This window comes from Stenotrophomonas sp. LC732 (genome assembly GCF_052446685.1).
GTDB lineage: Bacteria > Pseudomonadota > Gammaproteobacteria > Xanthomonadales > Xanthomonadaceae > Stenotrophomonas > Stenotrophomonas muris.
In genome coordinates, this window is sequence record NZ_CP199214.1 from 613,361 (window position 1) to 1,059,702 (window position 446,342).

The 446,342-nt window shown below is 66.4% G+C and carries 413 protein-coding genes, 15 tRNA genes, 1 other RNA gene and 9 pseudogenes (2 of these 438 running past the window's edge); 185 read left to right on the forward strand and 253 right to left on the reverse strand.

From position 1 onward, the window contains the following. The 3 genes in view from ACT6SE_RS02915 to typA are tightly spaced (at most 41 nt apart) and all read right to left on the reverse strand, a layout consistent with a single transcriptional unit that may run on beyond the window. On the reverse strand, positions 1-1,340 hold the 5' portion of the coding sequence (locus ACT6SE_RS02915; protein WP_046429071.1) for an amidase. The gene continues 283 nt to the left of window position 1, outside the view; the window shows 1,340 of its 1,623 coding nt (coding positions 1-1,340); it begins with the start codon at positions 1,338-1,340; its stop codon lies off the left edge, out of view. 41 nt (positions 1,341-1,381) lie between these two features. After that, positions 1,382-1,849, reverse strand: coding sequence for a DUF2127 domain-containing protein (locus tag ACT6SE_RS02920; protein ID WP_046429074.1), 468 nt, complete (start codon positions 1,847-1,849; stop codon positions 1,382-1,384). Positions 1,850-1,860: 11 nt separating this feature from the next. Further along, positions 1,861-3,708 (reverse strand): translational GTPase TypA, encoded by a 1,848-nt coding sequence (typA, locus tag ACT6SE_RS02925; protein ID WP_046429077.1) that lies wholly within the window; start codon positions 3,706-3,708, stop codon positions 1,861-1,863. Between the two features lie 273 nt (positions 3,709-3,981). Between typA and ACT6SE_RS02930 the strand changes: the two genes are divergently transcribed. The 6 genes from ACT6SE_RS02930 (at position 3,982) to ACT6SE_RS02955 (ending at position 10,765) form a co-directional block, all read left to right on the forward strand. Then, positions 3,982-4,473, forward strand: coding sequence for a peptidylprolyl isomerase (locus ACT6SE_RS02930; protein WP_005408225.1), 492 nt, complete (start codon positions 3,982-3,984; stop codon positions 4,471-4,473). Between the two features lie 118 nt (positions 4,474-4,591). Next, entirely contained in the window at positions 4,592-5,578 is a 987-nt protein-coding gene (locus tag ACT6SE_RS02935) for a malate dehydrogenase (protein WP_004153634.1), read from the forward strand. Between the two features lie 158 nt (positions 5,579-5,736). Then, complete coding sequence (locus tag ACT6SE_RS02940; RefSeq protein WP_032955877.1) at positions 5,737-6,351, forward strand: RluA family pseudouridine synthase; 615 nt, start codon at positions 5,737-5,739, stop codon at positions 6,349-6,351. Between the two features lie 711 nt (positions 6,352-7,062). After that, positions 7,063-8,943, forward strand: a complete 1,881-nt coding sequence (gene prpE, locus ACT6SE_RS02945; protein WP_046429079.1) for a propionate--CoA ligase — start codon at positions 7,063-7,065, stop codon at positions 8,941-8,943. A gap of 216 nt (positions 8,944-9,159) precedes the next feature. Further along, positions 9,160-9,663, forward strand: a complete 504-nt coding sequence (locus ACT6SE_RS02950) for a hypothetical protein (protein ID WP_046429081.1) — start codon at positions 9,160-9,162, stop codon at positions 9,661-9,663. Between the two features lie 46 nt (positions 9,664-9,709). Then, complete coding sequence (locus tag ACT6SE_RS02955) at positions 9,710-10,765, forward strand: suppressor of fused domain protein (protein WP_046429085.1); 1,056 nt, start codon at positions 9,710-9,712, stop codon at positions 10,763-10,765. Positions 10,766-10,884: 119 nt separating this feature from the next. Here ACT6SE_RS02955 and ACT6SE_RS02960 read toward each other — a convergent pair whose 3' ends face one another. The 5 genes from ACT6SE_RS02960 to ACT6SE_RS02980 all read right to left on the reverse strand — a co-directional run bounded on the left by ACT6SE_RS02960 (position 10,885) and on the right by ACT6SE_RS02980 (position 16,618). Beyond that, positions 10,885-11,496 carry a glutathione S-transferase N-terminal domain-containing protein gene (locus ACT6SE_RS02960; protein WP_014646068.1) on the reverse strand — a complete coding sequence of 204 codons (612 nt, stop codon included), beginning with the start codon at positions 11,494-11,496 and terminating at the stop codon, positions 10,885-10,887. An 84-nt stretch (positions 11,497-11,580) separates the two neighbouring features. Beyond that, complete coding sequence (locus tag ACT6SE_RS02965; RefSeq protein WP_004154513.1) at positions 11,581-12,039, reverse strand: cell wall hydrolase; 459 nt, start codon at positions 12,037-12,039, stop codon at positions 11,581-11,583. Between the two features lie 296 nt (positions 12,040-12,335). Continuing rightward, a complete protein-coding gene (locus tag ACT6SE_RS02970) occupies positions 12,336-14,366 on the reverse strand; it encodes an NADPH-dependent 2,4-dienoyl-CoA reductase (RefSeq protein WP_046429087.1) in 2,031 nt (676 codons plus the stop codon). A 407-nt stretch (positions 14,367-14,773) separates the two neighbouring features. Beyond that, complete coding sequence (gene yczE, locus ACT6SE_RS02975) at positions 14,774-15,403, reverse strand: membrane protein YczE (RefSeq protein WP_014646070.1); 630 nt, start codon at positions 15,401-15,403, stop codon at positions 14,774-14,776. A gap of 195 nt (positions 15,404-15,598) precedes the next feature. Beyond that, positions 15,599-16,618, reverse strand: coding sequence for a zinc-binding alcohol dehydrogenase family protein (locus tag ACT6SE_RS02980; RefSeq protein WP_046429091.1), 1,020 nt, complete (start codon positions 16,616-16,618; stop codon positions 15,599-15,601). A 357-nt stretch (positions 16,619-16,975) separates the two neighbouring features. Between ACT6SE_RS02980 and ACT6SE_RS02985 the strand changes: the two genes are divergently transcribed. From ACT6SE_RS02985 to ACT6SE_RS03000, 4 genes are all read left to right on the forward strand, one after another. Next, the gene (locus ACT6SE_RS02985; protein WP_014646072.1) at positions 16,976-18,067 is read left to right on the forward strand and encodes an OmpA family protein; all 1,092 of its coding nucleotides are present in this window, start codon (positions 16,976-16,978) and stop codon (positions 18,065-18,067) included. Positions 18,068-18,285: 218 nt separating this feature from the next. Continuing rightward, positions 18,286-18,792, forward strand: a complete 507-nt coding sequence (locus ACT6SE_RS02990; RefSeq protein ID WP_014646073.1) for a hypothetical protein — start codon at positions 18,286-18,288, stop codon at positions 18,790-18,792. Between the two features lie 20 nt (positions 18,793-18,812). Then, on the forward strand, positions 18,813-19,619 hold the full coding sequence (locus ACT6SE_RS02995; protein ID WP_153643616.1) for a pseudouridine synthase: 807 nt from the start codon (positions 18,813-18,815) through the stop codon (positions 19,617-19,619). 85 nt (positions 19,620-19,704) lie between these two features. Next, on the forward strand, positions 19,705-20,040 hold the full coding sequence (locus tag ACT6SE_RS03000) for a hypothetical protein (protein WP_046429100.1): 336 nt from the start codon (positions 19,705-19,707) through the stop codon (positions 20,038-20,040). 161 nt (positions 20,041-20,201) lie between these two features. Here ACT6SE_RS03000 and kbl read toward each other — a convergent pair whose 3' ends face one another. Continuing rightward, positions 20,202-21,410 (reverse strand): glycine C-acetyltransferase, encoded by a 1,209-nt coding sequence (gene kbl / locus ACT6SE_RS03005; RefSeq protein ID WP_046429102.1) that lies wholly within the window; start codon positions 21,408-21,410, stop codon positions 20,202-20,204. Positions 21,411-21,611: 201 nt separating this feature from the next. Here kbl and ACT6SE_RS03010 point away from each other — a divergent pair, with 201 nt between their 5' ends. Next, positions 21,612-22,307: a TorF family putative porin gene (locus tag ACT6SE_RS03010; RefSeq protein ID WP_014646076.1), complete on the forward strand. Its 696-nt coding sequence runs from the start codon at positions 21,612-21,614 to the stop codon at positions 22,305-22,307. Positions 22,308-22,492: 185 nt separating this feature from the next. Here the strand turns inward: ACT6SE_RS03010 and tdh are convergent, their stop codons facing one another. Next, positions 22,493-23,515, reverse strand: coding sequence for an L-threonine 3-dehydrogenase (gene tdh / locus ACT6SE_RS03015; protein WP_032955954.1), 1,023 nt, complete (start codon positions 23,513-23,515; stop codon positions 22,493-22,495). A gap of 478 nt (positions 23,516-23,993) precedes the next feature. On the opposite strand from tdh, the gene ACT6SE_RS03020 reads away from it, so the two are divergent. The 7 genes from ACT6SE_RS03020 to ACT6SE_RS03050 all read left to right on the forward strand — a co-directional run bounded on the left by ACT6SE_RS03020 (position 23,994) and on the right by ACT6SE_RS03050 (position 32,597). Next, positions 23,994-26,159: a S46 family peptidase gene (locus ACT6SE_RS03020; RefSeq protein ID WP_046429104.1), complete on the forward strand. Its 2,166-nt coding sequence runs from the start codon at positions 23,994-23,996 to the stop codon at positions 26,157-26,159. A gap of 199 nt (positions 26,160-26,358) precedes the next feature. Continuing rightward, entirely contained in the window at positions 26,359-27,003 is a 645-nt protein-coding gene (locus ACT6SE_RS03025; RefSeq protein WP_014646078.1) for a histidine phosphatase family protein, read from the forward strand. A gap of 41 nt (positions 27,004-27,044) precedes the next feature. Continuing rightward, positions 27,045-28,316 carry a bifunctional tetrahydrofolate synthase/dihydrofolate synthase gene (gene folC, locus ACT6SE_RS03030; RefSeq protein WP_046429107.1) on the forward strand — a complete coding sequence of 424 codons (1,272 nt, stop codon included), beginning with the start codon at positions 27,045-27,047 and terminating at the stop codon, positions 28,314-28,316. Between the two features lie 80 nt (positions 28,317-28,396). Continuing rightward, the gene (locus ACT6SE_RS03035; RefSeq protein WP_046429109.1) at positions 28,397-29,440 is read left to right on the forward strand and encodes an SPOR domain-containing protein; all 1,044 of its coding nucleotides are present in this window, start codon (positions 28,397-28,399) and stop codon (positions 29,438-29,440) included. Positions 29,441-29,486: 46 nt separating this feature from the next. Next, a complete protein-coding gene (locus ACT6SE_RS03040; protein WP_014036126.1) occupies positions 29,487-30,266 on the forward strand; it encodes a CvpA family protein in 780 nt (259 codons plus the stop codon). Positions 30,267-30,296: 30 nt separating this feature from the next. Further along, a complete protein-coding gene (gene purF, locus ACT6SE_RS03045; RefSeq protein WP_005408246.1) occupies positions 30,297-31,763 on the forward strand; it encodes an amidophosphoribosyltransferase in 1,467 nt (488 codons plus the stop codon). Between the two features lie 9 nt (positions 31,764-31,772). After that, positions 31,773-32,597, forward strand: a complete 825-nt coding sequence (locus tag ACT6SE_RS03050) for a ferritin-like domain-containing protein (protein ID WP_046429113.1) — start codon at positions 31,773-31,775, stop codon at positions 32,595-32,597. Between the two features lie 67 nt (positions 32,598-32,664). Here the strand turns inward: ACT6SE_RS03050 and ACT6SE_RS03055 are convergent, their stop codons facing one another. After that, positions 32,665-34,122, reverse strand: coding sequence for a DUF2235 domain-containing protein (locus tag ACT6SE_RS03055; RefSeq protein ID WP_046429116.1), 1,458 nt, complete (start codon positions 34,120-34,122; stop codon positions 32,665-32,667). Between the two features lie 225 nt (positions 34,123-34,347). Here ACT6SE_RS03055 and ACT6SE_RS03060 point away from each other — a divergent pair, with 225 nt between their 5' ends. After that, complete coding sequence (locus ACT6SE_RS03060) at positions 34,348-35,601, forward strand: M12 family metallo-peptidase (protein ID WP_014646083.1); 1,254 nt, start codon at positions 34,348-34,350, stop codon at positions 35,599-35,601. An 89-nt stretch (positions 35,602-35,690) separates the two neighbouring features. Here ACT6SE_RS03060 and lpxH read toward each other — a convergent pair whose 3' ends face one another. The 9 genes from lpxH to ACT6SE_RS03105 form a co-directional block, all read right to left on the reverse strand. Then, complete coding sequence (lpxH, locus tag ACT6SE_RS03065) at positions 35,691-36,437, reverse strand: UDP-2,3-diacylglucosamine diphosphatase (RefSeq protein WP_046429117.1); 747 nt, start codon at positions 36,435-36,437, stop codon at positions 35,691-35,693. 93 nt (positions 36,438-36,530) lie between these two features. After that, entirely contained in the window at positions 36,531-37,070 is a 540-nt protein-coding gene (locus ACT6SE_RS03070) for a phosphatase PAP2 family protein (protein WP_032955935.1), read from the reverse strand. Then, positions 37,051-38,196, reverse strand: coding sequence for a glycosyltransferase family 4 protein (locus ACT6SE_RS03075; RefSeq protein WP_046429119.1), 1,146 nt, complete (start codon positions 38,194-38,196; stop codon positions 37,051-37,053). Before ACT6SE_RS03075 ends, ACT6SE_RS03070 begins: the two co-directional genes overlap by 20 nt. A 169-nt stretch (positions 38,197-38,365) precedes the next feature. Further along, positions 38,366-41,290: a TonB-dependent receptor domain-containing protein gene (locus tag ACT6SE_RS03080; protein ID WP_444811094.1), complete on the reverse strand. Its 2,925-nt coding sequence runs from the start codon at positions 41,288-41,290 to the stop codon at positions 38,366-38,368. Between the two features lie 317 nt (positions 41,291-41,607). Further along, on the reverse strand, positions 41,608-43,134 hold the full coding sequence (ppx, locus tag ACT6SE_RS03085) for an exopolyphosphatase (protein WP_032955928.1): 1,527 nt from the start codon (positions 43,132-43,134) through the stop codon (positions 41,608-41,610). Between the two features lie 175 nt (positions 43,135-43,309). Next, positions 43,310-45,397 (reverse strand): polyphosphate kinase 1, encoded by a 2,088-nt coding sequence (ppk1, locus tag ACT6SE_RS03090; protein ID WP_046429123.1) that lies wholly within the window; start codon positions 45,395-45,397, stop codon positions 43,310-43,312. Positions 45,398-45,401: 4 nt separating this feature from the next. Further along, the gene (gene phoR / locus ACT6SE_RS03095) at positions 45,402-46,733 is read right to left on the reverse strand and encodes a phosphate regulon sensor histidine kinase PhoR (protein ID WP_046429124.1); all 1,332 of its coding nucleotides are present in this window, start codon (positions 46,731-46,733) and stop codon (positions 45,402-45,404) included. A 106-nt stretch (positions 46,734-46,839) separates the two neighbouring features. Further along, positions 46,840-47,529 carry a phosphate regulon transcriptional regulator PhoB gene (gene phoB, locus ACT6SE_RS03100; protein WP_005408258.1) on the reverse strand — a complete coding sequence of 230 codons (690 nt, stop codon included), beginning with the start codon at positions 47,527-47,529 and terminating at the stop codon, positions 46,840-46,842. Positions 47,530-47,645: 116 nt separating this feature from the next. Next, positions 47,646-49,346, reverse strand: coding sequence for a M48 family metalloprotease (locus tag ACT6SE_RS03105; RefSeq protein ID WP_169410554.1), 1,701 nt, complete (start codon positions 49,344-49,346; stop codon positions 47,646-47,648). Positions 49,347-49,434: 88 nt separating this feature from the next. Here ACT6SE_RS03105 and grxC point away from each other — a divergent pair, with 88 nt between their 5' ends. From grxC to ACT6SE_RS03135, 6 genes are all read left to right on the forward strand, one after another. Next, a complete protein-coding gene (gene grxC, locus ACT6SE_RS03110) occupies positions 49,435-49,725 on the forward strand; it encodes a glutaredoxin 3 (protein WP_004154541.1) in 291 nt (96 codons plus the stop codon). Continuing rightward, positions 49,722-50,114: a carboxymuconolactone decarboxylase family protein gene (locus ACT6SE_RS03115; protein WP_004154542.1), complete on the forward strand. Its 393-nt coding sequence runs from the start codon at positions 49,722-49,724 to the stop codon at positions 50,112-50,114. The genes grxC and ACT6SE_RS03115 overlap by 4 nt, the downstream gene beginning before the upstream one ends. Positions 50,115-50,436: 322 nt before the next feature. Further along, complete coding sequence (locus tag ACT6SE_RS03120; RefSeq protein ID WP_014036138.1) at positions 50,437-51,441, forward strand: isocitrate dehydrogenase; 1,005 nt, start codon at positions 50,437-50,439, stop codon at positions 51,439-51,441. Positions 51,442-51,688: 247 nt separating this feature from the next. After that, complete coding sequence (locus tag ACT6SE_RS03125) at positions 51,689-52,432, forward strand: cysteine hydrolase family protein (protein ID WP_014646091.1); 744 nt, start codon at positions 51,689-51,691, stop codon at positions 52,430-52,432. A 53-nt stretch (positions 52,433-52,485) separates the two neighbouring features. Beyond that, entirely contained in the window at positions 52,486-53,394 is a 909-nt protein-coding gene (locus ACT6SE_RS03130) for a LysR family transcriptional regulator (protein ID WP_046429126.1), read from the forward strand. 25 nt (positions 53,395-53,419) lie between these two features. Then, entirely contained in the window at positions 53,420-54,172 is a 753-nt protein-coding gene (locus tag ACT6SE_RS03135; protein WP_444811161.1) for a sulfite exporter TauE/SafE family protein, read from the forward strand. Between the two features lie 11 nt (positions 54,173-54,183). Here the strand turns inward: ACT6SE_RS03135 and ACT6SE_RS03140 are convergent, their stop codons facing one another. Beyond that, positions 54,184-54,804, reverse strand: a complete 621-nt coding sequence (locus ACT6SE_RS03140; RefSeq protein ID WP_014646094.1) for a flavin reductase family protein — start codon at positions 54,802-54,804, stop codon at positions 54,184-54,186. Between the two features lie 89 nt (positions 54,805-54,893). Beyond that, complete coding sequence (locus ACT6SE_RS03145; RefSeq protein ID WP_014646095.1) at positions 54,894-55,652, reverse strand: Bax inhibitor-1/YccA family protein; 759 nt, start codon at positions 55,650-55,652, stop codon at positions 54,894-54,896. A 180-nt stretch (positions 55,653-55,832) separates the two neighbouring features. On the opposite strand from ACT6SE_RS03145, the gene ACT6SE_RS03150 reads away from it, so the two are divergent. The 3 genes from ACT6SE_RS03150 to ACT6SE_RS03160 all read left to right on the forward strand — a co-directional run bounded on the left by ACT6SE_RS03150 (position 55,833) and on the right by ACT6SE_RS03160 (position 56,276). After that, a tRNA-Pro gene (locus ACT6SE_RS03150) sits at positions 55,833-55,909 on the forward strand. Positions 55,910-55,948: 39 nt separating this feature from the next. After that, positions 55,949-56,025: transfer RNA gene (locus ACT6SE_RS03155), tRNA-Arg, on the forward strand. A 174-nt stretch (positions 56,026-56,199) separates the two neighbouring features. Then, positions 56,200-56,276: transfer RNA gene (locus ACT6SE_RS03160), tRNA-His, on the forward strand. A gap of 62 nt (positions 56,277-56,338) precedes the next feature. On the opposite strand, the gene ACT6SE_RS03165 is transcribed toward ACT6SE_RS03160, so the two are convergent. The 11 genes from ACT6SE_RS03165 to ACT6SE_RS03215 form a co-directional block, all read right to left on the reverse strand. Continuing rightward, positions 56,339-57,577, reverse strand: a complete 1,239-nt coding sequence (locus ACT6SE_RS03165; RefSeq protein WP_049397878.1) for a tyrosine-type recombinase/integrase — start codon at positions 57,575-57,577, stop codon at positions 56,339-56,341. Positions 57,578-57,642: 65 nt separating this feature from the next. After that, positions 57,643-58,017, reverse strand: a complete 375-nt coding sequence (locus tag ACT6SE_RS03170; RefSeq protein ID WP_005412378.1) for a hypothetical protein — start codon at positions 58,015-58,017, stop codon at positions 57,643-57,645. A 739-nt stretch (positions 58,018-58,756) separates the two neighbouring features. After that, on the reverse strand, positions 58,757-58,897 hold the full coding sequence (locus ACT6SE_RS03175; RefSeq protein ID WP_005412379.1) for a hypothetical protein: 141 nt from the start codon (positions 58,895-58,897) through the stop codon (positions 58,757-58,759). 241 nt (positions 58,898-59,138) lie between these two features. Continuing rightward, positions 59,139-59,759: an antirestriction protein ArdA gene (locus ACT6SE_RS03180; protein ID WP_049397877.1), complete on the reverse strand. Its 621-nt coding sequence runs from the start codon at positions 59,757-59,759 to the stop codon at positions 59,139-59,141. Between the two features lie 63 nt (positions 59,760-59,822). Next, complete coding sequence (locus tag ACT6SE_RS03185; protein ID WP_032961791.1) at positions 59,823-60,083, reverse strand: hypothetical protein; 261 nt, start codon at positions 60,081-60,083, stop codon at positions 59,823-59,825. Then, a complete protein-coding gene (locus ACT6SE_RS03190) occupies positions 60,080-60,238 on the reverse strand; it encodes a hypothetical protein (RefSeq protein ID WP_153643621.1) in 159 nt (52 codons plus the stop codon). Before ACT6SE_RS03190 ends, ACT6SE_RS03185 begins: the two co-directional genes overlap by 4 nt. Positions 60,239-60,258: 20 nt before the next feature. Beyond that, positions 60,259-60,684: a hypothetical protein gene (locus ACT6SE_RS03195; RefSeq protein WP_049397875.1), complete on the reverse strand. Its 426-nt coding sequence runs from the start codon at positions 60,682-60,684 to the stop codon at positions 60,259-60,261. Next, on the reverse strand, positions 60,684-61,007 hold the full coding sequence (locus ACT6SE_RS03200; protein ID WP_049397874.1) for a hypothetical protein: 324 nt from the start codon (positions 61,005-61,007) through the stop codon (positions 60,684-60,686). The genes ACT6SE_RS03195 and ACT6SE_RS03200 overlap by 1 nt, the downstream gene beginning before the upstream one ends. A 52-nt stretch (positions 61,008-61,059) precedes the next feature. Further along, on the reverse strand, positions 61,060-61,659 hold the full coding sequence (locus tag ACT6SE_RS03205; protein ID WP_049397873.1) for a DNA polymerase III subunit beta family protein: 600 nt from the start codon (positions 61,657-61,659) through the stop codon (positions 61,060-61,062). 64 nt (positions 61,660-61,723) lie between these two features. Next, the gene (locus ACT6SE_RS03210; protein ID WP_004154558.1) at positions 61,724-61,894 is read right to left on the reverse strand and encodes a hypothetical protein; all 171 of its coding nucleotides are present in this window, start codon (positions 61,892-61,894) and stop codon (positions 61,724-61,726) included. A gap of 68 nt (positions 61,895-61,962) precedes the next feature. Next, positions 61,963-62,124: a hypothetical protein gene (locus ACT6SE_RS03215; RefSeq protein ID WP_153643622.1), complete on the reverse strand. Its 162-nt coding sequence runs from the start codon at positions 62,122-62,124 to the stop codon at positions 61,963-61,965. A 945-nt stretch (positions 62,125-63,069) separates the two neighbouring features. Here ACT6SE_RS03215 and ACT6SE_RS03220 point away from each other — a divergent pair. Next, positions 63,070-63,497: pseudogene (locus tag ACT6SE_RS03220) on the forward strand (transposase); the annotation flags it as partial. 5 nt (positions 63,498-63,502) lie between these two features. On the opposite strand, the gene ACT6SE_RS03225 reads toward ACT6SE_RS03220, so the two are convergent. Further along, positions 63,503-64,659 (reverse strand): IS3-like element ISStma5 family transposase gene (locus ACT6SE_RS03225; RefSeq protein ID WP_087944427.1). Its coding sequence is split into 2 segments (ribosomal slippage): positions 63,503-64,419 and positions 64,419-64,659, totalling 1,158 coding nucleotides; the frame shifts between segments, so codons are not numbered across the junction. A 62-nt stretch (positions 64,660-64,721) separates the two neighbouring features. Here ACT6SE_RS03225 and ACT6SE_RS03230 point away from each other — a divergent pair. Then, positions 64,722-65,438: pseudogene (locus ACT6SE_RS03230) on the forward strand (IS3-like element ISStma9 family transposase); the annotation flags it as partial. A gap of 26 nt (positions 65,439-65,464) precedes the next feature. On the opposite strand, the gene ACT6SE_RS03235 reads toward ACT6SE_RS03230, so the two are convergent. The 21 genes from ACT6SE_RS03235 to ACT6SE_RS03335 all read right to left on the reverse strand — a co-directional run bounded on the left by ACT6SE_RS03235 (position 65,465) and on the right by ACT6SE_RS03335 (position 87,719). Further along, positions 65,465-65,875: a lysozyme gene (locus ACT6SE_RS03235; RefSeq protein WP_219627573.1), complete on the reverse strand. Its 411-nt coding sequence runs from the start codon at positions 65,873-65,875 to the stop codon at positions 65,465-65,467. A 32-nt stretch (positions 65,876-65,907) separates the two neighbouring features. Beyond that, on the reverse strand, positions 65,908-66,099 hold the full coding sequence (locus ACT6SE_RS03240) for an LPXTG cell wall anchor domain-containing protein (RefSeq protein ID WP_049434054.1): 192 nt from the start codon (positions 66,097-66,099) through the stop codon (positions 65,908-65,910). Between the two features lie 8 nt (positions 66,100-66,107). Next, positions 66,108-67,772 carry a phage terminase large subunit gene (gene terL, locus ACT6SE_RS03245; protein ID WP_223846474.1) on the reverse strand — a complete coding sequence of 555 codons (1,665 nt, stop codon included), beginning with the start codon at positions 67,770-67,772 and terminating at the stop codon, positions 66,108-66,110. 8 nt (positions 67,773-67,780) lie between these two features. Continuing rightward, positions 67,781-68,005, reverse strand: a complete 225-nt coding sequence (locus tag ACT6SE_RS03250) for a hypothetical protein (protein WP_005412392.1) — start codon at positions 68,003-68,005, stop codon at positions 67,781-67,783. Between the two features lie 16 nt (positions 68,006-68,021). Continuing rightward, positions 68,022-68,291 (reverse strand): hypothetical protein, encoded by a 270-nt coding sequence (locus ACT6SE_RS03255; RefSeq protein WP_005412393.1) that lies wholly within the window; start codon positions 68,289-68,291, stop codon positions 68,022-68,024. A 26-nt stretch (positions 68,292-68,317) separates the two neighbouring features. Beyond that, the gene (locus tag ACT6SE_RS03260) at positions 68,318-68,803 is read right to left on the reverse strand and encodes a hypothetical protein (protein WP_126411773.1); all 486 of its coding nucleotides are present in this window, start codon (positions 68,801-68,803) and stop codon (positions 68,318-68,320) included. Then, positions 68,803-71,616 carry a tail fiber domain-containing protein gene (locus tag ACT6SE_RS03265; protein ID WP_049434056.1) on the reverse strand — a complete coding sequence of 938 codons (2,814 nt, stop codon included), beginning with the start codon at positions 71,614-71,616 and terminating at the stop codon, positions 68,803-68,805. Before ACT6SE_RS03265 ends, ACT6SE_RS03260 begins: the two co-directional genes overlap by 1 nt. 25 nt (positions 71,617-71,641) lie before the next feature. Beyond that, positions 71,642-74,179 carry a phage tail fiber domain-containing protein gene (locus tag ACT6SE_RS03270; protein WP_053091846.1) on the reverse strand — a complete coding sequence of 846 codons (2,538 nt, stop codon included), beginning with the start codon at positions 74,177-74,179 and terminating at the stop codon, positions 71,642-71,644. A 39-nt stretch (positions 74,180-74,218) separates the two neighbouring features. Further along, positions 74,219-77,383, reverse strand: coding sequence for a hypothetical protein (locus tag ACT6SE_RS03275; protein ID WP_049434058.1), 3,165 nt, complete (start codon positions 77,381-77,383; stop codon positions 74,219-74,221). A 6-nt stretch (positions 77,384-77,389) separates the two neighbouring features. Beyond that, the gene (locus tag ACT6SE_RS03280) at positions 77,390-79,564 is read right to left on the reverse strand and encodes a hypothetical protein (protein ID WP_049434061.1); all 2,175 of its coding nucleotides are present in this window, start codon (positions 79,562-79,564) and stop codon (positions 77,390-77,392) included. Positions 79,565-79,567: 3 nt separating this feature from the next. Beyond that, entirely contained in the window at positions 79,568-79,966 is a 399-nt protein-coding gene (locus ACT6SE_RS03285; protein ID WP_049434063.1) for a virion core protein, T7 gp14 family, read from the reverse strand. A 32-nt stretch (positions 79,967-79,998) separates the two neighbouring features. Then, on the reverse strand, positions 79,999-80,472 hold the full coding sequence (locus tag ACT6SE_RS03290; protein WP_049434065.1) for a hypothetical protein: 474 nt from the start codon (positions 80,470-80,472) through the stop codon (positions 79,999-80,001). Continuing rightward, entirely contained in the window at positions 80,469-82,601 is a 2,133-nt protein-coding gene (locus ACT6SE_RS03295; RefSeq protein ID WP_049434066.1) for a phage nozzle protein, read from the reverse strand. The genes ACT6SE_RS03290 and ACT6SE_RS03295 overlap by 4 nt, the downstream gene beginning before the upstream one ends. Then, positions 82,601-83,191 (reverse strand): hypothetical protein, encoded by a 591-nt coding sequence (locus tag ACT6SE_RS03300; protein WP_005412402.1) that lies wholly within the window; start codon positions 83,189-83,191, stop codon positions 82,601-82,603. The genes ACT6SE_RS03295 and ACT6SE_RS03300 overlap by 1 nt, the downstream gene beginning before the upstream one ends. Before the next feature lie 99 nt (positions 83,192-83,290). After that, positions 83,291-84,244, reverse strand: a complete 954-nt coding sequence (locus ACT6SE_RS03305; RefSeq protein WP_049434069.1) for a hypothetical protein — start codon at positions 84,242-84,244, stop codon at positions 83,291-83,293. A gap of 26 nt (positions 84,245-84,270) precedes the next feature. Beyond that, positions 84,271-85,056, reverse strand: a complete 786-nt coding sequence (locus ACT6SE_RS03310) for a capsid assembly protein (protein WP_049434070.1) — start codon at positions 85,054-85,056, stop codon at positions 84,271-84,273. Beyond that, positions 85,056-85,199 (reverse strand): hypothetical protein, encoded by a 144-nt coding sequence (locus tag ACT6SE_RS03315; RefSeq protein ID WP_004154577.1) that lies wholly within the window; start codon positions 85,197-85,199, stop codon positions 85,056-85,058. The genes ACT6SE_RS03310 and ACT6SE_RS03315 overlap by 1 nt, the downstream gene beginning before the upstream one ends. Positions 85,200-85,216: 17 nt before the next feature. Next, the gene (locus tag ACT6SE_RS03320) at positions 85,217-86,773 is read right to left on the reverse strand and encodes a portal protein (RefSeq protein WP_444811095.1); all 1,557 of its coding nucleotides are present in this window, start codon (positions 86,771-86,773) and stop codon (positions 85,217-85,219) included. Beyond that, on the reverse strand, positions 86,766-86,918 hold the full coding sequence (locus ACT6SE_RS03325) for a hypothetical protein (protein ID WP_005412406.1): 153 nt from the start codon (positions 86,916-86,918) through the stop codon (positions 86,766-86,768). Before ACT6SE_RS03325 ends, ACT6SE_RS03320 begins: the two co-directional genes overlap by 8 nt. A gap of 20 nt (positions 86,919-86,938) precedes the next feature. Then, positions 86,939-87,118: a hypothetical protein gene (locus ACT6SE_RS03330; protein ID WP_049434071.1), complete on the reverse strand. Its 180-nt coding sequence runs from the start codon at positions 87,116-87,118 to the stop codon at positions 86,939-86,941. Between the two features lie 64 nt (positions 87,119-87,182). Next, positions 87,183-87,719: a deoxynucleotide monophosphate kinase family protein gene (locus ACT6SE_RS03335; RefSeq protein ID WP_049434072.1), complete on the reverse strand. Its 537-nt coding sequence runs from the start codon at positions 87,717-87,719 to the stop codon at positions 87,183-87,185. A gap of 95 nt (positions 87,720-87,814) precedes the next feature. Between ACT6SE_RS03335 and ACT6SE_RS03340 the strand changes: the two genes are divergently transcribed. Next, complete coding sequence (locus ACT6SE_RS03340; protein WP_150359514.1) at positions 87,815-88,132, forward strand: hypothetical protein; 318 nt, start codon at positions 87,815-87,817, stop codon at positions 88,130-88,132. A 3-nt stretch (positions 88,133-88,135) separates the two neighbouring features. Here the strand turns inward: ACT6SE_RS03340 and ACT6SE_RS03345 are convergent, their stop codons facing one another. From ACT6SE_RS03345 to ACT6SE_RS03445, 21 genes are all read right to left on the reverse strand, one after another. Next, the gene (locus tag ACT6SE_RS03345) at positions 88,136-88,342 is read right to left on the reverse strand and encodes a hypothetical protein (protein WP_049397854.1); all 207 of its coding nucleotides are present in this window, start codon (positions 88,340-88,342) and stop codon (positions 88,136-88,138) included. Beyond that, the gene (locus ACT6SE_RS03350) at positions 88,330-89,163 is read right to left on the reverse strand and encodes a hypothetical protein (protein ID WP_004154583.1); all 834 of its coding nucleotides are present in this window, start codon (positions 89,161-89,163) and stop codon (positions 88,330-88,332) included. Before ACT6SE_RS03350 ends, ACT6SE_RS03345 begins: the two co-directional genes overlap by 13 nt. Further along, a complete protein-coding gene (locus ACT6SE_RS03355; RefSeq protein WP_160314061.1) occupies positions 89,160-89,309 on the reverse strand; it encodes a hypothetical protein in 150 nt (49 codons plus the stop codon). Before ACT6SE_RS03355 ends, ACT6SE_RS03350 begins: the two co-directional genes overlap by 4 nt. Then, complete coding sequence (locus tag ACT6SE_RS03360) at positions 89,306-89,596, reverse strand: hypothetical protein (protein ID WP_049434075.1); 291 nt, start codon at positions 89,594-89,596, stop codon at positions 89,306-89,308. The genes ACT6SE_RS03355 and ACT6SE_RS03360 overlap by 4 nt, the downstream gene beginning before the upstream one ends. After that, a complete protein-coding gene (locus tag ACT6SE_RS03365) occupies positions 89,593-89,841 on the reverse strand; it encodes a hypothetical protein (protein ID WP_004154585.1) in 249 nt (82 codons plus the stop codon). The genes ACT6SE_RS03360 and ACT6SE_RS03365 overlap by 4 nt, the downstream gene beginning before the upstream one ends. Then, positions 89,838-89,963 (reverse strand): hypothetical protein, encoded by a 126-nt coding sequence (locus ACT6SE_RS03370; RefSeq protein ID WP_258013034.1) that lies wholly within the window; start codon positions 89,961-89,963, stop codon positions 89,838-89,840. Before ACT6SE_RS03370 ends, ACT6SE_RS03365 begins: the two co-directional genes overlap by 4 nt. A gap of 28 nt (positions 89,964-89,991) precedes the next feature. Next, positions 89,992-90,357 (reverse strand): hypothetical protein, encoded by a 366-nt coding sequence (locus ACT6SE_RS03375; protein WP_005412414.1) that lies wholly within the window; start codon positions 90,355-90,357, stop codon positions 89,992-89,994. Beyond that, positions 90,354-90,692: a hypothetical protein gene (locus ACT6SE_RS03380; protein ID WP_050483582.1), complete on the reverse strand. Its 339-nt coding sequence runs from the start codon at positions 90,690-90,692 to the stop codon at positions 90,354-90,356. The genes ACT6SE_RS03375 and ACT6SE_RS03380 overlap by 4 nt, the downstream gene beginning before the upstream one ends. Next, a complete protein-coding gene (locus ACT6SE_RS03385; protein WP_065428010.1) occupies positions 90,674-92,548 on the reverse strand; it encodes a DNA polymerase in 1,875 nt (624 codons plus the stop codon). The genes ACT6SE_RS03380 and ACT6SE_RS03385 overlap by 19 nt, the downstream gene beginning before the upstream one ends. Positions 92,549-92,560: 12 nt before the next feature. Further along, positions 92,561-93,211 carry a hypothetical protein gene (locus tag ACT6SE_RS03390; protein WP_049434078.1) on the reverse strand — a complete coding sequence of 217 codons (651 nt, stop codon included), beginning with the start codon at positions 93,209-93,211 and terminating at the stop codon, positions 92,561-92,563. 10 nt (positions 93,212-93,221) lie between these two features. Next, positions 93,222-93,470, reverse strand: coding sequence for a hypothetical protein (locus tag ACT6SE_RS03395; protein WP_005412417.1), 249 nt, complete (start codon positions 93,468-93,470; stop codon positions 93,222-93,224). A 165-nt stretch (positions 93,471-93,635) separates the two neighbouring features. Further along, a complete protein-coding gene (locus ACT6SE_RS03400) occupies positions 93,636-95,267 on the reverse strand; it encodes a toprim domain-containing protein (RefSeq protein WP_004154589.1) in 1,632 nt (543 codons plus the stop codon). Beyond that, positions 95,254-95,433, reverse strand: a complete 180-nt coding sequence (locus tag ACT6SE_RS03405; RefSeq protein ID WP_049434079.1) for a hypothetical protein — start codon at positions 95,431-95,433, stop codon at positions 95,254-95,256. The genes ACT6SE_RS03400 and ACT6SE_RS03405 overlap by 14 nt, the downstream gene beginning before the upstream one ends. Next, complete coding sequence (locus ACT6SE_RS03410) at positions 95,430-95,816, reverse strand: helix-turn-helix domain-containing protein (protein ID WP_004154592.1); 387 nt, start codon at positions 95,814-95,816, stop codon at positions 95,430-95,432. Before ACT6SE_RS03410 ends, ACT6SE_RS03405 begins: the two co-directional genes overlap by 4 nt. Positions 95,817-95,827: 11 nt before the next feature. Next, entirely contained in the window at positions 95,828-96,190 is a 363-nt protein-coding gene (locus ACT6SE_RS03415; protein ID WP_004154593.1) for an N-acetylmuramoyl-L-alanine amidase, read from the reverse strand. Beyond that, positions 96,191-96,628 carry a RusA family crossover junction endodeoxyribonuclease gene (locus tag ACT6SE_RS03420; RefSeq protein WP_160314062.1) on the reverse strand — a complete coding sequence of 146 codons (438 nt, stop codon included), beginning with the start codon at positions 96,626-96,628 and terminating at the stop codon, positions 96,191-96,193. Further along, a complete protein-coding gene (locus ACT6SE_RS03425) occupies positions 96,612-97,277 on the reverse strand; it encodes a hypothetical protein (protein ID WP_004154595.1) in 666 nt (221 codons plus the stop codon). The genes ACT6SE_RS03420 and ACT6SE_RS03425 overlap by 17 nt, the downstream gene beginning before the upstream one ends. Beyond that, entirely contained in the window at positions 97,277-97,435 is a 159-nt protein-coding gene (locus ACT6SE_RS03430; RefSeq protein WP_154267700.1) for a hypothetical protein, read from the reverse strand. The genes ACT6SE_RS03425 and ACT6SE_RS03430 overlap by 1 nt, the downstream gene beginning before the upstream one ends. After that, the gene (locus ACT6SE_RS03435; RefSeq protein ID WP_049397849.1) at positions 97,435-97,719 is read right to left on the reverse strand and encodes a hypothetical protein; all 285 of its coding nucleotides are present in this window, start codon (positions 97,717-97,719) and stop codon (positions 97,435-97,437) included. Before ACT6SE_RS03435 ends, ACT6SE_RS03430 begins: the two co-directional genes overlap by 1 nt. Beyond that, on the reverse strand, positions 97,712-97,855 hold the full coding sequence (locus tag ACT6SE_RS03440; protein WP_005412422.1) for a hypothetical protein: 144 nt from the start codon (positions 97,853-97,855) through the stop codon (positions 97,712-97,714). Before ACT6SE_RS03440 ends, ACT6SE_RS03435 begins: the two co-directional genes overlap by 8 nt. A gap of 44 nt (positions 97,856-97,899) precedes the next feature. Beyond that, positions 97,900-100,335, reverse strand: a complete 2,436-nt coding sequence (locus ACT6SE_RS03445; RefSeq protein ID WP_005412423.1) for a DNA-directed RNA polymerase — start codon at positions 100,333-100,335, stop codon at positions 97,900-97,902. Positions 100,336-100,779: 444 nt separating this feature from the next. Between ACT6SE_RS03445 and ACT6SE_RS03450 the strand changes: the two genes are divergently transcribed. From ACT6SE_RS03450 to ACT6SE_RS03520, 15 genes are all read left to right on the forward strand, one after another. Then, positions 100,780-100,855: transfer RNA gene (locus ACT6SE_RS03450), tRNA-Lys, on the forward strand. Positions 100,856-101,051: 196 nt separating this feature from the next. After that, positions 101,052-101,127: transfer RNA gene (locus ACT6SE_RS03455), tRNA-Lys, on the forward strand. 220 nt (positions 101,128-101,347) lie between these two features. After that, entirely contained in the window at positions 101,348-101,716 is a 369-nt protein-coding gene (locus ACT6SE_RS03460; RefSeq protein ID WP_046429270.1) for a hypothetical protein, read from the forward strand. A gap of 139 nt (positions 101,717-101,855) precedes the next feature. Then, positions 101,856-101,940: transfer RNA gene (locus tag ACT6SE_RS03465), tRNA-Leu, on the forward strand. 189 nt (positions 101,941-102,129) lie between these two features. Next, positions 102,130-103,425: a trigger factor gene (gene tig / locus ACT6SE_RS03470; protein ID WP_014646097.1), complete on the forward strand. Its 1,296-nt coding sequence runs from the start codon at positions 102,130-102,132 to the stop codon at positions 103,423-103,425. 74 nt (positions 103,426-103,499) lie between these two features. After that, positions 103,500-104,126: an ATP-dependent Clp endopeptidase proteolytic subunit ClpP gene (clpP, locus tag ACT6SE_RS03475; RefSeq protein ID WP_019659528.1), complete on the forward strand. Its 627-nt coding sequence runs from the start codon at positions 103,500-103,502 to the stop codon at positions 104,124-104,126. Positions 104,127-104,252: 126 nt separating this feature from the next. Next, the gene (gene clpX, locus ACT6SE_RS03480; RefSeq protein ID WP_014646099.1) at positions 104,253-105,542 is read left to right on the forward strand and encodes an ATP-dependent Clp protease ATP-binding subunit ClpX; all 1,290 of its coding nucleotides are present in this window, start codon (positions 104,253-104,255) and stop codon (positions 105,540-105,542) included. A gap of 143 nt (positions 105,543-105,685) precedes the next feature. Beyond that, entirely contained in the window at positions 105,686-108,133 is a 2,448-nt protein-coding gene (lon, locus tag ACT6SE_RS03485; RefSeq protein ID WP_014646100.1) for an endopeptidase La, read from the forward strand. Between the two features lie 219 nt (positions 108,134-108,352). Further along, on the forward strand, positions 108,353-108,625 hold the full coding sequence (locus ACT6SE_RS03490) for an HU family DNA-binding protein (RefSeq protein ID WP_004146343.1): 273 nt from the start codon (positions 108,353-108,355) through the stop codon (positions 108,623-108,625). A gap of 11 nt (positions 108,626-108,636) precedes the next feature. Beyond that, positions 108,637-108,711 (forward strand) — tRNA-Val (locus ACT6SE_RS03495). 26 nt (positions 108,712-108,737) lie between these two features. Continuing rightward, positions 108,738-108,814, forward strand: a tRNA-Asp gene (locus ACT6SE_RS03500). 82 nt (positions 108,815-108,896) lie between these two features. Continuing rightward, positions 108,897-108,973, forward strand: a tRNA-Asp gene (locus tag ACT6SE_RS03505). Between the two features lie 87 nt (positions 108,974-109,060). Beyond that, positions 109,061-109,137: transfer RNA gene (locus ACT6SE_RS03510), tRNA-Asp, on the forward strand. Positions 109,138-109,243: 106 nt separating this feature from the next. Then, positions 109,244-109,320, forward strand: a tRNA-Asp gene (locus ACT6SE_RS03515). 181 nt (positions 109,321-109,501) lie between these two features. After that, on the forward strand, positions 109,502-111,457 hold the full coding sequence (locus ACT6SE_RS03520; protein ID WP_046429130.1) for a peptidyl-prolyl cis-trans isomerase: 1,956 nt from the start codon (positions 109,502-109,504) through the stop codon (positions 111,455-111,457). Positions 111,458-111,638: 181 nt separating this feature from the next. Here ACT6SE_RS03520 and ACT6SE_RS03525 read toward each other — a convergent pair whose 3' ends face one another. After that, on the reverse strand, positions 111,639-112,841 hold the full coding sequence (locus ACT6SE_RS03525) for a lytic transglycosylase domain-containing protein (RefSeq protein ID WP_046429131.1): 1,203 nt from the start codon (positions 112,839-112,841) through the stop codon (positions 111,639-111,641). Further along, the gene (gloB, locus tag ACT6SE_RS03530; protein ID WP_014646155.1) at positions 112,838-113,602 is read right to left on the reverse strand and encodes a hydroxyacylglutathione hydrolase; all 765 of its coding nucleotides are present in this window, start codon (positions 113,600-113,602) and stop codon (positions 112,838-112,840) included. The genes ACT6SE_RS03525 and gloB overlap by 4 nt, the downstream gene beginning before the upstream one ends. A gap of 11 nt (positions 113,603-113,613) precedes the next feature. On the opposite strand from gloB, the gene ACT6SE_RS03535 reads away from it, so the two are divergent. The 3 genes from ACT6SE_RS03535 to dnaQ are packed head-to-tail and all read left to right on the forward strand — an operon-like array spanning position 113,614 to position 115,459. Beyond that, positions 113,614-114,258, forward strand: coding sequence for a methyltransferase domain-containing protein (locus ACT6SE_RS03535; protein ID WP_041863105.1), 645 nt, complete (start codon positions 113,614-113,616; stop codon positions 114,256-114,258). A gap of 12 nt (positions 114,259-114,270) precedes the next feature. Beyond that, positions 114,271-114,723: a ribonuclease HI gene (gene rnhA / locus ACT6SE_RS03540; RefSeq protein WP_014646157.1), complete on the forward strand. Its 453-nt coding sequence runs from the start codon at positions 114,271-114,273 to the stop codon at positions 114,721-114,723. Positions 114,724-114,727: 4 nt separating this feature from the next. Continuing rightward, complete coding sequence (gene dnaQ / locus ACT6SE_RS03545; protein WP_014036152.1) at positions 114,728-115,459, forward strand: DNA polymerase III subunit epsilon; 732 nt, start codon at positions 114,728-114,730, stop codon at positions 115,457-115,459. Positions 115,460-115,570: 111 nt separating this feature from the next. On the opposite strand, the gene ACT6SE_RS03550 is transcribed toward dnaQ, so the two are convergent. Continuing rightward, positions 115,571-116,275 carry a PP2C family protein-serine/threonine phosphatase gene (locus tag ACT6SE_RS03550; protein WP_014036153.1) on the reverse strand — a complete coding sequence of 235 codons (705 nt, stop codon included), beginning with the start codon at positions 116,273-116,275 and terminating at the stop codon, positions 115,571-115,573. Positions 116,276-116,440: 165 nt separating this feature from the next. On the opposite strand from ACT6SE_RS03550, the gene ACT6SE_RS03555 reads away from it, so the two are divergent. Beyond that, positions 116,441-116,531 (forward strand) — tRNA-Ser (locus tag ACT6SE_RS03555). Between the two features lie 712 nt (positions 116,532-117,243). Beyond that, positions 117,244-117,648 (forward strand): DUF6165 family protein, encoded by a 405-nt coding sequence (locus ACT6SE_RS03560; protein WP_014646159.1) that lies wholly within the window; start codon positions 117,244-117,246, stop codon positions 117,646-117,648. A gap of 18 nt (positions 117,649-117,666) precedes the next feature. Here the strand turns inward: ACT6SE_RS03560 and ACT6SE_RS03565 are convergent, their stop codons facing one another. After that, complete coding sequence (locus tag ACT6SE_RS03565; RefSeq protein WP_046429133.1) at positions 117,667-118,713, reverse strand: glycosyltransferase family 9 protein; 1,047 nt, start codon at positions 118,711-118,713, stop codon at positions 117,667-117,669. Between the two features lie 20 nt (positions 118,714-118,733). On the opposite strand from ACT6SE_RS03565, the gene ACT6SE_RS03570 reads away from it, so the two are divergent. From ACT6SE_RS03570 to ACT6SE_RS03580, 3 genes are read left to right on the forward strand one after another with little or no spacing between them, the layout of a single operon-like run. Then, positions 118,734-119,483, forward strand: a complete 750-nt coding sequence (locus tag ACT6SE_RS03570) for a 3-deoxy-D-manno-octulosonic acid kinase (protein WP_032958195.1) — start codon at positions 118,734-118,736, stop codon at positions 119,481-119,483. Further along, positions 119,483-120,250, forward strand: a complete 768-nt coding sequence (locus ACT6SE_RS03575; RefSeq protein WP_046429135.1) for an MBL fold metallo-hydrolase — start codon at positions 119,483-119,485, stop codon at positions 120,248-120,250. The genes ACT6SE_RS03570 and ACT6SE_RS03575 overlap by 1 nt, the downstream gene beginning before the upstream one ends. Continuing rightward, positions 120,247-120,636 (forward strand): nuclear transport factor 2 family protein, encoded by a 390-nt coding sequence (locus ACT6SE_RS03580; protein ID WP_046429137.1) that lies wholly within the window; start codon positions 120,247-120,249, stop codon positions 120,634-120,636. Before ACT6SE_RS03575 ends, ACT6SE_RS03580 begins: the two co-directional genes overlap by 4 nt. Before the next feature lie 90 nt (positions 120,637-120,726). Here the strand turns inward: ACT6SE_RS03580 and ffs are convergent. Continuing rightward, an RNA gene (gene ffs, locus ACT6SE_RS03585) (signal recognition particle sRNA small type) lies at positions 120,727-120,823 on the reverse strand. Positions 120,824-121,124: 301 nt separating this feature from the next. Here ffs and ACT6SE_RS03590 point away from each other — a divergent pair. Both ACT6SE_RS03590 and ACT6SE_RS03595 read left to right on the forward strand, forming a co-directional pair. Next, positions 121,125-121,442, forward strand: coding sequence for a DMT family transporter (locus ACT6SE_RS03590; protein WP_005415486.1), 318 nt, complete (start codon positions 121,125-121,127; stop codon positions 121,440-121,442). Positions 121,443-121,801: 359 nt separating this feature from the next. Next, a complete protein-coding gene (locus ACT6SE_RS03595) occupies positions 121,802-132,700 on the forward strand; it encodes an autotransporter-associated beta strand repeat-containing protein (RefSeq protein WP_444811096.1) in 10,899 nt (3,632 codons plus the stop codon). A gap of 100 nt (positions 132,701-132,800) precedes the next feature. Here the strand turns inward: ACT6SE_RS03595 and ACT6SE_RS03600 are convergent, their stop codons facing one another. The 16 genes from ACT6SE_RS03600 to ACT6SE_RS03675 form a co-directional block, all read right to left on the reverse strand. Continuing rightward, positions 132,801-133,427: a hypothetical protein gene (locus ACT6SE_RS03600; protein ID WP_014646165.1), complete on the reverse strand. Its 627-nt coding sequence runs from the start codon at positions 133,425-133,427 to the stop codon at positions 132,801-132,803. Between the two features lies 1 nt (position 133,428). Beyond that, entirely contained in the window at positions 133,429-134,115 is a 687-nt protein-coding gene (locus tag ACT6SE_RS03605) for a TadE/TadG family type IV pilus assembly protein (RefSeq protein WP_032958205.1), read from the reverse strand. Beyond that, positions 134,112-134,495 (reverse strand): DUF192 domain-containing protein, encoded by a 384-nt coding sequence (locus ACT6SE_RS03610; RefSeq protein WP_041863110.1) that lies wholly within the window; start codon positions 134,493-134,495, stop codon positions 134,112-134,114. Before ACT6SE_RS03610 ends, ACT6SE_RS03605 begins: the two co-directional genes overlap by 4 nt. A 10-nt stretch (positions 134,496-134,505) precedes the next feature. Continuing rightward, complete coding sequence (locus ACT6SE_RS03615) at positions 134,506-135,396, reverse strand: type II secretion system F family protein (protein ID WP_014646167.1); 891 nt, start codon at positions 135,394-135,396, stop codon at positions 134,506-134,508. Continuing rightward, the gene (locus ACT6SE_RS03620; RefSeq protein WP_014646168.1) at positions 135,393-136,247 is read right to left on the reverse strand and encodes a type II secretion system F family protein; all 855 of its coding nucleotides are present in this window, start codon (positions 136,245-136,247) and stop codon (positions 135,393-135,395) included. Before ACT6SE_RS03620 ends, ACT6SE_RS03615 begins: the two co-directional genes overlap by 4 nt. After that, on the reverse strand, positions 136,240-137,964 hold the full coding sequence (locus tag ACT6SE_RS03625) for an ATPase, T2SS/T4P/T4SS family (protein WP_080342718.1): 1,725 nt from the start codon (positions 137,962-137,964) through the stop codon (positions 136,240-136,242). Before ACT6SE_RS03625 ends, ACT6SE_RS03620 begins: the two co-directional genes overlap by 8 nt. 13 nt (positions 137,965-137,977) lie before the next feature. Continuing rightward, on the reverse strand, positions 137,978-139,474 hold the full coding sequence (locus tag ACT6SE_RS03630; RefSeq protein WP_014646170.1) for a type II and III secretion system protein family protein: 1,497 nt from the start codon (positions 139,472-139,474) through the stop codon (positions 137,978-137,980). After that, positions 139,461-140,255, reverse strand: a complete 795-nt coding sequence (cpaB, locus tag ACT6SE_RS03635; RefSeq protein ID WP_014036170.1) for a Flp pilus assembly protein CpaB — start codon at positions 140,253-140,255, stop codon at positions 139,461-139,463. The genes ACT6SE_RS03630 and cpaB overlap by 14 nt, the downstream gene beginning before the upstream one ends. Continuing rightward, positions 140,252-140,437, reverse strand: a complete 186-nt coding sequence (locus tag ACT6SE_RS03640) for a hypothetical protein (protein ID WP_014646171.1) — start codon at positions 140,435-140,437, stop codon at positions 140,252-140,254. Before ACT6SE_RS03640 ends, cpaB begins: the two co-directional genes overlap by 4 nt. Before the next feature lie 10 nt (positions 140,438-140,447). Beyond that, on the reverse strand, positions 140,448-141,116 hold the full coding sequence (locus ACT6SE_RS03645) for a hypothetical protein (protein WP_046429142.1): 669 nt from the start codon (positions 141,114-141,116) through the stop codon (positions 140,448-140,450). Continuing rightward, positions 141,100-141,915 carry a TadE/TadG family type IV pilus assembly protein gene (locus tag ACT6SE_RS03650; protein ID WP_444811097.1) on the reverse strand — a complete coding sequence of 272 codons (816 nt, stop codon included), beginning with the start codon at positions 141,913-141,915 and terminating at the stop codon, positions 141,100-141,102. The genes ACT6SE_RS03645 and ACT6SE_RS03650 overlap by 17 nt, the downstream gene beginning before the upstream one ends. A 15-nt stretch (positions 141,916-141,930) precedes the next feature. Then, positions 141,931-142,716, reverse strand: coding sequence for a hypothetical protein (locus ACT6SE_RS03655; RefSeq protein WP_014646173.1), 786 nt, complete (start codon positions 142,714-142,716; stop codon positions 141,931-141,933). Further along, on the reverse strand, positions 142,713-144,242 hold the full coding sequence (locus ACT6SE_RS03660) for a pilus assembly protein TadG-related protein (RefSeq protein WP_343200248.1): 1,530 nt from the start codon (positions 144,240-144,242) through the stop codon (positions 142,713-142,715). Before ACT6SE_RS03660 ends, ACT6SE_RS03655 begins: the two co-directional genes overlap by 4 nt. 112 nt (positions 144,243-144,354) lie before the next feature. Continuing rightward, a complete protein-coding gene (locus ACT6SE_RS03665; protein ID WP_014036176.1) occupies positions 144,355-144,627 on the reverse strand; it encodes a hypothetical protein in 273 nt (90 codons plus the stop codon). A 539-nt stretch (positions 144,628-145,166) separates the two neighbouring features. Continuing rightward, positions 145,167-146,198, reverse strand: coding sequence for an OmpA family protein (locus ACT6SE_RS03670; protein WP_032958215.1), 1,032 nt, complete (start codon positions 146,196-146,198; stop codon positions 145,167-145,169). Between the two features lie 20 nt (positions 146,199-146,218). Then, positions 146,219-146,548, reverse strand: a complete 330-nt coding sequence (locus ACT6SE_RS03675; RefSeq protein ID WP_126411778.1) for a hypothetical protein — start codon at positions 146,546-146,548, stop codon at positions 146,219-146,221. Between the two features lie 1,358 nt (positions 146,549-147,906). Here ACT6SE_RS03675 and ACT6SE_RS03680 point away from each other — a divergent pair. Beyond that, entirely contained in the window at positions 147,907-148,968 is a 1,062-nt protein-coding gene (locus ACT6SE_RS03680; protein WP_444811098.1) for a tyrosine-type recombinase/integrase, read from the forward strand. A gap of 41 nt (positions 148,969-149,009) precedes the next feature. Continuing rightward, positions 149,010-150,151 (forward strand): IS3-like element ISStma9 family transposase gene (locus ACT6SE_RS03685; RefSeq protein ID WP_087944428.1). Its coding sequence is split into 2 segments (ribosomal slippage): positions 149,010-149,247 and positions 149,247-150,151, totalling 1,143 coding nucleotides; the frame shifts between segments, so codons are not numbered across the junction. A gap of 761 nt (positions 150,152-150,912) precedes the next feature. On the opposite strand, the gene ACT6SE_RS03690 is transcribed toward ACT6SE_RS03685, so the two are convergent. Then, positions 150,913-151,005: transfer RNA gene (locus ACT6SE_RS03690), tRNA-Ser, on the reverse strand. A 143-nt stretch (positions 151,006-151,148) separates the two neighbouring features. Between ACT6SE_RS03690 and dnaX the strand changes: the two genes are divergently transcribed. The 4 genes from dnaX to ACT6SE_RS03710 all read left to right on the forward strand — a co-directional run bounded on the left by dnaX (position 151,149) and on the right by ACT6SE_RS03710 (position 154,651). Continuing rightward, positions 151,149-153,215, forward strand: a complete 2,067-nt coding sequence (gene dnaX, locus ACT6SE_RS03695) for a DNA polymerase III subunit gamma/tau (RefSeq protein ID WP_046429188.1) — start codon at positions 151,149-151,151, stop codon at positions 153,213-153,215. A 6-nt stretch (positions 153,216-153,221) separates the two neighbouring features. After that, a complete protein-coding gene (locus ACT6SE_RS03700; protein WP_005408298.1) occupies positions 153,222-153,542 on the forward strand; it encodes a YbaB/EbfC family nucleoid-associated protein in 321 nt (106 codons plus the stop codon). Positions 153,543-153,624: 82 nt separating this feature from the next. Then, on the forward strand, positions 153,625-154,224 hold the full coding sequence (recR, locus tag ACT6SE_RS03705; RefSeq protein WP_014646178.1) for a recombination mediator RecR: 600 nt from the start codon (positions 153,625-153,627) through the stop codon (positions 154,222-154,224). Positions 154,225-154,291: 67 nt separating this feature from the next. Then, the gene (locus ACT6SE_RS03710; RefSeq protein ID WP_014646179.1) at positions 154,292-154,651 is read left to right on the forward strand and encodes a histidine triad nucleotide-binding protein; all 360 of its coding nucleotides are present in this window, start codon (positions 154,292-154,294) and stop codon (positions 154,649-154,651) included. A gap of 103 nt (positions 154,652-154,754) precedes the next feature. Here ACT6SE_RS03710 and ACT6SE_RS03715 read toward each other — a convergent pair whose 3' ends face one another. The 4 genes from ACT6SE_RS03715 to ACT6SE_RS03730 are packed head-to-tail and all read right to left on the reverse strand — an operon-like array spanning position 154,755 to position 159,121. Then, positions 154,755-155,282 carry a Slp family lipoprotein gene (locus tag ACT6SE_RS03715; RefSeq protein ID WP_014036182.1) on the reverse strand — a complete coding sequence of 176 codons (528 nt, stop codon included), beginning with the start codon at positions 155,280-155,282 and terminating at the stop codon, positions 154,755-154,757. Further along, on the reverse strand, positions 155,279-157,228 hold the full coding sequence (locus tag ACT6SE_RS03720) for a transglutaminase TgpA family protein (RefSeq protein WP_046429192.1): 1,950 nt from the start codon (positions 157,226-157,228) through the stop codon (positions 155,279-155,281). Before ACT6SE_RS03720 ends, ACT6SE_RS03715 begins: the two co-directional genes overlap by 4 nt. After that, positions 157,221-158,144 (reverse strand): DUF58 domain-containing protein, encoded by a 924-nt coding sequence (locus ACT6SE_RS03725; protein ID WP_014646181.1) that lies wholly within the window; start codon positions 158,142-158,144, stop codon positions 157,221-157,223. Before ACT6SE_RS03725 ends, ACT6SE_RS03720 begins: the two co-directional genes overlap by 8 nt. A 23-nt stretch (positions 158,145-158,167) precedes the next feature. Continuing rightward, positions 158,168-159,121: an AAA family ATPase gene (locus tag ACT6SE_RS03730; RefSeq protein WP_032958559.1), complete on the reverse strand. Its 954-nt coding sequence runs from the start codon at positions 159,119-159,121 to the stop codon at positions 158,168-158,170. A 42-nt stretch (positions 159,122-159,163) separates the two neighbouring features. Here ACT6SE_RS03730 and ACT6SE_RS03735 point away from each other — a divergent pair, with 42 nt between their 5' ends. Continuing rightward, a complete protein-coding gene (locus ACT6SE_RS03735; RefSeq protein ID WP_046429196.1) occupies positions 159,164-160,999 on the forward strand; it encodes a glycosyltransferase family 39 protein in 1,836 nt (611 codons plus the stop codon). A 103-nt stretch (positions 161,000-161,102) separates the two neighbouring features. On the opposite strand, the gene ACT6SE_RS03740 is transcribed toward ACT6SE_RS03735, so the two are convergent. Next, the gene (locus ACT6SE_RS03740) at positions 161,103-161,672 is read right to left on the reverse strand and encodes a Maf family protein (RefSeq protein WP_046429198.1); all 570 of its coding nucleotides are present in this window, start codon (positions 161,670-161,672) and stop codon (positions 161,103-161,105) included. A 113-nt stretch (positions 161,673-161,785) separates the two neighbouring features. Here ACT6SE_RS03740 and ACT6SE_RS03745 point away from each other — a divergent pair, with 113 nt between their 5' ends. The 14 genes from ACT6SE_RS03745 (at position 161,786) to ACT6SE_RS03810 (ending at position 173,121) form a co-directional block, all read left to right on the forward strand. Then, positions 161,786-162,295, forward strand: a complete 510-nt coding sequence (locus ACT6SE_RS03745) for a YceD family protein (RefSeq protein ID WP_032958552.1) — start codon at positions 161,786-161,788, stop codon at positions 162,293-162,295. Between the two features lie 107 nt (positions 162,296-162,402). After that, entirely contained in the window at positions 162,403-162,597 is a 195-nt protein-coding gene (gene rpmF, locus ACT6SE_RS03750) for a 50S ribosomal protein L32 (protein WP_005408308.1), read from the forward strand. Positions 162,598-162,688: 91 nt separating this feature from the next. Then, positions 162,689-163,666, forward strand: coding sequence for a beta-ketoacyl-ACP synthase III (locus ACT6SE_RS03755; RefSeq protein WP_014646186.1), 978 nt, complete (start codon positions 162,689-162,691; stop codon positions 163,664-163,666). A 77-nt stretch (positions 163,667-163,743) separates the two neighbouring features. Further along, positions 163,744-164,526 carry a serine/threonine protein phosphatase gene (locus ACT6SE_RS03760; protein ID WP_046429200.1) on the forward strand — a complete coding sequence of 261 codons (783 nt, stop codon included), beginning with the start codon at positions 163,744-163,746 and terminating at the stop codon, positions 164,524-164,526. Positions 164,527-164,686: 160 nt separating this feature from the next. Continuing rightward, positions 164,687-165,631 carry an ACP S-malonyltransferase gene (gene fabD / locus ACT6SE_RS03765; RefSeq protein ID WP_046429203.1) on the forward strand — a complete coding sequence of 315 codons (945 nt, stop codon included), beginning with the start codon at positions 164,687-164,689 and terminating at the stop codon, positions 165,629-165,631. Between the two features lie 81 nt (positions 165,632-165,712). Beyond that, entirely contained in the window at positions 165,713-166,456 is a 744-nt protein-coding gene (gene fabG / locus ACT6SE_RS03770; RefSeq protein ID WP_005408312.1) for a 3-oxoacyl-ACP reductase FabG, read from the forward strand. A 152-nt stretch (positions 166,457-166,608) separates the two neighbouring features. Then, on the forward strand, positions 166,609-166,848 hold the full coding sequence (gene acpP, locus ACT6SE_RS03775; protein WP_005415509.1) for an acyl carrier protein: 240 nt from the start codon (positions 166,609-166,611) through the stop codon (positions 166,846-166,848). A 143-nt stretch (positions 166,849-166,991) separates the two neighbouring features. Beyond that, positions 166,992-168,254, forward strand: a complete 1,263-nt coding sequence (fabF, locus tag ACT6SE_RS03780) for a beta-ketoacyl-ACP synthase II (RefSeq protein WP_046429205.1) — start codon at positions 166,992-166,994, stop codon at positions 168,252-168,254. Positions 168,255-168,346: 92 nt separating this feature from the next. After that, complete coding sequence (locus ACT6SE_RS03785; protein ID WP_046429208.1) at positions 168,347-169,711, forward strand: aminodeoxychorismate synthase component I; 1,365 nt, start codon at positions 168,347-168,349, stop codon at positions 169,709-169,711. A gap of 192 nt (positions 169,712-169,903) precedes the next feature. Next, on the forward strand, positions 169,904-170,965 hold the full coding sequence (gene mltG / locus ACT6SE_RS03790; protein ID WP_046429210.1) for an endolytic transglycosylase MltG: 1,062 nt from the start codon (positions 169,904-169,906) through the stop codon (positions 170,963-170,965). Further along, on the forward strand, positions 170,962-171,627 hold the full coding sequence (tmk, locus tag ACT6SE_RS03795; protein WP_046429213.1) for a dTMP kinase: 666 nt from the start codon (positions 170,962-170,964) through the stop codon (positions 171,625-171,627). The genes mltG and tmk overlap by 4 nt, the downstream gene beginning before the upstream one ends. Beyond that, entirely contained in the window at positions 171,624-172,580 is a 957-nt protein-coding gene (locus tag ACT6SE_RS03800) for a DNA polymerase III subunit delta' (RefSeq protein ID WP_046429215.1), read from the forward strand. The genes tmk and ACT6SE_RS03800 overlap by 4 nt, the downstream gene beginning before the upstream one ends. Beyond that, entirely contained in the window at positions 172,577-172,930 is a 354-nt protein-coding gene (locus tag ACT6SE_RS03805; protein ID WP_005412452.1) for a PilZ domain-containing protein, read from the forward strand. Before ACT6SE_RS03800 ends, ACT6SE_RS03805 begins: the two co-directional genes overlap by 4 nt. Positions 172,931-173,046: 116 nt before the next feature. After that, positions 173,047-173,121 (forward strand) — tRNA-Val (locus ACT6SE_RS03810). Positions 173,122-173,217: 96 nt separating this feature from the next. Here ACT6SE_RS03810 and ACT6SE_RS03815 read toward each other — a convergent pair. Continuing rightward, entirely contained in the window at positions 173,218-176,934 is a 3,717-nt protein-coding gene (locus ACT6SE_RS03815) for a phage tail protein (RefSeq protein WP_180834228.1), read from the reverse strand. Between the two features lie 191 nt (positions 176,935-177,125). Continuing rightward, positions 177,126-178,556, reverse strand: coding sequence for a phage major capsid protein (locus tag ACT6SE_RS03820; protein ID WP_180834229.1), 1,431 nt, complete (start codon positions 178,554-178,556; stop codon positions 177,126-177,128). A 392-nt stretch (positions 178,557-178,948) separates the two neighbouring features. Between ACT6SE_RS03820 and ACT6SE_RS03825 the strand changes: the two genes are divergently transcribed. Further along, the gene (locus tag ACT6SE_RS03825) at positions 178,949-179,158 is read left to right on the forward strand and encodes a hypothetical protein (RefSeq protein ID WP_088375254.1); all 210 of its coding nucleotides are present in this window, start codon (positions 178,949-178,951) and stop codon (positions 179,156-179,158) included. Positions 179,159-179,189: 31 nt separating this feature from the next. On the opposite strand, the gene ACT6SE_RS03830 is transcribed toward ACT6SE_RS03825, so the two are convergent. The 5 genes from ACT6SE_RS03830 to ACT6SE_RS03850 all read right to left on the reverse strand — a co-directional run bounded on the left by ACT6SE_RS03830 (position 179,190) and on the right by ACT6SE_RS03850 (position 180,958). Then, positions 179,190-179,702, reverse strand: a complete 513-nt coding sequence (locus tag ACT6SE_RS03830) for a hypothetical protein (protein WP_049403318.1) — start codon at positions 179,700-179,702, stop codon at positions 179,190-179,192. Beyond that, the gene (locus ACT6SE_RS03835) at positions 179,695-179,895 is read right to left on the reverse strand and encodes a hypothetical protein (RefSeq protein WP_049403317.1); all 201 of its coding nucleotides are present in this window, start codon (positions 179,893-179,895) and stop codon (positions 179,695-179,697) included. Before ACT6SE_RS03835 ends, ACT6SE_RS03830 begins: the two co-directional genes overlap by 8 nt. After that, positions 179,892-180,155, reverse strand: a complete 264-nt coding sequence (locus tag ACT6SE_RS03840) for a hypothetical protein (RefSeq protein ID WP_088375255.1) — start codon at positions 180,153-180,155, stop codon at positions 179,892-179,894. The genes ACT6SE_RS03835 and ACT6SE_RS03840 overlap by 4 nt, the downstream gene beginning before the upstream one ends. 145 nt (positions 180,156-180,300) lie before the next feature. Then, on the reverse strand, positions 180,301-180,663 hold the full coding sequence (locus tag ACT6SE_RS03845) for a hypothetical protein (RefSeq protein WP_049433218.1): 363 nt from the start codon (positions 180,661-180,663) through the stop codon (positions 180,301-180,303). Between the two features lie 100 nt (positions 180,664-180,763). After that, a complete protein-coding gene (locus ACT6SE_RS03850; RefSeq protein WP_049433219.1) occupies positions 180,764-180,958 on the reverse strand; it encodes a helix-turn-helix domain-containing protein in 195 nt (64 codons plus the stop codon). A gap of 106 nt (positions 180,959-181,064) precedes the next feature. Here ACT6SE_RS03850 and ACT6SE_RS03855 point away from each other — a divergent pair, with 106 nt between their 5' ends. Further along, a complete protein-coding gene (locus tag ACT6SE_RS03855) occupies positions 181,065-181,613 on the forward strand; it encodes a hypothetical protein (RefSeq protein ID WP_049433220.1) in 549 nt (182 codons plus the stop codon). Positions 181,614-181,643: 30 nt separating this feature from the next. Here the strand turns inward: ACT6SE_RS03855 and ACT6SE_RS03860 are convergent, their stop codons facing one another. The 3 genes from ACT6SE_RS03860 to ACT6SE_RS03870 form a co-directional block, all read right to left on the reverse strand. Beyond that, complete coding sequence (locus tag ACT6SE_RS03860; RefSeq protein WP_161802005.1) at positions 181,644-182,828, reverse strand: integrase family protein; 1,185 nt, start codon at positions 182,826-182,828, stop codon at positions 181,644-181,646. Positions 182,829-183,590: 762 nt separating this feature from the next. Further along, positions 183,591-184,637, reverse strand: coding sequence for an RHS repeat-associated core domain-containing protein (locus ACT6SE_RS03865; protein WP_080281850.1), 1,047 nt, complete (start codon positions 184,635-184,637; stop codon positions 183,591-183,593). A 199-nt stretch (positions 184,638-184,836) separates the two neighbouring features. Then, positions 184,837-185,265 (reverse strand): hypothetical protein, encoded by a 429-nt coding sequence (locus ACT6SE_RS03870; RefSeq protein WP_014646194.1) that lies wholly within the window; start codon positions 185,263-185,265, stop codon positions 184,837-184,839. Positions 185,266-185,830: 565 nt separating this feature from the next. Between ACT6SE_RS03870 and ACT6SE_RS03875 the strand changes: the two genes are divergently transcribed. After that, positions 185,831-186,211, forward strand: coding sequence for a tautomerase family protein (locus tag ACT6SE_RS03875; protein WP_014646195.1), 381 nt, complete (start codon positions 185,831-185,833; stop codon positions 186,209-186,211). A gap of 34 nt (positions 186,212-186,245) precedes the next feature. Here the strand turns inward: ACT6SE_RS03875 and ACT6SE_RS03880 are convergent, their stop codons facing one another. Together ACT6SE_RS03880 and ACT6SE_RS03885 are read right to left on the reverse strand one after the other, a co-directional pair. Then, the gene (locus ACT6SE_RS03880; RefSeq protein WP_014646196.1) at positions 186,246-187,343 is read right to left on the reverse strand and encodes an XVIPCD domain-containing protein; all 1,098 of its coding nucleotides are present in this window, start codon (positions 187,341-187,343) and stop codon (positions 186,246-186,248) included. A gap of 32 nt (positions 187,344-187,375) precedes the next feature. Next, a complete protein-coding gene (locus ACT6SE_RS03885) occupies positions 187,376-187,954 on the reverse strand; it encodes a hypothetical protein (RefSeq protein WP_046429221.1) in 579 nt (192 codons plus the stop codon). 241 nt (positions 187,955-188,195) lie between these two features. Here ACT6SE_RS03885 and ACT6SE_RS03890 point away from each other — a divergent pair, with 241 nt between their 5' ends. The 3 genes from ACT6SE_RS03890 (at position 188,196) to ACT6SE_RS03900 (ending at position 192,376) form a co-directional block, all read left to right on the forward strand. After that, positions 188,196-188,591 (forward strand): DUF2946 family protein, encoded by a 396-nt coding sequence (locus tag ACT6SE_RS03890; protein ID WP_046429225.1) that lies wholly within the window; start codon positions 188,196-188,198, stop codon positions 188,589-188,591. A 129-nt stretch (positions 188,592-188,720) separates the two neighbouring features. Further along, complete coding sequence (locus ACT6SE_RS03895) at positions 188,721-190,859, forward strand: TonB-dependent receptor (protein WP_046429226.1); 2,139 nt, start codon at positions 188,721-188,723, stop codon at positions 190,857-190,859. An 11-nt stretch (positions 190,860-190,870) separates the two neighbouring features. Beyond that, positions 190,871-192,376 (forward strand): PepSY domain-containing protein, encoded by a 1,506-nt coding sequence (locus ACT6SE_RS03900; protein WP_046429228.1) that lies wholly within the window; start codon positions 190,871-190,873, stop codon positions 192,374-192,376. Positions 192,377-192,385: 9 nt separating this feature from the next. On the opposite strand, the gene ACT6SE_RS03905 is transcribed toward ACT6SE_RS03900, so the two are convergent. Together ACT6SE_RS03905 and ACT6SE_RS03910 are read right to left on the reverse strand one after the other, a co-directional pair. After that, positions 192,386-193,519, reverse strand: a complete 1,134-nt coding sequence (locus ACT6SE_RS03905) for an MFS transporter (RefSeq protein ID WP_014646201.1) — start codon at positions 193,517-193,519, stop codon at positions 192,386-192,388. An 11-nt stretch (positions 193,520-193,530) separates the two neighbouring features. Next, positions 193,531-194,307 carry a DeoR/GlpR family DNA-binding transcription regulator gene (locus ACT6SE_RS03910; protein WP_046429230.1) on the reverse strand — a complete coding sequence of 259 codons (777 nt, stop codon included), beginning with the start codon at positions 194,305-194,307 and terminating at the stop codon, positions 193,531-193,533. A 160-nt stretch (positions 194,308-194,467) separates the two neighbouring features. Here ACT6SE_RS03910 and smqnr point away from each other — a divergent pair, with 160 nt between their 5' ends. Beyond that, entirely contained in the window at positions 194,468-195,115 is a 648-nt protein-coding gene (smqnr, locus tag ACT6SE_RS03915; protein WP_014646203.1) for a SmQnr family pentapeptide repeat protein, read from the forward strand. A 3-nt stretch (positions 195,116-195,118) separates the two neighbouring features. Here smqnr and ACT6SE_RS03920 read toward each other — a convergent pair whose 3' ends face one another. Further along, positions 195,119-195,793, reverse strand: coding sequence for a class I SAM-dependent methyltransferase (locus tag ACT6SE_RS03920; protein WP_046429233.1), 675 nt, complete (start codon positions 195,791-195,793; stop codon positions 195,119-195,121). Positions 195,794-195,891: 98 nt separating this feature from the next. Beyond that, the gene (locus tag ACT6SE_RS03925) at positions 195,892-197,271 is read right to left on the reverse strand and encodes an aminotransferase-like domain-containing protein (RefSeq protein ID WP_046429235.1); all 1,380 of its coding nucleotides are present in this window, start codon (positions 197,269-197,271) and stop codon (positions 195,892-195,894) included. A 133-nt stretch (positions 197,272-197,404) separates the two neighbouring features. On the opposite strand from ACT6SE_RS03925, the gene ACT6SE_RS03930 reads away from it, so the two are divergent. Beyond that, positions 197,405-198,268: a DMT family transporter gene (locus tag ACT6SE_RS03930; RefSeq protein ID WP_032958514.1), complete on the forward strand. Its 864-nt coding sequence runs from the start codon at positions 197,405-197,407 to the stop codon at positions 198,266-198,268. Positions 198,269-198,317: 49 nt separating this feature from the next. Here the strand turns inward: ACT6SE_RS03930 and ACT6SE_RS03935 are convergent, their stop codons facing one another. Then, positions 198,318-199,241 carry a LysR substrate-binding domain-containing protein gene (locus ACT6SE_RS03935; protein WP_049420757.1) on the reverse strand — a complete coding sequence of 308 codons (924 nt, stop codon included), beginning with the start codon at positions 199,239-199,241 and terminating at the stop codon, positions 198,318-198,320. A gap of 106 nt (positions 199,242-199,347) precedes the next feature. Between ACT6SE_RS03935 and ACT6SE_RS03940 the strand changes: the two genes are divergently transcribed. After that, the gene (locus ACT6SE_RS03940) at positions 199,348-200,865 is read left to right on the forward strand and encodes an MFS transporter (RefSeq protein WP_046429284.1); all 1,518 of its coding nucleotides are present in this window, start codon (positions 199,348-199,350) and stop codon (positions 200,863-200,865) included. Positions 200,866-201,143: 278 nt separating this feature from the next. On the opposite strand, the gene ACT6SE_RS03945 is transcribed toward ACT6SE_RS03940, so the two are convergent. Beyond that, a complete protein-coding gene (locus tag ACT6SE_RS03945; RefSeq protein WP_014646209.1) occupies positions 201,144-201,548 on the reverse strand; it encodes a GFA family protein in 405 nt (134 codons plus the stop codon). A 171-nt stretch (positions 201,549-201,719) separates the two neighbouring features. Between ACT6SE_RS03945 and ACT6SE_RS03950 the strand changes: the two genes are divergently transcribed. Both ACT6SE_RS03950 and ACT6SE_RS03955 read left to right on the forward strand, forming a co-directional pair. After that, positions 201,720-202,694 carry an Lnb N-terminal periplasmic domain-containing protein gene (locus tag ACT6SE_RS03950; protein ID WP_046429239.1) on the forward strand — a complete coding sequence of 325 codons (975 nt, stop codon included), beginning with the start codon at positions 201,720-201,722 and terminating at the stop codon, positions 202,692-202,694. Then, a complete protein-coding gene (locus ACT6SE_RS03955; RefSeq protein WP_046429242.1) occupies positions 202,694-204,715 on the forward strand; it encodes an esterase/lipase family protein in 2,022 nt (673 codons plus the stop codon). The genes ACT6SE_RS03950 and ACT6SE_RS03955 overlap by 1 nt, the downstream gene beginning before the upstream one ends. 87 nt (positions 204,716-204,802) lie before the next feature. Here ACT6SE_RS03955 and ACT6SE_RS03960 read toward each other — a convergent pair whose 3' ends face one another. After that, the gene (locus ACT6SE_RS03960) at positions 204,803-206,224 is read right to left on the reverse strand and encodes an MFS transporter (RefSeq protein ID WP_014646212.1); all 1,422 of its coding nucleotides are present in this window, start codon (positions 206,222-206,224) and stop codon (positions 204,803-204,805) included. 29 nt (positions 206,225-206,253) lie between these two features. On the opposite strand from ACT6SE_RS03960, the gene soxR reads away from it, so the two are divergent. Continuing rightward, positions 206,254-206,688: a redox-sensitive transcriptional activator SoxR gene (gene soxR / locus ACT6SE_RS03965; protein ID WP_021202603.1), complete on the forward strand. Its 435-nt coding sequence runs from the start codon at positions 206,254-206,256 to the stop codon at positions 206,686-206,688. Between the two features lie 85 nt (positions 206,689-206,773). On the opposite strand, the pseudogene ACT6SE_RS03970 reads toward soxR, so the two are convergent. Continuing rightward, positions 206,774-207,403: pseudogene (locus ACT6SE_RS03970) on the reverse strand (short chain dehydrogenase); the annotation flags it as partial. A gap of 71 nt (positions 207,404-207,474) precedes the next feature. On the opposite strand from ACT6SE_RS03970, the gene ACT6SE_RS03975 reads away from it, so the two are divergent. Next, positions 207,475-208,350: a LysR family transcriptional regulator gene (locus ACT6SE_RS03975; RefSeq protein WP_046429246.1), complete on the forward strand. Its 876-nt coding sequence runs from the start codon at positions 207,475-207,477 to the stop codon at positions 208,348-208,350. 59 nt (positions 208,351-208,409) lie between these two features. Here ACT6SE_RS03975 and proC read toward each other — a convergent pair whose 3' ends face one another. Further along, positions 208,410-209,231: a pyrroline-5-carboxylate reductase gene (gene proC / locus ACT6SE_RS03980; RefSeq protein ID WP_014646216.1), complete on the reverse strand. Its 822-nt coding sequence runs from the start codon at positions 209,229-209,231 to the stop codon at positions 208,410-208,412. Between the two features lie 18 nt (positions 209,232-209,249). After that, positions 209,250-209,927: a YggS family pyridoxal phosphate-dependent enzyme gene (locus ACT6SE_RS03985; protein ID WP_046429249.1), complete on the reverse strand. Its 678-nt coding sequence runs from the start codon at positions 209,925-209,927 to the stop codon at positions 209,250-209,252. An 87-nt stretch (positions 209,928-210,014) separates the two neighbouring features. Between ACT6SE_RS03985 and ACT6SE_RS03990 the strand changes: the two genes are divergently transcribed. From ACT6SE_RS03990 to ACT6SE_RS04000, 3 genes are all read left to right on the forward strand, one after another. After that, a complete protein-coding gene (locus tag ACT6SE_RS03990) occupies positions 210,015-211,052 on the forward strand; it encodes a type IV pilus twitching motility protein PilT (protein ID WP_004147099.1) in 1,038 nt (345 codons plus the stop codon). Positions 211,053-211,130: 78 nt separating this feature from the next. Then, positions 211,131-212,294, forward strand: a complete 1,164-nt coding sequence (locus tag ACT6SE_RS03995) for a PilT/PilU family type 4a pilus ATPase (protein ID WP_042358565.1) — start codon at positions 211,131-211,133, stop codon at positions 212,292-212,294. A 121-nt stretch (positions 212,295-212,415) separates the two neighbouring features. Continuing rightward, positions 212,416-213,399, forward strand: a complete 984-nt coding sequence (locus ACT6SE_RS04000) for an aldo/keto reductase (RefSeq protein ID WP_014646218.1) — start codon at positions 212,416-212,418, stop codon at positions 213,397-213,399. An 81-nt stretch (positions 213,400-213,480) separates the two neighbouring features. Here ACT6SE_RS04000 and ACT6SE_RS04005 read toward each other — a convergent pair. Then, positions 213,481-214,374: pseudogene (locus ACT6SE_RS04005) on the reverse strand (LysR family transcriptional regulator); the annotation flags it as partial. A gap of 298 nt (positions 214,375-214,672) precedes the next feature. Here ACT6SE_RS04005 and ACT6SE_RS04010 point away from each other — a divergent pair. Together ACT6SE_RS04010 and ACT6SE_RS04015 are read left to right on the forward strand one after the other, a co-directional pair. Then, the gene (locus tag ACT6SE_RS04010) at positions 214,673-214,885 is read left to right on the forward strand and encodes a DUF4287 domain-containing protein (protein ID WP_046429254.1); all 213 of its coding nucleotides are present in this window, start codon (positions 214,673-214,675) and stop codon (positions 214,883-214,885) included. A 110-nt stretch (positions 214,886-214,995) separates the two neighbouring features. Then, positions 214,996-215,703, forward strand: coding sequence for a YitT family protein (locus ACT6SE_RS04015; RefSeq protein ID WP_014036228.1), 708 nt, complete (start codon positions 214,996-214,998; stop codon positions 215,701-215,703). 60 nt (positions 215,704-215,763) lie between these two features. Here the strand turns inward: ACT6SE_RS04015 and ACT6SE_RS04020 are convergent, their stop codons facing one another. Both ACT6SE_RS04020 and ACT6SE_RS04025 read right to left on the reverse strand, forming a co-directional pair. Further along, positions 215,764-216,309 carry a DNA-3-methyladenine glycosylase I gene (locus ACT6SE_RS04020; protein ID WP_046429255.1) on the reverse strand — a complete coding sequence of 182 codons (546 nt, stop codon included), beginning with the start codon at positions 216,307-216,309 and terminating at the stop codon, positions 215,764-215,766. Next, positions 216,306-218,093, reverse strand: a complete 1,788-nt coding sequence (locus tag ACT6SE_RS04025) for a DUF4153 domain-containing protein (protein ID WP_014646223.1) — start codon at positions 218,091-218,093, stop codon at positions 216,306-216,308. Before ACT6SE_RS04025 ends, ACT6SE_RS04020 begins: the two co-directional genes overlap by 4 nt. A 91-nt stretch (positions 218,094-218,184) precedes the next feature. On the opposite strand from ACT6SE_RS04025, the gene ACT6SE_RS04030 reads away from it, so the two are divergent. From ACT6SE_RS04030 to ACT6SE_RS04040, 3 genes are read left to right on the forward strand one after another with little or no spacing between them, the layout of a single operon-like run. After that, a complete protein-coding gene (locus ACT6SE_RS04030) occupies positions 218,185-218,751 on the forward strand; it encodes a YqgE/AlgH family protein (protein WP_014646224.1) in 567 nt (188 codons plus the stop codon). After that, the gene (ruvX, locus tag ACT6SE_RS04035; protein ID WP_046429259.1) at positions 218,744-219,238 is read left to right on the forward strand and encodes a Holliday junction resolvase RuvX; all 495 of its coding nucleotides are present in this window, start codon (positions 218,744-218,746) and stop codon (positions 219,236-219,238) included. The genes ACT6SE_RS04030 and ruvX overlap by 8 nt, the downstream gene beginning before the upstream one ends. A gap of 15 nt (positions 219,239-219,253) precedes the next feature. Continuing rightward, positions 219,254-220,204: an aspartate carbamoyltransferase catalytic subunit gene (locus tag ACT6SE_RS04040; RefSeq protein ID WP_014646226.1), complete on the forward strand. Its 951-nt coding sequence runs from the start codon at positions 219,254-219,256 to the stop codon at positions 220,202-220,204. 92 nt (positions 220,205-220,296) lie between these two features. Here the strand turns inward: ACT6SE_RS04040 and ACT6SE_RS04045 are convergent, their stop codons facing one another. The 21 genes from ACT6SE_RS04045 to ACT6SE_RS04145 form a co-directional block, all read right to left on the reverse strand. Next, positions 220,297-220,788, reverse strand: a complete 492-nt coding sequence (locus ACT6SE_RS04045) for an REP-associated tyrosine transposase (protein ID WP_014646227.1) — start codon at positions 220,786-220,788, stop codon at positions 220,297-220,299. A gap of 136 nt (positions 220,789-220,924) precedes the next feature. Continuing rightward, on the reverse strand, positions 220,925-221,725 hold the full coding sequence (locus tag ACT6SE_RS04050; RefSeq protein WP_080342720.1) for a prolyl oligopeptidase family serine peptidase: 801 nt from the start codon (positions 221,723-221,725) through the stop codon (positions 220,925-220,927). Positions 221,726-221,796: 71 nt separating this feature from the next. Further along, positions 221,797-222,063 (reverse strand): hypothetical protein, encoded by a 267-nt coding sequence (locus ACT6SE_RS04055; protein ID WP_032958486.1) that lies wholly within the window; start codon positions 222,061-222,063, stop codon positions 221,797-221,799. Between the two features lie 19 nt (positions 222,064-222,082). Beyond that, positions 222,083-223,168, reverse strand: a complete 1,086-nt coding sequence (locus tag ACT6SE_RS04060) for a hypothetical protein (protein WP_444811099.1) — start codon at positions 223,166-223,168, stop codon at positions 222,083-222,085. Next, positions 223,129-224,031 carry an AAA family ATPase gene (locus ACT6SE_RS04065; protein WP_444811100.1) on the reverse strand — a complete coding sequence of 301 codons (903 nt, stop codon included), beginning with the start codon at positions 224,029-224,031 and terminating at the stop codon, positions 223,129-223,131. Before ACT6SE_RS04065 ends, ACT6SE_RS04060 begins: the two co-directional genes overlap by 40 nt. A 260-nt stretch (positions 224,032-224,291) precedes the next feature. Continuing rightward, a protein-coding gene (locus tag ACT6SE_RS04070) for an IS3-like element ISStma9 family transposase (RefSeq protein ID WP_087944428.1) occupies positions 224,292-225,433 on the reverse strand; the annotation gives its coding sequence in 2 pieces (ribosomal slippage) (positions 224,292-225,196 and positions 225,196-225,433; 1,143 coding nt in all). A 60-nt stretch (positions 225,434-225,493) separates the two neighbouring features. Continuing rightward, positions 225,494-225,949 carry an AAA family ATPase gene (locus ACT6SE_RS04075; protein WP_444811101.1) on the reverse strand — a complete coding sequence of 152 codons (456 nt, stop codon included), beginning with the start codon at positions 225,947-225,949 and terminating at the stop codon, positions 225,494-225,496. A 51-nt stretch (positions 225,950-226,000) separates the two neighbouring features. Then, positions 226,001-227,362 (reverse strand): magnesium transporter, encoded by a 1,362-nt coding sequence (gene mgtE / locus ACT6SE_RS04080; protein ID WP_008266103.1) that lies wholly within the window; start codon positions 227,360-227,362, stop codon positions 226,001-226,003. A 228-nt stretch (positions 227,363-227,590) separates the two neighbouring features. Then, positions 227,591-229,360, reverse strand: a complete 1,770-nt coding sequence (gene ptsP, locus ACT6SE_RS04085) for a phosphoenolpyruvate--protein phosphotransferase (RefSeq protein WP_032958484.1) — start codon at positions 229,358-229,360, stop codon at positions 227,591-227,593. Positions 229,361-229,362: 2 nt separating this feature from the next. After that, positions 229,363-229,632, reverse strand: a complete 270-nt coding sequence (locus ACT6SE_RS04090; protein WP_005408385.1) for an HPr family phosphocarrier protein — start codon at positions 229,630-229,632, stop codon at positions 229,363-229,365. Beyond that, the gene (locus ACT6SE_RS04095) at positions 229,625-230,017 is read right to left on the reverse strand and encodes a PTS sugar transporter subunit IIA (protein WP_032958481.1); all 393 of its coding nucleotides are present in this window, start codon (positions 230,015-230,017) and stop codon (positions 229,625-229,627) included. Before ACT6SE_RS04095 ends, ACT6SE_RS04090 begins: the two co-directional genes overlap by 8 nt. 323 nt (positions 230,018-230,340) lie before the next feature. After that, the gene (rapZ, locus tag ACT6SE_RS04100; RefSeq protein WP_014646231.1) at positions 230,341-231,225 is read right to left on the reverse strand and encodes an RNase adapter RapZ; all 885 of its coding nucleotides are present in this window, start codon (positions 231,223-231,225) and stop codon (positions 230,341-230,343) included. A 27-nt stretch (positions 231,226-231,252) separates the two neighbouring features. Further along, complete coding sequence (gene hprK / locus ACT6SE_RS04105; protein ID WP_005408388.1) at positions 231,253-232,203, reverse strand: HPr(Ser) kinase/phosphatase; 951 nt, start codon at positions 232,201-232,203, stop codon at positions 231,253-231,255. Continuing rightward, positions 232,200-232,652 (reverse strand): PTS sugar transporter subunit IIA, encoded by a 453-nt coding sequence (locus ACT6SE_RS04110; protein WP_032130191.1) that lies wholly within the window; start codon positions 232,650-232,652, stop codon positions 232,200-232,202. Before ACT6SE_RS04110 ends, hprK begins: the two co-directional genes overlap by 4 nt. 21 nt (positions 232,653-232,673) lie before the next feature. Then, complete coding sequence (gene hpf, locus ACT6SE_RS04115; protein ID WP_005415556.1) at positions 232,674-232,991, reverse strand: ribosome hibernation-promoting factor, HPF/YfiA family; 318 nt, start codon at positions 232,989-232,991, stop codon at positions 232,674-232,676. 58 nt (positions 232,992-233,049) lie between these two features. Further along, on the reverse strand, positions 233,050-234,471 hold the full coding sequence (locus tag ACT6SE_RS04120; protein ID WP_014646233.1) for an RNA polymerase factor sigma-54: 1,422 nt from the start codon (positions 234,469-234,471) through the stop codon (positions 233,050-233,052). 40 nt (positions 234,472-234,511) lie between these two features. Further along, positions 234,512-235,231 (reverse strand): LPS export ABC transporter ATP-binding protein, encoded by a 720-nt coding sequence (gene lptB / locus ACT6SE_RS04125; RefSeq protein ID WP_005415558.1) that lies wholly within the window; start codon positions 235,229-235,231, stop codon positions 234,512-234,514. Next, entirely contained in the window at positions 235,231-235,797 is a 567-nt protein-coding gene (gene lptA / locus ACT6SE_RS04130) for a lipopolysaccharide transport periplasmic protein LptA (RefSeq protein WP_032959333.1), read from the reverse strand. The genes lptB and lptA overlap by 1 nt, the downstream gene beginning before the upstream one ends. Positions 235,798-235,898: 101 nt before the next feature. After that, positions 235,899-236,474, reverse strand: a complete 576-nt coding sequence (gene lptC, locus ACT6SE_RS04135) for an LPS export ABC transporter periplasmic protein LptC (RefSeq protein WP_014646235.1) — start codon at positions 236,472-236,474, stop codon at positions 235,899-235,901. Continuing rightward, a complete protein-coding gene (locus tag ACT6SE_RS04140) occupies positions 236,471-237,019 on the reverse strand; it encodes a KdsC family phosphatase (RefSeq protein WP_014036245.1) in 549 nt (182 codons plus the stop codon). The genes lptC and ACT6SE_RS04140 overlap by 4 nt, the downstream gene beginning before the upstream one ends. A 67-nt stretch (positions 237,020-237,086) precedes the next feature. Then, positions 237,087-238,088 (reverse strand): KpsF/GutQ family sugar-phosphate isomerase, encoded by a 1,002-nt coding sequence (locus ACT6SE_RS04145; RefSeq protein ID WP_014646236.1) that lies wholly within the window; start codon positions 238,086-238,088, stop codon positions 237,087-237,089. 54 nt (positions 238,089-238,142) lie between these two features. Between ACT6SE_RS04145 and ACT6SE_RS04150 the strand changes: the two genes are divergently transcribed. Genes ACT6SE_RS04150 through ACT6SE_RS04160 form a run of 3 tightly spaced genes read left to right on the forward strand, consistent with a single transcriptional unit; the run spans position 238,143 to position 239,980 of the window. Further along, positions 238,143-238,373 carry a BolA family protein gene (locus ACT6SE_RS04150; protein WP_005408396.1) on the forward strand — a complete coding sequence of 77 codons (231 nt, stop codon included), beginning with the start codon at positions 238,143-238,145 and terminating at the stop codon, positions 238,371-238,373. Positions 238,374-238,394: 21 nt separating this feature from the next. Beyond that, positions 238,395-239,666, forward strand: a complete 1,272-nt coding sequence (gene murA, locus ACT6SE_RS04155; protein ID WP_014646237.1) for a UDP-N-acetylglucosamine 1-carboxyvinyltransferase — start codon at positions 238,395-238,397, stop codon at positions 239,664-239,666. Continuing rightward, positions 239,663-239,980 carry a hypothetical protein gene (locus tag ACT6SE_RS04160; RefSeq protein ID WP_032957609.1) on the forward strand — a complete coding sequence of 106 codons (318 nt, stop codon included), beginning with the start codon at positions 239,663-239,665 and terminating at the stop codon, positions 239,978-239,980. The genes murA and ACT6SE_RS04160 overlap by 4 nt, the downstream gene beginning before the upstream one ends. Positions 239,981-240,119: 139 nt before the next feature. On the opposite strand, the gene ACT6SE_RS04165 is transcribed toward ACT6SE_RS04160, so the two are convergent. The 7 genes from ACT6SE_RS04165 to purM form a co-directional block, all read right to left on the reverse strand. Beyond that, positions 240,120-240,803: a DUF3108 domain-containing protein gene (locus ACT6SE_RS04165; RefSeq protein WP_014036249.1), complete on the reverse strand. Its 684-nt coding sequence runs from the start codon at positions 240,801-240,803 to the stop codon at positions 240,120-240,122. 2 nt (positions 240,804-240,805) lie between these two features. Continuing rightward, positions 240,806-241,630 carry a DUF3108 domain-containing protein gene (locus tag ACT6SE_RS04170; protein ID WP_046429311.1) on the reverse strand — a complete coding sequence of 275 codons (825 nt, stop codon included), beginning with the start codon at positions 241,628-241,630 and terminating at the stop codon, positions 240,806-240,808. A 68-nt stretch (positions 241,631-241,698) separates the two neighbouring features. Further along, positions 241,699-242,358, reverse strand: coding sequence for a phosphoribosylglycinamide formyltransferase (gene purN / locus ACT6SE_RS04175; protein ID WP_014646240.1), 660 nt, complete (start codon positions 242,356-242,358; stop codon positions 241,699-241,701). Then, positions 242,355-243,017 carry a DUF2238 domain-containing protein gene (locus ACT6SE_RS04180; protein ID WP_032957613.1) on the reverse strand — a complete coding sequence of 221 codons (663 nt, stop codon included), beginning with the start codon at positions 243,015-243,017 and terminating at the stop codon, positions 242,355-242,357. Before ACT6SE_RS04180 ends, purN begins: the two co-directional genes overlap by 4 nt. A 41-nt stretch (positions 243,018-243,058) precedes the next feature. Then, positions 243,059-243,481 (reverse strand): hypothetical protein, encoded by a 423-nt coding sequence (locus ACT6SE_RS04185; RefSeq protein ID WP_046429313.1) that lies wholly within the window; start codon positions 243,479-243,481, stop codon positions 243,059-243,061. Further along, positions 243,478-243,966 carry a hypothetical protein gene (locus tag ACT6SE_RS04190; RefSeq protein WP_032957615.1) on the reverse strand — a complete coding sequence of 163 codons (489 nt, stop codon included), beginning with the start codon at positions 243,964-243,966 and terminating at the stop codon, positions 243,478-243,480. Before ACT6SE_RS04190 ends, ACT6SE_RS04185 begins: the two co-directional genes overlap by 4 nt. 21 nt (positions 243,967-243,987) lie before the next feature. Further along, entirely contained in the window at positions 243,988-245,046 is a 1,059-nt protein-coding gene (purM, locus tag ACT6SE_RS04195) for a phosphoribosylformylglycinamidine cyclo-ligase (protein ID WP_014646244.1), read from the reverse strand. 99 nt (positions 245,047-245,145) lie between these two features. On the opposite strand from purM, the gene ACT6SE_RS04200 reads away from it, so the two are divergent. From ACT6SE_RS04200 to hda, 3 genes are read left to right on the forward strand one after another with little or no spacing between them, the layout of a single operon-like run. Further along, positions 245,146-246,285 (forward strand): DUF2066 domain-containing protein, encoded by a 1,140-nt coding sequence (locus tag ACT6SE_RS04200; RefSeq protein ID WP_014646245.1) that lies wholly within the window; start codon positions 245,146-245,148, stop codon positions 246,283-246,285. Further along, positions 246,282-247,451 carry an AI-2E family transporter gene (locus tag ACT6SE_RS04205; protein WP_014646246.1) on the forward strand — a complete coding sequence of 390 codons (1,170 nt, stop codon included), beginning with the start codon at positions 246,282-246,284 and terminating at the stop codon, positions 247,449-247,451. The genes ACT6SE_RS04200 and ACT6SE_RS04205 overlap by 4 nt, the downstream gene beginning before the upstream one ends. After that, complete coding sequence (hda, locus tag ACT6SE_RS04210; RefSeq protein ID WP_014646247.1) at positions 247,451-248,158, forward strand: DnaA regulatory inactivator Hda; 708 nt, start codon at positions 247,451-247,453, stop codon at positions 248,156-248,158. The genes ACT6SE_RS04205 and hda overlap by 1 nt, the downstream gene beginning before the upstream one ends. 505 nt (positions 248,159-248,663) lie before the next feature. On the opposite strand, the gene murU is transcribed toward hda, so the two are convergent. From murU to ACT6SE_RS04230, 4 genes are all read right to left on the reverse strand, one after another. Next, entirely contained in the window at positions 248,664-249,374 is a 711-nt protein-coding gene (gene murU, locus ACT6SE_RS04215; protein WP_046429329.1) for an N-acetylmuramate alpha-1-phosphate uridylyltransferase MurU, read from the reverse strand. Further along, a complete protein-coding gene (locus ACT6SE_RS04220) occupies positions 249,371-250,396 on the reverse strand; it encodes an aminoglycoside phosphotransferase family protein (RefSeq protein ID WP_046429330.1) in 1,026 nt (341 codons plus the stop codon). The genes murU and ACT6SE_RS04220 overlap by 4 nt, the downstream gene beginning before the upstream one ends. Positions 250,397-250,460: 64 nt before the next feature. Then, positions 250,461-250,730, reverse strand: a complete 270-nt coding sequence (locus ACT6SE_RS04225; RefSeq protein ID WP_005415577.1) for a GlsB/YeaQ/YmgE family stress response membrane protein — start codon at positions 250,728-250,730, stop codon at positions 250,461-250,463. A 69-nt stretch (positions 250,731-250,799) separates the two neighbouring features. Further along, positions 250,800-252,293: a M20 family metallopeptidase gene (locus tag ACT6SE_RS04230; RefSeq protein WP_014646250.1), complete on the reverse strand. Its 1,494-nt coding sequence runs from the start codon at positions 252,291-252,293 to the stop codon at positions 250,800-250,802. A 199-nt stretch (positions 252,294-252,492) separates the two neighbouring features. Here ACT6SE_RS04230 and ACT6SE_RS04235 point away from each other — a divergent pair, with 199 nt between their 5' ends. The 4 genes from ACT6SE_RS04235 to ACT6SE_RS04250 all read left to right on the forward strand — a co-directional run bounded on the left by ACT6SE_RS04235 (position 252,493) and on the right by ACT6SE_RS04250 (position 255,639). After that, entirely contained in the window at positions 252,493-252,819 is a 327-nt protein-coding gene (locus ACT6SE_RS04235; protein WP_014036262.1) for a ComEA family DNA-binding protein, read from the forward strand. Positions 252,820-253,170: 351 nt separating this feature from the next. Further along, the gene (locus ACT6SE_RS04240; protein ID WP_046429332.1) at positions 253,171-254,253 is read left to right on the forward strand and encodes a L,D-transpeptidase; all 1,083 of its coding nucleotides are present in this window, start codon (positions 253,171-253,173) and stop codon (positions 254,251-254,253) included. Positions 254,254-254,270: 17 nt separating this feature from the next. Continuing rightward, positions 254,271-254,996 carry a murein L,D-transpeptidase catalytic domain family protein gene (locus ACT6SE_RS04245; RefSeq protein WP_046429335.1) on the forward strand — a complete coding sequence of 242 codons (726 nt, stop codon included), beginning with the start codon at positions 254,271-254,273 and terminating at the stop codon, positions 254,994-254,996. Between the two features lie 34 nt (positions 254,997-255,030). Beyond that, positions 255,031-255,639, forward strand: coding sequence for a HutD/Ves family protein (locus tag ACT6SE_RS04250; RefSeq protein ID WP_046429337.1), 609 nt, complete (start codon positions 255,031-255,033; stop codon positions 255,637-255,639). Positions 255,640-255,786: 147 nt separating this feature from the next. Here ACT6SE_RS04250 and ACT6SE_RS04255 read toward each other — a convergent pair whose 3' ends face one another. The 13 genes from ACT6SE_RS04255 to ACT6SE_RS04315 all read right to left on the reverse strand — a co-directional run bounded on the left by ACT6SE_RS04255 (position 255,787) and on the right by ACT6SE_RS04315 (position 269,215). Then, positions 255,787-257,391 carry a sulfite reductase subunit alpha gene (locus ACT6SE_RS04255; RefSeq protein ID WP_046429339.1) on the reverse strand — a complete coding sequence of 535 codons (1,605 nt, stop codon included), beginning with the start codon at positions 257,389-257,391 and terminating at the stop codon, positions 255,787-255,789. After that, on the reverse strand, positions 257,388-258,359 hold the full coding sequence (locus ACT6SE_RS04260; RefSeq protein ID WP_046429359.1) for an FAD:protein FMN transferase: 972 nt from the start codon (positions 258,357-258,359) through the stop codon (positions 257,388-257,390). Before ACT6SE_RS04260 ends, ACT6SE_RS04255 begins: the two co-directional genes overlap by 4 nt. 52 nt (positions 258,360-258,411) lie before the next feature. Then, positions 258,412-259,215 carry a DUF4198 domain-containing protein gene (locus tag ACT6SE_RS04265; protein ID WP_046429341.1) on the reverse strand — a complete coding sequence of 268 codons (804 nt, stop codon included), beginning with the start codon at positions 259,213-259,215 and terminating at the stop codon, positions 258,412-258,414. 122 nt (positions 259,216-259,337) lie between these two features. Further along, positions 259,338-259,856 carry a DUF2271 domain-containing protein gene (locus ACT6SE_RS04270; RefSeq protein ID WP_005408420.1) on the reverse strand — a complete coding sequence of 173 codons (519 nt, stop codon included), beginning with the start codon at positions 259,854-259,856 and terminating at the stop codon, positions 259,338-259,340. Positions 259,857-259,882: 26 nt separating this feature from the next. Beyond that, on the reverse strand, positions 259,883-260,521 hold the full coding sequence (locus ACT6SE_RS04275) for a PepSY-associated TM helix domain-containing protein (protein ID WP_014646258.1): 639 nt from the start codon (positions 260,519-260,521) through the stop codon (positions 259,883-259,885). Between the two features lie 191 nt (positions 260,522-260,712). Then, positions 260,713-263,133, reverse strand: coding sequence for a TonB-dependent receptor domain-containing protein (locus ACT6SE_RS04280; RefSeq protein WP_046429344.1), 2,421 nt, complete (start codon positions 263,131-263,133; stop codon positions 260,713-260,715). A gap of 145 nt (positions 263,134-263,278) precedes the next feature. After that, positions 263,279-263,680 (reverse strand): hypothetical protein, encoded by a 402-nt coding sequence (locus ACT6SE_RS04285; protein ID WP_046429345.1) that lies wholly within the window; start codon positions 263,678-263,680, stop codon positions 263,279-263,281. 165 nt (positions 263,681-263,845) lie between these two features. Then, the gene (locus ACT6SE_RS04290) at positions 263,846-264,523 is read right to left on the reverse strand and encodes a Fe2+-dependent dioxygenase (protein WP_046429349.1); all 678 of its coding nucleotides are present in this window, start codon (positions 264,521-264,523) and stop codon (positions 263,846-263,848) included. Between the two features lie 10 nt (positions 264,524-264,533). Next, positions 264,534-265,253, reverse strand: a complete 720-nt coding sequence (locus ACT6SE_RS04295) for a tetratricopeptide repeat protein (RefSeq protein ID WP_046429351.1) — start codon at positions 265,251-265,253, stop codon at positions 264,534-264,536. A 68-nt stretch (positions 265,254-265,321) separates the two neighbouring features. Next, complete coding sequence (locus ACT6SE_RS04300) at positions 265,322-267,616, reverse strand: TonB-dependent receptor (protein WP_046429352.1); 2,295 nt, start codon at positions 267,614-267,616, stop codon at positions 265,322-265,324. 152 nt (positions 267,617-267,768) lie between these two features. After that, positions 267,769-268,170 (reverse strand): hypothetical protein, encoded by a 402-nt coding sequence (locus ACT6SE_RS04305; RefSeq protein ID WP_046429355.1) that lies wholly within the window; start codon positions 268,168-268,170, stop codon positions 267,769-267,771. Positions 268,171-268,346: 176 nt separating this feature from the next. Then, positions 268,347-268,679 (reverse strand): non-heme iron oxygenase ferredoxin subunit, encoded by a 333-nt coding sequence (locus tag ACT6SE_RS04310; protein WP_014646265.1) that lies wholly within the window; start codon positions 268,677-268,679, stop codon positions 268,347-268,349. Beyond that, the gene (locus tag ACT6SE_RS04315) at positions 268,676-269,215 is read right to left on the reverse strand and encodes a GNAT family N-acetyltransferase (protein WP_014646266.1); all 540 of its coding nucleotides are present in this window, start codon (positions 269,213-269,215) and stop codon (positions 268,676-268,678) included. Before ACT6SE_RS04315 ends, ACT6SE_RS04310 begins: the two co-directional genes overlap by 4 nt. Before the next feature lie 208 nt (positions 269,216-269,423). Between ACT6SE_RS04315 and ACT6SE_RS04320 the strand changes: the two genes are divergently transcribed. Next, positions 269,424-270,074: a transposase gene (locus ACT6SE_RS04320; protein ID WP_046429364.1), complete on the forward strand. Its 651-nt coding sequence runs from the start codon at positions 269,424-269,426 to the stop codon at positions 270,072-270,074. 16 nt (positions 270,075-270,090) lie between these two features. Here ACT6SE_RS04320 and ACT6SE_RS04325 read toward each other — a convergent pair whose 3' ends face one another. The 5 genes from ACT6SE_RS04325 to ACT6SE_RS04345 form a co-directional block, all read right to left on the reverse strand. Then, positions 270,091-271,347 (reverse strand): cysteine desulfurase, encoded by a 1,257-nt coding sequence (locus ACT6SE_RS04325; protein WP_046429365.1) that lies wholly within the window; start codon positions 271,345-271,347, stop codon positions 270,091-270,093. After that, complete coding sequence (gene sufD, locus ACT6SE_RS04330; RefSeq protein ID WP_046429367.1) at positions 271,344-272,606, reverse strand: Fe-S cluster assembly protein SufD; 1,263 nt, start codon at positions 272,604-272,606, stop codon at positions 271,344-271,346. Before sufD ends, ACT6SE_RS04325 begins: the two co-directional genes overlap by 4 nt. Next, positions 272,606-273,370, reverse strand: a complete 765-nt coding sequence (gene sufC / locus ACT6SE_RS04335; protein ID WP_032957818.1) for a Fe-S cluster assembly ATPase SufC — start codon at positions 273,368-273,370, stop codon at positions 272,606-272,608. Before sufC ends, sufD begins: the two co-directional genes overlap by 1 nt. Positions 273,371-273,444: 74 nt before the next feature. Beyond that, a complete protein-coding gene (gene sufB / locus ACT6SE_RS04340) occupies positions 273,445-274,920 on the reverse strand; it encodes a Fe-S cluster assembly protein SufB (RefSeq protein WP_014646271.1) in 1,476 nt (491 codons plus the stop codon). 16 nt (positions 274,921-274,936) lie between these two features. Then, positions 274,937-275,392, reverse strand: coding sequence for an SUF system Fe-S cluster assembly regulator (locus ACT6SE_RS04345; protein WP_005408436.1), 456 nt, complete (start codon positions 275,390-275,392; stop codon positions 274,937-274,939). Positions 275,393-275,601: 209 nt separating this feature from the next. Between ACT6SE_RS04345 and ACT6SE_RS04350 the strand changes: the two genes are divergently transcribed. Beyond that, on the forward strand, positions 275,602-276,069 hold the full coding sequence (locus ACT6SE_RS04350; protein ID WP_012479369.1) for an SET domain-containing protein: 468 nt from the start codon (positions 275,602-275,604) through the stop codon (positions 276,067-276,069). A gap of 162 nt (positions 276,070-276,231) precedes the next feature. Then, the gene (locus ACT6SE_RS04355) at positions 276,232-276,774 is read left to right on the forward strand and encodes a type 1 glutamine amidotransferase domain-containing protein (protein ID WP_032957815.1); all 543 of its coding nucleotides are present in this window, start codon (positions 276,232-276,234) and stop codon (positions 276,772-276,774) included. A gap of 72 nt (positions 276,775-276,846) precedes the next feature. On the opposite strand, the gene ACT6SE_RS04360 is transcribed toward ACT6SE_RS04355, so the two are convergent. The 4 genes from ACT6SE_RS04360 to ACT6SE_RS04375 all read right to left on the reverse strand — a co-directional run bounded on the left by ACT6SE_RS04360 (position 276,847) and on the right by ACT6SE_RS04375 (position 279,078). After that, complete coding sequence (locus tag ACT6SE_RS04360) at positions 276,847-277,443, reverse strand: DUF1439 domain-containing protein (RefSeq protein WP_014646273.1); 597 nt, start codon at positions 277,441-277,443, stop codon at positions 276,847-276,849. Between the two features lie 82 nt (positions 277,444-277,525). After that, positions 277,526-278,059: a hypothetical protein gene (locus ACT6SE_RS04365; RefSeq protein ID WP_032957813.1), complete on the reverse strand. Its 534-nt coding sequence runs from the start codon at positions 278,057-278,059 to the stop codon at positions 277,526-277,528. A 56-nt stretch (positions 278,060-278,115) separates the two neighbouring features. Continuing rightward, the gene (locus ACT6SE_RS04370) at positions 278,116-278,424 is read right to left on the reverse strand and encodes a DUF3861 family protein (protein WP_014646275.1); all 309 of its coding nucleotides are present in this window, start codon (positions 278,422-278,424) and stop codon (positions 278,116-278,118) included. Positions 278,425-278,679: 255 nt separating this feature from the next. After that, positions 278,680-279,078 (reverse strand): HU family DNA-binding protein, encoded by a 399-nt coding sequence (locus tag ACT6SE_RS04375; protein WP_010483539.1) that lies wholly within the window; start codon positions 279,076-279,078, stop codon positions 278,680-278,682. A gap of 371 nt (positions 279,079-279,449) precedes the next feature. Here ACT6SE_RS04375 and ACT6SE_RS04380 point away from each other — a divergent pair, with 371 nt between their 5' ends. After that, positions 279,450-279,881, forward strand: coding sequence for an OsmC family protein (locus ACT6SE_RS04380; protein WP_014646276.1), 432 nt, complete (start codon positions 279,450-279,452; stop codon positions 279,879-279,881). Between the two features lie 166 nt (positions 279,882-280,047). On the opposite strand, the gene ACT6SE_RS04385 is transcribed toward ACT6SE_RS04380, so the two are convergent. Both ACT6SE_RS04385 and ACT6SE_RS04390 read right to left on the reverse strand, forming a co-directional pair. After that, positions 280,048-280,926, reverse strand: a complete 879-nt coding sequence (locus ACT6SE_RS04385) for a PhzF family phenazine biosynthesis protein (RefSeq protein ID WP_032957811.1) — start codon at positions 280,924-280,926, stop codon at positions 280,048-280,050. Positions 280,927-281,056: 130 nt separating this feature from the next. Beyond that, on the reverse strand, positions 281,057-281,929 hold the full coding sequence (locus ACT6SE_RS04390) for a PhzF family phenazine biosynthesis protein (RefSeq protein ID WP_046429378.1): 873 nt from the start codon (positions 281,927-281,929) through the stop codon (positions 281,057-281,059). Between the two features lie 75 nt (positions 281,930-282,004). On the opposite strand from ACT6SE_RS04390, the gene ACT6SE_RS04395 reads away from it, so the two are divergent. The 3 genes from ACT6SE_RS04395 (at position 282,005) to murD (ending at position 287,418) form a co-directional block, all read left to right on the forward strand. Further along, entirely contained in the window at positions 282,005-284,599 is a 2,595-nt protein-coding gene (locus ACT6SE_RS04395) for a bifunctional aspartate kinase/diaminopimelate decarboxylase (protein ID WP_046429381.1), read from the forward strand. A gap of 76 nt (positions 284,600-284,675) precedes the next feature. After that, complete coding sequence (murL, locus tag ACT6SE_RS04400) at positions 284,676-286,028, forward strand: UDP-N-acetyl-alpha-D-muramoyl-L-alanyl-L-glutamate epimerase (RefSeq protein WP_032957807.1); 1,353 nt, start codon at positions 284,676-284,678, stop codon at positions 286,026-286,028. Next, the gene (gene murD, locus ACT6SE_RS04405) at positions 286,009-287,418 is read left to right on the forward strand and encodes a UDP-N-acetylmuramoyl-L-alanine--D-glutamate ligase (RefSeq protein WP_046429383.1); all 1,410 of its coding nucleotides are present in this window, start codon (positions 286,009-286,011) and stop codon (positions 287,416-287,418) included. The genes murL and murD overlap by 20 nt, the downstream gene beginning before the upstream one ends. 77 nt (positions 287,419-287,495) lie before the next feature. Here murD and ACT6SE_RS04410 read toward each other — a convergent pair whose 3' ends face one another. Then, positions 287,496-288,089, reverse strand: coding sequence for an SMI1/KNR4 family protein (locus tag ACT6SE_RS04410; protein ID WP_046429385.1), 594 nt, complete (start codon positions 288,087-288,089; stop codon positions 287,496-287,498). 133 nt (positions 288,090-288,222) lie between these two features. Between ACT6SE_RS04410 and ACT6SE_RS04415 the strand changes: the two genes are divergently transcribed. Then, positions 288,223-289,014, forward strand: a complete 792-nt coding sequence (locus ACT6SE_RS04415; protein WP_046429388.1) for a dienelactone hydrolase family protein — start codon at positions 288,223-288,225, stop codon at positions 289,012-289,014. Between the two features lie 173 nt (positions 289,015-289,187). Here the strand turns inward: ACT6SE_RS04415 and ACT6SE_RS04420 are convergent, their stop codons facing one another. After that, on the reverse strand, positions 289,188-290,186 hold the full coding sequence (locus ACT6SE_RS04420) for a polyprenyl synthetase family protein (RefSeq protein ID WP_005408451.1): 999 nt from the start codon (positions 290,184-290,186) through the stop codon (positions 289,188-289,190). A gap of 214 nt (positions 290,187-290,400) precedes the next feature. Between ACT6SE_RS04420 and ACT6SE_RS04425 the strand changes: the two genes are divergently transcribed. Then, the gene (locus tag ACT6SE_RS04425; RefSeq protein ID WP_046429389.1) at positions 290,401-292,014 is read left to right on the forward strand and encodes an alpha-glucosidase; all 1,614 of its coding nucleotides are present in this window, start codon (positions 290,401-290,403) and stop codon (positions 292,012-292,014) included. A gap of 211 nt (positions 292,015-292,225) precedes the next feature. Here the strand turns inward: ACT6SE_RS04425 and ACT6SE_RS04430 are convergent. From ACT6SE_RS04430 to ACT6SE_RS04445, 4 genes and pseudogenes are all read right to left on the reverse strand, one after another. Further along, positions 292,226-293,314 (reverse strand): annotated as a pseudogene (locus tag ACT6SE_RS04430) (TonB-dependent receptor); the annotation flags it as partial. Positions 293,315-293,318: 4 nt separating this feature from the next. After that, positions 293,319-294,475 (reverse strand): IS3-like element ISStma5 family transposase gene (locus ACT6SE_RS04435; RefSeq protein WP_087944427.1). Its coding sequence is split into 2 segments (ribosomal slippage): positions 293,319-294,235 and positions 294,235-294,475, totalling 1,158 coding nucleotides; the frame shifts between segments, so codons are not numbered across the junction. Positions 294,476-294,538: 63 nt separating this feature from the next. Then, positions 294,539-296,206: pseudogene (locus ACT6SE_RS04440) on the reverse strand (TonB-dependent receptor); the annotation flags it as partial. Between the two features lie 275 nt (positions 296,207-296,481). Next, positions 296,482-298,536 carry a glycoside hydrolase family 97 protein gene (locus ACT6SE_RS04445; protein WP_088375400.1) on the reverse strand — a complete coding sequence of 685 codons (2,055 nt, stop codon included), beginning with the start codon at positions 298,534-298,536 and terminating at the stop codon, positions 296,482-296,484. 237 nt (positions 298,537-298,773) lie between these two features. Between ACT6SE_RS04445 and ACT6SE_RS04450 the strand changes: the two genes are divergently transcribed. From ACT6SE_RS04450 to ACT6SE_RS04470, 5 genes are all read left to right on the forward strand, one after another. Continuing rightward, the gene (locus ACT6SE_RS04450) at positions 298,774-300,966 is read left to right on the forward strand and encodes a Six-hairpin glycosidase-like protein (protein ID WP_046429393.1); all 2,193 of its coding nucleotides are present in this window, start codon (positions 298,774-298,776) and stop codon (positions 300,964-300,966) included. Next, complete coding sequence (locus ACT6SE_RS04455; RefSeq protein ID WP_046429394.1) at positions 300,963-302,450, forward strand: MFS transporter; 1,488 nt, start codon at positions 300,963-300,965, stop codon at positions 302,448-302,450. Before ACT6SE_RS04450 ends, ACT6SE_RS04455 begins: the two co-directional genes overlap by 4 nt. Next, the gene (locus tag ACT6SE_RS04460) at positions 302,450-304,165 is read left to right on the forward strand and encodes an alpha-amylase family glycosyl hydrolase (RefSeq protein ID WP_046429396.1); all 1,716 of its coding nucleotides are present in this window, start codon (positions 302,450-302,452) and stop codon (positions 304,163-304,165) included. The genes ACT6SE_RS04455 and ACT6SE_RS04460 overlap by 1 nt, the downstream gene beginning before the upstream one ends. 121 nt (positions 304,166-304,286) lie before the next feature. Next, positions 304,287-304,673 carry an SseB family protein gene (locus ACT6SE_RS04465; RefSeq protein ID WP_032960680.1) on the forward strand — a complete coding sequence of 129 codons (387 nt, stop codon included), beginning with the start codon at positions 304,287-304,289 and terminating at the stop codon, positions 304,671-304,673. A gap of 161 nt (positions 304,674-304,834) precedes the next feature. Next, positions 304,835-305,152 carry a hypothetical protein gene (locus tag ACT6SE_RS04470; protein ID WP_032960678.1) on the forward strand — a complete coding sequence of 106 codons (318 nt, stop codon included), beginning with the start codon at positions 304,835-304,837 and terminating at the stop codon, positions 305,150-305,152. A 115-nt stretch (positions 305,153-305,267) separates the two neighbouring features. Here ACT6SE_RS04470 and ACT6SE_RS04475 read toward each other — a convergent pair whose 3' ends face one another. The 3 genes from ACT6SE_RS04475 to ACT6SE_RS04485 all read right to left on the reverse strand — a co-directional run bounded on the left by ACT6SE_RS04475 (position 305,268) and on the right by ACT6SE_RS04485 (position 310,929). After that, positions 305,268-308,852, reverse strand: coding sequence for a M1 family aminopeptidase (locus tag ACT6SE_RS04475; RefSeq protein WP_046429398.1), 3,585 nt, complete (start codon positions 308,850-308,852; stop codon positions 305,268-305,270). 12 nt (positions 308,853-308,864) lie between these two features. Next, positions 308,865-309,767, reverse strand: a complete 903-nt coding sequence (locus ACT6SE_RS04480; RefSeq protein ID WP_046429400.1) for an ABC transporter ATP-binding protein — start codon at positions 309,765-309,767, stop codon at positions 308,865-308,867. 130 nt (positions 309,768-309,897) lie between these two features. After that, positions 309,898-310,929, reverse strand: coding sequence for a LacI family DNA-binding transcriptional regulator (locus tag ACT6SE_RS04485; protein WP_014646297.1), 1,032 nt, complete (start codon positions 310,927-310,929; stop codon positions 309,898-309,900). A 291-nt stretch (positions 310,930-311,220) separates the two neighbouring features. Between ACT6SE_RS04485 and ACT6SE_RS04490 the strand changes: the two genes are divergently transcribed. From ACT6SE_RS04490 to ACT6SE_RS04520, 7 genes are all read left to right on the forward strand, one after another. Then, on the forward strand, positions 311,221-311,790 hold the full coding sequence (locus ACT6SE_RS04490; RefSeq protein ID WP_046429403.1) for a single-stranded DNA-binding protein: 570 nt from the start codon (positions 311,221-311,223) through the stop codon (positions 311,788-311,790). A gap of 399 nt (positions 311,791-312,189) precedes the next feature. After that, on the forward strand, positions 312,190-312,582 hold the full coding sequence (locus ACT6SE_RS04495; protein WP_046429405.1) for a tetratricopeptide repeat protein: 393 nt from the start codon (positions 312,190-312,192) through the stop codon (positions 312,580-312,582). 232 nt (positions 312,583-312,814) lie between these two features. Continuing rightward, positions 312,815-313,360, forward strand: a complete 546-nt coding sequence (locus tag ACT6SE_RS04500; RefSeq protein ID WP_160298663.1) for an Imm57 family immunity protein — start codon at positions 312,815-312,817, stop codon at positions 313,358-313,360. Positions 313,361-313,793: 433 nt separating this feature from the next. Beyond that, positions 313,794-314,693 carry a hydroxypyruvate isomerase family protein gene (locus ACT6SE_RS04505; RefSeq protein ID WP_046429407.1) on the forward strand — a complete coding sequence of 300 codons (900 nt, stop codon included), beginning with the start codon at positions 313,794-313,796 and terminating at the stop codon, positions 314,691-314,693. Between the two features lie 26 nt (positions 314,694-314,719). Next, positions 314,720-316,405 carry a GMC oxidoreductase gene (locus tag ACT6SE_RS04510; protein ID WP_444811102.1) on the forward strand — a complete coding sequence of 562 codons (1,686 nt, stop codon included), beginning with the start codon at positions 314,720-314,722 and terminating at the stop codon, positions 316,403-316,405. After that, positions 316,405-316,980, forward strand: a complete 576-nt coding sequence (locus ACT6SE_RS04515; protein ID WP_046429410.1) for a gluconate 2-dehydrogenase subunit 3 family protein — start codon at positions 316,405-316,407, stop codon at positions 316,978-316,980. The genes ACT6SE_RS04510 and ACT6SE_RS04515 overlap by 1 nt, the downstream gene beginning before the upstream one ends. Next, on the forward strand, positions 316,980-317,738 hold the full coding sequence (locus tag ACT6SE_RS04520; protein ID WP_046429464.1) for a 3-keto-disaccharide hydrolase: 759 nt from the start codon (positions 316,980-316,982) through the stop codon (positions 317,736-317,738). The genes ACT6SE_RS04515 and ACT6SE_RS04520 overlap by 1 nt, the downstream gene beginning before the upstream one ends. Before the next feature lie 30 nt (positions 317,739-317,768). On the opposite strand, the gene ACT6SE_RS04525 is transcribed toward ACT6SE_RS04520, so the two are convergent. Genes ACT6SE_RS04525 through ACT6SE_RS04545 form a run of 5 tightly spaced genes read right to left on the reverse strand, consistent with a single transcriptional unit; the run spans position 317,769 to position 322,401 of the window. After that, positions 317,769-318,065: a c-type cytochrome gene (locus ACT6SE_RS04525; protein WP_032961525.1), complete on the reverse strand. Its 297-nt coding sequence runs from the start codon at positions 318,063-318,065 to the stop codon at positions 317,769-317,771. 18 nt (positions 318,066-318,083) lie between these two features. Then, positions 318,084-318,947 (reverse strand): sugar phosphate isomerase/epimerase family protein, encoded by an 864-nt coding sequence (locus ACT6SE_RS04530; RefSeq protein ID WP_046429412.1) that lies wholly within the window; start codon positions 318,945-318,947, stop codon positions 318,084-318,086. A 19-nt stretch (positions 318,948-318,966) separates the two neighbouring features. Further along, positions 318,967-320,091 carry a Gfo/Idh/MocA family protein gene (locus ACT6SE_RS04535; protein WP_046429414.1) on the reverse strand — a complete coding sequence of 375 codons (1,125 nt, stop codon included), beginning with the start codon at positions 320,089-320,091 and terminating at the stop codon, positions 318,967-318,969. A gap of 12 nt (positions 320,092-320,103) precedes the next feature. Further along, entirely contained in the window at positions 320,104-321,321 is a 1,218-nt protein-coding gene (locus ACT6SE_RS04540; protein WP_014646305.1) for a nucleoside permease, read from the reverse strand. A gap of 27 nt (positions 321,322-321,348) precedes the next feature. Further along, entirely contained in the window at positions 321,349-322,401 is a 1,053-nt protein-coding gene (locus ACT6SE_RS04545) for a sugar phosphate isomerase/epimerase family protein (protein WP_046429415.1), read from the reverse strand. Between the two features lie 95 nt (positions 322,402-322,496). Between ACT6SE_RS04545 and ACT6SE_RS04550 the strand changes: the two genes are divergently transcribed. The 4 genes from ACT6SE_RS04550 to ACT6SE_RS04565 all read left to right on the forward strand — a co-directional run bounded on the left by ACT6SE_RS04550 (position 322,497) and on the right by ACT6SE_RS04565 (position 327,734). Continuing rightward, positions 322,497-323,504: a LacI family DNA-binding transcriptional regulator gene (locus tag ACT6SE_RS04550; RefSeq protein WP_046429416.1), complete on the forward strand. Its 1,008-nt coding sequence runs from the start codon at positions 322,497-322,499 to the stop codon at positions 323,502-323,504. A gap of 138 nt (positions 323,505-323,642) precedes the next feature. After that, positions 323,643-324,695 carry a sensor domain-containing diguanylate cyclase gene (locus tag ACT6SE_RS04555; protein WP_046429421.1) on the forward strand — a complete coding sequence of 351 codons (1,053 nt, stop codon included), beginning with the start codon at positions 323,643-323,645 and terminating at the stop codon, positions 324,693-324,695. Positions 324,696-324,801: 106 nt separating this feature from the next. Beyond that, positions 324,802-325,827 (forward strand): AI-2E family transporter, encoded by a 1,026-nt coding sequence (locus tag ACT6SE_RS04560; RefSeq protein WP_032961540.1) that lies wholly within the window; start codon positions 324,802-324,804, stop codon positions 325,825-325,827. A gap of 164 nt (positions 325,828-325,991) precedes the next feature. Beyond that, a complete protein-coding gene (locus tag ACT6SE_RS04565; RefSeq protein ID WP_014646310.1) occupies positions 325,992-327,734 on the forward strand; it encodes a GGDEF domain-containing protein in 1,743 nt (580 codons plus the stop codon). Positions 327,735-327,743: 9 nt separating this feature from the next. Here ACT6SE_RS04565 and ACT6SE_RS04570 read toward each other — a convergent pair whose 3' ends face one another. Then, positions 327,744-328,250: a PaaI family thioesterase gene (locus tag ACT6SE_RS04570; RefSeq protein ID WP_046429424.1), complete on the reverse strand. Its 507-nt coding sequence runs from the start codon at positions 328,248-328,250 to the stop codon at positions 327,744-327,746. 36 nt (positions 328,251-328,286) lie between these two features. Beyond that, complete coding sequence (locus ACT6SE_RS04575; protein ID WP_046429425.1) at positions 328,287-328,724, reverse strand: hypothetical protein; 438 nt, start codon at positions 328,722-328,724, stop codon at positions 328,287-328,289. Positions 328,725-329,009: 285 nt separating this feature from the next. Here ACT6SE_RS04575 and ACT6SE_RS04580 point away from each other — a divergent pair, with 285 nt between their 5' ends. Then, positions 329,010-329,441, forward strand: a complete 432-nt coding sequence (locus tag ACT6SE_RS04580) for a pyridoxamine 5'-phosphate oxidase family protein (protein ID WP_046429427.1) — start codon at positions 329,010-329,012, stop codon at positions 329,439-329,441. Positions 329,442-329,479: 38 nt separating this feature from the next. On the opposite strand, the gene ACT6SE_RS04585 is transcribed toward ACT6SE_RS04580, so the two are convergent. Together ACT6SE_RS04585 and ACT6SE_RS04590 are read right to left on the reverse strand one after the other, a co-directional pair. Further along, entirely contained in the window at positions 329,480-330,874 is a 1,395-nt protein-coding gene (locus ACT6SE_RS04585; RefSeq protein WP_046429429.1) for a DUF2867 domain-containing protein, read from the reverse strand. A 24-nt stretch (positions 330,875-330,898) separates the two neighbouring features. Beyond that, positions 330,899-331,210: a metalloregulator ArsR/SmtB family transcription factor gene (locus ACT6SE_RS04590; protein WP_004147836.1), complete on the reverse strand. Its 312-nt coding sequence runs from the start codon at positions 331,208-331,210 to the stop codon at positions 330,899-330,901. A gap of 129 nt (positions 331,211-331,339) precedes the next feature. Between ACT6SE_RS04590 and ACT6SE_RS04595 the strand changes: the two genes are divergently transcribed. The 5 genes from ACT6SE_RS04595 to ACT6SE_RS04615 all read left to right on the forward strand — a co-directional run bounded on the left by ACT6SE_RS04595 (position 331,340) and on the right by ACT6SE_RS04615 (position 335,664). Then, positions 331,340-331,921 (forward strand): NMCC_0638 family (lipo)protein, encoded by a 582-nt coding sequence (locus ACT6SE_RS04595; RefSeq protein WP_046429431.1) that lies wholly within the window; start codon positions 331,340-331,342, stop codon positions 331,919-331,921. 209 nt (positions 331,922-332,130) lie between these two features. Beyond that, the gene (locus tag ACT6SE_RS04600; RefSeq protein ID WP_041864087.1) at positions 332,131-332,598 is read left to right on the forward strand and encodes a DUF2975 domain-containing protein; all 468 of its coding nucleotides are present in this window, start codon (positions 332,131-332,133) and stop codon (positions 332,596-332,598) included. Beyond that, positions 332,598-332,822, forward strand: a complete 225-nt coding sequence (locus ACT6SE_RS04605; RefSeq protein WP_012479411.1) for a helix-turn-helix domain-containing protein — start codon at positions 332,598-332,600, stop codon at positions 332,820-332,822. Before ACT6SE_RS04600 ends, ACT6SE_RS04605 begins: the two co-directional genes overlap by 1 nt. Before the next feature lie 43 nt (positions 332,823-332,865). Then, the gene (locus tag ACT6SE_RS04610) at positions 332,866-334,407 is read left to right on the forward strand and encodes a TerC family protein (protein ID WP_046429432.1); all 1,542 of its coding nucleotides are present in this window, start codon (positions 332,866-332,868) and stop codon (positions 334,405-334,407) included. Between the two features lie 120 nt (positions 334,408-334,527). After that, the gene (locus ACT6SE_RS04615) at positions 334,528-335,664 is read left to right on the forward strand and encodes a metallophosphoesterase (RefSeq protein WP_046429435.1); all 1,137 of its coding nucleotides are present in this window, start codon (positions 334,528-334,530) and stop codon (positions 335,662-335,664) included. A 55-nt stretch (positions 335,665-335,719) separates the two neighbouring features. Here the strand turns inward: ACT6SE_RS04615 and ACT6SE_RS04620 are convergent, their stop codons facing one another. The 5 genes from ACT6SE_RS04620 to ACT6SE_RS04640 form a co-directional block, all read right to left on the reverse strand. Beyond that, positions 335,720-336,358 carry a ferric reductase-like transmembrane domain-containing protein gene (locus ACT6SE_RS04620; RefSeq protein ID WP_046429436.1) on the reverse strand — a complete coding sequence of 213 codons (639 nt, stop codon included), beginning with the start codon at positions 336,356-336,358 and terminating at the stop codon, positions 335,720-335,722. Between the two features lie 82 nt (positions 336,359-336,440). After that, entirely contained in the window at positions 336,441-337,175 is a 735-nt protein-coding gene (locus ACT6SE_RS04625) for an HvfC family RiPP maturation protein (protein WP_046429438.1), read from the reverse strand. Next, positions 337,168-338,013, reverse strand: coding sequence for an HvfB family MNIO-type RiPP peptide maturase (locus ACT6SE_RS04630; RefSeq protein WP_046429440.1), 846 nt, complete (start codon positions 338,011-338,013; stop codon positions 337,168-337,170). The genes ACT6SE_RS04625 and ACT6SE_RS04630 overlap by 8 nt, the downstream gene beginning before the upstream one ends. Positions 338,014-338,067: 54 nt before the next feature. Continuing rightward, a complete protein-coding gene (locus ACT6SE_RS04635; protein WP_014646322.1) occupies positions 338,068-338,544 on the reverse strand; it encodes an HvfA family oxazolone/thioamide-modified RiPP metallophore in 477 nt (158 codons plus the stop codon). Positions 338,545-338,639: 95 nt separating this feature from the next. Continuing rightward, entirely contained in the window at positions 338,640-339,284 is a 645-nt protein-coding gene (locus ACT6SE_RS04640) for an HvfX family Cu-binding RiPP maturation protein (protein WP_046429441.1), read from the reverse strand. A gap of 342 nt (positions 339,285-339,626) precedes the next feature. Between ACT6SE_RS04640 and ACT6SE_RS04645 the strand changes: the two genes are divergently transcribed. From ACT6SE_RS04645 to ACT6SE_RS04670, 6 genes are all read left to right on the forward strand, one after another. Beyond that, on the forward strand, positions 339,627-340,418 hold the full coding sequence (locus ACT6SE_RS04645) for an alpha/beta fold hydrolase (RefSeq protein WP_046429443.1): 792 nt from the start codon (positions 339,627-339,629) through the stop codon (positions 340,416-340,418). A 3-nt stretch (positions 340,419-340,421) separates the two neighbouring features. Beyond that, positions 340,422-340,967, forward strand: a complete 546-nt coding sequence (locus ACT6SE_RS04650; protein ID WP_046429445.1) for a redoxin family protein — start codon at positions 340,422-340,424, stop codon at positions 340,965-340,967. Positions 340,968-341,024: 57 nt separating this feature from the next. Continuing rightward, positions 341,025-341,765, forward strand: a complete 741-nt coding sequence (locus ACT6SE_RS04655; protein ID WP_032960784.1) for a response regulator — start codon at positions 341,025-341,027, stop codon at positions 341,763-341,765. After that, complete coding sequence (locus tag ACT6SE_RS04660) at positions 341,762-343,075, forward strand: sensor histidine kinase (protein WP_046429448.1); 1,314 nt, start codon at positions 341,762-341,764, stop codon at positions 343,073-343,075. The genes ACT6SE_RS04655 and ACT6SE_RS04660 overlap by 4 nt, the downstream gene beginning before the upstream one ends. 125 nt (positions 343,076-343,200) lie before the next feature. Then, the gene (locus tag ACT6SE_RS04665) at positions 343,201-344,214 is read left to right on the forward strand and encodes a hypothetical protein (RefSeq protein WP_046429450.1); all 1,014 of its coding nucleotides are present in this window, start codon (positions 343,201-343,203) and stop codon (positions 344,212-344,214) included. A 78-nt stretch (positions 344,215-344,292) separates the two neighbouring features. After that, positions 344,293-345,552 carry an MFS transporter gene (locus ACT6SE_RS04670; RefSeq protein ID WP_046429451.1) on the forward strand — a complete coding sequence of 420 codons (1,260 nt, stop codon included), beginning with the start codon at positions 344,293-344,295 and terminating at the stop codon, positions 345,550-345,552. Between the two features lie 4 nt (positions 345,553-345,556). On the opposite strand, the gene ACT6SE_RS04675 is transcribed toward ACT6SE_RS04670, so the two are convergent. Next, positions 345,557-346,504: a nucleoside hydrolase gene (locus ACT6SE_RS04675; RefSeq protein ID WP_046429470.1), complete on the reverse strand. Its 948-nt coding sequence runs from the start codon at positions 346,502-346,504 to the stop codon at positions 345,557-345,559. Positions 346,505-346,657: 153 nt separating this feature from the next. Here ACT6SE_RS04675 and ACT6SE_RS04680 point away from each other — a divergent pair, with 153 nt between their 5' ends. Further along, complete coding sequence (locus tag ACT6SE_RS04680; RefSeq protein ID WP_046429454.1) at positions 346,658-346,981, forward strand: hypothetical protein; 324 nt, start codon at positions 346,658-346,660, stop codon at positions 346,979-346,981. Between the two features lie 294 nt (positions 346,982-347,275). Here the strand turns inward: ACT6SE_RS04680 and ACT6SE_RS04685 are convergent, their stop codons facing one another. From ACT6SE_RS04685 to ACT6SE_RS04745, 13 genes are all read right to left on the reverse strand, one after another. Next, positions 347,276-347,995 (reverse strand): GntR family transcriptional regulator, encoded by a 720-nt coding sequence (locus ACT6SE_RS04685; RefSeq protein WP_014646332.1) that lies wholly within the window; start codon positions 347,993-347,995, stop codon positions 347,276-347,278. A 56-nt stretch (positions 347,996-348,051) separates the two neighbouring features. After that, a complete protein-coding gene (locus ACT6SE_RS04690; RefSeq protein ID WP_014646333.1) occupies positions 348,052-349,419 on the reverse strand; it encodes an SLC13 family permease in 1,368 nt (455 codons plus the stop codon). A 104-nt stretch (positions 349,420-349,523) separates the two neighbouring features. After that, positions 349,524-350,444 carry a malonate decarboxylase subunit epsilon gene (gene mdcH, locus ACT6SE_RS04695; RefSeq protein ID WP_014646334.1) on the reverse strand — a complete coding sequence of 307 codons (921 nt, stop codon included), beginning with the start codon at positions 350,442-350,444 and terminating at the stop codon, positions 349,524-349,526. Beyond that, on the reverse strand, positions 350,441-351,256 hold the full coding sequence (gene mdcB / locus ACT6SE_RS04700; protein WP_014646335.1) for a triphosphoribosyl-dephospho-CoA synthase MdcB: 816 nt from the start codon (positions 351,254-351,256) through the stop codon (positions 350,441-350,443). The genes mdcH and mdcB overlap by 4 nt, the downstream gene beginning before the upstream one ends. A gap of 35 nt (positions 351,257-351,291) precedes the next feature. After that, a complete protein-coding gene (gene mdcG / locus ACT6SE_RS04705; RefSeq protein WP_046429456.1) occupies positions 351,292-351,933 on the reverse strand; it encodes a malonate decarboxylase holo-[acyl-carrier-protein] synthase in 642 nt (213 codons plus the stop codon). Beyond that, positions 351,926-352,630, reverse strand: coding sequence for a biotin-independent malonate decarboxylase subunit gamma (mdcE, locus tag ACT6SE_RS04710; RefSeq protein WP_046429472.1), 705 nt, complete (start codon positions 352,628-352,630; stop codon positions 351,926-351,928). The genes mdcG and mdcE overlap by 8 nt, the downstream gene beginning before the upstream one ends. 2 nt (positions 352,631-352,632) lie before the next feature. Beyond that, positions 352,633-353,541: a biotin-independent malonate decarboxylase subunit beta gene (locus ACT6SE_RS04715; RefSeq protein ID WP_014646338.1), complete on the reverse strand. Its 909-nt coding sequence runs from the start codon at positions 353,539-353,541 to the stop codon at positions 352,633-352,635. After that, positions 353,538-353,858, reverse strand: a complete 321-nt coding sequence (gene mdcC, locus ACT6SE_RS04720) for a malonate decarboxylase acyl carrier protein (RefSeq protein WP_014646339.1) — start codon at positions 353,856-353,858, stop codon at positions 353,538-353,540. The genes ACT6SE_RS04715 and mdcC overlap by 4 nt, the downstream gene beginning before the upstream one ends. A 10-nt stretch (positions 353,859-353,868) precedes the next feature. After that, positions 353,869-355,512 carry a malonate decarboxylase subunit alpha gene (gene mdcA / locus ACT6SE_RS04725; RefSeq protein ID WP_046429459.1) on the reverse strand — a complete coding sequence of 548 codons (1,644 nt, stop codon included), beginning with the start codon at positions 355,510-355,512 and terminating at the stop codon, positions 353,869-353,871. A 181-nt stretch (positions 355,513-355,693) separates the two neighbouring features. Beyond that, positions 355,694-357,886, reverse strand: coding sequence for a TonB-dependent siderophore receptor (locus ACT6SE_RS04730; protein ID WP_014646341.1), 2,193 nt, complete (start codon positions 357,884-357,886; stop codon positions 355,694-355,696). A gap of 324 nt (positions 357,887-358,210) precedes the next feature. Continuing rightward, positions 358,211-359,899, reverse strand: a complete 1,689-nt coding sequence (mqo, locus tag ACT6SE_RS04735; RefSeq protein WP_444811103.1) for a malate dehydrogenase (quinone) — start codon at positions 359,897-359,899, stop codon at positions 358,211-358,213. A 191-nt stretch (positions 359,900-360,090) separates the two neighbouring features. Then, positions 360,091-360,537 (reverse strand): GNAT family N-acetyltransferase, encoded by a 447-nt coding sequence (locus ACT6SE_RS04740; protein ID WP_014646343.1) that lies wholly within the window; start codon positions 360,535-360,537, stop codon positions 360,091-360,093. A gap of 185 nt (positions 360,538-360,722) precedes the next feature. Continuing rightward, the gene (locus tag ACT6SE_RS04745; protein ID WP_049406408.1) at positions 360,723-361,628 is read right to left on the reverse strand and encodes a LysR family transcriptional regulator ArgP; all 906 of its coding nucleotides are present in this window, start codon (positions 361,626-361,628) and stop codon (positions 360,723-360,725) included. A gap of 137 nt (positions 361,629-361,765) precedes the next feature. On the opposite strand from ACT6SE_RS04745, the gene ACT6SE_RS04750 reads away from it, so the two are divergent. Continuing rightward, positions 361,766-362,401, forward strand: coding sequence for a LysE/ArgO family amino acid transporter (locus tag ACT6SE_RS04750; protein ID WP_046429485.1), 636 nt, complete (start codon positions 361,766-361,768; stop codon positions 362,399-362,401). 161 nt (positions 362,402-362,562) lie between these two features. Beyond that, a complete protein-coding gene (locus ACT6SE_RS04755; protein WP_046429487.1) occupies positions 362,563-364,551 on the forward strand; it encodes an alpha/beta hydrolase family protein in 1,989 nt (662 codons plus the stop codon). 54 nt (positions 364,552-364,605) lie between these two features. Here the strand turns inward: ACT6SE_RS04755 and ACT6SE_RS04760 are convergent, their stop codons facing one another. Further along, entirely contained in the window at positions 364,606-366,360 is a 1,755-nt protein-coding gene (locus ACT6SE_RS04760) for a peptide MFS transporter (RefSeq protein ID WP_046429489.1), read from the reverse strand. Between the two features lie 109 nt (positions 366,361-366,469). Then, entirely contained in the window at positions 366,470-367,618 is a 1,149-nt protein-coding gene (locus tag ACT6SE_RS04765) for a DUF1624 domain-containing protein (RefSeq protein ID WP_046429492.1), read from the reverse strand. Positions 367,619-367,818: 200 nt separating this feature from the next. Between ACT6SE_RS04765 and ACT6SE_RS04770 the strand changes: the two genes are divergently transcribed. From ACT6SE_RS04770 to ACT6SE_RS04780, 3 genes are all read left to right on the forward strand, one after another. After that, on the forward strand, positions 367,819-369,783 hold the full coding sequence (locus ACT6SE_RS04770) for an OPT family oligopeptide transporter (protein WP_014646348.1): 1,965 nt from the start codon (positions 367,819-367,821) through the stop codon (positions 369,781-369,783). A 241-nt stretch (positions 369,784-370,024) separates the two neighbouring features. Then, entirely contained in the window at positions 370,025-372,103 is a 2,079-nt protein-coding gene (locus ACT6SE_RS04775) for an alpha/beta hydrolase family protein (RefSeq protein WP_014646349.1), read from the forward strand. A 140-nt stretch (positions 372,104-372,243) separates the two neighbouring features. Continuing rightward, positions 372,244-373,488, forward strand: coding sequence for a DUF819 family protein (locus tag ACT6SE_RS04780; protein ID WP_046429580.1), 1,245 nt, complete (start codon positions 372,244-372,246; stop codon positions 373,486-373,488). A 71-nt stretch (positions 373,489-373,559) separates the two neighbouring features. On the opposite strand, the gene ACT6SE_RS04785 is transcribed toward ACT6SE_RS04780, so the two are convergent. Genes ACT6SE_RS04785 through ACT6SE_RS04805 form a run of 5 tightly spaced genes read right to left on the reverse strand, consistent with a single transcriptional unit; the run spans position 373,560 to position 376,583 of the window. Further along, positions 373,560-374,039: a hypothetical protein gene (locus ACT6SE_RS04785; protein WP_046429494.1), complete on the reverse strand. Its 480-nt coding sequence runs from the start codon at positions 374,037-374,039 to the stop codon at positions 373,560-373,562. 46 nt (positions 374,040-374,085) lie between these two features. Further along, positions 374,086-374,346, reverse strand: coding sequence for a cell division topological specificity factor MinE (gene minE / locus ACT6SE_RS04790; RefSeq protein ID WP_005408532.1), 261 nt, complete (start codon positions 374,344-374,346; stop codon positions 374,086-374,088). Positions 374,347-374,348: 2 nt separating this feature from the next. Then, positions 374,349-375,158, reverse strand: a complete 810-nt coding sequence (gene minD / locus ACT6SE_RS04795) for a septum site-determining protein MinD (protein ID WP_005415682.1) — start codon at positions 375,156-375,158, stop codon at positions 374,349-374,351. Positions 375,159-375,195: 37 nt separating this feature from the next. Then, positions 375,196-376,041: a septum site-determining protein MinC gene (minC, locus tag ACT6SE_RS04800; protein WP_046429497.1), complete on the reverse strand. Its 846-nt coding sequence runs from the start codon at positions 376,039-376,041 to the stop codon at positions 375,196-375,198. Next, on the reverse strand, positions 375,987-376,583 hold the full coding sequence (locus ACT6SE_RS04805; RefSeq protein WP_046429499.1) for a GNAT family N-acetyltransferase: 597 nt from the start codon (positions 376,581-376,583) through the stop codon (positions 375,987-375,989). The genes minC and ACT6SE_RS04805 overlap by 55 nt, the downstream gene beginning before the upstream one ends. Positions 376,584-376,733: 150 nt before the next feature. Between ACT6SE_RS04805 and ACT6SE_RS04810 the strand changes: the two genes are divergently transcribed. The 4 genes from ACT6SE_RS04810 (at position 376,734) to ACT6SE_RS04825 (ending at position 380,354) form a co-directional block, all read left to right on the forward strand. Further along, complete coding sequence (locus ACT6SE_RS04810) at positions 376,734-377,930, forward strand: sensor histidine kinase (RefSeq protein WP_014646354.1); 1,197 nt, start codon at positions 376,734-376,736, stop codon at positions 377,928-377,930. After that, positions 377,930-378,571: a response regulator gene (locus ACT6SE_RS04815; RefSeq protein ID WP_006424175.1), complete on the forward strand. Its 642-nt coding sequence runs from the start codon at positions 377,930-377,932 to the stop codon at positions 378,569-378,571. Before ACT6SE_RS04810 ends, ACT6SE_RS04815 begins: the two co-directional genes overlap by 1 nt. Before the next feature lie 234 nt (positions 378,572-378,805). Then, a complete protein-coding gene (locus ACT6SE_RS04820) occupies positions 378,806-379,879 on the forward strand; it encodes an SRPBCC family protein (RefSeq protein ID WP_014646355.1) in 1,074 nt (357 codons plus the stop codon). A gap of 103 nt (positions 379,880-379,982) precedes the next feature. Next, positions 379,983-380,354: a DUF423 domain-containing protein gene (locus ACT6SE_RS04825; protein ID WP_046429504.1), complete on the forward strand. Its 372-nt coding sequence runs from the start codon at positions 379,983-379,985 to the stop codon at positions 380,352-380,354. Between the two features lie 154 nt (positions 380,355-380,508). Here ACT6SE_RS04825 and ACT6SE_RS04830 read toward each other — a convergent pair whose 3' ends face one another. The 5 genes from ACT6SE_RS04830 to ACT6SE_RS04850 are packed head-to-tail and all read right to left on the reverse strand — an operon-like array spanning position 380,509 to position 383,207. Next, positions 380,509-381,318: a M15 family metallopeptidase gene (locus ACT6SE_RS04830; RefSeq protein WP_046429507.1), complete on the reverse strand. Its 810-nt coding sequence runs from the start codon at positions 381,316-381,318 to the stop codon at positions 380,509-380,511. A 9-nt stretch (positions 381,319-381,327) separates the two neighbouring features. Beyond that, positions 381,328-381,921, reverse strand: a complete 594-nt coding sequence (locus ACT6SE_RS04835) for a PH domain-containing protein (RefSeq protein ID WP_014646358.1) — start codon at positions 381,919-381,921, stop codon at positions 381,328-381,330. A 3-nt stretch (positions 381,922-381,924) separates the two neighbouring features. Next, positions 381,925-382,104 carry a DUF4177 domain-containing protein gene (locus ACT6SE_RS04840; RefSeq protein ID WP_014646359.1) on the reverse strand — a complete coding sequence of 60 codons (180 nt, stop codon included), beginning with the start codon at positions 382,102-382,104 and terminating at the stop codon, positions 381,925-381,927. After that, the gene (locus ACT6SE_RS04845; RefSeq protein WP_014646360.1) at positions 382,101-382,280 is read right to left on the reverse strand and encodes a hypothetical protein; all 180 of its coding nucleotides are present in this window, start codon (positions 382,278-382,280) and stop codon (positions 382,101-382,103) included. Before ACT6SE_RS04845 ends, ACT6SE_RS04840 begins: the two co-directional genes overlap by 4 nt. A gap of 45 nt (positions 382,281-382,325) precedes the next feature. Then, the gene (locus tag ACT6SE_RS04850) at positions 382,326-383,207 is read right to left on the reverse strand and encodes an SPFH domain-containing protein (RefSeq protein WP_444811104.1); all 882 of its coding nucleotides are present in this window, start codon (positions 383,205-383,207) and stop codon (positions 382,326-382,328) included. 137 nt (positions 383,208-383,344) lie between these two features. Between ACT6SE_RS04850 and purT the strand changes: the two genes are divergently transcribed. Next, on the forward strand, positions 383,345-384,532 hold the full coding sequence (gene purT / locus ACT6SE_RS04855) for a formate-dependent phosphoribosylglycinamide formyltransferase (protein ID WP_014646362.1): 1,188 nt from the start codon (positions 383,345-383,347) through the stop codon (positions 384,530-384,532). Between the two features lie 83 nt (positions 384,533-384,615). Here purT and ACT6SE_RS04860 read toward each other — a convergent pair whose 3' ends face one another. Together ACT6SE_RS04860 and ACT6SE_RS04865 are read right to left on the reverse strand one after the other, a co-directional pair. Further along, entirely contained in the window at positions 384,616-385,830 is a 1,215-nt protein-coding gene (locus ACT6SE_RS04860; protein ID WP_032961376.1) for an endonuclease/exonuclease/phosphatase family protein, read from the reverse strand. Between the two features lie 38 nt (positions 385,831-385,868). After that, positions 385,869-386,624, reverse strand: a complete 756-nt coding sequence (locus tag ACT6SE_RS04865) for an arginyltransferase (RefSeq protein ID WP_046429513.1) — start codon at positions 386,622-386,624, stop codon at positions 385,869-385,871. A gap of 156 nt (positions 386,625-386,780) precedes the next feature. Between ACT6SE_RS04865 and ACT6SE_RS04870 the strand changes: the two genes are divergently transcribed. Beyond that, positions 386,781-387,341: an EF-hand domain-containing protein gene (locus tag ACT6SE_RS04870; RefSeq protein ID WP_014646365.1), complete on the forward strand. Its 561-nt coding sequence runs from the start codon at positions 386,781-386,783 to the stop codon at positions 387,339-387,341. Between the two features lie 51 nt (positions 387,342-387,392). Here ACT6SE_RS04870 and ACT6SE_RS04875 read toward each other — a convergent pair whose 3' ends face one another. From ACT6SE_RS04875 to ACT6SE_RS04890, 4 genes are all read right to left on the reverse strand, one after another. After that, positions 387,393-388,604 (reverse strand): RNA polymerase sigma factor, encoded by a 1,212-nt coding sequence (locus tag ACT6SE_RS04875; RefSeq protein WP_046429515.1) that lies wholly within the window; start codon positions 388,602-388,604, stop codon positions 387,393-387,395. A 178-nt stretch (positions 388,605-388,782) separates the two neighbouring features. Continuing rightward, complete coding sequence (locus ACT6SE_RS04880; protein ID WP_046429517.1) at positions 388,783-389,292, reverse strand: pathogenicity-like protein; 510 nt, start codon at positions 389,290-389,292, stop codon at positions 388,783-388,785. A gap of 4 nt (positions 389,293-389,296) precedes the next feature. Beyond that, positions 389,297-390,217, reverse strand: a complete 921-nt coding sequence (tesB, locus tag ACT6SE_RS04885; RefSeq protein ID WP_005408551.1) for an acyl-CoA thioesterase II — start codon at positions 390,215-390,217, stop codon at positions 389,297-389,299. 87 nt (positions 390,218-390,304) lie between these two features. Then, positions 390,305-391,081, reverse strand: a complete 777-nt coding sequence (locus tag ACT6SE_RS04890; protein ID WP_014646368.1) for an enoyl-CoA hydratase/isomerase family protein — start codon at positions 391,079-391,081, stop codon at positions 390,305-390,307. A gap of 34 nt (positions 391,082-391,115) precedes the next feature. Here ACT6SE_RS04890 and ACT6SE_RS04895 point away from each other — a divergent pair, with 34 nt between their 5' ends. Continuing rightward, positions 391,116-391,562, forward strand: coding sequence for a copper chaperone PCu(A)C (locus ACT6SE_RS04895; protein ID WP_041863160.1), 447 nt, complete (start codon positions 391,116-391,118; stop codon positions 391,560-391,562). Between the two features lie 72 nt (positions 391,563-391,634). On the opposite strand, the gene ACT6SE_RS04900 is transcribed toward ACT6SE_RS04895, so the two are convergent. The 3 genes from ACT6SE_RS04900 to uvrA all read right to left on the reverse strand — a co-directional run bounded on the left by ACT6SE_RS04900 (position 391,635) and on the right by uvrA (position 395,858). Beyond that, positions 391,635-392,360, reverse strand: coding sequence for a hypothetical protein (locus ACT6SE_RS04900; protein ID WP_014646370.1), 726 nt, complete (start codon positions 392,358-392,360; stop codon positions 391,635-391,637). 97 nt (positions 392,361-392,457) lie between these two features. Then, positions 392,458-392,865 (reverse strand): acyl-CoA thioesterase, encoded by a 408-nt coding sequence (locus ACT6SE_RS04905; protein WP_032956469.1) that lies wholly within the window; start codon positions 392,863-392,865, stop codon positions 392,458-392,460. Beyond that, positions 392,865-395,858, reverse strand: coding sequence for an excinuclease ABC subunit UvrA (uvrA, locus tag ACT6SE_RS04910; RefSeq protein WP_046429521.1), 2,994 nt, complete (start codon positions 395,856-395,858; stop codon positions 392,865-392,867). Before uvrA ends, ACT6SE_RS04905 begins: the two co-directional genes overlap by 1 nt. A 318-nt stretch (positions 395,859-396,176) precedes the next feature. On the opposite strand from uvrA, the gene rplU reads away from it, so the two are divergent. The 3 genes from rplU to cgtA all read left to right on the forward strand — a co-directional run bounded on the left by rplU (position 396,177) and on the right by cgtA (position 398,013). After that, positions 396,177-396,485 (forward strand): 50S ribosomal protein L21, encoded by a 309-nt coding sequence (rplU, locus tag ACT6SE_RS04915; protein WP_005408557.1) that lies wholly within the window; start codon positions 396,177-396,179, stop codon positions 396,483-396,485. Between the two features lie 18 nt (positions 396,486-396,503). Further along, positions 396,504-396,767 (forward strand): 50S ribosomal protein L27, encoded by a 264-nt coding sequence (gene rpmA, locus ACT6SE_RS04920; protein WP_005408558.1) that lies wholly within the window; start codon positions 396,504-396,506, stop codon positions 396,765-396,767. A gap of 193 nt (positions 396,768-396,960) precedes the next feature. Then, positions 396,961-398,013, forward strand: a complete 1,053-nt coding sequence (gene cgtA / locus ACT6SE_RS04925) for an Obg family GTPase CgtA (protein WP_014646373.1) — start codon at positions 396,961-396,963, stop codon at positions 398,011-398,013. A gap of 166 nt (positions 398,014-398,179) precedes the next feature. Here cgtA and rpsT read toward each other — a convergent pair whose 3' ends face one another. Further along, positions 398,180-398,449, reverse strand: coding sequence for a 30S ribosomal protein S20 (gene rpsT / locus ACT6SE_RS04930; RefSeq protein WP_005408560.1), 270 nt, complete (start codon positions 398,447-398,449; stop codon positions 398,180-398,182). Positions 398,450-398,566: 117 nt separating this feature from the next. Between rpsT and murJ the strand changes: the two genes are divergently transcribed. From murJ to ACT6SE_RS04975, 9 genes are all read left to right on the forward strand, one after another. After that, positions 398,567-400,171 (forward strand): murein biosynthesis integral membrane protein MurJ, encoded by a 1,605-nt coding sequence (gene murJ / locus ACT6SE_RS04935; protein WP_032956397.1) that lies wholly within the window; start codon positions 398,567-398,569, stop codon positions 400,169-400,171. Positions 400,172-400,246: 75 nt separating this feature from the next. Then, complete coding sequence (locus ACT6SE_RS04940) at positions 400,247-401,194, forward strand: bifunctional riboflavin kinase/FAD synthetase (protein ID WP_032956395.1); 948 nt, start codon at positions 400,247-400,249, stop codon at positions 401,192-401,194. Beyond that, positions 401,191-404,022: an isoleucine--tRNA ligase gene (gene ileS / locus ACT6SE_RS04945; protein WP_014646376.1), complete on the forward strand. Its 2,832-nt coding sequence runs from the start codon at positions 401,191-401,193 to the stop codon at positions 404,020-404,022. The genes ACT6SE_RS04940 and ileS overlap by 4 nt, the downstream gene beginning before the upstream one ends. Next, a complete protein-coding gene (gene lspA, locus ACT6SE_RS04950) occupies positions 404,022-404,546 on the forward strand; it encodes a signal peptidase II (protein WP_014646377.1) in 525 nt (174 codons plus the stop codon). The genes ileS and lspA overlap by 1 nt, the downstream gene beginning before the upstream one ends. A 27-nt stretch (positions 404,547-404,573) precedes the next feature. Then, positions 404,574-405,524, forward strand: a complete 951-nt coding sequence (ispH, locus tag ACT6SE_RS04955) for a 4-hydroxy-3-methylbut-2-enyl diphosphate reductase (RefSeq protein ID WP_046429522.1) — start codon at positions 404,574-404,576, stop codon at positions 405,522-405,524. A 482-nt stretch (positions 405,525-406,006) separates the two neighbouring features. Then, a complete protein-coding gene (locus ACT6SE_RS04960; protein ID WP_141098669.1) occupies positions 406,007-406,603 on the forward strand; it encodes a hypothetical protein in 597 nt (198 codons plus the stop codon). Further along, a complete protein-coding gene (locus ACT6SE_RS04965) occupies positions 406,584-407,162 on the forward strand; it encodes a hypothetical protein (protein WP_046429524.1) in 579 nt (192 codons plus the stop codon). Before ACT6SE_RS04960 ends, ACT6SE_RS04965 begins: the two co-directional genes overlap by 20 nt. Before the next feature lie 161 nt (positions 407,163-407,323). Further along, the gene (locus ACT6SE_RS04970; protein ID WP_046429525.1) at positions 407,324-409,207 is read left to right on the forward strand and encodes a M61 family metallopeptidase; all 1,884 of its coding nucleotides are present in this window, start codon (positions 407,324-407,326) and stop codon (positions 409,205-409,207) included. Next, on the forward strand, positions 409,204-409,893 hold the full coding sequence (locus ACT6SE_RS04975; RefSeq protein ID WP_046429526.1) for a lysoplasmalogenase: 690 nt from the start codon (positions 409,204-409,206) through the stop codon (positions 409,891-409,893). Before ACT6SE_RS04970 ends, ACT6SE_RS04975 begins: the two co-directional genes overlap by 4 nt. A gap of 59 nt (positions 409,894-409,952) precedes the next feature. Here the strand turns inward: ACT6SE_RS04975 and ACT6SE_RS04980 are convergent, their stop codons facing one another. From ACT6SE_RS04980 to ACT6SE_RS05000, 5 genes are read right to left on the reverse strand one after another with little or no spacing between them, the layout of a single operon-like run. Beyond that, positions 409,953-410,660 carry a hypothetical protein gene (locus tag ACT6SE_RS04980; RefSeq protein ID WP_444811105.1) on the reverse strand — a complete coding sequence of 236 codons (708 nt, stop codon included), beginning with the start codon at positions 410,658-410,660 and terminating at the stop codon, positions 409,953-409,955. Then, positions 410,657-411,613 (reverse strand): hypothetical protein, encoded by a 957-nt coding sequence (locus ACT6SE_RS04985; protein WP_046429530.1) that lies wholly within the window; start codon positions 411,611-411,613, stop codon positions 410,657-410,659. The genes ACT6SE_RS04980 and ACT6SE_RS04985 overlap by 4 nt, the downstream gene beginning before the upstream one ends. A gap of 45 nt (positions 411,614-411,658) precedes the next feature. Further along, positions 411,659-414,457, reverse strand: a complete 2,799-nt coding sequence (locus ACT6SE_RS04990; protein ID WP_046429531.1) for a TonB-dependent receptor plug domain-containing protein — start codon at positions 414,455-414,457, stop codon at positions 411,659-411,661. A gap of 14 nt (positions 414,458-414,471) precedes the next feature. Continuing rightward, positions 414,472-415,440, reverse strand: coding sequence for a FecR family protein (locus tag ACT6SE_RS04995; protein ID WP_046429533.1), 969 nt, complete (start codon positions 415,438-415,440; stop codon positions 414,472-414,474). Continuing rightward, positions 415,437-415,970: an RNA polymerase sigma factor gene (locus ACT6SE_RS05000; RefSeq protein WP_075076110.1), complete on the reverse strand. Its 534-nt coding sequence runs from the start codon at positions 415,968-415,970 to the stop codon at positions 415,437-415,439. The genes ACT6SE_RS04995 and ACT6SE_RS05000 overlap by 4 nt, the downstream gene beginning before the upstream one ends. Positions 415,971-416,202: 232 nt before the next feature. Here ACT6SE_RS05000 and ACT6SE_RS05005 point away from each other — a divergent pair. The 3 genes and pseudogenes from ACT6SE_RS05005 (at position 416,203) to ACT6SE_RS05015 (ending at position 425,783) form a co-directional block, all read left to right on the forward strand. Further along, positions 416,203-419,076: pseudogene (locus tag ACT6SE_RS05005) on the forward strand (autotransporter domain-containing protein). Positions 419,077-419,173: 97 nt separating this feature from the next. Then, positions 419,174-420,175, forward strand: a complete 1,002-nt coding sequence (locus ACT6SE_RS05010) for a 2-hydroxyacid dehydrogenase (protein WP_046429538.1) — start codon at positions 419,174-419,176, stop codon at positions 420,173-420,175. Between the two features lie 220 nt (positions 420,176-420,395). Then, complete coding sequence (locus ACT6SE_RS05015; protein WP_049420823.1) at positions 420,396-425,783, forward strand: RHS repeat domain-containing protein; 5,388 nt, start codon at positions 420,396-420,398, stop codon at positions 425,781-425,783. 24 nt (positions 425,784-425,807) lie between these two features. Here ACT6SE_RS05015 and ACT6SE_RS05020 read toward each other — a convergent pair. Further along, positions 425,808-426,964 (reverse strand): IS3-like element ISStma5 family transposase gene (locus tag ACT6SE_RS05020; protein ID WP_087944427.1). Its coding sequence is split into 2 segments (ribosomal slippage): positions 425,808-426,724 and positions 426,724-426,964, totalling 1,158 coding nucleotides; the frame shifts between segments, so codons are not numbered across the junction. Between the two features lie 75 nt (positions 426,965-427,039). On the opposite strand from ACT6SE_RS05020, the gene ACT6SE_RS05025 reads away from it, so the two are divergent. From ACT6SE_RS05025 to ACT6SE_RS05035, 3 genes are all read left to right on the forward strand, one after another. Beyond that, positions 427,040-427,990: an RHS repeat domain-containing protein gene (locus tag ACT6SE_RS05025; RefSeq protein WP_227863666.1), complete on the forward strand. Its 951-nt coding sequence runs from the start codon at positions 427,040-427,042 to the stop codon at positions 427,988-427,990. Positions 427,991-428,280: 290 nt separating this feature from the next. Then, positions 428,281-429,437 (forward strand): IS3-like element ISStma5 family transposase gene (locus ACT6SE_RS05030; protein ID WP_087944427.1). Its coding sequence is split into 2 segments (ribosomal slippage): positions 428,281-428,521 and positions 428,521-429,437, totalling 1,158 coding nucleotides; the frame shifts between segments, so codons are not numbered across the junction. Between the two features lie 188 nt (positions 429,438-429,625). Further along, positions 429,626-429,701, forward strand: a tRNA-Thr gene (locus tag ACT6SE_RS05035). Between the two features lie 93 nt (positions 429,702-429,794). Here the strand turns inward: ACT6SE_RS05035 and ACT6SE_RS05040 are convergent. After that, positions 429,795-430,130, reverse strand: a complete 336-nt coding sequence (locus ACT6SE_RS05040) for a hypothetical protein (RefSeq protein ID WP_046429539.1) — start codon at positions 430,128-430,130, stop codon at positions 429,795-429,797. Positions 430,131-430,143: 13 nt separating this feature from the next. Then, positions 430,144-430,779, reverse strand: coding sequence for a GyrI-like domain-containing protein (locus ACT6SE_RS05045; RefSeq protein WP_046429540.1), 636 nt, complete (start codon positions 430,777-430,779; stop codon positions 430,144-430,146). Positions 430,780-431,134: 355 nt separating this feature from the next. On the opposite strand from ACT6SE_RS05045, the gene cyoA reads away from it, so the two are divergent. From cyoA to cyoD, 4 genes are read left to right on the forward strand one after another with little or no spacing between them, the layout of a single operon-like run. Next, positions 431,135-432,175 (forward strand): ubiquinol oxidase subunit II, encoded by a 1,041-nt coding sequence (gene cyoA / locus ACT6SE_RS05050; protein WP_014646391.1) that lies wholly within the window; start codon positions 431,135-431,137, stop codon positions 432,173-432,175. Positions 432,176-432,177: 2 nt separating this feature from the next. Continuing rightward, a complete protein-coding gene (gene cyoB, locus ACT6SE_RS05055; RefSeq protein WP_032956371.1) occupies positions 432,178-434,175 on the forward strand; it encodes a cytochrome o ubiquinol oxidase subunit I in 1,998 nt (665 codons plus the stop codon). Further along, positions 434,172-434,810 carry a cytochrome o ubiquinol oxidase subunit III gene (cyoC, locus tag ACT6SE_RS05060; protein ID WP_014646393.1) on the forward strand — a complete coding sequence of 213 codons (639 nt, stop codon included), beginning with the start codon at positions 434,172-434,174 and terminating at the stop codon, positions 434,808-434,810. The genes cyoB and cyoC overlap by 4 nt, the downstream gene beginning before the upstream one ends. Continuing rightward, on the forward strand, positions 434,810-435,151 hold the full coding sequence (cyoD, locus tag ACT6SE_RS05065) for a cytochrome o ubiquinol oxidase subunit IV (protein ID WP_005415725.1): 342 nt from the start codon (positions 434,810-434,812) through the stop codon (positions 435,149-435,151). Before cyoC ends, cyoD begins: the two co-directional genes overlap by 1 nt. Positions 435,152-435,478: 327 nt before the next feature. Here the strand turns inward: cyoD and ACT6SE_RS05070 are convergent. Next, positions 435,479-437,536 (reverse strand): annotated as a pseudogene (locus ACT6SE_RS05070) (putative bifunctional diguanylate cyclase/phosphodiesterase). 149 nt (positions 437,537-437,685) lie between these two features. Here ACT6SE_RS05070 and radA point away from each other — a divergent pair. The 4 genes and pseudogenes from radA to ACT6SE_RS05090 all read left to right on the forward strand — a co-directional run bounded on the left by radA (position 437,686) and on the right by ACT6SE_RS05090 (position 443,985). After that, the gene (gene radA, locus ACT6SE_RS05075) at positions 437,686-439,062 is read left to right on the forward strand and encodes a DNA repair protein RadA (protein WP_014646395.1); all 1,377 of its coding nucleotides are present in this window, start codon (positions 437,686-437,688) and stop codon (positions 439,060-439,062) included. 135 nt (positions 439,063-439,197) lie between these two features. Next, complete coding sequence (locus ACT6SE_RS05080; protein ID WP_014646396.1) at positions 439,198-441,057, forward strand: ATP-binding protein; 1,860 nt, start codon at positions 439,198-439,200, stop codon at positions 441,055-441,057. 48 nt (positions 441,058-441,105) lie between these two features. Then, positions 441,106-443,413 (forward strand): annotated as a pseudogene (locus tag ACT6SE_RS05085) (tetratricopeptide repeat protein). A 107-nt stretch (positions 443,414-443,520) separates the two neighbouring features. Further along, on the forward strand, positions 443,521-443,985 hold the full coding sequence (locus tag ACT6SE_RS05090; RefSeq protein WP_046429584.1) for a hypothetical protein: 465 nt from the start codon (positions 443,521-443,523) through the stop codon (positions 443,983-443,985). A gap of 99 nt (positions 443,986-444,084) precedes the next feature. Here the strand turns inward: ACT6SE_RS05090 and ACT6SE_RS05095 are convergent, their stop codons facing one another. After that, entirely contained in the window at positions 444,085-444,879 is a 795-nt protein-coding gene (locus ACT6SE_RS05095; RefSeq protein ID WP_014646399.1) for a cytochrome C assembly family protein, read from the reverse strand. 122 nt (positions 444,880-445,001) lie between these two features. Here ACT6SE_RS05095 and ffh point away from each other — a divergent pair, with 122 nt between their 5' ends. Further along, on the forward strand, positions 445,002-446,342 hold the 5' portion of the coding sequence (ffh, locus tag ACT6SE_RS05100) for a signal recognition particle protein (protein WP_014036403.1). It continues 36 nt past the right edge of the window; only the first 1,341 of its 1,377 coding nucleotides appear in the window; its start codon is at positions 445,002-445,004; its stop codon lies off the right edge, out of view.

The window sequence follows — 446,342 nt, forward strand, 5'->3', positions numbered from 1 at the left end:
AGCTGGTGGGCGGCGAGGGCGGCGTCGATGCCTTCCGCGCCGGCCAGCCGGCGCGCATCGCTGCGTGCACGGATATAGGCGGGGTCGGCCAGGCCGGCGGTAGCGTCGGCCGCCACCAGCAGTTCCTGGCCGAACAGGCCCAGCTCCTGCTTGCTGTGCGCCTGGTTGAAGGCGATCAGGTCGGCCAGGCTGCGTAGTGGCGCGCGATGGGTGCTGAAGTAGCGCTCCAGCCCGGCCTTGAATTCGTACAGCAGCACCGTGCGTTCCGCCTCGGCCCAGGCGCCCTGGTTGGGCAGCTCCACCGGCACCACGAAGGCACCCGCCCGGCGCAGCTCGGTGGCCGCCTGTTCGATCAGCGGCGGCATGCCGCGGTATTTCAGCAGCGGTGTCTGCAGCAGGCCGATGCGCTTGCCACGCAGGCCCTCCGGGTCCAGGCGCGCGGTGTAGTCGTACACCGCGCGGCCAGGCATGGTCGCCGTGGCCGGGTCGGCATCGTCGCGGCCGGCGATAGCGGTCAGCACGGCTGCAGCGTCGGCGACGCTGCGGGTCATCGGTCCTGCGGTGTCCTGGCTGAAGGAAATCGGGATGATGCCCTCGCGGCTGACCAGGCCGACGGTCGGCTTGAGGCCGACGATGCCATTGACCGCCGCAGGGCAGACGATGCTGCCGTCGGTTTCGGTGCCGATCGCCACGCTGGCCAGGTTGGCGGCGACCGCCACCGCGCTGCCGCTGCTGGAGCCGCAGGGCGAGTGGCTGAGGCGATAGGGATTGCGGGTCTGGCCGCCGCGTGCGCTCCAGCCGGACACCGAATCGTTGCCGCGGAAATTGGCCCACTCGCTGAGATTGGTCTTGCCCAGCACCACCGCGCCGGCGTCGCGCAGCCGGCGCACCAGGTAGGCGTCGTCCGGGCGGAACCCCTGCAGGGCCAGCGAGCCGGCGCTGGTGGCCATCGGGGCGGCGTTGATGTTGTCCTTCAGCAGTACCGGAATGCCGTGCAGCGGGCCGCGCAGGCGTCCATCACGGCGCTCGCGGTCGCGCGCAGCGGCTTCCCTCAGTGCATCCGGGTTGAGCTCGATCACCGCGCGCAGGCGCGGCCCGGTGCGGTCCAGGGTGGCGATGCGCTGCAGGTAGGCTTGGGTCAGGGTGGTGCTGTCCAGCTCACCGGCGCTCATCCGCGCCTGCAGGTCGGTGACATCGGTTTCGGCGTACGGGAACGGCACGTTGCGGCTCGCGGGTTCGGCCGCATGCGCGCTGGACGCGGCCGGGCTGCAGCCAGCCGAAAGCAGCGCAGGCAGCGCGGCAAGCAGGCAGGTCAGCAGAGGCGGCAAGGACGGGCGCATGGGGCGGCTTGGTCGGCTCCAATCCCCAGTGTAGCCGGTGCTCAGCGGTGGCGCTTGCGCAGGTCGCGGGCGAGGACGTAGACCACGATCAGGTTGATCGCCAGGATCGTCCACGATGGCCAGCCGGGATGGCGGATGATCGCGAAGATGTCGAAAGGCAGGTACAGGGAGGCGGTCAGGCAGCCCAGCCAGGAGGCCCAGGCCTTGGCCCGCCACAGGCCCCAGGCTTCGACCAGGTGCAGCAGGCCGTAGCCGATCATCCCCGCCGCGGCCAGGTGCACCGCGTCGGAGCTGATCATGTGCAGCAGCGAGGGCAGGGTGCCATGGTCCGGATCCAGGCTGAAACGCCGGATCAGGACCATGATGCCGTGCCGCAGCGGCTGCGGTCCGAGCACTTCCAGCCCGGTGGCGGCCAACAGCGCCAGCATCGCCTTGCTCGCTTCGAGCAGGGCGATGACGTGGAGGCCCGGATGCCGGTGCGGATCCGGGTTGTAGCCGCTCTGGTCCACGGGGTGCTGGCTCAGCCGCCGCGCGAAGCCTTCTTGCGGTCGCTTTCGGTCAGGAACTTCTTGCGCAGACGGATCTCCTTGGGGGTGATCTCGACCAGCTCGTCGTCTTCGATGAAGTCCAGGGCCTGTTCCAGCGAGTACTTGATCGCCGGGGTCAGCTGGATCGCGTCGTCCTTGCCCGAAGCGCGCATGTTGGTCAGCGGCTTGGTCTTGATCGCGTTGACGGTCAGATCGTTGTCCTTGGAGTGGATGCCGACCAGCTGGCCTTCATACACGTTGTCGCCTTCGGCAGCGAAGAGCTTGCCGCGCTCCTGCAGCGGACCCAGCGAGTAGGCGGGAGTGACGCCCGGCGCATTGGCGATCATCACGCCGTTGATGCGCTTGGCGATCGCACCCTGTTCCTTCGGACCGTAATGGTCGAACACGTGGAACAGCAGGCCCGAACCCTGGGTCAGGGTCTTGAACTCGTTCTGGAAACCGATCAGGCCACGGGCCGGGATCTGGTATTCCAGGCGCACACGGCCCTTGCCGTCCGGTTCCATGTTCTTCAGCTGGCCCTTGCGGGTACCCAGCTTTTCCATCACGCCGCCCTGGTGGATTTCTTCGATGTCCACCACCAGCTGCTCGATCGGCTCCATCATCTGGCCGTCGATTTCCTTGATGATCACTTCCGGGCGCGACACCGCCAGCTCGTAGCCTTCACGGCGCATGTTCTCGATCAGCACCGACAGGTGCAGTTCGCCGCGGCCGGAGACCAGGAACTTGTCGGCGTCTTCCAGCTGTTCGACCTTCAGTGCCACGTTGTGGACCTGCTCGCGGTCCAGGCGGTCCTTGATCTGGCGGCTGGTCAGGAACTTGCCACCGGACAGGTCCTTGTTGCCGGCGAACGGCGAGTTGTTGACCTGGAAGGTCATCGAGATGGTCGGCTCGTCGACGGTCAGCGCCGGCAGGGCTTCGGGGGTATCCGGGTGGCACAGGGTGTCGGAGATGGTCAGCTCCGGAATGCCGGAGATGGCCACGATGTCACCGGCCTCGGCCGTCTCCTGCTCGATGCGCTCCAGGCCCAGGAAGCCCAGCACCTGGGCGACCTTGCCGTTGCGCTTCTTGCCTTCACGGTCGATGACGGCGACCTGCATGTTCTTCTTCAGGGTGCCGCGCTGGATGCGGCCGATGCCGATCACGCCCACGAAGTTGTTGTAGTCCAGCTGGCTGATGCGCATCTGGAACGGGCCTTCCGGGTCCACTTCCGGACGCGGGGCGTGCTGCATGATCGCTTCGTACAGCGGGGTCATGTCGCCGTCGCGCACGGTGTCTTCCAGGCCGGCGTAGCCGTTCAGGGCCGAGGCGTAGACGATCGGGAAGTCCAGCTGCTCATTGGTGGCGCCGAGCTTGTCGAACAGGTCGAAGACCTGGTCGATCACCCATTCCGGACGCGCGCCCGGACGGTCGATCTTGTTGACCACGACGATCGGCTTGAAGCCCATCGCGAAGGCCTTCTGGGTGACGAAGCGGGTCTGCGGCATCGGGCCGTCCATCGCATCGACCAGGATCAGCACGGTGTCGACCATCGACAGCACGCGCTCGACCTCACCACCGAAGTCGGCGTGGCCGGGGGTGTCGACGATGTTGATCCGGTTCTTGATGCCGGTCTTCTTGTCTTCCCAGGTGATGGCGGTGTTCTTGGCCAGGATGGTGATGCCGCGTTCCTTTTCCTGGTCGTTGCTGTCCATCACGCGCTCGGCGAGGACGGTACGCTCGGACAGGGTGCCGGACTGCTTCAGCAGCTGGTCGACCAGGGTGGTCTTGCCATGGTCGACGTGGGCGACGATGGCGATGTTGCGAAGATTTTCGATGGACATACGAAAGGGGGCCAGTCGGCGCCGGATTTGGAAAAAGAAGTCCAACATTATACGTCGAACTTGACGATTCGCGAAAAGGTGGATTTCACGCCTGTCATGGGGCCCATTCAGCTGGGCATCCGCCGCCCCGGCCGGGGCCGCCAGGACCCGGCTGCGCGGCTCCCCGTCCGGGGGCTGAAGCGGGGCGCTTCACCAATGGTCGAAGCCGCCGCCGACACGAGGCGGGTGTAAACTAGGTGGCTAGACGCATTCCCCTTTGCATCAAGGATCTTCATGTCCCTCATCGCCACTTTCGACACCACCCAGGGCCCGATCAAGGTCGAGCTGTTCGCCGACAAGGCACCGCTGACCGTGGCCAACTTCGTGAACCTGGTCAAGCACGGCTTCTATGACGGCCTGATCTTCCACCGCGTTATCGCCGACTTCATGATCCAGGGCGGCTGCCCGCAGGGTCGTGGCACCGGCGGCCCGGGCTACAAGTTCGAAGACGAGAAGAATGGCGTGAAGCACGAGGTCGGCTCGCTGTCGATGGCCAACGCCGGCCCGAACACCAACGGCAGCCAGTTCTTCATCACCCACATCAAGACCGATTGGCTGGACGGCCGCCACACCGTCTTCGGCAAGGTCCTGGAAGGCCAGGCGATCGTCGATTCGGTCAAGCAGGGCGACGTGATCCATTCGATTACCCTGGAAGGCGACGTCGACGCCGTGCTGGCCGCCCAGGCCGACCGCGTCGCGGAGTGGAACAAGCACCTCGCCGCCTGATCCCCCTTCGAAACGGCCACCCACGGGTGGCCGTTTCCCTGTTCCCCGCCGCCCGCCAGGCCTGCGTGGCTCTGCCCGCGGCGTCCCATCAAACGCTTGCAAGCAAGAGGAAACCCCCATGAAAGCACCCGTTCGTGTTGCCGTGACCGGCGCCGCCGGCCAGATCGGTTATGCCCTGCTGTTCCGCATCGCCTCCGGCGAAATGCTGGGCAAGGACCAGCCGGTCATCCTGCAGCTGCTGGAACTGCCGGTCGACAAGGCCCAGGCCGCCCTGAAGGGCGTGATGATGGAGCTGGAAGACTGCGCCTTCCCGCTGCTGGCCGGCATGGTCGGCACCGATGATGCCGAAGTCGCGTTCAAGGACGCCGACATCGCCCTGCTGGTTGGCGCACGTCCGCGTGGCCCGGGCATGGAGCGCAAGGACCTGCTGCTGGAAAACGCCAAGATCTTCACCGCCCAGGGCGCGGCGCTGAACAAGGTCGCCAGCCGTGACGTGAAGGTGCTGGTGGTCGGCAACCCGGCCAACACCAATGCCTACATCGCCATGAAGTCGGCCCCGGACCTGAAGCCGGAAAACTTCACCGCCATGCTGCGCCTGGACCACAACCGCGCGCTGAGCCAGCTGTCGACCAAGCTCGGCAAGCCGGTCGGTGGCATGGAGAAGCTGGTCGTGTGGGGCAACCACAGCCCGACCATGTACCCGGACTACCGTTTCGCCACCGCCGATGGCGCGTCGATCGCCGATGCGATCAACGACCAGGAATGGAACGCCAACACCTTCATCCCGACCGTGGGCAAGCGCGGCGCGGCGATCATCGAAGCCCGTGGCTCGTCCTCGGCCGCTTCGGCCGCCAACGCTGCCATCGACCACGTGCGTGACTGGGTGCTGGGCAGCAACGGCAAGTGGGTCACCATGGGCGTGCCGTCCGACGGTTCCTACGGCATTCCGGAAGGCGTGATCTTCGGCTTCGCAGTGACCACCGAGAACGGCAAGTACACCCTGGTGAAGGATCTGCCGATCGACGACTTCAGCCAGAAGTACATCGACAAGACCCTGGCCGAGCTGGAAGAAGAGCGCGCCGGCGTTGCCCACCTGCTGGGCTGATGCAGGCGGTACCGGCTCGAGCCGGTACCTCTTTCATCAAGGTAGGTGTCGACCGCTGGTCGGTACATTCCCATCGAGGTAGGTACCGACCGTTGGTCGGTACGCAGAACGGGGAAGCTTCGGCTTCCCCGTTTCTGTTTGGACGGATACGGAGCCGCATGATCCACCTGCATTACATCGACGACGCGCTGCTGGTGGCCGAGAAGCCGGCCGGCCTGCTGTCCGTGCCCGGCCGCGGCGCCGAGAACCAGGATTGCGTGGTCGCGCGCCTGCAGGCGCTGTACCCGGATGCGTTGACCGTGCACCGCCTGGACCAGGTGACCTCCGGCCTGCTGCTGCATGCGCGCGGCAAGGACATGCAGGTGGCGTTGTCGATGCAGTTCGAGCAGCGCCAGGTCGGCAAGCGTTATGAAGCGATCGTGGAGGGGCTGCTTGAAGGCGATGCCGGCGATGTGGACCTGCCACTGATCGTGGACTGGCCAAACCGGCCGAAGCAGATGATCGATCACGAACGCGGCAAGCCGGCGCTGACGCGCTGGCGCGTAATGGCGCGTGATGCCGAAGCGCAGCGCACGCGCGTGGCGCTGGAGCCGGTCACTGGCCGCAGCCATCAACTGCGCCTGCACATGGCCAGTCTCGGCCATCCCATCGTTGGCGATGTGCTGTATGACGCCGCGCCTGCGCAGCGCGTGCATCTGCATGCGCGCAGCCTGCGGTTCACCCACCCGGTGACGGGCGAGGCGCTCGCGTTCGAGTCCGCCACTCCGTTCTAGGGGTTCGGCAGGGCTTGCAGCCCTGCACCTGCTACGAACCGGAGCAACGTCAAAGGCCAAGGCGGCTCTGGTCTTCTGCTTGCTGGGCGGGGCGGTGTGGGTTGGCAGGACACGCCGTAAACCCCCCTCCGGGGTCCGGCCCAGCCGCTGGCGGCTGTGCGTTCGGGCGCTTGCAAAGCAGTGCTTCGCAAGCAAAGCGCCCTCACCCAAGGGGGGCTCGATGGCGCCATCCATGGCGCCAACGGTCCTGCCAACCCACACCGCCCCACCCCCGACAGATTCCTGCGGCAGTTGGTAACGGCTGTCGCTGTTGGTGTTGGTAGGTGTCGACCTTGGTCGACACGATTTTTCTGTCAGATATCGAATTGAATATTGAATCTGGGGATCCGACCCCGTGCTCCGACAGATCGCGGAAGTCTGTCGAAGGCGGGGTGGGTCCGGTTGCGGGGGCGTGAGCCGCATGGATGCGGCGACCGAGCCTCCATGGACGGATTCACGGTGTCCCCCGCAACCGGACCCACCTCGCCATCCCACGGGAAACCCGCTGTTGCTTCGGCTGTTGCTTCTGAGGTTGCCGGCCAGCGGCCGGCACTACCGCGGGTGCAGGGCGCAGCCCTGCATGAAAACCCCACCCCCTACCAAGGTAGGGCGGCCCGCGCGGCAGCGCCGGACTATCCTCGAACCCATGACTTTGTCTGGGAGGGCTGCGTCATGAACTACGAGGAAACCTACCGTCGCTCGATCGACGAGCCGGAGGCCTTCTGGGGCGAGGAAGCCAAGCGCATCCATTGGCACAAACCGCCGCAGCAGGTACTCGACTACAGCAACCCGCCGTTCCGGCGCTGGTTTGTCGGCGGTGAAACCAATCTCTGCTACAACGCCGTCGACCGCCATCTGGCCGAGCGCGCCGACCAGCTCGCGCTGGTTGCCATTTCCACCGAGACCAGCAGCACCCGCGAGATCACCTATCGCCAGCTGTATCGGGAAGTGAACGACTTCGCTGCCGTGCTCAAGCACCTCGGCGTCGGTCACGGTGACCGTGTGGTGATCTACATGCCGAACATGGCCGAAGCCGTGTTCGCGATGCTGGCCTGCGCGCGCATCGGTGCGGTGCATTTGGTGGTGTTCGGTGGCTTCGCAGCGCACAACTTGGCGCTGCGCATCGACGATGCCAAGCCGAAGCTGCTGATCGCCGCCGATGCCGGCATGCGCGGTGGCAAGCTGATTCCGTACAAGCCGATGGTCGATGCAGCCTGCGCCGAAGCCACGTCGCCACCGCCGCACGTGCTGATCGTGTCGCGCGGACTGGATGCCGCCGAACCACGCGTGCCGGGCCGCGATGTGGAGTACGCCGCGCTGCGTGCGCAGATCGGTGAGGTCGACGTGCCGGTGCAGTGGCTGGAATCGAGCGAGCCGAGCTACCTGTTGTATACCTCGGGCACCACCGGCAAGCCGAAGGGCGTGCAGCGCGATGTCGGCGGCTACGCGGTGGCGATGGCACAGTCGATGGAAACCGTGTTCGACTGCAGGCCGGGGCAGGTGATGTTCTCCACTTCCGATGTCGGCTGGGCGGTAGGCCATTCCTACAATGTGTACGGCCCGCTGATCGGCGGCTGCACCTCGCTGCTGTACGAAGGGCTGCCGACCAACCCGGACCCGGGCATCTGGTGGGCGCTGTGCGAGCAGTACAACGTGCGCACGATGTTCTCGTCCCCCACTGCCATCCGCGTGCTGAAGAAGCACGATGCGGACTTCATCCATCGCCACGACCTGCGCGCGCTGAAATACCTGTTCCTGGCCGGCGAGCCACTGGACGAACCGACCGCGCACTGGATCAGCGAAGCGCTCGGCAAGCCGATCATCGACAACTACTGGCAGACCGAGACCGGCTGGCCGGCGCTGACCCTGCTGCCGGGCCTGGAGATGAAGCCGGTGCGCTTCGGTTCGCCGGGCTTCCCCAACCTCGGCTACCGGATGAAGGTGATCGACGAGAACACCGGCGAGGAAGTCGCACCGGGGCAGAAGGGGGTGCTGGTGGTGTCGCCACCGTTGCCGCCGGGCTGCATGAGCACGGTGTGGAACGACGACAACCGTTTCCTGCAGAGCTACTTCAGCCACTTCAAGGAACTGCTGTACAGCTCGCTGGACTGGGCAATCCGCGACGACGATGGCTACACCTTCATCCTCGGCCGTACCGATGATGTGATCAACGTGGCCGGGCACCGGCTGGGCACGCGCGAGATCGAAGAGGCCATTTCGAGCCACCCGCGCGTGGCCGAGGCTGCCGTGATCGGGGTCAAGGACGAATTGAAGGGGCAGGTGCCGCTGGTGTTCGTCACCCTCAAGCAGGGCCTGGATGGCGAGGATCCGGCGCAAGTGGTGGCCGAGATGATGGCCACGGTGACCACCTCGCTCGGCGCAGTGGCCCGCCCGGCGCACGTGCACGTGGTCAACGCGCTGCCCAAGACCCGTTCGGGCAAGCTGCTGCGGCGCTCGTTGCAGGCGCTGGCCGAGCAGCGCGACCCGGGTGACCTGTCGACGCTGGACGACCCCGGCGCGCTGGAGGAGATCCGCCGGGCGCTGGGCCGTTGATCCGGTCGTGCCGGCCACTGGCCGGCACCCCCATCCACCCCGAGGTTGCCGGCCAGCGGCCGGCACTACCCGCAGTACTTGCGCTAAGCTCGGCCTGTCATCGACCTGCAATACGCGGCTCGCGCCGGGGAACGCGCGTGCCGTCCGGAGATGGCAACACAGGGGGGCGTGCCCGCGAGGGCGCGCCGGCATTGCGCATCGAGCGAGGGGGAGGCAATGGCATTGCTGCACGCCAAGACGGCTGCTGGCCGTCAGGAAATCGAAGACCGTAGCCGGCGCCTGCCGGCGGCACTGCGTTCGATCCTGCTGATGGTCGATGGCCATCGCAACGACACCGAACTGCGTGGCCTGTTCGAAGGCCTGCGGGCACCACCGGACGCACTGGAGCAATTGTCAGCACAGGGCCTGATCGAAGTGATCGGCGGAAGCGCAGAGGTGGCGCCGGCGCGCGGCATCAGCACCGGGCGCGAACAGGACCCGGCGCTGTACCAGCAGTTGTACGACGCGATGAGCGAGGCGGTGCGCCGCCACCTGGGCCTGAAGGGCTACTTCATGCAGTTGAAGATCGAACGCTGCACCGATGCGCTGGCGCTGGAGCGCTTGTGCCCGGAGTTGCTGGCGGCGGTGGGCAAGGCGCGCAGCCCGGCATTGGCGCAGCGCTGGTGGCAGGAAACCCAGTCGGCGGTGCTGAACGCTGGCAGTGAGGTCGTGCAGGCCTGAGCCACCGCGTAAAGTGATCGGTTCACTTCCCTACAAGGAGTCCCGCGTGCAGGACGACCACGACGACACCGACACCCCAGGCTGGGACGCGATCAATGCGGCGCTGGCGCCGCTGTATGCCGGCCAGGAGCCGCGCCACTTCGGCACCGCGCTTCCGTACACGCTCGGTGGCCAGGATCCACTGGATGGCATCAGCGTGTACTGGGCGGATGCGCCGGTACCGCACTGGCATTACATCACCTACGGCTTCTCCGAGCTGTACGCCAAGGAGAGCAGTGATGCAGATGCCAGCGGTTATGGCTTCGAGCTGACCTTCCGTCTGGCTGCCGAGGCCGGTGAGAACGCCGGCAGCACCCCGCCGGTGTGGCCGATGAACCTGCTGCAGAACCTGGCGCGCTACGTGTTCGGCAGTGGCAACGTGTTCGAGGATGGCCATCACCTCAACGCCAACGGTCCGATCGCGCTGGAGACCGGCACGCGGCTGTGCCATCTGGCCTTCATTGCGGACCCGCAGTTGCCGGCGCGGGACACGGCCAACGGCCATCTGCAGTTCCTGCAGCTGGTCGGATTGACCGATGAGGAGATGGAGGCGGTCAAGCGCTGGTCGACGCGTGGCGTGCTGCAGGCGCTGCTGCCGGCGATGCCGCTGTGGATCAGCGATCTGCATCGCGGCAATCTGCTGGACGATCCGGCGCTGGCACAGCGGGTGCGGGCCGGCAGCGAACGCGAGGGTTCCAGCACCGGCATGCTGTTCATCGAGACCCTGGACTGGCGGCAGGAGGCGGGCGTCACCACGCTGGTGCTCGGCGCCGGTCAGGTCGCCAGCGTGTGCGAACTGTTGCCGCTGCGCCTGCGCCACGGCAAATCGCTGGAACTGGCCAGCCGCGAGCGGCAGTGGGAGTTCATCGCGCATGGGGGCGGTGAAGCGGCGGACGTATCCGCCGACAGCGTGCGCTGGTCACTGGACGAGGCGGGCCTGCAGGCCCTGGCAGGGGTGCGCGCCGAGCGCGGGGTTTACCCGGTGGCGGGGGCGCTGCGCATCGAAGTGGTGCCGACCTACCTGCGCGATGCCAAGGGGGAAGTGATCCGCCAGATCGGCTGATCGCGCGAATGATATCGAGGGGTCGGAGCCGCCTGCTGCGCAGACGGATCCGACCCCGTCTGGTGGCCGGTGGGGTCAGATCCGTCCGCCACGCGAACGGCTCTGACCCCTGACCAAGGTCAGGCCAGGCCTTCGGCCTTCAGCGCGGCCTGCACGCCGGCATCGGCATCCATGCGTGCCTTGTAGGCGGCCAGATTGTCCAGGCCCGACAGGTCGACCTTGGTGCCGGCGGCCCAGCGCAGGGTGATGTAGAAGTACGGGTCGGCGAAGCTGCGGAAGCCGGCCAGCCAGGGCTTGTCGGCCAGCTGCCTGTCGGCGGTCTCGAACAGGCCACGCAGGCGCTTGTGCGCGGCGGCGCGGATCGCGTCGTACTGGCCTTCGTCGGCAATGAACTTGCCCGGCGCGAACAGCGGCGAGAAGGCCGGGTGCACGTCGGAATTGACGAACGCCAGCCAGCGGGTGGCTTCGGCGCGCTGGCGCGGGCTGCCGTCACCGCCGAGGCCGGCCTGCGGGAAGCTGTCGGCGATGTAGCCCATGATCGCGGCGTTCTGCAGCAGCACGAAGTCGCCGTCGACCAGCGCGGGCACCGCACCGGCCGGATTGATCTTGAGGAATTCCGGACCCTTCAGGGTGTCCTTGTTCAGCAGTTCAACCTCGAACGGCTGGCCGGTCCACTGCAGGGCGATGTGGTCGGCGGTGGAACAGGCACCGGGCTTGCTGTACAGCTTCATGGGAACTCCAGGTGATGCGGGCGGGAAACGCCCACTATCCCAGAGCCTGCCGGCAGGCGGCAACGCTGCCGCCGGCACGGATCGTTACGACTGCCGCGGCTTGAGGTTCTGCACCTTATAGAAGGTGTGATCGCCGATGGTGGCCACCTGGTAGGCATTGCGCCAGTTCGGGCTGGCGATGGACAGCGCGGCGAAGTGGCTGGCACCGGGCACGATCTCGCGGCGCTCGCCGGCCGGCAGCGCCCAGTTGCGCTCGGCGTCGAAGGCCACGTTCATTGCCTCGCTCCAGGCCGCGTCGTTGCCCAACTGGGTGCCGGGGGAGACGATGGTCGGTGCGAACTGCTTGCGCGCGGTGACCACCTGGCACATCGAGTCGCCCCACAGGCCACTGTCGAGACGGCGCAGTGCGACCTCGGCGACGGCCTGCTGGCCGCGCAGAGTCTGGTCGCGGGCTTCCAGGTAAACGGTGGTGCTCAAACACAGTGAATCAGCGGCCGGCTGCGGCAACAACTGCGACAGCCAGAGAATCCAGGCCAGTTTCATATAACTCCTTGCTCCGTATGGGCCGCACTTTCCGGTTCCGGCCGCAGGGCGACAGGAGGCGGGGTACGACTTGGCGTCATGGGGAGGCGGCCATCGGGGCCGCCCCGTGGGCAGCCCCAAAAGAAACGACCAGTACCGATCGTGGGGCTGCGCCGGCTCACCGGAAACTGGCTGGTGAGCGGAAAGATGGCGCAAGGTAGGGGGGCGTAGCCGAACGCATCGTGAACCGCTCGGCTTGACATTCAGGTTCAATGAGGGTGACGGAAATCACATTCCGCCCCCCATTCAGGCGCTCATCAGAGCCCGGCGGCAACCCGGCTGCCCTGGTCGATGGCGCGCTTGGCGTCGAGTTCTGCGGCCACGTCGGCACCGCCGATCAGCTGCGCGTTGATGCCGGCCGCCTGCAGTTCGGCCTGCAGCGCGCGGTTGGGTTCCTGCCCGGCGCAGATCACCACATGGTCGACCGGCAGCAGCTGTTCGCTGCCGTCCACGCGGATGCGCAGGCCCGCGTCGTCCACGCCGAGGTACTCGACGCCACCGAGCATGCGCACGCCCTTGGCCTTCAGCGTGGCGCGATGGATCCAGCCGGTGGTCTTGCCCAGGCGCGCGCCGGGCTTGCCCGGGCTGCGCTGCAGCAGCCACAGCCGGCGCGGCGAGGTTTCAACCTCCGGCCTGGCCAGTGAGCCGCGGGCCTCGAAGGTGCTGTCCACGCCCCATTCGGCCATCCAGCGCTGCGGGTCGAGGGAGGGGGACTCGCCGGCGTGACTGAGGAATTCGCCGACATCGAAGCCGATGCCGCCGGCGCCGATGATCGCCGCACTGGCGCCCACTTCGACCCGGCCCAGCAGCACGTCCAGGTAGCTGACCACCCTGGCGTGATCGGCACCGGGGAAATCGACCTTGCGCGGGGTGATGCCGGTGGCCAGCACCACCTCGTCGAAGCCGGTCAGCTGGGCGGCTTCGGCGCGGGTGCCGAGGCGCAGCTGCACACCGGTTTCGGCCAGTTTGTGGCGGAAGTAGCGCAGGGTCTCGTGGAACTCTTCCTTGCCGGGGATGCGCTTGGCCACGTTGAACTGGCCGCCGATCTCATCATTGGCGTCGAACAGGGTGACCAGGTGGCCGCGCTGGGCAGCGACGGTGGCACAGGCCAGGCCGGCAGGGCCGGCACCGACCACGGCTACCTTCTTCGGCGTGGCGGTGGGGTGATAGACCAGCTCGGTCTCGTGCGCGGCGCGCGGATTGACCAGGCAGCTGGCCAGCTTGTTCTCGAACACGTGGTCCAGGCAGGCCTGGTTGCAGGCGATGCAGGTGTTGATCGCCTCGGCGCGGCCGGCACGGGCCTTGTTCGGCCACTGCGGGTCGGCCAGCAGCGGGCGTGCCAGCGACACCATGTCGGCGCCGCCATTGGCGAGGATGCGCTCGGCGACGTCGGGCATGTTGATGCGGTTGGTCGCCACCAGCGGCACCTTCACATGCGGCTTGAGCTTGGCGGTGACCCCGGCGAAGGCGGCACGCGGCACCGAGGTGGCGATGGTCGGAATGCGCGCTTCGTGCCAGCCGATGCCGGAATTGATGATCGTTGCGCCGGCCGCCTCGATGGCCTGCGCCTGCTGCACGATTTCTTCCCAGCTGCTGCCGTCGTCGACCAGATCCACCAGCGACAGGCGATAGATGATGATGAAGTCCGGGCCGCAGGCCTCGCGGATGCGGCGTACGATCTCGACCGCGAAGCGCATGCGTTGGCGCGCGTCGCCGCCCCAGGCATCGGTGCGCTTGTTGGTGCGCGGGGCGATGAATTCGTTGATGAGGTAGCCCTCCGAACCCATCACTTCCACGCCGTCGTAGCCGGCCTCGCGGGCCAGCTTCGCGCTGCGTGCGTAATCGGCGATATGCCGGTCGACGCCGCTGGCCGACAACGCGCGCGGGGTGAACGGGTTGATCGGTGCCTTCAGCTTCGACGGTGCCACCGACAAGGGGTGATAGGCGTAACGGCCTGCATGCAGCAGCTGCAGGCAGATCTTCGCGCCGTGCTGGTGCGCGGCGGCGGTGAGCTGGCGGTGCGGCCGCACTTCCCAGGGCCAGGACAGCTTGCCGCCGAACGGCTTCAGCCAGCCGACCACATTCGGTGCGAAGCCGCCGGTGACGATCAGGCCGACGCCGCCCTCGGCGCGCTCGGCGAAGTACGCCGCCAGCCGCGGGAAGTCGCGGGCGCGATCCTCCAGGCCGGTGTGCATCGAGCCCATCAATACGCGGTTGCGCAGTTGGGTGAAGCCCAGGTCCAGCGGGGCGAACAGATGGGGATAGGCGCTTTCGTTGGCTGGCGACATGGTCGATACGCTTGCGTACGGAAGCGCGAAGCGTGCCGCGAAACGGCGGCCGGGGCAAGGGCCGCTGGATGGCGCCGGCGCTGCCCCCGAACTCCGGGGGCGGTAGTGCCGGCCGCTGGCCGGGTACGCTCGGCACATGCGTGCTGTCGCTCCCGCGTTTCGCTGCGCGAATCGAGGGCCCCACTTACCGGCCTCCACCCCCCGCGCCTGCGGCGCTGCCCCCGAACTCCGGGGGCGGTAGTGCCGGCCGCTGGCCGGGTACGCTCGGCACATGCGTGCTGTCGCTCCCGCGTTTCGCTGCGCGAATCGCGGGCCCCACTTACCGGCCTCCACCCCCCCGCGCCTGCGGCGCTGCCCCCGAACTCCGGGGGCGGTAGTGCCGGCCGCTGGCCGGCATTCGGGGCAGCTCAGGGTGATTGCGGCTGCCGGGCAGCGGCGGGTACGACCGGGGGGCGGCCGATCCCAAACCAGCCCAGCGTGACGCCGCACAGCGGGCCGATCAGCAGGGCGAAGGCGAGGGTGCCGAGGCCGACATTGCCGCCCAGCCACCAGCCCAGCAGCAATACGCTGCCTTCGATCAGGCTGCGCACCTTCCAGATCGGCCAACCGGTGCGGGCATGCAAGCCAGTCATCAAGCCATCGCGCGGTCCCGGGCCGAGGCGGGCGCCGATGTACAGGCCGGTGGCCAGCGCGACCAGCAGCATGCCTGCACAGAACATCGCCAGCTGCCAGCCCACGCCGATGGCCGGTGGCAGCAGCCACAACCCGAACTGTGCGGAGGGACCGATCAGCATCACGTTGAGCACCGTGCCGACGCCCGGCTTCTGGCGCAGTGGCCACCACAGCAACAGCACCAGTGCGCCGATGACATTGGTCGCCAGCCCGAAGGACAGCGGCGTCTGTGCGGCGATGCCCTGCGACAGCACGTCCCAGGGCGCCACGCCGATGGCGGCACGGATCATCAGCGAGGCACCGAAGCCATACAGGAACAGGCCGGTGATCAGTTGCAGCAGGCGCAGGGGCAGGGCGGTAGGCATGGTGGGCTCGGGGGAGGGGAGATCTGTTTCCACCGTATCCCTGATTTCCTTGAGCCCATAGATACAGATCCCAGCCAATCCGCTAGTACAGGCAGCGCCGATCCTGCAGGCGGGCGGTTGAGCAGGGCCGCGCCCGTGCTCTGCTGGTGGCGGCAGGCGTAGCAGCCTGGCGTGGGCTCGGCCTACATCACGGCGTCAGTTGTCCCAGCCCACCAGCGCCAGCTTGCCCACCGTGTGCCCGCTGGCCAGGCGCTGATGCGCGATGTCCAGGTTGGCCGCATTGATCGTGCCCAGCGTTTCACTGAGCGTGCCACGCAGCTGGCCGGCATCGATCATGCTGGCGGCGCGGCTGAGGATGCGATGCTGTTCGATGCAGTCGGCGGTGGCGAAGCGCGAGCGCGCGAACATGAACTCCCAATGGATGCCGATGCATTTGGCCTTGTACGGATCGCCGATGCGCAGTGCGCCACGCGGCTCCACGATCAGGCCGACGTGGCCCTGTGGTGCCAGCAGCTGGCCCAGTTCGTCCCAGTAGTGATCGGTGTCGGCCAGGTTGAGCGCCACCTGCACTGCGTCGATGCCCAGTGCCTGCAGCTGGGGCTGCAGCGGCTGCCGATGGTCGATCACATGCGTGGCCCCCATCTGCCGGCACCAGTCGATCGAGGCCTCGCGCGAGGCGGTGGCGATCACCTCGAAGCCGGCATGGCGGGCCAGCTGGATCGCCATCGAGCCCACGCCTCCCGCACCGCCGATCACCAGCAGGTGCTGGCCGCCATGGCGGCGATCATCCAGGTGCAGCGGCATGCGCTGGAACAACAGCTCCCAGGCGGTCAGCGTGGTCAGGGGTAGTGCGGCGGCTTCGGCGAAATCGAGCGTGCTCGGCTTGCGGGCGACCAGGCGCTCGTCCACCCACTGGTACTGGGCGTTGCAGCCCGGCCGGGTAACGTCACCGGCGAAGTAGACCTCGTCACCGGAGGCGAACAGGCTGGCCTCGTCACCGATGGCTTCGACCACACCGGCGGCGTCCCAGCCGAGCACCCGGGGAACCTCAAGGGTGGCCGGATCGGTAGCGGCCCGCTGCTTGCCATCGACGGGGTTGACCGATACCGCTTCGATCCGCACCAGCAGATCGCGGCCGCGAGGAGGCAGCGGCGGCGGCAGCAGGACATCACGCAGGGCGGGTGCGTATTCACGACTCAGGGCGACGGCTTTCATCACGGCTCCGGCTGGGTTCGTGATCCCATCATAAGGTTCCTCACGTTTCCGCAAACCTGCTGAACCGTGCGATGCAATGTGCTGCGCAGTATGTCGGTTTTCGCGCTTAAACCCCGTCAAACCCTTGCAGCGTGTGGGTCTTGCGGATTTTCATCATCCTGTATAGGGTTTCAACGTCGGACCGGTCGACGGTCGGGCGCAACACTTCACATGTTACGGGACTGTTAACATGGCCTTCACCCGCCTGAGCATAATGTTCGCGGCGGTGGCGTGCTGAATCGGCTGTCGTACATCGACGCACTAGTGCTGGCCCATGCCTCTACCGGTTTCATACCCCCGAAATAGGAGCTGTACTCAATGAACAAGAAGATCCTTACTGCCGCGCTGCTGGGCGGCCTGGCTTTCGCCCAGGCAGCTTCGGCGCAGGAGTTCGATGACCGCTGGTACCTGACCGGTTCGGCCGGCTTCAACTTCCAGGACAGCGACCGTCTGACCAATGACGCTCCGTTCGTGACCCTGGGCCTGGGTAAGTTCATCAGCCCGAACTGGTCGCTGGACGGTGAACTGAACTACCAGAACCCGAACTTCGACAGCAACCAGGACCTGAACTGGTCGCAGTACGGCGTCTCGCTGGACCTGCGTCGCCACTTCATCAAGGAAGGCCGCGGCTGGAACCCGTACATCGTCGGTGGCCTGGGCTACCAGAAGTCGGAAGAAGAGTACGCTGCAATCGACAACAACGGTCCGCGCCAGCGTAAGGACGGCAACGTTGCCGCCAAGCTGGGCGTCGGCCTGCAGACCACCTTCGAGAAGCGTGTTGCTGTCCGCGCCGAAGTGGCCTACCGCGCTGACTTCGACGACCAGAGCATCGCCGCCAAGGACGAGAGCTGGTTCGGCGACGTGCTGGCTTCGGTCGGCGTCGTGATCCCGCTGGGCCCGGCTCCGGTCGCGGCTGCTCCGGCTCCGGCTCCGGTTGCCCCGAGCTGCGCCGACCTGGATGACGACGGTGACGGCGTCAACAACTGCGACGACAAGTGCCCGAACTCGCAGCCGGGTCAGACCATCGGTCCGGACGGTTGCCCGGTTCCGGTCTCCATCGACCTGAAGGGCGTCAACTTCGACTTCGACAAGTCGAACCTGCGTCCGGACGCCGTGGCGATCCTGAGCGAAGCCACCGAGATCCTGAAGCGTTACCCGGATCTGCGCGTTGAAGTTGCCGGTCACACCGACTCGAAGGGTACCGACGCTTACAACCAGAAGCTGTCGGAGCGTCGCGCCACCGCCGTGTACAACTACCTGACCAAGAACGGCGTCGACGCCGGTCGCCTGGTCGGCCCGATCGGCTACGGCGAGAGCCGTCCGATTGCTCCGAACACCAACCCGGATGGTTCGGACAACCCGGAAGGTCGCGCCAAGAACCGTCGTACCGAGCTGAACGTCCAGAACTAAGTTCTGACGCTCTGCCAGTAGGACACAGCAGGACCCGGCTTCGGCCGGGTCTTGTTGTTTCTGCGGTCCGGAACCCGGCGTTTCAGGCGCGGGAGTAACCGTTCGTCGGGATTTTGCCCATAAAACCAATGAGTTGCCGTATTCATTGAAAGTGGCGCTTGAAAGCTGTCGCGGCATTGCTAAACTCGCCGCGTCACTTCCTTTCCTGGATGCCCTTCATGCTGCGCTCTGCATCGGCCGCCTTCCTGGCGCTGGCCCTGGTTCCCGCCGCCCACGCTGCGGTCGATTGCTCGGTCAACACCAGCGCCTCGCCGCTGCCGTTGCCGGCCACGACCATCGCGCCGGTGGCCGACGAGCTCTACATCCGTGGCAACCAGCTGGGCATGCCGGCCGGCGTGCTGAGCAGCAACTACGATCCGTCGCAGTCGCTGGACCAGGTGCTGCAGCGCCTGCGCATCGATGGGTGCCAGAACATCGCCAAGGCCATTCCGAGCGCACCGGCGGTGAAGCCGAACGATCCGGCGGCCTACAAGCCGCAGACCGAATTCGACAACACGCCCTGGCGCTTCGACATGAGCCAGAACGGCAAGCGCATGACCGCCGAAGAGTTCGACGCCTGGATGAAGGCGCGTGGCGTGCGTGTGGTCAAGGCGCGTCCGGCTCCGGCCGCCACTCCGGCTGCGGCCGAAGCACCGGCTGAGACCAAGCCGGTCGACAAGAAGTAAGCGCGGCGGGGAGCAGAGGCTTGCGCACGCGCCGCCCACCTGCTGCCCCCGCTGCCCGCTCCCACGCATCGCGTGGGCGTGCGGTTCCGGATGTCTCCAATGGCGTGCGCCATGGCCTGGCGCGCGTGCTGTCCAAGGCCGGCGTGTGCTCACGCAGCGAGGCCGCGCGATGGATTTCCGATGGCCGCGTGCGCGTGTCCGGCCGCATCATCCGTGATCCCGAGTTCCCGATTGCCAGTCCGCACCCGCCGATCGAAGTCGATGGCCGGCCGATGGATGCGCCGCAGCGGCTGTACCTGGTGCTCAACAAGCCGCGCGGCGTGGTGACCACGGCGCAGGACGAGCGTGGTCGCGACACGGTGTATCGCTGCTTCGATGGTGCCGGCCTGCCGTGGATCGCGCCGGTCGGGCGCCTGGACAAGGCCAGCGAAGGGCTGTTGTTGTTCAGCAATGATCCGCAGTGGGCGGCGCGCCTGACCGATCCGGAGACCGGCCCACAGAAGACCTATCACGTGCAGGTGGATCGTCTTCCCGATGAGGACACCCTGGCCGCGCTGCGCGCCGGTGTCGAGGACGAGGGCGAGTTCCTCGTCGCCCAGGCCGTGCGCGTACTGCGCAGTGGCGACAAGACCGCATGGCTGGAGGTGGTCCTCGACGAGGGACGCAACCGCCATATCCGCCGCCTGTTGGCGGCCTTCGACCTGCAGGTGCTGCGCCTGGTCCGGGTCGCGATCGGTGGGCTGCTGCTCGGCGATCTCGGCAAGGGGCAATGGCGGGTGCTGGAGGTCAGCGACCAGCAGCGGCTGGGGGCCGCTGCACCGGGCTGATCATCGCCCGCGGCCGGCAGTTGCCGGCCACCGTTCCAGGCGTAGGGGGCGCCTGGTTGCTGAATTTCCCGAACGGAGCCTGCCCATGTACCACCCGACCCTCAACCAAACCCTGCGCTGCGCAGGCCTGCTGCTGCCGATGGTGCTGCTGGCCGCCTGTGGCGGCCATAAGAAGGTGGCCAAGGCGGAAACGCCTGTCGAGACCCCGGTGGTGGAAGTGAAGACCCCGGAGCTGGATGGTCGCGGCAGTTACCGCTTCCTGATGAGCAACGGCGACAAGAAGATGACCGCCGATGAGTTCGATGCCTGGATGAAGGCCAACGGCATCCGCGTTGCCAAGGGCAACGGCCAGGACGCCGCCGCCAAGCCGGTAGTGGTGGCCAGCAAGGAAGAGCCGAAGGGCAAGAAGAAAAAGAAGTGACGCCTGGCGGTGCCGACCCTGGCCGGCACGCCCTCAGGCCACGGCGGGTGCCGACCGTGGTCGGCAGCCATCCAGCCCGGTAGGTGCCGACCTTGGTCGGCACGCTTTGACCAGCGGGGTCAGGGCCTTTTCCGCAGGAAAGGGATCCGACCCCGGCATGATCAGCCCTTGACCACGCCCAGTTCGACACCAATGCGGGTGAACGCATCGATCGCGCGATCCAGGTGCTCGCGGCTGTGCGCGGCGCTGATCTGGGTCCGGATGCGGGCCTGGCCCTTGGGCACCACCGGGAAGAAGAAGCCGATCGCGTAGATGCCTTCTTCCAGCAGGCGCTCGGCGAATTTCTGCGCCAACGGTGCGTCATACAGCATTACCGGGCTGATCGGATGCACGCCCGGCTTCACGTCGAAACCGGCGGCGGCCATCTTCTCGCGGAAGTAGGCGGTGTTCTCGGCCAGCGTGCTGCGAAGGTCGTCAGCGGCAGCCAGCATTTCGAACGCCTTGATGCCGGCGGCCACCACATGCGGCGGCAGCGAGTTGGAGAACAGGTACGGGCGCGAGCGCTGGCGCAGCAGTTCGATCACCTCGGCGCTGGCGCAGGTGAAGCCGCCCAGCGCGCCGCCCATGGCCTTGCCCAGAGTGCCGGTGATGATGTCGATCTTCTCCAGCACGCCCTTGACCTCGGCCGAACCACGGCCGGTAGCGCCAAGGAAGCCGGTGGCGTGGCATTCGTCGATGTGTACCAGCGCGTTGTACTTCTTCGCCAGCGCGGTGATCTCGTCCAGCGGCGCGATGAAGCCGTCCATCGAGAATACGCCATCGGTGGTGATCAGCTTGGTCTTGCAGCCTGCGGCATCGGCGGCCTGCAGCTGCGCTTCCAGATCGGCCATGTCGCAGTTGGCGTAGCGGAAGCGCTTGGCCTTGCACAGGCGCACGCCGTCGATGATCGAAGCATGGTTCAGCGCGTCGGAAATGATCGCGTCGTTCTCGCCGAGCAGCGGCTCGAACAGGCCACCGTTGGCATCGAAGCAGGCCGCGTACAGGATGGTGTCCTGCTTGCCGAAGAAATCGGCGATCTGCTTCTCCAGCTGCTTGTGCAGGTCCTGGGTGCCGCAGATGAAGCGCACCGAGGCCATGCCGAAGCCGTGGGTATCCAGTGCGTCCTTGGCGGCCTGGATCAGGTCCGGATGGTCGGCCAGGCCCAGGTAGTTGTTGGCACAGAAGTTCAGCACCTTGCGGCCGTCGTCGAGGGTGATCTCGGCCGATTGCGGGCTGGTGATGATCCGCTCGGACTTGAACAGGCCCTGGGCGCGGATGGCGTCCAGTTCCTCGGCGTAGTGGCGGGTCAGGGCGGAGGAGACGTCGGTCATGGCGTGGGCACGGCTCTGAACGGGGAAACCGCTGATTCTACCGGGCATCGCCGGTCATCAACCGGGTTGGATGGGGCATCGCCATGGGCAGCGCATGTTGCATCGCAATAGCAAAGTGGTTAAGAATTCGTGAACCGGAGCTGTCGCGCTCCGGCCGCTCCCGCCTTCCACGCCACGCCACCGCCCCCACCGGAGACGCTCCTGAAGCACGCCCGTGCCTGCCTCGCCATTGCCGCTGCCCTGACCCTGGCCGCCCCGTTCGCCGCCAGCGCGCAGGAGAACGAATCGCCGTACAGCTGGAATGTCACCGCCGTTTCCGACTACCTGTTCCGTGGCGTGTCGCAGACCGACGAGAAGCCGACCCTGCAGGCGGGCTTCACCTACACCTCGCCGGTGGGCCTGTATGCCGGTGTCTGGGGTTCGGGCGTGGACTTCGGTCCGGGCGATCCGAACACCGAGATCGACTACCAGATCGGCTACGGCGTGGACGTCACTTCGCGCGTCAACTTCGACGTGCTGCTGAACCGCTACACCTACCTCGGTGCCAGCCACCAGAACTACAACGAGCTGGTGACCACCACCACGCTCGACGACACCTACAAGCTGACCGTGGCCTACACCAACGACCAGTGGAACAGCGGCACCGATGGCTGGTACTACGGCTTGGGCGGCAGCTGGGGCCTGCCGAAGGACTTCACGCTGAATGCCAACGTCGGTCGCAGCACTTTCGAGGACGGCATCGCCAAGGACTATACCGACTGGAACGTCGGCGTCAGCCGCCAGTTCGGCCTGTTCAACGTCGGCCTGGGCTACTACGGCACCGACGGCAATGGACGCGAGAACTCGGGCAAGCTGGCCCACAGCCGGGTGCTGCTGACCGTGGCCGTGGGCAAGTAACGCCGCAGGCGTTACGGTAGGTGCCAAGCTTGCCTGGCACGCATTGCGAAAAAGGCGCCCATCGGGCGCCTTTTTCAGTTCCGCGGTGTTCTTGATCCCATCTGGGGAAGAGCCCCCTTGTTGTTCAAGGGGGCGCGCCAAAGGCGCGGGGATAAGGAAACATGCGGGGGAATTGACCCTTCGGGTCAATTCCAGCTGAGCACGACCTTGCCGGCCTTGCCTTCTTCCATCAGGTCGAAGCCCTTCTGGAACTCGTCGATCGGCAGCTGGTGGGTCATCACCTTGCCGAGCGGGAAGCCGGACAGCACCAGCTGGGTCATCTTGTACCAGGTCTCGTACATCTTGCGGCCGTAGATGCCCTGCACGGTCAGGCCCTTGAAGATGATCTTGTCCCAGTCGCAGCCGGCGCCCTTGGGCATGATGCCGAGCATGGCGATCTTGCCGCCGTGGTACATGCAGTCGAGCATGTCGTTGAACGCGCGCGGGTTGCCGCTCATTTCCAGGCCCACGTCGAAGCCCTCCATGTGCAGCTCCTTCATCACGTCCTTCAGCGACTGGTTGGCGACGTTGACCACGCGGGTGGCGCCCATGTCGGCGGCCAGCTTCAGGCGGAAGTCGTTGACGTCGGTCACCACCACGTTGCGCGCACCGATGTGCTTGCAGATGCCGGCGGCGATGATGCCGATCGGACCGGCGCCGGTGATCAGCACGTCTTCGCCGATCACGTCGAATTCCAGCGCGCAGTGTGCGGCATTGCCGTACGGGTCGAAGAACGCGGCCAGTTCCGACGGGATCTGGTCCGGAATCGGCCACAGGTTGCTGGCCGGCATCACCATGTATTCGGCGAAGGCGCCGTTGACGTTGACGCCGATGCCGACGGTGTTCGGGCACAGGTGCGGGCGGCCGCCACGGCAGTTGCGGCAATGGCCGCAGACGATGTGACCTTCGGCCGAGACGCGCTGGCCGATCTCATAGCCGGTCACCGCCGAACCGAGCGCGGCAATGCGGCCGACGAACTCATGGCCGATGGTCAGGCCCGGCTTGATGGTGCGCTGGCTCCACTCGTCCCACAGGTAGATGTGCAGGTCGGTGCCGCAGATCGCGGTCTTTTCCAGCTTGATCAGGACCTCGTTCGGGCCTGGGGTCGGCACCGGAACTTCTTCCAGCCAGATGCCCTTGGCCGCTTCGCGCTTGACCAGGGCCTTCATCGTTTGCTGCGCCATCGGGGTGGAACTCATCAGGGGGAAAGCGCGGATTATAGGGTGCCGCGCGGATTTCCCATGTTGCGCTGCGGGTGCAATGGCGGAACGAAAGGCGTGCGCCGACGGGCGTTTCGAACGTGCTGCAAACAGCAGCGCCTCCTTGAGTCCTGGGGAGGGCGCGCGGTCACCCTGGCCGGGACACGCAAAAGCCCATCCATGGTGCTCGATGGCGCCTTGCTCGTGCGCGCTATCCTGCGCACACGGCAAGACCGGGGTTGGGCGTCCTGCCCAACCCGCCAGTCGCATGCGCCCGGCCCATGGCGCCAACGGTCCCGGCCAGGGTGACCACGCCCCCTCTGGACGATTCCATGTGCGCGGCCGATGTGCGCATGGCAGAGCAAGAAGTAGGCCCATGACTTCCGGGGTTCGGGCCGGGGCAGGGCGGCGGGCTACAATCGAGGGTTCCACTACCAGGGGCTGCTCCATGCGCTCGAACCTGCTTGCATTCTCCATCGTCGCCAGCCTCGGGCTGGCCCAGGTTGCCCATGCCGCTGAAGGCATGTGGGTGCCGCAGCAGCTGCCGGAAATCGCCGGTCCGTTGCAGAAGGCCGGCCTGAAGCTGTCCCCGGAGCAGCTGTCCAACCTCACCGGCGACCCGATGGGCGCGGTCGTCGCCCTCGGCGGCTGCACCGCCAGCTTCGTGTCGCCGCAGGGCCTGGTGGTCACCAACCACCACTGCGCCTACGGTGCGATCCAGCTGAATTCGACCGCCGAGAAGAACCTGATCAAGGACGGCTTCAACGCGCCGAAGCACAGCGATGAACTGAGCGCCGGCCCGAACGCCCGCGTCTACGTGCTCGACCAGATCACCGACGTCACCGCCCAGGCCAAGGCCGCCATTGCCGCCGCCGGCAACGACCCGCTGGCCCGCAGCCGTGCGCTGGACGCCTTCGACAAGGCCCAGGTCGCCGCGTGTGAAGCCGAGGACGGCTTCCGCTGCCGCCTGTACACCTTCTCCGGCGGCAACACCTACCGACTGTTCCGCAACATGGAAATCAAGGACGTGCGCCTGGTCTACGCGCCCCCGGGCAGCGTCGGCAAGTACGGCGGCGACGTCGACAACTGGATGTGGCCGCGCCACACCGGCGACTTCTCGTTCTACCGCGCCTACGTCGGCAAGGACGGCAAGCCGGCCGCATTCTCGGCCGACAACGTGCCGTACCAGCCCAAGCACTTCCTGAAGTTCACCGACCAGCCGCTGGGCGCCGGTGACTTCGTGATGGTGGCAGGCTATCCGGGCCGCACCAACCGCTACGCGCTGGCCGGTGAGTTCAACGAAACCGCCAGCTGGACCTACCCGACCATCGCCAGGCACTACAACGCAGTGTTGAAGATGATCGATGAGGCGGGCAAGGCCGACGCCGACGTCAAGGTGAAGTACGCCGCCACCGCGGCCAGCATGAACAACGTGGCCAAGAACTACGCCGGCCAGCTGGAAGGCTTCAAGCGCATCGACGCTGCTGGCCAGAAGCAGGCTGAAGAAGCCGCCGTGCTGGCCTGGCTGAAGAAGCAGGGCGCCGCCGGCAAGCCGGCCTTGGCAGCGCACGCGCAGCTGGTCAAGCACCTGGATACCAGCAAGGCGACCCGCGAGCGCGATCTGTTCGTCGGCCAGTTCAACAACACCTCGGCGGTCAACGCCGCCATCGGCCTGTACCGCCTGTCGATCGAGCGCACCAAGCCGGACGCCGAGCGCGAGGTCGGCTACCAGCAGCGCGACCTGCCGACCCTGGAAGGCGGCCTGAAGCAGATGGATCGCCGCTATGTGGCGAAGATGGACCAGCAGCTGCAGACCTACTGGCTGGACCAGTACGTCGCCCTGCCGGCCGCGCAGCGCAACAACGACGTGCTGAACACCTGGCTGGGCGGCAGCGATGCCAGCGCGGTCAAGGCACTGGTGAGCAAGCTGTCGGGCACTGAGCTGGGCAGCCTGGATGCACGCCTGAAGTGGTTCAAGGCCGACCGCGCCGCGTTCGAAGCCAGCACCGATCCGGCCATCCAGTACGCGGTGGCGATCATGCCGTCGCTGCTGAAGCAGGAAGAGCAGAAGAAGATCCGCGAAGGCGAGTCGCTGACCGCACGTCCGCTGTACCTGCAGGCACTGGCTGACTACAAGAAGAGCCAGGGCGAGTTCGTGTACCCGGATGCCAACCTGTCGCTGCGCATCACTTTCGGCAACGTGATGGGCTATGAGCCCAGGGACGGCGTGGCCTACACCCCGTTCACCACGCTGGAGGGCATCGTCGCCAAGGACACCGGCGTCGATCCGTTCGATGCGCCCAAGGCCCTGCTCGACGCGGTCAAGGCCAAGCGCTACGGCGGCCTGGAAGACAAGCGCGTGGGCTCGGTCCCGGTGAACTTCCTGTCCAACCTGGACATCACCGGTGGCAACTCGGGTTCACCGGTGCTGGACGCCAACGGCAAGCTGGTCGGCCTGGCCTTCGACGGCAACTGGGAATCGGTCAGCTCCAACTGGGTGTTCGACCCGGTGATGACCCGCATGATCGCGGTCGACAGCCGCTACATGCAGTGGATCATGCAGGAAGTGGCGCCGGCGCCGGCGCTGCTGAAGGAGCTGAACCTGGCGAAATAAACCCGTTGCGGTAGTGCCGGCCGCTGGCCGGCAACCCCGACCAGATAGCCGGAGTTTCCAAAACCCCGCGATCCACGTCGCGGGGTTTTTTCATGCCCGGCACGGCCCGGTGCGCCGAACGGGTATCATCCCTGTTCCGCGCACTTCACAGGATGTGAACGAAACGCGGAACCTCCTCCCCCCAGGACCCCTTGCACGCATGCGCATCCTGCTTGCCCGCCACGGCGAAACGCCGTGGAACGCCGAAGGCCGCTACCAGGGCCAGATCGACATCCCGCTTTCGCCGATCGGTGAAGCCCAGGCCCAAGCCCTGGGCGCCCGCTTGGCCTCGGTGGACATCACCCGTGCCGTCGCCTCGCCGCTGTCACGCGCGCAGCGCACCGCGCAGCTGGCACTCGGTGCCGCCCGTGCCGACATGTTGCTGACCGAGCCGGAGCTGCAGGAAATCGCCCACGGCGAGTGGGAAGGCCTGCTGGCCAGCGAAATCAACGAAAAGGACCCGTCGCGCCTGAAGGCGTGGCGCGAGGAGCCGGACACCGTGCTGATGCCCGGCGGTGAATCGCTGCGCCTGGTGCTGGAGCGCAGTTGGCGCGGCCTGGCCCGCGCCACCGAAGGCCTCGGCGAGCACGACACCCTGCTGGTGGTCGCCCATGATGCGGTCAACCGCGTGATCCTGTGCAAGGTGCTGGGCCTGCCGATCTCCCGCCTGTGGACCTTCCGCCAGGCGCCGACCACGCTCAACCTGCTCGAAGGCGCCGACCTGGACAGCCTGGAAGTGGTGCGCCTGAACGACTGTGCCCACCACACGCCGTTCTTCGGCGAAGCCAAGCACCGCGCACTCTGATCCATCCCCTCGCATCAACTGCTTCTGCTGGAACCGCTGCCGTGACGAACACCCCGACCACCCTGGCCGACTGGCTGGACTACATTGAACGCCAGCACCCGGCGACCATCGACATGGGCCTGGAGCGCGTGCGCGCCGTGGCTACGGCGATGGGCCTGGGGGCGCCGGCCCAGCGCACCATCGTGGTCGGTGGCACCAACGGCAAGGGCTCCACCGTGGCCTTCATCGAAGCCATCGCGCGTGCTGCCGGCTGGAAGGTCGGCGCGTACACCTCGCCGCACCTGCTGCGCTACAACGAGCGCGTGCGCATCGACGGCCACGATGTGGAGGATGCGGCGCTGGTCGCCGCCTTCAACACCATCGAGGCCGCGCGTGGCGATATCACGCTGACCTATTTCGAGTACGGCACGCTGGCCGCGCTGCAGCTGTTCGCCGACGCCGGGCTGGACCTGGCGGTGCTGGAAGTGGGCCTGGGCGGTCGCCTGGATGCGGTCAACATCGTCGACGCTGACGTGGCGGTGATCACCACCGTGGACATCGACCATGCCGAATGGCTGGGCGAGGACCGCGAAGCGATCGGCACCGAGAAGGCCGGCATCATCCGTGGCTGGAAGCCGGTGATCCTGGGCGAGACCGACCCGCCGTCGAGCGTGCTCGCACGTGCCTACCTGGTCGGCGCCAACGCGATCCGCGGCGGCAGCGATTATTTCTACGAACCAATCGATGCCCAGCGCTGGCGCTGGCGCGATGTCGGCCTGCGCATGGAACTGCCGACCCCGGCGCTGGCCGGCCCGATCCAGCTGGCCAACGCGGGTGCCGCCATCGCTGCGCTGCGCGCGCTGGACAAGCCGGTGCCGCGTGCGGCGTGGGCTGCTGGTGTCGCGGCGGCGCGCATCTCTGGCCGCCTGCAGGCGTTCGAGCGTGACGGCGTGCAGGTCCGTGTCGATGTCGGGCACAACCCGCAGGCGGCGGGCCAGCTGGCGCGCGCGCTGAAGGCCGAAGCGTCGGCCGGGCGCACCCTGGCGGTGTACGCCGCGCTGCAGGACAAGGACGCGGTGGGCGTTGTGCAGGCGCTGCAGGACGTGGTCGGCGAGTGGACCCTGGCCGGACTGGACGGCCCGCGCGGGCAGAGTGCTGCCCAGTTGCAGGCCCGCCTGGCCGGTACGGCGGCGGCCAAGGCTCAGCGCGCTGATACTGTCGAGCAGGCGCTGGCACAGGTACTGGCCCAGGCCGGGCGCGGTGATCGCGTACTGGTGTTCGGCTCCTTCCATACCGCCGCTGCCGCGCTGCAATGGTTGCAGGGCGCCGCCTGATCCGCGTTCAGCCAATGCCGACGCCGTCCGGTCCGGCACCCGTATAATCGACCGCAACCTCCGGACAGTTGCCGCCTCACGTGGATACGCCTCTGAAACAGCGTCTGATTGGTGCCATCGTGCTGGTGGCGCTGGCCGTGATTTTCCTGCCGATGCTGGTCAAGGGACCGGCGCCGGACAGCGGTGTGGCCTCGGTGCCGATCGCCGCGCCGGACGCACCGGCCGATGGCCAGTTCGAAACCCGTGAGCTGCCGCTGGTTGCTCCGGCCGGTGGAGCCACCGGCCTGCAGACCGGGCAGGCCAAGCCGCTGCAGGAGACGGCCGCGCCGGCTACGCCGCCGACCGTGGACACGTCTCCGGCGGTTGCCGCCGGCAACTTCGCCGTCACGTTTGGCGCCTACGGCAGCAAGGCCGACGCCGATGCGGTGATCGCCTACCTGCAGCGCTCGCAGCTGCCAGGCTTCGCCGAAACCACCACCATCAGCGGGCGCCAGGCGTGGCGTGTGCGTGTCGGGCCGTACGCCGACCGTGCCCAGGCCGAAGCCGCGCGCCTGCAGGCGGTCAAGATCCGCGCCGATGTGAAGGCAGAAGTCATCACCCTGGATGCGGCGGCAGGCAGCAGTGCGACGGTTGCCGCCACGCCGGCGCCGACCACCAGCACCCCGGCCGCGGCCACCACGCCGTCGGCCACCACGCCGTCGGCCACCAGCAACCCGGTGCGCAGCGAAAGCCTGCCGCCAAGCACGCCGACGGCGACCACCAAACCAGAGCCGCCCAAGCCGGCACCGAAGCCCGAGGCTCCGAAGCCGGACGCCAAGCCCGAGCCGAAGCCGGAGGCCGCCGCCAACAAGCCGGCGCCTGCCACGCCGACAGCACCGGCAGCCAGTGGCGTCGGCTTCGCCGTGCAGTTGGGCGCGTTCGGCCAGGCCAACGATGCCAACGCGCTGCGCGACAAGGTCCGCGCCGCCGGCTTCAGTGCTTTCGTCGAGCAGGTACGCACTGAAAAGGGCACGCTGCATCGCGTCCGCGTCGGACCGGTGGCCAACCGCGCTGACGCCGAGCAGCTGAAGGCGCAGGTCGCCGCCAAGGTCGGCGTGGCCGGCATGGTCCGACCGCACCCATGATCCACGCGCAGGCCCGTTGCCAGCGCCGCCGAAGGAGCGGGGCGCCATGATCGACGTGGTGCTGCTGATCGTGATCGCCGCCTCGACCCTGCTCGGGATGCTGCGTGGCTTTGTTGGAATCGTCATCGGCACGCTGTCGTGGCTGCTGGCCGCGTGGGCGGCCTTCGCCTTCGGCAACGATGCGGCACGCTGGTGGGCGGCCCCGGCCGCACCCGGCGGCGAGCATTTCGTTGGCGGCTACCTGGGCGTGGGCATTGGCGTGATGATCGTGGTCGCGGTGATCGGCATGGTCATCAAGGCGATGATCCATCGCAGCATGCTGACCAGCCTGGACCGGTTGCTGGGCGGCGTGCTGGGCGCCGTGCGTGGCGGCCTGATCGCGGCGATCCTGGTGCTGCTGGCCGGCTTCACCCCGCTGACCGCCGAACCGTCCTGGAAGCGCTCGGCGGTCCGCCCGGTGCTGAACCCGGCCGTGGCCTGGATGAACGGGAAGCTGCCGCACTGGCAGGTGCCCGGCGCCGATCTGCTGCCCAAGACCTTGCCGACCGACATGCTGTCCCCATCTGCATTGATGGAGCTGGGGAAGAGCGCAGGCGCCGATCTGGGAAAGCCGGGTGCGGCAGGCGATAATGGCATCCTCAACCAGGTAGTGGCGGGCAGCGGATGGCTGCGGCCCGCGAAAGCGGAACAGGGCGACGCATACGATCCGGCCGAAGTGCGCCCGGACGCCCCAGCACTGCCAGACAGTATCGAGCCGGGCGATCCGGCCAATGTCGACCGCAGGCGCGGCGACCACCGCGGCCAGGTACGGCCACCTTCCTTGTAACTGGGCACAGCCCAGCGGAGACTTCGCACCATGTGTGGCATCGTCGGAATCGTCGGCAACCAGAACGTCGCCGGGCAGTTGTATGACGGCTTGACCGTTCTCCAGCATCGCGGCCAGGATGCCGCGGGCATCGCCACGGCCAATGGCAGCCGCCTGCGGGTGCAGAAGGCCACCGGCCTGGTCCGCGATGTGTTCGATGCACGCACCATGTCCACCCTGGAAGGCAGCGTCGGCATCGCCCATGTGCGCTACCCGACGGCCGGCTCGGAAGGCATGGACGAGGCGCAGCCGTTCTACGTCAACTCGCCGTACGGCATCGCGCTGGCCCACAACGGCAACCTGATCAACACCGAGGCGCTGCGCCAGCAGGTGTTCGAGCAGGACCGCCGCAACGTCAACACCGATTCGGACAGCGAAGTGCTGTTGAACGTGTTCGCCTATGAGCTGGAACAGCAGCGCCAGCTGAGCCCGGAAGCCGCGATCCGCGCGGTGGCTGGCGTGCACCGCCGCTGCAAGGGCGGCTACGCGGTGGTCAGCGTGGTGCTGGGCCTGGGCCTGGTGGCCTTCCGCGACCCGCACGGCATCCGTCCGCTGGTGCTCGGCAAGCGCAGCCATGCCGAGGGCGACGAGTACATCGTGGCCTCCGAGTCGGCCGCGCTGGACGTGCTGGGCTTCCAGCGCGTGCGCGATGTGCAGCCGGGCGAAGCCCTGGTGATCACCGCCCGCGGCGAGCTGTTCTCGGAAATCTGCGCCGAGCCGGCCGAGCACACCCCGTGCATCTTCGAGTACGTGTACTTCGCGCGTCCGGATTCGATGATCGACAACGTCTCGGTGCACAAGGCGCGCATGCGCATGGGCATCAAGCTGGGCGAGAAGATCCTGCGCCTGCGCCCGGACCACGATATCGACACCATCATCCCGATCCCGGATACCTCGCGTGATGCCGCGCTGGAGATCTCCAACGTGCTTGGGGTGAAGTATCGCGAAGGCTTCATCAAGAACCGCTACATCGGCCGCACCTTCATCATGCCGGGCCAGGGCGAACGCGTGAAGTCGGTGCGCCGCAAGCTCAACCCGATCCACCTGGAGTTCCGCAACCGCGTGGTGCTGCTGGTGGACGACTCGATCGTGCGTGGCACCACCAGCCAGCAGATCGTGCAGATGGCCCGTGATGCGGGCGCGCGCAAGGTCTACCTGGCCAGCGCGGCACCGCCGGTGCGCTACCCGAACATCTACGGCATCGACATGCCGGCGGCCGAAGAGCTGGTCGCGCACAACCGCACCGTCGAAGAGATCGAGGCCCACCTGGGCTGCGACTGGCTGATCTACCAGGATCTGGAGGACATGGAAGCGGCGGTGAGCGAGGGCAACCCGGCGCTGCGCAACTTCGATTCGTCCTGCTTCAACGGCCACTACCCGACGGGTATCGAGCCGGGCTACTTCGAGCGCATCCAGCAGCTGCGTTCGGACGACGCCAAGCACAAGCGCCGCGCCTGAGGTCCAGGCGTGGTCGATGTACCCGACGTTGGTGGCGACCTGCTGCGCTCAGCGCAGCAGTGCCTGGCCGAAGCCGACCCGCTGCGCAAGGTCGCGTTGACCCAGGCGTATGCCGCCGCGTTCCGTGCCGGCCGCCTGAAGGTGGCTGCCGATGCGCCGCCGCCGGAACCGATCCGCATGCCTGGCCGGCCGGCACGGCTGGTGCTGGTGCATCCGCGCGAAGTGCCCCGGCGCGGGCTGGGCGGCGTGGAAGGACGCGCCGCCTTCATCCACGCCATCGCCCACATCGAACTCAACGCGATCGACCTGGCCTGGGATGCGGTGTACCGCTTCCGCGGCCTGCCGCCAGCGTTCCATGCCGACTGGGTCAGCTGTGCCGACGACGAATCGCGGCACTTCATGCTGCTGCGCGAGCGCCTGCAGGCGCATGGCCACGACTACGCCGATTTCCCCGCGCACAACGGCCTGTGGGAAATGTGCGAAAAGACCGCGCATGACGGCCTGGCGCGCATGGCCCTGGTACCGCGCGTGCTGGAAGCGCGCGGCCTGGACGTGACACCGGGCATGATCGAGAAGCTGCGCAATGTCGGTGATGGTGAAACCGCCGACGTACTGGAAGTGATCCTGCGCGAGGAAGTGGCGCACGTTGCCGCCGGTTCGCGCTGGTACCGCTGGTACTGCGATCGCGCCGGCGTCGAGCCGCGTGCGCGCTTCAAGGCGCTGCTGGTGGAATACGCCGGCGGCTACCTGCACGGGCCGTTCAACATCGAAGCGCGCCTGCTGGCCGGCTTCGACGCCGACGAGCTCGCCAACCTGGTCGAACAGGCCGGTTGAACAAAAGGGGACGGAGGGGATTAAGTCGTTTGTGCCACAAACGACTTAATCCCCTCCGTCCCCTTTTTCATGCGTTGGGCAGCACCACGCGCTTGCCATCCACGGTGGGCCGGTTGATGTAGAACAGGCCGGGACCGGGCCGGTAGGGCAGTTCGCTGACGCCGGCATCGGCGGCATAGGTCAGGGCGGTGTCGCCCAGCGCGTCGAAATTCCAGTGCGCCGACTGCATCAGGTAGCGTCGGCGCAGCAGCGCCTCCTGGGTCTGGGTCAACGCCTGCCCTGCCACCAGCCGCCGTGCGATCGGTTGCAGGGCCGACGGCAGTTCCCAGCCGGGAACCTCGGCAGCGCTGGCGCGCCAGGTCACGCCGGCATCGATGGCATGCTGCTGCATCACCTGCAGCGCGATCAACTGGTAGCGCCAGTCGATGCGCCGCCGCAGTACCACGGCGGCAGTCACGTACAGCACCGGGGACAGCAGCACGCTGCGGCTGCCGGCGCGGCGCTGCTGCTGCCACTGGTGCCAGACATCCACCCACACTTCCTTTTCGTCCACGCCCAGCTGCTGCCGCCAGCGTTCGGCATCGGCCTGCGTTTCAGCGTAGGCCGTGGTGGCCTGCAGCATCGCCAGCGGGGGAATCTGGTAGTCGGCAACGGCGGGGCGGCGCAGCTGCTGGCGACGTGGGCGGCTGAGCAGCTTGGGGCCTTCCTCCAGCTGGTTGTAGCCTCCGCCGATGTTGGCGTGCACGCCGGGCAAAGCGATCTCGGTGAACGGCGGTGCCACCGTGGTCAGCGGATAGTGCTGGCGATGCTCGTCGCGCGCGGTCAACTGCACCACGCGTGCAGCGATGCCACTGGACAGGGCAAGCTGCGGTTGTTCGTCGGCGCGGCCACCACTGACCGCAGCCACGGTATCGAACAGGCCCATGAATCGCAGCACCGGAAGGGCAGGGGCGAAGTCCGGCGTACAGACCAAGCCGGACGACTGCAGCAGTTGCCGCCAACGCGTGGTATCCCAGCCCTGCAGCTGGTTGGCGATATCACGTGCGGCGGCAGCGCCTCGAGAGAACCCGAACAGATCCAGCTGCACGCGACGCAGCGGTTGCCGCCAACGCGTGGACAGTTCTGCAAGCGCAGCCGGCAGCACCACCTGCAGCGCGCGCTGCACCTTTGCGCGGACGCCGCTGGCGCCGATACCGAACGCCAGTCCGATCAGGTCGTCGTCGGCGTCATCGCGGGTACCGACACCTTCCACGTAGATCGACAGCGAAGGCGTGGCCATCGCATCGCGGCGGCTGTCCGGGTACAGCTGCTGCAGGCGTGCGATGTTGGTCAGGCCGTTGTCGTAGCTGCTGGTCAGCCGGCTCTGGTAGGTCGAATCATCATCCGCACGCAGCTGCGCCGGGCGCGGTCGCGGCTGCTGTGGTCGACCACGCGCGAGGTTGTGCGCGTTGTTGCGGGTGCCATCGAAGAACAGGCCGATCCGCAGCAAGCCGACATCTTCGTCCGTGTCCTGCGATGGTGCCATGTGCATTCCCCGTCGTGGCTGCGTCACGGTAGCGCGAAAGCGGTGTATTGGCGAAGTGTAGTGACGCTTTTGACCTGACTGAACGCAGATGCGGTCGATCACAAATCCTGACTTTCATTCCACTCGCCTATTGAATTCACACGAGCCGCGCAGGCCATATGGCCAAACCCGGCAAACCGGGTCGTGCTGCATCCACGCTGTTCACATCATTCAAGGAGCGACGCAATGTTGTCCAGATCGATTGGCAAAGCGGCAGGTGGCCTGGTGTTGGGTTTGTCGGTGGCGGCGGCCGCGCATGCGGCACCGTTGTTCGAGCCGGTGACGGTCATCAGCCGCGCATCGGCAAACAGTGAGCCCGCGCTGGGCAAGCTGCTGGCCACCCCGTCCACCGCGACGGTACAGGAAGTGCGCGTTGATGCAGCCGCGACTGCACAGCCGCAGCTGGAATTCGAACTGCTCGGCCAGCGCGTGCAGGCCGTGCGCAGCAAGGTTGAAGCGCTGCCCGATGGCGGCAGCATCTGGTATGGCCAGTTCCGTTCGCCCTCGGACAAGCTGACCGCGGCCACCTCCAACGGCCAGGACGACCCCGGCAATTCGCTGATCCTGGTGCGCTCGGGCGATACCATCACCGGCTCGATCCGCAAGGATGGAAAGCTGTACCGCCTGCGCCCGCTGGGCAACCGCCACGTGCTTGTGGAAGTGGACGAGTCGCGGATGCCGGCCGACCATCCGGCCGATTACAACCAGCTGCCGAAGATCCCGATGGGCAACAACGATCGCCTCGGCATCGCGCAGGCGTCGTCCGGCACGCCGGCCACCATCCGCGTGCTGGTGGTGGCGACCAATGCCGCCGTCGCCGCCTATGGCGGCAACATGCAGTCACTGGTGCAGCTGGCCGTGGCCGAATCGAACCAGGGCTATGTCAACAGCAACGTCGGCATCACCATGGAACTGGCCCGCTACGAGACCACCAGCTACACCGAATCGGGCAGCTTCGATACCGACCTGGCGCGTTTCCGTGGCACCAGCGATGGCTACATGGACAGCATCCACACCAGCCGGAATACCTACACGGCTGATGTGGGCGTGCTGCTGATCAACAACACCGCCTACTGCGGCCTGGCCTCGGGCATCGGCTCGACGGCGTCGACCGCGTTCGCGGCCGTGTACTGGGATTGCGCGACCGGCTATTACTCGTTCGCGCACGAGATCGGCCATCTGCAGAGTGCGCGGCATGACATCGCCACCGACTCGAGCACCTCGCCCTATGCCTATGGCCACGGCTACCGCTACGAGCCGGCCACCGGCACCGGCTGGCGCACGATCATGGCCTACAACTGCACCCGCAGCTGCCCGCGCCTGAACTACTGGTCCAACCCCAACATCAGCTACAACGGCATCCCGATGGGCAACGCCAGCACCGCCGACAACCAACGCGTGCTGGTCAACACCAAGGCCACCATCGCAGCCTTCCGCTGACTGTCCAGGCGCCGACCAAGGCCGGCGTCTACCCGGGCGCATGCACCTGCTCTGGTAGATGCCAACCTTGGTTGGCACTTTGCGATCCGTTATTCGCGCGCCAGCGTATCCAGCGTCCAGCCGCTGGCATCCACGCGCAGCACCGAACCCTGTTCGTACCAGTCACCCAGCACGATGCGGGTGCGCTCGCGACCACCGGCCTGCAGCGTGTGGATCGCCGGCCGATGGGTATGGCCATGGATCATGGTGTCCACGCCATGGCGCACGAAGGTGGCATCGACTTCGGCAGGGGCCACGTCGGTCACCGACTCGAACTGCGCACGATCGTCCTGCTTCATCTCGGACTGGCGCGCCTGGCTGGCTTCGCGCGCCTTCTGCGCGAACGCGATGCGTGCGGCCAGCGGCTGCGACAGGAACTGCGCCTGGAATACCGGGTCGCGCGTCTGTGCACGGAACTGCTGGTAGGGAATGTCATCGGTGCACAGCAGGTCGCCGTGCTGCAGCAGCACCGGGCGGCCGTACAGTTCGATCATGCACGGGTCGGGCAGGATGCGCAGGCCGGCACGGCGCGCGTAGTCCTCACCGAGCAGGAAGTCGCGGTTGCCGCGGATGAAGTACACCGGCACGCCGCTGTCGGACAGCACCTTCAACGCATCGGCCACCGCATCGGCGGCGGGCGAGGGCGTGTCATCGCCGATCCAGGCCTCGAACAGGTCGCCGAGGATGTACAGCGCATCGGCGCCGGGCGCCTGCTCGCGCAGGAAGCGCAGGAACAGGTCGGTGATCTCCGGACGGCTGGGGTCCAGGTGCAGGTCGGAAATGAACAGCGTGGTCATGCCCGCATTCTAGGCCATCAATGATGATGGTGGCGCCGCCGGTATTGTGGGGGTCAGATCTCTTTTCCGAAGGAAAAGGATCTGACCCCGGGGTTACACCGGCAGCGGCAGCCAGGTCAGGCTGGCCGAAGCCAGCACGATGGCGATGGCGGTGGCTGCCAGCACATCGGAAGGATAGTGCAGGCCCAGGACCACCCGCGACAGTGCAACGCCACAGGTGAACGGCACCAGCAGCGGCGCCAGCCACGGGTAGTAGGCCAGTGCCACGATGGTGAACGACACCGCATGCAGGGTGTGTCCGGAGGGGAAACTGAACTCGTCCAGCGGCGCCACCCAGGCGCGGATGCGCAGGTCGGCCGCGTAGGGCCGCGGGCGCCGGGTCCAGCGCTTGAGGACCTTGTACAGCAGCAGCGCGGCCAGGCCCGTGGCGGCCATGTGCACCGAGGCGCGCAGGCCGTCGAAGCCGTCCAGCACCACCAGCGCGGCCATCAGCACGTACCAGAACACGCCATCGCCGAGCCGGCTGATGACCGCGAACAGGCGACGCACGCGGCGCCGCCGGCAGTAGTGGTTTGCGCGTCGGCACCAGCGTGCTTCGCGCCCGGCCAGCAGCTCAAGCGGCGTAGTGCGCATGGCCGTTCCTCCGCGACTGTGCCAGTTCGGCCAGCAGCGCATCGAACTCGGCCACCACCTGTTGTGGATGCAGGCGCTTCATCGCGCGTGCGGCATTGCCGCCCAGTTCGCGGCGCTGCGCGTCATCGGCGGCCAGTCGCACGGCGGCCTCGATGAACTGATCGTCGCTGTCCACGGCTGCGCCGTTCTCGCCACTGCGCAGGTACTCGCGCGCGGCGCCGTAGTCGAAGGCCACGGTGGCCACACCGCTGGCCATGCTTTCCAGGGTCACGTTGCCGAACGTCTCGCTGCGGCTGGGGAACAGGAACAGATCGCCGCTGGCGAAGTGCCGGGCCAGCGCATCGCCGCGCTGGATGCCACAGAAGATGAAGTCGGGGTTTTCATGTGCCAGCTTCTCGCGGGCCGGGCCATCTCCGACCCACACGAAGCGTGCCTTGGGCCGGATCTGCTGCAGCCGGCGGAATGCCTTCACTGCCAGGCCGAGGTTCTTTTCAGCAGCGATGCGGCCGACATAGATCGCCACCAGGCCGTTGCCATCCACGCCCCATTCCTCGCGCAGCGCGGGATCGCGCCGTCCCGGATCGAACTGCTGGCTGTCCACCGCGCGGGCCAGCAGGCGCACGCGCTCGAAGCCCTGTTCGCCGAGGAACTGCTGCAGCTCGCGGGTCGGCACCAGGGTGGCATCGGCCTGGTTGTGGAAACGGCGCATCCAGCGCATGGCTGCGGCCTGCAGCCACGCCACGCCGTAGTCGGGCAGGTACTCGTCGAAGCGGGTGTGGAAGCCGCTGGCGACCGGAATGCCGAGGCGGCGCGCAGTGCGCAGTGCCGACCAGCCGAGCGGACCTTCGGTGGCGATGTAGACCGCATCCGGGCGTTGTTTCTGCCAATGGCGGCCCAGCCGGATCGGCGCCGGCAGTCCGAAACGCAGGCCGGGGTAGCGGGGCAGGGCGGCGCCGGGAACCAGCAAGGTGCCGGGTGCCGAATCCAGCGCTTCGCTGGACTGGCGGGGGCGGACCAGGTCGATCTCGTGCCCGGCTGCGCGCAGACCTTGTTCCAGCCCCTGCACGGTGAGGGCGACGCCGTTCACTTCCGGTGGATAGGTCTCGGTGACGATGGCATAGCGCATGGCGGGCCTCCGGGTTTCCGGCATGCTCGGGCCTGGCGATGTAGCCGACATGACCGCTTTGCGACCATCAGATGACGGTGGCGCCGGCCAGCGCCTGGGCGCGGCGGCCAATAAAAAACCACGGCCCCGAAGGGCCGTGGTCGTCATGCTTCCGTCACAGCGCGATGGATCAGAAGCGCTGCTGGTACTTCATGTAGATGAAGCGGCCGATATCGTAACCACCGTAGTACGAGAAGGCCGAGTTCGGCTTGCTGTACATGACCGGGCCGGTCTTCTCGAACACGTTGTTGGCACCGACCGACACGGTGGCGTCCCACGGCAGCGAGTAACGCACCTGCACGTCGTGGAAGGTGACCGCGCCGCGCTCGTTGTAGTTGCGTGCGCCCTTGTACCACGGTGCGTACACACCCGGATCCGAGCACTCGTCCGGGTACAGCGCGATGTTCGAGCAGGTTTCCTTCACGCCCGAATAGTAACGCGCGGTCCAGCTCGCGCCGAAGTTGCCCCGCTCGTAGCCCAGCACCAGGTTGGAACGGACGCGGAAAGCGCTGCCGATGCCGTTGGTGACGATCGGGACGATCGAGCTGTCGTTGGAGGTGCGGTAGGTCGCACTGGACACGTAGGTGGTGGCCGAGTTCACGTTGAACTTGCCGAACCGGGTGTCCAGACGGTAGCTCACGTCCAGATCGTAGCCTTCGGTTTCCATGAAGCCCGCGTTGCGGTTGCCGAACTTCAGGTTGGTCACGATGCCGGTCACCGGGTCACGCTGGAAGCGCGAGCAGCGCGCGTCGATACCCGATTCGTAGCAGTCCTGCAGGATCTGGGTCGGCGTGTCGGCGATGATCGTGTTGTCGATGCGGATCTTCCACCAGTCCAGCGAGGCGTTGAAGCCCTGGATGAAGCTCGGGCTCCAGACCAGGCCCAGCGTCTTGCTGGTCGAGGTTTCCGGCGTCAGCAGCGGGTTCGACCCGGAGGTGAACGGCACCGGGGTCGCGTCCGTCGACGTGTTCACCGGGGTGCCACCCTGGCGCAGCTGGCGGAAGGTATTCGCATTGGCGATGTCGCGTGCGCAACGTGCACGGACTTCCGCGCTGGAGGCCGAGGAACCGAAGCGGGTGTCGCACGGATCGCTGAACTGCGCGAAGGTCTCCGAACCACCACCGAACAGGTCGCTGATGGTCGGTGCACGGAAGCCCTCGGCCCAGGTGCCACGCACCATCAGCGAGTCGATCGGCTTCCACTTGAAGCCGAACTTGCTGTTGAGCGTGTTGCCGAAGGTGTTGTAGTCCGAGAAGCGGGTTGCGCCATTAAAGGTCAGTTCCTTCGCGCCCGGCAGGTCGGCCAGCACCGGAACGTTCACTTCCAGGTAGGCCTCGTTGACGGTGTAGTCACCGCCGGTCGGGCCCGCGGCCAGGTTGGTGGTCGCGCCCGTCTGGGCCAGGGCATCCGGGGTGTACTTGCCTTCTTCCTTGCGGCTTTCCACGCCGAACGCGAAGCCCAGGTCGCCAGCCGGCAGGGTCACGATGCTGCCAGCGATGTTGGCAAAGAAGTTCTTGGAGGTGGTACGGCCCTTGGTGATCTCTTCCGGGAACAGCCACGCCTGCAGTTCTTCGTTGCCGTACAGGCCATCGGCAGCCGTCGTGCCGTACGGCACCAGCGGGTTCCACGGCTTGCACACGTCATAGGAGATCGGTGCAGCGGCGGTGCCGCACTGCACCTTGCCGGTGGCGGCGTTGTAGAACGACGGGCCGACGCCGCCGGCGACGCGACCCTTGTGCAGGTTGCCGGTCGCCACCGATTCCAGTTCATTGCGGTTGTACTGGTAACCCACTTCCCAGTCGAAGTAGCGGCTGCCGATCTCGAACGAACCGTCGAACGACGCCACCGCGCGGTAGGTCTTCAGCTCGCTGGTGGTCACGCGCGGCACTTCCCAGGTGCGGCGGTTCCATGCCACGGCGGTCGGGGTGGCATACCCGTGCTGGCGGCCGAACGGATTGAAGTAGCTGTTGATCGACATCGAGCCGACACCGGCGGTGCTCGACTGCAGCGGATAGCCCGCGATCTGGCGGGTGGACTCACGCTGGTTGTAGCCCAGCTCGGTGCGGAAGTTGACGTTGTCGGTGATCTTGAAGCGGCCGTCGAAATAGACCGAGTCGCGCTTGACCGGATACATCACGTGCATCTGGTCGTTGGCGTTGCTCACGTCACCGGTGAACGGCGTGCTATCGGTGAGGTGGTAATTGGCCGGGTTGGTGGGATCGGCGCCGCGGTTGAGGGAATAGCCGCAGCCCGCAGTGGCGGTACAGCCCGGGCCGCGCAGACCGGTGAACTGGCCGTACTGGCTGATCGTGGTCCAGTTGCTGCTGTCGTACGGATGGCGATCGGTCATGCCGTACTTGCTGAAGCCGCGATCGCGCGCCCACACGCCCTTCTCTTCGGCATGCTCGGCGGACAAGGTCAACGACACGCGATCGTTGCTCCAGCCGGCGACCACGTCGAAGCGGTCACGTGCGCCGTCGCCCTGGCTGTACTGGCCGTGATAGACGTTGGCGGTCACACCGGTGACATTGGAGCGGGTGATGATGTTCACCACGCCGGCCATGGCGTCGGAGCCATAGATCGCAGAGGCGCCGTCCTTCAGCACCTCGATGCGCTCCACGGCGGACACCGGCAGCGTGGAGATGTCCTGGTAGCCGGACGTGCTGATGCCCATGCGCTTGCCGTTGACCAGCACCAGCGTGCGCTGGGTGCCCAGGTTGCGCATGTCGATGTAGGTGCCACCCGCGTTTTCACCCGCGGTCAGCGCATTGGCGCGGCTGATGGTCGGGCTGCCCATCGCGGTGACGTTCTGCAGGATGTCGGCAACCGAGCTGAAGCCCTGCTTTTCGATGTCGTTGCGGCTGATCGCGAACACCGGCTGGGCGGTTTCCACGTCCACCTGGCGGATGCGCGAGCCGGTGATCTCGATGCGGTCGAGGTTGGTGGGCGTTGCGTTGCTGCCGTCCTGGGCAAACGCGGGCAGGGCGGCCAACGTTGCGGTGGTAGCCAGGACATAGCGGATGGCCTGCCCCAGTGCGGTGGTGCGTGAAGTCATGGCGAGCTCTCTCTCTCAGGTCGTGCACAAGACGCCAAAGTGGGCGTCGAAGGAGCCAGCTGGGTTGATGACCGAGCCGGTGACCCGATAGTAGTCTCGTTAGTTAATGCTCTGTAAAGAGTTCGTATCGATTTATGTCACGGGACACCCCCATCCTTCACAAAACGTGAACAAAAGCAGGCGCTTACGTGAGAGGTGCGATACGCGATACGGTGCCGTCGTGATGCGAAGCAGCACAAAAAACCGCCAGACTGCGCAAAGTGGGGGTGCGAAGTGCGTCACTCCTGCTGTCCTGTGGACAACAGGCGACGGCGTATTCAGGCTACGAACGGACGGAACTGGATGCCCAGCCCGGCGATCCCGTCGGTCTCGCCAATCAGGTCGGCGCGCAGCAGCGGACGGGCATCGATGAACGCCTGCGGCACGATCAGCGACAGCCGGTTGTCGTCGGCGGTCAGTTCCAGCGCCGGCAGCGGGTCGTCCTCATGCGCGCGGTTGAGCAGCACCGCCAGCCGCAGCAGGGCCGCCAACCGGCGCGCGGTCAGCAGCAGTCGCTCGGGCAGGGCGTCGAAGGCGGTCTTGGTCACGCTGCGGCGATGGCTGCGCACCAGCGCGGCCAGCATCTGCTGTTCCTGGCGGGAGAAGCCGGCGATGTCCGAGTGCTCCAGCACGTAGCTGCCATGCACGTGGTAGCCGCTGTGGGCAATCATCAGGCCCAGTTCGTGCAGGCGTGCGGCCCAGCCGAGCATGCGCGCATCATCGGCATCGAGCTTCCAGCGTTCCTGCACCTGCTCCAGCAGTGACAGAGCAGTGTCCTGCACGCGGTCGGCCTGTACCGTATCGATACCGTAGCGCTGGCTGAGCGCGGCCACCGATTCATCGCGCAGGTCGTTCTCGCCGGCACGGCCGACGATGTCGTAGAGGATGCCCTCGCGCATCGCGGCCTTGCTGACCAGCAGCTTCTGCAGGCCAAGTGCCTGGAACGCCGCTTCCAGCACCAGGATGCCGCCGGCGATGATCGGGCGGCGGTCGCTGGACAGGCCCGGCAACTGGATGTCGTCGATCTTCTTGGCCTTCAGCAGCTCATCGCGCAGTTGCGGCAGGGCCTCGGCGGTGATCGCACCCTTGCTCAGCTTCATCGTCGCGCAGATCTCGCTGATCGCCTTGTGCGTGCCCGAAGAGCCCAGCGCTTCCTGCCAGCCCAGCGCGCGATACTTGCTGGCGAAGGGCTGGAACTCGCGGCCGATCTCGGCCAGCGCGTCCTTCCAGCGCTTCTTGCTGAGCTTGCCGCCGGGGAAGAAGCGCCGGGTGCTGGCGATGCAACCGGCCTGCAGGCTTTCACGCTCCAGGGTCTGCATGCCCATGCCGATGATGAATTCAGTGGAGCCGCCACCGATGTCGATCACCAGCCGGCGCTGGCCGGGCTTGGGGGGTTGCGCGTGGGCCACGCCCAGGTAGATCAGGCGGGCTTCTTCGCGGCCGCTGACCACTTCGATGGCATGCCCCAGTGCGGTTTCGGCCGGGACCAGGAACGACTGGGGAGAACGCAGCTGGCGCACCGTGTTGGTGGCCAGCGCGCGCACCCGATGCGGCGGCACATTGCGGATGCGCTGGCCGAAACGGGCCAGGCATTCCAGCGCGCGCTGCCGTGCGGCGGAAGACAGTCCGCCTTTGCCATCCAGCCCGTCGGCCATGCGCACCGTCTCGCGCAGGCGGTCGATCACCCGCAGCTGGCCGAGCGTGTAGCGCGCGATGACCATGTGGAAACTGTTGGAGCCAAGGTCGATGGCGGCCAGCAGGTCGCCATCCTGCAATGCGGGCGGAGTCGTGGAGGTATGCGGCATGGGCGAATGTTAGCCGAAGCGGCGGTGTGCTCGTCACCGCGCGGCCTTCACATTCTGGAAGGAGGCGTGCAGCAGGATTGCAAGGGGTCAGATCCCTTTCCCGCAGGAAAGGGATCTGACCCCGGGCGACCGCTGATCGAATCCCGACCAGCGGTCGGGGTCCACCGGGGCAGGACTACAGCCCCTGCATCAATGCCATCTGCGCAGAATGCGGGGCTTCGTCGTGCGCCGGCGCACGCTTGTGGTAGAGGCCGTCGGCGTCCAGTTCCCAGGCGTTGAGGTTGTCGTCCAGGTAGTTCTGCAGGACCTCGCGGTACACCCGCTTGGCCAGTTCCGGATCGAGGATCGGGAAGCAGGTCTCGACCCGGCGCAGCAGGTTGCGTTCCAGCCAGTCGGCGCTGGCGCAGTACATCTCCGGCGCGCCGTCGTTGCCGAACCAGTAGACGCGGCTGTGCTCCAGGAAGCGGCCGACGATCGAGCGCACGCGGATGTTGTCCGAGACACCCGGAACGCCCGGACGCAGGGTGCAGGCGCCACGGATGATCAGGTCGATCTGCACGCCGGCCTGCGACGCGGCGTACAGCGCGCGCACCACCTGCGGTTCGTTCAACGCGTTCATCTTGGCGATGATCCGCGCTGGGCGGCCGGCGGCGGCGATGCGCGTCTCGCGCTCGATACGGCCGAGGATGCCGGTGTGCAGGGTGAAGGGCGACTGCAGCAGGCGCTTGAGCTTCATCTTCGAGGCCAGCCCGGACAGCTGCTGGAACAACAGGTGCACGTCATTGCCGATGTCCGGATCGGCGGTGATCAGGCTGATGTCGGTGTACGCGCGGGCAGTGCCGCTGTGGTAGTTGCCGGTGCCCAGGTGCACGTAGCGGCGCAGCTTGCGGCCTTCGCGGCGCACGATCAGCAGCATCTTGGCGTGGGTCTTGTAGCCGACCACGCCGTACACCACCTGCACCCCGGCCTCCTGCAGGCGATCGGCCAGGCCCAGGTTGGCCTCTTCGTCGAAGCGCGCACGCAGTTCGACCACTACAGTCACATCCTTGCCGTTGCGCGCGGCCTGGATCAGTGCGTCGACGATCAGCGAATCCTTGCCGGTGCGGTACAGCGTCTGCTTGATCGCCAGCACGTTGGGATCGATCGCCGCCTGCCGGATCAGGTCCAGCACCGCGGTGAAGGCATCGAACGGGTGGTGCAGCAGCAGGTCCTGGCGCGCCGTGGTCTCGAAGATGCCGTCGCTGTCGCGCAGCGTGCGCGGGGTCATCGGCGGGTACTTCAGGTCTGGCTGCGCGATCAGGTCGTACAGCTGAATGATGCGGTTGAGGTTGACCGGGCCGTCGATGCGGTACACCGCGTTCTCGGTCAGGCCGAAATTCTGCAGCAGCGTGCGCACGATCTCGCGCGGCATGTCGTGGGCGATCTCCAGGCGCACCGCCGGCCGGTAGCCGCGGTCGACCAGTTCGTCGCGCAGCGCCAGCGCCAGGTTCTCCACTTCCTCCTCGTCCACCACCAGCTCGGAGTTGCGGGTGACACGGAACTGGTAGGCACCCTGGACTTCCATGCCCGGGAACAGCTCATCGACGAAGGTCGACAGCACCGAGGACAGGAACACGAAGTTCTGCGATCCGCCGAGCTTCTCCGGCAGCTGGATGATGCGCGGCAGCGAGCGCGGCGCACGCACGATCGCCAGGTGGCCGGCGCGGCCGAACGCATCGGTGCCCTTCAGCACCACCACGATGTTCAGCGACTTGTTGAGGATCTTCGGGAACGGGTGCACCGGGTCCAGGCCCAGCGGCGACAGCACCGGCATGATCTCGTTGCGGAAGTAGGCGCGCAGCCAGCGCCTCTGGCGGTCGGTCCAGGAATGGCGACCGAGCACGCCGATGCCGGCCTCCATCAGCGCCGGGCGCAGCGTCTCGTTCCAGCAGCGGTACTGCTGGTCCACCAGCTCCGCAGCGCGGTCATGGATGGCGTTGAGGATGGCCTGCGGGCTCATGCCGTCCGGCGCCGGCGGCAGGCCGAATTCCTGCGCGTGGCGCACGGCGGCGGCACGGATCTCGAAGAACTCGTCGAGGTTGGTGCAGGAAATGCACATGAAGCGCAGGCGCTCCAGCAGCGGCACCTGCGGGTCCATGGCCTGCGCCAGCACGCGGAAGTTGAAATCCAGCTGCGACAGCTCGCGGTTGATGTACAGCGACGGGTCGCGCAACGGATCGTTGTCCGGGCTCACGGGGAGGGGGAGGGATCCGAGGCTGCTCATGGCGTCATTCTTCGATGGAGGTCAGGGGGGCGGACTCGCGCGGGCGCACGTGGTCGGCATCGAAATGGCAGGAGAACACCGAGCCCTTGCCGACTTCGCTTTCAATCTCCAGCCGTGCGTGGTGCAGGCCGAGGATGTGCTTGACGATGGACAGGCCCAGCCCGGTGCCGCCGCTCTCGCGCGAGCGGCTGCTGGACACACGGTAGAAACGTTCGGTCAGGCGCGGCAGGTGGGTGGCGGGAATGCCGTAGCCGGAATCGCGCACCGCCAGCACGGCGCCGTCGCCTTCGCGGCGGAACTCCACCGCAATGCGGCCCCCGGCCGGGGTATAGCGCACCGCGTTGGTGACCAGGTTGGAGAAGGCACTGTGCAGTTCCTTGTTCGAACCCTGCAGGTCGACACCGGCCAGATCATCGATGCTGATCTGGTGGCGGCCCTGGCTGTGCGCCTCGGCCTCGCGGCGCAGGGTCGCCAGCATCGGCTGCATGGCCACGGTCTCTTCCTCGCTGTGCTCCTGCGATTCCAGCCGCGACAGGGTCAGCAGGTCTTCCACCAGCTGGGCCATGCGCTGGCTCTGCTTGCGCATTTCTTCCAGCATCGGGCCGGTGCCGGGGAAGTCCTCCGGATCCATCATGTCCAGGTAGCCGTGGACCACGGTGAGCGGCGTGCGCAGCTCGTGTGAAACATTGGCCACGAAGTCGCGGCGCACCTGTTCCAGGCGCAGCAGCTTGCTGACGTCGCGGGCGATCAGCAGCCAGTAATCCGACGAATAGGGAATCAGGCGCAGGTTCAGGCGGATCGCCGGATCGACCGGCGAGGGCACGTCCAGGATCGGTTCGGCATTGCGGCCACCGGCCAGCCAGTGGGCCAGCGGCATCGGTTGCAAGCGTTCGACCAGGGCCTCGCCAAGGTCGCCGGGATGGTGCAGGCCGAGCAGGGCGGTGGCCGCTTCGTTGAACCACTGCACGCGCTGGCTGTTGCGGTCCAGCACCACCACTGCGTCGGGCAATGCGGCGGCGGCGGCGCGGTAGCTGCGCAGCATGTCCAGCAGGCGGCGCTTGCGCACGCGCATTTCCACCTGGTTGCGATACAGCAGGCGGTCCAGTTCGTTCCAGACGCCGGTGCCTTCTTCGGCGGTGTCCCAGCGCTGGCGTGCGGTCAGGCGGCGCAGCACGCTGCGCAGCCGCCAGTAATGCCAGGCCAGGGTGGCCAGCGCGCCCAGCGCGATGCACAACCACAGATGGCCCGTGAACCACCCCACCAGTCCGGCGAACAGCAGTACCGCGGCAACGGTGGCCAGGGTCTTCAACCAGGCAGAGCGGATGTGGCGGGGCATTGCGATCTCGTCGTTGAGGTGCGGCGGTTCACTGGGGTGAACCGAGGGTTATAGCAGAGTTGCCGGCACCGGCACCCGCAGGTGCGCGGTGCCGGCACGACGAGACTCAGGTGGCAGTGGAGAACCGGTAGCCGGCGCCGCGCACGGTCTGCACCATGTTCTCGGCGTTGAACGGTTCCAGCGTCTTGCGCAGGCGGCGGATATGCACGTCGATGGTGCGCTCCTCCACGTACACGCTGCCACCCCATACATGGTCCAGCAGCTGCGCGCGGGTGTAGACGCGCTCCGGATGGGTCATGAAGAAGTGCAGCAGGCGGTATTCGGTCGGGCCGATCGGCACCGGCTGGTCGTTGGCGAACACGCGATGGGCGGCGCCGTCGATGCGGATCGGGCCGACTGCCACGCTGCCGTCCTCGTCGTCCTCGCGGGCACGGCGCATCACCGCACGGATGCGCGCCAGCAGTTCGCGCGCCGAGAACGGCTTGACCACGTAGTCGTCGACGCCGGCTTCCAGGCCACCGACGCGGTCGTTCTCTTCGCCGCGGGCGGTCAGCATGATGATCGGCACTTCGCGGGTCAGCGTTTCCTTGCGCCAGCGACGGGCCAGGTCCAGGCCGCTGGTGCCGGGCAGCATCCAGTCCAGCAGGATCAGGTCCGGAACGCGGTCGGCGATCGCGGTCTGGGCCTCCCGGGCATCGCCGGCGTGGACCGGTTCGTAATCGCCCTTGCGAAGGGCGAAGGCGACCATTTCACGGATCGCGGGCTCGTCATCGACGATCAGGATGCGTTTCTGCACGAGGACACCGTAGGGCTCGGTTACTGGAGTGGTGCCAGTAGACTACGGTTTGATGACATGTTTGTGACTGCCCGGCCGGAACCGGCCTGGATTGCCATCGGCCGGTCATGCAGCGCTCAGCGCCGGTCCAGGTCCGGGTCCTGCACGCCCTGGCGGCGCAGCTCCAGCACGGTCGGGGTGATCGCTTCGATGCGGGCATCGACCCGCGCGCGGCCAATGTAATCCAGCGCCGGGTTGCGCTTGAGCGCCTGCAACTGCAGCAGCGCCTGTTCCGGCCGACCGCTGAGGAAGGCGGCCTCGGCATAGGCCTCGCTGGCACGCACGCTGTCGCCGGCCAGCTCGCTGGCGCGGGCAAAGCGCTGCTGGAAGACCGGATCGTTACCGCTTTGCGACAACAGGGGGCGCAGCATCGCCTGCGCGCGCTGGCCAGCCTCGCGGTTGCCCTGTTCGTTCAGGATCTCGGCATAGGTCAGCGCCACCGGGCGGCTGTTGGGGTGTTCGCGAAGCAGCTGCTCGAAGCGGCTGTTGGCCTGGGCCGCCTGGCCTGCCCGCGATTCCGCTTCGCCCAGGCCCAGCGCCAGCCACAGGTTGCCGGGATGGGTCTGGAGCAGGCCGGCCAGGGTCTGCCGGGCCTGGCCGGCGCCGGCACGGCCACCGCGCATGACCGCCAGCGCCTGGCCATAGCGCTGCGCATCGTTGAGACCGTCCTTCTGCCGCTTGGCCAGGTCGGCATACTCGCGTTCCAGCTCGGGGGTGGAATCCGCGCTGAGCACGCGCAGGCGCTCACGTGCCCAGTCGAAGTCGCCGCTGGCGCCACGGTTGAGCTGGCCGATCGGGAGGCGCAGCACACTGCTGGGCAGCAGCGGGTTGTTGCCGCGCAGCAGCGGCTCGCCCAGGCTGGGATCGGCCGGGTCCACCCGCTCCTTGCGCTCGCCGGTGGGGGTGCTGGTGGTCAGCAGCACCGTATCCTTCTTCATCTGCTCGGCGCGGGCCTTGGCTTCGCTGATGCGGGTGATGTTGACCGGGTGGGTGCGCAGGAACTCGGGCACGCTGTAGCCCCCTTCGTTGCCACGCATGGCCGCCGACATCCGTTCGAAGAAGCCGGCCATGGCATCCACGTCGTAGCCGCTGCGCGACAGGGTGCGGATGCCGAGGCGGTCGGCCTCGGACTCGTTGGAGCGGGTGTAGTTGATCTGCCGTTGCTGCATCAGGCCCATGCCCGAGCTGATCGCGGCCATCGTCGCGTTGCCGGACGACGTGCTGTTGCTGGCCTGGGCGGCCACCACCGCTGCCAGCATGCCCAGCAGGATCGGGATCTGGTCACGCTGGGCGCGCTCGACGCCGCGCAGCACATGCTGCTGGGTGACGTGGGCGATTTCGTGGGACAGCACCGCAGCGACCTCGTCCTCGCGCTCGGCGGTCAGCACCAGGCCGGCATTGACCCCGATGTAGCCGCCCAGCGTGGCGAACGCGTTGATCTGGCGGTCGTTCATCACGAAGAAGGTGTACGGCTGCCGCGGCTGGTCACTGTTGGAGCCGAGCCGGGTGCCCATGGTCTGCAGCCAGTCGTTGACCAGCGGATCTTCCAGCAGGTAGCCGTAGTTGCGCAGCTCGCGCAACATCATCGCGCCGTACTCGGCCTGGCGGGCCGGGGTCAGCAGCTCGCCGGCCGAGGAGCCGATGTCGGGCAGCTTCTCCTGGGCCTGGGCCAGCGGCATGGCCAGGGCCAGGGTGACGGCGGTAGTCAGCAGCAGGGCTCGCAAGCAGGAGTTCCTCGGGCGGGGCGCGCCAAGCGTGGCAGGGCGGGGGGCAACCATTCGTTAATCCACAGTGTTGCGGCCGTGGCGTGGAAATTCCAGCGCACCGGTACCATATGTAGACCGTCGATCCATCGTGGAGTTTCCCGTGACAGCCCAGACCGCCGGCGGTGCCCCCGCCATCACCATCTATTCCACCGCCGTCTGCCCGTACTGCGTGGCCGCCAAGAACTTCCTGAAGAGCAAGGGCCAGCAGTGGACCGAGGTCCGCATCGACCTGGACCCGGCCGAGCGCGAGAAGATGATGGCGCTGACCCGCCGCACCAGCGTGCCGCAGATCTTCGTCGGCGACGTCCATGTCGGCGGCTACGACGACATGATGGCCCTGCACCGTGAAGGCAAGCTCGAGCCGCTGCTGGCCGGGCAGGGCCAGGCATGAGCGCGGCCGACGACGGCAGCAAGGACCGCATCGCCGAGTTCACCGAGTTCCGCAAGCGCATGAACGAGCGGATCCTGGGTGAGCCGAACCAGGTGGTGCGCCGCTTCTTCGCGCTGGACACGCAGACCTACCAGGCCGGCGCGCTGGACGTGAAGACCAAGGAGCTGCTGGGCCTGGTGGCCTCGATGGTGCTGCGCTGCGACGACTGCATCAGCTATCACGTGGCCCAGTGCAAGGACGCCGGCGTGACCCGCGAGGAGTTCTTCGAGACCTTCTCGGTCGGCCTGGTGGTGGGCGGATCGATCGTGATCCCGCACCTGCGCCGCGCGGTCGACTTCCTCGACCAGCTTGAAGGTGGCGCCGCCGCCCCGGCAGCGCACGAGCACTGAGGGGCGTGCCGGCCGCTGGCCGGTATTCCCTGAATCCGGCATGGCCGGGGTTGCCGGCCAGCGGCCGGCACTACCGCACCCGCGAGGGGCCTTCCCACGATCCAACAGCCCAGGAGCCCCCTTGTTGTTCAAGGGGGCGCGCCGACAGGCGCGGGGATAAGGCGGAATGCGCGGGCAATTCTGCCTGGGCCGGGCACTGGGACCATGGTCTATTTGGGACCTCGGCCCCGGCTCAGGCATAATTGCCAGTGAAACTTCCTTTGCGCCGGCGTTTCCGGGCACGTCCGGACGGCGTTTTTCCCCCTGTTCGGAACATCGATCAATGACGCAGAAAATTACGGTCATCCGCGGCGACGGCATTGGCCCGGAAATCATGGACGCCACCCTGTTCGTGCTCGACCAGCTCAAGACTGGCCTGGAGTACGAAGACGCCGACGCCGGCCTGGTGGCCCTGGAAAAGCACGGCGACCTGATGCCGGCAGTGACCCTGGAATCGATCGCGCGCAACAAGGTCGCGCTGAAGAGCCCGCTGACCACCCCGGTCGGTGGTGGCTTCACCTCGATCAACGTCAGCCTGCGCCGCCACTTCGACCTGTACGCCAACGTGCGTCCGGCCCACACCTTCCCGAACACCAAGTCGCGTTTCGACAACGTCGACCTGATCACCGTCCGTGAGAACACCGAAGGTGCCTACCTGGCCGAAGGCCAGGAAGTGTCGGCCGACGGCGAAACCGCCTTCTCCGGCACCCGCATCACCCGCAAGGGCTCCGAGCGCATCGTGCGCTACGCCTTCGAGCTGGCCAAGAGCACTGGCCGCAAGAAGGTCACTGCCGTGCACAAGGCCAACATCATCAAGTCGACCTCGGGCCTGTTCCTGAACGTCGCCCGTGAAGTCGCCGCACAGTACCCGGAGATCGAGTTCCAGGAAATGATCGTCGATAACTGCTGCATGCAGCTGGTGATGCGTCCGGAACAGTTCGATGTGATCGTCACCACCAACCTGTTCGGCGACATCATCTCCGACCTGTGCGCCGGTCTCGTCGGCGGCCTGGGCCTGGCCCCGGGTGCCAACATCGGCAAGGACGCGGCGATCTTCGAAGCCGTGCACGGCACCGCGCCGGACATCGCCGGCCAGGGCAAGGCCAATCCGTGCGCGCTGCTGCTGGCAGCCGCGCAGATGCTGGACCATGTCGGCCAGCCGGAAAACGCCGAGCGCCTGCGCAAGGCCATCGTGGCGACCATGGAAGCCAAGGATTCGCTGACCGGCGACCTGGGCGGCACCGGCACCACCATGAGCTTTGCCCAGGCCATCGCCAGCCGCCTGTAAGCGGCCGGCCGACCTCGGTTGGATCCACATCGGGGCGCCTTCGGGCGCCCCGTTGCGTTGTGGGCCGGCCCGGTAGATCCACGCCGTGCGTGGATGACGGGGCCTTGGTCCGCAGCCACCCATGGGGTGGCTCTACAGGGGAATTGTCTGTGCGTATATTGCACAGATCATGTGCCGCTAGGCGGCTGGTTCGTGCGCCATGTGCTCCGCATCCTGTGCCCACTTCCCAACGCACTGGAGCTCGAACATGAACCTCACCGCCTTCGGCCTGGCCAGCCTGATCGGCATGGCCACCACCGCCCCGGTCGCCGCCGCCGAGCCGGCCCATCCCACCATCCGCCACATGGCTGGCGCGCCGGTCGCGACCTCGCTGGATGCGGCAAAGACCGCCGTGCTGGTCATCGACTTCCAGAATGAGTACTTCGATGCCACGGCCGCACCGGGCTTTGCCGGTGGCCGCATGGTCATTCCCGATGGCGTGGCCGCGCTGCGGCAGGCGAAGCGGGTGGTCGAATTCGCCGATGCTCATGGCATCCGCGTGATCCATGTGCAGCACGTGCTGCCGGCGGGTGCGCCGCTGTTCGCACAGGGCAGCGTCAATGCTGCCTTCCATCGCGACCTGCAGCCGCGCCAGGGCGAGACCGTGGTGCAGAAGGACAATGTCAGCGTGTTCGCCGGCGCGTCCTCCACCGTGCTCGACCCGCTGCTGAAGAACGCCGGCATCGACACCCTGATCGTCACCGGCCTGCAGACCCATGCCTGCGTGGCTGGTGCCGCGCGCGACGCGGCGGCCGCACCCCGTGGTTACCGGGTGATCGTCTCGTCCGATGCCAGCGCCAGCCGTGACCTGGACCTGGCTGGCGGCCGGCGCATCGGCCATCGCACGCTGCATGAAGCCGCTCTGGCCCAGATCGAGGACGCCTTCGGCGATGTCATGACGACTGACGCGATCCTGGCACTGCCGGTGCGCAAGGCCGGCGACGGCGCTTGATAAGCTGGCGGGGCCCGCATGCCGCGGGCTCCGCCACGTGGAGCTGCCCGCCGATGGATCACTTCGCTGCCCTGCGTGCACTGCGCGCCATCGTCGATGCGGGCAGCTTCACCGCGGCAGCCGAGCGCCTCGGTACCACCCACTCGGCGATGTCGCGGCAACTGCGGCAGCTGGAAGAACACCTGCAGGTGCGCCTGCTCGATCGCAACAGCCGCCGGCTGTCGTTGACCGAGGCCGGGCGCGACTACTACCGTGAGGCGGCAACGCTGCTGGACCGCCTGCAGGAAGCCGACGACCGTGCCCGTGCCGGGCAGGCGCAGCCCAGTGGAAGCGTGCGGATCAGCGTGCCGCAGGTGGTGGCCAGCCAGGAGCTGCCGCACTGGCTGCCGTCATTCCTGCAGCGTTACCCCCAGGTCACGCTGGACCTGTCGGCCGATGACCAGCTGGTCGATGTGGTCGGTGGTAGTTTCGACCTGGCCCTGCGCATCGCGGCTTCACTGCCGGACAGCCAGCTGGTCGCGCGCGAGCTGGCCAGCTGCCCGCGCATCCTGGTCGCCGCACCGGCCTACCTGGCACACCACGGACTGCCGCGGCAGGCAGCGGACCTGGCTCATCACACGCTACTGGGTTTCAGTCCCACGCCAGCACTGCCGCCCTGGCAGTTGCAGGGGCCGCGCGGCGCAACCGCGAGCATCGAAGCCGGGCAGCGCCTGCGCGTGGATGCCACGCCCGCACTGTACGCCGCCGCGCTGGCCGGCATGGGCATCAGCCTGTTCACCGCCTTCACCGTGCAGGAGGATCTGCGCGCCGGTCGTTTGATCCGCGTGCTGCCGGCCTGGCATGCGGGCCAGCGACGCTACTTCGCGCTGTACCCGCATGCACGTGCACTGGCGCCCAAGGTGCGTGCGCTGGTCGAGCATCTCGCGGCGCACTACGCTGCACAGGTGAGCGCGGCAGGGTAGTCGCGCGGTTGCAGCCGGGGTGATGATGGAGTCGGTGTATCTGCTGGTCGCGCTTGGCGCGATCGTCGCCGGATTCGTACAGGGCCTGTCCGGTTTCGCCTTCGGGATGGTAGCGATGTCGTTCTGGGCATGGGGGCTGGAGCCGCGACTGGCCGCTGCGCTGTCGGTGTTCGGCGCGCTGGTCGGTCAGCTGGTGGCCGTGTTCACCGTGCGGCGTGGCTTCAACCTGCGCCTGCTGCTGCCGTTCGTGCTGGGCGGCCTGGCGGGCATTCCGCTCGGCGTGATGGTACTGCCACACCTGGACATGGACTGGTTCAAGGCGCTGCTGGGCGGCTTCCTTGCGCTGTGGTGCCCGGTGATGCTGATGGCGCGATCATTGCCGCCGATCCGCGTGGGTGGTCGTATCGGTGACGCGATCGCCGGCATGGCAGGTGGGGTGCTCAGCGGCATCGGCGGTTTCGCCGGACCGGTGCCGACGGTGTGGAGCACGCTGCGTGGCTTCGGCAGGGACGAGCAGCGCGCGGTCATCCAGAACTTCAACCTGGCGATGCTGGCAGTGACCATGGCCACCTATGTCGGCAGCGGCCTGGTGAGCCGGCAGATGCTGCCGTACTTCGCCATCGTGGCGCCGGCGATGCTGGTGCCGACCCTGCTGGGTGCGCGCGTCTACATCGGCATCAGCGAGGCGCGCTTCCGGCAGATCGTACTGAGCCTGTTGACCGCGTCGGGCATCGCATTGCTGGCGTCGTCGATGCCGGCGCTGCTGGCGCGGTCGTAACCGGTTGAACGTCAGGTCGGGCGGAACATGCGGAAGCGCTGTCCGGCACCGATGCGGAAGTAGTCGGCAGGCCCGCCGCCGCGCAGGATCGGGGCCGCCGCAGCGGTGTCGTAGATGCCATCGACCAGCAGCCGTTCATCGATATGCACCGTCACCACTTCGCCCAGCACCAGCCAGCCGTTGGTGTCCTGGCCGGCGGCATCGCGCAGGCGGACGATCTGCGTGCAGCGGCATTCCATGCTTACCGGGCTCTGTGCCACGCGGGGCGGTGTGACCTGCGTTGAGGCCAGTGGCGTCAGGCCGGCAAGGACGAACTCGTCGACATCCGGCGCGACCGCACGGCAGCTTTCGTTCATCGCCTCGGCCAGGTCGAAGGTGGCCAGGTTCCACACGAATTCACCGGTGGCTTCAATGTTGCGCAGCGAGTCTTTGCGGCCCTGGCTGGAGAAGCCGATGATCGGCGGGGTGTAGTTGAAGGCGTTGAAGAAGCTGTAGGGCGCCAGGTTCAACGTGCCCTGTGCGTCGCGGCTGGAAATCCAGCCGATCGGGCGCGGGCCGATGATGGCGTTGAACGGGTCATGCGGCAGACGGTGGCCCTCTGCCGGGCGGTAGCTGTGGAAGGTGTCGGGCATGGGGGCAGGGGACGTGTGGGCTTGCTCGACTCTACAAAAAAGCCGCGACCCTTGCGGATCGCGGCTTGTCTCTCTCGGCGTGGCTGGACTCAGCGCTGCTGGATCTTCGACAGCAGGCGCAGGAACTCCACATACAGCCAGACCAGGGTCACCATCAGGCCGAATGCGCCATACCACTCCATGTACTTCGGCGCGCGCTGGGCCACGCCGGTTTCGATGAAGTCGAAATCCAGCACCAGGTTCAGCGCCGCCACGACCACCACGAACAGGCTGAAGGCGATGCCCAGCCAGCTGGAGTCGTGGATCACCGGCACGTTGATGTTGAAGAAGCCCAGCACGAACGAGGCCAGGTAGAGCAGGGCGATGCCGCCGGTGGCGGCGACCACGCCCAACTTGAAGTTCTCGGTGGCCTTGATCACGCCGCTGCGGTACGCGAACAGCAGCGCAAACAGGGTGCCGAAGGTCAGCAGCACGGCCTGGAACACGATGCCCGGGAACTTGGCGTTGAACAGGGCCGAGATGGCGCCGAGGAACACGCCTTCCACCAGCGCATACATCGGCGCGGTGACCGGCGACCATTCCTTCTTGAAGATGGTGATCAGCGCCAGCACCAGGCCGCCGATGGCGCCGCCCATGGCATACAACCTGGCTCCGGCCATGACCTGGCCGTAGTCGTCGATGGTCTGGTTCCAGGCGAAAGCGGCCGTCAGCACGGTCAACAGCAGCAGGAAACCGGTCTTGTTGACGGTGCCGTTGAGGGTCATTGCCTGGTCGGGGCTGGTCACCACCGAACCGCTGGCGAGGTCGAGGAAGGTCGACTCGGAAAGAGCCGGGTTGCCGCTGCGCATGCGTGTTCTCCGTGCGAATGAGGGTCAGGACGGCCATCCGGCCGATGGGCGTGAGCATAGCCGATGACTGCTTTCGGCGTTGTGGCAGGCCGCGGAACTGCGCGTCCTTCGTTGACAGTTCCCAACGCGCTTGGCGACAATGACCAACTCCCCGGGCCTGACCCGAGGGGATTGCAAGACCGGGGTATAGCGCAGTCTGGTAGCGCGCCTGCTTTGGGAGCAGGATGTCGGGGGTTCGAATCCCTCTACCCCGACCAATCCCACGTCACGTCGGATTGGACACCGTTCCGGTTCGGGCGCCCGTAGCTCAACTGGATAGAGCACCGGCCTTCTAAGCCGGCGGTTACAGGTTCGATTCCTGTCGGGCGCGCCATTGGCGGGACAGCGGGATCGCATCGGCGGATGTGAAGAAGTGCTTGCAAAAGCGTAAAGACTCCACCAGAATATCGGACTCGCTTCGGCGGACCGGAACTTCGGTGACAGTCTCCAGGCAAGGTTTCAAGGTTCCAGTGCTGGCGGTATCGGCGGTGGAGCGAAAGTTTCAGTGGTGGCTGTAGCTCAGTTGGTTAGAGTACCGGATTGTGATTCCGGTGGTCGGGGGTTCGAATCCCCTCAGCCACCCCACTGTTTTCTTACTACCGTCGCTAAGTTACTGAAAAGTAAGCTGGCGACGGTCAGTTTTGGTACTACAATCCCTCGTTGGCAATCAATCCCTGTCTCGGAACGTCACCTGTGGGCGTCACCTGCGGCGCAGCCCGCAATTGCTCCAGCGCAGACTTGCCGATGAGCGCCTGTTCGGCCAGCACCTTCGCGTAGGTCTCCGACGTGGTGCGGATGTCCCGATGCCCCAGCCACTCCTGCACGAGCTTGATGTTGCCGGTCGCCAGCAGCAGCCGGGTGGCGCAGGTGTGCCGCAGCGAGTGGATCACGCACTCCTTCTCCTTGGCGAGATGCGTCCCCTTTCGCGCACGATTCCAGAGCTTGTTGGCGCGGGTCTTGTTGAGCGTGGAGAAGGGGCCGGTCTGCTCCTTGCCTGCCGCCCTGCGCCGCCGCTGGACCACTTCCGAGGCGCGGGAGGTCAACGGGATGGTGCGCTGCCGGCCGCCTTTCAGTTCCCCGTGACGCCAGAAGCGAACGGCGGTCGGCGGGGTTCCCACCAGGTCGCTCCAGCGCAGGTTGAATGCCTGGCTCAGGCGGCAGCCCACGTCGGCCAGGAACACGAACAGGTCGTGGTAGTCCTTACCGTCGCGCGTCCGCGGCCGACCGCCGTACTCGGGGTCGGGCAGGATGTCCCACGCGAGCACGCGGGAGAGGATCAGCTCCTCGTCCTCAATGGTCAGGGTGAACTGGCGCGCGTTGTCGCGCTCGTCGCTCGGCCGGTACTCCGGGATGGCGGCCAGCATGCGCCCGGCCTTCGCCTCGCGGCGCAGGACGGCCATCAGGGCGTGCATCTTGCGGTTGATGGTCGCCGGAGCAGCTCCCTCGGCCTCCATCTTGGTCACCATCGCGTCCACTGCGGCCTGGGTGATGTCGTTGATGGGCGTGTCCTCGCCCAGGAAGCCCTGGACGATCTTGCAGTTGGTGCGGACGGTCTCGATGGACTTGAGCTTGCCCCAAAAGTTGCGGTCGTCCAGGGCGTCATCCATCGCGTCCTTGAGGGTGCGCTGCCGGGCCTTGGCTTTCGCCACGGCCATCTGCGCCGACCGGGACTTGCCCCGGATGAGTTCGCGCAGCACGTCCTCGGAAACGTCGGGGTCGTCGCGCAGGGCGTCGAGGACCGCCTGCTCCTTGCGCTCGGCTGCCACGCGGTCGCGGGTGCCGGTGGACAAGCGCACGCGCCGGTATCCCTCCTGCACGTCGAGCATGTAGTAGCGCTTATCGGGCGCACCCGGCTTGGGCGCGGTCCCTTTGAGGCGAAGGGCCATGTGTATCTCCAAAAATGAAAAGGCCCGCACTAGGCGGGCCTCGGGGCACAACGGGGTGTTGGGGGTTAGGCGGCTGCGACGCGCGCCGTCACCTTGCGGTTGACACGTTCTGCGAGCGAAGCCAGCCAGTGCAGCGCCTTGGTCGTCGGGAAGATCAGGTTGCGCTTGCGGTAGGCGGGATCAGGGCGCTGCTCCAGGAAGTCAGGCCCCGGCTCGCGGTTACGCTTGATAGACGACAGGTCGAGCACATTGCGGCTCACTGCGGAGGGAGAGAGTCCGCCGAGGACGCGCTCAAGGTCCACCTGCTGAATGCCCGGCTCGTCCACAACGGCGAGTAGGGTGAGGATGCGGGTGGCGGTGATGTCCTCGTCGATCTCTTCCCGGAAGGCTGACAGTGCGGTTGTGAGAATGGCCGTCAGTTCTTTCTGCGAGAGATTCATGGTGCGCTCATTTTCCGTAAGGGGATGGTTCCCCCTTGGGAAACCATCAGGGTCTATCTTGGAGCCGCAATGTAAGGATTACAAGGCCCAAGCCAATGTTGATGGCATTCTTGCCAATTTTGTCCATCCAGAAACCACGCTGCCAGGGCGTGGGGGAGGGGTCGATTCCGATCTCATATCCAAAGGCTTTCACGAACAGGTCCAGGTACTTCTGCCCTGCGAAGGGGCCGTCCTGTCCCCTGCTCACGGCGTTGTAATGCGCCGCCACCCCCGGCTGCGCTCCACAAAAAGGTCTTACGTTTCAGTGTTTTAAGAACGGTAGTGCCAGCATCGCCGCCAGGGTCACAATGGCCCCGACCACGGATGCAAAAAACAGTCCTTGCCCTACGCGGACTACCGCGCTGGCTATTGTCCGTCTCACCGTACTCATAGACTGAGAACGCCCCCCTGGTCGTCTGCGGATGCGCAGCCCGACAGCATGACGCTGCCGTCGGGCAGACTACAGGCCACAATGATGGCGCGTCCGTAGGAATCAAGTACCACGGGAGAGATTGATCCCGACTGGTGCAGTGAAGTCATGGCCGCGGGGTCTCCGTTGGGGCCGCGGGTGGGACCGGATACGACACCCGCCAGCCACAGTCCTCGGGGACGACCGAGAACTGGACGCGCTCGTTGAGTAGGCCGAGCATCGCGCGGAGAGCGCCGCGCTTCTCGTTATGGTCGAAATTGATGGTCCGAATCATTCGGGCACCTCGTAGGTCCGTTCATGCAGGACCAAAACCTCCCGCTCGAATACCAAGAACGGGCCGAACTGGTGGACGCGGAGGGCCACGTTGACGATCACCAGGGTCGAGTTTGCGGTGAAATCTGCGTTACGCATATGTAAGTCTCCTGTTATGCAAGTGCTACAAATGGAACAATGAGTGCCAAATATCGAGATTGGCCTTATGATTAGGGCTGAAGGGCGTGATCGCCACTCCCGACCCCAAGGACCATTCGATGATTGACCCCCGCGTAGAAGTCGCCATTACGGCCCTTCACCTAGTCGTATGGGTGTGGACTAGCTCGGTGCCGGCGCATCGCACATACCTGTATTGGCGCAGGGTCTTGCGGAAGCGGCGTTAGCGGCTCCAGAAGTAGAAGCCGCTCACCTCAAACGCGTCACCGTTGAGCCGAATGTCGCGGCCATAGCTCTCGTAGTCGAAGTAGCGGGAGAGGGCGTCGGGCACGTCGTGAAGAAGCCTCGATTCGTCCACATAGTTCTCGGCAAAGTCGGCCCAGCTATCGAACTGGCCCGCGTAGGCTTCGTGGAACTGCTCCACGGTCACATCGTCGAGGCCCTCGTGGTCGCAGAAGGCCGTGTAGGCGGCGCGTTCGGTGTCGTTGTGCAACTCGTCCAGCCGCTCTTGCAATGCGCACAGCTTGTCCAGGTCGGGGTGCTCGCCCCAGGTATCCCCGAACACGTCGTCGTAGTCGTGGACGGCCCACTCCTCGGCGCTGGCGACCTTGCCGCTTCCGCCACACGCCGTGCATTCCGCCCCGCCGAATACTCGGGGGACGTATGTGGTTCCAGTACCGCCGCAATCCGGGCAATCAACGGTCACGTTCGGGTGCGGCGACTCGCGCAGGATGCGGGCAATCTCATCGCGCACGTCGTCGGCGTCGCGTCCCTCCAAGTTGATCCACTCGCCGTGCAGGACGCCAGCGTTATATGAGGCAAGGCAGGCAACGTATATTTGCATGGTGTGCTCCAGAAATGCGAAGGCCCGCACTAGGCGGGCCTCGGGATCAGCGGTGGTTGTCGGTCAGTGCGCCCAATCGGGCTTGACGTTCAGCAGGTAGGCGGCGGCCACTGCGCGGGCGGTGTCTTCGTCGGCCACGTCGGCAATCCACCACCAGCGGTCCTTACCAGCCCAGCGGTAGACGCCCCAAAACTGCGCGGCCATCGGTGCGCAAGGCTCGACGCTTCCATCGAACTCTTGGCGGGGACCGTAGGAGACCGATCGGTCGCCCAGGGTGACCAGCTTGTCACCGGCAGGTACAGCCAGCTCGTTGTCGTTGCTCATTGCGACAGGCCCTTTGCGTGCTCAATGGCGCGATCCAGCGCGCCGGGGATGTTGTGAAAAATGCCGTGGCGTGTCGAGTGCGTGAGGCCGATTTTGTAGACCTCAAAATGGTTCGGCCCCTTGCGCAGCACCCACGCTTTTTCGGTCTCGAACATGATGTCCTCCTCGCGGTAGCTCATGCGAAGCGGCCCATCTCGGCTTGGATCATTTCGCGTGCCTGCCGCTCAGCATCGGCGAGTTCGCAGCGATTCTTGGGGCGTTCGGCAAGCCACGCACCCAACGGTTCCGCGATCTCGTAGCCAAAGACGCCGGGATAGCCGTCAGGGGTGCAAAGCTCCTCGAACAGCTTGTGAAGCATCCGGGCCACATTGGTCAGGAACTCGCCCACTTCGATGGTCACAGGCACGTCAGCCAACTGCCACCCTGCCGCAAGCAACGCAAGGTCGATGGGGTCGAAGTCGGTATCCCTGATTGCCCGGTTGACCACGGTGGCGAACTCCTCGGCTTGCTGCGGCGTCATCGCGGTCGCCGCCAGTTGTTCGTGATAGCGCCCCGGCTGTGCCAGGAACACGTTGCGGGTTCCGTAGGTGCGCAGTTCCATCACAGCACTCCCAGCCCGCGCAGCACCGGCATCACCAGCGCGTTGGTCTCGTCGTTGTCGCTCCAGTCGCTCGCGGCGTCGTTCCCGTTCTCCCAAATCAGGAGCACAAACCCCGCCTTTGTTGCGTCCGGGCGGTAGAACCGCAGGTGATCGTGGTCGGTAGAGGCGAGGGCCTCCAACACTTCTTGCCGGTCGCGGCTGTGCCGCACCGTGGTTTCTTCGCCGTCGTAGACGCCGAGCGAGTAACCAGCGGCGAGGGCGGCATCCACCAGCGCCACGGCTATGCGCTTCGCGCTCTCAGGGGCGTACTTGTCGAGGTTCATGGCTTTCTCCGGGCAACAAAAAAGCCGCCTAGCGGCGGCTAATGGGTTCGGGTTAAGCGCGGAGCGCGTCGCTGCACAGGGCTTCCGGGTATGACGAGTCGCGCATTGGCATGACGATCAAAGACGCGCACCTGATGCTCGGATCGGTGATGCCGCCAATACCGAACATGGCCGCCACGTCGCCGCCAGTCACCGGAATCAGTGAAGTGGCCTTGCCGCCGAATGCCTTGCGAATTACACCGGCCGCCTTCACTACGCCTTCGAGGACGGCAGGCGCGAATCCGGACAGCTTGAGTTCGTTCGGCTTGGACACCGCAGCACGCCAGTCCGGGTAGGTTCCATCAACGGCAGCAAACTCAATGGCCTGGCCTCCGCGCTCCGCCTTGAACCGGCTGGCATCGCCCACGGCGCTGAAATAGACATCGCCCTTCATCTTGGCGACCAGCTCGCACGCATTGCGCGGCACGATGATCTTGCCAATGTCCCACGGCAGGCTGGTACGCACCACAAGCATGCGGTGGCCGTCTGTAGCAACGATGATCGCACCATCGGCGTGCGACTCAATCAGCACGCCATTCAAGTAGAAGCGAACGTCATTCTTGGGTGCCACATGCAGAGCGGCGGCGATCAGGGCGGAAGGAATTTTGTTCATAGCTTTCTCCGGGCAACAAAAAAGCCGCCTTGCGGCGGCTTCGGTGGATTGGGATAGGGCGCTGTTAGAGGAACAGCTTGGTCAGCGTGACGATGCCAGCCACAAAGGCCGTGGCGACCACCAACGGATACCACCGGGTCTCCATCATCAGCTTGTCGCTCTCGCGGTTGATCTTGCGAATCTCAGCGGTGAGCTTGCGCACTTGCAAGTCCTCCAGTGGTCCATTGGTGCTCATGGTAGCTCCAAAAAAGACCCGCCGTCACACGTCGGCGGGGTGTGGAAAACCGGGTTGACGAAAGGGGATCAGATGACAACGGGGGAGGGACAAGGCGCAACTTGGGTGCGGTTCCTGTTCGCCTGGCGCTCCCGCTCGTTGAGTCGGGCGCGGTGCTCGCGGATGCCGCGGCGGATGCAACCGGCCACGTAGTAGTCGCGGGCGGTCATATCAAACGGGATCATCGTCATGGGTTGCTCTCCAGTGAATCGGACCATCAAAACGCCCCATCACAACGGTAGGGACGCTTTGGCGGTCAGACTCATGCTTGTAAGGCATGGAATCTGACCGTCGCCAGCTTCCGGGAGCGCCTCCAGCTCGCCTAGGAATCCCGTACAGATGGCCCCGCTCTTTCTGGCGGTGACCCGGTATCCGTGGCGGCCTTCATCGGCCCTTACACTTCCCGGCGCGGCTAGTGTTCCCAGCTCCCCGCGTTCTGCCGTGGGCGGCGCTCCTGCCTGCCCCTTTCCTACTGTCCCGACCGCACCCTGCGACCGTTGTTCGATGGTGGGCATTATGCCCGTTTGTTCCCGGTTTGTCAATCACTCCCGGTAGTGGGAGGATTGAGCCGGACGTTACCTGCGGTGCGCTCAGGGGCCTTTGGGGCTAGTCCTCAGTGCTGGCGGGATAAGCTCTAGGTGCTGTCGATCCATCGGTCGCACGTCTGTCGCCGCCTTTTCCGCTGCCGCCGTGCTGCTGGCGACGGGTATAGATTAGATCAATCCCCGCATGGCTGTCAATACCCCGATGGCAACGATTTTTGGATGGTCGCAGGGAGCGCCTAGCGCGCGCGTGGGGAGCTTCTATAGGCGGGGCGGTAGGGATGCCCGTGGCGGGCCTTGCGTGGGCCGTGGCGGCGCATTGGCTGGCCGTGGTGGGCGGCAGGTGGGCATAGGCTGGGGCAGGGTGCGCCGAGGTGGTAGGCAGGTGTGCCGAGGTGGTGCCGAGGTGGACGCGTGGCGGTCAGGGCAAAAAGACAGATAGGGACAGACAGAGGCGCGAACATTTGAGCGCGGATGTCCGCAGGTTGCCCAGGTATCGCATGGGATTGCCTAGGCACTGGATACCTAATCTGAATCGCCCAGGGTTCCGTAGACACCTCGCAGCCATAAACTATGGCTTAGGCGGAGGTGGTTATGAGCACGAAGCGGTACACCGATGAGTTCAAGATCGAGGCGGTCCGACAGATCGTTGAGTACGGCCGTCCGGTAGCGGAGGTTGCCGAGCGACTGGGCGTGTCGATCCATAGTCTTTACGGCTGGAAGCGGCAACAAGGCAAAGGCGATGTTGGCCGGCGTGTCGAGCAGGACCAGAACGCGGAAGTGCGCCGCCTCAAGGCTGAGCTACGCAGGGTCACTGAAGAGCGAGACATCCTAAAAAAAGCCGCCGCGTACTTTGCAAAGGGGTAAGAGCAAAGTACGCCTTCATGAAGCAACACGCAGATGAGTTCGGCCTCGCGGCGATGTGTCGGATGCTTGGCGTCCATCGCAGTGGCTACTACGCCTGGCTAAAAGAGCCGGCAAGCGCTCGCGACAAGGACGATCAGCGGTTGCTCGGCCTAATCGGGTTCTACCCCGAAATCACGGACGGTTGTAAAAGGGCTGAGAACTTCTGGTCTTGCCTGGCGACCCTTCGTCGCATCCTCGGGTTGTGGAACCGCTCGATGTATTCGAACACATCCGCCCTCGCGGCATCGAGCGTTGGGTAGGTCATGCGGTAGACCCGCTCGCGCTTGAGCAGGCCGAAGAAGCCTTCGCACGCGGCGTTGTCACCGCAGTGGCCCACCGCGCTCATCGAGCACACCAAGCCGTTGGCCGCCAGGTAACGCTGGTAGTCGCCGCTTCGGAACTGGCTGCCACGGTCGGAGTGCAGGATCAGTGGATGGCTGCCTTGGCGCTGCCAGACCGCCATCTGCACGGCCCTGATCACCATCTGACGATCCTGACGATGATGCATTGACCACCCCACCACCCGCTGGTCAAACAGGTCCAGCACGATGCACAGATACAGCTTGCCTTGCCGGGTCTTGAGCTCGGTGATGTCGGTGACCCACCTGGTCTCCGGCTCCAACGCGGTGAAGTCCCGCTCCAGCAGGTTGCGCACACCCGGCGGCGTCAGCGCCGGCTTGCCGCGCTGGCCTCGCCGCTTCGGTCGCGGCCAACCCTGCAGGCCATCGGTCGCCATCAGACGCGCCACCCGGTTCAGGCTCGCCGTCTCGCCTTCCTCGGCAAGGTCTTCATGCATCCGGCCGGCGCCCAATGTGCCCCGGCTGTCCTCATGCAACTCACGGATCCGGCCGAGCAAGCGCTGGTTGTCGCGCTCCCGGGCACTGGGCAAGCGCTTACTCCAGTCGTAGTAACCGCTGGCCGAGACCCGCAGGCAACGACACATCAGTCGCACTGGAAACTCATCGCGGCAACGTTCGATCACCTGATACCTCAGGATGATCCCTTGGCAAAGAACGTCGCCGCTTCTCGCAAAAAATCCCGCTCCTTCTTCACCCGGGCCAGCTCGCGCTTGAGCCGCGCCAGTTCCTCGTCCCGGGGCGTCCCGGTGCCACCGAAGGCCACCTGGCCCCGGCTCTGGGCCTCCCGCTTCCAGCGGGTCAGCAATGCATCCCGGATCCCCAGCTCCCGGGCCACCTGGGCACAGCTGACGCCCGGCTGGCTGGCCTGCTCAACCGCACCGCGCTTGAACTCGGTGCTGAACTTCCTTCGCTTCGACATGAACACTCCTCATGGCCTTGATCGGCCTTCTCGTAAGTGTCCGTGAAAACGGGGGTGAACCCATCAAGCACAGCTGGCTGGAAAGCGGCTCTGTGTATGGCCACCGCAAAGTGACCACAGATCTGCGCGAGCTTGGCGAGACGTGTAGTCGTCATCGCGTGGCACGCTTGATGAAGAGCGAGGGGCTGCGGGCAATGGTCGGCTACGGTCGGCGACCACGCCCATTGAGCGGCCCTGTTGGATCAGTCGCCAAGAACGTTCTGGCTCGCGGCTTCAAAGTCAGTGAGCCAAATCGCGCGTGGGTCACGGACATCACCTACATCCGCACGTACGACGGCTTCCTGTACTTGGCGGTAGTGCTTGATCTGTTTTCGCGTCAGGTCGTTGGATGGGCAACCCGACCAACTCAACATACGGACCTGGTTTTGCAGGCGCTATTGGCTGCAGTGTGGCGGCGCAAGCCAAGCCCCGGGCTTCTGCTTCACTCCGACCAGGGAACCCAGTTCACCAGCGAAGACTGGCAGAGCTTCCTGCGCGAGCACGACATCGTGTGCAGCATGAGTCGACGAGGAAACTGCCATGACAACGCAGCGATGGAGAGCTTCTTCCAGCTACTGAAGCGGGAGCGTATTAAGCGGAGGATCTACAGCAATCACGACGAGGCACGGGCCGACGTCTTCCAGTACATCGAGATGTTCTACAACCCAAAACGGCGGCACAGTTCCAACGACGGGCTGTCCCCGGTAGAGTTCGAGAAGCAGTACGCACTAAACGGCTGACGACTGTCTAGAAAACCCTGGGCGATTCACTTGGAGTTCCAGAGTTTGACTTCCGCCTCGCGGCGGTCGATGAGGCCGGGCAGGTCCGTCAGCACGCCCTTGACGCGACCCTTGGTCCATCGGCGGAGCTGTGCGGGCACCGCCGCGTAGTCGCCCGCGTTGAGCACGCGGAGCAGGGTGGAGCTGGCGAAGTTGCCCTCGCCGAGGTTGAACACGAAGTCGATCAGAGCGGCTTCCTGCGGCGCGCTGAGGGGCACGCGCACGTATCGACGGACGACCGTAGCGGCCTTGGAGAGGTCAGCCTCCAGCAGCTCCACAGCGCGTTCCTCGGTGATGCGGAGGCCGGGCTTCACGTCACTGCCGGTGTGGCCGTAGCCGATGGTCCACTTGTCTGCGGGGCACAGGTAGGCCACCAGGCGCAGACCCTCCGACTTCATCGTCAGAGGGCGCGCGAGCTGGACAGCCTGGCTCACACCGGGGCGTAAGGGTTCGACTGGCCGCCCTGGGTGTGGCAGCAGGGAGCGTGGTTGCAGTCGCACGGCGTTACCGGCGCGGGTGCGCTCGGGCCGTCGTTGTCGTCGTCGTTCTTGCGGCGCAGGAACAGGTACAGCAGGGCAGCGGCGGCGAGCGCCATCAGCCACGCAGCGAGCGTGTTGGACATTGGGTCTCCTACAGGATGTCGAGGTAGTTGTCGGGTGACGGCACGCGGCCGGTCACGGACTGGATGAAGGAGGCGTACTCGCGGTCGAGCAGCTCCTCCAGGTAGCGCTGCTCCTCCTTGGACACGTCTCGGGAGAGCTGGTCGGCCCAATACTTCACGGCCATCGCCAGCGCTTCGAGGCGGTCGTCGTGGCGCAGTGCGCCGCGGTCGCGCGTGATGCGCGTCAGCTGGTAGAACAGCTGGTACTTCTGCTCGGACTTCTGATCGGCGCGGATGATCGAGGCATCGACCACCAGGCGATGCTGGTTCAGTACCGGCTCCAGCACGTCGATGATTCGGTTCTCCTTCGAGGTGCCATAGTGCTTCACCTCCTCGATGGAGCACGGGTACACGCGCGCCAGGACGCCGGAGAGCATCTTGGCGAACATGCCGTCGCCGAAGTTGGCCTCAATGAGGACTGCGGAGACCTTCTCGGCGCGCGCGATGTGCGCCAGGGTCTCCAGCGTGTCGTCGTCGTAGCCGCCCTTGGTCGCACCAGCACGGCGCGCGTAGAGCATGCCGCGAAGCATGCCGACGACCGCGTAGCCGGTTTCGTCGCCGCCTCGGCCCGAGGGGTCGATGGCGAGCACCTTGCCGGTGAACTCCTCCATTTCCGAGGCGAGGTACATGGGCCGGTACAGGCGGTCGCCGGTGAAGCCCACGGACGGGATGTCGCTGACGATGTACTCCGGGCCGCTGCTGTAGACCACGCGGATCGGAGCGACCTCGCGGTCCACGTCCATCACGATCAGGTCGGACAGCTTGAGCGGGTACTTCTCGGCGTCGGACAGCGACGCATCGAGCATGAACTGGAGCATGAAGCCGGAGCGTCCGTAGGACGCCTCGCGCTCCATCAAGTCCTCATCGGAGAAGCGGACGCTCTCGCAGTTCTTCCAGGCGAGCTTGGGGTTCGCGTCGAACGCATCGGCGATCATCGGCGCGAGGCGGTCGCCGTACACCTGGCGGTGCTTGGTGTCCTTCGGGTAGCGCGCAGGCCAGATGCGGATGACGTAGCCGCGCTCGGGCAGCTTGTTGTAGAGCGACTCCTCGGTCTGCGGAGTGCCGAGGTAGATGATCTCGCCGCCCGGCTTGAGCACCGCATCGAACTCCTTGACCAGCTCGGCGAGCTTCTCGCGCTGCACGACGGTCATGGAGTTCTTCGGGACTTCGATGTCGTCCGCGATGATGGTGTCGGCGCGGGAGCCGGTGAGCTGGCCGTTGATACCGACCGACTTCACCGAGGGCGACTGATCGGGCTGCGCGGGGCCGACATCGAACGCCAGGTTCGAGTTGCGCTGGTCGGGACGCGGGCGCAGGTGTTGCAGCTCAGGCAGGGTTTCGATCAGGCGCTTGACGAACACCGAGAACGCATCGGCGCGTTCCTTCGATGCCGATACCACCATGATCTTGTGCTGGGGGTCTTTCCAGAGGAGCCAGCAGACGTAGGCGGCCGTCACCCAGGACTTGCCGACGCCGCGGTACGCCATGATGACGCGACGGCGCGGGCCGGTTTTCAGGAACTCGCAGATGTCGTACTGGATCGGAGTGGGGCTTGGTAGCCCCAGCTCCTTCCAGACGTACCAGGCGAAGTTGCGGAAGTCCTCGAAAGGGTGACGAACGTGGAGGCTCGTCATGCCCTCCATCAGTTCAGCCGCCCATCCTCAGCGGGATCGAACGGGAACTCGGACACCTTGTCGGCCAGCTTGCCCAGCGGTGAGCCGGGCGGCGTGGCCGCAACGTCGATGCCGTTGTCCTTGAGAAACTGCCGGGCCACGTTGAGGATCGAGGCCAGGCCCTTCGCGTCCGACTCCATCGAGTCGATGGTGTCGGCGAGCTTGTCCGCGACTGCGGCGTGCAGTCGCTCCAAGGCATCCTTGGGGCGGTCACTTGTTGACGACGCGGTTCAGTACGGTCTCCAGCGCGGACGTGCCGAGCGACGCCAGGATGCACGCGAGCGCGACCTGGGCGACGAAGGAGACGCCGGGGATGAAAATGACGATGGCACCAGCGGCAAGGCCGGTAGCGCCAGAGAGGATTGCGCGGCCGAGCGCCTGCTTCCAGGTGATCGGATCGTTCGACGTGAGCATCTTTGCGATGCCCACGATGAGGCCGACGCCCGCGAGAGCGCCGACCAGCTTCACTTCATCGTGCATTAGGTCTCTTGTAGGTGGTGGATGCGTTAGAGCGGACGACCGAAGCTGTACTCGTAGTTGCCGGTCAGGGTGATCTGCGTGACGCCATCGGTGACGACGACAGTGAACTGCCCCATGCGGGAGGTGTTCCGCCCCGAGGCGGTCACAGTGCCGCCGAGGCCGCTGCCGGAGATCGACGCGCCGCCTGTGACGGAGCGGGAGACCACGGAGTAGTTGCCGGTGCCGCCCGAGCAATAAACGCTGAACGACTCGCTGACCGTGCCGTTGGTGGACTGAGGCCAGTTACCCATCAGGTAGCTCGGCGACAGCGATGCTTGGAACGGCGTCGCCTTGACCGCGTTGTAGAACTGCGAGGCGTAGATCGGGCCGCTCGTGGGGACGCCGTAGTTGGCCGGAACGTCGGGCACCAATCCACGTCCTCGGTAATACTGGTCCGCGTAGATCGGGTAGCCGCCGCCAAACTCGGCGCGGATCATTTCCCAGGAGATAGGGCCGGAGCCGGGGAGGGCCATCAGGCACCTCCCCCAAGGTCCGCGACGCGCTTACGCAGCGCCTGCACCTCAGCGATCAGGAAGGGAACAGCCTTCTCCCACTGGATCGTCTTGATGCCGTTTGCGTGCGTGGCGACCATCAACGAGTAGACCTCCTCGGCCTCCTGCGCGATGCCGCCGACCTCATGCTCCGCACTCGGGTGGAACGTGGGATTCAACTCGGCGATAGCTTCGGCGTCCCAATCGAACTCGCGCACACGGAATCGGTCGAAGAAGTCGCCCACCTTGGAGGCCGAGGCGTCCACGATGTTCTTCTTGAGACGCGCATCGGACGCATAGGCGACGATGTTGCCCGTGGCGATCCAATTGTTGCTTGCGTCGCGGTAGGCGCACCACGCGAAGGCATTGTTGGCGAGGAAGCCGTGCTGGTTGTCGTTACAGTGTATCCAGTGCGTCGTGCCGGCGTCCGTGTCGTAGCAGGCGATGGTCGGCGAGTAGCTCTCCAGTCGGAGATCGCCGCCGCTTCCGCCCGGCCCCGAAAGGCACAGACCCTTGCCGTTGTAGTTGCGAATCCAGGTGTTATCGGCCATGTACCAGCCGCCACCGTGGACCTGGTGATACCAGCCCGTACCGGACGTGTTCGAGCGCATCCAGTTGTTGCAGTAGACCTCACCGACAGCGGTGATGTTCTGTGCGCTCACATGACTGGCGAAGTTCGCACTGTTATCCCCGTTGATACGGAACAGCCACACGTTGTTCGTCGCGTCCCAAATGCCGGTGTTCGGCGTAGCCGTCGCAGCGAAGCGGATGGACCGCCCGCCAGTCGGGTTGAGCTGCACCGACAGGTCACTCGCCCCGCCAATGTTGATGAGGTTGGTGAACTGAGCGCTCGTCGAGTTCGCCTTGGCGTCCAGTGCGCCTTGGAGGCCGCTGACGTTGGCGATGGTGTGCGTGTGGCCCGCGTCGGCCTTCCCTGCCGGGTTGAAGTTCGCCGAGGTCCAGACGGTGCCGCCAGCGTTGAGGGACGCGACGCCACCCGTACCGTCCGCAAACCGGAACTCAATCGAGTTGGCTGTCGGGGGGACGTAGACGTAGCGATCCAGCGAGCCGAGATAGACCACACCAGCCGCCGCATTGCCGCCGAAGCCCTGCGCACGAATCTGACCGGCCGCGAACGTCTTGATGCCGCCGATGCTCTGATCGTCGGTGACGTTGACGACGTTGGCGATGTCGGTGGAGTTGTGCGTGTGGCCGACAGCGGACTTGCCATCCAGGGCCGATTGTAGCCCCGTGACGTTGGCGATGGTGTGCGTGTGCGAGGACGCTGCCTTGCCGTCGAGCGCGGTCTGGAGACCGGTCACGTTGGCGATGGTGTGCGTATGCGACGCCGCAGCCTTGCCGTCGAGCGCAGCCTGCACCGCAGTGCTTACCGGCTTGTCCAGATCGGCGGTGTTGTCCACCTTGTCCAGACCCACCTGAGCCTTCGTGTGCGAGTGCGTGCTGGGCGGATAGGTCGTCGGCTTGCCGGTGACTTGGGTGTTGAAGTCCACGTCGCTGCGGGTTGCCAGCGCGCCCAGGCCGCCGATGTCACCAGCAACGAGCGACACGTCGCCCTGCTTTCCGGCGACGCTGGTTACCTGATCGGTGTTGTCGATCTTCTCCCAGGTAGCGCCGTAGAGCGCCTGGTCGCCGACTCGCCAGTGGATGTCACCGACAGTGCCTTCGCCGATCACCTTGTAGAAATGCCCCTTCACCGGGTTGGTCGGGAACGCACCCGTGCTGGCATCCCACGATCCCATGTAGACCAGCGAGCCGGTGACGGCAGCCTGCGCCTGGGCGGCCCAATGCTTCGCCGAGAACTCGCCCGGCGACACCTCGGTGCCCTGCGGGGCGTTCGCGTACAGGTTCGCCTTGTCGCGGGCAGCCTCGGCAGCGGTCTTGGCCGACGATGCGGTCTGCGCCGAGGTCGAGGCAGCCGACGCCGAGCCGGACGCAGCGGAGGCATGACCGGCCGCGGTGGTCGCCAAGCCAGCAGCCTCGCCAGCCTTGGTCGACGCAGCGGACGCCTGGGCTTCCGCCCGGTTGGCCTGGGTGGTTGCCTGGGTGACCGAGGTCGCTGCGGCGGTCGCGCTGTCGGCGGCTGCGGCAGCCGATGCGGCGGCAGCGGTGGCGTCAGCTTCCGCGCGGTCGGCCGCGTCGGTCGCATAGCCCAGGATAGTCTGCGCCTGATCCCGTGACGTGGCGGCAGCAGTCGCCGCTGCCTGCGCGTCCGAACGCGCCTGACCCGCTGCGGTGGCCGACGTGCCCGCCTGGCTTGCAGAGCCAGCCGAAGCCAGCGCCGAGGTGGCCGAGGCCGTCGCCGAAGCGGCGGCGTCCACTGCGGAGCTTGCCGCCTCGGTGGCGCTGTCGGCAGCCTCGGCCGCCTTGGCAGCAGCGAAGGTCGCCGCGTCGGCGGTGGCCTGCACGTCGTCGTCGATGCTCGCAGCGGATTCCGCAGCGCGCACGGCGGATGCTTCGGCAGCGTCGGCGAAGCCGGAGGCGTCATCTGCGGACGCCTGTGCGGCGTTCGCCATGCCGGTTGCCACGGACACCAGGTCGCGCACCTGCACGACCGAGCCGGTCAGCTCGTCGGTCAGCCCGGCCACGTCCTTCTGGAGCTGCGGGAACGAGGGGAGGGTGTGGTTGTTGCCCAGGCCGTCCGTCACGACGACGGTGCCTTCCTCCTGAGTCAGCAGCGCGATCATCTGATTCTCGCGCCGGTTCCAGCGGTCTACCAGCGTCGAGAGGCGCGAGGCCAGCTCGGCGTTGGAGACGTAGCCGGGGGTAGTGCTCATGCGGTGCTTGGATTCTCTCTGAGGGTTATCGGATGCCGAAGGCGAAGCCGCCAATCGACGTGATGAGGTAGTTCGGGTAGGCCGGGGCGTCGTAGCCGTGGACCTGCGGAGGCGGACTGGATGCGCGGCAACGCACGCGGAACGCGCGGGCACCGCCTGTCCATGCCCCGGACGCCGAGAGCGTCACCGACTGCTCGTAGGTGTAGAAATTGGACGCGGTGAAGGTGTTGCCGTCGCCGCCCATCTGCTGAATCAACGCGCGGTACATCGGCGGTTCGTGTGAGGCGATGACGACCCATACGGAGTCGCGCAGCTCCTCCAAGATGACGTGCAGCCCGTAGACGCGCGTGTTCGCGGTCACGGTCACCGACACGGAAGGCGTATGACCCTCGCCAGCCAGCACCGGAGCGCCGAGCCAGAACTCGTGGATCGCCACCCAATCGCCGAGCGGGATGAAGTTGTTGCCCGCCTGGTAGCAGAGGCTCGTTGCCCCGGTCCACCACACGCCGGTCGCCGACTGGAACTGCCCCACGATGTTGGGGGCATTGACGCGGCCTCGGAAGAACGCGCCGCCGTTGCGGTCCACGTAGAACACCGCGTTGTTGGCGTTCTTCGCGCCGGAGCCGACCCACAGGGGCCAGTCGCCGAGGTTGGAGATTTCCACGCGGAACTCGGCAGCGTTGACGATGTTGCCGTTGCCGTCGAGAGTGTGGGTCTTGAACGTGCCGCCGTTGATCGTGCCCGCGTTCGCCGTGAGTGCGGCTAGGGAGTTCACCCTGATCTTGTCCGCAGTGATCGTCCCGTCCACCACCAGCGCACCTTGGATACCCACGGTGGACTGGCCGCCGACTGTACCGATCACGAACGGATACTTGATGCTCGCCAGGGTGCCGCCCGAGGTGTACTGCGGGTGGACGAAGGCGAAGCGATCCGCGGTGACGATGAAGTCGCTGCCGGTCTGCGGGTTGGCGGAGAGGGCGATACCGGCGACCACGGGGACGCCGTTGATGGTGCCCGCGTTGATCTTGACCGAGTAGTTGGCCTGCCACTGACCGTACATGCCGGAGTGCTGCCCGGCGACCACATTGAACTCCTGCCGGATGGTGGCGAAGTCGCCGTCCTTGAACGCCTGGACCTGCGTGGCCGCGATGGCCTGTGCCTGCTCGGCGGTGATCTTGGTGGTGTTGAGCTGCTGCACCAGCGCGCCGGTCGGAGAGGTGACATCCAGGTCGGCCTTGCGCCAGCCGGTGCCATCCCAAATCTGCGTCAGGTACGCGCCCGTCTGCCCGGTCTTGACCCAAAAGGTCGGAACCTTGAAGCCGCCAGCGGGCGGGGAGGGCTGTGCGTCCGAGAAGATCGTCGGCGCGGTGCTGGTCTCAAGCGTGGACACCTGGGACGCCAGGGCTTCGCGTGCGGACGCTTCGGTGTCGATGCGCTGCTCGAAGGCAGCCGAAACAGCCGACACCTGGCCGTCGATCTCGTTGGCGATCCCCTGCGGCACGTTCGCGCCGTAGCTCGCCGCCATCTGCTGCCGGAATGCCGTGTTGGCACCCTCGGCATCCGTCAGGGCTTCCGTGGTCTCGGCCAGGCCAGCGATGTTCTCGCCGTGGCGAACCACTGCCGTCTCAACGTCGGACACGCGGGCCTTGGTCGCGTCAACCTCGGCCATGACTGCGGTGCGGACCTGCGCCGCGCTGTCCTCGATCTCTGCGCCGAGGCGTTGCTCGGTGGCCGCGCGCGCCGCTTCGGTGGTGCTCTCCACCTCGTCGATGCGCTGGTTGAGCGCTGCGGAGATTGTCTTGCCGTTCTCGACCACCTGGCCTTGCAGCTCGGTGATCGCCTCGACGCGCGCAGAGTGCTCGTCGGCGATGGCGCGATTGACCTCCAGGAACCGTGCTTGGTTACTCTGCTCGCCGTAGTCCACCCGCGCGAACAGGTCGATGATCTGCTGCGCGATGACCTTGTTGCCTTCGGTCAGCAGCCCGATCTCATGGGTGGCCGTGCTGATCTTGTCGCCGTAGTCGCGCTGCACGTCGAAGAACTCGTGCGAGCGCATGATCTCCTCCAGGATCGCCTCGGCGTTCACGTCGATGAGGTCGATGCGGGTCAGCAGGTCTTGCAGTGCTGGCGAGCGGAGGAGCTGCTCGATGATTGCATTGAGGTCCGGGTTGCCACCGGGGTTACCGGGGCCGCCACCGGGGAGGCCGCTGCCGCTACCGAACTCGGCGAGTTCCTGGTGTGCGTACAGTAGTTGGCGGAACGACTTGGACAAGTCGCGCGCCGGGAGGTTTGCGCCTTCCTTGTAGTTGACCAGGAGGGCGTCAATCGGCGTGAATCGCCGGATGGTCACAGTGTAGGGTGCGTCGAGCACGCCATCCTGCGACGGAATCTCGATGGTGCTGGCGTCCACCCACGACACGGAGACAGCGCGGGCCGCGTCCGGTTCACCGACGAACGCCCGGATGTGTTCGCGGGCGATGTACAGGAACGGCACGGTGAACCGCGTAGGGCCTCCCTCGTAGGTGTAGAGCACGAAGGAAAGGCCGCGCGATAGTTCGATCATGCGTCCTCAAAAAGGTGGAGGCCCCGAAGGGCCTCCTGGTTACGGTCGATCAGTCCCGTCCTTGCGGTCGGGGAACTGCTGTAGGGCTTGATCCGCGATGTTGCGGACGCCCGTCATGTTGTTGAACCACCAAATCTTCCAGAAGTCGCGCATCTGCTTCTCGGTGATCTCCTCGTCGTCGCGGATGGCCGAGCCGATCATCCGCGTGCTGCCGTAGACCTTGTTGAACAGGTCGATGGACGGGATGCCCATCACGCCGTTCTCCAGGCCGGTCGAGCGGTTGTTGGCGAATACCGGGTCGTTGCCCAAGGCGTCAGCCCACACTGCGTCGGTGACTGCGGGGATGACGTTCGACCAGCTCGATTGCGCGACAGCGTTCTTGTAGAAGTTAGCCTGCGTGAGCTGCTTCTTCCGCTGCTCGGGGTTGCCAGCGGTGTTGATGTACGTGCGAGCCGCCCAGCCCATCCCTGCTGCCGAGGTGGACAGCACGACCATCGCGTAGGTGCGCCAGTCGTCGTAGTGGTGGACCGAGTTCAGGAAGTGGCGGGTGAAGCTGTTGATCATGAAGCTGCGGAACTGCGTGACGATGCGGCCGGTGGTGGAGTGCATCAGCTCGATGCTGTCCGAGGCATCACCTTCGAGAACCTGGTGTCGCGTCACGCGGAACAGGAATGCCGCCATGCGCTCGCGCGTCTGGAACGGCAGCTTGTCCGGGTCGATCTGCTCGATCTGTCGCTTGCCTTTCAGGTAGCCGAACACGTCGGCCTGGGCCTTCTCGTCGAGGCCCCAGGTGCGCAGGCGGGCCACTTCGGCGTCCGACAGCTTCTTGGCGTTCGCCATGTCCAGCAGCCGCAGCAGCGTGGCGCGACCGGCGATGCGTTGGAGCATCGTGTTGATCGGGGCCATGCCGGATGCGACCGAGGTGACGTGCGTCGCCATGTTCATCGCGTTGTCGATCTTCTCGCCGTGCTTGACATTGAACGTCTGCGGCACGAGCGCGTCCTCGTCCAGGCGCAGGAACGGCGGGTTGCGCAGCCAGTCGGTGCCGGGTGCGAACAGTCGCTCCATCACGCGCGCCTCCTGCGAGGACAGCTTGCCGTCAGCACCGCGCACCAGGAAGTCGCGGGCGGCACCCACGGAGTTCCAGAAGTTGCGGAGACCAGCATGCGCGATGGTCGGGCCAAGCTCGGCGAACAGCGAGAAGCCTACCTGGTTCATCACGCGGGCGAAGTTCCAGTTGCGCAGGAACCGCGCGTAGCGTGCGCCACGGCTGGCGGGATCGAGTTCGGTGCTGCGACCGAAGGTGGACTTGAGGCCGATGTCGATCAGGCGCTCGATGTCCTTCACGTCGTCGCCGGACTTGCGGGCGTCGCTCTTGAGCTTCGACACGAAGCGGTCGAGCTGTGCGCGGTTCTTGATGCCAGCCTTCGACGATAGCGCCGACCAGCCGGTGATCTCGCGCATGTAGCGGGTCATCACCGAGTCCACGTCGTTGTCGAACAGGTCGGCCATCGAGACCTGCACGTCCTCGCCAGCCTCGTTGCGGATGGTGGTGGAGTAGGTCTCGTCGAGGTCGATGCGCTTCTTCGCGCGGTCGAGCTTGCCCGACTCGTAGGTCTTGCGCTCCAGCTTGGACAGCAGCTCTTGCGACCGCACGGGCGAGACGCCCGCCTCGGTCAGCATGTTGCCGATCTCCTCGACCGAATCGTTGTCCAGCGGGCGGACCAGCAGGTCCATCCCGTCGCCCTCGAAGTTCGCCTGAGCGCGCTTGAGGTAGGAGCGTGCAACCGCCCCGAGCAGCTCGTCGTCGATCTCGTCGCCTTCGTCGGCGGCGGCCTCCCATGCGCGACGCATGGCGGGCTTGATGAGCTGGTCGATCACGTCGTCCTGGTGGAGCTGCATTTCGCCGAACAGGCGCTTGAAGCCCTTGCCGCTCCAATAGCGCGGCAGGTAGTTGCCGTTCTGCGCCACGTTGGCGAAGCCGTCGAGGTTGCTGTCCTGCGCCAGCTTGAGCGCATCCCGCATCGCCTTGGCGACGCTTCCGGCAGCCTTGGCGGCTTCCGGTGACACGTCCGGCGCACCGCGCACGGCACGGCCGACCTCCTCGTTGAACTTGGCGCGCTCGGAGAAGTTCCACCAATGCGTGCCCGTCCGTTGCTTGTAGGCGTCCCACGCGGCGTTCACTCCGCTCCGCCATTCCGTCTCCATGACGGCCAGGTGGCGCTTGGCGAACTCGCTGGTGGACTCCTGGACCGCGACGGAGCGATCGGTGTAGCCGACGCCATCGCGGAACAGCAGGCGGCCCGCCTCGCGCACCAGCGGCGACTTGGCGCTACCCATGCGGGCAGCAAGATCGCGGCGGACGGTGGCGAAGTGGGGCGTGATGTGCGCGTTGACCAGCGCCTTGTCGGTGAACTCCTGCTCGAATGCGGTCTCATTGCGCAGCGGGAGGACGCCGGGCGTCGGGTCGGTGGTGGCGGTGCCAGCAACGCGGGCGGCCGACAGCGAGTCGTCACCAGCCAGCCGCTTCACCACGTCAGGCTTGACCTCGCCATCGAACAGGGCACCCCGGCGAGCGCCGAGGGCACCACCGAACGCGAACGACAGGGCGGCGCTCTGCACGCCATCCGCGAGCGTCTGCTCGGGGTCGTAGGTGGAGGTTGCGGCCGACATCAGCGCGGAGGTGCCCGCAGCCTGTAGACCGGAACGCACCGCGTTGGCGAGGCGTCCGGCCTTGGCTGCGTACCCCAGGCCGCCCGTGGCGAGATCGAGGCCGGTTGCCACCGGGTCGGTGAAGCCGAGGGCGATCTGTCCGCCCAGGCCAAACTGCGCCAGGTCGTCGTCCGCCATCTGATTCATGAAGGCCACGGATTCCAGATAGGAGAGGTGCTCGTCGGACGTGGCCCGGCCGAACAGCTCCCACTGCTCCGGGCGCAGGCCCATCGACTCCCAACGCTTGCGCGCGTCTGCGGGAATGCGATAGCCCTGCTGCGGCTCGTAGCCCAGCTCGGTGATGAAGCGGTCGATGAAGCCGATGCCGCCCTTTGCCTGGGCAGCGCCCCATCCGTCCCATACGGTCGTCTGATCCTTCCGGCGCTGCGCGGCCTCTCGCTGCTCCTTGCGCTCGCGCACGGCTTGCACGATGGGCTGCTGGGTTGCCGGCTTGACGATGTTCTCGTCTGCGCCGGGTAGGGATTCAAACATGCGGTCTTACTTCCTCGTCAGGTACTCCAGGAAGTCCTCGGGGACTGCCGGGGTGGTGGTGGTTTGCTTGGTGCCCGCGTTGGGGACCAGCGGCTTGGTGAGGTCGAACTTGGGCAGCTCGAAAGCGGCGGCCTCGGCGGCGCTGGCGTCGCGCTTGGCGATGGTCGCGGGGACTTCCGTTGTCGCCGACTGCGAGCGCAGGTCGCGGATGTTCCGGGACTGATCCGCCCAGGTGGTGCGCTGCTCGACCCGACGACGCGCCTGGGATTCCGCAAGGTCTCCCTTCCAGCGCTGGTGCTGTGCCGCGATGGCACGCGGGTCGAAACCGATGGCGCGGCCGGTGTCAGGGTCAGGGATCAGCCAGTTGTCGGGGCCGACGATCTGCCACTGCCCAGGATTGCGGGGATTGGGCAGGGCCGACAGCTCATCCGGGTCGCGGCCGAGCTTGCGCGCGACCGTCTGGATCAGCTCGTCTACCGCTGGCTCGGCACCCTGCGGCATGCCGATGTTCGGCACGCGGCGGCCGTTGACGGTCGTGCGCTGGGCGTCGATCTGACCGACCGCTGCACGGATGGCGGCTTCGCCGGACACGCCGCCACGAGAGGCGATGCGCTCGGCTTCCTGGCGGATGCGGTGCAGCTCACGCGGGTCGCGCGGCTTGCCGTCGATCTCCAGGTAGTCCTTGATGCCGGACTTCCAGGTGTCGTTGATGACCGAGCGGGCCTCCTCGACTTCGCGCTTCGGTTGCGTCAGGACGCGAGCGGCCTCCTGGTGCGACTGACCGCTGCGCCGGGTGTCGTAGAGGTACTGGTCCAGCATCGCGGCAGCCTCGCCGCCAGCGACCGTATCGGCGTACTTGGGCGAGACCTTGCGGAGCTGTTCGTACAGCGTCGCGGCGTTCTGGAAGTTCTCCTGGAACGCCGGGTCGGCGCGCTTGAGGATGCGTTCGAGCTGAGGGATGACGATGCCCTGCCGTGCCCACTTCTGGAGCACCTGGCCGCGTGTGGCCTGCGGGGTTTCCTCCCACTCCTTACCGGCCTGCTTCTTGAGGTCGGCGTCGCTGATCTCGTAGGGGTTGCCCCCGGCGACCAGCTTGCGGATGCGCTCCTCTCGGGCGCGCTCCTTCGCTTCCTGCTCCCAGCGGCGGAGAGTCTGCTCCTGCTGGTTGTTCCAGTAGCGCTTGAAGGACTGGAGGTCGCCGCCGCTCAGGCCGAACTTGCTGGCCCAGGTGTCGATGGTCTTGTGGGTGAGCTGGCCGCGATCCGCGAGGCCCTGGAGCGTCCACTCCGCCTCGGCCATCGCCTGCTTGCGTGCCTCGTCCTCGCGGTGTGCGATTACGCGGGCACCAGCGGCAGCCGCCGCGCGCAGCTCGTCGCCGTGCTCGGTGTTCATCAAGCCTGGCTGGCCGTCGCCGCGGTCCTTCTCCAGGAACGCCAGGATCGACTGAGGATCGCGGTTGCCCGCAGCCAGCTCCTCCTTGGCGGCCTCGACGTAGAGTTCGTCCACGTCGCGCTTGTTGAGGTAGGCGTACTCCTCCTGATCCAGCATCGCGTACAGGCCGTTCATGCCCTCGGAGGTGAGGAACGTGCCGCCCTTGATGCCGTCGCGGATGATCGCGGTCAGCGACTCCTTCTGCCGCACCAGCATTTCCCGCATCGAGTCGGCCTGCCACTGCTGGCGGACCTGCTGCGCGGCGCGCATGGCGACCGGCATCAGGGCCTTGCGGACCTGCGGGTCTTGGAACTCGGGGTTCTGCGTCAGCGCCGCCATCCGCTCCTTGATGAGCGGCTCGATGTCGGTGCCGGGTTCGGCCTTGGCGATCTCCTTGGCCGCTTCGATCTGCCAGTCGCGGACGCGGATGATGCCGTCAGCCTTGAGGTAGCCGCGACGCCATGACTCCGACTGCTGGGCAACGAAGTCCTCGGCCTGCCGGGGCGTACCCTCGGCGTCCTCCTGCATACGTTGGGTCGCCGCGGCGGTGTACTGCTCGCGGCTGTTGGAGATCATCTGCGAGTTGACGGAATCCGAGACGCGCGTCAGCACCGCAGCGGCGGTGCGAGAGAGGGCACCGGCACCAGCGGAGGACGCCTGGTCAGCCTGCACCGCCAGAACGGGGCGCTCGGCGAGACGCTGCGGCACCTGCGCGCGGCGGATGATCTCTTGGGGTTTCGTGCGAGCCACGGGTTACTCGTCTCCGGGGATGGAATAGCGCTTGTAGGTTTGGATGTTGCTGTAGGCGTTCGCGCCTGACTGCATCACGCCGCCCATCGCCTCGGCATTGCCGGTGCGGATACGAGCGCGTGCTTCGGAGCCGCTTTCGACGACTCCGTTCCTGCGGTTCTTCTCGATGAGGGCCACGTCACGGCCAGCCTGGGCCATGATGTCGTTCGCCAGCAGCTCGACCGAGTTGCCGGACACTGCCGCTTCTGCTGCGGAGGCGCGCATCGCGGATCGCAGTGCGCGGGCCTCCTCCATGCGCTGTTGGGTGCGCTCGGCGGCCTGGTCGTTGATCTGCTCCTGCTGACGCTCCGCGGCTTCCTCGATGGCCTTGTTGTTCTGATTCTGGCCGTACATGGTCGCCATCGCGCTGACTGCGGCGATACCGACCTGGACTGCTACGGGGTTGCACATGGGGTCTTGGTTACTCGGACGAAGGGTGTCTTGGCGAAGCCGTAGGCGGACTCGACGCCGCTCTCGCGGAAGCCAAGCCAGCCGAGCCATCGCCGCGTGGTGACGGCGTGGACATCGACGAAGTTGAAGATGGTGCCGAAGGTGGCCGCCCACTCGTCGCTGATCCGCCGAGCTTCTCGGAGGAACGTGCGGCGGAACGAGGGAGCCACCAGGGCGTCGGTGCCCAGCAGCCAAACCGAGGCGATACCCTCGGCGTGCTGGGTGAAGCCGAAGATGCACACGGGAGAACCGTCGTGCATCGCGGCGAAACTGCGGTCGCTCGCGGTCACTGCGTATGCGAGCGCCTGGAGCGGGGTGTGACCATGCGAAGCCGCCACCTCCAGGATGTCCTCCTGCCGCATGTTCTCGGCGACGTGGAGGATGTCGCTGGCGGTGGGGCTTCGATAGGTCAGGGTCATACTCGGCTGCGGGAGACGAACATGCCGCGCCACTGTGCTGACTGGAACCAGCACTGGAACGGCAGGCGGTTGACGAGGTGCATGCGGACGCTGTTGGCGTCACCCAGCACGGGGAACCGGCGAGAGCCGGAGTGGAACGTCGGGGCGCTGGTGCGGAACACCGAGTCGTTGAGGACGCGCGCGGTGTACGCACCGGAGTGCGACGCCACGTAGGTCTCGACTCGGCCGTTGCCGTGTTGCTCGACCTCCAGCTCGAAGTACGCGCCGTCCTTGTAGGCGACCTCGATGTCACGCACCTGCGTGCGGCCCACCAGCACGGCCTGGTTCTGCCCGCCGCGAACGATGGGCTTGGTCAGCGTGAGGCGGTGCTCGTAGTCCATGCCGACGACCACGCGGCCCTCGGTGTGGTTACCGGGGAGCGCGAGGCGGGTGCGGGCGTTGTCCCAGCGCGCCTTGGTGATGTCGAGGTACGCGCCGGGGTCTTGCCAGTCGTCCGTCTTGAGGACGGTGACCGTCATGCCATCGGGCACGATGTAGGGTAGGTCGATCCAGGTCTCGTTGCCGAACTGCTGATAGGTGGGCTGCACCACCAGCATGCGGTCGAGCAGGAAGTTGTAGTCGCCCGTGGCGTCCGCGTCGTGCTGGTTGAGCACCATGCGGAACTTGAGCAGCTCGCAGCCGCCTCCCGGCGCTTCCGCGACGGCGTACAGCACGTCGTTGATGGCGTGCATGTGGACGATGCGGCCGACGCCGGAGATTGACCAGCGCGTCCATGCGGACTGCTGCTTCTCGTCACCGATCCAGCGGACGAAGTAGACGTAGAGCTGCGCGTCGGTCGGCTCGTCAGGAGCGAAGAACACGCAGTCGGCACCACTTGCGCTCGCCATCGCTCGCATGCGGCCCGGCATCAGCTTGGGCACATGCGCGGTCACGTCGGCGGCGTCGCCGGTCACCGACAGGTCGTCGATGAAGTATTCGCGCACGCTTGCGTATGCGCCGCTGTCCTCGGTGAAGTACAGCGACTCGCCCATCAGCTTCGGCCGGATGTACGGCGAGCTGCTGTAGCTGTTGACCGGATCGCTCTTGACGTTCTTGGCGGCCAGGTACGGCTCGGCGGTCAGGAGGAACTGGCCGCCCGCAGCGGCAAGGAACAGGGCCGACTGGAACGGAACTGCGTGGTAGAGCGTGGTGACGCCGTTCGACCCGCTGACGCTTACGTCGATGGGGTCGGCGTCGAGCACCTGGGTCACCGAAGTGCGCCAGAGGTTGAACGGGTCGGAGACCTCGGACATCAGCACGTTCTCCCCGGCCAGTAAGCCCAGGCGGTCCCGGTGCTTGAACACCTCGCGGATGCGCTGGCCGTCGATGGACGGGAACGGGTTGCTTTGCTCGTCACCCGCGAGGCGAGCGGTCCACTCCGGTCCACCGAAGGAGAACCAAAAGCCGTCCGCATGCACCGGATCGGGGATGCGCTTGAGGATGTGCGGCATCGTCTTGGCATCGAAGCGGTGCTTGATGCCCGGCCGGGCGACCTCCAGGTAGACCGAGGAGGACTGCTTCTGGACGTAGTAGTCGTCGAACTGCGACTCGGACGAGCCGATGATGTTGTAGATCGCGCCGGTCGGCACAACGGCCGAGCCTTTGTCACCGGGCTTCGGCAGGTCGGACATCGTTTGCGCCGATCCGTACAGCGAACCGGGCGACAGCTCGTCGCTCTGCTTCACGTCTACCAGCCGGTTGACGATGAAGGTGGTGTCGGAGAACGTCGCCAGCGCGAAGCACGACCACGCACGCTGTCCCTGGGTGTCCAAGTAGTTGAGCGCGTCGCCCGTGGCATTGACGGTGTATTCCTTGCCGGTCTCGTGGTCGAACACGCGGATGCTGCGGTGACCCACGGCGACGATGTAGCGCTCGTTCTCATCGCGGACGATGGAGTGGAAGGCACAGTCGTGATCGAGGGTGACGCCAAGTCCAGCAACGAACTCGGCGGGCGGGCGCTTGCCCGCGCCCATTGCGGCATGCAGCCAGGCGTTGATCGCCTTGGTGAGCTGGTTCGGCGAGCGGACGGTATCGTCCTGCTGCGACTCGCCTCCCAGGAACGAGGGATAGTCCCCCGTGATTAGCGGCATCAGCGGTCCCAAATATCAGACACGTCCGTCGAGCCACTGAGGAAGTTGTGGCCGCGGGCGTAGGTGAAGTCAGCGTGCTCCTGCGCGAAGATGAGGTATGCCTCCTCCTCGTGCTTCTCGGTGAACACGTAGAGCTGGTCGCTACCCAGCACGCTCGTCTGGAACAAACGCGCAGCGCGCACGGCGATGTAGCGGCGGGCCGACTCGGGCAGCTCCTCGTAGGCGAGGAACCAGGTCACGAAGTCGGCGGTGGGTGCCGACGAGAACGTGTCGGCGAGGGTGAGCGGGTTGATGAGGCGCGTGCCTCGGATCACCAGCGGCTCGCTTCCGCGTGCGGGGACGAGCTTGAGGATCGACTGCGGCGGCAGCACCTTGCCTTCCGCGTTGAGCGTGAAGGTGAACGACTCGCTGGTGTTGAACCACCAGCCAGCGGTTTGGACCTCGCGGCTCACCGCGCGGAGGGTGTCGCGCGCCTGCGAGGCGTACAGGTTGCCGAGCGCTTCGAGGTCGCTGATCGGCGCTTCGCCGATAGCACCGAGCAGCACATTGACGGCTTCGAGTTCCGTGGTCGGAGTGAGTTCGAGGTTCATGGATTCGGGGCAAAAAAACGGGGGACACCCATGTGGATGTCCCCCGTAGATGGAGAGAGATTGAAGCGCCGCGGGATTTGCCCAACGGCGCTGTATTGCTTACGGAGCCTTCGACAGCTCGATGGCACCGCGCGGAGCCAGGATGCCGTGACCCAGCGCGTACTTCGCCAGCATCAGGGTGCCCTGCTTCTCGCCCTGGTACACGTCCTCCAGGGACAGGTCCAGCAGCTTGAGGGTGCCGACCGCCGAGCGGTGGAAGATCACGCCCACGGTGTCCGCAAAGTTGCCGCGGTACTTGGCAGGGATCGAGGCCAGGGCCGACTCATCGACACGCGGCATCGCGTTGATCTTCACCAGCGGGATGCGAGCGACCGAGGAAATGATCGCCTGGCCGTAGGAGCCGTTCGATTCCGCGTTGATGTCGCGGTCGATCAAGTCCTTGTTCTCGGTCAGCAGATACCACTGAGCCGGGGCCAGTGCGCCAGTGAACTCCTGCGGGTTGTCCGGCAGCAGCTTCTCGTCGAACAGCATGCGGGCGTTGCGGAACGCATCGGCCAGCACGGTCGGATCGGAGGCCATCGTGGCGGCCTTGATGATGGCACCACCCGGCTGGCCTTCGACCTTGCCTTCGGTGGTGCGAGCGGCCAGGATCGCGCAGCGCAGCTCGTTCTGCATACGCTTGAGCGCCAGCTCCGCACCCTGCTGACGGGTGTACTCGGAACGCACGTCGTAGTGGTTCATCGCCTCGTCGATGTTGGCGATGAAGGCGTGCGAGATCAGCATCGGATCGAGGGTGATGATGGTCTCGTTGTGCTCGACCACCATGCCCTTGATCTCGGTGCCGGGCACATGGTACTCGGAGCCGATGGTGCCGACGTTCGGGAACGAGGCGGACTTGCCGCTCTCGATGTTGCGCACCGACACGCGGCCGTCCAGCTTGTAGTTCTCGACGAAGCTGGTGATGGTTTCAGCAGTGTAGTTCTGCTTGAACAGCGCCCAGGCGTCGCCGTTGGCCTGGGCTTGACCCAGGCGGGAGGGGATTGCGTCCGACATTTAGTCCTTGCTTGAGGTTGAGTGGATTACTTGAACAGCGGCGACACGGCCAGGCGGGCGGAGACTTCCGCGCGGTAAGCCGGATCACGGTGGTAGCGCACATCGCGCATCGCTTCGACGACCTGCGCCTGCGACTGGAACGGCTTGGGACCGGCATCGGCGTTCGCCGCGGTCTTGCCGTTCAGAAGGCGGCCGTTGCCGCCACGGAGGGCGACGAGGCCCTGGACTGCCAGCGCTGCGCGTCCGGCGTCGCCGGACTGCACCGCTTCGTTGAACGCCCGCTTCTGCTCGGCGCTCAGGTTGGTCTTGGCCCACTGGACCAGGCCGTCGTAACCGGCCTTGCCGCCTGCAGGCGAGTAGACGGCGTTCTCGTAGGTCTGCACGCGAGCGCGCAGGCCATCGACGTACACGTCCACCAGCTCCTTCGGATAGCCCGCGTCCTGGAGCTTCTTGTAGCTCTCCTCGGACAGCGAGCCGTTCGAGTTGAACTCGGTGGCGAAGTCGTCCAGGTTCAGGCCAGCCCGCGCCAGGGCGTCACGCGCGTCATCCGCGGTGGCGTCGTCGATGGTCGCGGGGCCGCCCTTGCCACCCTTGTCGTCGGCTGGCGTGCTCAGTTCTGCGTAGGCGGCTTCCAGCTCCTCCACGGTCTTGTACTTGCCGCCGAACAGGCGCTCGCCATCGGTGCCACCCTGCGCGCCCGGTGCGGGCTGCTGGGTGTCCTGGGAGTTCTGCGGCGGCTGCTGACCTGGGGTCGGCTGGCCGTTGATGCCGTCAAGGCTGACGGTCACTTCGGACTTGCCCGGCTGCGACATTACTTGTCCTCGGGCTTGTAGTTGACGATGACCAGGCCGTTCGTCTTGCGGGTGATCTCGGCCTTGCCCTTACGCTCGACGCTCGGAGCCTTCGGGGCTTCCTTGGTCGGCTTGGCGGGCTTCTCGGTGGTTTCGTTCGACATTGCGTCCTTCTCGGGGGTTACGGGGTTTGGGTCATCGCTGAGGCGATATTCGGAGCGGCACGGACCATCGCCTCCTGCGCCGAGGCGTCCTGCTGCTCGGCAGCAAGCTCGTCGTCGGAGCGGATCAGGCCCTTGGTGGAAATGTCGGAAGCGGCGGCCAGTCGGGAGATCGCCTCGCCACTGTTGAGGCGGCGTGCCTTCTCCTCTGCGCCGACAAGCGCATCCACTGCCTGACCGAACTCGATCAGCTTGTTCAGGTCGTGGCCGCGGCCGAGGGCGGCGATGCCTACGGTGATGCGCGGCTTGATGAGTTCCTGCGGCAGCTCGGGCAGGCGACCCTGCTTCTGGAGCTTGTGCAGGCGGCGGCGGATCAGCGGCAGCAAGAGCTGCTCGCCCGACATCGCCATGAAGCCGCTGAGGGCGTCGTCGAGTTCCTGGGTGAGCACCCGGATTTCGTAGGCGGTCACACGCTCGCCGGGGCGCTGCACGGCGGACTTCACGCCAAAGATCAGCTCCAGCGAGTTCGCCAGCCCTTCGGCCTCCTGACGCACGAAGTTCAGGTCGTAGGCTTTCTGGAGCTGGAGCGTGGTCACGTCGCTGGCCTCGCCACGCAGCACCGCGCCGGACTCGGCCTCGGTGAGCTGGCGCTCGCGGATCGTCGAGGTCGGCTTGAGGAACATGATGATCTTCGCCAGGGCGGCGGCACCCTTACGGATCGCCTTGCGCAGCGCCTCCAGCGACTCGAACGCGCCCACGTAGTCGTAGACCAAGCCCTCGCCGTAGTCGTCCACGAGGGACGGCGGGGCGCACAGGGGAATCCACGGGCAGGCGTCGATGGGGTAGGTGCCCACGGTCTCGGGGACTTCGACGCCCTCGACCTCCTGGACCACTTCCCACTCCTTGCCATCTTCCGAGCGACGCACCCAGGTGTAGAGGTTCACGTCGTCGTTCTTGGTCTTTTCGTCGCGTTCCTGGGCGAGCTTCTGCATCACCGCCGCGCGGATCGAGTCCGGCAGCATGGCCGGGGCGATCTTGTCGAGCGTGATGATCTCCAGCACGTTGCCCAGGCCATCGCGGTCGGTCACGTAGGAGGTCAGCGGGTACAGCTTGGGCTTGCCCTCGTCGGGGTCGTAGAGCAGGAAGTTGCCGAGGACGATGGCGTGCTTGGCCGCCTCGCTGAGGACCGGGCGAACGCCGCTGGTCTCCAGGTCGTTGACGATGACCCGCTCCACGTCCACCAGCGCGGCCTCCAGTTCGGAGGTCTCCACGCCAGCCTGCTCGGCGATGTTCTCGGCGACGGCCTGGTCAGGCGCGAGCTTGAATACCGAGGCGTTCGGCGGGAGCCAGGCCAGCACGATCTTCGAGGCCAGGGCGTTGACGCACTTCGGGCCGGTGTCGATGTAGGCGGAACCGGGGGTGCGCGATTTCGCGCCCTCGTCCACCCACAGGCGGGGCAGGGTGACCTTGGCGCAGCGCTTGGCGCGCGTCTCGGCTTCTTTGCGGTTGGACTTGAGATCGCCGTAGCGCTTCGCGGCCGTCTGCTTCTGGGCCGAGGTCTGCTTGGCGTCAGCCATTCGGGATGGTCAGTCCTTGGTACTGCGTTGCGTTGTTCAGGTCCAGGCGGACCTTGGACTTACGCCGCTGATCGGCCGCGTGGCCGGTCGGCTGGGTGTCCTGGCGGGTCAGCAGGATCGGGTCTTTCTCCTGCTGGTCCGGCATGTTGGGCTTGCTGCACATGGTTAGCGGGCGCGGTGATCCATCTGCTCGACCTTCCGCAGCGCCTTGAGCCGCAGGATCAGGCGACGCTCGCCCTGCCGGAGCAGGAACTCCTCCTTCGGCTGGGCGGGGTCGTAGATCACTTCGGGGTGCAGTTCGTCCAGGAGGTCGATCAGGTCGTAGGAGTGCAGAGGGATTTGCATAGAACTCCTGGGTTATGAATAGGTGGGGAAACTGTCGTTTCCCCCGATGATGACCACTAAACCCTTAGAGTCGGGCCAGCGATTCCGCGACCATCCGCAGGCGGTGGATCGGGCCGTTGTTGTCGAGCACGGTGTCGATCAGGTCGCCGTGGACGCCTGCCTCGGAGGCATGCGCCGAGACCGGGGCCGCGCTGTCGCGGAGCACCTGGACCACCTGGCCGCCCCACTCACGGATGAACTGCGCTTCGTTGTCGAAGCGAACGTCCGACACCACGACGCCAGCAGCGCCGTCGCGGCGGGCCTGACGGATCTTCTGCGCGACCACCTTGACCCACAGGTCGCGGTCGATCATTTCGCGGCCCCACTCGGTGCCCACGGTCTGCATCAGGCGGCGCGGGGTCTGCCCGTTGAGCCAGTCGAGCGGCTCCTCCTTGAGCGGGCCGTCCTCCATCGCGGACACCGGCAGGCCGGTGATGTCCGCCACGAAGGCGCGGATCGGGGCCGCGAAGGACAGCTTCACGAAGCCGTGGTCGCTGACCAGGAACTCGGCCAGGGTGTCTTTGCCGCTACGGGCGCGGCCGGTAATTCCGATGATCTTCATGGGGACTCCAGAAAAGGAAAGGCCCGCACGAAGCGGGCCAGTTACCAACAGGGATGTTAATGCCGCATACTCAGCGGTCAGAAAAGGAGCCGCTTATGGACGGGATCGAGTACGCCGAATACGAACAAGTAACGCACACGCAACAGAACTACGCAGACAGGATTTACGGCTTCGTAGCCGCTGAGGCGAGTTACGAGCATTCCCCTCCCGCTAAGGCTCAGCAAGACCACGACAATCTCGTCAATAGGGTGCAGTCGCTGGTAAATCTCAAGGTGGTCGGCGGCGAGACCGCTGACGGCAAACCGACAGTCACAGTGTTTTTGCATGACAAGGTTGTGCGTCCGGTTGCAGCGGATCACGTCCGGGACGAATTAATTGCTGATTGGGAGAACGCTAGGGCCAAGCGGGGCTAATCGTCACGCGAGCGAGCGTGCGACCAGCCAAGCAACGCCGACAGCGCCGACAGCAGCGGGCCACAGCTTGATACTGGCGGCGTCGCGGTACATGGCACGTTCGAGGGTGTTGAGGCTGCGCCACCACAGCCAGGCAGCGCCGTAGGCGACGAAGGCGAACAGCACGGCCAGCACGGCGACGATGGTGATGAACAGGATCAGGGTTTCCACAGCTTCACTTCCTTGGTCTTGGGGTTGTAGTCGCCGTAGCGCAGGATTCGCGCGAGGCGTGCTTGGCGGATCGCATCGTGCTTCGACAGCGGCTCGGTGCCGCCGCGGGGGATGCGGGTGGTGTAGGTGGTGACGACGGTGTTCCACAGCGCGCCGAGGTGCTCCTCGACGGACGCATCGCGGTACGCCTCGTGGATTGGCATGAGCAGCTCGTCCGCGCCCTTGTGGCCGATGCCGGGGAAGCCGGGGTAGTTGTCCACCTGGTCGCCCGTGAGCACCTGCTTCATCCAGAACAGGTCAGCGTCGTGAGCCGAGATCGGCCGGACGCCCACGTCGGGACGGTTGGGGTTGTAGAGACGGATGCCGGGGATCGTCTGCATGTCCTTGTCGATGGACACGACGATGCGGCTACCTGGCGCGCGCTTCGGATTCGGGTGCGAGGCCAGCAGGCCCAGCACGTCGTCACCTTCCAGGTTCTCGATCTCCACGATCTTGTCGCCGAACTCGTCGTATACGAACTCGTCGAGCACGTACCACAGGGCAGGCTTGTCCTTGCTGGCGCGGTTGAGCTTGTAGGTCGGGTCGATGTCCTTGCGGAAGTTGTGCTTCTTGCAGGACAGGGCCAGCAGGTAATCACGCGCGCCGAACTTCTCGACGATCTCGTCGATGTAGTCCTCCAGCTTCGCCTTCGCGCGCTCGGGCTGGATCGCTTCGACCTTGTTGCCGTCGCCGTTCCAGTCGATGTTCGCGGTGTTCGAGAACGCGAGCTGGTAGCGCAGCACGTCGGCGTCGATCAGCAGCAGGGGGCCGCGCTTGTTCATGCGTCCACCCACTGCCATCCCAGGAACGCCAGCGCGAACCAGCGGTGCAGCCAGTTCGGACGCTCCTTGACCTGCACGAAGAAGTTGCCGCCGATGACCCAGGAACCGGCCGCATGCGGTGGCCGATAGGTCACGTAGGAAGTCATGGCCGCTTCTCCGGGTGACGCTCATACCACGCCTGTAGCTCGGCGGCGTAGCGCTTCATTCCGGCCTGGTACTCCGGGCCGTCGCCGAGCGGGTACTCGTACTCGTCGCAGACGTAATCGCTGGTGGGGATGTACGAGAATCCGCCATTGCTGTTTGGGATCAGCATCAGGCCACTCTCGGTGTGTCCTTTCAGGCACGAGCCGTAATCGGCGCGTGGCGGCCAAGGCTTCATGTCGCACGCAGCGAGGCCAGCGCACAGCGCCAGGATCAGAAGTGCGCGCTTCATGCCATGCTCTCGTGTACGGCGACCCAGCACTTCTCGCCAACGCGGCGGATGAAGTAGATCGCGGTGTTCCACTCCACGGGGCGCAGCATGCGCTCCGTGCAGCACGGGCACTTGGCGTTGTAGGCGTGAACCTCGGGCTGGTGTTCGAGCACAGCCACGCGGTAGGTAGTACACGGAGCGATCAAGCGGACATCGCCGTCAGCGGGGCCGCCAATGAAATGCACGCGAAGCTGATTCTCGTTCATCGGTTCGATTCCTTGAGGACTTCCAGGGCGCTCGCCTTGTCGGCGTTGCAGCGCAGGAGGCCGTCCTCGGCGTTGCCGCCGAAGCGGTAGAGGTCGTAGGTGGTGGTGGTCGGGTCAGCCATCACGGCGTCGAGTGAGGAGTGCGTGCCCTCAATGACGGTCGGCTGGAGGAACTGCTCCGGCACGACTTTCGAGGTGTGCGCGGCGCAGCTCGTCAGGAATGCGGCGAGACAGGTAATCGCCAGTTTCCGGGTCAGCATTTGCTGCAATCTCCACAGAGCGGTTGGTGGTGGCGCGGGCGTTCCGCAGCGCTGCATCGAAGGCAGAGCGGCGCACGGCTTCGCGGTTGAGGGTCTCGACGGTCTGCTTGAGGTCGGCCAGTTCCTTTGCCGACTCCTCCAGCTCCGTCACGCGCTGGGCCATTGCGGTGTACTTCCAGGCTGCGAAGCCGCCAGCCGCGAGCGCGGCAACGACCAGCAGCGCCGCGAGGGCGCGCAGGATGTTGGTTGGGTTCATCGGTTCTCTTGGACGTAACAGGCGACTCGCAGAAGCTCCGAGGGAGTCGCGTCGGACTTGATCTGATTCGCGCGTGCGGAGATCACGCGCACGTTGCCCCGGACGTAGCCGAGGTCAGGTTCGATGCGGTCGAGCGTGGGTGAGTTGGGGCCTTGGGCCTTGCGCCCGACAGCGCGGTACAGCGGGATGCCCAGCGCCGGGCAGAAGTCGGGGACCACGATGTCGTCCGACGTGAGGTCGAACGGCAGTCCCTTCCTTGCTGCCCGGCGTTTCGCTTGGCGCACCAGGGCGAGTGCAATGTCCCGCTTGCCGCGGGTCAGTGCGTCTCGGCCCAATTCCTTCCGATCTTGAACTCGCCATCGAGCGGACAGCGGAAGCCGAAGTATTCGCCAGCCTTGCGGATGGCAGCCTGTGCGGTCTTGCCCACGAACTCGGCCTTGTCCTCGTCCACTTCGATCTGCCACTCGTCATGGACGTTGGCGAGGAACTCGTAGTGGACGCCCGGCACCAACCTTGCGGCTTGCAGGTCGGCGTCGAGGATCACCAGGGCTTTCTTCATCACCAGCGCACCGGCCGACTGGAGCAGGGTGTTGAGCGCGGCGTGGTCGCTGCGGATGTGCAGCTTCCGGCCATCGAGACCGATCAGGTATCCCTTCTCGGCCGCGCGCTTCTTGACCCCGCGTACCAGCTTCTCCAGCGCAGGCAGCCCGGCCAGGAACTTCGAGCGGAGCTTCGCCCCGGCCTGGCGACCCTTACCCACGATGGAGCCGAGCTTCGCGTCGCCTGCCCCGTAGAGGAAGGCGTAGATGAAGGTCTTGGCGTTGTCGCGGGTGGGCAGTCCTGCCGCCGATTGGTTGACGGAGTGGATGTCGCCTTCGAGGATGACCTTGGCGTACTCGCCGCCGTCGTGCTTTGCCATGAAGTGCGCCAGGCAGCGCAGCTCCAATCCCGAGGCGTCCGCGCCGACCTGGAGCTTCCCTGTTGGGACGCAGAACAACGAGCGGCACTCGAATCCGTAGCCGCCTTCCTGGCCCTTGAGGATTCCCTTCTCCTTCGAGTGCTGGACCTTCGGCACCTGAGCGATGTTCGGCTTCGAGTGCGTCATGCGGCCGGTCACCGCTGCGTTCTGATTCACGCTGCCGTGGATGCGGCCGTCCTTCTTGATGGCCTTGAGCCACGCCTCGTCGCCTTCGGCGAGCTGGCCGAGGCGCTTGTTGACGATGAAGTGCTCCAGCAGGAGCGGGATGATCGGGAACTTGAGCGCGCCCAGGACTTCTTCGTCGATCTTCGGCTGGCCCTTCTCGGTGAACTCCTGGGGCTGCCAGCCGTACATTGCAGTCAAGCGGTCAGCGATGTGCTGGCGGCTTGCCGGGTTGAACACCACGTCCTTGTAGGTCGTGACCTCCACGCCCTTGACGTAACCGCGGCGCTTGTCGTCGCGCTTCGGTACGAACTTGCGCTTCACCACCTTCCACGGCGGAATGACCTTGCGCAGCTCGGCCTCCAGCGCAGTGCGCCGGGACACGAGGATGCACTCCAGCTCACGCGCCTTCTCCTGATCGAACAGGTAGCCGTAGCGCTGCTGACGCGAGAGGATCGGCGCGACGGCCTGCTCCAGCTCGATGGCCTCGGTGGGGAGGCCCTTGCTCATCAACAACGCGAACAGCGCTTGCGTGACCGCAACGTCCTGGTCGCAGTAGTCGTCCATTTCCTGAGACCACTGTGCCCAGGGGTCGAGGCCGCGTGCGGCCATCTGCGCCGCGTAGTCGCCTTTCCAGCGGCCGAGGCGGTAGCCCCACGCTTCGAGGGAGTGACGGCCGATCAGCTTGCCCGGCAACACCGGGTTCGCTCCCTGCTTCTTGCGGGCCTTGAAGTCGCGGTCCTTGAGGTCCGGGTAGACCAGCGTGGACATCAGCAGCGTGTCGAAGTACGCCTGGACCTTGAAGTCCGGGAACACCTTGGCGATAGCCGGAATGTCGAATCCGGCGATGTTGTGGCCGACAACGCGCTTGGCCTTCTTGAGCCTCTCGACGGCCTGACGGACTGTCATTTCGCCCGTGCCGTGATCGTTGGCGGACAGGATGGGACCGCGCGGTGCGCCGGTCTCATCTACCTCTTGGAGGGAAATGCAGTGGATCGTGTCAAGTTCGTCGAGGAGGCCATTGGTCTCGCAGTCGAATACGAGGATCAACGGCGGTCCTCCTTACGGGTAGCCGTGGTTGGTTACGGGGATTGCGCGGACGCGGCGGCGGGCGCGGAGGATGTACTCCGGCTCGGGGGCCTTCGGCGGCGTGTGGACGCCCTGCGGCGCGTGGCCGGAGAAGTCGTCGTCCTCGAACAGTTCGTCCTGCTCGGGCTGGTCGGGATGCAGCGTGTAGCCGTAGTCCTCGACGTAGTGCGTGATGCGGCGGATGGTGCGCTCGGTGCCGTTGTTGTTCAGCACGAACAGCAGCTTCTCCGATGCGTCGGCAACCGCGCCTTCGAGGGATACGACCACCACCTCGTCGGTGCTGGGTTCGTAGATGGCGACATGGGCGCAGCACCGCAGATCGAAGCGGGCGCAGTGCTCGTGCGGCGTGCCGAACTCGAAGCCGATCAGGCTCACGAGGTGACCCTCGGGCGAGCGGAAGTTGCGGATACCGTTCGGAGCGGCTTCGCTGGTCCAGTCGCTACGGCCGCTCAGGTACGCGGCCACGTAGGTGTAGCTCGCAAGTGACACGAAGAAGCAGTCGATGTCCTTGATTTCGGTCCCGTCGTAGAACGCGCGCAGGCTTCCGCCACCCAGGATGACCAGGTGGCGGACTTCGGCCGGCAACACGTCGAACAGGGACCGAGCGTGTTGCTCGGCAGTCATGGTTGGTCCCTTAGCGGATCAGGTTGGTGAAGCGCTCGGCGACGCGCAGTGCGCGCTCGGCTTCTTCCTCGTGCTCGTCGGCCTGCGAGTGCAGGACATCGGCCTTGTCGCGCAGCGTCGAGGCGGTGGCGATGCGGTCGGCGCTGATCTTGAACAGCTTGTCCACCTGGCCCTCCAGCACCTTCACCACGTCGGTCACGGTGTCCTTGCGGAACGGGGCGGTCAGCAGGTCGATTGCGATGGCGACGATCTCTTTCATTGGGGTAGTTCCTCGGCTTTGATGTGGATGACCACGCGCCGCCCTGGCTTGCCGTACATGACACGGCAGGCTTGGTCGGAGCGCGGGAGTTGGTAGGGGAGAACGAGGCTCTCAGCGAAGGAGAGCGGAGCATCAGCTGGGATGAAGCCGACGACCGAGCGGCCGTCAGTAGTCGGAGGTGGATACATCGGATGACTCGTCGGCGAAGTCGCCGTATTCGCCCGGAGCATCTGCATTGAGCAGACGGCCGGATGCGTGGTCGTAGCTGTAGTAGAGAACCTGGCCGTTCGACTGGCCGGTGAAGCGATCCTTGAGGACGCGGAAGGTCGTGCAGTTGCGCTCGGCCTCGTTCTCGGCCTGCGTGTTGCGCTCCAGGCCGAAGGCGAAGTGCGTCCAGAAGCCGATGGCGCGGCTGCCCTTGAAGTGACGGAGCATCACGCGCCCGCCTTCCTCGTGGGGCTTGCCTTCCGGCGTGGCGAGGTGCGAGACCAGGTAGATGCAGATGAGGTGGCGCTGCGCGAACTGCGCGATCTTCGCCATCGTGTCCTCCAGCATCTTCCGCTCGTCCTCGGCACCGGCCGCGAACGACGTGAGGTTGTCGAGGACGATGTGCTTGACGCCCTCGGCGACGACCATGTGGGCCATCTTGGCTTCGATCACGTCCCACTCGGACGAGCCGAAGTGGTCGTAGATGAACACCTGGCCCTTGTCGAGAATCTCGAACGCGGCTTCCAGTTCCTCCTGCGTCCAGCTCCCATCGGGAACGTGGAAGCGGCGGCCTGCAACCTTGCCTGCCATGCGCTTCGCCGTCTCGACCGGCTGCTGCTCTAGGAAGAACAGGCCAACACGGTCGCCGGTTTCCTGCGCGATGAAGGCTGCTTCCTCCATCAGCCAGTCGGTCTTGCCGATGCCGGTGCCTGCGCCGAAGGTGTAGACCTCGCCGTACCGCTTGCCGTAGGTCAGCGCGGTGAGGCGCGGGTCGTGCCAGGGCATGCCCATCGAGACCGGCTTGAGTGCCTTCTCCTTGAGGGAGCCGAACGTCACCACGCCATCGGGGCGCTTGGTCTGCGCTTCGTAGATGGCGCGAGTGATCGCCTCGGCGTCGCCACGCTGGAGCAGCTCGTTCGGGTCTTTCGCTGGGAGCTGTGCGATCTTGGCCTTGCCGGGAGTCAGCAGCAGCGCCACTTCCTGCGCGGCGGCCTGGCCCGGTTCGTCCATATCGAACATGAGCACAACCTCGTCGAAGCCGTTGACCCACTCCAGCTCGCGCTTGATGGACTTGGCTGCGCCTTGCGCCCCGTTCGGGACGGACACCACCGGCCAGCGGAGGCCGAGTGCCTGCGCCACGGAGAGCGCGTCGATCTCGCCTTCGGTGATGACGAGGCGTCGCCCCGGTTCGTAGAGGTGCTGGCCGAACAGCCCGCACGCCTTCGAGTCACCGATGAACGAGAACTTCTTGTCGGGGTAGCGGAGCTTCTGCGCGACGATGCCGCCATCGCGCTTGTAGTTGGCGATCTGCACGGTCTTGCCGTGCTTGTCCTTGCCGATCCAGTAGCCGTACTTACGGCATGCTTCCTCAGTGATACCGCGCTTCGCCAGGGCTTGCGGTTCACCCTTCGCAAAGTCGCTCATGGTTTTCCTGCTGGTGGGTTGAGAGACCTCCTCGCCTTCGGCTGGCTCGTAGTGACCGCAGCCGAAGCAGTAGCCGTGCCCGTCGCTGTAGCGCGCAAGGTTGTCCTTGCTGCCGCAGTTCGGGCACGGCTCTTTGTGGAGGTATTCGGAGTCAGCGCTTTGCACGCTCCACGGACCACATGCGCTTGCGGTAGGAAATGCCGAGGCGACGATTCAGCGCACCCTTGACGGTGCGGCCCAGGCCGCGGAAGGGCTTGTCGGCGCTCGCCCATGCGCGCTCGAAAGCCAGGCGCATCGCGGACGGAATGACGGTGGTGGCAGTGTTGGTCATGCGTTCTTCTCCAGCAGGAACTTGGTGAATGCGGCGACTTCTTCGGTCGCATCGTTGGCGTCGAGGCCCAGCTCGTCGGTGCAGTAGTTGCGATACAGCTGGAGCAGCGCATCGACGCGGTACTGCTTCGGAGCGCGGCGCGCTTCCAGGAGCGGAGCCTTGCTGCGGCGCTGACGGCGCGACAGGCGATAGCGCGTGTACCGCTGCCCCGAGGCGTCCTCGCAGGTCTGCGTTTCGATCTCGAAGCCAGCAGCGCGCAGCTCATCGACGCGCGAGGCAAGGCGGCGGATGCGGTAGACGCCTTCGGCCTGCCACGAGGTCAGGTGCGAGTGGCGACGCAGGTGATCCAGGACGACCTGGGTTTGCGGGGGCAGCGGTTTCACGTTGGGTTCTCCTATCGAGGGAAGTCAGGTGCCCACACGACGGGCTTGCCGTAGGCGGCGAGCAGGCGTCGCAGCGCGGCGTGTTGGGCTTCGGTGAAGTTGTCCTCGGGCTGCATGGCGTCGTTGACGCCGCCCAGGAGGCAGACTTGGTATGCGGATTGGTTGTGCTTACCGGCGAGAGCGCCGGGCTGATTCAGCGGGCGACCGTCGTAGATCGAGCCGTCACGTTCGATGACGAAGTGGACGGCGATCTTCGAGTAGCCCTGCGAGCGGTGCAGGCGTGCGAGTTCTTCGCCGGTCGTGACCTGCTCGGGGCGGGTCATGCTGGCGAGGACGAACAGCGCCTCTACCGATTCCAGAGGTTTGAGGCGCACTTAGAGTTTGTAGAGGTGGACTTCGGTGCGTGGTTCTTCGTCCGGCTGCGCCCAGCGCTTACCGGAGAGCAGCCACATGACTTGCTTGTCGTCGGCCCAATAGCCGGTGGCTTTGGTCACAACGTCCATCGGCCCCTTGGCGAGGTTGTCCACGTCGCCCTTGGGAAACGCGGCCTTCGAGGTCTTGGCGCGTTTGCATACCGCGATGATGACCACTAAAACCGGATCGGTCGGCGACAGGTCCAGGTCACCGGCTGGCAGATGCTTCTCTGCGGCTTCCTTCCAGGTCTTGTAGGTCTTGCCGTAGTAGACGCCCCAGCGCGAAACCTTCGGGCGCGAGGCGGGCACCGGGTCAAACGGGAACGTGAGGGAGGCCAAATGCTCGGCCCCCCTCGCGGTGTCCACGATGACCGACAGCGGATCAGTAGTCGCCGTCATCGCCCTCGTCGTCGGAGTCGCTGTCGTCGTCCGAGTCGTCATCGCTGTCGCTGAACGGCGCGCTGTCGGCGGCCTCGTAGCCGTCCTCCTCGCCGAAGCCGTAGTCCTTGGCGTTGCGCTGGCCGAACTCGACCAGCTCGATCACCTGGACGGCGACCATGTAGCAGGTCAGGTAGAACTTCTTGGCCGATTCGACGAACGAGCCGCCGATCTCGTAGGAGACCTTGAGTTCGCTGCCGCCGCCGATCTGCGGCGGGTTGTCGATCTTCTTGCCGCGGGCGTCGAAGATGTCCGGGCGCATGGTGAACTTCTTGCCGGTGCGCTTGCTGACGCCGCTGGCCTTCATCTTGAACTTCACCAGCACGCGGCCGGTGTCATCGCCGTTCTCGTCGGTTTCTTCGGTGAACACCGGGGCCACTTCGGCACCCTTCTTCTTCTTCGGGTTCTCGCTCAGGAACTCCTGGAACAGCTCGTCGCGCCGGGTTTCCAGCTTCTTCGCCAGCGCCTTGAAGTCCTTGTCGTTCGGGTCGAACGCCAGGCTCACGGTGTATTCGCCTTCCGGCTTGAACTTGGTGTCCGGTTCGTTCAGGCGCGGCCACACTGCGGTGCCCTTGGGGGAGACGAATCGTTCGCGCTTCTTGGTTGCCATCAGTTGTCGGTCTCGTAGTTGGTCGGGAGATAGATGCCCGCGCGCCACAGGTCAGCGGCGGCGGTCAGCGGGGTGTCGGCGGAAATGCCGAAGGCTTCGTCGATGTCGAAGCCGATGAGCGCCTCGTCGATGAAGGCGTCGGTGATCGGGTCACGCATCACGGGTAGTGCGGTTTCAGCTCGCGCTCCGCGTAGCGGCGCACGGCGTTGAGGGTGTTGACCTGCCGGTAGCGGCAGTCCTGCTCCATGCGCGAGACGACCCGCAGCACTTCCATCGGATCGAGGCTGAGCACTTCGCAGAAGTTCTTGAAGGCACACGCCAAGCCGATCACCTGATCGGCCGGGTGGCCGAGGGACTGCACGCTGTCGATCACGACGAAAGCGCCGCGTGCGGCGCTCTCGGCAGAACGTGAGTGCAGTCCGTCGATGACGCGATCACGCACCTGCGTGCAGCTCCGTCATGCGGTGCTTGAACTCCTCGACCGTGCCGTGTTCGGCCGGGTTGTAGATGCCGAGGACCACACCGAAGTGGTCCTGAGCAACGTAGGTGTTCAGTGCGTGCTGGTAGTTGATGCTCATGTGGATGTTCTCGTTTGGGGTATCAATTGCCAAAGGGGGATGGACTAGGCAAAGAAATAGCGCGACTCCAGCACCAGGCTGAGGTCCAGGTCGCCATGCGGCGGGAGGGGTGGGAGTTTCTCTGCCGCTTCTGGCGGGAGCTGCTCGACGAGTTGCTGTCGGAAGTCGGCCAGTACGTCGCCGCTGTACTGATCGACGAACGCCTGTCGGAGTGCGGCGGCGAGGATTGCTGCCTGGCCTGCGTGCGTACCGTAGGAGTCGTGGATCATTGCGAACGACTCGATGCCGTTCTCTGCCGCGAGGCAGGTGGTCAGCATCATGTGGCTGGCGTCGCAGGAGTGGACGAAGTTCGGGCTGATCCCGAGGGTCTGCCTGCGACGGTCGAGCTTAGTACCGCCGATGTTGACCACTAAATTCACCTCGCGGCCTCCGACGTGCGGCCGGATGCGGACGCCTTCCTCCTCGCGGTACTCCTGGAGGACCGGGAAGCCGGCAGGGGTCGTCCAGCTCACCGGCAGGTCGGCCGACGAGGCGACCTTGGAGGCGTCACGCAGCCAGTCCATCGCCGCGCGGGCTGCGATCACCACCTCGCCAATGCACTCCCACAGCAGGGTCGCCAGGTACTCGGCGGTCTCCCAATCGTCCTCCATGCCCAGCTTCTTGAACTTGGAGAGCACCTGGGCGCGCATGCCCGACTTCGTGACGCCGTAGGGCAGCGTCATCACCGGCTGCTTCACGATGTCACGGGTGAGCTGGCCGTCCAGCTTGATCGCCAGCGGGTCGCCGCTCTCGGCACGGGCGCGCAGCTTCTCCTGGGCCACGTCCTTCACGCGCGAATAGATGTCGGCGGGCTTCGGCTGCGGGATCAGGTTGGTGGCTGCGCCGCCCACGGAGTCGCGGAGCATGGCCGAGAAGTTCTGGAGGCCGTTGCAGGAGCCGTCGAGCGCGATGGGCAGATGGGAGACGTGATCGCGGCCGTTGAGGCTGTAGCCGAGCCACTCGAAGCACGCGGCCAGCGCGCAGAACGGGCTGTCGGCGTCCATCCAGAAGCGTTGGCCGTCCAGCGGATCGAGGGCGCTGTCGAGAATCTGCTCCTCGTGCTCGCGCACCCAGGCCACGCGCTCCTCGAACGACACCTTGTCCACGCCGAAGCAGTTGGCGACGTGGATGGCGAGCCAGTAGGCACCGTCCTCGCCGAGCGGCACGCCTTGGGCGAACGTCAGCAGGCCCTTGGCCGCATCATCACCCTGCGGGGTCAGCGTCGGGGGCAGGGGGTAGCACCGGCCGCGGAAGTCGAGGTTGTGCGGGAAGTAGATCGCGGGGTACTCGGCGAACTTCTCCGCAAGGGCGATCTTCTGCGCGGCGGCGAGGCGGGTGGACACGCTGCGCGCGTTGGCCTCGTAGACCTTGGCGCGGTCGCGCTTCCATTCCTTGAACTCGTCGGCGTGGTGCTCCTTGAAGTAGTCCGGGTCGGTCTCCAGCAGGGCAGGGCGGCTCGGCAGGTCCATCAGCTCGCGCTCCGGCAGCCCGGCGACACCGCCGCCTGCGTTCCACAGCTCGCGCATGACCTCCAGGACGGGCACGTTCACCTTCCAGGCGGTTGCCTGGATGGCGTTGAGGGCCTGGTAGACGTTGGGCATATCGACCAGCGCCAGCTCGCGCTTGTAGGCGCGGTTGCGGGTACGCACGAGGTCAGCCCGGCCGCCGATGTCGGTCAGGTAGCCGCCGTCGCGGGGCGTGGTCCACGGACGGGGCGGGACGACCATCGGCATCAGCACCGGCTGGTACAGGGCGGCGCTGTCGTGGGCCTTGGTCAGCCAGTCGAGCACCTTCTGATTCCCGGCGATGAGCAGGTGGCGCTTGCCACGCTCGGCCACGGTGACCAGCTCGACCAGCCCGGTCGCCTCGACGAACAGCTCGATGAGCTTCATGCCCACCAGCAGCGCGTCCTTGTCGGACAGGTAGAGGCGCTTGTCGTCCTCGGGGGCGAACTCGGCGTCGGCGATGACGTGCCGCATGACGGCGGTGGAGTGCCGGGCCGAGGTGGACTTCTTGAGCTGCTCCTGGACCACCCGGTACAGGCCGGGGTGCTTCTCGCGGAGCAGGGAGAAGTTGATCTCGTTGGCTACCTCGTGGCCCAGGGTGATCGCCACGGACACCGCCTTGCGGTGATCGGCGACCAGCGCGTTGACGCAGGTGAAGCTGGTCAGATAGGCGAGGGCGTGGGGGTTCAGGTGGCGGATGAACTTGAGGGCGGCGTGGCGCTTGCCCGGCTTGCCGGTGTCGGCTTCGGCCACGAACGCCATGATCGCGGCGGCGGTGGCGTCGATGCTCTCCATGACCAGCTTGCGGCCGGGGCCGGTCTCGGCCTCCTGGCGCTGCTCCCTGATCTTCTCGTAGCGGGCAATGCCCAGGCTGGTGCTTTCCTTCTCCAGTTCGAGCTGGGCGGCGTGCAGGTCGTTCTCTTGCCAAGTCGTCATCGTTTGCCCTCGGGGGATGCAAAAGTCAAAACGGGAGGACCGCACCGGGGGCTGCCCGGTACGGTCCTGAGTGGTTCGGTTGTTGGTCCTGGGTGGACCTATGTGGAACTGTAGTAGTCCTCGGTGGTGAACAGCAATGAGTAGTTCTGAATGGTTGTCCTAGGAGAGGTCCGCCGAAGATGACCACTTTATTCGGCGTCACCTCGCGTCACCTGTGACGGCACTAGGCGTCACCTAGTTGTCACCCGTGATGTCACCTGTTACGATGTGCGTCTCGTAAGTGCTTGCACTTGCTGGGGTTCAAGATCAGCGGAATCAGATTGTGATTCCGGTGGTCGGGGGTTCGAATCCCCTCAGCCACCCCACTGATTCAACCGCATCGGCGCAGCCGAAACGGTATTGCAATAAACAGAAAGCACGTTACAATGTGCGTCTGAGTTTCACGGGCCGTTAGCTCAGTTGGTAGAGCAGTTGACTCTTAATCAATAGGTCCAAGGTTCGAATCCTTGACGGCCCACCAAGACGGAAGCCACCTGGTACGCCAGGTGGCTTTTTTCTTATAGGTGTGACCCTTTCGTTTCAATGGGCCACACGTTGCAGGGCCCCGCCTGGCGTGGATCTGCAACGCATCGGGATCGCAGTGCTGGTTTCAACGATGTTGAAGAAAGTGCTTGCACCCACCGAGCGGATCGGGTCATAATTCGCGCCCCGATTTCGGGCTGTTAGCTCAGTTGGTAGAGCAGTTGACTCTTAATCAATAGGTCCAAGGTTCGAATCCTTGACAGCCCACCAGACGAAAGCCACTTGGTCATCCAGGTGGCTTTTTTCTTGCCCGCACGCCGGGTTGCGCTTCATCCACGCATGGCGTGGATCCACTGAAGCAGTGCTGAAATCAGGGGCATACGCGTCATCAGTGTTTTCAATGCTGTGCACTGCTTCTCACCGCATGGCGTCCTGCATCGCACCCAATAGATCTTCCGCGCCGATGGCGCATGCAGGAAGGAAGATGTTGATGGCTGAGATCACTCGATTGCACGGCACGGTGTGGATTCCCTTCGCGTTGATGGCACTGGCGGCCTGCACGCCGGGCAATGATCCCGCGCAGGCTGTCGAGCGTGATCCGGGCGCAGAGCGCATTCCGGCCCGCCAGATCGACGACGCCATGCAGTTGCGGCCGGCCCGGCCCGCGGAGGGGGAGGTCCTGCCCGGCGCGGTGGACGTACAGCGCAATGCGGACGGTTCGGTGGATGTGCGCAGGGCTGCGCCAGCGTCGGTGGCCCTGCGTCGCACCGACGATGGGGGCGTGGAGGTCCGGAAGGTGGATGCGGCCGTCGACCCGGGCACAGGCGCGGCGCCGGCCCGCACGGTACCGCAGCAGTAGGCTGCGGCCAGCCCGGCGGGTCGCGCACCCGCCGGAGTGGCTGCGATGCAGCGATGGCGCGGAGCGTAGTGGATTCAGCTTTGTGCAGGCCTTCCGATTCCAGTCGCCGCCTGCGACAATGAACACCTGTGCCGGCCACGCGAAAGTGGCGGAATTGGTAGACGCCCTGGATTTAGGTTCCAGTGCCGCAAGGCGTGGGGGTTCGAGTCCCCCCTTTCGCACCAGTGCCGGCCTGTCCCCGCCCTGATCGGGCCATCGGCGCCCCCTTGACCGGCACGCGCTGGCAGTGCAGGCCGAATTGGGCGAAACTAAAGGGCTGCGGCAAGCAGGCGCGTCCCAGACGTCGTGTCCTAACAACCGTTTCATCCCAATCATCGAGCCGGGGGCCTGGGCCACCGGTGGCAGGAGTCAACATGCAAGCTTCGATCGAATCCACCGGCAACCTGGAACGCCGCCTGAGCTTCTCGCTGCCGGAAGAGCGTCTGCAGAGCCACATCGCCGGCCGCCTGGGCGAAATCGCCCGTACCACCCGCATCAAGGGGTTCCGTCCGGGCAAGGTGCCGGCCAAGGTGATCGAGCAGCGCTTCGGCGCGCAGGTCCGTGGCGAGGCGCTGGACGGCCTGCTGCGCGAGACCTTCGACGCGGCCGTGCGCGAGCACGACCTGCGCGTCGTCGGCAGCCCGCGCATCGACAAGGGCGACGAGGGTGAGTTCTCCTTCGTGGCCACCGTGGAAGTGGTGCCGGACTTCGGCGACATCGACGTCAGCAAGCTGACCGTCGTGCGCCACACCGCCGAGATCACCGACGCCGACATCGACCAGATGATCGAGAACCTGCAGAACCAGCGTCGCACCTGGGCCCCGGTCAGCCGTGGCGCGCAGGACGGTGACCTGGTCGCGGTGGAAACCTGGTCGCAGGCCGGCGAAGAGCGCCTGCCGGCCGAGGGCACCGAGAAGGGTTCGATCGTGCTCGGCCAGGGCATGATGTTCGACACCATCGAAAAGGGCCTGGTCGGCCTGGCCAAGGGCGAAGAGAAGACCCTGGACGTCGAGTTCCCGGCTGACTGGCGCGTGCCGGTGCTGGCCGGCAAGACCGTGCAGGTCACCGTCAAGGTTGCCGACGTGTCCGAGCCGGTCGTGCCGGCGGTCGACGAAGCCTTCATCAAGAGCTTCGGCGTGAAGGGGGGCGACGTCGAGCAGTTCCGCAGCGACATCCGTGCCAACCTGGAGCGTGAGCTGAAGGGCGCGCTGATGAACCGCCTGCGCCGCGAAGTGGGCGAGCAGCTGATCGCGGCCTACTCGTCGGTGGAAATGCCGCCGCGCCTGGTCGAGAACGAAGCCCGCGCCATGCTGGCCCAGCAGGTCGAGCAGCTGCGCCGCAACGGCCAGAACGTCGGCGAGATCCCGGCCGATGCCCACGAAGGCTTCAAGGACGCCGCCGCCAAGCGCGTGCTGGTCGGCCTGCTGGTCGGTGAAGTGGCCCGCATCAACGACCTGCGCCTGGAAGCCAAGCGCCTGAACGAAACGATGCGTCTGATCGCCTCGACCTACGAAGAGCCGGAGCAGGTCATTGAGATGTACCGCAACGACCCCCAGCTGATGTCTGGCCTGCAGAACCGTGTGATGGAAGAGCAGGTGATCGACTGGATCGCCGAGCGTGCCCAGCACACCGAAGAGAAGCTGTCGTTCCAGGACGCGATCCGCCAGTAAGCCGGCGGATCACCGGATGCCCCGCGCCTTTGCCGGCGCGGGGTTGTTGCCCCCCAAGATAGGTACCTCACGTAATGGACAACCGAACCAAAGCCCTGAACCTGGTTCCGATGGTGGTCGAGCAGACCAGCCGCGGCGAGCGTGCCTACGACATCTATTCGCGCCTGTTGAAGGAGCGCCTGATCTTCCTCGTGGGCCCGATCGACGATCACATGGCCAACGTGGTGGTGGCGCAGTTGCTGTTCCTGGAATCGGAGAACCCGGAAAAGGACATCAACATCTACATCAACTCGCCGGGTGGCGTGGTCACCGCCGGCATGGCGATCTACGACACCATGCAGTACATCAAGCCGAATGTGAGCACCACCTGCATCGGCCAGGCCGCCTCGATGGGCGCCCTGCTGCTGGCCGCGGGCGAAGCCGGCAAGCGCTATGCGCTGCCGAACTCGCGCGTGATGATCCACCAGCCGCTGGGCGGCTACCAGGGCCAGGCCACCGACATCGACATCCACGCGCGTGAGATCCTGACCCTGCGTTCGCGCCTGAACGAGATCCTGGCCAAGCACACCGGCCAGTCGCTGGAGACGATCGCCCGCGACACCGAGCGCGACAACTTCAAGAGCGCCTTCGAGGCGCAGGCCTACGGTCTGGTCGACCAGGTCCTGGAGCGTCGTCCGGATGAGTCGATCCAGGCCGGTTGACCGGCCTTCACGGGGCCAGGGAGGCCCCGTTCCTGCAGGGTCGGGCGGGACTGGTGTCCCCTCGGCCCTGTGCTATTCTCGAATCGAACCCCCGTTCAGCGGGTGGGGTAACTGGGTAAGCGAAGCATGAGCGAAGACCGCCAAGGTCGTTCCACGGACACCGGCAAGATCCTCTACTGCTCTTTCTGCGGCAAGAGCCAGCATGAAGTGCGCAAGCTGATTGCGGGTCCGAGCGTATTCATCTGCGATGAGTGCGTGGAGCTGTGCAACGACATCATCCGTGAGGAACTTGAGGAAAAGGCGCAGTCGGCGCGCAGTTCGCTGCCCAAGCCGCGCGAGATCCTCGAGGTCCTGGACCAGTACGTGATCGGCCAGAACCGCGCCAAGCGCACCTTGGCCGTGGCCGTGTACAACCACTACAAGCGCATCGAGAGCCGGCAGAAGAACGACGACGTCGAACTGGCGAAGTCGAACATCCTGCTGGTCGGCCCGACCGGTTCGGGCAAGACGCTGCTGGCCGAAACCCTGGCCCGCCTGCTCAACGTGCCGTTCACCATGGCCGACGCCACCACGCTGACCGAAGCCGGTTACGTGGGCGAGGACGTGGAGAACATCATCCAGAAGCTGCTGCAGAAGTGCGACTACGACGTCGAGAAGGCACAGCAGGGCATCGTCTACATCGATGAAATCGACAAGATCTCGCGCAAGAGCGAGAACCCGTCGATCACCCGCGATGTGTCCGGCGAAGGCGTGCAGCAGGCCCTGCTGAAGCTGATCGAAGGCACCGTGGCCAGCGTTCCGCCGCAGGGCGGGCGCAAGCATCCGCAGCAGGAATTCCTGCAGGTGGACACCAAGAACATCCTGTTCATCTGCGGCGGCGCGTTCGCCGGGCTGGACAAGGTGATCCAGGCCCGTTCCACCGACGTCGGCAGCATCGGCTTCGGCGCCAAGGTGAAGAGCAGCGAGCGCAAGCAGGAAGTGGGCAAGGTGCTGGCCGAAGTCGAGCCGGAAGACCTGATCAAGTTCGGCCTGATTCCGGAGTTCGTCGGCCGCCTGCCGGTGGTGGCGACCCTGGAGGAGCTGGACGAGCCGGCCCTGATCAAGATCCTGACCGAGCCGAAGAACGCCATCACCAAGCAGTTCAAGAAGCTGTTCGAGATGGAGAACGTCGAGCTGGAGTTCCGTCCGGACGCGTTGTCGGCCATCGCCAGGAAGGCGCTCAAGCGCAAGACCGGTGCCCGTGGCCTGCGCACCATCGTCGAATCGGTCCTGCTGGACACCATGTACGACCTGCCGTCGCAGGAAAACGTCAGCAAGGTGGTGGTGGACGAATCGGTGATCGAGCACAAGTCCGAGCCGTACCTGATCTACCAGACCCCGGCGGTCCCTGAACAGAAGGCCGCAGGCGCCGAGTGATCCTTCCAGGTTGTTGATTGGAAAGGATTTTCAAGGAATGCCTTGCATCTGAAAGCCGATGGCCCCATAACGGGGCCATCGGCTTTTTTTGTCTCCGGAAGATGCCCTCCCGGAGGCGGTTTTCCCCCTTCCCTGGAGCCCCCATGGCCCGTTCCCCAAGTGAAACCCTCGACCTGCCGGTCCTGCCGCTGCGCGACGTAGTGGTGTTCCCGCACATGGTCATTCCGCTGTTCGTCGGCCGTGACAAGTCCATGCACGCGCTCGAACAGGCAATGGAGGCGGACAAGCGCATCCTGCTGCTGGCGCAGAAGTCGGCCGAAACCGACGACCCGCATGCGGCCGACCTCTACCAGGTCGGTACGCTGGCGCAGGTGCTGCAGCTGCTGAAGCTGCCCGACGGCACCATCAAGGTGCTGGTCGAAGGCCTGTCGCGCGTGCAGGTCACCCACGTTGACGAGCGCAACGGCTCGCTGCACGGCCAGGCCGTGGAGATCGACGCCAGCGACGAGCGCGAAGCGCGCGAGGTCGAGGCGATCGCCCGCTCGCTGATGTCGCTGTTCGAGCAGTACGTGAAGACCAACCGCAAGCTGCCGCCGGAACTGCTGCAGACGCTGTCGGGCATCGATGAGCCGGCGCGCCTGGCCGACACCATCGCCGCGCACATCAGCGTGCGCCTGGCCGACAAGCAGCGCCTGCTGGAAACGCTGGCCGTCGGTGACCGCCTGGAGATGCTGGTCGGCCTGGTCGACGGCGAGATCGACGTGCAGCAGATGGAGAAGCGCATCCGCGGCCGCGTGAAGTCGCAGATGGAGAAGAGCCAGCGCGAGTACTACCTCAACGAACAGATGAAGGCCATCCAGAAGGAACTGGGTGACCTGGACGATGCGCCTGGCGAGCTTGAAGAGCTGGCGCGCAAGATCGCCGAGGCCGGCATGCCGAAGGCCGTTGAGGCCAAGGCGCGCAACGAGCTGAACAAGCTCAAGCAGATGTCGCCGATGTCGGCCGAAGCGGCGGTCGTGCGCAACTACCTGGAGTGGTTGCTGGGCGTGCCGTGGAAGAAGCGCAGCAAGGTTCGCAAGGACCTGAAGGTGGCGCAGGACACCCTCGATGCCGATCACTACGGGCTGGAGAAGGTCAAGGAACGCATCCTTGAATACCTGGCGGTGCAGTCGCGCGTGAAGCAGATGAAGGGCCCGATCCTGTGCCTGGTCGGGCCGCCGGGCGTGGGCAAGACCTCGCTGGGACAGTCGATCGCCAAGGCCACCAACCGCAAGTTCGTGCGCATGTCGCTGGGCGGCGTGCGTGACGAGGCCGAGATCCGTGGCCACCGTCGCACCTACGTCGGTTCGATGCCGGGCCGCATCGTGCAGAACCTCAACAAGGTCGGCAGCAAGAACCCGCTGTTCGTGCTCGACGAGATCGACAAGATGTCGATGGATTTCCGCGGCGATCCGTCCTCGGCGTTGCTGGAAGTGCTCGACCCTGAGCAGAACAACGCGTTCAACGACCACTACCTGGAAGTGGACCTGGACCTGTCTGAAGTGATGTTCGTGGCCACCTCGAACTCGCTCAACATTCCCGGCCCGCTGCTGGACCGCATGGAAGTGATCCGCATCCCCGGCTACACCGAGGATGAGAAGCTCAACATCGCCACCCGTTACCTGGTGCCCAAGCAGGTCAAGGCCAACGGCCTGCAGCCCGAAGAGCTGGAGATCGGCAGTGACGCCATCCAGGACATCGTGCGCTACTACACGCGCGAGTCGGGCGTGCGCAACCTGGAACGCGAGATCGCCAAGATCTGCCGCAAGGTGGTGAAGGAGATCGCGCTGGCCGGCCCGCAGCCGGTGAAGGCGAAGAAGGGCGCGAAGAAGAAGGCGCTGGTGAGCGTGTCCAGCAAGAACCTGGACAAGTACCTGGGCGTGCGTCGCTTCGACTTCGGCCGTGCCGAGGAAGAGAACGAGATCGGCCTGGTCACCGGCCTGGCCTGGACCGAGGTGGGTGGCGATCTGCTGCAGATCGAATCGACGCTGGTGCCGGGCAAGGGCCAGCTGATCCTGACCGGCCAGCTCGGCAACGTGATGAAGGAATCGGCTTCAGCGGCGCTGTCGGTGGTGCGTTCGCGCGCCGTCGGCTTCGGCATCGACAGCGACTTCCTGCAGAAGCACGACGTGCACCTGCATGTGCCCGATGGCGCTACGCCGAAGGACGGCCCGAGTGCCGGCGCGGCGATGGTCACCTCGCTGGTATCGATGCTGACCAAGGTGCCGGTGCGTGCCGACGTGGCGATGACCGGCGAGATCACCCTGCGTGGTCGCGTCACGGCCATCGGTGGACTGAAGGAGAAGCTGCTGGCCGCACTGCGTGGCGGAATCCGCACGGTCATCATTCCCGAGGAGAACCGCAAGGACCTGGCCGACATCCCGGCCAACGTCACCCGCGATCTGGAGATCGTGCCGGTGAAGTACATCGAAGAAGTCCTGGACCTGGCGCTGGAGCGTCCGTTGGCACCGAAGAAGGCGCGCAAGAGTGCGCAACGTGTCACGGTGCGCAGCAAGGCCAAACCGAGTGGAAACGCGCGCGTCAAGCATTGACGCGCGCTGTCCAATGGCCCGAAACCCGCGTCGTTGCTGGCTTTCCAGCTTGCGTGGGGGTAGGGCCACTGGTATAAAAGCAGCACTCGCGAATGAGTGATCGCAGTCTGGCGATCGCTGAATTCGGCGAACCGTTTCCACATGGCGGCCGCATGCAGAGCGCGTGCGGTTGCTTCCCTGTCGAATAAGCGGAACCCACCGCCAAAGGAGTTGTAGAGAATGAACAAGACCGAATTGATCGATGCCGTTGCTGAAGCTGCAGACCTGACCAAGGCCGAGTCCAGCCGCGCTGTCGATGCCGTCGTTGCTGCCGTCACCAAGGCGCTGAAGGACGGCGATGCGGTCACCCTGGTTGGCTTCGGTACCTTCCAGGTCCGCGACCGTGCTGCCCGCACCGGCCGCAACCCGAAGACCGGCGACACCATCAAGATCGCTGCTTCGAAGAATCCGTCGTTCAAGGCTGGTAAGGCCCTGAAGGATGCTGTAAACTAAGCGGCTCGCTGGGGTGCTTAGCTCAGCGGTAGAGCGTCTCCTTTACACGGAGAGGGTCGGGGGTTCGAAACCCTCAGCACCCACCACAGCACCGCGGTAAAAGTTTGAGTGTGGAGCGGTAGTTCAGCTGGTTAGAATGCTGGCCTGTCACGCCGGAGGTCGCGGGTTCGAGTCCCGTCCGCTCCGCCATTCAACGAGGCCTCCGGCCAAAAGCTGGAGGCTTTGTTTTCTCCCGGTCCAGGCCGGCTGAAAGCAAAAAAGGTAACAACGCGGAGCGGTAGTTCAGCTGGTTAGAATGCTGGCCTGTCACGCCGGAGGTCGCGGGTTCGAGTCCCGTCCGCTCCGCCACTACATCGAGGCCCCCGGCCTGAAGCTGGGGGCCTTGTCTTCTCACCGACAGGTTCGGAAGGAAGGCGAAAAGGTTTTTGCAAGAACGGAGCGGTAGTTCAGCTGGTTAGAATGCTGGCCTGTCACGCCGGAGGTCGCGGGTTCGAGTCCCGTCCGCTCCGCCATTGCAGAATTCTTAAGTCCCTGTGAAAAAACTTTGAAAAAAGTGTTCATCGGGCTGGGTTTCCAGACAGTCTTCGGATATACTGGGCGCCTGCAAAGTTCAAGCGCGGAGCGGTAGTTCAGCTGGTTAGAATGCTGGCCTGTCACGCCGGAGGTCGCGGGTTCGAGTCCCGTCCGCTCCGCCAACTTCAAAAGCCCTCGGCGCAAGCCGGGGGCTTTTTCTTTGCGCCATGGTGGAAATGGCCGACACGCGGATGGCGCATGCCTGCCGATGTGGGCGCAGGCCGCGCTGGCGCTGCTTTTGGTCCCTGCGGCGAAGCGGGTTACACTGCCGGGCTCGCCAATAAGGCCTTGTGATTCCTCACCATGCTGCAGAAACTCCGCGACAAGACCTCAGGCTGGATCGTCACTGTGATCCTGGGGCTGCTGATGATTCCGTTCCTGTTCGTGATCGACAACAGCTACCTCGGTGGCGTTGGCGCACAGAACGTGGCCAAGGTTTCCGCGCCGCCGACCTGGTGGCGTTCGGCGCCGTCGTGGTGGCCGGTGCGCATGCTGTGGCAGCACCACGAGATCAGCTCGCAGGATTTCCGCACGCGTTTCGAGCAGGAGCGCATGCGTGAGCGCCAGCAGCAGGGCGACAACTTCGACCCGCGCGCGTTCGAGAGCACCGAGAACAAGATGGCCGTGCTCGACCAGCTGATCGACGAGCAGGTCGTGCGCCTGGTCGGTGAGCAGGCGGGCGTGGTGATCGGCGACGGCGCGGTGCGCGAGTACATCGCGACCATGCCCGCATTCCTCGATTCGAACGGCAAGTTCAACGAGAACAACTATCGCCTGGCCCTGGCCGGCGGCAACCCGCCGCGTACGCCGACCCAGTTCCAGGAGCTGGTGCGCGAGAGCCTGCAGCAGTCGGTGATTCCGTCGGGCCTGCAGAGCTCCGGCTTCGTCACCCAGGCAGAGACCGAGCGCCTGTTGAAGCTGCTGGGCGAAACCCGCGACGTCGAGCTGGCCGCGTTGCCGCCCGTACCGGCCGATACCGCGCCGGTCACCGATGAGCAGATCAAGCAGTGGTACGACAGCCACGGCAAGGATTTCCGCCAGGCCGAGAGCGTGTCGCTGGAATACGTCGAGATCAACGGCGCGAACCTTCCGGCACCGGCGGCGGCCGATGAAGCCACCCTGCGCAAGCGCTATGAAGACGAGAAGGCGAAGTTCACCTCGCCGGAGCAGCGCCAGGCCTCGCACATCCTGATCACCGGTGACGGTGCAGAAGCCAAGGCGAGCAAGATCGCTGCCGAAGCCAAGGCCGCTGGTGCCGATTTCGGCGCGCTGGCCAAGGCCAATTCGGAAGATCCGGGCTCCAAGGACCAGGGCGGGGACCTGGGTTGGGTCGAGCGCGGTGCGATGGTGAAGCCGTTCGAGGACGCGCTGTTTGCGGCCAAGGCCGGTGACGTGATCGGCCCGGTGAAGACCGAGTTCGGTTACCACATCATCAAGGTGGCCGCTGTGCGCGGTGGCCAGGGCAAGTCGTTCGAGGAAGTGCGTGACACGCTGGCCGCCGAACAGCTGAAGGCCGACGGTGAGCGCGGCTTCAACGAGCTGGCCGGTCGCCTGGTCGATGCCATCAACAAGAGCCCGAGCGATCTGGCCGCTGCCGCCAAGGAAGTGAACCTGCCGCTGCAGACGCTGGGCCCGATCACCCGCGCGACCGCCAGTGGCATCGCGGCTGACCCGGCCGTGCTGCGTGCGGCGTTCTCCGACGTGCTGGTGCAGGACGGTACCGCCAGTGACCCGATCGCCCTGGGGGGCGCGACCAACCACAGCGTGGTCATCCGCGTGGCTGCGCACACCCCGGAACAGGCCCTGCCGCTGGACAAGGCTCGTGACCAGGTGATCGCCGCGATCCGCGCTGACCGCCAGCGCCAGGCCAGCGACAAGGCGGCCGATGCGATCCTGGCCAAGCTGAAGGCGGGTGCCACCCTGCAGTCGCTGGCCGCCAGCGAGAAGCTGCAGCTGAGCCCGATGCCGGGCCTGCCGCGCAGCCAGCCGGTGCCGACCCCGGAAATCAACCGCGCGATCTTCAGTGCGCCGGTGCCGGCCGAAGGCAAGCCGAGCTATGGCAAGGTCGACGTCAATGGCCACGCGCTGCTGTTCGCGGTGAACAAGGTCAATCCGGGCGACATCAAGGAAGTGACTGCAGAGCAGCAGAAGCAGCTGAAGGAACAGCTGAGCCAGATCGATGGCATGGCCGCGGCCAAGGCCTACATCGAGGCGATGCGCAAGAAGTTCGTGATCCAGACCACCGAGGCGAACCTGTAAGCCTTGCGGCTGCATCCATGAGAAAGGCCCGGCACTGCCGGGCCTTTTTTTGTGCGGGCGCTGCTGGAAATCGAATTGTAGAGCCGAGCCCGTGCTCGGCTGGTCATGAACCCCGACAAGTCGCAGGCAAGAAAAAAGCCGAGCATGGGCTCGGCTCTACAGGAGGGCCCTGGCCTACGCGTCAGTCTTCGACGCGCAGCACGGCGCCCGGCTTCAGCACGCTGCTGCCGCTCAGGCCGTTCAGCGACAACAGGGCCTTGACCGGCATGCCGTAGCGGCGGGCGATGGTCCAGGCCGACTCGCCATCACGCACGGTGTGGCGGCGGCTGCGCGGACGATCAGCGATCGCGGCGACGGTCTTGGCCACCTGCGGCGTCGGTGCTGCGGTGGCGACCGGCGCAGCGCTGGCGACCAGGGCGGATGCGGTGTCCGCCACCGTCGCATTGGCAGCCGAGACAGGAGCCAGCACGCGGGTGGTACCCGACGAGGCGCGGCCACCGCCCGCCAGGGCGGGGTTGAGGCGGGCGATCCTGGCCGGGTCCAGGGCGCGCTGTGCGGCCCACTGCTGGACGCTGGTGCCGGCGGGCAGGGTGTGGTCCTTCAGCACCGGCACGGTGCGGTCCAGCGAGGCCATCACGCCCGGCTGGTCTTCCACGTCTTCCAGCACGCAGGCCAGGGCATGCAGCTTCTCGACGTAGGCATGGGTGACCGGCGACAGGCCGGGCAGCGCCGACGGCTTGGCGTTCTGCGCGTTCATGCCGGCCTTGCGCATGGACTGCAACACGCGGTACTCACCGGCGTTGTAGGCCATGGTGGCCAGGCGCCAGTCGCCGCCGAACATGCCGTGCAGGGTCTTCAGGTAGCGCACTGCGGCCTGGGTGGAATCGACCGCCGACAGGCGGCCGTCGTAGCCGTTGGCCATGGGCACGCGGTGGTTGCGCGCGGTGGTGGCGATGAACTGCCACAGGCCGGTCGGGCCGCTGCCATTGCGGGCATTGGGCCGGTAGCCGCTTTCCACGAACGGGATCAGTGCGAATTCGGTAGGCAGGTTGGCCTTGCGCAGCTCTTCAACCACGTAGCCGAACAGCACCAGCGCATCGTCATCCTGGTTGGCCAGGCGCGACGGGGCGTGGGCGAACTGCTTCTGCCAGCGCGGGCTGGTGGCCTCGGCATTGCAGGTGGGCTCGGCCAGGCCGTCGCGGAAGCTGGAGAAGATCTCCTGGCCATTGCGGACCGACGCGGCCGGCAACGCGGCCGGATCCAGCGGCAGGGCCGCCGCGGCGGCCAGGTTCTGGCCGATGCCCGCGCCCAGCGACTGGGCACCGGCGGTTCCGGCCAGCCCCAGGACCAGGCCCAGGGCCAGCGGCAGACTTCGGCGCATCATGCGCGGAAGCCGTCTTTCCAGTGCCGGAGACCGGCCATGACGTCGACGTCGTCAACGACGTCGCGGCCTAGGTGCGCCGACACTGCCGCGCGGATCGGCGCCGTGTGCACGCGCAGGAACGGATTGCAGTCGAATTCGTTGGCCAGGGTTACCGGCAGGGTGGAACGGTCATCGCGGCGCATGGCCAAAGCCTCCTCTTGGCGCTGCCACAGGGCAGCGTTGGCGGGGTCGACATGCCGCGCGAAGACGGCATTTGACACGGTGTACTCGTGGGCGCAACAAAGCAGCAGTTGCGCGGGCAAGGTACCCAGCTTGCGCATCGATGCCAGCAGCTGGGACGGCGTACCTTCGAACAGGCGTCCACAGCCCAGGCTGAACAACGAATCTCCGCTGAAAAGATGTTCAGCAGTGTGAAACGCGATGTGGCTGCGGGTATGCCCGGGCACGGATAGTACGTGGAACGTCCGGCCCAGTGCCTGAACGCGTTCACCTTCGCCGACCCGCTCGGTCGCTGCAGGGATGCGCTCCTCGACGGGCGCGATGACCCGTACACCGGGAAAACGTGCCTGCAACGCGGGCACGCCACCGATGTGGTCATCGTGGTGATGGGTGAGCAGGATCGTGTCCACGCGAAGGCCCTGATCGGCCAGCGCAAGCACCGGCGCGGCATCGCCGGGATCGACGACCACGGCGGCGCCAGCGTCGTCGATCAACGTCCAGATGTAGTTGTCCGCAAATGCGGGCAGGGCAGTCAGTCGCATAGAATTGGACCATGCCCGCGCTGCAGAGCACCCGTCAAGCGAGCCAGGCCCCGTGGTTCGACACTGAACCGGCGGGCTCCTTGCGCGTGCTGGAGCGGCAGTTGCTGCTGCCGCAGCTGTCTGTCCTGCCGACGCAGCCCTGGCTGTGGATCGCACCGAGTGCGGCCTGGCTGGAGGATGCACAGCTGGGCGGGCGCGGGCTGCGGCTGTTCCGGCAGGGCCAGGGCTATGCCGGCGACACCCGCTGTGCGCTGCCGCTGCCGCTGGCCAGCGAGAGCGTCAACGCGGTCGTGCTGCAGCATGTGACCGCGGGCGATGCGGAGCGACTGCTGGACGAGTGCGAGCGCGTGCTGATGCCGGGCGGCCACCTGTGGCTGAGCAGCCTCAACCCGTTCAGCCCTTACCGCACGCATTGGCGCCAGCACGGACTGGTGGTGCGCACGCCACAGCGGATCCGCCTGCTGCTCGGCCGCCACGGGCTGGAGTGCGACGATATGCGTTACCTCGGCCCGCTCTGGCGCGGTGCAGGCAGTCGCCGCACGGGCGGTTGGGCGCCGCTGCGCGCGGCCTGCCTGTTCCATGCTGAAAAGCGCACGCTGGCCCTGCCCGGGCCGAAACCGTTGCCGGTGCGTTGGCTCGGCACCGTTGCCACCTGATCTGGAGTTGTATTGAAAACCATCGAAATCCACACCGACGGTTCCTGCCTTGGCAATCCCGGCCCCGGCGGCTGGGCTGCGCTGCTGCGCTACAAGGGCCACGAGCGTGAACTGAGCGGCGGCGAAGCGCACACCACCAACAACCGGATGGAGCTGATGGCGGCCATTTCCGGGTTGGAGACGCTCACCGAGCCCTGCAACATCGTGCTCTATACCGATTCGCAGTACGTGCGGCAGGGCCTGACGCAGTGGCTGCCCGGCTGGATCCGCAAGAACTGGAAGACCGCCGGCGGCGACCCGGTGAAGAACCGCGAGCTGTGGGAGCGCCTGCATGCCGCGACGCTGCGGCATCAGATCGACTGGCGCTGGGTAAAGGGCCACTCCGGTGACCCGGACAACGAGCGGGTGGATACGCTGGCGCGCAACGCGGCCATCCAGATCCGCGACGCCAGCCCGGTAAACTGAGCCCATGCGTCAGATCATCCTCGATACCGAAACCACCGGCCTGGAATGGAAGAAGGGCAACCGCATCGTCGAAATCGGCTGCGTGGAACTGTTCAAGCGCCGCCCGACCGGCAACAACTACCACCAGTACATCAAGCCGGACTGCGAGTTCGAACAGGGCGCGCAGGAAGTCACCGGCCTGACCCTGGAGTTCCTGGCTGACAAGCCGGACTTCGCGCAGATCGCCGATGAGTTCCTGGCCTTCATCGATGGCGCCGAGCTGATCATCCACAACGCGGCGTTCGACCTGGGCTTCCTCGACAACGAGCTGTCGCTGCTGGGCCCGCAGTACGGGAAGATCACCGATCGCTGCACGGTGATCGATACCCTGGTGATGGCGCGCGAGCGCTTCCCGGGCCAGCGCAATTCGCTGGATGCGCTGTGCAAGCGACTGGGCGTTGACAACTCGCACCGTGCGCTGCACGGCGGCCTGCTCGATGCGCAGATCCTGGGTGACGTGTACATCGCGCTGACCTCGGGGCAGGAAGAGATCGGATTCGGCCTGGGGGATGACGATGGCGGTGGCGCCGGTGCGGCGCTGCAGGCCTTCGATACCAGCAAGCTGCTGCCGCGCCCGCGCGTAGTGGCCACGCCGTCGGAGCTGGAAGCGCATGCCGCGCGGCTGGAGCGGCTGCGCAAGAAGGCCGGCCACGCACTGTGGGATGGGCCGAAGGTGGAAGAGCCCGCCAGCGCGTAATGCCTGGAAGAGGTAGTGCCGGCCGCTGGCCGGCATCTGCGTGAACACGTTTCCCGGTGAGCCGGCCAGCGGCCGGCACTACCGCCTCCACGCATGGCGTGGATCTACGGGTTAATGGCAGCGCACCAGGATCACGCTGATGTTGTCGCGGCCACCGCCGTCGAGCGCGGCGGCGACCAGCGTGTCCACGCATTCCTGTGCGCTTGCATCCTCGAAGGCGAGGGTGCGGGCGATGCCGCGGTCGTCCACTTCCTCGGTCAGGCCGTCACTGCACAGCAGCAGCTGCATGCCAGGGCGCAGCTCGCCGCTGGTGGTGGCCACGTTCAGATGTGCCGGATCGGTGACGCCCAGCGCCTGGGTGACCACGTTGCGATGTGGATGCGCGCGTGCCTGTTCGGCCGTCAGGTTGCCCTGCGCGACCAGTTCCTGCACCACGCTGTGATCCTGGCTGAGCTGTGCCAGCTGGCCATCACGCCAGAGGTAGGCACGGCTGTCGCCGACCCATGCCACTTCATAGCGATTGCCCTGCACGCGTGCGGCGACCACGGTGGTACCCATCGGCAGGGTGTCGTTGCGCCGCCGCGAGGCGCGGATGATCTCTTCGTCGGCGGTGCGGATGGCCTGGGCCAGCGGCGCGCCACGGCGGATCTCGCGCACGATGGTTTCGCGCGCCAGCGCGCTGGCCACCTCGCCGCAGGCGTGGCCGCCCATGCCATCGGCCACCAGCCACAGGGCCAGCTCGCTGTCACCGTAGTAGGTGTCTTCGTTGAGCTCGCGGCGCAGGCCGGGGTGGGTGAGGTGTCCGAATTCGATCATGGTGTGCAGGGGCGGGGTATTGCTGGGGAGACAGGCATCATCGGGGGGCTGCGGGCATCCGGCAAGGCATGCATCCAGGAAATTTTCACTTCATTGACCGGAATGACTTGTCGTCGGCCTGACTTCCTCGTATGATGCGCGTCCCCGGTCCGCCGGGGACCACCCGGAGAGGTGGCAGAGTGGTTGAATGTACCTGACTCGAAATCAGGCAGGCGTTTATAGCGCCTCGGGGGTTCGAATCCCCCCCTCTCCGCCAGATAAAGAAAAAGGGCTGCCGAAAGGCAGCCCTTTTTCTTTATCTGGCGCGGGACGCGACGCGCTCTGCGCGTCGCCCCACACGTTGCTGTGCAACGTGTGGGCCCCTCCCTTTGCCGGCCTCTCCCCGCCCCTGTCGGGGCAGCCCCTCAACAGAGGGGCTTGGTCCTCCAGATGCATCACTGAGATCCGCGCGGTGCGTGGATGCGCGGCGGGAATCACGCCGTAGTGACCCTGTACTGATCTGGCGCGGGACGCGACGCGCTCTGCGCGTCGCCCCACACGTTGCTGCGCAACGCGTGGGCCCCTCCCTTTGCCGGCCTCTCCCCGCCCCTGTCGGGGCAGCCCCTCAACAGAGGGGCTTGGTCCTCCAGATGCATCACTGAGATCCGCGCGGTGCGTGGATGCGCGGCGGGCATCACGCCGTAGTGACCCTGTACTGATCTGGCGCGGGACGCGACGCGCTCTGCGCGTCGCCCCACACGTTGCTGCGCAACGCGTGGGCCCCTCCCTTTGCCGGCCTCTCCCCGCCCCTGTCGGGGCAGCCCCTCAACAGAGGGGCTTGGTCCTCCAGATGCATCACTGAGATCCGCGCGGTGCGTGGACGCTGTTCCTGCTGGCAGGCTCATCCACGCATGGCGTGGATCTACCGGGGATATCCGTGCGGACGCTGCGGGTTACCATGTACGCATCACCTGCTGGAGCTTTTCCCCATGACCGCTGAAATCCTCGTTCCCGTTTCTTTCGGCGAGCTGCTGGACAAGATTTCGATCCTGCAGATCAAGTCCGAGCGCATCAGCGACGAGGGCAAGCTGGCCAACGTGCGCAGGGAGCTGTCGGCGCTGGAGCAGACCTGGATGGCACACCCGGCGGCCGTGAAGGACATCGCCAGGCTGCGTGCCGAGCTGAAGGTGGTCAACGAGCAGCTGTGGGAGATCGAGGACGACATCCGGCTGAAGGAGAAGGCGCAGGCGTTCGACCAGGGCTTCATCGACCTGGCGCGCAGCGTGTACCTGCGCAATGACGAACGCGCGCGCATCAAGAAGGCGATCAACCTCGCACTGGGCTCGGCGTACGTGGAGGAGAAGTCCTATCAGGATTACGCGCAGCGCGTGTAATCCCGGGCGGCCTGCCGCTCACCCCAGGTGGTCGGCGACGTAGCGTTCGAAGGCAGCGATACCGTCTTCCACGGTGATCAGTTCCATCACATCGTCGAACTCGATCTTGGTGCCCCACTTCAGATCGGTGGCCTGCTTGGCGAGGTATTTGCGTGCCGCATCGTCGTAGCGGTCCACGCAATAGCGACGATCCGAGTACGGGCCGCTGCGGTTCGGATTGCTGGCCGCATGCAGGCCCAGCACCTTGGCGCCCATCGCGTTGGCGATGTGCATCGGGCCGGAATCGGGCGTCATCACCAGGTTGGCGCGGGCCAGCAGGGCGGGCAGCTGCTTCAGCGTGTCCTTGCCTACCAGGTCCAGCGCCGGCGTGTGCAGCTGTGCCTGGATGGCGTCGGCCATGCTGCGCTCAAGTTCGCTGCGGCCACCGCACAGCACCACCTGCCAGCCGCGCGTGACCGCGTGGTTGGCCACGGCGGCGTAGCGGTCGGCGTACCAGTTGCGGCGCACGTGGCTGGAGCACGGCGAGATCATCAGCACCGGGCGACCATCGTCGTGCCACTGCGCGGCGGCCCACTCATATGCCGACTGCGGCACGGCCAGGTCCCAGCTGACCTCGGTCTGGCGCAGGCCCAGCGGTTCGCAGAAGCTGCCGATGGCATCGAGCACATGGATGCCCGGACGGTCGGGAATGCGTTCGTTGATGAAAAGCCCATGCAGGTCCTTCGAGCGGCTGCGGTCGTAGCCGATGCGGCGCTCGGCCGGAATGAAGGCCGACAGCAGGTTGGCGCGGAACGCGACCTGCATCTGCAGCAGCGCTTCGAAGCGCCCCGGCGGCAGCTGCCTGCGCAGTTCCTTGACCCCGGCCATGCCGCTCTTCTTGTCGTAGGCATGGAAGGTGACGCCGGGCAGGCCGTCGAGCAGCTTGTGGCCGACCTTGTCGATGATCCAGTGGATCGGCGTGTCCGGGCGCGCGGCCTGCAGGGTACGCACCAGGGGCACCACGTGGGTGACATCGCCAAGTGCGGACAGGCGCAGGAGGCACAAGGAGGAGGACGCTGATGCCATGTGTTGTTAGACTCAATGAAATGGTCGCATTCGACGCCAATGAAGCGCTGACGCCATGCCGCGAGGGTCGCGGCATCGGGGCCATTCTGTTCGACCGCGAGCGGCTGCGGCAAGCCGAGATCGGCCTGTTCTCGCCCCAGCACTGGGGCAGCAGGGCCCGGCCGGTGGGCGAGGGCGGCCGCGGCAGCGCCTGGTTCGTCGATGCGCCGTTCGGTGCCAGCGTGCTGCGCCACTACCTGCGCGGCGGCATGGCGGCCCGTATAAGCCATGACCAGTACCTCTGGCGCGGCTCGGACCGGACCCGCAGCTTCGCCGAATTCCGCCTGATGCGCGCCCTGCGCGAGAAAAAGCTGCCGGTGCCACGGCCGATCGCCGCGTTCTACATGCGCGAGGGCCTGCGCTACCGGGCGGCGATCCTGATGGAGCGGATCGAGGGCGTGCGCTCGCTGGCCGACCGCGCACTGGTGGCCGGCCGGGGGGCCCCCTGGGAGGAGACCGGGCGCCTGATTGCCCGTTTCCATCGTGCCGGCCTGGACCATGCCGATCTCAACGCGCACAACATCCTGTTCGATGGCAGCGGTCATGGCTGGCTGATCGATTTCGACCGCGGCGTGATCCGCATCCCGGCGACCGCCTGGCGCGAGCGCAACCTCAAGCGCCTGCTGCGCTCGCTGATCAAGCTGCGCGGCGAGCGCAGCGTGGAAGACGTGCAGAAGGACTACGCGCGGCTGCGCCGTGCCTATGACATGGCCTGGAACCGGGGCACCTGATGGACTGGGCGTTGCGTTTCCTCGGCGTCGGCAACGCGTCGGCGGTCGAGCTGGGGTCGCCGATGTCGGTGATCGAGCGCGATGGGCGTCCATGGCTGACCATCGATTGTGGTGGCGAAGGACTGACCGCGTTCAAGGCGCACTACGGGCAGATGCCGCAGGCGCTGTTCGTCACCCATGTGCACCTGGACCACGTGGCCGGCTTCGAGCGCCTGTTCGTGGATACCTTCTTCAATGCGCACCGGCGCGGCAAGGTGCGCCTGTACGTGCCCGCCACGGTGGTGCCGCTGCTGCACAAGCGCATCGGGGATTACCCGAACGTGCTGGCCGAGGGCGGTGCGAACTTCTGGGATGCCTTCCAGCTGATCGTGGTGGGCGAGGCGTTCTGGCACGAGGGCGTGCGCCTGGAAGTGTTTCCGGTGCGCCACCACTGGCCGGAGACGGCCTATGGCCTGCGCCTGCAGGGCGCGCTGACCTGGAGCGGCGATACCCGGCCGATTCCGGAGATGCTGGCACGCTTTGCCAGTGACAACGAACTGATCGCTCACGATTGCGGCCTGCACGGCAATCCCTCGCATACCGGCGTGGACGATCTGGAGCGTGAGTACAGCGCCGAACTGCAGGCGCGGATGATGCTGTACCACTACGCCAGCGCGGCCGATGGTCTGGCGCTGGCTGCGCGTGGGCACCGCGTGGCGCAGCCGGGGCAGTGCGTGCCGCTGGCGAGCCCGACCGCCCCGCACGTGCTGGCCCAGGACCCGCCGTGAGGGGTACCGGCCAGCCCGCAGATGCGGCGTTGGCTGCCGGGCTGGAGGCGCTGGAGCGCGCACTGCATGCGCCGCAGGTGCGTGCCGACCGCGAGCAACTGGCCGCATTGCTGGATGAGGATTTCAGCGAGATCGGCAGCTCCGGCCAGTGCTACGGCCGTGCGGCCGCGCTGGTGGAGATTCCGCTGGAGCGTGCCCAGGTGCAGATCGAATCGGAGCAGTACGCCGTCTGGCTGCTGTCGCAGGACCTGGCCCAGGTGCGCTACCGCAGCCGCCATCACCTTGATGGGCAGCTGCAGCACTGGGTGCTGCGCAGTTCGCTGTGGCGCCGGCACGGGGACAGATGGCGCATGGTGTTCCACCAGGGCACGCCCGAGGCAGGGTAGCGCGGCGCCATGCCGGGCCAAGAATGCGAAGCCGGGGTCAGATCCCTTTGCCATGCAAGGGGATCTGAGCCCAGTGCGGAAAAGGCGGTGGCCCCGCCGGCTGACCTCGGCGCCCGCGTCGATCGATACCGTTGCTGCCTTCCGGCCCTGGCGGGGTTTTCGACCTAGCGTCGCGAGGGGCCGACGGAGCCACCATAGAGACGTTGGCCGCCCGGTGGGCGGCCAGTTCACGGATCAGGGGAAACAGCGCGCGGCGCGCCGGAGACCACAGCCGGACTGCACATCGGGCTGGCCGATGGCAGACGCGCATTCTAGCGCAGACGGGCCCATCGACGCCAGCTTCATGCACTGAATCGGCTGTAACCCGCTTCCGGCGGCAGCGGCCGGTACCCACCCCCGTTGCTAGAATGCCGGCCAGGAGGAACGACCTCCCCCACATCGGGAACCAATGACCAGGACGGCCTGGCCCTACCAAGAGGAGGGCCGTCATGGCCTGGATCTATCTGTTGTTTGCCGGCCTGCTGGAAATCGTCTGGGCCGTGTCCATGAAGCAGTCCGAAGGCTTCACCCGGCTCACCCCCACCGTGGTCACCATCATCGGCATGATCGCCAGCTTCTGGTTGCTGGCGGTGGCCATGCGCAGCCTGCCGCTGGGAACCGCCTATACGATCTGGACCGGCATCGGCGCGGTCGGGGCGTTCGTGGTTGGCATTGTGTTCCTGGGCGAGCAGGTCAGCCCGATGCGGATCGGTGCGGCGGTGTTGATCGTTTCCGGCCTGGTGCTGATGAAACTCTCCAGCAGCTGAATTTATTTACTCATGGCGGGGAATGGATTCTCCGCCACATGCAGCAATATGCATTTTCGGCAAAACCATTTTGTCCGCCCCTGTTATTTGACGCACGTCATAAAAATAGCGCGCGTGATTCACATGCCGCTGGCACCGTCGGTCGCACAGTGCCGCCATTCGTCGGGCGAAATCGGGGAGTTTTCGCCTTGACGGACGCGCTGGCGCACCTGTCCCCGGGTGCGATCGCGTGAAGATGTGAAGATTTTCAGGAGTTAATGCCTTCAGGCCTTGTTCCCGTTCGGGGAGCCGGGGTGGGCCGCATTGTCTCCAAAAAACCTGCCAGCTGTGCCGTCCGGTCTTTTCATGGAGATTTACCGATGAACCGCATTTACCGTCTGGTTTTCAATCGTGCCCTTGGGGTAATGCAGGTTGCTTCGGAGGTCGCCCAGAACCCCGGCGGAAGCGCGGTCAGCGCAGGGCGGGTGCCGCGATTGCGGGCGCACCAGCTGGCGGCGGCTTTGGCCGCCACACTGGCCAGCGGATCGGCATTCGCAGCGTGCACGGGCACCACAACCGTAAACTGCGACAGCACCACCAGCATCAACAACTACTCCAACGCGACCAACGGCCTCACGCTGAACATCGACGCGGGTGCATTGCTGCGTACGCCGCCGATCGTAGGTGGCGGCAACGCAGCCACGCTGACCGGCGACAACGTGACGGTCAACAACAATGGCACGATCGATCCGAGCTCGATCATCCTCGCCTCGCCCGGCCTGGTCATCGGCAATGGTTCTGCCAACAACAGCGCGATCGTCGTCAACAACAACGCCAGCGGACAGATCAAGGGTGTCGTCAACATCGCAACGCTGCTGGGCTTCGGTGGACAGGCGCTGGTGGCACAGAATGTCAACGGCACCACCACCATCAACAACGCCGGCCTGATCAGCACGTCGCTGATCGGTGCAGGCAGCGTTTCCGACGCGACCACGGTGGTGACTTATGGTGGTGCAGCCGCCAATGTGGCCAACACAGGCACCATCGACGGACGCGTCGGCCTGGGTGCTTCTGGCGGTAACACGTTCCTCAATGCGGGGGCGGTCAGTGGCAGCGTTCACCTGGGTGATTCAACCGGCGGCAACACCTTCACCGCAGTGTCGGGTTCCAGCGTTGTGAGCGGCGGCGGCAGCGCTCTTGCCGGCGTGATTACCGGTGTCACCGGGGTAAAGGTTGCAGCTGCGGGATCGGTCGACGCCGGTACCGGCAGTGGTGCGGCCAACAACACGCTGGTGTTGCAGAACGTCGTCAGCGGTCCGGGGTCCGGCACCGGCGGAGCGGTGACCACGCTGGGCTGGAACCAGTACCTCAACTTCCAGAAGCTCACCGTCAACAGCGGCACCTGGAACCTGCAGGGTGCGTGGGCGGGTGCGGGTACGACCACGCTCAATGATGGCCTGGTCAATTTCAACAATGCCGGTTCCTTCGGCACAGGGCTGTTCACCGCCAACGGCGGTGCCATCGCCTCTGCCACGGCCGGTCTGAACCTGGCCAACGCTTTCAGCCTTGGTGGCAATCTGTCCCTGGCAGGGACCAATGCGTTCAGCCTGGGGGGCTTGCTGTCCGGTACTGGCGGGCTGACGGTCAACAACACCGGCATCGTTACTCTCGGCGGCGCAAACCTGTTCTCCGGCGGCGTCAACCTCAATGCCGGCGGCCTGGTACTGGGCAATGCCGGTGCACTGGGCAGCGGCAACCTGACCGTGGGTGGCAGCGCTTCACTGGATACGACGGCGGGCTTCACCCTGGGCAACAATCTGGTGATCAATGGCGGGGGCTCGCTGAACCTGCTTGGCAGCAATGCGTTGTCATTGAACGGTTCGATCTCCGGTGCCGGCAACCTGACCAAGAGCGGCGCCGGCACCCTCACCTTGAACGGCGCCAATGCGCTGACCGGCAGTTTCAACCTGGCCGGAGGCGCGTTGGCGCTGGGCGCGGGCGGCAGCCTGTCACCCACCGGTGCGATCACGGTCGGCGTCGGTACCACCCTGGACCTGTCGGCGGCCGCCAACCAGACCATCGGTTCGCTGGCGGGCCTCGGCGGTTCGGTCAACCTGGGCAGCCACACGCTCACCCTCGCGGGGCTGGGCGATACCAGCTACAGCGGCACGTTCGCCGCAGGCACGGGTGGCCTGGTCAAGCTGGGCACCGGCGTGCAGACCTTGTCGGGCGTGAACAACCTCAGTGGCGGCGTGGCACTCAACGGCGGCGGCCTGCTGCTGGGCAATGCTGCTGCGCTGGGCAGCGGTGCGCTCAGTGTCGGCGGCAACGTAACGCTCGATGGAACCACGGGGGCGCTTGCACTGGCCAACGCGGTCAACCTCGGTTCGGGTGCCAGCCTCAATCTGCTCGGCAACCAGGCGTTGACGTTCAACGGCGTGATCGGTGGCGCCGGTGGCCTGGTCAAGAGCGGTGCGTCGTCGCTGACGCTCAATGGCGCCAACACCTTCGGCGGCGGCGTGGCGTTCAATGCCGGCAGCCTGGTGCTGGGCAACGCTGGAGCACTGGGAACCGGTGCGCTGAATGTTGGTGGCGTGGTGTCGCTCGACACCAGCGCGGCGCTTGCGGTCGGCAATGGCATCACGCTGGGCGCGGGTGGCTCGCTCAATGTGCTGGGCTCGAACGCATTGACGCTGGGCGGCGCCATCGGTGGCACCGGCAGCCTGGTCAAGAACGGTGCAGCCACGCTTACGCTGGGTGGCGCAAATACCTTCACCGGCGGCCTGGCGATCAATGCCGGCAAGGTTGCGGTGGGCAGCGGCGGAAGCTTGGCTGCCGGCGGTGCGGTCAGCCTGGCCGGCGTTGGCGCGGACCTGGACATCTCGCTCGGCGGCAACCAGACCATCGGCGCGCTGTCCGGTATTGCTGGCAGCACGGTGACGCTGGGCAGCAGCACGCTCACCTTCGGTGATGCCACCAACCAGACGTTCGCGGGCGTGATCGGTGGTACCGGCGGCCTGGTCAAGCAGGGCACGGGCATCCAGACGCTGAGCGGCGCCAACACCTTCAGTGGCGGCGTGAATCTGACGGCGGGCGGCCTGCTGCTGGGCGACAGCAGTGCGATCGGCAGCGGGGCGTTGACGGTCAGCGGCAACGGTTCGCTGGATACCACGGCAGCGTTGAACCTGGGCAATGCGATCAACCTCGGCGGGGCCCTGACCCTGCCGGGCAGCCAGAACCTGGCCCTGGCCGGCAACATCACGGGCACCGGCAGCCTGGTCAAGAACGGCGCGGCGACACTGACCTTGAACGGTACCAACACCTTCAGTGGTGGACTGAACGCAAACGCTGGCGCCCTGCTGCTGGGCAACAGCGGCGCACTCGGCACGGGGACGCTGGGCATCGGTGGCAACGTCTCGCTCGACGGCAGTGCGCCGCTGAACCTGGGCAACAACGTGGCACTGGGTGCAGGCGCCGCGTTGTCGCTGCCGGGTTCGCAGTCGATCACGCTGGGTGGGGTGGTGTCCGGTGCGGGCAGGCTGGTGAAGAACGGTGCCACCACCTTGACCCTCAATGGCGCCAACAGCTTCGGTGGCGGGCTGACCGCCAACGGCGGCGGCCTGCTGCTGGGCAATGCCGGCGCGCTGGGCACCGGTGCATTGTCGGTGGGGGCCAATACCACGCTGGACAGTTCGGTGGCGCTGGACCTGGCCAACAGCGTCAACCTCGGCGCCGGTGCGGTGCTGGATCTGCTGGGCAGCCAGAACGTGTCGCTGGGGGGCGTCATCAGCGGCACCGGCGGGCTGGTCAAGAACGGTGCGGCGACACTGGCGTTGAACGGCGCCAATACGTTCAGCGGGGGCGTCGGGCTCAACGCGGGCGTACTGCAGCTTGGCAACGCACAGGCGCTGGGTACCGGCCAGCTGGACGTGGGCGGCAACGCTTCGCTGGATGCCACTGCGGCGCTTTCGGTGGGCAACACCCTCGGCCTCGCCGCCGGCGCGAACCTCACCGTGCTGGGCAGCAATGACCTGACGCTGACCGGTCCGGTGTTCGGCGCCGGCGGGCTGATCAAGGATGGCGCGGCGCGCCTCACGCTGTCTGGCGCCAACACGTTCGGGGGGGGCACCACCGTCAACGCCGGCACGCTGGCGCTGGGGGCCGGTGGCAGCCTTGCCGCGGCCGGTGCGGTGGATCTTGCCGGCGCCGGTGCGACGCTGGACATCTCCGCAGCCGGTGCCGCGCAGACCATTGGCGCACTCAACGGCGTCGCAGGCAGCCAGCTGGCGCTGGGCGCGCAGTCGCTGACCTTTGGCGGCGCCGGCAACGGCAGCTTTGCCGGCGTGATCGGTGGCACTGGCGGCCTGGTCAAGACGGGTACCGGCGTGCAGACGCTGTCCGGTGCCAACACCTTCAGTGGCGGTGTTGCACTCAACGCGGGTGGCCTGATCCTCGGCAATGCCAGCGCGCTCGGCACCGGTGCGCTGGGCATCGGTGGCACCACCACGCTGGACAGCACGGTGGCGTTGAACCTGGCCAATGCAGTGAACTTCGGTGCGGGCACGCAGCTGACGCTGGGCGGCAGCAACGATGTCACGCTCGGTGGCGTGGTGGCCGGCAATGGCAGCCTGGTCAAGAACGGTACGGGCCTGCTGACCCTCAACAACACCAACACCTTCGGTGGCGGCCTGACCCTGAACGGTGGTGGCCTGGTCGTCGGTGCGGATGGTGCGCTTGGTACCGGCGCGCTGGCGGTGAATACCAGCACCACGCTGGATGCGGGCGCGGCAGTGACGCTCGGCAATGCGGTCACGCTGGGCTCGGGCGTTGCACTGACGGTGCCGGGCAGCAATGCGCTGACGCTGTCGGGCGTGGTCGGCGGCAATGGCAGCCTGATCAAGAACGGCGCTACCACGCTGACGCTGTCCGGTGCCAACACCTACACCGGCGGTACCACCATCAATGCCGGCACGCTGGCGCTGGGCACGGGCGGCAGCCTGGCCGCGGCGGGTGACGTCACGTTGGGCGCGGGCGCCGGCTTCGATATCTCCGGTGCCGGCAGCAGCCAGACCATCGGCGCACTCAATGGTCTGGGCGGCAGCACGCTGGCGCTGGGCGGAAACTCATTGACGTTCGGTACGGCCGGCAACGCAGCGTTCGACGGCGTGATCAGTGGCGGCGGGGGGCTGGTCAAGGTGGGCGCAGGCGTACAGACGCTGTCCGGTGCCAACACCTTTGGCGGCGGCGTGACCCTCAATGCAGGCGGGCTGGTACTCGGCAATGACGCGGCGCTGGGCACCGGTGCATTGACGGTCGGCGGTGCTGCCACGCTGGATACCACCGGCCTGGCAACGCTGGCCAACAACATCGCGCTCAACGCCGGGCTGACCGTGCTCGGGACCAACGCACTGACGCTCAACGGCGTCCTTTCCGGTGCCGGCAGCCTGACCAAGAACGGCAGCGCGACGCTGACCTTGAATGGCATCAACACCTATACCGGTGGCACCAACATCAACGCCGGCACGCTGGCGCTGGGGGCCGGTGCCAGCCTGGCGGCGAGCGGTACCGTGAACCTCGCCACAGGTGCCACGCTGGATCTGTCTGCCGGCAGCGGCACGCAGGTGTTCGGAACCCTGGTCGGCAACGGTACGGTGAACCTCGGCGCCAACTCGATCGAAGTCGGCGGCGCCACCAATGGCACCTTCAGTGGCTCGATCGCAGGCACGGGTGGCCTGACCAAGGTCGGTACGGGCATCGAGACGCTGACCGGTGCCAACACCTACACCGGCGGCACCTTCATCACTGCCGGTACGCTGGCGATTGGTCCGGGCGGCAGCCTTGCAGCCACCGGCGCGGTGACGCTGAGCGCTGCAGGCACCGGCTTCGATATCTCCACCGCAGGGGCCAACCAGACCATCGGCTCGTTGAACGGGGTGGCGGGCTCGACGGTGAGCCTGGGTGCACAGACGCTGACACTCGGTGGTGTGGGCAACAGCCTCTTCGATGGCGCGATTTCCGGCACCGGTGGCCTGGTCAAGAATGGCGCCGGCGTCCTCACACTGGGAGGCGCCAATCTGTTCAGTGGTGGCGTCGCACTCAACGGCGGTGGCCTGGTGGTCGGCAACAACGCTGCGCTCGGCAGCGGTGCGCTGGCAGTGGGCGGCAACGCGACGCTGGACGCATCGACAGGCGTCAACCTGGCCAACAACATCGGGCTCGCAGCGGGCGCGAACCTCGACCTGCTTGGCAGCCAGGCGCTGACACTGGGCGGTGTGATTTCCGGTACCGGCGGCCTGGTCAAGGACGGTGCGGCCACCGTGACCCTGAGCGGTGCCAACACCTACACCGGTGGTACCACCATCAACAACGGCACGCTGGCGATCGGCGCGGGTGGCAGCCTCGCCGCGACCGGCGCGGTGAACCTGGCCGGTGCCGGCACGTTCGACATTTCGGCGGGCAACCAGGCCATCGGCTCGCTGGCCGGCGTCGCCGGCAGCACGGTGGCGCTGGGTGGCAGCACGCTGACCCTGGGCGGCACCGTGGACAGCACCTTCAGCGGTGCGATCAGTGGCAACGGCGGCCTGGTCAAGAACGGTGCAGGCGTGCAGACGCTCAACGGCGGCAGCACCTTCAGCGGCGGCGTAACGCTCAACGCCGGCGGCCTGGTGGTCGGCAACAATGCTGCGCTGGGCACCGGTGCGGTGACGGTCGCGGGCGCTGCGACGCTCGATTCGAACACAGCGGTCACCCTCGCCAACAACTTCACCCTCAACAACGCGTTGACCGTCCTCGGCAGCAACAACCTCACCCTCAACGGCAACCTGAGCGGCACCGGCAGCCTGACCAAGGAGGGAGCCGCAACGCTGACCCTGAACGGCACCAACACCTACACCGGTGGCACCAACATCAACGCCGGTACATTGGCACTGGGCGCTGGCGCGAGCCTGCACGCCAGTGGCATCGTCAACCTGGCCTCGGGTGCGATCTTCGATCTGTCGGCGGGCAGCGGCACGCAGCAGTTCGGCACACTGGTCGGCAACGGTACGGTGAACCTGGGGGCCAACACGCTGACGATCGGTGATGCCAGCAATGGCACGTTCAGTGGTTCGTTGGCCGGCTCGGGTGGCCTGATCAAGGAAGGCTCGGGGACCCAGACGCTGACCGGCACCAACACCTTCACCGGGGGTACCACCATCAACGCCGGCACGCTGGCGATCGGCGCCGGTGGCAGCCTGGCGGCGACCGGTGCGGTGAACCTGGCCAATGCCGGTACCACCTTCGACATCAGCGCGGGTGGTGCGCAGGCGATCGGTTCGCTGGCAGGCGTGGCGGGTTCGACCGTTGCGCTGGGCGGCAGCACGCTGACCCTCAATGGCGTGGGCAATACCACGTTCGCCGGCACCATCGGAGGGGCCGGTGGCCTGGTAAAGAACGGCGCAGGCATCCAGGGCTTGACTGGCGTCAACGTCTTCACGGGCGGCGTGACCCTCAATGCCGGTGGCCTGCTGCTGGGCAACGACGGTTCGCTGGGCACCGGCGCGCTGACCGTGGGCGGCAACGCCAGCCTGGACGGCACCAGCGCGCTGACCCTGGCCAACACCGTGCAGCTGGCCAATGGCACGCTGACCCTGGCGGGCAGCAACGCGCTGACCTTGAATGGCCCGATCAGCGGCGCTGGCGGCCTGCTGAAAGATGGCGCGGCAACCGTCACCCTGGGCGGCGCCAGCACCTACACCGGTACCACCACCATCAACAGCGGCACGCTGGCGGTGGCGGCCGGTGGCAGCCTGTCCGGTGCCAGCACGGTGAACCTGTCCGGTGCCGGCACGTTGGACATCAGTGCCGGTGGCAGCCAGAGCATCGGTGGCCTGGCCGGCGTGACCGGATCCAGCGTGGTGCTGGGCGGTGCGACCCTGACCACCGGCGGCAACAACGGCAGCACCACCTTCGGCGGTGTGCTCAGCGGCACTGGTGGCCTGGTGCAGAGCGGCACCGGCACGCTGACCTTGAGCGGCGACAACGTCTATACCGGCGGCACCACCATCAATGGTGGCAGCACGCTGCAGATCGGCAATGGCGGCAGCACCGGCTCGGTGCTGGGCGACATCACCAACAATGGCAGCCTGGTCTACAACCTGGGCACGACGGCAACCGTGGGTGCGGTGGTCAGTGGCAGCGGCGGCCTGACCCAGGCCGGTAGTGGCACGCTGGTGCTGACCGGCAACAACACCTACACCGGCGGTACCACCATCAATGCCGGCGGCACGCTGCAGGTGGGCAATGGCGGTGCGACCGGCGCGATCGTCGGTGACATCACCAACAACGGTGCGCTGGTGTCCAACGTGGCCGGCAACACCTTGCTGGGCGGCACCATCAGCGGCACCGGTGGCCTGACCCAGGCCGGTGCCGGTACGCTGACCCTGACCGGCAACAACACCTATACCGGCGGTACCACCATCAATGCCGGTGGCACGCTGCAGGTGGGCAATGGCGGTGCCACCGGTGCGATCACCGGCAATGTCGCCAACAACGGCAGCCTGGTCTTCGACGTCGCGGGCAACACCACCGTCGGCGGCGCGATCAGTGGCAGTGGTGGCCTGACCCAGGCCGGCAGCGGGGTGCTGACCCTGGTCGGCAACAACACCTACAGCGGCGGTACCACCATCAATGCTGGCGGCACGCTGCAGGTGGGCAATGGCGGTACAACCGGCGCCATCGCCGGCGACATCACCAACAATGGTGCGTTGATTTCCAACGTGGCCGGCAACACCGCGCTGGGCGGCACCATCAGTGGCAGTGGCGGCCTGACCCAGGCCGGCAGCGGTACGCTGCTGCTGACCGGCACCAACACCTACACCGGCGGTACCACCATCAATGCCGGTGGCACGCTGCAGCTGGGCAATGGCGGTGCGACCGGTTCGATCGTCGGTGATGTCACCAACAATGGCACGCTGCTGTCCAACGTGGCCGGCAACACCACGCTGGGCGGCACCATCAGCGGCAGTGGCGGCCTGACCCAGGCCGGCAGCGGCACGCTGACCCTGACCGGCAACAACACCTATACCGGCCCGACCACCATCAACGCCGGTGGCACGCTGCAGGTTGGCAATGGCGGCGCGACCGGTGCGATCGGCGGCAGTGTCGTCAACAACGGCAGCCTGGTGTTCAACGTGGGTGGCAACAGCACCGTCGGCGGCGCCATCAGCGGCAGCGGCGGCCTGACCCAGGCCGGCACCGGCACCGTGGTCCTGGCCGGCAACAACACCTATACCGGCGGCACCACCATCAACACCGGCGGCACGCTGCAGGTCGGCAACGGTGGCGCGAGCGGTGCGATCACCGGCAACGTCAGCAACAACGGCAGCCTGGTGTTCAATGTGGGTGGCAACAGCACCGTCGGCGGCACCATCAGCGGCAGCGGCGGCCTGACCCAGGCCGGCACCGGCACCGTGATCCTGACCGGCAACAACACCTATACCGGTGGCACCACCATCAACGCCGGTGGCACGGTGCAGGTCGGCAACGGTGGGGCCAGCGGCGCGATCACCGGCAACATCACCAACAACGGTGGCCTGGTGATCAACACCGGTGGCACCACCACGCTGGGCGGCAGCATCAGCGGCGGCGGCAGCATCGTGCAGGCCGGCCCCGGTGGCCTGAACCTCGGCGGCAACAGTGGTGGCTTCAACGGTACCGGCCAGGTCACCGGCGGCGGCCTGAATGTCACCGGCACCATCGGCGGCCAGTGGACCATCGGCAGCGGTACCACGCTGTCCGGCACCGGCACCATTGGTGGCACCGGCGGTGGCGTGACGGTGTCCAGTGGTGGCGTGCTGTCGCCGGGTAATGGCCCGGGCAACGGCAGCGGCACAGGCAATGGCACCGGCACGATCACCGTGGGTGGCAACCTGACCCTGTCGCCGGGCAGCACGCTGGGCATCGATCTGGGTGCCAGCGGCAGCGATACGGTACAGGTGGGCGGCAGCGCCAACGTGGGTGGCAGCACCGTAAAGGTGAACACCATCTCGCCGAGCACCAGCTACCAGCAGGGCCAGCAGTACACGGTGATCAACGCGGGCGGTGGGGTGAGCGGGCAGTTCGCCTCGGCGAACTCGCCGTCGGCCTTCCTGACCATCACCCCGGTCTACACCGCCAACACCGCCAACCTGCAGATCGACGTGGCGCAGACGGCGGCGTTCACCACCGTGGCCAACACGCGCAACCAGTACAACACCGCTGCGGCGCTGGACAGCCTGCCGCAGAGTGGCGCGGCGCTGGGCCTGTACAACACGGTGCTGCTGTATGACGCCAGCACTGCGCGCAGCGCATTCGACCAGCTCTCCGGCGAAGTGCACGCGGCCAGCCGCGCGGTGCTGCTGTACGACAACTACCTGGAAGAGGGCATCCGCCAGCGCCTGGGCAGTGAGCTGCCGACCGTGCGTGGTGAGCGTGCCTCGGCCTGGCTGGCCGGTAGCGGCAAGGTGTTCAAGCAGGATGGCGATGGCGATGGCAATGGCGATGAGATCCGTTCCAACCGCAATGCGGTGATGGCGGGTGTGGACTGGCAGCTGGGTGAACACGTGGTGCTGGGTGCGGCGGCCGGCAACGAACGGCTGGATACGCGCCTGTACGATCGCAGTTCGCGCGCCCGCCTGCGCGGCAACACGTTCGGCCTGTATGCACAGGGACAGTGGAACAACGGCTTTGCGGTCGGTGGCAGCGTGTCGCGCGGTGACTACCGCACGCGCACCACGCGTGAAGTGCCTCTGCTGGGCCAGACCCTGTACAGCCGCCAGGATTCGGACGTGACCATCGCCCAGGTCGAAGGCAGCTGGACCTGGACCCATGGCAGGACCCAACTGCAGCCGTACGTGCAGTTCACCCGGCACTGGGTCGACAGTGATCGTGCGCTGGAGCAGGGTGGCAGTGCCGCACTGGTGCTGGAAGGCGGCAAGGACACGCTCAACGTCAGCACGGTGGGCGTGCGGGGCCGCTGGGACGTGGGTAGCGGCGCGCGCTTCCCGGCGCAGCTGACCGTCGGCCTGGGCTGGCAGCATGCATCGGGTGACACCGATGTGGCCAGCCGCAACCGCTTCGCGCTCGGTGGCGATGCCTTCGATGTCTACAGCGCGGTGATGGCACGCAATGCGCTGGTCAGCCAGCTCGGCGTGGCGGTCGGCCTGGGTCGCAACAGCCAGCTGTCGATGTTCGTGCAGGGCCAGCACGGTGATGGCCGCCGCGATGTCGGCGGGCAGATCAACCTGCGGGTAGGCTTCTAAGGGGGGCGGGCCAGCGGTAGATCCACGCGCTGCGTGGATCTACCGGCGCGGAGGGAGTGAGACCTCCCGCGCCACGGTGTCGGCACTGCAACCACCTCGCTCAGTTCGCCGCATCCTGCGTGCGTCGACGCAATCCGGCGGGCGGGTCGAACAGGCTCGACGGCACCTCATCGAAAGTGACCTCGGTAACCCGCAGGCCGCGTTCGGTACGCTGGTTGCCGGTGCGTCCGCGGTAACCCAGCAGCAGGCCCGTGCGGGTATCGATCCACAACGTGCCGGAGGTGGTGCCATCAGGGCCATGCGCATTGTCATAGCGCCAGCCAGCAGCGAGGCGCCCCAGGATGAACTCGCCGGGTGCGGGAGAGCAGCGCCCTCCGATCGTGTGGCATGGGGCGGCAGGATCGTACCAGTAGGGACCACTGGCGTCGGCGACCGGCAGCGTGTAGTTGCCGCGCTCGCTCACCAGCCATGCCCGGCCGCGCTGGCCCTGGGTGGTCAGCCATGCATCGGGCGCATTGTCGCCGCGGAAATCAATACGGATGGCAGGCCCGCGCAAACGGATCTCGACCTCGACCTCACCACCAGGCGAGCTTGGACCGAGTGGGCCCAGGCCATAAGCGCGTGCCAGCAATCGCGCCTGTGGAGGTTCGTTGTCAGCAGCGTCTGTGGATTGCGCGGCGGCGGCCCAGGTTGCTGCCATCAACAGGCTGGCCAGCAGCACCTGCATGTCAGCGCGCCAGGTTGTTGCTGTCATGCACGGGGCTCTGCATGCGGACGATCGCGTAGGACTCGATCGGCATGCGGCGATGGCCGGTGATCGGGTCCTCGATCAGCATCGAGGCCGGGCGGAAGCTGTCGCCTTCGCTGACCAGGTCTGAAAGACCGGCAATCACCCGGTCGGCAAAGGGAACGATCAGGGGCATCGGATAGGTGACCTTGATCTTGAGGATGTTGGCGTCCTGCACGCTGACGCGGCTGCTGCCGACACGTGCATCGCGGAAGGCAAGATTGTCGTTCGGCAGCGCATAGCGCCCATCGAACTGGCGCTCGCGGAACTCGTTGTACGCCGCGCGGCTGGGTGAAATGACCTCGATCTTCGGTGACAGCAACGGGTTCTTCCACAGCAGGGCGACCTTGGCGCGGGCGGCGACGGCACCGGCGGCATCCGGCGAGGTCGCGTACAGGGGAGCCATCGCCATTTCCAGTGCGCTGCGCATCTCGGAATGATTGACGCCACTGACCGCGCCGGCACGCGCGGCCTGCAGCGTGGCGAAATCCAGCAGCGACTTGGCGCGATAGATCAGGACGAACTGGAAGATGACCAGGATGAGGAAGACGAAGGCCGGAACCACGATGCAGAATTCAATCAGCGATTGGCCCCGCTGCTGGCGGATGGATGTGCGGATGTGCTTCATTGCAACGCCCTCGTGGATGGCGGTGCCGCAGGCGGAGAAGGGCACCATTGGAACGTCTCGCCCAGCACCGGGGCAATATGCCTGAGGCTGTCCACCGGCATTTCCAGCGTCGAGTAGGCGCCGCGGCACCAGGCGCCGCGCCATGGGCGCACGGCCTCGCGCCAGCCAACGGCGCGCTGATCGCGGTCCAGGAACAACAGGTCGAGTGGATACCCCATGGCCAGGGTGTGCACGCTCGAGCAGGGGGTTATCAGCAGGCCTTGCCCAGGCTGGAGTGGCGCGCGCAACAGCAGGCCGCGCAGCCGCTGGTGCCAGCGATCGGCATGCCAGACGCAGCTGAGCAACTGCTGGTGGTTGCGGATCAGGGCGCCGGTTCTCATGTGCGGGGACTCACAGGATGCCCTGCTGCTTCATCTGCAGGAAGATGAAGTAGGCCAGGACGACGAAGATCAGCGGGAAGAAGAACAGCACCAGCGGCAGCATCATCTTCACCGGCGCTTCCAGGGCCAGCTTCTCGGCGCGAAGGAAGCGCTCTTCGCGGCGCTGCATGGCCTGCGAGCGCAGTGTGTCACTCAGGCTGGCACCCACCCGGTCCGCCTGGATCAAAGCGCTGGTGAAGCTGGTCACCTGGGAAATGTCGGCGCGATCGGACATGCGCCGCAGCGCTTCGGCACGCGGAAGGCCGGCGCGCAGATCACGCAACATGCGCGAGAACTCCTGTGACAGCGGACCGGGTGGACCCTTGTCGACGGACTGTTCGATCGCACCGGTGATGTTCAGGCCCGCTTCGACGGCCATGGTGATGAAGTCGAGGAAGATAGGCAGGTCTCGGATCACATGCTTGGAGCGCGCTTTCCGCCGTTCGCCCAGCCACAGCGTGGGATACATCCACCCGAACGGTGCGCCGAATGCCAAGGCCATCAGCACGGAGCCGACTCCGAACCGGCCCAGCAGGATGATGGTGAGCAACAGGAAGGTACTGGCCACGGCGGCGGAGACGATGCGTGCGCCATACAGTTCTTCCGGTGACAGCACGAAGTCCTGGCCGGCCGACTGCAGGCTGCGATGCGCGCGCTCCAGCTGTGCCGAGGACAGGCGCGGCCCGGCCAGGCGCGTAGCGACCGTAATCAGCGGCCACAGGATGCGCAGCAGCAGCGGCAGCGGATCCTGGTAGTTGCGCTGGTCCACCTCGACCGACTGCACCAGTCCGCGCAGCGCGAATGCAAGCAGCCCAACAGCGGCAGCGGCAAGCAGTGCGACCAGGATGAGCAGGGCGTTCATATATCGATCGTCATGATTTTGCGGCACATGCGGTAGCCGAGGTATTCCAGTACCCCGATCAGGGCCATGACGCACCAGCCGATGAAGGTGTGGAACATGGGGTTCATCGTTTCTGGATAGAACAGCACGAGGAAGCCGACAAGGCCGGCTGGCAGCATCGCCATGACGATGCCCTGCAGGCGCCCCTGCGCGGTAAGTGCCTTGACCTTGCCTTCCATGATGAGCTTGCGCCGCAGCGTTTCGGCGAGCGTGGAGAGGCTCTCGGCGAGATTGCCACCAACCTCGCGCGAAATGCTGACGGCGGCCACGAACAGCTTCACGTCGGCAATGGGCACGCGGGCGGCGAAGTTGTCCAGCGCCTCCTCCGTGCGCACGCCCATGTGCTGCTCGCGCAGTACCAGTGCCAGCTCCTGGGCCAGTGGAGGCAGGCCGTCATGGGCCAGTGCTTCCAGCGCAGGATTGAAGCCGACGCCGGCCTTGAGGCTGCCGGCCAGCATCAGCAGCCCGTCGGGCAACTGCTGCTGGATCTGGTCGAGGCGGCGCTGCTTCAGCCACAGGTAGATCTTGCGTGGCGCTATGGCCAGCAGGATCAGGGCCAGGATCGGCAGCAGCAGGTTGCCGCCGGTGACGATCCACAGCAGCACGGGAATCGCCAGCAGCATCAGGACATTGGTCCTGAACAGCACGCGCGGGTCGACGAACAGGAACATGTCGGCCAGATTGACCCGCGCCTGGTCCATGAAGTTGGCGCGGTAACGGTCCATGAAGCCGGAGCTGGCACGCGCCAGCAACAGCACCGAGCCCGTCACGCAGGCAAAACACAGCAGGGCGATCAGCAGGATGTCACTCATTCCGCCGTCCCCCGGTACGGAAAATGTCCAGGTCAACGGCGACGCCGCGCTCGGCAAGCTCTTCATAGAACTCCGGCACTGCACCGGTCGCGACGAACTCGCCCACCACCTTGCCATCGCGTCCGGCAGTGGAGCGTGCCTTGAACAGGAACACATCCTGCAGCTGGATGGTTCCGCTTTCCATGCCCGTCAACTCAGTGATGTGGCTGACCTTGCGCGAACCGCAGGGGAAGCGCTTCTGGTGCACGATCAGGTCCACTGCCGACGAGATCTGTTCGCGCACCACCGTCATCGGCAGCTCCATGCCGGACATCATGACCATCACTTCCAGGCGCGACAGCGCCTCGCGCGGATTGTTGGCATGGGCGGTGGTCAGCGATCCTTCGTGGCCGGTGTTCATGGCCTGCAGCATGTCCAGTGCTTCGCCGCCGCGGCACTCGCCGACCACGATGCGGTCCGGGCGCATGCGCAGCGCGTTGCGCACCAGGTCGCGGATGGAAATATGGCCCTTGCCTTCCATGTTGGGAGGACGCGCTTCCAGGGCAACCAGGTTGGGCTGGACGAGCTTCAGTTCGGCCGCGTCCTCGATGGTGACGATGCGATCGGTATCGGGAATGAAGTTGGAAAGGATGTTGAGCAGGGTGGTCTTGCCGGAGCCGGTGCCGCCGGTGACGACGATGTTGCGCCGTTCGCGCACCGCAACGATCAGGAATTCCAGCATCGGCTGGCTGAGCGAACCGAAGGTGAGCAGGTCCTTTCCTTCCAGCTTGCGCTTGGCGAACTTTCGGATGCTGATGCTCGGGCCGCGCAGCGCCACCGGCGGAATGATGGCGTTGACGCGGGAGCCATCCTTCAGTCGCGCGTCGACCATCGGCGAGCTTTCGTCGATGCGGCGACCGAGGGGCGTCACGATGCGCTCGATGGCTGACAGCACCGCGCGGTCACTGGTGAAGACAATGGGGGACCGTTCGATCCGGCCCGCACGTTCAATGAAGATCTGGTCGTGCGCGTTGACCATGATTTCCGTCACCGTCGCATCGTCGATCAGGTCTTCCAGCGGGCCCAGGCCGATGGCCTCATCGAGCACCTCCTTGGCCAGCCTGCGTGGGTTGATCGTCTTGGGCAGCTCGGAGAACTCCCGTTGCATCACCTCATCGATCAGCTTGATCGTGGCGTTGCGCAGCGACTCATCGTCCATGCTGCGCACGTCAAGCCGGCGCAGGTCCATCTGCTTGACCAGCGAGGCATGCAGCTTTGCACGATAGACCGCCATGTCCGGCGGCAGCTGCTCCGGCCGCGCCAGCTGGCGTTCGCTGGATGGCTGCGCCGGTGCGGGTGCCGGTGCGGGCGTGGCGTCCACCGGTACATCGTTGGCCGCGCCCGCATTGAAACTTCCAGCATCGGCGGTGGGTTCGGCCGGCGGGTCGTCGTCCACCACCTGCAGCAGGTAGTCGCCGATCTGCACCCGGTCACGGCTGGTGAGCGGGCCACGGCTGCCTTTGACCTGTTCGCCATTCACCAGTACCGGCGAGCGGCCTCCCAGGCTCTCGATGAAGATGCCCTCGTCCTCGCGCTTCAGCGCCGCATGGCGTTGGGCGATGCTCCAGCCCTGCAGCACCACCAGGTTGCCGTCGCCACGGCCGATCCCGCATTCACGGTGCAGGCAGCGGACACGTCGCTGGTCGCGGTTGGGTGTGTCGATGAGGATGTTGAACATGCGACGGCTCCGGTCACTGCACGAAATCTTTGTTCCTGCGCGGCATGGCCTGCTGGCCGCGCTCCTGGATCTGTCGCGCACGCTCCAGGCCATCGAGGTTTTCCTGCGAGCCCGGCGTCACCACGCGCGGAGTAACGAACATCACCAGCTCGGTACGATTGCCACGGAAGCCATCGGAGCGGAACAGCTTTCCGAGGATCGGGATATCGCCCAGCAGCGGCAGGCGCTTGGCATCCTGCTGCGCGCTGGAGTCGATCAGCCCGGAGATGACGATGGTTTCCCCTGCGTGGACGTTGATTTCCGACTCGGTGCGGCGGGTGGTGAAGCCAGGCACGCCCTGCACGGTCACCGTCGGATCGACGCGGCTGACCTCAGCCAGGATGCGGGTGGAGATGTCCTGGTTGAAGTTGACCAGGGGCTCGATGTCGAGCTTGATGCCGTATTCCTTGTAGTCGACGGTGACCTGGCCGAAACCCTGCGGAACCGGGATCGGCACTTCGCCGCCGGCCAGGAACTTGGCCTGCCCGCCGCTGCGGGCGCTGAGTTGGGGCGAGGCCAGCAGGAACGCCTTGCCCTTGTTCATCATCAGGTTGATCGCCGAGCCGATCTGCGTGGCGATGCCAAAGAAGGCCTGGGTTCCCTGCAGCTTGTTCGGCAGCAGCACGCCGTTGGCCGGGCTCTGCTCGGGGTTGATGCGGTAGTAGTTGTTGTTGGTGAAATCCTTGACGATGCCCGCCACCGGGCCACGGATGACGTTGTCCCACTGGATGCCGAGTTCTTCCAGCGCATTGGTGTCGAATTCCATGATCTTCACGTCCATCTGCACCATCGGGCGCATGCCCACCGGGTCGGCAGTAGTGAAATTCAACACCGTCGGGTAGATCTTCTGGATCGCATCAATGCGGCTGCCGATGCCCGGGTTGATGTCCTGGCCGGTAATGACCACACGGTCGGCGACCGCATGCACATTGATCTTTTCCACGTCGGCCAGCAGGGTACGGATGGTCTCGGCCAGGCTGACGGCATCGTTCTCGGAGATGTCCACCTGCACCTGCAGCTGCTTGCCGTTCTGCAGCCACAGGTGAACCGTGGTGGAGCCGGGCTTCATGCCCATCATGATCAGGTCGCGCGGGCCGACGTTGGTGACCTCGAGCATCTCGCCACTACCGACGGCCACGCGCTTGAGCCCGCTGGGCAGCGTGTAGACGGCGGCCTGGCCGGCATAGATCCGGGCGCGGGTGGGCAGTGGCACCGCGGGCATGGCCGACGCGCTGGTGCGATAGGCGGGATCGGGAACCGGCGCCGGGAAGGCGCTCTGCCCACCGGGTACCGGTGCATGGTTGGTGTTGGGCTGCGGTTGCGCCTGGACAGCAGGGCGCGGTGCGGCCATGACCGGTACCGGGGTCAGCTGGGTGCCGGTGGTCTGTGCCACGGCCAGCAGTGGCGAGGTGACAACAGCGATGGCCGCAGTGGCGGCGATGAGGCTGCGGATTCCATTATTGCTGCGCATTCGTCGACCCTTTGCCCCCAATGATGAATTGCACGCCAGCACGACCCTGCGTGCCGTTGCCGAGCAGTTCCCTCTGCGTCATGCCACTGAGGCCGAACGCACCACGATCCTCCACCTGGCGAAGCATCACCCGCATCGAACCGGCCTTGGCGGCGACCGTGAGTCGCTGCGCCTGTGCCGGTGTCAGTTCCAGAGTGATGTTCGAATAGCCCTGCTGGTCTTCCGAGGCCGGCGTTTCGCCGACGCGGTTGCCGGTTGCCAGAACGTTGATGTCCTCAAGCAGCGGCAGCACCCGGGCACCGGTCTGTTCCTGCTCGACGGTGAGCAGGATGTCGACGTGATCCCCGGGAGCAATCATGCCGGAGATCGAGTTCGTCTCGTCCACCTGGAGGGTGTAGCCCACGTTGCCCTTGGCGATCACGCGCGAGAACTGGTCGTACAGCGGTACCAGTGCACTGGCACCCAGCGGTGCACCTTCGCGGATCGGCGCGCGCAGCATGCGGCCGCTGTACTCGGACACATTGTCCGGCGTGATCGCATCGGCAGGCGGCAGGTCGGCGGGGACTTCGCGCACTGCAAGGTCGGCAACGGTGACAATGCTGCCCGGCTCCATGTCGGTCTTGGGCACGGCTACCGGCACCATTTCCACCGGCGGAGCGGCACGCTCGTTCACTGCCTTCTGCACGTAGCGCACGGCGACCAGGGCCGCGAACAGGCCGAGCGCGAGGGCGATGATGATGAAGACGACGTTGCGGTTGGCTTTCAGCGGGAGCGCCTTCATACGACTCCCATCGACAGCATGTAGGTGAACCCCTGGTACGCCTTGCGCAGTGAATCGATCAGCTCGAGCACGATGTTCGGCTCGGCGACCAGGACCAGGACACCGACGGAAGCGACCACGGCGTACTCGATCAGTGCGGCCCCGCGCTGGCGGCGTAGGGACGGGGGAATGCGTTTTCTCATGGCGGTGGTCTCAGTGCTGCGACTGGTTGACGACAATCAAGGTTCCCTGCTCGTGCCGGTTGAAGGTCATGGTCATTTCCTGGCTGCCCTTGCTGTAGCGGACAACGCACTGCAGCGCGATCATCGAACAGCCCGCAGGGCCGGAACTTCGGCTCCAGCCGTCCGCAGGGAGGCGGCTGGCATAGAAGGCATCGGTCTGGAACGGAGACAGCGTGCTTTCCATGGACAGGCTGCGCCCGGGCGTGTCCAGGTAGGTGATGTCGTTGATCACCTGCGTCCCGGACGGTTTCGGGAAATCGGCGCCGGCCGCGGCATCGGGCTTGCGCTTGAGCAGGCGTGTAATGCCGATCTGTGACTGGCTGCCACTGCCCTTGGCCGATACCTCGATGGTCACGTAGTACTCGCCGTGTGCGTGGCCGATCACGGTCTTGCCGCCGACCTCGTTGATCACGGTCTGCCCGGGCCATTCGCGGTTGTAGTAGCTGACGATGGACGACACCGGCAATGCGGACGTGAAGCGCGAGATGCGCATGGGCAGGCCGTTGTAAAGCATGTCCTTGGCTACCCACTCGCTCTGCGCGCCCTCGGGCTCGGGAATGTCCGGCCAGGACGCGGCCAGCGCAGGCCAGGCGAACAGCAGCGCGGCCAGTGCCGCCAGCAGGTCAACGCGACGGCGCATAGGCAGGCAACTTGTCGACAGGCACCACGTCGGGCGCGATGTAACCGGGATCAAGCCTGCTCAGCGTCCCGATCATCGGGATGCCGGAGAGGCCGTCAAACGCCTTGGCGATGCCCGCCATGTGCTGGGATGGCACCAGTGGCTTGACCTGCGCGATCACCGAGCGTGACGAGTTGACCTTGAGCCCGGAACCGGCTGCATTCCAGGGGTCGGCCAGCACCACATGGGTGGCCTGCAGCTTCAGGCCCAGCGAATCGAAGGGTTCCAGATAGGCGGCAGCACTGCCGTTGGCACTTTTCAGATCCTGCACATCCAACCGCAGCTGGGCCTGGGTCAGGCCGTTGCGGTTGGGCGGGAACGAACCGAACATCGAGGTCACGTCGCCGATCTTCTTCATCATGCCGCCTGCCGACGTGCTGGTGTAGGAGACCAGGGCGAGGTCACCGCGCCGCACCAGCGGCTGGTTGGAGAAGGTATTCATCAGGACGTCGCCGACGGCGGCATCGCGTGCGCCGGTCTGCGCCTGGCTGACGATGGGATCGTTGGCACGCCCGAAATAGCGGTCGCCGGCAAGATCGCGCTGGCGGCCGCTGGCCGGCAGTTTGTAGTCCGGCGATACGGTGGCTTCCCAGGCGATCGCGCGCGCGGCCTGCTGGGTGGCCTGGCGGGCGTGGATGTACTTGGCCAGGATCGGGATCAGCAGGAAGATCGGCACCAGCACGGCGCAGAGCACGGCGACTTCGGTGAGACTCTGGCCGCGCTGGCGACGCGCGCCGCGGAATGGGCGTTCCCTGTCCATGGCTACCTCAGCAGGTCATCGTTGGGAGGACGGTTCGCGCGGTACCTCGAGGTCACCGCGTTCAAAGGGTTGGCCCACCGTCATGCGCTGCGTGGTCAGGCGGGTGCCATTGCCGTCGAGGGGTTCCTGCTCCAGGACAATGGCGTAGCGGCTCGGCCGGTAGTCGTTCAGCGCACCGGGGGTGAAGCCCCAGCTGGCACCAGCCGACCACACGCACTGGCTGAACCGTCCGTTCTCGTCCTTCCACACGTTGCACGGCTGGCCAGCGACCCTGCGGTTGCCCGCGCGCTGGAAGCCCGGCGAGGCGCTGCCTTCGTCGGCTTCGGCGGCAAAGCGGGTGAGCCCGTCGCTGTCGGCGGGGGACTGGCTACGCTCTCCCGTTGCCAGATCGACCTGCTCCACGCCGGAGGCGCTCTGGGTCTCCTGCAGGCCGGTGGCCTCCAGCCGGAACTGGCAGCTGGTCGCAGGGCCATCGTTGAGCAGGCGCCACTCGCGGGTACGGAACACTTCCTCTTTGCTGGAAAGCCAGGCTTCGTAACGGACGGTTCCCAGGCGGGCGACATCGGCGTCATCCAGTGCGCGGGTCGGCAATCCTGCCGCCTGGCAGTCGCTCAGTGCCTGCTGGTAGCTGGTGCGCGCCGCGTTGCGTCCATCCACCAGGGTTTCGGCAATCTGGTCAAGATGGATGCCCGGCATGTTCCTGGCAGCGGCGGGCTCGCCGTTGTCCGCCGCGCTGCCACAGCCGCTGATCAGCAGTGTGGCGATCGACAGGTGCAGGCGATTGAAAACAGCAAACGTCATGGCATCAAGGCTCCGGCTGCCGCCAGGGCAGCCTTGGTGGTGGCATCGGTCTTGACCAGTCGTGCCTGCCAGTAAGGGCTGAACAGGTTTCCGGTTTCACGCTTGCGGTCATCGCGGCTGAACATGCGCAGCTGCACCGGGCGGTCGAAGAACACCTGCGCGGAGGAAAGTGCGGCGATCTTGTTGTTGGCCATCCTGTCCGGCAGTTCCATCTGCGAGCCGGCCGGGGCGCCGATGCCGGCGCCGGACGTGGTGCGCGCGCTGGTGCCGGCGGTCTCGGCATAGATGGTGAAGACCGGGCCGACCTTGTCGCGATCACGATCATTCTCGGCGTAGGGCTGCAGTGCCTGCCCGGCCTTGACGTCGTGATAGTCGCGCAGGCCGTTGTAGCCGGTGAAGAAGGCCTTGCGATGCTGGCCATTGGCGAAGCGCACGTTGGCATCCTGGCTGCGGTCGACAATCCACGCCGCGCCACGATTGCGGCGCACCGCTTCGCCATACGGACGGTAGCGGCGGCGGTCCCAGTCCGAGTACCAGCCGTTGCCGTTGCCGAAGCCGTTGAGGAAGCGCTGGTTGCGATAGCTTTCCACGGCCTGCGCACCGCCCCAGCCGACTGGAATATCGATATCGGAAAGCGGCCATGGCAGCGGAAGCTCGACGGCCATGGTGTCCAGCGCTGCCCATCGGTTGTAGTCGACCATGTCGGTGCCGCCGGACTGCACCAGGAAGCCGAGGAAATCATCGCTGCGGCTCTTGCTGAAGCCATCACGCGACTGCATCACCACATTGCGGAAGCGGTCGGCGCCCTGGCGCTGCGTGGCCGAGCCACCGTTGGCGGTACGGGGAATGCTGTAGCGCTGCAGCAGCCGGTTCTCGGCCGTGGCCAGTTGCGTGCCGAGCACCGCGGTTCCGATGGTGCCCAGCTGTGCCTGCGGTGAGTTCCGCTGCAGCACATCCTTGGCGATGGTGTAGCTGTCCAGCCGCGATACGCCCTCGATGACGAGCTGCACCGAGGCGGCGAACATCATGTTGAGCTTGTCGATGGCGACGATGGCCGCCTGCGCGACAGGCTGGAACGCCTGGCGGGTGACCTTGAGAATGCGTTCGGCGACCTTGAAGGCGGTTGCCAATGCCTTGAACACCACGCCGATGTAGGGAATGGCGGAGAGCACATCCAGCGTGGTGCGGATGACGATGGAGGTGGTGTGCATCTGGTTCAGCCACGAATAGAGGCTGATCGTCTGTGCCACGGCCACTTCGTTGGCAACGCGGGCACGGTTCATGTAGGCCGCGTAGTTCAGTGCGCGTGCCTGCTGGATCGCAACGCTGTAGGCGGCGGCGTCAGCCGCATTGACCAGCTCCACCTTCTTGTTCACCACCTGCCCTGTGTTGAACAGCAGGACAATCCCGATGCATAGAACCAGAATCAGTGCCAGCCCGAGAACCATTGCTTGGCCGGCGACCGTTCGGTGGCTGGAAACGCCCCGGGCCGCACGGCTTCGTGCCAAAGCCAATGCGCTGCGCATAACGAATTCCTGGGCCGGAGGCCATGGCTGCCCGTCGCGCGCCGCGTGCGGTGCGCGCAGGGAGATTATGCTGGGAGGGCCCTGGCGGCTTCATGCCGCCAGGGCTGGGGTATTACTTGTTCTTGTACGCGTCCATGCCCTTGGTCTTGTCAGCTTCCTGCTGGGCGCTGTTGGCCTGGTTCTTGGCGCGGTTGATCGACTGCGTCGCGCTCTGGCCGGAAAGTTCTTTCGACATGCCTGCCACCTGGCTGCGAACCGTGCCTCCGAAGAAGGTGACGGCTCCGATCGCGGCGATGGCGATCAGCGCGGTGATGATGATGTACTCGGTCATGCCCTGACCGGCCTGCTTACGGGAAAAACGGATGTGACGACGGCTGCGTTCCATGTATTTCCTCCTTGATGGCAGGAATCCTCCCGGGTGTGCGGGATATTCGGCGTGTCCGCTGGGGGATCCTGATTAATGGCAGGGCGAGGTAAAGACAGGAAGCTCACACCCTGGTTCGTCGAAAATTTGTCGCTTGTTCGAGAACGGGGCCAAGCCTATCGACAGAAAATTGACGATACAAGTCAGGTTTTTCCGATATGCAATGAAATATTTGAAAATGTGATGCACATTGCAGATTAACAATTGTCTGCACATAATCACGTCAAATTTGAGCTAGATGCACCGCTTTTCGTTAAGGAAATTAACACTTAACTGACATATTTGTGTCACGCAGGCGGCTTGTGGTGCCGGAATATTGGCGCGCTACAGAGGGCGCGTGCACGGCCTGGTTCTTGTTCGAACGGGATGAGAGATCCGCGTGTTTTTATCTCGTTGCATCCGCGGCAAAACAAATGACCGTGCGGCGCGGAAAAGAAAAAAGCACATGCAGGGCATGTGCTTTTTCCGGAGTGCTTCAACGCAGTAACGTCGTGGTGATATCAGCGCTTGACCAGTTCCACGCGACGATTGGCGCGGCGCCCTTCTTCGGTTGCGTTGTCGGCGACCGGCTGGCTCTGCCCATAGCCTTTCGCGCTCAGGCGTTCGGCTGCGATTCCACCGCCGACAAGACGCGTGCGCACCGACTCCGCACGCGCCTGCGAGAGCGTCTGGTTGTGCGATTGGCTGCCGCTGTTGTCGGTGTGTCCTTCAACGGAAAGGCGAAGCTGTGGGTCGGCCTTCAACAGCTGGGTGACCTGTGCGATCTGCGGTTCCGAATCGGGCAGGATCTCGGCCGCGTCGGTTGCGAAGTTCACCTGGATGGATACCTTGCCACTGCTGTCCAGTGCCTGTTTCAGCGTGTCCGCTTCAATGACCTTGGCCGTGATCTGCACCGGTTTTGTCTCTGCGACGAGCAGGCCGCCGGAGTTTCCACCCGAGCCCAGGTGAATCCAGATATCGCGATCTTCGCGATGGATGACATAGGTTTCTGCGGGTTCGTTGTAGATGTCGCCGATGCCGCCGACATAGGTGGTCGCCGCCTTGCTGTTGCCGATGTCACGCGATGCATCGGCCGGTATGGTGCCGGAGAAAATGCGCTTGCCCCCCAGGGCCTCGACCAGGCTCTGTACATTGCGGCTGAGCTCCAGCTGCGAATAAGGGTGATCGCTGCTGCTCTGCAGGACCGAAGAATGAACCTTGCCTTCAATCCATTCCACGCGATCGCCGGTCCAGAACGGTACGCGATCGAATTCGCTGTCTACGACGTCCTGGCTGGTGTAGCCCTGCGGCAGTCCGAGATAAGGGAAGCTGCCGATCGTTGCCTGCGATACGGGCAGCTCGGCAACATTGAACGCTGCGGCCTTCTGGCTTCCATCCGTGGCCGCAGCCGCCTGCGGTGATGGTTCGGCTGCGGTGCTGGAAGGTGCGGCCGAGGAAGCGCCACCCTCTGCAGGCGCTTCGCCAGCGCGCTTGCAGGCACCCAGTGCCAGTACCAGGCTGGCGGCCAACAGGCTCGCGCGCACTGCGGACATCGTCGATCCGTGCTTCTGCGTCATGAACGCACCTGCTTCATCAGTTCGTTGCAGACTTCGCTGGTGGGCTTGTACTGGCCCTTCTTCCAGGCATCGGTGATCTTCTTCTGTGTCTGCGCTTCGGCCGTGTCATAGGCCTGGTCGAAGCCTGCTTCGGCGCCGAACACGGTTTTTGCCTGTGCCTTGTGGCTTGCGCGCAGCTTGGCGGCCTGTTCCGGGGTTGCGCCGCACGCCAGGGCATTGCCTGCATGCGTGCCTCCCAGTGCGCCGAACTGCGCCGCACCGCCGCCCTGTGCGACTGCGGTGCCGCTGCCGATCAGCAAGGCGGAGGTGATCACTAGCTTCGTCATGAAATACCGCATGTTGATGTTCCTCATCCGGCCCGATAGCGGGCATCAATCCCCTGTGGCCCGAGCATAGCAACAGGCAGTGAGTGCCAGCGTGTCGTTGCATCGCCACGGCACGGCCGGTGGTCAGGGCGTGGACAGGAAGCGCGGGGTGCCACGACGTGGGGCAGATCCTGTCGTTGGACGGCCATCGAACGTGGAAGCGGGACGGTCGACCAGGCATCCCCGCACGACGGAAACCCATTGATGGATCTGGAGCAACAAGCCCCTCTGTTGAGGGGCTGCCCCGACAGGGGCGGGGAGAGGCCGGCAAGGGGAGGGGCCCGAACGTTGCGCAGCAACGTCTGGGGCGAAGCGCGCGCAGCGCACTTCGCATCCCCCGCCAGTGGCTTCTGCGAGGTACAGCCGATCAGGCATCCCCGCACGGCGGAAACCCATTGATGGATCTGGAGCAACAAGCCCCTCTGTTGAGGGGCTGCCCCGACAGGGGCGGGGAGAGGCCGGCAAGGGGAGGGGCCCGAACGTTGCGCAGCAACGTCTGGGGTGAAGCGCGCGCAGCGCACTTCGCATCTCCCGCCAGCGGCTTCTGCGAGGTACAACCGATCAGGCATCCCCGCACGGCGGAAACCCATTGATGGATCTGGAGCAACAAGCCCCTCTGTTGAGGGGCTGCCCCGACAGGGGCGGGGAGAGGCCGGCAAGGGGAGGGGCCCGAACGTTGCGCAGCAACGTTTGGGGCGAAGCGCGCGCAGCGCACTTCGCATCCCCCGCCAGTGGCTTCTGCGAGGTACAGCCGACCAGGCATCCACGCACGGCGGAAACCCATTGATGGATCTGGAGCAACAAGCCCCTCTGTTGAGGGGCTGCCCCGACAGGGGCGGGGAGAGGCCGGCAAGGGGAGGGGCCCGAACGTTGCGCAGCAACGTTTGGGGCGAAGCGCGCGCAGCGCACTTCGCATCCCCCGCCAGATAACTGAAAAGGGCTGCCTTCGGGCAGCCTTTTTCAGTTATCTGGCGGAGAGAGGGGGATTGTCGGGTGCATCCATGCACCCGATCCCGGTGCGCGCTGCGCCCCGGGACCCGCCTTCGGCGGTCCGGTTCTGCTCCTGCAGAACCGTCGAACCCCGGCAGGGCTTCTCTCGCCCGATGCTCTCCGCCAGCCAAATAAAAAAGCCGCCCAGAGGGCGGCTTCTTCATTTGTCTGGCGGAGAGAGGGGCAGCCTCCGCCATGATTCACATTGCATCACATGGACTCAAGCGAGCATTGAGACCCAGTAAATTAAGGCTCTCGTCGCATCATGCGGCGTCACTGGCTAGCATCCTGTGGCATCATCTAATGTTGGGACAGATGTTGGGACTGCCATGCCAAAGAAGGCTGCCGACGGGCTAACAGCCATTCAGATTCCTGAGCTAGAGCCGGGCTTCCATCCGGAGGGCACTGTTACCGGGCTTTATTTACGCGCTACTCCCAAGGGAGCAAAGAGCTGGATTCTGCGAATCGTGATCAACGGCCGCCGCCGTGACATGGGTTTGGGCGGCTACCCTGCCGTAACCCTCGCAGACGTACGCAAAGCGGCCCGCAAGGTCCGCGAGGCTGTAGCAAGTGGCGCTGACCCTGTAGCGGACAAGCAAGCGCGCAGAATGGCGTACAAGGCCATTCCAACCTTCCAATGGTGTGCCGAGCAAACCATTGCTGCGAAGCGTCCGGAATGGAAGTCTGCCAAGCATGCCGCCCAGTGGACCAGCACGCTTGCCGCCGATGCCTATCCCGTCATCGGGAAAACTCCTGTAGATCAAATCGAGCTATCTCATTTGCTGGAAGTGCTGGTCCCCATCTGGACGGTTAAATGCGAGTCGGCCACACGCCTACGCGCCCGGCTGGAAGCAGTGTTGGCTTGGGCGACCGCCTCGGGCTACCGCAAAGGCGACAACCCCGCGCGCTGGAAGGGGAACCTAGACGCTGTCCTGGCGAAGCCCAGCAAGGTTGCAAAGGTGAGCCATTACAAGGCGCTACCAATTGATGAGATGCACACCTTTGTGGCTTCGCTCCGCTTGCAGCAAGGCATGGCGGCGCGCGCGCTGGAGTTCCTGATTTTGACCGCCACTCGGTCCGGTGAGGTTCGCGGGGCCACATGGCAGGAAGTTGACCTAGATGCCGCTGTGTGGACCGTTCCAGCGGAGCGCATGAAAGCTGGCAAAGAACATCGCGCCCCGCTCAGCGCGCGCGCAGTAGCGCTTCTCAAGGAGTTGCCGCGCATGGGAGGCACTGAGCTTGTCTTTCCCGCCCCAAGGGGTGGCAGGTTGTCGGATATGACCATCTCCGCCGTAATGCGCCGGATGCAGGTTGACGCTGTGCCGCATGGCTTTCGCTCTACATTCCGCGACTGGTGCAGCGAACGAACTGAATCGCCCAGGGTTCCGTAGACACCTCGCAGCCATAAACTATGGCTTAGGCGGAGGTGGTTATGAGCACGAAGCGGTACACCGATGAGTTCAAGATCGAGGCGGTCCGACAGATCGTTGAGTACGGCCGTCCGGTAGCGGAGGTTGCCGAGCGACTGGGCGTGTCGATCCATAGTCTTTACGGCTGGAAGCGGCAACAAGGCAAAGGCGATGTTGGCCGGCGTGTCGAGCAGGACCAGAACGCGGAAGTGCGCCGCCTCAAGGCTGAGCTACGCAGGGTCACTGAAGAGCGAGACATCCTAAAAAAAGCCGCCGCGTACTTTGCAAAGGGGTAAGAGCAAAGTACGCCTTCATGAAGCAACACGCAGATGAGTTCGGCCTCGCGGCGATGTGTCGGATGCTTGGCGTCCATCGCAGTGGCTACTACGCCTGGCTAAAAGAGCCGGCAAGCGCTCGCGACAAGGACGATCAGCGGTTGCTCGGCCTAATCAAGCACAGCTGGCTGGAAAGCGGCTCTGTGTATGGCCACCGCAAAGTGACCACAGATCTGCGCGAGCTTGGCGAGACGTGTAGTCGTCATCGCGTGGCACGCTTGATGAAGAGCGAGGGGCTGCGGGCAATGGTCGGCTACGGTCGGCGACCACGCCCATTGAGCGGCCCTGTTGGATCAGTCGCCAAGAACGTTCTGGCTCGCGGCTTCAAAGTCAGTGAGCCAAATCGCGCGTGGGTCACGGACATCACCTACATCCGCACGTACGACGGCTTCCTGTACTTGGCGGTAGTGCTTGATCTGTTTTCGCGTCAGGTCGTTGGATGGGCAACCCGACCAACTCAACATACGGACCTGGTTTTGCAGGCGCTATTGGCTGCAGTGTGGCGGCGCAAGCCAAGCCCCGGGCTTCTGCTTCACTCCGACCAGGGAACCCAGTTCACCAGCGAAGACTGGCAGAGCTTCCTGCGCGAGCACGACATCGTGTGCAGCATGAGTCGACGAGGAAACTGCCATGACAACGCAGCGATGGAGAGCTTCTTCCAGCTACTGAAGCGGGAGCGTATTAAGCGGAGGATCTACAGCAATCACGACGAGGCACGGGCCGACGTCTTCCAGTACATCGAGATGTTCTACAACCCAAAACGGCGGCACAGTTCCAACGACGGGCTGTCCCCGGTAGAGTTCGAGAAGCAGTACGCACTAAACGGCTGACGACTGTCTAGAAAACCCTGGGCGATTCAAGGCGACGGCTCCCGCATCGCGGCAATCAGGAGAAGTAAAACCAATAAGCCTGCACTCAAACCACAAATCAGGATTGCCCACCCAGCGCCAGTGAGCAAAGGAGGCCGCACATACGGCATGGGCGTCGGCGGAGGGGCTGCGCCACATGAAGGACAAGCCTTTGCAGTAGTGCTGATGTTGTGCCCACATTCGTGACAAGCTACTAAGGCCATCCTTGTACTCTCCTAGCAATTTGCCAGATTGTACCTGCATCACTCGGGCTACAGCCCCAGGCGGGGGGTATGGCTAGAAACGGTCGAGACAAGATCAAGGGACATGTATGCACTGGATGAAATCTTTCCACTGCAAGCGACCGCCCTCCCATAAGTCACCTAAGCGGCCAGATGTGCCGAAAGATCGAGAGGAATGATAGCTTCGCAACCGAAAGACGACGCGAAAGCCGCCGCTAAAGAGATCTATATCGCATCACTGGCCTACGCTGACGCTATCCGCAAAGCCTCTTCGAGGTCTGACCTAGACAATGGGAGCGCGCAGGCTGGGCTGAGCAGGGCGAAGGCCGCTTTCATCGTGGACTCCGGGCTTTGAGTGAGCCCGTACCACTTTTTAGCTTTTGCAGTCTCTAAAGCAGAGGCTGCGCGTAGCACACGCTTCTAGCTGTGTTGGGATAGATGTTGGGATGTTAGGCGATGGAAAAGAAAAAGCCCCTGAAATCAGGGGCTTAGTCTTTTATATGGCGGAGAGAGGGGGATTCGAACCCCCGAAGCGCGGTTTAGACGCTTACACACTTTCCAGGCGTGCTCCTTCAACCACTCGGACACCTCTCCGGATCCCTGCCATCGGCAAACGCCTCAGCAGGGGCGCAGATTCTAGCGGGCGGCGCGGCCGGACACAAGCACCCTGATCAGGGGCGCATCCAGCGGCATTGTTGGCGAGGGGGCTGGACAGGCATGGCACAATGGAACATCCGATGGAAAACGGTGGCCTGATGTCCTATCTCGTCCTTGCCCGCAAGTGGCGTCCGAAGCGTTTCGCCGAGCTGGTGGGCCAGGAACACGTGGTCCGTGCGCTCAGCAACGCGCTGGACAGCGGCCGGGTCCACCACGCGTTCCTGTTCACCGGCACCCGCGGCGTGGGCAAGACCACCATCGCGCGCATCTTCGCCAAGTCGCTGAACTGCGAGCAGGGTACCAGCGCCGACCCGTGCGGCCAGTGCGCGGCCTGCCTGGACATCGACGCCGGCCGCTACATCGACCTGCTGGAAATCGACGCCGCGTCCAACACCGGTGTGGATGACGTGCGCGAGGTGATCGAGAACGCGCAGTACATGCCCTCGCGCGGCAAGTACAAGGTCTACCTGATCGACGAAGTGCACATGCTGTCCAAGGCGGCGTTCAACGCGCTGCTGAAGACGCTGGAAGAACCGCCGGAGCACGTGAAGTTCCTGCTGGCGACCACCGATCCGCAGAAGCTGCCGGTCACCGTGCTCAGCCGCTGCCTGCAGTTCAACCTCAAGCGCCTGGATGAAGACCAGATCCAGGGCCAGATGACCCGCATCCTGGCGGCGGAAGCGATCGAGGCCGATGGAAGCGCCATCGTGCAGCTTGCCAAGGCCGCTGACGGCAGCCTGCGCGATGGCCTGTCACTGCTGGACCAGGCGATCGCCTATGCCGGCGGCGCGCTGCGTGAGGACGTGGTGCGCACCATGCTGGGTACCGTGGACCGCACCCAGGTGGCGGCGATGCTCGATGCGCTGGCCGACGGCGATGGCCCGCGCCTGCTGCAGGTGGTAGCCGCGCTGGCAGAGTTCTCGCCGGACTGGAGTGGTGTGCTGGAAGCGCTGGCCGAAGGGCTGCACCGCATCCAGGTGCAGCAGCTGGTGCCGGGCGCTGCCGCGGCGGAAGGCCTGGATGTCGCCGCATTCGCCGAGCGCCTGCGCCCGGAAGTGGTGCAGCTCTGGTACCAGATGGCCTTGAATGGCCGCCGCGACCTGCCGCTGGCACCCAGCCCGCGCGCGGGCTTTGAAATGGCCGTGCTGCGCATGCTGGCGTTCCGTCCAGCCGCAGCGGTACCGCCGGTGCCGAAGGCCGTCGACGGTGCGTTGGGCGGCACGCCGGGTGGCAACGCTGCCGGTGGTGGCGCCGGTACCGGTAGCCGCGATGCGACGCCGGCCGCTGCTGCCGCTTCGGGCAGCCCGGCGGTAGCGGCGCAGGCAGCCGCGCCGGTGCAGGCCGCGCCGCGCGAACCTGAACCCGAGCCCGAACCGGCCCCGCAACCGGAACCAGATCCGACGCCGGAGCCCGAGCCGGTTCCGGTGGAAGAGCCCGTGTCGCCGCCGCCGGTGAAGGCTGAGCCACAGGTGCCGGCGCCTGCCGTCACTGCAGAGGCAGGCGACGACCTGCCGCCGTGGGCCACTGACGAAGCCGAGGCGCGTGACGAGGCATTGGCGGCCGAGATGTCCGGCCCGGACGCCGCCATGGCTGCGCCCTGGCACGAACCGCCGGCTCCCGTCGCGGCTCCCAGCGAGCCTGCGCCGCCCGAGCGCCCGTTCCGCGCCGAAGGCATTGCCATTGCGCCGGCCGAACATGCCAAGCCGGCCCCGGCGCATGCCGCCGCGCCGCAGGAAGGTGTCAGCGAGCTGGCCACGGCCGAAGACTGGCTGGACCTGGTCGCCAACAGCGGCCTGAGCGGCCCCTCGCGACAGCTGGCCGCCAACGCCGCGTTCATCAGCTGCCAGCACGGGACCTTGAAACTGGGCCTTTCGCCCGGATTTGAATACCTGCGCTCGGAGCGCGCGCTGGCTGCCCTGGGCGAGATGCTGCAGAAGGCCCTTGGCCAGGCGCCGAAGATCGTGGTCGAGACCGTGGAAACCGAACACGTTCCGGCCGAGACCCTGCATCAGCGGGCCGACCGCCAGCGTGGCGAGCGGCAGCAGGTGGCAGAGGCCGTTTTCATGGACGACCCGGAAGTGCAGGTGCTGATCCAGCAGCACGGTGCCCGGGTTGTTTCCGATTCCATCCGTTCTTTTGACGAGTAAGACACCATGCGCGGAAACATCGCCCAACTGATGCAGCAGGCCCAGAAGATGCAGGAAAACCTGCAGAAGGCCCAGGAAGAAATCGCCAAGATCGAAGTGACCGGCAGTGCCGGCGGCGGCATGGTCAGCGTGACCCTGACCGGTGCCAAGGAATGCCGCAAGGTGCGCATCGACCCGTCGCTGACCAGCGACCCGGAGATGCTGGAAGACCTGATCGCCGCCGCCTTCAACGACGCTTCGAACAAGATCGACGCCGAGTCGAAGTCGAAGATGGGTTCGGCCACCGCCGGCATGCAGCTGCCGCCGGGCATGAAGCTGCCGTTCTGATTGCCAGCGTGGCACCCGTGCAAGCGGGTGCCACAGAATCTGTAGCTGTCGAGCCTGCTCGACGCCATGAAAGCATGCCGCCGTGTCCGCACCCCTGCTTGAACAATTGATCGACGCACTGCGGGTGCTGCCTGGCGTGGGCCAGAAGACCGCACAGCGCATGGCCTACCACCTGCTCGAGCGCGAGCGCGAAGGTGGCCAGCGACTGGCCGAAGCCCTGGCGCTGGCGGTGGAGCGCATCGGCCACTGCGCGCAGTGCCGCGACTTCAGCGAAACCGAGCTGTGCCCGACCTGTGCCAACAGCAGCCGCGAGCGCAGCCAGCTGTGCGTGGTCGAATCGCCGGCCGACCGCCTGGCCATCGAAAACGCCACCGGCTTCCGCGGTGTCTACTTCGTGCTGCAGGGCCGGCTGTCGCCGCTCGATGGCATCGGCCCGCGCGAGCTGGGCCTGGAGCAGCTGGAGCAGCGTCTGGCCGACGGTGAGGTGCAGGAGCTGATCATCGCCACCAGTGCCACCGTCGAAGGCGAAGCCACCGCGCACTACCTGGCGCAGCTGGCGCGCGCGCGCAAGGTGCAGCCCAGCCGGCTGGCACAGGGCCTGCCGCTCGGTGGCGAGCTTGAATACGTTGACCGCGGCACGCTGTCGCACGCGTTCGGAACGCGCAGCGAATTCCGCGATTGAGCGCCACCCGGGCATCGCCCGGCGCGGCCGGCCTACAATGCGGAAGATACTCCCGCCGAGGCCGACCATGAGCAACGAAACCCTCTTCAGCAAGATCATCCGTCGCGAGATCCCGGCCACCATCGTCTACGAGGACGACGAGGTGCTGGGCTTCAAGGACATCGCACCGCAGGCGCCGGTGCACGTACTGTTCATTCCGAAGAACGAGATCATCCCGACCCTGGACGACCTGCAGCCGTCGCAGGCGCACCTGATCGGGAAGCTTGCCCTGGCTGCCGCCGAATATGCGCGCCGCGAAGGGTTCGCGCAGGACGGCTACCGCATCGTGATGAACTGCCGCGAGGATGCCGGGCAGACCGTGTTCCACATCCACATGCACCTGCTGGCCGGTGCGCCGCTGGGGCATTTCGGTACGCCGGGGCGCTGAGCGCCCGGCATCCACCATTGCCCGCAGTGGATCCATGCGATGCGTGGATGAAAAAAAGGCCGCCCGAAGGCGGCCTTTTTCGATCACGCATGGCCGGTGGCGATCACCACCAGCCCCAACGGCCGTAACCACCCCAGTACGGGCCATACGGGCCCGGGCCCCACGGGCCATAGGGGTAGGGCACCACATCGACCTGGCGCTGTTCCGGCCACAGGTAGATCACATCGGCCGACAGCTTCGGCAGGCGATAGTCGTACTCCCCGATGCGGGTGTTCTGGTAGCCGTCGATCTTGCCGATGAAGGTCACGTCGCGGCCGGCTTCAAACACGGCCGGGTCGTAGAAGCCGGCGCGGCAGGCAATGAAGCGGCCGTCGCTGGCGTCGGACGAGGTGGTGTTCGGGCGGCCACTGGCGTTGAGGGGGCGCGAGATCATCTGGAAGCAGGTCTCGCCCTGGCCGGGCTTGGTCTCAATGATGCGACCACCCCATCGGACCGGCGTGCCGACCTGCTGGGTGGCGACCGAGTCGCGCGGGGAGACCAGGCTGAACTGTCCCTGCAGCGGCTTGGGGGCCGTGGCGCAGGCCGACAGGGCCAGCGTGGCCACAGCGGTGAGGAGGAACTTGGTGTTCATGGGGAGGCTCCGGAAGTCGGGCGATGCCTGCGCAGGTCCCGCAATAATGAAGCGAGGTCGGTGCAAGTTCCAGCGTAACGCGCGTCGGCGAAACGCTGGCTGAGTGCCAGCAGGGCGGGGTCGGGGCGCACGGCGTGTACCCGTCGTGACCAGTCGCATGCCGTCTCGTGGGGGGCGCGGGCCAGGCCAAGGCGCGCATAGCGCCGCCCCAGCCGGTGCCAGGCGCGCAGCAGCGGGTCGCGCTCGCGCTCGCCGCGGGCCAGCAGCCAGGCCATCCATGCCAATGCCAGCAGTGCGGCGACCACGAAGCCGGCCACCAGCTGCGCCGGCCCGAGATCATCCAGCCCGAACGGCCTGAGCAGCTGCTGCTGACGGCGTGCGTCGAAGGAAAGCACCAGGTCGTTCCAGCCACGGCGCAGCCAGTCACCCATCTGCCCCAGCTGCAGCCAGCGCTGCTGCAGCGGGGTGTCCGTGCCGGCCTGCAAGCGGTCGTCCAGCGTGTCCAGGATGCGTTCCGGTGCCACGGCCGCAGTCGGGTCCACCCGGACCCAGCCGCGCTGGGGCAGCCAGACTTCGGCCCAGGCGTGGGCGTCCATGCGCCGCACTACCCAGTAGTCCCCGATGCGGTTGCGGGTGCCACCTGCGAAGCCGGTCACCACCCGGGCCGGAATGCCGGCGTTGCGCATCAGCACCACGAAGGCCGAGCTGAAGTGCTGGCAGAAGCCGGCCTTGTAGTTGAACAGGAAATCGTCGACCGGATCGCGCCCGGCCACCGGGGTATCGAGCGTGTAGGAGAAGTCGCGGGTGATCCACTGCAGCGCTCGGCGGACGATGGCTTCGTCATCGTTGCCGGCCTCCTGCCGCCATTGCCGTGCCAGCTGGGCGGTGCGCGGATTGAAGCCGGGGGGAAGCTGCAGCGCGGCACGGCGCAGGTAGGGCGACAGATCGGTGTCGAACCGTTGCGGAGGCGCCGAATGCAACCGCCAGCGGCTGAGCGCGGACAGCGTGCGGTCGCTGCGCAGGCTCATGTCCGCATCGAAACTGCTGCCTTCCGGTGCGCGGCTGGGCAGGTCCAGGGCCACCAGCAGGCGACGGTCGGTGGGTTCGTAGTCGATCTGGTAGTCCCATCCCTGTGCGGCGGCTTCGACCACGGGGGCGGGGCGCCGGGCCGTCGCGCGATCGCGGCTCCAGCGGTGGCCATCGAAGGAAGTCAGCACCGGGCCGCGCCAATAGCGCTGCGCGGGCTCGGGCACCGCGCCGAAGAACTGCACGCGCAGCGCCGGGGTGTCGTCGGCCATCAGGTCCAGCCATTGGTCCGGCGCCATGCTGTCAGCCAGGCCGGGTGTACCCACCGCTCGTTCGGGTACGCCCCACAACGGCGTGGACAAGCGCGGGAACAGCCAGAAGCAGGCCAGTGCCAGCGGCAGGCCGATGCCAAGCAGGCGGCCGACGCCGCGCAGTTGACCGTGCAGTGGCAGGCGTGGGCTGCGGCCCTCGTCCTGGGCCAGGCGTTGCAGGGCCAGCAGTGCGGCAACCGCGGCCAGCGCAGCCAGTCCCGTGGTCAGCGGGCCCTGGTCGAGCAGGAAGGCCGCGAACGGCGAGAACAGCGCGAAACCGAGCAGGCTGCGCGCATCACGCAGGTTGCGCAGTTCGCTGGATTTGATGGCCAGCATCGCCGCCAGCAGCGCACAGCCGGTATCACGCCCCGGCCGCACCATGCCCATCTGCCAGACAATGGTGGCGAGCATGGCCAGCACCAGCAGCAGGCGCACCGGCATCGGCAGCACCCGCCGCCAGGAAAGCGCAGCGGTCAGCACGGCGGTGATCGCGATCACGACGGCCAGCACCGGCGGCAGCTGCAGCAGCAGTGGCAGCAGCGCCAGCGCTGCGCTGGCCAGGGTCCAGCTGCGGGCGTTGCGATCGAGCAGGACGGCAGGCTCAGTCATGGGGCATCAGCGCCAGTGCGCGCAGGCACAGGTGGTGGTGGCTGGCGCCCTGGCCGGGCCCGAACGGGGGATGGGCTGGAAGCAGCAGCGTGTAGCGCCGGCCTTCGCGCTCGGCCATGTCGACCCAGCGTGCCAACCGCGCGATGCGTGCTTCATGGCCCAGCGGCGCCAGCGTGCGCCAGTCCAGCACCACTTCGATGCCGATCGGCTTCTCGTATTCGCGTACCAGCAGGCTGTCGCGGCGCGCCGAGTGTTTCCAGGCAATGCTGCGCGGGGCGTCGCCGGCACGATAGGGTCGCAGCTGGTGCAGCTCTTCGCCACTGGCATGGGCGCGGGTGTGCAGTGGATCGCTGCCACTTTCCGGAAGGGGTGGTGCCAGTACCTCGGCCAGTGGATAGACCAGCAGCGGCTGCTCCGGCCACACCCACGACCATGCCCGCACCAGCCCCAGCGGCTGCGTGCTGGACAGGCGGATGCGCGGCAGTTCCAGCCAGCCGCGGCGCTCGCTGGGGACATCCAGCTCCACTTCGCCGCGACCGTGTGCAGGCAGTGCGACCCACGCCTCGCTTGCGCCCAGCTGCAGGTGCAGCCCGTGGCGCGCGCGCGGGTCGCGCAACGACAGGTCCACGCGCAGGCGCAGGGGGTGCCCGGCCGGAACCGGCTCGGCGGAGATTGCATCGATCTGTATGCCGGACAGCTGCAGGTGCGCGGCAATGGCGCTGGCGATCGCTGCTGCGGCCAGCAACAGGGCCAGCAGCAGGGCCGGGTTGTTGTTGTAGTTCAATGCGCCCAGCAGCATCGCCGACAGCAGGGTGGCGACGAACAGGCCGAAGCGCGTCGGTAGTACATAGATGCGATGGCGATCCAGTCGCTGCGGCAGGGCTTCGGGCCTGCGTGGGCGTGCCAGCAGCTGCATGCGTGCCCAGCGTGTGGCCACCTTCAGTCCACCGCGACGGTCTGCAGGATCGCCCGCGCCAGTGCCGGCCCGGAGCTGGATTCGGCCTCCGCCACCAGGCGATGGCCGGCCACTGCCACGAACAGGGTCTGCACGTCTTCGGGCACCACATGCCCGCGGCCGAGCAGCAGTGCATGCGCCCTGGCGGCACGCAGCAGGGCCAGCCCGGCGCGCGGTGACAGGCCCACGCGTACGCCGGCATGCTGGCGGCTGCGGGTCAACAGTGCCTGCACGTAGTCGATCAGCGCGTCGCTGGCGTGTACCTGGCCAACGGCTTCACGCAGCGCACGCACCTGGGTGTCATCCAGCTTCGGCACCGCGCGGGCGATCAGGTCGCGGCGATCGCTGCCACGCAGCAGCTCGCGCTCGGCCTGCACGCTCGGGTAGCCCATCGCCAGCCGCAGCAGGAAACGATCGAGCTGCGAATCCGGCAACGGGAAGGTGCCGGACAGGTCGACCGGGTTCTGCGTGGCGATCACGAAGAATGGATCGGGCAGTGGATGCGTCTGTCCATCCAGGGTGACCTGCTGCTCGGCCATCGCCTCCAGCAACGCACTCTGCGTGCGCGGCGGTGCGCGGTTGATCTCATCGGCCAGCAGCACGTGGGTGAACACCGGGCCGGGGTGGAACTGGAACTGGCGGCTGCCGGCCTCGTACACCGATACGCCCAGTACGTCCGCCGGCAACAGGTCGGAAGTGAACTGCACGCGCTGGAAGCTGAGGCCGAGGCTGCTGGCCAATGCATGCGCCAGCGTGGTCTTGCCCAGCCCGGGCAGATCTTCGATGAGCAGGTGGCCGCCGGAAAGCAGGGCGACAAAGGCCAGCCTGACTTCCGGCACCTTGCCCAGTACCAGTGCGTTCACCTGATCCTGTGCCTCCCGCAGGGCCTGGCGCAGTTGATCGGTTAGCATGCTGGGATTGGGGGACGAGGCTGGCATGATCGTCTCAGGTCTGGAATCCACTCGATTATCCATAGAGCAATGCAAGGCGAACAGCGCGCACGGGCAATATTTCTCTGGTTATGGACGCTGATCACAGCGGCCAAGCTGGTGGTGGCTGCACGCCTGCCGCTGTTCGTCGATGAGGCGTTCTATTGGCAGGAAGGCCAGCACCTGGCCGCCGCCTATTCCGACCTGCCGGGGTTGACAGCATGGCTTGCACGCCTGGGCGTGGAAATCGGTGGCCATCACGTGCTCGCATTGCGCCTGCCGTTCCTGGCCATCGGTGCGTTGCTGCCGTTGCTGGTGGTGCGCATCGCCACGCGCTGGTTTGGCAACGTCGCAGGGTGGCAGGCGGGCAGCCTGACCCTGCTGATGCCGCTGTCGGCCACGCTGGGCCTGCTGGCCGTGCCGGATGTGCCGATGGCGCTGGCGGCGGTGATCTGCCTGCACGCCGGTGCGCGCCTTCTGCACAACGTGGATGCGTCGTCGGCGATGAAGCTGGCGCTGGGCCTGCTGATCGGTGCGCTCAGCCACTACCGTTTCATTGGCGTCATCGGTGTCGGCTTCATTGCGCTGCTGGCGCTGCCGCAGGGCCGCCGCATGCTGGCCGACCCGCGCGTATGGGTGGCGCTGGCGGTGGGTGTACTGGCCTGGCTGCCGTTGCTGGCGTGGAATGCGGACAACCATGATGCCGGCCTGAAGTTCCAGGTGGTCGAGCGCCACCCGTGGACGTTCGAGTGGGAAGGGCTGTGGTTCCTGGTGATCCAGCCGATGCTGGTGACGCCGATCCTGTGCATCGCGATGTGGAAGGTCGCCCTGGCGGGTACCCGCAGCGGTGGTGGTGTGCGGGTGCAATGGCGCTATTTCGGCCTGGTGGGCGGGGTGTCGACGCTGGGCATCTTCCTGCTGGGCTTCTTCACCGATGTCGAGCGGATCAGTTTCCATTGGCCGTTGCCGGGCTACCTGGCGCTGCTGGTGGCCGTGCCGGTGGTCCTCAACGGCTGGCCACGCTGGCTGCGCCGCACCGGCTGGTGGCTGGCAGCTGCAGGCACCGTACTGGCTTTCGGCTACTACCTGATGGCGTCCACGCCGGCGCTGCGCGAGCAGATGGCCGGCAGCAAGTACTACCCGCGCAACTTTGCCGGCTGGCAGCCGCTGGCCGTGGCGGTGCGCGACGAACTGCGGCAGATGCCGCCGGGCACGCGTGTGCTGGCGGGCAACTTCAAGGTCGGTGCCGAACTGGGCTTCCAGCTGGGCAACGGTGATATCGAGGTGTTGCCGCACCCGCTCAACGACAAGCATGGGCGGACCGCACAGCTGGCACAGTGGGGCCTGCTGCACGAAGGCCCGCGCAGTGCGCCGATGCTGCTGGTGCTGTCACCCAGCGACCAGCGCTACCGCGATCTGCTGGCGCGCTATCACGCCATCTGCGAGCAGGTGGGGCCGTTGCCGGCGCCGCGCGTGGTCAGCAGCGATCATGGTTTCCAGCGCTTCCTGCTGTTCCAGCTGCCGGTGCAGCGCGCGCAGGGGCCCTGCGTGACGCCGGCAATGGCCTGGCTGGATGCGCCGTCCAACGGTGAGAAGGTCTCCGGAACGCTCGCCATCAAGGGCTGGGCATTCAAGGATGGCGTGGGGTTGGCGCGCATCGAAGTGCTGGTCGATGGCCATTCGATTGGCGATGCGCGCTACGGGCGCATGTTCGACATCCGCCACACCTGGCCGGACAGCACCGATCCGCAACATCCGGCGGTGGGCTTCGACGCATCGCTGGATACCACCACGCTGGCGCCGGGGCGGCATTGGCTTGGCCTGCGCCTGCACGGCCGCGACGGCAGCGTGGAGGCGTGGCAGGAGCAGCCGTTCGAAGTTCGTTGAGGTCCCCTGGTCCTGTAGAGCCGAGCCGATGCTCGGCTGCTTCTGCTACAGATGGCGGGCAGCCTAAAAAAAAGACGGCCGAGCAAGGGCTCGGCTCCACCGTTCACGGCACCGCGAATCCAGCCCTGCGCAGCAGGCCGCACAGCGCGATCAGTGGCAGGCCGACCAGCGCGGTCGGGTCGCGGTTGTCGATTGCCTCGAACAGGCTGATGCCCAGGCCCTCGCACTTGAAGCTGCCGGCGCAGTCCAGCGGCTGCTCGGCGGCGACGTAGCGGATGATTTCCTGCGGGTCCAGCACGCGGAAGCGTACTTCGGTCAGATCCAGGGTGGCGAGGGATTCTCCATCCCGCCTGAGACTGATTGCCGTGTGAAAACGCACCGTCTGTCCGGACATTGCCGCCAGCTGCGCACAGGCCGCCTCGACCGTGCCCGGCTTGCCCAGCGGCTGGCCGTTCAGGTCGGCCACCTGGTCCGAGCCGATCACCCAGGCGCCCGGATGGCGGGCGGCCACGTCGGCGGCCTTGGCGGCGGCCAGGCGCGTGGCCAGGGCCAGCGGGGTCTCGGCGCCCAGAGGGGTTTCATCCACGTCCGGGCGTGCGCAGTCGAAGGGCAGGCCCAGCCGTTCCAGCAGTTCGCGACGGTAGCGGGAGGTGGAGGCCAGGACCAGTGACATGTGACAATACCGGGGCAGGGCGCGGCAGTCTGGCCCCTCCACGGCGCCAGCGGCAAGTGCTGCAGGGCGGGCATTTGACAGCGGGCGGTGCGATCCTTAGTATTCAGCGGCTTATGTCCGCGAACGTGCCCGAAACGCTGGATGCCTGGCGGATGGTTGTAGCGCGAAGGCGCTTCGACGGTCAGGTCTCCCTGGCTGAATTGACCCGCCTGCAGGGGTTGGTCGCAGATACCGACGGCGAGTGTGTCTACTCGCTTGAATTCGGTCGCGACGACGTCTTGCGGGTATCCTATGTGGAACTGACCATCGACACCGCGCTGCCGCTGACCTGTCAGCGCAGCATGCAGCGATTCCTGTTGCCGGTGAAGGTGACCCAGAGGCTTGGCCTGATCCGCGACGAGGACGAGGAATCGTCCCTGCCGGAGGAATACGAGGCGTTGCTGGTGCCGGAAGACGGCCAGCTGCGTCCGCTGGATCTGGTCGAGGACGAATTGGTGCTGGCGGTGCCCGTGGTGCCGCTGTCGCCCGACGGTGAAGCGGTCGACAAGGACTGGGCACCGAGCGAAGAAGAAACGAGGAAGGCCAACCCGTTTGCGGCGTTGGCAGCACTGAAGAAACAATAGCAGCCGGATTGTCGTCGGCGGCTGCGGCGAAAGCGAAAGTGTGCTGGGCGCTGGCGTCCTGCGCGACGATACGACGAAGCAAAACGAACCGAGTTTGGAGCAATCCCATGGCTGTGCAGAAATCCCGTGTTACCCCGTCCCGCCGCGGCCAGCGCCGTTCGCATGACGCCCTGAGCGCCAAGCAGCTGTCGACCGACCCGACCACCGGCGAAGTGCATCTGCGTCACCACATCACTGCCGATGGTTTCTACCGCGGCAAGAAGGTCATCCAGACCAAGACCTCGGCTGTCGAAGAAGATTGATGTGCCGGGAAGGCCGCTGCCTCCGGGCAGCGGCCTTTGCCTTCTTTCCCGGGCGTGCCGGTGATCGGCGGCCCGCGCAACAGGAAACATGATGAGCAAGCGGATCTATTCGAGGATCGCGGGCACCGGTAGCTATTTGCCGGAAAAAGTCCTGACCAACGCCGACCTGGAAAAAATGGTCGAAACCTCGGATGAGTGGATCCAGTCGCGCACCGGCATTCGTGAACGGCACATCGCGGCCGAAGGCGAAACCACCAGCGACCTTGGCTACAACGCCGCCCTGCGCGCGCTTGAAGCCGCAGGCATCGATGCCTCGCAGCTCGACATGATCGTGGTCGGCACGACCACCCCTGATCTCATTTTCCCGTCCACCGCGTGCCTGATCCAGGCCAAGCTCGGTGTGGCCGGGTGCCCCGCCTTCGACGTCAACGCAGCCTGTTCCGGCTTCGTGTTCGCGCTGGGCGTGGCCGACAAGTTCATCCGCTCCGGCGACTGCAAGCACGTGCTGGTGATCGGCACCGAAACGTTGACCCGCATGGTCGACTGGAACGATCGCACCACCTGCGTGCTGTTCGGCGATGGCGCCGGCGCTGTCGTGCTCAAGGCCGACGAAGACACCGGCATCCTCAGCACCCACCTGCATGCCGATGGCAGCAAGAAGGAACTGCTGTGGAACCCGGTCGGCGTTTCGACCGGCTTCAAGGACGGCGCCAATGGTGGTGGCACCATCAACATGAAGGGCAACGACGTGTTCAAGTACGCCGTCAAGGCGCTGGACTCGGTCGTGGACGAGACCCTGGCCGCCAACGGCCTGGACAAGTCCGACCTGGACTGGCTGATCCCGCACCAGGCCAACCTTCGCATCATCGAAGCCACCGCCAAGCGGCTGGAGATGTCGATGGACCAGGTCGTGGTGACCGTCGACAAGCACGGCAACACCTCCTCCGGCTCGGTGCCGCTGGCGCTGGATGCCGCGGTGCGTTCGGGCAAGGTCGAGCGTGGCCAGTTGCTGCTGCTGGAGGCCTTCGGCGGCGGCTTCACCTGGGGTTCGGCCCTGCTGCGCTATTGATAGTGCAAGTTACGACAATGTGAAGTCTTGTCGTTACGGCCCCTCCGGGGCCGTAACGCGTTTAAGGAGGACCTGTCATGGTTGAGCCCATCGTCATCGAAGGGCAACGTGCCTGGCTGAAGCAGTACGGCAAGGGAAGCCGGGCAATGGCCTTGGGCCTGCTCAATTTTGTTGCGCGCCGTTTCCATCTGGATGCGCTGCGCCCGCCGCCGCACCGCGGTGGCGACGCCGCACGCGAAACCGAGGCCCGCCGCCTCGCGGAACTGCAGGCGCAGGGTGTGAACGTGCCGGACGTACTGGGCACCGGTCATGCCGCGCTGGTGATCGGCGACAACGGCAGCTCGTTCAATACCTGCCTGCGCGAAGCCGACGAAGCCGGTCGCGATCAGCTGGTGATGGCGGCGATGCTGGCCATTGCTGAAGCTCATGCCCGCGGCGCCTATTTCGGGCAGCCATTGCCGCGCAACCTCACATGGGATGGCGAGAAGGTCGGCTTCATCGATTTCGAGGAAGATCCGCTGGAAGTGATGGATCTGTCCGAAGCGCAGGCCCGCGACTGGCTGATGTTCGGCTACGGCGTGGCCAAGTACTACGCCGACCGCCCCGGGCACCTGCAGGCGATGATGGCCGAGGCGATGGGTGACGTTCAGGCACCGGTGCGCGAGCACGTGCATGCGGTCAGCGGCCGCCTGCGCAGCCTGGCCCGGGTCTGCATGAAGCTGGGCCGTTCGGCGCGCGCGCTGGCCCATTCCATCTTCATCGCCCACGGCGCCAGCACCGCCGGCGTGTTGATGCTGGTGGGCCTGTGCGTGGATTTCCTCGCCGACGGCGACTTGGACGTCCTGCAGCTGTTCTGCTGATGGCTGACAGGGGTCAGATCCCTTTTCCTGCGGAAAAGGGATCTGACCCCGTTGCGCTTGCCCGGCCGCGCTCCATACGCCTGCATACGCGCACGTACAGACGACACAGCGGATTCGCCCTTATCATGGCCCGCTTCGATTGCAACAAGCGGATGACCGCGTGACCGTATCCACCCTCGCTTTTGTCTTCCCCGGCCAGGGCTCGCAGTCTGTGGGCATGGTGGCCGAGCTGGCCGAACTGCACCCACAGGTGCGTGAAGCCTTCACCGAGGCATCCGATGGTGCCGGCGTCGACCTGTGGGCGCTGTCCCAGGGCGGCCCGGAGGAAATGCTCAACCGTACCGAATACACCCAGCCGGCCCTGCTGGCCGCGAGCATCGGCGTGTGGCGCGCCTGGAACGCCGTGGGCGGTCCGCGCCCGTCGGTATTGGCCGGCCACAGCCTGGGCGAGTACACCGCCCTGGTTGCCGCAGGCGCACTGAGCCTGCATGACGGTGCGCACCTGGTGCGCCTGCGCGGCCAGCTGATGCAGGAAGCCGCACCGGCCGGTGTCGGCGCCATGGCCGCCGTGCTCGGTGCCGAAGACCAGCTGGTGCTGGATGTCTGCGCCGAAGCCGCAGGCAGCCAGGTAGTGGTGCCGGCCAACTTCAATTCGCCGGGTCAGATCGTGATCGGTGGCGACGCCGATGCGGTCGACCGTGCGCTGGCGCTGCTGGCCGAGAAGGGCGTGCGCAAGGCGGTCAAGCTGGCCGTCAGCGTGCCCTCGCACACCCCGTTGATGCGCGAAGCCGCCAACCGCCTGGCCGAAGTGATGGCCGGCCTGTCCTGGCAGGCGCCGCAGCTGCCGGTGGTGCAGAACGTCGACGCCCAGGTGCACAGCGGCATCGACGCGATCCGTACCGCGCTGGTCCAGCAGCTGTACCAGCCGGTGCAGTGGACCGGGTGCGTGCAGGCGCTGGCCGCCCGCGGCATCACCCAGATCGCCGAGTGCGGCCCAGGCAAGGTGCTGACCGGCCTGGTCAAGCGCATCGACAAGGCCATCGACGGCCGTCCGCTGGCCACGCCGGGCGACTTCGAAGCCGCCCGCGAGGCATGGTCGGCCTGACCTTCCCTGTTCCTGCCGGCCGTACCGGTGGCCGCTGCAAGCGGCACGGTGCGGCGGCCGCTCCCGTCTGAGGAAAACATCATGAGCAAGCCCCTGCAGGGTGAAATCGCACTGGTCACCGGTGCCAGCCGTGGCATTGGCGCCGCCATCGCCGATCTGCTGGCCGCCCAGGGCGCCACCGTCATCGGTACCGCCACCACCGAATCCGGCGCCGCCGCGATCGGTGAGCGCCTGGCCGCTCACGGCGGTCACGGCCGCGCGCTGAACGTCACCGATGCCGCCGCGCTGGACAGCGTGCTCGATGGCATCGCCAAGGAATTCGGCCCGATCTCGATCCTGGTCAACAATGCCGGCATTACCCGCGACAACCTGCTCATGCGCATGAAGGACGAGGACTGGGCGTCGATCATCGACACCAACCTGACCAGCGTGTTCCGCACCAGCAAGGCGGTGATGCGCGGCATGATGAAGGCGCGCAAGGGCCGCATCATCAACATCGCATCGGTGGTGGGCGTGACCGGCAATGCCGGCCAGGCCAACTACGCCGCGGCCAAGGCCGGCATCATCGGCTTCAGCAAGTCGCTGGCCAAGGAAATCGGTTCGCGCGGCGTCACCGTCAATGTTGTCGCACCTGGCTTCATCGACACCGACATGACCAAGGCGTTGCCGGAAGAAGCGCGCACCGCGCTGATCAATGACATCGCCCTCGAACGCCTGGGGTCGCCGGAAGACATCGCCCATGCGGTGGCCTTCCTGGCCAGCCCGGCTGCCGGTTACATCACCGGCGAAACCCTCCATGTGAACGGCGGCATGTACATGCCGTAAGCAAGGGGCGCAGGGATTGCGCCGCAAGTGGTTGATCTGCTGAGGTTTTTGCTGCAATGCAAGGCCGCGCCGGTTTCCACTACACTATCCCACGGCCATCGCCTTTGATGGCGACCACTTTTGAACCACAACTCCATCTGGAGCGAGATCCCATGAGCACCATCGAAGAACGCGTCAAGAAAATCGTCGTCGAACAGCTTGGCGTCAAGGAAGAAGAAGTCACCAACAGCGCATCGTTCGTCGATGACCTGGGCGCTGACTCGCTGGACACCGTCGAGCTGGTGATGGCCCTGGAAGAAGAATTCGAGTGCGAGATCCCGGACGAAGAAGCCGAGAAGATCAGCACCGTGCAGGCCGCCATCGACTACATCAAGGCCCACGTCAAGGCCTGATGTCAGACGGCAGTGCGCGCGCGGGCCCACGCTCGCCGCGCACCGCACCCCATGGGGCCGCAGTTGCGGCCCCGTGTGTTTGAGCATCACACCGAAGCAAACCGAGTTGCCCGTTGAAATCAGCCGGGTCAGGAGAATCAGCAATGAAGCGTCGCGTCGTCGTAACCGGCCTGGGTATCGTCTCGCCGTTGGGCAATGATCTGGCCAGCAGCTGGGAAGGCATCACCCACGGTCGTTCGGGCATCGGTCCGCTGACCAACGTTGCGGATGCCTATCTGGATCGGTTCACCACCAAGATTGCAGGTGAGGTCAAGGGATTCGACATCACCGCCGACAATGAACTGTTCGGCAAGTTCCGGGTCAGCGGCAAGGATGCCAAGAAGATGGACCCGTTCATCCATTACGGCCTCGGTGCCTCGTTCATGGCCCTGCACGACTCGGGCCTGGAGATCACCGACGCCAATGCCGAGCGCATCGGCGCCATCGTCGGCGCCGGCATCGGCGGCCTGCTCGGCATCGAAGAGCAGACCATCGAGTTCCACGAGGGCAAGAAGATCTCGCCCTTCTACGTGCCAAAGACCATCATCAACATGCTGCCGGGCCAGCTGAGCATCATCACCGGCCTGAAGGGCCCGTCGTTCTCGGCGGTGTCGGCCTGCGCGACCTCGAACCATTCGATCGGTACCGCGATGCGCATGATCCAGTACGGCGACGCCGACGTGATGGTGGTTGGCGGTGCCGAGCGTGGCTCGTCGCCGACCGCGCTGGGCGGCTTCTGCGCGATGAAGGCCATGAGTACCCGCAACGACGCCCCGGAACAGGCCTCCCGCCCATGGGACAAGGACCGTGACGGCTTCGTGCTGGGCGACGGCGCCGGCATCCTGATCCTGGAAGAGTACGAGCACGCCAAGGCGCGTGGCGCGAAGATCTACTGTGAACTGGCCGGCTTCGGCGCCAGCTCCGACGCGTACCACATGACCGCACCGAGCGAGAACGGCGAAGGCGCCGCGCGCTGCATGGCCATGGCCATGAAGGACGCGGGCGTGACCCCGGAACAGGTGGGCTACCTCAACGCGCACGGTACCTCCACGCCGCTGGGCGACCTGGGCGAGACCATGGCGATGAAGACCGCCTTCGGCGACCACGCCTACAAGATGATGGTCAGCTCCACCAAGTCGATGACCGGCCACCTGCTGGGTGCTGCCGGCGGCGTGGAAGCGATCTTCTCGGTGATGGCACTGCAGGACAACGTCATCCCGCCGACCATCAACCTGCAGCAGCCGGGCGAAGGCTGCGACCTGGACTACGTGCCCAACGAAGCGCGCCAGGCCAAGGTCGACGTGGTGATGTCCAATGGCTTCGGCTTCGGCGGCACCAACGGCACGCTGGTCTTCAAGCGCGTCTGACCGAGTTGTAGCGTCGGGCCGTGCTCGACGCCGCGTTCTACGGAGCCGCCGCAAGGCGGCTTCCGTGCATCTGAACCCCAGAACTGGCTGCCATGACCCACGCACCGCTGATCCACCCGCTGCCGCACCCGATCGATCTGCTGGCCCTGCAGCAGCATGACCCGGCGCGCTTTCCGCTGCTGATGGAATCCACTGCCTCGGGCACCGCGCAGGGCCGCTGGAGCCTGCTGCTGGCCGCGCAGGGCGATGGCCTGCGACTGGATGCGGATGGCCAGGTGCGCGACCAGCACGACGCGGTGCACGCCGGCAGCTTCCTGCAGGTGCTGGACCGTGCCTGGCAGCGCGAACGCCTGCCGCATGACGGCAGCCACAGCCTGCCGTTCCGCGGCGGCTGGGCGTTGATGCTCGATTACGAAGTGGCCAGCCAGATCGAACCGGTGCTGCCGGCGCGTGCGCGCGAGGACGGCCGCCCGACCGCGCTGGCGCTGCGCTGCCCGGCCGCGGTGCTGCATGACCATCACAACGGCGCCAGCTTCGTCATCGCCGAGGCCGGCGAGCAGGCGTTGCTGGATGCGCTGGTGGCACTGGCCTCGGCCGCGCTGCCCGAGGCCGGGCAGGGCTGGCAGCCGCCGCAGGCGGTGGGCGAGGATGCGCCGCAGCGCTTCACCGACGGCGTGCGCCGGGTGATCGAGTACCTGCGTGCCGGCGACGTGTTCCAGGTGAACCTGTCGCGGCGCTGGAGCGCGCAGTTTGCCGCGCCGGTCAGCCCGCAGGCGCTGTACGCGCAGCTGCGCCGTGCCAATCCGGCACCGTTCGCCGGCCTGTTCAGCGCCCACGGCCGCCATGTGGTCAGTTCCTCGCCGGAGCGGCTGGTGTCGGTGCATGCCGGCCACGCGCAGACCCGTCCGATTGCCGGTACGCGTCCGCGCTTCGAGGGGGACGATGATGCCGCACGCATCCAGGAGCTGGTCGGCCACCCCAAGGAGCGTGCCGAGCACGTGATGCTGATCGACCTGGAGCGCAACGACCTGGGCCGCATCTGCCTGCCCGGCACCGTGGTGGTCGATGAGCTGATGACGGTGGAGAGCTACGCGCATGTGCACCACATCGTCAGCAACGTCAGCGGCCACCTGCGCCCGGAGGTCACGCCCGGCGAGGTGATCGCCGCCACGTTCCCGGGCGGCACCATCACCGGCTGCCCCAAGGTGCGCTGCATGCAGATCATCAGCGAGCTGGAGCAGGTGCCGCGTGGTGCCTACACCGGCGCGTTCGGCTGGCTGAACCGCGATGGCGACCTGGACCTGAACATCCTGATCCGCACCGCCGAAGTGGATGGCCACCAGGTCAGCTTCCGCACCGGCGCCGGCATCGTGGTCGATTCGGACCCGGACAAGGAACTGGACGAGACCCGCGCCAAGGCCCGCGGCCTGCTGCGCGCGCTGGGCCAGCAGGGCTGATCCGGTCGGGGTCGGATCCCTTGCGCACCGCGCGAGGGCTCTGACCCCCGCAGTCATGCCGCCGGGCGTTCATCCACGCATGGCGTGGATCTACTGATCGACCGTTGGCCGGCACGCAGGCGCCACCCCGGTCATGACCCCAATCCACCGGCACGGTATCCTGCACGACGGAATCGAGTTCAGAGGTAGTCCATGGCGGGAGCCAAGCGCGGGTGTCTGTTCGTGGTAACGCTGGTGGTGGTGCTGGCCGCCGTCGTGGCCGGCGCGGGCGCGTGGTTCTTCTACCAGCAGACCCGGTTCGCCGACGCCCCGATCACCCCGACCGCCGAGAGCGTGGTCATCGCCAGCGGCGATGGCATGAACAGCGTGCTGCGCAAGCTGCGCGACGCCGGCGTGGACGAGGGCCAGGACACCCAGTGGCAGCTGTTGGCGCGCCAGCTCGATGCGGCCGGCAAACTGAAGGTGGGCGAGTACGCGCTCAGTGGCGAGCTGACCCCGCGCGAGCTGCTGCTGCGCATGCGCGCCGGCAAGGTACTGCAGCACCGCGTCACCATTGTCGAGGGCTGGAACATCCGCCAGCTGCGTGCCGCACTCAAGCGCGCCGAGCCGCTGCTGCACACCACCGACAACCTGGATGACGCCGCGTTGATGCAGCGCCTTGGCTTCGGTGGCCAGCACCCGGAAGGCCGCTTCCTGCCGGAGACCTACGTTTACCAGCGCGGCGACAGTGATCTGGACGTGCTCAAGCGCGCCCACGCCGCAATGGAAAAGGCGCTGGACGAAGCCTGGGAAAGCCGCGCGCCGGACCTGCCGATCAACACGCCCTACGAACTGCTGACGCTGGCGTCGATCATCGAGAAGGAAACCGCGCTGGCCAGCGAACGCCCGCAGATCGCCGGCGTGTTCATGCGCCGCCTGAAGATCGGCATGCGCCTGCAGACCGACCCGACCGTGATCTACGGCATCGGTGCCGCGTATGACGGCAACATCCGCCGCCGCGACCTGACCACCGATACGCCGTACAACACCTATACCCGTGCGGGCCTGACCCCGACCCCGATCGCCATGCCCAGTCGCGACGCGCTGATGGCCGCGGCGCAGCCGGCCGCCGGTGATGCGCTGTACTTCGTCGCCGTGGGCGACGGCAGCGGCGCGCACGTGTTCTCGCCCAGCCTGGACCAGCACAACGCCGCCGTAGCCCGCTACCTGCAGCAGCTGCGCCAGCAACGTACCCAGGAGACCCCGGCGCAATGAGTCCCGCGCTGCTTCGCCACCCGCGTTTCGTCAGCCTGGAAGGCGGCGAGGGCGCAGGCAAGACCACCGCCATCAATGCCATCCGTGACTGCCTGCGCCGCCACGGCCACGAGGTGGTGCTGACCCGCGAGCCGGGCGGTACGCCGCTGGCCGAGCGCATCCGCGGCCTGGTGCTGAAGCCCGATGCCGAGATCGCCGCCGAACCGCTCAGCGCCGAAGCCGAGCTGCTGCTGGTATTCGCCGCGCGCGCGCAGCATGTGCGCCAGGTGATCCGGCCGGCGCTGCAGCGCGGTGCCTACGTGCTGAGCGACCGCTTCACCGATTCCAGCTACGCCTACCAGGGCGGTGGCCGCGGGCTTGACCCGCAGTGGATTGCCGACCTGGAGCGCCGCGCGGTCGGCCTGCTGCCAGGGCTGACCCTACTGCTGGACGTGGACGTGGCCGTCGGCCGCGCGCGCGCCAACGGCCGTGACCTGTGGCCGGACCGCATCGAGAGCGAGCAGGACGATTTCTTCCAGCGCGTGCGCGCCGTGTTCCGCAGCCGCGCACAGCAGGACCCGCAGCGCTTCGCGCTGATCGACGCCGGCCAGGTGCAGGAACGCGTGGCCGCCGATGTGGTCGCACATGTCGAGCGTTGGCTGCAGGACGGGGAGGGCGCATGAGCACGTTTTCGCCGTGGCAGCAGCGCGCGTTCGACCAGACCGTGGCCGCGCTCGACGCCGGTCGCCTCGGTCATGGCCTGCTGATCTGCGGCCCGGCCGGGCTGGGCAAGCGCGAGGTGGCGCTGGCGCTGGCCGACCACGTGCTGGCGCAGGGTGATGCAACGCACGCCACGCGCACGCGCCAGCTGATCGCCGCAGGCACCCATCCGGACCTGCAGCTGGTCAGCTTCATTCCGAACAAGAGCGGCGACAAGCTGCGTACCGAGATCGTCATCGAGCAGGTGCGCGAGATCACCGACAAGCTGGCGCTGACCCCGCAGTACGGCGTGGCGCAGGTGGTGATCGTCGATCCGGCCGATGCGATCAACCGTTCGGCCGCCAACGCGCTGCTGAAGACGCTGGAGGAGCCGCAGCCCGGCCGCTACCTGTGGCTGATCAGCAGCGATCCGGCACGCCTGCCGCAGACCATCCGCAGCCGTTGCCAGCGCCTGGAATTCAAGCTGCCGCCGCAGCACGAAGCACTGGCCTGGCTGCAGCAGCTGGGCCACAGTGAAGCATCGGCGCGCGAAGCGCTGGAGGCCGCCCGCGGCCATCCCGGCCAGGCCGACAACTGGCTGCGCGAAGACGGCCTGAGCCTGCGCCGCGAAGTCGGTCGAGATCTGGAACAGCTGGCCGCCGGCAAGACCGGCGCGGTGGAGCTGGCGCAGAAGTGGTGTGGTGATGACAACGCGGCGCTGCGCCTGCGCTTCGCTGCCGATCTGGCGCTGGCCCAGGCCAGTACCGACGCCTTGACCACGCCGGAGCGATTGCACAAGCTTGCAGCCTGGTTCGATGCGGCCAACCGCACCCGCGACCTGCTGCGCACCACGGTGCGTGCAGACCTTGCGGTGGTCGAGTTGCTGCTGGCCTGGAACAAGGTGAACGAGCGGCCTGCCGCAAGGGGAAATCGATGAGTGCCAGCAACGCCCGCCAGGGCATCCTGTCCCTGGCTGTGAAGGACAAAGCCGCGCTGTACAGCGCGTACATGCCGTTCGTGAAGAATGGCGGCATCTTCGTGCCCACGCCCAAGCGCTATTTCCTGGGCGACGAGGTGTTCCTGCTGCTGACCCTGCCCGATTCCAGCGAGCGCCTGCCGGTGGCCGGCAAGGTCATCTGGGTGACCCCGGCCGGCGCACAGGGCAACCGCACCGCCGGCATCGGCGTGCAGCTGGCCGACGGTGCCGAAGGCGAGGGCGTGCGGCACAAGATCGAGACCCTGCTGGCCGGGCTGACCGGCTCGGACAAGCCGACCCATACGATGTGATTCCGGTAGCGCCGGGCCATGCCCGGCTGCGTGCCCCGAAACGCCGTGAACACGACTGTGAAAAACTGTTGACGGCCTCTGAAAAGCCCCTATAATGAGCGGCTCAGCAACACACCGGGCGGTTAGCTCAGCGGTAGAGCATTGCCTTCACACGGCAAGGGTCACAGGTTCGATCCCTGTACCGCCCACCATTTAAAATCAGTGTGTTACAAGAAAACCGGCGAAAGCCGGTTTTTTGTTCTCCTGCAACGCTCCTGCAAAGCGCAATTCGCCGACTTCCCGGTGATTTACCGATTGAGCGACGCCCTCAGTGCACTGCTGCCAGATGCACGTACACCCTGCGTCGTGACGGCCTCCAGACGCTCCAACCGATCCACCACCTGAGCGAGCAGAGCATTGCTCTGCTGCACCGCCGCCGTGGTCGCGGCCTGCGCCTTGTTGTCCACCACCAGGTCAAACACCGCGCGTGCGAAATTGTCCGGCAGCGCCTCGATGGTGTCGGCCAGCTCGCCCATGCCGACGCCGCCCTTGTCCAGGTCACCCACCTTCATGCCGTCGATCAGGCCCGTCACCTGCCCGTAGAGGCTGTTGTAGTCCTGGCCGCTGGCGTAGAGGTTCCGACCGAAGCCCAGCGCCGCCTGTGCGGCCGCCTGCGCCGCGCTGCTGTCGCCGCCCGCTACCGCCCGCTCCAGCTCCTGCATGGTCTTCTGCAACTTCTCCTGATCGGTCAACGGCGACAGGTCGCTCACAGATAGGCCATAGCTAATGGCTTTCTTGTCCTTGTCGATCTGCGCTTGCAGCTTGCCCATGTTGGTGGCGCGCAGTGCCTCGATCTTGGCCAGGTCCTCAGCGCGCGCGCCGGACAGTCCCAGCGCCTTGGCGTAGTCGTTGGCAGACTTCATCTGTTGGCGGTAGGTGCGCTCGATGCTCAGGGCCTGCTGCTGGTAGGCGGTCAGGTCGCCAGTGAGCAGCTGCGTCGACACGTCGGCCATCAGGGTGGAGTAGTTGCCCAGCAGGCCCGACACCTTGCTGATCTGCGTGGCCAGGTCCGTACCGGCAACGCCGGCCAAGTCCTGGAAATAGTCCACCGCCTTGTTCACCTTTTCGATCTCCAGGCCGTTGAGTGCCCGGCCCAGCTCGTCGGCGTTGCCCACCGCCAGTTCGATGGATGCTCCCAGCGCCGCGAACACGTCCGCCGAGCCGAAGTAGCCATCCAACTGCCCACCGAAGCCCGCCGCCCGCACGGCCTCCGTGTAGAGCCGATCCTGCATGCCGGCGAGGTAGGACTCCAGCTGCTGCTGGGCCTCGGCCGAATCCGCCGACAACGACAGTTTGCCCAGGCTTACCTTGACCCCGGCCAGCTGCGTGCTCAGGTCCACGCCCAGCTGCTTGGCCAGGTCAGTGGTTGCGCCCCGGATCTGCCGAGCCGCCATGTCGAACGTGCGATCGATGCCCGGATCCAGCGCGCCATACTGGGTCCACTTCTTGTCAGAGCGGAACCAGCCGCCCTTTTGCTTCACGTCCGCGTAGCTCTGGCCGTCCAGTCCACCGAAGCCGTAATCGCCCGTGATGCCCTGACCGGTGATCTTGGGCGCACTGCGCCCGAACGCCTTGCCCATCAGCGAGCTGCCGGAGAAGATCGCCGCCGTCTTTCGGTTCATGCCCAGCGCGCGCCCGATCACGTCCAGCGACATGCTGTCGAGCATGACCGGCGTCAGCAGTCCACCGGATGCGAAGTGGCCGCGTTTCAGTAGGTCGAACTTGTCCTGGTTCTCCAGCCCGAAGCCTTCCTTGTAGGCGCTGCCGGCCATCTGCATACCCATCGCGATCAGGGCCGCATAGGGAGCAAACGCGGCCACAGCGCCGAGCGCACCGGTAGCCGCTCCTGCGGCACCGGCCCCACCGGCAGCGGCCGTGCCACCGCCCGTCAGTGCAGCTACGTTGTTGCCGAAGCCCATCATGGTGTTCGGGCCGAAGCCACCCGCCGCGGCTGCGGCGCCAGGGGTGAACCCGATAGCGCTCTGGCCCTTCGATAGCAGGCTGGCGATGTTGCCGGCGTTCTGGCCGCCTGCGGCAGTGCCGTTGCCGGCGAAGATCCCCAAGATGCTGTTGAGGCTCAACCCGTTGCCGCTGCCGAGCCCATTGATGCCGTCCATGATGCGGGTCTGAATCGGGATCACCAGCTTCCGCTCCAGCAGCTGGCGTGCAATGTCGCGCAACCCCTGCTTGGCAATGTCCTTCATGTCGTCCCACATGCCCGACCAATCGCGCAGGCCGCCCGCGACGAAGTTCGCCATAGCGTCGGCCGTGTCGCTGACCAGGTAAGTGCCCACGTCGGCCCACTGCTGGAGGCTGGCGGCGTACTTGTCCGCGTCGATGCTGGCCTGTGCCGCAGCGCGCGCCTGCGCCATGAGTGAGGCGCTGAGGTCGGCGGTGATGCCCGCGCCGGCCGCGTTCGCCTCGTTGATGGCCTCCTGCATGTCCCGCTGGTTCTGCATTTCACGGCGTGCGCGCTCCCGCGCTGGCCCGATGAGGCGCATCATGTCCAGTTCGCCGCTCATGGTGTCCAGCAACGCCTGCGGCGCCCGCTTGCGCTTGGCCAGCTCGGCGGTGGTCGTGGCCAGCTGCGCCGCTGATTCCTTCTCCAGCGCGTTGAAGGCAGCGCGCGTGATGTTGCCAGCGGCCAGTTCCTTGTTCAGTTCGGCCAGGCGCTGCTTGTGCTTTTGCTCGGCCTCGGCCAGCGGGCCGGCCATCGTTGCGGCGGCCATGTCTGCCTCGGCGGTGTAGCGGCGCAGCAGCTCGGCCTGGCGGTCGTACGCCGCGTTCCCGGTCTTCGCTACGCTTCCCTTGTTCTTTGGCTTGCGCGGCTCGTAGGCATCCGGCATGGCCGGCAGCAACGCCCATTCGGGCATGCGCTCCGACCCCTCCAACACAGTGACGCTCGGCCGCTTGGCGGTCTTGGGCTGCATCGCCTTCCAGCCGTTGTCGGCATAGGCAGTGCCTTGTGCGTACTCGTTCTTGAAGCCCTCCCAGCCGCCACCGCCGAACGCGTATTGACCGGTCGCCAGCTTGAACGCTGCATGGCCTTGCTTCTCCACGCCCACCAGGCCGCCCCGGATACGGTCGAAGAAGTCCACGACGGCGCCGCCGTCCCGCACCGCGTCGGTGACGCCCCGGATGGCACCGGAGAGAGCGTCGGCCGCTTCCTTGGCGAAGTTGCCGTTGACTGCCACCGCGTCGAGCTGGTCGGTGAAGTCCTGCAGGGCAGGCAGGATGCCCGCCACCACCTGCACCTTCATGCCTTGCAGAGACAGCTCTGCCCGGTTCGTCACATCACGCATGCCCAGCATTGCCTGGGTCAGCCGCACGTCGATGATGCTGCCTGCGGCCTCCGCCGCGTTGCCCATGCGGTTGAACTCGGCGCTGTTGTTGCGCAGCAGCGGGATCAGCATCGCCGAATCACTGGCGATGGCCTCCATGTAGCTGGTCAGCTCCGATTGCGAGAGGTTCGCCTTCTCCAGGCTCTTGAAATACAGGCCCAGGGCGTCGGGGCCAGACAGCTTGCGGAAGCTCTCGACGGTGAGGCCGCTGCCCTTGGCGATGTTGTCGAAGAAGTCTTTCATCTCGCCGCCGCCCGTTTGGGCGTAGTCGCCGATTTTCTCCTGCACGTCCTTGAAGATATCCGCCAGCTTCTCTTGGCTGATACCTACCGTGCGGGCGCCTGCGGCCATGCGCTGGAAGTCCTGCGACGTGGTGCCAGAGAGCTTGCCCAGGCGGTCGTACTCCACTGCCAGCTGCCCAACCTGCTTGGTCCAGGTGAACACGGCCGTGCCAACAGCAGCGGCAGCGGTGCCCAGCGCCGCGCCCGCCACGGTAGCGACGCGAGTCATGGAGGCGTGGATCTGCGTGGCTTTCTGGCTGGCCAGCCGCTCGGCCTTGGTCATGCCCGTTTCAAACGAACCCGTCTTCATCAGCAGGTCGACGGTGAGGGTATAGAGGCTCATGGGTATCCCGGCCTGAAATTTGAATTCTGTGGAAGCGCGAAGAAAAGGGGGCGCGCGTGTCGAGGGGGAAGGTCTTCCAAGTTTCGACCTCCCCCCTCCCGTTGCCTGGTCACGACGCTGAGGACGCGCATCGCGCTGGCGCCGCCCAGGCTGCCGGTGTTGTCAGGGGCACCGCCGGCTGGCCCCGCCCTTTACTCGGTGTCCGTCACGCCTTCGATGACGGTGAACGCCTTGGGGTAGGCCGATGCCACGTCCAGACGGGTGTGGCAGATGAAACCAACCTCGCCAGTCTCGGCATACAGCTCCTTCAGCAGCTGGATCGACACGGACTCGCGCATGTAGATGGTGAACATCTGGAAGCCGCCCACGTAGATGGCTGCCGCGTTGGTGGCGGTGCCCACATCCTCGTTGGTCGGGATCTGGCTGGTGGTGAGGAACTTCCAGTTGCTCAGGGCCTCCGGCCGTCGCAGTGGCTGGCCGGTGGTGTCCACAAGCAGGCTCATGGTTTCGTCCTCGCGCGGCGACAGGATCGCCACGTCCGGCACCGGGGCGTTGGCCTCGGTGATGAGGCGACGGGCGCGGATGAACTGGCGCCAGTCGGTGATCGGCCCCCCGTTGGTGCCCATCGGCAGCTTGTTGATACCCGGGATGTTGCGCAGGCCGCGAATCTCCGGCTCGGTGCCGCTGCCCATCAGGGATGCGCGGTCGATCTCCTTGGCGAACGCTTGGGCAATGGCCGTGCGCAGTGCAGCGTCCAGGCCGCCCAGCGAATCGGCCAGCAGCTCGCGGGAAATCTTGAAGCGGAAAGCCAGACTTTGCGGGGTCACCTTGACCGCGCGGAACGCCGGCTCGCTCTCAGCCACCTGGCCGTGTTCCTGGCGCCAGGCTGGGGTGGGGATGGTGTCCACTGCCGCGATGCTGAAGGAGCTGGCCGAGGTATCCAGCACGGCCACGTTGGCGCCTGCGCTGAGAACGGACGAGGCGGGCACCAGGGCGTTAAGGATGCCCGGCATCAGCACGGTCGGCACGGTGTAGCCGCCTGCGGTGTTCGTGCCCTCGCTGAGCGCAGCGCGCACGCCTTCGCTGGTGCGCATGTTGGCAACGCCCCGGATGAAGTCCGACAGGCTCACCTGGTCATCGCCATTGCTGAAGCCGCCGCCGTCCGGGCGCATCGCATTCAGGCGCCGGGCGATGGTTGCCTGGTTCTGCAGGTCCGATGCGGTGAGCAGCGTGCCGATCTGGCGGCCTTCGGTGTCGCGCAGGCGCTCGCCCTCGCTCATGGTGCCCAGCGCGTTGGCTGCGGTCAGGTCCATCTGTTCCTGATGATCCATGCCCGCGCTGATCAAGCTGATCGCGTTGTTGATGTACTCCAACGCATCCATTACGCCGTCGGTGAGGTTTTCGTCCTTCTCCCTGGCGTGGGTCGTCAGCGCATTGGACGCACGGCGCAAGCTGTTGCGATAGGCCAGTGCTTCAGCGCGCGGCAACTGGTCCAGCGGCTTGTCGGTGGTCGGTTCTTCGATGGTGACGCCGAGTTTGCCGAGCTCCGCGCGTGCCGAGAATGCGGCTTTGCGGTTGGCGTGGCGGTCGCGCATCTGCTGGAAATCGTTGTGGTGAGGCATTGGGTGGTCCCTATGTGGGGTCCAGAAACGCACAAGCGCGCCCGGACCATGGTGAAGTGGTCTCAGAGCGCGCTTTGGCGTTGCCTCTGCCGCAGTGTCGGCCCAGTGTCAGGTTTGCCCGTGGGGCAGTCTGTCTTGGACGCGCTCAGTTTATCGCTGTTGTTGCTTGGCAATGCCTGTTTCGTTACGCGGGCTTCAGCGCGCGCCGAATTCGATGTGCCTTCTGTCTGCACGCATCGGTGCAGTAGCGCCGTGGTCGGCCGGTCGCCTGGTCGCGGAGCGGTCCGCCACAGACCTCGCACCGAAATTCAAATTCTGCGGAAGCGCGAAGAAAAGGGGGCGCGCGTGTCGGGCTGGCAGGCGCTTCAACTTTCTGTCTCCCCCTACGGTCCATGTCGATCACCGTATGGCTGGTGGTGAACCTGGTGCATGGGGTGCAGCGGGCGCAGGTGGTGCACGACGTGCACGTGGTGCATCCCGTGCAGTACCTGCACCGCGTGCAGCAGGGGCGCGGTGTGCGCCAAACAACACACCGCCTGGTAGTAGTTATCTGTGTAGTGTCTGGCGCTACGGTTTTTGCCCATAAATCGCTCTATCCGTAGCGTCCAGCGCTACGCTTTGGTTAATTGATCGTTACGCGGCCTTGTCGCTGTAGCGCTCAGCGCTACGGTTTGTAGCGTCTGGCGCTACCGCGTTTTTTTGGCATTCGCTGGCGTATGGCTTCCAGCGCATGTAGGTCCGCTTCGCATCCACGTCATCGCCGGCTGGTCCGATGTTGGTCAGGAGGAAGGATCGAGCGCGCCCGGTGCCTGTCTTCTGATCGAAACTGCCGGCCTTGGCTTCCTCTATCCAGCCACGTTCCAGCAGCGCCTTGAAGGCGTTCTGCACGGGCCGCTGAGTGACTCCCACCCGCTGCATGGCTTCCCGAACGCTGAGGAACACCTCAGCGCCAGTGGATGGCCGATACAGCGCGCGCAGTTCGATCAGCAGTGCACGTGCAACCGGATCGAGGGTTCGGTATGCCTGGCACTCCAGCTCCCAGGAATAGATGCGAACGTGTGGCGAGACCGGGACATAGGGGCTGCTGCTGCGTCCCGTGGCCCGGGTGCGTCGTTTGGCCAGCTTGCGGGCTTCTCGCTCACTCATCTGCCTCCCCTACGATCACGATGGCCACCTTCTTTCCGTAGTAGTGCAAGGGAAGGGGGGTAAAGGGCAGGCAGGCGCCAACCTGGGAGCGATAGATCACGTCCACAGTCTTAGCGGAGTCCAGGTCCTGCAGCGCGCGCTTGGCTGCTGCGGAGTTGCTCTTCTCCAAGACTTCGAAAAGATCACCGTTCATCGGATGGCCTCCCCCAGCAGCTGGCCGACAGAGCGGCTCCACTCGGCTCCAGCGCGCGCCGCGCGCGTCATGATCCATTCGCGCACACGGGCCTCAGACGGGTTGCCCCTGTGCTGCAGGGCGCAGTCACCGCACAGCACGTAGGGCAGGGAGGCCCAGCCGAACTCCCGCTCCACACGATGGAACGTGCCGAACACCGGCAGCAGCGGCTTGCCGCAGCAGTCACATGCGATGGGTTCAACCACAGGACGGCGGCTCATGGCGCGCGCTCCTGCCGGCGGGGTGGGGCGCGATCGATGGCAGCTGCCAGGCGCTCGGCGAGTGCCTGTAGGCGAGCCTCAGACAGTGCGGAAAGCGGCGGAGTCCGCACGATGCGGTGTGCAGGGAAAGGAATGATGACGGCGTTCACCCGACCCTCCGCAGCGTGTTGGCGTAGGTGACAAGGCCCAGTACCCGCAGTGCAGCGCGCGGGATCAATGTTCCCTTGTAGATGCCCGACAGCACGTAGACGTACATGCCATCGCTGCCCCGGCTCTGGACGTAGCGGAGATGCTGCTTACCGTTGATTTCCACGGCATACATCGCGTCGTAGCGGAAGTCCGTCACTTCCAGGTCGATCACCAGCACGTCGCCGGGGACATACGTGGGCGCGTGCTCGCGGTTAGTCACGGCGACGGTGGCCCAGCGCGCAGTGTCGGAAAAGTCTGAATGCGCGTCAGGGGTTTGCCCGATTGCGGGCAGGGATGGTTGGTGTACGATGTGCGTCATGGTCTCGTTCCTTGCAAGGGTTCGAAGGCTTCTGCGGCTCAGCTGGGTGCGAACCAGCTGGGCCGTTTCTCTTTCTGGGCATCCGGTCATGGCTTGCCCCTTAGGCGGCGGCTTCTTTCTCGCGGGCTTCGATGTACTCGCGCAGCGCGCGGGCTGAGACCATGCGACGCTTCCCGACTTTGAAGGTGCTGAGCTGGCCAGCGGCCATCGCTCGATAGAGGGCGTTTCGGTTGAGGCCGGTTACGGCGCATGCCTCTTCAGTGGTGTAACTGAGGCGTTCGGCTTGGGGCTTCATTTCGTCTCCAGGTTGTGCAGGTTTCGCACACTGCGAAACCTGTGGAGACGCTATCACGCACAACTGCCCGTTGCAACAGGTTTTTCAACCTGCGAAACTCGGCGTCATGGCAACCAAGAATGCATCCGTGAAGAAGCGGCCGGGCCGCCCCCGCAAGGCGCCCGAGGAGAAGCTCGAGCAATTCAGTATCCGGCTCCCGCCCAAGCTGAAGTTGGGTCTGGAGTTGCTTGCCCGAGCTCAGCACCGCTCCCTGAGTCAGGCGGTCGAGTGGGCGCTCAATGCCGGCCTCTCCAAGTACCAGCTCAACAACAACAGCTACTACGCATCGCTGTCATCGTTGCTCGATGACGTGTGGGACTTCACGCCGGCCAAGGGCGCTCTCACCATGTTGCTACATGCCCCGGAGCTGATGACCTATCAGGATCGCATCGCGGCAGAGCTGGTTGAATACAGCGTGGAGATGCAGGCGCTGGAGCAGGGCAAAGACTGCGAGATCACCCATGAGGAGCTGTTTGAGATGGTCGAGAAGCACTGGCCCACAATCCTGCAAATGGCTGAGTACGTCATCAGCAATGGGGAATCGCCGCGCGGCATGTCCCTTCTTGCGCAAGACCGTAGAGGGTGGCCGGGCTTTGGAGTGACTGCAAATCCCTGATTTCATGGCAAACCTCAAAATTGAGTTTCGCTACAGGAACTGCACCTGTGCCAGCTTGTCGCGCGCTGCACCCTGCACCAGGTGGCCATAGTGCTTCTCGATCATCGCCAGCGACGTGCCGGCCAGCTTCGCCACGGTCAGTAGGTCCATGCCGCCCACGATGGCGTCGGTGATCCAGCAGTGGCGCAGCGTGTAGAGCGTCACGCCAGCGGGTAGCCCAGCGCGCGCTGCGGCATCCCGAACAAGCTCGCTCCAGTCGCTGGGCGTCCACACCTTCTTCCCGTCCTGGGTGAACAGGTGCGCCTTGGGTAGCTTCCCCTTGGCCAGGCGGTCGAACAGCGCAGTGGCAGCGGGCGAGAGGGGTATCTTGCGGTCGTGGTCCTTGCTGCGGAACCTCACGCTGGCCGTGCGGCCGTCATAGTCCGAGCGCAGGCATAGCGACGGATCGCCCGGCCTGCAGCCCGTGAGTGCCACACATTCGATCAGGTCGCGCACTGGCCCCTCAGCGGCTTCCAACAGCGCGCGCCGCTGCTCACGCTCCAGGTACAGCCCCCGGCGCTGCCCGGCGTCCTTGAGCGGCTTCACCGCGTTCCACTCGAACGCGAGATCAGGGGATACCTTGCGGCGGGCCACGGCGTGGTTCAGGGCGGCCACCAGCGTCGTACGGATGCGGTTGATGCTGGAACGTGCCAGGGGCTTCGCCACCGGTGGCCGGCCGCGCTTCACTGGCAGCGGCGGAAGGTCGCCTTTCTCCACGCGGTCGCGCCAGGCTTCGATGTGATCCTGGTGGAGATCCTTGAGGCGCACCTTGCCCAGCTTGTCGCCATAGAGGCAGCGCTCAAACCGGCGCTTTGCGTCATCCGACGCGGTCTTGCGTCCGTCCTTCTCCAGGGCGGTCACGTAGTCGCGGCAGGCATCGGCCACGGTGAGTTCGCTCTTGGGCGTCACCACGGCCAGCGGGGCGCCGTGCTTGTCGATCTCGGCGGAGAGGCGACGGGCGGCCTCGCGGGCACCTTCCAGCGTCGTAGCGGGGTAGTTGGCGAACGCCTTCTCCTGGCCACGGCCCCACACCATCGCCCACGACTTGGCGCCAGCGGCAGACACGCGCAGCACCAAGCCGGGAACCGTCGCGTCGCGCAGGCGATAGGCCCTGCCTGTGGCCTTCGCTGCGTCTACGGTTTTCCGTGTCAGCGCCTCTCTCGTAACCTTCGGCATCACCTTGCTCCTGCAAATCTCCTGCAAAAAGCAGTGTGCGGCCAAATTCATCGGGACGCAATGACACGGTAAATCAAGGGCTTTTCGGTGATCGCCTTGTGCCGCAAGGGCCTATGCCATCCTTCACACGGCAAGGGTCACAGGTTCGATCCCTGTACCGCCCACCAAATAGTAGACCTGACTTTTCAGGTGTTATGAAGAAGCCGGCTTTCAGCCGGCTTTTTCGTATGCGCAGAGTAAGTGCATGGAGGTCGTGTCGGCTCCAAGTAACCGGTGACTCGCCGTCAGATGGATATGGGACTCTACTAGCTTACCCTGGCCCGCTTTGACTTTTTCCCTAGCGAAAAGGCTTGTGCGTACATAGTCAAGCAGGTCTCTGCGTTCGATTACCCGCTCCACTATCACCTGTACGCTTTCGTACTCGAAACCCTTCGTGAACTCCACGATCCGTGTCCTTGCAAGTCGATGGTCGAAGTTCGAGGACGTCTGGATGACCGATTTTAGGTTCAGCGCTTTTCGATTCTCATTCGATTGTTGAGCGCAGCCCGACTTCAGAGGCCGATCATCGCCGATTGCGATACCGTCGTCGCTTTACTAGCTCAAATGCAGATATGGCAGCAAAGAAAACTGCATACGCCGCCCACAATCTGAATGATGCGCGAAAGGGATGCGGATTTCCTGATTGAATCGCAATGAAGTAGAGGGCGCCAAGAACGAGAATGCCCCCGGCTTGGTATGCGAGAAAGCCACGTAGTACTGGATTCACTTCTTCTTCTCCATCGTCTTTTGTGCCGCATCTACGGCGGCTCCGGCGGTGCTCTGCCCTAGCTGTGATGCTCCCGCTTGTGTGATCGACTGACGAGGAATTGCGACTCCTGTTGATGCGGTGGTGGAGGCGATGTTCGGGGCGCCGGGAGATGCGGAGCTGCTCAGCCTATTCAGAGCGCCTTTGGCGGCTGGTCCCGCGAAGTCGCCTGCTGCAGCTGCAACACCGGAACCTGCCAGACCACCAACAGCGCCTCCGGTCGCTGCCGTGAGCACTCCACCAGCGGAAATCGGCTCTCCCTTGAGGGCGCTCTCTGCGGCGGCACCGGCGCCGCCAGTGACGAAATTCGCCGCTGCTTGAATGGCAACGGCTCGGCCGACAGAAATCACTCCAGACTCCACGGCTGCGACAGCGATACCGCCCACGCCGCCTGAGACCGAACCCACCCCTGCTGCTATCAATGCCTGCGTCTGATCGATTGGTTTATCCGGATTCATCAGCTTCTGGATGGCAATATTGGACAGGCCCCCCGCTATCGCGCCATAGATGAATGGCAGGGCTGGATTTCGCCCATCTGGATCAGTGAATTTGTACGGATTCCCGTTGGCATACCGATAGCGATTGAACTGGCCTACAGGCTGGTCATACGCTGAGACCGGGTCCACTGAGAGGAAGACTCCCAGCTCCGGATCCATGTATCGCTGTTGCATGTAGCTCAAGCCCGTAGTCGAGTCGCTCACATGCCCTGTGTATCCGGGTCCGTCGGTGACCTGTCCTCCTACCAGGGTCCCATAGGGCTCGTAGTCATAACGCTTTATCACGTTGCCGTTGGCGTCGCTCTCAGCAACAAGGGAGCCAAGGGCGTCGGTATGAATGTAGGTAACCGTCTCCGGACCTGCAGCGTTCGCGGATGGAGGCAGGCCAAGCCCAATTGGCAGCGCAATGTGTAGCCAAGTACTTGCTGCAACCAGTGTTCGGAGACGAACTCCAACCCTTGATGCGCAGGCGGATTCATCGCCCGCGTTCCTTTTGAATGTATGCATCCTTTCTTTCCCCGAAAGCGCTGTCCAAGATGACTTGACTAGGCAGTATGACCGTGGCGTTCGTGCACCGATCCGAGTGGATCATATACCGCAATGGCCGCCTTCGCTGGGTAGAAGAGCCGCGTCCATCCCTGTGCCACCTACCATGTTGCAGAACAAAAAGGGCCTCCAGCAATGGGCCATCTTTGCTGCGCGTGCATCAGCCAGGTCTTCCTGCCGCGAATCCCATGGCATGGCCTAGCCCATCCTGTGCAGCGCGCGCGATCTGGCGTGCGGCAACGATCAATCCGTCCCGATGGAAGTCACCGAGTTGATCCTGCGGATCGCCATCCAGGCGCGCACGTTCGGCGGCATGCAGTAGATCCAGTACGGCATTCAAAGCGGCCAGCGAGCGGTCGAGCGAGCCGAAGCCTGTGGCGCTGAGTGTCTGCGGGGTACATGCGCGCCCGGCTTGGTCATCACCGGCGCGGATGGCATCGAGGCAGGAAAGGAACGTTGGGCGCGAAGGCGGCAGCAGTCGCTCCGCTAGAGCGCATTCGATCTCACGCGCAAGGTCTTCGGGCACGTCGGCTGCGACGTCGCCGATAAGCGCGTGCAGGCGGGGATGGATGGCGGTTCGGTTGGTCATGGCGAAACCCTCACTGGCGTAGGGCCACCTTCTGGAGTGAAGGTGGCGGACGGTGCGGGTTGGCGTGCCAAGGCAAACAAGCTTCAAGGGAGAAGAACGCCTGGCGGATCTTGCGATCCCCACGCACCGCCCGCCATTGAGGGCAGTCGGTGCATTCTCTCAACTGCGATTTCTCTCGCAGTCCTTGAAGCCTGTTCGTTTATTCGAGACGCCAATCCCGGCCAAGGCGTCTTGCCTCGGCGCGGCGATCTTCAAGCCGGGCCATCACATCAGTCTGTAAGGAAAGTTCTCAACTGGCCCTAGGCAGGCCAGACGTTTTCCGATGTGTGCCGTCGGACACCTGCGAGTAGTGCGGCCCATCACTGATGGCGCACATCGCCGCCCCTGCCGACCGTGCACGAGACGACTCCAGAGCGGCGCCGCCACGGCAATCGCGTCACCCTGCGCGGCGAGGCGGGACCATGCCACGCATGGAGCCAGAGGGTTCCATCCCTGCGCTGTCCCGCCGCCCCGGGCAGGCGTAGTCTCAGCCCGTTGCCGTGCCCATCCACTCTGGAGTGCCACCATGCCGCTCGCCCGCATCGATCTTCGCAAAGGTAAATCCGCCGACTACCTGCAACGCGTCGGCGAAACCATCTACCAGGCCATGCGCGCGGTGGGGGTGCCGGAAAATGATCGCTTCCAGATCTTCCAGGAACACGCGCCCGGCACGCTGATCCACGACCCCGGCTACCTGGGCGTGGATCGCACCGACGACTTCATCTGCATCCAGATCACCTGGAACGAAGGGCGCACGCTGGAGCAGAAGAAGGCGTTGTACCTGGGCATTGCCGATGGCCTGCATGCGGCGGTGGGTATCCGCCGCGAGGATGTGTTCATCAACCTGGTGGAGGTGAAGAAGGAGAACTGGTCGTTTGGCAATGGGCAGGCGCAGTACGTGAGTTGATGCGGGAACGGTGCCTGCGCCTCACGCGGTTTGGTCAGGCCATGCGCGGCGACGCCTGCTGTTGTGCCTGTTGCTCGTCCTGCGCCAGCCGGCTTGCGTCGCGGGATTGCTGCTGCACGTTGACCTGCTGATACAGCGTGTCCGCGTCGCCCTGCTGCGTATCGAGCAGGGACAGGCGCTGGCGATTGGCGGCAGGGTCCGGCGAGGCGGTGTCGCCGCTGCGATGCAGGAATACGTAGCCGGGTGCCTCGGCGGTGCTGTTCGAACTGAATGCCACCTGCAGCGTGTCCTTTTCGCTGAAGCCGGCCTGCACCGCCGCGTGGGTCAGATGGCCGGCCAGTCGTTCGTGCTCCTGTCCGGGGGGCAGTCCCTGCTGTTCGCTGGCCTGGGCGAGTGCGGTACGCACTTTCTGGTCCAAGGCATGAAGGCTGTGCCCCGGTGCGCGCGCGTCCGCAGCCAGACGCTCGCCCAAGGGGCCATCAATACCATCGGTTTCGCTGAGCAGACGCTGCTTCAAGCTGCGCTCGGGCAGGGGATGGGTGGTGGTGCGGTTGAGTTCGCTGTTGGGGAAGGGCGGTTCAATGCTGTCCACGCCATGGATGTTGCGCAGGGGGCGATAACCGTCCTTGCCCTGTGACTGGACGCCCAGCGGAATGCGGACGTCTGGCAGCAATTGGCCGACGGGGCCGCCGATGCTGTTCACGTCCAGGCTGTGCTTGCGCTGGATGCCGGCATGATTCAATGCGTCCCAGGTGAAGTCCACGCAGTTGTGACGCACGTCGGCGTAGTGCTTGCTGAAGCCGTGCGCCACTGGATCGTCGCCGAACGCCTTGAGCTTGTTGTACTGGGCTTCGGTGATTTCGATGGTACGGACATGGGCGGGGTCCTTATAGACTTTCACGTCGTCTCTGACGATGCGCCCGGGACCATTCATGCTGCCATGCTCGACGGGTGCGAAGCCGAAACTCTGCGCCGCTTTACCTGGAGCGTGCAGAACGTAGAACATGTGGCCAGGCCCGGAAGTATCAGGAGTGCCATCGGGCGTCAGCTGCTGCTTTCCCGAATCGGGATCGAGCAGTGGGGTGCCGGGTGCGGCAATGACAATGTCCAGGCTGTAGCGGGGCTTGTTCATGGAAACTCCTTCGTTCCTTCGAATGAATGGTGTCACTTCCCTGCAGGACGCGAGGCGTGCACGACTAGCCTTGCCGAATAGTCTTGCAGTCCTGATATGGCATGGACCGTTTGAATCTGCAGCCGGTATCCGCTGTCGAGCTCCAGCGGCAGCGCTGTCACGTTCAGGAGGTAGCTGCCGTCGCTGCCTGATGCGAGCGAGGCATAGCGCCAGCTCTCAGAGTGGTGCCACGAGGGGAGCGGCTCAACACCGTTGCGCGCGCGTGCCTGATAGCTGTCCTGTGTTGCAATCTCCTGCCAGGTAGTACCTTCCCGACGCTGCAGGGATACTTCGAATGGGATGTTGATACTTGCTATATCGGGCGTGCCCGTTGTAGCTGGACTTCGCCGCTGCAGTTCCAGTTCCACCGCATAAGTGCGGTAGCTGGCAAAATTGCGCGCCGTGGTTTCGAACTCGAACTGCACCTGCTGGCCCGGCGTGTCCACGGCGATGGGCTGTGAGAGTTCCAGCGGCTCTGGCGGTGGGGGCGGCCCCTTGTCGGCACAGGCGGCAAGCAACGCGGTCAGGCCGAGCAGGCTGATGCGCAGCCGGTGTGTGATGCGAGTGGTCATGCGGATCCCTCTGGCTCCTTGCCGTGGCCATCTGAACCCTAACGTTGGCGAGGCGGGGCCTGCAAGCGTAGGGACCGCGGTGCGGTGCATTCACATGTCGCCGCTGGAGGCGAGCCCCTGCGTCACCGTGTCGCAGGGGCCAAACCCTGAACGGGGTCCAAGGTTGGCTATGGCCCCGTAGAATGGCGGCGTGCGCCATTCTGTTCTCCACCGCCGGTTCCAGGCCCTGGCATGGCTTGCCATGCTGCTGGTGCTGCTCGCCCCGCTGGTGAGCCGCTGGCTGGCGCATGGTCACGTGGCTGCCGCTGCGCCGGTGGCGGCCATGGACCACGCAATGCACGCAGAGCACGCGCTGCACGCGATGGAAGGGCAGCACGACCATCACGCGATGGCGATGCTGCACGGCGAGGCCACGAAGAAGCCGCCCGCCGATCCACACGCCGATCATGAGATGGGCGTGGACTGCGATTACTGCCTGATCGCTGCACGGCTGATCACCCTGCTGGTGGCGGCCGTGCTGCTGTTGGCGCCGATTGCACCGGTGTGCCGCGCACTGCGCGGCGCGGTGCGGGCGTTGCCGCAACGGATCAGCGGCACATTGGGCGCGCGTGGGCCGCCAGCACTGATGGCTGCCTGAGCCGCACGCGCGCTGCATTGAACGTTCTTCCATGAGGTTGCCGGCCACGGCCGGTGCCCGCACGCGCGTGTCTGCCCCTTTCTGATTGCTGCCCTGCCATTGCGGGGTGGCCTTGCATGCCGTGAAAAAATGAAAACGAACCCCAACTCCGCGCGCCTGCGCCGGGCGACGCTGCCTGTCCTGTGCTCGCTGCTCTTGCATGCCGCGCCCCTGCTTGCCGCCGGCGCGGCACCCCCGACCACGCTGGAGACCGTACGCGTGGTCGATACCCGCAGCGGTGAACTGTCTTCCACCGCCAGCGCCGGCTCTGCGTTGGGCCTGAGCGTGTTGCAGACACCGGCCAGCCTGACGGTCATTTCGCGCGAGCAGCTGGAGCAGCGCGGCGACAGCAACCTCAACGATGCGATCAGCCGAGCGGGTGCGATCAGTGCCATGCCGCACCCGGGCAATGGCCTGAGTGCGCTGTCCAGCCGCGGCTTCACCGACGGTGCCTCGGTGATGCGGCTGTACGATGGGCTGCGCCAGTACGGCGGCGTGGGCATCACGTTCCCGTTCGATACCTGGTCGATCGAGCGCATCGAAGTGCTGCGCGGCCCGGCCTCGGTGGTCCATGGCGACGGGGCGATCGGCGGCGTGATCAACATCGTGCCGAAGAAGGCCACGCGCGGCGCCATCGAGAACCAGATCAGCATGACCGTGGGCAGCGAGGACACCGCGCGGCTGGGCTTCGGCAGTGGTGGCGCGCTGACGCCCGAGCTGGCCTACCGGCTGGATGTGAGCGGCAACTACAGCGGTGGCTGGGTTGATCGTGGACGCAACAGCGACGCGACATTCTCCGGTGCGTTGCTGTGGCAGCCACGTGCGGACCTGCAGCTGATGCTCACCCATGCGCAGGGCTACCAGAAACCCATGCGCTACTTCGGCACGCCGCTGGTCGAGGGCCGCCAGCTGGAGGCGCTGCGCCACCGCAACTACAACGTGGACGACAGCGAGATCCGCTTCCGCGACCGCTGGACCCAGCTCGACGCGCTGTGGACACCAAACGCGAACGTGGAATGGCGAACCCGCGTCTACCAGATCGACAGCCAGCGTGATTGGCGCAATGCCGAGGCCTATGTCTACAACCGCGCTACCGGCTTGATCGATCGCTCGGGCAATACCGAGATCACCCACAACCAGGACCAGACCGGACTGACCTCGACGCTGCGTGTGCAGGGAACGGCGGGTGGCCTGCAGAACAACTTCGCGGTGGGCCTGGACGCCAACCGCGCGCACTTCAAGCACACCAACAACACCTATGCCGGCAGCTCGGGCCCGGTCGATCCGTTCGATCCTGTCCCGGGCCAGTTCGCGAGCGACGCGCCGAACCTGCCGCGCTACCGCAACCGTGCCGAGCAGTACGCGCTGTTCGTGGAAGACCGGCTGGCGCTGAGCGAGCGCTGGTCGGTGCTGGGTGGCCTGCGCCACGACCGCGCGCGCATCGATCGCACCGATCTGATCAGTGGCCAGAATGCGTTCTCGAAGACCTACAGCAGCACAGGCTGGCGTGCGGGTACGGTACTCGCGCTGCAGCCGACGCTGAGCCTGTATGCGCAGTATTCGCAGGCGGCGGACCCGGTCAGTGGCCTGCTGATGATCAGCCCGGCCAACGGCGCCTTTGACCTGGCCAAGGGCCGGCAGATCGAGGTTGGCCTGAAGCAGGCCTTCGACGGTGGCGAGTGGACGCTGGCGGCGTATCGCATCCGCAAGACCGGGCTGCTCAGCCGCGATCCGCTGGTGCCGGATCGCCGGGTGCAGGTGGGCGCGCAGACCTCGCGCGGTATTGAAGCGTCGTTGAACTGGAACTTCGCGCCGCGCTGGTCGCTCGATGCCAACGCGACGGTGCTGAAGGCCGAATTCGAGGACTTCCTGGAAACCACGGGTTCGCCGGCGGTGTTGGTGTCGCGCGACGGCAACGTGCCGCCGAACGTGGCCGAGCGCCTGGCCAGTATGTGGTTGAGCTGGCAGTTCGCGCCGGACTGGAGCGCGGCGGGTGGCGTTCGCTATGTCGGCAAGCGCTACGCCGATAATGCCAACACGCTGGAGTTGCCCGGTTACAGCACCACCGACCTCGCCCTGACCTGGCAGGCGGCACCGCACACGCGGCTGTCCGCGCGATTGTTCAACGTGTTCGACAAGGGGTACTACGCCACCGCGTACTACACCAGTACGCAGTGGTTGCTGGGTGCGGACCGGCGCGTCGAATTCACCGTCGACCATCGCTTCTGAGGGCGCTGGCGATGACGATGCGTTCCACCGCCAAGCGCTGGACCTACCTGGTGCATCGCTGGCTGGGCATCGGCGGATGCCTGCTGATGCTGCTGTGGTTCGTCAGCGGCATGGTGATGCTGTTCATTGGTTACCCGAAGCTGACACCCGGCGAGCGGCTGGCGGCGTTGCCGTTGCTGGGTGATGCCCGCGACCTGCAGGGGCTGTCGGTACTGCCTGCCGCCGTGCAGGCCGAGCCGGAGGCTGTGGCGTTGACCACACTGCGTGGAGCGCCTGCCTATGTGGTGCGCAGTGGCAGCAATGTGGGCGCCTGGTCTGCCGTGACCGGCCAGGCGCTGCTGCCGGTGTCGGCACAGCGCGCCGAAGCATCCGCTGCGCAGTTCGCGGGCGGCCAGGCCTTCGTGGGTGCGATGCGCGTGAATGAGGATCGTTGGACGCATTCGCGTGCACTGGACGCGCATCGGCCGCTGTATCGGGTGGAGGTGGGCGGCGCGCAGCCGGGCGACCTGTATGTGTCCTCGCGTACCGGTGAAGTGGTGCTGGACGCCCCGCATGTGCAGCAGCGCTGGAACTATGTGGGCGCCTGGCTGCACTGGCTGTACTTCCTGCGCATGCAGTCGGTCGACCCGGTGTGGACGTGGGTGGTGATCGTGCTGTCCGCACTGTGCACGGTGGCGGCGATCAGCGGCATCGTGGTGGGCGTATGGCGCTGGCGTTTCCGTGGGCACTATCGTTCCGGTGCGAAGACGCCGTACGTGGAGTCGTGGATGCGCTGGCACCATCTGATCGGATTGTGTGCTGCGGCCTTCGTGTTCACCTGGATTTTCAGCGGGCTGATGTCGATGAACCCATTGGGTGTCTTCAGCAGTACGGGTGAAGCGATCGATGTTGAGCACTACCGTGGCGGCGCGGTGGCGGTGGATGGTGCGCTGGGTGATCCTGCGAAGCTTCTGGCGATGGCCGAAGCTGCGCGCTTCCAGCCGGTGGAGATCCAGTGGCGACGGATCGGTGGTGAGCTGTTCGCGGTGTTGCTGGACGGGCAGGGTGATACGCGCATCGTGTCCGGCGGCAATGGGCACCTGCATGTCGCACGGTGGCTGCCGACCGCGTGGTTGCAGCAGAGGGCACGTGCGCTGTCCGCTACACCCATGCAGGGTTTCGTGGTGCAGCATGCAGCGGATGCGTACTTCTACCCGCGTGCGCCCGAGGCCATGAATGGTGCAGCGGTACGTCGCTTCCCGGTGGCAGTGGTGGATTTCGGTGATGCCGAGGCGACACGCGTCTATCTCGATCTGGCGACCGGCGATCCGTTGCTGACGATGGGGCATCGTGAGCGGGTGGGGCGCTGGCTGTTCTACTTCCTGCATAGCTGGGACCTGCCGGCGATGCTGCGCCAGGAAGGTGCCCGGTTGGCGGTGTTGCTGCTGCTGAGCGCTGCCGGCACCGCGTTGTGTGCCACGGCGACGGTGATCGGCTATCGGCGATTGCGGATGAAGCTGCGGCGCAGGCGGCGCTGATGCCCTGGGCTACACCCGCAGCCAACGCGTGGACATCGCCACCAGCAACAAGGCCGTGGCCACGCCGATGAATGCAGCGATCAGGCCGAAGTGGTTGGCGGCAAAACCGATCAGTGCCGGGCCAGCAAGGATGCCGGCAAAGCCCAGCGTGGAAACGGCGGTGATGGCCAGCGCGCCGGGCATGCGGGTCTGGTGGCCAGCCAGCGAGAACAGCGCCGGTGCGATGTTGGCGCAGCCGAGGCCGACCAGCACATAGCCGATCAGCGACGCCTGCCACGGCGTGACCAGGGTCAGCACCAGCACGCCCGCGGCGGCAAGCAACGCGCCGAACACGATCGCGCGCTGGCGGCCCACGCGTGCCACCAGTGCATCACCGAACAGGCGTGCGACGGTCATGGTCAGGGTGAAGGTCACATAGCCGATGCCGGCGAGGCCGGCATCGACGCGGCGCACGTCGCTGAGAAACACCGCGCTCCAGTCGAGCATCGCACCTTCGCCGAGGAAGGCGACGAACGCCAGCACGCCGATGAACAGCACGATGCCGTGTGGCAGGGCCAGCATCGGTGTGTCATGCGGCATGCGTTCGCTGTGCCAGTACGACGCCGACAACAGCATCACCAGCAACATGGCGCCGACGCCGACCAGCACGGATGCCAAGGGCGGCAGCTGTGCGGACAGCAGCACGGTCATGGTGGCCGCGCCGAGGAAGCCGCCGATGCTGAAGAAGGCATGGAAGCCGGACATCATCACGCGCCGTGCTTCGCGCTCGACGATGACGGCCTGTACGTTCATCGTGCAGTCCATCGCGCCCACGGCGGCGCCGAACACGAACAGGACCAGCCCTAGTGTCCAGGCCGAACCGGCCAGCGCCAGGCCGGGCACGGTCAGGCAGATCAGCAGGCTGCTGGCCACCATCACCCGCCGGCAACCGAGGCGCGCGGCCAGCACGCCGGACAACGGCATTGCCAGCAGCGAACCGGCACCGAGGCAGAGCAGCACCAGCCCCAGCGTGGCGTCGTTGATCCCGGTGCGTGCCTTTGCGAACGGCACCAGGGTGGCCCACAGCGCGGTGGCGAAGCCGGGAATGAAGAACGCAGCGCGGGTCGCGTGCTGTTCGGCGCGCGCGCGGTTGGCAAGGGACATGAGCGGTACGGTCAGGGGGGAGTGGGGTGTACCGCGATGCCTGCGGCGCGGAAGCGTGCCGCCAATGCGGGCGGTGCGGTGGTGGTCAGCACCAGGTCGTCGATCTCGTCGAGGCTGGCAATCTGCCAGTTGCCGCGTGCACCCAGCTTTTCAGTCGTGGCGGCGACGATGACACGGCTGCTGCAGGCCACCATCGCGCGCTTCAGCGTGGCTTCTTCCGCATCCATTGCCCACACGCCGGTGTCGCCGTCCACCGCGCAGGGGCCGGGCAGGTACACATCGGCGCGCAGGCGCTGCACCTGGGCCAGTGCTTCGGCGCCGACCGCGCCGCCACCGCTGGCCAGGCGCCCGCCGATCAGCTGCACCGAGGTGCCTTCAAGCAGGCTGGCGGCCGTGGCGATCTGTGGCGCGTTGGTGATCACCGTCAAGCCGAGGGCGGCCGGCAACTGCTGGGCGATCGCCAGGTTGGTTGAACCGGCGTCGAGCAGTACGACCTGGCCGGGTTGCAGCAACGCGCAGACGCGGGCGGCCAGCTCGGCCTTGTCGCCGCGGTCGCGGGTCAGCCGCTCGCGCAGCGGGCGTTCCTTGGGCGGTGGCAGCACGGCGCCACCGTAGACGCGCTGGCACAGGCCCTGCGCGGCCAGCTCGCGCAGGTCGCGGCGGATCGAATCTTCGGACACGGCATAGCGGCGCGCCAGCTCGGCGGCAACCACGCGGCCCTGCTGGCGCAGTTCCTCCAGAATCTGCCGGGTGCGCTGGGCGGGGAGGGGGCCGGGATCGGAGCTCATGCTGCAAGTCTGCACGTTCGTGCATTAACGTGCAACAACATGCATGCTGCGTTGGGGGGACGCAGGGCGGCTGGACTGCCGGTGAATCCGCCCGTGCCCACGTCTATGGATCGCCCTCGCGGCCCGGCATGATGGCGGGGCACCTGGCATGGAATCCCTGATGTCCCCCACCGTTCACCGCAAGCTGCGCATCGGCGCGGACCAGTACACCGGCCAGAAAGTGGTCGACCAGCAGTTCCATGAGTGCGATTTTTCCGGTGCCGACCTGACCGCCACCGAGTTCATCAACTGCAGCTTCTACGATGCCGACAGCCGCAGCGGCTGCCGCTTCAATGGCGCCACATTGAAGGAGGCCAGCTTCCGCAGCTGCGACATCAGCATGTGCCACTTCAACTTCATCAAGGCGCTGGGCCTGGAGATCAGCGAGTGCCGCGCGCAGGGTGCGGATTTCAGCAACGCCAGCTTCATGAACCAGATCACCACGCGCAGCTGGTTCTGCAGCGCCTTCATCAAGAAGTCGAACCTGCGCTATGCCAATTTCTCGCGGGTCACGCTGGAGAAATGCGAACTGTGGGAGAACCGCTGGGACGGTGCAAACGTCAGCGGCGCCAGCTTTGCCGGCTCGGACCTGTCCGGTGGCCAGTTCGAGGGAATCGACTGGAACAGCGCCAACTTCACCGACTGCGACCTGACCAATTCCGATCTGGGCGAGCTGGACCTGCGCAGCACCAACCTGCGTGGCGCCACGCTGGATGTCCAGCAGGTGGCGCTGTTGATGCAGCGCATCGGCATCACCGTGGTGCCGTAGGCATCAGCCGGCGTACGCCACCCAGCCCTTGAAGCTGAAGCCTGCATAGAACAGCTCCACATCGCCGAAGCCGGCCTCCTGCAGCAGCGTCACTTCCTGTTCGGGGGCCAGCAGCGGCAGCCGCTCGGCAATGGCGTCGATCGCGCGCTGTGCATCGGCGTGGGCAACGCCGGAGGCTTCGGCGAACGCGGCGTAGCGCTGCAACCAGCGCAGCTTGCCGGCCGGATCCTGCGGCACGCTGTGGTGGGCCACCACCAGCGGCGCGCCGGGCTGCAGGCGCCTGTGCAGCTCCCGCAGCGTGTGCAGGCGCTGCGCGGCGTCGAGGAAGTGCAGGGTCAGCAGGCAGCTGGCACCATCGAAGCGCACGTCGGGGGCATCGTCGATGTAGCCTTCCAGCAACTGCACGCGCGACATCAGCGGGCCCAGTGTCTGTTCGGCCAGGGCCAGCATCGGTGCAGCCGGGTCCACGCCCAGCAGCTGCCAGCCCGGCTGCGCCTCGGCAAATGCCTTCAGCTCCAGCCCGCCACCGGCGCCCAGCACCAGCACGCGGCCCTGCGCAGGAACGTGTTCGGCCAGCAGCAGGCGACTCATCTGCTGCAACGCGAGGAAGCCCGGCACCTGGCGCAGCGGGCCCTCGGCATAGCGGGCAACGGCCTGCGGATCGGAGAACGAAGACATGCGTGCATTCCTGCAACAGGGACATACCACTGTACCGTGGCATGCAAGTGCCTTTGCCGCGGGTCGCTCCTGCCTGCGCGGACCGGCTTGCATCCAGCTCAGCGCAACGCCCGCGCCAGCACCTGCCAGATCCTCGGGTCCTGGCACTGCGAGACGTTGAAGCGCAGATAGTCGGCCGCGCGCTGCGACTGGCTGAACGCGTTGCCCGGCGCCAGCACGATGCCCTCGCGCAGGCATTGCCGCGCCAGTGCGGCGGCGTCGCGGCCGTCGGGCAGCTGGCACCACAGGAACAGGCCGGCTTCCGGCTGCAGCCACGGCGTGATGCCCAGCGCCTGCAGTTTCCGCAGTGTGTGCCGGCGTGCATCGGCCAGGCGCGAACGTATCGACTGCATGTGGCGGCGGTAACCGCTATCGGTCAGCGCGATGTGCATCAACTGCGCGGCCAGATGGCCGCCGCCAAAGCTGGTCGCCAGCTTCAGGTCGGTCAGTGCTTCTATCCAGTCGTGGCGCGCAGCGATGTAGCCGCAGCGCGACGCTGCCGACAGCGTCTTGGAGAAACTGCCGACGTGGATCACCCGTGACAGTCCATCGAGCGCGGCCAGCCGCGGTGCCGGCTGCAGTTCGAAGTCGGCGAAGATGTCGTCCTCGACGATGATCAACTCGCTGCGTTCGGCCAGGCCCAGCAGGCGGTGCGCGGTGTTGGCCGAAAGCACCGCGCCGGTCGGGTTGTGCAGGCCGGAATTGGTGATGTACAGCCGCGGCGAATGCGCCTGCAGGGCTTGCGCGAACGCCTCCAGGTCCGGGCCGCTGTGCGTGTACGGCACGCCGATGGCCTGCACCTGGTGCGCCTTGAGCAGCGCGTGGTAATTGAAGTAGCTCGGGTCATCGACCAGCACGCAGTCGCCGGGCTTGAGCAGGAAACGGCAGAGCAGATCGACTGCGTGCGTACCGGATTCGGTCAGCAGGATCTGCTCCATCGGTGCATCGATGCCAAGCGTGGCGCTGCGCCTTTGCAGCAGCTGGCGCAACGCGGGCAGCCCGAGCGGACCGGCGTAGTCCACCAGTTGCATGGCATCGGCACGCGCCAGCCGGCGCAGGCCGCGGCGCACGCCATCGTGATACAGCCAGTCACTGGGCATCCAGCCGCACGCTGGCTTGAGATCGCCCGCGGGCGTTTCCAGCGATTGCCGTGATACCCACAGCGGATCCACCGCGCGATCCAGCCGCGGCTCCATTTCAGCCAGCGCCAGCGGTGCGGCCGGGCCACTGACGTAGAAGCCCGAGCCTGCGCGCGCACTGATCAGGCCTTCGGCCGCCAGGCGCTCGTAGGCCTCGACCACGGTGGAGACTGAAACCCCCATGGTCGCCGCCTGCGCACGTACCGAAGGCAGGCGGGAGCCGGGGCCATCCACCCGTGCACTGATGCGGGTGCGGACGGTCTGGATGACCGATTCGATGCGGGTGAGCGGGCGCGGCATGGTGGAACCGTAGTGGAAGTGTGGGCAGTACAGTTACTTGCGGCTGTACTGGATTGTAGCTGGGGTCGTTCCGCGCCGGATGCTTCCATACAGGTGCAGCCGGGCATCGTCCGGCACCTTCAGGAGTACAGGCGTGGAACGGTCGGCGAGTGGTTGGATCAATGGCTTCATCGGTGTGGTGATCTTCGCCGGCTCATTGCCGGCCACCCGCCTGGCGGTGCTGCAGCTGGATGCCGGGTTCGTCACCGCTGCACGCGCCACCATCGCCGCGGTGCTCGGTCTGGGGCTGCTGCTTCTGCTGCGCCAGCCATGGCCGCGGCGCGGCGACCTGCCGGGGCTGGTGGTGGTCAGCCTCGGCGTTGTGGTCGGCTTCCCGCTGCTGACCGCGCTCGCGCTGCGTCACGCGTCGTCGGCGCACACCATCGTGTTCCTTGGCCTGCTGCCGTTGAGTACAGCGGTGTTCGGCGTGCTGCGCGGTGGCGATCGGCCGCGCCCGGCGTTCTGGCTGTTCTCGTTGCTGGGCAGTGCCTGCGTGGTCGGCTATGCCGCGCGCAACGGAATCGAAGCCTCGTTGCAGGCCGACCTGCTGATGCTGGCGGCGATCGTAGTGTGCGGGCTGGGCTACGCGGAAGGTGGTCGGCTCGCCCGTCATCTGGGCGGCTGGCAGGTGATCAGCTGGGCACTGCTGCTGGCGTTGCCGGTGATGCTGCCGCTGACGGTGCTGATGCGCCCGGCCTCGTTCACCGCGGTCGGTGCCTCGGCGTGGTGGGCACTGGGCTACGTCGCAGTGTTCAGCATGCTGATCGGCTTCCTGTTCTGGTACCGCGGGCTGGCCCAGGGCGGCATCGCTGCCGTCGGTCAGCTGCAGCTGCTGCAGCCGTTCTTCGGCCTGGCCCTGGCCGCGCTGCTGCTGCACGAATCGGTCAGCCTCAGCATGGTGCTGGTGACTCTGGTCGCGGTGATCTGCGTCGCCGGCGCGCGCCGCTTCAGCCGCTAGGAAAAAGGGGACGGAGGGGATTAAGTCGTTTCAGGCACAGCAGGACCAATTACGACTTAATCCCCTCCGTCCCCTTTTCCGGGGTGCTGCGGAAAAGGTGCGCAACGGCGTAGTCGATGAACACCCGCAGGCGTGCACTGGGATGGCGCCCGCCGGGCCACAGCAGCGAGAACTGCCCCCGGTGCGTGGGCAGTGTGGGCAGCACCTGTTGCAGGCGGCCATCGGCCAGCGCGTCAGCGGCGAGGAAGTCAGGCATCCAGGCCAGGCCCATGCATCCGATCGCAGCGGCCAGCACGGCTTCCATGTTGTTGCAGGTCATCGCCGTGGGAAGGCGCGCCCCGGCGTCGCCTTCGATGCCCGGCAGCTGCCACGGATGCAGCTTTCCCGTGGTGGGGTAACGGAAGCGCAGCGCGGTATGCATGCGCAGGTCGCCCACATCGCCGGGCGTTCCATGCATCTGCAGATAGCCCGGCGCCGCACAGAGGATGAAACGAAAACCCCCCAGCCGCCGTGCGGTCAGGCTGGAATCGGCCAGTTCGCCACTGCGTATCACTGCATCCAGGCCTTCGCTGACCACATCGACGATGCGGTCGTTGAAGTCCAGTTCCAGCTGCACCTGCGGATAGCGTTGCTGGAAGCCGGGCAGCACCGGCAGCAGGAAGCGGTAGCCGATGGTAGGCAGGCCGATGCGCAGCAGTCCGCTGGGGGCGTGCTGTCGCTGCGCCAGGTCCGCCTGCGCTTCGGAAAGCTCATCCAGCGCACGCCGGCAGCGTTGCAGCAGCAGTTCGCCTTCGTCGGTGAGATGCACGCGGCGGGTGGTGCGCTGGAACAGGCGCGTGCCGAGTTCCTGTTCAAGCCGGGCGATGCGCTTGCCGACGGCCGAGGCTGACAGGCCGAGTACGCGGGCGGCACCGACAATGCTGCCGGCCTCCGCGGTGCGGACGAAGGCGAGCAGGGCGGAGATGGAGTCCATGCTTGGATGATTGCGGAACATCTGGCCGCAATCAACATCCACCGAGCCTGTTTTTCTGGAATAGCGGCCTGTCCATCATCAATGCCCCTGATGGATGGAGGCCCGCATGGCCCCGGATTCGATGCTCCCTGTACCTGTCCGCGCGCAGCAGCGCTGGGCGCTGCTTGCGGTCTGCCTGGCCGCGCTGGCGTTGCCGTTGTCCTTCTCTGCCGGTGCAGTCGCGGTGCCGGCGCTGGCCCGTTCCGCGGCGGCATCGCCCACCGCGCTGGCCTGGGTGACCAACGCCTTCATGCTCACCTTCGGCAGTCTGTTGCTCGCTGCGGGCGGCTTGGCCGATCGATATGGCCGTCGGCGGCTGTTCCTGCTGGGCACGGCGGGCTTCACCACCGCCACCGCCGCCGTCTGCCTTGCTCGCACGCTGCTATGGCTGGATCTGGCGCGCGGGTTGCAGGGCGTTGCCGCGGCGGCGGCGCTGGCATCCGGCACGGCGCTGCTGGCACAGGCCTGGCAGGGGCCGGCGCGTGCCCGTGTCTTCGCCCTGCTGGGCACCACGTTCGGCATGGGGCTGGCGTTGGGGCCCCTGCTCGCGGGCCTGCTGCTGCAGACATTGGGATGGCGCAGCGTGTTCGCCGCGGGCGGTGTGCTCACGTTGGTGGCCTTCGGCCTGGGGGCACGCGCGTTGCCTGAAAGTCATGGCGAGCGCCGACCACTGGATATCGGCGGCATGCTGAGTTTCAGCCTGACGCTGGCGACGTTGACCCTGGCGCTACTGTGGCTGGGCGAGTTCGGCCTGCATGCCGCGCGCGTGCGGCTGGCGCTGCTGGTGACGCTGCTGTTGGGCGGGGTGTTCGTCTTCATCGAACGACGGCACCCCTCACCGTTGCTGGACCTCTCACTGCTCTCGCAACCGGCGTTCATCGGTGTCCAGCTGCTGCCGGTGGCGACCTGCTTCGGCTACGTGGTGCTGCTGGTCGCGTTACCTCTGCAACTGCTGGGCGTGCATGGCCAGAGCGCGACGCTGGTGGGACTGCAGATGCTGGCGCTGTCCGCGCCGATGCTGGTCCTGCCGATGCTGGCCGCGCGTTGGGCGGAGCGCGTGGGAAGTGCGCGGTTGTGCACGCTGGGTCTGCTGGTGTGTGCCGCCGGCCTGTACCTGTTGTCGCGGCAGGCGTCGCACCCGTCGCCCGCGCAGTGGGTGCCGCTGCTGATGCTGGTCGGCGCAGGCACGGCTTTGCCGTGGGGGCTGATGGATGGACTGTCGGTGAGCGTGGTACCGGTGCAACGTGCCGGCATGGCCGCAGGCATATTCGGAACCGTGCGGGTGGCCGGCGAAGGCATCGCGTTGGCCGCAGTCACTGCCTTGCTTGCGCTGCTGATCGGCCATCAGCTGCAGGGCGCGTCGCCGGCATCGCTGGTGCGTGCCGGTGCCTATCTGACCACGGGGGCGCGGGAACAGGCGCAGGCACTGCTACCGACGATGAGCCGCATGCAGCTGCAGCACGCCAGTAGTGAGGCGCTGGCGACACTGCTGCGTGTACTGGCGCTGCTGACCGCCGCCTGTGCCGCCGTGTTGCGCCTGTTGCTGCGGAAACGCACAGGTGCCTTGGTCGGGGACATGGTGTAGCAGGCTCATCGCCGCCTCCGCCGTCATCCCGCTGTCGTGTCCCGCTCACGCCGCCTATGCCCACCCGGGCCTAGTGTTGATCGTCCCCGTCCCCCACGGAGACCCGCCATGTGGCTGCTCGACCATCTCTGGCCCAGCCGTCGACCCCTTCCTCCCCCGGTCGAGGACGCGCCACAGGCACCGTCACGCCGGCCCTGGCTGAAACGCCCGGCGCGGGCCGGGCGCAGCGGCATGGCGCCCTGGCAGAAGGTGGCCACGCCACCGCGGCGCACGCGCCACTAGCCGGTGCGGTCTGATGGGTGGTTGACCCCGTCGCTGACCGGGATCACCCCCAGCGCGAACGGGTCGATGCCCTCCAGGCAGGCCACGTTGTAGCCGTACTGGTCGGGGTTGGAGCGGCGCCGGTGATGGGTGTAGATGCCGCACACCCCGCAGAAGTAGTGCTCGGCCACATGGGTGTTGAACTGGTACTTCTGCAGGTGATGCTGCCCGCGCACCACCTGCAGGCCCTGGCGGGGGACGCTGGCGGCGATGGCACCCCGGCGCCGGCACATCGAGCAGTCGCAGCGGCGCGGGTCAACGATGCCGTCCGGGAGGTCCAGCAGCAGCTCGACCGTGCCGCAGTGGCAGGTGGCGCGGTGCTGGGGTTGGACCGGAACGCCGGCCACGGAAGTGATGCCCATCGTTGCTCCTGTGAGGTGAACCTGGCCGCATGGACCGCCGCAGACGGTGCGCCGCGGTCCCTGAACGGGCCGTAGATGCCACGGCGAACCCGCTTGTGGCTAACTATGCGGCTTCGGGACCGCGACAGGATGCCAGTGAGAGCCGCAGGACGTTGGATGACAGGAAGTGCCATGGCGCTGGCAGCGTTGTGGGTGACCGGGCTGCTGGCCTATCAGATGCCGGGGCCGGACTGGCTGGCCAATGGCATTGCGGTGCTGTGGCTGCTGGTTGCGCTGTGGGCGTCGTGGCAGGTCGCGCGTGGCCGTGGCCATCGTCGCCTGGGCATGGCGTTCGGCGCGTCGCTGGCGCTAGCCGGCCTGTGGTGGCTGCTGCTCACCCCGCGCCAGGACCGCGTCTGGGCCGATGACGTGGCCCAGCGCCTGCACGTGGTGTCCTTCGACGGGCGCCACGTGGTGCTCGACAACGTGCGTGATTTCACCTGGCGCAGCGAGACCGACTACGACGCGCACTGGGTGCGCCGCGCGTACGACCTGGACCAACTCCGCTCGGCCGATCTGGTGCTGTCGTACTGGATGGGCCCGGCGATCGCCCACACCCTGATCTCGTTCGGTTTCGAGGATGGGCGCCACGTGGTGTTCTCGCTGGAGATCCGCAAGGAACGCGGCGAATCGTTCTCGGCGCTGGGCGGCTTCTTCCGCAAATTCGAGATGACCCTGGTGGCCGCGGAGGAGACCGACATCATCCGCACCCGCACCAACGCGCGTGGCGAGGATGTCTACCTGTACCGCCTGCACGGCATGGACCAGGCGCAACTGAAGCAACTGTTCGCCGCGTACATCGCGCAGGCGCGCGAACTGGATGCGAAGCCGGGCTTCTACAACACGCTCACCAGCAACTGCACCACCATCGTCTTCGATCTGGCCCGCCACATCGCGCCGCGCCTGCCGCTGGACTACCGCCTGCTGCTGTCCGGCTACCTGGCCGAATACGCACAGGAGGTCGGCGCGCTCACGCCGGGCGTGCCTTATGCCGAACTGCATGACAAGGGCCGCATCACCCAGCGTGCGCTGGACCTGGGCAGCGGCGACCACTTCTCCACCGTGATCCGCCAGGGCGTGCCCGGCACCGAGCAGGACCCGCAGTAATGACCCGACTCTTCCTGATCCGCTGGCAGCGCGTGCTGCCGGTGTTGTTCGCCGCCTTCCTGCTGCTGGGCAGCAGCGGCTGCGCGATGGTGACTGTCAAGCAGGTGAAGTCCAGCGATTCGCTGGTGAACAAGCGCGCCGATGTGCTCAACACCGGCAAGCTCAGCCCGGCCGCGCGCGAGACGCTCAGCGCGGCGGGCCTGGATGAGTCGCAGTGCGAAAAGGACTTCCTGGTCTGCCGCAGCACGTTGTTGATGACCGATGACCTCAACGTCGAGCAGCGGCTGTCGGCGCTGTCCGAACTGTGGGTGAAGGCCGCACTGGCGCTGACGCCGAAGAAGACCGCCGCCGGCGATCCGCCGATGAGCGATGCGGCGCTGGATGCCTGGCTGGAAGCCGCGCGCTATGCCTATGCCTACCTGTTCTACAGCGGCCGCTCGCCGTCCGACCGCGCCTTCGAGGACCGGCAGACGCAGGTGCGCGACTACTACAACTACGCCGCCGAGAAGGCGGCGGTGGTGCTGTTCGTGCGCGCGCGTGCAGCGGCACTGGCCGGCGAGGACTATACGAAGCCGATCTCGGTCGGCAGCTGGTCGCTGGCCTCCAACTACCAGCAGTTGAACCTGAAGAGCATTCCGGCGCAGCTGGTGCCGGCCGGCACGGTCAGCTTCGTCGGCCTGCGCAGCACCTATCGCCGCGATGGCTTCGGTGCCGAGCTGGTGATGGTGATGGACCCGCCCAAGCTGGTCGCGCCGGTGATCGCGGGCGATGGGCCGAAGGCGGAAACAGCGGCGGATGATGCCGACGACGAGCGCCGTGGCCGCCGCCATCGGCATGACGATTCGGTGCCGGAATTCAGCGAGATGTCCTCGATCAACGTCACCGCGCTGCTGCGTTTCGAAGGCAGCAGCCTGGAAGACGTGATGCGCACGCGCCGGGTTGAACTGGACGCCTATTCGCCGGAGGCCACTGAACGCATCACCCTGCACGGCGAACAGGTGCCGCTGGCCGGCAATTTCACCGCTGCCTACGGCCTGTGGCTGGCGCAGAGTGGCTTCGCCCGGCAGTCACTGCGCACCCTGTTCGGCATGAGTGAGGGCATCGGCGAACCGCACATCTACCTGATGCAGCCCTGGGACCCGAACCGCCGCATCATCTTCATGCTGCACGGCCTGGCCAGCAGCCCGGAAGCCTGGGTGAACCTGGCCAACGAGATCATGGGCGACCCCGAGCTGCGCCAGCAGTTCCAGGTGTGGCAGGTCTACTACCCGACCAATGCACCGATCGCGCTGAACCGCTACGAGATCGCCAACGCGTTCAATGACACGCTCAAGCACTTCGACCCCAACGGCAGCACACGCGCATCGAAGGACATGGTCTATATCGGCCACAGCATGGGCGGCGTGCTCGCGCGGCTGTTGGTGAGCGACTCGGGTGATGTGCTGTGGGATGACCTGCTGGCCAACTATGACCTGAAGGGCGAGCGGCTGAAGCGCGTGCAGGCCAAGCTGGGGCCACTGCTGCATTTCAAGGCGCAGCCGAACGTGGAACGCGCGATCTTCATCGCCGCGCCGCACCAGGGCACGGATATCGCAGGCAACAAGGTCGGGCGGCTGATCGGGCGCCTGGTACGCCTGCCGCTGACCATTCTCGGCAAGTTCGAGGACGTGTTCATGGCGCTGGCACAGGCCGAGCAGCAGGTCGACGGCACCGCCAAGCCGAAGATTCCCAACAGCATCGACAACCTCAAGGCCAGCGATCCGTTCGTGAAGGCCGCCGCACAGCTGCCGATCGAAGCGGGCCTGAAGTACCACTCGATCATCGCCCAGCGCAAGCCGGAGCTGCCGGTGGAGAAGTCCGATGACGGGCTGGTGCCGTACTGGAGCGCGCATCTGCCGGGCGCGCTGTCGGAGAAGGTGATCATTTCCGGCCACAGCGTGCAGGAGACCCCGCAGGCCGTGCTGGAAGTGCGCCGCATCCTGCATCGGGATATCGATGATGTGGGAGCCGGTACACGGTAATGCCGGCCTCTGGCCGTCGCCATCATGGGATTCCCGCGTGCGCGGAGGTTGCCGGCCAGCGGCCGGCACTACCGGAATCCGGCGGCGCTACACCCGCCGCGCGATCACTGCGGCCAGCACCGCCAGACCGAAGGTGATGGCCAGGCACAGCAGGTAGCCGGTGTGCGGCGCGCTTTCCACGAACATGGCGAACAACGCGCCGGACACCGCCAGCGCGGTGGTCACCGACAACGCCTCGCTCAGCTGCAGCGCCGAGGTATTGGCACCCTGCTCATGCGGTGCTGACAGCGACAGGGTCAGCACCGACAGGCTGGCGTAGATCATGCCCATGCCGAAGCCGGTGACGGCCCAGCCGACCAGCGCGACCGGCAGCGGCATCGGGTTGAACAGCACCGACAGCGTTGCGGCGATGCCGAACGTCATCATCACCGTGCCAACGCGCAGCAGCTGCTGGCGTGACCAGCCACGCTGCTGGTGGCCCTGCAGCCATGAACCGGCGAACCAGCCCAGCGCACCGAGGCTGAGCACGGCGCCTGCCCAGCTGGGCGAGAGCCCGCGTTCGCGCTGCAGCAGCAGGGGCAGATAGGCCTCGCAGGCGAAGAACGCCGCTGCAGCAATGCCGCGCAACGCGATCACGCTGGGCAGGCCGCGGCGCAGGATCAGGGTTCCGGCCGGCAGCAGCCGATGCACGCAGAACAGCAGCGCCAGCATCGCCACGCCGATGCAGAGCAGGGCGGCCATGCCCTGTTGCTGGCCGCCGACGTAGAGCAGTAGTGCGGCCAGTGAGGCGCCAGAGGCCCAGCGCACCACGTTGCTGCGTTCGCCATCGTTGCAGACCGCAACGGGAGGTTGCATGCGCGCCAGTGCCGGGCGCAGCAGCAGTGCGGCCGGTATCGCCAGCAGTGGCACTGCCAGGAATACCCAGCGCCAGCCCAGGTGCTGCACCATCAGGCCACTCAACGCCGGGCCGACCATCGAGGGCACCACCCAGCCTGCGGAGAACGCCGCGAACACCTTCGGCCGCAGGTGTTCGGGGTAGCTGCGGCCGACCATCACGTACAGCGAGACCGAAATCGCGCCCGCGCCCAGGCCCTGCATCAGGCGCCCGGCCACCAGCATGCCCATGCGCGTCGCAAAGCCGGCCAGCAGCAGGCCCAGCACGAAGCAGCCCAGGCCGTACCAGAGTGGCCGCGCGGGGCCGTGGCGATCGGCCCAGCGCCCGGCCAGGGTCATGCCGATCACACTGGTGGCCAGGGTGCCGCCAAAGGCCAGCGCGTACAGGCGCAGTCCATCGAGTGCTTCGGCCACGGTGGGCATCGCGGCCGCGACGGCCAGTGCTTCGAAGGCGTGCAGCGCGACCAGTGCGACCATGCCGATGGTCGTGGCGCGGTAGCGCGCGGACAGGATCGAGCTGTCAGCCGGCAGGTGGGTGTCGGCGGGAGAGAGGGTCGGGGTCATACGGGTCAGGTGCAGGCCGCGCTTGTCAACGGGCGGCGAAGATAGCAGCATGCCACCTCAACTGTAGTTGAGGTCAAGCAATGGCATCCCAGGAACTCAGCGTTGGCGAGGTCTCCCAGCGCAGTGGCGTGGCCGTTTCCGCACTGCATTTCTACGAGCGCAAGGGGCTGATCAGCAGCCTGCGCACCTCGGGCAACCAACGTCGTTACAGCCGGGACGTGCTGCGCCGGTTGGCGGTGATCCGCGTGGCGCAGCGGGTGGGCATGCCGCTGGAAGCAGTCGGCCGTGCCTTCGAAAGCCTGCCTGACGGACGCGCACCGACCAAAGCGGATTGGGCCAGGCTGTCTGCGCGCTGGCGCACCGAGCTGGAAGAGCGCATCCACATGCTGCAGCTGCTGCGCGACGAACTGACCGGCTGCATCGGTTGTGGCTGCCTGTCGCTGCAGCATTGCCGCCTGGCCAATCCCGGCGACGTCCTCGGCGAACGCGGCGACGGCCCGATGCGCTGGGAGTGAGCGACAAAAAGGGGACGCAAAAAGGGGACGGAGGGGATTATGTCGTTTGTGCACTTGCGACTTAATCCCCTCCGTCCCCTTTTTCTTACCAGACCGTGATGGTTTCGCCGCTCTGGATGCCTTCCACCGCGCGCTGGAAGGCCAGTGCCGCGCGCTGTGCGCTTACCGCCTCGAAGCCCGGGAAGTAGGGGCCGTAGGCGGCCATCGATTCGATCAGTACGTTCGGGCTGACCACGTTGATGCGCAGGCCGCGCGGCAGCAGCTCCAGTGCGGCTGCGCGCACGAAGCCTTCCAGTGCGGCATTCACCGAGGTGGCGTTGACGCCGTCGCGGATCGGTTGTGCGCTGACGATGCCGCTGGTCAGGGTGATCGAGCCGCCGCTGTTGAGATGATGCTGCGCGGCCAGTGCCAGCCTCACCTGGCCCAGCAGTTTGTCCTGCAGGCCGAGGTTGAACTGCGCCGGCGTCATCTGCTGCAGCGGGCCGAAGTGCAGCTTGCCGGCGGTGGAAATCACCGCATCGACCGGGCCGGTACGTGCGAACAGTTCGGCGACGCTGGCGTCATCGGTCAGGTCCACGCGCAGTTCGCCGCTGCTGCGGCCGGCGGCGAGAATCTGATGCTGTTGGCCGAGCTGGCGGGCGACTGCCTGGCCGAGGGTGCCGCTGGCACCAACGAGGAGGATCTTCATGGCCGTTCCTTGCGTAAGGGAGTGAGCGCAGTCTGCGCCCTCACAATGGGGTTAGGTAAGCGGCGTATGATTCGCATATTCCTAACTAAGGATTAGTAATGGATACCCTTCGATGCATGCAGGCCTTCGTTGCCGTGGCCGAGCGTGGCAGCTTCGCCGGCGCCGCCGAACAGCTGCAGGTCTCGGCGGTGATGGTGGGCAAGTACATCCAGCAGCTGGAGGCGCATCTGGGTACCGCGCTGCTGCAACGGAACACCCGCCGCCAGCGCCTGACCGAAGCCGGCAGCGCCTATCTGGCCGGATGCCGGCAAGTGCTGGAGCAGGTGCAGCAGGCCGAGGCCGATGTGGCCGGTCTGCAGGTACAGCCGCGTGGCCTGCTGCGGGTCAGTGCGCCGACCACCTGGGGCAGCTGCGTGCTGGCGCCGCAGCTGGCCGGCCTGCTGCGCGCGCAGCCGCAGTTGAACATCGAACTGGATCTGAGCAACCGCCGTGTGGACCTGATCGAGGACGGCTTCGACGTGGCGATCCGGGTCGGGCCGTTGCCATCGCTGGAGGTGGTGGCGCGGCCGCTGCCGCCGTATGCGATGAGCCTGTGCGCGGCGCCGTCTTACCTGCGCAGGCGCGGCACGCCACGCACGCCGGCGGACCTGCAGGGGCATGACTGCCTGAGCCATCTTGCCTGGCGTGGTGGCCATGGCTGGCAGTTGGCCAACGGTGAACAGGTGGATTGGGAGGCGCGGCTGACCTGCAACGACGGGTTCGCGCTGCGCGAAGCCGCCGTGGCCGGGGCCGGGTTGGTGTTGCAGCCCACCGCGCTGTTGGCGGGGGAGATTGCAGCAGGGCGCCTGAAGCCGCTGCTGCGCGACTACCTGCCCGAACCGCGACCGATGCACCTGATCTACCTGCCCGATCGACGCCCGCGCCCGCGCCTGCAGTGCTTCGTGGATTTCGTCATGTCCACGTTGGGGCAATGAGCATCCACGCCATGCGTGGATGATGGTAGGTGCCGACCGTTGGTCGGCACACATCGGGATCAATCATTCGCCGCAGACAATTCCTGCCCGCGCACCTGCGCAGCACGCAGCGCGTTGTCCACCAGCACTTCGAAACCTCCGGCCTGGAAGCTCTCGATCGCGGCCTGGGTGGTGCCGTTCGGCGAGGTCACACGGCGGCGAAGCTCGGCCGGGCTTTCGCCGGCTTCATCGAGCATGCGCGAGGCGCCCAGCAGGGTCTGCACCACCAGCGTGCGCGCGGCGTCGGCCGGCAGGCCCTGGGCAATGCCCGCCGCTTCCATCGCTTCGGCCAGCAGGAACACGTAGGCCGGCCCGCTGCCGGACACGGCAGTGACCGAATCCATCAGCGCCTCGCGCTCGATCCACACGGTACGGCCGGCACTGGCCAATACCTGTTCGGCCTGCGAGCGCTGCTGTGCATCCACCGACGGCGTGGCATACAGGCCGGTCACGCCGGCGCCGAGCAGGGCCGGCGTGTTGGGCATTGCACGCACCACCGGCAGGTTGCCACCCAGCCAGCGTTCCAGCTGCGCGCTGGTGATGCCGGCGGCGATCGACACCACCAGTGGCCGGCTTGCCTGGGCCAGTGCCTGCAGCGACTGGCAGACCTCGCGCAGCACCTGTGGCTTCACCGCCAGCAGCCAGGTGCGGCCCTGTGCGGCGGCATCGGCGGCATTGTCGTGCACCTGCACGCCGAAATCGGTGGCCAGCGACTCGCGCAGTGCTGCAACCGGTTCGGCCACGTGGATGTGTGCGGCGGGCACGCCCTGGCGGATCAGGCCGGCGATCAGGCTGCGCGCCATGTTGCCGCCGCCGATGAAGGTGATGGAATCAGCTGTCATGAAACTCTCCTTGCAAGATCAGGCCGGGCGAGGACGCGCGCCGAACAGGGCGGTGCCGATGCGCACCAAAGTGGCGCCCTCGGCGATGGCGTCGGCGTAGTCGCTGCTCATGCCCATCGACAGCGTGTCGACCTGCGCGTGCTGGGCGGCCAGCGACTGGAAAAGTGTGCGCATGCGCACGAACGCATCCCGACGGCGTTCCGCCTCGGGCCATGGCGCGGGAATCGCCATCAGGCCACGCAGGCGCAGGGTGGGCTCGGCGGCAATCGCAGCGGCCAGCATCTCGACATCCTCCGGCGCACAGCCGTGCTTGCTGGATTCATCGTCGATGTTGACCTGGATCAGCACATTCAGCGGACCACGCGCTGCCGGGCGATGGCGCGCCAGCGCCGTCACCAGCTTGGGCCGGTCCACGCTCTGCACCCAATCGAAGTGGGTGGCCACGGCCTCGGCCTTGTTCGACTGCAGGTGGCCGATCAGGTGCCACTCCAGCGCCAGGTGCTGCAGCGCCTGCATCTTGGCCAGCGCTTCCTGCACATAGTTCTCGCCGAAGGCCTGCTGGCCCTGCGCGGCCAGCGCAGCCACGGCCTCGGCCGGTTGGGTCTTGGAAACGGCCAGCAGGCGCGGATCGGGCCGGCCGGCCGCCTCGGCGGCGGCATGCAGGTTGCTCAGGATCTGGGGCAGGGGAGTGGCCACGTAACGCGTTCCGTTGAATCAGGAGGCTATACTGCCGCCCGGGGAAAGATCCTTCCAGTCGAAGCCGTTATTGGGGAGTAGCCGCTCATGGATATCGCCGAACTGCTGGCGTTTTCCGTAAAGAACAAAGCGTCCGACCTGCACCTGTCCGCAGGCCTGCCGCCAATGATCCGCGTGGACGGCGACGTTCGCCGGATCAACATCCCGGCCCTGGACCACAAGCAGGTCCATGCGCTGGTGTACGACATCATGTCCGACAAGCAGCGGCGCGATTACGAGGAATTCCTCGAAGTGGACTTCTCCTTCGAGATCCCGTCGCTGGCGCGCTTCCGTGTGAACGCGTTCAACCAGAACCGTGGCGCCGGTGCGGTGTTCCGTACCATTCCGTCCGAGGTGCTCACCCTCGAGGACCTGGCCTGCCCGCCGCTGTTCCGCGAGGTGATCCAGCAACCGCAGGGCCTGATCCTGGTGACCGGTCCCACCGGTTCGGGCAAGTCGACCACGCTGGCGGCGATGATCGACTACATCAACAAGAACGAATACGGCCACATCCTCACCGTCGAGGATCCGATCGAATTCGTGCACACCTCGCAGAAGTGCCTGATCAACCAGCGCGAAGTGCACCGCGATACGCATGGCTTCAACGAAGCGCTGCGCTCGGCACTGCGTGAGGACCCGGACATCATCCTGGTGGGCGAACTTCGCGACCTGGAAACCATCCGCCTGGCACTGACCGCCGCGGAAACCGGCCACCTGGTGTTCGGAACCCTGCACACCAGCTCGGCGGCCAAGACCATCGACCGCATCATCGACGTGTTCCCGGCCGGCGAAAAGCCGATGGTGCGTTCGATGCTGTCCGAGTCGCTGCGTGCGGTAATCTCGCAGGCGCTGCTGAAGAAGGTTGGCGGCGGTCGTACCGCAGCGTGGGAAATCATGGTCGGCACCCCGGCCATCCGCAACCTGATCCGCGAAGACAAGGTGGCGCAGATGTACTCGGCCATCCAGACCGGCCAGCAGTACGGCATGATGACCCTGGACCAGCACCTGCAGGACCTGGTCAAGCGCAGCCTGATCACCCGCAACCAGGCCCGCGAGTACGCCAAGGACAAGCGCCTGTTCGAGTAAGGCGGGACAACCACGGGCGGCGTGCACCAGTGCGGCGCCGTCCCCGTGCCGTTTCCTCCACCGACCGTTTCCTGGTACATGCCCTCTTGGGAGCCCGCCGTGAACAGCACCGCGACCACCATCGATTTCACTTCGTTCCTCAAGCTGATGGCGCACCAGCGCGCCTCGGACCTGTTCATCACGGCCGGCATGCCGCCGGCGATGAAGGTCAACGGCAAGATCTCGCCGATCACCCAGACCCCGCTCACGCCGCAGCAGAGCCGCGACCTGGTCCTCAACGTGATGACCCCGGCGCAGCGCGAGGAATTCGAGAAGACGCACGAATGCAACTTCGCCATCGGCCTGTCCGGCGTCGGCCGCTTCCGCGTCAGCTGCTTCTACCAGCGCAACCAGGTCGGCATGGTGCTGCGTCGCATCGAGACGCGCATTCCGACCGTGGAAGAACTGAGCCTGCCGCCGATCATCAAGACGCTGGCAATGACCAAGCGCGGCATCATCCTGTTCGTCGGCGCCACCGGTACCGGTAAATCGACCTCGCTGGCAGCGATGATCGGTTACCGCAACCAGAACTCGACCGGCCACATCATCACCATCGAAGACCCGATCGAGTTCGTGCACAAGCACGAGGGCTGCATCATCACCCAGCGCGAAGTCGGCATCGATACCGACAGCTGGGAAGCCGCGCTGAAGAACACCCTGCGCCAGGCGCCGGACGTGATCATGATCGGTGAGGTGCGTACCCGCGAAGGCATGGATCACGCCATCGCGTTCGCCGAAACCGGCCACCTGGTGCTGTGCACCCTGCATGCGAACAACGCCAACCAGGCGATGGACCGCATCGTCAACTTCTTCCCGGAAGACCGCCGCAACCAGCTGCTGATGGACCTGTCGCTGAATCTCAAGGGCGTGGTCGCGCAACAGCTGGTGCCATCGCCCGATGGCCGCTCGCGCAAGGTGGCGATGGAGATCCTGCTGGGCACGCCGCTGGTGCAGGACTACATCCGCGACGGCGAGATCCACAAGCTGAAGGAAGTGATGAAGGACTCGGTCCAGCTGGGCATGAAGACCTTCGACCAGAGCCTGTTCGAGCTGTACCAGGCCGGCGAGATCAGCTACGAGGACGCGCTGCGCTACGCCGATTCGCAGAACGAGGTGCGCCTGCGCATCAAGCTCAGCCAGGGCGGCGACGCACGTACCCTGTCGCAGGGGCTGGACGGCGTGGAGATCTCCGAGATCCGTTGACCTGGCCGGCATCGGTCGTGGCTGGATTGATGAATTCCGGTCATGACCGACTGCGGCCGGGCTGGCTCAATCCAGCGCCACCACAGGCGTATCGTCATCACTCCCCCTCTGGAGCACGACGATGCAGACACGCGAACTGGGCCGCAGTGGCCTGAAGGTTTCCGCCCTCGGCCTGGGCTGCATGGGCCTGACCCATGCCTACGGTCAGCCGGTGGAGCAGGGCCAGGGCATCGCCCTGCTGCAGGCCGCCGTCGAGCGCGGCGTGACCTTCTTCGACACCGCCGAGGTGTATGGTCCGTACACCAACGAAGACCTGCTCGGCCGGGCGCTGGCGCCCTACCGCGACAGGCTGGTGATTGCCACCAAGTTCGGATTCAAGGGCGCGCGCACCGATGACGGCCTGGACAGCCGCCCCGAGAATATCCGTGCCGTTGCCGAAGCCAGCCTCAAGCGCCTGCGCACCGACCATATCGACCTGTTCTACCAGCACCGCGTCGACCCGAACGTGCCGATCGAGGATGTGGCTGGCACCGTGCGCGACCTGATCGCAGAAGGCAAGGTCGGCCACTTCGGGCTGTCCGAGGCGAGCGCTGCCACCGTGCGTCGCGCGCATGCGGTGCAGCCGGTTGCCGCCGTGCAGAGTGAGTACTCGCTGTGGTGGCGCGAACCGGAGCGCGAACTGCTGCCGACGCTGCAGGAACTGGGCATCGGCTTCGTGCCATTCAGCCCGCTTGGCCGCGGCTTCCTCACCGGTACGATCAACGCCGACACCACCTTCGACGCCAACGACTTCCGCAATACCGTGCCGCGCTTCGAAGTGGAGGCGCGCCGCGCCAACCAGGCGCTGGTGGATCGCATCAGTACGATTGCCGCAGCACGGGGCGCGACGCCGGCGCAGGTGGCGCTGGCCTGGCTGCTGGCACAGGCGCCGTGGATCGTGCCGATCCCAGGCACCACCAAGATCCATCGCCTGGAAGAAAACCTGGGCGCGGCCGACCTGCAGCTGGCACCGGAGGAGCTGCAACGCATCGCACAGGCGCTGGACGAAGTGTCGATCGTCGGCGAGCGCTACAACGCGCAGCGCGCCGCCCAGGCCAAGGGCTGATCACCAGCTGGGTGCGGACCGTTGGTGGGTGCGCACCGTTGGTGGTGGGTGCGGACCGTTGGTCCGCACGCCTTGCCCCTCACCCCAGCGGCCCGCAAGCGCATCAAGCACCGTGCGCATCGCCACGGTGACGTGGCGGCGCGACGGGTAGTACGCGTAGTAGCCATCGAAGTGCGGGCACCAGTCGTCCAGCACCGACTGCAGGCGGCCATCGTCCAGCATCGGCTGCACCTGGTCTTCCGGCAGCCAGGCCAGTCCGCTGCCGGCCAGCGCAGCGGCGCGGGTCATGCCCATGGTGTTGAACGTCCATTGCCCGCCAACGCGCACACTCAGTTCGTTGCCATCCTGGCCGAAATCCCACGGCATCAGTCCCCCATGCGTAGGCAGGCGCAGGGTCACGCAGTTGTGCTTGGCCAGGTCGTCCGGATGCTGCGGCACCACGTGCTGGCGGAAGTAGCTGGGTGCACCGACCACGCGCATGCGCAGCGGCGGGCTGATCGGCACCGCGACCATGTCGCGCGCCAGGCGCTCGCCGAGGCGGATGCCGATGTCGTAGCGCTCGGCGACGATGTCGGCCAGGCCGTAGTCGGTGGTCAGTTCCACCTTCAGGTCCGGATAACGCTGCAACAACGGCGCCAGCCGCGGCCAGGCGATGTACTCGGCGGCATGGCCGGTGGCATTGATGCGGATGGTGCCGGCCGGGCGTTCGCGGTACTCGGCCAGTGCGGCCAGCCCGTCCTCGATCTCGGCCAGGCGTGGGCCCAGGGTGTCGAGCAGGCGGGCACCGGCTTCGGTGGTCGATACGCTGCGGGTGGTACGGGTCAGCAGGCGCACGCCCAGGCGCTGTTCCAGGCCGCGCATGGCATGGCTGAGCGCGGACTGGGACACGCCCAGCTGGGCGGCGGCCCGGGTGAAGCTGCCCTCGCGGGCAACGTGGACGAAGGCCTGCAGGTCGTTGAGGTTTTCGCGGGGCATGCTGGAATGATACGGCCGGGCTGCGCCCGGCACCTGCCGAAGCAACGTCAACGGCCACGTCAACTTCAAAAACTGGCTATCCGTGAGATGGCGGGGTGGGCCCGGTTTAGGGGGACGCCGTAAACCCATCCATGGGGGCTTGGTCGCGGCATCCATGCCGCTCACACCCCCTCAACCGGACCCACCCCGCCTTCGACAGTTGGCTGCGGCCTGTCGGGCGAGGCGGGGTCGGACGTTTGGGTGTGTCGATTTCTGCGTCTGTGGTTCGTCGAATGAATGACTTCAACGGGAGCTGCACATGAGCACTGACACCAAGCCGAAAGGCCCGGCCTCGTATTTCCCCTCCATCGAGAAGACCTACGGGCAGCCGGTGGCGCACTGGTTCGGATTGCTGGCCGGGAAGAAGGGCCTGAAACACATGGAACTGGTCAGCTTCCTGAAGAGCGAGCATGGGTTGGGCCATGGCCATGCCAACGCGCTGGTGGCGCACCATCTGGCCGGCAGGGGCTGAGCAGCGGCGGGCCCGAGGCAGGGCGGGGCCCATTCAGCTGAACGATTTCATCTGCAACTGTCATGCAGATCGTGTCTAATACCGCTCCCCACCTGCTGTTCCCCCACCGCATGTCCCTTCCTTCCCATGGCCCCGCGCCGTGCGACGACGCTGACGGCCACCTGGTCACCGCCGGTCCGCTGACCCCGCCGCCCGACAGCGCCGGCACCACCGCCGACGAAAAAGCGCTGCGTCACTCGATCGCCGAGGACGTGCAGGGCATGGTGCTGGCCACGATGGTGGCCTCGCTGGGCCTGGCCATCTTCGCCAAGGGCGGGCTGATGATCGGCGGCATGGCGGGCATGGCCTTCCTGCTGCACTACGCGATGGGCTGGAACTTCGGCCTGGTGTTCGTGCTGGTCAACCTGCCGTTCTACTGGGTGGCGCTGCGGCGCATGGGCTGGGAATTCACCCTGAAGACCTTCGCTGCGGTCACCGCCTGTGGCGTGCTGACCGACCTGCTGCCGCGCTGGATCGACTTCTCGCACATCAACCCGCTGTATTCGGCGATCGTCGGTGGTGCGCTGTCAGGCCTGGGCATCCTGTTCTTCATCCGCCACCGCGCCAGCCTTGGCGGCATCGGCATCCTGGCGGTGTACCTGCAGCGCACCCGAGGCTGGAGCGCCGGCAAGGTGCAGATGTCCTACGACGCCTGCCTGATGGTAGCCGCGTTCTTCGTGCTGTCGCCATCGAAGGTGCTGTACTCGGCCATCGGCGCGGTGGTGCTCAGCCTGGTGCTGATGTTCAACCACCGCCCCGGCCGTTACATGGGCGTGTGACCGTTCAACGGGGTTGCCGGCCAGCGGCCGGCACTACCGGCACCCACGCGCGGAGATCCCTCAGCGGGCGGCGGCCTGCAACCACGGCGGCGACAGCTTCAGCAGCCGCGCATGCACCGGGCAATCCTCGGCGTGCGCGCCGGGCAGGTAGCCCAGGCTCATCAGGAACTCGCCGGTGATCTCGCCACCGGTGAAGCGGAAGGTCTTCTTGAACAGCTTCACCCAGTCGGCCTTGCTGCGCGGATGATGGGCATCCAGCCACGCCGCGAAGCTGCCATGACTGGCCCGCAGCTGCTGGATCACCTGCGCGTTGTGGATGGCGGCCAGTACCTTCAGCCGGTTGCGGATGATGCCCGCGTCCGATAGCAGGCGCTCGATGTCCTGCTCGGCATAGGCCGCCACGCGGTCGACATCGAAGCCGTCATAGGCCGCGCGGAAGCCCTCGCGCTTTTTCAGGATCGTTTCCCAGCTCAGCCCGGCCTGGTTGATTTCCAGCACCAGCCGCTCGAACAGCTCGCGCTCGTCACGCTGCGGGTAGCCGTATTCATTGGCGTGGTAGTAGTCGTGCACCGGATGGCCCGGGGCGATGAGGCAGTAGCCGCTCATGGGGAAGACTCGCTGGATTCGGGTTCGGGATCGATGGCCACTGCGGGGCGCCCACCAATGGACAGCATCGGCCAGCGCGGCGGTTCAAGAGTGAGTTTGCCATCACGCAGCGCCTGGTTGATCGCCTCGGCCTGGCCGCTGGCGGTGCCGAACAGCGAACCGGCCCGGCGCCAGTGGGTGTCCCTGCCACGTGCGTACAGCACGCAGTCCGGCCCACGGATGGTGTACAGCTCGCACAGCAGCACTTCGCCGGTACCATCGCCGTCGAGGTCGCGATGCACGATCAGGCAGTCGCGCTCGCTCTGGGCGCAGGATTCGCCATCGATCGCGCGCGTGGCCAGTGCCTGCCACCAGTCGTCCGGTGGCGAGCTGGATCCCTTGGCCAGCTTCAACGCGCGCTGCAGGGCGACGACGTCCTGCGGCCCCTTGTCGAGGCGCTGGCCGTCATCCCAGCGCGAGGTACGTGCCAGCGCGGCAGCGATCACCTGTGGCGCGTTGGCATCGGCGGTGATGGCTGGATCACGCTGCAGCTCGCGCAGCGCCCGCACGCCGCGGTGGCCAAGATCGAAGCGCAGCACGTTGACGTCACTGCTGGTGATCGCGGGCGGGTCCGCACGCAGGCGCGCCAGCTGGCTGGACAGGGTCAGCCGCACCGGGTCCAGCAGCGGCGAGTTGCCCAGCAATGCCAGTGCCAGCACCGCCCAGCACATCCAGCGGTTGACCGGCTCCAGCATCTGCAACCAGCGGCGCTGCCGGCGCAGCACCGCCAGCGCGTAGCCCACGGCATAGCCGGCCACGGCCACTGCGACGAGTACCGCCCAGAACCGGTCCACGGTCCAGCCGTACTGCACCACGCGCAGCCCCAGTGCGTACAGCGCCAGTGCGGCGTAGACCGGCAGCGCCAGCAGGCTGGCTTCAACCAGACGGCGCAGCACGACGGGGTAGGGCGCGGTGTCGTCCCCCTGCTGGTAGACCGCATTGGTGAACGTCACCAGCAACAGCGACAGCACCAGCAGCAGGCTGGCGGCCGAGCGGGTCTTCCACAGCGGTTCCAGCCCGGTAAGCGGCAGGCTCAGCACGAACAATACGGCGATGAACGAGAGCAGCGGCAGCAGTCCGCGGCAGATCGCGAACAGCACCTGGCGGGTGATCTGGATCGCGCGGTGCTGGGTGCGCCCGATCAGCACGCCGAACCCGGCCAGGCTGCCGGTAGCCAGCGCAATGAAGGCATCCTGGCGGAACAGGTCGCGGAAGACGGTGACCTCCAGCAGCTGGAACAGCGCCGCCCACAGCCACAGCAGCAGCCAGGTCAGCCCGGTGAACAGTGCCGCCAGGGCGAGGGTCAAACCGTTCTGCCAGGCGCGCTCGAACAGCTCGGGGTAGCTGGCGCGCCAATGCCCGTGCTGCAGCTGGAACTGCCACCAGGGCAGGGCCACGAACACCGCCACGGCGATGCCCAGGGTCAGTGGAAACTGCAGCGCGCTCGACTCCAGCGCGGTCTCGCCAGTGAGGTTCCAGCCGATCCAGGCGGCCAGCGCCAGCACCACCGCCGAGCCGAGCACGGCCTGCAGCCACAGGCGGCGCTGGCCCAGGTCGACCAGGCTCAGCGCCACCGCGCTGGGAATGGCCAGCACCCAGGCGTACCAGCAGTAGCGCCAGCCGATATCGCGGAACGGCCACGCATCGGACAGTTCCTGCGCGGCATACAGCATCAGACCCTGCAGCAGGGCAATCAGGACGATGGCGCTGCGTGCCGGCAGGGTCAGGGGCGATGAAGACTGCATCGATGACCTTCCATGGCAAAGCCCCATCCTAGCCCATCGCGGTTCGCCGCCATTGCGCGACCATCCCGCCCCCAGCAGGTAGAATGGGACCATGCCTGTAACGCCGACCTCCCTCGCCGATCACCTCCTCGTCGCGCTGCCGTCGCTGCTCGACGCGACCTTTGCCCGCAGCGTCGCGCTGATCTGCCAGCACGACGAGAACGGGGCGATGGGCGTGCTGGTCAACCAGCCTTCCGAGTACACGCTGGGTGAAGTGCTTGCACAGATGGACATCACCACCGGTGACGGCGACCTGCAGGCGCGCATGGTGCTCAACGGCGGCCCGGTGCATCCCGAGCGCGGCTTCGTCATCCATGACGACGCGCGGGCGTGGGATTCCAGCCTGATCGTGGGTGACGGCCTGTACCTGACCACTTCGCGCGACATCCTTGAAGCGATGGCGCGTGGCGAAGGCCCGGCCAATGCCGTGGTCACCCTCGGCTGTGCCGGTTGGGGCGCAGGGCAGCTGGAAAGCGAGCTGTCCGAGAACAGCTGGCTGACCGTGCCGGCCGATGCCGAGCTGGTGTTCCAGCTGCCACTGGAGCAGCGCTGGCAGGGTGCGGCCTCGCGCATCGGCGTGGACCTGTTCCGGCTGACCGACTACAGCGGCCATGTCTGAGCCGGCCACGCCCGTACCGGCTCCTGCTGTCCCGGCGATCCGCCGTGACGGCACCGTTCTGGGTTTCGACGTCGGCTCGCGGCGGATCGGCGTGGCCATCGGCAGTGCCTTCGCTGCGCATGCGCGCGCGGTGGCGGTGGTCGATGTGCACGGCAATGGCCCGGACTGGACCGCGATCGAACGCCTGCTCAAGGAATGGAAGCCCGACGGCCTGGTGGTCGGCGACCCGCTGACCCTGGACGGCCAGGACCAACCCAACCGCAAGCGCGCGCAGGGCTTCGCCCGCCAGCTGCGGGAACGTTTCAAACTGCCGGTGGTGATGATCGACGAGCGTTCCAGCTCGGTCGAGGCCGCCCGCCGCTTCGCCGTCGAGCGCGCCGAAGGGCGCAAGCGCCGCCGTGATGCGGCCGCCCTCGATGCCGTGGCCGCGGCGGTGATCATCGACCGCTGGCTGTCGTCCCCCGACGACGCCACCCCGATTCCCTGACTGCCCGACACCGCCATGACCGCCCAGCAAATCGATGCCTCCGGACGCCTGCGCCACCTGCTGACCCTGGAGGGCCTGCCGCGCGGGACCCTGCTGCAGCTGCTTGACCGGGCAGGTCAGATCCGCGATGCCGCAGTCGGCCGCGTCGGCAACAAGCGCCACGTGCTGGCCGGTTCGGCGGTGTGCACGCTGTTCTTCGAGCCGTCCACGCGCACCCGCAGCTCGTTCCAGCTGGCCGCGCAGCGCCTGGGCGCCGATGTGCTCAACTTCGATGCCTCGACCTCGTCCACCCGCAAGGGCGAAACCGCCTGCGATACGCTGCGCAACCTGGAAGCGATGGGCGTGCGCGGCTTCGTGGTGCGCCACCCGGAGGATGGCGCGGTAGCCGCACTGGCAGAAGCGGCGGGCGAGGGCACCGCACTGATCAACGCCGGTGACGGTCGCAGCGCGCACCCGACCCAGGGCCTGCTGGACATGCTGACCCTGCGCCAGGCCAAGGGTCCGGATTTCTCGAAGATGAAAGTGGTGATCGTCGGCGACGTGAAGCACTCGCGCGTGGCCCGCACCGACCTGCATGCGCTGCGCACGCTGGGCGTGGGTGAGATCCGCGTGTGCGGCCCGCAGTCGCTGCTGCCGGACGATGAGACCCTGAAGGGCTGCGTGGTCGGCGATGATTTCGACGCGATGCTGGAAGGCGTCGACGCGCTGATGATGCTGCGCCTGCAGCGCGAGCGCATGGAAGAAGGCCTGGTGCCGTCGCTGGAGCAGTACCACGCCCAGTACGGCCTGACCCGCGAGCGCCTGGCGCGCGCCGGCAAGGATGCCGCGGTGCTGCACCCGGGCCCGATCAACCGCGGCGTGGAAGTGACCGACGACGTGGCCGACGGCCCGCAGTCGTGGGTGCTGCGCCAGGTCGCCAACGGCGTCGCCGTGCGCATGGCCGTGCTGGAAACCCTACTGGGCTGACCACGCGCTCTGGTAGGTGTCAACCTTGGTTGACACACTTGCCGCGCGGCTTGTCCGCGCACCGCTCTGGTAGATGCCAACCTTGGTTGGCACTATCCATCCGCGCCCAAGTTGTCGAGCGGATCACACGAAGCCCCAAGCTCCCATTCGCACCATGCATGGGGATATTGCCCAAGCCGCGTCGCCAGTCCGGCCCTGATCGGATTTCCCATCAGGTACATCGCACGCCGGTGCAACGATTCGTCAGAGCGGATCGCATGATCGTGATAGCAGGCCTGCCAGAAGCGCCCGACTCGCCCCAGCAACCGGTTTGCCTGCTGGGCTGTGCGCGACTTGAAACGCTTCATGACGGTTTCCAGCGTTCCCGCACGTAGTTCGACCAGCCAGTGGATGTGGTCGGGCATGACCACGTACGCAATCGAGCGGGTGAAGCCTTCCTGATCCAGTCGCTGGAATTCGCGGACTGCCAAGGCGGCCGCTGCGGCGTTGGTGAAGAGCGGCGCGCGGTCATGGACGACGGCGGTGAGGATATAGCTGAGGCCGATGCTGGAGCGACGACCGAGCAGGAGACGTGTGTTCTGCATGGAGCAAGCATGGACGGGCCTGCTTCCAGTGAACATCGGGGAATGGGTTGGTTTCAGGTAGGCCAGTGCCAACCAAGGTTGGCAACTACCAGGGCAGTCAATGCCAACCAAGGTTGGCAACTACTGAAGCTGCGGCTCAGCGCTTCTGCGCGAACAGCCATGCCCACATCGCCGGGTCGGCGTAGGTGGCGTCCCAGGCATTGTGGTTGCCGTCCGGGTACTCGGTGTAGCGCACGTCGCGTGTAGCGGCGCTCCGGAATGCGGCGTGCAGTCTGCGATCGTCGTCCGGTGGCACCACATCATCCAGCGCACCGTGGAAGATCCAGATCGGCGTGCCTCTCAGGCGCTGGGCGATGGCCGCATACGGATCGGTTTCCTGGGCGACCTGCTCGACGAACAGGGTCGGGCGCACCGCGCGCGGCGCCAGCACCGCGCCGCACACGGGCACGATCGCGGCGAAGCGCCCGGGGTCATCCAGCGCGATGTTCCAGCTCCCATAGCCGCCCATCGACATCCCGGTCAGGTACTGCCGTGAGGGATCGGCACCGAACTCGGCGATGGTGGCGTCCAGGGCGGCCAGCGCAACGCGGTTGTTGCGCCCGCTCCATTCCTGGTGGCCCGGCACCTGGGGGAATACGGCCAATGCGGGGAAGTCGGCCGCGTGCCTGCGCAGGTGCGGCCCCAGCCCCGCATGGGTCTGCTTGACACCGTCGCCGCCACGCTCGCCGGAGCCGTGCAGGAACAGGATGACCGGGAGTCTGGTGGGAGCGGTGGCCTGAACGCCGGCCGGAATGAACACCTGGTAGTAGGCGGTCTCGCCGTCCACCTTCACTGCGCGGCCCTCGAAGCGGCCGCGCGCGCTGTCCGGCAGCGAAGTGCAACCGCTCATCATCAGAAAGGCCAGCAGCGGCAGCCAGCGCGACATCGATCGGACCATGGGATTTCCCGGGGCGGCAGGGTCAGCTGCATCCTAGCCCGCCGCAGGTCAACGCGGCATCGTGCGGCGCGTCACTCCGGTCGCGGGAAACTGGCAATGATGTCCAGCTGCTCCTGCGCTTCGGCATTGCCCTCGGCGGCGGCGGCCTGCACCTGCGCGATGTCCGGATGCAGCACCACCAGCAGCGGGTTCTCGCAGACCGGGCAGGCGTACTCGGTGGCGTCCTCGTCCAGCTCCATCTCCATGGCACGCGAGCTGCCCTTCCATTCGCAGGCCGGGCAGGTGTGCTGCTGGTCGCGCCAGCCGGGCTGGAAATAGTTTTCGATCGTTGTTGCCATGGGTGCAAAGGATCTTATTTTAGGCCCTAAAGGGTTGTGTGGCCAAACCTGTGAAGGCTACCTTTCTAACTAAATCAGTTAGCTCGTCTCTCCAAAGATCAGGGTTGGAAGTGAATGCACCTGATTCCATCTCGGTTGCGGCCCATCCGAGTAGACCTGTGCCAAAGCCTGGAGACTCTCGACACTGTCCATCGCAGATGCAGGTTCCGCAAGGAATAATTGGGGGCATGGGACCTCCGCTACACTGGGTTGCCTTCGATAGCCTCTTTAGTTGCCGCTTCGAAATTAGTGACGAGATTAGTCTGCACATGCTGTCTCCAGCCTTCATGCAGAAATAGTCAACATAAAATTTATTCGTCTCTTGGATCGCCTTTGTGACGTCTGACAAGTGTGGTGCATATTTGTCTACGCAGTGCTGGAGAAGGTCATGGGGAATTAGATTCTCCAGCTCCCTTTGGTTGATCAAATGAAAATTTGCGCGCCATTTCTGTTTCACTTTCTTGTAAGCGGCTTGCCCCGCTTTTGCAGTCCCGCCTGTCGCAGCGCCTTCGTGTTTTCTGTCGGAGTCAACGATGCAAATTGTACATCCGGAAGGGGAGTCCATTATTGATTTTAATGTTCTTCCGATAGTGCTGCCGCCGCCGTTGTTGTGCCGAATAGATATTCTATTGCCACGAAGGGTGTGGGCAATGTACGTCTTGGCTAGCGCAACAATAGTGGCTGCGTCGTCGGGGTTTTCAGTTAAAATTTGTGATTTTTCACAGTAGTCTGGGTTTTGGAAAAGATGAGGATGTGGAATGCTTCGCGATGTGTTGGATGCGTCAATGTCGAGCCTCCATGGGGACCCGTTAAGGAGTGCTCCCTGCTGCGTCATTCTCTGGCATGATGCTCGAATTAGAGCGGATGTCCTTCTTTCCAGTCCTGGAGTTTCTGATATTCTTGTTAGTAGTTCTCGACTTCCCATTAGAATGTGGTTGCCCGCGCCACATTGATAGGCGATATTATCTAGGGCTTCGATGTTGATTTTGTCCGGGGTGAATTTGGATTCTTCCGTGATGTTTATTATCATCTGTTGAATTCCGGTACAAAAAATCCACTGGGCCATTTGGCGTCAAGGAATCCGTCCTTATCGAAACTGACGCGTGTTACAGAGGATAAGCCGGTTTCATCTTGGTCAACTACGAGCACTTGAACCGCGTCTCTATCAAGGCGGCCCATGCCGACGAGTTCGCCCAAGCGGTTGATTAAGTGTTCGCTGTGGGTTTCCAGAAATATTGAAGGCCCCTCTTCGTCGGCTTGAGCAACGCCGGCAATAACGTCCGCCATTTGGGCTTGAAACTGCGGATGTAGGTGAAGCTCAGGCTGTTCAATCGCTATAATCGGCCGACTTCTCCCAGTTATTGCATTCCGTGAATATTGCGCTCGCCATATCTGAAGTATGATTGGTAAGAGTTGTGAGTAGCCAAAGCCCAAGTCTGCGATATTTTTATCATTTCCTTCGCTGTCATTAATGAATACTTGTACATGGCCGCTTTCGGAAGTGACGTGGGCGTGAAATCCAAGGCTCTTCCTCATCCATTGTCGTAGTCTTAATGTTTCAATGTATGACAGTGAATTCAAGAACATCGCAGTGTTCTCGCCTCTTGAGTCGATTTCGTCTACAGCAAGATCCTGTAGTCGATAATATCGCTCTGCAGTTGCTCTGAGTGGTTCTATATACCTGACATTTCCAGCGAAGCTTGCGATTTCATTGTCAATTCTATTTAGGATTCCTGAAATGTTTGAGAGTAATGTGAGTTCCCGTAGGGATGATATGAATGCGTCTCCTGGTTTGTAGTCTTTAATTATTCTGCTTAGATCTGGCGAGAATTTCAGTAGTTTAACGATTTGTTTGTAGAAGCCCTCTTTGCTTGCATAAAGCAATCTATCTAGAAGCTCGCCTGGCTTTTCTGAGCGGAGTCCTTCCATCAGGAGAATAGATGCCTTCTCCGCCAATTCTTCTGAGAATGGGCGTTGATCTTTGACGTGATATACGTGCCGTTTCCCGTTAGTCTCGAAATGCGATTCTTTCAATAGAACGGGTATCGGTATGATTTTCCCAGGACGTCTTGCCCATCGTTTTGTTTCAGGGAGGGAGATCAATCGTCCGTTAAGGACTACTGTAGTGTTCTCTCCGTGTCCGCTTTCCCCGAAGTGGACTGAATCGCCCAGGGTTTTCTAGACAGTCGTCAGCCGTTTAGTGCGTACTGCTTCTCGAACTCTACCGGGGACAGCCCGTCGTTGGAACTGTGCCGCCGTTTTGGGTTGTAGAACATCTCGATGTACTGGAAGACGTCGGCCCGTGCCTCGTCGTGATTGCTGTAGATCCTCCGCTTAATACGCTCCCGCTTCAGTAGCTGGAAGAAGCTCTCCATCGCTGCGTTGTCATGGCAGTTTCCTCGTCGACTCATGCTGCACACGATGTCGTGCTCGCGCAGGAAGCTCTGCCAGTCTTCGCTGGTGAACTGGGTTCCCTGGTCGGAGTGAAGCAGAAGCCCGGGGCTTGGCTTGCGCCGCCACACTGCAGCCAATAGCGCCTGCAAAACCAGGTCCGTATGTTGAGTTGGTCGGGTTGCCCATCCAACGACCTGACGCGAAAACAGATCAAGCACTACCGCCAAGTACAGGAAGCCGTCGTACGTGCGGATGTAGGTGATGTCCGTGACCCACGCGCGATTTGGCTCACTGACTTTGAAGCCGCGAGCCAGAACGTTCTTGGCGACTGATCCAACAGGGCCGCTCAATGGGCGTGGTCGCCGACCGTAGCCGACCATTGCCCGCAGCCCCTCGCTCTTCATCAAGCGTGCCACGCGATGACGACTACACGTCTCGCCAAGCTCGCGCAGATCTGTGGTCACTTTGCGGTGGCCATACACAGAGCCGCTTTCCAGCCAGCTGTGCTTGATTAGGCCGAGCAACCGCTGATCGTCCTTGTCGCGAGCGCTTGCCGGCTCTTTTAGCCAGGCGTAGTAGCCACTGCGATGGACGCCAAGCATCCGACACATCGCCGCGAGGCCGAACTCATCTGCGTGTTGCTTCATGAAGGCGTACTTTGCTCTTACCCCTTTGCAAAGTACGCGGCGGCTTTTTTTAGGATGTCTCGCTCTTCAGTGACCCTGCGTAGCTCAGCCTTGAGGCGGCGCACTTCCGCGTTCTGGTCCTGCTCGACACGCCGGCCAACATCGCCTTTGCCTTGTTGCCGCTTCCAGCCGTAAAGACTATGGATCGACACGCCCAGTCGCTCGGCAACCTCCGCTACCGGACGGCCGTACTCAACGATCTGTCGGACCGCCTCGATCTTGAACTCATCGGTGTACCGCTTCGTGCTCATAACCACCTCCGCCTAAGCCATAGTTTATGGCTGCGAGGTGTCTACGGAACCCTGGGCGATTCAGACTGTCAGGTCGTCGCTGCCAGTATTTAGAGTAATGCTGCGTGCTTTTCCACTTTCGTCAGCTTCATTTTGGCCGATGGTAAGTCGAATCCTTACGTCGTTGAGGTCAGAATAGAAGCTGGTTGATTCAATAATGTCAAAATAGTCCAGCTCATCTGTGTTCTTCTTTCCAATGTTTCCATCTATGGAGAGCTGGAACTCGATTGTTACTCCATCCTTTGGGTTGTGTACGTTGACTGCGTTCTTGAAAGTTCCGAAGTCAACGAACTGTCCGTACCAAAGAAGTGGTCCTTTAGTGGGGCGTTCTGAACTCTGGCGTATCAATGGTAGCACTCTGAGAAGAGTGCTCTTCCCTGCGCTGTTTTTCCCGACAAGGACCGTGATTTTTGCGAGTTCAATGTCGGAGGAGTCGCGAATCGATCTTAAATTTCTAACTCTGAACGATGTGATCATATTGAAATTCCGTTTCAGTGAGTATTTGGCTTCTACGCCATTATTGTGAGGTCAGTGCAGCAGCACCAGCGTGGCCAGGCCGAGGAAGGTGAAGAAGCCCATCGAGTCGGTCACGGCGGTCAGGAAGATGCCGCTGGCCAGCGCCGGGTCGAAGCCGAAGCGTTTCAGGGTCAGTGGCACCAGCACGCCGGCCAGTGCGGCGAACAGCAGGTTGCAGGTCAGCGCGATGGCGATCACCGCCGACAGTCCGGGCGAGTGGAACCAGGCCAGCACGATCAGCCCCAGCACGGAACCCAGCATCACGCCGTTCAACAAGGCGACCCGCACCTCCTTCCACAGCAGCGTGCGCGCGTTGGACGCGCCTACCTGGCCCAGTGCCAGGCCGCGCACCATCAGCGCCAGCACCTGGGTACCGGCATTGCCGCCCAGGCCCGCCACGATCGGCATCAGCACGGCCAGCGCCACCAGCTTGTCGATGGTGCCTTCGAAGTGGCCGACCACGCTGGAGGCCAGGAAGGCGGTGCACAGGTTCACCGACAGCCACATCAAGCGCCGGCGCATGGCGCGCCAGACCGGGCTGAACAGGTCTTCGTCCTCGTCCAGGCCGGCGGCGCCCAGTGCCTGGTGCTCGGCCTGGCCACGGATGATGTCGACCACGTCATCGATGGTGATGCGGCCGATCAGGATGTTGTTGTCGTCCACCACCGGCGCGGAGATCCAGTCATGGTCGGAGAACTGGCGGGCGACCTCCTGGTCGCTCTCGCCGACGTCAATGGCCGGCTGCTCGTCGTCGATCAGGCGGTTGATCGGGGTGGTGTCCTCGTGGGTCACCAGTGCCGCCAGCGACACCCGGCCGAGGTACTGATGGCGCCGGCTGACCACGAACAGGTGATCGGTATGGTCCGGCAGTTCGCCGCGCAGGCGCAGGTAGCGCAGCACCACGTCGACATTGACGTCGGCGCGCACGGTCACCACGTCCGGGTTCATCAGGCGGCCGGCGCTGTCCTCGGGATAGGACAGCACCTGCTCCAGGCGCTCGCGGTTCTCGCGGTCCATCGACTTGAGGACCTCGTCGATGACCGTATCGGGCAGGTCTTCGACCAGGTCGGCCAGGTCGTCGATGTCCAGGTCTTCGACCGCGGCGATGATCTCGTCCGGGTCCATGTCCGCGAGCAGGCTCTCGCGCACGTCTTCGCCGACGTGGACCAGCACCTCGCCGTCATCTTCCGGATCAACCAGGCCCCACACCACCTCGCGCTTGCCCGGCGGCAGCGATTCAAGCAGGTTGCCGATCTCGGCCGGGGCCAGGGTGTTGACCAGCCGACGTACCGGGCCCAGCCGGCCGCTGTCCAGGGCATCGGACAACATCCGCAGTTGGCGCGCAGTCTTGTCGTGGCGTACAGCTTCAGCCATCGCAGCTCCCGCGGGATAAGAAAAGCCGCGATCCCGGCAAGGATGCGGCAACAGGGGTGTTCAGCGCGTCATTATCGCAAGGGGATGTTTCAACGCATAGCCGCCGGGTGGCGGTAGTGCCGGCCGCTGGCCGGCAACCTCTTGGCCTTCAACGAGACGGGGCCAGATCCCTTTTCCCGCGGAAAAGGGATCTGACCCCAGGCGTGCATGCCCGGCGAGCGGGTGGTGTCAGGGCGTATCGGCCACCAGCGCCAGCCAGCGTTCGATGGCGCGGCGGTCGCGCGCGGCCAGCAGCTTCGGGGCACGGGCGCGCAGCGCACCCAGATCGGCTTCGCGGATGGCGCGGCGCACCTCCAGCAACGTACCGGGATGCAGGCTGAACTCGCTCAGGCCCAGCGCCAGCAGCAACGGGGTCATCCGCGCATCACCGGCCATCTCGCCACAGACCGCCACCGGAATGCGGTGGCGTGCGCCGGTCTCGATCACCATCTGCAACAGCCGCAGCACCGCCGGGTGCAACGGTGAATACAACTCACCCAGCGCCTCGTTGTTGCGGTCGGCGGCCAGCAGGTACTGCACCAGGTCGTTGGTGCCGATCGACAGGAAATCGACCAGATCGATGAAACTCTCCAGCGCCAATGCCGCCGCCGGGACTTCGATCATCGCGCCCAGCGGCACGTGCTCGGACACCATATGGCCTTCGCTGCGCAGCTGTTCGCTCAGCTTGAGCATGCGCCGGCGCACCGCCAGCAGTTCCTCGCGGGTGCTGACCATCGGCACCAGCACGCGCAGCTTGCCGTAGGCCGAGGCGCGCAGGATCGCGCGCAGCTGGGTGTCGGCCACCTTGGGCCGTGCCAGCGACAGGCGCACGCCGCGCAGGCCCAGTGCCGGGTTCTCTTCGTTGCTCAGGGTCAGGCCGGTACGATCGGCCTTGTCCGCACCCAGGTCGAGCGTGCGGATGGTTACCGGCCGGCCGCTCATGCCCAGTGCGGCATCACGGTAGGTCTGGAACTGTTCTTCTTCGTCCGGCAGCTCGTTGCGCTGCAGGAACAGGAATTCGGTGCGGTACAGGCCCAGCCCCTGCGCGCCCAGCGCATGCGCCTGGGTGACGTCCTCCAGCGATTCGGCATTGGCCAGCAAGGCAATGTCGACCTGGTCGCGGGTACGGCTGGGCTTGCTGCGCAGGCGGCCAAGCTCGCGCTGCTCGCGCGCGTGTTCCTTCAGGCGTGCGCGGTAGTCACGCAGGTTGTCGGCCAGCGGGTTGACGGTGATGCTGCCGTCGGCACCGTCGATGATCAGCACGTCGCCGTCGGCGACGCGGCTGAGCAGTTGCGGCACATTGACGATCAGGGGCAGGTGCAGGCTGCGCGCCAGGATCGCGCTGTGCGACAGCGCGCTGCCGGCGGCGGTGACGATGCCGACCACCCCCTGCGCCTGCAGCTGCGCCAGTTCGGATGGGGCGATGTTGTCGCAGACCAGGATCTCGCCGGCCAGGCCCTTCATCACCGGCGGGCGTTCGGGTTGCAGGAAGGCGTGGATGCGGCCGATCACATGGTCGAGATCGTCCATGCGGCTCTTCAGGTAGGCATCGTCCATGCCATCGAAGACCTTGGCCAGGCGGTCACGCTGCAGGCGCAGCGCGTAGCCGGCACTGTACGGGCCGCTGCGGATCAGTTCGTCCAGGCCATACAGCAGCTCGGGGTCGTCCAGCAGCAACGCGTGCAGGTCGAGGAACTCGCCCACTTCCTGGTTCAGTGCGCCATGCAGGCGCTGACGCAGTTCGTGCATTTCCGTACGCGCGGCATCCAGCGCACGGTGCAGGCGGGCCAGTTCGGCCTCGACCTGGTGGGCGGCCACGCGTTGCTCGGCCACTTCCAGTGCATGCGGCAGCCGCACGCGCGCCCGGCCCATCGCCGTTCCGCGCGCCGCGCCATGGCCGGCCAACAGCTGTACCGGCCGTTGGCCGGAAGGGAGCTGGCCGGCGCGTGCGCGTGGCACGCTCAGCTGTCCTCGTCGAAGCGGCGTTCGAACAGGCCCACCACCGCCTCCATCGCGGCGGCTTCATCTTCGCCGTTGATGCGCACGGTGACCGGAGTGCCCTGGCCGGCGGCCAGCAGCATCACGCCCATGATGCTCTTGGCGTTGATCTCACGGCCCTTGGCGGCCATGGTCACGTTGCAGCGGAACGGCGCCAGGGTCTGCACCAGCTTGGCGGTGGCCCGGGCATGCAGGCCCAGGCGGTTGCTGACGGTGAGTTCTCGTTCAAGCATCGTCGACTATCGCTCCATTACGGGTACCCGCCGCGGCTGTGGCGGGCAGTTGATCCAGTCCCTGTTCCGGATAATTCATCACCCGCAGCAACATCGGCAGGCTCAGTGCCGACACCCGGCGAACCGGGGTCCCCAGCCGGGCCAGCTGCCCTGCAAGGTTGGCGGGGCTGGCGCCGTACAGGTCGGTCAGGATCAGCACGCCCTCACCACTGTCGACCCGCCGCAGGGCGGCCGAGGCGAGCGGGAGCAGGGCGTCCATGTCTGCGTCGAACGGTACTTCGAAAGCTTCGGTTTTCAGCGGCAATTGCCGCAGGAGCCGGGTCGCCACGTCAAGCAGGGCGGTCCCGACCCCAGGATGTGTTACGAGGAGAATGCCACAGGTCATTACTGCACGTTAACAGGTCAAGGTGAATCGGCGATAGCAGCAGATGAGGGGCACTGTGTCCCGTATTCAGCGTTATCGGGGTCAGAGCCCTTTTCCCCTGGAAAAGGGATCCGACCCCATGCGTTTTTCGATGCCTGGCAGCGATTCATCCACGCATGGTGTGGATCCATCGTGTCGACCAAGGTCGACACCTACCCACACCGCCCCGCCATCCCACGGAATGCCGCTTTTGCTGTTGCTGTTGCTGTTGCTGTTGCTGTTGCTGTTGCCGGTCAGCGGCCGGCACTACCGACGGGTGTCGGGCGCAGCCCGGCCGGCCACCCTCAATCCTGTTCGCGGTGGTACGTCGCCACGTCCTGCCAGCCCATCTCGCGGGCATGCCGGGCCATGCGCTCGGCCAGGAACACCGAGCGGTGCTTGCCGCCGGTGCAGCCGAACGCCACGGTCACGTAGCTGCGGGTGCCATCACCCAGTTTCGGCAGCCAGGTATCGAGGAAATCCATCAGCTGGGCCAGGTAGCGCTGCACGTCCGGTTGCGCTTCCAGGTAGTCGCGTACACCCGGTTCGCGGCCGCTGAGCGCACGCAGGTCCGGGTCCCAGTGTGGATTGGGCAGCACCCGCGCATCGAACACGAAGTCCGCCTCGGCGGGTACACCGCGCTTGTAGGCGAATGATTCGAACAGCAGCGACAGGCCGGTGGCATGGTCCATCGCGAACTCGGTGATGATCCGCCGCCGCAGTTGGTGCACGTTGAGGTTGCTGGTATCGATCACCGCATCGGCCTCGCGGCGCAATGGCGCGGTCAGCTCGCGCTCGCGGGCGATCGCCTCGGGCAATGACAGGCCCAGCTGGCTCAGCGGATGGCGGCGGCGGGTGTCGGCATAGCGCTTGAGCACCGTTTCGTCGCTGGCCTCGAAGAACAGCACCTTCACTTCCACGCCGGCGTCGGTGGCCAGCTGCCGCCAGTCGCCCAGCTGGCTCAGGTCGGCCTGGCCGCGCACGTCGATGCCCACCGCCAGCCGGCGCGGCGCGCTGCCGTCGTGGTTGGCCAGCAGGCTGCGCACGAAGTCCGGCAGCAGGTGGATCGGCAGGTTGTCCGAGCAGTAGTAGTCCTGATCCTCGAAGGTCTTCAGGGCGACGGATTTACCCGAGCCGGACAGGCCGCTGACGATGATCAGGGTCGGGGCGGAGGGGGTGGCGGTGCTCATGGACAGGCTCTTCGAGGGGCAGGGGAATCAGGGTGTTCGCCGTTCCAGCAGATTGCTGTGGCGGGCGATGAACATCGCTGCCGGATCAATGCCCTTGGTGCGCAGGATGTGCAGGCGGGTGGCGGCTTCGGTCAGCACGGCCAGGTTGCGGCCGGGCATCACCGGCAGGGTGATCAGCGGAACGTCGAGGTCCAGCACATGGCGGGTGCCCGAGTCGCCGGTCAGGCGCTCGTAGCCATGCGGGGTGGGTTCGGTCATCGGCTTGGTCAGGTGGACGATCAGCCGAAGGTACTTGTTCTTCTTTACAGCCGTGTCGCCGAACATCTCGCGCACATTCAGCACGCCCAGGCCGCGCACTTCCAGCAGGTCCTGCAGCAGTTCGGGGCAGGTGCCGTCGAGCACGTCCGGGGCGATCTGGGTGAATTCGGGCGCATCGTCGGCTACCAGGCGATGGCCGCGGCTTAGCAGCTCCAGCGCCAGCTCGCTCTTGCCCGACCCGGCCTCACCGGTGATCAGCACGCCGATGGAATAGATCTCCATGAACACGCCATGCAGGATCACCCGCGGCGCCAGCGTGCGCGCCAGGTGGTAGGACAGGTGGTTGAGCAGTTCGTGGCCGCGCTTGGGCGACAGCCACAGCGGTGTGCCGGATTCATCGGCGGCCGCGCGCAGGTCTTCCGGGCACGCCTGGTTGCGGGTCAGCACCAGCGCCAGCGGATGCGACTGCATGATCTTCTCGATGGTCTCCCAACGCTGGCGGGGTTCCAGCGCGTCCAGCCAGGACAGTTCCTCGGTGCCCAGGATCTGCACCTTGTTGGGATAGATCGCATTGAGGTAGCCGGCCAGCGACGGACGCCGCGAGACCGTGTTGCCGGCCTCCAGCTCGCGTTTCTCACCGGATTTGCCAGCGGCCCAGCGCAGCCCCAGCCGCTCGCGCTGCTGTTCGAACAGTTCACGGGCGGTGATGCTGGTATTCATGCGGCACTCGCAGGTGGGGTCATGTCCAGCGCCTCGCGCAGCGCCCGGGCATCGCCGGCTTCGCGCAGAGCCTGGCGGATGTCCGGTGCGGAAAACAGCTCGGCCAGCTCGGACAGCAGCATCAGGTGCTGGTGGGTGTAGTGGGCGGGGACGGCCATCGCGAACACCAGGTCCACCGGTTCGTCGCCGCCGAAATCGACCGGGGTCGCCAGTCGCAGCAGGGCGCCACGGGGGCGGTCCAGGGTCGGCGCGCGGCCGTGGGGGATGGCGATGCCGTGGCCGATCGCGGTGCTGCCCAGGGCTTCGCGCTGGCACAGGTTCAGATAGATCTGTTCGGCGTTGGCCTGGCGGCAGGCCAGCAACCCGGCGGCGGCCTGCAGGACGCTGTCACGGTCGGTGGCCGTGCAGAGCTGGGTCTGCACGGCCGCCAGGAGGTCAGTCAGGGGCATGTCTGCGGGGAACGGTGGCGATCAGCCACCATTGTCGCCCACCGGCAGCGGTGCGTGCTGCTGTTTTTTCTCCTTGTGCTTGATGACCAGGCGGTCAAGCTTGTCCGCAAGCAGGTCGATCGCGGCATACATGGTCTGGCCGCCGGCCTCGGCGTGCAGGGTCTGCCCCGGAATGTTGAGGCTGGCGTCGACGTGGTGTTCGGTCTTCTGCAGCTTGAGGGTCACCCGCGCTTCGCAGTGCTGGTCGAAGTGTTTTCCGATCCGGGCCAGCTTCTCCTCTACATAGGACTGCAGGGCCGGGGTGACTTCGACGTCTTTGCCAAACGTTTCGATGCGCATCGGGTTTCTCCTGTGTTCGGATGTGCCAATGAACCTCTCCGCCGGGCGCGGCGGCGCGTCAAGCGATTCTGACCCTTTCGTGCGAGGCGGAAATGTTCATGGCTTCACGATACTTCGCCACGGTGCGTCGCGCTACTGGAATTCCCGACGATTTGAGCAGGTCAGCCAGCTTGGCGTCAGAAAGCGGCTTGCGCGGGTTCTCGTCGTCGATCAGGCGGCGGATCATCGCCTGGATGGCCGTGCTGGACGCCTCGCCACCGCCTTCGGTATCGATGCCCGAGGCGAAGAAGGCGCGCAGCGGCAGGGTGCCGCGCGGCGTGCGCACGTGCTTGCGGGCGATCGCGCGCGACACCGTGGATTCGTGCAGGCCCAGCTCGGCGGCGATCTCGCGCAGGGTCAGCGGGCGCAGCGCCTGCTCGCCGAATTCGAGGAAGCCGGCCTGTTGCAGGATCAGGCTGCGCACCACCCGCAGCAGGGTTTCGCCGCGCTGCTGCAGGCCCTTCAGCAGCCAGCGCGCCTCCTGCAGCTGGCCGCGCAGGTAGCCGGCGTCGGCCTCGCCACAGCGGCGGATCAGCTGTTCGTAGCCACGGTGGATCACCACCTTCGGCCCGGCATGGGCCGCCAGCGCTGCGCGCCAGATGCCGTTCTGCCGCCACACCACCACGTCGGGCACCACATAGGTGTCCTGCGACAGCGGCGCGATCTGCGTGCCCGGACGCGGGTCCAGCGAGCGCAGCAGCGCGACCGCCGTCTCGACCTCGTCCAGCGGCTGTTTCAGTTCATGCGCCAGCCCGGAGACGCCACTGCGCGGCAGCCGTTCCAGCGGGCCTGCGGCAATCTGTCGCGCCAGCGCCAGCCCCGGCGTGTCGGCAGGCAACACGTCCAGCTGCAGCTGCAGGCACTCGCCGAGCGTGCGCGCGGCAACGCCGACCGGGTCGAAACGCTGGATGCGATGCAGCACCGCGAGGATTTCATCCTCACCGGCATGGACCGCCGGCAGCAGGGTTTCGGCGATGGTGGCCAGCGGTTCGCGCAGGTAACCATCGTCGTCCAGCGCATCGATCAGTGCAGCGCCGATGCTGCGGTCATGCGTGGAAAGATGCGACAGGTGCAGCTGCCACAGCAGGTGGTCGGCCAGCGTTTCGGTTTCCGCCACGCGCTCGGCGGCACTGCCGGTGTCATCGTCATCGTCGAAGCTGCCACCACTGCCGGCGGCACTCCAGTCGAGTTCGGCCGGCGCCCAGTCGTCGCCGTTGTCGGTGCGTTCGGCGGGCGCGTCGGCATCGGTGCTGTCGCTGGCCTCATTGGCGGCACTGCTGTCGTTGCTGTCGGCCCAGTCCAGCAGCGGATTGCTCTCCACGGCCTGGGCGATTTCAAGCTCCAGCTCGGTCGTGGACATCTGCAGCAGCTTGATCGCCTGCTGCAGCTGGGGCGTGAGCACCAGCTGTTGTCCCAACGATGTCTGCAGCCGAGTCTTCATGCCTGTGCCGAACGGAAGGAAAGGGACCCGGCGCCTGCGGTCACAGCTTGAAGGAATCCCCAAGGTAGACGCGACGTACGTCGGCGTTGTCCAGGATCGCCTCCGGCGAGCCCTGGGCCAGCACGGTGCCCTCGGCGAGGATATACGCGCGGTCGCAGATTCCCAAGGTCTCGCGCACGTTGTGGTCGGTGATCAGCACGCCGATGCCACGCTGCTTGAGATGGGTGACGATGCGCTGGATTTCACCCACCGAGATCGGGTCGACACCGGCAAACGGTTCGTCGAGCAGGATCAGGCGCGGCTGCGCGGCCAGTGCGCGGGCGATCTCGCAGCGACGACGTTCGCCACCGGACAGGCTGGCGCCGAGCTGGTCGGCCACATGGCCCAGCTGCAATTCGTCGAGCAGGCTGTTCAATTCGCGTTCGCGGCCGGCCGAATCCAGGTCTTCGCGAAGCTCCAGTACCAGGCGGAGGTTGTCGGCCACCGTCAGCTTGCGGAACACCGACGGCTCCTGCGGCAGGTAGCCCACGCCCTGCTTGGCACGGGTGTACATCGGATCGCTGGTGATGTCCTTGCCGTCGAGCACGATGCTGCCGGCATCGGCGGCGACCAGGCCGACGATCATGTAGAAGCAGGTGGTCTTGCCGGCACCGTTGGGGCCGAGCAGGCCCACCACTTCACCGGCGTCGAGGGTCAGCCCGAAGTCCTTGACGACTTCGCGCTGCTTGTAGCGCTTGCGCAGGCCCTTGGCGACGAGCATTACTTCTTGCTCCCGGCCGGCTTGGCCGACGTGCTGGCCGGCGCCGCCGCCTTGGGCGTGGCCGCCGGCTGTGCCGCCGCGTTCTTGTTCTTCGGCGGAATGACGGTGCGCACGCGGCTGCCATCGCCACCGGAATTCATTTCGCCGCTACGGGTGTTGTAGACCATGCGCTGGCCGGCATTGGTGCCGCGCGCGCTGGTGACCTTGTAGTTGCCGGTCAGGGTGATGATCTCGGTCTTGATGTCGTAGTCGATGCGATCAGCCACCGCGTCCATCCAGGTGCCATCGTCGAGCTGCTGCTTCATCGTGGCCTGCTTGCCGGTGAACACCGCACGCACGGCCTCGCCGTCCTTCAGGTAGATCTCGGCTTCGGACGAGCGGATGTCCAGCGAGCCCTGGGTGACGGTCACGCCCTGCGAGAGCACGGTCTTGCCATCGCCGGTGAGCACGCCCGACTGCGCGCCGGAGTCGATGTTCATGTTCTCGTTGCGGTCGGTGGACTTGGCAAAGGCAGCGCTGGGAACAAGGAGACCGAGCGCGAGTACGGCTGCAAAGGGAATCTTCATCGGGGTCCGTTCTACCGGTGGGGCCGCCCGGGAAACCGGGGGCGGATGGGTGGGCTGCCTGCCTTGCGCCTGTCCGGGGACGTCGCAGGAGGGCGGCGGAATCAGCGTCGGGGCGTGTAACGGCCCTTGGACTGGCTGAGGAAATGATACGTGTTGTTCTTCGAATCCACCTCGAAGCCAACGCCGGACTGTTCCATGCCGGGGCGGGTCATGGTGACCAGCGCATCGGTGCGGGCACGGTTCTCCTTCGGGAACACGTCCAGGTGGTCGGTGCGGAAGGTGGTCGGCACCACGCCCGGATCGGCCGGGCTGTCGCCGGCGACATTGCCGCGCAGCTTCATCTGGTCGCCCTTGGCGCTGAGCCAGCCCGTCTCGGCACGCAGGGTCCAGTGCTTGCCATCCTTGTCCGGCATCTCGAACAGCGGCGTGGCGATGTTGATGGTCTGGTCGCCACGCTGGCGCTCCAGCAACGGTGCGCGCAGGGTGGTCGATTCCTTGCCGTGCTCATCCAGGGCGACGACCTGGAAGTCGTGCAGGACGTAGTCCACGCCGACATCCTGGCCGGCAGTGGCCGGACCCTTGTCGCGGTTGCGCAGGGCCGCCCAGCTGCTGAGCAGGGCCGCCAGCAGCAGGCCGATGCCGAGCAGGGTGCGCCAGTTCAGGCTCGGCAGGTTCATGCGCCGAACCTCGCCAAGACCGCGTCCACATGACCCTGCGCGGCCAGCAGGATGTCACACAGCTCACGGGCTGCACCACGTCCGCCGTCGGCGCGGGTCTGCCAATGCACGCGCTCGGCGATCCACGGGTGGGCGTTGGCCGGCGCCACCGCCAGGCCGACCGCGCCCAGCGGTGCCAGGTCCGGCAGGTCGTCGCCCATGAAGGCCACCTGCTCCAGACCGATGCCGTGCTGCGCACACAGCGCCTGCACGCTGGCCAGCTTGTCGCCCACGGCGATCTGGGTATCGATGCCGAGGTCGGCGCCGCGCCTGAGCGCGGACTGGCTGTTGCGCGCGGTGATCAGCACGGGGTGGATGCCGTGCTGCTGCAGCAGTTTCAGGCCCAGGCCATCCTGCACGAAGTACGCCTTGCTCTCGTTGCCGTCCTTGTCGTAGTACAGCCGACCGTCGGTGAGGGTGCCGTCCACGTCGAAGCAGGCCAGGCGGACGCGGGCCGCGGCGGCATGCAGGTGGGCGGGGAAGGCGGGCAGGGGGGACCAGGGCATCAGGGTGGCAGGCTCGGTGGATTCGGGTTGGGACGGTACAGACTGAATGGGGTCTACGGACTGTCGGTTAAACCACCCGGGCCCGCAACAGGTCATGAATGTTCAGGGCACCGACCGCCCGGCCCTGGTCGTCAACCACGATCAGGCCCGTGATCTTGTGGGTCTCCATCAGCCGGGCAGCCTCCACCGCCAGCTGGTCGGCGCCGATGGTACGTGGGTTGCGGGTCATCACATCGGCGATCTTCGCGGTGCGCACGTCCAGCGCGCTGTCCAGCGCCCGGCGCAGGTCACCGTCGGTGAACAGGCCGATCAGCACACCGTCGGCATCGACCACGGCGGTCATGCCCAGCCGCTTGCGGCTCATTTCGACCAGCGCCTCGCTGAGGCTGGCGTCGGCCCCCACGCTGGGCAGGTCCTCCCCGGTGTGCATGACGTCGGTGATGTGCAGCAGCAGGCGGCGGCCGAGGCTGCCGGCCGGGTGCGAGCGGGCGAAATCGTCGGCGGTGAAGCCGCGTGCGTCGAGCAGGGCCACGGCCAGCGCATCGCCCATCGCCAGCGAGGCGGTGGTGCTGGAGGTCGGCGCCAGCGCCAGCGGGCAGGCCTCGGCCGGCACGCTGACGTCCAGGTGGATATCGGCGGCGGTGGCCAGGCTGGACTGCGGGCGGCCGGTCATGGAAATCAGCACGTTGCCCTGGCGCTTGAGCACCGGCAGCAGCATCAGCACTTCGTCCGATTCGCCCGAATAGGACAGGGCCAGCACCACGTCGGCCTCGGTGATCATGCCCAGGTCACCATGGCCGGCTTCGCCCGGATGCACGTAGAACGCGGGAGTGCCGGTGGAGGCCAGCGTAGCGGCGATCTTGCGGGCGATGTGCCCGGACTTGCCCATGCCGGTGGCGACCACCCGGCCGCGGCTGGCCAGGATCGCCTGGCAAGCCTGCTGGAAGGCCTCGCCGAGGCGGTCGGCCACGGCATCCAGCGCCTGCCGCTCGATCTCGAAGACGCGGCGGCCGCTGGCGACCAGGCCGGCAGGGTCGACGGAACGGGGGGGCAACAGGGATTCGGCCATGCGGACGCCACGCAGCGGAAGTAGAATGGAGGCACATTTTATTAGGAAAGCCCGTTGGACGCCGACACCATCCGCAACCTGATCGAAACCGGCCTGCCCGGCGCCCGCGCCGACGTGCAGGGCGACGATGGCGTGCATTTCGAAGCGACCGTGGTCTGCGAGGCCTTTGCCGGCAAGATGCCGCTGGCCCGCCACCGGATGGTCTATGCCACCCTGGGCGACCTGATGGGCGGCGCGATCCACGCGCTGGCGCTGAAAACCGTGACCCCGGCCGAAGCCGGCTGAACCGCAGAAGATCCCGAATACATGGCCAAGATCGTTGTGACCGGCGGCGCTGCGCTGCACGGTGAAGTGAGCATCTCCGGCGCCAAGAACGCCGTCCTCCCCATTCTCTGCGCGACCCTGCTGGCCGATGCGCCGGTGGAGATCACCAACGTGCCGCACCTGCACGATGTGGTCACCACGGTGAAGCTGCTGGGTGAACTGGGTGCCAAGGTCACCATCGACCAGGGCACGCTGTCGCGCGGCAGTGCGATCGTGGTCGACCCGCGTCCGGTCAACCAGCATGTCGCCCCGTACGAGCTGGTCAAGACCATGCGCGCCTCGATCCTGGTGCTGGGCCCGCTGCTGGCCCGCTTCGGCGCGGCGGAAGTGTCGCTGCCCGGCGGCTGCGCGATCGGCTCGCGTCCGGTCGACCAGCACATCAAGGGCCTGCAGGCGCTGGGCGCCGAGATCGTGGTCGAGAACGGCTTCATCAAGGCCACGGCCAAGCGCCTGAAGGGCGGCCATTTCACCTTCGACATGGTCAGCGTTACCGGCACCGAGAACGTGCTGATGGGCGCGGTGCTGGCCGAAGGCACCACCATCCTCGACAACTGTGCGATGGAACCGGAAGTGACCGATCTGGCGCATTGCCTGATCGCGCTGGGCGCGAAGATCGAAGGCCTGGGCACTGCCCGCCTGGTCATCGAAGGCGTCGAGCGCCTGTCCGGCGGCCGCCATGAAGTGCTGCCCGACCGCATCGAGACCGGCACCTTCCTGGTGGCTGCGGCGATGACCGGCGGCAAGGTCACGGTCAACCGTGCGCGCCCGAACACCATGGACGCGGTGCTGTCCAAGCTGGTCGAAGCCGGTGCGAAGATCGAGACCACCGACGACACCATCACCCTGGACATGCAGGGCAAGCGGCCGAAGGCGGTCAACCTGACCACCGCACCGTACCCGGCGTTCCCGACCGACATGCAGGCGCAGTTCATGGCGCTCAACTGCGTGGCCGACGGCGTCGGCGTGATCAACGAAACGATCTTCGAAAACCGTTTCATGCACGTCAACGAGTTGCTGCGCCTGGGCGCGGACATCCAGGTCGAAGGCCACACCGCCATCGTGCGGGGCAGCGAGCACCTGAGTGGCGCACCGGTGATGGCCACCGACCTGCGTGCCTCGGCCTCGCTGATCCTGGCCGGCCTGATGGCCAGCGGCGAGACCACCATCGACCGCATCTACCACCTTGACCGTGGCTACGAGAACATCGAAGAGAAGCTGTCTTCGCTCGGTGCCACCATCCGGCGCGTGCCATGATCCTGCGCGGCAAGTTCAGCCCGCGTCGCAAGGCGCTGCTGGCGCTGGTGCTGATCGTGCTGGCGTGGCTGGGCTACGCCTGGTACGCCAACATCGCCATCACCCAGGGCATCGAGCAGAAGGACATGGACTGGAATGGCGATGGCACGGTCTCGCGCGACGAGATCATCGAGTCGTTCTATGCGGTTGCGGTGAATGACAGCCAGGACGGCAACCGCCATTGCCGCACCTTCGTCTGGCGCAGCACCGGCGAGCAGATCCGCGTGGACTGCCGTACCGAGTTCAAGCCGGCGGCGGCCGAAGAAAAGAAGTAAGAAAAACGCCCGCGAAAGCGGGCGTTTTCTTTTCGCGGGGCCCGGGGTCGGACCCCTTTCCATCGGAAAGGGCTCCGACCCCAGCCACACAACCGGGGTCAGAGCCCATCCCCGAGGGGATGGGATCCGACCCCGGCACTCAGTTCATCGCCTTGATGGTCAGGTCCAGTGCATCGCGGTCGTTCTCCCGCTGCAGCATGCGCGCCGGCACCGGGAACTCCGGCACGATCCAGGCGATCAGCTCCTTGTTGCCGTCGGCACGCGAGACCTTGGTCGCTTCGTAGCTCTTGCCGCCCACGGTGATCGACTCCTTGCCGATGACGCGGTAGGTCATGTTCTTGATGCGGCCTTCGTCGACCATGCGATAGGTCAGCGGCTTGCCGGCGGCGAGGTCACGGGCGATCGCCAGGTTGATCAGCAGCGCGTCCATGTCACCGGATTTCAGTGCGATAGGTCCAGCGCGGTCCGGCTTGATGTCGCCGGTCCAGGTGGCCTGGTTGCTGGTCCAGTTGTAGTTGGCCTGCACGTTGCGCTTCTTCACCAGCAGCGCCGAACGGTCCTGGCTGCTGAGCGGGCGCAGCTGGCCGCGCACTTCTTCGAACACGGTGCTCTGGCTCAGGTCGGCCAGCTGGTTCTTCACCTGCAGCGTGTAGCGCCACTTGTTGGCACCCTCGCTGCTCAGCGTCATGCTGCCATTGGCCTGCATGCCCATGTAGCTGGCCAGGTAATCGGCCTTGAACGGCTGCAGGGCCATGGCCGGCAGGCTGGCCACCGACAGCGCGGCTGCAGCGATCCAGGTGAGGGGGCGGGTCAGGGTGCTCATGCTCAGACTCCTTGGTATTCGATCAGGCGCAGATCGACGCGGTCTTCGCCGTCTTCGCGTTGCAGGATGCGCACCGGGGTGGGGACACCGTTGGCGATCCAGAGGATGGTTTCGTTGTTGCCGCCGTTGGTCCGGTAGACCCGCAGCGCGTTGTAGGACAGGTCGCCGACCTCGACGTTCTCGGTTTGCGGCGCGGCCTGGTAGTCGTGCTGGCGGACCTTGCCCATGTCCACGTAGCGGTAGTGCATGGTGGCACCCGGACGGGCATCCCGCATGATCGCCAGGTTGATCAGCAGGGCGCTCTGGTCGCCCGGCTGCAGCGGAATCGGCTGCGCACGCTTCTTCTCGACGTCGCCGGTCCACTGCGCGGTACCGGCCTGCCAGTTGTACGTGCCGACCGCCTTCTTGCCCAGGAACAGGCCCTTGCGCACCGTGCTCTGGCTCAGCGGTGCATAGGCGCCGGCGCGCTCCTCGAACACCGTGCTCTGCTCGATGTTCAGGCCCAGCACGCTGGCAAAGCCGCGGCGGCCGACCACCTGCATGTCGACCCGCCACTGGTTGCCGCCGGTATGGGTGACCTGCATGCTGGCGTCGCCGGCCTCCTTGCCTTTGTAGAAGGCCTGGTAGGTGGCGCTGAACGGCTGCAGCGGCGGCGGTTCCCACGCCAAGGCCGGCAGGGCCGGGGCCGCCGCTTCGGCCGGCGGTTGCACCGCTGGCACCGGCGCCGGAGCCGGCGAGGCAGGCGCCTGCGCCTGGCCCCAACCCACGCCGGGGAGCACGACAAGCGACAGCAGCAGCGAAGTGGACAGCAGGGTCGTGGTCTTCATGGAAGAGAGGAGCCGCAGGAGGTGGGCAGGATGCCAGCCCCGCAGTCAGCGGGGCGTGTGCGTGGGCGTTACCGGTTCAGGTTCCCGGCGGAATCTAGGGCCAGCGGGCTAAACAGGGGGTGACCGTCCAGTTGCGGCTGGCCCTCCCGTTCAGTCAGGCGGCCGGCGCACAGCAGCTGCAGCGTGGCGATCAGCAGGGGATGCTCCACCGCCAGCACACGCGCGGCCAGCGTGTCGGCGTCATCGCCGGGCAGCACCGGTACCCGCACCTGGGCCAGCACGGCGCCGGCGTCCAGCTCGGGTACGACCAGGTGCACGCTGGCACCGTGCTCGGCATCGCCTGCATCCAGTGCCCGCGCATGCGTGTCCAGCCCCTTGTGCAGCGGCAGCAGCGACGGGTGGATGTTGACCAGGCGGCCATTGAAGCGCTGCACGAAGGCGGCGCCGAGTATGCGCATGTAGCCGGCGCAGACGATCCAGTCCGGTGCGACCGCGGCCAGTGCGTCGCCCAGTGCCTGCTCGTAGGCGGCGCGGTCCTGGAATTCCTTCGGCGCATGCGCCCAGCGCAGGTTGGCGCTGACCCGCTGCAGCGCGGCGGCGGCCGGGCGGTCGGAAAATACGCCGACGACCTCGGCGCGCAGGCGTCCCGCAGCGATGGCATCGAGGATGGCCTGCAGGTTGCTGCCGCGGCCGGAGGCAAGCACGGCAATGCGGGTGGGCGCGGTCATTGCGGGGTACTCCGGCGGATCAGCGGCCAGGTCAGCAGGCTGCCCACGGTGGCCATCAGCATGTCGGCATGGGCGTCCCACATGTCGCCCTGCTGCCCGTTGTAGGCCTCGGCGGCGTCCGGCGACAGGGCGAGCGCGATGGCCCATTCGAACCACTCGTAGACCAGGCTGGCGCACATCACCGTCATCACCGCCAGGGTGAAGGCCTGGCCGCGGCGCAGCGCCGGCCAGGCGTGACGTGCCAGCTGCAGCAGTGCCGGCGTGAAACAGACGCCGAACAGGAAGTGGATGAGGCGGTCGAAATGATTGCGCTGCCAGCCGAACGCCGCATTCGGCGACCAGCCGATCAGCGCCTGCGTCCACGCGTCGTAGGGAACGTTCGAGTACAGCCAGCGGGCGGCCACACAGTGCAGCGCGATGAAGCCGCAGATCGCGATGAAGGCACCGTTGCCCAGCCAGCCACCCCGGCGGTCGACCCACAGCAGGGCGCCCAGGCCGATCACGGTCAGCGTGCTGTGCAGCGCCTGCTCGGTGGGCCACAGCGGCTGGATCCAGCTGACCGCGAATACCGCCAGTACGGCAGCGAAGGCCAGCTTCTTGGGGCGCGAGAAACGGAAGGCGCTGGGCGAAGCGGTCGTGGGGAGGGCAGGCGCGGACATGGGAAGTCGATCAGGAAAGGGCGGGGCGTCTGCCGGCAAGTTCAGACGCGGAGATGGTCGCCGCAGTCGAACAGGGCGGCCATGTCAGGCTTGGACAGGAACACCCAGGCATAGGCGGTCAGGGCCATGCCCAGCGGGCCGGCCAGCACCGCCAGCCAGGCCGCGCGCTGGCACCAGGCCAGCCCGGTGCGGCGCGACAGCAGGCGCGCGGTGTGCAGCTGCACGAAGCCCAGCGCGGCAGCCAGCGCTGAAACGACGCCGTACACGGTGGCCAGTACCGCGCCATCGTTCAGCCCGCGCGAGCTGGCAACCAGGCCGATGAAACCGAGGAAGGCCAGCGCGGCCATCCAGTGGAAAACCGCCAGCGCGTAGAACAGCACCTTCAGCGTCTGCAGGTGGCTGCCCAGCTGAAGGTGCGCCAGGGTCTGCTGCGGCAGCGGCGGCGGTGCGCCCGGGCTCGTCATGCCGCCGTGCCCGCTGTGTCGAACGCGGCCTTGACCTGCGGACGCAGCAGCGTGATCAGGCTGAGTACTCCCAGCACGGTACCGATCGGCGTGAACAGACAGGCCAGCCCGGCCACGATCAGGCACAGCAGGTAGCGGCGGCGGCGGGCCAGGCAACGGCCGGCGTAGGCCACGAACGCGCCCAGGGTGACGCCACCGAACACGATGACACAGCCGATCACGACGAACATCCAGCCGAACACGCGCTGTTCGGCCGGCGACGAGGGCTGGCCGCCGGAGTTCATCGGCAGGTTGCCGGTGAGCGCGGTGACGCCGAGCACGATGTGGACGATGAAGATCAGCGAGAACAGCGCGATCAGGCCGCCGACCACGTAGTGCGCGATTGACAGCATGCGCAGGTGGTCGGCGTCCTGGGGGCTGAACGCCGGTACCGCCGTCGTTGGCGGCGGCACGGGGGTAGGGGGCAGCGGGGGCATTGCGTCCATGCGGGCTCCTCGGGGCCGGGTTCAGCCGATGTGGACGCGCTCGGCGCCTTCAGCAGTGACCACCTGGCCGATGGTCCAGTGGTCCAGGCCCTGCGCCTTGACCGCCTCGGACACGGCGGCGACCTGGTCGGCTGCCACGATCAGCACGAAGCCGATGCCGCAGTTGAAGGTGCGCCACATCTCGCTGTCGGCCACGGCGCCTTCCTTCTGCAGCCACTGGAACACCGGCGGCAGGGTCCAGGACGATGCCTGGATGTCCAGGCCGAGGCCGTCGGGCACCACGCGGATGATGTTCTCGGTCAGGCCGCCACCGGTGATGTGGGCCATGCCGTGGATGGCCTCGCCGTGCGACTTCAGCAGTGCCAGGATCGGCTTCACGTACAGGCGGGTCGGTGCCATCAGCGCGTCGACCAGCTTCACGCCGCCCTCCAGCTCCAGGTCGGCCGGGCGGCCGGCGCGGTCGTAGATGCGGCGCACCAGCGAGTAGCCGTTGGAGTGCGGGCCGGACGAGGCGATGCCGATCAGCACGTCGCCGGCGGCCACGCTGGCGCCGTCCTTCAGCTCGCTCTTCTCGACCGCGGCGACCGTGAAGCCGGCCAGGTCGTACTCGCCCGGGGCATACATGTCGGGCATCTCAGCGGTTTCGCCGCCGATCAGCGCGCAGCCGGCCTCGGTGCAGCCGTTGGCGATGCCGCCCACGACCGCTGCGGCGGTGTCGATGTCCAGCTTGCCGGTGGCGAAGTAGTCCAGGAAGAAAAGCGGCTCGGCACCCTGCACCAGCACGTCGTTCACGCACATGGCGACCAGGTCGATGCCGATCGTATCGTGGCGGTTCAGCTGGTGGGCCAGCTTCAGCTTGGTGCCCACACCATCGGTACCCGACACCAGCACCGGCTCGCGGTACTTGTTGGACAGGTCGAACAGGGCGCCGAAGCCGCCCAGGCCGCCCATCACTTCCGGGCGGAAGCTGCGCTTGACCAGGGGCTTGATCCGCTCGACCAGCGCGTTGCCGGCGTCGATGTCGACCCCCGCGTCACGGTAGGTGAGGGGGGAAGGGGCGGAAGACGGGGTGTTGGTCACGGGCGTCGGCGCTGGCAGGGGTTGAATGAGCGATTTTAACAGGCCGCATTGGCGCAAAGGCCGTATTCGGGCAACAATTCCCCCGGATTCGTCGAGCCAATGGATGTCCTGATGCGCCGCAGCCTGATTCTGACCCTGCTCCTTGCACTGAGCCTGCCGGTGGCCACGATGGCCCAGAGCGGCCTGCGCACCGAGGGAGATGTCGCCACCGCTTCGGGGGCCTACGAGGCCGAAGTGCCCGTCAACAGCCAGGCCGAGGCCGATCGCAACGGTGCCCTGGCCCGTGCCCTGAGCGTGGTGCTGGGCAAGCTGTCCGGCGACCGCAACGTGATGTCACGCCCCGGCGTGGTGCAGGCGCTGCGCAATGCCAAGGACTACGTGGCCAGCTACGACTACAAGCAGGACCAGAGCGTGGGTGCCAGCGGCGCACCGAGCTTCCGGACCCTGCTGGTGGCCCGCTTCCGCGAGGATGACGTCGATTCGCTGGTCTCGGCGCTGGGCCTGCCGCTGTGGCCGCAGCCGCGACCGAAGCCGGTGCTGTGGCTGGCCGTCGACGACGGCAGTGGCCCGCGCCTGGTCAGCGTGCAGCAGGCCAATGCCGCCCGCCCGCTGCTGAACCGCGCCATCGAGCGGGGTTACAAGCTGGGCCTGCCCAGCGGCGGTGCTGCCGAACAGGCCCTGGCCGGTGCCATCTGGCGCCAGGACAGCGCCGCCGTGGCCCGTGCCTCCTCGCGCTACTCGCCGCCGATGCAGCTGATCGGCAAGCTTTACCGCGCCAACGGTGGCTGGCAGGCGGACTGGGTGTTCGTCGACAACGGCCGCGAACTGAACAAGTGGACCAGCAAGGACGCCAACGCCATGCGCGCGATGGCCGCCGGTGCCGACGGTGCCGCCGATGCGCTGGTCAAGCGCTATGCCAAGGCCGGCGTGGCCGTCGGCCAGGCCGGCACCTACCGCCTGGTGGTGACCGGCATCAACAGCGCCGATGACTACCTGCGGCTGGCCGCTGGCCTGCGCGAGGTGCCGGTGGTGCGCAGCGTCACCCCGCTGCACGCCTCGGCCGGCCAACTGGAGCTGAGCGTGGAGATGACCACCGGCCTGGCCGGCTTCAACCGCATGCTTGGCGACAATGGCGTGCTGGTGCCAAGCGCGCCGCTGCCGGCCCTGCCGACCCCGATCGATGACACCACCGGTGCCCCGGTGGCCGCGCCGGTCAGCAACGAGTACCGCCTGCGATGATCCTGAGCCCGGAAGCTGAAATCGCGCAGTTCCTGCGCCGGCTGAAGTACATCCTGTTCGCCGGCCTGATCGGCTGGGTGGTGTGGCTGCTGGCGCCGATCCTGACCCCGTTCGTGCTGGCACTGGCGCTGGCCTGGCTGGGTGACCCGCTGGTGGACCGCATCGAGGCCACCGGCCGCTCGCGCATGACCGGCGTGGTGCTGGTGTTCGCAGCGATGGTGCTGGTGATCGTGGCACTGCTGCTGGTGCTGGTGCCGATGATCGAGCGCCAGATCACCACCCTGATCGCGGCCGCGCCGCAGGCGCAGGCGTGGCTGATGCAGACCGGCATCCCCTGGTTCGAGCACAAGACCGGCCTGGAAGTGATGCAGTGGCTGGATCCGGACCGCCTGATCGAATGGGTGCGCAGCCATTGGCAGCAGGCCGGCGGCTTCGCCACCACGTTCATGGGCTACGTCTCGCGTTCGGGCTTTGCGATGGTGACCTGGGTGGTCAACATCCTGCTGCTGCCGATCCTGGCGTTCTACTTCCTGCGCGACTGGGACAAGCTGGTCGAGCGGGTGGCCTCGGTGATTCCGCGCAACCAGATCGGCACCATCAGCGCGCTGGCGCGTGAATCCAACGAGGTGCTGGGTGCGTTCATCCGTGGCCAGTTCCTGGTGATGCTGGCGCTGGGCGTGATCTACGCCGGTGGCCTGTCGCTGGTCGGCCTCAAGCTGGGCCTGCTGATCGGCCTGATTGCCGGCCTGATCAGCTTCATCCCGTACCTGGGCGCGACCACCGGCGTGCTGATGGCGGTGATCGCCGCGCTGGTGCAGGCGCAGGGCTTCGACCTGAAGCTGCTGATCCTGGTCGGCGTGGTGTTCACCGTGGGCCAGCTGCTGGAAAGCTACGTGCTGACCCCGCGCATCGTCGGCGACAAGATCGGCCTGCACCCGGTGGCGGTGATCTTCGCGGTGATGGCCGGCGGCCAGCTGTTCGGCTTCCTCGGCATGCTGCTGGCGCTGCCGGTAGCGGCGGTGACCAACGTGCTGCTGCGCTATGCCCACCAGCGCTATCGGCAGAGCGAACTGTACGTGGGCGAGAAGCCGGCGATCGTGCTTGATGGCGTGGTCGACGCGCCCCATATCATCGTTCCGGACGACAAGGGCCCCGACCTGAAGTGATGGGTGTGCCGCAACTGCCGCTGGCCCTGCATTACCCGCGGGACCAGCGCCTGGAGACCTTCATCGGCGCGCCGGATGGCGCGCTGGCGCAGCTGCGCGCGATCGCGGTTGGCGCCAGCCACGACTGGGTCTACCTGGAAGGTGCGGCGGGAACCGGCAAGACCCACCAGGCGCTGGCGATGTGCTCCAGCGCCGAGCAGGCCGGACGGTTGCCGACGTACGTGCCGCTGGCCAGCGCCGCCGGCCGTGTCCGTGCGGCGCTTGATGGGCTGGAAGCGCGCGAACTGGTGGCGCTGGACGGCCTGGACGAGGTTGCCGGCAACCGCGAGGATGAGATCGCGCTGTTCGATTTCCACAACCGTGCACGCGCTGCGGGCGTGACCGTGCTGTACACGGCACAGAAGGCGCCGGGCGAACTGGGCCTGGTGCTGCCGGACCTGCGCTCGCGGCTGGGCCAGTGCGTGCGCGTGCTGCTGCAGCCGCTGGATGAGGAAGGACGGGCGGCGGTGCTGCGCGAGCGTGCACTGCGACGCGGCCTGGCCATCGACGAAGCGGCCATCGAGTGGCTGCTGTCGCACACCGGCCGTGAGCTGGGTGGATTGATCACCCTGCTGGACTGGCTGGACCGCGAATCGCTGGCGGCGAAGCGGCGGATCACCGTGCCGTTCCTGCGCCAGGTGCTGGAAGAAGGCCGGCCTCGTTACTGAGGGATGTTGTTCGGCAGGGCTGCGCCCTGCACCCGCAGAAGCAACGTCAACGTCAAAAGCTGGCTTCCTGAGGGGAGGCGGGGCGCTGTGGGCTTGCGGGGCCGCCGTAAACCCGTCCCTGGGGGCTTGGTCGCCGCATCCATGCGGCTCACACCCCGCAAGCCCACAGCGCCCCGCCTTCGACAGGTTCCCGCGATCTGCCTGGTCTCTGTACTGCACTGCTGTTGGTGGGTGTCGACCTTGGTCGATACGTGTCTTGCTTGTGGTGGGTGACGACCGTTGGTCGTCACCAGAGCGAAGCGACCCGCTTCTGCTTTTCTTTCTTTCTTCCGTGGCTGGACGCGCACGGAAACTGTCAGAGGCCGGGCGGGGTGGGTTCGCGGGGGTGTCCGCGGCATGGATGCCGCGGCCAAGCCCCCAGGGACGGGTTCACGGCGTCCCCCGCGAATCCACCCCGCCCGGCCAAGCAAGGCTACTGCTCTCAAAACGTCCAACCACGAGGGGCTCAGCCGTTCGCCGCCAACTCCGCATCCAGCGCGCGCAGGCGATCCACCGTGCCGACGTCGGTCCAGCGCCCGCGATGGTGCTGCCCGGTCATCAACCCCTGCGCCATGAAGTGCTTCTGCAGCGGCACCACCGAGAACTTCGGTGGCAGCCGCTCGCTGCCCGGCGCATCGCCGATCACCGCGCGCCAGTCGGCCACGATCGAAGGACGGTACACGCCGATGCCGGCATAGGTCAGGCATGGTCCTTCGCGGTCATGGTGCAGGAACCCCTGTGCATCCAGGCGGTAGTCACCATTCGGGTGCTGAACCGGATTGTCGACCAGCACCAGGTGCGCCTGGCCCTGCGGCTCGCGCGGCAGCGTGGCGAAATCGAAATCGGTCCAGATGTCGCCGTTCACTACCAGGAACGGGGCATCGCCCAGCACCGGCAGGGCGTTGAGGATGCCGCCGCCGGTTTCCAGCGGGGTCTGCCCTTCGTACAGGAAATGCAGGCGCAGGCCCCATCGGCTGCCATCGCCCAGCGTCGCCGGGAACTGTTCGGCCAGCCATGCGGTGTTGACCACCACCTCGCGCACGCCGAGTGCGGCCAGGCGTTCCAGGTGCCAGACGATCAACGGCTTGCCAGCCACTTCCAGCAGCGGCTTGGGCGTGTGCAGGGTCAGCGGGCGCATGCGCTCGCCGAGGCCGGCGGCAAAGACCAGCGCCTTCATCGGGCCACGCGCATCGGCGCGCCCAGCTCGGCCAGCGCCGGCTTGATGCGGTCGTCCAGCAGCTGCTGCAGCGGTGCCAGCTCGCGGTAGCGCGGCAGCACTTCATCCAGATAGGTGACGAAGCGCGGTGCGTCGTCGAGGTAATGGCCCTTGTTGTCGCGGTAACGCAGCCGGCAGAACAGGCCCAGGATCTTCACGTGGCGCTGGATGCCCATCCAGTCGGCATCGCGCAGGAAGGTGGCGCGGTCGGGCACCGGCAGGCCGGTGTCGCGGGCGCGCTCGTGATACTGCGCCAGCCATTCGTCCACGCGTTGCAGTGGCCAGCTCAGGAAGGCGTCCTTGAACAGGCTCACCGCATCGTAGGCGATCGGGCCGCGCACCAGGTCCTGGAAATCCAGGACCGCGGGGCCATCGTCGACCGGCATCAGGTTGCGCGGCATGTAGTCGCGATGGGTCATCAGCTGGGCCTGGCCCAGCGCGTTGTCCATCAGGCGGCGATGCACCAGCTGCAGGCCTTCGATCTCGCCGCAGTCCAGTTCAAGGTTCAGGTGGCGCTGCAGGAACCATTCGTCGAACAGGCCGGCATCGCGCTGCAGCAGTGCTTCGCCGAACTGGCCGAAGTCGGCCGGCACCGGGATCGCCTGCAGGCGCAGCAGCTGCTCGATCGAACGACCGAACCATTCGTCAGCGTTGCGCTCGTCGAGGATCCTGGCCAGGGTCGGGCCGCCGAGATCTTCCAGCAGCAGGAAGCCGGCATCCAGGTCCTGCGCGAGCAGCATGGGCACGCGCAGACCGTTGTCGTGCAGCAGGCCGCGCATGCGCAGCCACGGCCGCGGATCTTCCAGCCCCGGCGGGGCGTCCATCACGATGTGGCTGCCGCGCGTGCTGGTGGTGCGCCAGTAGCTGCGCATGCCGGCGTCAACCGAAGCGCGTTCGACCACCGCGTTGGCATCATCGAGCTGGGTACGGGCCCACTGCAGGCGCTGCGCGCTGCGCTGGGGATCGGAGGCGGGTTCGGTCATGCGGGCATATCCGGGCGCGCCGGGCGCGCCAACGTCGGCAACAGGAAGGGAAGGGGGAGCGGCGTCAGCGGCGACCGCTGAACAGGCGCAGGACGGCCAGCACGGCCACCGCGCCCACCACCGCGCCGAGGAAACCGGCCGGTTCGCCGGGGGCGTACCAGCCCATGTACTGGCCGAACCAACCGGCCAGCAGGGCACCAAGGATGCCCAGCACGATGGTCAGCAGGCAGCCCATGCGGTTGTTGCCGGGCATGAAGAAACGCCCGAGCAGGCCGACGAAGAAGCCGACCAGCAGGATGTACAGCCAGCTGCTGCTGCCGAACAGACCATTCATGCGCGCGGATTCCGCTTGAGTGTGGACGCAGCCTAGCAAGGCCAGGCTGCGTCCGTCACGAGTGCCGGATCAGCAGCAGCCGTGGTCGCCGTGGCGGGTGCCGCTGTCGGCAGCCACCGGCGAGCCGCTGGTCTCGCCGCGCAGGCTGGCGGCGTAGTGCTCGCTGATCACCTTGGACACGCAGGCGGTGACCTTCTTGCCCATCGGGATGTGCAGGAACTCGTTCGGGCCATGCGCATTGGAGTGCGGGCCGAGCACGCCGGTGATCATGAACTGCGCGCCCGGGAACTTCTCGCCCAGCATGCCCATGAACGGGATCGAGCCGCCCTCGCCCATGTACATCGCCGGCTTGCCGAAGAAGGCCTGGCTGGCGTCGTCGATGGCCTGGGTCAGCCACGGCGCCATCGCCGGGGCATTCCAGCCGGTGGAGGCCTTTTCCAGGTCCAGGGTGACCTGCGCGCCGTTCGGCGGGTCGCGCAGCAGTGCTTCCTTCAGCAGCTCGCCGCAGGTCTTGCCATCGGCGGTCGGCGGCAGGCGCAGCGACAGCTTCACCGAGGTCTGCGGACGCAGCACGTTGCCGGCCGATTCCAGCGGCGGCATGCCACCGACGCCGGTGACCGACAGCGCCGGGCGCCAGGTGCGGTTGAGCACCAGCTCGGTCAGGTCCTCGTTCATGGGGCGCAGGCCGTCGACCATCGGGAACTTCTCGAAGATCTCGGTATCCACCACTTCGGCGGCACGCTTGGCCTGTTCCAGGCGCTCGGCCGGGATCTCCACGGTCATGCCGTCGATCAGGATGCGGCCGGTGTCCTGGTCCTCGATGCGCGAAAGGATCTGGCGCAGCAGGCGGAAGCTGGACGGGATCACGCCGGAGGCATCGCCGGAATGCACGCCTTCGTTGAGCACCTTCACGGTGAAATTGCCGCCGGTCAGGCCGCGCAGCGAGGTGGTGCACCACAGCTGGTCGTAGTTGGCGCAGCCCGAATCCAGGCAGACCACCAGCGACGGCTTGCCGATGCGGTCGGCCAGGTGGTCGACGTAGGCCGGCAGGTCATAGCTGCCGGACTCTTCACACGCTTCGATCAGCACCACGCAGCGGGCGTGCGGCAGGCCCTGGGCCTGCAGTGCCAGTACCGCAGCCAGTGAGCCGAAGATCGCGTAGCCGTCGTCCGCACCGCCGCGGCCATACAGCTTGTCGCCGCGCAGGACCGGGGTCCACGGGCCGAGGTCGTCGTCCCAGCCGGTCATTTCCGGCTGCTTGTCCAGGTGGCCATAGAGCAGGATGGTGTCGTCGCCGGTTTCGGCGCCGGTAGCAGGAATTTCCAGGAAGATCAGCGGGGTACGGCCTTCCAGGCGCACCACCTCAACCTTCAGGCCGGGCAGCTGCTGGGCCTTGGCCCAGTTCTCCATCAGGGTGACCGCCTGTTCCATGTAGCCGTTCTGCACCCAATTGGCGTCGAACATCGGCGACTTGTTGGGAATGCGGATGTAGTCGACCAACTGCGGGACGATTTCGCTGTCCCACTTGTCATTGACGAATTGGCCGAGCTTGGCGCTGTCCATCTGAAACTCCGGTTGCATGGGCTGATCCGGCCATTCTACGCCTGTGCCGCGGGTAGGGTTTTTCCTACATCACGTCGGGTATTTGGCTGGCTTACGGAAATCCGGGAAACCGATAGGCTGTGCACATGTGGTGACGGACACTGTTCCTGCCGACGGGATTGCCGGTCGGGGCGGCCAGAATCACAGGGAGATACACGTCGTGCCTTGGTTTGTCGTGTTGAGGGCGCTGGTGCTGGTAGTGGGGATCGCTGGGGCGCATGCCGCCGAACCGATCGACATCAACCGTGCCGATGCCCAGGCGCTGCAGCAGGGATTGACGATGGTCGGAGCCGCCAAGGCCGAGGCGATCGTCGAGCACCGGCGCAGACACGGCCCGTTTCATCGCGTCGAGGACCTGACGCAGGTGAAGGGAATAGGGAAAGCGATCGTCGAACGGAATCGACAGCGGATCACCGTAGGCAACAGGTTGTTGCCGGCGGATCCGGTACCCGGATCGGTACCGGTGCGGACCGTACCCAGGCGCTGACAGCAGGAATCGTCGGAACCGGCAGGAGGCTGGTTCACCGGTCACGGACAGGAAGGCCGTGACCACCGACCGCCGCAGGACGCGGCACCAATCACCAGGATGGTGGCATCACAGACCTGTGGAAGGGGCTGAGATACAAACAGGACAGACGCGGCCGCGTGCAGGATGCAACGCTACCCCCACAGCGCAGGATGCGAGGGGGCGGCAGCAGGCCGACAAGGACGTAACGATTGCCCGGTACGACACATGGCTGTGTCGCCGGGCAATTTCATTTCCGGCGCCTGGTTTTGCCGCGGCCACCACGGGCCGATGGTGTACGGTGGCCGCTCCGCATGGAAAGGACCCCGCTGGATGCTTGTGCACCGCCCCACGACCCTGATGCTCGCCCTGGCACTGACCCTGCCACTGCTGGCCCATGCCGCTGCGCCGACGCCGACAGCCAAGCCTGCGGCCGAAGCCAGCACCGCTGAAGTGCGCGGACCGACCGACCTGAAGCCGGGCGAGTACCTGTGGCATCCGGAAATCTCACCGACCGGCCCGATCGTGCTGGTGGTCAGCCTCGATGAGCAGCGCGCCTACGTGTACCGCAACGGCATCGCCATCGGCCTGACCACGATCAGCTCGGGCAAGGCCGGGCACGAGACGCCGACCGGCGTGTTCACCATCCTGCAGAAGGACAAGGACCACAGGTCCAACCTCTACAACAGCGCGCCGATGCCCTACATGCAGCGGCTGACCTGGGATGGCATCGCCCTGCATGGCGGCAGCCTGCCCGGGCATCCGGCCTCGCATGGCTGCGTGCGCCTGCCGCAGGCGTTCGCGCAGAAGCTGTTCAGCGAAACCCAGCGCGGCGATACGGTGGTGGTGGCCGACGCCAAGAGTTCGCCGATGACCCTGGCCTATCCTTCGGTGCTGGCACCGGTCAACGCGCGCGGCCAGGCTTTGCCGGAAACCGAGGGCGGGGCCCCGGCGCAGGCCTGGTGGGACGACAGCGCAGCCCCGGCCGGGCAGGTCGGCATCCTGGTCAGCCTGCATGACCAGCGCCTGTACGTGCTGCGCGACGGCGTGATGATCGGCGAGTCGCCGCTGAAGGCCGACGCCCTGCCCGCATTCCAGGGCACCACGCTGTTCGTGATGGGGCAGGGCTACAGCGATACGCCCAGCCCGCTGGACGTGAACCAGCGCCTGCACCAGTGGACGGCCTATCCGCTGCTGGGCCAGGATCGTGCCCAGGCCACCCCGGACCTGCTGGCCACGCCCTCGTTGCCAATGGCGCTGCCGGCCGATTTTGCCCGCCAGCTGTACCAGGTGCTGGTGCCGGGCACGACCCTGCTGGTGACCTCGTTGCCGGCGGTCCGCCCAAGCCCGGCTGAATCCGGAATGCAGCCGGTCTTGGAATCCGAGCCGCCAGGGTCCACCCTCAAGGGCAACTGAGTCCCCTCGTTGTGCCCATGACTGCATCCCGCCTGTGCCGGCTGGCCGCGTTCGGCCTGCTGGCGACCTCGGCCAGCGCCCCGGCGCTGGCACAGACGCCCGCCCTTGCCACCAGCGCTGATGATCTGGCTGCCTTGCTGTCGCGCAGTGCGCCCAAGGCTGACCGCCACGTGTTGCAGCTGGCGGCGCACGCCATGCGCTGTGCGTTGCAGCGTCCGGAGCTGGGCATCAACGGTGATCGTCTCAGCGTGATCGATTATTCGCGGCCGTCCACCGAGCCGCGCCTGTGGGTGTTCGACCTGGCCCACCAGCGCCTGCTGTTCGAGGAATGGGTGGCGCATGGCCGCAACAGCGGCGAGAACCGCACCCAGCACTTCTCCAACCGCGATGGGAGTTTCATGTCCAGCCTCGGCGCGTTCACCGCGCAGGAGACCTACATGGGCGGTAATGGATATTCGCTGCGCCTGGCCGGGCTGGAGCCGGGCTTCAACGACCGTGCGCGCGAACGCGCGATCGTCATCCACGGTGCGCCGTACGTGAACCCGGCCACCGCGCAGCTGCAGGGGCGCTTGGGTCGCAGCCTGGGTTGCCCGGCGGTGCGCCTTTCGGTGGCCAAGCCGCTGATCGATGCGTTGCGTGGCGGCACGATGCTGTTTGCTTACTACCCTGACCAGGATTGGCTGAAGCACTCGCAGCTGCTGGCCGGCGGATGCGGTGGCCAGGGCACGCTCGCTACGCGGTGATGCATGATGGCGCGTGGCGTGATGCAATGCGCCGATGAACGTCGACTCCCTGTTGCACACTCCGAGCCAGGTCATTTCCAGCCTGGACTATCGTCGCGAACGCTGGCGGAATGGACTTGGCTGGACCCGCGAGATCCTGCGCCTGCCCGCACAGGGTGATGACTGGGCGCTGCGCCTGTCGGTGGCCGAGATCGAGCAGGACGCTGCGTTCTCCACCTTCCCCGGCGTGGAGCGCGAACTGGTGCTGCTGCAGGGCAATGGCGTGCGCCTGCGTTTCGAGGATGGCCGCGTGGCCCAGGTGCTGCCGCCACACGGGCGGGCGCGCTTTGCCGGTGAGGAAACGCTGCACGGTGAACTGGTCGATGGCACCACCCACGACTTCAACCTGATGTGGAAGCGCGAGCTGCTGCAGGCCGAACTGCTGCACCGGCCGCTGGTGGGGTCGATGTTCTTCTTCTGCGAACCGGGCGTTGCGTGGGCGCTGCATCTGCTGGCCGGACAGGCGCAGTTCGGTGCCGATAGTGGCCTGCCGGCGCTGCAGGCGGGAGACACCGCGTGGTTGGCGGGGGGCGAGAGGCAACGGCATGCGCTCAGCGGTGGTGGCGAGTTGTTGGCGATACGGGTGAGCGCGGCGGGGGCATGATTCCTGGGCGCCGGTGGGCGCCATCCACGCATGGCGTGGATCTACTGCCGTGCGGTTGCCACCATGCCTGGACACGCCGTAATGGTGCGGCTGTGGTTGGGGTCAGAGCCATTTCCTGCGGAAAGGGAATCGACCCCGATGGTTCGTTCAATACACATCGCGCCGGTAACGACCGGCCAGCAGCAGCGCTTCCCTGCCTGCGGTACCCAGCACCCGCTCGATCACTGCATCCACGCCCGGGGCCATGCCCTGCAGGCTGCCGCAGACCAGGATCGTCGCGCCTTCATCGACCCACTGCCGCAGCGTCGCCGCTTCGGCCTGCAGCCGGTCCTGCACATAGCGATGCGCGCCGCCGTCGCGGCTGAACACTGCATCCAGCCGTGCCAGCGTGCCGCTGGCCAGCATCGCCTGCAGTTCTTCGCCGAAATGGAAGTCGTGCGCGGCGGTGCGCTCGCCGAACAGCAGCCAGGTGCGGCGCGCGCCACGCTGGGCACGTTCGTGCAGGTGCGCGCGCAGGCCGGCGATGCCGGTGCCGTTGCCGATCAGCAGCAGCGGTACATCGGCGGGCACGCCATGGAAATTGTCGTTGCGGCGCAGCCGCAGTTGCACCGGTTCGCCGATGGCCGCGTGGTCGCACAGCCAGCCGCTGCCGATGCCGGGTGTACCGTCGGCGCGCAGTTGGCGGCGCACCAGCAGCTCCACCGCGCCGTCGGCCATCACCGAGGCGATCGAGTACTCGCGATGCGGCAGCGGTTGCAGGGTTGCCAGCAGTGCGGGCAGATCACCCGGGGGAACCAGCGAGGGCAGATGCGAGCGCTCGATACGGGCCAGTAACGCCTGCCCGTCATCCAGCACGGTGTCTGCATTGAAGCCCTGTGCATCGAGCCAGGCGCGCGCGCTGTGGCGTGGGTGCTGCGGGCCGATCTCGGCGATGTCGCCGGCCTGCCACTGCACATCGACGCCAGGCGGTGGCTGCAGGCGCACCCGGTACACCGGGCCGCCGGGGCTGCCCGGATTCAGATGCTGGCGTTGCAGCAACGTCCACGGCTGATACTCGGCCGGGCTCCAGTCGGGCAGTTCAGTGGCGCCTCCGCCAAGTTGTCCCAGCAGCTGCTGCCAATGTCGCAGCGCCGCCGGATCGGCATTGTCGACCTCGATCGCATCGAACAGCGGGTGCGCGCCGTGCTGGCGCAGCCACTGGTCCAGCTGGTGGCCGAATCCGCAGAAGTGGCCATAGCTGCGGTCGCCCAGCGCTAGCACGCCGTACTGCAGATGCTGCAACGGAGGCGGCGTGGCCATCACCCCGCGCAGGAACGGCAGGGCGTGGTCGGGCGGATCGCCTTCGCCGGTGGTGCTGGCAATGAACAGCGCGCGCTGGCTGTCGGCCAGCAATGCGGCGTCGACCTCATGCAGCCCGCGCACACGCACCGGCACGCCGGCACCACGCAGGGCCTCGGCACTGCGTTCGGCCAGTTCGCGGGCAAAGCCGGTCTGGCTGGACCAGACCAGCAGGAGCGGTGCGGTATCGGCGGACGCCGCATCTTCGCGCGGACGAGTGCGCCACCACAGGGCTGCGCAGGCCAGCGCGTACAGCGCGGTGGCGATGATGGCGATCTCCGATTGCCGTGCCGGCGGTGCGCCCTGCCACCAGGCGTCGCCGAGGTGCAGGCGCAGCAGCGCCCAAGCGATCAGCGCCAGTACGATCAGTACAAGTGTGTTGCCGAGCCACGCACGCGATGGCCGAGTGCTCATGCGTCCTGCCCGTCGAGCAGGCGCTGGAAGGCGCTGCTGAGAAATTCCTGCGGGGCGTCTGCGGTGCGTTGCAGGTAGCGCGCGGCCAGTCCTTCGCGCTCGGCCAGCGCCATGCCCTGTTCGCGACCCAGCACGGTCAGTGCGGTAGCCCAGGCATCGGCGTGCATGGCGTCGTCGGCCACGACGGTGACCGCTGCGGCGACCTGCTGCACCGGCCTGCCCGTACGCGGGTCGAGGCTGTGGCTGTAGGCCTCGCCATCGGCCTGGTACTGGTGCCAGCGATCGCCCGAAGTGGCCACCGCCTTGCCGTCCAGCGCCAGCACCCGTGGCGGGGTTTCGGTGTGCACATCCTCTTCCGGTGCGGATTCCACCAGCACGCGCCACGGTTGGCCGTCCGGTTTTCTGCCGTAGCCGGCCAGTTCGCCACCCACTTCGATCAGCGCCGCCGCGATCCCTTGCCTACGCAGCCAGGCGGCGACGTGGTCGACGCCGAAGCCCTTGGCGATCGCAGAGAGATCCAGTTCCAGCCGGCCCGGTTGCAGCAGCGCATCATCCTGCCACTGCAGGCGCTGCCAACCGCAACGCTCACGGGTGGCCTGCAGGGTAGCGGCGTCGGGCTGGCGGCGTTCACCGGCATGTGCACCGAAGCCCCACAGTGCAACCAGCGGACCGATGGTGGGATCGAAGGCGCCGTCACTGGCGGCAGCGATGGCCTGTGCGCAGGTCACAACGTGGCGGGTCTCCGCCGGCAGCACGCACCATTGGCCAGCGTCGGCGCGGTTGTAGCGGCTCAGATCCGAGCCGGGCTCCCAGGTGCTCATCTGCGCGACCACGTCGTCCAACCGCGCCTGGATGCCGGCGTGCAGCGGGTGCAGGTCGCGCTGGCGCGACGCGACCAGCGACACGCTCCAGGTGGTGCCCATGGTGGTGCCACCGAGGCGGGCGATGTCGAGATGGGAATCGGTCATGGTGATGCGTTGCGGTGGCGATGCCGGGGAATGCCCGGCATCGCGGTCCACATTACTGCGGCAGCACTTCCAGCGTGGCGACGTAGCTCAGGCGGCGCTTGGCGGCCTGCTTCACCGACGTCTTGTTGTCCTCGGTGCCGGTCTCCAGCCAGTACATGCCGGCTTCCGGCCAGGTTACCTTGATCTCGCCCTTGGCATCGCTGGTCAGCTTCAGCTCGTCCTGCGCGTTGCGGTAGCGGGTGGCGCCACGCACGATCTCGAACTGCAGGCCGGCGGTCGGCTTGCCATCGACCAGCACGCGGAAGGTGGCTTCCTCGCCGGCGAACAGGTCATTCGGGTGGCCGACGGCGACCAGCTCGATGCCACGGTTGGTCGGCTTCAGCGCGGTGTCGTTCGGCGCACCGTTGGTGACAAAGGTCTCCACGCGGCCGATCGACTGGCTCACTTCCAGCTTCTTCGCGTCCTTCGGCAATTCACCGAAGGTAGCCGCGCTGCCGCGCCAGCGCTTGCGCTCGCCGTTCTGCTCGTACGTGGCGAACAGGCCGTCATTGACCGACGCGATGCGGTAAGTGCCCGGCTGCTTCAGTTCGATGTCGAACACGCTGCGGTACTTGCCGGTCGACGCGTTCTGCGGCTGCACGGTGCTGCCGTCCGGCGCGGTGATCACCAGCGATTCCAGGCGCAGCGGCACGTGGTTGAAGTAGAACAGATCGTTGGAGACCGCACCGTCGACGGTGATCCACGGCGCGTTGCCGGCGATCACGGTCTGCGAGGGCAGCAGCCAGGCCTTGTGGGCCAGGGCGGAGAAGGGAAGGGCAGCGGCCAGGGCGGCGGCGAGGACGAGCGTGCGCTTCATGCGGAAGACTCCAGTTGGAAGGGGTCGGATCCCTTTCCAGCGGAAAGGGCTCTGACCCCGAGGGATAGGGCGATGGGGTCAGAGCCCTTCCTGCGGAAGGGATCCGACCCCGGCTCAGGCGGTTATGGTTTGACGGCGAGGGTGACCTGGCCCAGTTCGGTGGCGCCCTGCGCCTTGCCGTTCTGCGCGGCGGTGGCCGGCCAGGTGAAGGGGATCTTCAGCAGTTCGCGGCCACCGACTTCGCGCACCGCTTCCACCACCAGGGTGTAGTTGCCCGGGGCCAGTTGCTTCAGTGCCGGCTGCCTGTCGTTGAACGACAGCGCGTGCTTGCCGGCCGGGCGGGTCGGGCCGGTCACGCCGTCCACCGGCACCTGCAGGGTGCGGCCGCTCTTGCGCCACCACTGGCGCAGGTCCGGCAGCCATTTGGTGCCGTGGCCTTCGCTGTTGCTGGTCTGCTGGTACCAGACCGACAGGTTGGCCGCGACCTTCTGGTCGGCGCCTTCCAGCCACACCGCCACGTACGGGCGGTGGTACTCGGCCACGTTGAGCTTGGGCACTTCGACGTTGATGTCGAGGGTGGTGGCGTACGCCGGCGAGGTGGCCAGCAGGCCGCTGAGGGCGATGGTCAGGGTGACGCGCATGGGGCGGCTCCGGAAACGAAGGAAAGTCAGTGGATCAGCAGCAGGGCGATCAGCAGCGGAATCATCAGGCCGAGGCCGACCAGCGGCCAGGTCATGCGCCGCTGGCGTGCATGCAGGTGCAGCAGGAACAGGCCGGTGATGCAGAACACCAGGCAGGCCACGGCGAACAGGTCCAGGAACCAGCCCCACGCCGGGCCCGCGTTGCGGCCCTTGTGCAGGTCGTTGAGGTAGGACACCGCGCCGCGCGAGGTTGATTCGTACTCCACCGCGCCGGTCCCGCGATCGATGCTCAGCCAAGCGTCGCCGCCGGGGCGCGGCAGCGACAGGTAGATCTCCTCGGCCGACCACTCTGCCGGGCGCCCGCCGATGGCGATGCCCAGCTGCGTGTCCAGCCAGTGCCGGGCCGGGCGCGGGATCGGTGCATTGCCGTTTTCGCGCGTGCCGAGCTGGCCGAGCAGATCGGCCGGCAGTTCCAGATGCTGGTTCTGCACCTGGGGTTTGGCTTCGATCTTCGCGGCGTGGTTGAGGGTCAGGCCGGTCACCGCGAACAGCAGCATGCCGATCAGGCACACCGCCGAGCTGATCCAGTGCCACTGGTGCAGCGTCCGCAGCCAGAAGCCACGGTTCTGTTGCTGCGCCACGGTGGAAGAGGCAGGACGGCTCACGGCACGGTTCGAGGCGGACGGGGACTGCCCATTACATCATTGATGAGAATAGCTCGCAATTGCGTGTCGTTCTGTATCGCTGGAGGGCGATTGCCGGCCAGCGGCCGGCACTACTGATCGGTAGATCCACGCCACGCGTGGATGAAGCGGTGCCGACCAAGGTCGGCACCCACCGGGGCCGGGCGCGGCGATCAGAACTTCGCGTTCAACGAGATCCAGTAGCTGCGGCGCTGGTCCTTGGTCGCGTAGTCGTCCACGCAGTTGAACTCGCTCTGGCTGATCAGCAGGCACGACTGCGAAACGAAGTCCTTGTCGAACAGGTTGTTGACCCGTGCGTTCACCGTCAGCCATGGCGTGGCCTTCCAGCTGCCACCGAGATGGAAGATGGTGTAGTCCTCGTAGTAGCGGGTGTGGCTGGCGCCGTTGGCGTCCGGCAGCGTGTCGCGGTAGCGGTCGTAGCGGCCTTCGCCGATCAGCGACAGGCTGATCGCTTCGTTGACCTGCCAGTTGAGGCTTGCATTGGCCATGTGCCTGGCCGGCATCGTGCCGCTGATCGGCAGGCCCTTCTGCGCGCCGCTGATCTGCTCGCTCCTGGTCCAGGTGTAGTTGCCGCGCAGCTGCAGGGTGTCGAGCAGGTCGACATGCGCGGCCAGTTCGGCACCGCGGGTCTCGGCCTTGTCGATGTTCACGCTCTGGGTGAACGTGCTGTAGCCCAGTGCCGCCCAGCCCGGGCCGATGTCCACGCAGTAGCCGCTGCCGGCGCGGGCCACTTCGCAGTTCGCAAAGGTGCCGCCGCTGGCGATCTTGTCTTCGAACGTGTTGAAGAAGCCGGTGACGTTGAAGCCCCAGCGCTGGCCTTCATAGTAGGCGGCCAGTTCGTAGTTGGTGCTGGTTTCAGGCTTGAGGTTCGGCGAACCGACCAGTGGCAGCACGCCCTGGCCACCGAAGCCGGTGATGCCCGGGAACAGCTGGTCCGGCCGCGGGGTCTTGTAGCCGGTGCTGACGCCGCCCTTGAAGGTCCACGCATCGCTGGCATTCCACACCAGGTAGCCACGCGGACTGACATGGCTGCCGAATACGTTGTGGTCGTCGTAGCGCAGGCCGAAGGTGGCGGTGAGGGTGTCGGTCAGCGCCCAGTTGTCCTCGGCGAACAGCGCCCACATGCGGTGCGTCTGCTTGACGTTGCTGCGGTAGCCGGCGCCATCCATGCCGAACACACCGTCGACCATGTCAGTGTCGTTGTACTGGCCGCCCACGGTCAGCGTGTGCGCGCCGAAGTCCAGGTCGAGCATCGTGTCGAGCACGTAGCCTTCCAGTTCCATGGTGCGCAGCGGGCGCGGCAGGAACGCCTGCAGGCGCGCCATCTCGCTCGGGTTGAGGGCAACCAGGGCGTTGCCGCGGCCGGCCGCACAGTTGTTGGCAGCACCGGTGCGGCGGCAGACGTCATTCCAAAGCGTCTGCAGGTTGGCGCGCTCTTCCAGGGTCAGCGGCAGCGAACGGCCCAGGTTGCTGCTCTTGCTGTGGGTCAGCGAGGTCTGCCAGGTACCGAAGCTGTAGCGGCCCTGATGGGTCAGCGACAACTGGTCGCGTTCGTAGCGCTGGTAGGCGGTGTAGCCCACGCGCGGCTGCACCACGCGACGGGTGACGGTACCGCTGCCGTTCGGGTTGGGAATGACGGCATTGCCGACGCGCCACAGGCTGGCCAGGCTGTCGAGGGTGCCGGTCTGGCCTTCGCTGTTGTCGAACTTCTGCCGCGACACGTCGTAGTCCAGCCACAGTTCGTGATCGTCGTTGATGCGGACGTCCAACCGCACGCCGCTGTTCCAGTTGGTGTTGGCCACCGACTTGCCACCACCGCCGAAGCCGATGCTGCGCTCCCACAGGGTGCCGTCGGGCAGGGACAACGCATCCCATTCCGGGTTGGAAGCCTTCGCGTCGTAGTAGCTGCCGCGTACTGCCAGGCTGAGGCGCTCCTTCAGCAAAGGGCCGCTGAGGTAGAGGTCGGTGGTGCGTGCATCGCCGAACTGGTCGTCCTGCTGCACGGTGAAGCCCTGGCTGACCGAACCGTGCCAGCTGTCCTGGTTGCGGCGGGTGATGATGTTGATGACACCGCCCATCGCGTCCGAACCGTACAGCGTGGACATCGGCCCGCGCACGACTTCGATGCGTTCGATCGCGTCCAGCGGGGGCAGGTAGGCGAACTGGCCGCCACCGAAGTTGTTCGGATAGATCTGGCCGACATTGCTCTGGCGGCGGCCGTCGATCAGCACCAGGGTGTACTCGGACGGCAGGCCGCGCATCGACACGGTGGCGCGGCCGTTCTTGTCGGTCGCTTCCAGGCCGACGTCGATGCCTTCGACGTCGCGCAGCGCATCGACCAGGCTGGTGTACGGGCGCTTGCTCAGTTCCTCGCGGCTGACCACGCTGATGCTGGCCGGGGCATCGATCACCTTCTGCTCGAAGCCGGCGGCGGTGACCACCACCTTGTCCAGCGTCTGCGGCGCGCCTGCGGCGTCACCGTGGGCGAAGGCGGGGCTGGCGAAAGCCGCCAGCACGGCGCTGGTCAGCAGGGTACGGGACAGGGACGAACGGACACGATGGCGCTGGGCCATGGCAGTTACCTCGAAGGATGCAGGGTGGCGCGGTGCCGTGCGCGAAGGGCGCGGCAGGCACGGAAGGGCCGGTCAGGGGCGGCAGGGATGAAGCAGGCAGCGGCGTGCAGGCGCGACCGCGCAGGCGGTCACGTCGGGCCGTGGATCAGGCGAGCGGCGGCGCCTGGCCGCGTTGCTGACGGCGCCCGGGCGCATCGGCCCAGGGCGTGTCCGGAGCGGCCAGCGGCCAGTCCGGGCGCACGCCGGGCATGGCCGGCATGGCGGGTACGAGGTCGAGCTCAGTGCGCAGCCAGTGGCTGGCCAGCAGCAACGGTGGGCGTGACTTCTCGGCCGACTTCACCGGAGCGCAGGCGCAGCGGCGCAGCTTGGCCGGCGCCTCTTCCTGCAGGGGCGCTTCGCCTCCGCGCTCCTCCAACGGCACCTGCACGGCCATGCTGGCGTGGGCCTGTGGCAGCAGCGGCAGGGTGCCCAGCAGCAACGCCAGCATTGCCACCCACGCCAGCAGGCTGGCCAGCGCAGGACGCTGGCTGCGCATGGCGGTGCCCATCTTGCGATGGATGAGTGGGCGAGGGCGAAGCGGGCGCAGCAAGCGGGGATCCCCTGGGGCTGCCGGCAGCGGCCGGCATCAACGGGGCGTGATTGTAATGAGAGCTGTTAGCTGTTGCAAATGAGAATGATTGCCAAAAAATGTCGCAGGCCGGCCCGGCAAGGCTCAGACTTCGCTCCAGCGCCGCAGCAGGTTGTGGTACACGCCGGTCAGCTGCAGGATCGGCTCGGCGTCGCCGCCGGTCTGCCGCAGGCGCTCGATCGCGCCATCCATTTCCCACAGCAGGCGGCGCTGCACATCGTCGCGGATCATGCTCTGCACCCAGAAGAACGAGGCCACGCGCGCGCCGCGGGTGACCGGCCGCACCTGGTGCAGGCTGCTGGACGGGTACACGATCAGGTCGCCGGCCGGCAGCTTCACTTCGTGCTCGCCGTAGGTGTCGCTGATGATCAGCTCGCCGCCTTCGTACTCCTCGGGCGCGGACAGGAACAGGGTGCAGGAGATGTCCGAGCGCAGCTGCTCGCCATTGGCCAGGTTCATCACCGCGCCATCGACGTGGTAGCCATAGGTGCCGCCACCGCTGTAGCGGTTGAAGCGTGGTGGCAGGTACTTCAGCGGCAGCGCGGCACTGAAAAACAGCGGATGCCGGGCCAGCGCGACGAGGATGATCTCGCCCAGTTCGCGGCGCAGCGGCGAAGCCTCGGGCAGCTGCTGGTTGTGCTTGGCCTGTGCGCCCAGATGCCCCACGGTTTCGCGGCCATCGGTCCAGTCGGCGGCGTCGAGGCGGCGGCGGAAGTCGGCGACCTGGTCGGCGCTGAGAATGTCGGGGATGTGCAGCAGCATGCGGGACTCCTCAGAGGGACGGCGGTGCGACCAGGGCGCGCACCTGTGGATGCGGTGACGCGGCCAGCTCCGGCACGATGTGCGCCATGAATGCCGGGCTGCCGTGCGCCAGTGCGAGCCGCAGCCAGTGCACGGCCTGCTCGACCTGGCCGGCCTGCAGCAGGATCGAGGCGTAGTTGGCCTGGCCGCGGAAATCACCGGCCTCGGCCGCGCGCTGGTACCAGGCCAGCGCCGCCTGCGGATCGGGTGCGGTATCCAGCCCGTCTTCGAGGTGGCGGGCCAGCAGGTTCATCGATTTGGCGTGGCCCAGGTGCGCGGCACAGGTGTACAGGGCCAGTGCCTGCGCGCGGTCCTGCGCAATGCCGCGGCCGGTGGCCAGCAGGTTGGCCAGGTTGTACAGGCCCCAGTCCAGGCCGGTATCGGCCGCGCGCCGGTACCACACCGCCGCCAGCGCCAGGTTGACCGCCGTGCCGTGGCCCAGCTCATGGCAGCGGCCGAGCATGTTCATCGCCATCGGCGCGCCGTTGTTGGCGGCGGTTTCGTACCAGAGCAGCGCCGCCGAGGCGTCCTGTGCGGTGCCTTTGCCTTCCATGTGCATCTGCGCGAGCAGCAGCTGTGCCTCGACCTGTCCGGCCTGCGCAGCGTCGCGCACGCGTGCGAACGCGGCCTGCGGATCGTGCTGCAGCAGCTCGGCCAGGGCGTCGCTGTCGATGGGGGTACGGGTTGCCATGGGGTGAGTATCGCCGGAAACAAAAACGGCGGCAGGAGAGCCTGCCGCCGTGGTGGAGCGAAGCTACATCAGAACTTCACGTTCAGTGCCAGGGTGGTCGAGCGACCCGGGGCGATGCTCGCGTAGTGCGAGGCATAGGCCTTGGTGAAGTAGGTCTTGTCGGTCAGGTTCTGCACGTTGAGCTGCAGGCTGATGTTGTCCTGGATCGCGTAGCTGGCCATCGCGTCGAAGCGGGTGTAGCTGGCGATCCACTTGGTGTTGGCGACATCACCGTACTGCTTGTCCGAGTAGAACGCACCGGCACCGACGGTCAGGCCGATGGGGAAGCGGTAGGTGGTCCACAGGTTGGCGCTGTGCTTGGCGGTGTTCGGGAATACGTTGCCGTTGTACGGCGAGGGCACGTAGACGTTGGACGGGCAGGTGCGGCCGACCGGTGCACCACAGACGAAGCCGTTGTCCTTCAGTTCCGAGTCCAGGTAGGTGTAGCCGCCGTACAGGCTCCAGGCGTCGGTCAGCTGGCCGGTGAAGCCCAGCTCGAAGCCGTTGATTTCCTTCTTGCCGGCATTCTGGCTGGTGCCGTTGTCGACCGTCACGCGCGCGTTGTTCATCACCGTGTGGAAGATCGCCGCGGTGAGGTTCAGGCGCTGGTCGAACAGGTCCCACTTGGTGCCCAGCTCGAGGTTCTTCGTATCCTGCGGCTTGAGGTCGGCCACGGCGGCGCTCAGGCCGTCCGAACCATCACCACCGTCCATGCCCGGCGGAGTCGAGGAGGTGCCCCACGACAGGTAGATGCTGCCGTTGGCGGCCGGCTTGAACACCACGCCGGCCTGGTAGTTCAGGAAGTCGTTGCTGTTGCGCACGCGGGTCGGTGCCTTGCCGGCCACCGGGGTGGTCAGGGTGGTGCGGAAGTCGTCGTAGCGCAGGCCGAGGTTGATCATCCACTGCTCATTGAGCTCGATGGTGTCGAACACGTAGGCCGAGGTGGTCCTGGTGCGCTGCTCTACGTCCAGTGCCTTGTCGCTGCGGTACACCGAATGGGTGGCCGCCCACGGATCGCGCGGGTTCGGATTGGCGAAATCGGTGCAGTTGTAGCCGGTGGCCGCGCCGGTGGTCGGGCACTTGCTGTTGCCGGTGAGCGGGTTGCTGGTGCCCGGGGTCATCAGATAGCTGCCGCGGGTCATCTTCTCGTCGCTGTATTCCACGCCCGCGCTGTAGCTGTGCTTGAGCGCACCGGTCTGGAAGGCACCGGTCAGGCCCAGCTGGTCGGCGAAGCTCTTGACGTCGACGGCACGGCTGTTGGTCCGGCGCCACAGGGTGCCGTAGTTGTTCGGGTTGCCCTGGCTGTCGTCCGGCTGGGTCCACAGGTAGTCGTTGCTGGTGTTGCCCAGGCGCGCGATGTTGCGCAGCTTGTGGCCGCCGAAGTCGTAGCTGGCATCCAGGGTGCTGATGTCGGCGCGGGTACGCTGGAAGTCACGGTCGACCAGGCCGTAGTAGTTGTTGCGGTCCGGCACCATCGGGCGGCCGTCGACCCACTTCGAGGCCGGCGCACCGTTCGGGTTGCCATACGGGAAGCCACCCGCGTCCGGCAGGTCATCGCTCTGCATGTGGTAGTGGCTGGCGATCAGCTGGGCCGGGCCGTTCAGGCCGAACGCGATCGACGGCGCGATACCCCAGCGGCTGACATTGGCGGCGTCACGGCCAGCGATGTCCGATTCGTGCTTCATCAGGTTCAGGCGCGCGGCGATGCCATCGCCCAGCACGTAGTTGGCGTCCACGGTGCCGCGCGCGTAGCTGTCGGTGCCGATGCCCATGCTGGCGCTGGTCTCGTTCTTCAGCTTCGGCGTCTTGCTCACAAGGTTCAGGCTGCCACCGCCGGAATCACGGCCGCCGTAGGCCGAGCTCGGGCCCTTGACTACTTCCACCTGCTCCAGGTCGAAGATCTCGCGGGTCTGCGAGCCGACGTCGCGCAGGCCATCGACGAAGACGTTGCTCTGCGAATCGAAGCCACGGATGAAGGGGCGATCACCGGTCGGATTGCCGCCTTCGCCGGCACCGAAGGTGATGCCCGGCACCATGCGCAGCGCATCCTGCAGGTTGGTCGCACCGGTTTCGGCGATCAGCTTTTCCGAGACGATCGACACCGACTTCGGGGTGTCCAGCAGCTCGGCGGTGAACTTCGGTGAGGACGGATTGAACCAGCTGCCGCGCACCTGCACCTTGTCCAGGTCGGTGGCCTTGCGGGAGGAGGCTGCGTCAGCGCTGTCGGCCGCCTGTGCAGCCAACGGCGCGAAGCCGGCGGCCAGGGTGGCGGTGGCGAGCAGGGAAACGCGCGGGGCGCGCTTGCGGGACGTGATGTGGGTCATGGCTTGGGTGGTAGTGGCTGGGATCGGAAAGGGGCGAGGGCCGAAGCGCAGACAGCGCGACGGCATGTAGAGGGCGTCTTCTGTAGAGCCGAGCCGATGCTCGGCTGGGCGGCGGACGACTCCAGGCGCACGGCAATGGCCGCAGGGCGCCCTCAGCTGGCGTGCGGTGCGGGCGGTGCGTGGCCGGGGTTCAACCGCAGTGCGGGATCGTGCAGCTGCCAGTGCAGGGCATCGGAGCGCCACAGCGGAACATGCGCGACCAGGGCGGCGCGCGGGGGAGCCAGTCCGGTACAGGGCGTTGTGCCCTCGCCATCCAGCGGCGGCTCCGGTACTGGCACCGCATGGCGCGGGCACTCGTCCGCCGGCGGGGCCGGCATCGGCATGGCCTGCTGAAGATCTTCAGCGTGTGCCTGCCAGCCGTAGGTGGCGGGTCCATCGCGCCCTTCGTGCAGGGCCGACCAGCCCAGCAGCAGCGTCAGCAGCAGGGCCACAGCCAACGGCCACCCATGGCGGGCAAGCTGGCACAGCGTGGCGGCGGGCGCGGGCAAAGCCATGGCGCAGGGGACGGAGTCGTTACGAAGATGTTACGTAGGATAACATCAACGATAATGATTCGCATATGCGCGGGCGAACGAGCGGTCTGGAGGCCCGGGGAGGCCCCTGAACGCCTCTCAGCGCGCTCCGCTGGCTTCCACCCCCTGCGCGGAGTCGCCGGCGGCCAGGGGGCGCTTCAATCGCGGTCGTCGCGGGTCCAGACGGCGTCGTGTTCGCGCTTCACCGGGAACTTGGGTACCGGCGTATAGGCCGGGGCGCACAGGGCGCGGCCATCGCGCACGTCGAAGCGCGCGCCGTGCAGCACGCATTCCACGCTGCCTTCGTCGGTGTTGAACTCGCCCGAGGACAGCTCGAACTCCTCATGCGTGCACTGGTCTTCCAGCGCGTACAGCTCGCCGTCGAGGTTGAACACCACGATCGGCGTGCCGGTCACTTCGTCGAACACGCTCTTCATTTCACCGGGCAGCAGCTCGTTGCCGGCACACACGAAGGTCCAGGTATCGCTCACGCGGCGGCTCCGGCCAGTGGCTTTTCCAGGACCTCGAAGCGCAGGTCGTCGCGCTTGGGGATTCCGAAGCGTTCGTCGCCATACGGGAACGGCTTCTTGATGCCGGTACGCTGGTAGCCGCGGCGCTCGTAGAAGGCGATCAGTTCGTCGCGTACGTCGATCACCGTCATCTGCATCACCGGCACCTTCCATTCGCGTGCGGCGTGCGCTTCGGCGGCGTCCATCAGCTGCTTGCCGACGCCGCCGCCCTGCTGGGCCGGATCGACCGAGAACATGCCGAAGTAGCCGTTGCCGTCGACGTCGGCAACGTGGGCGCAGGCCACCAGCTGGCCCTCGCGCTCGGCCAGCAGGATCGTGGAGCGCGGGCGGTCGAGGTCGGCCTGGATGCCTTCGGCGTCGATGCGGGCGCCATCCAGCAGGTCGGCTTCGGTGGTCCAGCCAACGCGGCTGGCGTCGCCACGGTAGGCCGAGGTGACGAGGGCGATCAGGGCGGGGATGTCGGCCGGCGTGGCGGCGCGGAAGGTCAGGGTGCTCATGGCCCCATTCTAGGTGGGGCGTGGGCGGGCGCAAATGGGGGAGTGGGGTCAGATCCCTTTCGCAACGCGAAAGGGATCTGACCCCGGCATCTACTGACTCAACGGCAGGCCATGGACCGACTGGCACGGGCCCGGAATCGGCAGATGCTCGGGGTCAGATCCCTTTGCGCAGCGAAGGGCCCTGACCCCCTGCTACCAGGAGCAGCCCATGCCAAGGCCACGGCGCATCGATGCGCCCGGATATCCGCAACATGTCGTCCAGCGCGGCAACAATCGTCAGCGCGTGTTCTTTGCGGATGGCGACCGCGTCGCCTACCTGCGCCTGCTGTGTCATCACGCAGGTCAGCAGCAGTGCCGGGTCCACGCCTATGTGCTGATGGACAATCACGTCCATCTTCTGGCAACGCCTGATCTCTGCGGCGGGCTGTCGCGGATGATGCAGGCCGTGAACCGGACCTACGTACGTCGGGTGAATGATCGGCAGGGCCGCACCGGCACGTTATGGGAAGGGCGCTTCCACTCCACGGTGGTGGATACGGATCGCTATCTGCTGGCCTGCCAGCGCTACATCGAGCTCAATCCGGTGCGGGCGGGAAGGGTGGCGCATCCCGGCGACTATCGCTGGTCCAGCTATCGGGCCAATGCGCGGGGAACGTGCAACGCGCTGCTTACACCACACCCGGCGTTCGATTTGATGGCCTTCGATGTGGAAGAGCGGCGAAGGCGGTATGTGGAGTTCATTGCGCAGGGCATTCCTGCGGGTGATCTGGTCGCGATCCGGGCAGCGTTGCAGTCACAGCGCCGGTTGGTGGGGACGTTGCTGGGGTCAGAGCCCATTCGCGATGCGAAAGGGATCTGACCCCGGTCTTCCGGGGTTACCCCAGCAGCTTCCGTACCTTGGTCAGCGCGGTCATGAAGCGCTCGATCTCGGCGTGCGTGTTGTAGAACGCCAGCGAGGCACGGCAGGTGGCGGCGACGCCGAAGTACTGCAGCAGCGGGTGTGCGCAGTGCTGCCCCGAGCGCACGGCCACCCCTTCCAGGTCGAGCAGGGTGGCCAGATCGTGCGCATGCGCGCCATCGATCAGGAACGAGACCACGGCGGCCTTCTCCGGCGCTTCGCCGATGATGCGCAGGCCGTCGACGCGGCGCAGCTCCTCGGTGAAGTGCGCCAGCAGTTCGGCTTCGCGGGCTTCCACGTTCTCCTGGCCGAGCTGCTGCAGGTAGTCGGCGGCCACGCCCAGGCCGATGAAACCGGCGATGTTCGGCGTGCCGGCTTCGAACTTGTGCGGGGCATCGTTGAACACGGTGCCGTCGAAGCTGACTTCCTTGATCATCTCGCCGCCGCCGAGGAACGGCGGCATCGCGTCCAGGTGCTCGCGGCGCGCCCACAGCGCACCAGTGCCGGTCGGACCGCACATCTTGTGGCCGGTGATGGCGTAGAAGTCGCAGCCGATCGCGGCGACGTCGACCTTGCGGTGCGGCACCGCCTGCGAGCCATCGACCACGGTGATGATGCCGCGCTTGCGCGCTTCACGGCAGATCTCGCGCACCGGATTGACCGTGCCCAGCACGTTGGAGACATGGGTGACCGCCAGCAGCCTGACCTCCGGGGTCATCGCCGCGCGCAGCGCATCCAGGTCCAGCGCGCCATCGGGCGTGATCTCGGCCACGCGGATGGTGGCGCCGGTACGTTGCGCGACCAGCTGCCACGGCACGATGTTGGCATGGTGTTCCATGCGCGTGATCAGGATCACGTCGCCGGCCTTCAATCGCGGCAGCGCCCACGAGTAGGCCACCAGGTTGATGGCGAAGGTGGTGCCGCTGCACAGCACCAGGTCGCTGGCGCGCACGTTGAGGAAGCGTGCCAGCTTGTTGCGTGCGCCTTCGTAGGCGTCGGTCGCTTCGCTGCCCAGTGCATGCACCGCGCGGCTGACGTTGGCGTTGTAGCGGCGGTAGAACTCATCCACCGCGCCGATCACCTGTACCGGCTTCTGGCCGGTGTTGGCGTTGTCGAAATAGACCAGCGGCTTGCCGTGCACTTCACGCATCAGCAGCGGGAAGTCGAGGCGGACGCGATCCCAGTCCGGGGCGCCGGTGCGTTCTTCGATCGGGCGTGGCGTGGACAGGTTCATGCCACACCCGCCTCGGCCAGGGCCTTGTCCAGGCGGCGTGCCAGCTGCTCGCGCAACGCGTCCGGCAGGATCTTCAGCGGTTCATGGCAGAACGCAGCGCTCAGCAGTGCCTGCGCCTGGACCTGGGGCAGGCCACGCGAGCGCAGGTAGAACAGCGCATTGGCATCGAGCTGGCCGACGGTCGCGCCGTGCGCGGCCTTCACTTCATCGGCGTCGATCACCAGCGTCGGCTGGGTATCGATCTCGGCATCGGCCGACAGCAGCAGGTTCTTGTTGGACAGGTTCGCGTCGGTGCCGTCGGCGCCTTCGCGGATCTGGATGCCGCCATGGAACACCACGCGGCTGCGGTTGGCGGCAACGCCGCGCCACAGCAGCTCGCAGGCGGTATCGCGCGCGATGTGGTCGATGCCCAGGCGGGTCTCGACGTGGCGGCGGCCATTGCCGAGCAGCACGCCGTTGGCGGTCAGCCGGGCGTTGTCGCCTTCCAGGCGCACGTTCAGTTCGTGGCGGCTGAGCGCGGCGCCCAGTTCCAGGTCCACGCGGTGGTACTGCGCGTCGCGGGCCAGCACCGCGTCGGTACGCAGGAAGCTGGTCTGGCGGGCGCTGCCGGCCTGCACGCGGGCGTGCTTGAGTACGCCGTCGCGGGCGACGTGGGCATGCAGCACGGTGTTGTCCAGGTGGGCGGAGTCACCCACGCTGAAGCGGTGCTCGACCACGCCGAGGCTGGCGCCGGCGCGCAGTTCGATCAGGTGGCGATGGTGCCAGGCCAGGTCGGCTTCGCCGGCGACGCTGGCGAATACCAGCTGCAGCGGCGTTTCGACCTGCACGCCTTCATCCACGCGCAGCACCACGCCTTCATCGGCCAGCGCGGCGTTGAGCCGGGCGAAGATCTCTTCGCTGCGCTCGTAGCGACGGCCAAGGAAACGCAAGGCGTCTTCGCCAGCGGCCAGCGCGGCCGACAGCGGCTGCAGCTGCACGCCGGACGGCAGGGCCTGCACATCGCTCAGCGTGGCATCCAGGCGGCCGTTGACGAATACCAGGCGCGGCGCCGGGATGTCGTCCAGCAGCGCGGCGTCCAGCGCCGGGCCCTGCAGCGGCGCTGCAGCGAACGCACGGCGTTCCAGCTGGCGCAGCGAGGTGTACTTCCAGGCTTCATTGCGGGCGGCGGGCAGGCCGTCGCGCAGGGCCGCATCCAGCACTTCGCGGCGCGCATCGCTGCCACAGAAGGCCTGGGCCATGGAATCAAGCAGGGCGCTCATCAGACCGCCGCCTCGGGCACGACCCGGTCCTTCAGGAAATCATAGCCGTGCGCTTCCAGCTCCAGCGCCAGCTCGGGGCCGCCGCTCTTGACGATGCGACCATCGGCCAGCACGTGCACGACGTCCGGCTTGATGTAGTCCAGCAGGCGCTGGTAGTGGGTGATGACCAGGAACGAACGGTCGGCGCCGCGCAGTGCGTTGACGCCGTCGGCCACGCTCTTCAGCGCGTCGATGTCCAGGCCCGAGTCGGTCTCGTCCAGGATCGCCAGCTTCGGTTCCAGCACGGCCAGCTGGAAGATCTCGTTGCGCTTCTTCTCGCCGCCGGAGAAGCCTTCGTTGACGCCACGGTGCAGCAGTTCGTCCTTCAGGTGCAGCACGGCCAGCTTCTGCCGCACCAGCTTGAGGAACTGCATGGAATCGAGTTCTTCTTCGCCGCGCGCCTTGCGCTGGGCGTTCAGTGCCGCGCGCAGGAAGTAGGTGTTGTTCACGCCCGGGATTTCCACCGGGTACTGAAACGCCAGGAACAGGCCCGCGGCGGCACGTGCTTCCGGGTCCTGCTCCAGCAGGTCGACGCCGTCGAACTGCACGCTGCCTTCGGTCACTTCGTAGCCGTCGCGGCCGGCCAGGACGTTGCCCAGGGTGGACTTGCCGGCGCCGTTCGGGCCCATGATGGCGTGCACCTGGCCGGGCTTCACATCCAGCGACAGGCCCTTGAGGATTTCCTTGTCGCCGATGCGGGCGTGGAGGTTTTCGATCTTCAGCATGGTGGGGGGTTCCGTGGGGCGGGCCAGGGCCCGCCGGTAAAGAGAATGCGTTTGCGAGGGGCAGGGGCGGGCGGTCAGCCCACCGAACCTTCCAGCGAGACTTCCAGCAGCTTCTTGGCTTCCACCGCGAACTCCATCGGCAGTTCGCGGAACACCTGCTTGCAGAAGCCGTCGACGATCATCGACACCGCGTCTTCCTGGCTGATGCCACGGGCGCGGCAGTAGAACAGCTGGTCATCGGAGATCTTGGAAGTGGTCGCCTCGTGCTCGACGGTGGCGCCCGGGTTCTTCACCTCGATGTAGGGGAAGGTGTGCGCGCCGCACTGCTTGCCGATCAGCAGCGAGTCGCACTGGGTGTAGTTGCGCGCGCCCTCGGCGTTGCGGTCCACCCGCACCAGGCCGCGGTAGGTGTTCTGGCCACGGCCGGCGCTGATGCCCTTGCTGACGATCTTGCTCTTGGTGCGCTTGCCGACATGGATCATCTTGGTGCCGGTGTCGGCCTGCTGGCGGTGATGGGTCAGCGCGACCGAGTGGAACTCACCGACCGAATCGTCGCCCAGCAGCACGCAGGACGGGTACTTCCAGGTGATCGCCGAGCCGGTCTCGACCTGGGTCCAGGTGACCTTGCTGCGCGCGCCACGGCATTCGGCACGCTTGGTCACGAAGTTGTAGATGCCACCGACGCCGTTCTCGTCGCCCGGGTACCAGTTCTGCACCGTGGAGTACTTGATCTCCGCATCTTCCAGCGCGACCAGCTCGACCACCGCGGCGTGCAGCTGGTTCTCATCGCGCATCGGCGCGGTGCAGCCTTCCAGGTAGGAGACATAGGCCTTGTCCTCGCACACGATCAGGGTGCGCTCGAACTGGCCGGTGTGGCCGGCGTTGATGCGGAAATAGGTGCTCAGTTCCATCGGGCAGCGCACGCCCTTGGGAATGAACACGAAGCTGCCATCGGAGAACACCGCCGAGTTGAGCGCGGCGAAGTAGTTGTCACCGACCGGCACCACGGTGCCCAGGTACTGGCGCACCAGCGCCGGGTGTTCCTTGATGGCCTCGGACATCGAGCAGAAGATCACGCCCTTCTCGGCCAGTTCCTTGCGGAAGGTGGTGCCCACGGATACCGAGTCGAACACCGCATCCACCGCCACGCCGGCCAGCTTGGCGCGCTCGTGCAGCGGCACGCCCAGCTTGTCGTAGGTGTCGAGCAGTTCCTTCGGCACATCATCCAGCGAGGCGTACTTCGGGCCCTTCGGCGCGGAGTAGTAGCTGAGCGCCTGCAGGTCGATCGGCGCGATCTCCAGCTTGGCCCAGTCCGGCATCGGCAGGGTCAGGAAGTGGCGGTAGGCATCCAGGCGCCACTGCGTCATCCACTCCGGCTCGTCCTTCTTGGCCGACAGGGCACGGATGGTGTCCTCGTCCAGGCCCGGCGGCAGGGAGTCCGACTCGATCTCGGTGATGAAGCCGGCCGAATACTTGCGGCCGAGCTGCTCGTGGATCTCGCGGTTGGGGGTGTCGTCGTGGGCGACGTTTTCGATGGTTTCGGTGGCCATGGGGGCTGCCTACGGATCAGGAGACGACGTCGACAGCGATGGTGCGGCGCTGTTCGTCATCGGCAAGGGGGAGAGGGGGCAGGATCTGCGCGAGGGTGACATCGCGCAGGGCCTCGGAGACCACGTCGTTGATCAGCCGCCAGCTGCTGCGCGCGCCGCACTTGGGCGCCATGCCGCACTGGTGGTGGTCGTGGCTGCATTCGGTCAGGGCCAGTGGCCCTTCCATCGCTTCGACCACTTCGAACAGCGAGATCTCGATGGCCGGGCGGGTCAGGCGGTAGCCGCCACGGACGCCACGCAGGCCTTCGACCAGGCCGGCCTGGGCCAGTGGCTTGAGCACCTTGCTGACGGTGGGCGGCTCCAGACCGGTGAATTCGGCCAGCTCGGTGGCACTGAGCACTTCGCCCGGACGGGCGGCGAGCACGGTCAGCACGACGGTGGCGTAATCGGTGAGTTTGGTGACGCGCAACATGGGGATGCGAGTGGTTCTTAAAGCGGACTGAAATTGTACGCTTTTATTCGCCACCATCCAACCCGGGCATTCAGCCGGCGCTTGGGCCAGGCCGGGAGGACACACCGCGGCCGTTGCCGGGGCGCAATGCTGCGCCAACGGGGTGATTTTCGCAATCACCCGGAATGGGCGAGAATCCCCATTCCATTCGCTGCAAACAGCCCGCGCCGATGCCGAAGAAGATCCAAGCCCGCAAGTCCGCCATCCATGGCAACGGCGTGTTCGCCGTGGCCCCGATCAAGCAGGGCGAGCGCGTGATCCAGTACAAGGGCCTGCTGCGCAGCCACGGCGACGTTGATGCCGATGACAGCGGCGACGTCGAAAGTGGCCATACCTTCCTGTTCACCCTCAACGATGACTGGGTGATCGACGCCAACTACAAGGGCAACGACGCGCGCTGGATAAACCACAGCTGCGACCCGAACTGCGAGGCGGTGATCGAGGAGGACGAGGACGGCGACAGCCGGGGCGACAAGGTGTTCATCGAGGCACTGCGTGATATCAAGGCCGGCGAGGAGCTGACCTACAACTACGGCATCACCCTGGCCGAGCGCCACACCGCCAAGCTGAAGAAGATCTGGGAGTGCCGTTGCGGCTCGCCCAAGTGCACCGGCACGATGCTGCAGCCCAAGCGCTGATCGGTACCGGGTAGTGCCGGCCGCTGGCCGGCAAGGCGCAATCCAGGTGCCGGCCAGCGGCCGGCACCACCCGGCGGCTCTCCACCTGCCGTGCACGACAGGGTCGCCGCCGCGCAAGGGCCGTTCTTCCATTCTGTGGGCTCCCCCAACCGGAGTGCCTCCATGGCAGAGCGATTGAAGGGCAAGCAGATTGCCATCCTTGCCACCCACGGCTTCGAACAGTCCGAACTGATCGAACCCAAGCGTTTGCTGGAAGCGGAAGGGGCGCGCGTCAGCGTGGTCTCGCCCGCAAAGGAAGCGACGATCAAGGGCTGGAAGGAGAAGAACTGGGGCGACGCCGTCGCGGTGGATATCCCGTTGGATGAGGCGGATCCTGCACGCTTCGATGCGGTGGTTCTGCCCGGCGGGGTCATCAATCCGGACACACTGCGCACCGATGATGCCGTACTGGCCTTCATCCGTTCAGTGGATGAAGCCGGCAAGCCCGTGGCAGCGATCTGCCATGGCCCGTGGCTGCTGATCAACAGCGGCCTGGCCGATGGCCGCGAGCTGACCTCCTGGCCTTCCCTGCAGCAGGATCTGGCGAACGCGGGTGCGACATGGCGCGATGCCGAGGTGGTGGTCGACGGCAACGTCATCACCAGCCGCAAGCCGGATGACATTCCGGCTTTCAGCGAGGCGGTGGTAAAAGCGCTTGCCGCCTGATGCGCTACCGGTAGTGCCGGCCGCTGGCCGGCAGATGCAGTGACGTGCTGCCGGCCAGCGGCCGGCACCACCTCATTTGCCCAGCAGGCCTGCCGGTACCAGGTTGCCCAGGTTCTGGTTGAAAGTGACCACCAGCTTGCCGTTCTTCACCTGTGCCGACTGCACCTGCAGGGCGCCGAGCACCCCGGCCACGGCCGGGTCCAGCTTGTAGATCGGTTCGCGCTGGGCGTAGTCGCTCAGCCACGCATTGAGCAGGCCACGGGTGCGCGAGTCGAGGCGGCCGCCCTGGTTGGCCGGGGTGAAGTCATCCACGCTCGGCTGCTGCAGGTGAAAGCCCTGGGTCTGCGCGTCGTAGCGCAGGCCGCTGCTGAGCTTCACCGTGCCCAGTCGGGCCGGGTTGCCGCCGGCGGTGGCCAGCGCGACGTCCATGCCCAGGTTCAACCGTTCGCCGGCCGGAAGGCTCAGCTGCGGATGGCTCATGGTCAGGGCGATCAGGCCGCCGAGGGCGTCCTGGGTGCGCGGGAAGCTGCCATCGAGGTACTGCTGCACGTCGCTGGCGCCCACCGACAGTTCGCGGCCGGAAATGGAGGGAGCCGCCTGAGCACCGATCGCAGCGGCGATCAGCACGGTGGAGGCCGCGAGGCGGGTCATCAGGGAACGCAGGCGCATGTCGGTGACCGGTGGGAAGCAGATGGATGGATCAAAGAGTAGCCGCGCAGGCTGAATCGCGCGTGCATGCCGCTGCAACGGTTCAGTCCAGCGTTGGACGCAGCTGTGCCGACTGGATCTGCCAGGCGCTGCCGTCACTGCTGGGCTGCACGCGGTACCAGCCGCCGAAGCGGAACGTGCCATTGGCGGTGACCGCACGGATCTGCACAGGGACTTCAAGCAGCCGCGGTGGCTGCCGGTCATCTCGGGCGATCGGGGTATCGCTGTGCAGGCGCAGCGTGCGCAGGTCCTGCAGCTGCCGCAGCGCGGCGTCGTCTGCATGCCGCGGGTCGCCGGGTGGGATCGTCCAGGCAGCATCGCTGGCGGCGCGGTCGCGGTTGAGCAGTGCGGCGACGTAGCGGTTGAGCATCGTCGACGGCGGCTCTGCGCCGTCGTCGACGGCGGACAGCAGCGTCATATCGCTCGCCTGCAATGCTGCGGGACCGGGGCCGGTACCGGTGTCCGCTGCTGCGGCGACGGGAGCGGACGCTGCCGTGATGTGATCATTCGTCTGTGCCGCCGGGCGTGAACAACCCAGCAGCACCAGTGGTGCGATCAGGAACAGGATCCTGCGCATGCCCGCCTCCTCCCCGAGGCAACCTGGAGGGCGGCAGTGTATCGGTTGCGCCGCTATCAGCGGGAGGAGGGCAGCTGCTCCAGCGCGTCCAGCGCCGGCAGGACCTGACCGGCGATGGCGGCCAGTGCGTGGCCGTCGGTCTCGGCGTGGCGTTGCACGATGTCGCGCAGCAGCTGGGTGGCGATCACCAGGGTCGCGCGCTCGTCGCCACTGATGCCGGCGGTACGCGGGGCCGCTTCCAGCAGGCGCATCAGGTCGCGGCCGGCGCGGTGTTCCAGTTCGATGGTGCAGCGCCCGGTGCACTGCAGCCCGTCCTTTTCGATCGGGGTTACCGAGATCCGGTAGCGGGTGGAGGGGCTGGCCATGAGGGTGTGCTCGCCGTAGCTGTGGAGGATGGGCCCACCATAGGCAAGGCCACGGCTGGCGGCGACGGCCGGCGCTGCACGCAGTGTTCCACCCGGTACGTTCCGCGCCCTTTGCGGAGCACCGGCAGCCAATGCTGGCGGGCCTGTACGGGGATTGCCGGGGCCGCGGCAACGCTGTGTTGCGGGGTGTGGTGCGGACAAAAAAAAACGGGACGGCCAGAGCCGTCCCGTCGGAATCCGCGTTGGGGCGCGCGCTTACAGCGCGGCGTCCTTCAGCTTCTTCAGCGGACGCACCTTCAGCTTGGTGGTGGCCGGCTTGGCAGCGAACCACTGCTCTTCCTTGGTGAACGGGTTGATGCCCTTGCGCTTCGGCTTGGCCGGCACATTGACGGTGGTGATCTTCAGCAGGCCCGGCAGGGTGAACGAGCCAGCGCCCTTCTTGTGCACCGAGGAGGCGACGGCGCTTTCCAGCGAGGCCAGCACAGCGCGGACGTCCTTGGCGATGACGCCGGAGGCTTCAGCGATGTGTGCAACCAGGCCGGACTTGGTCAGCACTTCCTTGATCGGCTTCGGAGCGGCCGGCTTGGCGGCTGCCTTCGTCGCGACTTTCTTCACTGCCTTCTTCGGGGCAGCCTTCTTAGCGGTCTTTGCCATGGTTTCCTGTTCCGTGAACGGTTGGTTGTGTGGTCGGCGCCGAACCCCGTCGGCAAGCGCAATGTAGGGCAACTCTCGGGCGCCGCCAATAGCCCGAAGCGCGGAAAGTGCATGTTTTTTCATATCCAGGCCGATTCAGTACATGGCCGGCGGTGGGGGACGGGGGCGCTGCAGCGTGCGCGATGGCTGCTTCCTGCCCGTTGCTGGAATGTGCGAAACCACTGAAAACAAGGGAAAAGTCCACGTCGGTCTGGCGAAGAAGTGACCAGCTGTCCGATGTCCGGCGGACGTGCGGCATGCGGCGGAGCGACGCAGGGCTAACGCGTCCCGTGCGAGAGTGGCCGTTCATCACCGCCACGCAGGAGCAGCACATGGGAATCTCGCGACACGCCACCGCGCACTGGGAAGGCGATCTGAAGTCGGGCAAGGGACAGCTGAGCACGCCGCAGAGCGGGCTGCTGGACAAGACCCGCTACGGTTTCAACAGCCGCTTCGGCGACGAGAAGGGCACCAATCCGGAGGAGCTGATCGCCGCCGCGCACGCCGGCTGTTTCACCATGGCGCTGTCGGCCAAGCTTGGTGAGGCCGGCTTCACCCCGACCTCGCTGGACACCGAGGCCAAGGTCGATCTGTCCCTGGAGGGCGGGCCGCAGCTGTCGCAGATCCGGCTGAAGGTGAAGGCCGTGGTGCCGGGTATCGACGCCGCACAGTTCCGTGCCATTGCCGATGACGCCAAGCAGAACTGCCCGGTGTCCAAGGCGCTGAGCGCGGTGCCGATCAGCCTGGAAGCCGAACTGGGCTGAGCCACGGTAGTGCCGGCCGCGGGCCGGCAACCGCATGATGCCGGGGTCCATGTAGCAGCCGGCCAGCGTTATGGCGGCCTTCCTGGTCCCCACCCTCCGGGCCGTCGCGTCCGACGTTGGCAGCGGCTCCTGCCGCTGCCTTCGGCTCTACCATCCGCCAGCGCGATCACCAATCAAGGGTGCCGGTAATCACCGTCTGCACCTGCCCGCCCGACCAGACCTCGCCGTCTTCATCGACGCGCAGGGTCAGGCGCGCGTCGTGGCCGACTTCGCGGCCCTGGCTGACTTCGAACGATTCACGGCCCCGCGGCAGCGCATCGCGCAGGTCCAGCCATGCGGCCAGCACCGCATTGGCAGCACCGGAGGCGGCGTCCTCGAAGCGGCGGCCATTGCCGACAAAGGCGCGCACCGCCAGATCGAAGCCTTCGCCGCCATCGCTGAAGGCGTAGGCAAACACGCCCATGCTGTCGGTGGATTCGGCCAGAGCCGCGACCGCGTCCCAGTCCGGGCGCAGTGCGCGCAGTGCCGCTTCATCGGCCACCTGCACCACCCACCAGCTGCGCCCGCCCTGCATGCGCGCCGGCGGCAGCGAGCCCAGCGGCCAATCCTTCAGCGCCGCCTGCAGGCGCGGGTCGGTGGCCTCGGCGATCTCCGCCAGCTGCGCGCGCGGGGTGCGGATGGCAATGCGCTGCTGCGCGCCCTCGCCGCTCACGCGCAGCGGCAGCGCACCGGCGATGCCGTCCTGCACGAGCACGCCGTCGACTGGCGCGGCCAGGCCCGCCTGCAGCACCGCATGCGCGGTGCCGACGCTGGGATGGCCGGCGAACGGGACCTCCTTCTGCGGGCTGAACATGCGCAGCCGGTAGCTGGCGCCTGCGACCTGCGGCGGGAACACGAAGGTGGTCTCGGGTAGGCGCGTCCAGCGCGCAATGGCCTGCATGCTGGCATCGTCCAGGCCTTCGGCATCAAGCACCACGGCCAGCGGATTGCCGGCACCGGCGCGCGGGGAGAACACATCCAGCTGCAGGAAACGGCGGGTGGACATCAGGCAGGACTCCAGTAAACAGGCGGCATAGCGTAGCGCGGGGCACAAAAAAGGGGACGGAGGGAATTAAGTCGCTTGTGCCCCAAGTGCCATAAGCGACTTAATTCCCTCCGTCCCCTTTTTTCGTGCGCTACCAGCGAAGGTGGCCGTCGATGACCGGCTGCACCTGGCCGCCGATCCAGACCGTGCCCTGCGCATCCACCTCGACGTGTACGCGGCCATCGCGGCCGACTTCGCGGCCCTGGCTGGCAATGTAACGGCCCTCGACGCCGGGCAGGGCATTGCGCTGACGCAGCCAGGCGCCGATCAGCGCGTTGGCGCTGCCGGTGACCGGATCTTCCGGCACGCTGGCCGCATCGGCGGGGCAGAATGCGCGCACCACACGGGTGTGGTCGGTACCGGCTTCGTCGGCGAATACGGCCACGCCGGTGGCCTCGGTGGCAAGGCTCCAGTCGCGCAGGGCGGCCATGTCCGGCGCCAGGCCGCGCACAGCGGCGGCATCGCGCAGCGGCAGCAGCCACCAGCGCGCGCCGTTGTCCCAGAGTTCGGGCACGTGCCCGTTGGCGGCGAGGGCCAGCAGTGTTTCGGGTGCCGCATCTGCGCCAGTCGCCAGTTGCCGCGCCGGTGGGCTGGCCAGCTGGATCTGGAGTGCCTCGGCCGGGCCGCTCACCCGCACGGGCAGCACCCCCGCCGCGCACTGCTGCAGCAGGGCGCCGTCGCGAGGCTGGGCCAGGCCGCAGCTCACCGCCGCCCAGGCCGCGCCGACGCTCGGGTGGCCGGCGAACGCCAGCTCTCGGGTCGGGGTGAAGATGCGGATGTGGTAGTCGGCGCCGGGCGCGCTGGGGCGCAGGAAGAACACCGTCTCGGACAGGTTCAGCCAGGCGGCCAGGGCCTGCATCTGCTCGCCGGAGAGCGCATCGGCGTCCAGCAGGGCACCCAGTGGATTCCCGGTTCCGGGGCGGGAGGCGAAGACATCGAGCTGCAGGTAACGGAGGAGGGCCATCTACGGGGATATTGCGCTTAGAATCAAAGGTTCCGCCCCCGAGGGCGGCTTCCCCACATTCTACATAGCCAATCCATGTCAGCTTCCCCCCTTGTCGATCGTTGGATCGTACTGAAGTTCGGCGGCACCTCGGTGTCGCGTCGTCACCGCTGGGACACGATCGGGAAGCTGGCGAAAAAACGCGCGGAAGAGACCGGCTCGCGCGTGCTGGTGGTGGTGTCGGCGCTGTCCGGGGTCACCAACGAGCTGACCGCGATCGCCGATGGCGCGCCGGACAGCCGTGATCGCGTGGCCGCGCTGGTCGAACGCCATGAAGGCTTCCTGGCCGAACTGGGCCTGGGCCGCGAAGTACTGGCCGAGCGCCTGGCGGCACTGCAGGGCCTGCTCGACGACCCGCGTGCGGCCACCCGTCCGCTGCAGTGGCAGGCCGAAGTGCTGGGCCAGGGCGAACTGTTGTCGTCCACGCTGGGCGCGGCCTACCTGCACGCCTCGGGCCTGGACATGGGCTGGATGGATGCCCGCCAGTGGCTGGACGCGATGCCGCCGCAGCCGAACCAGAGCGACTGGTCACAGCGCCTGTCGGTGAACTGCCAGTGGCGTGCCGACGCGGAGTGGATGCAGCGCTTCCGCGCGCAGCCGACCCGCCTGCTGATCACCCAGGGTTTCATCTCGCGGCATGCCGATGGCGGTACCGCCATCCTCGGCCGTGGTGGCTCGGATACCTCGGCGGCGTACTTCGGCGCGCTGCTCGGCGCCAGCCGCGTGGAAATCTGGACCGATGTGCCGGGCATGTTCAGTGCCAACCCGAAGGATGTGCCGGACGCGCGCCTGCTGACCCGCCTGGACTACTACGAGGCGCAGGAAATCGCCACCACTGGTGCCAAGGTGCTGCATCCGCGCTCGATCAAGCCGTGCCGCGATGCAGGCGTGCCGATGGCCATCCTCGATACCGAGCGTCCGGAACTGCCGGGCACCAGCATTGACGGCAGTGCTGCACCGGTACCAGGCGTCAAGGCGATCAGCCGCCGCAACGGCATCGTGCTGGTGTCGATGGAAGGCATCGGCATGTGGCAGCAGGTCGGCTTCCTGGCCGATGTGTTCAACCTGTTCAAGAAGCATGGCCTGTCGGTGGACCTGATCGGTTCGGCCGAGACCAACGTCACCGTGTCGCTGGACCCGTCCGAGAACCTGGTCAACACCGATGTGCTGGCCGCGCTGTCGGCCGACCTGTCGCAGATCTGCAAGGTGAAGGTGATCGTGCCGTGCGCGGCGATCACCCTGGTCGGCCGTGGCATGCGTTCTCTGCTGCACAAGCTGTCGGACGTGTGGGCCACCTTCGGCCGCGAGCGCGTGCACATGATTTCGCAGTCGTCCAACGACCTGAACCTGACCTTCGTCATCGACGAGGCCGATGCCGATGGCCTGCTGCCGATCCTGCATGCCGAGCTGATCGACAGCGGTGCGATGCCGGTGGAAGAAACCGAAGTGTTCGGCCCGCGCTGGCGCGAGATTGCCGGCACCGTGCGCCCGCGCGGCACGCCGTGGTGGCGCGGCCAGCGTGCGCACCTGCTGCAGCTGGCCGATGCCGGTACGCCGCGCTATGTCTACCACCTGCCGACGGTGCGCGCCCGCGCCCGCGCGCTGGCCGCGATCAAGCCGATCGACCAGCGTTACTACGCGATCAAGGCCAACAGCCACCCGGCCATCCTGCAGCTGCTGGAAGCCGAGGGCTTCGGGCTGGAGTGCGTCTCGTACGGCGAGCTGAAGCATGTGTTCCAGCACCTGCCGGAGCTGTCGCCGCGGCGCGTGCTGTTCACTCCCAGCTTCTGCCCGCGCAGCGAGTACGAGGCGGCGTTCGCCCTTGGCGTGACCGTCACCGTCGACAACGTCGAAGCGCTGCAGCGCTGGCCGGACCTGTTCCGCAACCGCGAGCTGTGGCTGCGCGTCGACCTGGGGCGTGGCGAAGGCCACCATGCCAAGGTCCGCACCGGCGGCAAGGAGTCCAAGTTCGGCCTGCCGATCGCCCGCGTGGACGAGTTCGTGCGCGCGGCCACCGAGCTGGGCAGCCGCGTGGTCGGCCTGCATGCGCACCTGGGCAGTGGCGTGGAAACCGCGCAGCACTGGCGCCTGATGTGCGATGAGCTGGCCGGCTTCGCCCGCCGCATCGGCAGCGTGCACACCATCGACATCGGTGGCGGCCTGCCGATTCCGTACAGCGACGAAGACGAGCCGTTCGACCTGGACGCCTGGGCCGAGGGCCTGGCCGAGGTCAAGGCGCTGCACCCGGCTTTCCGCCTGGCGATCGAGCCGGGCCGCTACCTGGTGGCCGAATCGGGCGTGCTGCTGACCCATGCCACCCAGGTGGTGGAAAAGGACGGCGTGCGCCGCGTGGGCCTGGATGCCGGCATGAACACGCTGATGCGCCCGGCGCTGTACGACGCCTGGCACGACATCGAGAACCTCAGCCGCCAGGGCGGTTATGCCGAAGCGGCGTTCGATGTGGTCGGGCCGATCTGCGAATCCAGCGATGTGTTCGGCAAGCGCCGCAAGCTGCCGGTGTCGACCGCGCCGGACGACGTGATGCTGATTGCCGACGCCGGCGCGTACGGCTATGTGATGGCCAACACCTACAACCAGCGGATGCTGCCGCGCGAAGACGTGATCGAATGACCACCGCGCGCGCCCTGCAATCGCCCACCGACACGCCCCGCGCCATCGCGCGGGCCCGTGCCTGACCGGATACACCATGACTGCTTTCGACAAACACCAGGTTTCCCGCTTCCGCTTCGTCCGCTGCGAATTCGCCGCGGATACCGGCGTGGCCAAGCTGGTCTACGCCTTTGATGACGGCCCGGAGATGGTGGAAACCATCACCGTGCCGGGCGCCCCGTTCGTGCTGGACGAAGCGCGTAGCGCCGCCGTGCAGCGCGCGCTGCAGCTGCTGCACCTGATCGCCGGTGTCAGCTACTACAAGGCCGGCGTACCGGATACGGTCAGCATCGACAGCTACAGCATCGATGCCGATACCGCCGCGCTGGTGGAGACCATTTACCTCAACGGCCTGGGCGAATTCGCCTACCGCAACGGCCTGAACCTGCGCGGCCGCTTCCGGTTGCCGGTGCAGGGCGAGGCCGTGCAGGCGCCGGCGCTGGGCCTGCAGCCGCATGCGCTGGTGGCCATCGGCGGCGGCAAGGATTCGCTGGTCAGCATCGAAGCGCTGCGCCGTGCCGGCGTGGATGAGACCGTGACCTGGATCGGTGGCTCGCAGCTGATCCGTGCGTGCGCCGAGCGCACTGGCCTGCCGACCTTGAACCTGGGCCGCACGCTGGCACCGGAACTGTTCGAGTTGAACCGCCAGGGCGCCTGGAACGGCCATATCCCGGTGACGGTGGTGAACTCGGCGATCATGGTGCTGGCCGCGTTGCTGCACGGCGTGGACCAGGTCGTGTTCTCCAACGAGCGCTCGGCCAGCTACGGCAGCCAGATTCCAGGCACCGGCGAAGTGAACCACCAGTGGTCCAAGGGGTGGGCCTGCGAGCAGGCCTTCGGTAGCCATGTGCAGAAGTACGTGGCGGCGGACCTGCAGTACTACTCGCTGCTGCGCCCGATGTCCGAGCTGGCGGTGGCCCGCCAGTTCGCCAAGAGTGACTTCTACGACGCGCATTTCTCCAGTTGCAACCGCAACTTCCACATCCTCGGCGAGCGCCCGGTGAACCGCTGGTGCGGCGTCTGCCCGAAATGCCATTTCGTGTTCCTGGCGCTGGCCCCGTTCATGCCCAAGACGCGCCTGGTGCGCATCTTCGGCCGCAACCTGCTGGACGATGCCGAGCAGGCCGGTGGCTTCGATGCGCTGCTGGAATTCCAGGACCACAAGCCGTTCGAGTGCGTGGGCGAAGGCCGCGAATCGCGTGCGGCGATGGCGACCCTGGCACAGCGCCCGGAGTGGAAGGAAGACGTGCTGGTGAAGCGCTTCTGCAACGAGATCCAGCCGCAGCTGGATGCCGCCGAACTGGAACTGGCACCGCTGCTGCAGCTGCAGGGCGAGCACCGTGTTCCAGCTGCGCTGTGGGAACGGGTGCGTGAAGATTTCGAAGCTTGAAGGAAAGCGCGTCGCGCTGTGGGGCTGGGGCCGTGAGGGCCGCGCCGCGTTTGCGGTGCTGCGCGCGCGCCTGCCCACGCTGGCATTGAGCCTGTTCTGCCCGGCGTCCGAGGTCGAGGCGGCGCGTGCGGAAACGAAGGGCGCGCTGGACGTGCGTGGCGAGCCTTCCGCTGAAGCGCTGGCCGCGTTCGACGTGGTGATCAAATCGCCCGGCATCAGCCCCTACCAGCCGATCGCGATGGCGGCTGCAGGGCAGGGCACCAGCTTCATCGGTGGCACCGCGCTGTGGTTCGCCGAACACGCGGCCGACGATGGCATCGTGCACGACACCGTGTGCGTGACCGGTACCAAGGGCAAGAGCACCACCACCGCCTTGGTCGCGCATCTATTGCGCGCGGCCGGCCATCGCACCGGCCTGGTCGGCAACATCGGCCTGCCGCTGCTGGAAGTGCTGGATCCGCAGCCCGCGCCCGAGTACTGGGCGGTGGAACTGTCCAGCTACCAGACCGGTGAGGTGGCACGCAGTGGCGCCCGCCCGCAGGTGGCGGTGGTGCTTAACCTGTTCCCGGAACACCTGGACTGGCACGGCAGCGAACAGCGTTACATCGAAGACAAGCTGCGGCTGGTGACTGAAGCCGCACCGCGCATCGCTGTGCTCAACGCCGCCGATCCGCACCTGGCCGCGCTGTCGCTGCCCGACAGCGAAGTGGTCTGGTTCAACCAGCCGCAGGGCTGGCACATGCGCGGCGACATCGTGCATCGCGGTGAGCAGGCCGTGTTTGATACCTGCAACACGCCGCTGCCAGGCCGCCACAACCGCGGCAACCTGTGCGCGGTGCTGGCCGCGCTGGAAGCGCTGGGGCTGGATGCCGTAGCGCTGGCACCGGCGGTGCAGGACTTCCGTCCGCTGCCGAACCGCCTGCAGCGCATCGGCGTGGCCGATGGCCTGACCTACGTCAACGATTCGATCAGCACCACGCCGCATGCCAGCCTGGCCGCGCTGGAGTGCTTCGCCGGGCAGCGCATCGCGCTGCTGGTGGGGGGGCATGACCGTGGCCTGGACTGGACCGATTTCATGCAGCACATGGCGCACGATGTGCCGCCGGTGGAGATCGTGACCATGGGCAGCAACGGCCCGCGCATCCACGCGATGCTGCAGCCGTTGGCCGACGCCGGTCGCTTCGGCCTGCATGCGGCGGGCGATCTCGCCGAGGCGATGGCCTTGGCGCGCGCCGCGCTGGGCGAACAGGGCGGGGTGGTGCTGCTGTCGCCGGGTGCACCGAGCTTTGGTGCGTACCGCGACTACGTGGCGCGTGGCCGTCATTTCGCCGCGCTGGCCGGGTTCGATCCGGACAGCATCAGCGCGATTCCCGGGCTGGGTATCGGGTGAGGGGTCGGATCCCTTTCCGCAGGAAAGGGCTCTGACCCCGGCGGGATCCTGTGCAGCTATCCACGCATGGCGTGGATCTACAGATCTTCGTCGATGAACGCGTAATCGACGTCAATCAGCTGCTGCAGGTAGGCGTCGAAGCTGGGGGCGATCACCGCGTAGCTGTCCGGATCGTGCAGGTAGCGCACCACCTGGCCGACCGTGCCGCCCGGCGCGGGATCGAAATCCAGGTACAGCATCGAGGTGCCGCCGTTGTTCATGCAGTGCGAGAAGCACAGGCGGCGGTTCATCGGCAGATCGGCGTCGATGCCCTCACCCAGGATCTCCGGTTCGTCATCCAGCCACTCTTCGTAGATCGAACGGATGCTGTCGTCCCACTGCTGCTGGTCTTCGAAGATCTGTGCGACCGAGCGCAGGTAGTACGGATAGCCGCCGTCCTCAACGTCCGAGCCGAGCATCAGCACGCACACCTCGCCGCCTGGATACTCGCGGAAATGGGTGCCATCCACGCGCGACAGCAGTTCGACCAGGCTGTCCGGCACCTGCGGCCACTGCACACGCAGGCGCTGCAGGTCTTCGGCGCTGGCGCCCTGGACGTGGATCCATTGCGAGGCGTCATCAGCAGGCAGGCGCGGGTTCAGGCCAGACAGAAAGCGGTCAACAACGTTCATACGGAAAAAGGGGACGGAGGGGATTAAGTCGTATCCAACCACACCTGCGTCACGTCGCCAATGCAGAATGCGACGCGGGAGGGGCAAATGCGGCTTAATCCCCTCCGTCCCCTTTTTCTTGCGGAGCAGGCGCATGAATCGTTGGCGATGCGGTGTGGCGGTGATCCTGGGGCTGGCGGCGATGCCGGCGTGGGCGGCGATGAAGACCCAGGCGGTGGAATGGAAACACCAGGGGACGACCTTCAGTGGCGTGCTGGTCTATGACGACGGCGACAACGACAAGCGCCCGGGCCTGGTGATGGTGCCGAACTGGAAGGGCGTGAACGAATCGGCGGTCGAAAAGGCCAAGCAGCTGGCCGGCGATGATTACGTGGTGCTGGTGGCCGATGTCTACGGAAAGGGCGTGCGGCCGAAGACCGATGCCGAGGCCGGGCCGGTGGCAACCAAGCTGCGCAATGACAGGCCGCTGCTGCGCGCACGTGCGCTGGAGGCGGTGAACGTGCTCAGGGCGCAGGCGGGCAAGGTGCCGCTCGATGCCGGCCGGATTGGCGCGGTGGGCTTCTGTTTCGGCGGCACCACGGTGCTGGAACTGGCCCGTGCCGGTGCGCCGCTGGCCGGTGTGGTCAGCCTGCACGGTGGGTTGGGTTCACCGCTGCCGGCGCAGGCCGGTGGCAGCCATCCGTCGGTGCTGGTGCTCAACGGCGCAGACGACAGGAGCGTGACTGCCGAGGACATCGCTGGCTTCCAGAAGGAAATGGACGCGGCCAAGGTCGATTGGGAGTTCACCAACTACAGCGGTGCGGTGCACTGCTTCGCCGAGCGCGATGCCAACAGTCCGCCGGGGTGCCAGTACAACGCGCGGGCGGCGAAGCGCGCGTGGAAGGCGCTGGATGAGTTCTTCGAGGAACGCTTCGAGAAACGTTGATTCGTGCAGTGGTAGTGCCGGCCGCTGGCCGGCAACCTCATGATGCTGCGGATGTCATCGGGAATGCCGGCCAGCGGCCGGCACTACCGATGCTTCAGTGCCGAACAACGGTCGGCACACACCGGAATGCCGGTTTGGTGGGTGCCGACCGTTGGTCGGCACACCTCAGCCGGTCAATGCGAGCGCTGCACCGCGTAGCGGGCCAGGCCGCGCAGGGCGGCAACGGCATCGTTGTCGCCCAGGCCATCGAGCGCGCGCTCGGCGGCTTCGGCATATTCCTCTGCACGCGCGCGGCTGTACTCCAGGCCGCCGGTGGCGCGGATCGCGGCCAGCACTTCCGGCATGGCCGAGGCGTCACCGTCCTGCACGATGGTGCGCAGGCGCTCGCGGGTGGCGTCGTCGGAGTGGGCCATCGCGTGGATCAGCGGCAGCGTGGCCTTGCCCTCGGCCAGGTCGTCGCCCAGGTTCTTGCCCAGCTCCTCGGCGTTGGCCGAGTAGTCCAGCACGTCGTCGGCGATCTGGAACGCGTAGCCCAGGTGCATGCCGTAGTCGAACAGGGCCTGCTGGGTCGCTTCATCCACGCCGCTGGCCAGCGCGCCCAGGCGGGTGCCGGCGGCGAACAGCACCGCGGTCTTGCGCTCGATCACGCGCAGGTAGGCGGCTTCGTCGGTGTCCGGGTTGTGCACGTGCAGCAGCTGCAGCACTTCACCCTCGGCGATGCGGTTGGTGGCGTCGGCCAGGATCTGCATCACCGGCATGCGCTCCAGCTCGACCATCAGCTGGAAGCTGCGCGAGTACAGGAAGTCGCCGACCAGCACGCTGGGCGCGTTGCCCCACAGTGCGTTGGCGGTGCTGCGGCCACGGCGCAGGCTGGATTCGTCCACCACGTCGTCGTGCAGCAGGGTGGAGGTGTGGATGAACTCGATGATCGCCGCCAGCTGGTGGTGCTCCGGGCCGGCCTGGCCGACTGCATGGCCGGCCAGCATCACCAGCATCGGGCGCAGGCGTTTGCCGCCGGCGGAAATGATGTGGTCAGCGATCTGGTTGATCAGCACGACGTCCGAGGACAGCCGGCGCCGGATCAGGGCGTCGACGGCGGCCATGTCGGCCGCGGCAAGCGACTGGATCTGGGGCAGGCCCAGGGCGGGACGGGTGTCTTCGGTGATGGTCATGCGATCAGGCTTTCAGGCTCACCACCGATTATAGGCGCTGGCCGTGAATTCGGGCGCAAACCGGCCAGAGCGGCAATTCCAGCCCGGCCTGCGCGGCCCTCCGCGTGAATACGTATGCAGGTTGCGCCATGCCTGGGAGCCCGCCGCTAAGCTTGCCGGATCAGGATTTCGGCCCGCTGCCGGCGGGTCCCGCATGCCCGGAGGGGGGCTGTCGATGTCGCACTATCCATGGTGGCGCGGAGCCGTCATCTACCAGATCTACCCGCGCAGTTACCTCGATGCCAACGGCGATGGCGTGGGCGATCTGCCCGGCATCATCCAGCGCCTGGACCACATTGCCGCGCTGGGCGTGGATGCGATCTGGATCTCGCCGTTCTTCAGGTCGCCGATGGCCGACTTCGGCTACGACATCGCCGATTACCGCGATGTCGACCCGCTGTTCGGCAGCCTGGACGACTTTGACCGCCTGTTGGCCAAGGCCCACGGCCTGGGCCTGAAGGTGATGATCGACCAGGTGCTGAGCCACACTTCGATCGAGCATGCGTGGTTCCGTGAGAGCCGCCAGGACCGCAGCAATCCGAAGGCCGACTGGTACGTCTGGGCCGACCCGCGCGAGGATGGCACCCCGCCCAACAACTGGCTGTCGCTGTTCGGCGGCTGCGCCTGGCAGTGGGAGCCGCGCCGTGAGCAGTACTACCTGCACAACTTCCTGGTCGACCAGCCGGACCTGAATTTCCATCACCCGGACGTGCAGCAGGCGACCCTGGACAACGTGCGCTTCTGGCTCGACCGCGGCGTGGATGGCTTCCGCCTGGATGCGATCAACTTCTGCTTCCACGACGCACAGTTGCGTGACAACCCGGCCAAGCCCGCCGACAAGCGGGTGGGGCGCGGCTTCAGCCCGGACAACCCGTACGCCTACCAGTACCACTACTACAACAACACGCAGCCGGAGAACCTGCCGTTCCTGGAGCGCCTGCGCGCGCTGCTGGACGACTACCCGGGGGCGGTCAGCCTGGGCGAGATCTCTTCGGAAGACTCGCTGGCCACCACGGCCGAGTACACCCGCGATGGCCGCCTGCACATGGGCTACAGCTTCGAGCTGCTGGTGGACGACTACAGTGCGGCCTACATCCGCGATACGGTCTCGCGCCTGGAAGCAGCGATGACCGAAGGCTGGCCGTGCTGGGCGGTGTCCAACCACGATGTGGAGCGCGCGGTCAGCCGCTGGGGCGGCCACCCCGCCGACCCGCGCCTGGCGCGGATGCTGGTGGCGATGCTGTGCTCGCTGCGCGGTTCGGTCTGCCTGTACCAGGGCGAGGAGCTGGGCCTGGCCGAGGCCGAGGTGCCGTTCGAGGCCCTGCAGGACCCCTATGGCATCACCTTCTGGCCGAATTTCAAGGGCCGTGACGGCTGCCGTACCCCGCTGCCGTGGACCGATGCACCGCTGGCCGGCTTCACCACTGGCCAGCCCTGGCTGCCGATCCCGGCCGAACACCGGGCCGCGGCGGTCGCCGTGCAGGAGCGCGACCCGCATTCGGTGCTGGCGGCGTTCCGCGCGTTTCTGGCCTGGCGGCATACCCAGCCGGCCCTCCTGCATGGCAGCATCGGATTTCTTGAAAGCGCCGAGCCCGTGCTGCTGTTCGAGCGTATGCTTGCAGATGAAACCCTCCTGCTGGCCTTCAACCTGTCGGCCGAAGCGGTGAGCCATCCGCTGCCGCCGGGCAACTGGCAGCAGGTGGTGGTACCGGGCCCGGATGCGGGCACGGTGCAGGGCAATGAACTCCAGCTGCCGCCACGCGCGGTGTATTGCGCCCGACGCAGCTGACCGTTTTCTCCGGTGGCGGTACTTGCGGGGACGGGGCCGAAGCGCCCCGTCCCTTTTTTGTGGCTGGGCCTTGCCGACCAGCGGCCGGCATCCGCGCAAAGGAAAACCCGCTGCCTGCGCAGCGGGTTTCCGGTCCTGCTCCCTGTTTTCTGTTGCCGGCCAGCGGCCGGCACTACCGGGTCCGGGCTGCCGGGCAGGGCCCGGCGCTGCCTCAGAACTTGTAGTTCACGCCCAGCATGTAGGTGCGGCCCCATTCGATGTACTCCAGCGGGCGGTCCTTGCTGCCGGCGTAGGTGCGGTACGGCTCGTTGGTCAGGTTGCTGCCCTGCAGCAGCAGGGTCAGGCCACGCAGGGCGCTGCTGTCGCTGAAGGTGTAGCTGACCTGCGCATCGGTCACGTTTTCGCCGACGACATAGCGCAGGCTGCGGTTGCCGTTGAAGTTGCCGATCTCACCGATGAAGTCCGACCGGCGGCGCTGGCTGACGCGTGCTTCAAAACCGCTGCGCTCGTAATAGGCAGTGAAGTTGTACACGCGCTTGGACAGGCCCGGCAGGCTGATCGGTTCACTGCCCACGCTGGAGGCGCTCTCCGGATCCAGGATGGTGATGTCGCTCTTGTTGAAGGTCGCGCTGGCCTGCAGGCCGAAGCCACGCAGGCTGTCGGTCAGCATGTCCAGCGGGAACGATGCGGTCAGTTCCAGGCCCTTCAGCGTGCCGCCCTTGCCGTTCTGCGGCGCGGAGAAGGTGCCGGTGGTCAGCACCGGCGCATCACCTGGTTGAGAAACCCAGTTGGCCACTTGGTCGCTGAAATCATAACCATCAATTGTCTGCGTATAGACGTAACTCTTCAGGTCCTTGTAGAAGATCGCCGCCGCTACGTAGGCCTTCTCGCCGAAGTACTTCTCGTAAGACAAGTCGACCGCGGTTGCACGCCAGGGATCCAGCAGGGGGTTGCCGCCGCTGGCCCCGGGCTTGCCGGTTTCTCGGGCAACACCAAAATCCAGACCGGCGCGCATCTGATCCACGCGCGGGCGTGCGACCTGCTTGGCGACGGCGAAGCGAAGGGTCTGCTGGTGCGGGAACAGGAAGGCCAGGTTCAGGCTCGGCAACCAATCGTTATAAGTTTTCCCGCTGGCGATAGGAAGAACGTTCTCGCCCGCTGGGCGGGAGCGGTCAAAGTAGCGCGAATCCGAGCTCTGGTCGGTGTGCTGCATCTGCACGCCGATGTTGCCGCGCACGCCCACTTCACCGATGTCGGTGTTGATGTTCAGGCGCGCCCAGGCGGTGGTGATCTTCTCTTGGGTTCTACCCCGAAATCACGGACGGTTGTAAAAGGGCTGAGAACTTCTGGTCTTGCCTGGCGACCCTTCGTCGCATCCTCGGGTTGTGGAACCGCTCGATGTATTCGAACACATCCGCCCTCGCGGCATCGAGCGTTGGGTAGGTCATGCGGTAGACCCGCTCGCGCTTGAGCAGGCCGAAGAAGCCTTCGCACGCGGCGTTGTCACCGCAGTGGCCCACCGCGCTCATCGAGCACACCAAGCCGTTGGCCGCCAGGTAACGCTGGTAGTCGCCGCTTCGGAACTGGCTGCCACGGTCGGAGTGCAGGATCAGTGGATGGCTGCCTTGGCGCTGCCAGACCGCCATCTGCACGGCCCTGATCACCATCTGACGATCCTGACGATGATGCATTGACCACCCCACCACCCGCTGGTCAAACAGGTCCAGCACGATGCACAGATACAGCTTGCCTTGCCGGGTCTTGAGCTCGGTGATGTCGGTGACCCACCTGGTCTCCGGCTCCAACGCGGTGAAGTCCCGCTCCAGCAGGTTGCGCACACCCGGCGGCGTCAGCGCCGGCTTGCCGCGCTGGCCTCGCCGCTTCGGTCGCGGCCAACCCTGCAGGCCATCGGTCGCCATCAGACGCGCCACCCGGTTCAGGCTCGCCGTCTCGCCTTCCTCGGCAAGGTCTTCATGCATCCGGCCGGCGCCCAATGTGCCCCGGCTGTCCTCATGCAACTCACGGATCCGGCCGAGCAAGCGCTGGTTGTCGCGCTCCCGGGCACTGGGCAAGCGCTTACTCCAGTCGTAGTAACCGCTGGCCGAGACCCGCAGGCAACGACACATCAGTCGCACTGGAAACTCATCGCGGCAACGTTCGATCACCTGATACCTCAGGATGATCCCTTGGCAAAGAACGTCGCCGCTTCTCGCAAAAAATCCCGCTCCTTCTTCACCCGGGCCAGCTCGCGCTTGAGCCGCGCCAGTTCCTCGTCCCGGGGCGTCCCGGTGCCACCGAAGGCCACCTGGCCCCGGCTCTGGGCCTCCCGCTTCCAGCGGGTCAGCAATGCATCCCGGATCCCCAGCTCCCGGGCCACCTGGGCACAGCTGACGCCCGGCTGGCTGGCCTGCTCAACCGCACCGCGCTTGAACTCGGTGCTGAACTTCCTTCGCTTCGACATGAACACTCCTCATGGCCTTGATCGGCCTTCTCGTAAGTGTCCGTGAAAACGGGGGTGAACCCCTTCGACCGTCCACGACTTGGGGATCAGGTAGTCCAGGTTGTCGACCGGGTTGAAGGTCATGTAACGACCCACAGCGGCCGGTACGTTCCAGGCCGGGATGGTGCCGAGGCCGGCGAAGCCCAGGTCCACCGGACGGTACTGCAGGTCCGAGGCGATGTTGGCATCGCCCTGTGCGCCGAGCAGGATGTTGCCTTCGGACTGGGTCTTCACCTTGCGGCGGTCGGCATAGTTCACGCCGATGTCGATGTCCGGTGCCCACGAGGCGATGGCATCAGGAAGGGCGATGGTGGCAGCCAGCTTGCCGCCCTTCAGGCGGTCTTCCACCTGCGGCACCTTGCCGTAGCCGGAGCCGTAGATCGTGTTGGTCAGGAACAGCGCATCGGGGTTGGAGTAGTTCAGGCCCGGGGTGATCTGCGAGAAGCCGTCCTGGCGGATCGACACGCCGACCGTGTCCAGCTGCGGCATCGGGGTCAGCTGCAGGTTGTTTTCCAGGTTCAGCTCGTCGCGCGTGGCCTTGGAGTAGTTCAGGTCGGCGACCAGCTTGACGCCGCCGAAGTTGAACTCGTTGTTCCAGCCGAACGCATCGATCTTGTCCTTGCGCTTGTTGTACATGCCGCGCACCAGCGGATACACGCCGCTGGCGGTGCCGCCGGTGAACGAGCCGTTGGCGTTGACCTGCGGGTTGCTGACCAGCAGGCCCGGGGTGTAGTTGCCGTTGTAGTTGCTGAGGTTCAGCTCGAACTGGTTGGCGGTGTCGATCTGCTCGGCTTCGGTGTGGAAGGCATCGAAGGTGCTGGTCCAGCTGTTGTTCGGGCGGAACTGGATCGTGGCCATCACGCCGTCGCGCTTGTTGTTGCCGGTGCGGCGCAGCGCCTTGATGCCATCGGAGAAGTAGGTGCCGGCACCCACGCCCGGGCGGTCGCCCTTGTCGGTGTGCTCGGTGGTCCACGGCTCGTACAGGCCGACCTGGTTCTCCTGGATCGGCATGTCGCTGTGCGCGTAGCCGATGGCGATGCCCAGGGTCTTGTCCAGGAACTGGTCGATGTAGCTGGCGCTGAAGCGGTTGCCGTACGGATCGACATTGGCGGCGCGGCCCAGCGAACTCTTCTGGTAGCGGCCACTGACCGCGATCACGCGCTCGCCGAAGCTGAGCGGGCGCGCGGTCTGCATGTCGATGGTGCCCGACAGGCCCTGGCCGACCAGCGCCGCGTCCGGGGTCTTGTACACCGTCACGCCGTTGACCAGCTCGGACGGGTACTGGTCGAACTCGACGCCGCGGTTGTCGCCGGTGCTGACCACTTCGCGGGCATTGAGCAGGGTGGTGGCGAAGTCCGGCGACAGGCCGCGCACGCTGATCACCTGCGCACGCCCGGCCACGCGCTGGGCGGCCAGGCCGGGCAGGCGCGAGATGGATTCGGCGATGCTGACGTCGGGCAGCTTGCCGATGTCTTCAGCGGAGATTGCCTCGACCACCGAGGTGGCGTCCTGCTTGACCGCGATCGCGCTCTCGATGCCGCGGCGGATGCCGGTGACCTGCACCGTATCCAGGTTGGTGGCGGCGGTGCCGGCCGGCGTGGTGGTGTTCTGCGTGGACTGTGCCGACGCCAGCGTCGGCGCCAGGACAACGGCCAGCGCGATGCTCAGCGCGCTGCGCTTGTGGTTCAACATTTTCCCCTCCCAGGCAATGTTGCAGATCGATTTGTGAGCGTTCCGGCGGGGCCGTGAACGTGCGACGCGGTGGCCGCTGTCGTCGCCGCTATGGTAGGCAGCGCGTTCTTCGCGGGAATCACCCTGCATGCGTATTCAATGGCGTCTGCAGGGTTGTAATCGCTTTCAGGTGCCTTGTTCGGTAGAGCCGAGCCCATGCTCGGCTGCGTTTCGGTGCTACGCACCGCCGCCCGAGCATGGGCTCGGGCGCTACGGGAGCGCAGGTAGGAAAACGTTCAGTGGATGGGCGTGAAGCGAATGGCCTGCCCACCGCCCGGTGCCAGCACCAGCGTCAGTGCATCGGCACTGGTCACCTCGCGGGTTTCGCGTGCGAACGCGAACGGGTTGCTGCGGAAATCAGCGCCTTCACCATCGCGGTAGATCTCGGCGCGATAGCGCAGACCTGGCTCCAGGAAGCCCAGCGGTACCGGCAGCACGCGGCCGTGTTCGTCGGTGATGCTGCCGAGGAACCAGTCGCGGCTGTTGCGGTCGCGGCGCACGATCGTCACGTAGTCACCCACTTCGCCATCGAGCACGCGGCTCTGCTCCCAGTCCACCGCCACGTCCTCGATGAAACGGAACGCCTCGCGATGCTGCAGGTAGTGTTCGGGCAGGTCCGCGGCCATCTGGATCGGGCTGTACAGCACCACGTACAGGGCAAGCTGGCGGGCCAGCGTGCTGGGAATGGCCTGGCCGTGGCGGCCCTTCAGGCTGAGGATGCCGGGGGTGTAATCCATCGGCCCGGCCAGCATGCGGGTGAACACCAGGTTGACCTCGTGCTCGGGCGGGTTCGGTGGCTGGCCCCAGGCGTTGTACTCCATGCCGCGCGCGCCTTCGCGTGAGATCCAGTTGGGATAGGTGCGGCGCAGGCCGGTATCCTTTATCGGCTCATGCGGGTTGACCGACAGGTGCCGGCGCGCGGCTTCCTGCACCACCTTCAGGTGGTGGCGGGCCATGAACTGCCCGTCGTGCCACTCGCGCCACAGTGGGCCCCCGGCCGGATTGCGGCGGTCGACCTGGCCGTCGTCGCAGACGTAGCCGGTCTTGAACTGGTCCACGCCCAGCCGTACGTACAGCTCCAGCGCGGCGCCCAGCTGGTCCTCGTAGTGCTCGATGGCGCAGCCGGTTTCATGGTGGCCGATCAGGTGCACACCCTTTGTCAGGCCGTACGCCGACAGCGCTTCGATATCGAAATCGGGCGTGGCACGGGTGAAATCGAAGTCGTAGCCATTGCCCACCCAGTTGCCGTCCCAGCCCGGGTTCCAGCCTTCCACCAGCACGCCACGGAAGCCATGCGCGGCGGCGAAGTCGATCACCTTCCTGGTCTTGGCGGTGGTGGCCGCGTGCTTCGGTCCGGTTGCCCAGCTCTCGTTGTCCAGGTGCATCGACCACCACACGCCCAGGTACTTGGCCGGCTTCACCCAGCTCACATCGCCCAGCGCGTTGGGTTCATTGAGGTTGAGGATCAGGTCCGATTCGACCAGGCCACCGGCACGATCGGCGATCTGCAGCGTGCGCCACGGCGTGGCGAAGGGCAGGGTGCGGCGTACCTTCCAGCCTTCGGCCGAGGGCGACAGCTGCGCGCGCAGGCGCTGCCCGTCGGTGCGCCGCAGCCACATGCCGGCATAGTCCACCAGCGCTGCCTCGTGGATCGCCAGATGCAGGCCATCGCGGCTGCGCAGGGTCATCGGCGTATGCACCAGCGGCACTTCGCGCAGCGGCGTGCGCTGATACAGGTATTCGTAGTGGATCGGTTCGCCGGCGGGAATCCACCAGGCGGTTGATTCGGGCGCGATGGCGAACTCGGTCAGTTCGTCATCGATGATGGCTTCGCGCAGGTTCGGTTGTTCAGGGAACACATAGCGGAAGCCAAGGCCATCATCGTAGACGCGGAACACCACATCCAGCCGCCGCTTGCGGCCGGTGGTTTCAGCCAACTGCACGGTCAGCTCGTTGAAGTGGTTGCGGGTGAGCCGGCGCTCGCCCCACGGCTGCTCCCAGGTGTCATCGACGCTGCGCCGCTGCTGGCCAAGCAGGGCGAAATCGCGGTCCAGGCGGCCGTCGCGCAGGGCGAAGCCGAGCTTCGAATCCTCCACCACGGTGTCGCCCAGGCGCTCGACACGGTAGCGGGCGGTGCCGCTATCCAGCAGCAGACTGACCTTCAATACCTTGCCCGGCGATTCGACGCTGGCCACCTGTGGCGCGGCCTGTACCAGCGTGGCCCACCCGATCAGGGCCAGGCCGAGCATGTGCGCGAACACCGCGCGTACAGCAGTGGATGACATCGGCAATTCCCCTCCCAAGGCGCCGTTGGCAGACCCGGACCATAAGCCAGCGCGGCGGGCGCGCCACCGCGCGATGCCATGAATACGTATGCAACTGGACGCAGCCGACAGCCCCGCGTCTACCATGGGGCCCAGGCACCTTGAGGGAGGGGCCGCGCCCGCCCGTCGGCAACGACGGTGCGGACCTACAACGCGTGCAGAGAGGGAGGGAGGCCGACGGGCGCAAGCCGGTCCGCCGCTTCGATGCTGAAGATCATTTGCCTGACCGCTGCCCTGGGGGCAGCGCTGGGATCGACCGCGCAGGCGGCCGACCTGCAATTCGACGGTCGCCATGCGCGTGCCGAAGCCGCTGCCAAGGGCAGCTTCGTGCTGCATGCGCCGAAGGGCGCAGTGCAGATCGCAGCCGCACCGATGCGCAGCCAGACCGGCAGCGTGATGTTCGATGCCCTGTTCGCGCTGGCCCAGCAGGAGATGTCCCAGGACCGCGTGGACGCGATTCGCGATCCGGCGTTCGACGAGGGTCGGCCGGTCCCGTGCGAGTGCTTCCAGACCGGTGCACGCTGGCCCTATGTGTGGACCCGTGATGTCAGCTTCGCCGCCGACCTGGCGCTGGCGCGGCTGGACCCCCAGCGTACCCGGCAGTCGCTGCAGTTCAAGCTGTCGGCGGCGCGCGATGGCCACACGCCCGGCCTGTTCGTGGCGCAGGACACCGGTTCCGGCGGCAGCTGGCCGATCAGCAGTGATCGCGTGGTGTGGTTCCTGGCGGCACGCCACCTGCTGGAGGACCGAGCGTTTGCCGATCAGGTCTGGCAGGCGCTGCAGGGCACGCTGGCGCAGGACCGCGCGATGGTGTTCGACGCGCAGATGGGCCTGTACCGCGGCGAGACCTCCTTCCTGGACTGGCGCGAGCAGACCTATCCAGACTGGACCCGCGAGGACGTGCGTTTCATCGGTGATTCCTACGCACTGTCCACCAACGTGCTGCACTACCAGGCACTGCGCCTGGCCGAACGCCTGGCCGGGCAGCACGGCGATGCCCGCGCGGCCGACTACAAGGCCTGGGCCGATGCATTGGCCCAGCAGATCGATGCGCGCTTCTGGCGCGAGGATATCGGCCAGTACATGAGCTACATCGGCGAAGCCGCGCACCCGGTGCCGTACGCCAAGGTCGATCTGCTTGGCCTGTCGCTGGGCATCCTGGCCGAGGTGCTGCCACCCGAGCGCGCGCGGCGTGCGCTGGCGGCGTATCCGATGGGCCCGGCCGGCAGTCCGGTGGTGTGGCCGCAGGAGGCGCAGCAGCCGATCTACCACAACCGCGCGATCTGGCCATTCGTCAGTGCCTATTCGCTGCGCGCGGCGCGCCAGCTGGACGATGCACCGCGCATCGCCGCCGAGATCCGCTCGCTGATGCAGGGCGCCGCGCTGGCCGGTTCCAACATGGAGAACTACGAGCTGGTCAGCCAGGCGGTGCATGTTGACGAGGGCGTGCTGAGCGGCCCGGTGGTCAACTCCGAACGCCAGCTGTGGTCGGTGGCCGGCTATCTGTCGATGGTGGTCGAGGGCGTATTCGGCGTGCAGGACGATGGCCGCGTGCAGCCCAAGCTGCCGGCCGTGCTGGTGCCCGAACTGTTCGGCAATCAGCGCCGCATCTCCCTGGAGGCCGATGGCAGGCGTTATGTGCTGGAGCGACCGAAGCAGGTGGGTGATGGCCTGCTGGTGGCGGGCAAGGTGAAGACCCGTGGCGCCACCACCACCGTGCAGCTGGTGCCCGCCGCAGCGGCGCCACGCAGCGCGGCGACGACGGCCGACGCAGATGCGCGCGCACCAGCCACGCCGGCCGCACCGCAGGTGCAACGCAAGGGCAGGGGCTGGAATGTCGTGGTCGCTGCAGGCCAGGTGCTGTGGCAGGACGGCCGGGCGCTCGCCGCCAGCAATGGCCTGGCACGCATCGGTGACGATGGCCTGCAGCATTGCCTCAGCCTGACCCGGCGCGACGGTGCAATTGAATCGCTGCACAGCCCGATGGTCTGCGTCGGTCCGCAGCAGCGACTGAAGGGTACGCAGCGCTGGCAGTTCACCTCCGCCAGGGCCGGGCAGGTGCGCCTGCGCCTGCAGTACCGCAATCCGAACGGGCCGATCAACACCGGTGTCACCGCTGCGGTGAAGCAGCTGGTGCTGCAGTGCCCGGGCCAGCCGTTGCAGCGGCACACCGTCACCCTGCCGCACAGCGTGGCCGTGCAGGACTCGACCTCGGCGACATTCACGGTGCCCAAGGGCCGATGCACGGTCACGCTTGAAGAAGGCTTCAACATGAGCGCGCTGCAGCACTTCGCGCACTACACCGGGGGCAAGGGCGGACGCGATGGCGTGCTCAACCAGGCCCAGGTGCAGGCGCTGATGGTGGCGCCGGTGGCCGCGGCAGAGGGCGCACGATGAATCGTACCGCCAAGCCGCAGCTGTCGTTCTGGCAGATCTGGAACATGTGTTTCGGCTTCCTGGGCATCCAGTTCGGCTTCGCCCTGCAGAACGCCAATGCCAGCCGCATCTTCGAGACGCTGGGCGCGGACATCGACGCGGTGCCCGGGCTGTGGATCGCCGCGCCGCTGACCGGCCTGCTGGTGCAGCCGGTGATCGGTTACCTGTCCGACCGCACCTGGACGCGCTGGGGGCGCCGCCGTCCTTATTTCATGATCGGAGCGGTGCTGACCACGCTGGCGCTGCTGGTGATGCCGAACTCGCCGACGTTGTGGATCGCCGCCGGCACGCTGTGGGTACTCGATGCCTCGATCAACGTGTCGATGGAGCCGTTCCGCGCCTTCGTCGGCGACCAGCTGGCGCCGCGCCAGCGTCCGGCCGGCTATGCCATGCAGAGCTTCTTCATCGGCGTGGGCGCCATCGTCGCCAGCTTCCTGCCGTTCATCCTGGCCCACTTCGGGGTCGCCAATACGGCCGCCGCGGGTGAGGTGCCTGATACCGTGCGCTATGCGTTCTACTTCGGCGCGGTGGTGCTGCTGGCGGCAATCACCTGGACGGTGGTCAGCACCCGCGAATACTCACCGGCGGAGCTGGCCGGTTTCGATGACGCCGAACCTCCGGCACATCACGCAGCGGCGCCGATCAGCGGCCCGGCGCCCTGGGTGCAGGTGGCTGCATGGCTGGGGCTGGGCGTACTGCTGGCGCTGCTGATCACCTGGCGGCAGGGCGACCGGATGCTGTACGTGCTGGCCGGCCTGTGTGCCGGCTATGGCCTGCTGCTGGCGCTCGCGCGTACGCTGCCGGCCACGCACATGCTGGCCGCCATCGTCGGCGACCTGCGCGCGATGCCGGTCACCATGCGTCGCCTGGCGTGGGTACAGTTCTTCTCGTGGTTCGCGCTGTTTGCGATGTGGATCTACACCACCGCCGCGGTGGCTGGCGCCCATTTCGGTTCGACTGAACCAGAGTCGGCGGCCTACAACGAGGGCGCCAACTGGGTGGGCGTGCTGTTTGGCGCCTACAACGGGTTCGCTGCGTTGGCGGCGGTGCTGATTCCACTCATGGTGCGTGCGATCGGCCTGCGCTGGAGCCACCTGGTCAACCTGTGGCTGGGCGGTACCGGCCTGGTCTCGCTGATGTTCATCCGCGACCCGCACTGGCTGCTGCTGTCGATGGTCGGCGTCGGTTTTGCCTGGGCGTCCATCCTCTCGCTGCCGTATGCACTGCTGTCCGACAGCGTGCCGGCATCGAAGATGGGCGTGTACATGGGCATCTTCAACTTCTTCATCGTGATCCCGCAGCTGGTGGCGGCCAGTGCACTCGGCTTCGCCCTGCGCACGTTGCTGGGCGGCCAGCCGATGCATGTGCTGGTGCTGGGCGGCTGCAGCCTGTTCATTGCCGGCCTGTGCGTGTTGTGGGTTCCGTCCCGTCCGGAGGTGGTGTGATGCGTGCTGCGTTGTCTGTTGCTGTTTCCTTGATGCTGCTGGCCGGCCATGCGGCGGCCGCGCCGCGCCCGGACTATGTGGGCACCACCGAACCGTTCGCCAGCGATGCGGTGTACTTCGTGGTCACCGACCGCTTCGTCAACGGTGATCCGTCCAACGATCACCGTGACCAGGGCGGCGTGCACCGCACCTTCGATATTCCGGTGCCATGCCCGGACAAGGTGGACGGCAACATCGGCTATCTCGGCGGCGACTTCCGCGGCGTGCTCGACAATGCGCAGTACATCCGCAACCTCGGCTTCGGCGCGGTGTGGATCACGCCCATCGTCGACAATCCGGACGAGGCCTTCACCGGCAGCAAGCCGATCAGCTGCACCAGCACGCTGACCGACCGCGGCAAGACCGGCTACCACGGGTACTGGGGCATCAACTTCTACAAGCTCGATGAGCACCTGCCCAGCAAGGACCTGGATTTCGCCGGGCTGACCAAGGGCCTGCACGGTGCCGGCTTGAAGGTGGTGCTGGACATCGTAGGCAACCACGGTTCGCCGGCCTGGACCATGCCGACACGGCAGCCGCAGTTCGGGCAGATCTTCGACAAGGACGGAAAACTGATCGCCGACCACCAGAACCTGCCGCCGCAGGAACTGGATCCGAAGCACAACCCGCTGCACGCGTTCTACAACAGCATTGGACCGGTCGACAGCAAGGACGGCTCGATCTTCGATGGCAACCTTGCCGAGCTGTCCGACTTCAACCAGGACAATCCGGCGGTGATGGACTACCTGGTCGGTGCTTACCTGCAATGGGCCGCTCAGGGCGTGGATGCGCTGCGCATCGACACCATCGGCTGGTTGCCGCACCCGTGGTGGCATGCCTTCGTCAAGCGTATCCGCGCCGAGCACCCGGGCATGTTCATGTTCGGCGAAGCGTTCGATTACGATGCCGCGCGCATTGCAGAGCACACCTGGCCGGCCAACGCCAACGTCAGCGTGCTCGACTTCCCGTTGCGCGGTGCACTGGAGCAGACCTTCGGCACCGCCGGCAAGGGTTTCGAGACCCTGGCCGAGCCGCTGCATCTGAGCGGTGGGCCGTATGCCAACCCGTATGAGCTGATGAGCTTCTACGACAACCACGACATGCCACGACTGCAGGCCAGCGACAGTGGCTTCATCGATGCACACAACTGGCTGTTCACCGCGCGCGGCATTCCGGTGGTCTATTACGGCTCGGAGACGGGCTTCATGCGTGGCCGTGCCGAGCATGCCGGCAATCGCGCTTACTTCGGCCAGCCGCGTGTGGATGCTGCGCCGAAGAGTCCGATCTTCGCGCCGCTGCAGCGTATCGCCCGGCTGCGCGCAGCCACTCCGGCGCTGCAGCGCGGCCTGCAGGTGAACGAGCGCCTGCAGGGTGATGAGGCGGTGTTCTTCCGCGTGCTGCAGCATGGCGAGGTGGCGCAGACCGCGCTGGTGCTGCTGAACAAGGGCGACAGTGCGAAGACCTTCACCGTGGCGCGGTACGTCCAGGCGGGCCGCTGGCGTGATGCGCTGGACGGCGGTTCGTTGCAGGTGGATGCTTCCCTGAAGGCCGAAGTGCCGGCGCACGGGGTGAAGGTGTACGTGCTCGATGCCGCCGTGCAGCAGCCGGCGCTGCAGGCCGAGCTGGACAAGGCGATGGCCGACCAGCGGGCGCGGGACGTGCGTCTGGGGCGGTAGTGCCGGCCGCTGGCCGGCAACCCATGAATCCATTGCACCTTCAGGTGCCGGCCAGCGGCCGGCACTACCGGGGTGACCATATCCGGCACAATAGGCCCCCCTCACGCCCCGCCGTATCGCCATGACCGACCTCGCCCCGCAGACCCCGATCGAAACCCTGCTGAAGGCGGCGATGGACGGGTCGGTGCCGATCCGCGCCTTCATGGAGGCCTTCGTCGCCTCCGAGGTGGTACTGCTGACCGGCAGCCTGGTGACCCCCGATGGCAGCGGCTTCGACCCGCTGCTGTTCGACAAGCAGGGCACCCTGCACGTGGCCGTGTTCACCGATCCGTCGCGGGTGGGCATCTACAGCCAGCAGGCCGAACACCAGATCCGCTGGCGGATGCTGGACGTGCTGCGCCGCGTGCCGGGTGGCTACGGCGTGGTGATCAACCCGGGCACTTCGCTGGGCTTCGAGATCTCGCCCAGTGGCGTCGGCGAGATCCTGAAGGACTTCGCCCAGGGTTGATTGTCATGTAGAGCCAAGCCCATGCTCGGCTGCCGTTCGCGCAATGCCGGATCAGTCGAGCACGGCTCGATACTACAGAGTAGCTTCCCTACTACAGAGAGCTTCCCTTCGGGCACCGTACGTGATCCCCTTTGGACTACATCGGGATCGAGGCACTCTCCATGGAATTCAGCGAATCACCCGCCGACGCACCGGCACGATCACGCCATTCCCGCTCCGCACTGGTCTTCCTGTTCGCGGCCATCGTCGCCGCACTGGTGTCCATGCCTGTTCTGCGTGCGGTGGGCATGGTGCTGTGGCCGGTGTTCGCCATTGCCTGGCTGATCAACCTGGGGGCGGCCTGGCATCTGGGCCAGTGGGCGCGCCAGCAGGGTCGTCCGGCGTGGGCATTCGGGTTGCCGGCGGTGCTTGGCACCGTCGCCTCGATCGTGGTCTTCGTGCTGCTGGCGTTGCTGGGGCCGAAGGCCCCGGTGCGCTGAACTTTCGCGGTTGTCGTGGACGGTGTGCGGGGCAGGGCTCGGCACTACAGCAAGGCCAAGCCAAGCCCGCACGCGTCGCGCGGAGCACCGGCACATCGGCCGGCGCCCCGTTGCTTCACATCGTCACCTTGCGCCGGTTGTCATCGCTCACCCGGTCGATCAGCTTGTTGTAGGGATCGAAGCCTGCTTCGTCCGGCTTTTCATCCACCGTCACCGTGATCTTCGGCGCGGCGCTGGTGATGTGGTGGCGCTGCAGGTACAGCACCTTCTGGTCGCGCTCCTTGCCCGACGGTCCGGTGGCGAACACGCCGATCTCGACCCAGTCATCCATCTTCGCGTCGCTCTCCCTGCCCTTGCCATCGGCGTACTGCTTGGCGGCATGCAGGTCCAGGGTCACGTCGTAGCGGCCGTCAGCACGTTTGCGGGCGCTGGCGGCCATCACCCGGTTGTCGTAGAAGCTGATCTTCTCGAACAGGTCGGTGACCAGCTGCTGGCGGTCGGCCGGGGTCTCGGCGCGGATGTAGCCCAGCAGCTCGCGTGAGGTGGTGTACGGCGGCTGCTGGTAGCCCTTGTCCTGCAGGAAGCGCTTCAACGCACGGTTCAGCGCCTGCTCGCCGATTTCCTCGCGCAGGCGGTAGAACACCAGCGAACCCTTCTGGTAGTGGATGTACTGCTGGTTTTCCACGCGTTCCAGCGGCTGTTCCTCGATGGCTTCGCCACCGCGGCCGGACAGGTAGCCGTCCAGTTCGCGCTTGAGGAACTGGCGCATGTGCTGGCGGCCGTATTCCTGCTCCATCACCATCAAGGCCGAGTACTGCGACAGCGATTCGGACAGCACGGTCGCACCCTGCACGTTGGCGCCGATCACCTGGTGCGCCCACCACTGGTGCGCGATCTCGTGCGCGGTCACGTAGAACACGTAGTCCACCTTGTCCGGGTCGCGCAGGTCGGCGATGAAACCGATGGCCTCGGAATAGGGGATGGTGTTGGCGAAGGACTGCGCGAAGCGGGCATAGCCCGGGAATTCGATGATGCGTACCTGGCGGTGCTGGTACGGTGTGAAGTTCGCCTCGTAATAGGCCAGCGACTTCTGCACCGCCTCGATCATCCGGTCCACGTTGTAGCCGTGCGCCGGGTCGAAGTAGACCTCGATCGGGATGTCCTTGTACTTCGCCTTGCGCACCTCCCAGCGTGCCGATAGATAGGCATAGAAATTCAGCATCGGCCGGTCCATGGCGTAGCTGAAACAGCGCCGGCCGTTGACCGTGGTCTCGCGCTGCAGGTAGCCCGGGGCCAGCGCCACCTGGTCTGGTGCGGTGCAGACCGTGGTGCGGAAGTCGAGCCAGTCGGCATCATTGGCAATGTACGTGTTGACGCGCGCCGCTTCGTCCTCCAGCCTGGGCATGCGCCGCGGCTCACCCAGGCCGCGCTTGCGCCGCTCGTTGCGGTCGCTGATCTCGGCGCCCTCGTTGTAGCCGAACGAGGGCAGCACGCGGCTGTTGAAGAAGGTGCCGTTGTCCACGATGTTGCTCGGCGCCGGCCCGGCGGTGATGCCGTTGGGTTTCTGCACCACCCGGAAATGCACGCTGCGGGTTTCGCCCGGCTGCAGCGGCTTCTGCAGGTGGTAGATGCGGTAGCCGAGATCGGCGTCGTGCAACGACAGCGTCTGCCCACCCAGGTCGACGTCGACCAGCTGCTTGTCATCGCCCATCGAGACATGCACGTCCTGGATCGGCGTGGCATGGGTATTGCGCACCGTCCAGTTCGCATCGATCACCATCGACTGCGATTCCGGGAACAGGTCCACGCGGTTGTCCACCGCCACGATGCGCGGCTGCGGCAGGGTGCGGTACTTCGACAGCTCGCGCTCGTAGCGGGCCTGCAGGTCCAGCTGCTGGTCGGGCGAGATGAACTCGTTGCGGATATTGGTGCTCCAGTACAGCCAGCTGCCCACGCCGGCGAAGGCCAATGCCGCAAGTCCGGCGAAGACGCCGGTCGGGCCGCGCAGGCGGCGGCCGGCCAGGGCCAGGCGCTGGCGCAGGCCCTGGCTGACACCGCGCACCCAGAGCGCCGATGCCAGGCACATCAGGGTCAGCAGGAACAGCGCCCAGTAGCCCTGGAATGCCAGCTGCCCCGGCAGGAAGTGGCCGTAGCCGTTCATGTCCGAATAGGGAGCGTTGGGCCAGCCACCGAAGGTGTACAGGTTCTGCGTGTAGTCCAGCATGCCGAGCACGCCCTGGCCGATCATCACCACGATCAGCAGCGCGTAACCGACGAACTTGTTGTTGGTGAGCACCTGCAGCACCAGTGCCAGGCCCCCCATCAGGATGTAGATCACCGAATCCAGCGCCAGGCTGCGCAGGTACAGCAGCGGCTCCAGGTGGGTGTAGCCCTTGACCAGCTGCACGCCCATCGCCGCCAGTGCACCGGCGGCCTGGAAGCAGATGATCACTGCCAGCAGTGCGGTGAACTTGGCCAGCAGCGGTACCCAGTTCGGCACCGGCATGGCATCGGTCACTTCGTTGATGCGCGCGCTGCGTTCCTTCCACACCAGCTCACCGGCGAAGAACAGCACGATGATCACCAGCAGCCAGCTGAAGGCCCCCTGCAGGCCCATGATCATCTGCGAGGTGACCGGCCAGATCGAGGTGCCGTACAGGGTCTGCCGGAACAGCGCGTTGGGCAGGAAATTGGCCAGGCCCAGCACCAGCAGCACGATGAACGGCACGCTGCGCAGGACGCCGCGCGTGTCGAAGCGCACCTGGCGCAGGAACTGTTGCCACGCGGTGGTCGCGCTGAATGCCGGTACCACGCGCGGCAACGGGTTGCGGTTGGGCCGGAGGGCGGCGGCGTCGGCAACCGGCTGCGCCTGCCGGCGGCCCCAGCGACGACGGCCGCTGCCGCTGCGCTCGGTGCGGAACAGGGCGAACGTGGCGGCGAACAGCAGCGCCGTCACGCCCAGCCACAGGGCACGGTTGGCCAGCAGGTAGCCCGCCAGGCCGGGAACGCCGCTGTTGTGCTCGGCGGTGGACCAGTAGCGGATGGTGCGCGACAGGGCGCGCATGCCCAAAGGCTCGCTGAGCACCGCCAGCCAGGTGTTGTCGATGTCGCGCAGCACCGCCGCGCTGGCGCCGAACAGGACCAGGTAGGCCACCAGCCCGATGTAGACCCACAGGATTGAACGCGTGACCGCTGCCAGCAATGACAGCAGCGCGGTGGTGAACAACAGGTTGGGAATGACGATGACCGCAAAACTCCAGGCATAGCCCTGCCAGCTGATCGGCCCCATGCGCTCGGCGTCCACCCAGGGCATGAACGGTGCCAGCCAGAGCCCGAAAGCGACCAGCAGGTAGAACAGCAGGCCGGTAGCCAGGGCGGCGGCGATGCGGCCGGCCAGGTAATCGCGGCGTTTCACCGGGCTGGCGAAGATCAGCTCGGCGGTGCCCAGTTCGAAGTCACGCAGCAGCGCATTGCTGACGAACAGGGCGGTGACCAGCATGCCGAGCAGGGTGAAGATGCCCAGCATCTGCGCGATCACGGTGGGCGCGTTGCTGTGCACGTTGCCGCTGCCACCACCGATCTGTACGGCGTCGCTGGACGCAGCGGCGAAGGCGAGCAGGGCGAACAGCCCGGCCAGCAGCCACAGCAATGGGGAACGCAGCTGCTCGCGCAGCTCGAATCGGAAGAAGTTGAGGATCATGGCGTGCTCCGCTCAGGCTGCCGCGCGAGCACGGGCCTGCAGGCGCAGGCGCTGGAAGTACACGTCTTCGAGGTCGGGAGCCACGGCCGCAAAGCCGTCGCCGGGGTCGTTGGCGCTGTGCACATGGATCACCGGGCGGCCACCGACCAGACGGGTCGACAGCACCACGTAGCGCGCTTCATGGTCGGCCAGCTCCGAAGGATCGACCTGCTTGCGCCAGACCTGGTGCTGCAGGGCGTTGATCGCTTCGCTGGGGCGGCCGGTCAGCAGCACCTGGCCCTTGTTCATGATCGCCATCGTCGGGCACAGGTCGGTCACGTCCTCGACGATGTGGGTGGACAGGATCACCGCTACGTTCTCGCCGATCGCCGCCAGCAGGTTGAGGAAGCGGTTGCGTTCCTCCGGGTCGAGGCCGGCGGTGGGCTCGTCGACGATCACCAGCCGCGGGTCGCCCAGCAGCGCCTGGGCAATGCCGAAGCGCTGGCGCATGCCGCCGGAGTAGGTGCCCAGCTTGCGCTTGCGGGCATCCCACAGGTTCACCTGCTGCAGCAGCCCATCGACCACCTCGCGGCGCTGCGCGCGTTGGGTCAGGCCCTTGAGTACCGCGAAATGCTCCAGCAGGTCCAGCGCGCTGACTTTCGGGTACACGCCGAAATCCTGCGGCAGGTAGCCCAGCCGACGGCGCACGGCGTCCTTGTCGCGCAGCACGTCGATCGGCGCCTCGCCCGGAATGCTGAGCGTCACCGTGCCGCTGTCGGCCTCCTGCAGGGTGGACAGCGTGCGCATCAGCGAGGACTTGCCGGCGCCGTTCGGGCCGAGCAGGCCGAACATGCCCCGCGGGATGTCCAGGGTGACGTTGTTGAGGGCATGCACGCCGTTGGCGTACGTCTTGGACAGCGAATCGATCTTCAGCATGCGACGTACACCTTTCCATGGGCAATGTCTGCGCGTTATCCGCGCAACCGCCTCCGTGCGCATCCGCCGTTGGTCATGGGGGGAGAATCCCGCCGTCGTGCGTTGGCCAGCGCGCCGGCCCAGCGGCGCCTTACCCGCGCAGGGATGATTCGCGCACCACCAGCTTCACCGGGATGCTCTGGCTGTCCACCGGCTGCCGGCCGATCAGCGCCAGCAGGCGTTCCACCAGCAGCTGGCCGGCCTGCTTGGTGTCCTGCTGCACCGTGGTCAGCGCGGGGGACACCGAAGCGGCCAGCGGGATGTCGTCGAAGCCGGTCACCGCCACGTCCTGCGGCACCCGCAGCCCGGCCTCGCGCAGGGCGCGCATCGCACCGATGGCGATCAGGTCGCTGGCCGCGCAGATCGCATCGATCGGCTCGCCGCGCGCCAACAGGGCCTGGCAGGCTTCCTGGCCGGAGGCTTCAGTGGTGATCGCGTCGTGCTGCAGCGCCGGTTCGGCGGCCAGGCCGTGGTCCTGCAGGGCCGCGACGTGGCCGCGGTAGCGCTCCTGGAATTCGGGGTAGTGGCTGGAGGCATGGCCGAGGAAGGCGATGCGGCGGCAGCCCTGCTGCAGCAGGTGGGTGGTGATGTCATGCCCGCCCTGGAAGTTGTCGCTGCCGATCGAGACACCGGGCTGGCCGGGCAGGGCGGCGCCCCAGCGCACGAAGTGCGTGCCCTGTTCGACCAGCCGCTGCAGGCGGTCGCGCGATTCGTGATAGTCGCCGTAGCCGAGCAGGATGATGCCGTCGGCCTTGTTGCTGTCCTCGTAATCGGCCTGCCAGTCGGTGGACAGCTGCTGGAACGAGACCAGCAGGTCCTGCCCGTGCAGGGCGCAGGCGCGGGTGATCGAGCCCAGCATCGAATGGAAGAACGGGTTGATCAGCGAGTCGTCGTTGGTCGGGTCCTCGAAGAACAGCAGGGCCAGCGTGCCGGCATTGCGCAGGCGCAGGCTGGAGGCATTCTTGTCGACCTTGTAGTTCAGCTCGCGGGCAATGCGCAGGATGCGCTCACGGGTCTCGGCGTTGACCATCGGGCTGCCACGCAGGGCCCGCGACACGGTCGGCTGGGAGACCCCGGCCAGGTGGGCGATGTCCAGGGAGGTGGCTTTGCCTTTGATCGTCATGTGTGGGCGGAGCGGGCATGTGGGAGGTGCCCGGGCATGATGCCATGCGCAGACGCGAATGCCCCTCCGGGCGTCGGCCTGGGCGCAGGTAAGTTATTGCCGGACAAGGAAATCAGCCTGATCCTTCGGTGCGGTCGGGGTCTCCTGACCGGGCGGAAGGCGGCGGCAATGGTAAGATGCGTCGTTCTCGCATTCCCCCAAATTTCACCAGGGGCGGCTCAGCGTACTGCACCCCGCCCGGGGCTGTGCTATCACTGGCGGTCTGCCCCTGGACAACGGACGAAGGTACCTATGGCGCGCGGCATCAACAAAGTCATCCTGGTCGGCAATCTCGGCAACGACCCGGACGTGAAGTACACCCAGGGCGGCATGGCGATCACCCGCATCAGCCTGGCCACCACCAGCGTCCGCAAGGACAAGGATGGCAACCAGCAGGAGCGCACCGAATGGCACCGCGTGGTGTTCTTCGGCAAGCTCGGCGAGATCGCCGGCGAGTACCTGCGCAAGGGCAGCTCGGTCTACGTCGAAGGCAGCCTGCGCTACGACAAGTACACCGGCCAGGACGGCGTGGAGAAGTACTCCACCGACATCATCGCCGATGAAATGCAGATGCTGGGCGGCCGCGGTGAAGGCGGCGGTGGCGGTGGCAACTACGGCGGCGATCGTCCGCAGCGCCAGCAGGCGCCGCGCCAGGAGTATGGCGGTGGCGGCGGTGGCCAGCGTGGTGGCCAGGGCGGTGGCTATGGCAACCAGGGCGGCAACCAGGGCGGGGGTTACGGCAACCAGGGCGGCAACCAGCGCCCGCAGCCGCAGCAGGCGCCGCCGATGGACGACTTCGCTGACGACGATATTCCGTTCTGATTCCTACTTGACGGTTTTAGTGTTGATAGAGGCCCTCATCGTTGTGGATGGGGGCCTTTTTTTCGTTAGGCAGAATCCAGCCGTGATCTAACCTTCTACTTGCGGCAGGGTGTTGATGGATGACTGGCGACACACCATAGCGAATCAGAATGGAGAGCGGCACGGGAAAGCCGTCTGCTCGAGCCCATCGCTGGTGCATGGCTTCGTCGGGTCTTGATACGGCGTGCGAAGGACAGGCATAAGCCTAACGAGCTGGCGCGTGGCTGTTGCACACCGTGTGGACATGGTTACCGCGGGCCTATGCTCGATTGCGGGGCGTCTGGGGTGGGAACTTGGCGCGCTGCATGCTTGGGTGCGTTCCCTATCGGTGTCAGAAGTTAATGAAGCAGAGCGATCTTGATGGATATTAATGAAATTACCAAGATGCTTGAGGCGGGTGACGACAATGGCGCGCGTTACCACCTTTTGAATCTTGTAAAGCGCGATCCTGCTTGTGACGCCGCGTGGTTGTTTCTTGTTGGGATTGGGTTTCGGAGCGATGATGCTGAGTTGTCCCTGCGGGCACTTCGTGGGCTTGAGAAGCTTCGTCCTCACGATGTGTTGGTCGCGTCTGGATTGGTGGATTGCTTGCTTCGGTTGGAGCGATACGAGGAAGTTAAGGAGGTCATTCATGCCTTCTCTAAGGTTGCTCGTCCTGGAATGCCCGCTCACGACACGGTCCTTGAAGAGCACCGCAAGGCACTTCAGTTCATTAACGATAGACTTGAGGCTGCAGGTGACGAAGACGAATAGCTGAAGCGTTCGCTAATCGCGAAGCCTTGGATTGATCGGTTACTTTCGCTCGACGTCACGAGTTCTACGCCTTGGTTCGGTTGCTCTCCGAGCCGTGCCTGGCTGGCAGCGTTGTCTTCGATGAGTTTCTCAAGTTTTTGCGCGAGAGTGCTGTTCTTGATTCGCCCCCGAGCAGGCGTGGAGAGTTAAGATGTGCCAGTTTACGCGCCTTTCCGACGTTTCTGGTGAGTCGATGAAAACCACCGCACTGATTTCGTGCTTCGTCTTTTGTGCTCAATTTGGGTCCTCGCTAGCCGCCCGTCCGCTGTCAGAGAGACTCGCGGCGGACATCGAGATGGCCGAACACTCTATTCTTGCCTCGCTGGTGGTGCACAAAAGTTCCGAGAGCAAGTCGCTGTGCTCTCAGACGCCATATGCTTGTGTAGGAGCAGATGGTGCTGAGCTTGGTCTCGCCTTGATAGGGGGCAGCAGGAGTGCTGCCGCTCCTCGGCACTTGGTTGAGCTGTCGCGATTCCGTATGGATGGAGCGCTTTCCGAGGACTACAAGTGCTACCTCGCCGCGCATGGAAATTCAGTGGCTCAGGCTGCGCCGAAGCTGGATGCCAAGAAGCTGGCAGGGCAATGCATGTCCGAATTTGCTGCTTTCAAACGTCGGGCCGGCGCCGCGAAGTTCGACGTGGCGCCCGAGAATATCTGCAACTCAGTGGCGGACATCCAGCGATCCCTGCGTGAAGCTGTCCGACTAGCCAATGCAGGCGGTGAATGTGACGGCTTCTGAGTCGGTCGTCGGAAAGAGCTGATGCGTACGTGATTCGCGAAGCCTTGGCTTGGTTGACTACTGTCGCTCGACGTCACGAGCTATGCAGCTCTTCAATCCGCCGGCTCCGAGGCGGTGCTGGGCCCTGGCGGCAGGGTGCACCCGGATGCATAGGGCCAATGCCTTGGCTCGGGGCATCGAAGTTCTACTGACTTTGCTCGCTCGCTTGAGGAAAAAGCCAGTAGATTTCATCTCAGGCGACGGATCTGGTTAGAAAGGAAAGCCCCGCTAATGCGGGGCTTTTCTTTCTGCGCGATGTCGTTGGCATTGTGCTTCGCAGCATCAATTTTCGTGCACCGCAACTTGCAAGCATCCAGTTTCCTCCCCTATGGTGCAATCGATTGCATTGCTGTGAATCGTTGCGTTTGATACCGGTTGGGAGGCCGGGAGGTGGATGTCCATCCATACGATCAGACCGGTCCCGGCAGGTGGGCTGACACGACGTGATGCGCTTCGTATCGCTGTCGCTGGAAGCGTGGCCCTGGGTACCACAGTGGGCGCGCGGACTGCATTCGCCGCCACTGCACCGCTGAAGGGCAACCTGAAGCACTCCGTGGCACGCTGGACCTTCCCGCAGCTGTCGGTCGCCCAGCTCTGCACGACGGTGAAGGACATCGGCTTCGCCGCCATCGACCTGGTCGGCCCGGAAGACTGGCCCACGCTGAAGGCGAATGGCGTCTACAGCTCGATGTGCAATGGCGCGGAGCTGGGCCTGACCAAGGGCTTTGCCGGCCGCGAATTCCACGACCCGCTGGTGGAGCGCTACACGCGGCACATCGACCTGGTCGCCGATGCCGGTTACCGCAACCTCATCTGCTTCTCCGGCAATCGCAATGGCATGGACCCCCATGACGGCATGGCCAATGCCGAAGCCGGCCTCAAGCGCATCCTCGGGCATGCCGAGAAGCGCGGCGTCGTGCTGGTGATGGAGCTGCTGAACTCCAGGGTCGATCACCACGACTACCTGTGCGATCACTCGGCCTGGGGCGTGGAGCTGTGCCAGCGGCTCGGCTCGGACAGTTTCGGCCTGCTCTACGACATCTACCACATGCAGATCATGGAGGGCGACATCATCGCCACCATCGGCAAGCATCACGCCTGCTTCAAGCATTACCACACTGCAGGCGTGCCGGGCCGGAACGAGATTGGAGACCAGCAGGAGCTCCACTATCCGGCCATCTGTCGCGCGATCCGCGACACCGGTTTCAAGGGGTATCTGGCGCAGGAATTCACGCCTGCAGCGCCCGATCCCGTTGCCTCATTGCGCGAGGCGATCCGCCTCTGCGACGTCTGAAACGATATCCACCCAGGTGAGAGACCATGGCAGATAATCACTACGACGCCATTGTTGTTGGCTCGGGAATCAGTGGCGGTTGGGCAGCGAAGGAGCTGACCGAGAAGGGCCTGAAGGTCCTGATGCTGGAACGCGGGCGCAACATCGAGCACGTCAAGGACTACGTCAATGCGATGAAGGAAGCGTGGGACTTCCCGCATCGCAACCGGCCGACGCAGGCGATGAAGGCCGCCTTCCCGGTGCTGATGCGCGACTACGGCCTGGCCGAGAACCTGGAAGGAATGTGGGCCAACGAGCAGGACTCACCCTACATCGAAACCAAGCGCTTCGACTGGTTCCGTGGCTACCACGTGGGCGGGCGCTCGCTGATGTGGGGCCGGCAGAGCTATCGGTTTTCCGACCTGGACTTCGAAGCGAACCTCAAGGATGGCATCGCCACCGACTGGCCGATCCGCTATGCCGACATCGCGCCGTGGTACGACCATGTAGAGAGGTTCGCCGGCATCGCGGGCACGCGCGAAGGACTGGACGTGCTGCCGGACGGCGAGTTCCTGCCGCCGATCCCGTTGAACATCGTCGAGAAGGACGTGGCCGCGCGGATCAAGAAGGCCTTTGGCGGAACGCGGCACATGATCCACTCGCGCACCGCCAACATCACCCAGCCGATGCCCGAGCAGGGGCGCGTGAACTGCCAGTACCGCAACAAGTGCATCCTGGGCTGTCCCTTCGGTGCCTATTTCTCGACCCAGGCGGCGACGCTGCCAGCGGCGATGAAGACCGGCAACCTGACCTTGCGGCCGTTCTCGATCGTCAAGGAAGTGCTCTACGACAAGGATCGCAAGCGTGCGCGCGGCGTGGAGGTGATCGATGCCGAGACCGGGCAGACCTACCAGTACACCGCCAAGGTCATCTTCCTCAATGCATCGTCGTTCAATTCGACCTGGCTGCTGATGAACTCGGCGACCGATGTGTGGGAGGGGGGACTGGGTTCTTCGTCGGGCGAGCTGGGGCACAACGTGATGGACCATCATTTCGGTGGGGGCGCCTCGGGCCGGGTCGAGGGCTACGAAGACAAGTACTACTTCGGCCGCCGTCCGTGCGGTTTCTACATTCCGCGCTTCCGCAACGTCGCGGCCGACAAGCGCGGCTACCTGCGCGGGTTCGGTTACCAGGGCGGTGCCAGCCGCACCGGCTGGTCGCGCGAGATCGCCGAGCTCAACATCGGTGCCGACCTGAAGGAGGCGCTGACCGTACCGGGCGACTGGCGCATCGGCATGACCGGGTTCGGTGAAATGCTGCCGCACCACGACAATACGATCCGCCTGGACCACGACCGCAAGGACAAATGGGGGCTGCCGGTGCTGGCGATGGACGTGTCCATGCGCGCCAACGAACTGGCGATGCGCAAGGACATGGCCGCCGATGCTGCCGAGATGCTGGAGGCGGCTGGCGTCAAGGACGTGAAGATGCACGACCACGACTATGCCCCGGGCAAGGGCATCCACGAGATGGGGACCGCACGCATGGGACGTGACCGGAAGAGCTCGGTATTGAACGCGCACAACCAGGTCTGGGATGCGCCCAACGTCTATGTGACCGACGGTGCCTGCATGACCTCCAGCGCCTGCGTGAATCCTTCGCTGACCTATATGGCGCTGACCGCGCGCGCGGCCGACCACGCGGTACGCGAACTGAAAGCGGGGAACCTCTGATGGATCGCCGCGAACTGTTGAAGATGATCGTTGCCGCCACCGGCGCGGCCATGGTCGGCCTGCCTGCGCTCGCGCAGGGAAACGCCGCCGCGGCACCGGTGAAGGCCCTGTTCTCCGATGCCGACATCGGCACGCTGGACGAGATCGCCGAGACCATCCTGCCGCGGACCCGGACGCCAGGGGCGAAGGATGCCGGCGCTGGCCTGTTCATGGCGACCTTCGTCAGCGATTGCTACACCGCCCGGCAGCAGGCAACGTTCCGGGCAGGCCTGGTCGATATCGACAAGCGCGCCGGCGGCCGGTTTGTGGCGCTTGCGCCGGAAGCCCGCACCCAGTTGCTGCGAACGCTGGACGCCGAAGCCAAGGCGCGCTCTGCCGACGTGACCGAGACCGGTACGCCTGAAGAGGGCGAGGCGATGCCGCATTACTTCACGATGATCAAGCAGCTGGCCATCTTCGGCTTCTTCACCTCCAAGGTCGGGGCGACCGGCGTGCTGCAGTACGTCGCGGTGCCCGGCCGCTACGACGGCGACCTCGCCTATGTCCCCGGTACGCCCGCGTGGGGGACCAGCTGATGGACACCACCCTGATGATCCGCCCTGCGTTGATCACTGTTGGCCTGCTGGCCGCTGCATCTGCATTCGCGCAGGACAGTGCCGACGCTGCGCGCGACCCGAAGAAGACCGAAGTGTGGACCCCCGTGCCCGCTGTCGTGGCCACGCCGCCAGGCAAAGCCCCCTCCGACGCGATCGTGCTGTTCGATGGCAAGGATGTCTCCGCGTGGGAATCGGAGCAGGGCGGACGCGTGCCCTGGAAGGTTGCCGGGGGCGCCATGACCGTCGTTCCGGGCAGCAAGGGCATCCGCACCCGGCAACGCTTCTGCGATGTCCAGCTGCATGTGGAGTGGCGCACGCCCACTGACACGAAGGGCTTCGACGGCCAGAACCGGGGCAACAGCGGGATCTTCCTGCAGGAACTGTATGAACTGCAGGTGCTCGACAGCTACAACAACCCGACCTATGCCAATGGCCAGGCGGGCTCCATCTACAAGCAGGCCATGCCGCGGGTGAATGCCTCGCGCGCGCCGGGCCAGTGGCAGGCCTACGACATCATCTGGAAGGCACCGCGCTTCTCGGTGGGCGGTGGGCTTGTGTCGCCCGCGCGCATCACGGTGCTGCACAACGGCGTGCTGGTGCAGGATGACACCGTGCTGGCAGGCAAGACTGAGTACATCGGGGCGCCCTCGTATTCGCCCCATGCGTGTGCGCCGCTCTATCTGCAGGAGCATGACTCCAGGGTCAGTTACCGCAACATCTGGGTGCGCGAGCTGTAGTGGCATGCGGCTGGCGTGGCCGCCGGCCGCTTACTTCGCCAGGTAGCTGGCGATATCGTCTATCTCCTGCTGTGACAGCTGGGAGAAGGGCGGCATCAGGCCGCCGCCCTTGCTGATCTTTTCCTTGATCTGTGCAGGTGCCATGCGCTTGCCGATGTCGGTGAGTGCCGGGAACGCGCCCGGCATGCCCGCGCGATCGGCGCCGTGGCAGGCCACGCAGTTCGCGGTGTAGAGCTTTGCTCCCGCAGCCGGGTCGCCCTTGCACCAGGCGGCTGTCGCAACACTCATGCCACCCAGGGCCACCGCCATTGCCAGGATCATTTTCATGTGGGGCTCCTTGATGCGTCAGCGCCGCGCACGGGCAGGCGTATTGGTGGTCAGGTGTTCACGCAGATAGTCGGCGCCGGCCTGGACGACCTTGGCCGGCTCGCGTGGCTGGTCGTGCTCGATGATGTACCAATGCACGCCGGCGCCCCTCGCAGCAGGCAGGATCGTGTTCCAGTCCAGTACGCCCTGGCCGACCGCAGCGAATCCGCCTTCGTCTTCGGCCTGGCCCTTGGGCGCATTGTCCTTGGCGTGTACCGCGAATACGTGGCCGCGGAACTTTCCCAGCATCACCGCCGGGTCCAGGCCCGCACGCGCGACCCAGGCCAGGTCCAGCTCGGTCTGCAGGTCGGGGCCGGCGGCGGCGAACAGCAGTTCCAGCCCGGTCCTGCCATCGAAGTCGACCAGCTCGAAGTCGTGGTTGTGGTAGGCCAGGCGCATGCCCTTGCCGCGCACCTGTTTCGCGATCCGGCCCAGTTCCTGTCCCAGGGCAGTCCAGCCGGCGGCATCGCTCGGGCGTTCCTTCCTGTCCAGGTACGGCACCACCAGCGTAGTGTTGCCGATCGACCGGTTGAAGGTCACCACCCCATCCAGGTTGCTGCGCAGCTCGGCCAGCGGCACATGCGATGAAATGGCCTTGATCGAATACCGGTCCAGCAGCTGCTTCAGTTCCGCGGCACTGACGTTCTGCGTGCCGACGGTTTCCACCGCGTGCACACCGGCATCGTGGACGATCTTCAACTGTTGCTCGAGCGAGCCGGCATTGCGCAGGGTGTACATCTGCACCGCGATCGGCTTCTGCGCGCTGGCGGCTTCGACTGCGAAGGCGGGCAGCGCCGCGAGCAGCAGGACGAGGCTTGCACTTCGACGGACAAGGGCTTTCATCAACAGATCCTCCCGGGATTCAACCGATGGTGGTCCAGGCGCGTGACCTGGCCGATGCAATGACACGATCAACGATCCGCGCCGAACGCATGCCGTCCTCGAAGGTGGGCAGGCCGTCCGGTTGCTCGCCGTCGATGGCGCGATAGGTGTCGGCGACAAACGCCTCGAAGCACTGGGCGTAGCCCTGCGCGTGCCCGGCCGGCAGCACCGACAGCCGGCGCTGTTCGGCAGTGCCCGCGCCGGGCCCGCGCACGAAGATTTCCTCGCGCTGGTCGGGCAGGCCGATCCACAGCCGCTCGGCGTCCTCCTGGTCGAAGGCGATGCTGGCGTTGGCGCCGTCGATCTCGAACCAGAGGCGGTTGCGGCGTCCGGCCGAAACCTGGCTCACCGTCAACGACGCCAGCGTACCGGCGCCGGTCCTGAACATCGCCGTTGCCACGTCCTCGCTCGCGACCGCCTGCGTCGCGCCGTTCGCTGCCGGTGTGCTGAAGCTCTGGCCGGTGACGGCGCTGCGTTCGGCGATCACCGTGGCAAACGCCGCGTTCACTTCGGTGAAGCGCTCGCCACTGACCCATTCGACCAGGTCGCACCAGTGCGAACCAATGTCGGCGAACACGCGCGAGGTGCCGCCCAGCGCCGGGTCCACGCGCCAGTTGTTGCTGGCCGGGTCCAGCAGCCAATCCTGCAGGTAACTGCCATGGATCAGGTGCAGCGGCCCCAGGTCACCCTGGGCGATGCGTGCACGCGCCTCGCGCACCACCGGGTGGTAGCGGTAGACGAAGGGGACGGTGGCAACCAATCCGGTCGAGGCGGCCAGTACCGCCAGCGCCTGCGCATCGTCCAGCGTCGTCGCCAGCGGCTTCTCGCAGATCACGTGCTTGCCGGCTTCCAGCGCAGCCTGTGCCATGGCGCGGTGCAGATGGTTGGGCGTGCACACGTGCACCACCTGTACCTGCGGATCGGCGATCACCTCCTCGATATCCAGGTAGGCGCGCGGGACATTCCAGGAGTGCGCTGCCTCATGCGCGCGCTGCGGTGACGAGGCGGCCACGCCGCGTACCTCGGCGCCGGCGAGCAAGGCCGCGCGGCGGTGCACGGCGCCGATCATGCCGGTGCCGACGATGGCGATTCCAAGCTTGGGCATCGACGGGGATCCTCAGGGTGTGGAGGGCGCGGCCGCAGCCGCCGGCCGGTCGCGGAACAGCAGCAGGAAGGCGACCAGCACCACCAGCGCAACAGCGGCCGGGAACAGCCAGATCTGCTGCCAGTCGGGACCGGCCTCGGTGGTGAAGTGCTCCACCACCGCGCCGGACAGGAAGGTGCCGATCAACATGCCCACGCCATAGGTGGCCAGGGTGATGAACCCCTGTGCGCTGCTGCGCGCGGCAGGGCCGGCATGTGCATCGGTGTAGATCTGGCCGGTGACGAAGAAGAAGTCGTAGCAGATGCCGTGCAGCACGATGCCGATCACCAGCAGCGGGAAGCCGCCACCTGCATCGCCGAAGGCGAACAGCGCGTAGCGCACCACCCAGGCGGCCATGCCGACCGCCAGCATGGTTTTCACCCCCAGCCGAACGAACAGGAACGGCATGGCCAGCATCAGCAGCACTTCGGAAACCTGGCCCAGCGACTGCAGGCCTGCCGCGCCGCGCACGCCGAGGTCGTTGAGATAGGGATTGGTGAAGTTGTAGTAGAACGACAGCGGGATGCAGATGGCGATGGAGGCCAGGAAGAACACCAGGTAGGCGCGCGACTTCAGCAGCCGCAGCGAATCCAGCCCCAGGATCTGCCCCAGCCCGGCATCGCGCTGCTGCGCCAGTGGCGGTGTGTGCGGCAGGGTGAACGCATACAGCCCGAGCACCAGCGACGCCGCCGCCGCCATCCGGAACGTCAGCTCAAGCCGATGCGCCTGTTCCCAGCCCAGCCAGCCGATCAGCACGCCCGCCACGATCCAGCCGATGCTGCCGGCCACGCGGACCAGCGGGAACTGCTTCTCGGGTGATTGCATGTGCCGCATGGCCACGCTGTTGGCCAGTGCCAGGGTCGGCATGAACAGCAACATGTAGCCCATGACGCACGCAGAGAACATGCTGAAGCTGGTTGCCGTGGACGCCAGCCACATCAGCGCGGCACCGGCCAGATGCAGTACCGCAAGAATGCGCTGCGCCGCGAAGTAGCGATCCGCGATCAGCCCGACCAGGAACGGCGCCACGATGGCACCGATCGACTGGCTGAGGAACGCGGTCGCCACCTGGCTCGCGCTGGCCTGCAGCGGGCCCTGCACCAGGTAGGTGCCCAGGGTGACGAACCACGCCCCCCAGATGAAGAACTGCAGAAACATCATCGCGCCCAGGCGCGACATGGCGTGCGTCATGGCTTGCCCTCCCGGGGCGGTCTTGGCTCAGATTCCCAGCATGCGGTGCAGTGATGCGGCGTCGGTGCCACTGTCGGCGAAGTCATCGAAGGCGCGTTCGGTCACGCGGATGAGGTGGTCGCGGATGAAGGCGGCACCCTCGCGCGCGCCGTCTTCCGGGTGCTTCAGGCAGCACTCCCATTCCAGTACCGCCCAGCCGGGGAAGTCGTACTGCGCGAACTTCGAGAAGATCGCCTTGAAGTCGATCTGGCCGTCACCGGGTGAACGGAACCGGCCCGGACGGTCGATCCAGTCCTGGTAGCCGCCGTACACGCCGCTGCTTGCGCTGGGGCGATGTTCCGCGTCCTTGACGTGGAAGATGCCGATGCGCGCGTGGTAGCGGTCGATGAAACCGAGGTAATCCATCTGCTGCAGCAGCAGGTGGCTGGGGTCGTACAGGATCTTCGCGCGGGGATGGTGGTCGACCTCATCGAGGAAGCGCTCGAAGGTCGCACCATCGTGCAGGTCCTCGCCCGGGTGGATCTCGAAGCACAGGTCAACGCCGCAGGCATCGAACGCATCCAGGATCGGGCGCCAGCGACGGCCGAGTTCGGCGAAGGCTTCTTCCACCAGTCCCGGCGGGCGCTGCGGCCAGGGGTAGACGTAGGGCCAGGCCAATGCACCGGAGAACGTGGCATGCGCGGTCAGCCCCAGGCGCTGGCTGGCCTGCGCCGCCAGCCGCAGCTGCTCCACCGCCCAGGCCTGGCGGGCGGCCGGGTTGCCGCGCTTGTCCGGTGGCGCGAATCCGTCGAACAGGCTGTCGTAGGCAGGATGGACGGCAACCAACTGCCCCTGCAGGTGGGTCGACAGTTCGGTGATCTGCAGGCCGTGCCCGGCCAGCATGCCGGCAATGTCGTCGCAGTACGCCTGGCTGCGCGCCGCCTCCGCCAGGTCGAACAGGTGGGGCGCGGAGGTGGGGACTTGTACGCCAGAATAGCCCAGACCCGCGGCCCATCCGGCCAGCGTGTCCAGCCGATCAAAAGGAGCTGTGTCGCCGATGAACTGCGCCAGGAACAGCGCTGGACCCTTGAGCGTCTTCAACGTGATTCGCCCTCGATGCAATCGATTGCATTATCCTAGCAGGGGCTTACGCAGGACCTGTTGTGCAGTGCACAGCGGGCAGGAGGACTAACGCCATGGCCACCATCTACGACATCGCAAAACACGTCGGCGTGTCCGCCGGTACGGTGTCGCGCGCGCTTTCCCGGCCGGACAAGGTGCTGCCGGCCACCCGCGCGCGCATCGAGCAGGCCGCCGCCGCACTGGGCTATGTGCCCAACACGGTGGCGCGCACGCTCAAGACCCAGCGCAGCGGCAAGATCCTCGTCACCGTCCCGGACATCGCCAATCCGTTCTTCGCGCAGATCCTGCAGGGGGCGGAGGAGGCCGCGCAGGCGGTGGGCTATGCGGTCCTGCTGGGCGATACCCAGCATCAACCTGATCGTGAGGAGCGCTACGCGCAGATGCTCCGGCGCAACGAGGCCGACGGCATGATCGTGCTGGGCCATCGCCTGCCACCGACCGCGCGCGAGATCGTCGAGCAGCGCGGCGCCGCCGCACCGGTGGTCAACGGCTGCGAGTTCGACCCCGCGCTGGGCATCCCCAGCGTCCACATCGACAACGCCGCCGCCGCACGCGCGGTGATGGAGCATCTGTACGGGCTGGGACACGAACGGATTGCGGTGGTCGGCGGGCCGCCTGACAATCCCCTGCACCAGCAACGGCTGGAAGGGGTCCGCGCGGCCGGCAAGGCGCGTGGCCGCCTGCGCCAGCTGAGCATCGTGCCGGGTGACTTTTCCGTGGAATCCGGCCATGCAGCGGCGATGGCGCTGCTGGATGGCACGGCCGCGCCGACCGCGGTGTTCTGCTTCAGTGACCAGATGGCACTGGGTACCCTGGCCGCTTGCCGGGACCTGGGCATCCGCGTGCCGGACGAGCTGTCCGTGGTCGGCTTCGATGATCTGGCGTCCTCCCGCTACCTCACGCCCCCGCTGACGACCATCCGGCAGCCGATGCGGGAGATTGGCGAGCGTGCGGTCAACCTGCTGCTCGCCATCATCGAGCACGTCGATGTGCCGCTTCAGCAGACGCTGGAGTTCAGCTTCAAGCTGCGTGGCTCGACGGCTGCGCCCCGCCCCGGGTAACCACGGGGAGCGGGAGGGGCAGCGGCCCGCGCGATATCGCGCAACCTTGATCCCGAATTGACGCAAAGCTGTCAGACTCATCGCAGGCAGCCCGGCAAGGGCCGTAGCACCAGGTGCGATCGCGCAAGGGGGTCGGCAATGCCATTCTTCACCGATTCGGCGGAAGGCGCGGTCGAAGGCATTGGCGCGGCACGTCGCATCGGCTGGATGCGTTTCGTCGGCAATGGGCTGGGGGCGATCCCCATCGCTTCGATCATGCTTGAACGCCATGACGGCGGGCTGGCCTGGGTCCTGCTGCTGCTCAACGCGCTGGCGTGGCCGGCACTGGCACTGCGGCTGACCCAGCGCTCGCGCCAGCCGGCGGTCGTCCAGTTCCGCTGCATGGTGGCCGACTCCTTCTTCGGCGGTGGCTGGATCGCCTTCATGGCGTTGAGCGCGGTGCCCAGTGCACTGTTCGCCGCACTGCTGGTGGCCGACAAGATCGCTGCCGGTGGCGTGCGCCTGGCGATGCGCGCCACCCTGGCCCTGCTGCTGGGTTTCGCTCTCGCCTGGTGGCTGCTCGGCTTCCCTTTCCAGCCGGTCACCTCGCAGCGCACGATCATGCTGAGTGTCCCGTTCCTGTTCGTGTATGGCATCGGCCTCAGCATTCTCAGCTGGCAGCTGGCGCGCCGGGTCAAATCGCAGAACCGTCAGCTGCAGCGGCTCAGCCGGATGGACCCGCTGGTCGAGCTGGCCAACCGTGGCTTCCTGATCCTGCGTGCGCAGCAGGCGCTGGACCGGGCACAGGGCCAGGGCGGTTTTGCCTGCCTGCTGATGCTCGATGTGGATGATTTCAAGCGCATCAATGACTCGCATGGCCACCGCGCCGGTGACGAGGTACTGCGGCATATCGCGGCGACATTGCGCACCTTTGCCCGGCCCGGTGATACGCCCGCGCGGCTGGGGGGCGATGAGTTCGTGGTGCTGCTGCGCGACTGCGCGCCCGTCGATGCGATGCACGTGGCCGAGCGGGTGCGCCTGCACCTGCTGGAGGCCGCGCAGCAGGCCACGCCGGGCGTGGAGTTCAGCGTCAGTATCGGCATTGCCGCCACACCGCGTGGCGGCAGTGTCGAGGACTGGTTGGCACTGGCCGACCGCGCGCTGTACCACGCCAAGCGGCAGGGCAAGAACACGGCCAGCTACGGCGAGTGAGTGCGGCACCGCCGCCGCCGAACGAGGGTGAAATGCCGGTTCATCCTGCACGCGGAATCGGCATGCCAATCCTCTACCATGGGCCACCCCGCCCGGACGCGCTCCCATGCAAGACGCTCTCGTTGCCCAGCCCAAACCCCCCATTCCAAGGATCGCGGCGTGGCTGATGATGCTGCTGGGCATGTGGCTGGCGCTGAAGCTCGGCCTGGTGGTGACCCTGCTGTCCGGCCTGCTGGTGTTCCAGCTGACGCACGTGCTGGCCTCCACCGTGGAGGGCAAGCTGCCGCCGGGGCGGGCACGGGCGATCGCAGTGATCGTGCTGTCGGCGATCATCATCAGCGGGCTGGTACTGGCCGGCATCGGCGTGGCCTCGTTCTTCCGCAACGAGACCGGCGGCCCGGACGCATTGCTGGCGCGCCTGATGGAGATCCTCAACACTTCGCGGCACCAGGTGCCGGCGCTGCTGCAACCCTACATTCCCGAAGACATGCCGGCGTTGCGCGCGGCGCTGAACGACTGGGCTGCCGAGCACCAGCGGCAGCTGGGCGTGGCCGGTACCTCGGTGGTACAGGTCGGTGTGCGCGTACTGATCGGAATGGTGCTGGGCGCGATGATCGCGCTGTATGACGAACTGCCGCTGCCGAAGATGGGCCCGCTGGCGCAGGAGCTGGTCGGGCGCACCAGCCGCCTGGCCACCGCGTTCCGCCAGGTGGTGTTCGCGCAGGTGAAGATCTCGCTGCTCAACACCGTGTTCACCGCCATCTTCCTGCTGGGCGTGCTGCCGTTGTTCGGCGTGCACCTGCCGCTGTCCAAGACCCTGGTGCTGATCACCTTCCTGGCCGGCCTGCTGCCGGTGGTGGGCAACATCATTTCCAACACGATCATCGCCATCGTCGCGCTGTCGGTCTCGTTCTATGTGGCGGTGGCGGCGCTGCTGTACCTGATCGTGATCCACAAGCTGGAGTACTTCCTCAACGCGCGCATCGTCGGTGGCGAGATCCAGGCGCGTGCCTGGGAGCTGCTGCTGGCCATGCTGGTGATGGAGGCGGCCTTCGGCCTGCCGGGCCTGGTCGCCGCACCGGTGTTCTATGCCTACGTGAAGCGCGAACTGGTCGACCAGCGCTGGATCTGACGCGGCGGGGCATGACGTAATTTGCCCCGATTCGACAACCCGTGCGGCCTTTGTCGGTGCGTTCGCGGCGGGCGCGGTATACCCATGGCAACGATTGATCCGGTAGCGGCTTGGCGCCTGTGCAGGCGGCCGCTACAGTGTTGTGCACTACAGGGGAAATGTGCATGGCCCGCAAGGCGTCGCCCATCGGATTGCGGACCTGGGTCTGGATCCTGGCCGGGCTGTTCGTAGTCTGTACGCTGCCATTGATGGCCATCGCGCTGGTGCAGGGCACGCTGCGCTTCACTGCCGCCGAGGACAACCTGGTCAGCCTGCGCCAGCTGCGGCAGACCTTCGACCTGGCCAACCTGGTGTCGGCCGAGCGCGGCCCCGCCAACAGCCTGCTCGGGGCCGACACGGCCGATGCGGGCGAACAGGCCCGGCTGGCGGCGGAGCTGGCAGTCGCGCGCAAGCGGGTCGATACCGCCCTGCAACGCCTGGACACCGTGTTCAACGCTGACCCGGGCGTGGTCGACGAACACGGGCTGCTGGCCGATGCGCAACGTCGCCTGCAATCGGCGCGGGCCGCGGTGGACCGGGTGGCGGCACAGCCGCATGGCGCGCGCCAGGTGGAGGACGTGGAGCGCGCGATCAGCAGCATGTTCGCCGTGGTTGATCGCCTGCACGTGCTGAGCTCGGCGCAGATCAACGTGCTGGTCAGCGCCGACCGCGAAGCGGCGATTCCGGCGATGCAGGGCCAGGTGCTGATCGACCTGCGCGAGCATGGCGGCCGCCTGGCCTCGAACGTGATGGCGCCGGTGGCGGTACCGGGGGCCTGGCGTGACGAACAGGTGCGGGCGGCATTGCAGACCGAAGGCCGCCTGCTGGAGCTGTGGCGGCTGGCAGGCAGCCATGAAGCGGTGTTCCGCAGTGATCCGGCGCTGTCCTGGCATTGGGACATGGCGCGCCGGCAGTTCTTCGGCGAGTCGCTGCCGATGATCGAACAGTTGATCGAGGATGGCCGGCGCGGCGTGCCGCCGCCGTGGACCACCGCCGAACTCACCACCCGCTACGTGCCGACCCTGCGGTCGCTGGAAGCGCTGCGGGACGACTACCTGAGCGTGTCCATCGCCCGTTTCGAACGCACCCGCAATCGCGAAGCGACGCGCCTGGTGGTGCTGGTGGCGACGGTGCTGGGCACGCTGGTGGTGCTGGGCGTGGCGCTGCGCATCGCGCATCTTCAGATCCTGCGGCCGCTGCTGCAGGCGCAGAAGCAGGTCATCCAGATCGCCTCGGAAGCGCCCGGCCCGGAGCAGCATGTGACCCACCCGCTGGCCGAGATGCAGCGCCTGTTCGATGCCATCGAAGTGCTGCGCGAGAAGTCGCGCGAGCGCTCGGCATTGACCAGCGAGCTGCGCCAGCTGGCCGGCACCGATGAGCTGACCGGGCTGTTGAACCGGCGCGCGCTGGACGAGTTGGTGCAGCAGCGTCATGCCGACGGTGGCAACAGCGCGGTGGTGATCCTGCTGGACGTGGACCGCTTCAAGGCGATCAACGATGGCCACGGGCATGACGCCGGTGACGAGGTGCTGGTGCAGGTGGCGCAGCTGCTGCAGCGCCACCTGCGCCGCAGCGACAGCATTGCCCGCTATGGTGGCGAGGAGTTTCTCGTGTTGCTGGCCGACGGGGATCTGGCCGGTGGCCGCCAGCTGGCCGAGTCGCTGCGGGTGGCGCTGCAGCGGCTGGACATCGCCCTGGTCGGTGGCAAGGTGCTGCGCGTCACCGCCAGCTTCGGTGTGGCCGAGGGCGGCACCGACGCGCTGGGCTGGCGCACCCTGCTGCGTGCCGCCGACGCGGCCATGTACCAGGCCAAGGCGCAGGGCCGCGACCGCGTGCGCGTGGCTGGCGGCGGCCGCAACGCACGTTGACGGCACCCATCAGCCGATCTGCGCATGCACGCGCCGCAGCGTGCGCGCAATCATCCGGCGCGCGATGGGACGCGGCACCGAGAGTCCACGCCAGCGCAGCGCACCCACGCGGAAGGTGGCGCTGGCAGTGGCCAGCACCTTGCCGGCCGGGTCGGTCAGCCAGCCGCGGGTGAAGGCGATGCTGCCCTTGCTGTGCTCGACTTCGCCCCAGCCGATGATCCGCCCGGGCCGTGCGGGGCTGACGAAACTGGTCTTGGATTCGACCGTGACCGCGATGCGGTTGGCAGGCAGGGTGGCGTAGATCGCTGGCCCCATGCAGTCGTCCAGCATCGCTGACAGGAAACCGCCCTGCACGTTGCCCATCGGGTTGGTGAGCACCGGCCCGGCCTCGAACTCGACCTGGATGCGGCGCAGTGCATCGTCGTAACCGACGAAGCGCCAGCCGAGCAGGGTGCCGGCCTGGGAGCGTGGAAGATCACCGTTGACCACGCTGTAGAAGATCGATTCGGGATTCATCGTGGAGCCTCGCGGGGGAGAGGGGAGAAAAAGAACTCACTGCGGTAGCGACAACAGGGCCAGCACGAATCCGATGACCGACAGCAGCACCACCGCGGCGCCGGCGGGCACCGGTGTACGCGCACCGGTGCGTCGCCGCACGCCGGAAGCGACCAGGACCGGCGGCAGGGTGGCGACCAGGCAGAACAGCTGGAACGCCAGCAGCTGCGGCAGTGCGAAGTGACCTCCGAAGAAGATCAACCAGGCCAGCATCACGCCGGCACCGGCCAGTGCGATCCAGGCAGCGCCGACCACGCGGATGAGTGCCATCAGCAGCACCTGCATGCGGGGGTCGATCTGTGCCCACGGCCTGTCCACGGCCTGGCCGTGGTAGGGCATGAAGTCGGAGCGTTTCAGATAGGCCGCAGCAAACAGGCAGACAATGAAGAACGCCAACAGGTAGCAGCCGAACGCGAGCCAGGCGGACAGGTCCATGTGGAGGCCATGCGGTTGCGGAGGAAAGGCCGCGTTTGTACCGGCAGCCATGCCGGTCGCGCCACGGGGTTGCGCGATTCTGGGGCAGCACGCCGTTAGGGGCGTGTCGCGGCTTGCAGGGCCGTTCCTCCATCTGCCGTTAACGCCAGTGTGGTGGTGAGGAATGCGTCACGTACGCGCCATGCGCTCTATCTCGTTTCCTGTGAAGAGGCCGCAACTACCCCTCCACGCCCAGGTCACCGCGCTGCGCAGACGCTGGGATTCCATTCCATGAAGGACGACGCCATGACCCAGCTCACCCTGCCCGAACTGGCCAGGAAAATGGCCGGCATTGATTTCAGCCTGCTGCAGACCCACGCCGGTGGAGAGATTGCCGGCCGTCCGATGAGCAACAATGGCGACGTGGACTATGACGGTGACAGCTGGTTCTTCACCACCGAAGACACCGACATGGTGCGCGAGATTGAAGCTGACCCCGCCGTTGCGCTGGGTTTTTCCGGCAGCAAGTCGCTGCTGGGCAAGCCGCCGCTGTTCGTGCACGTGCAGGGCAGGGCTGTGCTGGTGCGCGACCGGGCCACGATGAGCCAGCACTGGGTGAAGGACCTGGAGCGCTGGTTCGAACAGGGCGTGGATACACCGGGACTGGTGCTGATTCACGTGCGCGCCAGCCGCATCCACTACTGGGATGGCGAGGACGAGGGCGAGATCGTGATCTGACCGGAACCGCGCAGCGCCCGGCGCATCGCGTTCCAGGGTCAGCAGTGCGCAGGGTGTGCTGCCGGATCCTCAAGGTTGGCCAGTTCCGGTGCCAAGGCGTGCTCCACCGCGCGCCGCAGCAGTGCCGGTGCGACATAGTGCCGGTGCCCGGCGTCGATCAGGGCCATGTACATGCCGCCGAACGCATTGAGGGTCTGCACGCGTGAGCCCAGGCTGATCTCGACATGTCCATCGCGATGCCGCTGCACGCGCACGCTGCTGCGGAAACGCAGGTGCCGATCGTCGGCGCCGAGCAGGACTTCGGCGTCGTTGTCCTGCGTATCGATGTGCGAATCCAGCACCGGGAATCGACCAGCGAACAACCGGCTGCGATCGGTCGACAGCAATGACGACACCGGGCATCCCAGCGGCGACGTGCGCAACCGCAACGGTGCCACCAGTCGGTTTCGCAGCGCCATCAGCTGGCCTACGCCGCTGGGGGGATTGCGCAGGAAGCCCTCCAGTACGTCGGCCAGCAGCGCCGACGCGGAACGGTGGAGCACCTGCGAGGGTTCCAGGCACAGGGTGGTCAGGTCCTGGTAGTGGCTGTGCGGCAGCGCTGTGGTCAGCAGGCCATCGGTGGGCGCGGGCCGTGAATGGATGGGATAGGCCGGTGTGGCACGTTCGACGAACCCGCGCAGCGGCCGCATGGGGATGCGGCGCAGCGGGCCGAGCAGGGCACGGGTACGCGCGCACAGGTGTGCGCACACGCTGGGAGGTGCCGCCTGCAGCGACAGCTGCAACAGCGGTGCCGCCGCAAGCGAGGTGCACGAAGGCCAGTACGATTCCGGAAGCACCTCGGTCAGGCTGGGGATATCGGCGGCATTGCGCTCCACCTGCGCACGGGTCTGCTCGCTCATTCGGCCTGCCAGTTCATCGCTGTGGCAGGACAGCGCAAACAGCGCCGGATGTGCAGGATGGTTCGACGCGAACTGGTGCCAGGTGCCGCCGCCGAAGCGCACCGTAAACAGGCAGTCCGGTGGGATGCGGACGCGCCGAAGCGTGCGCGCGAAGGCACCAGGACCTGCTGCCAGCTGCGCGTCGGAGGCGGTAGCGAAACGCAGCTCGGCTCCCGCGCTGCCGGCGATGGCGGTGAACATGCGCGGGCCTGCATGGCGATGAAACGGGTGGCCACCGGCACCGACGGTGAAGCTGTACAGCGAGGAGGCATCCCCGTGCTGCAGGTGCATGCCACCCAGTCGCGCCGAAGGTTCATCCAACGCATCGATGAAGGCCGGGTGGTGGCGCTGACGCTGGCCGGCGTCACTCACCAGCGCGTCGCCGGCACCGATGCCGAGCTGCGCGATCAGGGTGACTTCGGTCGGACTGCCGCCGTCCTGTGCCGGAAGCTGCACTGCTGGAAACGAACGGCGATCGCGGGTCGAACCAGGCATGGTCATGCTCCTTGGCGGGGCGGATCAGCGGGCGGGGGACTTGCGGCGGGCGCGGGCTTCACGCTTGAGCGGGCCGCCGACCGGGCAGACTTCGGCCGCCCACGAGAACAACGTGTTGGCCAAACGGTCGGGTACCTGCCTGAAGTACACGAACTGGCCGCGTTTCTCGCGTTCGATCAGTCCGGCTTCCTCGAGGATGCGCAGGTGGCTGGACAACGCCGGCTTGCTGAAGTCGAAGCGCTCGGCCAGCTCGCCCGCGCTGAGCTCGCCGGCGCTGAGATAGGCCAGGATCTGCCGGCGGGCGGTGGAGGCAAGGGCTTCGAAGATGCGGTCCATGGAGAGCTAGTTAACTAATTCGTTAATTCATGTTGCTCCCGCAGCTTAGGACTGTCAAGCCATGACCCATTGCGCGGCGCGCCCGGGCTTTGCCATCCTCCCTGCTGTTTTCCGTAGCGTGGAATCCCGATGCGTCCTGCGTTCTGGCTGGCTTTGGCCCTGCTGCCCACCCTGGCGGTGGCGCAACCCGCGCGTACTCCCAAGGCCAAGGCCCCGGCGCAGGATCCCTTCAGCGAGTTGTTCGATACCGCCTGCATGCAGCACATCGGTGCGCCGGCGCGGTTGCAGTCGCTGATGGAATCCAACGGGCTGTCACCGCTGCAGCCTGCCGAAGCGGCAACGTTGCTGCAGGGGCAGTCGGGCGTGGCCTGGATGGTGCCGCTGGCCAGCGGCCGTTATGCGGTCAGCTGGGCCGACGACGGCACCTGCTCGGTGTATGCGGAAAAGGCCGATGCGGCGGTGGTGCAGAAGGGCTTCGCACGGCTGGTGCAGGCGGCACCGAAGCCATTGCAGGCGCGCTCGCTGCCGGGCCGTGGTCCGCTGTCGGCCGACCAGGTGGCGATCCAATACGGCTGGGCCACGCCGGGGCAGGCCAAGCTGCAGGTGCGCTTCCGGCTGGTGACGCGGCAGGCGGCCGAGGCCGGCGTACAGGCGATGGCCTCGGTGACGCCGGGGGACGCGATGCTCGAACCCGCGGCTCCCACCCCGTAACGCCTGCCGGGGCCCGCGCCCAGCCGGTGGACCATGCCCGCGATTCAGCCTTTCACGCAGGATGTGTTATATCGTTTATCGATAAATCCACCCTGGGGCGGCGAGGCCACCCCAATGCCGGAGGCCGCTTGACCGCTCGTCCCGCCCGCGCCAGACCCGCGCGAGGCTTGTTCACCCTGGCCCAGGCCGCCGTACAGGCCGTCCGGGCGATGTGCTGGCTGGGCATCCTGGCCGCACTGCTGGCGGTGCCCCTGGTCGCCCATGACCGCCGCTGGCTGCTCGACAGCGTGCATGACGCCGAGGCCGCCGCCGCGCATGGCAACGACCTGTTCCTGCACTTCTGCCTGGGCCTGGGCGCGATCGTCGCGCTGCTGGTGCTGTGCCTGCTGTTCCTGCGCCATCTGCTGAGGCTGCTGAAGTCGGCGGCGCGCGAGCGGCCGTTCACCCATGCCAATGCACAGCGCCTGCAGCGCATGGCCTGGCTGATGCTGGCAATGGAACTGCTGTCGATCCTGATCGGTGCCTACGCGGCCTGGATGGGCCCGGATTTCACCTGGATGGAGGTGGGCGGCGGCATGTCGATCACCGGGCTGGTGGCGGTGCTGATGCTGTTCGTGCTCGCACGCGTGTTCGCCGTGGGCGCGGCGATGCGCGATGACCTTGATGGTGTCATCTGATGGCGATCGTCATCACCCTGGACCGCATGCTGCAGGCACGGGGCATGACCCTGTCCGAGCTGGCGGGGCGCATCGACATCACCCTGGCGAACCTGTCGATCCTGAAGACCGGCAAGGCGCGAGCCATCCGCTTTTCCACGCTGGATGCGATCTGCCGCGAGCTGCAGTGCACGCCCGGCGACCTGCTTGGGCATGACCCGGCGCAGGCGCAGGATGCCGACTGAGTGGACGCCCTCTTCCCTTACCCACTGACGAAACGGACCTGAAATGGAATGGTTGGCTGACCCCTCGATATGGATGGGCCTTGCAACCCTGGTCGTGCTGGAGATCGTTCTCGGCATCGACAACCTGGTGTTCATTGCGATCCTTGCCGACAAGCTGCCGCCGCACCAGCGCGACCGCGCGCGGGTGATCGGCCTGGCGCTGGCACTGCTGATGCGGCTGGTGCTGCTGGCGGCGCTGGCCTGGATCATGAAGTTGACCGAGCCGCTGGTGACCTTGTTCGACCACAGCTTCTCCGGGCGCGACCTGATCCTGCTGGGCGGTGGCCTGTTCCTGCTGTTCAAGGGCACCATGGAACTGCACGAACGGCTGGAAGGCCGCGAGCATCACGAGGATGGCAAGAAGGTCTATGCCAGCTTCGCGATGGTGGTGGCACAGATCGTGGTGCTCGACGCGGTGTTCTCGCTGGACTCGGTGATCACCGCCGTCGGCATGGTCGACAACCTGGGCGTGATGTATGCGGCCGTGACCATCGCCATGGCGCTGATGCTGCTGGCCAGCAAGCCGCTGACCCGCTTCGTCAACAAGCATCCCACCGTGGTGGTGCTGTGCCTGGGCTTCCTGCTGATGATCGGCTTCAGCCTGGTGGCTGAAGGCCTGGGCTACAAGATCCCGAAGGGCTACCTGTACGCAGCGATCGCTTTCTCGATCCTGGTCGAGGCGTTCAACCAGTGGGTGCGTTTCAACCGTGAGCGCAACGAGCGCCGCCAGCCGTTCCGCCAGCGCACCGCCGATGCCGTGCTGAGGATGCTGGGCGCGCGTCCAGCGAACGGCCACGACGACGAAGGCGTGGACGAGCAGGTGGACGCCGACGAGCGCCTGCAGCCGGCGGAGCACGAAATGATCCGCAGCGTGCTGGGCCTGGCCGATCGTCCGGTGTCCAGCGTGATGACTGTGCGTGCCGACGTGCAATGGATCGACCTGGCGCGTGGTCAGGAGGATGTGGTGGCGCGCCTGGTGGCCTCGCCGCATACGCGCCTGCTGGTCGGCGACGGTGACCTGGACAGCCTGCGTGGCGTGGTGCAGAGCCGGGACGTGCTGGCCGACCTGCTGCAGGGCAAGCCACTGCAGCTGGAGGGCAACCTGCGCGAACCGCAGTACGTTCTGTCCACTGCCAGTGCGCTGCAGGCGCTGGAACTGATCCGCCAGCATCCGGTGCCGCTGGCGGTGGCGGTGGACGAGTACGGCAGCGTGGAGGGCCTGGTGACAGCCAACGACCTGCTGGCGGCGATTGCCGGTGACCTGGTCGATACCCAGGACGAGCGCTATGGCGTGGTGGCGCAGGGCGAGGATCAATGGGAGGCCGATGGTGCGCTGACCCTGGACGACCTGCAGCGTTTGGCGGGCGTGTCGCTGCCCCGCAGTGCCGACTACATGACCATCTCGGGTCTAGTGCTGGAGCAGCTGGGCCGCCTGCCGGACGTCGGCGACGCGGTGGAGGTGGCCGGCGTGCGCATCACCGTGCTGGCAATGGAGAAGCGCCGTATCGCCCGCCTGCGGGTGGAGCGCCTCGACGGAATGGCCTGACCGCCTGTTGTTGTAGAGCCGGGCCCATGCCCGGCTGCGTGTCGAGAAGCCGAGCATGGGCCCGGCTCTACACAACACGACCCGCAGCCGTCACCATGGCGGGCCCGCTTTCTGTCATGGATGGTTGCAGTGCTGAGTACGATCGGTTTGTTGATGGGCCTGTATGTGGCCTGGCGCCTGTTCTGGCCGCTGCGCATGCCCATCGGGTTGAAGGTCGTGCTGTCGCTGCTGGTGGTGGCCATGGCCGTGCAGCTGCGCATCGTGGCCACCTTCTGGGGCACGATGGCATCGCCGGAAATCCCGAAGATGGCCATCGCGGTCCTGGCCACCGGCTCCACGGCGGTGCTGCTGCTGGCGTTGCTGATGCTGGTGCTGGATGTGGGCCTGCTGCTTTCGCGCCTGCTGCGTTGGCCGCGCATCGTATCGGCCCTGCGCGCCTCGAAGCTGCGGCCGTTGGCCGGCCTGCTGGCGCTGCTTGTGAGTGGCTATGGCGTCAGCCAGGGCATGGCCGTGCCCCAGCCCAGGCAGATCGACGTGGCGATCAAGGATCTGCCTGCTGCGTTCGACGGCTATCGCGTGCTGCAGCTGACCGACATCCACGCCAGCCGCCTGCTGACCGGCGACTGGGTGCGCAGGGTGGTGGACGAGAGCAACGCGCTGAAGCCGGACCTGATCGTGATCACTGGCGACCTGATCGACGGCAGCGTCGAGGCCCGCCGTGACGACGCGCGTCCTCTGGCCGATCTGCGAGCGCCGGACGGTGTCATCGCCATCACCGGCAACCACGAGTACTACGCGCAGTACCAGGACTGGATGCAGGCATTCCGCGCACTGCGCATGCAGGTGCTTGAGAACAGCCACATGCAGGTGCGGCGCGGCGACGCGGCGCTGACCATCGCCGGTGTCACCGATCCGGTGGCGGCGCGCTATGGCCTGCCGTTGCCGGATCTGGATGCTGCGCTGGCCGGTGCCGATCCGTCCGCACCGGTGATCCTGCTCGACCATCGCCCGCGCAATGCACGCGAGGCGGCGGCGCGTGGGGTGAAGCTGCAGCTGTCCGGGCATACCCACGGCGGGCAGATCATCGGCATGGACCAGCTGGTGAAGCGGGCCAATGGCGGTTTCGTGTCCGGCCGCTACGACGTGGAGGGGATGACGCTGTACGTGGGCAACGGCGCGGGCCTCTGGGCCGGTTTCCCGGCGCGCATCGGCGTGCCTTCGGAGATCACCCTGATCACGCTGCGCCGCGCGCCTTGACCTGATGTGGGGTCAGATCCCTTTGCCTTTGGCAAAGGGATCTGACCCCGGCCCGTCAGGCCGCCCGCAGCGGCGGCCGCGCATGCGCACTTCGACGCAGGGCCTGCGCACGCTTGGCGATCCAGCGCACCACGAAGGCGGTGAACAGCAGCGCCGACGGCACCGCATACCAGAAGTTGCCGGGCACGCGCTTGAAGTACGAGTAGGTGAACACCGCCGCGATGATCCACATGCCGGTGACGTGCAGGCGACGCCAGGCGGTGGGTCCCATGCGCCGGGCGAGCCCCCGGTGCGAGGTGATGGCCAGCGCCAGGATGGCGATGTAGCCCACCGTGCCCGGGAGGTTGGCCAGCGCGGAGCGTGCTGGCCAGAACGCCGGGTTGAGGATGCCGAAACCGGTGATGGCGACTGCGTGCAGCAGGTGCGAGAACGCGAAGGACAGGCCGATGATGCGCCGTTCGCGCAGCAGGAACCGGGTGAACGGGCCGGGCAGCAGGGTGGCGAAGGAGGATGCCGTGAATGCCGCCAGGAACAGCAGGAACGATGTGCGGGCGGTGAGCCGGATCGCCGCGCGGCTGCCTTCGGCTGCATCGGGATAAAGGGCGAAGGCGGTCAGTGCGAACGCGATCAGGACCACGGCGATGGCTACGAACAGGCGCCAGCCGTGCAGGAAGGAAATGTTGGAAGCAGCCATGATGAGACCTCGAAGTAGGGGGCGGGTAGTGCCGGCCGCTTGCCGGTCAATGAACGGGTAGTGCCGGCCGCTGGCCGGCACCTCAGAAAGCAGGCAATGCAACCAGCACCCCCGCCGTGCACAGCTCGCCAAGAACGGGCACGCAGGCAGCACGCAATGCGTCCGTTGCCACGTCATGTGTTTCGGACAGCGCCTGCAGTGCCTCATCCACACGCGCGCCGTCGTCACCGAAGACCGAAAGCAGCGTGTAGGCCAGCGGTGACGGTTGCTCGACCTTCAGGCTGAAATCGGCGCGGCGCTGGATCACCAGCAGCGTGGGAGCTGCGCCCAACACCGGTTCCAGCCCCTCGTCCCCATGCACCGGCCACCGGTACCCAAGCACCCGCACCAGCGGCGAAACCGCCAGCACATCACTGTCCTCGGGTACGCGCTGCAGCAGACACCCAGCGCCACGCGCTTCAATGTGCAGCGACTGCTGCGTGCTCTCGTAGTGCGCCAGTTCCGCCGCCCAGCCCGGCAGTGCCAGCGTGTCCTGTACTGCCAGCCAGGCCGCGAACTCGCCGGCGATCCGCGGGAACAACGGGGTCTGGCAGGCGTGGTGGGCGTAGTAGTGCGCCACGGTGTCGCGCCAGCGCGACGTGCCCAACTGCTGTTGCAGTCGCGGCAGGCTGCCGGCCAGCAGGGTGTCCAGGCTGTCGATGCACAGGCGGCGGTATACCGCCAGCCTGCGCGCCTCCACGCCATCGGGTGCGGTCTTTGCAGGGTCCCGCACATGATCGGCCCAGCGCCGTTGCAGGGTAGCCAGCGGCTCAGCCATGGGCCACCTCCGGCCAACGTGCCTCAGCCTGTGCCTGGCGGATCTGCGCGACCTCGGCCAGCAACCCGGCCAGCGGCGGGAAGTTGAAGTCGCGCTCGAGCAGCGTGGGACGCACGCCCACCCGCATGTAGGCCTCGCGCAACAGCGCCCAGACCACGCCTTTCACCGGCGCACCATGGGTATCGATCTTGAAGCCGTCGTCTTCATCGAAGTGGCCCGCTACGTGCAGCGAGGCGACACGGTGGGACGGCACGTGGGCCAGGAATTCGAAGGCGTCGTAACCGTTGTTGCAGGCATTGACGAAGACGTTGTTGACGTCCAGCAGCAGGTCGCAGTCGGCTTCGGCGAGCACGGCGTTGATGAAGTCGATCTCGCTCATGTCCGCGCCGGCAACGGCGTAGTAGGAAATGTTCTCCACGGCGATGCGCCGGCCCAGCATGTCCTGCACCTGGGCGATACGGCCGGCGACATGGTGAACGGCCTCGGCGGTGAACGGCAGTGGCAGCAGGTCGTAGACATGGCCACCGGCGGCGCAGTAGCTCAGGTGTTCGCTGTACAGCTGCACCTGGTGCAGGTCGAGGAAGGCACGGGTCTGTGCCAGCAGGGTGCGGTCCAGCGGATCAGGACCGCCCAGCGACAGCGACAGGCCGTGGCAGGTCAAGGGGTGGCGCTCGCTGAGTTGGCGCAGCGCGTTGCCGTGTGCACCGCCGACGCCGATCCAGTTGTCGGGGGAGACTTCGAGGAAGTCGATGGCACCGGCCGGCATGGCCAGCAGTTCGTCGATCAGGCCACGGCGCAGGCCAAGACCGGCGGCATGGGTGGGCAGGGGCAGGGACATGGCGGATGCTCCACAGAGAGCGCCGCCTTGAAGGCGGCGCCGGGTGAACGTCGATCAATCGGCAACGCGGGAGAACAGGCCCTTCGGCATCGGCTTGCCGTTGGCGGTGTAGACGCTGCGCAGGTAGTCGTGCGCTTCCTGCTCGCTGATGTAACCGTCGTGGTCGGTGTCGATGCGGTCGAACTCGGCGGCACGCTTGGCGGCCACAGCGTTGAATTCGGCACGCGAGACCTTGCCGTCGTGGTCGCGATCAGTGCGGGCAAACGAGGCGTCGCCGCACTTGCCTTCGCCACACTGGCCCTCGGCCACCTTGGCCTTGCCGGCGGGCTTGCCGGTGGTGGCCTTGTTGGCCCCGCACTTGCCTTCACCGCACTTGCCTTCGGCGGCGGCGCTCATGGCCACCGCGCTGATCGCCAGCGGCTGGATCGCCGCGGCCTGGCCGGCCAGCAGCAGGCCACCGGCCAGGGCGATGCCGATGGCACCGATGCGCGGCAGGCGGGAGGAAGAGGTGTTCTTGGTCGAGATGGACATGGTGGTGACTCCTTGGGAAAGCACGCGGGGCGTGCGGGATGGACGCCGCCGAAGAGGCGACGGAAAGCGAAACGCGCGGGAACAGGGGAGTCGGCTCAGGCGGCGCGGCGACAGCGCAGCAGATGGCCCAGCAGCAGCACACCGCCGAGCAGGGCACCGCCGAAGCCGATGCCGGGCAACAGCGCGGCAACCGGCAGCAGCAGGGCGATCAGGCTGACGCCCCAACCCAGGCCGTCATTGCGTGCCGTGGCACGGCCGGACCCGGCCAGCAGCCGGTCCACGCTGAGTGCGCCACCGCCGTTGAGGATCAGTGGCAGCAGCATGGCCAGGAACAGCAACGGCAGCTTGAAGTTGCCGTAGCCCTGGTCGGTGATCGCATAGCCCTGCCAGAGTTCACCCAGGCCGTTCCATTGGTCGGGCCAGTGCACGGCGGCGATGGCAACGATGGTGAGTACCCAGAAGACGTAGGCCACCGAGCGCGTGGCCAGGCCGAGCAGCAGCATCACCGCGCCCACCAGTTCCAGCCACGTGGCCAGCTGCCAGTTCAGCGACGCGGGCAGTGTGGAGAACGGGAACGGGAAGCGGCCTTCCAGGTCGGCGAACCAGTTCTGGCCGCCCAGCTTCTCGCGGCCGGATTCAAAGAACTCCCAGGCCAGCAGGGTGCGCAGCGCCAACGGCGAGAGCCAGCGGCCGACGGCGTCCAGGCGGGGCGTATACACGGAAGAAGCGGTGCTGATCATGGTGGTGTCCTGCGGGCCAGTGGTCGATGGAAGCCATTCCAGGCGGCGCAGGTATCGGCAACGTGTGCCGTTGCCCGGGGTTTTGTCAGCGACTGTGGCCGCGGCCGGGGTTTCGTACAGTCAGATACAAAGACGATGCGCTGATGCGCATCGGGGCGTTGCGCGCCCGCGTGCGGGCAGCGATATCCACCCGAAAGCGCCCGGCCAGGACCGGCGCGCGAATGTATCCCACTGTAGAAACCCGCCTGCGCCCTACAGTCCGGTACAACTCCGCGCTGCGGAGAAACAGCGCCGATACACCGGCAGGCGGAAATGGCCACTCCCAACTCCGGAGTGCCCCCCATGATCCGTACCTGCTTGCTGGCCGCCGCTCTCGCCCTTGCCGCCGCCGCCCCTGCCTTCGCTGCCCGGGCCGATACCGCTGCACCGCCCACCGTCATCCTGGTGCACGGCGCGTTCGCTGATGGCTCCAGCTGGAGCAAGGTCATCAGGACCCTGCATGACTGGAAGCTGCCGGCGGTGGCCGTGCAGAATCCGCTCACCTCGTTGGCCGACGACGTCGCCGCCACCCGTCGTGCGATTGCCGCTGCGCCTGGCAAGGTGGTGCTGGTCGGCCACAGCTGGGGTGGCACGGTCATCACCGAAGCGGGCAATGACCCGAAGGTGCAGGCGCTGGTGTATGTGGCGGCGTTCGCACCGGATGCAGGGCAATCATCGGCGCAACAGGGCGAAGGCTTCCCGGTCGGTCCGGGCCTGGCCCGCCTGCAGGAAAGGGACGGCTACCTGACGTTGCCGGCTGACGCTGTCGCCCAGGACTTCGCGCCGGACGTGATGAAGAAGTCGGCCGCACTGCTGTACAGCACGCAGGTCCCGTTGAAGGCCAGCGCGCTGGGCGAAGTAGTGAACGTTGCGGCGTGGCGCAGCAAGCCGAGCTGGTACGTGCTCAGCCGTGACGATCGCATGCTGTCGCCGCAGCTGCAGGCCGCCACCGCAAAGCGCATTGGCGCGCAGCTGCAATCGATCGGCAGCAGCCATGTGTCGCTGCTTTCGCATCCGGCGCAGGTGGCCGACAGTATCCTGGAAGCGGCGGGGGTGAAGCCGGCGGAACTGCCACTGGCCGAGCAGGGGGGCTGAGCGATGGCCGGCCTGCGTGCGTACGTGCTGCCGTTGCTGATGGGCGTGCTGGGTGGGGCTGCTCTGTTGATGGCCTGGCCCAGCCCGGAGGCCGATGCGCAGCCGGCACAGGCCGTTCCCGCCGCCGGGTTCGACGGTGGCGGGCCCTGGCACAACAGCCCGCCGCTCACACTGGAGCAGTTGCGGGGGAAGGTGGTGCTGGTCGAGTTCTGGACCTACACCTGCAGCAACTGCCTCAACGTGGCGCCGTATGTCCACCAGTGGCATGCGCGCTACGCGTCGCAGGGCCTGAGGGTGATCGGCGTGCATACGCCGGAGTTCGCCTATGAAGGGCTGCCTGGCAACGTGCGCAAGGCCATCGCACGGTTGGACATCGCCTGGCCGGTGGTGCAGGACAACCAGTACCGGATCTGGAACGCCTGGGGCAACCGCTTCTGGCCCGCACTGTACCTGCTCGACCGGCAGGGGCGGGTGGTCTACCGCCATTACGGCGAGGGCGACTACGCACGTACCGAAAGCGAGATCCAGCGCCTGCTGGGCAACCCCTGAGCCGCGCTACCATGGCCGCACCGCGCGGCCTTGACCTTCGTCCTCATCGAGAACGCAATGAACCACGTACCGCACATCCTGGTCGTCGACGATGACAGCGAGATCCGCCAGATGCTGGCCGATTACCTGCAACGCAACGGCCTGCGCGTGAGCCAGGCCGACGGTGGCCGGGCCATGCGCGCGCTGATGGATACCCATGCCGTGGATCTGGTCGTGCTGGACGTGATGATGCCGGGCGAGGACGGACTGAGCCTGTGCCGCAACCTGCGCGCCGGCAAGCATCGTGCGGTGCCGGTGGTGCTGCTGACCGCCCGCGACGACGAAACCGACCGCATCATCGGCCTGGAAATGGGCGCTGATGACTACGTGACCAAGCCCTTCTCTTCGCGCGAACTGCTGGCACGCATCAATGCGGTGATCCGCCGTACCCGGATGTTGCCGCCGAATCTGCAGGTGAGCGAAGCCGGTCGCCAGCTGGCCTTCGGCGAGTGGCGCCTGGACACCACCGCACGCCATCTGCTGGATGCACAGGACACCGCGTATCCACTCAGTGGCGCCGAATTCCGCCTGTTGCGCGTATTCCTCGATCACGCCAATCGGGTGCTCAGCCGCGACCAGCTGCTCAGCCTCACGCAGGGCCGCGATGCCGAACTGTTTGACCGCTCGATCGACCTGCTGGTCAGCCGCGTGCGGCAGCGCCTGGGTGACGACGCACGCGAGCCGACCTACATCAAGACCGTGCGCAGCGAAGGCTATGTGTTCAGCGTGCCGGTGCAGTTGCTGGGGCCGGACGAATGAACGCCACCGCACGCCGCCCACGCTGGCCGCGCACGCTGTCGGCGCGGCTGCTGCTGGTGCTGCTGGGCGGACTGGCGTTGGCCCACGCACTGTCCTTCGGCCTGCTGTTCTTCGAACGCTACCAGTCCACCCGCAGCATGATGCTGCGCAACCTGGACGAAGACGTGGCCGTGAGTGTCGCGCTGCTGGAGCACCTGCCCGCGGACCAGCGCGATGCCTGGGTGCCGCGGCTGGAGCGGCGCACCTACCGTTACCTGCTGCGCCCGGCCGCGGCCGGACCGGGGCTGCAGACCGATCGTGCACGCCAGGTCACGGCGATCATCGATGACAGCCTGCAGCACCGCTATCCGTTGCAGGCGCGCCAGGTGGCTCGCCTGCCGGAGCGGTTCGAGGTGGAACTGCGCCTGCACGACGGCACTCCCTTGACCATTGAAGTCACCCCGTCGGGCCTGCCGCTGGCGCGCTGGCTGCCCGCCGTGCTGCTGGTGCAGCTGGCGCTGCTGCTGGTGTGCGCGTGGCTGGCGGTGCGCCTGGCCATGCGCCCGCTGCAGCAGTTGTCGCATGCGGTGGAGCATCTGCAGCCGGGCAAGGACGGGCCTGCACTGCCTGAAGATGGCCCGGCGGAAGTGGGCGGCGCAGCAGCCGCACTCAACGCACTGCAGGCACGCATTCGTGGCCATGTCAGTGAACGCCTGCAGATCCTGGCCGCGATCTCGCATGACCTGCAGACCCCCATCACGCGCATGAAGCTCCGGGTGGAGACCCTGCCTGAAGACAGCACCCAGCAGCGGCTGCTGGCCGACCTCGATCACCTTGGGCAACTGGTGCGCGAGGGTGTGGCCTATGCGCGCAGCAGCCACGTCGCCAGTGGCGCGCCGGTGTTGATGGACCTGGGCGCGTTCCTGGCCAGTGTGGTCGGCGATTACGAGGACATGGGCAAGCCGGTCAGTGGCGGTGCGCCCGCTGGACTGGTCGTGCAGACCTGGCCGCAGCTGCTGCGACGGGTGGTCGGCAATCTGGTCGACAATGCACTCCGCTACGCCGGCGCTGCCGAGATCGAGGCCGGCCGTGACGAGGCCGGAAGGGTATGGATCGGAATTTCCGACCGTGGCCCGGGCATCCCCGAGGACCAGCTGCAGGCAGTGCTGGCGCCGTTCCATCGGCTGGAAAGCTCGCGCAATCGCGATACCGGTGGCACTGGCCTGGGCCTGGCCATCGCGGTGCAGCTGGCGCAGTCGCTGGGCGGCTCGCTGCGGTTGCGCAACCGCGAGGGTGGCGGGCTGAGGGCTGAGCTGCAGCTGCCGGGGTAACGGGCGGGGTCGGATCCCTTTGCGGGAGCGAAGGGCTCTGACCCCGATGTGGGATCTGTGACGTTCCTGCACGGCCTTGGGATCGGCGATCATCTGCAGGGAGTGTCGAAACCAGGAAGCACGCAATGCAGGGAACGCAGCATTCAATCCAGCGCCCGCGCCACGTCGCGCTGCTGGTCGGTCTGCTCGCGCTGGCGGCCTGCCAGCGCACACCGGACGCACCGACCGACGCACTCGCAGCGGGCACACCGCCTGCCGCCCCGGCCACCGCAACAGATCTCTCTCCGCTGCTCGACGCCTTGCCGACCTGCGCGCTGGACGGCTGGTACATCGATCAGCAGACCGGGCGCCCGGCCCATCCCTGGTTGGCGGCGAACGCGCCGAAGCCCTGCAAGGAAGACGTGGAGAACGAGATCGCCACGTTCTGCGTGCAGGGGCAGTGGAAGGGGCTGCCGGTGGAAGAGGTGATCCTGCCGACGATGACATTCGTTTCGTTCCGTGGGGCCAGGATCGGCCTGCCGCTGGAGAAGGCACGTCCCATCGTCCGCCAGCGTTTCGGCCAGGACTTCCCGGGTGGTGCGGCTTACGAGGCGGGCCGCGAGCCGAAGCTGATGGCCGATCCCGAAGATGCGCAGCGTTCGTGGCTGCTGTGCAGCACCCCGGAACTGGGCCACGACGTGGACAGCGAGGGAAGCATCAGCTATTCCGGCATGAACCTGCCCTACGACCACGACGGTTGCAGTTACCGCTACAGCCCGGTCGACTTCTGCGATGCGCGGCACCGCGCAGCCATCGAAGATGCCCTCCAGCATCAGAAACCCAATTTCAACCGGCACTACCTGCTGGTACAGGTCGATGATCGTCCGGAGTATTTCCAGCGCACGCTGGTGCTGGTCGATACCCGCACGGGCAGGGCGACGCCACTGCCGTTCGATGCGTTCACCGGGCCGGCGGGAATGGGCGGTGATGCTACCGGCTACGGGACACTGGAGACGGGCGTGGACCGGCAGCAGTTCTGCCTCGATGGCGCGTTGCTGGTCTACCGCGTGTTCGAGGAAGGGCGCTTCTGCTTCGGTTTTGACGGTGAGCGCTTCACCGGCCATGAAACCCAGTACATGCAGGCAGCGGATGGCCGATGACCGGTATTTCACCCGGGCCATGACATCCTGCCCCGAACCTGCGCAACCGGGACCGAGGCTGTTGAAGGCGAACACGCAATGACCGCGGCGCGGCAGCGCTCGATGTGGGTGGCGGGCCTGTCCACGGTAGTGGAGTGGTACGACTTCACCCTGTACCTGTATTTCGCCACGGTGCTGTCGCGGGTGTTCTTCGGCGGCGGCGAACAGGCGCTGCTGGTCACGCTGGCAGGCTTCGCGGTGTCCTACCTGATGCGCCCGCTGGGCGCGCTGTGCTTCGGCCACCTGGGCGACCGCCTGGGCCGGCGCTGGATGCTGCTGGCTTCGATGGCGTTGATGGCGGCGGCGATGCTGGCCACTGCGTTGCTGCCGACCGCGGCCACCGCAGGTACCACGGCGGGCGTGCTACTGCTGGTATTGCGCTGCGTGATGGCGTTTTCGGTGGGCGGTGAGTACACCGGCGTGGTGGCGTACCTGCTGGAAAGCGCACCGGCGCGGCGGCGTGGCCTGGTGACCTCGCTGGCCTCGGCCGCCAGTGAAGTAGGCGCACTGCTGGCGGTAGCGATCTCGGCGGTCACCGTGGCGCTGCTCGCGCCCGCGCAGCTGGACAGCTGGGGCTGGCGTATTCCGTTCTTCGTCGGCGCTGCGCTGGCACTGGTGATCCTGGTCGCGCGCTCGGGCATGCACGAATCGCCTGAGTTCGAACGCCAGCGCCGCGAAGGCAGCATTCCTGCCACGCCGCTGCGGCATGTGCTGCAGCACCACCCGCTGGCGGTGGCGCGCACCTTCGCGATCTCGGCCTTGGGATCGATCACCTACTACGTGGGCATCACCTATGTGCCCGCATTCCTGCACGCGCAGGGCCACGATGAGGGCGATGCACTGTGGCTTTCGACAATTGCGGCGGTGGCAGTGATTGCGATTACGCCGCTGTGCGGCGCACTGTCCGACCGCGTCGGGCGGCGGCCGATGCTGCTGGGCCTGACGGTGCTGGCAGCGCTGTTGCCACTGTCCCTGTTTGCGTGGATGGCGCAGGCGACGGCGCTGGGCATCGCGCTGGCGGCGGTGCTGCTGGCCTGCGTGGCCGGTGGTGTAAGCGCGGTGGCGGCCCCGGCCACGGCCGAACAGTTCCCCGGCGAAGGCCGGGTCAGCGGGCTGGCACTGGGGGTGACAATGGCCACTGCCTTCTTCGGCGGGGCAACGCCGTGGCTGGCGCAATGGTGGGTAGAGCGCAGCGGCTGGGCGGCGGCGCCGGGCGCGATGATCGCGCTGGTGGCGGTGCTGGTGCTGCCGGTGCTGTGGACCCTGCCCGAGACGGTCCCGGGCAGGGCCAAGCGCTAGCGGGTCAGACCTTGAGGGTCTGCTCGATGTCGGCCAGTACCGCGGCCGCATCAACGCCGATGGCGATCGACTGCAACACGTGGCCGTCCCACACGCTGGGGCCGAATGCCAGGCCTTCCGGCTTGGGGATGGTCATGCCGCGGGCAACACCGTCGGTGGCCACGCGCACGCTGGCGCGCTCGAACTGGAACAGTTCCGGACGGGTCAGCGCGATGCACGCGCAGCAGTCATGCACGACCATGCCCTTGTGGCCGGCCTGCAGGTAGAAGTCCACGTAATCCTGCGACAGCGCACGCACCAGCTCGGCGTCGGTACCGCCGATCGCAGCCAGCTTATCCAGGCCGTCACGGTCCATTTCCACGCGGGTGGTCACGTCCAGGCCGATGGCAGTCACCGGCCAGCTGGCGGTGAACACCACGTCGGCCGCTTCGGCATCGCCCCAGATGTTGGCCTCGGCGGCCGGGGTGATGTTGCCGTTGACGTGGAACGCGCCGCCCATGATCACCACGCCGCGCACCAGGCCGGCGATGTCCGGGGCCTGCTGCAGGGCCAGCGCGAGGTTGGTCATGCGGCCGACCGCGACCAGGGTCACTTCGCCCGGATGGGCGCGGACCAGGTCGATGATCAGCTGGTGAGCGGGGCGCGCGTCGGCGGCCACGTCCAGTTCGGTCGGCACCGGGTGGTTGCCCAGGCCGTTGTGGCCGTGGATGTGCACCGGCCAGGCTTCCGGGGTGGCTTCCGGCTGCAGCGGGCCACCGGCACCGCGCGCGACCGGGGCGGCGAAGCCCCAGGCCTGCTTCAGGTACAGCGCGTTGTGCGTGGTCGACTCCACCGAGGCATTGCCGAAGGTGGTGGTGACGCCGATCAGGTCAATCTGGGCGTGCTTGTGCAGGTACAGCAGGGCCAGGGCGTCGTCGACGCCCGGGTCGGTATCGAAAATGACTTTCAGCATGTTGTTGTTCTTCTTCTTCCGTGTGGTGCGGGGGGCGCCGGCGGCCCGGAAGCAGGCAGGCGCGCCCTGCATTGTCCCATCTTCATGACGGGCAGGGCCATTGCCGGGCTGGCAGGCCCATAATGCCCTCCAGTCCAGGCATGGAGCCGCCGAATGTTGATCGTTGCCCTTCTGCTGGTCCTGCTGGTGCTGGGCCTGAACGTGGCGGCTACCGTGGTGATCGTCAGGCGTGATGGCCTGTCGGCGGGTGGCCGCGCGGTGCAGCTGCTGCTGGTCTGGCTGCTGCCGCTGGTCGGCGCCATCCTGTGCCTGGCAGTGGCCACGGCCGATAGCTCAGGCAGCCGGGGGGATGGCGGCGCAAGCCATGACACCTCCGTTGGCTATTCCGGTGACAGCCACAGCCATCACAGCTACAGCAGCTCCGACTGCAGCAGTGATGGTGGTGGGGGGGACGGCGGCAGCTGCGGTGGCGATTGATCAGACGTTTCGGGATGCCGGCCAGCGGCCGGCACTAACCCGCCGAGGTCACGTCCCGGTAGTGCCGGCCACTGGCCGGCAACCTCTTCCCCTCAGCCGCCGCCTTCGGCGGGCAAGCGGCCACGGCACGTTCAGCAGCCCAACCAAGGTCACGTCCCGGTAGTGCCGGCCGCTGGCCGGCAACCAAATCCGCTCAGCCGCCGCCTTCGGCGGGCAAGCGCCCACGGCACGTTCAACAGTCCAACCAAGGGCACGTCCCGGTAGTGCCGGCCGCTGGCCGGCAACCACATCCGCTCAGCCGCCGCCTTCGGTCGGCAAGGGCGCCGGCACGTTCAACAGCCCGCCTGCCGCCACATAGGCGGCCAGGGCCTGGCCCTGGCTGAGCAGATGGCGTTCCATGGTGCGTTCGGCGGCCTGCGCGTCGCGGCGGCGGAAGCACTCCATCAGCTCGCGGTGCTCGGCCAGCGATTGCGCGGTGCGCCCTGGGGTCAGCAGCTGGCGGCCGCGATGCATCTTCAGGATGCGGTGCAGGTCGTGGGTGATGCGGATCAGCCACGGGTTGCCGGCGTAATGCTGCACGGTTTCGTGGATCAGGTAGTTGTTGCGGTAGTACTCGGCGATGTTGCCCTCGGCCGCCGCCGCTTCCATCGCCGCATGCAGGGCCTCCAGCTGTTGCACGCCGGCATCGTCGATGTGCCTCACCGCCTCGTGTGCGCAACGGCCTTCCAGCATGGCCATCACCGGGAACAGCTGGTTGAGGTCTTCCAGCGTCAGCCGGGTGACCCGGCTGCCACGACCGGCATCGATCTGCACCAGGCCTTCGGCTGCCAGCAGCTTCAACGCCTCGCGCAGGGGCGTACGGCTGATACCCAGTTCCTTGCACAGCGCGGGCTCGTCGATCCACTCGCCCGGCGGCAACCGGTAGTCATAGATGCGCTCGCGCACGTGTTCGGCCACCTCTTCGTACAGAGGCGCGCGCTTCTTCGGTGACCGCGGGGCAGGGGCAATGGCCATGCGCAGAGTGTAACGCCAGGTCGCGCCGGCCAGCGGCCGGCACGACCCGATGGCGGTTACATCCAGCCTGGCACCACGAACACCAGCCAGGCCAGCAACGGCCCCAGCGCCACCACCAGACCGCTGTACACCAGGAAGCGACGGAACAGGCTCTCGCGCTCTTCCTTGGCTGCCGAAGCCACCACCAGTGCGCCATTGGTGGAGAACGGGCTGACATCGACGATGGTGGACGACACCGCCAGCGCGCAGATCACGCCAGCGGCGCTGAGGTGACCCTGCATCAGGAACGGCACGGCCAATGGAATCGTTGCGCCGAGCACCGCGGCCGACGAGGCGAATGCAGAGACGATGCCACCCACGTAGCAGACCAGCAGTGCACCCAGCAGCGGGATGCCGATGTCGGACACGCCATTGCCGATGAAGTCCACCGCGCCGGCATGTTCCAGCACGCCGATGTAGGTCACCACACCGCAGATCAGCAGCACGGTGGACCAGCTGATGCCATCGACCGCGCCCTTCTGGCTTTGTGGCGACAGCAGTGCCAGCGCGACAGCCACGGTGATCGAGACCAGGCCGACGTTGAGGTTGTAGATCAGCGCGGCCACGCCCAGGCCGAGCAGGCCGATCAGGGTGAACAACCGCTCGCGGGTCAGGCTGACCTCATCCAGTGCCGCCGGATCGTTGGACAGGGTGCCGCCGCCCGCCGCGACCAGCGCGCCATGGCCTTCGATCGCGAACTGGCGCGAGGATGCCTGCGGGCCACCGGCCATCGCCAGCTCGGCATTGCCGATCGTTCCCGCTGCCGTGATCGAACCGCGACGCAGCAGGGCGATGCCACCGAAGGCGAAGAAGCAGATCGTCGCCATCATGAAGTTGAAGCCCAGGCTGGTCAGGAACACCGCCATCTCGGTCACTTCCAGCCCGGCTTTCTGCACCACGCCATTGGTGATGCTGCCGTACACGCTGATGGGCGAGAAGCCGCCGGCCTGCGCACCATGGATGACCAGCAGGCCCATCATCAGTGGATTGATGTTGTACTGCTTGGCAAAGCGCAGGGCGACCGGGCCGATGATCGCGACCGCGGCCGGGCCCAGAGCGCCGAACGCGGTGAGGACCGCGGTGATCACGAACATCACCCACGGAATGGCCACGATATGGCCGCGCACCGCTTTCACTGCCCAGTGCACCAGCAGGTCGATGGTGCCGTTCTTCTGCGCGATGGCGAACAGGTAGGTGATGCCGACCAGGGTCAGGAACAGATCGCCGGGAAAGCCGGCCAGGACCTCCTTGCCGCCCATGTCGACCCACAGCCCGCCGATGATGAAGGCCAGCGCGAAAGCGACGGCACCCATGTTGATTGGCATCGCGGTGGCGACGATGAACATGATCACCAGACCGATGATCGTTGCGATTTGTGGACTCATGCGCCCTCCCAGACACGTGACTCACGTACAGCGCGGATGGAGACCCGCCATCCCGGGGTAAGGCGACGTACGGCGTGTTGCGTGATACGTACTGCTCGAACCCGTTACTGCAGCCGTTCCAGCGCGCTGCGGACCCATGCCGCCGCGCCTTCAAGGCTCTGGAACTCTTCCACCGCGCGCACCTCGCAGCACGGATAGGCCGGCGCGACCATGCGCGCCAGCGCGTTGCCCGGGCCCAACTGCAGGAATACCCGCGCGCCGCGCTCGAAGGCCTGGCGCATCACCTGCGCCCATTCGATGGTCTGCGCCAGTTGCAACGAAAGCGTGTTGACTGCCGTTGCGCGATCCCGCACCGGTCGCGCATCGATGCCGGCCAGCAGCGGCAGGCGTGGGGCCTGCAGTGGCGATGCATCGAGTGCGGCAGCGAACGGTGCGACCGCCGCCGCCAGCAATGGTGTGTGTGCGGGCACGCGCACCGGCAGCAGACGGATGTCCGCGCCCTGCGCCCGCGCTGCATCGGCCAGCCGCTGCAACGAGGCGTGCGTGCCGCCCACGATGAAATGGTCCTGCCCGTTGGCGATGGCCACGTGCGCACCGTGCAGATCGCACAGCGGCTGCAGTACATGGCGTTCCAAGCCAAGCACCGCCTGCAGGCCTGCATCGGCGGGGCTGGCGCTGTCCATCAATCGCGCGCGCTGCGCCGCAAGGGCAAGGCAGGTGGCCGCATCGAAGCTGCCGGCAATGGCGTGCGCGGCGAGCTCGCCGATGCTGTAGCCAGCGATCAGCGTCGGCGCTGGCACGCAGTCGCGCAGTCCTTGCCACTGCGCCAGGCTGGCCGCGCACAGCAGCGGTTGCGCCTGCGCATTGTCGAAGCGGTCTTCGGCCCCAGCGGCGGAAAATACATCGCGTCCGAGCACCGTGCTGGCCAGATCAAGGATGTGGCGTGCGGCCGGAAGATCGCGCACGCGTTCGAACATCTCCGCGTGCTGGACGCCTTGGCCGGGGCAGAGCAGGGCAAGGCTCATGCGACCTCCTGCTGCAGCAGGAACCAGGCACAGGCCAGCAGGTCGGCACTGCCGCCGGGGCTCAGCCGGCGTGCGACGAATCCATCACCGATGCTGTGCAGGCGTGCCTGCCAGCCGGGTACGAAGGCGCCACCGGCATCGAGGAAGCCTCGCGCCTGTTGCTGGGCCCAGCGCAGGCCGTTGGCGCCGCCACGGTGCAGCAGGTTGAGGTCATCCACGCACGCGATCAGCTGCATCAGCGTCTGGCACATCGCGGCCTCGCGTGGCAGGCCGCTGGCCAGTGCGTGGCGCAGGACAGGCAATGCCACGTCGCGCAGCAGCGGGTAGCCGGCGGCCGCTTGTTCGCGCACGCCCTGCACGCCGTGCCGCGCGCGCGCGCGTTGGCCGGGGCTGTTCGCATCCAGAGGTGCGTCGGCGAGCTCGGCAGCCCAGCGGCGCACTTCCTGGCAGACCTGTTCGGCTGCGGCGGTACGGCCCGCGCGGTCCCGGCAGGCAGCGGAGGCGGCCACCAGCAGGCCAAGGCTGAAGACCGCGCCGCGATGAGTGTTGATGCCGGCGGTCGCGCGCAGCATCGCGATTTCGGCGGAGATGCCACACCGGCGCAAGGCATTGAAGTCCGCCTCGGCTGCACCGAGGCAGGCCACGGCGATGAAGTAGTGGCGCAGCGTGAACAGGCTGCGCAGGAACGTGCCGGCGTCCATGTCGTGGTGGCTGCCGCTGTCGAAGGGGGTGACCAACCCTGGCTTGGGTGCAAGGGCCAGTTCGGCGTGCAGGCTGGCGATGGCGAGGCGCCCCAGACGCGCGCTGTCCACGGCAGCTGGTCTGACCTCCGGTTGCACGAGGGCGTTCACGCGCTCACCCCGGTGGAGGCGAACAACGCATCACGTAGTTCCAGTGCGGCACCATCGAGGCGCTTGACCAGTACCTCGCGGGTGCGCCCGGCGTATTCGCGCCAGTTCACCGCGCCACCATCCACCAGGCACAGTTCGCCATCGACCCGATGCCCGAAGGCGCTTTCCCAGTGCTGCAGGCGCTCGACCAGCAGGTCGGCCTGGCGCGCGTCGCCCACCTGCCACAGCAGGTCGATGTCCGAGCGTGCGTGCACATAGGGCAGACCGCTGAGGTGCTGCCAGGCGAAGGCGCCGAACACGCGGGCCGGTGCAAGCCGCAGCATTGCCTGCAGTGCCGCCTGCCAATCAGCCGGAACGCCGCCGGCGAGAATCTGATCCAGGGCAGGGGGAGGCTGCAGGTGCTGGATGTCCTGCAGGGCCACGCGCAGCGCCAGCCGTTGCTTGCCTTCGCCTGGCGGCAGCGGCACCCCCAGGCGAAGCCGCGGGTCGGGATCATCCGCCGCACTGCGTGCCACCATGGCTGGCAGGCCCTGTGCGAACCATGCTGCCAGGCGCGGTTCGTGTCCAGTCACGTCAGCCCGCCAGTCGGCTTCGGCCGACAGCCAGGCCAGCGTGTGGCGGGCGGGCCGCTCAGGCATCGCCGTGGGCCACCGCAGTCGAAACCGCTGCCGCCAGGGCGCGACCGCCGCGCTGTGCGCCGCGTGCGGCACGTCGGTCGCCTTCGGCGGGTGTGCGCAGGGCCTGCAGCAGGTGCTGGGAAAGATCGCCTTCCCACAACGAGTCCACCGCACCCATCGCCACGTAGTTGGCGACGCCCGGCGCGAATACCGGCGAGCTCTGGCTGAGCGCCTGCAGCTTCTCCAGCGGTTGCTTGGTCACCCGCGCCATTGCGCGCAGGTCCATCACCCGCACCTGTGCATCGGGCAGGGCGTGGATGTGGTCGGCCATCAGGCCGAATGAGAGGAAGCCGCCACTGACGGATTCGCCGTAGACCAGGGTGATCAGGCGCGCACCACGGCGGCGTGCCAGATCGAGCGTCTGCGCGAGATGCGCAAAGTAACCACTGATGCCCAACAGTTCGTCGCGCCGCGCCAGGCGCTGTCCGGCGGTATCCACCAGCATCACGATCGGTCGCTGTGGATGAGCGCCGGTGCTGGCAAGCACGGTTTCGGCCAGTGCCAGTGCGTGGTCCACGCCGACTTCAAGTTTGTCGGCGGTACCGATCACGGTCACCTCGCCATCCTCGGTGGTGGCGCTGCCGGTCAGCACCGAATCGTTCACCGCAATGGCATGCCCACGCGGGAACAGGGCATCGAGCAGGTTCTGCAACGGCATGCTCATGGCAGGCTCCGGTCGGCGGTGGCGATGAGGAACTCATCGGTGTCGAGCAGCGGTAGTCGCTCGGGGGCTGCGATTCCTTGGCGGGCCCAGATCTCCAGGCCATCGCGGCAATCGCCCCAGGCCTGCACGCGCGCCTTCAATGCCGCATGGCGTTCCTGCAGCGCAGCCAGTGCAGTATCCGGATCGGTGCTACTGGTATCAGGCTGCAGCGCGTTGCTGGCCGCCTGCGCGAAGGCCTCGATGGCATCGGGCACCAGCACCTGTGCCTGGTCGATCAGGTAGCGGTGCTTGCCTCCCGTTACGCGCCAGACCAGCGCGCGATCGCGGGAATCGAACTCTTCCACGCCGCGCACGGTTTCGATCACTTCCGGGCCGGACAGCGACAGGCGCCCCTCTTCGGACATGATGACCGTGCTGCAGCAGCGGGCGACGATGCCCATGCCGCCGAAGGCGCCGTTGCCGCTGCCGATCAGCGCGATCACCGGCACACCCGCTGCACGCGCGTCCAGGGTGGCGCGCATGATCTCGGAAATGGCGATGAGCCCTGCATTGGCTTCGTGCAGGCGCACACCACCGGTGTCCAGCAGCAGAAGCACGCCTTCGGGATGTGTTTCGGCTGCGCGGCGCAGCAGCCCGGTCAGTTTGGCACCGTGCACTTCGCCCACGCCGCCGCCCATGAATTCACCCTGCTGCGCGGCCAGCAGCACGCGTCGGCCACGCAGCGTGGCTTCGCCGACAACGATGCCGTCGTCGAACGCCGCGGGCTGGTCGAGCTGTGCCAGGTGCGGGCTCATCATCCGCCGCGCCGGGCCGAGGAATTCCCTGAAGGAACCGGCATCGACCAGGCTGGCGATACGCTCGCGCGCATCGGCTTCGTAGTAGCTGTAGCGCTGCGTCCGGTTCATCGTGGATCTCCAGCACGCAGGGTTTCCACGGCCTGGTCCAGGCGCAGGCTGACTACCGCCGGGGTCGCACCGGCATCGTTGATCGAGATGCGTACATCGCGCAGCGGATGACGCTGTGCGAAGTCGCTGATCACCGCTTGCCACACGCTGCCGAAACCCTTCGCGGCGGTGATGATGCGCACCGTCATCGCGCCGTCCAGTGCGGCCGGCTCCAGCAGGATTTCCAGGTTGCCCGAGGCCAGCACGCCGACCAGCACCGCGTCGCGCGGAAACTGCACCGCAGTGTGCCCTTCGAATCGATAGTCGAGGGTTTCCATGCTCAGCCCCTTACCAGTTGCGGAAGCGCTTGGGCGGGTCGTACAGACCGCCGGACCAGCGCACCAGGTCCTTCACCGAACGCGCCGCCAGCAGGTCACGGCTGGCATCGCGCACGGAGATGCCAAGGTCGTCGGGACGGCGGATCACGCCGCGGTCGCGCAGGTTTTCCACCATCGCGCGGTCGCGGCCCAGGCCCACGGCGGTATAGCCGGCCACGCCACGGATCGCCTGTTCGCGCTCCTCAGGGGTGCGGCACAGCAGCAGGTTGGCAATGCCTTCCTCGGTCAGCACATGGCTGACGTCGTCGCCGTAGATCATCACCGGCGGCAGCGGCATGTTCGCGCGTTCGGCCAGTTCCCAGGCATCGAGCCGCTCGACGAAGGCCGGTGCCATGTGCTCGCGGAAGGTTTCCACCATCTGCACCACCAGCTTGCGCCCGCGCGGCATCTCGCCCGGGCGCGCGGCCTGCTGGCCGGCCTTGATCCAGGCCTCGCTGGCATGGCGGCGGCCGCGTGCGTCCGAGCCCATGTTCGGTGCGCCACCGAAGCCGGCAATGCGGTCGCGGGTGGCGGTGGAGCTGTTGCCCTGCAGGTCGATCTGCAGGGTGGAACCGATGAACATGTCGCAGGCATACAGGCCGGCGGTCTGCGAGAACGCGCGGTTGGAACGCATCGAGCCATCGGCGCCGGTGAAGAACACATCGCCTCGCGCGGCGATGTACTTCTCCATGCCCAGTTCCGAACCGAACGAATGCACCGATCTGACGAAGCCCGATTCGATTGCCGGAATCAGTGCCGGGTGGGGGTTCAACGCCCAGTGCTGGCAGATCTTTCCCTTCAGGTCGAGCGATTCGGCGTAGGTGGGGAGCAGCAGTTCGATGGCCGCCGTATCGAAGCCGATGCCATGGTTGAGGCGGTTCACGCCGTACTCGGCGTAGATGCCCTTGATCGCCATCATCGCCATCAACACCTGGATCTCGGAGATCTGCGCCGGGTCGCGGGTGAACAGCGGCTCGATGTGGTTCGGCTTCGGCGCCTGCACCACGAAGTTGACCCAGTCAGCGGGAATGTCGACGCGGGGGAGGGTGTCGACGATCTCGTTGACCTGGGCGATGACGATGCCGCCACCGAAGGCAGTGGCTTCGACGATCACCGGCGTGTCTTCGGTGTTCGGGCCGGTGTACAGGTTGCCGTGCCGGTCTGCGGCCTGCGCGGCGACCAGGGCCACGCGCGGGGTCAGGTCGATGAAGTAGCGGCCGAACAGTTCCAGGTAGGTGTGGATGGCACCGATCTGGATGCGCCCTTCAGCCACCAGGTTGGCCAGGCGCACCGACTGCGGGCCGGAGAACGAGAAGTCCAGCTTCGAAGCGATACCACGCTCGAATACATCCAGATGCGAGGGCAGCGACAGCACCGACTGCACCATGTGCAGGTCGTGCACGCGGGCCGGATCAAGATCGGCCAGGGCCTGGGCGAGGAAATCGGCCTGCTTCTGGTTGTTGCCCTCCAGGCAGACCTTGTCGCCGGGCTCCAGCAGTGTATGCAGCAGCTCGCCTACGTCGCCGGCGGCGACCTCGCGTCCCCGGGCCCACGGCGCGGCACGTTCCAGGCGGGCCTGGCGACTGCGTTCCAACGTATCCCAGCTCGGGTTCATTGACCGGCTTCCGACGGGTGTTGGAATAATTACGGCATAATTACGGCGTAGGGTGCAACCTGCAGTGCAGCAAAAGGAAAGGCCCGCACGGAGACGGGCCCATTCAGGTAGCCCACGACCGTGGTCGTGGCGGAGGGCGTGCCGACCAACGGTCGGCACCCACCTTGCACCCGTCGTTTGCTCAGAACTTCCAGCGCAGGCTGGCCGACACGAAGCGCGGCTCGCCGAAGTTGTTGTAGTCCAGGTTGGCCCAGTAGGTCTTGTCCAGCGCGTTGCGCACGCTCAGCGTCGCGGTCCAGTTGTCGCTGATGCGGTAGTTGGCGTTGAACTGCACCAGCGAATACGCCGGCTGGTTCACCGTCACCGTGCCGCCGAGCGGGTAGGCGATGTTGTAGCCCTGCACCCGGCTCTGCCACTGCAGGCCACCGCCGATGCTCAGTCGCTCCAGCGCGCCGCGCAGCTGCAGCTGGGTGTTGAGCTGCAGCAGGTCCTTGGGCGGATTGGCGTACAGCAGGTCGGTGGCGGCGCGGGTCACCTTGACGCGGGTGTAGCCGGCATTGACCGTCCAGCCCGGCAGGATCTCGCCGTTGACGTCCATCTCCCAACCGCGCGCCTTGGTGCCGTTGATGCCGATATAGGCCGAGCTGCCGTCGCTCAGCGTACCTTCCGGCACGCTCATGTCACGCACCGCGTAGTTGTCCTGCTTGGCCTCGAACACCGCCGCATTGGCGGTCAGGCGGCCATCGAACCACTGCGTCTTGATGCCCGCTTCCAGGTTCGAGCCCTGCACCGGTGCCAGCAGGTTCTCGTTGCGGTCCTTGTAGTTTTGCGGATTGAAGATCTCGGTGTAGCTGGCATAGGCCGACACGTTCGGGGTGATCTCGTAGACCAGGCCCACGTACGGAGTGACCTCATCGCTCACCTTGTATGCACCGCTGGTGCCGGTATAGGCGCCGGCAGCGTTGTACGAGCGGCTGAGCGTTTCCCAGCGGCTCAGGCGCGCACCGGCAATCAGCGACAGCGGCTCGGCCAGGCGCAGGCGGGTGGCCAGGTAGACGCCGCTCTGCGTGGTCTTGGCCACGCGGCGTGCGCCGGTGCGGGTGTAGGTCACCTCGGAGATGTCGCCGTTCCAGTTGAACACGTTGGGGATGTAGTAGCAGCGCTCACGCCCGCAGGTCGCCCAGTCGCCCGGGAAGTTCAGCGCCACGGTATGGGTGGTGCCTTCCAGGTCCGACCACTGCGCGCCGACGGTGAGGTCGTGGTCGCGGCCGAACAGCGGGAAGCTGCCGGTCAGGTAGGCATCGACATTGCGGCGGGTGTCCTTCGAATCACCGGCGGCCGCGCGCAGGTAGATGCCCGCGCCGGTCACCGGGTCCGGGTTGCCGGTGCCGTACAGGCGCACGTTCTGCACGTTGCCGCGGGTGTAGGCGGTGTTGATCTTCAGCAGCCAGTGGTCGCCGAAACGCTGTTCCAGGTTGGCGAAGGCGGTATTGCTTTCGCGCTTCCAGTAGCTCCACTTCGGCGACAGGTTGGTCGAGCGCGCCAGATGGGCGAAGTTGCCCTGGTTGTCGAAGAACGCCACGGTGCCCCAGGTCGAACCGGTCGGGTTGTTGTCCTGGGTCTGGTAGCCGACGGTAACCGTGGTGCTGTCGGTGACATCGCCTTCCAGCACCGCCATGCCGGCCATCTTGTTTTCCTTGTAGCGGTCGTAATACAGGCCACGATCGGTGTAGGCGGCGACCACGCGGCTGCGGAAGCGGCCGTCGGCGGTCAGCGGCGCGGTTACGTCCGCTTCCATGCGGCGGTAGTCCCAGCTGCCGGCGCTGACCGCGAACGACGCGTCGAATTCCTTGCCGGGGCGCTTGCGCAGCAGGTTGACCGTGGCCGACGGCACGCCGGCGCCGCTGAGCAGGCCGTTGGCACCGCGGATCACTTCGATGCGGTCGTAGAAAGCGGTGTCGTACTCCTGGTTGGTCGAGCCGCTGTAGGTGGGAATGCCGTCGACCTGGAAGTCGGTGATGGCGAAGCCGCGCGCGTAGTACAGCGGGCGTTGCGTGTCATAGAAGGACACGCTGACGCCGGTCACGTTGCGCATCACGTCATTGATGCTGAACAGCGATTCGTCCTGCAGGCGCTGCAGGCTGATCGCGGTGGCCGACTGCGGGGTTTCCTGCAGGGTGATCGGCAGGCGCGTGGTACTGGCCGGCGGCGCCGACTGTTCGGCACGCACGCTCACCCGGTCCAGGGTCTTGGCGTCGGCTGCGCCATCAGTGGCGGCGAACGCGCTGGGCGTGGCCAGCAGGGTCAACGACGAAAGCAGGGCGGCCGGCAGCAGCGCGCGGCGGGGCAGGCGGTTATCGAAGGTCAGGCACATGGTGGGCTCGAAGCGTGGAGGCGGGGAGGGGCGGCAACAGTCGTCCAGCACCCGGGGCGGCGGCTTCGGGCACGGTCAGGTCCGTCTGGGGCGAGGCGCGGTCACTGCGCAGGACGCAAATGTAAATAATTCTTAACAACATTACAATTCACGTCATTGTGCGCAGGATTCCCGGCACGGGGCATCGCTTCTGTAGAGCCGAGCGATGCTCGGCTGCTTTTTGCCGGAGCCGAGCATGGGCTCGGCTCTACAGGCGTAGCCTGCACAAACGCAAACGGCCACCCGAAGGTGGCCGTCCGTCTGCATCGAAAGGAACCTGCGGGCTTACAGCGCCTGCAGTTCCTCGTTGGCGTTGCGCTTTTCCTTGGCCGGCGCCGGAAACGCCGCCGGAGCGGGCGATGCCGCGTTCGCGTCCACCGGCACCTCCAGGTAGGGCAGCTGCAGGGTCTGGCTGGTCAGCGTGCGGATCTCGTTGACCAGCGCGGCGCTGTCGTTGAGCTTGCGCCCGTACGACGGCACGATCTCGCGCAGGCGGGTTTCCCAGCCGGCCTTCATCTGCTCCGGGAAGGCCTTGGCCATCAGGTCAAGCATGATCGGCGGCGAGGTCGACGCGCCCGGCGACGCGCCGAGCAGGGCGGCGAGGGTGTGGTCCTTGTCGGTCACGATCTCGGTACCGAACTGCAGCACCGGGCCCTTCAGCGGATCGCGCTTGATGATCTGCACGCGCTGGCCGGCGGTGACCAGCTTCCAGTCACCCGGCTTGGCATTGGGGAAGTACTTGACCAGTTCGGCCTGGCGGTCGGCATCGTTCAGGCGCGCCTGTCCCATCAGGTACTGCACCAGATCCAGGTTGTCCTTGCCCACTTCCAGCATCGGGCCAACGTTGTTGTGGGTGACCGAGGAATACAGGTCCCACCACGAGCCGTGCTTGAGGAACTTGGTGCTGTACAGCGCGAACGGCCCGAACAGGACCACCGGCTTGCCGTCCAGCTTGCGCGCATCCAGGTGCGGCACCGACATCGGCGGCGAGCCGGTCTCGGCCATGCCGTAAGCCTTCACCCCATGGCGCGAGGTCACGTCCTGGCCCTGGAAGGCCAGGAACTGGCCGCCGACCGGGAAGCCGGCGTAGTCCTTCGATTCCGGAATGCCCGACATCTGCAGCAGCTTCAGTGCGGCGCCACCGGCACCGATGAACACGAAGCGGGCGTGGGTGGTGGATTCGGTGCCGGCCTTGAGGTCCTTCACTGTCACGTTCCAGCTCTTGTCGGCGTTCTGCCGCAGCGCGCTCACTTCATGGTTCAGGTGCAGGCTGAAGTTCGGGCTGCGCTGCAGGCCGGCGGTCAGCTGGCGGGTGATCACGCCGAAGTTGACGTCGGTGCCCAGCGGCATCCAGGTCGCGGCAACCTTCTGCTTCGGGTCACGGCCTTCCATCAGCAGCGGGGCCCACTGCTTGATCTGGGCCGGATCCTCGGAGTACTGCATGCCGTAGAACAGCGGGTTCTTGACCAGGGCCTGCTGGCGCTTGTGCAGGTAGGCGATGTTGTCATCGCCCCAGACGAAGCTCATGTGCGGGGTCGGGTTGATGAAGTCGCTGGGCTGGCTCAGCCGGCCCTCCTTCACCTGGTGCGACCAGAACTGGCGCGAGACCTCGAACGATTCGGCGATGCCGACCGCGCGCTTGGTCTCGATGCTGCCGTCGGGCAGTTCCGGGGTGTAGTTCAGTTCGGCGAACGCCGAGTGGCCGGTGCCGGCGTTGTTCCAGCCATCGGAGCTTTCACCGGCGACGCCGTCGAGGCGTTCGTAGACCTGGATGTTCCAGTCCGGCTGCAGTTCCTGCAGGTAGGTGGCCAGGGTGATGCTCATGATGCCGGCGCCGACCAGCACAACATCGACGGGCTTGTCGTTGCTGGCGGCGGGCACCGAGCGCTGGGTCAGCGGCCAGTACAGGAACAGCGCGGCGGCCAGCAACAGCAGCACGAGCAGGGCGAGAAGAGCCTTGCCAAATTTCTTCATGGGGGCGGGATCGTTGGCGGAGGGGAAGGGGTCAGGATGCGCGTGGGGCAGGGAAAGGGCGTGAAGAAACAACGCCTTGCATCATCCACCGATGATTCTAACCGGATCCGGTCCTTTTTTGATGCAACGCAGCATCCGACGTTTCGCGGTGCTGCCACATGGGCGGCAGGCGATGCCCGGCGACGGTGGGATCAGACCAGCTCAAGGATCTCGTCGCCAGCCTCATCGACCCCGCCGGTCGGGCGCCAGCCCAAGCGGCGGTAGAAGCCGTGCGAGCGCGAACGCGGGTCGGCCGAGCAGGCCAGGAACAGCCGCCGGTGGCCGGCATCGCGGGTCAGGCTGACCACTTCCTGCAGCAGCTGGCGGCCGATGCCGCGGCCCTCGTAGTCCGGCAGCAGGGCCAGCACCAGCACCTCGCCGCTGTCGCGGTCGGCGAAGCAGTAGCCGGCCATGCGCTCGCCCTCCCAGGCGACGCGGCCGATCGAATCGCCTTGGGCGATGCCGGCCGCCCAGCTGTCCACAGTGATGCCCAGCTGGGCCAGCTGCTCGGCGCTGAAGGCGTTCTCGCGGGTGCGCCCACGCAGGTCGATGCAGGCAGCGGCATCCTCGGGGCGGGCATCGCGCAGGTACACGGGCATGCCGGACATCCTTGTAATGGTCGGCCCGCCAGTATCCGCATCGCGCATGGACCCGGTGTGTAGGCTTGATGGAGATCCGATGGAGCCCCGAAAAAGGGGACGGAGGGGATTAAGCCGTATTTGCCTTGGATGTCGTATTGGCCTTAAGCGACTTAATCCCCTCCGTCCCCTTTTTGCGCTGTGCGTCAGCGCTTGCGCCGGATCAATGCCGAGGATGCATCCAGCACGGCGCGGGTCAGCAGGGCCATGGTCTGCACGTCGCCCTTCCAGTGCTGCCAGTACAGCGGCACGTCTTCCCACGCGCGCTGGCGTACGTAGACCAGTCGCCCGGCATCCAGGTGCCGCTTGACCAGCGGCAATGGGTTCATCGTCCAGCCCATGCCGCCCAGGTTGGCCTGCACGAAGGCGCGCGTGGACGGAATCCACCAGGTCGGTGCGGTGCTGGGCAAGTCATCGCCGGCCATGCGCCGGGCGAAGCGCGACTGCATTTCGTCCTTGCGGTTGAACACCAGCACCGGTGCCTGCGCCAGTGCCTGCGCGGTCACGCCCTTGGCGAAGTGGCGTTCGCGGAATTCGGGGGTGCAGGTCGCTGCATAGCGGATGCTGCCCAGCGCGTGGATCTGACAGCCCTGCACCGGCTCGTCCAGCGTGGTCACCGCACCCAGCACCGTGCCCTGGCGCAGCAGTTCGACGGTGTGGTCCTGGTCCTCCACGCGCAGGTCCAGGGTGGTCCCGGTACCCTGCGCGAACTGCGCCGCGGCCTGCGGAAACCAGGTTTCCAGGCTGTCGTGGTTCACTGCCACCGGGATGCTGGCCTGGGGCAGGTCCTCGTCGGCCAGGCCCATGCGGTGCAGCGCATCGTGTTCCAGCAGGGCGGTCTGCTCGGCCAGCTGCACCAGCAACTGGCCCTCGGCAGTGGCGGTGGCCGGGGTGCCACGCTTGACCAGCAGGCGGCCGATCCGGTCCTCCAGTGCCTTGACCCGCTGCGAGATGGCCGAGGGCGTGACATTCAGCGATTGCGCGGCGCGGTCGAAGCTGCCTTCGCGGATCACCGCGGCCAGGGCGCGCAGCTGGGCGTGATCGATGCGCATCGAATTAAGCTCCGCTAATGTTGGTTTAGGAAGTTTAGCTCGTCTTTTCCATGTTGCGGCGCGACAATGGCGCCCGTTCCGGTGCTGTCCGCCTTCGCGAGGCACCGTCCCCCAAGCAATACAAGGCAGTGAATCCCATGTTCTCGGTCATCTCCGCCAGCACCGGCCTCGGTGCCTGGTTCTCTGGTGCAGCCACCGGCATCGGCCTGTTCGCCGTGGTCGGGGCCCAGAGCGCCTTCATTCTGCGCCAGGGCATCCTGCGCAAGCACATCGTGCCGGTGGTCGCCACCTGCGCGGCCATCGATGCCATCTTCATCTTTGCCAGCGTGGCCGGCCTGCGCACGCTCACTTCAGCGCTGCCGTGGCTGACCACCGCCGTGCTGTGGACCGGTGTCGCGTTCCTGGCCTGGTATGCGATGAAGTCGGCACGCCGTGCGATCGCCGGCGGCGGTGGCATGGGCGAGGCCGACAGCGACGACGGCAGCCGCCGCGCGGTGCTGATGGCCGCGGTCGGCTTCTCGCTGATCAACCCGCACTTCTGGCTGGACATGATGGTGATCGGCTCCATCGCCGAGAACTTCGGCAATGCCCGCATGGCCTTCGCTGCGGGCGTGGTCACGGCCAGCTGCCTGTGGCTGACCGCGCAGGGCCTCGGCGCACGCCTGCTGGCGCCGCTGTTCACCAAGCCCAGCACCTGGCGCGTGCTCGACGGCACCATCGCCGTGATCCTCAGCATCCTGGCCCTCATGTTGGCGGTGCACGGGGTCCACTGACCCGGCGCACGCCCCCCGAACCCACGTCCTGACTCTCTCCAAGGTAGTGGCAACGACGGCACCGGCAACGGTGCCGTCGTCTTTTCCGGCTCTGGCGGGAAACCCATTGCCCTGCCTAGAATCGGAGACCAGGACAAGGTGTCCACAGGAGCAGGGGAAGGATGCACAGGACGATTCTGGCGGCCGCACTGGCCGTCATCGGGGGCGTTGCCGCAGGCAGCGCGGGGGCGGTGGAGCTGACGCAGTACCTGCGCCGGGAGACCTTCACCGACATCAAGATCTCGCCGGGGGGCGAGTACGTAGCGGCAACGGTGCCGAGGGAGGACAGCACCGCGATCGCGATCCTGCGCCTGAAGGACAAGGAGGTGGTCGGCAGTTTCTGGCCGCCCAGCCGCAACCACGCGCAGGAATTCGATTGGGTCAGCAACGAGCGCCTGTTGATCGGCCTGGCCCAGAAGTGGGGCTCGCTCGACCAACCCAATCCCACCGGCGAACTCTATGCCATCGACGCCAACGGCAACCGCGGCGAACTGCTGGTCGGCTATCGCGTCGAAAGCAAGGGCCCGGGGACCCGCATCCAGCCGAAGAAGGTCGAAGCAGTGGCCGCCTTCCTGGCCGACGACCTGCCGGGCGACGAGCGCAACGTGCTGGTGACCGTATGGCCGCTGGCCGAGGATCCGTACACCCGCGTAGATCGCATGGATGTGACTACGGGTCGTCGCTCGCGGGTGGCGTCCTCGCCGGTACGGCGCGGCGAGTTCACCACCGACGGCGCCGGCGAAGTGCGCTTCGTGCATGGCTCGGGCAGCGACAACATCAACAAGCTGTACTTCCGCGAACGCAGTGGCGACAGCTGGAAGCTGATCAACGACGAGGCCGTCAGCAAGCGCATCGAAACCGCCCTCGGCTTCTCGGCCGATGACAGCCTGGCCTACCTCAACGTCGAGCAGACCCAGGGCCCGGACGCGATCGTCAGCTGGAACCCGCAGACCGGCGAGCGTGCCACGCTGCTGCGCGACGAGGTGGTCAATCCGTATCGGATCATCCATCGGCCCGGCACCCACGTGCCGGTGGGCGCGCTCTATCTGGGCGATACGCCGCGTACCCGGTTCTTCGACGAGAAGTCGCCGGAGGCGCGCCTGTACCGCAGCCTGGAAGCCGCCTTCGGAGGGCCGGTCTACATCACCTCCAGCACCCGCGATGGCCGTGTCGTGCTGGTGGAAACCTGGTCGGGCTCGAACCCGGGCGATTTCTACGTCTACGACACGGTGGCGCGCAAGGCTGACCACCTGATCAGCCGCAGCGACTGGATTGACGTGGACCGCAGTGCCAGCGTGAAGCCGATTGCACTGAAGGCGCGGGACGGGCTGCCGTTGCATGGCTTCCTGACCCTGCCGGCCGGCAGCAACGGCCGCAACCTGCCGATGGTGGTGATGCCGCATGGCGGTCCGTTCGACATCTTCGATTCCGGCCAGTACGACCGCGAAACCCAGATGCTGGCCGCCGCCGGGTATGCCGTGCTGCAGGTCAACTTCCGTGGTTCGGGCAATTACGGCCGGGCCCACACCCAGGCCGGTGCGCAGCAGTGGGGCGCGGCGATGCAGGACGATGTCACCGATGCCACCCGCTGGGCAATCAGCGAAGGCATCGCCGATGCTCGTCGCATCTGCATCTATGGCGCCAGCTACGGGGCCTACGCGGCGATGATGGGGGCCGCCCGCGAACCCGGGCTGTATCAGTGCGCGGCCGGCTATGTGGGGGTCTACGACCTGCCGATGATGTACACCCGTGGCGATATCCAGGACCGCGGCTCAGGCGTGACCTACCTGCGCGAATGGCTGGGTGATCCGGCCAAGCTGGGCGCGGTGTCGCCGGTGAACCTGGCCGAACGGATCAAGGTGCCGGTGTTCCTCGCGGCCGGTGGCGAAGACAAGCGTGCGCCGATCCAGCATACCGAGCGCATGGAAGCGGCGCTCAAGCGCGCCGGCACACCGGTGGAAAGCCTGTACTACAAGACCGAAGGCCACGGCTTCTACACCGAGGCGCATCGCAGCGAGTACTACGACAAGCTGCTGGCGTTCCTGGCGCGCAGCCTGGGGGGCAAGACCGCGACGACCGCGCCCGTGGCCGGCAAGGACAAGGCGCCCTGAGCTGACAGGGCGGCGGATGAATTTTCCGCCGCCCTGGTCTTCGGCACGCGGGACTTACTTCACCCCGTGCATCATCTTCTTCAGCAGCGGCGCGGCGATGAAGGCCACCAACGCGCAACCCAGGCCGATCCACATCAGCAGCCAGAACAGGTGCGCGTAGGCACCGGCGGCAGCCACCATGTCCAGCGATTCGCCTTCCGGCACCTCGATCGCGGCCAGCTTGCCGAACAGCGCGGCCAGCGTTTCCGAGAATGCGGTGGCCAGGAACCAAGTGCCCATCATCAGGCTCATCACCCGCGGCACGGCCAGCTGGGTCACCGCCGACAGGCCGACCGGCGAGAGGCACATCTCGCCGCTGGCCAGCAGGAAGTAGGCCAGCACCAGCCACCACACGCTGGCCATCTCGCCGGTAGCGCCCACCTGCTGTGCGGCCAGCGCCAGCGGCACGAACGACAGCGCGCCGATCACCAGGCCCCAGGCCGACTTCACCGGCTTGCCCGGTTCCCAGCCGCGGCGGTCCATCCACGTCCACAGCGCGGCGAAGGCCGGAGCGAGCAGCACCAGGAACAGGCCGCCGAGGTAGGTCAGCGAGCCGGCGGTCTGCGGAATCACCAGGCAGTCGCGCACCAGCAGCACCAGCATCAGTACGGCGATGGCGGCGAAGAACGTGCGCGGCGCGGCCGAGCCCGGGCGCCGTTCGGACAGGCGCGCGCTGACCACGAAGCCGAGCGGTGCCAGCAGCAGCGAGAGGATCGACCACGGCAGCGGCGTGCCGCCGGTGATCACCAGCGAGGGCACGATGTCCTTGGTCAGCAGGCGGTCGGTGAAGGTCACCCACGAGCCGTAGGACTGCTCGTACATCGTGAAGAACACCAGCGCCATGAAGATCAGCACCATCAGCGCGATCATCTGCTGGCGCTGCACCGGCGTGCATTTCGTGCCGGTGAACCAGGCGAACCAGACCAGCACGCCGCCCAACACCACCAGCATCAGCATCAGCGCCAGGCTGATTTCACCGCCCAGCGCGAATGCGCCGTTGCCGGCGGCCCACATCAGCCATGCCACCGGCAGCACGCCGAGCACCGCGCACAGATAGATGAGCCATTCGCGTGGCAGGCCCAGCACCTTCTGCTTCAGCGCCGCCGGTTGCGGCGGTTCGGCATGGCCCTGCAGGTACTTCTGGCCCCACAGGAACATCGCCAGGCCGGCCAGCATGCCGATGCCGGCCGCACCGAAACCGTACTTCCAGCCGTAGGCCTCACCGAGGAAGCCACACACCAGGGACGAGAACAGCGCGCCGAGGTTGATGCCGGCGTAGAACAGCGAAAAGCCCGAGTCGCGACGCGGGTCGTCCTTGGCGTACAGCTTGCCGACAATGGTGGAGATGTTCGGCTTCAGGAAGCCGACGCCCATGATGATCAGCGCCAGCGACAGGTAGGTCACCGCCAGCGCCGAGGTGTCGCGCACCACTTCGCCGTTCACCCGGTACGCGGCGTGGCCCTCGAAGGCCATGCCGAGGTGGCCGAGTACCAGCAGGATGCCGCCGAACAGCACTGCCCGGCGCATGCCCAGCCAGCGGTCGGCCAGCATGCCGCCGAACACCGGGATGCAGTACACCAGGCCACCGTAGGCACCGAGCAGGTCCAGGCCGGCCTTGTCGCCGAACAGGTGGTATTTGGTCAGGTACAGCAGCAACAGCGCCTTCATGCCGTAGAAGGAGAAGCGCTCCCACATTTCAGTGAAGAAGCAGACGTAGACGCCCTTGGGGTGGCCCAGGAAGTCGTCGGAAGCAGAGGCGGCAACGGTCATCGACGGCAGGGACAGCGGAAAGGGCGCGATTATAGGCCTCTGGGCCTGGGCAGGCAGCCGCCGGTGGATCCACGCCATGCAGGGATGGCGCTCCCCCGGCGGGCACCGCTCACAGGTATCGCAACCAAGGCACATCGCGCCTTCGCGCTTTGAACCGCGCGAAGGCCCGCGTCGGCGGGTACAGCACCACCGCCAGCGCACAGGCCACCAGCAGCAGGCCGCTGACCGAATCCAGGGCATACAGTTCGCCATGGGTCGGCCCCCAGGCCGCCAACGCGGCCAGGTACAGCCCTTTCAGCACGTACAGGTGCAGCAGGTAGAAGAACATCGGCGCGGCGCCGATATCGGACAGCGGGCGCAGCGCACGCGCGAGGGGCGGCCATTCGTACAAGCGCAGCAGCAACAGCCCCACGCCCAGGGTCAGCAACAGGAACTGCAATGACGGCGGGTACTTGGTGACGTTGAAGATGCTCAACCACGTGCGCAGCGTAGTGGTCTGGTACGACCAGGGAGCATCCCCATACTGGTTGGCGAACCGCAGCAGCGCGAACAGGGCCAGCGCGCTGACGCCTGCCCACAGCAGCCAGCGCTGGCGCTGCTCCGGCGCGCGCGCGCGGCCGAACCAGGGCCCCATCAGATAACCCAGCGCAATCACCCCGATCCACGGCAGTACCGGGTAGGAGGTGCGCAGGCGCAGCGCGCCGGCCTCGATCCAGTCGCGCTGGTGCAGCACTTTCCACAATAGCGCCAGCAGGCCATTGCCTTGCACCCGTAAGCCGTCGAACAGGTTGTGCCCGGCCACCACCGCGATTGCCAGCACCAGCAGGGCCGGGCGCGGCAGCCAAAGCAGCCCGGCCAGCGCGATCATGCTCAGCCCGATGGCCCAGATCACCTGCAGGTACAGCGTTTCCGGCGGCAGCTGGAAGGTCCAGGCGAAATTCACCAGGGTCAGTTCCAGTACCACCAGGAACAGCCCGCGCTTGAGCAGGAACGCAGCTGTGGCCCCGCGCGGATCCGCCTGGCGCTGGCCGTACAGCCAGGCCGACAGCCCGGTCAGCAGCACGAACACGGGGGCGCACAGGTGGGCCAGCAGACGGCAGGCGAACAGCGCAGGGGAGACCGTCGCCGCGTCCATCGGGTCGCTCACCTGGTGCTGCAGGAAGAAGGTCTCGCGCACGTGGTCCAGCAGCATCAACAGCATCACGGTGCCGCGCAGCTGGTCGATGGAGGCCAGGCGGGGGGAGGGGGAAGGGGGCATGCGATGCAGTAACAACAAGGTATCATTAAGATATAACATATCATTTACGGCGTGCCCAGCCGGACTTTGCCGGGTCGGTCGATTGCCGGTCCACGTACCGGCCCATTGCGCCGCAGCACACGCCCCCATCCTTTGGCACGCTGGACTTGATCTGCCCTGAACGCTAGCGTGGCAGGGATTTTTTGCCAGCAGGGGCTTCCATGAACCACGACGCTGCGCCCAAGCAGCTCACCTTCCGCGCAGTGGCCCTGGCCATCGTGCTGGCGGTGGTGCTGTCGGCCGCAAACGCCTACCTCGGTCTGTTCGCAGGCCTGACCATCGCCACCGCCATTCCCGCCGCGGTGATTTCCATGGGCGTGCTGCGCCTGCTGGGCGGTGGCTCCATCCTCGAGAACAACATCGTGCAGACCGGCGCCTCGGCCGGTTCATCGATCGCCGCCGGTGTGATCTTCACCATCCCGGCGCTGGTGATCATGGGCTACTGGCCGGACTTCAAGTACTGGTGGGTGCTGGGCATCGCCGGCCTCGGTGGCCTGTTGGGCGTGCTGTTCTCGGTGCCGCTGCGCCGTTCGATGATTGTCGAAGACCCGCTGCCGTTCCCGGAAGGCAAGGCTGCGGCCGAAGTGCTCAAGGCCGGTGAGAACCCGGGCCCGGGCCTGAAGATCCTCGGCCTGTCGGCGGTGATCGGTGCCTTCGTCAAGCTGGCCGCGGAAAGCGGCATGCGCCTGATTCCCGATGCCTGGGCCACCTCGGCCTACGTCGGCAGTTCCAAGGTCACCGCCTTCATCGGCACCAACCTGTCGCCGGCACTGCTGGGCGTGGGCTACATCGTCGGCCTCAACGTCGGCATCGTGGTGGTGTCCGGCTCGATCCTGACCTGGCACATCGCCATTCCGATCTACCAGGCGTTCTTCATGAACACCGACCCGGCGCTGGCCGCGTCGGTTGCCGCTGCCTCGTCCACCGAGGCCGCGTTCGCCATCTGGGGCGCGAAGATGCGCTACCTGGGCGTCGGTGCGATGCTGATCGGTGGCATCTGGACCCTGATCTCGCTGCGCAAGTCGCTGCTCAACGGCGTCAAGAGCGGCTTTGCCGCCGCCCGCAAGAGCGGTGGCCCGGTGCTGGCGCACACCGAGCGCGACCTGCCGATGAAGTGGATGCTGGTCGCCCTGGTGGTGTTCGTGCTGCCGCTGCTGGCCCTGTACCAGGCCATCGTCGGCCAGTGGCACGTGTCCATCCCGATGACCCTCATCATGATCGTCGCCGGCTTCCTGTTCGTTTCGGTCTCGGCCTACCTGGCTGGCCTGATCGGCTCGTCCAACAACCCGGTTTCGGGCATCACCATCTCCACCATCCTGTTCGCTTCGGCCGTGCTGGTGGTGCTGCTGGGCAAGGATGGCCTGCAGCCGGTCGGCGCCTTCGGCGCGCCGCTGGGCGCGGTGGCCGCGATCATGATCGGCGCGGTGGTGTGCTGTGCTGCAGCGGTCGGCGGTGACAACCTGCAGGACCTCAAGGCCGGTTACATCGTCGGTGCCACCCCGTGGAAGCAGCAGCTGATGCTGGGCATCGGTGCGTTCTCGTGCGCGCTGATCATGGCCCCGGTGCTGAACCTGCTGGCCACCGCCTACGGCATCGGCGTGAAGTCGGAGCTGCACCCGAACGCGCTGGCCGCGCCGCAGGCCAACCTGATGGCCTCGGTGGCCAAGGGCCTGTTCGGTGGTGAACTGCCGTGGACCTTCATCGGCATCGGTGCCGTGGTCGGTGCCGCCATCATCGCGTTCGACAGCTGGCTGAAGTCGCGCAACGCCCGCTTCCGCGTGCCGGTGCTGGCCGCCGCCATCGGCATCTACCTGCCGCTGGAACTGATGGTGCCGATTTTCCTCGGCGGCCTGATCGCCTACCTGGTCGAGCGCTTCCACAAGGTGCGTGCCGATGACGAAGAAGGCCGCGACCGCGTGCACAAGCCGGGCGTGCTGTTCGCCGCCGGCCTGATCACCGGCGAAGCGCTGATGGGCATCGCCATCGCGATTCCGATCGTGGTGAGCAGTCGCGCCGACGTGCTGGCCGTGCCGTTCCACCTGCCGGGCGCGCAGTGGATCGGCCTGGCCGTGCTGTTCCTGGTCGGCTGGCTGATCTACCGCACCGGCAAGCGCGCCATGGCGTAAGGGTTGGGGTCGGATCCCTTCCCGCAGGGAAGGGCTCTGACCCCGGGTTGACAGCGTCTGGGGTCAGAGCCGATTCCGTCGGAATCGGATCCGACCCCGGTGTCCCCACAAACCGCGCCACGGCGCGGTTTGCTTTTTCTGGCGGCGGGGCCGCGCCCCACCGGCGGCCATGACCGATGGCCTTGGCAGCCCCGGCCGCACGGGCCTACCATCGGTTTTTTGCCGTCCTGCGGAGACCCCGATGAAACTGCGTCATGCCCTGCTGCCACTGAGCCTGCTGGCCGCCCTGCCCAGCGTCGCCGCTGCCCGTGGCCTGGAAGTCCGCGACATGGTGGCCATGGACCGCGTCTCCGCGCCGGTACTGACCGCTGACGGCGGCACCGTGGTGTTCGCCAAGCGCAGCGTGGATGCCAACCTGAAGGCCTCCACCGCGCTGTACGCGCGCAACCTGCGTACCCGCGACGCAGCACCGCCGAAGCAGATCACCCCGGCCGGCTGGAACGTCAATTCCGCTTCGCTGTCGGCCGATGGCCAGACCGTGTATTTCCTCAGCGCCAGGAACGGCAGCCAGCAGCTGTACGCGCAGCCGGTCAGCGGCGGCGCCCCGCGCCAGCTGACCGACTTCCCGGTCGACGTGGACAGCTACCACGTGTCGCCGCAGGACGACCGCGTGCTGTTCAGCGCCGGCGTGTTCCAGGCCTGTGCCTCGGACCTGACCTGCACCGAGAAGAAGCTCAAGGACGTCGCGGGCGCCAAGGCCAGTGGAAAGGTCTTCGATTCGCTGTTCGTGCGCCACTGGGATACCTGGAACGACGGCCGCCGCAACACCCTGTTCGTCGCGCCGCTGCCGGCAGCCAAGGCCGGTCCGGTCAAGGGCGCTTCCGCGCTGAGCGCCACCATCGACGGTGATGCCCCGTCCAAGCCGTTCGGCGGCAATGATGATTTCGCGTGGTCGCCGGATGGCGCCAGCGTGGTCGCCAGCATCCGCGTGGCCGGCAAGCAGGAGCCGTGGTCGACCAACTTCGACCTGTACCGCTTCGACGCGGCGGGCAAGCAGGCGCCGGTCAACCTGACCGCCTCCAACCCGGCCTGGGATGCCGGCCCGGTGTTCAGTGCCGACGGCAAGACCCTGTTCTACCGCGCGATGAAGCGCCCGGGCTTCGAGGCTGACCGCTTCGGCCTGATGGCGATGGACCTGGCCAGTGGCAAGACCCGCGAGATCGCCCCGCAGTGGGATCGTTCGGCTGGCGGCATCACCCTGTCCGCCGACGGCGCCAGCATCTACACCACGGCCGATGACCTCGGCGAACACCCGCTGTTCCAGATCGACGTGGCCAGCGGCAAGGCCACCAAGCTGATCGGCGACGGCAGCGTGACCTCGGTCGATGTGGCCGGCAACAGCGTGGCGATCACCCGCAACAGCCTGAAGAGCAACGACCAGGTGCTGGTTGGCTTGCTGCCGGCCGCGGGCGAAGCCATCGGCGAGCTGCGCGCGCTGACCCCGGCCGCTGGTGAGGTGCTCAAGGATGTCAGCTTCGGCGACTACGAACAGTTCGAGTTCAAGGGCTGGAACAACGACACCGTGCATGGCTACGTGGTCAAGCCGCACAACTACCAGGAAGGCAAGTCGTACCCGGTCGCGTTCCTGATCCACGGCGGCCCGCAGGGCAGCTTCGGCAATGGCTGGAGCTACCGCTGGAATCCGCAGACCTACGCGGGCCAGGGCTATGCGGTGGTGATGATCGACTTCCACGGCTCCACCGGCTACGGCCAGGCGTTCACCGATGCGATCAGCCAGCACTGGGGCGACCGCCCGCTGGAAGACCTGCAGAAGGGCTGGGATGCGGCGCTGAAGAAGTATTCCTTCCTCAATGGTGACAAGGCCTGTGCGCTGGGCGCCAGCTACGGCGGCTTCATGGTCAACTGGATTGCCGGCAACTGGAACGGCCCGTTCAAGTGCCTGGTCAACCATGACGGCGTGTTCGACCAGCGCATGATGGGCTACGCCACCGAAGAACTGTGGTTCACCGAGTGGGAGCAGGGCGGTACGCCGTACCAGAAGGCGGCGAACTACGAGAAGTTCAACCCGGTCAACCACGTGGCGGACTGGAAGAAGCCGATCCTGGTCATCCACGGCCAGCAGGACTTCCGCATCCCGGTCGAGCAGGGCCTGGCCGCGTTCACCGCTGCCCAGCGCCAGGGCATCGAATCGAAGTTCCTGTACTTCCCGGATGAAAACCACTGGGTGCTGAAGCCGAACAACAGCATCCTGTGGCATGACACCGTCAATGCCTGGCTGAAGCAGCACATCGGCAACTGATGGTTGCGGCGCCGCCCTCCGGGGCGGCGCTTCTGTTTCACCATCTGCTTTACCGGTGGGTGCCGACCGTTGGTCGGCACACCTTCCTGATCTGCCGCCACCAGCAGCCGGCCAGCGGCCGGCTCTACCAGAGCGCCTGCATGCCTTCGACTGCCCTGATCCAGAACGACATCGTCGTCTTCGGTTTGATCGCCGCCACTCTTGGCGCCGTGTTCTGGACCGCCTCGCGCGAGCAGGGGCTGTGGAAGCGCTTCTATACGTTCGTGCCAGCGCTGCTGCTGTGCTACCTGATTCCCGGCATCTACAACACCGTCGGCCTGATCGACGGCCAGAACACCAAGCTCTACAACCCGATCGCGCGCGACATCCTGTTGCCGGCGGCGCTGATCCTGCTGACCCTGGCAGTGGATATCAAGGGCATCCTGCGGCTCGGCCCGAAGCTGGTACTGATGTACCTGGGCGCCTCGGCCAGCATCATGCTCGGTGCGGTGGTGGCGTTCCTGGTGATGCGCGCGATCCATCCCGACACCGTGGCCGGCGATACCTGGGCCGGCATGGCGGCACTGGCCGGCAGCTGGATCGGTGGTGGTGCCAACATGCTGGCGATGCGCGAAGTGTTCGACGTCAACGCGACCACCTTTGGCCAGTTCGCGGTGGTCGATGTCGGCGTCGGTTACGTGTGGATGGCCGCGCTGATCTTCCTGGCAGGACGTGCAGCGAAGATCGATGCACGCAGTGGCGCTGATACCTCGGCCATCGATGAACTGAAGGAGCGCATCGCGCGCTTCCAGGCCGAGCACGAGCGCATTCCCAGCCTGACCGACCTGATGCTGATCGTGGCGGTGGCCTTCGGCGGCGTCGGCCTGTCGCATGCGATCGGTGCGCCGCTGGCGGCCTGGTTCAAGGCCAACGTCAGCTGGGCGTCGCAGTTCAGCCTGGACGCGCCGTTCGTGTGGGTGGTGGTGCTGTCGACCACGCTGGGCCTGAGCCTGAGTTTCACCCGCGCACGCAACCTGGAAGGGGCGGGTGCATCGCGGCTGGGTTCGTTGCTGCTGTACTTCCTGATCGCCTGCATCGGCATGCAGATGGATCTGCTGGCGCTGCTGGATCGCCCGTGGCTGTTCCTGCTTGGCCTGATCTGGATTGCCGTGCACATCGTGCTGCTGTGGTGCCTGGGCAAGCTGCTGAAGGTGCCGTTCTTCTATTTCGCCGTCGGTTCGCAGTCGAACATCGGTGGCCCGGCCTCGGCGCCGGTGGTGGCGGCCGCGTTCCATCCGGCCCTGGCGCCGGTGGGCGTGCTGCTGGGCACGATGGGCTATGCCACCGGCACCTACCTGGCCTACATCGTCGGCATCACCCTGCGCGCACTGGCCGGGCAGGGCTGATACGGCGACGGGGTGATGGGGTCAGATCCCTTTTGCGACGCAAAAGGGATCTGACCCCGGTTCCCGGTGAATCACGCCACTGGCAACCCGCGTTCGATCAACCATGCCTTCGCGTCTTCGGCGTCCTGCTCGAACCACGCTTTCGTAGATCCCAGCCGATACGTATACCCCCAGGCATCCATGTCGGCCATCAGCCGCTGGCTGCCGACGCCGGGCAGCTGCCCGGCCAGCACGATCTGCAGGTAGCAGGTCGCGTCTTCCTCGGCCACCGAGTCGGTGGCATCGGTATGCACCTGCGCCCGCCGCTCCGGCGGCAGTACGATCAGGTGGCAGGCCTCATGCAGCATCGAGTGCACGGGCGTGTCATCGCGCACGTAGACGTTGCTGGCGATGATGCCCGCCTCGGGCTCGCCCCAGTAGCTGCCGGGAATCGGCTCGCCGGCGGCCACGTGGTGCAGCCGCAGGCCATGCGCGGCGAGCAGGCACTGCGCATCGGCGAAGGCGATGTCGCCCACGCAGGTGATGTCCACGGCGATTGTCGTATCGGTCATGCGGGTCAGGCAGCCCCGCCCATGCAGGCACGGGCGGGGCAGGGGATCAGGGTTTGTCCGGGCCTTCCGGCAGCGCCACGGAGATGTCCAGCACATCGTGCTGGCCATCCTTCACCAGGTCGACCTTCACCGCATCGACGTCGATGTTCACGTACTTCTTGATCACTTCCAGCAGCTCGCGCTGCAGCAGCGGCAGGTAGTCCGGGCCACCACGGTGGCTGCGTTCCTGCGCGATGATGATCTGCAGGCGGTTCTTGGCGGTTTCGGCGGTGGTCTTCTTCGCTTTGAGGAAATCAAACAGGCCCATGCTTACCCTCCGAACAGCTTGCTGAAGAAGCCCTTCTTCTCGACGTTGGTGAAGCGCATCGGGCGTTCTTCGCCGAGGATGCGCGCGACGGCGTCTTCATAGGCCTGGCCGGCAGCGGATTCGACATCCAGGATGACCGGCTCGCCCTTGTTGGAGGCGTTGAGCACGTCGCCCGATTCCGGAATCACGCCGATCGCCTTCAGGCCGAGGACTTCCTCGACGTCGGCGATGCTCAGCATCTCGCCGCTTTCCACGCGCAGCGGGGTGTAGCGGGTCAGCAGCAGGAAGGCCGGCACGTCCTGGCCGGATTCGGCCTTGTGGGTCTTCGAATCGAGCAGGCCGATGATGCGGTCGGAGTCGCGCACCGACGACACTTCCGGGTTCACCACCACCACCGCGCGGTCGGCGAAGTACATCGCCAGGAAGGCGCCCTTCTCGATGCCGGCCGGGGAGTCGCAGATGATGTAGTCGAAGCCGTCGGCGGCCAGGTCCTTCAGGACCTTGCCCACGCCTTCCTGGGTCAGTGCGTCCTTGTCGCGGGTCTGCGAGGCCGCAAGCACGTACAGGTTGTCGAAGCGCTTGTCCTTGATCAGGGCCTGCTTGAGGGTGGCTTCGCCGTGCACGACGTTGACGAAGTCGTACACCACGCGGCGTTCGCAGCCCATGATCAGGTCGAGGTTGCGCAGGCCGACGTCGAAGTCGATCACCGCCACCTTCTTGCCGCGCCGCGCCAGGCCGCAGGCCAGGCTCGCGCTGGAAGTGGTCTTGCCGACGCCGCCCTTGCCGGAGGTGACTACGATGATTTCAGCCAAAGGACTTCTCCTGGTTCTGCATGAGTTTGGTGCTGCGTCAGTCCAGCGCAGCGATCTTGATCTGGTCCTGTTCCAGCCACACCTGGACGGCCTTGCCGCGCAGGTTGTCCGGAACATCGTCCAGTACCTTGTAGTGGCCGGCAATGGCCACCAGTTCCGCATGGAAATCACGGCAGAAGATGCGTGCCGCGGTGTTGCCCTGGGCCCCTGCCAGCGCGCGGCCACGCAGGGTGCCGTAGATATGGATGCTGCCATCGGCGATGACCTCGGCGCCGGCGCCGACAGTGGCCATCACGGTCAGGTCGCAGTTTTCCGCGTACAGCTGCTGGCCCGAACGCACGTTGCCCAGCTGCATGCGGCCCGGCTGCGGTGCAGCGGCGTCGGCCACCTTGGCCACCGGCGTCGCTGGGGCTGGCTTCGGTTCGGCACGGGCTGCCCGGCGCGGTTCCGGTGCGGGCGGCGGCGGGGCCGGTTCGCCCTCGGCACGCTCGTACTGCGCGCGGAACTTGGCCAGCAGCGGCAGGCCGAGCTGCTGGGAGAGCAGGTCGACCGCGCTGGTGCCGTAGGCCAGCGCCACCGGCAGCACCCCGGCGCTGCGCAGGCCGTCGACCAGCGCCTGCGCGGTGGCCACGTCCGGCACCTGGCTCAGGCCGCCGAAGTCGAGGATCACCGCGGCGCGGCCGAACAGCTTCGGTGCGCGGGTCACGCGCTCGCGCATTTCCTGCACGAGGCGTTCGACATCAAGGGTACGGATGCGCAGGTTGGCGATGCCCACCTGGCCGATCTTCAGTTCACCGGCCTGTTCGTAATCGAAATTCACCGCCACGCTCAGGTCCCCGTCGGCCGCTGTGCCTGCGCCGGCAGCTGCCGGGCGCGTGTCCATGCCACATCCGGCAGCTTGTCGCCGTAGGTCTCCTGGACCCACGGGTAGCTGCACAGTTCCTTGGCCAGCATGCTGGCGCGCACATCGACCTGCGGCATGGTGTTCTGGCCCAGCTCGCGGAAGCCGAAGCTGCCGTGGAAGAGCAGGGCGGCATCGGCGCCATGGTCGAGGAAGACCTCGCAGGTCATCTGCGGGTAGCGCAGCTCGGCGAAGCTCTGCGCGTCGGCGTAGAACGCACGCCCGACGCCACCGCCACGACGGCGGCTGGCGACCACGATGCGGTCGATATAGAAGAACGGGGTGTCCAGCTGCTGCTTGAACCAGGCGAAATTGCTGCTGTCGTGCTGGCTGTCGCTGCCGAAGCCGATCAGGAAGCCGGCCAGGTTGCCGTCGCGCTCGGCGACGCGGAAATACTCAGCGGTTTCATAGAACAGGCGCAGGCGGGTCGCATCCAGGGGAAGGATGGCCAGGCCAGCGTTGTTGTTCAAAGCCAGGACGGAATCGAGCTCGTGCTCGCGCACGTCGCGGATGACAATCGACATTGTGACTCCGTGGGGTAACGCGGTTGGTCCATCAAGGGACCCTGCGCACGATTATTGCATGCCCGGGGTGGGCTGCGGCATGAACAGGCGACCGGGCAGGCATGACTTCCGTGGGGTGCGGTGCGCAGGCGCGGCCCGTAGAGTGCTGGCATGTTGGGAGTCCTCAGCCATACCCGCGTCCTCCGCCTGGCCGGCCTGTTCACCTGGGTCATGGTCGGCCTGCCCCTGGCGTACTCGCAGTTCGAGAACCTGCACAGCCGCGGTGACATGGGCGGCTGGGCGATCCTGTTGTTCGTCGCCTACCTGTCCTTCGGCACGGCCTACTACTGGTTGACCCGTATCCTGCGCAGCGACAGCCACACCAGCTGGCTGGACCGCGGCCTGCTGCTGTTGCTGACGGTCTCGGCGCTGGGGGTCAGTTTCCTCAGCGGTTCGGGCCTGGGCAGCATCCTGATGATGGTCGCCGCCGGGGTCATTCCGTGGATGCTGTCGGTTCGGCTGGGGGTGCTGTGGCTGCTGGTCAGCCAGCTGGCGGTGGCGCCGGTCTATTACCTGCTGCTGCGCTTCCCGCTGTTCGAAGCGGTGATGCAGTCGCTGCTGTATGGCGGCTTCTCCATGTTCATCTTCGTGACCAGCCTGGTTGCACGGCAGCAGACCGAGGCCCGCGACGAGCAGCGCCGGCTCAATTCGGAGCTGCGTGCCACCCGCGCCCTGCTGGCCGAGAGCGCGCGGGTCAACGAGCGCACCCGCATTTCACGCGAGCTGCACGACCTGCTGGGCCACCAGCTGACTGCGCTGACCCTGAACCTGGAGGTCGCCGGCCACCTGGCCGAGGGCCAGGCGCTGGACCACGTGAAGCGCTCGCACGCGCTGGCCAAGCTGCTGCTGGGCAATGTGCGCGAGGTGGTCAGCCAGCTGCGCGAGACCGGCGCGATCGATCTGGCCGCGGCGCTGCGCCCGCTGACCGAGAACGTGCCCTCGCTGGATATCCAGCTGGAGATCGAGGATCCGTTGAACGTGGAAGACCCGCAGCGGGCCCACGTGCTGCTGCGCTGTACCCAGGAGATGATTACCAACGCGGTGCGCCACGCCGGCGCCCGCCACCTGTGGATCAAGGTGTACCGTGAAGCCCCCGACCGGGTGGTGGTGGAGGCCCGCGACGACGGCGTCGGCGCGGATATGGTCAATGTAGGCAATGGCTTGCGCGGCATGCGCGAGCGCCTGCAACAATGTGGTGGCCAGCTGCAGATCGAAACCCGTCCCGGAGAAGGCTTCCGGCTGCGGGCGACGGTGCCGGCAACGGTGCTGGTGGCGGCCCTTACCAAGGTTCCTGAAGGAGTGCGTTGATGATTCGCGTCTGCCTGGTCGACGACCAAACCCTGGTGCGGCAGGGAATCCGCTCCCTGCTGGCGCTCGACGACGGCATCGAGGTGGTGGCCGAGGCCGGCGACGGCCGGCAGGCGGTCGAGCTGATACCGCAGGTGCGCCCCGACGTGGTGCTGATGGACATGCGCATGCCGGTGATGTCCGGTCTGGAGGCACTGCAGGTGCTGTCGCGGCAGGAACAGCTGCCGCCGACCATCATCCTCACCACGTTCGACGATGACCAGCTGGTGCTGGCCGGGCTCAAGGCCGGTGCCAAGGGCTACCTGCTCAAGGATGTCACCCTGGCGCAGCTGGTCGGTGCCATCCGTACCGTGGCCGACGGCGGTTCGCTGGTGCAGCCGGCGGTGACCCAGCGCCTGCTGTCCGGCCTGGAGCACATGCGAAACGAGTTCGTCAGCCTGGACCGCCCGGACCCGCTGACCGACCGCGAGACCGAGATCCTGCGGCTGATGGCCAGCGGCTTCTCCAACAAGGAGATCGCCAATTCGCTCGGCGTGGCCGAAGGGACCATCAAGAACCACGTGTCCAACATCCTGTCCAAGCTGGGCGTGCGCGACCGTACGCGTGCCGTACTGAAGGCGTTCGAACTCCAGCTGGTCTGAAGAAAATCGTTCAAGTACAAAGACTTGGGTCGTAGTTACGGGTTCCTGCCAAGGTTGCCCCCTACTTGCCGGGTAGCGGTATGCGTTACCCTTCGAATTCTTTGTCCATACAAATACGCAGCCGGCAGGGAAACCGGTGCGCCAATCCCGATAAACAATGCCCGCGAAGCCTGCTAGGATTGGCGCTTCGCTTCAATCAACCCGGCCGTGGGATCGGCCCCGGAGACTCTCTGAATGACCCGTATTATCGAGTTCCTGATCGCCTTGGGGATCGTGGCTGGCCTGTTCGTCATCATTGGCGTATGTCTGCCGGGCGAGCGTCACATCACCGAAAGCATCGAGACCAACCGCAAGATGACGATCGTGTACGACACGGTCAGCAGCCTGCGCCGCTTCAAGGACTGGAACCCGCTGGTACTGCGCGATCCCGCCGTTGAACTGAAGCTGTCCGGCCCGGCCTCCGGTACCGGTGCCACCCTCGACTTCACCTCCAAGGACCTGGGCACCGGTTCCTGGAAGATCACCGAAGCCGAAGAGAACAAGCGTGTTGTGATCGCCATCGAAGACGCCACCAAGGGTCACGACAAGGTCACCACCTTCAACCTGGAGCCGACCGGCAAGGGCGGTCGCAACGTCAAGATCACCCAGGACTACTCGGTGAAGTACGGCTTCGACCTGTTCGGCCGTTACGCCGGCCTCTATGTCAGCCGCCAGATCGGCGACGACATCAAGCTGGGCCTGTCGCGCATCGCCAACATGCTCGCAACCGTGCCGAACGTGGACTACCGCACGCCGGAAGCCCCGCTGACCGACCTGGCCATCGTTGAAGTGCCGGCCGAGAACCTGCTGGTGGTCAACGCCGGCAACGTGGACCGCGGTCAGGACACCATCACCAAGTCCATCAAGGACAACCAGGAGTGGATCAAGCGCGTGATGGAGGCCAATGGCCTTGAAGCCGCCGGCCCGTTCCGCATCATCACCACCGACTTCGGCCAGGAGAAGTACGCCTTCGACATCGCCCAGCCGGTGAAGAAGAAGGGTGCTGAAGGTGCTGCTGCCGACGAGCTGACCGTGAAGATCGACGGCGGCGCTCCGGTCAAGTACGTGCACGTTGCTCCGCACCGTTCGGCGCATGCGGCCTACACCGGCCACATGGCGGGTCTGGACGTGGCCCGCAACGGCCTGCGTGCCTGGGCCGTGACTTCGGGCAACGAAGTCATCGACCGCCCGTACGAAACCTGGAAGGACGGCATCGACAAGTCGTTCACCCCGGAAGCGACCTACGACATCTACTGGGCCGTCAAGTAAGCCTCGGCGGACCCATGTAGTGTTGGACACGAAAACGCGCCGCTCATTGCGGCGCGTTTTTTTGATCCGGCGCCCGGCAAGGGGCGCTGCGCAAGGAGCCCCCATGTTCAATCTCGATCGTCGTGCACGTAAGCCGTCCCTGCTCGCCTGCCTGGGGGCGCTGCTGGCCGCTGCCTCGATCGGCCTGTCCGCCTACGCCTCGCATGGCGTGGCCGATCCGCTGGCGCAGCAGCACCTGAACATGGCGGCGCTGTACGCGTTCGCGCATGGTGCGGTACTGGTGGCACTCGGGCCGCGCGCGCACGGGGCGATCGCACACCTGGCGCTGTACGTGCTGCTGCTGGGTGTGCTGTTGTTTTCAGGCAGCCTGGTGGGCGGGGCGCTGTGGCAGTGGCCGACGCGGATGGCGCCGATCGGTGGCACCAGCATGATGGCCGGCTGGGTGGTGCTGGCGATCAATGCGTTGAGGCGGTGACGGCAATCCGGGTACAGCCGAGCATGGCTCGGCACTACATGGGGGCGTTGCGCGGCAGCTGCTGTAGAGCCGAGCCATGCTCGGCTTCGAGCGAAGCGGCCCGCTTTTGTCTTCGCTCTCTCGTTCCATTCCGCGTGCGGGCGCCACGAGGGGCTCAGCCGTTGGCCGGCCTCCAGCACCAGTGCCAGGGTTCGTAGACGATGCCGTGCGGGTTGTCGCGTGGGTAGCTCAGATGGAAGCCATGCCCGCCGGCATGCACCTGCAGCCAGGCGAACGCGTCGGTGGCTTCAAATGATTCCTCGGCCGGGGCATCGCCCGGTGTGCCGATGTCCAGCGCATGGCCGCTGTGGTGTTCGCTGAACCCCGGCGCTGCATTGACCTTCAGGATCTCCGTCACGCTCAACCCACGTGCCAGCTTCCGCTCGAAGATGCCCAGCTGGTAGGCATGGCTGCGGAAGCCGGAAATTGCGTCGAGCGCGATGCCCTCCCGTGCCGCCTGCAGGCGCATCCGCCGCCATCCCTGCGCGGCGCCACGGCGCAGCCACAGCGGGCGGCCGAAGCGGTCACGGCCGGCGAAGTGCAGCAGGCACGGTTCGGGCTGCAGTGGCAGGCCGCTGTCGTCGGCATAGCGCTGTGCATCCAGTCCCAGTTGCTGCAGGCGTTGCTGCAGCCCGGCCAGCGGCAGCCACTGTTCCTGCAGCGCAGCGCCGAACGGACGTGCCGCCGCTGCATCGAGCAGCGCCAGTGCGTCCTCGGCCCCGGGCTCGCGCGGCAGGCGTGGCACCAGCGAATGCACGCCATGCGTCGTTACCGCCGCCAGGTAGCGGCCATCGCGCTTGCGCCGCAGCACCCACTGTGCCTGCGACAGCAGGCGGGCATCCAGGTTGCTTCGTGCGCGCAGCAGGTGGGCGGGCCACAGCTCGATGGCCTCGGTATTGATCAGCAGGGGGGCGCGTCGTTGCATCGCCGCAGCTTACCGCCGAGGCGCCGGTGCGGCCACCTTGCGCAGTGCGTCCAGCAGCACCTGCGGCCGCTCCAGGCTGAGCAGCAGCGTGCTGCCATCGCTGACCGGCAGGGCGAGAACGCGCGTGCGGTCGGTGACCAGCGCGAACCCCTTGCCGCCGCCCTGCAGGCGGAAGTGGCCGGAATAGAAGCCCGGCATCGCATAGCCATTGGTCTTGAAACGAATGCCATAGCGGCGGTCACGCTGCAGGTCGACCACCTCGGCCTGGTCCAGCCGCAGCTGTGCCACCGGAACGCGGCGGCGGTACATCGTCGAGCGCACGTCCAGCACGTCGTCGGCCAGTTCCACCCGGCGGCGGAAGAACGCCGCGCCCAACCCGATGCCGAGCGCGGCGATCACCAGCAGGCTCCAGGCGGCACTGCCGCCCATCCGGAACCAGGGCGGCGACAGCGTTACTTCGATCCAGGGCGCCGTGGCCGGTGCCTTGTACAACTGCGCATACAGGCAGGCCACGAAGGCGGCGAGCAGGGGCAGCACGATCCACAGCACGCGCAACGGCGAACTCTCGGCCACCTCGTACTGCTTTGGATCGCTGGCACCCATGGCTCAGGCCTCCTTCTTGAATACCAGCATCGCCGGGCGCATCGGTGCGGGGATGATGATGTTGACCAGCTCCCAGCCCAGTTGGCCCTGGCGGCTCAGTTCGCTCTGGATGTCCTCGGCCTTGAGCTGGCCCATCATGGACGTCTTGACCTCGATCGTCTGGTAGCTCCAGCGCTTGCTCATTCCTTGTCCCCCGAAGATGGCGTGGGTTTCGGCAGGCGTCCTGCCTTGCGCAGGGCGTCGCGCAGCACGTATTCGATCTGTGCGTTGAGGCTGCGCAGCTCGTCGTCAGCCCAGCGTTGCGCGGCGGCCAGGACGTCGGCATTGATGCGCAGCGGGTAGGCTTTCTTCTCACTCATGCAAGCTCCTGGCGGGGTGGTGGGGCACCCCGTTGCGAGGGTGGTTCAGTACAGCGAACCGGCGTTGACGATCGGCTGGGTACCGCGGTCCGAGCACAGCACGGTCAGCAGGTTGCTGACCATGTGCGCCTTGCGTTCTTCATCCAGCTGCACCACGCCGTTCTTCTGCAGTTCGGCCAGGGCCATTTCAACCATGCCCACCGCACCGGCCACGATGCGCGTGCGTGCGGCGATCACCGCGTTGGCCTGCTGACGCTGCAGCATCGCCTGGGCGATTTCGGCGGCGTAGGCCAGGTGGCTGATGCGTGCGTCGATCACCTGCACGCCGGCGTCGGCCAGGCGTTCGGCCAGCTCGTTCTTCAGGTGCTGGGAGATCTCGCTGGCATGGCTGCGCAGGGCCAGCTGGCCGTCTTCGTGCTGGTCGTAGGGATAGCTGGTGGCCATCGCACGCAGCGCAGATTCGGACTGGATGTGCACGAAGCTCTCGTAGTCGTCCACGTTGTAGACGGCCTCGGAGGCGTCGACCACCTGCCAGACGATCACCGCGGCGATCTCGATCGGGCTGCCGTCCAGCTCGTTGACCTTCAGCTTGCCGCTCTCGAAGTTGCGCACGCGCTGGCTGACCCGGCGCTTGGCAAAGAAGGGGTTGTTCCAGCGCAGGCCGTTGTCCTTCACCGTGCCCCCGTACTTGCCGAACAGGCTAAGGACCGCCGCCTGGTTGGGCTGGATGGTGTACAGACCGGCCAGGATGAACACGCCCAGCGCCACCAGCAGGGCGCCCAGCAGCATCAGCAGCAGGCTGGGCGAGCCGGTGCTGGCCTTGGCTGCCACGCCCACCACGAACAGGGCGGCGCCGGCGAGGCCGACGAGCAGGGCGCCGACCAGCGTGCCGAGGCCGTTGAGGGAAGACAGCGACTTCTCTTTCATGGCGGTACGTCCTTGAGGGTTCAAATTTAAGATATCAAAGTGATATCACCTGTCCACTACCGTTCGTCGGATGCCATGGTCAGGGTGCCCGGCCAGCTAGAATGCCCTCCCGCCTTCACATCGCTGCTGGAACCGCCATGGCCAAGCTTGGAACGCCGTTGTCCCCCTCCGCCACCCGAGTGCTGCTGCTGGGCTCGGGCGAACTCGGCAAGGAGGTGGCCATCGAGCTGCAGCGGCTGGGCGTGGAGGTGATCGCCGCTGATCGCTATGCCGACGCCCCGGCCATGCAGGTCGCGCACCGCTCGCACGTGATCGACATGCTCGATGCGATGGCGCTGCGGGCGCTGATCGCCCAGGAGCAGCCGCACCTGGTGGTGCCGGAAATCGAGGCCATCCACACCGAGACCCTGGTCCAGCTGGAACAGGAGCAGGGCCTGCGGGTGATCCCGACCGCGCGCGCCGCACGCCTGACCATGGATCGCGAAGGCATCCGTCGCCTGGCCGCCGAAACCCTGGGCCTGCCGACCTCGCCGTACCGCTTCGTCGATACCGAGGCCGAATACCGTGCTGCCGTCGCCGCCATCGGCCTGCCGTGCGTGGTCAAGCCGGTGATGTCGTCCTCGGGCAAGGGCCAGAGCACCCTGCGCAGCGAGGCGGACATCGCCCCGGCCTGGGACTACGCGCAGACCGGTGGCCGCGCCGGTGCCGGCCGCTGCATCGTCGAAGGCTTCATCGATTTCGATTACGAGATCACCCTGCTGACCGTGCGCCATGCCGGTGGCACCTCGTTCTGTGCGCCGATCGGCCATCTGCAGAAGGACGGCGACTACCGCGAAAGCTGGCAGCCGCAGCCGATGTCGAGCGCGGCACTGGCACGTGCCGAGGAGATCTCACGTGCGATCACCGACGACCTTGGCGGCTGGGGCCTGTTCGGCGTGGAGCTGTTCGTGAAGGGCGACGAAGTGTGGTTCAGCGAAGTGTCGCCGCGCCCGCACGACACCGGCCTGGTGACGCTGGTATCGCAGGAGCTGAGCGAGTTCGCGCTGCATGCGCGCGCCATCCTCGGCCTGCCGATCCCGGTGATCCGCCAGAGCGGCCCGTCGGCGTCGTGCGCGCTGTTGGCACACGGCGAGGGCGTGCCGTACTTCAACAACGTCGCCGCTGCATTGCAGGTGCCGGATACTGCCGTACGCCTGTTCGGCAAGCCGAGCGTGCATGGCCATCGCCGCGTCGGTGTCACCCTGGCGCGCGCGGAAACCATCGACGAGGCGCGCGCCATCGCGCGAGATGCCGCCGACGCCATCGGCGTCGAACTGCGCCCGTAAAGCAAAAAGGGGACGGAGGGGATTAAGTCGTTTGTGCCACAAACGACTTAATCCCCTCCGTCCCCTTTTCAGGGCCGTCGACTCTACCGCACGTCCACCCACACCAGGTGGTGGTCGCTGCCGTCGGCGATCTTCGCTTCCGGGCTTTCATTGGCCGGCCAGAAGATACCGCTGCCGACATATTCGAAACCGGTCGAGGGCAGTACGTAGTCCAGGCGCATGGTGCCGGACTTCGGGCCGAAATCGCCGGTGGCATGGAACGGTGCGCCCTTGCGCTCGATGCCCTTGGCCGCATAGGCCAGGCTGGTCTGCTCGCCACCGACGCTGCGCGGGGTGGGGTAGCGCAGCACGCGGGCGTTCTCGATCAGTTCGACGATCGCCTCATGGCGGCCATCGCCATCGACCGGGTCGTTGTTGAGGTCGCCGAGGATCACGAAGCGCGCGTCCTGGGCCAGGCCGCCGCACTGACCCTTGTCGTCGCACAGCCATGGCTTGTCACCCTTGGACAGGTATTCCTGCCACAGGCGCAGTTCGTCATGGTTGCGCGCCGCGTTGCGCTTTTCCGGGCCGTCGAACACCGGCGGGGTCGGGTGCGACACCAGCGCGTGCACCACGCCGGCCGGGGTCTTCACCGGCACGTCCCAATGCGACTTCGACGACAGGCGCAGCTGCGACCACACATGGTCGTTGTAGAAGCTCTGGCCGGTACGTGGATCGACCGGTCGGATTGCGCCCGGCATCGCGCTCCACTTCAGCAGCTGGAAGCTGCGCACCCTGGCTTCGTCGATCGGGTAGCGCGACAGCACCAGCATGCCGTACTGGCCCGGGTGCAGGCCGTAGCCCCAGGCATCGTTGCCGCGGCTGCGGCCTTCGCCACCGACCACGCCGTTGTTGTCCAGGTCCAGGCCGCTGGGCACGCCGGTGTTGACCGGTGCCAGATAGCGGTAGGCGAAGTGCAGCGGCTTGCCGCCACCGGGCTGGGCGACCTCCAGGTAGCGCTTCTGGAACAGGTCGGCGGCGCGATGGGCGTCGTCGAAGTCGAATTCGTTCAGCAGCACCAGGTCCGGGCGCACCTGCTGCAGCACTGCGGCGATCTTGCGCGCGTGTTCGCTGTCGCCTTCCAGCTCCTTGATCAGGCCACCGGCGTCATCGGAGTACAGCGAGGTGTTGTAGGTGGCCAGGCGCAGCGCAGCGGACGGCTTTTCGGTCATCGCAGGGGACGTGGCGAAGGCAGGGGCGGTGGCGCCGCAGAGCAGGGCCAGGGCGAGGATCAGGGGATGGCGGCGGGTCATGTTCATGGGCCGTATTGTGCACCCGGCCCGGTGTCAGCGGTTTGTCAGCGCCCGTCCAGATCCTTGTCGAAATCGTGCCAGCGGCGGCCATCGTAGGCTTCCAGCGGATGGAAGCGGCGCTTGTAGTCCATCTTCTGGTGGCCGCGGATCCAGTAGCCCAGATACACGTGCGGCAGCCCCTCTCGGCGTGCCCACTCGATCTGCTGCAGGATCGCGAAGGTGCCCAGCCCGCGCGCGGGGTGGTCCGGGTCGAAGAAGGTGTAGACCGCCGACAGGCCGTGCTCGGTGACGTCGGTCACCGCTACCCCCAGCAGCTGGCTGGGCTGGCCGTCGTGGCCGGGCAGGCGCATCTCCATGAAGCGGGTGTGCGACCAGCTGCCGATCAGGAACTGCTCGAACTCGTGCGGGCCGTGGTCGTCCATGCCGCCGTTGGCATGGCGGTGGGTGAGGTAGCGGTGGTACAGCGCGAACAGGTCATCGCGGGCGGTGGCGGCGGTGATCCGCACCTCCAGGTCGTCATTGCGGGTGGCACAGCGGCGCTGGCTGCGGTCCGGGGCGAAGCGGGCCACCGGGATGCGCACCGCCACGCAGGCCTGGCAGTGCGCGCAATGCGGCCGGTAGACCAGGTCGCCGCTGCGGCGGAAGCCCCAGCTCAGTGCCAGTGGATAGAGCGCGCCGAGGCGGCGGTCGTTCGGGTCCAGCACCAGGTCGCGTGCCACCCGGTCCGACCAGTACCCGCAGGGGTGCTCGCCGGTCTGGAAAAGTCGCAGTTCGTCGTCTCTGTCGCCATGTATCGCCATGGGCACAGCATAGCCCCAGGTTGTCGCAGTGGCGGCGACTGTCCGCCGGATGAATGGAATCGGCAGTAGCGTCAACCGACGTCGCGCCCGGGCGTTGTTGTCCCCCGAGGGTGAAGTGATCACCCCGACGCTGTTCCCATCCCCAGGAGTGACCTCATGATCCGTACCCCCCTGCTGCTGGCCCTGCTGCTTGGCACCTCCGCATCCGGTATCGCGCTGGCGGCCGACACCCCGGCCACGCCGGCACCGCGCCCGGCCAAGCTGGACACCAACGGTGACGGCGTGATCGACCGCAGCGAGGCGGCCGCCAACCCGCGCCTGGCCGCGAAGTTCGACGAGCTGGACAAGAACAAGGACGGCAAGCTCTCGCGCGACGAGCTGCCGCGCTGGCAGCATGGCCGTCGTGGCCACGGCGGTGAGCGCTGGGCCGCGCTGGACGTCAACAAGGATGGCCGCATCAGCCGCGAGGAAGCCAAGGCCGATCCGCGCCTGGCCGCGCGCTTCGACCAGCTTGATCTGAACAAGGACGGCTACCTGGACAAGGCCGACCGCGAGCTGCGCATGAAGCAGCATCGTGATGCCTGGTTCGCCGCCGCCGACACCAACAAGGACGGCCAGCTGAGCAAGGCCGAGTTTGATGCGGCCAAGGGCCCGATGCATGGTGGCCCGCGCCATGGCGGTCCGCGCGACGGCGGCGCACCGAAGCCGCAGCGCTGAGGGTCAATGCAGTGATGACGACAACGCCGGCGGCACTGCCGGCGTTGTCCGTTACAAGCGGCCGCTGCGCATCAGCGAGTACGCCACAAGCGCAATGACCATCAGGTTCATGGCGATGATGGCGGTGCGGCCGTACATCGATTCGAACTTCCAGTTGATGCCGGTTCGCCCGCGCCGCGCCGAATCGCGCGCGATCATCGGCGCCATCACCCGCTGCAGCGTCACCAGGCACTGGTAGTTGACCACGCCCAACCCGACCGCCAGCACCGTCAGCTGCGTCCAGACCGGTGCCTGCAGCACCACAGCCAGGAGGATCGCCAGGCACCAGAACATGCCGGTGGTGATGTTGAGGTAGAGGAAGCGGCGCACATCGGCCCGCTCTGCCGCAGTTTCGGTGTACGACATCAGGAAGCGCCCGCCGAGGTAGCTGCCGATCGCGCCACCCACCACGCCGCCGATCACCGCCCCCCAGCTTTCGGCCGGCAGCACATGCAGCTGGCCCAGGGTGGCGGTCAACGAACCCATCGCGGTGCCTCCGGCAACGCTGGCGCCGCCGAGACCGAGCTTGCTGCCACCGACGCCGGTGCCGATCAGGATCGCGGCACTGGCGGTGCCGGGTGCGGCCACCAGCACCATCGACACCACGGCGGTGGCGAATGCGGCGCTTGGTGCACTACTGCGCGCGAATTCGCCGAAGCGCTGCAGCAGGCCTTCGCGCACCAGGGCACGTGCACGCGACAGGCGCTTGCGCACGGCCGCATCGCTGAGCCCGAGCAGGTCGGCGACCTGTTGCGAGCGCTGTCCTTCGCGGTAGTACAGCAACAGGACTTCGCGGCTGTCAGCGGGCAGGGCGGAGATGATGTCCTCGGCGGCGATCTCCTCTTCCACCCGCTGCAGGCGATCAGCCGCACCTGGGGCCGGGTCGGCGGCCATGCCCATCGCCACCTCCGCGGCCTCGCCGGTCAGCGGCCGGCCGCGTTGCGCACGCAGCCAGTCGCGGGCCAGGTTGCGGGTGATCTGCCGCAGCCAGGGCAGGAAGCTGGTCGCGCTGCGCAGCTGGTGCAGCTGCTGCCAGCCCTTCACGAAGGCCTCCTGGGCGATGTCCTCGCTGGCCTGGCGGTCGCGGGTGATGGCCAGGGCGATGGCGGTGACCGTGTTCTGGCAGGCCAGCACGATACGGCCGTAGGCATGCTGGCAACCGCTGGCGGCGGCGGGCAGTTCGCGTTCCAGGGTCTGGTCGATCGATGCGGCGAACGTCGTCATGGCGGCGGCTCTCCTGCTGGGATTGTGTCCCATGACGGAGCCGCGCGCCCAATGTGACCGACTTTCTGTGCTGACAAAAAAGGGGACGGAGGGGATTAAGTCGTTTGTGCCACAAACGACTTAATCCCCTCCGTCCCCTTTTTGCAGTTGCCGGCCAGCGGCGGGTACGACCCGTGGGTTATTTCGATGGCTGGATGCGGACCCGGACTTCTTCCTCTTCCGGTGCGGCCTGCGGGGCCGGTTGCGCCTGCTGCGGCTGGGCCTGCGGGGCAGGGGCCGGTGCTGCCGGGGCCGGGGCATCGCGATGGCGCAGGCCGATCACCAGCGCCACGCCGGCGATCACCACCAGCAGGGCGATGCGGATGCGCCAGGCCCAGCTGCGGCCGCCGCTGCCCTGTTCCGGCGTGTCGCGGAAGGCGAACTCGGCGGTCGGATGGTCGCGGCGGGTGGTGTCGAGCAGGCGCGCCTCACGCAGGATCTCGCGTGCACGCGGCTGGTCGTCGGCGCGCACGATCCATACCGCCGGGTAGGCGTTGGCGTTGCCGAGGTCGGTATAGCTGAACTGGCCGCGGCGACGGGTCTTGTACGAGCGCCCGTTGGTCACCTTGACGTCGATGCCATGCCCGCGCAGGAGCTCGGCCACGCCTTCGACGGTTTCCACGCGCTGGCTGCTGAAGATCTGGCGCATGGGTTTACTCCTTGGCCGGCACGGCGGCCGCGGCAGCCTGGTCGGGAACCACGCGGATCAGGCCCTCCTGCGCGGTGCTGGCCACCAGCACACCATTGCGGGTGAAGAACTGGCCGCGGGCCAGGCCGCGCGAATCCTGCGCGCTGGGGCTGTCCAGCGAGTACAGCAGCCAGTCGTCGGCACGGAACGGGCGGTGGAACCAGATCGCGTGGTCGAGCGAGGCCATCTGCACGTGCGGGTGGTAGTAGCTGATGCCGTGCGGGAACGTCGCCGTGCCCAGCAGGTGGAAGTCCGAGGCATAGGCCAGCAGGGCCTGGTGCAGTTCCGGAGCATCGCCGACCGGCTCGCTCAGGCGCAGCCACACCTGGTGGTAGGGCGGGCGCTTGGGCGGGTTCAGTTCGTCGCGCGGGTAGACGTGGCGGAATTCGAACGGGCCGCCGCGCGACAGCCAGCGCTGCACCTTGATCGGCAGCCGCTCCAGCACTTCGGCCGGCAGCGGCCGGTTCGGTTCGATGTCTTCCGGCTGCGGCACTTCGGGCATCTTGTGCTGGTGCTCGGCGCCGGTCTCGGCCTGCTGGAACGATGCCGCGCAGAAGAAGATCACCTTGCCGTGCTGGATCGCGGTGACCCGGCGCACCGAGAAGCTGCCGCCGTCGCGGGTACGGTCCACGTCGTAGACGATCGGGTGGTCGATGTTGCCGGCGCGCAGGAAATAGGCGTGCAGCGAGTGCACGTGGCGGCCGTTGTCGACCGTGGCCTGTGCCGCGGCCAGCGCCTGGCCCAGCACCTGCCCGCCGAACACGTACTTGGTGCCGATGTCGCGGCTCTGCCCGCGGAACAGGTTGTCCTCCAGCCGCTCCAGCGTGAGCAGGTCGATCAGCTCGGAGACGACGGGTTCGGGCGTGTCGTTCAAGGGGGCGGCCACAGCAGTGAAAGAGGGCCTGATTATACCGGTCAGGGGTCAGATCCCTTTCGCCCGGCGAAAGGGATCTGACCCCGGGCGGGGCAACCGCTATTTGCCCAGCCGGGCTACCAGGGCCTGCAGGGCGTTCTGTGCGTCCGGGGCGAACCAGGCCTCGACGAAACGGTCGAGCTGGATCAGGTCCGGCTGCAGCGCCACGTGCAGGTCGGCGCGGGCGATGGCGCGGGTCAGCAGCATCGGCTGGCGCGGCTGCCTGAGCAGGTCCTGCAGCCAGGCAATCGCGCGTGCCACCACCAGGTCCCCCTCTGCCAGCTCATCCACCAGGCCGATCTGCACCGCCTGTTCGGCCGGTACCAGCGAACCGGTGGTCAGCAGCACGCCGGCGCGGTGCACGCCCACCGCACGGCGCAGCAGGCGCTGGATGCCCTCCGGCGCGATCAGGCCCACCTGCACCTCGTTCAGGCCGATGGCATATGGCCGCGACGGATCGGCGCTGCGGGCCATCACCCGGTAGTCGCAGCACAGGGCCAGCACGCAGCCGCCCGCCGGGGCGTGGCCGGTGATCGCCGCGACCACCGGGATGCGGCTCTCGGCCAGCGTGCGTACGGCGCCAAAGAAGGCGTTCCAGGTGTCCAGCAGCTTGTGCTTGTCATCGCCATGCGAGAGCAGGTGCGGCACGTCCATGCCGCCGGTGAAGATGCGCTCGCTGCCCGACAGCACGATGCCGTGCGCGTCTTCGGCCATGGCCAGCTCGATGGCATGGATCAACTGCCGGCACAGGTCGGTGTCCAGTGCGTTGACCGGCGGCCGCGCCAGGCGCAGTTCGCGGATGGGGCCATGGTTGATCACCTCGATGAGCGTCGTCATGCTGCGGTCTCGTTGCGAAGAAGGAACCTGGGCGATGATAACCAAACCATTCGTTGGCGTACTGTGGCTTCTGTGTGCGGCCGCAGCATCGGCCTCGGCGGCGGAATCGGGCTGCGTCACGGTGGATCAGGGCTGGGCGCGGTTGCCACCGAATCCGGCAATGCCGATGACCGCTGGCTACGGCGTCATCCACAACGGCTGCGGCAAGGCGGTGGTGATCACCGGCGCGACCAGCAGCAGCTTCAATGATGTGTCGCTGCACGAAACCACGATCACGGATGGGGTCAGCCGGATGCGCGCGATCGAGCGCCTGCCGCTGGCGCCGGGTGCACGTGCCGAGCTCAAGCCCGGTGGCCTGCACCTGATGCTGATGCAGGGCAAGGGCGCGCTGAAGGAGGGGCAGGCGGTGCCGCTACGGCTGCAGCTGGAAGGCGGCGGCGAAGCAAGTGCGACGCTGGCCGTACGCAAGGCTGCGCCGTAGCGGGATGGTCGTGCCGGCCGCTGGCCGGCAGCACAGGAAATGCCGGCCAGCGGCCGGCACTACCGCAGGGCCTTACGACCAGTCGTACGAGAACAGCACGGTGCGGCTTTCCGGCTCGTACAGCATCACGATCGCATCGGCGCCGGTGGCGCACCAGTTGTAGCCGGCTACGCCGGCCACGGCGAAGAACTTGTTGCCGTTGCGGGTGATGATCACCGTTTCGGCATCGTCCGCAGCGTTTGGGTCATCGGCAGCGTCGGTGAAGCCCAGTTCGAAGGCCGCGGGAATCTCCGCGGTCTCGGTCCAGTTGCCGAAGCCTATCGGTCCGCCCAGCGTATCCAGGTAGTCGCGTTCGCTGGCCTCACCCTTGCCGTAGCGCGAGTAGCAGGCGAGACGGCCGTGCGCGGCATGGTAATCGCGGGCCTTGGCGTAGCTGTCGCGCATCTGCGCGATGTGCTCCTGCGCATCCTTGTCCTGCACCGCCTCGCCGATGAAATAGCCCTCATTGCCGAGGAAGCGCATCTCGTTGCCGGCGGTCAGTTCGAAGGCGATCCAGTTGGTGCCGGTGAAATCGTTGTGGTGTTCTTCGGTGGTCTCGCCGATGCAACCGTCGTACGGCTCGATCGGGCACAGCATCGTCGCCACCTGGCCGGCCAGTTCCGGCCGCAGCACGCCCAGGTCAATCTTCAGCAGCGGCAGCAGGTGCTGGCCGAGCCAGGCCTGGTCAGCGGGAAAGACGTCGGTGGGGAAGGGGACCATGCCGGGCAGCAGGTCGCGCAGTTCAGTCTGGTGGATCATGTCAGTCCATTGAATGGGATCGGTAGTGCCGGCCGCTGGCCGGCAACCTCATTGCAGCCAAAGCGTGCCGACCAAGGTCGGCACCTACCAGGGCGCGTCAAGTGGAGGCGCTGCGGATCGCCTCCGGCAGCGGCGCGCTCTTGCCGGTCTGCGTATCCATCCACACCACCACCACGTTGCCGTCGGAATACAGCTTCGACGCGTCCTGCTGGTCGACGATGCGGTGGCCGATGGTCACGCTGCTGTTGCCCAGGCGCTCGACGAACAGCTCGACCAGTATGTCGTTGGGCCACACGATCGGCAGCCGGTAATTGACGTTGGTCGCGGCCACCACCGGTGCGATGCGGTCGGTCATCGATACGCCGTCCACGCCCAGCATCCAGCGCACGCGCGCTTCTTCCAGGTAGGAAATGTACTTGGCGTTGTTGACGTGGCCCATGCTGTCCATGTCACGCCAGCGCACGCTGATCGGGATGCGGGCCAGGATCTTGTGTTCGCTGCTCATCAGGCGTCCTTCTTCTTCGATGTGCTCTTGCTGGCCTTGCCGGTGCTCTTGGCGGCCGCGGCCTTCTTGGCAACCTTGGCCGGCTTCTCAGGCTTCACCTTGCGTGGCGGGCGGGCGTCGGGCTTGTTGGCCACGGCGGCCGGCTGTTCCGGGCGCGCGCTGGTGGACGGCAGCATGCGCGCCAGGAACTGGCCGGTATACGACTGCGGACAGGCCGCCACGTCTTCCGGCGTGCCGGTGACCAGGATGGTGCCACCGCGGTGGCCGCCTTCCGGACCCAGGTCGACGATCCAGTCGGCGGTCTTGATCACGTCCAGGTTGTGCTCGATCACCACCACCGTGTTGCCTTCGTCGCGCAGCTTGTGCAGCACGCCCAGCAGCGCTTCGATGTCGTGGAAGTGCAGGCCGGTGGTCGGTTCGTCGAGGATGTACAGGGTGCGGCCGGTATCGCGGCGCGACAGTTCCTTGGACAGCTTCACGCGCTGTGCTTCACCACCGGACAGCGTGGTCGCGCTCTGGCCCAGTTTGATGTAGCTCAAGCCGACGTCGACCAGGGTTTCCAGCTTGCGTGCGATCGACGGCACCGGTTCGAACAGCTTCAGTGCATCCTCGACGGTCATTTCCAGCACGTCGTTGATGTTGAAGCCCTTGTACAGGATCTCGAGCGTCTCGCGGTTGTAGCGCTTGCCATGGCAGACGTCGCAGGGCACATACACGTCCGGCAGGAAGTGCATCTCCACCTTGATCAGGCCGTCGCCCTGGCAGGCTTCGCAGCGGCCACCGCGCACGTTGAAGCTGAAACGGCCCGGCGAATAGCCACGCGCACGCGCTTCGGGCACCTGTGCGAACAGTTCGCGCAGGGGGGTGAACAGGCCGGTGTAGGTGGCCGGGTTCGAACGCGGGGTGCGGCCGATCGGTGACTGGTCGATGTCCACCACCTTGTCGAACAGGTCCAGGCCATCGATCTCCTTGTACGGGGCGATCGGGTGCGAGGAACCGTTGATCTCGTTGGCGGCCAGCGAGAACAGGGTGTCGTTGATCAGGGTGGACTTGCCGGAGCCGGACACACCGGTCACGCAGGTCAGCAGGCCCGACGGAATCGCCAGGTCCACACCCTTGAGGTTGTTGCCGCTGGCCCCGCGCAGGTGCAGGGTCATCTTCGGGTTCGGCTTGTGCCGGCGCGCGGGGATCTCGATCGCGCGCTTGCCCGACAGGTACTGGCCGGTCAGCGAGCGCGGTGCCTCCAGGATGTCCTGCAGGGTGCCCTGGCCGACGATCTCGCCGCCATGCACGCCCGCGCCCGGGCCGATGTCCAGCACGTAGTCGGCCAGGCGGATCGCGTCCTCGTCATGCTCGACCACGATCACCGTGTTGCCCAGGTCGCGCAGGCGGGTGAGGGTGCCGAGCAGGCGTTCGTTGTCGCGCTGGTGCAGGCCGATCGATGGTTCGTCGAGCACGTACATCACGCCGACCAGGCCGGCACCGATCTGGCTGGCCAGGCGGATGCGCTGCGCCTCGCCACCGGACAGGGTGTCGGCCTTGCGCTCCAGGGTCAGGTAATCCAGGCCGACATCGACCAGGAAGCCGAGGCGTTCGCCGATTTCCTTGACGATCTTCGCGGCGATCTCGCCACGCCAGCCGGGCAGGCTCAGTTCGCTGAAGAATTTCAGCGCCTCGTCGATCGGCAGCACCACCAGCTCCGGCAGCGGGCGGTCGGCCACGAACACGTTGCGTGCCGCCTTGTTCAGGCGCGCGCCATGGCATTCCGGGCACGGCTGTTCGCTGATGTACTTGGACAGCTCTTCGCGCACCGCCGGCGATTCGGTTTCCTTGTAGCGGCGCTCGAGGTTGGGAATGATGCCCTCGAAGCGGTGCTTGCGCTGGGTGCGGCCACCGGCTTCGGTGAAGTAGGTGAAAGTGATCGCCTCATCGCCGCTGCCGTACAGCACGGCGTGCTGCACGTTCTCCGGCAGCGAGTTCCATGCCGCGTCGACGTCGAACCGGTAGTGCTTGGCCAGCGAGGCGATCAGCTGGAAGTAATAGGCGTTGCGACGATCCCAGCCGCGCACCGCACCGGCGGCCAGCGACAATTCGGGGTGCACCACCACGCGCGAAGGATCGAAGAACTCGGCCATGCCCAGGCCGTCGCAGCCGGGGCAGGCGCCCATCGGTGCGTTGAACGAGAACAGGCGCGGTTCCAGCTCCGGCAGCGAGTAATCGCAGACCGGGCAGGAGTACTTGGAGGAGAACAGCGTCGGCGAAGCGTCGGCACTGTCCAGGCTCTGCACCGAGGCCATGCCATCGCCCAGCTTCAGCGCGGTCTCGAAGCTCTCGGCCAGGCGCTGCTTGATGTCCTCGCGCGGGCGGAAGCGGTCGATCACCGCCTCGATGGTGTGCTTCTGGCGCAGCGCCAGCGGCGGCACCGCATCGATTTCATGCAGCTCGCCGTCCACGCGCACGCGCACGAAACCCTGCGCGCGCAGCTGGTCGAACACCTGGGCATGCTCGCCCTTGCGGTCGCGGATGACCGGGGCCAGCAGCATGTAGCGCTGTTCCGGGTCCAGGGTCAGCACCTGGTCGACCATCTGGCTGACCGTCTGCGCCTCCAGCGGATAGCCGTGGTCCGGGCAGCGCGGGGTGCCGACGCGGGCGTACAGCAGGCGCAGGTAGTCGTAGATCTCGGTGATCGTGCCGACCGTCGAACGCGGGTTGTGCGAGGTCGACTTCTGCTCGATCGAGATCGCCGGGGACAGGCCCTCGATGTGGTCCAGGTCCGGCTTTTCCATCACGCTCAGGAACTGGCGCGCATAGGCCGACAGCGACTCGACATAGCGGCGCTGGCCTTCTGCATAGATGGTGTCGAACGCCAGCGAGGACTTGCCCGAGCCGGACAGGCCGGTGATCACGATCAGCTTGTCGCGGGGCAGGTCGAGGTCGAGGTTCTTCAGGTTGTGCGTCCGCGCGCCGCGGATGCGGATGAAATCCATCGCCATGGGGGATCCGGTTGTGGGGGCGTTGGCTGGGTGCCGGGCCAGCAGGGAACGGCAATCGGTCAGCCTACCGAGGTGACCAGATGGGGGCAATGGGCGACAATGCCAGCCCGATGTCTCATCTGGTGAGACAGGCCGTCAGGCAGGGGTCAGATCCCTTTTCACGGGGTGAAAAGGGATCTGACCCCGTTCCGGAGCCGTCCCCCCGCGGCGTTCGGGGGTTGACTTGACCCGCGCCCGCTGATCTGCGTACAATTCCGCTCCTGTCCGCCCTCGATGGCGGCAGCTCAGACCACAATAACTACAGAGGAAGGCCTGGTCATGTACGCAGTACTGGTCACCGGCGGTAAGCAATACCGCGTGGCGCAGGGCGAAAAGCTCCGCATTGAAAAGCTCGAAGTCGAAGTCGGCAGCGAGATCAAGTTTGACAACATCCTGATGCTGGGTGACAGCGACGGCGTGAAGCTGGGCGATGCGCTGAAGGGCGCTGCCGTCACCGCCAAGGTCCTGTCCCAGGGTCGTGCTGACAAGGTCCGGATCATCAAGTTCCGTCGCCGCAAGCACCACATGAAGCGTCAGGGTCACCGTCAGTACTACACCGAAATCGAGATCACCGGCATCGCCGGCTAAGCATCAGGAGAAGCAGTCATGGCACATAAAAAGGGCGTAGGCTCCTCGCGCAACGGTCGCGACTCCAACCCGAAGTACCTGGGCGTCAAGATCTTCGGCGGCCAGGCCATCGAAGCCGGCAACATCATCGTGCGTCAGCGCGGCACCCAGTTCCACCCGGGCACCGGCGTTGGCCTGGGCCGTGACCACACCCTGTTCGCCCTCGTGGACGGCAAGGTGGAGTTCTCGGTCAAGGGCGCCAAGAAGCGTCGCACCGTCAGCATCGTCTCGGCCGACGCCTGATCCAGGCATCGCCGGCACCCGTGCCGCGGCATGGCCGTGCTGGATGAAGAGCACGCTGCATGGAGAGCCCCGCTTCGGCGGGGCTTTTCGTTAGAGTTGAAGCAAGACCGGCTGGGCCGGGTTGCCGGCCCGCGGCCGGCATGACATTCAAGGTGGCGGCCAACAGGTCGCGCCCATCGCAGGCATCGAAACAATGAAACTGGTAGACGAAGCAGAAATCGAAGTGTTCGCCGGCAACGGCGGCAACGGCTGCATTGGCTTCCGTCGCGAGAAGTTCATTCCGCTCGGCGGCCCGGACGGCGGCGACGGCGGTGCGGGCGGCAGCGTGTACATCCGCGCCGACGAAAACCTGAACACCCTGGTCGACTTCCGCCATGAGCGTATCTTCAAGGCGCAGCGCGGCGAGAACGGCATGGGCCGCCAGGCCTATGGCAAGGGCGGCGAAGACCTGACCATCACCGTGCCGGTCGGCACCGTGGTCATCAACGTTGCCACCGATGAAGTCATCGGCGACCTGACCCAGCACGGCGACCGCCTGCTGGTGGCCAAGGGCGGTCGCGGTGGCCTGGGCAACATGCACTTCAAGAGCTCGACCAACCGCTCGCCGCGCCAGGCGCTGCCAGGCGAGCCGGGCGAAGAGCGCACGCTGAAGCTGGAGCTGAAGCTGCTGGCCGATGTCGGCCTGCTGGGCTTCCCCAACGCCGGCAAGAGCACCCTGATCCGTGCCGTTTCGGCGGCAACGCCGAAGGTGGCCGATTACCCGTTCACCACGCTGTACCCGAACCTGGGCGTGGTGAAGGTGGAGAACCACCGCAGCTTCGTGATCGCCGACATTCCGGGCCTGATCGAAGGTGCTGCGGACGGCGCCGGCCTGGGTGCGCAGTTCCTGCGCCACCTGCAGCGCACCCGCCTGCTGCTGCACCTGGTGGACATCTCGCCGATGGAAGGCGGCGTGGAGGGCATTTCGCCGGTGGAGCAGGTGCGTGCGATCGAACGCGAGCTGGAGAAGCACGATCCGGAGCTGCTGAACAAGCCGCGCTGGCTGGTGCTGAACAAGGCTGACCTGATGTTCGAAGACGAGGCGCAGGCCGCGGCGGAGCAGATCGTCGCCGAGCTGGGCTGGAAGGAGCCGTGGTTCCTGGTTTCCGCGCTGGGCCGCGAAGGTACCTTCCCGATCATGAGCCGGATCATGGCCTTCTTCGATCGCCAGAAGGAAGACGAGCTGGAAGCCCGCAACGCGCAGTGAATGCCGTTGTGGTTCCATGCGGAAAACCCGGCTTCGGCCGGGTTTTTCATTTGGTAGTGCCGGCCGCTGGCCGGCAATCCCGGTAAACCGCAGGCAACAAAAAACCCGGCCGGGGCCGGGCTTTTGTCTGCTGCCCAACCCCGAAGGGCAGGGCGGCAACGCCGGATCAGGCGGCCTTGAGGGCCTTGATGCGGTCGTTCAGGCGGCTCTTGTGGCGAGCAGCCTTGTTCTTGTGGATCAGGCCACGCGCGCTGAAGCGATCCAGGATCGGCTGGGCAACGGCGAAGGCGGCTTCGGCGCCGGCGGCATCGTTGGCGTCCAGCGCCTTGATCACTTTCTTGACAGCGGTGCGCAGCATCGAGCGCTGAGCCACGTTGCGCGCGTTGCGCACGACGGTCTGCTTGGCGCGCTTCTTGGCGGACTTGATATTGGCCACGGTGGTGGTTTCCTGAAAAAATCGGTGTTATGGGAACAGCAAGCTAGCTAGTATGATGGCCCGAGAAATGCACGTCAAGTCGATTGTCAAGAGGGACGCTGAGTGAGTTCACCGAAGATGTTGCGGGGCCTGCTGTCGTTCAGCAGCATGACCATGGTCTCGCGGGTTCTCGGACTTGTCCGGGATCAGGTGATCACTACCACGTTCGGCACCAATGCGGTTACCGATGCGTTCTGGGTTGCCTTCAGGATACCCAATTTCCTGCGCCGGTTGTTCGCGGAGGGGTCCTTCTCCACCGCCTTCGTGCCGGTGTTCACCGAGGTGAAGGAGACCCGCAGCCACGCCGAACTGCGTGAGCTGATGTCCCGGACCGCCGGCACCCTGGGCGGGGTGCTGATGCTGGTCACCGCCCTGGCGCTGATCTTCGCGCCGCAGCTGGCGGTGGCATTCTCAAGTGGTGCTGACACCGACCCGGTCAAGCAGACCCTGCTGGTCGACCTGTTCCGGCTGACCTTCCCGTTCCTGCTGTTCGTGTCGCTGACCGCGCTGGCCGGCGGTGCGCTGAACAGCTTCCAGCGCTTCGCGATGCCGGCGCTGACCCCGGTCATCCTCAACCTGTGCATGATCGCCGGTGCGCTGTGGTTGGCGCCGCGACTGGGCGGCACCCCGGAGAAGCAGATCCTGGCGCTGGGCTGGGCGGTGCTGGCGGCCGGCCTCCTGCAGCTGCTGTTCCAGCTGCCCTCGCTGAAGGGCATCAACCTGCTGACCCTGCCGCGCTGGGGCTGGAACCATCCGGGGGTGCGCAAGGTGCTGACGCTGATGGTGCCGACGCTGTTCGGTTCGTCGGTGGCGCAGATCAACCTGCTGCTGGATACCCTCATCGCGGCCAAGCTGACCGACGGCTCGCAGTCCTGGCTGTCGCTGGCCGATCGCTTCCTGGAGCTGCCGCTGGGTGTGTTCGGCGTGGCGCTGGGCACGGTGATCCTGCCGGCGCTGGCCCGCCACCACGTCAGCACCGACCGCGAGGGCTTCTCGCGCTCGCTGGACTGGGGCCTGCGCATGACCCTGCTGATCTCGGTGCCGGCGATGCTGGGCCTGGTGCTGCTGGCCGAGCCGCTGATCGCCACCCTGTTCCAGTACCGCCAGTTCACCGCGTTCGATACCCGCATGACCGCGCTGTCGGTGTACGGCCTGAGCTTCGGCCTGCCGGCGTTCGCCCTGCTCAAGGTGGTGTTGCCGGCCTTCTACGCCCGCCAGGACACCAAAACCCCGGTGCGCGCCGGTGTTGCCGCGCTGGTGGCCAACATGGTGTTCAACTTCGCCCTGCTGGCCGTGCTGTACCAGGTGATGGTGCCGGACGCGCTGAAGGCGCAGGGCGTGATGGCGGCCATCGGCAAGCAGCCGGGCCTGCACCTGGCACTGGGCATCGCCAGTGCGCTGTCCAGTTACCTGAACCTGGGCCTGCTCTGGTACTGGCTGGGCAAGACCGACGTCTACCAGCGGCGGCCGGGCTGGGGCGGCTATCTGGTGCGGCTGGGGGTGGCCTGCGTGGCCATGGTCGGCGTGCTGCTGGCCCTGCTGCACTGGGTCCCCGACTTCACCGGCATGGACAAATGGCACCGTATCGGTGGCCTGATGCTGCTGGTCGGCGGCGGCGGCGCGACCTACGCGGTGGCCATGCTGGCGATGGGCTTCCGCCCGCGCGACCTGCGCGGGCATTGATCGCGGTCCGTGGCGGCTATACTTCAGGGTTACACCATTGAAGCGGCGGCCCCGGTCGGGCCGGAACGAGAGTTGATGAGCAGGCTGTTCAGAAGCGTCGAGGGCGGGGAGCTGCTCCCCAACGGAAGCGTGGTCTGTATCGGTGCATTCGACGGCCTCCACCTGGGCCATCGTGCGCTGGTCCGCCACGCGGTTGCCCGCGCGCGCGCCTTGGGCGTGGCCGCAGTGGCCGTGGCATTCGAGCCGCTGCCGCGTGAATTCTTCGCCCAGGGCACGCCGCCGCCGCGGCTGACCCTGGCGCGCAGCAAGGTCGAGATCCTGCGCGAGCTCGGCGTCGATGCGATCGGCCTGCTGCGTTTCGACGCGGCGATGGCGGCGATGCCGGCCGAGACCTTCGTGCGCCGGTTGCTGGTGCACCGGCTGGGCGCCCGCGAAGTCTGGATCGGGCCGGAGTTCTGCTTCGGCAACCGCCGCCGCGGTGATCTGGCACTGCTGCAGGAGATGGGCGCCGAACTCGGCTTCACCGCGGGCGAGATCGAAGCGGTGGACCTGCACGGCGAGCGCATCTCCAGCACCCGCATCCGCCAGCTGCTGCAGGAGGGCGATTTCGCCCGCGCCAACGACCTGCTCGGCCGCCCCTACGCGATCAGCGGGCGGGTGGTGCGCGGGCGCCAGCTCGGCCGTACGCTGGGCTTCCCCACCGCCAACCTGCGCTTCCCGAAGACCCCGGCACTGTCGGGCATCTACGCGACCTGGGTGCACGGCGTGTTCGACCAGCCCTGGCCTTCGGTGTCCAGCTTCGGTACGCGGCCGACGGTGGAGGGCGTGGAGCCGCTGCTGGAAGCCCACCTGTTCGATTTCCAGGGCGACCTGTACGGCCGCCACATCGACGTGGAGTTCGTCGCCAAGCTGCGCGACGAAGAGAAATTCAATGATCTGGCGGCACTGACCGACCAGATGCACCGCGACGCCGAACAGGCGCGCGCCATCCTTTCCGAACATAGATTGCGAGCCACTGCGTGAGCCAGGACTACAAGACCACCCTGAACCTGCCAGCCACCGAATTCCCGATGCGCGGCGACCTGCCCAAGCGCGAGCCGGGCATTCTGGCGCGGTGGGAAGAGCAGGGGCTCTACCAGCAGCTGCGCGACAACGCCGCCGGCCGCCCGCTGTTCGTGCTGCATGACGGCCCGCCATACGCCAACGGCCGCATCCACCTGGGCCACGCGGTCAACAAGATCCTGAAGGACATCATCGTCAAGTCGCGCTACCTGGCCGGCTTCGATGCGCCCTACGTGCCGGGCTGGGACTGCCATGGCCTGCCGATCGAGATCGCGGTCGAGAAGAAGTGGGGCAAGGTCGGCACCAAGCTTGACGCCGTCGAATTCCGCCAGAAGTGCCGCGAGTTCGCCGAAGAGCAGATCAACATCCAGCGCGTGGACTTCAAGCGCCTGGGCGTGACCGGTGACTGGGACAACCCGTACAAGACCCTGAGCTTCGATTTCGAAGCCAACGAGATCCGCGCGCTGGCCAAGGTCGTGGCCAACGGCCACCTGGTCCGCGGCGCCAAGCCGGTGTACTGGTGCTTCGACTGTGGCTCGGCGCTGGCCGAGGCCGAGATCGAGTACCAGGAAAAGGAATCGCCGGCGATCGACGTCGCCTACGCTGCACGCGATGCGCAGGCCATCGGCCAGGCGTTCGGCGTGAGCGTGCCGGTCGACGTCGAAGTGGCCGTACCGATCTGGACCACCACGCCGTGGACGCTGCCGGCCTCGCTGGCGGTGTCGCTGGGCGCGGAGATCCGCTACGTGCTGGCCGAAGGCCCGGCCCACAACGGCAAGCGCCGCTGGCTGGTGCTGGCCGCGGCCCTGGCCGAGCGCGCGCTGCAGCGCTATGGCGTGGACGAAGTGGTGCTGCACGGTGAAACCACCGGCGCTGCGCTGGAAAACCAGCTGCTGGCGCATCCGTTCTACCCGGAGCGCGAGATCCTGGTGCTCAATGGCGACCACGTCTCCGACGAGGACGGTACCGGTGCGGTGCACACCGCCCCCGGCCACGGGCAGGAAGACTTCGTGGTCAGCCAGAAGTACGGCCTGCTGGACAAGTACAACGCTGGCCAGGTCACTCCGATCGACGGCCGCGGCGTGTACCTGGAATCGACCCCGCCGGCCGGTGACGTGGTGCTGGCGGGCCAGCACCTGTGGAAGGCGCAGGAGGCCATCGTCGGCGTGCTGCGCGACAACGGTTCGCTGCTGGCGTTCCATCCGATCCGCCACAGCTACCCGCACTGCTGGCGCCACAAGACGCCGGTGGTGTTCCGCGCCACCCCGCAGTGGTTCATCTCGATGGACAAGGCCAACCTGCGCAACGATGCGCTGGCCGCCATCGACACCGTCGGCTGGTTCCCGACCTGGGGCAAGGCGCGCATCCAGAGCATGGTCGACGGTCGCCCGGACTGGACCATCTCGCGCCAGCGCACCTGGGGCGTGCCGATCGCACTGTTCACCCACCGCCAGACCGGCGAGATCCATCCGCGTTCGGTGGAGCTGATGCAGCAGGTCGCCGACCGCGTCGAAGCCGAGGGCATCGACGTGTGGTACTCGCTGGACGCCGCCGAACTGCTCGGTGCCGACGCGGCCGACTACGAGAAGGTCACCGACATCCTCGACGTCTGGTTCGATTCGGGCGTGACCCATGAAGGCGTGCTCGCCGCGCGTGGCTTCGGCAAGCCGGCCGACCTGTACCTGGAAGGGTCCGACCAGCACCGCGGCTGGTTCCAGTCCTCGCTGCTGACCGGCGTGGCGATCGACAAGCGTGCCCCGTACAAGCAGTGCCTGACCCACGGCTTCACCGTGGACGAGCACGGCCGCAAGATGTCCAAGTCGCTGGGCAACGGTATCGAGCCGCAGGACATCATGAACAAGCTGGGCGCGGACATCCTGCGCCTGTGGATCGCCTCGGCCGACTACAGCAACGAGATGTCGCTGTCGCAGGAGATCCTCAAGCGCAACGCCGACGCCTACCGCCGCCTGCGCAACACCGCGCGCTTCCTGCTCGGCAACCTGGACGGTTTCGACCCGGCGCTGCACCTGCAGCCGCTCGAGCAGATGGTCGCGCTGGACCGCTGGATCGTGCATCGCGCGTGGGAGCTGCAGGAGAAGATCAAGGCGGCCTACGACGGCTACAACATGGCCGAGATCGTGCAGCTGCTGCTGAACTTCTGCAGCGTGGACCTGGGCTCGCTGTACCTGGACGTGACCAAGGACCGCCTGTACACGATGCCGACCGATTCGCACGGTCGCCGTTCGGCCCAGAGCGCGATGTACCACATCGCCGAAGCATTCACCCGCTGGGTGGCGCCGATCCTGACCTTCACCGCCGACGAGCTGTGGGGCTACCTGCCGGGCGAACGCGCCGGGCACGTGCTGTTCACCACCTGGTATGACGGCCTGGCGCCGTTGCCGGCCGATGCCCAGCTCAATGCCGCCGACTTCGACCAGCTGCTGGCTGTGCGCGAGCAGGTGGCCAAGGTGCTCGAACCGATGCGTGCCAACGGTGCGATCGGTGCCGCGCTGGAAGCGGAGATCACCATCGCCGCCAGCGAAGAGCAGGCCGCGCGCTGGCAGCCGCTGGCCGATGAACTGCGTTTCCTGTTCATCAGTGGCGACGTGCAGGTGCGCCCGGCGACCACCGACGAGGTGTTCGTCAGCGCCCAGCCGACTACCAAGGCCAAGTGCGTGCGCTGCTGGCACCACCGCGCCGACGTCGGCAGCAACGCCGACCATCCCGAGCTGTGCGGCCGTTGCGTGAGCAACGTGACCGGCGCCGGCGAAGTGCGGAGCTGGTTCTGATGGCCGCGCCCCGTCCGCATCCGAACGCCCTGGTCTGGCTGCTGCTGTCGGTGGCCATCATCGGCCTGGACCAGTGGTCCAAGGCCTGGGTGCTGTCCAGCCTGCCGGAGTTCCAGCCGGTGGTGGTCATCGACGGCTTCTGGAACTGGTACCGCACCTACAACACCGGCGCGGCATTCAGTTTCCTGAGCGACGCAGGTGGCTGGCAGAAGTACTTCTTCACCGCGCTGGCGATCGCCATCAGCGGGCTGATGGCGTGGTGGCTGCGCGGCACCGCCCGCGGCAACTGGAAGGCCGCGGTGCCGTATGCGCTGATCATCGGCGGCGCCATCGGCAACGTGATCGACCGCCAGGTGCACGGCCACGTGGTCGACTTCATCCAGTGGTACGTGGGCAGCTACACCTGGCCCTCGTTCAACATCGCCGACTCGGCCATCGTGGTGGGTGCCATCGGCATCGCGCTGTTTGGCCTGTTCGACGGCAAGTCCGCCAAAAAGGCGGATAATGCCAACCCGAAACCGTAAGCCGGCTGCCGCCGGGAGACTGAACTGATGGATGTGCTGCTCGCCAACCCGCGTGGTTTCTGTGCCGGTGTCGATCGTGCGATCGAGATCGTCAAGCGCGCGATCGAAACGCTGGGCGCGCCCATCTATGTCCGCCATGAAGTGGTGCACAACCGCTTCGTGGTCGACGACCTGAAGCAGCGCGGCGCGATCTTCGTCGAAGAGCTCGACGAGGTTCCGGACAACAACACCGTGATCTTCAGCGCGCATGGCGTGTCCCAGGCCGTGCGCCAGGAAGCCGAGCGCCGTGGCCTGAAGGTGTTCGACGCCACCTGCCCGCTGGTGACCAAGGTCCACTTCGAGGTCGCGCGCCACTGCCGTGCCGGCCGTGACGTGGTGCTGATCGGCCACGCCGGTCACCCGGAAGTGGAGGGCACCATGGGCCAGTGGAACCGCGAAGCCGGGACCGGGCAGATCTACCTGGTCGAGGATGTCGAGCAGGTCGCGACGCTGCAGATCAACCAGCCGGAAAACGTCGCCTACACCACCCAGACCACGCTGTCGGTGGATGACACGCGCGGCATCATCGATGCGCTGCGCGAGCGGTTCCCTGCGATGCAGGGCCCGAAGAACGACGACATCTGCTACGCGACGCAGAACCGCCAGGATGCTGTGCGCGACCTGGCCAAGCGCTGCGACCTGGTGCTGGTGGTCGGTTCGCCGAACAGCTCCAATTCCAACCGTCTGAGCGAGCTGGCCCGCCGCGAAGGCGTGGAGTCGTATCTGATCGATGGTGCGCACGAGATCGACCCGGCATGGGTGGCAGGCAAGCAGCACATCGGCGTGACCGCCGGCGCCTCGGCGCCGCAGGTGCTGGTCGATGGCGTGCTGGCGCGCCTGGCCGAGCTGGGCGCCACCGGCGTGGGCGAGCTGGACGGCGAACCGGAATCGATGGTGTTCGCGCTGCCGAAGGAACTGCGCCTGCGCCTGGTCGACTGAGCGGGCCTGACTCTGGTGGGTGCGAACCTTGGTTCGCACTGCGCAATGCGCCTGCATGCGCATCATCCGCTCCATATCTGGATGGATGCTACAACCATGGCCTTTGGTGACGGTGCTGCGCCTGCTACTGGTCTGGCAGCGGGGCCTCTCTCATGGCTGGAACTTGTCTGATGATGAAGACCCGTGCTCTCGCGCCGCTCATGGCTTGATTAACAGGGTGATCATTTTGACGTGAATGTGACGCACTGTGATGAGCGGTCGTATCGCCTGTCTGACCCTGGAACCTCTCTGCGAGCATTCAGCGTTGTGGTCTCACGCCCCTAGCCCTTGCCCCTTGGTGCCGGAAAGTTCGAAGGCCTTCTTGTTTCAGGTGTGATCGGTTGCAGGTAGCGGAGTCTTTAGGAGTTTTCCTATAGAGAGAAAAGATCCTTAGCGCCAGGATTTGAGTCGGATCGCTGGGATCCGGGGAATGGGGCTGGAATATGGTATGGAAATACCTGATTTTGATCTTTTCACTTATTTGTCCCGTCTACGCGAAGGCGCAAACTTACCCTGTAACTGGTTTGGGCCAATGCGTAGACTTCATCTCCGCTGCATCCACAACACTTACCTCGCAGATCCAGGCTCATTCGGGCGTCAGGGCATATGGTCTCCCTCCCAGCTATGACCCGCTTACGGCGAAAATACTGGTTCCGCCGTACTCTTGTGATAGCTTTGATCTGCCCGGGCTCTACAAGACCGTAGGCTATCTCAGTCATGAGCTTGGTCATCACGTGGCTGGTGTTCCCAATATTGATGCTCCGATTACCAAGGCGCAGTACGTTGAAAGAAATTGTGTGTGGGAGGCCAAGGCCGTTGTCAATAACGCGGTCGTGAGTGATCAGATTCGAGGATTTTCGGAAGGAACCGTTGAGATTCCGCTGATTTCCGAGAATTCCGCTACGCTTTGGGTCATGTGGTCAAGTGGTGCTTCGCTTGTGGATATTGGCAAGGCATTCTGTGACAACAACCATGTCGCATCGGGGAAAACCTATACCAAGCAGCATGAGGACTACTACGATGCCAACTATCCTTGGTGAATTCGTGAGAGTGCCCCTGAAAGCACTACTCATCTTGTCTGCGGTCATTCCCCTCGCAGCGGTTGCGGTGACACCTCCTTCTCAAATGTGGAGTGCCGCCTCAAGGGACTCCCAACTGGCAGCACTGGATTACATCGAGAGGCTGGAGGTGGTGCGAAGTGCTGGGCCGCAGGCCGCCGCTGATGCATTGGGTATTGAGAATGGCTTCCGCGCGAACTCCGCTTCGGCTTCCGGCATCGCCCGCAATTTCGGCGATATCGCGCTTCTGCCCCAACTTGAACAGCGATCCGGCCAGGTAACGATCGTGGTGAAGGCGTCGGGCGGATGCATCGAGCGGGATGTTGCCAAGGCTAGACTGCTCCTCGGAAAAATCGTATGGGCGCCGTTGGCCGATTCCCCCGCGCCGGTGTTTGGTTATGCACACTTCCAGGGCGGCTCCGCATCGACAGTGTTTTTCGATGCGACCGGCTCCAAGTGCTTGACCGGTGTGAGGATCGAAGATCCGACGAGATTGAAGGGGGCCATTGAGGCGGCTTACAAAGAAGGCGCATCAAACTAGACTTCCCTTCCGGGCGGCTTGCCAGGCCGGCGATCGGTCTGGCAAGCACGTTCCCTCATGGATTTGCGTAGACAGTTCTCTCGCCCCATGACCTTTGGCCATGGGGCAGGGCACGGCACAGGCCTAGCATCGGAAGATTCTCCGTTGTTGGAAGTTGCCCGATGAAGACCCGAGCCCTGGCGATGTCGTTGCTGTTCGCGCTGGCGGCCACGCCTGCACTTGCGCAGACCTCGCCACCGGCCAACGCGGCAGCCCCAGGACTGCTGCGCATCGATGTGGACGCGCGCGATCTGGCCCGGCGCATCTTCAAGGTGACCGCCACCGTGCCGGCCAAGCCCGGCCCGATGACCCTGCTGTACCCGCAGTGGATTCCCGGCAACCATTCGCCCACCGGCCCGATCGACAAGCTGGCCGGCCTGCGCGTGACCGCCAACGGCAAGCCGCTGGCCTGGCAGCGCGATCAGTTCAACGTCTATGCGTTCAAGGTGAACGTGCCCGAGGGCGCCAGCGAGATCGTCGCCCACTTCGATTTCCTGTCCTCGCAGGGCGGCAGCCAGGGCCGGGTGGTGATGACCCCGGAAATGCTCAACCTGCAGTGGAACGCCAACTCGCTGTATCCGGCCGGCATCGACGCGCGCCAGCTGCAGGCGCAGGCCAGCGTTACCCTGCCCAAGGGCTGGTCGTTCGCCACTGCATTGGAGACCGCGCGCCGCGACGGTGACACCGTGGTGTTCAAGCCGATCTCCTATGACCATCTGGTCGATTCGCCCTTGTTTGCCGGCGAGCACTACCAGCGCATCGATCTCGATCCGGGCGCGAAGGTGCCGGTGCACCTCAACGTGTTTGCCGACGACGCCAAATCGCTGAAGCCGAGCGAGGCGCAGATCACGATGCACCGCGCGCTGGTGCAGGAGGCCGACAAGCTTTACGGCGCGCGGCACTACAACCACTATGAGTTCCTGCTGGCATTGACCGACCGCCTCGGTGGCATCGGCCTGGAGCATCACCGTTCCAGCGAGAACAGTGCCGACCCGGGCTACTTCACCGAGTGGGACAACAACGCGTGGATGCGCGATCTGCTGCCGCACGAGTACACCCATTCCTGGAACGGCAAGTACCGTCGCGGCGCGGACCTCGCCACCGCCAACTTCAACACGCCGATGGGCGACAGCCTGCTGTGGGTCTACGAAGGCCAGACCCAGTTCTGGGGCCAGGTGCTGGCGGCGCGTTCAGGGCTGTGGTCGACCGCGCAGGCGCGCGACATGCTGGCCAACGTGGCCGCGACCTATGACCGTGGTCGGCCGGGCCTGGCCTGGCGGCCGCTGCAGGACACCACCAATGACCCGACCATCGCGCAGCGCCGCACGCTGCCTTACCGCAACTACCAGATGAGCGAGGACTACTACTCCGGCGGCCAGATGCTGTGGCTGGAAGTGGAGGGCAAGCTGCGCGAACTGAGCGGCAACCGGCGTAGCCTGGATGACTTCGCACGTGCATTCTTCGGCGTCGGCAACGGCGACTGGGACGTCAATCCGTACACCTTCAACGACGTGGTCGCGACCTTGAACGGCATAGCGCCGTATGACTGGGCGACGTTCCTGCGCGGGCGCCTGGACGGCCACGGTTCGTTGACCGGCGGCCTGGAACTGGCGGGCTGGAAGCTGGTCTACCGCGATACGCCGAACGACGCCTACAAGGCACAGGAAAAACGCGCCAAAGCGGCGCTGCTGGCGTACTCGCTGGGTGCGACCGTGCTCGACAGCGGCGTGGTCGGCGACGTGATCTGGGACAGCCCGGCCTTCAACGCCGGCCTGGCGCCTGGCATGAAGGTGATTGCCGTTGGCGGACGCGAGTACAGCAGCCAGCGCTTGAAGGATGCGGTAGCTGCGGCGGGGAAGGACAAGGCGCCGATCGTGCTGCTGGTGAAGCAGTTCGACCGCATCGAAACGATGAACATCGCCTACCACGGTGGCCTGCAGTACCCGGTGCTGGAGCGTATCGCCGGCAAGCCTGACCGCCTTGCGGACCTGTGGAAGGCACGATGAAACCGCGCGCCCGCGATGGCGTGATCCTGTTGATGGCGATCCTCGCCATCCTCGGTGCGTTCCTGCACGGTGACGGGCGCTGGCTGCATTGGTTGGCCAAGCCGACCACCACGCTGCTGATCGCTGCCATCGCCTGGCGGGTGCATGATCCAGCGCAGCCGTTCTACCGACGCGCGGTGCTGGCTGGCATGCTGCTGTCGTGCGTGGGGGATATCGCGCTGATGTTGCCGGTGGATGCGTTCGTGCCGGGGCTGGTCGCATTCCTGCTGGCGCACCTCTGCTACATCGTCGCCTTCCGCGATGGCCTGCGTGCCGGACGTGGCCTGCTTGCCGCCAGCGTCCTGCTCGGCGCGTTCGCTGTACTCAACGTGCTTGGCCTGTGGCCGCACCTGCCCGCACCGATGCGCATTCCGGTGCTGGCGTACGTGGTGGTGCTGGCATCGATGGCGGTGCTGGCACTGGCACGCCAGTGGCGCCGGCCACTGCCCGGTGCGGTGGAAGCCAGCGGTGCACGCTGGGCTGCGGCCGGTGCGCTGCTGTTCGTCGCCAGCGACTCGCTGCTGGCCTGGGACCGCTTCGCCGGCGGCCTGCCACTGGCCACCCTGCTGGTGCTGTCCACCTACTACGGCGCGCAGTACGCCATCGCCCGCTCCGTGAAACAGCAAAAAGGGGACGGAGGGGATTAAGTCGCAGACGGCACCAAGGCACAAACGACTTAATCCCCTCCGTCCCCTTTTCGCGTTGACTATCGGAGGGTCGCGTTGCCGGAACGGCCCTGTGCGTCGAAATAGAGGCGTGCGGACTGGCGATCACCGGCGACTTCGTCCGGCAGCCAGACCAGAGTGCCACCCTTGCGCACGATCACATAGACGTGGCCGACTTCACCGGGAGTGCCCATTAATGCGTTGCGCTGTGCCTGCAGTGCCTGGGCCACGCGCGGCACCGCCCCGAAATCGATGTTGGCCAGCGCCGTGCTGCTGCGGCGCAGGGTGATGGTGGGCGCGAAGCGCTGCGGATTGACCGGGTCGCCCTTGCGCCACTGGCCGCGTTCGAAGTGGTAGCTGTCCACGCGCGACGGCTGCTGCGGATCCACCAGGTCCAGATTGATCCGGCCATCGTCGTAGAAGTGGATGCTGTGGAATACCGTCAGCCGGTGCCCGGCCAGCGCAGGCATCTGTTCCAGTGCCTGGCGGGCGGCCAGCAGGTAGTCCGCATCGAACAACCGGTTGTTGCGTTCGGGCACCGGCGGCAACCGCGGCTCGGTCATCGGCGCGAGCGAAGCGGGCCTCTCGCGCGCTGGCGGCATGGCGATCGGCGCGCTTGCGCTGTCGGCCTGCACCGAATGGCCCAGTGTTTCGCCCAGCGTCTGCAGGGCTCCGCCTGCCACGGCGACGCCGGCCAGCACCAGCAACACCACGGAGAACACCAGCCGGGTCGAGGGCGGCTGCTTCATACACCCTCCAGGCGAACGTTGCGGCGATCTTCCGGGTCGTACAACAGCGTGACCCGCTCGCGCGGAAGATTGGCCAGCTCGATCAACGGGATGAAGCGGCGCACGCTCACCTGCTGCACGCCACCTTCGCGGTCGATGTACTCCAGCTGGAACTCCACCTGCGGCTGCTCGTTGAGATAGGTGCCGGTCTGGCGCAGCTTCAGCACCTTCGCATCCACGCCGATGCCGCGATACTTCAGCGCGTCACCGCGGGCATCGGCCTGCAGCAGCCGGCCGAGCAGGCGCAGGCCCAGCGCGTAGCCGCACAACACCAACGGGCACACCAGCAGCGGATGACCGAGCGACAGGAAGGTCCAGCCCAGCCCCTCACTCTGCAGCCGATAGGCGGCCACATAGGCACTGGCCACCGCCACGATGCCGATCGCTGCGCCGACACCACGACGCCAGAGGCTGGCGACATCCAGTTCGGGCTGCGCCCCCTCCAGCACCACGTTGGGGAACGCGCCCGGCATCCGGCTCAGGCGTACCTCGATACGCTGGCCGGCAACGAAACGCTGCAGTTGCGGCTTGCTGTCCACCACCAGCATCTGTTCGTTGATGGGCGTGCCGGACAGGTTCTGGAAGCCCAGCTGCAGCTTCCACTGCGCGAAGCCGCGCACGTGCACGCCGGTCTGCTCGGCCTGTTCGATCAACGCGTCGCGCGGCTCACCGCCGGCCAGGATGGTGCGCACCCGATGCAGCGCGCGCGGCGGGCCCAGCAGCAGGTAGTGCAGGAAGGCGAGCAGCAGGGCCAGCCACAGGATCACCGACAGCGCGAGCAGCAGCAGGGCCAGCCATGGCGCGCTGCGGTCGGCCAGTTGCACCGGCCACGACGTGCCGACATAGAGGATGCAGGGGAAGGGCAACGCGAAGAACAGCAGGAACGCGCCCCAGAACCAGAGATAGGCCTTCATGGGGTGGTGGGGAACCGATGGAACAGGGCGCGTAGGGTACTACGCTCAGCGGATCTGCAGGGTCAGCAGGAAGTAGCGGCCGAGCGGATCGTCCAGCCCCGGCATCTGGCCACCGTTGCCGACCAGATAGTTCACCGGTTGCGTGTCGAGCACGTTGTGCACGTCCAGCGCGGCGACCACGCGCGGCCCCAGGCGTCGTGCGAGATGCAGGTTCCAGCGCAGCTGCCGGGGGTTCATGCAGTGGTTCTGCTCGCGCTGTTCCTCCGGGCATTCCGCACCGGGCAGCCAGGCGCGCGTGCGCCCCACCTGGTTGCCGCGCAGGGCGATGTCCCAGTTGCTGTTCTGCCACTGCACGTTCAGCACGGCGGCCATCGTCGGAGTGACATGGCCGCGCAGGTCCACCGTTGCATCATGGCCACGTTCGCGGCGCAGTTCCTGCTGCTTCAGCGCATCGAGCGAGAACAGCCACTGGCCGGTGCTGCCGGTATCGATGTGGTACTCCCCGCGCAGTACAAAGTTGCGCGAGGTGGTGCGGCCGATGTTGTCGAAGGACAGGCGCAGGTTGCTCAGGTGGCCGTCCTCGTCCAGCTCCCAGGTGCCGGGGTTCCACACCGCGTCGGCCGGTTGCAGGGCCAGGATCTCGTTGCGCAGTTCGACGATGTTGTGGGTGAGTGACAGCGAGAACGTATCGGTCGGCGTCCAGGTCGCGGCCAGGGAATGGCTGCGCGACCGCTCGGCCTTCAACGCATCGTTCTCCACCACGTCCACGGTGACGCTGCAGCGCCCGTTGCCGCTGCTCTGCGCGCAGTCGGGCAGGGCGCTGGAGGCCGGCAGCTCGATCGCACCGAAGTAGCCCGGGGGACGCCGCTGTTCGAACAGGCTGGGCGCACGATAGCCGCGCCCGCTGGCAAGCAGGAAGGACCACCGGGGCGTGGGGCTCCAGCGCACGCCCACGCGGGGCGAAAAGGCCTGGTAGTCGCCGTCGCGGTCCCAGCGTGCGGCCAGGTCCATGCGCAGCGTGTGCGCCAGGGGCAGGCCGAGTTCGGCGTAGGCGCCGCCACTGCGGCGCGCCAGGTGGCGCTGCTCCTGCGGCAGGCCCAGCGCCAGGTCACCCTGGCTCAGCAGGGCGTCGGGATGCGAGGTCCAGCGCTCCTGGCGCAGGTCGATGCCGGTGGCCAGCTGTGCAGCACCGCCGGCCAATGGCATCAGCTCGCGCTGCATGCCCCACCAGCCCTGCCACTGCTCGGTGCGCCCGCGATTGCGGATCGACGGGAACAACTGCTCGGCCGCGCCCGCCGGCAACGAGGTGAAGCCGGGCAGGAAATCCAGTGTCTCGGCGACCCGCAGCAGGGGCTCGGCGCGCACGGTGCCCGACGTGGACAGGCTGACATCGCTGCGCTGTGCGCTGATGCCGGCATCCCAGCTGCGCCGGCCCTGGTCGCGGCCAATGCCGAAGGTGACGTCGGCGTCGGTGGCACGTACATGCGGACGCACGTTGCCAGCTTCGCGCAGCACGCTGTTGAAGGTGAACCCGTACAGGCCGATGGCAACGGCGGTTGGACCAAGGTCGAAGCGTTGCCGGTTGTGGCTGGCCCGCGCCTCGGCGTAGGCATAGCGACCTTCGCCGCGCTCATGCCGGTAGCGCAGGTAGGCCGAGGCGGTATCCGAGGCCGGTTGCAGGGAGCGTGGTCGGGCGCTGTCGAACCAGCAGGCACCATCGCGCCGCGTCAATGGGCCTTCGCAGCGTTCTGCCGGCCAGTAGCGTCCATCGCGGAACGCGCCGATCAGGTACTGCGAGGTTTCCGCATGCCATTGGCGGCGATCACCGGCCACGTGGTCGATGCGGTGCAGGTCGATGCCGGCGAACCAGCGGTCCCCTCCGTCGCGCACGCCGCCGGTGGCCGCCTGCACGCGATACTGGCCAGCGTCGCCGCGCCCGCTCAGGCCGGTCTGCAGCATGGCTTCCGGGCCGTCAGCCTGGTCGCGCAGGATGATGTTGACCACGCCGGACATCGCGTCGGCGCCATAGATGGCCGAGGCGCCGCCACGTACCAGCTCGATGCGTTCGACGAAGCTGAGCGGAATTCCCCCAAGATCGGTGAGCCCACCCTGTTCCAGCGACACCATGGGATAGCGTGGCAGGCGACGGCCATTGACCAGGAACAGGGTCGCACGCGGGCCCATGCCGTCCAGGCTGGTGGTGGTGGCCGCACCCACCGGCAGGTACTGCGAATCGCCACTGCGCGAGGTGCTCATCGCCGGGTGGCCGTTCATGCCCGGCAAGTGCCGCAGCAGGTCGAACAGGCTGCCGTAGCCGCTGCGCAGGATGTCATCGCGGTCGATGATGGTGACCGGCAGCGTGGTCTGCACGGAGGTGCGCGGCAGCCGGCTGCCGGTGACATGGATCGGCGCCAGTTCCACCTGCGGCGGCGCGTCGGCGGATTTGTGTGGCGAACGTGCTGCGGGCGTGGCGCGTGCCGCGACCGACGGTGGCGATGGCGGCGCGGGGCGGGTGCGGCGGACGACGAATCCGCCAGCAGGCGTACGCAGGATGTTCACCGGCATGCCCGCGACCAGTTCCTTCAGGGCCGCAGCAGCATCGCGGTGGCCATGGGTGCCGGCCGTGCGCAGGCCATCCAGCTCACGCGCATCGAACAGCAGGGCAATGCCGCTCTGTCGCGCCCATTGCTGCAGGGCCGGCGCCAGCGGGCCTGAACCAACATCGACCTCCAGGGTGCCCGCTTGCTCGGCCGCAGCGGCAGACGGCAGCGCGGGGATGCCCAACGCGAGGCAGAACAGGGTGCGGAGCAGCAGCCCCCCCTGCAGCGCGCCCGGTACTGCCATCACCGCAGGCCTCCTCAGTACGTGCGGCGCAGTTCCAGCGCGCCATCCGGTCGCGTCTGGCCAGCCACCGACCAGCCCAGTTCCAGTGCCGACAGCAGTTCCTGCGCGTCGCCGGCACGGAAGGTACCGCTTACCGCCAGGCTGGCGATCTCCGGATCGGCGATCACCAGCGGCGTGTGGTCGTAGCGGTTCATGCGTTCGACCACGATCGACAGCGGTGTGGCATCGAACACCAGCTGTCCCTGCAGCCAGCCTTCAGCGGCGGCATTGGACGACAGTGCCGGACCGGGCTGGATGCGGCCCGACGGCAGTACCTGCAGTTGCTGGCCGGGCGCCAGGGTGTGCTGGCTGCCCCCGCTGCTGACTTCCACCGCACCTTCCAGCAGTGCGACTTCGACCAGGCCATCATGCAGGCGTTCCACCTGGAAGGTGGTGCCGATGTCGCGGATGGTGCTGTCGCCGGCGCGCAGCTGCAGGGCCTTGCCCGACGGTGCGACCTGCAGCTGCAGGCGGCCACGTTCCAGCACCAGGTTGCGATGGCGCCAACCGAAACGGGCGTGCAGGGTGGTGCCCGCATCCAGCGTGGCCACGCTGCCATCGGCCAGCGTCTGCAGCCGGGGCTGGTGGGAATCGTTGGCATAGCGCAGCGGCGTGGGGTTGCCGTCGACGGCAATCATCCAGCCGATCCCGATGGCCAGGCAGACGCCTGCGGCAGCGGCCACTGCCGGCAGCCAGCGACGCGGCGCCGGCCGTGCAGCACGTGCCGCGGCGGTGCGCAGCCACGGGTCGGCGGCCAGTTCCTCGCCCTGCTGGAACAGGGTCTCGGCCTGGATCCAGGCGGTGACATGGGCCGGGTCCTCGGCCAACCAGTCCTCGAACGTCTCGCGCTCGCCCGGCGTACAGTCCGGAGCCTCCAGCCGCGCCACCCAGGCGCTGGCGCGTTCGAACAGCTGCGTATCTTCCCTGGGCCTGGCGTGACTCATCCGTTGTCCCTGTCGTTGTGCAGCGGATCCGTTCCGAGTTCCTGGCGCAGGCCCTGCAGGGCGCGGGCGATGTGTTTTTCCACGGTCTTGGCAGTAATTCCACAGTGCCGCGCGATCTGCGTGTAGCTCATGCCGGTGATCCGGTTGAGCAGGTACACCTCGCGCGCGCGCTCGGGCAGCTTGAACAGGGCCTGCCGCAGCAGGGACAGCATCTGCCCGGACTCGGCCTGGCGCAATGGATCGGGCGACGTGCTGGAAGGCTCGTTGCCGCCATCATGTTCGGCGAGGGACAGATGCGGCCGCGACTGCGACGAACGGCCGCGGTCTGCCAGGCGGTTGCGGGCGATACGATACAGCAGCAGCCGCAGCTCGTCGGCACTGTGCGCGCGATAGCGGATCAGCCGCTCCATGCAGTCCTGCGCGATGTCCTCGGCATCCTCCGGCCCGACACCGCGCGTGCGCAGGAACGCACACAACGGCGCGCGTTCCTCCCGCACGAACGCAATGAACGCGTCCGCCGGCGCGGACAGGTCCGGCGCGCGATGGATCAGAGGAGAGGGGGCGGACAGGGCTGGCCTCGGACGTCGGTGGCGGGTACGTCTTCGAGTTTTACGCGACGATGACCGGATGGGGAAGAGTGTGCGTGGCCCACGAATCCATTGTGAATGCGTTCATGTTTCGAGGGGCGCTGCACTGGGGGAGGGCGCACCGTCCGGACGTTGAACTTTCGACCCGTGCGTTGCGGGTGGAGAGAGAGAACACATGAAGCATTCGAAGTTGAGCCTGGCCCTGGCAGCGTTGCTGGGCATCACCGCTATGGCGGCGGTTGATGACGTCATGGCAATGAATTATCACGTGCAGGACGATCGCGTCTTCCTCAGCGGCGGCGTAACCGTTGCCGATGTGGTGGCGCTGCCCGCGCTGCTGGCCAAGGCGCAGGCCGAAGGACGCCCGATCCGCGAAGTCGTGCTGCGCACGTCCAACGGTGGCGCGCTGATCGCCGGCGAGTGGCTGCAGGCGGTGATCCGCACCCAGGGCCTGGACACGATTGTGTCCGGCCACTGCATTTCGTCCTGCTCGATCATGCAGTCCGGCGGCGTCAACCGTTATCTCGGCGGCGACCTGCCGCTGGTCGATTCGGTGCAGATCCATGCCGCCAGCAGTGGTGGCAGGATCACCTACGCACCGTCGCCGCGCATGACCCAGATCTACACCGGCAACTATGGCGGCGGCATGGATGCCGGCCTGCTGCACAAGGCCATGTATGAGGTGGTGCGGCCCAATGGCCTGCTGGTGTTCCGCGACCCGGCGCGCACCACGGGTACCTCGGTCACCTTCGATCCGGATGGCAGCGGCAGCAAGCTGGAGTCGTTCCCGGGCCAGGACATCCGCGGCAACAACATCATCAACACGGCAGGCTATCGCGATCCGGGCGACACCCTGCATGTGACCAGCAACGTCAGCGGCGACATCAATCCGGGCTACCTGCGCACCGCGCGCCAGCTGCAGGCCTTCGTCGACGACGATTTCGCGCGCTGGAACACCGACTGGGCCAGCACCTACATCAACTACGCGGTGAGCCTGTACAACGTCTCCACGCGGGGGCCGAACGGCATCGGCACGCAGTCGCTGCAGCAGCTGCTTGCCGACCCCGACCTCCAGGATGAGCTGCGCGGCCAGTTGCGGCTGGCCGATCTGGATGCGTCCACCCTGGCAGGTTCGGCGGGCGTGATCCGTGTCAGCAATGGCGCCACCTGGCGCACCGCCGAAACCACCGGCGCCGATTTCATGCTGGTCGACAACGGCACCATCGCGCTGGAGGGCGGCGCGCTGCGTACCCCCGAGCTGCGGGTGATGCCGGGCAGCGTGGTGGTTGGCCATGGCGATATCGCATCGGTCGGCACCGACAGTGATGCGTTGCTGGATGGCACCGGCCCGTCCTGGCGCGAAGACGGCTTCAACCGACTGCGCGTGTTCGGCACGCTGATGCCGCGTGGCGGTGATCTGGTGACCCACGGCTACGTCAACATCATGCCCGGCGGGCAGGTGCTGTTCGATGTTACCGAGGCCGGGGGCACCGGCAGTGGCCGCCTGCGCGTCGGCAGCTTCTACGATGGCGGGGCCGAAGAGGGGGCGCTGGTGATCGCGCAGGGCGCACACCTGGCGTTGAACGTCGCCTAGGGCTTCTATGCCGGCGGCTACCGCCGCGATCTGGTGGAAGGGCCGATCTACCAGGGCGGTTTCCAGGATGCCGTGCGACTGGGCGACACCGGCTACAGCGCCAGCATCACCGCGGGCGAAGTATTCCGCCCGCGCCACAATTCGCTGCTCAGCTTCAACGTCAACCAGACGGCCGACGGGCTGTGGCTGACCGCCAACCCGGGCTTCGATCAGCTGGGCCTGTTTGCCAACGGCACCTCCGGCGATGGACTGGGGCGCGCGCTGGCAGCCGCATCGGATCGCCAGGACAGCGGCCTGAAGTCGCTGCTCGGCGCACTGCAGTTCGCCGACCGCGATGTGATCGCACAGCAGGCCGGCGCCCTGCGCGGTGATGCACACGCCAGCCTGCGCCTGGCCGACAATGCACTGCTGGGCAGCATCGGCAACGTGGTGCAGCAGCACCAGGCGGCGATGCGCAGTGGCGGCGATGCCGATGGCCTGGCCTCGCAGGCGGCGCAGTCGGTGTCGGCGCAGCCGGGCATGCGCCATGGCAGCCTGTTCAACCAGCTGGCCATGCATCTGGTCGAGCCGGCCGGCGAGGCTGCTGGCGACAGCCGCGCGGCGGGTGGCAGCCGTGGCCTGTGGGCGCGCGGTTTCGCCAGCCATGGCCGCATCGACGCCGACGGTGGCGTGGCCGGCCTGAGCCATAACATCGGCGGCATCGTGGTCGGTGCCGACACGCACGTGGCCGATGACCGCGTCACCCTCGGCGTCAGCGTGGCCGCCGCGGACATGTCGACCAAGGCCAGCGATGGCTCCGGTTTCAGTGGCGACGTGCGCGCGCTGGATGTGGGAGGCTACCTGGATGCGACCTATTCGCGTGGCTACCTGTCGGCGGCCGTGCGCTACACCGACCTGCGCCACGATACCCGCCGCAGCCTTTCGGCCATCGATGGCCTGCAACAGCCGCTGCGCGCCCGATACAGCAACGACGCGATCTCGGCGCGGGTCGAACACGCGTTCTCCTTCACCACCGGCAAGGGACTGGTGATCCAGCCGCTGCTGCCGGTGGTGGATTACGCGCGGACCTCGGCCACCCGCTTCAACGAAGAGCAGGGCGCTGGTGCGCTGGCAGGACGCAGCGGCAGCCTGGAGAGCATCCGCGTGGGTGCCGGCCTGCAGCTGTTCAAGACCTTCGAGGGCAACAACGGCGAGCGCATCACCCCGCGTGCCCGCGTGGTCTGGCAGAAGGAGCTGGGCGACTCGCAGGCGCGCTATAGCACCGGTTTCGCCGCGGCCCCGGACCTGGTGTTTGGTGCCAGCAGCCAGGCCGTGGGCGAGCAGGTACTGGCCTGGAACGTGGGCGTGACCAGTCGCGCCAGCGAGCGCCTGTCGATCATGGCCGACTACGTGGGTGAGCGCCGCGACGGGCAGATCCAGAACGGCGTGATGCTGGGCCTGGGCTACCGGTTCTAAGCGGTACCCGGCCCCGGCGATATGCGTATCGCCGGGGCCATCCCATCAGGGCAGGTGCTGCGGTATGGTCGGCAGGGAAATCCAGCCAGGCCCCGTCATGCAGATCGCCGTCTTCAGTGCCCGCCCCTACGATCGTCGTTTCCTCGACGAGGCCAACCAGCGCGATGCGGCCGGGCAGGGCTTTGCATTCGTGTATTTCGATGCCGCGCTGGACGTGCATACCGCTGCGTTGGCACAGGACTGCGCCGCCGTCTGCGTGTTCGTCAATGACCGCCTCGACGCGCCGGTACTGCACGCGCTGCATGCGCTGGGCGTACGCGCCGTACTGCTGCGCTGTGCCGGCTTCAACAATGTGGACCTGGCCGCCGCGAAAGCGCTGGACCTGTTCGTCGCACGGGTGCCGGCCTATTCCCCCGAAGCCGTGGCCGAGCACGCGCTGGCGCTGGTGATGACGCTCAACCGGCAGACCCATCGCGCCTACAACCGCGTGCGCGAGGGCAACTTCATGCTCGATGGCCTGCTCGGGCGCACCCTGCATGGGCGCACGGTCGGCATCGTCGGCACCGGCAAGATCGGCCTGGCCACCGCGCGCATCTTCAAGGGCATGGGCTGCACCGTGCTGGGGCATGATCCGTATCCGTCGCCGGCCTTCGCCGGCGTGGGCGACAGGGTTGGTCTGGATGAACTGCTGGCGCGGGCCGACATCGTATCGCTGCATTGCCCGCTGACGCCCGATACCCAGCACCTGATCAACGACGCCTCGCTGGCGCGGATGAAGACCGGCGCGATGCTGGTCAACACCTCGCGCGGCGCGCTGGTGGATACCCATGCGGTGATCCGCGCGCTGAAATCGCGGCGGCTGGGTCATCTGGCCATCGACGTCTACGAGCAGGAAAGCGCGCTGTTCTTCCAGGACCTTTCCGGCGAGATCATCGACGACGAGGCCTTCCAACGCCTGATGACCTTCCCCAACGTGCTGGTGACCGGCCACCAGGGCTTCTTTACCGTTGAGGCGCTGCAGGAGATCTCGGCGATCACGTTGGGGAACCTGCGGGATTTTGCGGAGGGGCGGGTGTGTGCGAACCGGGTGAGGGCTTAGCAGACACGATGCGGAAATGGGCCTCGCCCATTCCTCGCCTGGGGTATTTACTTTGGATGAATATCATATGAAGCTGTCGTGAAGGGGCTTGTGCCCCTGAAGGTAAAGGGGGCGCAAGGGACGGCGCAGCTGCTTTTCGGCCGGAACATGACGCCAGCACACGTCGGTGGATTACCGAACGTCTGGTGATTGCCGACGCATTTGGACAAAGGGATGTTCCATGCGTATCTGGCAGTGGCAGGCGTTGTTCGGCGCAGCATTGGTAATGTCATCCGGGGGGAGCTGGGCGAGCAGCCCGGTCACCCCGCATACCGAGTACTACAAAAAGATCAAGAGCGGTGAGGGGCTGGCACCGCTGACCTCGAGCCTGTTCGGGGATAGCATCAGCCCCAGCTCGGGGTCGACCGAATTTGTCGTCACTGACATTGACCTGCCAGGCAACAATGCACTGCCGGTGCGATTGCAACGTCGTCTCGCTGTGCAGTCCTTCAAGGACCGGCAACCGTTGGGGGGATTCGGCAGCTGGGACATCGAAGTCCCCTACATGCACGCCACCTTCGACTCCATCTGGAAATGGAACGAGTCGGGTAATGGCGCCACCCAGCGTTGCTCGCAGACCTTCTACCCCAAGACGCGTACCGGCGTGGGCACCTTCGAGATTTGGACCGGCGTGCAGGTGCGTGTCCCCGACCAGGGCGAGCAGGAGATGCTGCTGATCGCCAACGCCTCCAACCCGAAACCCACCAACGGTGAAACCTATCGCTGGGGTACTCGGGGCAACATGCGCCTCAGTTGCCTGGGCTCGACGGCCAATGGCTATCCCGGCGAAGGATTCCTGGGCGTGGATGCATCGGGGAATCGCTACTTCTTCAATGTGGGGATTGAACGAACGGCTGGCTTCATGGAGCTGGGCCAAGGCATGGGGTCCAAGCTGGTGCGTGTTCTGCTGATGGCCAGCCGGGTCGAAGACCGTCATGGCAACTGGGTTGCCTATGACTATTCGGGCGACAAGCTGGTTGGCATTCGCGGCAGTGATGGTCGCGCCATCTCCATTGCCTATGCCGGGGACCGCATTGCCAGTGCGGCAGCCAATGGCCGTACCTGGAGCTACGAGTACAACGAAGGTTCCGGTGGGATGGGATTTGCACGCTGGCCCTCGCTGCGCGCCGTCCAGCAGCCTGATGGCGCGCGCTTGGGCTACGAATACAGCTGGCAGGACGGCGGGTTCGGTGGCCTGAATCCGGAATATCAGAGCTGGGATGGCGAACCGAAGCTCTGCACCAAGCCCACGTTCGAGCAGTCTGGATTCAGCCTGATCGCGACCCACCCATCTGGAACGCGTGGACAGTTTGAGTTCAAGTACCTGCGCCGCACCCGCCTGGGTGTAAAAAGTACCGCTTGCGCAGACATGGGCGGTGGGCGCTACGCGCAACGCGCCTCCAATGCGTTCGACCTCTTCGCGATCACCAGCAAGACGCTGACGGGGCCCGGGTTGGGCAGTTTGACCTGGACGTACGAGTCGGGCGGATATGACTCGGGCCTGGCCAACTCCGCAGTGTCGACGATTGTGGAGCCAGATGGTACGCGCCGTCACAGTGTGTTCGGACGAAAACTCGACGAGAACGAGGGGCAGTTGCTGCAGGAGGCGGTGCGTGCGCCGGACGGTCAGATCGTCCAGGTCATCACCAATACCTATATGAGTTCGGACGAGGTCCAGGCCGGACCGTTCCCGGACAGCTACGGTTCGATGACCGCGGCCGATGATCCCTTCGCCGTCAAGATTCGTCCCCTGAAGCAATCTGTGCTCAGCCAGGATGGCGTCAACTTCGTCAATACGACCGATCAGTTCGATGCGCATGTGCGGCCGGTGGTGCAGACCGAGAGTAACTCGTTGGGGCGCGCGCGAACGCTGAGAACCACCTACTTCGACGACACGGGTCGTTGGATACTCAGCCAAGTCGCGCGCAGCACACAGAGCGTTGGCGGCGTTGAGATTGAGACCGAACGCACCGAGTTCGACTCGATGGCGCGCCCGCAACGTACCTACGCCTTCGGCGCGTTGCAGCAGACGCTGGGCTATCACGCCGATGGCACGCTCGCCTCCGTGGCCGATGGCAAGGGCAATGCCATTGCGCTTGGCAGCTGGAAGCGTGGCCTGCCGCAGAGTGTCGCGTACCCGGACGGCAGCAGTGCCTCGCTGCAGGTCGATGACAATGGCTGGGTGCGCGCAGCGGTGGAGCCCAATGGTGCCAGCCGAAGCTTCGACTACGACGGGATGGGCCGAATCGTACTGGCGACCCAGGCCGCCAATGACAGCGTGGCCTGGAATCCTTCTACAACGCGATTCTTCCAGGTGGCGGGAGCGGAGATCGGGCTGGAAGCGGGACATTGGAAGCGCGAGTCCAGTACCGGCAACGCACGCGCGGTGACGTACTACGATGGGTTGTGGCGCCCAGTATTGGAAGAGTCGTTCGACGCTGCGGACCGTGGCGGTACATTGCGCCAGACGGTGACCCGTTATGACAGCAATGGGCGCCTGGTTTTTACCTCCTATCCGACGCGCGCGGCGTCCGACTTCCGCTCGGCGCTGCCCGGCACCCATACCGGCTATGACGCGCTCGGGCGCCCCAATCGCAGCGAGCAGGACAGCGAACTGGGCCGGCTTGTCACGACCACCGAGCAGATCGGCGGAGGCAGCGTAAGGGTGACCAATCCGCGCGGCATTGCCACCACCACCGACTACTTGATGTACGGCAAGCCCAGCCAGGACACGCCCATCCGGATTCTCCACGCGGAAGGGGTAGTGACGGAGATTCAGCGCGACACGCTGGGCAAACCGCTGTCGATCCTGAGGCGCAACTACGATGGCAGCGTCAGTGTACGGCGCCAGTACGTCTATGACGGCGCCCAGCGGCTGTGCAAGAGCATGGAGCCTGAGACCGGTGCGACCGGCATGGGCTATGACGCTGCAGGCAATCTGCTCTGGTCTGCCTCGGGCCTGACGTTGCTGGGCCCTCAGTGCGACAGCGACGCTGCCTATGCGTCGCCTTCGCGGGCTGACCGCAGCTACGACAGCATGAATCGCTTGCTGACCCTGCGTTTCTCTGATGGCCAGGGTGATCAGGACTGGAGTTATTGGCCGGGCGGGAAAGTCAAGCGTGTGCAGACGCGCAACAACGGCGCCGTCACCACTAACGACTACACCTACAATCTGCGTGGACTGCCCACGTCCGAGAGCGTGGCCTACGACGGTGGCGAGGCCTGGGCGCTGGGCTATGGCTACGATGCAAACGGCGCCTTGGCAACCCATGTGCAGCCGTCCGGCCTGACGATCGACTACGGCCCGAATGCGCTGGGGCAGCCGACGCGAGCCGGAGCCTTCGCCACCAACGTGCGCTATTACGCGAACGGCGGCATGAGCGGCTTCACCTATGGCAACGGCGTCGTGCATCAGATGACGCAGAACGCGCGCGGCCTGCCCGATCGCAGCACCGACAGTGGTGCAGGTGGCAAGGTCATCGATGACGGCTACGACTACGATGCCAATGGCAATGTGGCGGCCATCAGTGACGGCCTGCCGGCAGCCCCTGGAAACCGCGACATGCGTTACGACGGCCTGGATCGTCTGACCACGGTGACGGCGGCCAGCTTCGGAAACGCAAGCTATGCGTACAACGTTCTGGACAATATCGTCACCGCCAGCGTTGGTGCACGGCGGCAGTCCTTTGAGTACGACTTCAACAATCGGTTGACGAACGTGCGGGATGTCGGCAGTGGTGCGACCGTGACCGGGCTTGGCTATGACAGCCAGGGTAACCTGAAGATCCGCAATGGCGTGGCGTTCCGGTTCGACTACGGCAATCGCCTGCGCGAGGTCGATGGCAAGGAGGCCTATCAGTACGACGCGCATGGACGCCGCACCCTGGCCAGTGCGCCCAATGGCAACATTCGTTCCCTCTATGGGCAGGATGGCGTGCTGCGCTATCAGCACGATCAGCGCCAGGCGAAGGGCTTTGACTATATCCAGCTCAACGGCAGCCTTGTTGCCAAGCGTGCCGTGGATATCGCGCCTGCAGCACTGGTCGTAACGGTTCCGGGTTACAGCGCGGACGGTGCGTTTGCGGTGCAGTGGACAGCCGTTGCCGGTGCGCAGCGTTACGAGGTGCAGGAGTCGGGTGGCGGTGACTGGCAGGCTGTCTATCAAGGGCCTGCGCTGAACGTTTCGCTGGCCGGGCGAAGCTCCGGCGTCTATCGCTATCGTGGCCGTGCCTGCAATGGCACTGTCTGCGGTGCTTGGGGTGTGGAAGCCTCCATCCAGGTGGAGCTTGCTCCCACCGCTGCGCCGGTGATCACTGCACCGGCGCAAGGTATCAACGGAACCTATTTCCTGAGCTGGTCAGCGGTACAGGGTGCCGCCCGCTTTGTGCTTGAAGAGGCCGTGGGTGGCGGATGGAGCGTGGTCTTTGATGGTGCTGGCCGCACCTATCAAGTGACCAGCAAACCGGCAGGCACCTATCGCTATCGGGTCAAAGCATGCAATCCACAGGGCTGCGGCGTCTACTCGGCCGAAGCGGCGATTACCGCGCTGTATGCCCCATCCGTACCCGCACTGTCGGTACCTGCTGCGAGCTACAACGGCAGCTACGCCGTCTCTGTTTCGAGCGTGGCACAGGCCAGCAGCTATCGCATTGAAGAACAATTCAACGGAGCAGCATGGACTGAGATCAACCGGATCAGTGGGAATCAACTGGCCATCAGCGGACGAATCGCCGGCAGTTACGGCTATCGTGCCTTTGCATGCAATGACGCCGGGTGCAGTGCGTCAAGCGCCGTAGGCAGTATCGTCGTGACATTGCCACCGGTCCAAGCCACGGCGATCAATCTCGGTGGCGTGAGCTACAGTTCAACCGTGAGCATGTGGTGGGGCGCAATCCCCGCAGCGACGAGCTATCAGCTGATGGAGCAGCTCAATGGGGGTGGCTTCGGACTCGCCCAGGAAGACGGTGCGACCGCCGTGGCCCGAGGCGGCCGCTGGCCGGGACAGTGGGACTACCAGGTGCGTGGCTGCAATGTCGCCGGTTGCGGACCGTGGTCCGCGGTAGCGGGCGTGCGCGTGATTGGTCCTCCGGCGACCCCGGTTCTGCGCGTGCCGGATGGGGTGGGAATCGGCGCGGCTTACTCGATCTCCCTGCTGGAAGTGGCGGACGCGACGCGCTATGAAATCGACGAAAGTACTGACGGCGCCAACTGGTCGCTGATTGCGGGGGATCGAGCCGTTTCCCTCAGCAAGGGCGGCGGAGGCAACTTCTACTACCGTGGTCGTGCTTGCAATCCCGCAGGCTGCAGCCCCAGTTCTGCTGCTGGCCTGGTTGCGATTTCCAGTGCGCCGGCCGTACCTACGGGTGTGAGGATCGTAAAGAGCGGCCCCAACATCTGCTCGGTCATCTGGAATGCGTCGCCGGGTGCCACCTACTACAACATGCGTTCAAGCAGCGGCGGCGCGACCTATAGGGCAGAAGGCATCGGCTACGACCTCGATACGCGCTGCCAGGGTGGTTACAAGGTGCGTGCCTGCAACGCGCAGGCGTGCTCGGCCTGGTCGAACTGAGGTGGGCGCGATGAACGCAGGGTTCTACCCCGAAATCACGGACGGTTGTAAAAGGGCTGAGAACTTCTGGTCTTGCCTGGCGACCCTTCGTCGCATCCTCGGGTTGTGGAACCGCTCGATGTATTCGAACACATCCGCCCTCGCGGCATCGAGCGTTGGGTAGGTCATGCGGTAGACCCGCTCGCGCTTGAGCAGGCCGAAGAAGCCTTCGCACGCGGCGTTGTCACCGCAGTGGCCCACCGCGCTCATCGAGCACACCAAGCCGTTGGCCGCCAGGTAACGCTGGTAGTCGCCGCTTCGGAACTGGCTGCCACGGTCGGAGTGCAGGATCAGTGGATGGCTGCCTTGGCGCTGCCAGACCGCCATCTGCACGGCCCTGATCACCATCTGACGATCCTGACGATGATGCATTGACCACCCCACCACCCGCTGGTCAAACAGGTCCAGCACGATGCACAGATACAGCTTGCCTTGCCGGGTCTTGAGCTCGGTGATGTCGGTGACCCACCTGGTCTCCGGCTCCAACGCGGTGAAGTCCCGCTCCAGCAGGTTGCGCACACCCGGCGGCGTCAGCGCCGGCTTGCCGCGCTGGCCTCGCCGCTTCGGTCGCGGCCAACCCTGCAGGCCATCGGTCGCCATCAGACGCGCCACCCGGTTCAGGCTCGCCGTCTCGCCTTCCTCGGCAAGGTCTTCATGCATCCGGCCGGCGCCCAATGTGCCCCGGCTGTCCTCATGCAACTCACGGATCCGGCCGAGCAAGCGCTGGTTGTCGCGCTCCCGGGCACTGGGCAAGCGCTTACTCCAGTCGTAGTAACCGCTGGCCGAGACCCGCAGGCAACGACACATCAGTCGCACTGGAAACTCATCGCGGCAACGTTCGATCACCTGATACCTCAGGATGATCCCTTGGCAAAGAACGTCGCCGCTTCTCGCAAAAAATCCCGCTCCTTCTTCACCCGGGCCAGCTCGCGCTTGAGCCGCGCCAGTTCCTCGTCCCGGGGCGTCCCGGTGCCACCGAAGGCCACCTGGCCCCGGCTCTGGGCCTCCCGCTTCCAGCGGGTCAGCAATGCATCCCGGATCCCCAGCTCCCGGGCCACCTGGGCACAGCTGACGCCCGGCTGGCTGGCCTGCTCAACCGCACCGCGCTTGAACTCGGTGCTGAACTTCCTTCGCTTCGACATGAACACTCCTCATGGCCTTGATCGGCCTTCTCGTAAGTGTCCGTGAAAACGGGGGTGAACCCCGCAGGAATGAAGATGCTGGTGAGTCGAACCGTAGGTGGGGCCGCGCTGATTCTGGGTGGACTGTTCAATCAGGCTGCTGCGGAGACGATTACCTATATCCATACCGATGCGTTAGGGTCACCGGTCGCTGAGACTGACGCGGCTGGCAGCGTTATCCGGCGTACCACCTATGAGCCCTATGGCGCCGTGGTTGGTGGGTCCGTTGCTGATGGGCCTGGCTACGCAGGGCACGTGAGTGATGCTTCGACGGGCTTGAGTTACATGCAGCAGCGGTATATGGATCCAATCCTTGGTGTGTTCCTTAGTGTGGATCCGGTGTCGCCCCAAAGCGATTCGGTGGGAGCATTCGGACGCTACAGGTATGCCAATTCGAACCCATATCGCTACTTTGATCCCGATGGCCGGCGAGCATGTGGCAAAGACACTGACTGCCAGTTGGAGCAGGGGGCATACGGTGGTTCTTCTGCAGGTCGAGGAACGATGGGCACGGGGGCAGTGGGAAGCAGGCAGTCAACTTCGGCGTCACCAAGTTACGGTCGCTCTCCGCAATCGACTGATCCTGCTTGGACGAGAGATCCTGGGCTGAAGCGGCAGATGGAGCGAGCTTGGCAGGACTCCAACCCCGATGCGCCAACTGTATTGTGGGGGCAACCTGGATCGCTGAAGCGGGAACAAGGAGGGTGGATCGTGGCTCCGAACCTGGTTGGCGCCCCTCAATTGATTCGTGCTCAACCTGGTACTCGTGCTCAAATGGGGCAGGATGTGCTTTTCAAGCCTTCAGAGTTTCAGTGTGGTTGCCGAGTTATAGGATTCTTCCATACTCACCCGAATACTCGGGAAGAGGGTTATCGCCCTGCAGCTAACGGGTATGACTATCAGTTCCTTGAAGAAATGGGAGTGCCTGGGATGATTAGAAGTCATGAGGGTTATGAGTTCGTACCTATCATGGAGGGACGCAGATGAAACGCTCAGTCATCTTGAAAGTGGGGCTGCTGTTTTCATTGCTGATGGCAGGCGGCTGTGCAGCGAAGGAGCCCCGAGGTGAGAAGGGGTTGGAAGGGCTAGAAAGATGCGTGACGACAATCGAGACTTACGTCCAAGAGACGAGGGGATGGAAACGGGAGATGTATCGCATTGCGGAGGAGTCTTCCGGCACCGCAGATATTGGCTTCTCAGTCCAGCACGTCCATGGGGTTCACCCCCGTTTTCACGGACACTTACGAGAAGGCCGATCAAGGCCATGAGGAGTGTTCATGTCGAAGCGAAGGAAGTTCAGCACCGAGTTCAAGCGCGGTGCGGTTGAGCAGGCCAGCCAGCCGGGCGTCAGCTGTGCCCAGGTGGCCCGGGAGCTGGGGATCCGGGATGCATTGCTGACCCGCTGGAAGCGGGAGGCCCAGAGCCGGGGCCAGGTGGCCTTCGGTGGCACCGGGACGCCCCGGGACGAGGAACTGGCGCGGCTCAAGCGCGAGCTGGCCCGGGTGAAGAAGGAGCGGGATTTTTTGCGAGAAGCGGCGACGTTCTTTGCCAAGGGATCATCCTGAGGTATCAGGTGATCGAACGTTGCCGCGATGAGTTTCCAGTGCGACTGATGTGTCGTTGCCTGCGGGTCTCGGCCAGCGGTTACTACGACTGGAGTAAGCGCTTGCCCAGTGCCCGGGAGCGCGACAACCAGCGCTTGCTCGGCCGGATCCGTGAGTTGCATGAGGACAGCCGGGGCACATTGGGCGCCGGCCGGATGCATGAAGACCTTGCCGAGGAAGGCGAGACGGCGAGCCTGAACCGGGTGGCGCGTCTGATGGCGACCGATGGCCTGCAGGGTTGGCCGCGACCGAAGCGGCGAGGCCAGCGCGGCAAGCCGGCGCTGACGCCGCCGGGTGTGCGCAACCTGCTGGAGCGGGACTTCACCGCGTTGGAGCCGGAGACCAGGTGGGTCACCGACATCACCGAGCTCAAGACCCGGCAAGGCAAGCTGTATCTGTGCATCGTGCTGGACCTGTTTGACCAGCGGGTGGTGGGGTGGTCAATGCATCATCGTCAGGATCGTCAGATGGTGATCAGGGCCGTGCAGATGGCGGTCTGGCAGCGCCAAGGCAGCCATCCACTGATCCTGCACTCCGACCGTGGCAGCCAGTTCCGAAGCGGCGACTACCAGCGTTACCTGGCGGCCAACGGCTTGGTGTGCTCGATGAGCGCGGTGGGCCACTGCGGTGACAACGCCGCGTGCGAAGGCTTCTTCGGCCTGCTCAAGCGCGAGCGGGTCTACCGCATGACCTACCCAACGCTCGATGCCGCGAGGGCGGATGTGTTCGAATACATCGAGCGGTTCCACAACCCGAGGATGCGACGAAGGGTCGCCAGGCAAGACCAGAAGTTCTCAGCCCTTTTACAACCGTCCGTGATTTCGGGGTAGAACCCATGACAGGGTTCTGCTGCCAGAAGGTGGACTGAAGTCATTTCATGTTGATCTCGACCAGCGATGTTCCAAGGTCATCCGTGAAAGCCACTATCAGTAGCTGGTAGCGGCTTGTTGGCCCATGAAGAGGGTAGATGCGCAGCCATTGACCGCATGTTGCTTGTAGTCCTACAATGTCCAGCTAGGCCGGAATAGCTCAGTTGGTAGAGCGGCGCATTCGTAATGCGTAGGTCGCAGGTTCGACTCCTGTTTCCGGCACCAGTTGTAGTGAAAAGCCCCGGCCTTTGGTCGGGGCTTTTTGTTTGCGCTCGCCGGTGATCATTGGATGGTCACCTCACTGAAGGCTGCAAGCCTTCAGCAACGTCTCGTCATCCCCGCACCCCGTACCAGCCACCACGCGAGCTGCCGGAGATAACCACCCGCTGCTCCCGCCGATGCACCGATCAGCAGGTGTGCGAGCACCCTGATCCCACGCGCGGCCCGCTCCCGCACCCAAGGCAGGACCGCCACCACCTGCGCACCCAGCAACAGCATCAGTACGTCCAGGCCCAGCGCATCCACCACCGGCAACAACGGCAGCAGATCCGGATTGCAGGCCAGCACGATCACCAGCGCGGCACCCAGCACGGCCATCAGGCGGCGCCCGGCGGGCAGGGTGGTCCAGTGCAGCAGTCGGTTGATCAGGTGCATGGCATTCCTTGTGTCATGTGCCGGAATCCTCATCAGGCTTGATCGGCCGCACCGGCTGCCGCAGCACGGTTTTCAACCGCGCCGCGTCGGTCCTGCGCGGGTCGCTCAGGTAGATCTCATGATGGGGGCCGGCGAAGGTGTAACCCAGTGCGGGCATCACTTCCTCATGCAGATGCGCCAGGACGGGGCCTTCGTCGTCGTAGGCGCCCACGTGCAAGGTCTGCAGGCTGGGGCCCTCGGCAAGGATTTCATTGCGGAGGCTGGGCGGCGCATCCCCCAGCTTCGCGCGCGCCTTGCTGATCGCGGCCTGCCACTGCGTAGGGCCGATGCCCTCGGGCGTGCGGATCATTACGGTCCAGGCCCACTCGTCCTTGCGTCGCGCGATGAAGCTGGCCGGGTCCTCGGCGCTCCACAGCGCCTCCAGCGGTGGCACCACGTAGTCGCGCCCTTCGGCCTTCAGCGCGAACTTCAATGCATAGCTCACCGAATACAGCCACTGCACGGCCTGCAGGTAGGCGGGGGCCGTGTTCGGGTCGCCGCGACCATCGACCATCACGTAGGGCAGGGGCGGCACATCGACCGGTACGAACCTGCCGGCGGGCGGTTGATAGAGCGCCTGGTCGCGCTTCTTGAAGTCGATCTTGTCCATCGGGGGCCTCCTCCTGTGCAGAGCATCCCACGCCAGGCACCCGCCAGTACGCTGAACCGGTTCAGGTGACTTTGCCGAACGAGGGCGAATGGCCCCACGAGCGCGCGGGGCCGCGACGCAGTCCTGGGTCATGCGCCCGTCACACCCGTGCGGTGCGACAACGTGTCGCAGCCAGAATCGGGCCTTTCCTGCGCTCGATCAATGTCAATGCCTTTCTTAAATGGTGGGTGACGGCCTAAAATTGAAAGGCTGACTCGACCCCACCTCCCTGCCTGTCTTCCGGACCGGTGGGACCGGCTTTTGGCCGGAACAGGCAGGGACGGGGAACGGCATTCCCTCGCAATTGGATCGACCGATGATTCCGTTGAAAACCCTTGGGCGCTGGTTGCGCCCGGGCCTGCTGCTGTCGTTGCTGGTGATGCTCACCGGTTGCGATGCGGTGGCCATCCTCAGTCCGAAGGGCCAGATCGGCCAGGATGAGAAGACCCTGCTGATCACGGCCACCGTGCTCATGCTGCTGGTCGTCATCCCGGTCATCATCATGACCCTGACGTTCGCGTGGAAGTATCGCGCCTCCAACACCAAGGCCCGTTACGAGCCGAAGTGGTCCCACTCGACGGCGATCGAGGTGGTGGTGTGGTCCATTCCCTGCATGATCGTGCTGGTGCTGGCGGTCCTGACCTGGCGTTCGTCGCACGCACTGGACCCGTATCGTCCGCTGGATTCGGACGTCAAGCCGGTCACCATCGAGGCGATCTCGCTGGACTGGAAGTGGCTGTTCATCTATCCGGAAGAGAAGGTGGCGGTCGTCAACGAAATCAAGTTCCCGGTCAACACGCCGCTGAACTTCAAGATCACGTCCGATTCGGTGATGAATGCGTTCTTCATCCCGCACCTGGGCAGCATGATCTACTCGATGGCTGCGATGGAGACCAAGCTCCACCTGATCGCCAACGAGACCGGCGAATTCCCGGGCATGTCCTCGCACTACAGCGGCGCGGGCTTCGCCAAGATGCACTTCACCGCCTACTCGGTCACCGATGCCGAATACCGCCAGTGGCTGGACCAGGTCCGCGCCGGTGAGCAGACCCTGGACAAGGCCTCGTTCAAGGCGCTGGGTGAAGCACGCAACGCCGAGTGGTATCCGGTCACCTACTTCGGCAAGACCGAAGAAGGCCTGTTCGACTGGGTCATCGCCAAGCACATGGGCGACAACAAGCATTACGGCATGAAGCACTCGCATGCCGGTGCCGCCGCTGCCGATGCCGCCACGCATGAAGCGCACGAGGGCCATGCCCCCAGTGATGCGCATGATTCCAAGGAATCGGGTGAAAACCTGGATGCCAACGAACACGAACACGCAGGCCATGCCGGCCACGCGGGTTCGGGAGAATGAACATGTTGGGAAAACTCTCTCTTGAGTCGATCCCCCACGATCCGATCGTCCTGACGACGTTGATCGGCGCGGTTCTTGGTGGCCTGGGCGTCGTCGCCCTGATCACCAAGTTCAAGCTGTGGGGCTATCTGTGGAAGGAGTGGTTCACCTCGGTGGATCACAAGAAGATCGGCGTGATGTACCTCATCGTCGCCTTCGTCATGCTGCTGCGCGGTTTCTCCGACGCCATCATGATGCGTACCCAGCAGGCCATCGCCGTCGGTGGCTCCGAGGGCTACCTGCCGCCGCACCACTACGACCAGATCTTCACCGCCCACGGCGTGATCATGATCTTCTTCGTGGCGATGCCGCTGATCACCGGCCTGATGAACCTGGCCGTGCCGCTGCAGATCGGTGCGCGCGACGTCGCGTTCCCGTTCGTCAACTCGCTCAGCTTCTGGCTGTTCGTGTCCGGTGCGGTGCTGATCATGCTGTCGCTGTGGATCGGTGAGTTCGCTGCCACCGGCTGGCTGGCATTCCCGCCACTGTCGGGCATCGAATACAGTCCAAGCGTCGGCATGGACTACTACATCTGGGGTCTACAGGTCGCAGGCCTGGGTACCACGCTGAGCGGTATCAACTTCTTCATCACCATCCTGAAGATGCGTACCCCCAGCATGAAGCTGATGCAGATGCCGGTGTTCACCTGGACCGCCCTGGTGACCAACGTGCTGATCGTCGCTGCCTTCCCGGTGCTGACCATCACCCTGGTGCTGCTGACCCTGGACCGTTACCTGGGTACGCACTTCTTCACCAATGACGGTGGCGGCAACGCCATGCTGTACATCAACCTGATCTGGATCTGGGGTCACCCGGAGGTGTACATCCTGGTCCTGCCGGCGTTCGGTGTGTTCTCCGAAGTCATCGCGACCTTCTCGCGCAAGGCGCTGTTCGGCTACAAGGGCATGGTCTACGCCACCGCCTGCATCGGCGTGCTGTCGTTCATCGTGTGGCTGCACCACTTCTTCACCATGGGCTCCGGTGCCAACGTCAATGCCTTCTTCGGCATCACGACGATGATCATCTCGATCCCGACCGGCGTGAAGATCTTCAACTGGCTGTTCACCATGTTCCGCGGCCGCGTGCACTTCACCACCCCGGTGCTGTGGACCATCGGCTTCATGGTCACCTTCGTCATCGGCGGCATGACCGGCGTGATGCTGGCGATCCCGGCCATCGACTTCGTGCTGCACAACAGCCTGTTCCTGATCGCCCACTTCCACAACGTCATCATCGGCGGCGTGGTGTTCGGCATGTTCGCCGGCATCACCTACTGGTGGCCGAAGATGTTCGGCTTCCGCCTCAATGAGTTCTGGGGCAAGTGCGCGTTCTGGTGCTGGTTCATCGGCTTCTACGTGACCTTCATGCCGATGTACGTGCTGGGCTTCATGGGCATGACCCGTCGCCTGCAGAGCACGGTCAACCCGGCCTATGAGCCGCTGCTGCTGATCGCCGCCGCAGGTGCCTTCATCGTTGGCGCCGGCATCCTGTGCCAGATCATCCAGGTGGCCGTCTCGATCCGCGACCGCAAGAAGACCGTCGACCTGACCGGCGACCCGTGGGATGCCCGTACGCTGGAGTGGGAAACCTCTTCGCCGCCGGCCTTCTACAACTTCGGCACGCTGCCGGAAGTCACCGAGCTGGACGATTTCTGGGAGCGCAAGCAGCGCGGTGAAGCCTGGCCGAAGCCGGCCAAGTACACCGACATCCACATGCCGCGCAACACCGGCACGGGCGTTGTCATCGGTGCCTTCAGCCTGGTGTTCGGCTTCGCGATGATCTGGCACATCTGGTGGCTGGCCATCGTCGGCTTCGTCGGCATGATCGCCACGTTCATCTACCGCACCTTCGACCAGGACGTGGACTACTGGGTCCCGGCCGCCGAGGTGGAACGCATCGAGAACGAACACCGCAAGCACCTGGAAGCCCAGGGCCTGGTGAAGTCGGAGCTGAAGGCATGAGCACCAATACCTCGACCCTGAGCCACGGGCACGCCGCGCACGCGGCGGCCCATGGCCATGACGACCACGAGCACCACGACACCGGCGGCAACACCGTCTTCGGTTTCTGGGTGTACCTGATGAGCGACTGCCTCATCTTCGCCTCGCTGTTCGCCACCTACGTGGTGCTGGCAGGCGGTACCGATGGTGGCCCGACCGCGAAGGACCTGTTCGAACTGCCGTTCGTGGCGTGGGAAACCGCGCTGCTGCTGACCTCGTCGCTGACCTTCGGCCTGGGCATGATCGCCATGCACCGCAAGCAGGTTGGCCAGATGTTCCTGTGGCTGGCGGTTACCTGGCTGCTGGGCTTCGGCTTCATGTGCATGGAAGTCTATGAGTTCCAGCACCTGATCCATCAGGGCTACGGTCCGGACCGCAGTGCCTTCCTGTCGGCGTTCTTCGCCCTGGTCGGCACCCACGGACTGCACGTCAGCGCCGGCCTGCTGTGGCTGCTGGTGATGTTCGTGCAGCTGAAGAAGTACGGCCTGACCCCGACCAACAAGACCCGCATGGCGTGCCTGAGCCTGTTCTGGCACTTCCTGGACCTGATCTGGATCGGCGTGTTCTCCGTCGTCTACCTCAATGGAGCGCTGTAATGGCACATGACAACCACGCACACGACCACGGCACCGGCGGCGAAAGCCACGGCAGCGTGAAGTCGTACCTGATCGGCTTCGTGCTGGCGGTGGTGCTGACCGTCATCCCGTTCTGGATGGTGATGTCGGGTGATTTCTCGCGCACCGTCAACGGTGTGGTGATCGCGGTCACCGCGGTGCTGCAGATGCTGGTCCACCTGGTGTTCTTCCTGCACCTGGACCGCTCTTCGGAAAGCCGCTGGAACGTCAACGCTGCGGCCTTCACCGTTGTGGTGATCGGCATCATCGTGATCGGCACCCTGTGGGTCATGCACAACATGAACGTGCACATGATGCACTGACGTCCTCGCGACGTTGCCACGCAGAAAGGCCGCCCTCGGGCGGCCTTTCTGTTTGCTGTGGTTGCGCGTTTCGTGCACCCACCAGGCTGGTAGTGCCGGCCGCTGGCCGGCAATTACGCGAAGCCGGCCAGCGGCCGGCTCTACCAGGAGATCCACGCCATGCGTGGATGGGGTCAGAGCCCTTGCCTGTGCAAGAGATCCCACCCGGCATGGCCGGCAATTACGCGAAGCCGGCCAGCGGCCGGCTCTACCAGGAGATCCACGCCATGCGTGGATGGGGTCAGAGCCCTTGCCTGCGGCAAGGGATCCGACCCCGGACCTGGCGCCTCACCCCACCCGGCGCAGGAATTCCTCGGCGTCCATCGGTCGGCCCAGGTGGTAACCCTGCAACTGGTCACACCCCAGTTCGCTCAGGTACTCGCGCTGCGCCTGCGTCTCCACGCCCTCGGCCACCACCTGCAGCTGCAGGGTGCGGCCCAGCGCGATGATCGACGAGACGATGGCGGCGTCCTCGTCATTGCGCTCCAGGTCGTGCACGAACGCACGGTCGATCTTCAGTTCGGTGGCCGGCATGCGCTTGAGGTACAGCAGGCTGGAATAGCCGGTGCCGAAATCATCGATGGCGATGTGCACGCCCATCGCGGTCAGGTCGTTGAGAATCGCGAGGCTGGCATCGACGTCCTTCATCGCCGTGGTCTCGGTGATCTCCAGGGTCAGCCGCGCCGGTTCGATCCGGTGCCGGTGCAGCACCTCGCGCACGCTGTCCAGCAGTGCCGGCGAGGCGAACTGCAGCGGCGAGAGGTTCACCGCCATTGTCCATTCCGTATGCCCGGCCTGGTGCCATGCCCGCAGCTGCGCACAGGCGCGGTCCAATACCCAGTCACCGATCGGCAGGATCAGGCCGCTGCGCTCGGCAATGGGGATGAACACGTCCGGCGCCAGCAGTCCCAGCTCCGGGTGCTGCCAGCGCAGCAGCGCTTCGGCCCCGGTGGCCGGTGCGCCGGCGGCAGGGAACTTGGGCTGGTAATGCAGGATCAGTTCGTCGCGGGCGATGGCCTTGCGCAGGTCCTGCAGCAGGCGCAGCTGGCGGTTGGCACTGAGCTGCATCGACGGGGTGAAGAAGGTGTAGCCGTTCCGCCCGGTTTCCTTGGTGTGGTACATCGCCGCATCGGCGTGGGCCATCAGCTCGCGCTCGTTGCCGGCGTCATCCGGGTACAGGGCAATGCCCAGGCTGGCGCTGACCTGCAGTTCGGCCGCATCCAGCAGGAACGGTTCGCCAGCCGCGGCGATGATGCGCTCGGCCACCACCACCGCATCGTCGGGAATGTCGATGGCCAGCACGATCACGAACTCATCGCCGCCGAGGCGGGCCAACGTATCCTGCGGTCGCAGCTGGCCGCCGATGCGCTGTGCCACCGCCACCAGCAGGCGGTCGCCGAGCTGGTGGCCGTACGCATCATTGACCGCCTTGAAGCCGTCCAGGTCGCAGAACATCACCGCCACTGCATGGTTGCGGCGCCGCGCCTTCTCGATGGCCTGCTCAATGCGGTCCTGCAGCAGCATGCGGTTGGGCAGCTGGGTCAACGGGTCGTGCAGCGCGGCCTGGATCAGCTTGTCGTTGGCGTGCGCCAGCGAATCGGCCAGCAGACCGGTGCGCACGCGCATCTGCCGGTCGAACAGCGAGGCGACCAGGGCGATGCCCAGGGTGGCCACGGTGGTGACGATCACCAGCACCGCCAGCCAGCGCGTGTCGATGCCACCACTGCCGACGGCGCCACAGATGCTGCCTTCGGGGAAGCGCGCCGCCTCCATGCCGGTGTAATGCATGCCGACGATGGCCAAGCCCATCACCAGCGAAGCAAGCGCGCGCAGCAGCAGGGTGTTGCGCCGCTCGGCGCGCAGGCGGAAGGCGATCCACAGTGCGGCGCCGGCGGCACCGATGGCCACCGCGATGGAGGCGGCAAACCAGCCCGGGTGGTAGTCGATGCCGGGCTGCATGCGCATCGCCGCCATGCCCAGGTAATGCATGGTGGCGATGCCCAGGCCCATCAGCACGGCCCCGGCCAGCAGCCGGCGCCACGGCAGGCTGGGCCGCGACACCAGCCACAGTGCATACGCCGAGGCGCCGATCGAGACCGCCAGCGAGTACAGGGTGATGCCAAGGTCGTAACCCACCGGAATCGGCAGGTCGAAGGCGAGCATGCCGATGAAGTGCATCGACTAGATGCCCAGGCCCATGGCCGCCGCGCCGCCGGCCAGCCACCAGCGGGCCACGCGACCCTCGGCCGTGGCCAGGCGCCCGGGCATGTCCAGCGCCGTGTACGAAGCAAGAATGGCCACCAGCAGGGAGATGATGACCAGGCTCTGACTGTAGCTGCCAGTCATGATGAATCCAGTGGGGGAGGGAGGGGCGCCCGCAAGGCGCACGCCCGCGACCCCTATCGGCGCAGGTGGGCAGGACTTGAGTGGTCGCAGCACCTGCGACCCGGCTCGGCTATCCTGCCACGCCTGTTCCCGTTGCTGGAAATCATCCGATGGCAAAAGCCCGCACCGCCTACGTCTGCAATGAATGCGGCGCCGAATTCAGCAAGTGGCAGGGCCAGTGCACCGAGTGCAACGCCTGGAACTCGCTGTCGGAGATCGTGCTGGAAAGCGCGGCGGCGGCCAAGGCGCCGGCTTCGCGCCGGGCCGGCTGGGCCGGCAAGATCGACCCGCCGAAGATCACCGCCCTGAAGGACGTGGAGCAGACCGAGCATCGCCGGGTCTCCACCGGCATCGGCGAGTTCGACCGGGTGCTGGGCGGTGGCCTGGTCGAGGGCGCGGTGGTGCTGGTCGGTGGCGATCCGGGCATCGGCAAGTCGACCCTGCTGCTGCAGGCGGTGGCGAAGATGGCGGCCGAACTGCCGGTGCTGTACGTCACCGGCGAGGAATCGCTGGCGCAGGTCGCCGGCCGCGCGCACCGCCTGGAGCTGCCGCTGGACGGGGTCAACGCGCTGGCCGAGACCGGGGTCGAATCGATCCTGCAGCATGCGTCCAAGGCCGGCCCGCGGCTGATCGTGGCCGACTCCGTGCAGACCCTGTGGACCGAGAGCCTGACCGCCGCGCCCGGTTCGGTCAGCCAGGTGCGCGAGAGCGCGGCGCGGCTGGTCCGGTTTGCCAAGGAAACCGGCACCGCCGTGTTCCTGGTCGGCCACGTGACCAAGGAGGGCGGCATCGCAGGCCCGCGCGTGCTCGAGCACATGGTCGACGCGGTGCTGTATTTCGAGGGCGAGAGCGGCAGCCGCTTCCGCCTGCTGCGCGCGTTCAAGAACCGCTTCGGTGCGGTCAACGAACTGGGCGTGTTCGCGATGGGCGACAAGGGCCTGAAGGAGGTCTCCAACCCATCGGCGATCTTCCTGTCCGGCGGCAGCACCCATCAGCCGGGCAGCTGCGTGATGGTCACCCGCGAGGGCACCCGGCCGCTGCTGGTGGAGGTGCAGGCGCTGGTCGATGCGTCGCCGCTGTCGAATCCGCGCCGTGTCGCGGTCGGCCTGGAGCAGAACCGCCTGGCCATGCTGCTGGCGGTACTGCATCGCCACGGCGGCGTGCTGGTCGGCGACCAGGACGTGTTCGTCAACGTGGTCGGTGGCATCCGCGTGCAGGAAACCGCCGCCGACCTGCCGGTGCTGCTGGCGGTGTTGTCGTCGCTGCAGGACCGGCCGCTGGCGGAAAAGACGATTGCGTTCGGCGAGGTGGGCCTGTCCGGCGAGATCCGGCCGGTGCCCAATGGCGAAGACCGCCTGCGCGAGGCCGCCACCCATGGCTTCAAGCGCGCCATCGTGCCCAAGGCCAATGCGCCCAAGGGCGGATCGGTGAAAGGCATGGAAGTGATCGCGGTGGAGCGCCTGTCCGAGGCCATCGACGCGGCGTGAGGCACTGGGGGGACTGCTGCGGGGCCTGCCTCCACATACGTCATATACGGCAACGGTCAGGCTGGCTGTGCTAGTTTTTCCCGCTCGACGAAGGCGCCCTCTGGCGCCTTTCCGTGCCCAGGAGTAAACGATTACATGCAGGACACCGCGCTCACCGCCCCCAACGCCGAGATCCGTCGTGCCGGGGTCGATCTCAATGGACTGATGACGGTGCTGGGCAAGCACCTGTATTCCACCCCGGTGGTGGCGCTGCGCGAACTGGTGCAGAACGCGCACGACTCGATCATCCGCCGCCGCATCGAGCAGCCCGGCGTCCAGGTGCCTTCGCGCATTTCGGTGCAGGTCGATGCCGGTGCCGGCGTGCTGCGCATCACCGATACCGGTGCCGGCCTGACCCGCCAGGAGATCCACGACTACCTGGCCACCGTCGGCGTCGGCTATACCCGTGGCCTGCGCCAGGGCGGCGAGGATGATGAAGGCCTGATCGGCATGTTCGGCCTCGGCTTCCTGTCGGCCTTCGTGCTGGCGCGCCGGGTCAGCGTGCGTACCACCTCGTACCAGACGCCGGAGCTGGGCCATCTGTACGTGTCCAGCAATGCCGAGCAGTACACCGTCAGCGAAGTGCCGGCACGTGCGGTCGGCACCGAGGTGGAACTGGAGCTGCATCCGGACTTCCTGCCGCTGGCCAACGAGGCGCGCCTGCATGAGGTGCTGGGCCGCTACTGCGCGCTGCTGTCCGAACCGATCTTCATCGGTGCTGCGACCGAAGCGCTCAACCCCGAGCCGCCGCCGTGGCGGGGGCAGGGTGACGTGGCCGTGCACCCGGTGCAGGCACGCCGCCAGGCACTGCAGTTCGCCGCGCGCTTCGAACACGATTTCGAGCCGATCGTCACCGTGCCGCTGCGTGCCGACGGCAACAGCGATGCCACCGGCCTGCTGTGGGTGCAGGATGGTGCCACCTATGGCACCAGCGACAACCGCAACCTGTCGGTGTTCGTGCGCGGCATGCTGCTGGATGACGATGCCCGTGACCTGCTGCCGCCGTGGGCCGGCTTCATCGGCGGGGTGATCGAATCCTCGCGGCTGACTCCCACCGCCAGCCGCGAAGACCTGCAGCGCGATGACCAGTACCGCGCTGTGCAACATGCCTTGCTGGAGGCGCTGATCGATGGTCTGGCCGACGTTGCGCGGCAGCAGCCGGAGGCGTGGCGACGCGTATTGAGCCGCCACAACGAGGCGCTGCTGGGCGCGGCGCTGTGCGATGACCGCCTGTTCGACCTGCTGATGGAGCATGTGCGCGTGCCGACCTCGCAGGGCGACCTGCCGGCCAGTGCCCTGCCGGCGCGCGGTGCCGTGCATGTCATCCTCGACAATGGCGGTGGCTTCGAAGAGATGCTGTTCCGCGCGATGGGGGTGCCGGTCGCGCATGGCCATCGCTACGCGGTGGTGCCGTTCCTGCGGCGCTGGGCCCAGGCCAAGGGCCTGCGCCTGGTTGAACTCGGCACCGAGCAGGGCAATCGCGCACTGTTCCGCAGCGATGACAGCCTCGACGACGCGCAGCTCGCATGGCTGCGCGAACAGCTGGGTGATGGCGAGCAGCTGCTGCCGGCGCGTTTCAGCCCGGAAGCACTGCCGGTGGTGGTGGTGCCCGACCGCGAGGCCGAACTGAAGCAGCGCCTGGAAGACGACGAGAACGACAAGCGCGTTTCGATGGCGGCGCTGCGCCTGGCGCGCCAGTTCACCGCACGCATCGAATCGCGCGCACCCTCGCGGCTGTACCTCAACCTCGACAACCCGGCGGTGCAGGCGCTGCTGCGCGCCCAGCGCGAGGGCCACCCGCAGGCCGAAGCGGCGGCACGCCTGCTGCGCTCGCTGAAGATCATCGTCGCTGCGCAGGGCCGTCCCTTGGCCCGGGCAACGACCGCCACGCAGGGCCCGGATCTCAACGGCGCCTTTACCGATATCGCCGGTGCTCTGCAGCAGATGCTGCGCTGAGCACCGCGCCCTCTCATCCAGCCTTCGCTAGACAGGAGTACTTACCCCATGGACATCTGGAACTGGGTCGAAAAACTGCAGGGCGACCTGCGCCAGGCCGGCCAGGCGCAGAACGCGCACCTGCTGAACCGCCTCGCCGACGAGGTCAGTGAACTGCAGATCGACCGCGTCGATGCACTGCTGCCCGAAGCACGCGCACTGGGCAAGGCGCTCGACAACCCCTGGGTCGACGTCTACGTCGGCCACTGGGCGCTGCGCAACCGCGTCGGCAACCGTGTTGAAGGCGAGAGCGCACTTGGCGAAGCCGTTTCGCTGTTCGAGCGGGCACACCGCGAAGACACCCTGGAATGCCCGCAGTCGATCTGCGTGACCCAGGACCTGGCCGCCTGCTACGGCAACATCGATGGCCCGGGCTGGGTGCCCGAGCGCATCGAGGTGTGCGACGAGACCCTCGGCCGCATCGATCCCAGCTGGGCCTGCTTCCAGTGCCTGAGCTGCGAGAAAGCCGATGCGCTGCTCGACGATGGCCGTGGCCAGGAGGCGCTGGATTACCTGCAGGCGCAGGCCGACGCCGTGGAGGCCTGTGGCAAGGAAGTGTTCGACAGCTTCCCGGAGATGCAGATCAAGATCCTGCTCGCTGTCGGCCGCGCCGACGAGGCACTGGCGCTGATCGAGAAGCGCGAAGCCGAAGTGGCCGCCTCCGGGGAGTACGAGCCGGCCAACTGCACGGTGCCGCGCCGCTTGTCCAAGGCATGGGCGTTGGCCCAGCTGGGCCGCGACGAAGAAGCGCTGCAGCAGCTGGTGCCGTGGAGCGAGCTGACCCCGAATTACTGGCGGCTGTGGGCGAACACCGCCGCAGCGCTGTGCCAGCGTGACCCTGCGCGCAATACGTGGGACCTGGGCACGCGCTTCAACACGATCATCGAGCACTTCGCCCGGGTCGGATCGCATCGCCTGCTGATCGAAGTGGCAGCGCTGAGCCTGGAGCTTGCCCTGCAGCGTGGTGCGCGCTGGGTGGCGCTGCGCCAGCTGGAACTGGCCCGCACCCATCTGGCGCAGCTGCGCCAGGACCGGGGGGGCGGCAGCGCTGGTGGCCGGCCTGGCGGCACGCATCGATGCATTGCCGGATGTCGCACCGCTGCCGGTGCCGGCCGGCGAGCTGCTGGCATGGCTGGACGCGCAGGGTGAACAGAACCAGGCGCGCGACCCCGAGCGCGAGGCGCAGTGGTTGCTGCAGGCGCAGGCGCAGCTGCCCGATGACGAGGCCTTGGCCGAGATGGCCGCCTCGGCGCTGAGCGCCTGCGGCGCGCAGGCCGAGGCGCGAGCGCTGTTGTGGCGGTTCGTACGCAGCCATGCGCAGAACGATGGTCCCGCAGCCTACACGCTGATGCGCTGGCTGGCCGAGCAGGGGGACGACGACGGCCTGCGCCAGCTGGCCGAGGTCTACCGCAGCAGCGTGCCGGTGTTCGCGCACTGGTGCGACGTGCAGCGCGCACGCCGGGTGTCCGACTGGCCGGCGCTGGAGCAGGCGGCCCGATCGCTTCTGGAGCTGTCTCCGGGCTCGCACGGCGCGCGCGGCACGCTGGCGCGCATGTACATGGAAACCGGCCGCTTCAGCGAGGCCCAGGCCTGCTATGCGCAGTTGGTGGAGCTGCTGGACGAGCCGAACGCCGCGCATTGGGACCACATGAGTGCGGCCAGCGCGGCGCGCGACTGGGACGCGGTGCGCCGCTCGGCCGCGGCGATCGGCATGGAGCTGTCCAGCCAGGAAGGTGTGGTCGAGGAGCCATGGGGCTGGGTGATCATCCGCAGCGAAGAGAACGGCGAGCCGATGGAGTACTACGCCCGCCGCAGCGGCCCGGTGACCGCGCGCATCGTCGAGAATGCGCCGTCCAACCGCGCACAGCAGGTGGGCGACTGGGTGGTGTTCGATGCCGCACTGGTGCATCCGGCACCCGAGGAGGAGGAAGCGCGCGAGCATTTCATCCCGACCTATGCGCAGGTGCATGTGCTGGAGCGCGGCGGCTTCGCCCGCAGCTGGATGATCGATGGCGCGCACCCGGGCGAAGAGGCGTGGAATGCCTTCGTCGAGGCGGCCGAAGCACAGGGTTGGAAGGTGTGGTCGCACAGCCGCCCGGACTACACTGTCACCGACCCCGATAGGGAGGAGGGCACGCTGCCCGGCCTGCTGTTCACCGTCGCCCAGCCGCAGGACCATGCGCCGCTGGCGCTGCACCGCTTCCTCCAGCAGCACACCGCGACGTGGCCGCATCCGCATTGCTGGCTGCGCCTGGCTGAAGCCTGTGACCAGGATCGCCAGCCGCACCTGGACGTGATCGAGCGTTACGGGTTGTAAGCTGCACGCTCCTGTAGAGCCGAGCCTGCGCTCGGCCCACGCGGAAAGCAGCCGAGCATGGGCTCGGCTCTACAACGGATCATCATCACCACCAGGGAATGGAATACATGCGAAAGACAGGGATGTTCGTGATCGCCGGGCTGCTGCTGGCCCCCACCGTGCAGGCCGCACCGGCCTGCCAGGAACCCATGGCCGTTGCCCGTGCCTTCTTCGAAGCCACGACCGGCAATGGTGACTTGCTGGAGCCACCGCCCGCGCTGGTCAGCCCGGCGTTCGGCAAGGCACTGCGTGGCGAGCGTGCCTGCCAGCAGCGCGAAGAGGGCATCTGCACGATCGATTCCGACCCGTGGCTGGATGCGCAGGACGGCGACATTGAAACCCCGGTGCGTTATCGCTGGAAAGAGGCCTCGGCCACTGCCGGCCAGGTCGAGATGCGCTATGCGGTATGGAAGAAGGCCTACGTGACCCGTCTGCCGATGGTGCGCCAGGGCCAGGGCTGCTGGCAGGTCGATGACATCCTCACCAACAGCGGCCGTTCGGTGCGGAAGATCCTGGCGCAGCCGGTGCCCTGACCGGCGGCAGCATCCACGCAGGGTGCGGTCCAGTTGCCGGCCAGCGGCCGGCACTACCAGGTGATGTTGGGTGGGTGCCGACCGTTGGTCGGCATGCCTTTATCGCGAATGCCCGAACACCAGTTCGATCACGAACTGGCTGCCGAAGAACGCCAGCAGCAGCAACAGCATTGCCGCCAGCGTCCAGTGCACCGCCTTCATGCCGCGCCAGCCGTAGCGGCGACGGCCGATCATCAGCACGCCGAACACGATCCACGACAGCACGCTCAGCACGGTCTTGTGCACCAGCTTCTGCGCCAGCAGGTCATCGACGAACAGCACGCCGGTGACCAGGGTCAGTGTCAGCAGCGCGAAGCCGACCGTGATCACCCGGAACAGCAGCGATTCCAGGTCGGCCAGCGGTGGCAGCGCGCGCAGCCACGGGCGGAACTCGCGGCGGCGCAGGGCGCGTTCCTGCAGCCACAGCATGATCGCCAGCAGCGCGGCGATGCTCAGCGTGGCGTAGGCCAGCAGCGCCAGCCAGGCATGGCTGGCCAGGCGCCAGCCCAGCACCTTGCTCGGCTCGTGGCCGTAGCCGTGATAGGCCAGAAGCAGTACCGCGGCCAGTGGGAACACCACCACGCCCAGCGCCGACATGCGGCCGCGCGCGCCCACCAGCGAGGTCAGCCAGGCCATGCCCAGGCCGACCAGCGACAGCGCGGCGAAGAAGTGCATGTCCGGCCCGCCGTTGGTGCGCATCGCCACCATCACGTGGTAACCGCCATGCAGCAGCATCGCTGGCAGGGCCGGCCACAGCCAGGTGGGAGAGCCGGTGCTTTCATCGCGGCCGAGCGCGCGCACCAGCAGGGCACTGGCAGCCAGGTAGAGCAGGACGGCGATGAGAACGATTGTCATCGTTGCAGTTTCGCATACCCCTGTGATGCTGGCGACGGCCCGGTGGTCGCAGTCCGGGCGGACAGCCGGACCCGTTATACTGTCTGCCTTATTGTCCCCCGCTTTCAGACAGGTTGCGCCGCATGTTCGAGTCCCTGACCCAGCGCCTTTCCGGCACCATCGAGCGCCTGCGTGGCCGCGGCCGCCTGACCGAGGAGAACATCCGCGAGGCGACCCGCGAAGTACGCATCGCGCTGCTCGAAGCCGACGTCGCGCTGCCGGTGGTGCAGGCCCTGATCGAGCGCATCAAGGTGCGCGCGGTCGGCCAGGAAGTGCTGAAGTCGCTGACCCCGGGCCAGGCCCTGATCAAGGTCGTGCGCGACGAGCTGACCGCGGTGATGGGTGCCGAGGCCAGCGACCTGAACCTCAATGTGCCCGCTCCGGCCATCATCCTGATGGCGGGCCTGCAGGGCGCCGGCAAGACCACCACGGTGGGCAAGCTGGCCAAGCACCTGAAGGAAAAGCGCAAGAAGAAGGTGATGGTGGTTTCGGCCGACGTCTACCGCCCGGCCGCGATCGAGCAGTTGAAGACCCTGGCCGAGCAGGTGGGCGTGCTGTTCTTCCCGTCCAGCGCCGACCAGAAGCCGGAAGCCATCGTCCGCGCTGCCATCGACGATGCCCGCAAGTCGTTCGTCGACGTACTGCTGGTCGATACCGCCGGCCGCCTGGCCATCGACGAAGCGATGATGGCCGAGATCAAGGCCCTGCACGCTGCGGTGAACCCGGCCGAAACCCTGTTCGTGGTCGACGCCATGACCGGCCAGGACGCGGCCAACACCGCCAAGGCCTTCGGTGATGCGCTGCCGCTGACCGGCGTGGTGCTGACCAAGACCGACGGTGACGCCCGTGGCGGTGCCGCGCTGAGCGTGCGCTACATCACCGGCAAGCCGATCAAGTTCGTCGGTGTCAGCGAAAAGCCGGAAGGCCTGGACGTGTTCCATCCGGACCGCATCGCCAGCCGCATCCTCGACATGGGCGACGTGCTGTCGCTGGTCGAGCAGGTGGAGCAGCAGGTCGACAAGGACAAGGCCGCCAAGCTGGCCGAGAAGGTCGCGAAGGGGAAGAAGTTCGACCTGAACGACATGCGCGACCAGCTCGAGCAGATGCAGAACATGGGCGGCATCGGCGGCCTGATGGACAAGCTGCCGGGCCTGGGCAACATCCCCGACCACCTGAAGCAGCAGGTCAGCCAGGGCAAGGAAGTGCCGCGCATGATCGCCATCATCGGCTCGATGACCAAGAAGGAACGGCGCAACCCGAACCTGCTCAACGGCTCGCGCCGCGCGCGCATCGCCAAGGGTTCGGGCGTGACCCCGGCCGACGTCAACAAGCTGATGAAGCAGTACATGCAGATGGAAAAGATGATGAGCAAGATGGCCGGCGGTGGCATGAAGGGCATGTTGCGCAGCATGAAGGGCATGATG

Excerpts from the sequence above, each read along its gene's own strand:
- ACT6SE_RS04865 (WP_046429513.1), bottom strand. The coding sequence starts at position 386,624 with ATGGCGATACATGGCGACAGAGACGACGAACTGCGACTTTTCCAGACC.
- lptB (WP_005415558.1), bottom strand. The coding sequence starts at position 235,231 with ATGCTCGTCGCCAAGGGCCTGCGCAAGCGCTACAAGCAGCGCGAAGTC.
- lptA (WP_032959333.1), bottom strand. The coding sequence starts at position 235,797 with ATGAAGATTCCCTTTGCAGCCGTACTCGCGCTCGGTCTCCTTGTTCCC.
- ACT6SE_RS04020 (WP_046429255.1), bottom strand. The coding sequence starts at position 216,309 with ATGAGCGGCTACTGCCTCATCGCCCCGGGCCATCCGGTGCACGACTAC.
- dnaQ (WP_014036152.1), top strand. The coding sequence starts at position 114,728 with ATGCGTCAGATCATCCTCGATACCGAAACCACCGGCCTGGAATGGAAG.
- ACT6SE_RS03105 (WP_169410554.1), bottom strand. The coding sequence starts at position 49,346 with ATGGTTGCCCCCCGCCCTGCCACGCTTGGCGCGCCCCGCCCGAGGAAC.
- ACT6SE_RS04905 (WP_032956469.1), bottom strand. The coding sequence starts at position 392,865 with ATGAGCAGCGAACACAAGATCCTGGCCCGCATCCCGATCAGCGTGCGC.
- purT (WP_014646362.1), top strand. The coding sequence starts at position 383,345 with ATGGCCAAGCTTGGAACGCCGTTGTCCCCCTCCGCCACCCGAGTGCTG.
- ACT6SE_RS03350 (WP_004154583.1), bottom strand. The coding sequence starts at position 89,163 with ATGAACAAGCGCGGCCCCCTGCTGCTGATCGACGCCGACGTGCTGCGC.
- ACT6SE_RS04600 (WP_041864087.1), top strand. The coding sequence starts at position 332,131 with ATGTGCTGGCTGGGCATCCTGGCCGCACTGCTGGCGGTGCCCCTGGTC.
- ACT6SE_RS04385 (WP_032957811.1), bottom strand. The coding sequence starts at position 280,926 with ATGTCCACCCGCCGTTTCCTGCAGCTGGATGTGTTCTCCCCGCGCGCC.
- ACT6SE_RS04220 (WP_046429330.1), bottom strand. The coding sequence starts at position 250,396 with ATGACCGAACCCGCCTCCGATCCCCAGCGCAGCGCGCAGCGCCTGCAG.
- ACT6SE_RS02950 (WP_046429081.1), top strand. The coding sequence starts at position 9,160 with ATGGCATTGCTGCACGCCAAGACGGCTGCTGGCCGTCAGGAAATCGAA.
- mdcE (WP_046429472.1), bottom strand. The coding sequence starts at position 352,630 with ATGCCGTTGCAGAACCTGCTCGATGCCCTGTTCCCGCGTGGGCATGCC.
- ACT6SE_RS03990 (WP_004147099.1), top strand. The coding sequence starts at position 210,015 with ATGGATATCGCCGAACTGCTGGCGTTTTCCGTAAAGAACAAAGCGTCC.
- ACT6SE_RS04900 (WP_014646370.1), bottom strand. The coding sequence starts at position 392,360 with ATGATCCACCAGACTGAACTGCGCGACCTGCTGCCCGGCATGGTCCCC.
- ACT6SE_RS04585 (WP_046429429.1), bottom strand. The coding sequence starts at position 330,874 with ATGCCTGGTTCGACCCGCGATCGCCGTTCGTTTCCAGCAGTGCAGCTT.
- ACT6SE_RS03815 (WP_180834228.1), bottom strand. The coding sequence starts at position 176,934 with ATGAGCCTCTATACCCTCACCGTCGACCTGCTGATGAAGACGGGTTCG.
- ACT6SE_RS04655 (WP_032960784.1), top strand. The coding sequence starts at position 341,025 with ATGAACCACGTACCGCACATCCTGGTCGTCGACGATGACAGCGAGATC.
- ACT6SE_RS03905 (WP_014646201.1), bottom strand. The coding sequence starts at position 193,519 with ATGTCCCTTGCCAACCGCGCGCGCGCCGAACAGCACGCGACCCGCGCT.
- prpE (WP_046429079.1), top strand. The coding sequence starts at position 7,063 with ATGAACTACGAGGAAACCTACCGTCGCTCGATCGACGAGCCGGAGGCC.
- ACT6SE_RS04595 (WP_046429431.1), top strand. The coding sequence starts at position 331,340 with ATGCGTCCTGCGTTCTGGCTGGCTTTGGCCCTGCTGCCCACCCTGGCG.
- ACT6SE_RS04030 (WP_014646224.1), top strand. The coding sequence starts at position 218,185 with ATGCCTGTAACGCCGACCTCCCTCGCCGATCACCTCCTCGTCGCGCTG.
- ACT6SE_RS04890 (WP_014646368.1), bottom strand. The coding sequence starts at position 391,081 with ATGACGACGCTCATCGAGGTGATCAACCATGGCCCCATCCGCGAACTG.
- ACT6SE_RS04200 (WP_014646245.1), top strand. The coding sequence starts at position 245,146 with ATGGATGTCCTGATGCGCCGCAGCCTGATTCTGACCCTGCTCCTTGCA.
- ACT6SE_RS03395 (WP_005412417.1), bottom strand. The coding sequence starts at position 93,470 with ATGAAAGAGATCGTCGCCATCGCAATCGACCTGCTGACCGCCCCGTTC.
- typA (WP_046429077.1), bottom strand. The coding sequence starts at position 3,708 with ATGTCCATCGAAAATCTTCGCAACATCGCCATCGTCGCCCACGTCGAC.
- ACT6SE_RS03390 (WP_049434078.1), bottom strand. The coding sequence starts at position 93,211 with ATGACTGCCGAGCAACACGCTCGGTCCCTGTTCGACGTGTTGCCGGCC.
- ACT6SE_RS03490 (WP_004146343.1), top strand. The coding sequence starts at position 108,353 with ATGAACAAGACCGAATTGATCGATGCCGTTGCTGAAGCTGCAGACCTG.
- ACT6SE_RS04960 (WP_141098669.1), top strand. The coding sequence starts at position 406,007 with ATGGTATGGAAATACCTGATTTTGATCTTTTCACTTATTTGTCCCGTC.
- ACT6SE_RS03870 (WP_014646194.1), bottom strand. The coding sequence starts at position 185,265 with ATGACCAACCGAACCGCCATCCATCCCCGCCTGCACGCGCTTATCGGC.
- ACT6SE_RS05010 (WP_046429538.1), top strand. The coding sequence starts at position 419,174 with ATGCAGATCGCCGTCTTCAGTGCCCGCCCCTACGATCGTCGTTTCCTC.
- ACT6SE_RS04685 (WP_014646332.1), bottom strand. The coding sequence starts at position 347,995 with ATGGCCATTGCCCCTGCCCCGCGGTCACCGAAGAAGCGCGCGCCTCTG.
- ACT6SE_RS03445 (WP_005412423.1), bottom strand. The coding sequence starts at position 100,335 with ATGACGACTTGGCAAGAGAACGACCTGCACGCCGCCCAGCTCGAACTG.
- terL (WP_223846474.1), bottom strand. The coding sequence starts at position 67,772 with ATGACGAGCCTCCACGTTCGTCACCCTTTCGAGGACTTCCGCAACTTC.
- ACT6SE_RS04665 (WP_046429450.1), top strand. The coding sequence starts at position 343,201 with ATGCAGGGAACGCAGCATTCAATCCAGCGCCCGCGCCACGTCGCGCTG.
- ACT6SE_RS04845 (WP_014646360.1), bottom strand. The coding sequence starts at position 382,280 with ATGAGTGAGAAGAAAGCCTACCCGCTGCGCATCAATGCCGACGTCCTG.
- ACT6SE_RS03140 (WP_014646094.1), bottom strand. The coding sequence starts at position 54,804 with ATGCCCGACACCTTCCACAGCTACCGCCCGGCAGAGGGCCACCGTCTG.
- ACT6SE_RS03730 (WP_032958559.1), bottom strand. The coding sequence starts at position 159,121 with ATGCCAGCCTCGTCCCCCAATCCCAGCATGCTAACCGATCAACTGCGC.
- ACT6SE_RS03525 (WP_046429131.1), bottom strand. The coding sequence starts at position 112,841 with ATGATGCGCCGAAGTCTGCCGCTGGCCCTGGGCCTGGTCCTGGGGCTG.
- ACT6SE_RS04605 (WP_012479411.1), top strand. The coding sequence starts at position 332,598 with ATGGCGATCGTCATCACCCTGGACCGCATGCTGCAGGCACGGGGCATG.
- ACT6SE_RS04860 (WP_032961376.1), bottom strand. The coding sequence starts at position 385,830 with ATGAACATGACCCGCCGCCATCCCCTGATCCTCGCCCTGGCCCTGCTC.
- lptC (WP_014646235.1), bottom strand. The coding sequence starts at position 236,474 with ATGAACCTGCCGAGCCTGAACTGGCGCACCCTGCTCGGCATCGGCCTG.
- ACT6SE_RS02960 (WP_014646068.1), bottom strand. The coding sequence starts at position 11,496 with ATGAAGCTGTACAGCAAGCCCGGTGCCTGTTCCACCGCCGACCACATC.
- ACT6SE_RS03040 (WP_014036126.1), top strand. The coding sequence starts at position 29,487 with ATGATCGACGTGGTGCTGCTGATCGTGATCGCCGCCTCGACCCTGCTC.
- ACT6SE_RS03735 (WP_046429196.1), top strand. The coding sequence starts at position 159,164 with ATGCAAGGCGAACAGCGCGCACGGGCAATATTTCTCTGGTTATGGACG.
- ACT6SE_RS04090 (WP_005408385.1), bottom strand. The coding sequence starts at position 229,632 with ATGCTTGAACGAGAACTCACCGTCAGCAACCGCCTGGGCCTGCATGCC.
- clpX (WP_014646099.1), top strand. The coding sequence starts at position 104,253 with ATGAGCGAAGACCGCCAAGGTCGTTCCACGGACACCGGCAAGATCCTC.
- ACT6SE_RS04055 (WP_032958486.1), bottom strand. The coding sequence starts at position 222,063 with ATGGCAACAACGATCGAAAACTATTTCCAGCCCGGCTGGCGCGACCAG.
- ACT6SE_RS02980 (WP_046429091.1), bottom strand. The coding sequence starts at position 16,618 with ATGAAAGCCGTCGCCCTGAGTCGTGAATACGCACCCGCCCTGCGTGAT.
- mdcG (WP_046429456.1), bottom strand. The coding sequence starts at position 351,933 with ATGCCTGAGCGGCCCGCCCGCCACACGCTGGCCTGGCTGTCGGCCGAA.
- ACT6SE_RS03565 (WP_046429133.1), bottom strand. The coding sequence starts at position 118,713 with ATGGCATCAGCGTCCTCCTCCTTGTGCCTCCTGCGCCTGTCCGCACTT.
- ppx (WP_032955928.1), bottom strand. The coding sequence starts at position 43,134 with ATGCCGCATACCTCCACGACTCCGCCCGCATTGCAGGATGGCGACCTG.
- ACT6SE_RS03240 (WP_049434054.1), bottom strand. The coding sequence starts at position 66,099 with ATGTCCAACACGCTCGCTGCGTGGCTGATGGCGCTCGCCGCCGCTGCC.
- ACT6SE_RS03025 (WP_014646078.1), top strand. The coding sequence starts at position 26,359 with ATGCGCATCCTGCTTGCCCGCCACGGCGAAACGCCGTGGAACGCCGAA.
- ACT6SE_RS04000 (WP_014646218.1), top strand. The coding sequence starts at position 212,416 with ATGCAGACACGCGAACTGGGCCGCAGTGGCCTGAAGGTTTCCGCCCTC.
- ACT6SE_RS04475 (WP_046429398.1), bottom strand. The coding sequence starts at position 308,852 with ATGATCCTCAACTTCTTCCGATTCGAGCTGCGCGAGCAGCTGCGTTCC.
- ACT6SE_RS03575 (WP_046429135.1), top strand. The coding sequence starts at position 119,483 with ATGGACTGGGCGTTGCGTTTCCTCGGCGTCGGCAACGCGTCGGCGGTC.
- ACT6SE_RS04270 (WP_005408420.1), bottom strand. The coding sequence starts at position 259,856 with ATGCGCGTCACCCTGACCATCGCCCTCAGCGGCCTGCTGGCCACCTCG.
- ACT6SE_RS03170 (WP_005412378.1), bottom strand. The coding sequence starts at position 58,017 with ATGAATCTCTCGCAGAAAGAACTGACGGCCATTCTCACAACCGCACTG.
- ACT6SE_RS04780 (WP_046429580.1), top strand. The coding sequence starts at position 372,244 with ATGCCTTCGACTGCCCTGATCCAGAACGACATCGTCGTCTTCGGTTTG.
- ACT6SE_RS04325 (WP_046429365.1), bottom strand. The coding sequence starts at position 271,347 with ATGAACCTGTCCACGCCACGCCCGATCGAAGAACGCACCGGCGCCCCG.
- ACT6SE_RS03210 (WP_004154558.1), bottom strand. The coding sequence starts at position 61,894 with ATGAGCACCAATGGACCACTGGAGGACTTGCAAGTGCGCAAGCTCACC.
- ACT6SE_RS03405 (WP_049434079.1), bottom strand. The coding sequence starts at position 95,433 with ATGACCAACACTGCCACCACCGTCATTCCGTCCGCGATGCGCCTGGCT.
- ACT6SE_RS03715 (WP_014036182.1), bottom strand. The coding sequence starts at position 155,282 with ATGAACACCAAGTTCCTCCTCACCGCTGTGGCCACGCTGGCCCTGTCG.
- ACT6SE_RS04880 (WP_046429517.1), bottom strand. The coding sequence starts at position 389,292 with ATGCGCCAGATCTTCAGCAGCCAGCGCGTGGAAACCGTCGAAGGCGTG.
- cpaB (WP_014036170.1), bottom strand. The coding sequence starts at position 140,255 with ATGAAGGCGCTCCCGCTGAAAGCCAACCGCAACGTCGTCTTCATCATC.
- ACT6SE_RS02985 (WP_014646072.1), top strand. The coding sequence starts at position 16,976 with ATGAACAAGAAGATCCTTACTGCCGCGCTGCTGGGCGGCCTGGCTTTC.
- ACT6SE_RS04180 (WP_032957613.1), bottom strand. The coding sequence starts at position 243,017 with ATGTCCGCGCCTGCCCTCCCCACGACCGCTTCGCCCAGCGCCTTCCGT.
- ACT6SE_RS03960 (WP_014646212.1), bottom strand. The coding sequence starts at position 206,224 with ATGCTGCTATCTTCGCCGCCCGTTGACAAGCGCGGCCTGCACCTGACC.
- ACT6SE_RS03860 (WP_161802005.1), bottom strand. The coding sequence starts at position 182,828 with ATGCCGAAGGTTACGAGAGAGGCGCTGACACGGAAAACCGTAGACGCA.
- ACT6SE_RS03000 (WP_046429100.1), top strand. The coding sequence starts at position 19,705 with ATGTACCACCCGACCCTCAACCAAACCCTGCGCTGCGCAGGCCTGCTG.
- ACT6SE_RS03275 (WP_049434058.1), bottom strand. The coding sequence starts at position 77,383 with ATGTTTGAATCCCTACCCGGCGCAGACGAGAACATCGTCAAGCCGGCA.
- ACT6SE_RS03940 (WP_046429284.1), top strand. The coding sequence starts at position 199,348 with ATGGCCCCGGATTCGATGCTCCCTGTACCTGTCCGCGCGCAGCAGCGC.
- ACT6SE_RS04565 (WP_014646310.1), top strand. The coding sequence starts at position 325,992 with ATGGCCCGCAAGGCGTCGCCCATCGGATTGCGGACCTGGGTCTGGATC.
- ACT6SE_RS04095 (WP_032958481.1), bottom strand. The coding sequence starts at position 230,017 with ATGACCTGTGGCATTCTCCTCGTAACACATCCTGGGGTCGGGACCGCC.
- ACT6SE_RS04345 (WP_005408436.1), bottom strand. The coding sequence starts at position 275,392 with ATGTTGCGCGTCACCAAACTCACCGATTACGCCACCGTCGTGCTGACC.
- cyoD (WP_005415725.1), top strand. The coding sequence starts at position 434,810 with ATGGCACATGACAACCACGCACACGACCACGGCACCGGCGGCGAAAGC.
- ACT6SE_RS03625 (WP_080342718.1), bottom strand. The coding sequence starts at position 137,964 with ATGTTCAACATCCTCATCGACACACCCAACCGCGACCAGCGACGTGTC.
- ACT6SE_RS04390 (WP_046429378.1), bottom strand. The coding sequence starts at position 281,929 with ATGGCCCTCCTCCGTTACCTGCAGCTCGATGTCTTCGCCTCCCGCCCC.
- ACT6SE_RS04520 (WP_046429464.1), top strand. The coding sequence starts at position 316,980 with ATGGACACCACCCTGATGATCCGCCCTGCGTTGATCACTGTTGGCCTG.
- ACT6SE_RS04290 (WP_046429349.1), bottom strand. The coding sequence starts at position 264,523 with ATGCTGCTGCACATCCCCGACATTCTCAGCGCCGACCAGGTCGCCGAC.
- ACT6SE_RS04045 (WP_014646227.1), bottom strand. The coding sequence starts at position 220,788 with ATGCAGAACACACGTCTCCTGCTCGGTCGTCGCTCCAGCATCGGCCTC.
- ACT6SE_RS04755 (WP_046429487.1), top strand. The coding sequence starts at position 362,563 with ATGCACAGGACGATTCTGGCGGCCGCACTGGCCGTCATCGGGGGCGTT.
- ACT6SE_RS03370 (WP_258013034.1), bottom strand. The coding sequence starts at position 89,963 with ATGGCTGACCCGACCACCACCACCTACGACCTCTACCGCTTCGGCGGC.
- ACT6SE_RS04840 (WP_014646359.1), bottom strand. The coding sequence starts at position 382,104 with ATGAGCAAGCGCTGGAGCTACCAGACGATCGAGGTCAAGACGTCCATG.
- ACT6SE_RS04870 (WP_014646365.1), top strand. The coding sequence starts at position 386,781 with ATGATCCGTACCCCCCTGCTGCTGGCCCTGCTGCTTGGCACCTCCGCA.
- ACT6SE_RS03300 (WP_005412402.1), bottom strand. The coding sequence starts at position 83,191 with ATGAACCTCGAACTCACTCCGACCACGGAACTCGAAGCCGTCAATGTG.
- ACT6SE_RS04505 (WP_046429407.1), top strand. The coding sequence starts at position 313,794 with ATGTCCATCCATACGATCAGACCGGTCCCGGCAGGTGGGCTGACACGA.
- ACT6SE_RS03075 (WP_046429119.1), bottom strand. The coding sequence starts at position 38,196 with ATGCGCTATGCCATCGTCACCGAGACCTATCCACCGGAAGTGAACGGC.
- ACT6SE_RS05040 (WP_046429539.1), bottom strand. The coding sequence starts at position 430,130 with ATGCACCTGATCAACCGACTGCTGCACTGGACCACCCTGCCCGCCGGG.
- ACT6SE_RS04770 (WP_014646348.1), top strand. The coding sequence starts at position 367,819 with ATGAACCACGACGCTGCGCCCAAGCAGCTCACCTTCCGCGCAGTGGCC.
- ACT6SE_RS03800 (WP_046429215.1), top strand. The coding sequence starts at position 171,624 with ATGAGCACGTTTTCGCCGTGGCAGCAGCGCGCGTTCGACCAGACCGTG.
- ACT6SE_RS04420 (WP_005408451.1), bottom strand. The coding sequence starts at position 290,186 with ATGACCATCACCGAAGACACCCGTCCCGCCCTGGGCCTGCCCCAGATC.
- ACT6SE_RS03145 (WP_014646095.1), bottom strand. The coding sequence starts at position 55,652 with ATGCGCAGCGGCAACCCGGCTCTTTCCGAGTCGACCTTCCTCGACCTC.
- ACT6SE_RS04980 (WP_444811105.1), bottom strand. The coding sequence starts at position 410,660 with ATGAAGCAGCCGCCCTCGACCCGGCTGGTGTTCTCCGTGGTGTTGCTG.
- murU (WP_046429329.1), bottom strand. The coding sequence starts at position 249,374 with ATGAAGGCGCTGGTCTTTGCCGCCGGCCTCGGCGAGCGCATGCGCCCG.
- ACT6SE_RS04570 (WP_046429424.1), bottom strand. The coding sequence starts at position 328,250 with ATGAATCCCGAATCGATCTTCTACAGCGTGGTCAACGGTGATCTTCCA.
- ACT6SE_RS03945 (WP_014646209.1), bottom strand. The coding sequence starts at position 201,548 with ATGGGCATCACTTCCGTGGCCGGCGTTCCGGTCCAACCCCAGCACCGC.
- ACT6SE_RS03830 (WP_049403318.1), bottom strand. The coding sequence starts at position 179,702 with ATGAGTGAGCGAGAAGCCCGCAAGCTGGCCAAACGACGCACCCGGGCC.
- ACT6SE_RS03425 (WP_004154595.1), bottom strand. The coding sequence starts at position 97,277 with ATGGCAACCAAGAAGCGCGAACGATTCGTCTCCCCCAAGGGCACCGCA.
- ACT6SE_RS04615 (WP_046429435.1), top strand. The coding sequence starts at position 334,528 with ATGGTTGCAGTGCTGAGTACGATCGGTTTGTTGATGGGCCTGTATGTG.
- ACT6SE_RS04625 (WP_046429438.1), bottom strand. The coding sequence starts at position 337,175 with ATGGCTGAGCCGCTGGCTACCCTGCAACGGCGCTGGGCCGATCATGTG.
- ACT6SE_RS04470 (WP_032960678.1), top strand. The coding sequence starts at position 304,835 with ATGGAATTCAGCGAATCACCCGCCGACGCACCGGCACGATCACGCCAT.
- ACT6SE_RS04370 (WP_014646275.1), bottom strand. The coding sequence starts at position 278,424 with ATGGCCAGCCCCTCCACCCGCTACCGGATCTCGGTAACCCCGATCGAA.
- ACT6SE_RS03820 (WP_180834229.1), bottom strand. The coding sequence starts at position 178,556 with ATGCCTCACCACAACGATTTCCAGCAGATGCGCGACCGCCACGCCAAC.
- mdcH (WP_014646334.1), bottom strand. The coding sequence starts at position 350,444 with ATGAGCCTTGCCCTGCTCTGCCCCGGCCAAGGCGTCCAGCACGCGGAG.
- tdh (WP_032955954.1), bottom strand. The coding sequence starts at position 23,515 with ATGAAGGCCCTGGTCAAGCGCGAAGCGGCCAAGGGCATCTGGCTGGAA.
- ACT6SE_RS03725 (WP_014646181.1), bottom strand. The coding sequence starts at position 158,144 with ATGCAGCTGCTGGCACGCCCACGCAGGCCCGAAGCCCTGCCGCAGCGA.
- ACT6SE_RS03740 (WP_046429198.1), bottom strand. The coding sequence starts at position 161,672 with ATGTCACTGGTCCTGGCCTCCACCTCCCGCTACCGTCGCGAACTGCTG.
- ACT6SE_RS04975 (WP_046429526.1), top strand. The coding sequence starts at position 409,204 with ATGAAACCGCGCGCCCGCGATGGCGTGATCCTGTTGATGGCGATCCTC.
- ACT6SE_RS04120 (WP_014646233.1), bottom strand. The coding sequence starts at position 234,471 with ATGAAGACTCGGCTGCAGACATCGTTGGGACAACAGCTGGTGCTCACG.
- ACT6SE_RS03855 (WP_049433220.1), top strand. The coding sequence starts at position 181,065 with ATGGCAACCAAGAATGCATCCGTGAAGAAGCGGCCGGGCCGCCCCCGC.
- ACT6SE_RS03885 (WP_046429221.1), bottom strand. The coding sequence starts at position 187,954 with ATGACCACTCGCATCACACACCGGCTGCGCATCAGCCTGCTCGGCCTG.
- ACT6SE_RS04750 (WP_046429485.1), top strand. The coding sequence starts at position 361,766 with ATGTTCTCGGTCATCTCCGCCAGCACCGGCCTCGGTGCCTGGTTCTCT.
- ACT6SE_RS04985 (WP_046429530.1), bottom strand. The coding sequence starts at position 411,613 with ATGAAGGCCTATCTCTGGTTCTGGGGCGCGTTCCTGCTGTTCTTCGCG.
- ACT6SE_RS04465 (WP_032960680.1), top strand. The coding sequence starts at position 304,287 with ATGACCGACCTCGCCCCGCAGACCCCGATCGAAACCCTGCTGAAGGCG.
- ACT6SE_RS04515 (WP_046429410.1), top strand. The coding sequence starts at position 316,405 with ATGGATCGCCGCGAACTGTTGAAGATGATCGTTGCCGCCACCGGCGCG.
- ACT6SE_RS04380 (WP_014646276.1), top strand. The coding sequence starts at position 279,450 with ATGGGAATCTCGCGACACGCCACCGCGCACTGGGAAGGCGATCTGAAG.
- ACT6SE_RS05080 (WP_014646396.1), top strand. The coding sequence starts at position 439,198 with ATGCAGGACACCGCGCTCACCGCCCCCAACGCCGAGATCCGTCGTGCC.
- ACT6SE_RS04500 (WP_160298663.1), top strand. The coding sequence starts at position 312,815 with ATGAAAACCACCGCACTGATTTCGTGCTTCGTCTTTTGTGCTCAATTT.
- ACT6SE_RS04240 (WP_046429332.1), top strand. The coding sequence starts at position 253,171 with ATGCTTGTGCACCGCCCCACGACCCTGATGCTCGCCCTGGCACTGACC.
- ACT6SE_RS04040 (WP_014646226.1), top strand. The coding sequence starts at position 219,254 with ATGACCGCCCAGCAAATCGATGCCTCCGGACGCCTGCGCCACCTGCTG.
- ACT6SE_RS04075 (WP_444811101.1), bottom strand. The coding sequence starts at position 225,949 with ATGATCACATCGTTCAGAGTTAGAAATTTAAGATCGATTCGCGACTCC.
- ACT6SE_RS04395 (WP_046429381.1), top strand. The coding sequence starts at position 282,005 with ATGTCAGCTTCCCCCCTTGTCGATCGTTGGATCGTACTGAAGTTCGGC.
- ACT6SE_RS03755 (WP_014646186.1), top strand. The coding sequence starts at position 162,689 with ATGAGCAAGCGGATCTATTCGAGGATCGCGGGCACCGGTAGCTATTTG.
- ACT6SE_RS03955 (WP_046429242.1), top strand. The coding sequence starts at position 202,694 with ATGACCCGACTCTTCCTGATCCGCTGGCAGCGCGTGCTGCCGGTGTTG.
- ACT6SE_RS03080 (WP_444811094.1), bottom strand. The coding sequence starts at position 41,290 with ATGACTTCACGCACCACCGCACTGGGGCAGGCCATCCGCTATGTCCTG.
- ACT6SE_RS04165 (WP_014036249.1), bottom strand. The coding sequence starts at position 240,803 with ATGAGCACCCTGACCCGCCCCCTCACCTGGATCGCTGCAGCCGCGCTG.
- mdcA (WP_046429459.1), bottom strand. The coding sequence starts at position 355,512 with ATGAACCCGAGCTGGGATACGTTGGAACGCAGTCGCCAGGCCCGCCTG.
- ACT6SE_RS02930 (WP_005408225.1), top strand. The coding sequence starts at position 3,982 with ATGTCCCTCATCGCCACTTTCGACACCACCCAGGGCCCGATCAAGGTC.
- ACT6SE_RS04255 (WP_046429339.1), bottom strand. The coding sequence starts at position 257,391 with ATGAGCACTCGGCCATCGCGTGCGTGGCTCGGCAACACACTTGTACTG.
- rapZ (WP_014646231.1), bottom strand. The coding sequence starts at position 231,225 with ATGAGCACCGCCACCCCCTCCGCCCCGACCCTGATCATCGTCAGCGGC.
- ACT6SE_RS04025 (WP_014646223.1), bottom strand. The coding sequence starts at position 218,093 with ATGCAGTCTTCATCGCCCCTGACCCTGCCGGCACGCAGCGCCATCGTC.
- ACT6SE_RS04280 (WP_046429344.1), bottom strand. The coding sequence starts at position 263,133 with ATGGCCCAGCGCCATCGTGTCCGTTCGTCCCTGTCCCGTACCCTGCTG.
- murA (WP_014646237.1), top strand. The coding sequence starts at position 238,395 with ATGGCCAAGATCGTTGTGACCGGCGGCGCTGCGCTGCACGGTGAAGTG.
- ACT6SE_RS03700 (WP_005408298.1), top strand. The coding sequence starts at position 153,222 with ATGCGCGGAAACATCGCCCAACTGATGCAGCAGGCCCAGAAGATGCAG.
- uvrA (WP_046429521.1), bottom strand. The coding sequence starts at position 395,858 with ATGGCGATGGATTTCATCCGCATCCGCGGCGCGCGGACGCACAACCTG.
- ACT6SE_RS03020 (WP_046429104.1), top strand. The coding sequence starts at position 23,994 with ATGCGCTCGAACCTGCTTGCATTCTCCATCGTCGCCAGCCTCGGGCTG.
- ACT6SE_RS03655 (WP_014646173.1), bottom strand. The coding sequence starts at position 142,716 with ATGACGTTTGCTGTTTTCAATCGCCTGCACCTGTCGATCGCCACACTG.
- ACT6SE_RS03185 (WP_032961791.1), bottom strand. The coding sequence starts at position 60,083 with ATGAGCAACGACAACGAGCTGGCTGTACCTGCCGGTGACAAGCTGGTC.
- ACT6SE_RS04485 (WP_014646297.1), bottom strand. The coding sequence starts at position 310,929 with ATGACGATCAAAGGCAAAGCCACCTCCCTGGACATCGCCCACCTGGCC.
- ACT6SE_RS03440 (WP_005412422.1), bottom strand. The coding sequence starts at position 97,855 with ATGAGCATCAACTACCAGCACGCACTGAACACCTACGTTGCTCAGGAC.
- ACT6SE_RS04265 (WP_046429341.1), bottom strand. The coding sequence starts at position 259,215 with ATGAAGCGCACGCTCGTCCTCGCCGCCGCCCTGGCCGCTGCCCTTCCC.
- ACT6SE_RS03205 (WP_049397873.1), bottom strand. The coding sequence starts at position 61,659 with ATGAACAAAATTCCTTCCGCCCTGATCGCCGCCGCTCTGCATGTGGCA.
- ACT6SE_RS03920 (WP_046429233.1), bottom strand. The coding sequence starts at position 195,793 with ATGTCTTCGTTCTCCGATCCGCAGGCCGTTGCCCGCTATGCCGAGGGC.
- ACT6SE_RS05025 (WP_227863666.1), top strand. The coding sequence starts at position 427,040 with ATGCTGGTGAGTCGAACCGTAGGTGGGGCCGCGCTGATTCTGGGTGGA.
- minC (WP_046429497.1), bottom strand. The coding sequence starts at position 376,041 with ATGGACACGCGCCCGGCAGCTGCCGGCGCAGGCACAGCGGCCGACGGG.
- cyoC (WP_014646393.1), top strand. The coding sequence starts at position 434,172 with ATGAGCACCAATACCTCGACCCTGAGCCACGGGCACGCCGCGCACGCG.
- ACT6SE_RS04660 (WP_046429448.1), top strand. The coding sequence starts at position 341,762 with ATGAACGCCACCGCACGCCGCCCACGCTGGCCGCGCACGCTGTCGGCG.
- ACT6SE_RS03375 (WP_005412414.1), bottom strand. The coding sequence starts at position 90,357 with ATGAACCCAACCAACATCCTGCGCGCCCTCGCGGCGCTGCTGGTCGTT.
- ACT6SE_RS04110 (WP_032130191.1), bottom strand. The coding sequence starts at position 232,652 with ATGCCCCTGACTGACCTCCTGGCGGCCGTGCAGACCCAGCTCTGCACG.
- ACT6SE_RS04760 (WP_046429489.1), bottom strand. The coding sequence starts at position 366,360 with ATGACCGTTGCCGCCTCTGCTTCCGACGACTTCCTGGGCCACCCCAAG.
- purF (WP_005408246.1), top strand. The coding sequence starts at position 30,297 with ATGTGTGGCATCGTCGGAATCGTCGGCAACCAGAACGTCGCCGGGCAG.
- phoR (WP_046429124.1), bottom strand. The coding sequence starts at position 46,733 with ATGCCCCGCCACATCCGCTCTGCCTGGTTGAAGACCCTGGCCACCGTT.
- hprK (WP_005408388.1), bottom strand. The coding sequence starts at position 232,203 with ATGAATACCAGCATCACCGCCCGTGAACTGTTCGAACAGCAGCGCGAG.
- ACT6SE_RS03975 (WP_046429246.1), top strand. The coding sequence starts at position 207,475 with ATGGATACCCTTCGATGCATGCAGGCCTTCGTTGCCGTGGCCGAGCGT.
- ACT6SE_RS04060 (WP_444811099.1), bottom strand. The coding sequence starts at position 223,168 with ATGGCCCAGTGGATTTTTTGTACCGGAATTCAACAGATGATAATAAAC.
- ACT6SE_RS03650 (WP_444811097.1), bottom strand. The coding sequence starts at position 141,915 with ATGGACAGGGAACGCCCATTCCGCGGCGCGCGTCGCCAGCGCGGCCAG.
- ACT6SE_RS04555 (WP_046429421.1), top strand. The coding sequence starts at position 323,643 with ATGCCATTCTTCACCGATTCGGCGGAAGGCGCGGTCGAAGGCATTGGC.
- ACT6SE_RS04170 (WP_046429311.1), bottom strand. The coding sequence starts at position 241,630 with ATGAAGACCACGACCCTGCTGTCCACTTCGCTGCTGCTGTCGCTTGTC.
- ACT6SE_RS03285 (WP_049434063.1), bottom strand. The coding sequence starts at position 79,966 with ATGGCGACCATGTACGGCCAGAATCAGAACAACAAGGCCATCGAGGAA.
- ACT6SE_RS03560 (WP_014646159.1), top strand. The coding sequence starts at position 117,244 with ATGACCGCTGAAATCCTCGTTCCCGTTTCTTTCGGCGAGCTGCTGGAC.
- ACT6SE_RS03620 (WP_014646168.1), bottom strand. The coding sequence starts at position 136,247 with ATGAGTGACATCCTGCTGATCGCCCTGCTGTGTTTTGCCTGCGTGACG.
- ACT6SE_RS04645 (WP_046429443.1), top strand. The coding sequence starts at position 339,627 with ATGATCCGTACCTGCTTGCTGGCCGCCGCTCTCGCCCTTGCCGCCGCC.
- ACT6SE_RS04375 (WP_010483539.1), bottom strand. The coding sequence starts at position 279,078 with ATGGCAAAGACCGCTAAGAAGGCTGCCCCGAAGAAGGCAGTGAAGAAA.
- ACT6SE_RS04895 (WP_041863160.1), top strand. The coding sequence starts at position 391,116 with ATGATAACCAAACCATTCGTTGGCGTACTGTGGCTTCTGTGTGCGGCC.
- ACT6SE_RS04065 (WP_444811100.1), bottom strand. The coding sequence starts at position 224,031 with ATGGAAGGACTCCGCTCAGAAAAGCCAGGCGAGCTTCTAGATAGATTG.
- minE (WP_005408532.1), bottom strand. The coding sequence starts at position 374,346 with ATGGGCCTGTTTGATTTCCTCAAAGCGAAGAAGACCACCGCCGAAACC.
- ACT6SE_RS03595 (WP_444811096.1), top strand. The coding sequence starts at position 121,802 with ATGAACCGCATTTACCGTCTGGTTTTCAATCGTGCCCTTGGGGTAATG.
- purN (WP_014646240.1), bottom strand. The coding sequence starts at position 242,358 with ATGACCGCGCCCACCCGCATTGCCGTGCTTGCCTCCGGCCGCGGCAGC.
- ACT6SE_RS03880 (WP_014646196.1), bottom strand. The coding sequence starts at position 187,343 with ATGAACAAGCCCCGCTACAGCCTGGACATTGTCATTGCCGCACCCGGC.
- ACT6SE_RS02935 (WP_004153634.1), top strand. The coding sequence starts at position 4,592 with ATGAAAGCACCCGTTCGTGTTGCCGTGACCGGCGCCGCCGGCCAGATC.
- ACT6SE_RS04460 (WP_046429396.1), top strand. The coding sequence starts at position 302,450 with ATGCGTGCTGCGTTGTCTGTTGCTGTTTCCTTGATGCTGCTGGCCGGC.
- ACT6SE_RS04410 (WP_046429385.1), bottom strand. The coding sequence starts at position 288,089 with ATGAACGTTGTTGACCGCTTTCTGTCTGGCCTGAACCCGCGCCTGCCT.
- ACT6SE_RS03630 (WP_014646170.1), bottom strand. The coding sequence starts at position 139,474 with ATGCGCAGCAATAATGGAATCCGCAGCCTCATCGCCGCCACTGCGGCC.
- ACT6SE_RS04510 (WP_444811102.1), top strand. The coding sequence starts at position 314,720 with ATGGCAGATAATCACTACGACGCCATTGTTGTTGGCTCGGGAATCAGT.
- ACT6SE_RS03745 (WP_032958552.1), top strand. The coding sequence starts at position 161,786 with ATGTCCGCGAACGTGCCCGAAACGCTGGATGCCTGGCGGATGGTTGTA.
- ACT6SE_RS03060 (WP_014646083.1), top strand. The coding sequence starts at position 34,348 with ATGTTGTCCAGATCGATTGGCAAAGCGGCAGGTGGCCTGGTGTTGGGT.
- ACT6SE_RS04205 (WP_014646246.1), top strand. The coding sequence starts at position 246,282 with ATGATCCTGAGCCCGGAAGCTGAAATCGCGCAGTTCCTGCGCCGGCTG.
- ACT6SE_RS04815 (WP_006424175.1), top strand. The coding sequence starts at position 377,930 with ATGATTCGCGTCTGCCTGGTCGACGACCAAACCCTGGTGCGGCAGGGA.
- murL (WP_032957807.1), top strand. The coding sequence starts at position 284,676 with ATGACTGCTTTCGACAAACACCAGGTTTCCCGCTTCCGCTTCGTCCGC.
- ACT6SE_RS03895 (WP_046429226.1), top strand. The coding sequence starts at position 188,721 with ATGAAAACGAACCCCAACTCCGCGCGCCTGCGCCGGGCGACGCTGCCT.
- ACT6SE_RS04995 (WP_046429533.1), bottom strand. The coding sequence starts at position 415,440 with ATGAGTCACGCCAGGCCCAGGGAAGATACGCAGCTGTTCGAACGCGCC.
- ACT6SE_RS04300 (WP_046429352.1), bottom strand. The coding sequence starts at position 267,616 with ATGACCCACATCACGTCCCGCAAGCGCGCCCCGCGCGTTTCCCTGCTC.
- ACT6SE_RS03200 (WP_049397874.1), bottom strand. The coding sequence starts at position 61,007 with ATGAACCTCGACAAGTACGCCCCTGAGAGCGCGAAGCGCATAGCCGTG.
- ACT6SE_RS03115 (WP_004154542.1), top strand. The coding sequence starts at position 49,722 with ATGAGCGCGGCCGACGACGGCAGCAAGGACCGCATCGCCGAGTTCACC.
- ACT6SE_RS05095 (WP_014646399.1), bottom strand. The coding sequence starts at position 444,879 with ATGACAATCGTTCTCATCGCCGTCCTGCTCTACCTGGCTGCCAGTGCC.
- ACT6SE_RS03995 (WP_042358565.1), top strand. The coding sequence starts at position 211,131 with ATGCCCTCTTGGGAGCCCGCCGTGAACAGCACCGCGACCACCATCGAT.
- ppk1 (WP_046429123.1), bottom strand. The coding sequence starts at position 45,397 with ATGAGCAGCCTCGGATCCCTCCCCCTCCCCGTGAGCCCGGACAACGAT.
- ACT6SE_RS03680 (WP_444811098.1), top strand. The coding sequence starts at position 147,907 with ATGCCAAAGAAGGCTGCCGACGGGCTAACAGCCATTCAGATTCCTGAG.
- ACT6SE_RS04305 (WP_046429355.1), bottom strand. The coding sequence starts at position 268,170 with ATGGCTTTGCCCGCGCCCGCCGCCACGCTGTGCCAGCTTGCCCGCCAT.
- ACT6SE_RS04940 (WP_032956395.1), top strand. The coding sequence starts at position 400,247 with ATGAGCAGGCTGTTCAGAAGCGTCGAGGGCGGGGAGCTGCTCCCCAAC.
- ACT6SE_RS04425 (WP_046429389.1), top strand. The coding sequence starts at position 290,401 with ATGTCGCACTATCCATGGTGGCGCGGAGCCGTCATCTACCAGATCTAC.
- ACT6SE_RS04745 (WP_049406408.1), bottom strand. The coding sequence starts at position 361,628 with ATGCGCATCGATCACGCCCAGCTGCGCGCCCTGGCCGCGGTGATCCGC.
- ACT6SE_RS03600 (WP_014646165.1), bottom strand. The coding sequence starts at position 133,427 with ATGCAGGTGCTGCTGGCCAGCCTGTTGATGGCAGCAACCTGGGCCGCC.
- lspA (WP_014646377.1), top strand. The coding sequence starts at position 404,022 with ATGGCCGCGCCCCGTCCGCATCCGAACGCCCTGGTCTGGCTGCTGCTG.
- ACT6SE_RS03535 (WP_041863105.1), top strand. The coding sequence starts at position 113,614 with ATGCCCGCGCTGCAGAGCACCCGTCAAGCGAGCCAGGCCCCGTGGTTC.
- ACT6SE_RS03125 (WP_014646091.1), top strand. The coding sequence starts at position 51,689 with ATGAACCTCACCGCCTTCGGCCTGGCCAGCCTGATCGGCATGGCCACC.
- ACT6SE_RS03295 (WP_049434066.1), bottom strand. The coding sequence starts at position 82,601 with ATGCCGCTAATCACGGGGGACTATCCCTCGTTCCTGGGAGGCGAGTCG.
- ACT6SE_RS03235 (WP_219627573.1), bottom strand. The coding sequence starts at position 65,875 with ATGAAGTCGGAGGGTCTGCGCCTGGTGGCCTACCTGTGCCCCGCAGAC.
- ACT6SE_RS05045 (WP_046429540.1), bottom strand. The coding sequence starts at position 430,779 with ATGGACAAGATCGACTTCAAGAAGCGCGACCAGGCGCTCTATCAACCG.
- ACT6SE_RS03850 (WP_049433219.1), bottom strand. The coding sequence starts at position 180,958 with ATGAAGCCCCAAGCCGAACGCCTCAGTTACACCACTGAAGAGGCATGC.
- ACT6SE_RS03645 (WP_046429142.1), bottom strand. The coding sequence starts at position 141,116 with ATGCGCCGTCGCGTTGACCTGCTGGCGGCACTGGCCGCGCTGCTGTTC.
- ACT6SE_RS03835 (WP_049403317.1), bottom strand. The coding sequence starts at position 179,895 with ATGAACGGTGATCTTTTCGAAGTCTTGGAGAAGAGCAACTCCGCAGCA.
- ACT6SE_RS04450 (WP_046429393.1), top strand. The coding sequence starts at position 298,774 with ATGCTGAAGATCATTTGCCTGACCGCTGCCCTGGGGGCAGCGCTGGGA.
- ACT6SE_RS03270 (WP_053091846.1), bottom strand. The coding sequence starts at position 74,179 with ATGATCGAACTATCGCGCGGCCTTTCCTTCGTGCTCTACACCTACGAG.
- yczE (WP_014646070.1), bottom strand. The coding sequence starts at position 15,403 with ATGCCTACCGCCCTGCCCCTGCGCCTGCTGCAACTGATCACCGGCCTG.
- ACT6SE_RS03935 (WP_049420757.1), bottom strand. The coding sequence starts at position 199,241 with ATGGACTCCATCTCCGCCCTGCTCGCCTTCGTCCGCACCGCGGAGGCC.
- radA (WP_014646395.1), top strand. The coding sequence starts at position 437,686 with ATGGCAAAAGCCCGCACCGCCTACGTCTGCAATGAATGCGGCGCCGAA.
- ACT6SE_RS03910 (WP_046429230.1), bottom strand. The coding sequence starts at position 194,307 with ATGAGCTCCGATCCCGGCCCCCTCCCCGCCCAGCGCACCCGGCAGATT.
- soxR (WP_021202603.1), top strand. The coding sequence starts at position 206,254 with ATGGCATCCCAGGAACTCAGCGTTGGCGAGGTCTCCCAGCGCAGTGGC.
- ACT6SE_RS04320 (WP_046429364.1), top strand. The coding sequence starts at position 269,424 with ATGCCAAGGCCACGGCGCATCGATGCGCCCGGATATCCGCAACATGTC.
- ACT6SE_RS04480 (WP_046429400.1), bottom strand. The coding sequence starts at position 309,767 with ATGCTGAAGATCGATTCGCTGTCCAAGACGTACGCCAACGGCGTGCAT.
- ACT6SE_RS04990 (WP_046429531.1), bottom strand. The coding sequence starts at position 414,457 with ATGGCAGTACCGGGCGCGCTGCAGGGGGGGCTGCTGCTCCGCACCCTG.
- ACT6SE_RS04805 (WP_046429499.1), bottom strand. The coding sequence starts at position 376,583 with ATGTCGATTGTCATCCGCGACGTGCGCGAGCACGAGCTCGATTCCGTC.
- ispH (WP_046429522.1), top strand. The coding sequence starts at position 404,574 with ATGGATGTGCTGCTCGCCAACCCGCGTGGTTTCTGTGCCGGTGTCGAT.
- ACT6SE_RS04315 (WP_014646266.1), bottom strand. The coding sequence starts at position 269,215 with ATGAGCACCCTGACCTTCCGCGCCGCCACGCCGGCCGACATCCCCGCC.
- ACT6SE_RS04225 (WP_005415577.1), bottom strand. The coding sequence starts at position 250,730 with ATGAATGGTCTGTTCGGCAGCAGCAGCTGGCTGTACATCCTGCTGGTC.
- ACT6SE_RS03305 (WP_049434069.1), bottom strand. The coding sequence starts at position 84,244 with ATGTCGGACGCAATCCCCTCCCGCCTGGGTCAAGCCCAGGCCAACGGC.
- ACT6SE_RS03520 (WP_046429130.1), top strand. The coding sequence starts at position 109,502 with ATGCTGCAGAAACTCCGCGACAAGACCTCAGGCTGGATCGTCACTGTG.
- ACT6SE_RS03710 (WP_014646179.1), top strand. The coding sequence starts at position 154,292 with ATGAGCAACGAAACCCTCTTCAGCAAGATCATCCGTCGCGAGATCCCG.
- mgtE (WP_008266103.1), bottom strand. The coding sequence starts at position 227,362 with ATGGCTGAAGCTGTACGCCACGACAAGACTGCGCGCCAACTGCGGATG.
- ACT6SE_RS02970 (WP_046429087.1), bottom strand. The coding sequence starts at position 14,366 with ATGTCGCCAGCCAACGAAAGCGCCTATCCCCATCTGTTCGCCCCGCTG.
- ACT6SE_RS03420 (WP_160314062.1), bottom strand. The coding sequence starts at position 96,628 with ATGACGGCGACTACTGATCCGCTGTCGGTCATCGTGGACACCGCGAGG.
- ACT6SE_RS04050 (WP_080342720.1), bottom strand. The coding sequence starts at position 221,725 with ATGGTCCGATCGATGTCGCGCTGGCTGCCGCTGCTGGCCTTTCTGATG.
- ACT6SE_RS03315 (WP_004154577.1), bottom strand. The coding sequence starts at position 85,199 with ATGTCGAACGAAACCACCGAGAAGCCCGCCAAGCCGACCAAGGAAGCC.
- ACT6SE_RS03875 (WP_014646195.1), top strand. The coding sequence starts at position 185,831 with ATGCCGCTCGCCCGCATCGATCTTCGCAAAGGTAAATCCGCCGACTAC.
- ACT6SE_RS04185 (WP_046429313.1), bottom strand. The coding sequence starts at position 243,481 with ATGACGAGCCCGGGCGCACCGCCGCCGCTGCCGCAGCAGACCCTGGCG.
- ACT6SE_RS04295 (WP_046429351.1), bottom strand. The coding sequence starts at position 265,253 with ATGGCAACCCGTACCCCCATCGACAGCGACGCCCTGGCCGAGCTGCTG.
- ACT6SE_RS03720 (WP_046429192.1), bottom strand. The coding sequence starts at position 157,228 with ATGACTGAGCCTGCCGTCCTGCTCGATCGCAACGCCCGCAGCTGGACC.
- ACT6SE_RS04550 (WP_046429416.1), top strand. The coding sequence starts at position 322,497 with ATGGCCACCATCTACGACATCGCAAAACACGTCGGCGTGTCCGCCGGT.
- ACT6SE_RS04360 (WP_014646273.1), bottom strand. The coding sequence starts at position 277,443 with ATGCGCCTGCGTTCCCTGATGACCCGCCTCGCGGCCTCCACCGTGCTG.
- ACT6SE_RS04355 (WP_032957815.1), top strand. The coding sequence starts at position 276,232 with ATGGCAGAGCGATTGAAGGGCAAGCAGATTGCCATCCTTGCCACCCAC.
- ACT6SE_RS03640 (WP_014646171.1), bottom strand. The coding sequence starts at position 140,437 with ATGAGAAAACGCATTCCCCCGTCCCTACGCCGCCAGCGCGGGGCCGCA.
- ACT6SE_RS04715 (WP_014646338.1), bottom strand. The coding sequence starts at position 353,541 with ATGAACCGGACGCAGCGCTACAGCTACTACGAAGCCGATGCGCGCGAG.
- ACT6SE_RS03265 (WP_049434056.1), bottom strand. The coding sequence starts at position 71,616 with ATGAGCACTACCCCCGGCTACGTCTCCAACGCCGAGCTGGCCTCGCGC.
- ACT6SE_RS04145 (WP_014646236.1), bottom strand. The coding sequence starts at position 238,088 with ATGGCCGAATCCCTGTTGCCCCCCCGTTCCGTCGACCCTGCCGGCCTG.
- ACT6SE_RS04620 (WP_046429436.1), bottom strand. The coding sequence starts at position 336,358 with ATGGCTGCTTCCAACATTTCCTTCCTGCACGGCTGGCGCCTGTTCGTA.
- tmk (WP_046429213.1), top strand. The coding sequence starts at position 170,962 with ATGAGTCCCGCGCTGCTTCGCCACCCGCGTTTCGTCAGCCTGGAAGGC.
- ACT6SE_RS03325 (WP_005412406.1), bottom strand. The coding sequence starts at position 86,918 with ATGCCGGACCAGCAGGAGAAAGACCCGATCCTGCTGACCCGCCAGGAC.
- ACT6SE_RS04455 (WP_046429394.1), top strand. The coding sequence starts at position 300,963 with ATGAATCGTACCGCCAAGCCGCAGCTGTCGTTCTGGCAGATCTGGAAC.
- mqo (WP_444811103.1), bottom strand. The coding sequence starts at position 359,899 with ATGAAGAAATTTGGCAAGGCTCTTCTCGCCCTGCTCGTGCTGCTGTTG.
- ACT6SE_RS04140 (WP_014036245.1), bottom strand. The coding sequence starts at position 237,019 with ATGCCCTGGTCCCCCCTGCCCGCCTTCCCCGCCCACCTGCATGCCGCC.
- gloB (WP_014646155.1), bottom strand. The coding sequence starts at position 113,602 with ATGCGACTGACTGCCCTGCCCGCATTTGCGGACAACTACATCTGGACG.
- ACT6SE_RS04575 (WP_046429425.1), bottom strand. The coding sequence starts at position 328,724 with ATGGACCTGTCCGCCTGGCTCGCGTTCGGCTGCTACCTGTTGGCGTTC.
- ACT6SE_RS04680 (WP_046429454.1), top strand. The coding sequence starts at position 346,658 with ATGTTGATCGTTGCCCTTCTGCTGGTCCTGCTGGTGCTGGGCCTGAAC.
- ACT6SE_RS04690 (WP_014646333.1), bottom strand. The coding sequence starts at position 349,419 with ATGAGTCCACAAATCGCAACGATCATCGGTCTGGTGATCATGTTCATC.
- sufB (WP_014646271.1), bottom strand. The coding sequence starts at position 274,920 with ATGGCCACCGAAACCATCGAAAACGTCGCCCACGACGACACCCCCAAC.
- ACT6SE_RS04590 (WP_004147836.1), bottom strand. The coding sequence starts at position 331,210 with ATGGACCGCATCTTCGAAGCCCTTGCCTCCACCGCCCGCCGGCAGATC.
- ACT6SE_RS03430 (WP_154267700.1), bottom strand. The coding sequence starts at position 97,435 with ATGCGTGACCCGATCACCGACGCCTTCATCGACGAGGCGCTCATCGGC.
- ACT6SE_RS03865 (WP_080281850.1), bottom strand. The coding sequence starts at position 184,637 with ATGCATACATTCAAAAGGAACGCGGGCGATGAATCCGCCTGCGCATCA.
- tig (WP_014646097.1), top strand. The coding sequence starts at position 102,130 with ATGCAAGCTTCGATCGAATCCACCGGCAACCTGGAACGCCGCCTGAGC.
- ACT6SE_RS03670 (WP_032958215.1), bottom strand. The coding sequence starts at position 146,198 with ATGTCCGCAGTGCGCGCGAGCCTGTTGGCCGCCAGCCTGGTACTGGCA.
- mdcC (WP_014646339.1), bottom strand. The coding sequence starts at position 353,858 with ATGGAAACCCTCGACTATCGATTCGAAGGGCACACTGCGGTGCAGTTT.
- hpf (WP_005415556.1), bottom strand. The coding sequence starts at position 232,991 with ATGCGCATCGAAACGTTTGGCAAAGACGTCGAAGTCACCCCGGCCCTG.
- ACT6SE_RS03610 (WP_041863110.1), bottom strand. The coding sequence starts at position 134,495 with ATGAGAACCGGCGCCCTGATCCGCAACCACCAGCAGTTGCTCAGCTGC.
- ACT6SE_RS04875 (WP_046429515.1), bottom strand. The coding sequence starts at position 388,604 with ATGACGACGTTCGCCGCATCGATCGACCAGACCCTGGAACGCGAACTG.
- ACT6SE_RS04765 (WP_046429492.1), bottom strand. The coding sequence starts at position 367,618 with ATGCCCCCTTCCCCCTCCCCCCGCCTGGCCTCCATCGACCAGCTGCGC.
- ACT6SE_RS04670 (WP_046429451.1), top strand. The coding sequence starts at position 344,293 with ATGACCGCGGCGCGGCAGCGCTCGATGTGGGTGGCGGGCCTGTCCACG.
- ACT6SE_RS03605 (WP_032958205.1), bottom strand. The coding sequence starts at position 134,115 with ATGAAGCACATCCGCACATCCATCCGCCAGCAGCGGGGCCAATCGCTG.
- ACT6SE_RS04015 (WP_014036228.1), top strand. The coding sequence starts at position 214,996 with ATGTCCCTTCCTTCCCATGGCCCCGCGCCGTGCGACGACGCTGACGGC.
- ACT6SE_RS03310 (WP_049434070.1), bottom strand. The coding sequence starts at position 85,056 with ATGTCGCAGCCGGGCAAGTCCGAAGTGACCGTCAGCCTTGACGGCATC.
- ACT6SE_RS04560 (WP_032961540.1), top strand. The coding sequence starts at position 324,802 with ATGCAAGACGCTCTCGTTGCCCAGCCCAAACCCCCCATTCCAAGGATC.
- hda (WP_014646247.1), top strand. The coding sequence starts at position 247,451 with ATGGGTGTGCCGCAACTGCCGCTGGCCCTGCATTACCCGCGGGACCAG.
- ACT6SE_RS04785 (WP_046429494.1), bottom strand. The coding sequence starts at position 374,039 with ATGACCGATACGACAATCGCCGTGGACATCACCTGCGTGGGCGACATC.
- ACT6SE_RS04365 (WP_032957813.1), bottom strand. The coding sequence starts at position 278,059 with ATGCGCAGGATCCTGTTCCTGATCGCACCACTGGTGCTGCTGGGTTGT.
- ACT6SE_RS03165 (WP_049397878.1), bottom strand. The coding sequence starts at position 57,577 with ATGGCCCTTCGCCTCAAAGGGACCGCGCCCAAGCCGGGTGCGCCCGAT.
- ACT6SE_RS03355 (WP_160314061.1), bottom strand. The coding sequence starts at position 89,309 with ATGACTTCCTACGTGACCTATCGGCCACCGCATGCGGCCGGTTCCTGG.
- ACT6SE_RS03365 (WP_004154585.1), bottom strand. The coding sequence starts at position 89,841 with ATGAACGAGAATCAGCTTCGCGTGCATTTCATTGGCGGCCCCGCTGAC.
- ACT6SE_RS02990 (WP_014646073.1), top strand. The coding sequence starts at position 18,286 with ATGCTGCGCTCTGCATCGGCCGCCTTCCTGGCGCTGGCCCTGGTTCCC.
- ACT6SE_RS04580 (WP_046429427.1), top strand. The coding sequence starts at position 329,010 with ATGACCCAGCTCACCCTGCCCGAACTGGCCAGGAAAATGGCCGGCATT.
- ACT6SE_RS03360 (WP_049434075.1), bottom strand. The coding sequence starts at position 89,596 with ATGAAGCGCGCACTTCTGATCCTGGCGCTGTGCGCTGGCCTCGCTGCG.
- ACT6SE_RS03890 (WP_046429225.1), top strand. The coding sequence starts at position 188,196 with ATGCTGCTGGTGCTGCTCGCCCCGCTGGTGAGCCGCTGGCTGGCGCAT.
- ACT6SE_RS04490 (WP_046429403.1), top strand. The coding sequence starts at position 311,221 with ATGGCGCGCGGCATCAACAAAGTCATCCTGGTCGGCAATCTCGGCAAC.
- ACT6SE_RS04850 (WP_444811104.1), bottom strand. The coding sequence starts at position 383,207 with ATGAAAGAGAAGTCGCTGTCTTCCCTCAACGGCCTCGGCACGCTGGTC.
- ACT6SE_RS03590 (WP_005415486.1), top strand. The coding sequence starts at position 121,125 with ATGGCCTGGATCTATCTGTTGTTTGCCGGCCTGCTGGAAATCGTCTGG.
- ACT6SE_RS03340 (WP_150359514.1), top strand. The coding sequence starts at position 87,815 with ATGGACGGGATCGAGTACGCCGAATACGAACAAGTAACGCACACGCAA.
- ACT6SE_RS03825 (WP_088375254.1), top strand. The coding sequence starts at position 178,949 with ATGTCGATCACCGTATGGCTGGTGGTGAACCTGGTGCATGGGGTGCAG.
- ACT6SE_RS03190 (WP_153643621.1), bottom strand. The coding sequence starts at position 60,238 with ATGTTCGAGACCGAAAAAGCGTGGGTGCTGCGCAAGGGGCCGAACCAT.
- ACT6SE_RS04495 (WP_046429405.1), top strand. The coding sequence starts at position 312,190 with ATGGATATTAATGAAATTACCAAGATGCTTGAGGCGGGTGACGACAAT.
- ACT6SE_RS04525 (WP_032961525.1), bottom strand. The coding sequence starts at position 318,065 with ATGAAAATGATCCTGGCAATGGCGGTGGCCCTGGGTGGCATGAGTGTT.
- ACT6SE_RS04835 (WP_014646358.1), bottom strand. The coding sequence starts at position 381,921 with ATGGGTGCCAGCGATCCAAAGCAGTACGAGGTGGCCGAGAGTTCGCCG.
- ACT6SE_RS04260 (WP_046429359.1), bottom strand. The coding sequence starts at position 258,359 with ATGACCGATTCCCATCTCGACATCGCCCGCCTCGGTGGCACCACCATG.
- kbl (WP_046429102.1), bottom strand. The coding sequence starts at position 21,410 with ATGACCGACGTCTCCTCCGCCCTGACCCGCCACTACGCCGAGGAACTG.
- ACT6SE_RS04350 (WP_012479369.1), top strand. The coding sequence starts at position 275,602 with ATGCCGAAGAAGATCCAAGCCCGCAAGTCCGCCATCCATGGCAACGGC.
- ACT6SE_RS03255 (WP_005412393.1), bottom strand. The coding sequence starts at position 68,291 with ATGCACGATGAAGTGAAGCTGGTCGGCGCTCTCGCGGGCGTCGGCCTC.
- ACT6SE_RS03840 (WP_088375255.1), bottom strand. The coding sequence starts at position 180,155 with ATGAGCCGCCGTCCTGTGGTTGAACCCATCGCATGTGACTGCTGCGGC.
- lpxH (WP_046429117.1), bottom strand. The coding sequence starts at position 36,437 with ATGACCACGCTGTTCATTTCCGACCTGCACCTGGACCCCAGCCGTCCG.
- ACT6SE_RS03675 (WP_126411778.1), bottom strand. The coding sequence starts at position 146,548 with ATGACGAAGCTAGTGATCACCTCCGCCTTGCTGATCGGCAGCGGCACC.
- ACT6SE_RS04245 (WP_046429335.1), top strand. The coding sequence starts at position 254,271 with ATGACTGCATCCCGCCTGTGCCGGCTGGCCGCGTTCGGCCTGCTGGCG.
- rplU (WP_005408557.1), top strand. The coding sequence starts at position 396,177 with ATGTACGCAGTACTGGTCACCGGCGGTAAGCAATACCGCGTGGCGCAG.
- ACT6SE_RS03335 (WP_049434072.1), bottom strand. The coding sequence starts at position 87,719 with ATGAAGATCATCGGAATTACCGGCCGCGCCCGTAGCGGCAAAGACACC.
- ACT6SE_RS03550 (WP_014036153.1), bottom strand. The coding sequence starts at position 116,275 with ATGATCGAATTCGGACACCTCACCCACCCCGGCCTGCGCCGCGAGCTC.
- ACT6SE_RS03055 (WP_046429116.1), bottom strand. The coding sequence starts at position 34,122 with ATGGCACCATCGCAGGACACGGACGAAGATGTCGGCTTGCTGCGGATC.
- ACT6SE_RS02965 (WP_004154513.1), bottom strand. The coding sequence starts at position 12,039 with ATGAAACTGGCCTGGATTCTCTGGCTGTCGCAGTTGTTGCCGCAGCCG.
- ACT6SE_RS03950 (WP_046429239.1), top strand. The coding sequence starts at position 201,720 with ATGGCGCTGGCAGCGTTGTGGGTGACCGGGCTGCTGGCCTATCAGATG.
- ACT6SE_RS04730 (WP_014646341.1), bottom strand. The coding sequence starts at position 357,886 with ATGTGCCTGACCTTCGATAACCGCCTGCCCCGCCGCGCGCTGCTGCCG.
- lon (WP_014646100.1), top strand. The coding sequence starts at position 105,686 with ATGGCCCGTTCCCCAAGTGAAACCCTCGACCTGCCGGTCCTGCCGCTG.
- ACT6SE_RS03175 (WP_005412379.1), bottom strand. The coding sequence starts at position 58,897 with ATGCGTAACGCAGATTTCACCGCAAACTCGACCCTGGTGATCGTCAAC.
- ACT6SE_RS04965 (WP_046429524.1), top strand. The coding sequence starts at position 406,584 with ATGCCAACTATCCTTGGTGAATTCGTGAGAGTGCCCCTGAAAGCACTA.
- ACT6SE_RS03785 (WP_046429208.1), top strand. The coding sequence starts at position 168,347 with ATGACCCACGCACCGCTGATCCACCCGCTGCCGCACCCGATCGATCTG.
- ACT6SE_RS04650 (WP_046429445.1), top strand. The coding sequence starts at position 340,422 with ATGGCCGGCCTGCGTGCGTACGTGCTGCCGTTGCTGATGGGCGTGCTG.
- sufC (WP_032957818.1), bottom strand. The coding sequence starts at position 273,370 with ATGCTGAAGATCGAAAACCTCCACGCCCGCATCGGCGACAAGGAAATC.
- fabF (WP_046429205.1), top strand. The coding sequence starts at position 166,992 with ATGAAGCGTCGCGTCGTCGTAACCGGCCTGGGTATCGTCTCGCCGTTG.
- ACT6SE_RS05015 (WP_049420823.1), top strand. The coding sequence starts at position 420,396 with ATGCGTATCTGGCAGTGGCAGGCGTTGTTCGGCGCAGCATTGGTAATG.
- ACT6SE_RS03900 (WP_046429228.1), top strand. The coding sequence starts at position 190,871 with ATGACGATGCGTTCCACCGCCAAGCGCTGGACCTACCTGGTGCATCGC.
- ACT6SE_RS04970 (WP_046429525.1), top strand. The coding sequence starts at position 407,324 with ATGAAGACCCGAGCCCTGGCGATGTCGTTGCTGTTCGCGCTGGCGGCC.
- ACT6SE_RS04830 (WP_046429507.1), bottom strand. The coding sequence starts at position 381,318 with ATGCAACGACGCGCCCCCCTGCTGATCAATACCGAGGCCATCGAGCTG.
- ACT6SE_RS03330 (WP_049434071.1), bottom strand. The coding sequence starts at position 87,118 with ATGCAAATCCCTCTGCACTCCTACGACCTGATCGACCTCCTGGACGAA.
- ACT6SE_RS03460 (WP_046429270.1), top strand. The coding sequence starts at position 101,348 with ATGGCTGAGATCACTCGATTGCACGGCACGGTGTGGATTCCCTTCGCG.
- ACT6SE_RS03195 (WP_049397875.1), bottom strand. The coding sequence starts at position 60,684 with ATGGAACTGCGCACCTACGGAACCCGCAACGTGTTCCTGGCACAGCCG.
- cyoA (WP_014646391.1), top strand. The coding sequence starts at position 431,135 with ATGATTCCGTTGAAAACCCTTGGGCGCTGGTTGCGCCCGGGCCTGCTG.
- ACT6SE_RS04415 (WP_046429388.1), top strand. The coding sequence starts at position 288,223 with ATGAATCGTTGGCGATGCGGTGTGGCGGTGATCCTGGGGCTGGCGGCG.
- ACT6SE_RS03135 (WP_444811161.1), top strand. The coding sequence starts at position 53,420 with ATGGAGTCGGTGTATCTGCTGGTCGCGCTTGGCGCGATCGTCGCCGGA.
- ACT6SE_RS04820 (WP_014646355.1), top strand. The coding sequence starts at position 378,806 with ATGACCCGTATTATCGAGTTCCTGATCGCCTTGGGGATCGTGGCTGGC.
- ACT6SE_RS03130 (WP_046429126.1), top strand. The coding sequence starts at position 52,486 with ATGGATCACTTCGCTGCCCTGCGTGCACTGCGCGCCATCGTCGATGCG.
- cgtA (WP_014646373.1), top strand. The coding sequence starts at position 396,961 with ATGAAACTGGTAGACGAAGCAGAAATCGAAGTGTTCGCCGGCAACGGC.
- ACT6SE_RS04635 (WP_014646322.1), bottom strand. The coding sequence starts at position 338,544 with ATGTCCATCTCGACCAAGAACACCTCTTCCTCCCGCCTGCCGCGCATC.
- ACT6SE_RS03615 (WP_014646167.1), bottom strand. The coding sequence starts at position 135,396 with ATGAACGCCCTGCTCATCCTGGTCGCACTGCTTGCCGCTGCCGCTGTT.
- ACT6SE_RS04535 (WP_046429414.1), bottom strand. The coding sequence starts at position 320,091 with ATGCCCAAGCTTGGAATCGCCATCGTCGGCACCGGCATGATCGGCGCC.
- ACT6SE_RS03760 (WP_046429200.1), top strand. The coding sequence starts at position 163,744 with ATGGTTGAGCCCATCGTCATCGAAGGGCAACGTGCCTGGCTGAAGCAG.
- ACT6SE_RS04540 (WP_014646305.1), bottom strand. The coding sequence starts at position 321,321 with ATGACGCACGCCATGTCGCGCCTGGGCGCGATGATGTTTCTGCAGTTC.
- ACT6SE_RS03320 (WP_444811095.1), bottom strand. The coding sequence starts at position 86,773 with ATGGCTGACGCCAAGCAGACCTCGGCCCAGAAGCAGACGGCCGCGAAG.
- ACT6SE_RS04610 (WP_046429432.1), top strand. The coding sequence starts at position 332,866 with ATGGAATGGTTGGCTGACCCCTCGATATGGATGGGCCTTGCAACCCTG.
- ACT6SE_RS04775 (WP_014646349.1), top strand. The coding sequence starts at position 370,025 with ATGAAACTGCGTCATGCCCTGCTGCCACTGAGCCTGCTGGCCGCCCTG.
- ACT6SE_RS03215 (WP_153643622.1), bottom strand. The coding sequence starts at position 62,124 with ATGACGATGATCCCGTTTGATATGACCGCCCGCGACTACTACGTGGCC.
- ACT6SE_RS03925 (WP_046429235.1), bottom strand. The coding sequence starts at position 197,271 with ATGCCGCGCCCGCTCACCCGCATCGAATCGGTCATCCAGACCGTCCGC.
- ACT6SE_RS03660 (WP_343200248.1), bottom strand. The coding sequence starts at position 144,242 with ATGCGCAGCGCATTGGCTTTGGCACGAAGCCGTGCGGCCCGGGGCGTT.
- ACT6SE_RS04530 (WP_046429412.1), bottom strand. The coding sequence starts at position 318,947 with ATGAAAGCCCTTGTCCGTCGAAGTGCAAGCCTCGTCCTGCTGCTCGCG.
- ACT6SE_RS05090 (WP_046429584.1), top strand. The coding sequence starts at position 443,521 with ATGCGAAAGACAGGGATGTTCGTGATCGCCGGGCTGCTGCTGGCCCCC.
- ACT6SE_RS04230 (WP_014646250.1), bottom strand. The coding sequence starts at position 252,293 with ATGGACAGCGCCAAGCTCGGCCAATTCGTCAATGACAAGTGGGACAGC.
- ACT6SE_RS03260 (WP_126411773.1), bottom strand. The coding sequence starts at position 68,803 with ATGGCCCTCCCCGGCTCCGGCCCTATCTCCTGGGAAATGATCCGCGCC.
- fabG (WP_005408312.1), top strand. The coding sequence starts at position 165,713 with ATGAGCAAGCCCCTGCAGGGTGAAATCGCACTGGTCACCGGTGCCAGC.
- clpP (WP_019659528.1), top strand. The coding sequence starts at position 103,500 with ATGGACAACCGAACCAAAGCCCTGAACCTGGTTCCGATGGTGGTCGAG.
- cyoB (WP_032956371.1), top strand. The coding sequence starts at position 432,178 with ATGTTGGGAAAACTCTCTCTTGAGTCGATCCCCCACGATCCGATCGTC.
- ACT6SE_RS04160 (WP_032957609.1), top strand. The coding sequence starts at position 239,663 with ATGATCCTGCGCGGCAAGTTCAGCCCGCGTCGCAAGGCGCTGCTGGCG.
- ACT6SE_RS03665 (WP_014036176.1), bottom strand. The coding sequence starts at position 144,627 with ATGGAACGCAGCCGTCGTCACATCCGTTTTTCCCGTAAGCAGGCCGGT.
- rpmF (WP_005408308.1), top strand. The coding sequence starts at position 162,403 with ATGGCTGTGCAGAAATCCCGTGTTACCCCGTCCCGCCGCGGCCAGCGC.
- dnaX (WP_046429188.1), top strand. The coding sequence starts at position 151,149 with ATGGAAAACGGTGGCCTGATGTCCTATCTCGTCCTTGCCCGCAAGTGG.
- ACT6SE_RS03290 (WP_049434065.1), bottom strand. The coding sequence starts at position 80,472 with ATGACCCTGACCTATCGAAGCCCCACCGCCAGCGACATCCTCCACGTC.
- mltG (WP_046429210.1), top strand. The coding sequence starts at position 169,904 with ATGGCGGGAGCCAAGCGCGGGTGTCTGTTCGTGGTAACGCTGGTGGTG.
- ACT6SE_RS04825 (WP_046429504.1), top strand. The coding sequence starts at position 379,983 with ATGTTCAATCTCGATCGTCGTGCACGTAAGCCGTCCCTGCTCGCCTGC.
- ACT6SE_RS03570 (WP_032958195.1), top strand. The coding sequence starts at position 118,734 with ATGGTCGCATTCGACGCCAATGAAGCGCTGACGCCATGCCGCGAGGGT.
- ACT6SE_RS04810 (WP_014646354.1), top strand. The coding sequence starts at position 376,734 with ATGTTGGGAGTCCTCAGCCATACCCGCGTCCTCCGCCTGGCCGGCCTG.
- ACT6SE_RS04250 (WP_046429337.1), top strand. The coding sequence starts at position 255,031 with ATGAACGTCGACTCCCTGTTGCACACTCCGAGCCAGGTCATTTCCAGC.
- ACT6SE_RS04190 (WP_032957615.1), bottom strand. The coding sequence starts at position 243,966 with ATGGACGCAATGCCCCCGCTGCCCCCTACCCCCGTGCCGCCGCCAACG.
- ACT6SE_RS03805 (WP_005412452.1), top strand. The coding sequence starts at position 172,577 with ATGAGTGCCAGCAACGCCCGCCAGGGCATCCTGTCCCTGGCTGTGAAG.
- ACT6SE_RS04630 (WP_046429440.1), bottom strand. The coding sequence starts at position 338,013 with ATGTCCCTGCCCCTGCCCACCCATGCCGCCGGTCTTGGCCTGCGCCGT.
- ACT6SE_RS03120 (WP_014036138.1), top strand. The coding sequence starts at position 50,437 with ATGACGCAGAAAATTACGGTCATCCGCGGCGACGGCATTGGCCCGGAA.
- sufD (WP_046429367.1), bottom strand. The coding sequence starts at position 272,606 with ATGAGCGCCCTGCTTGATTCCATGGCCCAGGCCTTCTGTGGCAGCGAT.
- rpmA (WP_005408558.1), top strand. The coding sequence starts at position 396,504 with ATGGCACATAAAAAGGGCGTAGGCTCCTCGCGCAACGGTCGCGACTCC.
- ACT6SE_RS04285 (WP_046429345.1), bottom strand. The coding sequence starts at position 263,680 with ATGGGCACCGCCATGCGCAGCCAGCGTCCTGCGCTGGCCAGCCTGCTG.
- proC (WP_014646216.1), bottom strand. The coding sequence starts at position 209,231 with ATGACAGCTGATTCCATCACCTTCATCGGCGGCGGCAACATGGCGCGC.
- ACT6SE_RS03845 (WP_049433218.1), bottom strand. The coding sequence starts at position 180,663 with ATGACGCACATCGTACACCAACCATCCCTGCCCGCAATCGGGCAAACC.
- murJ (WP_032956397.1), top strand. The coding sequence starts at position 398,567 with ATGTTGCGGGGCCTGCTGTCGTTCAGCAGCATGACCATGGTCTCGCGG.
- ACT6SE_RS04740 (WP_014646343.1), bottom strand. The coding sequence starts at position 360,537 with ATGCCCGTGTACCTGCGCGATGCCCGCCCCGAGGATGCCGCTGCCTGC.
- acpP (WP_005415509.1), top strand. The coding sequence starts at position 166,609 with ATGAGCACCATCGAAGAACGCGTCAAGAAAATCGTCGTCGAACAGCTT.
- ACT6SE_RS04010 (WP_046429254.1), top strand. The coding sequence starts at position 214,673 with ATGAGCACTGACACCAAGCCGAAAGGCCCGGCCTCGTATTTCCCCTCC.
- ACT6SE_RS04675 (WP_046429470.1), bottom strand. The coding sequence starts at position 346,504 with ATGCTGAAAGTCATTTTCGATACCGACCCGGGCGTCGACGACGCCCTG.
- ACT6SE_RS02940 (WP_032955877.1), top strand. The coding sequence starts at position 5,737 with ATGATCCACCTGCATTACATCGACGACGCGCTGCTGGTGGCCGAGAAG.
- ACT6SE_RS03070 (WP_032955935.1), bottom strand. The coding sequence starts at position 37,070 with ATGCGCACTACGCCGCTTGAGCTGCTGGCCGGGCGCGAAGCACGCTGG.
- ruvX (WP_046429259.1), top strand. The coding sequence starts at position 218,744 with ATGTCTGAGCCGGCCACGCCCGTACCGGCTCCTGCTGTCCCGGCGATC.
- smqnr (WP_014646203.1), top strand. The coding sequence starts at position 194,468 with ATGTCCCCCACCGTTCACCGCAAGCTGCGCATCGGCGCGGACCAGTAC.
- ACT6SE_RS03180 (WP_049397877.1), bottom strand. The coding sequence starts at position 59,759 with ATGCAAATATACGTTGCCTGCCTTGCCTCATATAACGCTGGCGTCCTG.
- ACT6SE_RS04640 (WP_046429441.1), bottom strand. The coding sequence starts at position 339,284 with ATGATCAGCACCGCTTCTTCCGTGTATACGCCCCGCCTGGACGCCGTC.